Genomic DNA, 461373 nt, shown 5'->3' with positions numbered 1-461373 from the left:
AAACAGGGTGCACAGGTGTGCGAGGAGGTACGTAAGCAGGGATTTGACAACCTGATCATCATGATGACCGCGAAAGCCCAGGACGTGGATAAGATCGATGCCTATAATTTTGGGGTTTCTGACTATGTGAGCAAGCCTTTTAACATGGATGTACTGGTGGCTATGCTCGATAGTAAGGTGAAATTTATTTTAAACAACGAACGTTCTGAGGTACACCGCTTTGGCAATATGGAACACCACCCTAATATCCACACTTTGTTCAGGGAAGGTAAAAAGATAGAACTTACGATTCTGGAAAACCGGATATTATTGTACTTTTTGCGGAACCCGAATAAGGTAATCAACCGGGATGAGCTGATGCTGGTGGTATGGGGTTATAATTCTGATGTGAATACCCGTACGCTGGACATGCACATTGTACGCCTGCGTAAAAAGATAGAGCTGAACCCGGATAATCCGCAGCTGCTGCAGACGGTAAGGGGGGTAGGTTATCGTTTTAACCCGGCTTAACTGATAAAGCTGATCAGTACAAGTACCAGGTATTGCAGCAGCATGGTGCCGTCCAGGTAAAAGAAATAGTAGTATTCATTCTTTTTGATATTGGACTTAAAGATCAGCCAGCCAGTGAGCAATAGGGTTAGCGTTAGGCCAATGGTATCTGCATTTACGGTCTGGTTAAACAGGATAAGCAATACCAGGTAAGCCACAAGCAGGAACTGACAGAAGATGTAGGCCTTTTTTTCTCCCAGCATTACGGGAATGGTTTTTAACGCATACAGTTTATCCTGGAAGAGGTCCCGTATATCGAAGGGTATGGTGATGGCTGCAATGAAGAGAAAGCGTTTGGCCACCAGCAGCAAGGTTTCTGCCGATGAAATGTTGATCTGGTAATTGTGTTCCAGTTCTACCACCGGCAGCAGCACGCAGCTTACAGACCATACCAATGCAATCAGGAACAGTTTGATGCCGGGGATGTTCCTGAGGCCGATCTGCTGGTTGTTGAGCGTTAAAAATGGAACATTATAACCCAGGGCCAATACGGCAGTAAAGATCATGAGCAGTTTAGCTTCTATACTGAGGTACAGCAGGCCCAGTGGGATAAGGCAAAGCATGGAAATGAGCGTAATCGAGATGATGAGCCGGTGATGCGAAAAGATCCATCTTACCCTTACAAAGGGCGAATCTTCGGGGTTTTTGGGCTTGGACAGCAGCATGCTGAAATTGTAAATGCTCAGCGTACCGAAAAAGATAATGGCCAGGATGTATTTATCTGGTTTTGCATGCAGCAGATGATAGGTTACCAAACCCTGGGCTACGGCACATACGGCAATAAACAGGTTGCTGAAAAGCAAAAAATCAAGAATAGGCAAGAGCACTTTTTTGATCATGTGCAGCAAATATTTGGATTAAGCCCGTGTCAACTCAAATATCGTTATTTCCGGCAAAATTCCAACCCTTCCCGGGTAACCTAAAAAGCCATAGCCCACGTTTACATACAATTGCTGGTTTTGTTCCCGGTATAAACCGGCCCATTCTTTATAGATGTATTGTACCGGGCTCCACTGGAAATGCTCGGTGCGCACACCAAACTGCATCCCATGGGTATGTCCGCTAAACATGGCGTCTATCTGCTGATATTTTTCCAGCACCTGCCCGCGCCAGTGTGAGGGATCGTGCGACAGGAGCAGCTTTACAGGGAGGTCATCGGTGTTTTGCACCGCCAGTTCCATCTTCCCGTATTTAGGGAAGCGGCCCATACCCCAGTTTTCTATACCCAGGATCCCTATTTCTTCCCCGTCTACTTTTAACCGTCTGTTTTCATTCATCAGCAGGTCCCAACCCATTAATTTATGGGTTTTGATCACATCCTGCAGGTTTTTTGCTTTTGCAGGAGAAGGAGATCTGCCGTAGTGGTAGTCGCCGTAATCGTGGTTGCCCAGGGTAGAATATACACCCAGGGGGGCTTTTACTTTACTGAAAATGTCCTGGTAGTTGCGCATTTCGGAAGCCATATCGTTCACCAGGTCGCCCGTAAAGAAAACAAAGTCGGGTTTTTCGCCAAGCAGCAGTTCTACCCCGCCCATTACGGCTTTTTTGTTATAGAAGCTGCCGGAATGAATATCGGATATCTGGGCCATTTTTATGCCGTCAAATGCCTTAGGTAAATTAGGCAATACCAGTTTGCGGCGCTTTATTTTGTAATCGTAGGCCCCCGATAGCACACCCCAACTCAACGAGGCCAGCGGAATGGCCGCGGTAACCAGTCCCGCTTTCATTAGAAAGGCAGAACGGCTGATGTTTTCCTGGGGAGCCTGAACTGCAGTTGTTTTGCGCGGGCGCTTTAACCGGATGATCAGCCTGCGCAGATCGTCGATCAGCAGGAAAGGCAGCATCACCACTTTACAAACTACAGTAAGAAAAAAGGCCACAAGGATTACTGCCCTTACAGTGAGGTAAAGATTAAGGTAGATGCTGGCAAAAACACCCAGCAGTAAACCTATGGTATAGGTCCACCATAAAATGCCGAATATCTTTTTGGTGCCGGGCCTCCACTTTTTAAAGGTATTTAATATGGCGCGATAGCAGTAATAATCGAACACCAGCAGGAAAGCGCAGAAGAACAGAATGATTGATAACCTACCCATAATTTTCCTCGTCGTCGTCTTGTTCCAGGTCCATATTAAACAGGCTATCGAACATGTCGGAGAAGCCAAAGCCACCTTCCAGGTAGTTTTTATTCAATTGCGAATATTCGGCCAGGCCATGCAATACAAATTCCATCAGCAGCAGGCTTTGGTTTTCACTTAACTTGGGATGAAATTTCTTTACCAGGTCTTTCAGTCCTGCAACCTTCATCAATTCCTTTTTGTATTGTGCAGCACTCAGGTCATCCGAGATATCCAGGCTGTGCCCCTCGGTGAACCACTCGGTTATGCTTAAATAAGGGTTTGCAGATTTGCTTTTCTTCGCCTTTTCGGGATCGGGGAAATAGCGGGTAAACAGGCTTTTGATGGCCTTGCCGATCAGGGTGTTGGCTACTTTTGCAGGCCCTTCCAGTTCTCCTTCATATACCAGCTCAATTTTTCCGGTTACAGCCGGAATAATGCCCGTAAGATCTGACAGGCGTACGGCTGTGGTTTTCTCTCTGTTGATCAGCATTCTGCGTTCAGCGGTACTGATCAGGTTTTCATAGGCCGATATGGTTAGCCTTGCCGATACACCTGATTTCTGGTCGATAAATTCGCTTTTCCGGGCTTCAAATGCAACCTGCTCTACCAGGTCTTTTACGAGTCCGTCGGCTTCAATACGCTGTGTCTGTTCTGCACTGATCCTAGCCTCCTGGAAAGTGATCTTTCTGGAAATGGCAATGGTTTTAGGGTAGTGGGTAAGGATCTGGCTTTCAATACGGTCTTTTAAGGGGGTTACAATAGATCCGCGATTGGTATAATCTTCAGGATTTGCGGTAAACACGAACTGAACATCGAGCGGCAGGCGCAATTTAAAGCCCCTGATCTGTATATCCTTCTCCTGGAGCATATTGAATAGTGCAACCTGTATGCGTGCCTGGAGGTCGGGCAGCTCGTTGATCACAAAAATGCTGCGGTGAGCCCTTGGAATCAGTCCGAAATGGATGACCCTTTCATCGTTATACGTCAGTTTAAGCGTTGCTGCTTTAATGGGATCTACATCACCAATCAAATCGGCAACGGTTACATCCGGGGTGGCCAGTTTTTCGGTATAGCGTTCCGAGCGATGCTGCCAGCTAATAGGCGTATTGTCGCCATGTATCATGAGCTCATGTTTGGCATACCAGGAAATGGGGTTCAGCGGATCGTCAAAAATCTCACTGCCGCTTACATAAGGAATGTATTCGTCTAACAGGTTCACCATTAAACGTGCAATGCGCGTTTTTGCCTGGCCGCGTAAACCCAGCAGCAGGATGTTGTGACGGGATAAAATGGCTGTTTGCAGTTCTGGTATTACCGTTTCATCGTATCCTAAAATGCCATCAAAGCCGGCATCTTTATCCTGCAACTGCCTGATCAGGTTTTTACGCAGTTCTTCTTTAACAGAAAGCGGGGTGTAATTGGAGGCTTTTAATGCTCCGAGTGTTTTGATATTGATATGGTCCATTATCTGACTGTCTTTCTCCTGTTCTTAATGTAATCTTCAAAAATATATTCTCCCAATCCGTTCAGTGAGCTATAAAATGCCCTTCCGCCATTGATTTGGGTAAACTCCCTTACAAATTGCTGCAGATAGGGGTCTTTGGCAATCATAAAGGTGGTGATGGGAATTCCCAGGCGCTTGCACTGGGCTGCCATGTTCAGGGTTTTGCTGATTACTTTTCGGTCCAGTCCCACACTGTTCTTGTAATAGCGGCCGTTTTCTTTCAGGCAGGTAGGTTTGCCATCGGTAATCATAAAGATCTGTTTGTTGTGCGTTTTGCGCCTGCGAAGCAGGTCGGTAGCCAGCTCCAGCCCGGCAAAGGTATTGGTATGGTAGGGGCCAACCTGCAGATAAGGCAGGTCTTTTACAGTAATGGGCCAGGCATCGTTTCCAAAAACCACAATATCGAGGGTGTCCTTGGGGTATCGGGTTTTTATGAGTTCCGCCAGGGCCATGGCTACTTTTTTTGCGGGTGTGATGCGGTCCTCGCCATACAGGATCATGGAATGGGAAATGTCGATCATGAGTACGGTAGAGGTAAGGGTCTTGTAATCCTTTTCTTCTACTTCCAGGTCCCGCTCGGTAAGGGTAAAGTTGCCAATGCCGTGATTGATCTGGGCATTGTGTATAGATGCGGTCATGTCTATCTGATCCAGGCTGTCGCCAAAAGTATATTCCCTTCTGTCGGCATTCTTTTCTTCACCGATTCCTGAAATGTTACTATTGTGGTTCCCTTTTCCTGCCTTTTTTAGCTTGCCAAAGATTTCTTCAAGCGCCGATTGGCGAATGGTCTGTTCTGTTTTGGCGGTTATGCTGAGGTCGCCATTGGCGGGGTTTTCCTGCAGGTAGCCTTTTTCTTTCAGCTCCTCTATAAAATCGCCCATACCATACGCATTGTTGGTAAACTTGTACTGCTTATCCAGCTCGTTCATCCAGGCAAGGGTTTCCCCGGCATCACCTGCGGTGTAATTGAGCAGCTGGGTAAACAGCTTCAGCAATTCCTCAAAACCACCTTTTGGCAGGTCATCAGGTTTAAAATCAGAAAATCGGAACCCTCTCATGTATTCAGTATAAACGAATTACCGAAGGTAAAAGTTTGTATGTTCAGTAATGTTATCCGCTTGTAAAAAGACGGCAGGGATAATTTACTTCGGATTGCCTTCGGCCAGTGCGTTTTCAGCCCTTTTGATGGCCAGGCGTTCTCTCCATTTTGCATATGGGGCTTTAAAGGCCATTTTGAGCACACTGTCCAGCCCGCCTTTTACAGCCAGGTTAAACACACTTTGTGCTTTGCGTGTAATGGAAGCATCCCAGGCCCTAAGGCTCAAAGAAAAGGAGCCGTCCAGGTATTTCATCCAGTGCCACATACCTGTAGGCATAAACAGGGTATCGCCATGTTCCAGAAACACTTCATACCCCTCCACACCTTTCAGTGCCGGGAATTTCTCGAAGTCAGGATTGGCAACATCATAGTCTTCCAGCGCGTAGGTTGCATTTGGAATGCAGTAAAGCCGCTTTTTCCATTTGTTATCGAACAGGATGATGTGTTTTCTGCCACCAAAATGGGTATGGAAAAGATGGGGCAGGTCTATGTCGTAATGCAGGAAGGTAACGGAGTTGGAGCCGCCAAAAAACATGGCCGGCATGCTTTCTATGAAGCCACCCATCAGGTCTTTCGGGATCACGATGTCATTGATCAGATCGGGATGGTGTTTGAAAAGGTTAAAGAAAAATATACGAAGTTCGGTAGGTTCCCTTTTGATCAGGTCGAGGTAATCTCCGAATTTCATTTCTGCAACCGAGGCATTGATGGGCTTGGAGGGGTCGGCCTTGGAGTTGTCCATCAGGCTTACAGTAATGTCTCCGCCTATCTTTTTCAGATATTCAGTGTCCCATTTTTCGCGGGCCGGCCATGTTTTGGTCAGGCCTTTAATGATCAGCGGACGGCGTGCGTCCAGGTAATTTTTTTTAAAATCAGCAGGGCTGATGCTCTCAACGGTATCTACCGGCTTTAAAATAAAGCTCATATCATTCTATGATAAGGTACATGGAAGCGGCTCAATGCTCGCTGCCGACCTTATTTACAACAAATGTAAATTAAAATTTACAATTTCATATATGATGTGCATCAAAGCCGCCGTTTATGCGGGCCATTGTCTTGCCAATGCTTTATTTGCCCTTTTTATGGCCAGCCCTTCTTTCCAGTTCATGTATTTTTCCCTGAAATTGGCTTTCATAAAATCATCAAACTTACGCTGCAGGGTAAGGTTATACAGACTTTTGGCCTTTACAGTCCAGGATTTGTCCCAGGCCCTCAGGCTGATAGAAAACGAGCCGTCCAGGTATTTCATCCAATGCCAGTAACCTGTAGGCATAAACAGGGTATCGCCATGTTCGAGGAAAGCTTCCACACCCTGAACGCCTTTTAATGCCGGGAATTTCTCAAAATCAGGCCGTTCTACATCGTAATCTTCCAGGGCATAAGTGGCGTAGGGGATCTGGTACAGGCGTTCTTTCCATTTGTTTTCGAACAGGATCACGTGTTTCCGCCCGTTAAAGTGGGTATGGAAGATATGTGCAAGGTCTATGTCGTAATGCAGGAAGGTAACAGAACCTTTGCCGCCAAAAAACATATTCGGATAGCTGTCTAAAAAGCCGCCCATTAATTCTTTAGGTGCCCGGTAATCGTCCAGCAATTTAGGCGCGTGTTTAATTGGGTCAAATAAGAATATTCTAAGGTCGGTAGGTGTATTCCTGATGAGTTCAATGTAATCCTCAAATTTCATTTCAGCTGCGGATGCATTAATAGGCTTGGAGGGATCGGCCTTTGAACTGTCGTACAGCGGCACAGTCTTGTCGCCCACTATGTTTTTCATGTAATCCAGGTTCCATTTTTCATAGGCAGGCCAGGTTCTGGACATGTTTTTTATGATCAATGGTTTGCGGGCGTTCAGGTAGTTTTTTTCAAAATCCGCTTTGCTGATGTCATCAACGATATCGATTGGAGCCAGGTTAAACTTCATATGAATTTAGTGTTAAGATGAAGATGAAACAAAACTATATAATCGGGAAATTGAAAGGTAACCTTTGCAGGAAAAATGGAATAGTTCTGACAAATGGTGTAAAAAAGTCAGGATTTAGTATAGGGGAGTTCCTTGCCATATCAAGGACTTGGTTCACTTTAATTCTTTAATTTCGATTTTGCGGTAATAGGTTTCTGCACCTTCAGACTGGATCAGGATGCGGCCAGAGCGCAGGCTTGCATCGCTGCCTTCGTTCACTACTACACCATTCATGATGTGGGTACATTTGCCATTTTTTGCAATGACCTCTACCCGGTTCCATTCGCCCGAAGGTTTTTCTGCATCTTTTTTCTTAACAATATGTGTGTTTTTTGTAGCGGGGGTTCTCAGGCCATCAATTACCACTGTGGTGCTATCGATGAGCCAGAAATCACCGCAATCACCCTCCTGAATCTGGCACTCAATAGATCGCGGCCAAACCCGGTCTTCTGGTACCACATAGTATAAGATGCCGTTGTCCCTCACCTTATTTTCTCTTGGCGGGTATTTTTTTTCGCCCCATTTGAATTCGGCCACAAGGTGAAAATCCTTAAATGATTTTTCAGTAACCACATAGCCAAACTCCTTGCCGGTTATTTTCAGCAAACCATTTTCGACGGAGAAGACCTGCTCAGGGTCATTGTTTTTTCCTTTTGATTTTAGAAAAGAATACCAGCCCTTAAGGTTCTTTCCGTTAAACAGCGGTTTAAAATCCTGCGCCCGGCCCTTCTGAACAATGGCCATAAATAAGACACAAACAAGCAGCGGATATATCGGTTTGCTTTTCATTATGATTGTTAAAGTACAGCTGCAATAAACTAAAAATGGATTGAATATCAATTGATTAAATTGGCCTGCTTGTATCATATTTTAGCAAAGGCCTTCCTTCAGGGTTACGCACGCTTGCGAATAAGGTACAAGCCCCATAACCAGGTATACCAAGCCGGCTTAAATAGTCGCAAATTGCCTTTAAATTGTCGTATTCTCCCCCTTCTGGCATCTGATTTTACCGGTATCTTTGGTTAAAGCAAAAAATAATATTATGTCAGAAAACAAAGTTTCATTGCACAGAGTAATTAAGGCCTCACCAGAAAAAGTATACCGGGCCTTTACCGAAACCCTGGCCATTGCCTCCTGGCTGCCGCCATATGGTTTTCTTTGTACCGTACACAATATGGATGTTCGTGTAGGTGGTACTTTTAAAATGTCCTTTCACAATTTTACAACCGGCAATGGCCATTCATTTGGCGGAGAGTACCTGGAGGTAAAGCCTGGTGAATTCTTAAAGTATACCGATAAATTTGACGACCCGAACCTTCCGGGGGTAATGACCACCTCAGTATGGCTTAAAAAAACACTGGTAGGTGCCGAACTTAAAGTACTGCAGGAAGGCATTCCGGAAGTAATTCCTGCCGAAATGTGTTACCTCGGCTGGCAGGAATCCCTGGAAAAACTCATTAAACTGGTAGAACCGGAAATTCCGGATGCCTGATCTTTAAACCTTCGCAGACTTCCGGTGTCATAGCATTGTAATCAAGATAAACATGGTATGAAAGCACCGGCTAAAGTTCTCTATTCTTTTGGTTTAGTATTATTTGTCGCAGTGCTGTGCTCCTCTTTTCAAAAAGAGAAGCCGGCAGCTGTGAAGTTTGTATTCCCGTATAAGCAGGCGGGACTTACCGAGCGGCAGGCCGCAGCGCACCTGCTCAGCAGGTTTACCTATGGGGCCAAAGCAGAGGATATTGATGAAGTGGTAAAGACCGGCCTGGAAAAATGGTTTAAGGAGCAACTGGATGGACAACAGAACGATCAGCTGCTGGATGGGAAACTGAAACAGTACGATGACATCAACCTGAGCAATACCGAGGTTGAAAACAAATATCCACGCCCCGGACAGGCCGTGAGGATGGCTGTTAAGGAAGGTTTTATCGACAAAGATTCTGTAAACAAAGCTGATGGAAAGGAATACCGGCAGCGGGTAAAGGCTTTTATGGACTCCAAGGGTTATAAACCGCAACAGGAACTTTACAGGCAGTTCTTTAACCAGAAAATATTACGGGCCGCCTACACCAATAACCAGCTCCATGAATTACTCACAGATTTCTGGTTCAACCATTTTAATGTTTCTTTAACAAAGAACCAATGCGCATCATTTGTTCCGGCATATGAACGTGATGTGATCCGTCCAAACGTAACGGGCAAATTTCAGACTTTGCTGATGGCTACGGCAAAATCGCCGGCCATGTTAATGTACCTCGACAATTTCTCGAGCAGCGGGCAGCCCCTGGCTGCAAATAATATGGAAATGCAGATGGGGGAAGGGCCTATGGCCAAAAAACGCCAGGCTGCAAGGGCCAGATTGATGGCAAATTCGCCTGCGCTGAAAAAATTACAGGCCAATAAGAAAAAACAGGGCGGATTAAATGAAAACTATGCACGTGAGGTAATGGAACTCCATACTTTAGGTGTTGATGGCGGTTACACCCAAAATGATGTCACACAAGCGGCCAGGATACTTACCGGCTGGACAATAGCGCCTATGGGCGAGAATGGCTACGGGTCGGCAGCTAAAAATCTGATGGAACGGGTTGGAGAAAGCACGCTCGAAAAACGCGGCTATGTACATGATGGCGATTTCCTGTTTGTGCCTACACGGCATGACAATAGTGAGAAAGTGGTATTGGGTAAACGCTTCCCTGCAAACAGAGGTTATGAGGAAGGCGTAGAACTCCTTACCATGCTGGCCCACCATCCCTCTACTGCCAAATTCATTTCCAAAAAACTGGCTACAAGGTTTGTAAACGATAATCCTTCGCTGCAGCTGGTTGATAAAATGGCCGGAGCATTTACCCGGACCGACGGCGACATCAGACAGGTAATGATTGCCATGGTTAGTGCCCCCGAGTTCTGGAACAAGGAAGCGCTGAGAGAAAAAACCAAATCACCGTTTGAACTGGCGATCAGTGCAGTCCGTAGCCTCAATGCAGAGATTACCCAGCCTTACCAGCTCTATGCATGGATAAATAAAATGGGGCAAAGGATGTATTATTATCAGGCACCAACCGGTTTTCCGGATAGGGGACAGTACTGGATCAATACCGGATCTTTGCTGAACCGCATGAACTTTGGACTGGCACTGGCTACCCAGCGCATCCCGGGAATTAAGATCAACCTGGCTTCTCTGAACAACAACCATGAACCGGAAAGCAGCGATGCGGCCCTGCTTACCTATAGTAAACTCATTATGCCGGAACGGAACCTGGAAGAAACGGTTAAACGTTTGAAACCCATGTTAAATGACCCTAACCTGGCGAATAAAGTAGAAAGTGCAGCAGCAAAAGCAACACCGCCGGCTGCCATGGATACCATGACCAATGAGGAGGAGGGAATGATGGCTGCAGAGAAAAAACCTAAAGGAAAGCCCGGTAAAAAGCAATACGGTAAAAACGCCGATGCCATGACAAGCCTTAACGGCAACAATAGCATGCTGGCCCAGGTGGTGGGTGTAATTATCGGCTCTCCTGAATTTCAACGTAAATAAACCTTAAAATACGATCATCATGACTTCAAGAAGAGGATTTATAAAAGCTGGCGGACTGGCCCTGTTTGGCATTGGATTGGGTGGTATCCCGGGTTTTTTGGCAGAAGCTGTAGCCGGAACAAAAGCGCCGGGCTTGTTTAAAAGGAAAAAGATCCTGGTGTGTATTTTTCAGCGAGGGGCCATGGATGGCCTGATGGCGGTAACACCTTTTACAGATAAATATTTAAAGGCGGCCAGGCCTACCCTGTTTATGGACGCAGCGAGGGGAAACGGAAAGGGGACACCTTTAATTGATCTGGATGGCCGTTTTGGTTTGCACCCTTCCATGGCTGCTTTTGAGCAGATGTTCAGGGAAAAAAGAATGGCCATTGTACACGGCATTGGCTCGCCCAACAGCACCCGTTCGCATTTTGATGCACAGGATTTTATGGAATCGGGCACACCTTTCAGAAAAGGGACCGAAAGTGGCTGGTTAAACAGGGCTGTAGGTTTATTAGGCCATGATGCTGCTACGCCGTTTCAGGGCGTAAGTTTAACCTCTTCCTTACCCAGGTCGTTCTATGGCGAAAATCCGGCGGTGGCCATCAGCAATCTCCAGGATTTTAACATTCAGCTGAGAGGAAATGTGAAAGGGGCAAATATGGCGGCAAAAAGCTTCGAAGATTTATATGATACCACTTCTTCCGGCTTGTTAAAAGAGACAGGAAAAGAAAGCTTTGATGCCATAAAAATGCTTCAGAAAGTAGATACAAAGAACTACAGACCATCAAACAATGCGGTATATCCGAATACCGCGCTGGGCAATTCATTGAAGCAGATTGCCCAGTTAATTAAAATGGATGTAGGCATGGAAGTGGCCTTTGCCGAATCAGGTGGATGGGACACGCACTTTAACCAGGGCGCAGAAACAGGAATTTTTGCCAGAAATGTGAACGACCTGAGCAGCAGCATTATGGCCTTCTGGGCAGATATGGGTACCTATCAGGATGATGTGACGGTAATGACCATGACCGAGTTTGGCCGTACGGTAAAGCAGAACGGCACCGGTGGAACAGACCATGGCCGCGGGTCTTGCAATTTTATCCTGGGCAATGGTGTAAACGGAGGATTGGTGCACGGACTGGTAAACCCGCTTGCTGTAGAAAACCTGGAAGATGGAAGGGACCTGGCGGTGACCACCGATTTCAGAAGCGTATTTAGCGAGGTGGCCGACAAACATTTGAATATCAATAACGATAAGGTGTTGTTCCCGGATTGGGAAGGTAACAAAATCGGTGTAATGCGCTAGCTTTTTCGACCCTATTTAATTTATCCTTATTTTAGTCGGGTGAAAAGAATTATTTTATCCTTGCTGGCTCTTGTTGCAATGGCCGCCTGTAACCAGCGAAATACAGCTGGCGGCGGGAACGTTGACAGTACCATGAACAGTTCGGTTGATACCACAGGAAAAACCGACTCTACTTGCTGTGATGCCAAACTGCCCAAGAGGTTTGGTTCACTGGGCCAGATAGATTCACTAGGCTCCGGAACAGCGCAGGGCAAAGCATCCCATGCCGGCATGAAGTTTATCCCTGCGGGTAGTTTTACAATGGGGGCGGCAGATCAGGAAGGCCGGCCCGATGAATACCCTGCACACCAGGTGTCAGTAAAAGGCTTCTGGATAGATGAAACCGAAGTAACCAATGCCCAGTTTGCCCGTTTTGTAAAGGCAACCGGCTATGTAACACAGGCAGAGCGCAAGCCGGATTGGGAGGAGCTTAAAAAACAATTGCCCCCGGGAACACCAAAACCTGCCGAAGAATTGTTGCAGCCTGCATCTTTAACTTTCAGAAAACCTGCCGGACGTGTAAACATCAATGATGTTTCGCAGTGGTGGAGCTGGACTGCAGGGGCAAGCTGGAAACATCCTCAGGGCCCCAAAAGCAATATCATAGGTAAAGAAAATTATCCCGTAACCCAGGTTTCATGGGTAGATGCAGCGGCATATGCCAAATGGGCGGGCAAAAGGTTACCAACAGAAGCCGAATGGGAATATGCGGCCAGAGGTGGCTTGAAAGGCAAGAAATACCCCTGGGGAGATGAAGCATTGGACAAGGGCAAGGTTAAAGCCAATACCTGGCAGGGCGAGTTCCCTTACAACGATTTAAAAACAGATGGCTTTTCGAGTGTGGCACCAGTTAAATCCTTCGCTGCAAATGCCTTCGGATTGTACGATATGGCCGGCAATGTATGGGAGTGGACGGCCGACTGGTATACTGCCGATTACTATAAGACATTAAAAGGGGCTATAAACGATCCTAAAGGGCCTGCTAAAAGCTACGACCCTGAAGAGCCTACAGTTCCTAAGAAAGTGATCAGGGGCGGTTCGTTTATGTGCCATTCTTCTTACTGCAAAGGATACAGGGTGAGTTCTAAAATGAAATCATCTATAGATACAGGCCTGGAAAATACCGGCTTCAGGTGCGTGGCCGATTAATCAGCGCGTTACCTGGGCGGTTCTCATGTATTTGGAAAAACGTAGCGGGAAGAAGCGTTTAAACCATACCCCTTTTACCTCTTTACCGCCGATGTAAACTTCCTCTTTGTTCTGCTGAATGGCCTGTATGATCAGTTTGGCGCATTCATCGGCCGGCATTCCACTGGCCTGACCTGCATCCATGGTTCCCTGCGGGCTACCATTACCGGTCAGCGCATTTACAGATACATTCGTTTTGATGAAGCCCGGGCATATAATGCTGATCTGGATGTTTTTGTCGAACAACTCTGCACGCAGGGAATCAAAATAGCCATGTAAGGCATGTTTGGAAGCCGAATACGCCGACCGCAAGCGTGTCCCGAATTTACCTACCAGGCTACTGATGCAAACAATCTTGCCGCCGCCTTTGGCAATCATGCCGGGCAACAAAGCCTTGCTTAATACAACCGTACCCCAGAAATTTACATTCATCAGTCGTTGCTCTGTCTGCAGCCCGGTTTCCAGGGCCAGGCTACGCTGACTAATACCGCCGCTGTTGATGAGCATGTCGACATAACCATAAATGCGTATGGCTTCCTGGGCTTTCTCAGCAAGCAATTCTGTCTTTTCCAGATCAAGCGGGAGTACATGAATGTTAACCGGACTTTTACAAGCGCTTTTAACCCTGTAAAGTTCGTCGCGGTTACGGGCCGAAATGATCAGTTTGGCGCCTGCATTGCTGTAAGCATAAACCAATGCTTCGCCAATGCCTGAAGATGCGCCGGTAATCCAGATGACTTTATTGTTCATGGTGTTGTGGTTTAATGATGATCGTCGGGTATTAAAAATAATTCTGAGGCAATATGATCAGCAAACAGCTTTCCTTCTTTAGTTAAGGTCAGGTGCTCGTTGTGGTTCACCAGCCATTGTTTTTCTACGAAAGGGCTGCTGTTTTTCAGGGTGTCTGCTAAGAAGTCCTTTCCGAAATCTGCTGCTATCTTTTGCAAGCTGCTGCCCCACATGGTACGCAGTGAGGTCATGACGTATTCGTTGAAACGGTCATAAATATCCAGTTCTTCAACGCTTTCGGCCAGGTCGCCGTTCTGCAAAGCGCTTAAATACGCTGCATTGTTGGCTATGTTCAGGTAACGTGTTTGCCCATCGAAGCCATGGGCCGAAGGACCGATGCCCAGGTAGGGGACACCCCGCCAGTAATTGGTATTGTGCACCGCGTACTTGCCTGGTTTGCTGAAATTGGAAATTTCGTAATGCTCAAATCCGGCTTCCTGTAATTTATCTGTAAGCCGGAGGAACTGTGCCGCGCTTTGTTCGTCGTTTACCGGGGTTTGTTTACCTGTTTTAATGGCTCTGGCCAGTGCGGTGCGTGGCTCAACGGTTAGGGAGTAGGCCGAAATGTGTGGCACCTGAAATTCAATAGCTTTTTGGATATTGCTGAGCCATTTGTTATCAGTTAGCAAAGGATAGCCATAAATCAGGTCGATGCTCAGGTTTTCAAAGCCTGCATCCTGACTCCGTTTGATGCAGCTTTCAGCTTCCGAAGCATTATGGGCGCGGTTCATCCAGATCAGGTCTTCTTCAAAAAAAGACTGGATGCCAATGCTGAAACGGTTTACAGGAAGCTGTCTGAGTTCTGCTATTTTTTTTGCGTTGAGGTCGTCCGGGTTGGCCTCAATGGTAATTTCCGCATCCGAAGCAATGGAAAAGTGCTGGGTCAGGGTGCCGAAGATCTTTTCAAATGCTTTGGAGGAAAGTACAGAAGGTGTTCCGCCACCAAAATAAATACTGCCTACCTGCCCGTTTATCCGGTCTTTCTTTTTGATGAGTTCTGCGCATATAGCATCCGTCATTTCATCTGCATATTTTAATGAGGTACTGAAATGGAAATCGCAGTAGGTGCATGCTTTTTTGCAGAAAGGGACGTGGATGTAAATTCCGGACATTGGGCAAAGGTACGGGCAAATGTGATTATCCGGATGTGTTTTTGTCAACTTCCTGGCATTTTATGCTATTTTTGAAACCTGCTAAAATTTACAGGCTTATATTTTAAATTGCTTAATTAGCAGAATAACAGCTAATTTTGTAATTGCTGGATAAAATCGGTATTTTAAATAGAAATTAATTTAGGAATATGCTGGCTTATGGTTCATTTTCAGACTCAGAACTCCTTACGCTTCTCAGAGAGGGTGATGCCAGTGCCTACACTGTAATTTACAACCGTTATTTTGAAGAACTTTACATTCATGCCTGCCAGCGCCTGCACGATAGGGACGAAGCCCAGGATGTGATCCATGAACTTTTTGCGGCGCTTTGGAATAAAAAAGAAACGTTGGAGATCAAATCCAGTCTGGCCGCTTACCTGTACACTTCGGTGCGGAACCGGATCATGGATGTGATTGCCCATCAGCAGGTAGAAACTAAATATGTAAGTTCACTACAAAATTTTATAGAGACGGGCTATTGTATTACAGACCATCAGGTTAGGGAGCGACAGCTGACGGCCCTGATCGAAAAAGGGATCTCGGAGCTTCCACCCAAGATGAGGGAAATATTTGAACTGAGCCGTAAACATGTAATGAGCCATAAAGAAATTGCGCTTCAATTGAATTTATCTGAGCAGACCGTTCGGAAACAAGTAAACAATGCCCTCAAAATATTGCGTTTAAAGCTTGGAATGATGTTATTCCTGGTTGTATAAAATTAATTTTAAATTTTTATTATTTTTTTCTACCCCCTACCTACCGCTCTCGCCGTCTATCATTTAAACGGGTAATTTTAAATATTGTAATGCAAAATAGAGAAGCGAAGGAATTGTTAAAGAAATACAGGGAAGGCAGCTGTACCGCAGAAGAGATTGCGTTACTGGAAAGCTGGTACCTGGAATATGAGGATGAGACTAAACCCGATTTTACGCCTGAAGCGATAGCCGAAGAAAAGTCTCGGATATGGCAGAGCCTGCCTGTGCATCAGAAACAGGTTAAGCGCATGGTGCTTTGGCCATGGATTGCGGCAGCCTCTGTAATATTGTGTGTAACGCTGGCGTTGCTTTTTCAGAAAAAAGATAAGCAGGCGGCTGATACCGCAACTGTTAAAATACTGCCTGGCGGCAATAATGCCATTCTTACCTTGGCAAACGGGTCAAAAATATCATTAAACGATGCGGCAAATGGAAATCTGGCCAGCCAGTCGGGCATTACGGTAACCAAAACCAGTGACGGGCAGCTGGTGTACCAGGTTGGTATAAGTGCCAAAGAAACACGAGTGGTTGAGTACAATACCGTTACTACACCAAAGGGCGGACAATACCAGGTTAACTTGCCTGATGGTACTAAAGTCTGGTTAAATGCGGCCTCTTCTCTCACCTTTCCGGTTGCTTTTGCTGCCAGCGAGCGTCAGGTTAAATTAACAGGGGAAGCTTATTTTGAAGTGGCGCATAACAAAGAAAAACCTTTTAAAGTAAGCTCAGATAAACAGAACGTTACTGTTTTGGGTACCCATTTTAACGTAAGTGCTTATAAAGACGACGATGAGATTCGCACTACCTTGCTGGAAGGTAAAGTTAAGGTACAGCTTAGTGAAATAGATGCGTCTGCTGTGTTGAGGCCGGGCGAGCAAGGTGTACTGAAAGGCCGGACGTTCAATACGAGGTTTGTAAATACAGAAAATGAAATTGCCTGGGTAAACAATGCATTTGTGTTTGATAATGAGGAGCTGGGCAGCATTATGCGCAAGATAGCCAGGTGGTACGATGTTGAGGTAGTTTGTCCCGAAGAGTTGGAAAAAATGGAGTTTTCGGGTACCGGCTCCAGAAGTAAAAGTATTCAGAATGCCCTTAAAATAATGGAATTAACAGAGAGTGTACATTTTAAATTTGAAGGAAGGAGGATTACTGTGATGCCATAATTCTACCTGCCACAACAGTAAACCCCGGACAAAAAAAATCCAGGAGCGGTTGCGACGCCCCTGAATTGTATTTTACTCGTAATGAGTAGCCGTTCGGGTAATCCTGTTCAAATAAATCGACTTTACTAAACATTGGAACTAAACCCAAACTAAACAAATGTATGAATTTTTACATGACATTTAAGCATTGCTTAAAAGGCAGTGTTTATGCCAATATTTCATTAAAATTGAAACTGACCTTTATCATTATGACCACTGTAATTCTGCAGGTTAGCGCAGCCGGCTATGCCCAGATTACATTAAAGGAAAAAGGAGCTCCTCTGGAGCAGATCATACAGCGCATCAGAAAGCAGACTGGCTATGACTTTTTCTACAATGCGAGTATGATCTCTAAAGCCAACCCGGTAACCATTAACGTTAAAAACGCTTCGGTAAAAGAGGTACTAGACCTTTGTTTTGCCGGACAATCGCTCACTTATAGAATTGAACAGAACACCATTATTGTGCAGAATGCACGTACGCAACAACTGCTTACGCGGGCAATCGTATTTCTGGGTAAGGTTGTTGATAAAAAGGGCAAAGCTATTCCTGGGGCATCCATCAGAATAAAAGGGATGACAGGAAGATCGGTTGCCAGTGGGATAGATGGAACTTTCCGGATTATATTAAATTCTAAAGATGATGTGCTGTTGATCTCTTACGTTGGTTTCAAAACTCAGGAGGTGAAAGTTGTACCTGATTTTCCCGCAGGAGCTTACAGGGTAATCATACTGGAAGAGGATGAGAACCTGATTAACGAGGTGATCGTAACCGGTACCGGTATCACCCGTAATAAAAATAGCTTTACCGGTGCCACTGCTTCTTATACCGGTGAACAATTAAAAGCTGTAGGTAACCAGAACATTATACAGGGCCTACGCGCATTAGATCCTTCTTTTATCCAGTTAGAGAACAATCGTTTTGGTTCCAATCCTAACGTATTGCCAAACATAGAGATTCGTGGTAAAACCAGTATTTCGTCTGCCTTACAGGATCAGTTTGCATCCGACCCCAATCAGCCGTTGTTTATCCTTGATGGATTTGAAACTTCGTTGAGGACTATCGTTGATTTAAATATGAACCGTATCGCCTCTGTTACCATTCTGAAAGATGCAGCTTCTACAGCGATGTATGGCTCTAAGGCTTCAAATGGAGTAGTGGTTATTGAAACCGTTAAACCCAAGTCAGGGGAAATGCGGTTAAATTACAGCAGTGACTTTAATGTCGAAGCACCTGATCTGAGTGGCTATAACATGATGAATGCAGAAGAAAAAATGGAGTTTGAAAGATTGTCTGGAAGATATACCTATTATTTGGGGCCAGATGTTTATCCGACTGGTCAGATTTATCTTGATTCATTGTATAGTGTACGTTTGGCTGAAGTGCGGAGAGGGGTAAATACCTACTGGCTGAATGAGCCTGTCCAGACAGGTTTTTCACAAAGACATTCCATATACGCCGATGGTGGAGATGAATCTTTACGGTATGGCGTGGGTGCCAGCTATAAAAAAACTTCAGGAGCAATGAAAGGTTCTGGAAGAGAAGACTGGGCCGGGAATATTGACCTGACTTACAGGAAGGGTAAATTCAACATCTCCAATCAGCTTTATATCAATGGTTATAAAGGTGATGAATCACCTTATGGTTCTTTTGCCAATTTCGTAAATGCAAACCCATACTACAGAAAGGACAATCCGGAAGCCCGTTATCTTGAAGAAAGCCGGGACAATAGGATTCTGTTCCTTTATAAGGTAACCAATCCTTTATACAATGCTGCATTGAATAATGTGAACAGCACAAAAAATATCGCTATACAAAATAACCTGCAGATGATCGTTGAGCTTAGCCAGGATCTGCGTTTGCAAGGAGCTGTGCAATTGCAGAAAGGTGTTACAACAGGGTTGAAATTCTTATCGCCTCTTCATACTTCATTTGATAACACCAATATCTTCGAAAAAGGCTCTTACAACAACAGCAGAACTGACAACTTTAGTTACAATGCGAATGCGATGTTAACTTATGGTAAGGTGTTTAATGGGATACATTCGTTAACAGCAAACCTTAGAGCAGATATCAGGCATAACGATAACAAAAACGTGGCATTCTCTGTAGTAGGTTTTCCTGCTTCCAGTAACGGAAACCCAAGTTTTGCCTACAGTTATAAACCAGATTCACGTCCCTCTACTGCTTTGAGCACTACCCGGACCAATTCCATTCTGGCATCTGCTAACTATGCCTACAAAGGACGATACCTGGCTGATTTTTCATTCAGGTATGATGGTTCGACAGCCTTTGGCTCCAATAAAAAATATTCTCCTTATTTAAGTGGTGGCCTGGGCTGGAATATTCACAATGAGGAATTTATGAAAAAAGTAGACTGGATAAATACTTTCCGTATTGTCGGTAATATCGGTAAAACAGGTAATCAGAATTTTGCTTCGGTTTCTTCTATTTCAACTTATGGGTATGACTCTTACATCAATATATACGGACAAGGTGTTACGCTGAATTCACTGGGTAATCCAAACCTGAGATGGCAGAATTCAGTGCAGACCAACCTGGGTACTGACATTGTAATGTTCAGGAACAAGCTGGCTTTAAATGTGAATGCCTATACTAAGAAAACCGACCCATTGGTAGTTGCAGTTGATCTTCCTTCATCAACAGGAATTAAAGCCTATCCGATGAATGCGGGATACCTGGATACCAAGGGGCTGGAAGCTACGGTGAAGTATTCGCCGATATACAGACCCGAAGATAGAGTAGTATGGACGCTGGGCTTAACGGGAACTGCCTATAAAAGTACTTATGGAGGCTTCAACAACCAACTGGCCTCCCTGAATACAGCACAGCAAAACAGTAAAGGGTTAATCCGCTATAAAGATGGTTATAGCCCGCAGGATATCTGGGCTGTTCAATCTAAAGGAATTGACCCTTCAACAGGGCAGGAAGTATTTTTAAGGAGCGATGGGCAATACACTTTTATTTACAGTACCAATGATATTGTAAGGGTAGGTAGTGAGCAACCCCAGGTAGAGGGGGTTTTTAGCAGTAACCTTACCTATAAAGGTTTTAACCTGGGTATAAACCTGAGGTATATCATTGGACGTGATGTTTTTAATTCAGCACTATACGACAAAGTAGAAAATATCAATGTACAAGGGTTAGCTAACAATCAGGACAGGCGGGCGTTATATGATCGCTGGCAAAAACCAGGAGATATTGCCCAGTTCAAGGCCATTTCCCTGACTACTGAAACCCCAATGTCATCTCGTTTTGTACAAACAGAGCATATGTTGAGCGGAGAGTCGCTTAGTTTTGGATATAATTTCCAGACCAGCGCCTGGTTAAAAAAATTAGGCCTCTCCTCATTACGTTTGAACGGCTACACCAACGAGATCTTTCGTTTTTCAACCGTTCGCCGCGAACGTGGGATCGAATATCCATTTGCGAGGTCTGTATCATTTAGTTTGAACGCAAGCTTTTAATTTATCAGTTATGAAAAGATTATTAAAAAATACCATTGTAATGCTTGCCTTGCTGGCATTGTTTCCTTTTATGTCCTGCAAAAAATGGCTGGATGTTCAGCCCGAGGACAAATTTACTGAAAAGCAGATTTTTTCAACCCGGCAAGGGATTGCCGAGGCGCTGAATGGCATTTACCTGGATATGGGAAAAGCAAGGCTGTATGGGGCAAGTTTGACCAGTACTATCGTGGATATCTTTGCCCAGCGCTATAATGTTACCTCGCTACACGATCTTAACAAGTACCAGACTTATACCTATGACGATAAGGATGTAAAGCCAGTGATAGATAACATTTGGACAAATACCTATATCAATGTGGTCAATGCCAATAAGTTTATTCAGAACCTGGATGCCTATCCTGGTGTATTGGATAAGCAAACAGATTCTTTATTCAGGGGAGAAGCATATGCACTCCGCGCTTTTCTTCAGTTTGATATGCTCAGATTATTTGGGCCTGTATACCGTACAGCAGACTCAACTAAAACGGCTATTCCTTATTATACCAGTGCTGGTACTGATGTGAGTGAAATTTCTCCTGCAAACCAGGTGATGCAAAAGGTGATTGCTGATCTTAAAACAGCGGAAGCACTGTTGAAAAGTGACCCGATCAGAAAAGTAGGGGTAATTAAAACTTCAGACTATAATTACCTGACTTATCGCAATTACCGGTTAAACTATTATGCGGTTAAAGGAGTACAGGCCAGGGTTTATCTGTACCGGGGCGACAGGGTTTCCGCATTGGCGGCGGCTAAAGAAGTAATAGATAATTCTGCCAAATTCCCCTGGATTACGCCTGGTCAGATCTTATCTGAAAAAGTAAACCCAAACCGTGTGTTTAGCAGCGAAATTCTTTTTGGGTTACAAACGTTAGATCTCTACGATGTTTACAGGGATTATTTTGCCCCTGATCTGGAGGACAAAAAAATACTGGCGCCATTGGATGCACGGTTGAAAACAACTTTTGAGAATAATGAAAACGACTACCGTTATAATCCCAATTGGATGCTTACCGGAATTGGTGGTAAATCTTATAGAACGCTTTTTAAATATGCGGATATCAGTGACAAAACAAGGGACTACAGGTTTACCATTTCATTGATCAGGCTAAGTGAAATGTATTATATCGCTGCCGAAAGTGAGCAGAATGTGAGTTATTTAAATACGGTAAGAAACAACAGGGGTTTACTCAATTTGGCAGGTACAGCTAATCTTACTACAGAGTTGTTAAAGGAGTACCAAAAGGAATTTTTTGGTGAAGGACAGCTTTGGTATTATTATAAGCGGTTGAACAGCACTACCATCCCAAATCCATTATCGGCAAGCGGTAACGTGACTATGAATGCCACAAAGTATGTAGTACCACTGCCTTTGTCTGAATTAAACCCTAGATAATAAATCCGGATATCATGAAGAAAAAAGTATACATAATGGTTATGATGCTGGCATTTTTCGCCGCATTTGTATCCTGTAAAAAAGACCTGAAGACCTATGACGGTGTAGATGGTATTTATTTCCTGAATGCCATGGTTGCTGTTAATCAGAACCCGGTTAACGACAGTACAATCGTATCATTTGGCTATGTTAAGCCCGAAAAAAAAGACTCTGTGTTTTTCCTGGCGGTAAGGGCTGCCGGCGCCCCGGCAAAAAATGACAGGGAATTTAAGTTGACTATTGACCCCTCTTCAACTGCTGTAGAAGGTACTCATTACAATTTTTTAAATAGGGATTTTGTTATACGGGCCAATGAGACGATAGGCCTTATCCCTGTAAAACTGAACCGTACGGCCGAAATGAGTGGCAAAGCTTTTATGCTGCGTCTGAAACTGGAAGAAAACGCCAATTTTAAAACGCCAATGCAGGATGTCGTGGTCAATAGTACCACAGGTAAGAAGAGGAGTTACGTTCAGCACAGCATTTGGTTTGATGATATCTTGAGAAAACCTAAATCATGGCTGGATGGGTATTTGGGTACATTCAGCAGGAAAAAACTGTTTCTGATGGCCGAGATTGCTGAAATTAAGAATTTAAGTGATCTGGATAATACGACCATAACTACCATCCCTAAAACCATCTATTACGGCACTTTCATGCAGCGTTACCTGAATGAAATGAAAGCCGCCGGGAAAACCATTTATGAAGATAATGGCAGTGAAATGATTATGGGTCCATCAGTTCAATAATTTCAAAAAAAGACAAATATGCTTAAATATCAATATATAAAATATGCATTATGCTTTTTAATGCTGTTTGCCGCATTTTCCTGCAAAAAGGATACAGGTAATTATGATTATCATGAAATCAATTCAGTAGATTTCTCAGGTATAAATTCCTCTTATAATGCCCTTCTTGGTCAGAAATTTCAGATCAATCCGGTACTGAAATTTAGCCTCGATAATTCGGGAAATGCCGACCGCTATAGTTATGAATGGTTTGCATTGAACAAGGCAGACGTTTTGCCTGCAGAAAAAAGGAAAAACCTGGCAACAACACGCAACCTGGATATTGTACTTCAAATCCCATCGGGCGTATACGACGTCTATTACAACGTAACAGATAAAGAGACAGGGGTTACCTACCGGACCACTTTTGTATTGAGGGTGGAAACGACCATTTATGAAGGATGGATGGTGATGAATGATGTTAATGGGAATGCCAGGGTTGATATGATCTCGAAGATCAATGACCAATATACTACGATCTTCGATGTGCTTGGTACAACGGGGTCAGAATTGGCATTAAAAGGAAAGCCGCTAAGTGTAAATTGTTATACCTATAACTTTTCCACTTATGGTATTTATTTCTCAACAGATCAGGGGACGAATAGGGTAGATCCTGAAACTTTTAAATGGAAAAATACCTACAATCTTGCCTATGAAGTAGTGGCAAATGTACCGGCAGGTTTCCATGCAGATTTTCTTGCCCCTGTTAAAATTGAAACGGGGAATTCCTACATGTATTCAGGCGGCAATGTTTATTATTATTTTTATATCTATCAGATCAATTACGGAACACCAATTAACCTGGTTAAAGGGGAGTCAACCAGTTTCAGGGCAGCGCCTTTTGTGATTTCTTTAAGGGATCCCGCAACATTTACGGCTACTGCGGTGATGTTTGATGTAGATAAGAAACGGTTTTTAAGGCATAACAACAACGATGCAAACGTTTCTACTTTCTCTGCCAATTCACTTTTTGACTTTAACAATGTTGGAATGGATCTGCTGCATATGGAATATTCTCCATTTAACGGGGGAGATGTTTTTGCGATATTGAAGAACCCTGCAGGTAAGATTTACCTGGCCAGGTTTAATGCCTCAACCGGTATCCAGACCTATTTCGACGAGATTCAGGCAACAGATATTGCTGTTGCAGAGAAATTTGCGGTAAGCCCGGTGTATGGTTATTTGTTCTATAGTGCAGGCGGTAAAGTATATGAATACGATACTTCTTTGAAAACGAGCAAACTGATGCTGAACAAAGGCGCAGAGAAGATCAGCCTGATGAAGTTTCATGAATTTGGAAGAGCTGGAAGCAGCAGGCCTTACTATCAAAGCAGGAGAAACCAGCTGATGGTTTGTAGCTACGATCCGGCACTTCCGGCAGATAAAAACGGGAAAATGGAATTGTTTGAAGTTCCTTCCTTGAATGGCGACCTGGTGAAAGGAGAGACTTATTCAGGCTTTGGTAAAATCGTAAGCGTTGATTACAGAGAACGGTAAGCTTGGGTAAACCTTAAAATCATAAACACACAACCACTATAATTAAATATGAACTTAAAAAAAGTATGCAGTTCGGCAATGTTGTTATTGGCAACATTGCCTGCACTTGCCCAGTTGCCGGTAGAGATTACCGGGCAGTTGAACAAAGAGAGAAAAAGCCCTGTAAAGCTATTTAAAGTAGTAGAGGGCCGTCCGGTAGAAATAGCGGCGTCTACACCGGCAGAAAAAGGCGGTTTTGGTTTCCTCTTTTACCCTGAATATGAAGGCTTTTATCTTGTGGGGACAGGCACGGCTTTGAGCCCGAACGATAGTTATAAATTCTATTTCAAGGCAGGGGATAAACTTTCCTTCTCTATCACCGATTCCAGCTATGTGTTAAATGGTAAACTGAATTCCAAAGAGAACGTTGTCATGACCCAGTGGCATGATCTGGCACGTCCGCTGGAGGAAAAATCGATCAACTTCCACAGGAACGTCAGCACCTTCGTTGATTTCTTCCCTCAACTGGAAACCATTGCTGCAAAGTCGAAAACCTTCCTGAATGGCAAAGCCACAGGGAATGCCAAATTCGATAAGCTGATGAAAGCAAACATAAATTGGGATATGTCGCAATATGCAGTTAATTTTCTGAATACACCACGGAGTGCCCACCCATCGGTAGAGGAGTTCAGTCCTTATTATGCAACGCTGAAAGCTCAGGATTTTGCTAAAAATACGGCGGGACTTTACGGACAACCCTGGGGCGCACGTATACTGGAAGGACTGACTATGGTAAATATGAGGCAGCAGGACATGAAGATCATGGGCGGAATGGAAGGATTAAAAAATAGCCTGTCTTTTGTTCCTAATGATACGCTCAAAGGGGATGTGGTATTAAAAACTGCCGCCAACCTGAGAAGTTACAATGATTATACAGAGCTGATGAATGCTTATGGCAAATACCTGCTGACCAAAGATCAGCAGCAGAAAAGCCGTGATATCCTGGCTCCACTGGCTTCCCTGAAACCGGGCGGCCCGGCCTTTGCTTTTTCTTATCCGGATAAAGATGGTAAAACGGTTACTATGGCCGACCTGAAAGGGAAAGTAATATTGGTTGATGTATGGGCAACCTGGTGCGGGCCATGCAAAGCAGAAATTCCTCACCTTAAAAAACTGGAAGAAGAAATGAAAGGTACAGATGTACAGGTGGTGAGTATTTCTGTTGATGAGGCAAAGGATAAAGAGAAATGGCTTAAGATGATCAAGGATGAGAACCTGGGTGGCCTGCAGCTCTTTGCCACCGGCTGGGGCGATATTGCCAAATATTATCAGATCAAAGGCATCCCTCGCTTTATGGTATTTGACCGTAATGGTAAGATTGTAACTACTGATTCGCCGAGACCATCTAATCCGGAACTTAAAAAACTGCTGGAAAAAACACTGGCGACAAAATAAATAACAAGCCTGGTTTTGATGATGTTCAAACCAGGCTTGTTCTTCTAACCAGACGATATGAACTCAATGAACAAACCGGTGACCTCCTTTTTCCTGGGGATGGTTATGATGCTTTTATCGGTAACTGCTGTTGGCAAAGAAGTTGCCCGCATTCCTTTTGAAAGCCATAACGGCACCATTATCCTTACCGTAAAATTGAACGATTTTCCGCGCCCCTTGAGATTGTTGTTTGATACAGGCGCAGATGGTATGGCTGTAAGCCAGGGACTGGCAGATTCCATAGGCTTAAAAGTAAGCCGGACACAGAAAGCATCCGTAGTCGGAGGCTCTGTAGATATATCCGTTTCCAGCGGCAATACCGTTCATATGGGCGATTTTGACTTTAAGAACCAGAGCATCGCCATATTTAAAGAAATGCATAAAGAAGGAACCGATGGCATTATTGGCAATACCCTTGCCCGGCACTATATTGTGAAGGTTGATTATGACCGTAAAGAAATGCTGTTGTATAACTTTGGCGACCTTGAAGAAAAGGGAGGTCAGGCCATCCCTTTTACCATCCCTTCCGGGTTATTTATTATTCCCGGTACTTTGAGCATTACAACCGATCAGCCGCATACCGGCAATTTTGTATTTGATACTGGGGCAGCTTACAACCTGATCTGCTTCAGACCATTTGTTAAACAGCATAAATTGCTGGTGAGTGGTTTTAAAGCGGATAGCCATGGCAGTACGATGAGTATGGGCATGAACACGCCTACATTTGCCGGAAAGGCTGCTGCCTTTTCTTTTTCAAATGTGGAGCCCATTAAAAATATGTCGGTTACAATGATGGCCGGAGGAGGGCAAAGCGAAAGCTGGAACCCCGGCTTTGATGGCTCTATCGGTGTCGGGCTGATCAGCAAATACAACTTTACCATCAATATGCAAAAGAAAGAGATCTATCTGATTTCTAACCAAAACTATAAGAAATGAAAACACTTAAAATCTATTTAAGCCTGATGTTGCTGGTTTTAACAGCCAGTGCACAGGAAGGTCAATTTACTACAACAACGGATTGGAAAGGTTTGCTGGCCCAGGCAAAAAAAGAAAACAAAATGGTATTTGTTGACGCCTATTTTGTAGGTTGTCATCCTTGCAAGCAGATGGACGACGAGGTTTTTCCTTTACCTGCAGTGATAAAACAGATGAAGGACAATTTTGTAAGTGTCAAGATAGATTTCCTTAAGGAAGATCTTGGAAAAGAATTACAGGTAAAATATATGGTTACCGGTTTTCCTACTTTTTTATTGCTGAACAACGACGGACAGCTGGTAACCAAATTTGGAGGCTATAAAGAGGCCGATGAATTTCAGGGTTTGCTGAATGATGCAGTTGTAAAGTCAAAAAAAGGTATTGCCTTGAAAGGTTTTAGTCCGACACTTGATGTACCCCACGCCGATTTTTATAAGGCCATGTTTGTAGATCACAAACCGGTTGACCCGGATAAGCTGATCCCTTACATTAAGGGAAAAGATATTCTTGCTGAAGTGAATGCAGTTCCATTTCTAATGACCAGATCGCTGAATGCGGAACTTTCAGATCTGCTGCTGAAAAACTATAGCAAGTTTGAGGCTTTGTATGGAAAGGAACTGGTATATGCACGCCGCAATGAGATCATGGCTGCCAGAATTAAAACTGAAATCCCGGAAAAGAATGAACTGAAGTTTGAGATGTTTCTGGATAAAGTAAAACCTTTATTTTCTGCTGCAGACTGGCCTTATGCCCGCCTGGATATGGCTGAGGCTTATTACTACAGGCAACTGAAAGACCGCAAGGCATTTTTTAAATATGCTGCCAGGAATTTTAACGATGATGACAATAAGATCCGTTATATGGCTATGTATCTGCATGGAGCCGATGTTGATGAAGAAGAAAAACAGCTTTTTGGGGACTGGATGATCAAAGTGGTTTCAGAAAAATCACCTTATTCCGTATTGGCTACGGCAGCGAGTATGATGAAAAAGCAGAACGACCCTGAAAAGGCCAAAAAATATGCCAGCTGGGGTATTGAAAAAGGTAAATTGATCAATAAGCCTACCAAATATTTCGAAGAATTAATGAATTGACCGCTTAAATACGCCCCCTTACCCTTGGAGGATTGTAGATGAATAGACAACTAAATATTTACATATGAACTTTTCTTTCCCTGTATTTTGCATATTAATAGCACAATCTTTTTCAGTATTTGCACAAGCACCTAAATTACAATCTGAAAGTATTTGGGCAAAGAGCATTAAAATTGATGGAAACATAAACGAATGGCAAAACCCTTTAAAGGGGTATGACAAAAAAACTAAGATTGCATACAGCATAGCGAATGATGGCCAGCATATTTATCTGGCAATTAAGACCTCGAATAGCAACAAGGCGCGTGCTGGTGGGATTACTTTTGGAATAAATACAAAAGAAGTCAGTTTCCCATATAATCCTGCCCGGGAACTTTTCAAATACTCTTCAAATCCTGCCAACAAGGGTAAGAAATTCTTGAACAAACCGGAAGATTTTAAGCAGATTGAATTGAGCGGATTTAAGACCATTAATAAATCTGTTATTTCTATTTATAATGAATATGGGATCAGGGCTGCAATTATTGAGGATGAACAGAAAAATTACACTTACGAACTTGCTGTTCCTTTGAAGCTGTTCGATTTAAACCCAGATCAGGCAGCTTCATTTGGCTATATCATTAAATTAAGAGGAATCGTAGTGCCTGAAAATAATAGTAAGCTTGTCCATAAAGAAGGGCGCAGCAGAAAGATGGAACAGGAATTAGAAGAACAAATGACTGATTTTAAAAGGCCGACACAATTTGCCGGTAAATACAAACTGGCCTTGAAACAATGATGATGTGTTATCAGAAATGTATATTACTCATTCTGATTTTTAGCTTACCATTTGCTCTCTTTGCACAGAAACCAGCTGTGCCCGCAGCATTACGTGAAGTTAGCGGAATTGTGAAGGACAGTACTGGTGCGTTTATACCAGGAGCATTAATTGAGCTCAAATCAATAAAAGACACTTTAAAAACGGCGATAAATGAATACGGTATCTTTACGTTTCAGAATGTGAAGCAGGCCGTATTTACCCTAACTATCAGTAGTATTGGGTATCGTACTTTAGTCCGAAAATTTTTAAATAACGATTTGTCCGACATGATAGTGCTGGATCCTATAATTCTCAGAGATGATCAGCGAATCTTGAATGAAGTAAATATAAAAGGTAAAGTAGGTATCATTTACAAAACGGACACAATTGAATATCGTGCCAGCGACTATAAAGTAAGAGCATACGCTTCTGTTGGCGACTTACTTAAAAAGATGGAGGGTGTTGAAGTTTCAAACGATGGGAGGGTAACCCACAACGGTGAGGCAGTAAAGAAAGCCAAATTTAATGGGATCGATTATTTTGGCGGTGATATCAAAAATGCTACAATTGAGTTGCCGGCCGACATTGTGGAGAAAATTCAATTTATTGATGATTATGGTGATAAGGCGGCGAGAACCGGGATTAAAGATGGTAATCCACTTAAAACCCTGAATATAGTTTCAAAAGCAGATAAATCTGTTGGAACTTTAGCCGAAGTAGTTGCCGAATTGGGTCAACAAAAGCGCTATAAGGCCAACGTCGGCATAAAGCGAATTGAAGGTGCCAAGCAAATCGGGGCTGCTGCTAATCTGGACCAAAGGCTTGCTGGTGTAACAAACAATGTTTCTGGTGCTGCTGAAAATGCGAACGGTAGCGCCGATATCAGTGGTGGCTACTTAAAGAATAAATCAGCAGACCTCAGCTACCGAAATCAGTTCAATAAAAAAGTAGTTTTACAGGGCTCTTATAAATATCGATTGGAAGATCAGGATGTTGATAAGAATAGTTTATCAGAAGAAATTTTTAATACGGGCTTAATCAGGAGCAACAATACAAGTAAAATTAATACTTCAAAACAACAACACACATTTAATGGTAAGGTTGAATATAATATTACTCCGGCAACCTGGTTGATCGTAAACCCGTACCTCTCTTACAATAAATCCAATTGGCAAAATTTTGACGTTAAAGCACAAAGCGGTGCGATTCATGTCAATCAATATACCAAAAACCAAACTAACTTCCGTAATCCGGAATTCGGCGCAACAGTGCTGCTGGGCCATAATTTTGAAGAGAAAGGGAAAGTATTAAGTATGGAAATAGCTGCTCATCAAAAACTACAATCCGAAACAAAGAACAATTCCGACAGTTTAATCTACTTTAATGCGTCCGGTTTACAGGAGACTGAATTTATTCAGCATTTTTTAATAAGAGACAAAAATCCTTATCAGAATTATCGGGCGAGTTTCACTTTTAGCAAGCCAATCACTGAAAAGACAAAGCTGGAATTAAATATCCAGTCTTCGGTTAAGGATTATCACAACAGGCGTCAAACTTATAACCTCAGTGTTTCTGCTGACGAACAGATAGACTCATTAAGTAATATTATAGATTATACTTTTGTAGAAAACAAATTCTACCTCAATTATAAGCTGGAAAAGGAAACATTTAAAGCTACATTTGGTCTGGTAGCCATGCCGGTTTATTTAAATGGCAGTTCTTTTATTTCGGGTAATAAAATCTCACGTAGCATGTTTAGGTTGGTTCCGAATTTAAGAATGGATTATTATCCTTCAAGGCAGTCCAGGCTTTCGGTTTCTTACATGGCCAATGTAATCGAACCACAGTTTGAAGAAATACAAGCCGGGCGGGATGCCAGCAATTCTCAGAACATTATCCATGGAAATCCCGACCTGAAATCTGGGATGCGGCACAGCTTGTCTGTAAACTTGAACAGCTACCTGAGCCGTGCCAGAATGAATATTGCGTTGAATCTTAGTGGAATGCTTTTGGAGAATAGTATATCCAGAAACATTTTGTTGGTTCCTGATCAATTTAACCAGTTAAAAAGAGAAACTTATTTCCAGAATACCAATGGCAATTATAGTTTGTATAGCTATCATAATTTGTCCAAGTCTATCGGCGACTACAGTTTGAAAATAGAATTAAATGGGCTTACTACATATAATCGGGCTGTGTCTTTAAGTAATAGCAAAGAGAATTTAAGTGAAAGTTGGACCAGTAGGCAGCGCTTAAAATTGCAAACTATTCCCTGGGACTGGCTCGAGGTAAATCCCGGAGTTGGCTTTCTTTTAAACAAAACAAATTTTAGCCTGTCGCCAGCAAGCGCCATTTCAAGGAAAACCTATTCCATAAACATGGATGCTGTGGTATTTTTTGACAAAACTTTTTATTTGAGTTTTGATGCGGAGAAATATATGGTCAAAGGAATTGCGTTTAATGAAACAGTAAATCCTTTTATTGTAAATCTTAGCATATCCAAGCGACTGTTCCCCAGAAAAAATGCAACTGTTGGACTCAAGGCTTTTGATTTATTAAAGCAGAACAATTTTATCAATCGCATGCTCACTCCAAATGGATATGCAGATAGCAGAACCAATGTTAGTAGCAGGTATGTAACCGTTAATTTTACCTGGCGGCCTCAGGTATGGTCTGGCGGTAAAAAAGTAAACAATAAACGGCATGGAGACGGAAGTTTTATGCCAGATTAGCATTTGTATGACCTGATATTGATGAAGAAAAACAACTTAAATAAACTAAATTTTAAATTATGAAAAAACTTGTTGCTCTTACCAAAGCAGAAATGAAAAAAGTATCCGGGGGCGGTGGAATTTGCCCTGAAGGCTTATGCTGGAATGCAAACACTCAGACATGTGATTTTATTAACGAAGGTGACCATTGTCCTGACACCATTACCTGTATCATAGTCGCCAAAAGTTATCCGCCTGATTGCGGAACCGGCGCCTATATTACAATGCCGGCTACTCAGGATCCTTTTGCCTGGTGTGCAGCCCAGCCATGTTGCGACCAGATCACCTGCTTTAACTAACACTTCTGGCCCCACTTAACACATAAACAACTTTACCAAATTCCGGGCAGTAAACAAATGTAAGAACTGAGCCCTTTAGCTGTGTTTGTGCTGCGTTCGGGATGTGTTCGAGAGTGGAAGCACCTTGAATACGCGTTGGCTACCCCTTGGCAAGGCCTGTGGCTATATCAAGGCGCTGCCACCCCCCCCGTCAATGCGCTTTCAATGCACCTTCAAAGTAAAACGCATCCCAAACGAGGATAGAATGCAGATCGAACCTGAGACCAACTAACCAATTTCCCGCTTCATCGATCCAAACTGCCTTTCTGCCTATTCCCTGTTTAATACCCGGCAGATGTCCCGTAATTTTATTTTCAATCTAACACCTTAGTGATTAGGAGGGCAAACAGGGGAGAGGTGTTTTTAGGGTTGCAGATCTTTTCTGCATGTATAATTTATCCGTAGGTAGTGGCGCTACCTGCGGATTTATAAAACTGGCACGCGTTATGCATTGTTTAACTATACCAAATTTTAAGATCATGGAACGTAAACAGAAAACAGATCCTTTTTCAGAGCAGATCAACATCGTCGAAAATTTTGAAGTAGAGTATTGGGCTAATAAACTGGGCATCAGACCAAGGCTGCTTAGAGAAATTGTAAAAACAACGGGTAATAATGTACACGATATACAGAAATACCTGAACAAATAGATACAAAATCAGAACTATAATAACACCCTGTCAACGCAATTGGCAGGGTGTTTTTGTTATGGCGGCTTTATTTTAAATAAAGACTACTTTTATTTAGATTGATTCCAGTTAATTGTTAGCTTTGCGGAAATTTAAAGCATATGTATAAAAAATGTACCCAAAAGAAACATTTCATGAAATTATTGCTGCTTATGGGCAGTGTGTTATTTCTACCCCTCATGGGTTACGCATCTCACTATAAACTTATTGAAAGAAATGTAACAATGACTGACAAAGGCAGCATCAAGGGTACCGTAAAGACCAGTGACGGAAGACCTGCCGAATTTGTGACCATTGCCATTAAAGGCGTAAAAAGTGCGCAGGTTGATGCAAAAGGTAATTACCTGCTAAAAGATCTGGAGTCCGGCACCTATAAACTTATAGTTAGTTTTATAGGTCGGATTGTTCAACAGAAAGAAATTACTGTTGTGGCAGGTGAAACGACCACTGTTGATTTTGAACTTTCCGAGAACAACGAACAACTGGAAGAGGTAGTGGTAAACGGAGGGAGTACCAACAAATTTGCTGTAAAGAGAACCACAACCGCAGCCAAGATGCCATTGGGTAACCTGGAGAACCCGCAAATCTATACTACGATACCTAAAACATTACTTGCCGAGCAGATGGTAACGGAGTTTAGCATGGCACTGAAAAATAGCCCTGGTATCTATAAGGTACAGGGAAGCAGAGGTATCAATGCCGATGGCGCCTCATCTTATACTATGCGCGGTTTCCGCACAGAGGCATCGCTGGTAGATGGTATACCCTCACAAACCAATGGAGAGATTGATCCCGTAAATGTTGAACGTGTGGAGCTGGTTAAAGGCCCATCAGGAACACTTTACGGCGGTGCCGTAGTTGCATTTGGCGGTTTGATTAATATCGCTACCAAAAAGCCTGTGGATACCTTGGGTGGGGAGTTGAATTACACTACCGGAAGTTACGGGCTGAACCGGATTTCGGCAGATGTATATGGCCCGGTGAACAAAGATAAAAAGTTGTTGTTCAGGATGTCTGCTGCCTACCAGAACCAGAACAGCTTTCAGGATGCCGGTTTCAAAAAGTCGGTTTTTGCTGCCCCCGCATTTGAATACAGGGTAAATGAAAAGCTGACATTAAACTTAAATGCCAGTTTCTATGAATCGAAAGGGACGAGTACCCCCTCCATCTTCTTAAACCGGGCGCGTAAGTTTATCGCTACAACACCGGAAGAACTGAATTTCGACTGGAAACGTTCCTTTACCAGCAATGATATTGTGATGAAGAACCCTACTGTAAACGCAAGGGCACAAGTTACCTACAAAATATCTGATCAATGGACTTCGCAATCCATTTACTCCAGTAATAGCCGCAAATCAGACGGATTTTACCAGTACCAGTTTATCAGAGGCACTGCCTCTGATGAGATGCTGGAACGTAATGTGTCCCTGCAAAATACGGTAAATACCGCCACAGATATTCAGCAGAATTTTATTGGTGATTTTAAGATTGCAGGTCTCCGTAACAGGCTGATTGTAGGGTTGGATTACCTGAACCAAACCATAAACAATAACAATTCACCTTACCTGGTATTTGACAATACAAGTGGTATAACTGCTGATCCTAATTATATCAGGATTTCACGTTTGGCAATAGAAGCCGGACTGGATAGCCTGGACAGACTTTATAAACTGGATCCTATAAAAAATGGTAAATATGCCCCTGGAAAAAACAATACCAAAAGCAACATTTACAGTGCTTATGCTTCCAATGTGTTAAATGTTACAGACAAGTTAGCTGCTATGCTCAGCTTGCGCATAGACCGTTTTCATAATAGAGGCACTTATAACCAGGCAACTGCCAAACTTGTAGATAGCAGCAGCTATCTTCAAACCTCTGTTTCTCCTAAACTTGGTTTGGTATACCAGGTGTTAAAAGATAAGGTTTCGCTATTTGGAAATTACATGAACGGCTTTAGCTATGTGGCCCCGGTAACACAACCTCCGCATTCCAATGTTTCGGGTACTTTTAAACCCCAGCAGGCAAATCAGCTTGAAGCCGGTGTAAAAATGGAGTTATTTGAAGGTAAACTGAGTTTTACAGCAAGTGCCTATAACATCTCAGTGAAAGATATGACCCGTGTTGAGGAGGTAACAATAGGGGGAGCAAACTATATGATCACTGTACAGAATGGGACACAAAAAAGTAAGGGAGTTGAACTGGAGTTGATTACCAACCCTATTGAAGGGTTAAATATTATAGCAGGTTATAGCTACAATGACAGTAAGCTGATTAAATCAACCCCACAAACCGAAGGGCGCAGACCACCATCAGCAGGACCGGCAACATTGATCAATTCATGGATCAGTTATGCCATTCCGCATGGTAACTTGAAAGGATTGGGAATGGGTACGGGGATTAATTTCATTGATAAACACCGGACTTCCAATACACTCACTACCGGGGTATTTACTTTGCCGTCTTATATCATGGCTACTGCAACCGTATTTTATGATAAGCCACAGTATAGGATAGGTGTTAAAGTTGATAACTTAGCGGACGAAAAGTATTTTGCAGGGCAAGGTGTACTTACCCCGCAAATGCCAAGGACTGTAGCGGCCAGCTTTACCTTTAAATTTTAATTGTTGACGATTAAAAAAATCATAGGACAAATTCACCTCTGGCTCGGATTAATTTCCGGGCTGGTGGTGTTTATATTAGGCCTTACCGGTTCCATTTATGCTTTTCAGGATGAGCTCAAAACGCTGATCTATAAAGACCGCCTGTATGTAGATGCACCCGCAGGTGCAGTGCGTTTGCCTTTAAGCCAATTGATAACGGTTGCCGAAAAGGCTTTGGGTACCGACCGTAAGCTCTCGCGGGCGGAGCTGTCGCAATTGCCGGGCCGTACCTATATGTTCAGGGCATTGAAACTGGACAGGGAGGCATTTGGCTATTGGAATTATTACCAGTACTATGATAAAGTATACCTGAACCCCTATACCGGGCAGGTAGTGTTTAAGGAAAATGCCAAAAAGGAGTTTTTTACCGTAGTGCTGGCCTTGCACATGAACCTGCTTATGGGCGACAATGTAGGCCACTTTGTGGTAAAATGGTCTGTAGTATGTTTTGTTGTTTTGCTGCTAACCGGGCTGGTATTGTGGTGGCCAAAAAAATGGAAACGCAAGCAGTTGAAGAAGCGCTTTTCGGTAAAATGGAATGCTAAATTTAAACGCCTCAATTACGATCTGCACAATGTTTTTGGCTTTTATAGCTTTTTGGCGCTGATGATTATTGCAGGTACAGGCTTAATGTGGTCTTTTGAACTAACTACAGATAAGAAGGCCAAAGTACTATCGGATACTACCCAAATGACGGATGTAATACCGGCAGACCTTATCCTGAAACAAGCGCTGAAGGCGTCGCCTGAAACTGTATATTTTTTATACAATTTCCCTTCTGTAAAAAGCGGAACAGTAAATGTTTCTGCTTATCAAAGCAAAATGCAGCTTTACGACCGGGTACAATACAGGTTTGACCGGTACAGCGGAAAGCTGCTGCAACAGCCCCAATCTTTTGCACAGCTATCGGCAGGTGCTAAAATTATTGCTATGAACTACGACCTGCATACCGGAAGCGCCCTGGGGCTTACCGGAAAATTGCTGGCCTTTTTGGCCGGAATTATTGCTGCAGGCCTGCCTGTAACCGGTTTCCTGATCTGGTGGAAACGAGAAAAATCGAAATAAATGTAAAATAAACATGACATATTGATTTATTTACTTGACACATATGTAAGAAATACTTTACATTTGGTAAAACAAAATTGATGTTATGAAAAATCGCTTACTTCTTCCCAGCAAATACAAGGTATATGGCTGGGTTATTTTTTTAATTTTTGTGTTATTGCACGTTTTTGCAAATATCATTTACCCCGAACTGGGCTCAAAGCTTCCCCTCTCTTTTCAAAAGAATGGTCCGACGTCTTTTTTTGATCCGGACTCGAACATGACTTTTTCCGGGGCAGGAATTCTGCTAGGTTTAATGTTAATTTGTTTTGCTTCAGAAAAAGGGGAGGATGAATATATCTCCTACCTTAGGCTGCGCTCCTGGCAGCTTTCTGTTCTGATTTCTTATGGAATATTGTTTGTAGCTAATTTGCTGGTATACGGCGGTGCTTTTTTTAGTTTTATGATTTACAACCTCCTTACGGTGTTACTCGTGTTTATTATTACTTTTAACCTAAGTTTGTATAAACTTAAAAGAGAAAGGCTTGCTGATGAAAAATAACCTGCGTGTACAGAGAGCCATTAAAAATATCACCCAGGCCGAGCTGGCTGAAATGATCCAGGTATCAAGACAAACCGTCAATACGATAGAATCTGGCAAATACGTGCCCTCAACGGTGCTTGCCTTAAAAATGGCAAAGGTGTTTGAAGTGCCTGTGGAAGCAATTTTTGAACTGGAAGAAGGGGATTGACCCCAATGCAGGCCGGTTGTTTGATCGTAGTTTAGCTTTACAAGCTTGCGGCCTGCTATTTACTTTATACTCTGGGACCAATCCCTGAAATTTAGCTCAAATTTAGTCTCTCCATTGGAATAACTACCCACCGGAGTCCAGCCTTGAAGCTTATAGAAGCGCTCTGCACGTGTATTCGGAGCTGTACCCAAAACTACCTTGTCTTTAGTTTGTTGAAAATACCAATCTATCATTAGTCGATGCAATTCCTTTCCAATTCCTTTTTCCGCAAAATCCGGATCTACAAATAATGCCCATACACTCCTTTCTAACAGGTCTATAATTGAGAAACCTACAACCTGGCCATCTACCTCACAAACCCAGCCTTTCCCTTTCTCGGAAATGTAATAGGCTACATCTTTATCGGGAACAAGATCAGGATTGCTTAGGGTATTTTCTTTAACCAGGTGTCTCACTACCTGCATCTGTTTAATATCTGAGTGTTCTGCAGTTCTAAAAATCATATACACAAACGTAGCAATTTCGCCGGAATAAAGTTAATTACCGCTTACTTTGTCGCCCTTAACAGGAGAATATTCTGTTTTTGAGAACCCGTTTACTTTCAATTTATCGAAGAAACATTTTATTCCGGTAGCTTTTGTAAAGTCTTCGGTATCCTGAATGTGGAAATGTAGGTGTGGCTCGGAGGAATTGCCCGAATTGCCACAAAAGCCTAGTAGTTGTCCGCGTTTTACCAGGTCAGCTTGTTTTACTTTTACAGAATTTTGCTTGAAATGCGCGAAAAGGATATACTCGTTGTTTTTGGTTTTAAGAAGGACGGAATTGCCTGCAACATACATGGGATTCAGCACTCCCGGTATGTTGTCTTTAATTCCATCTACGGCAAGTACAACTTCGGCATCGCAGGGGGCAAAGAGCGGCTGTCCGAATGCATAATAGTCCTCGTTTGATTTGCCCGTGGTTTTGAAGCTTTTACCAGCCTCGTTATGAATGATAATGTCGAAGGCATGCTTTTGAAATTTGGAAACAATGTGATAATTGGTTTCTTTGGAATCACCTCCCCAGAATACCGTCCATTCTCCTTTAAAAGGTAGTGTCATTGGGGTGGTATTCCTTTTTGGTGCCAACCGGTCCTGCTCTTCATAGGGCCTGGCATATAAACCCATAATTTCTTTGCTGTTGTTTATAGCTATACTAAGCATTATTGTGCCATTTTGGAAGGTTGATTTATATGCTCCGAAACCATCCAGATATTCCTGAAAGTCCATTGTGCTGATATTCCCGTACTTAGTTTTAAGCTGGCTTAGAAAGCCCCGGGTTTTTTCCAGGGGCAGGTTGACTTTTGTACTGGCCGAGAACATCGAAAAAATGCTGTCTGGCTGATTGCTGTTGTAATATTTTTTAAATGCAACGGCTGCGTATTTACTTTCGGGACTTTCTGTTTGTCCGTATACCGTTAGAACGGATAGGAACAGCAGAACTACACCGGGTAATTTCTTCATATTTTTCAGGTTTTAGATATTAGTCGTTTAAGTTGTGAAAAAATTACACTATTTTTCTATTTTCATCCCAAACTATGCCAAACCAAAACTCACCACTTTACCAGAGCGCTAAAAAACTGTGGAATACGGTAGTAAAAGAAGATGCTGCCCACACGTACGAATTGCAATTAGAGCTTGATCTGCATAAGCGATTGCTCAATCTTTTTCAGCCTGGAACTTATTACTATTATGTTTTTAATATTTTTCAGGCCGAATTTGAATATGTAAGCCCCGGCGTTACCCAGGTATTGGGTTACCCGCCCGAGGAAATGACCATTCATCGTTTCCTGGAAATATTGCACCCCGACGATAAGCCTTACTTTTTACAGTTCGAAAAACGGATTACAGAGTTTTTCAAAGCTTTGCCATTTGAAAAGATCCCTAAGTATAAGATGCAGTACGACATCAGGATGCGCGCCAGCAACGGCCGGTACATAAGGTTGCTGCATCAGGCGGTACAGATAGATTATGATGAATCCAATTACTACCGCACGCTTGACATTGATACCGATATTACCCACATCAAGCCCGAAGGCACACCAACCTTTTCCATCATAGGCCTTGATGGAGAACCGTCGTACTATAATATTACTGAGGCCAATACGCTTACCCAATCGTACGACCTGTTTACACGAAGGGAAAGGGCAGTTTTAAAACTAATTGTTGAAAACAAAAGCAGTAAGGAAATAGCGGATGTACTATTTATAAGTCCGCATACGGTAAGTGCCCACCGCAAAAACATACTGAGAAAAGCGGATGTTAGAACACCAGTAGAGCTGGTGTGCAAGGCCTTGCATGAAGGGTGGATATGATGGCTAAAGGCTGCTTAAAATAGCTAGCCATAGCTATTTTTTAAGCACAGAACTTGCTGGAAATTTGTAGGGGACCATGAACCTAATCCTCCCTTACAATGAAAAAACTTTACTTTTTATTCCTGCTCCTGCTTGGCGCAGGTTATAGTTTTGGACAAAAAAACTTTGGCCCCTGGGAACAGTTGAGCTGCTATAAAGGCCTTTACGTTAGAATAGAAAAAGGTCATTATGATAAAAAGACCAATCAGTGGTTTTATCTGATTGAATTCCAAAACCGGTACAACCAAAAAGTAGGCTTTACCTATTATTTTTATAACCCCGCTACACAAAAACCCAAGGACGTAAACCCGGGGTATACCTTTGGCGATGCCTATCCAAGACTTAAGCCTGGTGGCATAACACGTCAGCAGATTGCCGTTGTTGGCGAAGGAAATCCCATAGCCCAGGTGTTTGATGTCTGTTTTGTGTTCAACAAAGATGGCCAGACCAGCTGTACGGCCGAAGCATACAAAGGAAACGGAAGCTTTGCGCAATGTGACAATGGTACGCCCAACTACATAGTTTATACTACCACCGCAGAAAACGACAACAGTACTGCCAAAGGCACAGGTAATTTTAGCAATGAAACCAGCCCGGGAAATGCCCAACAGAAAAAGTTTGATAACCTGATTGTTCAGGGCGATAATGCCTTTGGCAGCAAAAACTATAACAATGCTATGGGTTATTATATGCAGGCGCAAAACACTGCCGTAACTGATGAGCAAAAAAGCAAGGCGAGGGAAAAGTACAGCCGGGCGTCTGAAGCCAGGCAAACAGAAATAAGGGGGCAGCGTGTAGCAGCGGCAAAAAACCAGGATAATACGGAGAATGTAGCTTATACTGCCGCTGCGGGTGCTGCCATTGGGGCCATGTCGCTTATAAATGACGGCTATACACACCGTGGCTTTTCGGGCAAGTTTCAGGTGGGGGTAGGATATGACCAGACACCTATGATCACCAATGCTGCCGCAACTTCTTATCCCGATAAAGTAGCTTACCCGACGGTGGATTTTGGGCTAAGGTTTGAAATACTGAACAACAAGCCTGTTAACATTAACCTTAGGGGCTTGTATTCGGTAGGAATTCATGCTTTTGAAACCGGTGTTAGCGGAACGCACGTGATCACCGGCGTAGATGGCGGACTGCAATTCTGGTACAAAACAGATACAAAGTTTAAACTGTTTGCCGACTTTGGCTGGTACCATAGGGTAGGCGATAGAAAGAGGGATCAGGATGCTGTAAATGGAGGTGAATCGGCTACCGACGACGTGCGGGAAGGCAAGTACAACTATAAGGTAGTGCGGTTTGGTTTTGGGCCGATGCTGCACCTTAGAGATGGAGGCAAAGAAACATGGCTAAAACCCGGAGTGTATTTCGATAAGGTCTCTTTTGCCAAGGATGACAAACCTACACTGTTGGTTGCGCTAAATGCCAATATCAAAAGTGCGATTAATATTGAGGCTGCTTACGGCAAAGACTACCCGGCGGGTGGTACAGCGAATTTCCCGAGTGCTTTTACAGCTGACAAGCAGAATTACTTTTCCATCAGAATAATGAGACAAGGAAAACTTTGGTGAAAACTATTTGCTATTTTTGTATCATACAGTTGAAGCGCTCGATGATACATGAAGGAAGAAGATTTAAGCCGTATTCCGGATGAGGAGCTGCTGCTGCTTTTTAAAGCGGGAGACAGGAATGCGTATGAACAAATCTACAACCGGTATTGGGCCATTATGTATGTGTATGCACGTAAAATAATGGCCGATGCAGATGATGCACAGGATATTGTGCAGGAGGTTTTTACTTACCTTTGGCATAAAGGTGCGGAGCTTAGCATCAAAACTTCCCTTTCTGTTTATTTGTATACTGCGGTGCGTTACCGCATCTTTGATCTGTTAGACCACCGTAAAGTAAGAACGGATTATAAAGCCTACCTGCAGCAATTTATTGATGAAGGAGAATACATTACAGACAATCAGCTGAGGGAAAGGGAGCTGGTTGCGGTTATTGAAAGGGAGGTGGCCCTGCTACCCGCCAAAATGAGGGAGATGTTTGAAATGAGCCGCAACGAAGGACTTTCACACAAAGAGATCGCTGAAAAGCTGGGCGTTTCGGACCTTACGGTAAAAAAACAGGTCAGCAATGCCGTAAAAATCCTCAAAGAAAAACTGAAGCTGTTCTCGATATTCATTACCATCAATTTCTGAGGATAAAATAAATTTTACTTTTATCTACTCCATCTCTTTTACCTAACCTACATATCTCTAAGCAACCTTATTAAAGCTTGGGGAAATGAAGCAAAACTACCTATCGGAAGATTTATTATATAAGTACAAAACAGGCACCTGTACCGAAGAGGAACGGGCCATAGTGGAAAGCTGGCACATTAAGGAATTGCAGCAAAGCAGTTTTATGCCGGATGAAGCTGAACTGGACCGGGCGGGAAAGGCCATATGGGCTGCCTTACCTGTTCATGATGAACAGCCAAAGTCTAAAACAGTTTCGCTTTGGCTTAAATACGGCGCTGCGGCATCTGTTGCTTTAATTTTGGCTATTGGGGGATGGTATTTCTTCAACCCGAAGCCAGGGGCGGAAAAAACAGAAAGCCAGGCCAGCAGATATAAAAATGACGTGCAGCCCGGGGGCAACAAGGCGGTGCTTACACTTGCCGATGGATCGAATATTAGCCTGGACGATGCAGCCAATGGCAAAGTTGCCCAGCAGCAAGGCATTGTGATCAGTAAAACTGCCGAGGGAAAACTAATTTATAGTATTGCCGGACAGAGTAAAGCGAATACTGCGGCTGTTCAGTACAATACCATTGCTACGCCCCGGGGTGGACAATACCAATTGAATTTACCCGATGGGACAAAAGTATGGCTAAATGCAGCTACCTCGCTCCGGTTCCCATCTTCATTTGCAGGACTAACCGATAGAAGGGTTGAGCTTGCAGGGGAAGCGTATTTTGAAGTGGCAAAAAGTAAAGCCCAGCCTTTTGTTGTTAAGGCGGCGAGTCAGGAAGTATTGGTGCTGGGCACTCATTTTAATGTAGACGCCTATTCCAGTGGTTCTACCAATAAAACCACCCTGATGGAGGGGAGTATAAAGTTGAAATATAAGACTAAGGACTACCTGTTAAAACCAGGGCAGCAGGCGGTTATGGCAACTGGTGTAAATATTGAAACTGCAGATACGGAAGCTGTGATGGCCTGGAAAAATGGCAACTTCATCTTTACGGATAACAATATCAAAAATGTTATGGAAGCGCTGCAAAGGTGGTACGACATAGAGGTGGTTTATGAAGGTACAGTGAGCCAGGTAGGCTTCAATGCAGAAATATCAAGAGAAAGATCTTTAATACAGGTGCTTACGGCACTCGAGAAATCGGGAAACATTAGGTTTAAGATAGAGGGGAGGAGGGTGACCGTTATGTAAATCAGAAATCTACATAAAACGTGATCCTGAAAAAGAACCAGGAGTGATTGGACCCACCCCTGGCTAAATGGCCGGATTACTCAATTAAAATATACGAAAGACTATAATCAACTAATTCCAAACCAAACTCTGAAAAACCAGCTTACCACCGGTTAAAAGAGTCTAAACTCAAATGTATGAATTTTTATGCGCTATTTAAGCGCAGGCAATTTGCTTGCAGAGCAAATAAGATACTGCGAATTATGAAACTGACCATTGTCATATTAATCACCTCCTTACTACATGTAAGTGCCGCCGGTTTTGCCCAGCGGATTAGCCTGAACAAAAACAAGGCTTCCCTGCATGAGGTGATCAGGGAGATCAGGAAACAAAGCGGCTACGACTTTGTGATCACCACCCCACAGATCAGGGCTGCGAAGCCTGTGAGCATTAACGTGCAGTACAAGACGCTGAAGGAGGCGCTGGACGAATGCTTTGCAGATCAGCCTTTTACTTATGCGATTGAAGGGAAGATCATTACCATCGTGAACAGACCTGTAAGTGTTGCAGCCAACCCCCAGCCACCGGTGGTGATTAAAGGCCGGGTGAAGGACAGCAATGGGAAAGCACTGCCCGGAGCCTCTGTGATGGTGCTGGGCACCAGACGAGCGGCAATGACGAACGCCGAAGGCTATTTTACCATTGTGGTAACAGAGAAATCTGTGTTGCGCATCAGCATGATCGGCTTTCAGTCGGTTGATGTTCCCGTAAATGACCAGAAAGAACTGGACATAGTTTTGAAAGAACAGGAACAGGAGTTGGGTGAATTGGTTGTGGTAGGGTATGGGCAGATAAAAAAGGAAAACCTGACCACTTCGGTGAGTACCATTACTTCTGAACAGATTACACAAATGCCGACCTCCAATCTGTCGCAGGTTTTTGCCGGACGTATTCCGGGGATACTGGCCCGTACCAGTTCCGGTGTTCCGGGAGCGGATGACGCTACTTTGCTGATCAGGACAACAGCCGGCAGTAATGCGCGACCATTATTGGTGATTGATGGTGTGCCACGCATCGATGCTTCGGGAAATGGGCAGATGGGACTTGGCGATATAGATCCCAATGAAGTAGAGAGCATCTCTGTATTACGCGACAATGCGGCGGGGGCTGTTTATGGCTCCAGAGCGGCAAACGGTGTGATTATTGTGACCACTAAAAGAGGTAAGCTAGGTAAGCCTCAATTTAATTATGTGAGTAATTTGACATGGAGCCGTGCCGGTAAAATGGTAAAAAATACTGATGCCTATACCTATGCGTTAACCCAGAATGAAATTGCACAGAACAATGGTTTGGCTATGCCTTATTCTGCAGCTGTGCTGGATACGATTCAAAGGCAGCTGGCGCCCTATAAATATGCTAATACTGATTGGATTAAACTGCTTACTGGAAAGCCTGCCCTGGTTCAGAACCATAGTCTGAATATCAATGGTGGGGTAGAAGCTGTGAGATATTACATTTCCGGATCTTATACAGATCAGCAGGGGATGTATCCGGGCAACAGTTTGCAGCGCTATACTTTACAAAGCAATTTTGATGTAAACCTGAGCAAACAGTTTAAAGCGCAGGTAAACCTGGGATACAGAACTTCTAATCAAAATATCCGTGGTGGCAGCGGAGCCATGAATACGGCGGTCAATACTTCTCCTTTAACCCCGGCCTATATGCCCAATGGTACTTTTGCTGCGGGTGTTACAAATGCCAATCCGCTGGCGTCTATTTCTGAAAAATCTGGTTACCAATATGTCAAAGATAACTTTTTGACCATGCTGGGAAAACTGACCTGGGAACCAACCTTTTTAAAAGGGTTTTCAGCCTATGCCAATATCGGTTCCGAAAAGTTTTTTCAGAGAGATAAAAGCTATCAGGTACCAGTGCCACAGTTCAGACTAGACCCTTCATCGCCAACGGGTTATTTTCAGGCTGCTGGTGCAGGAAAGCCAACCCTTACTGATAAAAACAGTGATGCCAATAGTTATACTGCGGACATAGGACTGAATTATAAGTATCGCTTTGGTAAACATGGCATAGAAGCGTTGGTTTTATATACACAGAGCGAAAGCAGCAGCAACAGCAATAGCGACATGAGGCTAAATCTGGTTGCTCCTGGTCTGGACATCCTGAACCTGGGCTCAACAGTTGGTGAAGTTACCAGTGGTAACCGTACTTTGTTTGCCAGGGCAGGATATGTTGGCCGTTTGAACTATGATTTTGATAATCGTATATTTTTTGAAAGCAGTTTTCGCTATGATGGTTCTGTCGCATTTGCCCCTGGCAACAGATGGGGCTTTTTCCCGGGAGCATCTGCTGGCTGGATGATCTCGAGAGAAAAATTCTTTGCTGGTTTGAGTAATGTAGTGAATTCCCTAAAAATAAGGGCATCAATAGGACTAACAGGAGATGATGCTGTAGGTGCCAATAGCTATTATTATACGTATGGAATAGCCAATACAGGGAACACGGCGGCAGCTCAGGCACCGTTTGGTTATATTTTTGGGACAGCTTATACACCTACGTTTTACCTGGCCAATGGTAGTCTGCCGAATGAAAACATTACCTGGGCCAAAAACAGACAGGAAAATATAGGTATTGATGCCATGCTTTGGGGCCGTAAGTTGGGGATCACTTTTGATATTTATCAAAAAAACCGGTATGATATGCTGAAATCGAGCGATGCAGTATTGCCGGGTACATTCGGAATTAGTGGCCCAATTCAGAATTTTGCCAAGATGCGGGATAGGGGCTTTGATTTGGAACTAACCAGCGAACAGCAATTGGCAGCAGACTGGAAACTGACTTTAAATGCGAATGTTACCTATGTACGTACCGAGTGGATAAACAACGGCACCAAACTGTTGCCTGACTATCAGCGCATGGAAGGGCGGTCTACCAATGCCCAGGTAGGTTATCATTCATTGGGCATTTTTCAGAATACTGCGGAAATTGCCGCCTGGCCGGTAGATCAGGACGGATTGAAAAACGCCAGTATCAAACCCGGGGATATCAAATTTGCTGACCGCAACGGGGATGGTAAATTAACAGTGGATGATCAGATCTGGATGGACAATATGGGCTTTCCGCCAATCAATTTTGGTTTTGGATTTAACCTGAAACACAAAGGCATGATGTTGAGTGCGTTTTTTAATGGGGCTATGGGTGGGTACATTCGTTATGCCATTAACTCTAATTGGCAGTACATGTACGACAATTCCTGGAGACCAGGCAATGAAAGCGCGAAATATCCAAGGCTGGCCTCATCTACCAATAATTCCAGAAGTTCGGACGCTACCCTGATCAAAGATGATTTCCTGAGGTTAAGGGATGTCCGTTTGAGCTATGAATTGCCTAAAAAGTGGCTGGATGTGGTAAAACTGAAACAGGTAAGGTTATATGCGCAGGCATCTAACCTGTTTACCTGGACTTCTGTATTGGGGGGGATAGACCCCGAAACCCCGAACCTGGGAACAGGTGGGGCTAGTGGTGGTTTTTACCCAAATCAGAAAAATATTGGCTTTGGTGTAAATGTTAACTTCTAAACTTACGGAAATGAACAACAGATATATATTCATAGGAATTACAACAATAACCTTGTTGTTTGGCTCCTGCAAAAATGTGCTGGATATTAAGCCGGTTGATCGGGTGAACGACCTGGTGTTGTGGAGCAATCAGGATATGGTGCTGAATTATACGGCAAATTTTTATGCCCAAATGCAAAGCGGATTTTCTGGTCCGCACCTGGGTTCTTCTATATTTACCGGCAACTTGTTATCGGATCTTACGGATGATGCCGAAGTAAATAGTACGGTTTACAGCGCTTATTGGAATGGTGCATACGATGCATCTAACTCGCCTCTGAATGGTTTGTGGAACTCCACAAGATGGGCGTACATTCGCAGGGCCAGTATTTTTATTTCTAAAGTAGATGCTGTTCCTGGTGATGCAAGCCTCAACAACAGAATGAAGGCAGAAATTCGGTTTTTGAGGGCTTATTATTACTTCGACCTGATGAACTGGTTTGGCCCATTGCCCATTATTACCGAGGCCCAGAATGAACTGGATGAGTCAGCTTTTGTGGCAAAAGCGACTAAAGACCAGTTTACTGATTTTCTGGTGAATGAATTAACTGAAGCAGCAGCAGCTTTACCTGCTACTTATGGTACTGCCGACTGGGGTAGGGCTACTAAAGGAGCAGCTTTGGCTATGAAGGGACGTATTCAGCTGTACGCTGGCAGATGGGCGGATGCTGCGGCAACTGAAAAAGCCATAATAGACCTTAAGGCGTATGCTTTGCAAAATTCGTATAGTGCGGTTTTTGCCAATAACAATAAAATGAATACTGAAGTGATCCTGTCGGTGCAGGCCAATGGCGATAGGGCGCAGCGTTATCATTCTTTTGATCTGTACAATCAGCCTCCTGCATTTGGCGGCAGGGGCGGAACGCTCCCTACCCAGAACCTGGTAGACGAATATGAGATGCAGGCTACCGGTTTGCCCATCACAAATGCTTTATCCGGTTATAATCCGCAACAACCATATGTAGGGCGTGACCCGCGGTTTGCTGCTACAGTTTTGTATGACGGGGCAACTTTTAGAGGACGCGCCATGCAGCTGTACAATGGCGGACAAGATCTGACCGTTTCAGGCAGTATCATTGCTGGTTGGATTACCAATACCGGTTATTACCTGCGGAAGTTTACGGATGAGAGTATCAATTTTGCCGATGCCAATGCGGCGAGTAGCCAGAACTGGATATTGTTCAGATATGCCGAAGTGCTGCTGAATTATGCAGAGGCCCAGAACGAAGCTGTAGGGCCGGATGCCTCTGTTTATGATGCGGTAAACCAGGTAAGAAAACGGGCCGGAATGCCAAACCTGCCAACCGGCCTTTCGCAGGTAGATATGCGCACTGCCATCAGACATGAACGCAGAATTGAACTGGCCTTTGAAGATGCACGTTACTGGGATGTGAAGCGTTGGAAGCTTGCGGTGAATTTATTCTCGACAGCAACCAATCCGATAAAAAAAATGGAGATTGTAAGGGATCCGGTAACTGGGGTAAAAACCTATACGGTAAAAAATGTGACCAAAACCAGGGTTTTCCAGGAAAAACACTACTTGTTCCCATTCCCGAATACCGAACTGAGCAAACCGGGTAACAAAATTGAACAAAACAACGGCTGGTAGGCTGAGGAGCGTTAACAATAGAACAATCAACAACACATAAATCCATAAAAAATGAAAAGAATAATTTTATCAGCAGGCCTGCTGATCGGCTCCCTGTTTGCCTCTGCCCAGATGAGCGAGATACACGGGACTGTAAAACCTGATAAGGCGACTATAAAGGAAAACATCGCTTTAATGAAGATTGAAGACGGCCAGCCGGTAGTAGTTGCCACTACTGCACTTGCGGGTGATGGTTCATTCGGGTTTTTATTTAAACCGGAATATGAAGGTTTTTACGCCGTGGGTTCTCCTGACCTGCTGAAAGGCCAGTTTCCTGTTTATATTAAAGCAGGCGATAAGGCGGAAGTAACGTTTGATAGTGTAAGTGCAGAGTTTACTGGCACAAACACGCCTGAAAATACGGTTTTAAGTAAATGGGCAAACCTAACCAGGAACTTAAAACGGAAGTCTGTTTATTTCATGGGGACGTTTAGTACCTATGAAGATTTTTTTCCGGAACTGACTGCCGTTGCTGCGCAGACTGATGCTTTCAGGAAAACCATCCATACTAAAAATCCACGTTTCAATGAACTGATGAGGAAAGTGACTTTTTATGATATGGATTTTTATGCGGTTAATTTTCTGCGTACACCGCGTTCAAAACACCCGCAGAAATCCGACCGTCCGGCCTATTACGGCACTATTGTAGAAAAAAACAAATTCACCGATGATGATGTGCTGAATACACTATACGGAACCCGGTATCTGGGCATGTATGCAGATTTCGCTGCGGGCTCACCAAGTACAGTGGAACAAAGGCTTGCATTTTTGAGTACCAACCGGCAAAAGGGCGAATATATTCTTTCGAATGAAGCAAGGGCAATGAAATCGTACGACAAGTACAAAACAATGGTGGATACCTACGGCCAGTATTTACAAAGCCCTAGCCAGAAACGAAGGCTGGACGAAATGAGTGCAGCGCTTTACAATACCAAAGCAGGGGGCGTAGCTGCCGATTTTGAATACCCTGATCATAACGGCAACATGGTTTCTTTAAGCGCCCAGAAAGGCAAAGTTGTTTTAGTGGATGTTTGGGCAACCTGGTGCGGGCCATGTAAAAAAGAAATTCCTGCTTTAAAACAGTTGGAGGAAGAAATGCACGGTAAGGATATTGTGATCATGAGTGTGTCTGTTGATGAAGCCAAAGACAAGGATAAATGGTTGAAAATGATCAAAGACGAAAACCTGAAGGGAGTACAATTGTTTGCCAGCGGCTGGAGTAAAATTACCAAAGACTACAAAATTACCGGTATCCCACGTTTCATGGTATTTGATAAAGAGGGAAATATTGTAACTGTAGATGCCCCCCGCCCGAGCGACCCTAAATTAAAAGAATTGCTGGAAGCTGAACTTAAAAAGTAATCAAATACAAGATCAAATGAAGACATTAAATGCTATAGTCCTGCTTACTGCAGGACTATATTTAATACCAGGCACAGCTATTGCACAGCAAAAAAGCCCGGATATTGAATTTGTTAAAAGAGCACCTGTATTCCGGTGGTTAGATGATGATCATTACAAAACCTACCGTTCGGGTGATGTGTTTGGCCGTGGAGAGGAAATTATTGTAGACGTTTTAAACGGAAAAGAAAGTACCGCAGAACGCATTCGCGCTAATGCGCCCAGAATTGGTATCGGAAAAAATGGCACCGTTGTTATTGCCAAAACGGCAACCGCTAAAGCCGATACCCTTAAGGGCCTTCAAACCCCGGTGCTGTCTCCGGATTCTGCAAATATTGCCTATACCAAAAATAAAAATCTATATGTGTATAACGTCGCAGATCGTAAAGAATGGCAGGTAACTACAGACGGCTCCGAAACCATTTACAATGGCTGGTCGTCATGGGTATATAATGAAGAGATCCTGGGTAGAAGCATGGCTTATCGTGCTTTTTGGTGGAGCCCCGACAGCAAAAAAATAGCTTTTATGAGATTTGATGATACCAAAGTCCCTGTTCATTACATGGTTGATGATTCGGGTGTTCATCAAAAACAAATTGCCATCCCTTATCCCTTACCCGGAGATGCCAATCCTGAAGTAAAAACAGGCATTTTAAATCTGGCCAGCAAAAAGATAACCTGGGCAGCTTATGATGCGAAAGCAGATCAATACTTTGGCATGCCCATATGGACACCTTCATCTGATCAACTTTGGGTACAATGGATGAACCGCGGGCAGGATACGCTTAAAATTGAAGCCATAGACTTGTTAAACGGCAGCCGTAAAGCGATTTATACAGAAACTCAGAAAACCTGGATCTCTCTTGATCAGGAAAACCGGGTAAGGTTTGTTCCCTCAAAAAGGCAGTTCCTGTTAATGAGTGATAAAAGTGGCTGGATGCATATTTATGCTCATAGTATGGATGGCAAGCGCTTAAGGCAACTTACGAGTGGTGACTGGACTGTAACCGAAATAAATCATGTGGATGAAAAAGGAGGTTGGGTGTATTTTACTGCTAAGAAGGAAAATTCTACCCGCTTAGACCTTTACAAAGTAAAACTGAGCGGTGGTAAAATAGAAAGATTAACTTTTGGCGATTATACGCACCGTTTTGAGCTGTCGCCAAATGCTAAATATTTCATTACTACCTACGCTAATTTTAAAACTCCGGGCAAGGTAGCGCTGGTTGATCAAAATGGTAAACTCATTAGAACACTTTTTGATTGCAAAGGAAAGGATTATGAAAAATACCAGCCCCTGGCTACTAAATCTGAGATCATCGGGGTGAAAACTCCGGATGGATTTGACCTTCCTGTGCGGATTATGTATCCCCAGGGTTTTGATAAGAATAAAAAATATCCGGTAATGGCGATGGTTTATGGCGGACCAAATTCGGAAGTTGTAAGCGATTATTATATAGGTGACTATACTGAAAAATTAGATGAGCAGGATAACCTGATCAGAATTCAGATGGACCATCGAGGGTCAGGACATTTCGGTAAAGTTGGACAAAACTATATGCATCGTGACCTGGGACATTGGGAAATTGAAGATTACAGTACTATAATCAATTACCTTAAAAAGACTTATGCTTTTATTGATGGTTCAAGGATAGGTATCAGTGGTTTTAGCTATGGTGGCTACATGTCGGCCCTGGCGCTGGTAAAAGCACCTGATGTGTTTACAGTCGGTTTAGCCGGCGGAAGTGTTACCGATTGGCATTTGTATGATAGTGCTTATACCGAAAGGTATATGGACAGTCCCAAAGAAAACCCCGAAGGTTATAAAAGTTCCAGTGTATTTACTTACGTGAAGAACTTAAAAGGTCATTTGAGCCTTGCTCAAGGTACTATGGACGATAATGTACATATGCGCAATACCATGAAATTGGTAGATGCCTTGATGGAAGCTGATAAAGACTTTGACCTGATGTTTTATCCGGGCGCAGCCCATGGCTGGTTCTATTTGCCGCATAAAGCTAAGTTTGAAAGAAGGGCCAGGGAAGCTTTCATTAAAAAATACCTTTTTCCATAAACTACTCCTGTAAATAAAATACGATGTAATTGCTATTTTATCTAAGTTTGTAGCAATGATGGTTATGCGGGTTATTTTTCTGGTCTGTTTATTTTTTGCCTTCCCTGCTGGGAAAGTAAATGCGCAGGTTGTAGCCCCGCTACCAGACAGCACCGCAGTAGTAAAGAAAAAATATACCCGGATAGTAAGGGATTCTGCTTTTTATGCCAGGCAGAAGTTTGTGACGGATTCTATTCTGTCGCATACCTGGCTGCTTCCGGATTCCCTGATTGACAGGAATATCATTATTGACAGTATTTTAAAAGCCAATACCTACGGGCGCTCCGGTTTATATACGCGGTATAAGGATTTCAAAACTTCCGAAAAAGTAAGCCGTTATCAGACCGGGACGCCCGTGCTTAAAGGGAACCTTTGGGTGCTGGGTGTTATTGCTTTATTGATGGTACTGTTTGCCTCATTAAAAATCTCGTTTTCCAAGCAGCTGCAGACCATTGTGCAGTCTTTTTTCAGTAACAGGATTTTAAATAACCTGAACAAGGAAGATAATTTATTTACCTCCTGGCCATTTTTGTTGTTGTTTGTGCAGTTTGGCTTTACCATCGGGATGTTCTTTTACCTGGTAACGCAGTATTACCATATGTCGTTTGCCGATACTGGTTTCCGCTTTTATGTAAGCATATCCCTGCTGATTGTTGTGCTGTACGTGTTGAAAATTGTGCTGTTGCGCTTGCTGGGTTATCTTTTTAACGTTCAAAAGGCCGTAAACGAGTATGTTTCCATATTATATTTAAGTTATTTTAATATTGCCCTGATGTTTATACCATTGGTGATCGCTTTTGCGTTATCTCCTTTAAAGTATGGACCTTATTATATTGCAATTTCCTTTATTCTGCTAACTATTGTCTTTGTTTTTCAATTTATTAGGGCTGGCGTAAATATTTTATCTCATTATCGGTTTTCAAAAGTATATTTATTTTTGTACTTTTGTGCCCTCGAAATCTGCCCTATATTAATATTAATCAAGGCAATAGGATTATAAAAGCGGTAATTAGGTAAAATGCAAGAAATGACAGACGATAGGTTACGCAAAGTTAAAAGTATATTGGTAACCCTACCAAAGCCAGAAACAGAAAAGTCTCCATATTTTGATTTGGCAAAGAAGTACAACCTGAAAATTGATTTTAGATCATTCATTCACGTTGAAGGCGTTCAGGCCAGGGAATTCAGAAAAGACAAAATTACGTTAAGCGATTTTACTGCAGTAGTGTTTACCAGTAGAAATGCAGTTGATCATTTTTTCAGGATCTGTGAAGAAATGAGATATGATGTTCCTGCCGACCTGAAGTATTTCTGTATATCTGAGTCGACCGCACTATACCTGCAAAAATACATTCAATATAGGAAGCGTAAGATCTTTTTTGGCAAGCAAACAGCCGCTGATCTGGCCGAGGTGCTGAAAAAGCATGCTGATGAGAAATTCCTTTACCCTTGTTCTGATGTGGCTACAGAAGATACCATGAACTTCCTGCAAAAGAATGGCTACGATTTTACCCCGGCTGTTTTGTTCAGGACAGTAGTGTCTGATCTTTCTGATCTCGCTGAAGTTTTTTACGATATTATTGCATTCTTCAGCCCATCCAGTATACAGTCACTGTATACAAATTTCCCCGATTTTAAACAAAATAACACTCGAATTGCCGCCTTTGGGGTGAATACCCAAAAAACTGTGACAGATGCAGGTTTAATCGTTGATATAGCTGCTCCTTCACCAGAAGCGCCTTCTATGATCATGGCAATTGAGAATTATATAAAGAAATCGAATAAATAAAGTTTTCCTGTTGCTTTATAGTTTAAAAAATTTCTCAAAAGTCGTTATCTAGGCAATAAAAATGCCAGAAATCTGTATTTTTTTATTTTAAGTCACATTTTTATGACCTAATAATTGTTTATATCAATCAAAATTGATAAAATTGTTATAAAATTGCTTGACGCTAATATATGAGAAACGTATACTTGGTTGCTTTTATTGCCATCACTGCATTATTTTCCAGCTGTGGAAAAGGAGGACAGGGAGAGCTGGTGGGAGTTTATAATAGAAAGTTCAAAAACAACAGGATCCCTTTAGGGATGGTATACATCCCCCCTGGTCGGACTTTAATCGGGATGTCTGATGAAGATATCAATAACACACAAAGTTCTCCTACCAGGATGACTTCTTTCAGTGCTTTTTTTATGGACCAGACAGAGATTACAAATGCCGAGTACCGGCAGTTTGTGAACTGGGTAAGAGATTCTGTGGCCATAACCATGCTTGGCCCATCTGGCGCACCTAATTTCTACAAGCCTGCCCCGACAGGGCCGGGTGGCGGAGCTGCCCTGGGTGCCAACAGGAATATCGACTGGAGAAAAGTGGGGAACGGTTCCACACTTTGGAGTACCAGAAATAACGGATTGGGTAACAAACTCAACGATATGTACTATAGCGGAGCTGATGCGCTGCCTGGTCGTAACGAAATAGACATCAGGAAGCTGAAATATGCTTACAGCTATGTAAGTACCGACCTGGCCGTTGAAGGCAGAAAAGACCCTTCGAAAAAGAGACAGGATTTTATCATCACTTATACGGATAGCCCGGATCCGAGCAATCCAAATCATCACCCCTCTGTTGCAGTTTACCCGGATACCTTGGTTTGGAAGGTAGATTATTCTTACTCCCAGAACGATCCTATGGTTAAAACCTATTTTAACCATCCATCTTACGACGACTATCCGGTAGTAGGTGTAACCTGGGAACAAGCCAGTGCGTTTTGTGTATGGCGTACGCGTTTCTATGAATCAGTTGCTGTTGCCAGAAAACAGCCTCTAAATGCAAGACCAGAATACCAGCTCCCAAGTGACGCTCAGTTTGAGTATGCAGCAAGGGGCGGAAATGTAAAAACAAAATACCCTTGGGGAGGTCCTTATGTGCGTAATACAAAGGGCTGTATGCAGGCTAACTTTAAGGTTGGACGTGGTAACTATTCTGATGACGGCGGTTTATATACAGTAAATGTAAGGTCTTACTTCCCTAATGACTACGGATTGTATAATATGGCCGGTAATGTTGCGGAATGGACCATAACAGCTTATAACCAATCAGCAGCACCAATGCTGCTCGATTTCAATCCTAACTTTACTTATGTGGCCAAAACAGGCGACAGCAAATACATGAAACGTAAAGTGGTTAGGGGTGGCTCATGGAAAGACATCGGCTTCTTCCTTCAAAATGCCGTGGGTACTTATGAATATCAGGACCAGGCCAGATCTTATATCGGCTTCAGGTGTATTTCAGCTTATCCAGGTACCGATATTACTTATAGAAACTAAAAAACAAAAAATAAAATTCCTTATTAACGAACAAAATGGCTGCAAAGAAAAATTTCGATTGGTTACATGTTGCAATATCCTGGGGTGCAAGTATTGTAATTGTGGGTGCACTTTTTAAAATCCTTCACCTGGGTGGTGTATGGGGAAATTATATGATTGGTGTTGGTTTAGGGGTTGAGGCCATTTTATTCTTCTTAACAGGGTTAAGACAGCCGGCTCAGGAACTGCCATGGGAAAGGGTTTACCCGGAACTGGATGATAATTTTACCGGTGAACTGCCGAAAGCTACTGTTCGTCAGGCTGCAGCTCCTGCAGCATTTTCTTCTACTGCTGCCCTGGACAAAATGCTGGCAGATGCCAAAATTGGTCCGGAACTGATTGAAAGCCTCGGTACTGGTTTACGTACATTTGGTGATAAGGTTGCTGCCATATCTAATGTTGCAGATGCTTCGTCGGCCACCAGCGAATTCACTGGCAAGTTAAAAACTGCATCGGCCAGCTTTGATACATTAAATGGGGCCTTCGAAAAGGCTACTTCCCAATTGGTAGAAATGGGCAATAGCAATACGGCTTCTACAGCGTATCATGATCAGGTAAATGCATTGGCTAAAAATCTTTCTGCTTTAAATGCAGTATATGAACTGGAACTTCAGGATTCAAGCGCACATTTGAAATCAATGAATAAGTTCTACCAGAACCTTTCATTAACAATGAACAACTTCAATGAATCTATGGAAGATTCAAAACAGTTTAAAGAAGAGGTCGGCAAACTGGCCAAAAACTTATCTTCTTTGAATGCTATTTATGGCAATATGTTGTCTGCTATGAATCAGCCACGTATATAATTAGTAAGAATCAGTTAATATTTAACCACACAGACCTAATTAAAAATGGCCGGAGGAAAAGAGACAACGAGGCAGAAGATGATCAATATCATGTATTTGGTATTGTTGGCTATGCTTGCTTTGAACGTATCTGATACTATATTGAATGCTTTTAAAAACATTAATGATAGTTTGGTGTCGTCTAAAACAAATGTAAATACAAGCATTGACCAGTTATTTTCATCGTTTCAGGATACAAAATTAAAAGATGAACCAGCAAGGGCGCAGCCAATCTGGGAAAAAGCCAATAAAGCTAAAGCTTATGCTGATGAACTTAACAATTATGTTCAGCAGTTAAAAGACAAGTTTCTTGAAGCCGGAGAAGGAATCAACGAAGAGACCGGAGACATCAAACTGAGGGATAATCTGGATATTGCACAGGGGATCATGGTAAACCAGAAAGAAGGCTTTAAACTGAAAGCAAAAATTAATGAGACCAGAGAAAAGTTGATGTCCCTGTTTGATGAAAAAGATAGGGCAGGTCTGACCTTTACACTGGAAGCAAAGGATGCTGTAAAACGTGTAAATGGAAAAAAAGAATGGGTCGACATCAATTTTGGGGAAGGAACCCCGCTTACTGCTGCCAATACCATTCTGAGTAAAATCCAGTCTGACACGAAGAATGCAGAAATAGAAGTAGTTAAAAAGCTATTTGGAAACATGGACAAAGCTTTGGTAAACCTGGATCAGTTTGATGCGGTTGCTGTGGCACCAAGTTCATACGTAATACAGGGCCAGCCTTATACCGCGCAGGTATTTTTAACTGCAAGTGATTCGAGGTCTACACCTTCCATCACCGTTGGCGGAAATGCATTGTCTGTAAAAGATGGTAAAGGTACTTATACCGGTGGAACAGGAAGTGTTGGCGTGTTTAGGTGGAAAGGGGTAATCAGCGTGAAACAGACTGACGGTACTGTAAAACAATATACAACCCCTGAGCAAAGTTACCAGGTGGCCAAACCTTCGGCAACGGTATCACCAGATAAAATGAACGTGATTTATGCAGGTATTGCAAATCCTTTCTCTGTCTCGGCTGCTGGTTTCCCGTTGGAAAGCGTAAATGCAAGCATTTCGGGCGGATCAATCAAAAAAGTAGGAAGCGGACAATACTCGGTTAACGTTGGTGGTGATCAGGTTGGCAAGACCTTAAGCATCAATGTTTCTGCAAGTAATGCAGGTAAAACATTAAACCTGGGCGCGCAGCAGTTCAGGGTAAAGGCATTGCCTACACCAAGGGCTTATATTAAAGGTAAATCCGGTGGTAATGTTCCTTTAGAGTGGATTGAAGGCGCCGGATCAATTGATACCCAGCTTGAAGATTTTGTATTTGATGTGAAATTCAGAGTGGTACGTTTCTCTGCAACCTTTATCAATCCCCGTTCGGATGCTGTTACCATTGCCAATAACGGCGGCGGTTTTGGCGGACAAATAAAAGGAGCCCTGAATTCGATTAAACCTGGTGCAACCATCATATTTAAGGATATTGTTTGTGAAGGACCGGATGGAAGACAAAAGGTTTTGGATGGAATTACATTTGTAGCTAAATAATATAGTGATGAAAAACATTGTAGGTATTATCGTATTTCTGCTATTGGGCATAGGTGCTTATGCCCAGGTGAAGACTGCAACTCCGGCAACCCCGGTAGCTGCACCTGTAGACACCGTTAAGAAGGCAAAACTGAAGATTAAGACCCCACCGAAAGACGGGTACGCTGTGCGGACAGATGTAGATAGTAATGTGATGGTTCCTTATGCCGATGTCAGGGAAGAAGATGTATACTATGCAAAACGCATCTGGCGTGAGATTGACTTGAGGGATACGATCAATTCTGTATTGAAAGCAGAAGATGCCAAGCTGATAGATATACTGCTAGAAGCAGTAGGAAACGAAGAGCTTACAGTGTATTCGCCGAAAGACACCACCGCCGGGAAGATACTGGAAGACAATGATTCGTTCCGCATTGCCTTGACAGCGCAGCAGGCCTTGCAAGGTGCCAGAGGGGTAACGGAAGGTGTTGCCGACTCAGTAAGTGGGAAAATCGGCGAACCAACCTTAAGAAAACTGAGGTCTGATGAGTTCCTGAAATACAGGATCAAGGAAGACTGGATACTGGATACCAAACGTTCTATACTGGAACCCAGGATTGTAGGCCTGGCGCCGATGAAAATGGTTGAGGGCAACTGGCAGCCGGTATTCTGGATTTACTATGATGATGCAAGGGAATTGCTGAGCAAGAAGCGACTGGTAAACCCCTTGAATGATGCTTCGCAGCTTACTTTTGATGATTTCTTTGTGAGGCGATTGTTCTCCAGCTACATTGTGAAGGAAACAAACCCTGCCGATAAGAATATTGTGGATATACTGGGACAAACAGATCCTAAGGATACCAGAAAGCTATACGAATCTGAAAGGATTAAAAAGTCTATATCAGATTACGAGCAAAGTTTGTGGGAATATTAGCCTTAGGTTAAAACCTATAGAAAGCCTCAATGGATAACATTGGGGCTTTTATTTTGAGAAATGATCGAATACTGTTCTCACCTGGGCCCTGGTAAGCACTGCTGCAAGTTGCTCTTCATTCGCTGCCTTTATTTTTTTTACGGATTTGAAGTGAAGCAGGAGTTTTTCGGCTGTACTCTTTCCGATTCCGGGAATTTCTTCCAGCTCCGTTTTAAGTGTGCCCTGATCTCTCTTTTTCCGGTGGAAGGTGATCCCGAAGCGGTGGGCCTCATCACGCAGCTGCTGGATAACTTTTAACGTTTCTGATTTCTTATCCAGGTATAAGGGATAAGGATCGCCAGGGAAGAACAATTCCTCCAGTCGTTTGGCTATACCAATTACAGTTACCTTTTTCTCTATCCCAAGTTTCTTTAAACTGCTCATGGCTGATGAAAGCTGGCCTTTACCACCATCTATGATGATGAGTTGGGGCAAAGTGTTTTCTTCTTCCAGCATGCGCTTATATCGCCTGTAAACAGCTTCTTCCATAGTGGCGAAATCATTCGGCCCCTCAACGGTTTTGACATTGAAATGCCTGTAGTCCTTTTTGGAAGGTTTCGCATCTTTAAAGACCACAATGGCCGATACCGGATATTTGCCCTGGAAATTGGAGTTATCGAAGCATTCAATGTGTACAGGTAGTTTTGTTAAGCCAAGGTCTTTCTGCATTTGCGAAAGGATCCGGTCTGTGCGCAGATCGGGGTTCAGTTTTTCGTACTGATTGAGCTTTTCTTTTTTAAAGAAGAGTACATTTTTCTGGGACAGTTCCAGCAGTTTCTTTTTTTCGCCCAGTTTAGGGACAGTGAATTTCAGGTTTTCGTCGGCCAGGGTAATATCAAAAGGAACGATAACTTCTTTTGAAGTACTGTTAAAGCGGGTCCTGAATTCTGTAATGGCAATGGTGAGCAGTTCTTCATCGGTCTCGTCCAGGCGTTTCTTTATTTCGATGGTTTGGGTCTGGATGATGCTGCCATTCATTACTTTCAGGTAATTTACGAAGGCATAGCGCTCGTCTGAAGCAATGCTCACTACATCAACATTGGTAATGGCACTGTTTACCACGGTAGACTTGCTCTGGTACTTTTCCAGTACCTGCAGTTTGCGCTGGTATTGATGTGCATATTCGAAATTCAAATCGGAAACGGCTTTGCTGATCACCTGTTTTACACTTTTGATGACGCTGCCGATTTTCCCGTTCAGGATATCTTTGATTTCTTCGATATTGCTGCCGTAGTCGGCTTCGTTCTGATAGGCCTGGCAGGGGCCTTTGCAATTACCGATCTGGTATTCAAGGCATACTTTAAATTTCCCATCATCAATATTTTTAGACGTAAGGGGCAGGTTACAGGTGCGTAGCGGATAAGTCTCTTTGATGAGGTCCAGAATGGTATGCATCATACCTACCGAGGCATAGGGGCCAAAATACGTTGAGCCATCTTTTATCATTTTCCTGGTCCAGTATACCCTTGGAAAGGGTTCTTTTTTAATGATGATCCAGGGGTAGGTCTTATCATCCTTGAGCATGATGTTGTACCGGGGCTGGTGCTTTTTAATGAGACTGTTTTCCAGCAGCCAGGCATCAATTTCGGTATCAACGATGGTAAATGTTATTTTGCGGATACGGGAAACCAATACTTTGGTTTTCCCGTTCATCTGGTTGTCTTTGTTGAAATAGGAGCCCACCCGGTTCCTCAGATCTTTAGCCTTGCCGATATAAATAAGTGTACCATCTGTATCCCAATACTGGTAAACTCCAGGTTTATGAGGTATGTCGGTCAGGGCCTTTTTATAATCGAAAGCACTCATATGGGTAGACAATAGTAATTAAAAACCCAGTTTCTCGTCCAGTTCAGTTTTTTGCTCCTGCTGCTGGTATTGATTGCAGTCGTAGGTAATGGACACCCCATTTTTAGGGACTTCAAAATCTGCCTGCGAAATTTTCAGTTTAGGATTGGCATAAACACGTTTCATAAAGCCCGCAAAAATAGGCAGGGCAGTAGTGGCACCATCACCTTGTGCGGTACTGATAAAATGGAAGGCCCGGTCTTCACAGCCTGTCCAAACACCGGCAACCAGTTGCGGTGAGATGCCCATGAACCAGCCGTCGGAGTTGTTTTGTGTAGTTCCGGTTTTTCCACCAATAGCGCCTTTAACACCGTATTTGCCTGCCAGGCGCCAGCCTGTTCCGTTGGTCACTACACCCCTGAGCATACGGGTCATGACATAAGCTACCTCTTCATTCATTGCGGGTACAGGAATGGGTTTTTCATTATACAATACCACACCGTTGCGGTCTTCAATCCTTACGATATAAGTAGGTTTGGTCCATACCCCTTTATTTGCAAAAACGCTGTAGGCACCTACCATGTCATAAACAGAGGCATCAAAGGAGCCCAGTGCGATAGATGGATAGGCCGGCACATCAGAGGTGATCCCCATTTTTTTTGCCAGTGTGGCTACCGCAGTAGGGCCAACCTGTTTCATCAAATACGCTGCGATATAATTCTGTGAAAGGGCCAGGGCTTTTTGCAGGGTGAGGTATCCAGGGACTGTTCCTGACGATCTTGGTGTCCAGGGCTGGCTTCCCGGCACCTCGATAGTTACCGGTTCATTAAGTACGCTGAAACAAGGTGAGTAGCCATTTTCTATGGCCACTGCATAGGTAAAGGGTTTTGCGGTTGAACCTACCTGCCTGGTACCCATTTTTACCTGATCGTATTTAAAGTGTTCATAGTTGATGCCGCCAACCCATGCTTTAACTAGCCCCGTCTGAGGGTCCATAGCCATCATGGCATTTCTCAGCAGCATTTTATAATATTTTACGGAGTCAATAGGCTTCATCAACGTATCGATGTTTCCTCGCCAGGTAAAGATGCTGAGTTTGGTTGGGGTGTTGAAGTCTTCCTTAATCTCTTTTTCAGATTTGCCTTCGAGTTGAAGTGCTTTATACCTGTCTGACCTTTTCATTCCCTGCTCGATCTGCATTTCCTTTCCTTTGAAAGGATTGCGCCCTTTCCAGCTTTTTATGAACGAGGCCTGCAGGATTTTCATGTATTCTTTCTGGGCTTCTTCGGCATATACCTGCATGTCGTAGTTAAGCGTAGTGTATATTTTCAGCCCATCCCTGTCCAGATCGTAGGGTACACCATTGTTTAATATGGAACGCTCCTGAAAGATTCTCTTGATATCACTTTTTAAAACTGTTCTGAAATAAGGGGCAATTCCATCATTTACAGTAGCAGCGCTAAACCTTAATCCCAATGGCTTTTCCTTTTCTGTATCGAGTTCCTGCTGGCTAAGCAGATCTGCTTTCACCATCAGGCCCATGATGGTATTTCTGCGGGCCAGTGAACGTTCAGGGTTACGGGTAGGAGAGTAGCGGCTGATTCCTTTTAATATCCCGATCAGGGTGGCCGACTGGCCTACAGTTAATTTATCCGGGGTGGTATTGAAATACACCCGTGCAGCCGATTTGATGCCGTAGGCCTGGTTCCCAAAATCAACGGTGTTGAGATACATCACCAGGATCTCTTCTTTGGTGTAGTTGCGCTCCAGTTTAACGGCAATTACCCATTCCTGGAACTTCTGAAGGATACGTTTGAGAAAATTCTTCTGGCGGCCTTCCTCTGAGAACAGGTTGAGGGCAAGCTGCTGGGTAATGGTACTTCCACCTTGTTTTTTACCGACAATTGCATATAAGAATATGGTAAAGGTACGTTTGAAATCTATACCCGAATGCTCTTTAAAACGAACATCTTCTGTGGCAATTAAGGCATTGATGACGTTAGGAGAGATTTCCTGATAGCTTACACTGGAACGGTTCTGTACAAAATAAGTTCCCAGAACACGGCCATCATCGGCCAGGATCTCTGAAGCCTGGTTGCTTTTGGGATGTTCAATGTCTCTGAATGAGGGCAGTTCACCAAATAAGCCAAATCCAATTGCTATAATGAACAGTGCAAATAATATCATCCCACCGATCAATAACTTCCATAATCCATAATTATACTTCCTGATGTCCTCTTGCGAAAGTTTTTTGTTCATTTTAATAATTGTTTTTAAAAAAATCCAGGTATTTCTTCAGCAGGTCTTTACTGGTTAATTTATCGAAGTTCTCCTTGCTGATGATAAAGCTGGTATACAGGCCAGCCGGTACCTTCATGATTTGTTTGAGCTGAGGGGTTATTCCATCAGCATATGTTTTTGCGTCCTCAAAATTACTAAAGTTCCCTACATATATGAGCTGATCATTGTCAAATTCTTTTAACTGGTGTCTCAGATTCTGTCCTGCATAATTGCCCCGGTTAAATTGTCCAATACCAAAACGCGAAGAACTGAGTGTTAGTGTAGCGTCGGCCACATCAATTACATAATAGTATACGGCAGACACGGCAGTGCTAAAGATTCCTTCCGTTTTAACCGGCACAGGTGTTGCTACCGCAGGTTTGGCTGCTTCCGGTGTTGGTACTGTGGCCGGCGGATTTACAGCTACAGGCGGATCTGCTTTAGGAACTACAGGAGCAGCGGCCTGAGGCGGTTGATTGTTGGTGGCAACCGGAGCCTGATATATGCTAAACGGAGGTTCGTTGGGGTCAAAGTCTAACAGGGCAATTTTCCTTTTTTGAAAATCGGATAGGTGTGCATTGATATAGGCGATATGGTCTTTTACCAGTGGCGTAATTAACCTGTCATCCGGATAAACACTGATCAATGAGTTAAATGCATTTAAAAGCGTGTCTACATGACTTGTACGCCCAATGGCAATGGCTTGCAGGTAAGCGTACTGGGGGGCCAGGTAATTTTCCTGTGCACTGATGAGCGCCTGGTTTACCCTATGTATTACACCTGCAAAGTCCTTTTTCTGGTATTGTTCAAAGACCTCATTGTAATCCTTATTGATGGCCGTTTCCCTTTCGGTTTGTCTCAGAGAGAAGGAAGGGTCCAGAATGATTTTTGCATAATTGGAGTTTGGAAATCCTTTGAGTACCCTGTTCTTATAGTCGTCTGATTTTGCCGCATCTTTATTTTTGTTGATCAGGAACAAGCTGTAATAGACGGCCGCCAGATGATTGTTCTCCGGAAAGCGGCTTAACAGGGTCTGGTAAACGGCTGCAGCTTCTGCCGGATCGTTCAGTTCCTGTAAATAGAAACTGGCAATATCATAGTAGGCATCAATGATCTTCTGATTGGATCTGCCCAGCAGTTCTGGTGTCAGGGGCAATGCATCTGTATAGGCTTTTATATCAGCAGTTCTGTCTGCAGCAGGCTCAGGCTGTCCGGCGTTTGATGCGGCACCATTGGAGGTATTGTTTGCAATATCCTGGGTAGTGGTTTGTGCTGATGAACGGATGCTCTGACGCCAGTTGTTCTCTAATTTTCTGTTTCCCCATTTTTTCTTGAAATCAGAAAAGCCTTTGCTGATGGCGGCCGCATTGTTGAAGTAGAAGGTAGATGAAGACTGCCCTCTGCCCGGAGTGTTTTCGTTTGAACGGAATGGATTGCTGCCTGGAGCGGCAGTTGCTTCATTTGCAGGTAGAGATTTTTCAACCGGAGTGAACATGGCCTGAATTTTAGCTTGTCTTTGCTGCTCGGGAAGACGGGCAACGGCCTGTAGCGTATCTTCGTCGGCAATGATCTGATACCGTTTAGTTAAATACTCCAGGTTTTGATTTTTTTTAACAATGGCATCATAACCCGGGTAATTCCTGGGTAAGGTATTCACCGCGCTGTCGTAATACAGCTTTGCATTGAGGTAGTTGCGGAATTGTTTTAAATCCAGATCGGCCAGCTTTAAATAGGAAATGCCTTTTTGGTATTGGTTTTTTGTGCTTTTCTGAACCGATAGCAGGTAATTTTTTTTTGCTTCATCGTAAGCGCCGTCGGCCAGGAAACTCTCTGCAATCTGATAATAAATCTGATCGGTATAATCTTCATTTTTGTCGTCCTTCAAAAGGCGGAGGAGCTCATCCTGTTTGTTGATGGTTTTGTTGCTGAGCAGGGCATTTAGTTTGATCCTGCTGAGGTTGGCATTAAAATACATCTCGAAAGGGGCATTGCTCTTTTGAACCCTGCGGTAATTCAACATTGCTTCAGGGTAATTCTTTTGCTGTTCTGAAAGCTGGGCGAGTATGTAGGTCCACCGTATTTTATGCTGACTGTTATTGCTTGCTTTGATCGCATCTTTCAAAAATGAAATGGCTTCAGGCATTTTTTGCTGGTATATGCACATCTGGGCGAGGGTTGCAAGCGGCTCCGCAGAATTTTTCTTCAGGTCGGTTAGTGCATACACCATGGTGTCGAGTACCAGGTTTGCTTCCGTTAACCTTCTTACCTGCATCAGGCTGCGTGCCTTCCAGTTCAGTGCTTCTATAAAACTCCTGGTATTCTTTCTGTAAGTTTTTGCTGCATAATCAAAATATTCTGCTGCATTGAAATAGTTCCCTTTAAAGAACTGCGCTTTTCCCAATAGGATATAGGCATCGTCAAGATAGTTACTGTAACTCTTCTCCAGAATAATCACCTGTGCTTTTTTGATGATATCGTCCATCGCTTTATCGGCTCCGGAGCCGCTTTTTACCATAAAGGTGTCGTCAACTTCGGGGCCAATGTAAACAGGAAGCACCTGCTCATAATTGTCAGTATAGGTTTCAGTAAGTTCCTGTTGGTGGGTATCGAGTATTACATTTGAATTGTAAATGTAATTGTAGCGGGCAGTGAGGTTTTGCATACCCCTACCTGTAGCAGTATCTTTTTGCGCGCCGCAGGAATATATTATGCTCAGGCATAAGCTAAATAATATTACCTTTAAACTGTGAATAGCGTAATTTTTCAATAGGATGAGTTAAAGCTTATAAACAATAAAATACATACAAAAGTATTTTATTCAACCATAACTTCTTAACAAAAGATATTTTATTTATAAGACCTATGAATATGAAAGATCCTGAACAGCGGAAAAAAGGCTTAAACACCTTTGCCAGATATTCCTCTATCAGTTTTCAGATGATTGTAGTGATTGGTGCTTTTGCCTTTGCCGGTTATAAAATTGATGAATGGAGAAATTCAAAAACTCCGATTTTTACAGCAGCACTAAGCCTGGCGGGTGTAGCTGTTTCCATGTACCAGGTTGTGAAACAATTGAATAAAAATGATTCCTGATTGTTGAAACCGATAGTTATATATACTTTTGTGAAAAATATAGAATTGAGCCTGATCAAGTTTACCCTTTCCTATTTAGTATATACAGCCATTTTAGGTCTTGTTGCTTATTTTCTGCCCTTAGCTCTGCCCGGTGTAACGTTGTTGGTATCCAAATTCTGGGTATTATTTATTTTTTTGGCGGGCATTACTTTTATAGCTTATATTCTTGCTGATTTGGGTATGAAAAGAAACCCTGAAGCCGGAATTATGGCCATTATGGGATCAATAGCATTGAAGATGCTTTTTTCTATGGCTTTTGTGCTGATTTACAGCCAAAATACGAAAGAAAAAGGGCTTGTTTTGGTGCTAAATTTTTTTTCTTTATATTTATTGTTCAGCTTCTTTGAAATATACTCTTTGTTACGTAACTTGCGCCACCAAAATAAATAGTAAAAATCTGCGACTAAATGGATTGTAGCCACGTTTTTAAGTTTAAAGTGAATAGGTTAATTGTTGTTTTTGCGCTTTTTTTAGCGTTTTTTTCTGTTACGTCGCCAGCTTTTGCCCAGGTTGACAGTGCTGTAGTTGCACCTGATTCTGTTGCCTTAACTGCTCCTGCGCATGCCGAGCAACATGGCACATCACATGGAAAAGAAAAATTTGAACCTACAAAGGTAATTATGGAGCACATTGCGGATTCGCATATGTGGCATTTATGGGGGCATACTTCTTTACCACTTCCGGTAATTGTTTATACGCCTGCAGGTTTGGATGTGTTCTCTTCAGGTCATTTTCACCATGGAGAACACGATTATGCAAGTTCAAAATATACTTATCGTTTGGTAGAAGATAAAGTAAAGATTGTTGGTGCCGATGGCCAGGTTGATGAAGCGCTTTCAGCTCAGTTGCTCGATTTCTCTATTACCAAGAACGTTGCGGCAATGTTTGTTGCTATTGCTGTTATTCTGATTGTGTTTATCTCTGTAGCATCGGCTTATAAAAAACGTGTAGGTAAAGCACCTAAAGGTTTACAGTCATTTATTGAGCCGATCATCCTTTTTGTGAGAGATGATATTGCAAAACCTAATATCGGGCATAAGTATGAAAAGTTTATGCCATACTTGTTAACCGTATTTTTCTTTATCTGGATCAACAACATGCTGGGTTTGGTTCCTATCTTTCCTGGAGGTGCAAACGTAACCGGTAATATAGCCCTTACATTTGTACTGGCGATAGGTACCTTGCTGATCGTAAACTTAAATGGTAACAAGTATTATTGGAAACATATCCTTTTGCCGGACGTGCCATGGTGGTTGTATCCGATCATGATCCCTGTAGAGCTTATCGGTGTAATTTCTAAGCCTTTTGCCTTGATGATCCGTTTGTTTGCCAACATCACGGCAGGTCACATCATTGTACTGAGCTTAATTTCACTGATCTTTATATTTGAAACTTTGGCTATGGCGCCGGTGTCTATTGCATTCGTGTTGTTTATGGATGTGCTGGAATTGCTGGTGGCATTTTTACAGGCCTTTATTTTTACATTGCTTACTGCGCTGTTTATTGGAATGGCAGTAGAGGAGCATCATCATTAATTAGAAACTATTTTTTACAAATTATATATAAATTAAATTAGTTATGGTAGGTTCAATCGCGGCGATAGGTGCCGGTTTAGCAGTAATTGGTGCCGGTATCGGTATCGGTCAAGTTGGTGGAAAAGCAATGGAAGGTATTGCTCGTCAGCCAGAAGCTGCATCAAAAATTCAAACTGCGATGATTATCGCTGCTGCCCTTATCGAGGGTGCTGCTTTATTCGGTGTGGTAGTTTCATTATTAGGCTTACAAGTTTAATAGCAAACAGAATTATTTTTATGATCAGGAATTTAACGATTGGTTATTTCCTGATCTAAATTAAAATTACATTAAGAAAGTTAAGAACATATGAACCCTTTAGTTCTCCCAAGTATAGGATTAGTTTTTTGGACAACAGTAGCTTTTGTTGGTCTGTTGATTTTGCTTAGGAAGTTTGCCTGGAAACCAATTCTGGCATCTATTCACGAGCGTGAGCAAAGCATCGATGAAGCTTTAAACAAAGCTGAACTGGCTAAACTTGAAATGGCGCGTTTAACTACTCAGAACGAAGAGTTGATTAAACAGGCCCGTGCTGAGCGTGATCTGATCCTTAAAGAGGCAAAAACGCTGAAAGATAATATTGTTAATGAGGCCAAAACACAGGCGCATAACGAAGGCGCCAAACTGATTGAAAAAGCAAAGATTGAAATCGAGAACCAGAAGAAAGCAGCTTTAGCCGAATTGAAAAATCAGGTTTCCACTTTATCACTGGATATAGCTGAACGCGTATTGCGTAACCAGCTTCAGGATAAAGCTAAGCAGGAGGATTTAGTTGCTAATCTTTTAAAAGATGTTGAATTAAACTAATTGGTTTTTGTTTAGCTAGATATACCCTAAAAAATGTCAGAAAATAAAGCAGCATCAAGATACGCCAAATCACTAATTGATCTTGCAAAAGAGCGCAATGCCCTTGAGGAGATTAAAAATGATATGGTTTTTTTAGAGCAAGTGATCGATCAGAACCCGGAACTGGAAGCCATTCTTAAAAATCCTATTGTTCCTTTGGACAAAAAATCAGGGATACTGGAAAATATACTTGGCGCTAAGGTTAATGAAGCTACCAGAGCTTTTGCAAAGCTGATTGTAAACAAAGGACGCTCTGCAATTCTATTTGATATATCAAAATCATTTATAGCCCAGTACAATGCCCTTAAAGGTATCGTAACCGCTTATGTAACTACTGCTACTGAACTTACTGCCGAGAGCAGGGCGGAGATTGTAGCTATCGTAAAGAAAGAAATTGGTGCCAACGAAGTAGTGATCAGAGAAAAAGTTAATGATAAACTGATAGGGGGCTTTATTTTGAAAGTTGGTGACAGGCAGTTTGATGCCAGCATTGCCAGCAGTTTAAATAAACTTAAAAAAGAATTTGCCCAGGGGATTGCATAATCCTGAGGGAAGATATAGATAACAAATACTGAATTTACAAAAGAAATAATATAAAATTATGGTAGAGGTAAGACCAGACGAAGTATCGGCAATTATCAGGCAACAATTGGCGGGCTTCAAATCAGAAGCAGAACTTGAAGAAGTTGGTACTGTATTGCAGGTGGGCGATGGTATTGCCCGTGTTTATGGTTTAACTAAAGTTCAATCGGGCGAATTAGTTGAATTTGAAACCGGCTTACAGGGAATTGTTTTGAACCTTGAAGAAGATAACGTGGGTGTGGTACTTTTAGGCCCATCCGACAATATCAAGGAAGGTGATACGATAAAACGTACTAAAAAAATTGCCTCTATTAAAGTTGGTGAAGGTATGTTGGGTCGTGTGGTAAATACATTGGGTGAGCCAATTGATGGTAAAGGACCTATCCTTGGTGAAACCTATGAAATGCCGATAGAGCGTAAAGCTCCGGGCGTAATCTACCGTCAGCCGGTTACCGAGCCTTTACAAACAGGTATCAAAGCGATTGATGGAATGATTCCAATTGGCCGTGGTCAGCGTGAGCTGGTTATTGGTGACCGTCAGATTGGTAAAACTGCTGTATGTATCGATACCATTATCAACCAAAAAGAATTTTATGAAGCAGGTAACCCTGTATTCTGTATCTATGTAGCCTGCGGACAAAAAGCAAGTACTGTAGCAAACATTGTACGTACTTTAGAAGAAAATGGTGCAATGCCTTATACTGTAGTTGTTGCTGCTTCTGCTGCTGAGCCTGCTCCGCTGCAGTTTTATGCTCCTTTCTCGGGTGCAGCTATCGGTGAGTTCTTCCGTGATACAGGAAGGCCGGCATTAATCGTTTATGATGATTTGTCTAAACAGGCTGTTGCTTACCGTGAGGTTTCTCTGTTGTTGCGTCGTCCACCGGGCCGTGAGGCTTATCCTGGTGACGTATTCTATCTGCACAGCCGCTTATTGGAGCGTGCAGCTAAGATCAACTCAAACGATGAGATTGCAAGAGATATGAATGATTTACCTGAGTCATTGAAAGGTATCGTTAAAGGTGGTGGCTCATTAACCGCACTTCCTATCATCGAAACTCAGGCTGGTGACGTTTCTGCATATATCCCTACCAACGTAATTTCAATTACCGACGGTCAGATCTTTCTGGAAAGTAACCTGTTTAACTCTGGTATCCGCCCGGCTATTAACGTAGGTATCTCGGTATCACGTGTAGGTGGTAACGCTCAGATCAAATCGATGAAGAAGGTTGCCGGTACTTTAAAGCTGGATCAGGCACAATACCGCGAGCTGGAGGCTTTCTCTAAATTCGGTTCTGACCTGGATGCCGCTACCAAATCTGTATTGGATAAAGGTGCACGTAACGTGGAGATCTTAAAACAAGGTCAGTTCTCACCAATGACTGTTGAAAAACAGGTTGCGATCATTTATGTAGGTACCAAAAACCTGATGCGTTCTGTACCTGTAAATAAAGTGAAAGAATTTGAAGCTGAGTACCTGCAGCAACTGGAACTGCGTCATCCTGATACTTTAAAGGCTTTAAAAGCTGGAAAATTTGATGACCAGATTACTGGCGTACTGGAAACTGTAGCAAAAGAGCTGTCAAGCAAATACTAATCACCAGGTACTATCTACTATAAATTAAAAAATGGCTAATTTAAAAGAAGTAAGAATTCGTATAGCATCGGTGCAATCTACACAGCAGATTACCAAAGCCATGAAAATGGTTTCGGCTGCCAAGTTAAAACGTGCTACCAATGCTATCATACAATTACGTCCTTATGCAACCAAGCTTAAAGAGATCTTAGGAAATCTTTCTGCAAGTCTGGAGGCGTCATCTTCACCTTTCATACAGGAGCGTGAGCCGAACAAGGTGCTAATTGTAGTGGTTTCTTCTAACCGTGGTCTTGCCGGTGCGTTTAACATGAACGTAATTAAAGCTGCGAATAATTTAATTGCTGAAAAGTATAGCGAACAGCTGAAAAATGGCAACGTAAGCATTGTAGCAATTGGTAAGAAATCCCAGGATTTTTATGAGAAACGTAATTACAATGTAATTGGAAACAATAACGAAGTATTTTCAGCACTTACTTTTGAAAATGTAACCAAAATTACAGATGCCATCATGGATGGTTTTGTTAAGGGAGAGTTTGACAGGGTTGAGTTGGTTTACAATAGGTTTAAAAATGCAGCAGTGCAAATTTTAACAACTGAACAACTGTTGCCATTGCCTAAAGCAGAGGAAGCCGCAGATGTTAAAACCTCAAATGTAGATTATATCCTTGAACCTTCTCAGGAAGAAATTGTAGCACAGCTGATCCCTAAATCTGTTAAGATCCAGTTGTACAAAGCTGTACTTGATTCGCATGCATCTGAACATGGGGCACGTATGACTTCAATGGATAAAGCAACTGAAAATGCCGGCGACCTGCTGAAAGCTTTAAAACTTTCGTACAACCAGGCACGTCAGGCCGCAATTACTACCGAACTTACCGAGATCGTAAGTGGTGCGGCAGCATTGAATGGTTAATCGTATCTGATATAAAGAAAAGGCCCGGATCACATAGATCCGGGCCTTTTTTGTTATTGGAGGTTAAGGATGTTCTTATCCTTGGGATATTTTACTGAATAGCTGATCCGGATGGTTTCGGTAGCTCCGGGCTTCAGGTTAAGTTTCCAGGTAAGCACCCCGGTTTCTTTGTTTACCGAGGCCCCGCCTGCATTTAAGAGTTCTACTTCCATATCCTTATCTGTGGACACCGGGTACTGATCTTTCAGTAAGAGGTCTACGGCTTCTTTTTTTCCGTTGCGCAATCGGATTTCATAGGTAAAGGTTTGTTTTTTGCTGTTGCCGATAAATTTGACGCCTGTTTGCTCCGCTATCTTCTCTCTTTTGATGGTGATCTTTTTATCTCTGCCCATACTCAGGTTCAGGGTGTCGGTAGTGGCATTGGGGTTGATGAAGGATTTGCCCACATAGCTATTTTCGAAAATGATATTCGCCTCCCCAGGTAGCAGGTTCAGTTTGTCGTAATTTGTGATTTCGGCCATCAGGAACGCATCTCCATCCATTTTAGGCACACTGTAGTATTTGAATATTGCAGGCTGACTAAACTCTTTCAGAATTACACTATGGGGCTTGCTGTTGGAGGCGATATCGTAGGGGATTTCAATATCAAAAGTAGCGTTGAGCATATTCTCGTTCTGCTGAACTACAGGCGCGCTAGCCTGTTTTTCCATTAGCGGCAGCGCTTCCTCTTTAACTACAGGTGCCGGCATCGCCATAGATTGAATCCTGTTCTGGTACATTAGTTTTTTGTTTCTATAAGCATATTCAGGCTCTCCGAACTGCAGGAACCAGGCCGATAGCAGCGGGGCTGTGCCATTTTGGGATGGGTTGCCGGTAGAAAGGCTCAGCTTTACCTTTTTCCAGTCGAGCCCGGTAGACTGCGTTACGTTTGCCTTATAGACAATTTTAAGTGGTGCTATGGTATTTTCTGCCCTCAGGTCGTAAAAGGCAATCCAGGCTGCGCTGGGTGTCAGGTAGCTGATGTTCAGGTCTGCATTGGCCGCTGTAGAGGCCATCAGCTGCAAAATGATCTGCCCGGATGTGCCACTTTTGTCCAGACTCAACTCCTGCAGCTGACGCTGCATTCTTGCGATCTTTTTTTGTTGTAATGCTTCAGCTTCTTTAAGATTAAAAATGTTGTTCCTGAGTTCCAGTTGTTTGTTTTTGTAGTAGTCGGCTACCTTCATCAGTTCTGCAACATTTACACCGGTATTGGATCCGCCAATGGCCTGGTTTTTATCGAGCAAAACCAGCAGGTTTTCTTCTACAATGCGCTTGGTTTCCAGTTTGTTCAGTTCTCTTTTGATGAACTGCAGGCTGTCTTCCACTTTAACATAAGCCGGGCTTTTGTTCTCGTTCTTTAAAAAGTCCCTGGAGAAGCTGGTGGATAAAATGGTCACATTGGAAGGTACACTGATCTGAATACTGCTTTCATCAACTGTGTTGGCTACATTGGCCAGAATGATTTCACTGGTGCCTGCAGGGAGGCTGACTTTGGCTTTATGGTTTAGTTCGGCCCCCAGGCTGTAGACGGTAACCGATTCCAGCTGGCTATTAAATATACGGGGGGACTGGGCATAGCCGCAGAATGTGCTAAAACTTGCTAATAATATTAAAATGATCCGTTTCATAAAATGATGTTTTTGTAAAGATGCAGGTACTAAAGTTAATCCATAAGCAGAGATAAGATAAAATTTTATAGTCGTGTTGTTCTGCTTTTTAGCTAATTAATATTATTTTTGTGCCATTAAATAAAAATAGTATGGAACAGACACCAAAGCACAATACAGAAAGCATGAAGAGAGCTAACGAGACTTCAATTTATAAATTGATGACCGTAGGGGTATTAATCAGTATTTTGGGTGTTTATTTGCGTTTTGCTGCAGATTCTACTACTTTGTCAATCGTGTCGTGGGTAATTCTGACCATTGGTTCTATCATCGCATGTAAAGCCGTATTTAAGATACTGGACGCTTAAGCTGTACAAATAGATTTTTAAAATAAGGCCCTCATCAGCTCAGGTTGATGGGGGCTTGTTCGTTTGTAATATTTTGGCTAGGACAAAAAATCACAGGTTACTTTGTCATGCTGTCGGTATAAAGGAGAAATCTAACCATTGATATTATGAAAAAGTATTTCATTTACGTAGCAATTGTTCTGGGCGCATGGGGCTGTCAGAACGCCAATAAATCACGTGAAAGTGCAGCAGACGCGACAGCTGAAAATCTTGAAGCGAGTGATTCTACACTTGCTGAAAAGATCATTAAAACTGCCGACATGCGTTTCAGGGTAAAGGATGTACAGCAAACGAAAGAGAAGTTAAGTGCGGCCATAAGGGCCGAAGGTGGCACCATTGCAGAGTTTAGCATTCAGAGCAATATCCAGCAGAGCGAAAAAGTTAAATATTCAGCCGATTCGCTGCTTGAGCTTACGGCGTACAGAACGGAAGGGGCCGTTACGGCAAAAGTTCCTTCTGATAAACTGGACGAGTTTACCAATAAGGTTGCAAAAATGGCGGTATTTGTCGACTTCCAGTCGATGAAACTTGATGATCAGAGCCTGGTTTACCTGAGCAATAAACTCAAAAACCAGAACCGGGTAGAGGCAACACAGCAGTTGAACAAACATGCAAACAAAAAAAGCAATAATGTAGAAACTGCCCTGGTGGTTAAGGATGATTATGTAGATAAGAAGATTCAGAATATGCAGATCGACAGTCGGGTACAATACAGCAACATTACCCTTAACTTTTACCAGGACAACACCGTTAAAAAAATGATTGTAGCCAATGATACCCTGTATGATTACAAGCCTGATTTCCTGCGCAGGTTTGTGTTAAATATTCAGAACGGATGGGTAATCTTTAAAGAATTTGTTCTGATCTTAACGAATTTATGGATGTTGTTCCTGTTGCTGATAGCCGGATATTTTACCTTCAGGTATTACAGGAAAAAACGCACGCAGGTGTAATCAGCTTATTTTATTCTTTTTTTATTGTCTTTAACAAAAGACTCCCATCCAGAGTAGGTTTTGCCCTTGCCGGCATTACCTACTTTTTGAAAAGAATGACAAACGGCTACGGCGAGTCCGTCGGTAGCATCCAGAAACTCAGGCGTTTCTTTAAAATCCAGCAGCCTTTGCAGCATGGCTGCTACCTGCTCTTTCCCGGCACTGCCGTTCCCCGTAATGGATTGCTTTATTTTTCGGGGCGCATATTCATTGATGGGTATATTCCTGGATAGGGCCGCTGCCATGGCAATCCCCTGGGCCCGGCCCAACTTTAACATTACCTGGATGTTTTTGCCGTAAAAAGGAGCTTCAAGAGCCAAAGTATCTGGTTTGTACTCGTCTATTAAGTTTATTGTTTTTTCGAATATCCGCTGCAGCTTTAGAAAGTGATCTTCGAGATGGTCCATCCGTACAATACCCATACTGATAAGTTCAATTTTGCTTCCCCGCTCCAGGATCACGCCATAGCCCATTATTGCTGTTCCCGGGTCTATGCCCATGATCACCCTTTCCTTTTTTTCAGCCAACATACAACAATATTAAGCATATTTGCAGAGAGTAAAAGCAAAAAAATTGACATCCCATTATAAAAAAATACTTTCCTACCTTCTTAAAGCCGCGATTGTAACTTTTGCATTCTGGTTTATATATCAGAAACTATCGGCTAATCAGAATTTAAAGGAATTTGAAAAGCTTTTGACCCAGGTACCACGCCAGGAAATCATCATTGTACTTACTACTGTATGTTTGTTAATGCTGATCAACTGGGGATTGGAGGCTTTTAAATGGAAGCGGCTCATTGCAAGGGTTGAACAGATCAGTTTGTGGAGGGCGGTTGAATCTGTTTTTTGTGGATTAACATGGGCTGTATTTACCCCAAACCGCATAGGGGAGTACGGAGGCCGTGTATTTTTTTTATCGCCTAAAAGAAGGATTATAGGTGTAGTGGCCATGGCCGTAGGCAATATCGGGCAAATGGTGCTTACCAATGTTTTTGGAGCCCTGGCCCTGAGTATATTTATTTATCGGTTTGCAAATATTGACTACCGCCTTTTTTATGCATTGGTGGCCCTGACAGTAATGTTTTGCACATTTTTTATTATTTTTTATTTTAATATCAGGTGGCTCAACGGCATATTACTTTCGATGCGCTTTACGCGTAAATACAAGAAATTTTACAACATTTTAGCACGATACAGCAAAATGGAGTTGCTAAAGATCTTATTGTTTTGCCTGGCCCGTTACTTGGTATTTAGTACCCAGTATTTTATCCTTTTTTTCTGGCTGATTCCCGAGATCCATCCGCTGGATATCCTGATGATGGTCAGTATTCTTTTCTTCGTACAGTCTACTTTACCTTCATTGGATTTATTTGACATTGGGGTTAGAAGTGTCACAGCATCTTACTTTTTTGGTTATGTAACCACCCATGATGTAGCTGTAATTGCATGTACTGCCAGTATATGGCTTATAAATATTATAATTCCTGCTATATTAGGCTCTTATTTTGTGTTTAAACTTAACTTTTTTGGAAATACTCAGCATAATTAGTGTCATTTCTTCTTTTTTAACGGTTTTATATATCGTAGTTGTTATCGCTTTTATAAGAGGTTGGCATAAGCTGAGCTATTTTATACAGCAAAAGCAAAACCTGACGACAAAAGTATCTGTGCTGGTAGCTGCACGTAATGAATCAGGAAATATTGCTAAAACCATAGAAGATCTGCTGGCCCAAAACTATGATAAACAGCTTACAGAACTCATTTTTGTTGATGACCATTCGACTGACCAGACCGCTGAGATTATAGAGTCTTATGCGGAAAGGGGTGTTAAGCTGATTCGCCTTAATGAAGGACAAACACTCAATTCCTATAAAAAGAAGGCCATTCAAACCGCCATTGCCCAATCTTCAGGCAGTTTAATTGTGACCACCGATGCAGATTGCAGAATGGGGCCCGACTGGCTCAAAACAGTAGTCGGCTTTTATGAGGAAAAAAACTACAAGATGATTTCTTCTCCGGTAGCTTATTTTGAAGAAAAGAGTTTCTTTGAACGCGCTCAAACGCTGGAATTTTTGTATCTGATTGGTTTGGGGGCCTCTACCATTGGCAATAAAAAGCCATCCACCTGTAATGGGGCTAATCTGGCTTACGAAAAGGATGCTTTTTATCAAGTAGGAGGCTTTAAGGGCATAGATGATCTGGCTTCGGGCGATGATGAATTGTTGCTGCATAAGATGGCAGCGAAGTTTGAGGGCAATATTGGTTTTCTGAAAAATGAAGCAGCAATGGTGTATACCCACCCTAAAGCTACGCTGAAGGAGTTTATTCAGCAACGCAAAAGATGGGCTTCAAAAAGTACCCGTTACAAGAACAAGTCTATCATTGTATTGGGGGTTTGTGTCTGGCTATTTAACCTGAGCATACTTGTGAATATTGTGGCAGGGATTTTTAATATCTTTTATCTGAAGCTGGCTTTGGTTCAGCTGCTGTTAAAAATGATAGCTGAATACTTATTTTTATACGATGTAACTGGTTTTGCCAAAAGGCGAAAATTACTGGTGTTATTGCCTGTTCTTAACCTGCTGCACATTTTATATATCGTTTATATCGGTATTGCAGGAAATAGTGGAAAGTATAACTGGAAAGACAGAATGGTAAAATAAATGGAAAACAACAGCAGCCCTTCAGCTAAGATATGGAAGCGTTTTAAGCAAAATAAAATGGCTTTTGGTGGCTTGCTGTTTATTCTGCTGCTCGCTTTGATGGGCATTCTGGGCTACCTGATTACGCCCGACCAAACGCCAATGGCCAATACCATGCACCTGCAGTTGAGCAATAAAAAGCCGGGCCGTACTTTTGATTTTTTAATCGTCAGCAAAAAGAAAAACATTAAAAAGGTAAATTTTCTGGAGCGGATGCTTTACGGACAAGAAGCAGATTTTAAGAGCATTCCGATAACAGCGCACCGTGTAGAAGGAAACAAAGTATATGTGAGGGAATATATCGGAGACGATGAACAGGCAGAAGAAGCTGTGTATCCTTTTAGAGGGGCAGAGCAACGGTACCAGCAAACCTATTGGCTGGGAACCGATATGTATGGGCGTGATTTACTGAGCCGGTTGATCCTGGGCATCCGTGTATCCTTATCGGTAGGACTTATGGCGGTACTGCTATCCCTTTTCATTGGGGTAGGTCTGGGTGCGCTGGCGGGTTATTTTGGCGGTAAAACAGATGCTGCCATCAGCTGGTTTATGAATGTGATCTGGTCGCTGCCATCTTTATTGCTCGTCATTGCCATTTCCTTTGCTTTAGGGAAAGGTTTCTGGCAGATATTCATTGCTGTGGGGTTGTCTACCTGGGTAGATGTGGCGCGTTTGGTACGGGGCCAGGTAATGGCGCTTAAAGAAGTTGAATTTGTCGAAGCAGCTAAGGCGCTTGGATTTTCGACTTCAAGGACCATAACCAGGCATATATTGCCAAACATTGCAGGTCCTGTACTGGTGGTGGCCTCTGCAAATTTTGCTGCTGCGATTTTGCTGGAAACGGGCCTGAGCTTTCTAGGGTTTGGTGCACAGCCGCCTATGCCCAGCTGGGGAGGGATGATCAAGGAACATTATGGGTACATCATCATGGATGCTGCTTATCTTGCAGTACTTCCGGGATTGGCCATTATGCTTACGGTATATGCATTTAATTTACTGGCCATTGGCCTGCGTGATGCTTTTGATGTTAAATCGCAGAATATATCTGTGTAAAGCTAATTTATTAACTTTGTGTTATGCTACTGAACTGTTATCAGCAAGAATTTCTGGAAGCCGGCTGTGATGAAGCCGGCAGAGGCTGCCTGGCTGGCCCTGTATTTGCAGCGGCTGTAATTCTGCCCCCCGATTTCATTGCCGGAGAGCTGAACGATTCCAAGCAGCTGAGCCATAACCAGCGTAAAAAACTCAGACTCATCATAGAAAAGGAAGCAATTGCCTGGGCGGTTGCTGCGGTAGACAACATAGAGATTGATCAGATTAACATTTTAAACGCTTCTTTCCTGGCCATGCACAGGGCAATAGAACAGCTACATGTGCAGCCTCAATATTTAAGTATTGATGGTAACAGGTTTAAAAAATATGCCGATATTCCGCATGCCTGTGTAGTTAAAGGAGATGGTAAATATCTGAACATAGCGGCGGCGTCTATACTGGCAAAAACCCACCGGGATGAGTTTATGGAACGCATAGCCGAAGAGTATCCGCACTACCAATGGCAGCAGAATAAAGGCTATCCAACAAGCGTACACCGTACGGCGGCGCTTCAATATGGGCTTTCGCCATACCATCGTAAAACTTTTACCGTTAGTCCGCCACAGCTTAAGCTCTTTTCCGAAATATGAGGGATAATTAGTATTTTCACATAATTTGAAAACACTGATCCTCACAAACAGAGTTCCTTTTCCGCCCAATAGCGGCTATCCTATAGTGGTTTACAACACCATTAAAGGCTTGCTGAAACTTGGGGCAGATATCACTTTGTTCAGTATCAACACCAACAAACATAGAATTGATGTGGATGATATTTACGATCCTGTTTTTGAACAGATAAAGTTTCATTCCTTTAGCATCGATACAGAAGTGAATGTATGGGGGGCACTGATCAATATCTTTTCCAATGAATCGTATAACGTATCGCGGTTTTTTGATGAGGATGCAGCGCGTTTACTGGAAGAAATTTTAAAGGAGAATGAATTTGATATCATTCAGTTTGAAGGACTGTTTGTTGTACCTTACCTGGATGTTGTGAAAGCGAACAGTACGGCGAAAGTAATTTACCGGGCGCACAACATAGAGTTTGACGTATGGGAGCGGATTGCCATGCGCGAACAATTTACGCCCAGAAGAAAATACCTGCAATTTCTGGCCCGGCGCCTAAAGCATTATGAAACGGAACAGATCAACCGTTTTCACCAGGTATTTGCCATCAGCGAGCCTGACAGGCAAAACATTCTGAAGATGGGCTGCGAGACCGCCTTAGAGGTTTTTCCGGTTGCCCTTGATTTTGAAAAGTACATTACAGACCCTTCTAAAACCAGCTTTCCTACGCTTTTTCATCTGGGGGCTATGGATTGGAGGCCAAACAAGGAAGGTCTGGAATGGTTTCTGGATGAAATATGGCCAGACATAGAAAAACTCAACTCTGAACTCCGGTTTTATATTGCCGGGAAGAACATGCAGCGCCAGTTTTTTGAATATGATTCTGACAACCTGGTGGTAGAGGGCGAGATATTTGATGCTGTAGAGTTTATCAATTCCAAAGCCATTATGATTGTACCGCTTTTGTCTACCAGTGGGATGCGGGTAAAAATTATTGAGGGCATGGCTATGAGTAAATGTATCATCGCTACAAGTATGGCAGCAGAAGGAATCAGTTGCGAGCATGGGAAGGATATCCTGATTGCCAACACGGCCGATGAATTCTACCGCTCTATTCTGCAATGCATTACCAATCCTAAAAAGTGGCGCGAAATAGGCGACAATGCCAGAAAAACCGTGGAAAGGGACCATGATATCAACCGGATCTCCAAAAGAATGATGGATATCTATGAAAAATTAATTAGTGGCTAAATTTATATACCTTTGCCGAGTTTTTATAGATATTAAACTGTATGAAGAATACCGCACTAACCGATAAACACATTTCATTGGGCGCCAAAATGGTGCCATTTGCAGGATACAATATGCCTGTTCAGTACGAAGGGATTAATGCAGAGCATGCTGTTGTAAGAAGCAGTGTCGGCGTTTTTGACGTTAGTCACATGGGTGAATTTATCCTGAAAGGTGAAAATGCACTGGATCTGATCCAGCGCGTAACCAGTAATGATGCTTCAAAATTGTATGATGGCAAAGTTCAGTATTCCTGCCTGCCAAATGAAGATGGCGGTATTGTGGATGATTTGCTGGTTTACCGTATCGATGAACTTACCTATATGCTTGTGGTAAATGCTTCAAACATCGAAAAAGACTGGAACTGGATTCATAAATTCAATACCAAAGGTGTTGAAATGCACAACATATCTGACAAGACCTCTTTGCTGGCTATTCAGGGACCAAAAGCTGCCGAAGCATTGCAAAGCTTAACAGATGTTGATCTGGCTTCGATGGAATACTACAACTTTGTTAAAGGCCGTTTTGCAGGCATCGATAACGTATTGATCTCTGCAACAGGTTATACCGGTGCAGGCGGGTTTGAAGTTTATTTTGAAAACGAACATGCTGATGCGATCTGGAATGCAATTTTCGAGGCTGGCGAACCATTTAACATCAAGCCCATTGGCTTAGGTGCCAGGGATACCCTGCGCCTGGAAATGGGTTTCTGCTTGTATGGCAACGATATTGACGATACCACTTCGCCAATCGAAGCTGGTTTGGGTTGGATCACTAAATTCTCTAAAGTATTTACGAATTCAGAGGCGCTGCTTGCACAGAAAGAAACTGGTGTGAAACGCAAGCTGATCGGCTTTGAAATGATCGACAGAGGGATTCCCCGTCATGATTATGAAATTGTTGATGCCGATGGCAATGTAATTGGCCGTGTTACCTCAGGAACACAATCGCCTTCCCTGCAAAAAGCCATTGGAATGGGCTATGTAGACAAAGCCTTTGCCAAAGAAGGAACAGAGATCTTTATCCATATCCGTAGTCAGAAGATCAGGGCCAGAATTGTTAAATTCCCTTTTTATAAATAATTAATCTTACACTGCAATAGCACATCAATTGCCCCGCATGCAAAAAAAAAGCATAGAAGTTTGTTTAACGCCCGCATTGTTAAGCCTGTACGACATTCAAGAAAGCGTTGTTGTGGTTATTGATATTTTAAGAGCCACCTCGTCAATGGTTTATGGGATTGACAATGGTGCCGAGGCCATCATTCCCGTTGCCCATGTTGAAGATTGCTTAAGTTATGCAGATAAGGGCTTTTTGCTGGCTGCAGAGCGAAATGGAGAAGTTGTTGAAGGTTATGACTTTGGCAATTCTCCATTTTCCTATATCGCTGATAAGGTGAAAGGTAAAACGGTAGTCCTCACTACCACAAATGGTACCAAGGCCCTGCACATGGCCCGTGAAACAGCGCATCAGGTAGTGATCGGTGCTTTTCTGAACTTAAAAGCGTTATGTAACTGGCTTAAGACCCAGGAAAAAGATGTATTGCTGCTTTGCGCAGGATGGAAGGACAAGTTTAATCTGGAAGATACCTTGTTTGCCGGTGCGGTTGTAAATGAACTGCGTAAGGATTTTACCCATTTTGATGATTCCTGTATTGCAGCGGAAGATCTTTACCTGCTGGCGAAAGAAGACCTCAGGGGTTATCTGCACAAATCGTCGCACAGTCACCGCCTTGCCGAATTGAACATAGAAGACGATGTAAGGTTCTGCCTGCAGCTCAACGTCTGCCAGGCCATACCTGTGCTTATAGGCGAGGCTTTGGTAGCGATGGATCCAGCTAAAGGCTAAGGGTGCTTAGCGTTTCACTGTTTTTTATCGTTTTGAGTGCTTCTTCGTAGGCCAGCCAGTAGATGGTTTCGGCTTTGGCCATATCGAAGGTATTGATACTGCCCATCCCTTTGGGCTCTACAAGGATATTGCATAAAGCTACTTTTTGTTCCATATCTCTGTTGACAGACATGATGGCTGCCCTGGTCATCAGTGAAGTAAACTTAGTGATCTTATCTACCGGGTTTAAATGGTTACAGGATGAGCCTATAATGAAATCACAGTCTTTAAGCAGAGGCTCTACCGGGAAATTGTTCAGTACACCTCCATCTACATACATCTGCTCATCGATCATGATGGGCTTAAAAATGCCGGGGATGCAGCATGATGCCTGTATTGCCCTGATGAGCGGTCCTTTATTGAAATACACCAACCTGCCTTCGCTGAAATTGGTGGTCGCAATGGTCAATGGAATTTTCAGGTTTTCGATCTTGTCTTCGGGGAAATAAGATTTTAGCAGATCGGAGGTATGTTCAATATTCACCAGACCCATAGCTCCTAAAGCTGGCCTTACAAAGCGCAGCAGCTTGGTTTTCATAAAAATACTCAGTCCTTCTTCCGGGTCTATACCGGCTGCGTAAAATGCACCGGCAATAGAGCCTGCGCTGGTACCGCTGATATGGCTAAACTGTATGCCAGCATTCATAAAGGCCTTTAAAACGCCTAAGTGTGCAATTCCGCGTATTCCGCCACCAGATAATACAATGCCTATTTTAGCCATACCTTAATTTTTATGATTTGGGCTTATATTTTGATTGCTGCAGTATTTTTTGCATGTCCTTTTCGGCCATCAGCTGCTGTAAGGTTACCTGCTTATTCTCCTGCATGTATTTTCTAACAATTTGCCAGCCAATCCATATGCCTAGCTTGGGGGCCGACTCATTTTTTTCTCCCAGGCCCGGGGTAAAAGGACCTTCACTTAAAAATACCTGTATTTTCTGATAGTCTGTTTCAAACAATAAATTGTTTTGCAGGTAATAGCCCCATATGTCGCTTTCAAAGGTTTTACACCACTCCAGCTGTTTGGTGGTATAGCCTATTTTTACAGAGTCGGGTGTTTCATCCGGTAATACCTGGTCCATAAAATACAGGATCTTCCCATTATAGATCATTTTGGCAAGCAATGAACGGTCTTCGTCCCGCTCCTTAAAAAGCTCCTCCCGGGCAAAGGTTTCCGTAGTACGGGGTACAATATATTCGGGCGTAAAGCGCCGCGATAAATACAAGGGCACACTTTCTACAATTGCCCCGTAGAACTTACTGTTTTTTCCTAGAAACATATCCAGTCCTATGCCCATGTAGTTGTCGCCGATAGGAGTTTGAACGGCAAAGCCCGAAATGAAAGCGACAAAGCGTGGTACCGTGGCCTTTGGATAATGATACCGGATGTATTTAAAAGTCTGCGTCAGCTCTTTTTCTATTGGTTTCATGTCGCTGAAAACACTGTCGGCCTCCCTGTTTAAATCGTAATAGGCCTGATCTTTATACAATGTAGATAAGATCTCTGTGTTGCTGTACTCAAAATTACCTACCATGCGATGTACGTAATCGTCGTAAAATGCGCCGTACTTTTTCTGGAGCAGTTCATCCGTTTGCTGCAGGCCTGCTGATTTTCCCTGGGCCAGGTCGCGGTCAAAGCGTTCAATTTTTACAGTAAGGTCGATATGGCTGACATCGGGCCTGGCCGACTGCTTACATGAAAAAAAAGTAAGGACAACAAGAAAAAATAGATAGATTTGACAGAGTTTTACGTTATATATCATCATAACAAATATACATATGAAAAGACTGTTTCCCGGCTTCCTGCTGATTTTTTTAAGCACCAACCTTTTTGCACAGCAGTTTAAATTACCCGAGTACGGTTTCCGGTTAGGCTTAACGGCACACCCTACAATTGGCTGGGTTAAACCTGAAACCGGAAAAAGCAATGGCGTTTCCCTGGGTTTTTCTTATGGATTGCTGGGTGATTTTAATTTTGCGGAGAACTACAGCTTTTCTACCGCTCTAACCATTACCACCATAAATGGTGAGAGTACTGAAGCGCAGACCGTAAATTCATCGCAGATTGCCATTGAAAGAAAGTATAAACTTCAGTATATCGAAATCCCGCTTACCATTAAACTGCGGACAGGCCAGTTGGGTGATGTACGCTGGTATGGACAATTCGGACTGTCCAACGACTTTAAAATAGGGGCAAAGCAGAGTGGAGATGGTGTGGTCAAAGATGGAGGTCAGAGCCCGGATAGCGAGCGCATTTCAAAGTATACCAGGTTTTACCGTGCCGGACTGATCATTGGGGCGGGTGCAGAATTTGATGTGGCAGATCATACCACAGTGGCAGCAGGACTTAGCCTGAACAATGGCTTTACCAATATCCGCAGCAGCGAAGCCAATAGCCTTCGCAACCATTACATTGGCCTCAATATAGGTGTATTCTTTTAATCGGTATTCTAAAGAAAAAACACATGAAAATTGCATTAGCACAGCTCAACTATCATATCGGTAATTTCGAATACAATACAAAAAAGATCATTGACCATATTGAACAGGCCAAAGCACGGGGGGCAGAGCTTGTTGTATTTGCTGAGCTGGCCATATGCGGGTACCCCCCGCGCGATTTCCTGGAATTTGATGAGTTCATCGACCTTTGCGAAAAGGCAGCCCGTGAGATCGCAGCACATTGCAAGGGCATCGCCTGTATTGTAGGCTTACCTGTTAAAAATGATATCCTTGCAGGCAAGGATTTGTACAATGCGGCTTATTTTATAGAGGATGGCCGCCTGAAACGTGTGGTGAAAAAGGCTTTGTTGCCCAATTACGATGTGTTCGATGAGTACCGTTATTTTGAGCCTGCAAGCCATTTTGAATGTGTGGATTTTAAAGGGATTAAAATTGCGGTGACCATTTGCGAAGACCTCTGGAACATCAACAATAACCCCTTGTATGTGGCTGAACCTATGGACGAGCTGATTCGCCAGAAACCAAAGCTGATGATCAATATTGCGGCCTCTCCCTTCTCTTATTGTCATGATGACGAGCGCGTAGAGGTGCTGTCTAACAATGCTAAAAAATACAACCTGCCTTTATTGTATGTAAACCAGGTTGGCGCTCAAACCGAGATCATTTTTGATGGCGGATCTTTGGCTTTTGATGCCAAAGGGAACCTGATTGATGAAATGCCTTATTTTAAGGAGGAGCTGCGCATTTATGAATTTGCAGACAATGTGATTACGGGGCATCAGCCTGTTCAGCATCAGACCGTACCGGATGTAGCGCAGATCTATGAGGCCCTGGTACTGGGCATTAAAGATTATTTTGTCAAATCTGGCTTTAGCAAGGCCGTTTTGGGTTTGTCGGGTGGTATTGATTCTGCCCTGGTCTGTGCCCTGGCCTGTCGTGCCTTAGGCCCTGAAAATGTAATGGCCGTACTGATGCCATCCAAATATTCCTCAGATCATTCCATACAGGATGCGCTTGACCTGGTAAAAAACATCGGCTGCCAGCACAAGATCATTCCGATAAAAGAAGCTGCCGATGCTTTTGACAGCATGATGGCACCGGCTTTTGACGGATTACCGTTTAACCTTACCGAAGAGAACATTCAGGCCCGCTGCCGTGGCATCATTGTGATGGCCATGTCCAATAAGTTTGGCTACATCTTATTGAATACCTCCAATAAAAGTGAATGTGCAGTAGGCTACGGTACTTTGTATGGCGATATGTGCGGGGCAATCGGCGTGATCGGCGATGTGTATAAGACCCAGGTTTACCAGTTGGCGCATTACATCAATAAAGATGGCATTGTCATCCCGGAAAACTCAATTGTGAAACCACCATCGGCCGAACTGCGTCCCGGACAAAAAGACTCTGATTCGCTTCCTGATTACGATATCCTGGACAAAATCCTGCACCAGTACATAGAGCTGAAACAAAGTTCAACAGCTATTATTGCCCAGGGATACGATGAGCCCCTGGTTAAAAGGATTATCAAAATGGTAAACACCGCAGAGTTTAAACGTTATCAGACCCCGCCAATTTTAAGGGTGTCGCCTAAAGCCTTCGGCATGGGCCGAAGGATGCCGATAGTTGGTAAATATCTATCTTAACTTTTCTTTTTAACCCAGCGGTAGTAAGGGATAAGCAATGCCAGGATCAGCGCCGAAATGCATAAGAGTTTGGCAATAATGTCGCCCGATCTGGTGTAAAGGGTCAGTTCATCATTTAAGTTGATATCAGCTTTAAGCGCTGTTCTTGTCCACCAGCCGGCCTGTTTGATCACATCGCCTTTCTGGTTGATGAAGCAGGAAATGCCGGTATTGGCCGAGCGTACCACATACCTGCGGTTTTCTATAGCCCTAAGCCTCGCATACATCAGGTGCTGGTCTTTGCCCGAGGTATTGCCCCACCAGCCATCGTTGGTGATCACCGCAATAAACTGCGCCCCGTTTTTAACCGCCTGGCCTACCCAGTCGCCCCAGATGGATTCATAGCAGATCACAGGCGCGGAACCAATGCCACTGTATGCGTAAAATACACCTGGCTCTTTTTGTGATCCATAACCACCTACAGTACCACCAAAGCCCTCAAAAACAGGTGCCAGGATAGCGAGTGCTGAGGGGAAGGGCATTTTCTCTACCCCAGGAACCAGTTTGGATTTGTGGTAAAACTGCACATTGGCCGAGTTTTCTACCTGTATGGCACTGTTAAAAACATCAACATAGGTGCCATTATCGTATTTCCTGGCCGACTGCGTTTGCTGATCAGGATAAAACCTGACGCTTTCCAGTCCGGTAATCAAGGTGCCGTTCTTGTATTTTTCCAGAAAGCGCTGTGCAATCATGAAATCGGTATTGCTCCTGATCCTGTCTTCATCCACATTACTTGGTATGGCTGTTTCGGGCCAGACAAAATACTCCGTATTGGGTTGCGCTACTGAATCGGAAAGATGGCTGAGTATATTCAGCTGCTCTGCGGCCGAAAGTCCGCCAAATTTCAGGTATGGGTCTATATTTGGCTGAACGGTTACCACGTTTACCGGGACTTCCTTCTCTTTGTACTGACTGTATCTGGTAAGCGATAAGCCAGCAGGCAGCAGCACCAATAAAGCGCATGTCAAAGCGGGCCTTATGCGGCTGTAACCTTTGGTATCGCTTTTCCACTTTTTCCAGGCTTCGAAGGCTAAAATGTTGCTCAGTAGTATCCATACCGAACCACCGTAAACGCCGGTATATTCATACCACTGTGCCAGCTGGTGCATGCCCGATAAACCATTTCCCAGCGTCATCCAGGGAAAGGCCAGGTCCCAGCTCTGGTGTAGGTACTCCATGGCCACATAAAAGGAAACCAGACCTGCATAGGCCAGGTTTTTATTCACTACACGGCCCAGCCGGTAATATAGCCAGAAAGCAAAGGTCATCAGCAAGGCCCCTAATCCAAAAGGGATCAGTGAGACGAATGCAGCGACTACAGGGTTGTTCACCGCACTGATGGCATTGTATACCCAATATATGCAGGCTGTGTTCCAGATCAGAAATGTCAGCCCAGCCGTCAGGAATACTTTTTTGCCGGTTTTCCCTTCCTTGTTCTGCTTTAGTTTATCCAGGGCTGCCAGTAAAGGCACAAGGCCAACCAGCAACAAGGGCGTTGTATAGGGAATAGGCGGCCAGGCCAGCCACATTAAAAATGCGCTTAAAAGGGCAAGCGGCGCTGTGTTTTTGAAGTTCATGCAGCAGGCCTATAAGCTGTCTAAAATGTCGGCTTTTTTTGCTTCGTATTCCTCCTGCGTAATCAGGTGTTTGTCGTACAGGCTTTTCAGTTTTCTCAACTTTAAGGTAGTTTCATCCTCAGGTTCCTCTATGGGCGCAGGAGCAGGCGGTGGCGAAAAAAATGACTTTGGCTCATCCTCTACCACAGGCTGTTCGGCCGGGGCAGTATTTACCGTTACCGGCGAAGTTGAGGAACGTCTTTCTTCCAGTTCCGCTTGCCGTTGCTGTTCCTTAAAGGCCTCCAGCTGCTCATAGGCTGCCTGGTATAATTTACGGGCCTGTACCTTAGGAATATACTCTGTGATGATATTTTCTCCGTGTAAAGGCACACAGATAAATTTGGAACCGAAAATCTCCTCTTTAAAAGAAACTTCCTTGATGCTCTTCCAGGAAATGTCCTTAAAATTCATAGTGATCCCGAAATTGCCAGGCTCGCAATAAAAAATACGCTTGTTACTCACGGCAATGCAATCCGGGAGCAGGTTTACCGCAGGCTTTTTTTGTACGGCCATGTAAATCAGTTCCTCATTGCTGGTCAGCATATCGTTTAGCTTACCCAAAACCTTTTCAACGGCCTTTGGGTCTTGTTCGTCACTTAAAAATCTATCTATTAATATCATTGTGTTTCTGTTTAAATACTGAGCTATCAAAAATTGAACCCTTATTCCGATTCTTCTTTATATTTGTTTTTCTTCTTTATTTCCTCATGTCCGGCCACACAAATTACAAATTCCCCTTTTAATATATTGTTTTCAAAATGTGATTTAATTTCTGTGAGTGTACCTCTTACGGTTTCCTCATACAGTTTAGTCAGTTCCCTGCTTACCGAGGCCTGTCGTTCTGTTCCCATATATTGCGCAAATTCTTCCAGGGTTTTTAACAAACGGTGCGGACTTTCATAAAATATCATGGTCCGTTCTTCTTCTGCCAGTTTTTTCAGCCTGGTTTGACGTCCTTTTTTAACGGGTAAAAAACCTTCAAAAACAAAGGTGTCGTTGGGCAGCCCTGAATTTACCAATGCAGGTACAAAAGCAGTAGCCCCGGGCAGGCATTCCACTTCCAGGTCATGTTTTAAGGTTTCCCTTACCAGGAAAAAACCCGGGTCGGATATGGCAGGTGTTCCGGCATCAGAAATAAGGGCTACCTTCTTTCCTTCCTTCAAAAATTTAATGATCTCTGATGTGGCCTGGTGTTCATTGTGCTGATGGTGGGAGTAGGCTTTTTTATCTATCCCGAAGTGTTTTAACATGGGCGCGCTGGTCCTGGTATCCTCAGCCAGGATTACATCCGCTTCTTTTAAAATCCGGATGGCCCTAAAGGTCATATCCTCCAGGTTGCCAATAGGGGTGGGAACAAGAAATAGTTTGCCGGGCATGTAAATCAATCTTATCTTTGTAAAAAAATAAATAATGCTGCAAGTTAACTATATCCGCGAAAACAGAGAGAAAGTTTTAGCAGGCTTAAGCCTCAAAAACTTCAAACAACCAGAACTGGTTGATGAGATTATTAAAACCGACGAAGAGAGAAGACAATTTCAAACCTCGTTAGATAACCTCTCTGCAATTGCAAATTCGAGCGCAAAACAAATTGGTGAGTTGATGCGTGCCGGAAAAAAGGATGAAGCCGAAGCGTTAAAGGGCCAGACTACAGCGAACAAAGAGCAGATCAAAAACTTGTCTGATGAGCTGAGCGCTGCTGAAGACAAATTGCATCACCTGATTGTGCAATTGCCGAACCTGCCGCACCACCTGGTGAAGCCGGGTACTACACCCGAGGAAAATGAGATTGTGTATACGCATGGAGCACCCGCTGTAATGCCGGCTCAGGCATTGCCTCACTGGGAGCTGACTGCGAAATATGATATTATAGACTTTGAACTGGGAACTAAAATTGCCGGCGCGGGTTTTCCTGTCTATAAAGGTAAAGGTGCCCGTTTACAGCGTGCGCTGATCAATTTCTTTTTAGACCATGCCATTGCCGAGGGCTACCGTGAAATGCAGGTGCCACACCTGGTAAACGAAGCTTCAGGTTTTGGAACAGGGCAACTACCGGATAAAGAAGGACAGATGTACCACGTGGGGATCGATAACCTTTACCTCATCCCAACTGCTGAAGTACCGGTAACAAACCTGTACAGGGACGTGATTTTGAAAGAAGATGAAATGCCGGTTAAGAATACCGGTTATACCCCATGTTTCCGCCGCGAGGCAGGTTCTTATGGTGCGCATGTGCGTGGTTTAAACAGGCTGCACCAGTTCGATAAGGTAGAAATTGTGCAGATCGTACATCCGGAGCAATCTTACCAGGTGTTGGAAGAAATGAGCACCTACGTACAGTCATTGCTCCAAAAGCTTGGCCTGCACTACCGTGTGTTGCGTTTATGTGGTGGCGATATGAGCTTTACCGCGGCCATGACCTATGATATGGAAGTGTGGAGTGCTGCCCAGCAGCGCTGGCTGGAGGTGTCTTCTGTTTCCAACTTTGAAACCTATCAAAGCAACAGGTTAAGGCTAAGATTTAAAGGCGCAACCGGAAAAACCCAGCTGGCACATACTTTAAATGGGAGCGCCCTGGCCTTACCACGTATCGTAGCTGCAATCCTGGAAAATAACCAGACCGAAAAAGGGATTAAAATCCCGGAGGCCCTGGTTAAATATACGGGCTTCGAATATATCGACTAAAACATAAAAGCTTCCCCATGGGGAAGCTTTTGTTTCTAACAGGTAGATGTTAGGGTTAGTTAATAATACTATAGGATAAGGATCAGCAATAAAATGATGATGATAATTGCACCTACCGAAAGGTAAACACCACCGCCCATTGCGCGGGCCTCTTTTTTAAGTTCTCTTAATTCTTTACGTAATTCTTTTCGCTCTTCCCTGGACAGATCCGATTTATCCATGCTCCTGATTTCCTCTACACGGGTCTTGATCCTTTCCAGCTGAACTTTTTGTTCAGCAGTCATTTCAGTTTTCGCTTTTTTGTTGTCGGCAGCCGAAACAACATTCGTGTTGATAGTGAGCGTAAAAAGAAGTACCAAAGTATAAATTAATCTTTTCATGGTTTATTGATTTGTGGTATAACAGTATAAACACGTAAACAACAAAAAACCTACCAATTTGTTTTGGTAGGTTTATTGCATTATTTTTTGCTAAAACTGTATAGTCTACAGGTCAGGTCTTATGTTATTTGATCTCAAATACTACATTCATTACGTAGTTTAATTTGATTTTTTTGAAATCGATCTCAGGGGCAGCACCACCGGCCATGTCTGCACTTTCGGCTTTCATCATCATGACATTGCGGTACATTGGCTGAGGATAGGCCTCATTATTGATCTCCTGGATATCCAGCGCACCTCCCAGTTTATCGCCGATGGCTTCAACTAAATAAGTTGCTTTGGCTTTGGCTGCCTGTAAGGCTTTAATTTTAAGCTCTTTTTTCAGGCTTTCAATTTTGGAATAATCGTAGCTGTCGATATTGGTATAGGCAACCCCTTTAGGATCAACACTGCCGATAATCGCATTCCATTTGTTCAGGTCGCTTACCTTTAAGCGGTATTGTTTGCTGGCCAGGTAATCCGGGTTTTTTTTCTTTTCGGCAACTGCAGTGTAGCTGGACAAATTGTTGATCGTTAAGTTCTCTTTGTCCAGGCCCGCTTTCTGCACCGCATTAAAAAGTTCATTTTCCAAAGTGGTAATGTCTACTTTTTTCTTGCTGTTTCCATCTTTCAGGTATTCTTTTAAAGAAATGCTGATGTAAATGATATCCGGGGTAACTTCAGTTTCTGCAGAACCGCTAACATTGATCTTTCTGCGCAGGTCTGTTTGTTGGGCCATAGCGCTAACACTAAATAAGGCAACGATGGCAAGGCTTAATAACTTTTTCATAATGTAAATTTTTCTTTTGTGTATTTGATATATAGATGAAACTTTCGTACCAATTCCATATCCACAGATATATTTTTATGAATTAATCTTCAACCATCTCATTATTAGGCCCAATTTCTTCAACTACTTCTTCTTTGAAGTAGGATTTCTGGAAGATCAGGATCAATATTACACCAACAGATATGGCTGCATCGGCAATGTTAAACACCGGACGGAAGAAGATAAAATCCTCGCCTCCCCATATCGGAACCCATTTAGGGAATACACCCTGCACCAGCGGGAAATAGAACATATCTACTACACGACCATGAAACAGGCTGGCATAACCATAAATCTTGCCATATAACACAGAGTCAATGATGTTGCCCAATGCACCTGCAAAGATCAGGGCCACGTTAAGGATCAGTCCCCTGTGGTATTTTCTCTGGATCAGGTAATGTAAGCCATAGCCAATTCCGGCCACCGCTGCAATTCTGAAGAGAGACAAAGCCAGTTTACCAAATTCACCACCAAACTCCAGCCCAAAGGCCATTCCGTTATTCTCGGTGAAGTGAATGATGAACCAGTTGCCAATAATCTTGAACTCCTGGCCCAGGTACATATTGGTCTTTATCCAGGTCTTTAAAACCTGGTCGGCCAGTAATACAAGAAAGATGATCAATAAAGGTTTTGTATAGCCTTTCATTACGACTGCTTCAGTTTAGCTTCCATACTTAATGTAGCATGAGGAACTGCACGCAGACGTTCTTTCTGAATCAGTTTACCTGTTTCTCTGCAAATCCCATAAGTCTTGTTCTCTATACGCACCAGTGCTGCTTCTAAATTTTCAATGAATTTTTTCTGACGGGCTGCCAGCTGGTTCAATTGCTCTTTTTCCAGTGTTGCCGAACCATCTTCCAGTGTTTTGTAGGTGCCGGAAGTATCTTCAGTTCCATTAGAATTAGGACTGCTCAATGAGTTGGTCAGATCAAGAAACTCTTCTCTTGCCATTCTCAATTTCTCCTGGATCAATTCTTTAAATTCCTGCAATTCACTGTCAGAATACCTTGTTTTCTCTTTTTCCATAATAATTATTGTTGTGCAATCAAAATTTGTAGTTCAACGTCCTCGATTACTATTTTGTTTCCGTTAGCTAAAGTTTCTGTTAAGTTAATATTATCTGCCAAAATTTCAGCGCAAATGTAGGGTTTATTTTGAGCTACCGCATCTGCAATCAGGTTATGGTTTTGTAAAGTAACCGTAATCCTGTCTGTAACTTCGTAGTTCAGTTCCTTTCTCAGGTTCTGGATCCTGTTAACCAGTTCGCGCGATAAACCTTCCTGCTTAAGTGCATCGGTGATCGACACATCCAGCGCTACGGTTAAACTACCCATATTGGTTACCTGCCATCCCGGGATATCCTCTGCAATAATCTCTACATCGCTCAGCTCAATAACATAATCCGTGCCGCTAACTGAATACTTGCCGGTATTTTCAAAATCAACCAGCTCTTCCTGGCTCATATTGCTCACTTTTTCGGCAACGGTTTTCATGTCTTTGCCAACTTTAGGGCCTAAGGCTTTGAAATTAGGTTTGATCTTTTTCTTGATAAAGCCCGCAGTATCAGTGATGTATTCAATCGCTTTGATATTGGTTTCCGATAAGATCAGATCTTTTACCAGCTCCACCCTTTCTGCAAATTTGTTGTCCAGCACCGGGATTAAAATTTTAGCCAGGGGTTGACGTACATTGATGCCTGTTTTCTTGCGGAGCGACAATACCATTGATGAAATGTCTTGTGCAAGCTGCATTCTTTCGTTCAGTTCAGTGTCAATTTGTGAGGCATCTGCATCGGTCCATAAACTCAGGTGGATAGACTCGACCTGTTTGAATTTGTCGCCCACCGTTAAATTGCGGAACAGCCAATCGGCAAAGAAAGGTGCTACCGGAGCCATCATTTGGGCTACACTGGTTAAACAGGTGTATAAAGTCTCGTATGCTGCTTTTTTATCTGCAGTCATTTCACCCTTCCAGAAGCGGCGGCGCGACAAGCGGATGTACCAGTTGCTCAGGTGCTCATCAACAAAAGCCTGTATGGCCCTTGTGGCTTTGGTAGGTTCATAGGCATTATAGCTTTCATCTACTTCCGTTTTCAGCGTTTGCAGCAGTGATAAGATCCAGCGGTCCAGTTCACTGCGTTCAGCAATTGGGGTAAGCTTGTCCTGATCAAATACAAAGCGATCTATATTGGCATACAAGGCAAAGAAAGCATAGGTATTGTAAAGCGTACCAAAAAACTTACGGCGGATTTCGGCAATTCCTTCAATGTCAAACTTCAGGTTGTCCCATGGGTTGGCATTCGAGATCATATACCAGCGGGTAGCATCAGGTCCGTATTCTGCCAGGGTTTTGAAAGGATCTACTGCATTGCCCAGGCGTTTAGACATTTTCTGTCCGTTCTTGTCGAGCACCAGACCGTTAGACACCACGTTTTTGTAGGCAATTTTATCAAAAACCAGTGTGCCTATGGCATGCAGGGTATAAAACCATCCGCGGGTCTGGTCAACCCCTTCAGCAATAAAGTCTGCCGGGAAGTCGGTACCGTTATCGATCTTGTCTTTGTTTTCAAAAGGGTAGTGCCACTGCGCATAAGGCATGGCGCCCGAATCAAACCATACGTCAATCAGGTCGCTCTCACGTTTCATCGGTTTGCCCGATTCTGAAACCAGTACAATCTCATCCACAACATTTTTATGCAGATCAACCAGGTCGTAATTGGTTTCCGACATGTTGCCGATTTCAAAGCCTTTGAAAGGGTTTTCTTTCTGGAATCCGGCAGCGATTGATTTTTCTATGGCATGGTACAGCTGTTCAACCGAGCCCATGATCACTTCTTCTTTCTTGTCTTCCGTTCTCCAGATCGGCAGCGGAATGCCCCAGTACCTGGAGCGCGAAAGGTTCCAGTCGTTGGCATTTTTGAGCCAGTTTCCGAAACGTCCTTCCCCGGTCGATTTCGGTTTCCAGTTGATGGTTTCATTCAGGTCAAACATCCGGTCTTTCACGTCGGTAACCTTAATGAACCAGGAATCCAGCGGGTAATACAAAAGCGGTTCATCAGTTCTCCAGCTGTGCGGGTAGCTGTGTACGTATTTCTCTACCTTAAAGGCTTTGTTTTCCTCTTTTAAGCGGATAGCAATTTCTACATCAACCGATTTTTCGGGTGCCTGGCCCGCATCGTAATATTCGTTCTTTACGTATTTGCCGGCCAGCTCGCCAAGATGCGAGGTGAATTTACCCTGCAGATCTACCAATGGCACCGGAATGCCGTTTTCATCCAGCGCCAGCATCGGTGGTACTTCAGGTACGGCTTCTTTGGCTACCCTGGCATCATCTGCACCAAAAGTAGGGGCAGTATGAACAATACCCGTCCCGTCTTCGGTGGTCACGAAATCGCCCGATATTACCCTGAAAGCATTTTCAGGATTTTGATACGGCAACACATACGTCAAAAGCTGCTCGTAGCGGATGCCAACCAGGTCGGCACCTTTAAATTCCGCTAAAACCTGGTAAGGGATCTTTTTATCTCCTTCCTTAAAGTTTTCAAAGTCTTCAGCCGCAGCGCTTTCAAAATAGGTTTTGCTGAATTGTTTGCCAATAAGTGCTTTGGCCAAAATTACATTTACCGGAAGGAAAGTATATTGGTTAAAGGTTTTGACCAGTACATAGTCTATTTTCGGACCTACGGTAAGTGCAGTATTGGATGGCAGGGTCCATGGTGTAGTGGTCCAGGCCATCAGGTGGATGTCGCCATGCCCCTGTAAAAAAACAGGCAGGGTATCTGCCAAAGCTTTAAACTGGGCTACAATGGTGGTATCTGTTACATCGCGGTAGGCGCCAGGCTGGTTAACCTCGTGCGAGCTTAAGCCTGTTCCTGCTTTTGGAGAATAGGGCTGTATGGTATAACCTTTGTAAAGCAGGCCTTTGTCGTAGATTTCTTTTAGGAGCCACCAAACCGACTCCATGTATTTCGATTTGTAGGTCACATAGGGGTCGCCCATATCTACCCAATAGCCCATTTTCTCGGTAAGGTCGTTCCACACATCAGTGTAACGCATTACTGTTTTTTTGCAGGCTTCGTTATAATCTTCTACGGAAATGGTCTTGCCGATGTCTTCTTTGGTAATGCCCAGCTCTTTTTCAGTACCCAGTTCTACGGGTAATCCGTGCGTATCCCAGCCGGCCTTACGTTTAACCTGGTAGCCTTTAAGGGTTTTGTACCGGCAAAAAATATCTTTAATGGCCCTTGCCATTACATGGTGAATACCAGGCATTCCGTTGGCAGAAGGGGGGCCTTCATAAAAAGTAAAAGGGTTAGATTTTGATCTGGTTGAAATGCTTTTCTCAAAGATGTTTTCCGCTTTCCAAAAATCAAGTATCTCTTCGCTTATTTTAGCTAGTTCCAGTTGTTTAAATTCCCTATACATCAATCAAGTATCTCCAAAAATTAAGGATGCAAAGCTAAGGTTTTCTATTGAAAAGTTGAAGTGTTAAATGATTTAAGAATCAGGCCTGGATTTATGCAGGTCAGAACTTTTCCAGACAACATAGCCCAGTTGTGCGCATTTATTGGCAACCACATTTACTACATGCTCCGGAACCTCATTTGTGATGCGCCAGCGGATGGCATAACTGCTGTTGTAGCTCAGGTAAACCGTCAGGTCATTACAGTCTTTCACTTCATGCAGTTCCTTATCCAGAAATACCTGCAAATCGGCCGCCAAACGCTCCAGCCGCTCATTCATCATGCGGGTAAGTGGAGCTTTGGGTCTGGCCTCGAAATCAATAATTGCCAATACAGTAATGGTATTCATCCAATAAGGTTATCCCTGCAAATATGGCAGAAGTTTATCATTATCACAACCCCTTATTTTCGGGCGCCAGGTGGTAATAAACAAAAAGCCCAGTTGTATAATTATTAATAAAATCCTTAAAATATTTGGCAGAAGAAATCATTTGCATATATTAGTTCCTGAGAGCGTTAATTTTAAGCGGGGACAACCTTTATGGTTTGTCCCCGCTTTCTTTATCAGCCTGGTATAGAATCAAAATGAATAGTTTTACACTGGAATTGTTATTTCATATCATAGGGATAAGTTCCGCATCCGGTTTGTTTTTAAAAGAAAATTCGCTGTTTGTGATTGGTGACAACAGTTCTTATTTCTATGAATACGAACTTAAATCATCAGGCCTAAAACGATACGCCCTAGGCGAAAACCCGGCCGAAAATGCGGAGAAGAGGCTGAAGCCGGATTTTGAGGCCTTGGCCTTTTACGACCAGTCGTTTTATCTTTTTGGCTCCGGTTCAACAGAAAGGCGGACTCAAATGATTCAGTTAAATGCAAATACCAAGGAAAAGATTTCCGCTCTGGATTTATCGGCATTATATAAAAGGATGCAGGTGCTAGCTGGCTTAACAGCAGAAAATTTCAACATTGAAGGGGTCGTTCATACCGGAAATACCTGGTATTTCTTTAATCGGGGAAACGGAAAATCTGGGAAAAACGTTGTTTTTGTCTTCCATGGTAATCATTTAACCAGCAATTCTAAAATTACATTTACTGAACCAGATCTCCCGGAAATTAATGGTGTTAATTCTGGTTTTACAGACGCAGTTGAAGTGGGGGACAAGCTTTATTTTTTAGCAGCGGCTGAAAATGCGAATTCGACCTATCATGACGGTGAAGTTTTAGGAAGCATGATTGGCTGTATAGATATCAAAACTATGAAAGTTGTGTTTACAAAAGAAATCTCCCGCAGGCATAAATTTGAAGGGCTTACTTTACAATATAGCCGTGGAAACGAGCTTTCATTCCTGCTGTGCGAAGATAACGATAGTGATAAGAAGCAGGCTGATATTTATTTGCTGAGGCTTGACATTATGGGTTACTGAGCTAACGTTGAAGTTCAAATTTATAGTGAATGAGAAGGTGTTTGGAAGTAAAGCGTTTTATCCTGACACAAATTAACCCTAAGTTGAAACAGAAGTTTTTTTTCCTATTTTTGAATTAATAAATATATCACCTATGAAAAAGATATTCTTAATGACAGCCATTGCACTGTGCTCATTCAGTGCCTTTTCTCAGTTCCAGGTTGGGCGGAGCAAAGCCGAAGTTAAAACTGATGAGACAAAAGCCAAAGCCAAAAGAATCGGGGTTAAGCTAACCGTTCTCACACCAGATTATGAACTGTATTCGCAGGGGGATACGGAATTCCTCAGGTATGGTACCAAAGGTATGGGGAACTCGCAGATTTATGAGAACATTAACTTTTCGTCCGCAAAAGAACAGGCCGATTTTTACAATTATGTTTTAGGCTTGTTTGATGCTTTTAAAGACAATGAATTTATGGTTAACGGCACCCGGATTGTACCCCATCCGATGAAATTGCTGGGCATTAACAACATCATGTTTGATGTCTATCCTTATAAAGGCAATAACAACTTTAAGCAGGAGACCATCATGATTTCCAAAAAAGCCTGGATCAGGCTTTTCGAAAAATCCAGGATCCACGCTTTGTAAAAACAGGTGCCTCAATTGAGGCGCCTGTTTTGTTATAGGGATAAACAAGATGGTTTGATTTTTGTTATTAACAAAAACGTAACCTAATGCTTGCGTTATGATCAAAGTATTGAAACTTCAGAAAGCGGTATACGTCATCTTGCTGGGCGTTATCGGATTAGTGGCCTATAAACTTATTGAGCCGACTAATGCTGCCTATAGTGTGTATGTGCTTAAACTATCCGGGCTTTTGTTTCTGGTAGGCGCACTATGGTTCCTTTATCCCATTATGTTTGCCAAAAAAGTAAACGATGTGGAAGTTCAGCTGGACCCTGAAAAACAATCGGATCCAGCTGAACCAACTATAACAGGCCAGCCATAAATGGGTCTGTAATGGAATCTTCTCCGGTTTCTACGTGTCCGGCATACTGTCTGCTGTAGTGCTGGTCGCCATTTACCGTAATGCTGAAATCGTACCAGCCTGAACTGTTTTTCAGGTCGAGCACCAGTTTGGTTTTCTGGCCCGGGCTAAGTGATACAACTTCCGCAATTGCGCTTTTATAAGCATTATGCTTAATATTCAGTTTCAGTTCGTTTTTCCCGGTATTTTCCAGCAACAATTCAATATTTCCGCTGGGCTTTTTGCTCAAAAAGCCAGTGTTTTCATAATTACAATTGGTTTTTAAGGATGGATCGTTTTTGCTGCCTTTAAAACGGCGGAAAAATCCATTTGGTCCGCTTACCTGTACATCGTACCTGTTATCGGCAAAATGTTCCAGCTTTAACTGGTCTCTCAATTGATCTCCTGCGGTTAAAGCATAGTTCCAGTTCTTTCCATTTAGGCCTTTGTAAACATCTGTGGTGTATACGGTAAAGGGTGCACCTTTAGGAACAGTTTTTTGTCCGAAATTTCCTTTTCCGCTTTCAAAATAAAGCTCAATGTGCTGTTTTTTTGTGTCCAGCTGGCATTCGGCAAACAATTGGTACGGTAATGCGCAGGCCAAACTGGTGCCTTTTTCCTGCTGTGGCATAAATGGAGAAGATAAAGGCGAAAAGGATGGATTGGCATTGATCTTTTCAATATCTTCCGCTTTTAAAGGATCCGGTTTAACCTGAGGCGGCTTGTTCCTTGCATTGTTGATGCTGACAATCACTTCCTCTTTTTTAAGCAGCGCCGGGATATTGTCGCCTGCCCCTTTTGAAGGCCTGAAGGCCGAGGTAAGGTCACCGCAGATCGCCCTTCTCCAACTGCTGATGTTATTGCTCCTGATGTTTTTTCCTGTTTTTTTACTCAGGAAATGCTCCAGGAATTGCAGGCATGAGGTATGATCGAATACCTGCGAATTTACATAGCCGCCCTTGCTCCATGGCGAGGCAATCAGCATCGGCACCCGGTAACCCAGGCCAATGGGGCTATCTTTTTTCAATTCATAATCTGGTGCTATATCTATTTGCGGAGATACCTTGCCTGTATCTGCCGCATTAGGTTTAGGCACTACATATGGAGGAAGGTGGTCAAAATAACCATCATTCTCATCATAGGTCAGGATAAAAATAGTCTTTTTCCAGACTTCCGGATTTTTGGTTAGAATGTCTATGGCCTCCGATACATACCAGGTGCCGTATAATGGGGCGCTGGTGTGGTCAGAGAAATTCTCTGGTGCAACCAGCCAGGATACCGTTGGCAGTTTGCCCTCATCTACATCTTTCCTGAACTGGTAAAAGATGTCATTCTTCGGGATTTCCATGGTCTGTTTTTCTCCCTTATCGTCGGTATAAGTAAAAGGAGCCAGTTCCAGGTAATTGCCCGGGGCGTTGATATTGGTAGCAAAGGCCTTATCGATCAGGTTCTTTTCCCTATCCGATAGTTTTTCGTATTTGGCCCTTACCTGCCCGGCGTTCAACGGTGGTTTTGCGGTATTGTCGCCATTCTTTCTGAAATAAGCAGAAAGTTTTACGTTGTATCGCTTTACATATTCGATGGCATTGTCGCCGTAATTGCCCAGCCAGGAATCTACATCTTTTCCCTGAAGGTCGGCTGTCCATATTTCGTTCTGGTAAATCTTCCAGCTGATGTTGTTGTCTTCCAGCAGCTCAGGGAAGGTATGCCAGTCTACATACACATTGTTACGCGATTCGGCCTGTGAATTGTTTACCGCAGCTACTGAAGTGCCATTCTGCTCCGGCCTGATGGTGCCGGTCCAGAAAAACAGCCGGTTTGGTGTTGTCCCTGTTAATGAAGAACAGAAATGATGGTCGCATATGGTAAAGGCATCTGCCATGGCGTAGTAAAAAGGCACGTCCGAGCGATCGTAATAACCCAGCGACATCAGGCTTTTTACAGGGGCCCATTTGTCGTAACGTCCGTTATTGCGTGCAGCAACCTGGTCGTTCCAGGAATGCGGCAATCCGCCTTGCCAGGTAATCTTTGTTTTGTTGATATCTACATGAAATGGGGCGTAAGTCTTTCCTTCTTTATCTTTTTGCAGCCAGACCTTATTCTTATCGGGCAAAGTATAAGCCCTGGGGTCATTAAAACCACGTACTCCTTTTAGGCGCCCGAACATATGGTCGAACGAGCGGTTCTCCTGCATTAAAAATACAATATGTTCCGCATCATAAAAAGTACTTCCCGGATCGGCACTGATAGCCATAGCCTTTTGTATCGACATCGGGATAACGTTGGGCAGACCTGCTGCACCAGATAATATAGCAGCTTTTTTTAAAAATTCTCTTCTTGAGTCCATTTGGTTATTCATGTGTGTAACCAAATGTAATCAGATTCTCTAAAGGTTCAAAGCTTTCCTGATCACTTTATAAACTTCTGTGGCCTGCAGGTTTTCTTTATTTAATTGTTCATCTGTAATCAGTACAGGATGAAATTCTGCTGGGGTATTTACACTGCCATGCGAGCCTTTGATGAGGGTAGCATCCAGCGGGATCACGTCCATCACATACCTGAACCCTGCTTTTTTACGCAGAAGTTTGTAGGCCGCACGGGGCTTGGACGACATGAACATTTCTACAGGGTCGTAACCGGGTTTTTTATGGATATCTACACACCGGGCATAATCAGGGGCTTTGGCATCGTCCAGCCAGAAATAATAGGTAAACCAGCTTTCAGGCCGGGCAACCACTACAAAATCTCCGGCACGCTCATGGTTTATGCCATATTGCTTTTTGCCTTCTTCGTCCAGCACCAGGGCTACACCAGATGTTTTTTCCAGGACTTCTTTTACCTGTTCCTTTACCGCCAGATCGTTAATGTACACATGGGCCACCTGGTGGTCGGCCACCACAAATGCCTTTGAAGCTCCTGCATCCAGTAATTCAAGTCCCCGCTCTACGCGGATCTGTAACAGGCCATTTTCCCGGAATATCCTGTTTAAATGTACCGGCTTGTTTACCGGTGCAATCCCGTACTCGGAAAGGATGATGATTTCAGCATTCTTTTGTGCATAGTAATTCACCAGGCCTTTCAGCAGTTCATCTATTTCATTTAGTTCTTTACCTATCTGGTTAAAATCTGGGCCAAATTTTTGCAGGCAATAATCCAGATGAGGGAGGTAAATCAGGGTCAGGGTCGGGTCGTACAAGCCATCGGTAATTACCGAAGCATCAGCAATCCATTTGGAGGATTTGATGTTTGCGCCCGGCCCCCAGAACTGGAATAAAGGGAACTGGCCCAGTTTCTCCTGTAAAATATCGCGCAGTTCAGCGGGGTAGGAGTAACAGTCAGGCATTTTCCTGCCATCCGCCAGGTAGTTTGGCCGGGGTGTTACGCCGTAATCTGCATTAGTGTACATGTTGTACCACCAGAACATATTGGAGCAGGTAAAGGAAGGATCTGCTTTTTTAGCTTCATCCCAGATCTTTTCGGCCAATACGAGTTTGTTGGATTGTTTCCAGAATTTGATCTCCGCATCGGTATGATCGTACCAGCCATTGCCCACTATTCCGTGCCCGGAAGGTTGTTTTCCTGTTAAATAGGTTGATTGTACCGCTGTGGTTACCGCAGGCAGCATGGGCGCTATGCTGGCAAGATTTCTTTTTTTAACGTATTGCTGCAGGAAGGGGGTGTGCTCCCCGATCAGGTTTGCCGAAAGGCCAACGACATCTATGACTACAGTTTTTTTCATATAACGCTCTTCATGTTAAGGCTCTTATGCTTAAGATAGGGTGTCAATAACCCAGTTCAGCTCGTTGCTGATGGATTGGGCAATGGGCAATTTTAACTGTTCCGGTAAAACTTCCCAGGTATAGGTCTCTACTTCCAGGTGATGGGTGAAAGGCTTCTGCTTTTGCAGCTCCAGTACGGTTACAATATCATCCTGGGTGGACTGCAGGGGAGCGATTTCTTTAACTGAAATAGGAACGTGGAAATGGGCACGCCATTGTGTGGCCGGATCATTGTCAAAGTTCTCCAAAGCTTCTGGCAGGTCAGGATAACGCAGCAATGCTCCTGTTGAGGTTAATGCTACCACCTGGTGCAGGTAAGTGGTTTCGTTAAACCTGCCGAATGCAGTTTTTATACTTTGCCTTTCTGCCTCAGTACAGCTTAAATCGGCTTGTAATGCCGCACTGATCTGCATTTTGCCCACTTTTATACCTTTTAAATCCAGTTCCTCTAAAACGGCTTCGTGGTGTTCATAGCCAATGGCAAAATGGCAAACATCATAGCACAGGCACAGGTGTCTTTTGATCAGTATTTCAGCTTGCTTTTCGTCGATGTTAAATGTGGCTTTTAGCATGGGGATGCCTAAAGGCAGCACATCGTTTTCATACCAATCTATAAATTCCCTCCCTGTTTCCAGCATGCCATCTGGTTCCGGTTCAACATCCAGGTGCATGTGCAGGCCATTTTCCTGTTCTATGCGGATGAGTTCTTTTACAACCTCCAGCATGTTCAGGGTAGCTTTTTCCCTGGCCTGTTTTAAGGCTTCATCCGTTTTAAACCAGTGCCTGTAGCTTAGGGGTGAAGTAGAAATGCCGGCATCCATGCCTTCGGGCACTAATTTTTTCAGGATATGGAATAACCTTAAGGTGTAATCCCTGCGTTCATCTGTAGTCCAGTCGGGGCTATGTACTTCGGCTTTAACTACGGTATGATGAAAATCCCCATAAGGAAAACCGTTCATGGTAAAAACGTAGGCATTGTTTTCGTTCAGCCAGTGTTTAAAAATTTCCAGCTCCTGTTCATTCGTTAATGCGCTGCTCGCTGCGTGAGACAACCTGAGTCCAATTCCAAGGGGCTGTGCTGGTGCAACAGCTTGTTTTATCGCCGGGAAATTTGCTTTTAAAGCGCTAAAGTCTTCCGTCCAGTTTTTACCAGCATGGATATTTGTGCAATAGGTTAAATGGCCTGTATCTAATTTCATATTAGCAGCTGTGGTTAAGAGGTGACTTTTTGTTTGCTGAAATCAGCAACATAACTGCTGGCTTTGATCAGCAGTTCCTGATCCATTTCATGTACTTCTTTGCCGGTCCCGAGGCTATTCAACAGGGTAATGCTGAGTATGCCGCCAAGGTGTTCCTGGAATTCTGCCAAACCGCGGAGAATAGGCGATTGTGCATCTTCGATGCGTATCAATGGATTGGATATGTCGAAGGAGAGTTGCAGCAGTACATTTAAGATCCTTTGCAGGTCAGTTTCCGTCAGCAAACCCTTTAAAAAAGAGTAGGTGCTGTCCAGGGCAATGCCCATAGCCACGGCTTCTCCGTGCAGCACTTCAAAATTGCTCAGCTGTTCGAGTTTGTGGGCACTCCAATGGCCGAAATCGAGTGGTCTGGCCGATCCTGTTTCAAAAGGGTCGTCACCAGCAATGTGTTCCAGGTGTAACTTTGCGCAATGCCTGATCAGGTAATTCATGCTTTCTGCATCCCTGGCGGCCAGCTTAGCAGCATGGGCTTCAAGCCAGTAAAAAAACTCCGCATCTTTAATCAGCGCTACTTTTATGGCTTCAGATATACCTGAACGGTAATCGCGCTCGCTTAGGGTAGTTAAAAAATCTTCATCATTAAATACAGCTGCGGGAGGGGCAAACGTACCCAGGAAATTCTTCTTCCCTTTGTAGTTGATGCCATTTTTGACGCCAATACCCGAGTCGTTCTGCGAAAGTACGGTAGTGGGTATGCGGATATGCCTGATGCCCCGGTGCGAAACCGCAGCAGCATAACCCACCAGATCAAGTACTGCACCACCACCAATTGCGGCGATATAGGAATGGCGATCTATACCGTGTACATTTACAGCTTCCACTATCCGGTCAAACAATGCTGTGTCGTTTTTTGAAGCTTCCCCACCTGGAACGATCAGGATTTCAGGGATGAGTTGAACATCCTGGTAATGACCAAAATAATTTATGATGGCTGCTTTCAAATGGGGATGCGCTTCGGTAACGCCCCCGTCTATTACGAAAAATATTTTGCGCAATGCTGCAGAAGTTCTGTTCTTAAAAAAATCCGTAAGCGTTGCATTTTCCACATCAAATAATGATGCGGTAAAGCAGATTTTATATTCAAATTTTACACTAAACGATTGTTGTAAATGATTCATATACTGAATATTAGGGGCTAGGTAACTGCAAAAGCTTTACCCAGAAATAATGATACTGGTAATAAAATAACTATAAACAGGGCTACATGCCATATCCCAAAAGCGCTGGCCCATGCCGCATTCATTAAAATGAGGGCAATCACACCAGCCTTTACGGCTTTGCCTATGTTTTTGCCTATCGGATTTTGCATCGCCCTGATCAGTGGAATAAAGATCATGAGCGCAAAGCCAGCCGCAAAAATGGCAGTAGGTAACAAATAGCCCTGGCGGGCTGCAAAGAACAGGATGCAGATCAGCACAACGGTATACAGGAAGGCTGCAAAGTAGAGCATTTTTTTGCTGCCGCCATGTACTTCGCCCCTGCTCACCATGGTAATGGAGGCAATGTAAACAACAGGTACCAGGGCTAAAAACCACCATTGCTGTATAGCCGATGGGATGATGCTGATGCCCAGCAGCAGGTTAAGCCCTCGGCAAAGGCCCATATTCAAAGGCCCAAAAACCGTATTGTGCTTCAGGAAACGGTCATATACCAGGGCAGAAATCATGATGGCTGCTGCGAGGTATTGTGAAGCCGGGTTGTAGAGACCGGCAGCAAAAATCCCGATAAAGAAACATAGACCTCCAAATAGGGTAGCTGCTTTTTTTGAGATCAGTCCACTTGGAATCGGACGTTCGGGTCTTTCTTTGGCATCAAGTTCTGCGTCAAATACGTCGTTCATGATGATGCCGCCGCTGTACAGGCCTATGGTAGAAAGGCAAAGCAGCACTACCGGCAATAAAGGAACTGATGGCCCAAAGCTGGTAGTGCCGGGCAAAAATGATATAAAATATCCTGCAATGGCCATTCCCGCCAGCACATCGGCAACAGCAGTTGCCACATTGGCTGGCCGCATTAGCCTTAAGTATCCGATTAATTTGTTCAACGCGCGCTGTGCTTAGGAAATGATGATGGAATTCTTATCTATTCTTGGCTGCTGTCCGCCACGCAATATAGAGTTGCTGGCAAACTTCTGGCTCTGGTCTATGTTTTTAACGGCAATGAAGTCCTGTTCATTGATCTGACCACTTTGCGCAAAGGCAGTAATGGCATTGCGGTAGGTCACCAGCTCAATATCAGCCATGCTGATGCCTGATCTTTTCATCAAGGCAGCCGTTTTAGGAATGGCCAGCGGATCGCTGATGCCCCAGTCGGCCGCCGAATTGATCATGATCCTTTCCGATCCGTATTGTTTTACTACTTCCACCATGCGTTCATTACCCATTTTGGTAAAAGGGTAAATGGTAAAGGCCGCCCAGAAGCCCCGGTCGAGCACCTCTTTTACTGTTTCTTCATTGTTATGATCTACAATCACCATATAAGGGTCGAGTCCCTGTTCAATGGCAATGTCCATACTGCGTTGGGTGCCCTTTTTCTTGTCGCGGTGCGGGGTATGGATCTGTACCGGCAATCCGGCTTCTTTGGCCAGCTCTAATTGCAAACGGTAATATTTTTCTTCAGCTGCGGTCTGATCATCAAAGCCGATCTCGCCAACGCCTACTACGCCTTCCTTAAAAATAAACTGAGGCAATATTTCCATCACCTGTTCGGCCAGTTTTTCGTTATTGGCCTCGCGGGAGTTTAAGCCGATTGTACAATAATGTTTGATGCCAAACTGCGAGGAACGGAAGCGCTCCCAGCCAATAAGGCTGCTGTAGTAGTCGGTAAAGCTGTCTACCCCTGTACGCGGCTGCCCTAACCAGAAGGCCGGTTCTATCAGGGCCACAATGCCTGCATCGGCCATTGCCTGGTAATCGTCGGTAGTTCTTGAGGTCATGTGTACATGCGGATCAAAGAACTTCATTCCGCTGATCTCGCTCAGGTCAAGGGCAGTGTTAATTTTTTCTCCCTTGTTCCTTTCTTCAAAATTCTCATTACAACACATCGCTATATCTTTTGGTTCATTTGTTCAATCAGTTGGTAAATCTCGGGCGCTACACTGCGCTGGGCTGCCAGACGTTCCTGTACATAATCCTGGAGGGTGGCTGTCAGTGCTTCGTTGAGGCGTTCGTTTAACCCCACAATCTGTTTAACGTCTTTTTCGGTAAAAAATGCTTTCAGCACCAGCTGGTTCCAGGCCTGTTGCGATAAAAATTGGGCCGGATAAGGGTTATGGTACATAATGGCTTCCAGAACGGTACCGATATTGCTCCTGATACCCTCTTCGCAGCGACTGATCCACTCTTCCGGGTAAAGGTAGAGCGGAAGTGCGGAGTATAAAGCAACCTGCTCATTCATTTCTGCAGCCGAAAACAGGCTGTTGATCTTTTTAACATAAGTTTCACGGTTGTCTGATGGCAATTGCATCAGCAGCCATATCCTGCACAGCTTATCTATGGTCCAGTCTTTAATTGCAAAACCTGACAAAAGCGTATTGATCGCTGTATTTTCGTCATGGGTGGTCAGTACCAGTCCCCTGGATGCCATACGTGGCAAATGCGCAAAGCACAAGTGCAGCTGCACTGACTTGTCTTCCGTTACTACCAGGTCCACTTTGTTCTGCAACCACTGGAACGCTTCGGGTGTCAGGGTCCGTTCAATAATTTGCAGGAAAAGGCCATTCAGACTTTTTAATCCTTCACTGTCTATTAACAACATAATTTATCTAATTGATTGCTGCAAAATAGTTTATGGCCAGCGCTGTGCTGATGATCAGTAACCCAAAAAATTCCCTGGTTTTCTCGATGTAGGGCTTTGTAGCCTGCATACTTTCTACAAGGCTGGGCGTTCGGTATTTCATGATCCAGTCGCGCACACCGTCTTTGGCAAAAAACAAAAAAATCGCATAAATCAAATAGAAAGATATGGCAATCAGGTATACGGTAGGATAAAAATAATTAAATATGGCAAATCCACAACAAATGGATGCCACCATGTAAATGGGGACCCAAAGCCAGGAATCACCGTCGTTCAGGTTTACATAAGCAAACAAAATGAATGCAATGCAAAAAATAGCGTTTAAAATGCTCAGTAGCATAATGGTACAGGTTAGGTTTGTGTGTTTGTTGTTTTCTGTATTACAAATAAACAGAATATTAAACCGAATTAGAAGATCATAATGTATTTTAGATTTTTTATTGATCAAATTACAATTCTACAGTGGAGAAAGAGCGGCCGCATACTCATGTTTTGGAAAATTTTAATCTTTCAGGACTAACCATTTCCGATATCTTTCAACACAATAAGGTGGGAGTTGATACTGAGGCCAGGGGGTTTTATAGCTTTTTTCCTGAGGATATTACCGTTGATTTTGCGGTTTTCGGATCCCCGTCTACAGCGCTGGATAGTCCCATGGTGACCATTACGCAAACTCCCGGCAGACTCATGTTTTCCTGTACCTGTATGTGGGCCACCAATGGTTTGTGCGAACATGAGACCCGGGTTTTATACAACATCATCAACCGGCAACCTCTGCGCATGTTTTTTGACAAGCAGCTTCGCCATCAGCAGCTGAAAGCTTTTGCAATTGACTATGGCCTGGAAAATGAAGCCCAGCTCGACGACCATTTTATCATCCATTATGTAAAAGGGAGTGGAGAATCTGGAGAACACATTAAAATCAGCCCCAAGATAAAAACCCTCTTTCCGGTTACCAGGCAAACCAAACAGGAACTGAAGGAATCACTGCTGCCCAATAAGGAATATCCTTTTCCTGGCTCAGGCGGATTGCTAAAAAAAGATGTCAGAACCATTGTGGTATTTGGGCAGCACCGTTATTATGGTCACCTTACGGTATCACTCTTTCAGGGGGTAGCCAGTAAGGATGGTAAAATAAAGAACCCGCTGAAGGCCGTCGATCCCTCCGATCTGCTGTGGACTACCGAAAATCTTAGCGAAATGAGGTTTATCAATGGCGTTCTCAAATTTCAGAACAACTATAATGGAGAAGCTTCAGATTCTGACCTGGAAGGGTTAAAAGCACTGGCAAAAAACCCGCTTGGCCTGGACATCTACATCCACGATCCTAAAACATCACCCAACATCACGGCCAGTGCTATTGAACGCATTCAACTTAAAATCCTGCCTATTGATCTGATCCTTTCCGTTCATGAAAAGGGCGATTTTTACGAGGTATCTGGCAAACTGATGCTAGACGGTGACGATATTCCGCTCGAGAACCTGAATGTAAAGCATCATTATTTTATCCGGTTGGATAAAAAGTTGTACCTGATTGATAATCCTGATTTTTTAAGGGTCATCGATTTTTTCAAGAAGCATTACGATAAAATGCTCATCCATAAGTCTAAATTCGACGATTTCTATGAAAATATTCTCTCCAACCTGGAGGAAAAGGTGCGGATCAATTATGCTTATCTGAAACCGGCTACCAAAACGCAGATGGAAGACAAAGGTTATGATCTGGAAAACGAGCAGCTGATCTACTTGTCGGAGTCAGAGGATTTTGTGCTCATTACCCCGGTAATGCGCTATAGCAATACCGAAATACCGGTGCTTTCGCGCAAACAGATCATTGCCAAAGATAAGTATGGGAATACCTTCACCCTAAAGCGCGATGAAGATGAAGAATTCCAGTTCATTGCCAATATCGTGAAGCAGCATCCATTTTTTGAGGAGCAGCAGAATGAGGAACTGCGGCTCGATTGTTTTTACATGCACCGCAAACATTTCCTGGATATAGACTGGTTTTTGGAGGCCTTTGAAGCCTGGCGCAGCAAGGGTATTACCATTCTGGGTTTTAATAAGTTAAAAGACAATAAGCTAAGCCAGTATAAAGCAGATATTTCCATCAAGGTGATCAGCGGGATCGATTGGTTCGAGACTGTAGCCAAAGTAGAATACAATGGTGAGGCCATTTCGATGAAGCACCTGCACAAATCCATCCGCAACAAAAGCAAATTTGTAAAGCTGGATGACGGCACTATGGGCATTTTGCCCGACGAGTGGGTACAAAAATTTACCGGCTATTTTAATGCTGGAGAACTGGTTGACGACAGCATTCATACCCACAAGATCAATTATAATATGATTGCTGAGCTGTATGACGAACAGTTGTTTGACGAATCGGTAAAAGACCAGCTGGCCATGTACCGCGGCAAGCTTTCCGGACCCGAAAGTATCAGTCCTGTAAAAGTGCCGGATACCCTGCATGCCGAGCTACGGCAGTACCAGCAGGAGGGGGTCAACTGGCTTAATTTTCTGGACGATTTCAATTTTGGTGCCTGCCTGGCCGATGACATGGGTTTGGGTAAAACTATACAAATTATTGCCTTTATCCTTACCCAGCGCCAGAAAGTAACACACAATACCAATCTAGTAGTGGTACCTGCTTCCCTTATTTTTAACTGGCAGGCCGAGGTGACCAGATTTGCACCTTCCATAAAAATACGTACCATTTATGGGGCCGACCGCCTGAAAGACATTCATGAGTTTGACCAGTATGAGATCATCCTTACCTCCTATGGGACTTTACTCGCCGATATCCGCTTTTTAAAGACCTACCGTTTTAATTATGTATTTCTGGATGAATCGCAGAACATCAAAAACCCCGATTCTCAGCGGTATATGGCTGTAAGGTTATTGCAATCGCGCAACAAAGTAGTACTTACCGGTACGCCGATAGAGAACAATACCTTCGATCTGTACGGGCAACTTTCTTTCGCCTGTCCGGGTTTACTGGGCAGCAAGCAACACTTTAAAGAACAATATTCTGTGCCTATCGATCAGTTTAAAGAAACCAAAAAGGCCAGGGAGTTGCAGCGAAGGATCAGCCCTTTCATTTTGCGCAGGACAAAGGAGCAGGTAGCCAAGGAATTGCCAGATAAGACCGAAATGGTGATCTATTGTGAAATGGGGCGGGAACAGCGCGAGGTTTACGAAGCTGCTGTACAGGATATTAAAGATTATATTGAGGGCAGGGCAGAAGACGAACTGCAAAAAAGCAGCATGCATATTTTGCAGGGCATTACCCGACTGCGGCAGATCTGCAATTCGGCCGAACTGCTGAAGGATGATAAGTTTTATGGAAATGCCTCTTCAAAAATGGAGGTATTGATGGAGCAGATCGAAAGCAAGTCCCCCAACCATAAGATCCTGGTGTTTTCACAGTTTGTGAGCATGCTCGACCTTATCCGGGAAGAATTACGCAGCAGGGGCATTGCACACGAATACCTTACCGGACAAACCCGCAACCGGGCGGCAGCTGTAACCTCCTTTCAGGATAAGCCGGAGGTGCGTGTTTTCCTGATTAGCCTGAAAGCCGGTGGGGTGGGTTTGAACCTTACCCGGGCCGATTATGTATATCTTGTAGACCCCTGGTGGAACCCGGCAGTAGAAAACCAGGCGATAGACCGAACCTATCGCATCGGGCAGGAAAAGAATGTGGTGGCCGTACGCCTGATTTGCCCGGATACGATTGAAGACAAGATCATGAAGCTGCAGGATACGAAAAAAGAGCTGGTAGACGACCTGATCAAAACCGACACCTCCATCTATAAAGCTTTATCAAAAAAGGATCTGCTCGGTTTGTTCAGCTAGGTTTTAAAACAATTGTAAACTGCCAGGCTGCTGAGCTGCGGCAGATGAACCACCAGGTTTGGTGCTGGCCTTTATTTTATGTTTATTGATCCATTCCAGGTAATCTTCTTTTTTTATGGGCTCTTTTAGCAGACCAGCAGCAAACTGCATCAATGCCAGCCTGTTTTCAATAACCTGCCTGTACTTTATCAGCAGGTGCTGTATTTGCTGCTGAATTTTGTTTTTAGGCTTAATCCTGATGTTTTTATTGACGTTGTTCAGCAACTGCATGGTGATTTCTTTGGTGAAATAAGTGAGTGCCGATTCGATACGCTCCTGTAAAACCGATTGTACCGCAAAGCCATCTTTATGGTGCAGCTGTTTAACCTGGTTCTGAAAACGGTCAGACAGCACCATAAGGTCATTTATCGCTTTGTTAAGCTGAGTCATCAAGATTTTAAATTCAGGTAAATGAGCTTTGGCAATTTCTGTGTTGGAGGCAATATTGTCCAAGCCTGTTAAAATGCTGTTCAAGGCGAAATGGTCAAGTACCAATTTAAGGATAAACTTTTCCTGTGCGGTAAGCAGGAGGTTGTCCATTTCTTCTGCCTTCACCGGCTTCATGTAATTGATCACTTCTGCATTGGACCTTAAACTTTCGGTACTGATCTTTGATTTTAAGATTAGCCCCCCAAGTGTGCGCACCCTGCTCAAGGCGACATACACCTGGCCGGCTACAAAAGATTTTCCTGCATCGATAATGGCATGGTCAAATGTGAGCCCCTGACTTTTATGGATGGTTACTGCCCATGCCAGCTTGATGGGGTACTGCGAAAACTCACCCACCTGTTGCTGTACAATTTCCTGCTCCGGGTCTGTTTTATATTCGAATGAAGCCCAGGAGGTTTTTTCCAGCAACAGGTCTTCTTCCTGTGGAAAGGAGATGTAGATATCGCCGTTTGTTACCGACTTTACTTTACCTATTTTTCCGTTGTAGAACTTACGGTCCTCGCCGGTATCGTTCTTAATGAACATGATCTGTGCACCTTCTTTGAGTTTGAGCGTTTGTTCGGCCTGCAGGCTTAGGTCTTTGAAATCGCCGTTTACCTCGGCTTCGAAAGTATACTCTGTGCCCGGCAGTTCATTCAGTTTCTGTTGGTTGATGCTGTTGGCCTCGGCATTATGGGAAGTGATGATAATAGGGTTCAGCTCATCTGAAGCACTGAACTGCGGATCGTATCTCTGGTTCAGGAGTGCCAGACTATCTGCCTGGATGTTATTGTTTCTGATGTCATTCAGGATATTAATGAAATCGGTTTCTGTTTGCCGGTAAACGGTGGTCAGTTCTACCTGCAGCAGCGGATGACGACGGATTACCTGGGCGTCGAAGAAATAGGGAGAAGGATAAGCCCGGTTTAAAAAAGACCAGTCTTCTCTTTTGGTTACCGGGGGAAGCTGGTACAGATCACCGATCAGCAGCAACTGTACACCTCCAAAAGGAGCCTGGTTTCGTCTTACCGCACGTAAAGTCGCATCAATAACATCGAGTAAGTCGCAACGCACCATTGATACCTCATCTATTACCAATAGTTCAAGTTCATTAAAAAGGCTGAGCTTGTCTTTGGTATAGCTGAGATCAGACACCATTGATTGGATAGAGAGGAAGCCCGCCTGCAGATTTTCGAGGCTAATGTCGCCGGGAAAAAAGGAACCCGGGGGCAGCTGAAAAAAAGAGTTGATGGTAGTGCCTTTGGCATTCATTGCAGCTACTCCGGTAGGGGCTACAACGGCCATCTTTTTGCTGCTGTTTTCCCGTATGCGTTTAAGCAGGGTTGTTTTTCCTGTTCCGGCCTTCCCGGTCAGGAAAATATTCTGATTGGTATATTCAATAAAAGCTAAAACTTTGTCGGAAACAGAACCGGAAGATGCGGCATTACTCATGTCCCAAATTTAGTGGATTTTTTTTGCTGTTTCCGGTATGAGTTTTGAACAGCACTGCAGGTAATAAGAAAGCCCTGCTTATTTGGCAGGGCTTCTGTTTTACTCAATTGTGTAGCTGCTTTTTTGTGTAAACGAGCGGTTAAACATATCGGTAGCTTTTACCTCAATGCTATGTTTGCCCGTTTGTAATCTGGTAGATATAGGGCCTTTCCACAAATGGGTGCTTTTTGCCGGGTTAGATGGGCGCCTGGCTTTTTTGGTTTTATCAGTAATACTTTTCCAGGTAGCTACTTCAGCTACATAAAAAGGGTCAAATTCAAATGATTGTTGTAATGGCATCCAGCTGCCATCATCTACTCTATACTGCAGGTTGTCGTTTTTTGCCCCCGTGTAAAAATTTACGTAAACATAAGCGGCGCTATCGCTGTCCTTTTTTAATCTTTCCGGGGCGATGATCCGCATTTGTTCAGCAGCATCTTTGCCTGCAACTTTATAATCAATGATGTACTGGTTGCCTTTGAAATGAACAAAGCCATATCCCTTAGGGGTTCCATCCCGCATGGTAGAGATAGGGGTGCCATTTTTGTCGTTTAACCCTGAGTAGAAGTCACCCGATGCCGTACCTATATTGAAATGGTGGTGTGGTTTGTCTTGCAGCCACTCCATATCCTTCGCATAAAAATCCTGACGCTGCATGTGGGTATGTGCCGAGATGGACAATGTATATGGAAAATCCTTTAGCATACGGAACAACCTTTGCCGTGTGGCAGAACTGAACAGGAATTCAGGTTCGCTGATGGGGATATGAAAAGTAAGCACCACCAGGCGATCTTTTGGGACAAATTTCAGATCGTTCTCTACAAACCTCAATTGATCTTCACGCAAGCCGCCATAATAGCCACGACCATCGCGGGGGTCTGGGTATAAAACATCATCGAGCACAATAAAATGTACTTTGCCATAATTGAAAGCATAGGTAGCAGGACCAAAATGCGCTTCAAAAGATTCGTCGGACAAAGAGTCTGCCGGGGCATCTGCATTCAGGTCATGGTTGCCCATCATGTTGTACCAGGGGATACCTACACGTTTTACCGCTGCGGTATAGGCGGGGAAAAGATCAAGCTTATCGCCAACTTCATCGCCCATACTAATGCCAAAAGCTACATTTTTAATGCCTTCTACCTCGCTGATGACGTCTTTTACAAAATAATCTACCTGTTCCTGGTTATATACCTGCGGATCGCCAAAAATAAGGGCGGTATAATTGTCTTTTTCTGTTGATGGCTTTAAAGCAAAATCAATAGATTCAGGGAGTGGACCGGTTGGGGCCACGCCTTTGTATTTAAGCTGGGGCGAACCCTGGGGTTTATGAATGTAAAAGTATTGGGGAAGGTTATCGGCATTGAGTGCTACCTGGTAACCCGAAGGTTTAACGACACTGATGATGTTGTCGTTCCCAACCGGGAGGTTATAAATCCCCCTGTTGTCGGTTTGCACCACTTCCTGGCCATTGGTAACCGAAACACCGGCGATGCCCTTTTCTGCTTTGTCTTTTTTGCCGTTTCCATTTGTATCGGCAAACACGCAGCCGCTGGCTGTTGTTTGAGCCTTTACAGAAAAGCAGGCGAGTGTTGCAAGTAATAAAAAACTGAGTTGTTTCAATTGATATATGTGGTTAAAAGCTTTACATGGGCTGTCAGACCCACGTAAAGCCGGGATGTTATTTCGTGTATTTATAAACAACCGTTCTATTATCACCAGCTATACTGGCAACTATATAAATGGTGCCATCAGAGGCAACTTGTATATCAAAATCGTTGATTTTTTCACTGATTACCTTTCTGTCATTATTCCAGTTATTTGTAGCAGGATTAAAAGTCCTAACAGATAAAGATGAAGGTGTAGCGTAGGCGAAATAAAGTATTCCATCTTGATCTACGGTCAATGCAAACTTGTCTCTTTCACCACCACTTGAAACCGCATTTCCAAGTTCCTGCCAAGTAGCAGTAGTTTTGTTAAATTTCATTACATGATTTATTCTACCTGATGCTGGTGCCGCCTGATACGCTAGATAGGCCTCTCCATTTTTATCTACAGCGATGCTGACACTAAGAAATCCGGCTAAACCATCAGGTGCGGTGAATGATCTTGGCCCCACAGAATCCCAAATCCCATTGTTGTACTTAAACATAGAAAGTTTATTAGAACCTGTCGTCCTATCCATAGCCCCTATGTATATATTGTTATCCAGTCCTTTGATGGTTTGCTGATAAGCTACAGTGACATTTCCTGTAGGAGTAATATTTTTCCATAGACCTCCGTCAAACATTGTTGCATATAAGCCCCTCGCGGCCACTGGAGGATTGTTAATATTATCAGCGGCACTTGTTCTCATCATTCCAAGTATAGGCTGGTCATTTTTTGTAAACGCAATTGATAAATAATCTATTTTTAGCGGAGTGAAGCGGCTGTTTCCAAAGACAGACCAACTTGCCCCATTATATTTTAACACTGTCGCTTTTTGTTCTGCATTGAAATAGTCTTTATAGGCTGCGTATAAAATCCCTTCATTACTGAATGCAATACCAGCTACATCTGCCCTAAATTCCGAGATGCCTGTTTTATCACCAATGTTTACAAAGTCGGATCCATTGTAGCCCATTACAGCAATTTTTCGGTTGTCAGTAGGGATATCAATACCGGCATCATCCTTCCCTGTGCGTTGATAAGCGAAATAAGGATGATTTGAGAAGGGATCAATCGCTATCTTAATTCCAGAGGCAGTGCTTTTTCCGGTAATTTTATCCGCAAAAAGAGACCACTTTCGACCCATAAAAGATATGGTTACAGTGTAGTCAACAGAACCGGTTAACCCGGGTTGAGTAAAGGTGTATACCACAGGATTGCTGAAGTTATTAATGCTTTTTTTGCTCTCCTGTTGTATCCCCGCTACTTTAAGTGCTGCGCCATTTGTAGTTTCAAATCGCGCTACAAGTGTAGTTAGGTTAATTGTCTCGGGAACCATTACATTTATGTTTAAACCTTTAATGACTCCCGAATAATTGCTTAATAGACCAGTATTGTCATCAGCGTAGAACCCAAAAGATTGCAGGGCTATTTTCTTTTCCACACGCACGGAATAGCTACGGGTACTTTTGTCTTCCGCTTTTACGCGGTAGGACACCGGATTTGTAAAATCCTGCTCAGTAATGCCACTTTCCTGAACTTCAGATCCTACCTGCACAATGGTGCGGGGATTATCCATCGTAAAACTGGCTTTCAGGTTGGTTACATCTACTCCTATAGGCAGCTGTACCACAATCTCATCTCCGTTTATTATTCCTTCGTATTCTTTATCTGCGTCGGGCGCATCTTTGACGATGAATTTAAAGGACTCAAATCCTTTGCCGTACATTACGGGGTCTTTTTTACAACCTGTATAAACACCTGCAACGAAAAGCAGGAACAGGATGGTGATATTTTTAAAGGTCTTCATAACAATTAGTTTAGTGTCTTAAAATTCTCAGGCATCAGTACTGCTTTAATACCCGGTGTTTCAATCATGTATTTTTTAGCATACCCTGCAACCATTTCAGGAGTGATGCCGTTGATCATGTTTTCGTAGTTGTTGAAATAACTGTAATCCTTAAAACCGAAGTAAAACTGATTTCTAAGGGCCGAACTCCAAAACAGGTTTTTACCGGCCTGTTTCTTATAGCTATCGATCTGCTGTGTCTTGATGCTGGCCAGTTCTGCAGCAAAATACTGCGGATTTGCTGCAACTTTTTTAACCTCATCCCGGGCTTGTTTGACCAGAAATTCCGCCGATTCAGGAGCGCAGGTAAAGGAGATCCTGGAGCGGATCAGCGGTGCAGGGACGTTAGTGGCTGATACCGAAACACCGACACCGTATACGCCCGAATTCTCTTCGCGCAGGTTTAAGCGGAGCTTTACTTTCAAGACCTCTTGTAAAAGCGTCTGAACCAGTATTTCAGGATAATCGTAGTTTACACTATTGTTTTGGTAAAAAAGATTTACGGTACTTTTAGGTGCAGCTCCGGCATACATCAGGATGTCTTTTGCTTCATGGCCTTCAACAGGACCTTTATAAGCAAATTGTGCGTTATAATCGCCGCCAGGTAAACCGCCTATGTACTGCTCAACCAAAGGTTTGATGCTGTCGGGGTTAAATCCGCCTACAATGATAAACTGGAAATCTTTAGCTGAACCAAACCGGCTTTTAAAAATCGGGATGATCTCTTTTAATTGTGCTTCTTTATTCAGGCGGGCTTCCGACAGGTCGGAAGCATAGTCATCGTCGCCTTTCAGCAATTCAGCTATGGCTTTATTATAGGCATAATTCGGAGAAAGTTTATTGTTCTCCATCTGCTCTATGCTTTGCCGCTTTGCCTGTTCAAATGTTAGGGGATCAGCATTGGGGTACATCCATTTCAGATACATGAGCTGGAACATGGTTCTGGCATCCTTCCAGTCGGCACTGGTCACTACACCTTCCCTGGTATTTGATAAAACAAGGGTGGCAGAAGCTGAGTTTCCGGTAAGGAATTCGGTTAGTGCGCGCCTGTTGAAAGGGCCGGCACCACTCAGGCCGGTTACCGGTTTTACAAACTGTGCGGTTACATATTGTGCTGAATCCAGGGCGTAAATTCCACCTTTCCGGAAGCCTGATAAAGAGATGTAATTTTTACGTTCTTCGGTTGGCTTCAGATAAACAATGGTGCCATTGGATAAGGTCCATTTGGTAAGCCCAATAGGAGATATGATTTCTTGTTTAACCACTTTACCAGCTTTTGGTTCTTGTACCAGCAGTTTTTCAGGAATGCTTAGCTGGTCTGACCAGGGCGCAATCTTTTCTGAGGCTGCTTTGGCAAACATGGCTTTTAAGGCCGGCTGGTCAGGTAAACGGGTTTTGTCCTTTTCAGGCGCGGTAAGCAATACCACCGTATTGCCAGGATTGTTTGCCGATTTCAGGAAGTTCAGGAGTGTAAGGGAGTCAATTTGCGGTGCATATTTGAGCGCAAGCCTGTTGCGTTCCGTTTTAGCCAACATGGTGCTGCCGTTGTAAAACACATCGTGTATTTCATTGACATAGGTTTCCGGTTGTGTTTTATCTTCCGCCTCTGCCGAACGTTTAACTAACGTAACATACTCACGACGGTACTTTGCTATCTCATCATTTGTAAAGCCGTAACGGAAGATGCGTTGGGTTTCGGCCAGGTATTGTGCAATACCTTCTTTGATTTTGTCATGGTATAGGGCTGCCCCACCAGAAACAATACCATTTTTTAGTACAATATTGCTGACGGAGAAGCTACCCTCTTTAAAGTCGTTCTGCAATTGAGAGATTCTGCTGAAGCGGCTTTTAGCCAGGGCATTGAAAAATGAACGGATAAGCTGAGCTTTATAATCCTGCTCTGTTTTGATCCCATTAAAAGACCTGATCTTATTAAAAACGCTCAGTTCAATGGCGTTGGCTTCCTTGTCGGTAAGGATAGAAAACAAGGTGTCACGATGCTGCGGTAATTCATAATATATCCTTGGGTCCTTGCTTTTGGCTTTGTACTGGTTAAACTCGTTTTTGATATAGGTCTCTACCTTTTTTGGATCAATATCTGTAACAATGGCGATGGCCATCAGGTCGGGGCGGTACCATTTCTCGTAAAAGTCTACAATGGTTTGACGTTTAAAGCTCTTCAGGATGTCAACTTTGCCTATGGGCAGGCGTTCAGCATACCTGGATTTGTTGAATAGCACCGGCAGATATTGTTCCCTTAAGCGGTTCGCTGCACCTTGTTTACTGCGCCATTCTTCAATAACTACACCACGCTCTTTATCGATTTCCTTACTGTCGAAGGTGATACCAAAAGCCCAGTCGGCCATAATGTCAATAGATTTCTCCAGGTTTTTCTCGTCCTCCGTATTGATACTGATCTTATACACCGTTTCGTCAAAACTGGTATGTGCATTCAGGTCGGCCCCAAACTTTACACCTTTGGATTCCAGGAACCCAATCACATCATTTTTGGAGTAATGTTTAGTGCCATTAAAGGCCATGTGCTCAATAAAGTGAGCCAGTCCAAGCTGATCCGGGTTTTCCTGTAGTGAGCCTGCGTTTAAAAACAATCTCAGAACCGAATTACCTGGCGTTTTGTTGCTTTTGTAAATGTAATAGGTAAAGCCGTTTTTAAGCCTTCCCGTTACCAGGTTCGGATCCTGACGCAATTGCTGGGCATAGCTACCGGAACTTAAAAGTACCAGGCAAGCCAGTAAAAACGTCAAATTTATATTCTTCCTCATCGTTGCTTCCCCTACTTTTTAGTGATGATCAGTTGGCGCTGCAGCTGGTCCGGCCCTGGAAGTCCTATTGTATAATTCTTGCTGTTGCTGATCAGGCGGATGGTAATGGTATTGTCTTTTGCCGGATCAAGGACAGATTCTTTCCAGGCAATTCTGATGGGACGCTCAAAAATTCCTTGTGGAAAAGTCAATTTATTACCAGTGGTAATTAGTGTAAAATCACGACCATCCTGCAACCCGTCACCCACTTTTACTTCATATTGCAGGTCAATAGGCTCAAACTGAAGCTGGGCACTCAGGTAAACTTTATAGTCTACAGTGTCTTTACGGTTGGATAGGACTTCTATGGAACTCTTATTGTCCACATTGATGTGAAAGAAGGGATTGTTATAAGGTACTGATTCTTTCTTACAGGAGGATACCATCATGATGGCCGGAGCAATAGCCAGTACTAAAAGATAAATTATTTTGTTTTTCATTTTCGTCATTAATTATAGCCCGGATTTTGTTTCATTGCTTTATTGGCCTCCACCTCTTTATTTGGGATTGGTAATACAAATTTATCGTTGGGGTAAGTAAGGCTACATGTGCTGGAATTACAGTCTATTCCCCTTTGCAGCGGCTCTTTGCGCCTTATGATATCAAAAAAGCGGTGGTTTTCGAAGCAAAGTTCTCGATTTCTTTCCTCTGCAATCTGCTTGTATAAATCCGAATTGGAGGAGTAAGTAATGTCAATTGTCCTGCTTGGGTGTGCTCTCTGGGAAATGGTTTTAATGTCATTCGCCGCTTCAGTATATCGTTGCAGGTTCCATTTAGCCTCAGCACGGTTTAAGTAAACCTCTGATAAGCGGATCACCTGTATAGCAGGAGGGTTGATTGCCGTTACCGTGCCGTCAGCATATTTAACCGTCAGGTATTTCCCTGCATTTTCTCCTTTTTTTGGAATGGTAAACATCTGAGTTAAACGGATATCGTCCGGATCAAATAGGGATTTTAGTTTTGCCGAGGCACTATATTGTGCTCCCGTAGAATCGGAATAAACAGTCGGGATGCTTGATCCACCATTCGTAAGGCCAGTATTTGTAAGCTGGAAAATAACCTCGGGTTTTAATGTGAGTGATGGCTTCAGGAGAAATGTTGATTTGTAATTTGCTGCATCGGCAAGCAGGTATGCCGTATTTGCAATCACCTGATCAGCATAGGTAACACACTGCTCCCAATTACCTTGGTATAGATATACCCTTGACAGCAAGGCCAGGGCAGCCTGATAGCTGATGGATGTTTGAACAGTGCCATTGGCGTGCTGCTGCAAAAAAGGTAATGCATTTTTGAGATCGAGAATAACCTGGTCGTAAGTCTCTTTCATTGTATTTCTTGCCACCTGCCAGCCAGGGCTTGGGGTTTTGAATAAAAGAGGTATGCCCAAATGCGAAGCATCTGCTGTATAGTTATAAGGTTGTGCATATACTCTGCTGAGGTCAAAATGGCAGATTGCCCGCATAACCAGGGCCTGCCCGGTAATAGAATCGAGTGTTTTTACCTGGTTGGGGAATTTTGTTTTCAGTTCCGGAACTGCATTTAAAATGTTGTTTACATTGTTTAATGTTTCGTACATGTGCAGCCAGAGATCGCCAACAGCTAGTGCATCATCACCAGATGAACTCTGAAAGTTAAACTGGGGGAGCAAGACTGATGCCTTATTCCCTTTAATCAGGTTGTCTGAAGTAATGTCGGCATACATGGCAAATTCATTCTTATAGTAAGCGAGCATAGAGTTATAAGAGCCGTTTATGGCCATTTTGGCTCCCTCAACAGTCTCAAAAAGCGTATTTTTCCCTGTTTTACCGAAAGGTTCCTTCTCCAGGAATTTTTTGCAGGAAATTAATGTTAGGCATGCAAGCAGCATGAGTATCAGGGTGTAGTTAATTTTTTTCATCTCAATTTTTAGCATTATAAACTAACATTTACGCCAAATGACAATACAAGAGGCTGTGGATATGGGTTGAACGAGTTTCTATAGTCGTTATAATCTTTTTTAGTGTCGTATGGCGTCCAGAAAGCAACATTGTCGGCTTGCAGGTAAACATTCGCACGGCGTAAGCTGATCTGCCTTAAGAACTTTTCCGACAGGTTGTAATTCAGGCTGATATTCTGTAACCGCAAACTGGTTTTTTTATGCAGAAAGCGGGTAGAGTTACGGCCGTTGTCAGCATTTTCTCCCAACACTGTTTTTGGGATGATACTTAAATCCCCGGGCTCTCTCCAACGGTCTAACAGGTTTCTTGATTGGTTTTCGGCAGCAAGATTACGTCCGTCCGATTCTGAATCGCGCTGAAGTACACTGAAAGCATAGCCACCCACATTGTAGATGAACAATGAAGACAAGCTAAATGCTTTATACTGAAAGGTGTTGGTCATACCCCCAAAAAAATCTGGCGTTGCAGCCTTGGTTATTACGCGATTGGCCAGATCAAATGTTTTGGTAATGTTCCCGCGGGCATCATACCAGAGGGGGCCACCATCACGGGGGTCTACCCCGGCCCAACGCACCAGGTAAAAGCTGCTGGCATCTAACCCCACCACTCTGATGGTCTTGTCAAGTACTTTTACATTGTCATTGTTTAGCTTAAGGATCTTATTGGTGTTATGTGCAATATTGAATTTGGTTGTCCATTCAAAATCCTTTTTCTGGATATTCTGAGTAATCAAATTCATTTCAATTCCACTGTTTTTAACCGATCCGATATTTTGATCTATGCTGTTAAAGCCCGTTGTGCGTGTTACCTCTATCTTATCGAGCATACCTTTGGTGATGTTGCGATAGAACTCGATCTCCATTGAGATTCTGTTAAAAAGCCCCAGACTAAGTCCGCCGTTTACAATGTATGTGGTTTCCCATGACAGGACAGGATTTTCACCGGTATACATTACCGCGCCAGGTTGATCATTGTATGTGTCATTTTCAAGAAAACGATACAACCCTTTCGATCTGTATGCACCAAACCTCGAATTTCCATTGGTACCGTAGCTTAGTTTAAGTTTGGCAAAATCGATCTTTTTAATGTTCCAGAATTTCTCATTGCTGACAGTCCAGGATGCGCCAACAGAGTTAAACGTTGCCCATTTTACATCAGAACCAAAATCGGAACTGCCATCCCTCCTGAAGCTACCCAATACACTGTATTTATTGGATAGGGTATACCTGAATTGCCCATAATAAGAAAGACTGTTTTTTCGGCTTCCGCCTACTGTGGTCTGAATCCTTTGCGCATAATTTGGGTTACGTATATAATCATCCTCAAAACCGTATCCAATCAGTGAACCAGAACTCAAATCGTCGCTTAATGCCTCAGCACCCAACAACACTGAAAAATCGTGTTCCTTAATTGTTTTTTCGTAATTGAGACGATGTTGTGAATTCCAGTCAATCGTCCTGCTTTTGGAGAAAGTGGCTTTACCCTCGTTTTTATTGCTGGTAGCAAACATGGAGCCATATATATTCTCTTTAACAGATTTGTAATCTATTCCATTAGTGGTTGTATAAGTGAGTCCGGGAAAGATTTTTATAGTACCGCCAATATTGCCATTCAGCACATTGGCTTTCTGGGTGTTGTCGTTGTACTCTGCCTCTCTCAGCTTATTGTAAAATGCATCAACGTAAGTGCCATCAGGATTGTAAGGACTGTCAATGGGGCGGTTAATGTAGTAGCTGTCACCTGGGTTAAATATATTGTTGCGGTTGTGGGATGCACCAACTCTTAAAAAAAGATCGATAGAATTACTGATCTTTTGGTCAATATTGATCCTGCCGGAAAGCCGTTCTACGTCATTCTTCATCATGATCATTTTTTCGTTGTAATAGGCCCCAGAAACAAAATACCTGGTGTTTTTATGAGCCCCGGAAAACGAAAGGTTATGATTCGTGGCTACCCCTGTCCGGAAAAACACATCATACCAATCGGTATTTGTAGTGCCAAGGTCCGGCATTTTAGATTGGTCTAAAGCATTATTATTGATATAGGATTCTTTATATAATTCGCGGTATTCATTTGCATTGAGCACGTGGAAGCGGCTGTTGTTGATCAGGTTAAGTCCTCCCCTGAAGCCATAGCTAAGGGTTTTCTCTCCTGAAGCACCCTTTTTTGTAGTAATCAGGATTACCCCGTTTGAGCCATTGGCACCATAAATAGTGGTCGCAGTAGCATCTTTCAGCACTACTATGGACTCAATATCGTTCGGATTCAGGTAGGTTAAGGGACTGATACTGGTTTCTACACCTAAGATTTGGTTTGTCTCATTTCCGGTATTTAGCGGAACTCCATCTATTACCCATAGGGGTTCATTGGAGGCACCAAAAGATGCTTCACCGCGGATCCGGGTCTGATGTCTCGTTCTGGCACTGCTGGTATTGTCTGCACCATCCTGAACCCCATATTGCAAGCCTGGCACAAGACCTTCCAATAATCTGTCTATTCTATCTAAGGGTTTGTTTTCAAGATCTTTGTTGGTTACAACGAAAGCACTTCCAATCTGATTTTCTTTTCTTTCTGACGTACCATAGGCGGTAACAATGACTTCCTGAAGGTCGCTGGCCGTTTCCGCCATCACGACATCAATGATTTTATTTCCATTAATGGCGATCTCTCTGGTGCCGTATCCTACCATTGAAAATATGAGGATACCATTTGCAGGGGCCTGGATGGTATAAGCACCCTCACCATTCGTTGCAGTGGCTTTTTTGGTTCCTTTTACGGTTACTACCACTCCCGGAAGACTGAGATTTGCTTGCCCTGGCACTTCTTTCGATTTTACAGTTCCTTTTATAATAATGTCTTCTTGTGTGACCCTTGTGCTGTTTTTTGCTTCGGAGATAATTACAGTCTTATCAATAATCTTATAATCCAGTGCTTTTCCTGCTGTGAGCTGTTTTAAGGCCTCCGTCAGTTCAGCATTTTTAAGTTCGAGGCTTACCTTTCCAGATTTTTTCAGGACATCGGCATCGTACAGGAAGAAATAGCCGGTCTGCTGTTTGATATTCAGGCACACGCTTTCTATGCCTGCATTACGTACCGATAGGCTTACTTTTTGGGCGTAGCCTGAAGCTTGTACAGCCAGGCAGCCCGCTATTAATAAGAAAATAGTTAACCTCATAACTAGTAGTAGTTTTCTATTAAATGACCTGCATTCTCCCGCATACTTGCCGGGAAGGATTTGTTTCATATTTTTGTATGTGTTGGTTTTGAAAAATTGGTTGAATTCGAAAAGCGATCAAATAAACACAGCCACACTTTTTGATCCGGGAACACTGCAATGTCCCCGGATTTTTTTATGTCAGTATTCTTAAATTCCGGTGATTGTTTAGTAATGGTTATTTCATGTGGTTTAAAGTTTTAGTTGTTAAAATCTACGGTTACGGTTCTGTCTTCCAGGCTGAATTTCGTTCCGCTTACTGCATTAAGCATTTCCAGCACCTGCTTTAGTGTAGCTTGCCTGCGTATATTTCCGCTATATCTTTTGGTGCCAGGCTTACCTTTATAAATAATTTCTACGTTGTACCATCTGAGGACCTGGTCCATAATATCTGTCATCAGATCATCCTGGAAATAAAAAGTACCTTCTTTCCAGGCTATGGATTTGTAGGTGTCTGTTTTGTGGATAGCTACTTTACCCTCATTTACTGTAGCTTCTTCTCCGGGCTTGAGGAGTTGTTGTTTGCCGGCTTCGGTCACTTTAACGGAGCCTTCTATCAGTGTGGTCTTGCTTTGATTGCCGAAAGTACTGATGTTAAAATGGGTACCCAATACCTCTACTTCTGTGTCGTTAAAACTTACCCTGAATGGGAGTTTCTTGTTATGGGCAACTTCAAAATACGCTTCTCCTGTAAGCTGTACGCGACGTTCTTCTCTATTGAAACCTGCCGGAAAACGCAGGGTTGATGACGCATTTAGCCAGACCTTAGTTCCGTCGGGAAGAACCATTTTATACTCTCCGGCCCGGGGTGTTTTCAACAGATTGTATCCTTTGGCCCTGCTTCCTTTATTGTTCCCGAAATATAGCGTTCCTTTTGCAGCGCTAACCGCTACCTCTCCGTTTTCGCCTTTGAGCGAGAATTTATTACTGCCCAGATCAAGGGCAGAACCATCCGCCAGTTGCAGTACCGCTTTCTGACTGCCAGGCATAATATCCTGTGATGCAAGGGTACCGTTAGGCTCATCGTTGTTATTTTTTGAGGTATAGTAATAAAGGCCAATACCTGTTGTGATTAACAGTATGGCGGCAGCGCTGTATTTCAGTATTTTATTCCAGAAAGATACCTTTACCGGTTTAACCTGTATTTGTTTTGAAATTTCTTCCCAGCCTTTATTGGTATCAACTGCATCTATATAATTGATCTCTCGTTGCACAGTTGCGGTATTGCGGAAAGATTCCAGCAGTTCCCGGTTAGCCGGGGATGCATTGAGCCAAAGTTCAAAGGCCCTCTTTTCCTGAGCGTTAAGTTCATCTTTAAGGAACTTAATAATGAGTTGAGAACTGTATTTAAAATTGTTTGGTGTTTCCATAGACATTTATAGGAAACCTGAAAAACAAAAGGGGGTGAAGGAAAATCGAAATATTTTTTATAATTTGATTATTTCAGCAGAAACAAGGAAATAATAGCGAAGAAGTCCGGATTGAGGCGAACCTTTAACAGGTGCAGTCCTCTTTTTTTCTGCGTTTTAACGGTATTGATGCTAATGCCCAGTTCGTTGGCAATTTGTGGGTTTTTTAAACCTTCCAGGTAACCCATGCGGAAAATTTTCTGGCAATTCTCGGGCAATGTGGTAATCACTTTGTGCAGCTCGGCCATAACTTCAGAGCGGATCATCGAATTCAAGGCAACAGCATCTTCCGAGGGGTCTGCGTCCTGGTCATTTAAAAATCCCTGTTCCAGTTTCTGTCTGCGCAGTTTATTGAGGCAGGCATTTTTTACAGAGGAATATAAAAAAGCCTGGGTAGTGGACGCGTTTGGTGCCAGGTTTTTGTCCATGTTCCAGTAGGTAACAAATACTTCCTGTACAATGTCTTTGGCGGCATCATCATCTTTTAAAAATTGCATTGCGAAATGACATAGCCTGGCATAATTGTTCCTGAACAATTCTTCAAAAGTACTGGCAATATGCTGTGGCTGTTCTGGCAATTCTATTGATGTTGAATGAATTGCAAAAATAGTGTTTGTGGAGGATCAATACAAGGTGTGTACGGGCAAAATAAGTGTATGGTAAAGAAATGACAAACTGCCTGAACAGTTTGTCATTTCTGGAGCTTTATTATTGCTGTGCATCAGCATAGGTAGTGCCTATCCTGATCTTCTTCACAAAATGGGTAACCTGTGAAGCATCGCCGCCATATACGCCCCATTTTGGATCGCAGTCATCTACATCCAGGGTTCTGCAATACAGGCGCTGACTGCCATTTGTAAAGGTCTGCTTAACCCCGTTGTACCAGAATTCGATGTAACCTACAGCAGGGTTCCGGGACACCTTCATACGGATCACAAATTTAAGCCAGGTGCTGGTGGAAAGGGTGGTAGACCATGGCACAGTGGCTACATGGTTGTCGTCAAAATGCTGGAGTTCCAGGTTCCCCGATTTGGTCCTGAGCATTAGCGGATGGTTCTGCAGTGAGCCCGCAGTTGGATACGATTTCCATTGAAATATGGCTTCTGTTTTGAGGGTAGAAGGCATATAGATCTTGCTGGTCCAGCCAATGTAGATTTCATCGCCATCCTGGGCTTGATAATTCTTTGCTCCGCGGGCCTCAGTACGGTGACTGTTTACAGGTTTCAGGAATTTCCAGCATAAGGTGCCAGTTTCATCATTTACGGTGGTTACGGTTCCGGTGCCTTCAATGTTGATGTTTTTCCATACATTGGAAGATCCGTTCGATGCGTCTCCGTTAAAGAGGACAGACATGATCTGTACACCTCCGGAGGCTGTTTTTTGAGTTCGCCCGGTTTTCTCATTCTCTTCGGCAGGAAGTTCTGAGGCGGTTTGTTTTTTGCAGCCATACTGCATTACAGCGGCGCAGGCGAGCGCCAGGGTTACTGTTTTAATTTGTTTCATAAGGAATATATTTGGTTAATAAGCTCTAATTTATGGCGTTAACCAGGTGTGTTATTCTGCGCTATAGGCCAATCAGTAAACCAGATTAGCATGGCATGGTCAGGATCTTGCCCGGGTATATAGAAATAGACCTTTGTAACTCCTGAAGTGAAGAAATCCGCGAATTGTGAAGAGCTGAATTGATTGCCAAGATAGTTGAATGCTTGGGTAATTTGAGTAATAAAAAATCGAAAACTTATTAGTCAATTGCATAAACCAAATTACTTTATACTAGCCGAATTAAGCATCACAGCAAAATGGCTTCTTTGCCAATAAAAAAGGGGATAAGGAAGGACAGTATACTGTTATTTGGTTTGGAAATTTAAACCAAATATATCCGATATGAACAAAAATTCTACAAGAACAATTTCCTGTTGCCTGAAAGTGTTTGGAATGAAGGGGGCTGCCCAAAAGTTGTTGCTGCTGATTATGTTGCAGCTTGCGGGTGCCGCAGTTTATGCCCAGACTATCAAAGTAAGTGGAACGGTAACCGACGACAAAGGGGAAACCATTCCAGGGGCAAGCGTACAGGTGAAAGGAACAAAAACGGCAGCGCAAACAGGGCAGGACGGTAAATATTCGATTGCAGTTCCAAATGCCCAGTCGGTATTGGTGTTTAGCTATATCGGCTTCGAGAAAAAGGAAGAAGTGGTTGGAGCCAGACGTTCTATTAATGTAAAGCTGCAAACCTCATTGTCTGATTTGGACGAGGTAATTGTGGTAGGTTACGGACAGCAGAAAAAAAGAGATGTAACCGGGGCAATCAGTTCTATTAATGCGAAAGCAATTGAAGAAAAACAACCCATTTCGATTTTCGATGCCATACAGGGTGCGGCTCCGGGTGTAAGGGTAATGAGTAGTTCTGGTGCACCGGGAGATGAAAGTGACATCACCATTCGGGGTATGTCAACACTTTCTGACGATGGTGTTAAACCTTTGTACATTGTGGATGGGGTACCTATGAAAAATATCATGTCCATCAATCCTAAAGATATATTGTCCATCGAAATCCTTAAAGATGCTGCTTCATCAGCCATTTATGGTTCCCGTTCAGCGAATGGTGTAATCTTGATTACGACTAAACAGGGCGAAGATGGCAAACCAAGAATCAATGTTGATTACCTGAGAAGTTACAGTAACCTGTCGCGTCATATTCCACAGTCCAACCGTTTGCAACGGCAAATGTTTGATCAGCGAAACAGAATCAGCCTGGATCCTCACCCGGACGATTCAACAGCTTACAATAAAAATGCAGATAATGATTATCAATCGTTAATTACGCAAACCGCCGTACGTAATCAGTTTGATTTGTCCATGAGCGGTGGAACACCGAAGCTGAATTACTACAATAGCTTGCAGTATCTCGACGAACAGGGGATTATATTGAATAGCTTTAATAAAAGGGCTACAATGCGTACCAACCTGAAATATCAGCCCTCTAAAAAAGTAGGCCTGTCAACACAGCTTAGTTTTAGTTACCAGAATAGAAACAACATCAACGAGGGTAAGGTAATTCAGCAGGCGCTTCAACGTGGTCCGCAACAAACCCTGTATTTACCCAGCGGAGAGTTGATTTATGACAATGGGGGAAGGAAAAATCCGATAGCAGAAGCTTATCTGAGAGAGAATCTGACTTCCATCTATCGGGCGGTGATTTTTCAGGGCTTTGACTATTCCTTTACCAAAGACTTAAAGTTCCATGCAGATGCTTCTGCGGACGTACAGTTTAATAGAAATACAACCTTCAACTCCAAATTGCTGGAAAACGGGGCCAGTGCAGCCAGTTCGGGTAAAGACGAAACAAATATACCAGTCAGGACCCAGGGGAACGCAGTGCTGAACTATAAAAAAACAATCGCTGGTGATCACAACATTTCAGCAATGCTGGGAACCAATTTTGAAAAAAATAACCTGAGTGAAATACAGATTACAGGTAGAAAATTTGTAAGTGAAAATGTACATACTTTAAACGCAGCAGGAGAGTTGACGCCAGCTGATACCTACTCTAAAGGCAGTGGATCGGCATTGGTAGGTTTCTTTACGAGAGTTGGTTATGACTATAAAGGACGTTATCTGTTGAATGCAACGTTAAGAAGAGACGGGTCATCTGTATTTGGTACAGAAAATCAATGGGGCTATTTCCCAGCAGCATCAATTGGCTGGAGGTTTAGTGATGAGAACTTCATGAAATGGTCTAAAAAGATATTAACTGATGCCAAACTGAGGGGTAGCTGGGGTATTACCGGTAACCAGCAGATTGGTGATTTTGATGCTGTTCAACAGTTTATTTTCGGTAACTATTATTACAATGGGGTTAGCGGTGTGCGTACCGACACCCGGTTGGGTAACAGTGGCTTGAAATGGGAAGAGACTACCCAGTCAAACGTGGGACTGGATTTAACTTTCTTTGAAGGTAAGTTAAGTTTTGTGGGAGATTATTATGTAAAGAAAACTACTGATTTATTATATGACGCACCACTTCCTTTAGAATCCGGCTTCCCTAATAAAGCCAGGATCAATGCAGGATCGCTTCAAAATAAAGGTATTGAGCTGATGGTTTCAGGTTATCCTGTCCAAACCAAAGATTTTACCTGGCAAACATCCATCAACTGGTCAAGGGTAAGAAACAAAATCCTTAGCCTGCCGGGTGGTGATTATGTAGATGACAACTGGATTGTTGCACAAGGTAAAGAAGCCGGGAACTTTTTTGGTTACAGATTCCTGGGTATTTATCAGTACGATCAGTCCAATGCTTACACAGAAGACTATAAAGTCAGGCTGATCCCGCAATTTCAGAAAGATGAATTGGGCAATGTGATCATCGGGAAAAATATGCAGCCAAATTTATTAGGTTATACTTACCCTGACGGGACACCATACAGCGGAACTATAAAACAATTGACTACCAATGGTAACATTTCTAAGGGTGGTGATGTGATCTGGCAAAATCAGCCCGATGCCAATGGCATTTTAAATGGCAACATTGGTAACGAAGATAAAATTGTAACCGGATACGGACAGCCAAGATGGAGCCTGGGTTGGAGCAATAACTTTAATTATAAGAACTTCTCTCTTGCAGTTTCTCTGTACGGAAACTTTGGAAACAGTATTTACAATGAAAACAGAAGAAATACGGCTTCTTTCTCCAATAGTAATACAACTCCAGAACCTTCTTATATCCTGAATATGTATAAATACCCGGGGCAAATTACCAATGCATACATTGGAGGAACGCAGGGTGCTGATAACGTTCGTAAAACCAACGATTACTATCTGGAAGATGGTTCCTTTATACGTTTGCAGAATGTCAGACTGGGATATCAGCTGCCAAGAAAACTTATCGAGCGGTTCCATATTGCTAACTTTAACCTGTATGTTTATGGTAACAATCTGTTAACCTGGACAAAATACACAGGTTTTGACCCGGAAGTGAGACAAAATAGTGTGCTTAAGCCTGGACTTGATAACGGACAATATCCGCGCAAAAGAGAGATGGGATTAGGACTTGGTATAACATTTTAATCGTAGAAGATCATGAAAAAGATTAGATTCACAATATTATTATTAGGGGGATTGTTGATCCTGCTAACTGCTACAAGGTGTAAAAAGTTCCTGGAGGCTGATCCGATCTCCACCATCACGCCCGGAAGCTTCTGGAAAGATAAGGCAGATGCTGATGCCTGGATGGCGGGTATATACAACTCTATGCAAACTACCTTGAATACCGCCTGGTTTGACTGGGGCGAAGTTCGTGCCGATAATGTTAAAGGTGCGGGTACGGGAACTGCACAAACCAAATTTTTAAACAATGCCTTATCGGCAAGTGATCCGGATATTGTTGGCACAAGTACCAATCCCGGGGCAGCCAGTTGGGCAAATCTTTATACCACCATTTCGCTTTGTAACTATGGCATTAAATACTATCCGCAAATGACCAGCGAAAACATTGGTGGAGCTACGGCTACTTATAACGACTATCTTGGTCAATGTTATGGTTTGCGTGCCTTAATGTATTTCTATGGCCTCAGGGTTTGGGGTAAAATGCCATTGATTACCGAGCCGCTTGAAACTTATGGCCAGCCAACCCAGTTTGAGAGGTCGCCTATAGCAGATGTAAAGAAAAGAATCCTGGATGATATCGATCTGGCATTGAAAACCATAGGTACCAATAAAACGAATAAATATAACATGCAGAAAGCTGCTGTTTATGCTTTGCAAACAGATGTATACATGTGGTTCCAGCAATATGACCTTGCCCTGACTGCTTCACAACATACAATTACTGAGAGTGGCTGTACCTGGGTTACCAATGCGCAAAGCTGGAAGAATATGTTTACTGATCCTGCAACTTCAACAGAAACCATTTTTAACCTTTACTGGGATAACATTGAACGCGGTGGTGGTGTTGGGGTTTGTGCAAGACTGGCTTCTGGTTCCAATACCAACAATTACATGATTACTCCCCGCATTTTTCAGGAATTGTTTGATAGAACTGACCCGGTAACTTCGTTGCCTTCCGACGGCCGTTTAACTACAAGTTTTGACATGATCAGTTATAAAACCCCTGTTGAATATAATGCCATGAATGGTGCCTTTGGTAAATTTACCATATTTGACCCGGCCGCAAAAAGAAGTGATGGCCAACCTGGTGGCGCATTTATATATCAGGCAAATGGCGAATGTAATGTGAAACTGCCAATTTATCGTTTTGCTGATATCATGTTGTTAAGGGCCGAGGCCCTGGCCCATACAGGAAAATACCAGGAAGCCCTGGATATTGTAAATGCTGTTAGAAGCCGGGTAGGCTATAAAACCCAGGCTAAGCTGGCCGATTATACAGGAGACGTTATGACAGGTATTGAGCGCACTATCCTTACCGAACGCCAGTATGAGTTGTTGGGCGAGGGTAAAAGATGGTTTGACTTATGCCGCATTGGAAAAATGTATGATTTTACCAACGGTTATACTTACTTAATCGGCATAATGAACCCAATTTTGGGGGCAAGAGCAGGTGCAACCAAATATGAAGGAACAAATATCGGAAGGATCATGTTCCCGATTGCCTCGGCGGCATTTAATGCCAACCGTAAATTGGTAGGCGACCAAAATCCTCCTTATGATGAATAAGGCATTATACAACACGATTGAGAGATGACATTAAGGCTCATCTGAGTCTGCAACAGTTGAAATATAAATATATACTGATGAAAACTATTAAAAAACTAATCGCGCCGGCAGTCTTTATTTCGTGCTTAGCATTTGCCGCATGTGATAAGCTGCCGCTACAAAAAAATGATAAGTACGTGCCGTCATATTATGACAATAAGATAAATTTAAATGTGATGGATTTTATGAAATCACGTCCTGATCTGTTTTCAGGAATGCTGGAAGCCATCGAATATGTAGATAAAAATCCAAATTATAAAGATGTAAAACCGATGTATACGGAATCGGGCAATACTTATTTGCTGCTTACAAATAATGCAACAACCAATATTGAAAGTGCCAACAGTTATTATTCAAGAAACCAGTTTTTAGATACCGATCCAGCCAGCCCGACTTACAATCTCACCGTTAAAGGATCCGACTGGAGCCAGTACCCTGTTGACAGGATTGCTGCCTGGCTGAAGTACCATGTATTAAAGGGTACTTACGACTTTAAGAACCTGAATTCTATTGGAAAATGGGTGGATACCTATGGTATCAGTGCAACAAATGATTCTGCAAAAGTCTGGATTTATATGCAGGCAAGCAGGGACGGGTTTTTGTTTATTAACAATTATGTTGGTGGAACAGGCGAAAACAGGCCCCGCACACCAGACTTGCATGCTACCAATGGAGTGGTTCACGTAATGGACCGTTATTTTAGTGCACCAACAAGAAGAGATATTATCAATAATAAATAATTATGAGAAAGTTATATCACACAGGCATATTCATGATACTTTGCATAGCTGCAGTATCGTGTAAAAAAGATGACAAAGTTGAAATTGTAACTTTAAGTAAGGCCGGGGAAGAGTTTTATTTTGGGGAAAAGGTAAAAGTATGGGCCGGAACTCAGGGCAGTGACAATACCAAACTTTCCTATAAATGGGAAGCAACCGGCGGAACATTTGATGGCTGGCGTACCCAGAATTTATTTGAAAACCTCTGGATTGCACCGGCTGCTGTTGGCGATTATACCGTTACAGCTACTGCCGATCTGAATGGTAAAAAAACTTCGCGTTCTACAAACCTGAAAGTAACCCGGTACTTCTTTGATGAGTTTCAAAGTAGGTTCGCTTTCGAAGGAAACGGCTGGTCAATTGCAGATGCAACTGCCAATCAGATTTTGGATAACGACCCCTTAAAAAGTATTATGGAAGTTGTAGCGACAACAGCTAGTAAGACTCCAATTTTAAGAAGGGACCTGAATCTTTCAGATTTGAGGATTCCTTTTTCAATACGTACTAAACTGGGTTGGAAAACATTTTTCAGGGCCGGGCAACCGGTTATCATCTCGCTGTTTTTTAAACAGCCTTCAACAAATACCGATTATCCTTTCCTGAGAGAGATCAGATGGGAATATTATCCAACAGTTGACCCGGCAACGACAGACAGCTATCAGATCCGGTATGAAACATTTGTGCCTGCAGCCAATAGATCAGTATTTAGCACCAATACCGCGGTATTGCCAAATCCGCTGCCGTTGATAAATCCTGTAAAGGGAAAAAGCCCGATATTTAGATCCGCAACGGGTGTAGAAAAAAGTATTGCCTTTGCAATTGATGCAAATAATGTATTCACTGCCTATGTGGATGGGGTGCAATGGTTCTCCAGCAATGGTATTAAAGACTGGCTCGCTTACTGTAAAACAACTTACCCTGGTTTCGAAGACCCACTGGCTAGTCGTTTTCAGATTGCTTATCCTGGCAAGGCTAATGCTAATGAAACCGGTACAGTTGGGTTTGTAAACAGCGTATTCATTTCTAACGACGGAACGATTCTTAAATAGTTAACTTGGTATAGGTTTATGTTGCCGGAGAGCGTTCTGCTTTCCGGCTTTTTTATAATAAAAATGTTTATGCGTAGACTCTCCTGTTGCCTTTTGGCGCTGTCGTTATGGGCTGTTTCCTGCAAAAAAGGAAAACCCCTCCTTTCGGAAGATAAGAAAACCGATCCGCCTGTTGTCAATCCTCCTGTAGTTAATCCACCCGAAAACACAACCTCACTTGTTTATATCAATAGTGCAAATAAACTTGCCTATAATAAATTCGCTAACGAAGGCGAAACCAATAAAGACAACGTCGTTCCTGATTTCTCCAATGCGGGCTATAAAGGCGGAGGCGTGGCTTTACCCGATGTGCCGGTAAAAAAGACCATCAGTGCAATTACAGGCGACAATCGTCTGAACATTCAAAATGCAATAGATGAGGTAAAGAACATGCCTGCAGATGCGAATGGCATCAGGGGAGCGGTATTGCTACAGGCAGGAACGTATGAGGTAGAGGGCACTTTGCTTATTGACAGAAGTGGGGTGGTGCTGCGTGGAGTAGGTCAGGGCAGCAATGGTACCATTATTAAAGCCACAAAAAAAGCGCAACATAATTTGATAGAGATCAATGGTTCAGGGTCCGGAATGCCGGAAGTTGGAGGCACCCGTAAAAAGATTACTACAGATTATGTGGCTACAGGGGCTTTAACCTTTGATGTAGAGTCGCCAGCCGGTTTTACTATCGGAGATCAGATCTCTGTTTATCGTGTACCAAACCAGGATTGGATCAACGCACTGGATATGGCGCAATATGGTTGGACCGCTGCAGATTATGATGTCAATTTTGAACGTAAAATAACAGCGATAAACGGCAATACGATCACTTTAAATGCCCCAATAGTTGATCCGATACAAACTAAATACGGGGGTGGTTATATTTTTAAAACAAACATCAGCGGCCGTATCAGCAATTCAGGAGTAGAAAACATCCGTCTGGTATCTTACTACCTGAATGATGACGATGAACTGCATGCCTGGAACGCAATAGAATTGAACCGCACCGAGAATTGCTGGGTTAAACAGGTAACAGCTCAGTATTTTGGTTATGCCTGTGTATCTGTCAGTACCATGTCGGTTTACAATACCATAGAAGAATGCGCGATGCTTGATCCTAAATCCCAGACAACCGGGAGCAGGAAGTATTCTTTCAACCTGGAGGCCGGCTCATCGTTTAACCTTTTTCAGCGCTGTTATACCAGAGGTGGCAGGCACGATTATGTAACCGGATCCAGGGTGCCGGGACCAAATGTTTTTCTGGACAGCTATTCTACCGATACCAAGGCAGATATCGGCCCGCATCACCGCTGGGCTACAGGTGTGCTGTTCGATAATGTCTTCGGGGGACAGATCATTGTACAAAACAGGAAGGCTATGGGCTCCGGACATGGATGGGCCGGTGCACAAACCCTATTCTGGAATTGCAAATCTTCAAATTACGATATCAAGGTAGAAAGTCCGAAAGGGGCTAAGAACTGGGGTATAGGCTGCGTAGGACAAATCAAAAATGGAGCAGGATACTGGGAGAGTTGGGGTACTCATGTGTTACCCAGAAGCCTTTATATTACGCAGTTAAATGAAAGGTTGGGAAGCGTTGCGGTTAATAATGTTACTACCCCTGCACAGCGCGCAGGTTCAATACATGAATTGCTCCGTGTGTGGGCCGGTGAGGGAAAATTAGGGGGACAATAGAAACTTTTAAACAATTTTCTCAGATCTCCGATTTTTTACATTAATATATTCTCTACATTTAAGGTTGTCTCAGTTATTAATAAAATCATTAAACTTATGAAGTTTCGTCACTTTCTTATCACTAGATTTAATATTACTACCGGTTATTCAACCGGTACTGAACTTCAGGATAACTGGCTAAACGACCGTTGCGATTTATTTGAGAAATATTGTTTACCGTCGGTTGCTTCACAAAGCTGTCCGAATTTTTCTTGGATTATTTTAATGCATGAAAAAACGCCTTTGGAACATATTTCAAGAGTTAAGAAAGCATTATCACAAAGATTAATTCAATTTGACATACTGCTTGTCAATATAGACGCTGATAAAAGTCTTAGAGATTATTTTATCTCCCTTCCGTCGCCCCCGGAATTTATTATTACTTCCAGACTAGATAATGACGATGCTATTCACTGTGATTTTATAGACTGCATCCAAAAATTGTTTTTTGAACAAGAATATGAATTTATAGAGTTTATTAATGGATACAGCTATTCGGTATTAAATAATAATCTACGACAAAGAGTTTTCGAAGGCAATCCTTTTGTATCGTTAATTGAGAAGTATTCAAATTCAATTACTACTGTTCATTGCGGACCACATTTAAAACTGAGAGAAAAAGGTAAGTTTAAAGTGCTCAAAAAGCCTGTTGGATGGATGCAAATGATCCACGGGGGGAATGTATGGAATAGAGAAACAGGCGAACTGGTGACAGAGGATGTACATGCTATCAAAGAAAAATTTGGATTTCGGGTAGAATAAACTCTAGTTCATTTTCGGCAAGGAAGGAGATTGTCATATTTATGTTACTTGCTTGGGTAACAGTATTTTTAATGTAAATTTAGATTAATGTATTTGCCTGTTGCTTGAATGCAGAATCTAACCAAATAAGTTACATCTCTATGTAAATCATAATGGCGCTCTCAAAAAAAAGTAATCAAATAGCAGTATTGACTGCCTTAATCAAAAAGCTTGGAATTTCTGTTAGCAGTTATACAATAAAAAGTGATCTTGAAAATCACCCTGATTATCCAGGCCTGCTTTCTTTAAGTGATTCGTTAACATCATGGAACATTCCAAACCAGGCAATTCAATTAGATAAGGAAGCTTGTAATATTGACGAGTTACCTTTGCCGCTTATTGCTCATCTACAAATCGAAGGAGGCCAGCTGTTACTTGTAAATCAGATTACTAAGGATATAGTACAGTTTAGTAATGAGGCCGAGCAAAATGGGGAGCTTGCCAGAAAAGATTTTTTAGAGAACTGGGATGGCATTATCCTTTATGCAGAGAAGGAGGAAAATAGTGGAGAGCCATATTATACACAGGCCTTAGTTAAAGGTTTTTTGAATCAAGCACGTCTGCCCTTTTTGATTTCCGTCTTACTTTCCATATCCATTTATGCTATTAGTCAGCATGTTTTAAGTCTACCATACTTCCTGTTGTTTTTTGTCACCTTACTTGGTGTAACTGTAAGTACACTGTTGCTAATGCAAAGTATAGATGCGGACAATCCTTTAGTGCAAAACCTTTGCAGTTTAGGTAAAAAAAATGACTGCAATGCAATCTTGAAATCCGATGCTGCAAAAGTGACCAGCTGGCTTAGCTGGAGTGAAGTTGGTATGTTTTATTTTGCAGGGTTCTTTTTCTGCTTATTATTTAAGCCAACGGATTTTAGTTTTTTAAGCTGGTTAACCTTACTTAGTCTGCCGTATACGATTTATTCCATTGGCTATCAGATAAAAGTAAAAAACTGGTGTGTCTTGTGTTGTAGTGTCCAGGCTTTGCTTTGGAGCCAGGCTTTGATATTTTTATTTGAAGGAAGCTTGTTCAATTTGGCTATACTTCGAGTTGATTTATCCGATTTGATTATTTATAGTTTATGCTTTTTATTACCCGTGGCGATATGGTCATTTATCAAGCCTTTCTTTATTCAGTCCGCACAACTTCGCCCCTTGAAGAATCAACTGAAGAAATTTAAATACAATAGTGATTTATTTAACCAAATATTGAGTTCCCAGCAGAAATATGAGGTGCCCGATGAGTTAATGCCGATCATTTTAGGTAACCCTGCAGCAGAAACGGTGATTACCATGGTAAGCAACCCATTTTGTGCCCCCTGTGCAACGGCTCATCGCACACTGGATAGGTGGTTGACACAAAGGGACGATATTCAGGTGAAGGTGGTGTTTACTACTTCAAACCAAGATAATGATATGCGGACCAAGGTTGCCCGACATGTGACAGCATTAAGCATGCTAGAAGATAAAAAAACGGCAAAAGAGGCTTTAAATGATTGGTATGAAGAAGCTAGTAAGGATTATGATAAATGGGCAATGAAATTTCCTGTTACATACAATGAAGGTATGACTACCATAATGGATAAGCAAAAAACGTGGTGCGAGCAGACAGAGATCGCTTTTACGCCAACAATTCTAGTGAATGGTTATAAGCTGACGGATCCCTATCGGTTAGACGACATAGAATATTTAATTGCATAATTTTTAAAAGTTTAGTCCAAAGAACGGTTGCCAATTGCACAAAACAGCCCCGTAACGAGCATAAATGTTATAAAAAAGATGCCGCTTAAAGTATCCTGGCGTGATAAGGTTACAAAACAATTTTATTAAATTTTATTGTATAATTATGAAAAAATTAAATGCGCCTGCCCTTAAAAAAGGAGAGGTATTGTCCAGGAGTCAGTTGAAAAAGATTTCGGGTGGGAATGGAAGTCACATTTGTGTTGACTGGAATACCGCACCCCCTGATGTATGTTTTAATTGTTGCATTGAGCTTCATTCTATTAGTTATTGCGCTGACAAGTGTTTCCCTTAATTGCTGCCTTGAGTTTCATTCTATTAGTATTTGGGATTAACTCCAATACTAATGTAATCTTCGTTCATAATTAAAATAACCCTGAAGCGAGATGGTAATCACCATTGTAAGCAACCAATTTTTCTACTTCTGATAAACAGCCAGTTGGACATAGGATACAGGTTGCCCGAGATGCGACAGCATTAAGCCTGTCAGAAGGTAAAAAAGTGTGTTTAATTGCATTCTTATAAAAGAACTTGTACAAGAAAGGGCTCTTAGTTGCAACAAAACAGCCCCGTAACGAGCATAAATGTTATAAAAAAGATGCCGCTTAAAGTATCCTGGCGTGATAAGGTTACAAAACAATTTTATTAAATTTTATTGTATAATTATGAAAAAATTAAAATTAAATGCGCCTGCCCTTAAAAAAGGAGAGGTATTGTCCAGAAGTCAGTTGAAAAAGATTTCAGGTGGGAATGGAAGTGGCATTTGTGACGACTGGAAGACCAAACCCTATGACATATGTTATAACTGTTGCATTACTGTTCATCCTGCTACTGAATGTGCTAGCAAATATTGCTCATGGGGTTAACAGAAAGTTATTAGTATTGGGGGCAACTCCAATACTAATCTATCTTTATTAGTAATTAAAATTCAAATGAAAGCACTTATTACATTGATTTTAATATCTAACACCTACCTTGTATTTGCTCAAGATGTTAATTTTAACATTCAGGGGAGAATAGAAGATACAAAAAATGCCAAGTATGCCTATTTGTCCACGTTGTCTCAGCGAATTCCTATTTCCAGCGATAAGATCTTTATGATTACCCCCATTGTTGATGGGAAGTTCGGGTTCCAAGGTGTATTTGATCTTCAGGGTAGAACTTATCAGCAGGCTTGTGTATTTGTTGATGAGAGAGGCAACATTTCAAAGGAAGAGCTGCTTTCTAAATTTAGAAAGCTTGTATGGGTAATAGGCCGCGAAGAAAACCTTAGAGAAATAATCTTGGAAGATTTAACGCTTGACATTGACGAACCTGCTAAAATTATATATTCAAAGGTTGTAGAAAGAGGAACACTGACCAAACAATTAGATGAATATAATGAGAATTCCAGATCGGGGCGCAAAATGTTGGATTTTGTCAAAAAATATCCAGATTCACCTTTTACCTTTGAAGTTATACGTAGTCTTACTAGTGTTATTGTGCCCGCAAACAGAGATAGAATTGAAAGTAAGACCGGCTCATTATCGGGATTATACGCGTTACTTTCAGAGCGACTGAAAAACAGTAAAGAAGGGATTTCCTTAAAACAACAGATAGATAAAAAAAGTAAGCCTTAACTATGTTGCGAGGTGTATTGTTAGTTCTTTTTTTTACAAGCACGAAGTTTGTTTCACTAGGCCAGCAGCAAGAAGGAAAATGGTCGATCATAAATGCCAATTTCAATAATCTTAAAGAACGACCTTTTAAAGCGAGGATAGAAAAAAATGATCTTGGAGGATATGAATCAAAAATTGAGATCTGTAAGATAACCAGCAAAATTTTTAGTTATAAAACTCAGTTGTTTGAACCCGGATTCGTGACAGTAACTTTCTATTGGCCAAATAAAAAACTGACGTCAACAAAGTTTTGGATAACTGCTGATGCTTATGAAATTAACATCGACAATGATTTAAAGCCCCAGATAGTGAATGCGAACAAATCAGCGTTCGCAACTAAAATTAATGAGTTGGAGAAACAGGTAGAGGAATCTATGGCACGCTCAGTAAGGTTAGTAAAAAATGTAAATTATGAAAATAAGAAAATAGAAGACGTTGAAAAAAGGATAGACTATATAAGAGATTCCGTCGACAATTCTATTGATGAAAACATTTATAAATGGTATGTCCTTAACCATTCAAATTTGCCGATAGGTTTGTATGCACTTTGTAAATATGCAGAAAGACCTTACAACAACCAAAGGATAAAGTCGCAACCTGAACAAATAGAAAAATTGTTCAACAGTTTAAGTGTTAATATTCGACAATTACCTTCAGCTAAAATTTTATCAGATAAACTGGCTATTGGTAAACAAATGACTACCGGCAATGTATTTAGAGATATTTCCTTGCCTGATACGCTGGGCAAGGTTTTTAAAATCACTGACTTTAGAGGCAAATATCTATTGGTGGATTTTTGGGCCAGCTGGTGTATGCCTTGTCGGCAGGAAAATCCCGGACTAATCAAAGCTTATAATAAATATAAGGCATCTGGTTTTCAAATTATCAGTGTTACTAGAGATCAGTTAAGTGCAAAGGATGACTGGTTGAAAGCCATCAAAACAGATCAAATAAATTTATGGCCTCAACTAAGTGATTTTAATAATATTGCGCAAAGGGCTTACGCTATCAGATTTATACCGACCAATTATCTGATAGATCCAAAGGGGATAATTATTGCGCGAGATTTAAGAGGCAAAGCATTAGAACATACCTTGTTTAGGATTTTTAATTATTAATTATATATGAAACCTGCATATACTTGGATTTCGAAATCTATAATAGACCTCTTAGGTGATGAAAATGTTGACAGAGAAAGTATTGATACCTTTGCACTGTATTTAAAGTTAGGGATATTGAAGTCCTATTATATCACTGTCGCGAACTCAAAACCAAAGCTGCTTAAACTATCGTCAAAATTAATAGAGGATGAAATCATCCCGTTAGATGAATGTCGTTCATATTTTGAGGAAAATAAATTAATCTTTGTAGAAATATTAAGTGACGTTTGGGGCGAGAATTATAACGCAGATCTCTGTTGGTTAGTTGATTGGAATAACATTTGTAAAAACATCATGACGGAAAGTAAAGAAAAGGAACAATCTTGTTTAGACCTGTTAGATGTTGTCAATGATCATTTTCAAATTATGGAGCATACAAATTTATTTATAAATTATTCCATTTATAAAACTTTGCAAACAGAAGTATTTGACAAAAATACGGCCTAAAGACAATTAAGCCTATATGGATAGTTTAATGTAGCTTTAATTTCTCCCTTCAGCTCCCTTTTGGGTTAAAACTCTATAGGTTGATCTTGACAAGTTCCCGAAGCTTAAATGAATTGTTAGCCACTTCGGTTTCTTTCTGCTTATCGTTCGGTTTACTGGCCAAGTGAGAGATGTTGGAATAGGCCTTATAGTGGCTGAGGTCGTAGTATTCGGGAAGAAAATGGATATCAATGCCAGCAGGTATTTTTTTCAACATTTTCTGATATACCTCATGCAAGTCAGGATTTTCCTGATGGGGCTCCGGTATTAGGATAACTGCATCGATATCTCCAGGATTATCATGGTTTGGATCGGTAAAGCTTCCACCGATGAGCACAGCTATGGTATCTGGCAGTTGGTATAGTGTTTATTGCCATGTAGGCTAAGTAACAAACAGGAAATATTATTTTGCATTCTCAATTTTGTTACTGGAATTAAATTGGGGATATTTCTTGTTGTGATCTACATAATGTATTTCAGCCCACGGATAGCCGTCTGTAAAAACCGCATAAAAGTGCGGGCAATTGTATATGCCATCTCCGGCCATATCCCATGTCACGATGTCATCATAGATAATCGTCCTGATAACATGAACATTCAAAGGTTTAAGATGTGCGGCGGCCTCTGTATTCCAATTTCCATGGTCATCTACGTAAATCTGAGTGTTTTCATTGCAGAATTCCATACCTAAATAACTGTAACCATATATTTCGGCCGCAAACCAGGTAGGGGGGAAGTTTGGTAACATAGGCTGTTCAGGATAAGTATCACTTTCAGTGGAATGTATAATCATTCTGAAACGCTTTTTTTGATCCCCGGCTTTATAGTTTAGCCACGGAGAAAAATCCTTAAGCAATTGCTTTTTCTTCTCTACCCGTTTGGCCGTAAGCTCGGCAGATGTTTTATTAGTTTCCGTTTTGATATTTAGTTTGGCTTGGTGCTCGGCAAAACCAGCAATCTGTCTTTTTAGAAGGGTAGGCTTGTTTTTGGATATTGGAGATAGTACATACTCATCCTGCTGGGTTAGCTTCCTGAAAAGTGGTTCCAATCCATTGCTTGAAAGATCGACAACATCTCTTCCGTTTAGGCCAGCAGGAATGATGGACTCATCGCGGCCTTTGAAACTTACTAAAATATATTTACGTGGAAACCGATCAATTTCCCCCAGTATTAAACGATATTCAGTACCCACACCTCCTTGGAATGTATCTGCTTTTTGTTTGTATCCCTCTGATAATACGACGATGATATGTTCGCTTTGTACAAAAGCCTCGTGCATCATCTGGGTGAAGTTAACTGAAGTTTTACGTTGGCTAATAATTTTGTCAATGTCAACGTTAAAGCCATTTTTCCGCAATTCATTTGCAAAGCTAAACACATGGTCCTCGTGATCCTTAGAATCCCAGCTATAGGAAATGAAAATTGGTTTGTCGTCGGCAGAAGCTCCAACTGTCTGAAGGTTCTCCATGGATAAGTCAATGGACGTATTATTCTGCTTCACCGGAACTTTGTTGATTTGCTTTCCCGAGCCAAACTGTGCGTTTCCGATGATGGACATTGTCAGCTCTTTTCCAAACTCTTCTAAATCTTCATCGCTGAAAAAATTACCTGTAAAACCTCTCTTGCTTCCTTCCTGTCGCCCGATTTGTTTGAGTTCCCGGCTATTCAAACTGGAAGTATTTTCAAATATCTTTAACGTATGGAATTTTTTTGGATGGTAATTCTGGCCTGCAATAGCAAATTCAGCTTTACCTTCTAGATATGCATCTACAACAATCTGGAGCTGTTCTTCATCTATGTCTAGCAGGTTAAAACCGCCCATACTTCCGCTAATGTATAGATTGTAACGCTTTGGCGGTTCTGGTTCAACAGTTTTCTCTGTTCCTGAGAAGTTCGATAGCGCAAAGAACTTTATGCCATCTTTGGTCAAACCAACATAATGATTGTCAGTGGGGTATTCCTGTCCTCCTTTGTGTTCCACCTGCAGGTAATTAAAGGCGGATCCGATTAGGAATAGCTGTTCTGCACGATCCTTTTCAATACCAAGATTGGTATAAATCTGATACCAGGCGAGTGGACTCTCTTTATATAAGACATTCAATATACGGTCTAAATCCCTTTTATCCTGTGTATCCATACTTTGCATTAATTTTTGCCTTAAAAATAATAAAAAAGGTTTGTCAGAAGAAAAACTAGCCAGACTGGTTGTCAGGCTTACTCAATCAAATGTCAAACTCCAACGTTGAGTTGAGTTTTGGTACGCTTTTGATATGAAAAAGTTCTTTGGTTTCGTCAGCTATCTTCAAAAAATCGAATTTCCCTGCTTTGACTTCTTTAATGAATGTTTCCATGAAGATGGTATAATTTTTTTTTGAAACCAGGTGTTTTGATTTGCCCAAGATACTGTCGATAGTTACATCTGTACCACTAATTTCCTTTTTGACTAATTTCTGAAGCATTATGGTAAATTCCTCGTAGGTGTCTACCACAATATCCAATTTGTCTTTCATCATTTTATCATTGATAAATAGATTACTAAGCAAATGGTTGATGATGTTAAGTAGGATGACCAGTTGTTCTGGTTTAGGTGTTTCGATCTCATGAAGTGCTTTGTTACCTAGAAACCTGATAGAGTGTAGCCTTCTTGATTCACTTTTGCTGAGGTGGCCTTTGCTATGCAATAGGTCGATTCGATCTGCCAGATTTGCCTGTTTAATTTTAAGATGGTTGCAAATAGCCTCAATTACTGCCCTGAATCCCGCAGCGGTAAGCAGCAAGGATTCGATCTTGAAGGCGTTAACTGTTTCCCGATAGATGTTGCGTATGTTTTGGGGGATTTGAAGATCTTGTTTTAGTTCTTCACCATTTTTCAGATAGGGAGGATAAATTTTGGCATTTTCATAATATTCAATTCCGTCATGGTCATTTCCCGTCATCATGAAACTATCGCCATAGCTTTCCAGGAACGAAATGTTTTCACATCCGGCACACTCAATTAACTGGAACCTTGTAACCCAGAAAAAGTTGTAATCTATTTCTTCGCCGGACTTCTTCTTTTCAAAAAGCATAAGGGGTTTCTTGGGCCACCGCATTCCCGGCAAAAGTATTTTTTCTCCATTATTTCCATATGAGAAAATTAAACAAAAATTGTGAAATTGATTTATTTTAGCTTGTGCAGTGAGAATTGAGAATGTTGCATACCTAGTAAATATTTTAAAGCAATTTTCTCGATTCTCTCATACATATGTATGAATACCATCATCTGGAGTTTTTTGAAAAATTAGCCTATTAAATTTTGATAAAGTTATATTTAAATCTATGTTTCTGTATGGCCAATGAAGAATCTTTCAAATCCAACTTATTCTCATTTACAAGTCTGAAATCAACATTCCACCTCCAGATTAAAAATGACCTTAAATTGCCTTCAATTTTAGTCTTAGGGTGAGTTGTAAGCGAATTTGGCCTTTTAAATCGTATATAAAGAAAGTCATCTATATTTCCGATTTTCATTTTGAAGTGTGCCCGGAGTAAAAATTGGGAGTCGTAGCCAAAACGTCTATCAGTTGAGAAGCCACCTGACAGCATGTAAGCTTTTTTAGTAATAAGAGCGGTTGGATGAAAAAGAGGATGAAATTGGTTGGCATCTAACGATTTATTGGCATCTAAAGGAAATCTAAATATCAGTATCTTTTTCTTTATTTGATCAATTCTTAATTCATGTGAACCAATCATGTCCAGATTTCTAGATGTTAACTCGTTAATTTGTTTTAAAAATCTAGATTCAAGAGAAACATCATCTGCATCCTGAAAAAAGATATATTCATTTTCAGTATTAATTATTGAATAGTGCCTGGAAAGGTAGGGGCCTACATTAGTTGGGGTGTTTTTATAAATATTTAAAAGGCTTAGTAAATTACAATAAGCATCTTTTTTAAATCTTTTAAATCCTTGATCGTCAAAACACAAGTTTATAAATGCCGGAATATATTTGATTCTATTTAAATGAGTTAAACACCTATTGAGTAAATTCAACGATCCTTTTTGTGGAATTACAATTAATGATTTAGCTAGTTTAGCAATGTTTTCATTAATCTCTATATCCTTTTGCATTGGTTTTCCAACTTGGATAATCTCAATGTTCTTACTCGAAGCAGAATTTAAGTAGGAATAGGCGATCGAATAACATAATTTATCCAGTCTTCTAAATGTATTGGGCTCGAATTTAAAGTCAATGATACTTAGGGATGCAATAAATGAACACACAGCGCCGTCTTCCCTGTAACTATAAACAGGAACCTGTCTATATGGAATTAATAACGCCAGGGGAGGATGAGTATTGTTCTCATACATCTGCAGCAAATCTTTTTTCAGAATATGAGGATCAAATTTGTCTTGCTTTGCAATTACTACCAGATCTGAAATTTTATACTTTGTTATTGCGAGTTGAACGAAATTGGCCTCGTGATGCTGGATGAGGTTATATATTATATTGTTATCTTCAGAATCTTTAGAAATTAGTATAATTAAGTCAAAACCAAATTCCAGATTAATATTTTTTAATTGATGAATAGGAGATATAATTAATAAAACGGGATCAACTTTAAGAGCCATAGTTGTATCTTAGATTTAATAGTATTATTAAGCCAATTTATATATTAAATCTTTATGTACAAATAATATGATTAGATTATTTCCAATTACCAGTTTAAACTATAACATTTTAAACGAACTTTCAACCCACGAGTTTTTTAAGAAAAATAAAATTGGATTTACTGATGATATTAACAAATCAGATATTTTCGTTGCCAGAAGATTTGATGATGAGGTTTTTAAAATTATTGATTCATGGTTAGCAAGTCAATCTATCAAAACAAGGCCAATATTAATCTGGACTCATGAGCCTAGGTTTTGTAAAACAGATCAACATATACAAGATGACATTATATCTGCACCCATTTATAATATGAATATGTACACAAAAAATGTCTACTTTTCAAACTTCTCAATATATGGTTCTAAAATAGCCTTAAAAATACCCCCAATGTTAGATGTTTCATTTTCTGAAAAATCTATTTGTGCTTTAGCAACATATGTATATGAGGAAAAACAACGCTTCGTTTTAAATGGAATTGATATTGATTTAGCTATTAAAAGACAAAACCTCATTTATGACGGATATTTAAAAGGAAAAGTAGATGTTTTTGGTAGAGGCTGGCCGAAATCTATCGCCCTATCTGAATCCAGGTATGATGATAGACAAATGTCTAAACAGAAAATACTACAAAATTATCAATTCAATATTTGTATGGAGAATACCTCATTCCCGTATTATTGTTCTGAAAAGATATGGGAAAGTATAATAGGACATTGTCTGCCTATTTATTCCAGTTTTAACAATGCTATCTATGAAACTTTCCCTGAAGATAGTTTTATTGATTACGATAAATTTGAAAACAGCCAGGAATTGTATTCCTATATTGACCGGCTCAGCAAACAAGATTATTTAAATAGATTAAATTTATGTATAGACACCTTTAATCGGTGTTATGATGAAGTGGATTTTGAAATAGAGAAGCAAAAGTCCTTAGAAGCGTTGGTAAATAAAATCAGAATAATCTATGATGAACCTAGCTGATGAATTACATTGTGAATTCTTATTCGTATTTTAGAATCAACTGAATTGTATAGCTATGGACATTTTATGCTTACCAACTTACATTATTAATCTAAAAAAAAGAACAGAAAGGTTAACGCATGTACTGAATGAATTTAAAGATAAGGAAGAATTTAAAATAACAGTTATTGAGGCTGTGGAAGATTCGGTAGGTGCAGCCGGGCTTTGGAAAAGCATGATTAAAATCATCAATCTTGCAATTGAAAATAATGAAGATGTGATTGTATTGTGTGAGGATGATCATCAGTTTACAAAGAATTACAATAAAGAATTTCTTTTTGAAAATATCGTTGATGCATACAACCAGGGAGCTGATATTTTATGTGGGGGGATTAGTGGAGGCTTTGGTCATGTACTTCCTTTAACCAAGAATAGATTTTGGATTGATAACTATTGGTGCAATCAATTTATTGTTATTTACAAAAGTTTCTATCAAACCATGCTCGAAACAGAATTTGATAGAACTAAAAAAGTGGACAACACTTTATCCGAACTAACTTCAAATAAGATGGTTCTTTATCCTTTTATTTCCGAGCAAAAATTCTTTGGTTATTCAGATGTTACTAAATACAATCAGGATCATCCTGAATGGACACAAAACCGTTTTGCTATGGCAAGTGAAAAGCTTCAGGTAATTCAGGAAGTTTATAGATACTATTATGAATAATGTTTTTATCCTCTGTTTGGCTATAATTGTCTAAACATTTTACTACTACAACGCCTTACTAAACAATCTATATTACGCTAGTGATCAGCAGAAAGACCTCAATGAAAGATATGCCTGGTAAAAGAAGATCTAATAATCAGGCTTTTCTCATTTTAAGTGATTGTGTGAGTGAATCATTAATACGCCTGTACCTACAAGTGAAAATAGCGACTGCTAACTTAGGCGAGACGTTTATTGTCTATCATAATAGAGCTGATAAGCCGGAAAAAAGGCTATATGGTTATAATGTTTATGAATTTACAGATTCGATATTGAAAGATCTGGATTATCAGTCAGTTAGGGATACGCTTGTTCCAGGTAGTAACCATTTTCCAATTTTAAAATTCCATCTTGATAATCCGAATTATGATTATTACTGGTGTATCGAAGATGATATTGTTTTTAATGGAGAGTGGTCATCTTTTTTTAATCAAGTAACAAAAAAAGTTGAATATGATTTTATAAGCTGTTTTATTACACGGTATGAAGACAGAATTAATCAAGATTGGGAGTGGTGGAGTAATTTTTCAAAGACCGGAGAAGAAATAAACCTGAATAATCTAATTATGTCCTTTAATCCTATCTATAGTATATCAAATAGAGCTGCAAAATTTTTGAATCAATCATTAAAAGATGGTTGGGTTGGGCATCATGAAGTATTAATGCCAACATTACTTTTTTTAAATAAGTTTAAAATAAAAGATTTTGGAGGTAATGGGAAATTTGTACCACCTGGTTTCAAAGACAAATTTTACACGGATGAAACCCACTTATGGAGACCCCTATTTGAAGCACCTGAAAACTTATTAAATAAAATTTACCACCCGGTTAAAAATCGGTTTAAAATAACAGGTGGGTTTAAATATAAAATATCTTTTTGTATCGAAGGCGTAGGTATATTAAATTCACTTAAACAAACATTGATTAGGAATATTTTAGATAATCAGAATTATAACAACTTCGAATTCATTATAGTTGACTATGATTCTGAGGAGGATATTGAATTATGGCTTAAAGAAAGTTTGAATGAATATATTAACGAAGGGAAAGTCGTCCATTATAAAACAGAAAAGAAAAAAATATACAATTGTAGTCATGCTAAAAATCTTGCTTTTAAATTGGCGTCTGGAGATATTTTATGCAGTATAAAGGCGGGTGAATTTACCGGGGAAAATTTTGCTGAACAGATCAATAATCTATTTAAAATCAATAGTAATATTGTGATTTGTTCAATGAATGATAATGTATATCCTAATGATTTTTCCGGTCAAAATAAATCAGAGAAATTATGTGTTAAAAAAGATAATTTTTTAAAAATTAGTGGATTTGATGAGCAGATAGACGAGGGAGAATTGGAAAGCATAGATTTTATTAATCGACTTGAACGCATTAGAATTAATAAGATTATGCTAAACGATGATAGTGAGGTACTAGGCGAGTCCATGAAAAATTTTACGGTAGAAAGCGACTACATTACGCTTGATAAAATACTTGTTCGGTATCTTGACCCATATACTTCAACGGTAATTTTCAAGTACCATACAGGTATATTTGAGATTGGAACGATTGTTAATAATAGAGCCTTTAGGCAAATGGATTTTCAGCATAGTCATTTTAAACAATGGCCTAAATATGAATTCACTTTAAAAGGATCTAATTGGACAAAAGGGAAGTGGTATTTAGCGGAAGATGACGAAAGTCTTATTTTTAAAACCAAAACAGGAGATGAGTTTCAATTTCAACTAAAAGACCAGTTTTATGAAACAAAACTACAAAACAAGCTTGCAGTGTTTTATAATATAACCGATCTTGATATTAAAAAGGATTTGATCAATTTTCATTATCAATTAAAAACCAAACAGTTGTTTAAAAACGGCACTTCAAAAAAGGATATTTACCTTAACAGCGCTGGATTTGGTAAGGGGATTGTTTTTAAGAATTTTAATTCAGATCATCCAATAGTTATAAATTAATGAAAACGAATAGTTACAGCTGGTTGCATGTCTCCGTTTTTGTATTAAAAAATAACTGGCATTTGGCAATAAAAGGTGTCATTCAGCCATTCATAAAATATCATTTTGAAAAAGGGGATTTCCTTACTTATAAACTTACGTTTGATCATGGATCAGCAGAAAATATTAGTTTATCACTTTTGGTTCCCGATAAGAAAGAGGGAGTGGTGGCGCAATCGTTGGATCAATCTTTGAAGTCCTTTTTTAAAGAAGAAGGATTTTCAGCTATTTTAAATAGCAAGCAAAATAATACGCTATTCATGCCTCCCTTGACAAATTCGGTTCAATACAAGCTTTGTCCAGCCTTTGTTAATCCTGAAATTAAGCATCTGCAGATTCTTGAGCAGACATTTAGCAATTTAATGATAGACGTATTTGCTGAAGAATTGGTCGATGATGAGATGATTTTAACTTTTTCTTTATATATATTATTCGATTGCTACAAACTTGTTTGTGCTACAGATCATTCTTCAGGAGATAAGTGGCAAATGTACTATCAACACCAGGCTAGCTATTTAAAAACTATCGAATTTAGTGACCAGCCTCTTCAGGAAGAAATCGTTTCAATGGAGGCGGCTGTTAATGAAATTTATTTGGACATTTCGAACACTGTCATGTTAAATGATTTAAATTGGATTAGTAAATGGGAGGATGTTTTTGGTAAAATCTGGGAAGAAGAATACAATAGGAACCGGGAGATTTTATTTTTTAGCGAGATCAACCTGATTATTACTCAACAGTTAAACCTAAATATTGGTTACCAGTTATTATTAAGTACTTTTGTTAATAATACTATATCGAAGCATAGGGTTAGTGCGAAATAAAACTAAGGTGAAGGCCCAATAAGGTTATTTCTTTGCTTTCGCAACATTCTCAGCGTTAGCTGCCCGCTCTGCTTTAACCATTTCTGTTCCTGCCAGAAGAAAAGCACCAAGTCCATGTGTATCGTTCAGTTCCGTTGGCCTGGTATAATAAAATTTAAGGGCTTCGTCCATATTGGTGCCTATACAAACATCCTGCATCTGGCCATCGGGGGTAATTTTAGTTAACAGGCCTTTCCAGCCTTCATTTGCAATAGAAATGTATTTAGGATGGATCCATCCTTGGTTTACTGCATGGGCAACTGTGTAAACGTACATTGCCGTAACAGAGGTTTCCAGGTAAGAGTCGGGTTTATCCAATAGCTGGTGCCAAAGGCCGCTTTGGTCCTGGTAGCGGGCAAAACCGCCAATCTGGCGTAGCAGCAGCTTAATCAATTCTGGCCTTTTGGGGTGGTTGGCCGGAAGCTGGTCCAGTAACTGGGCCTGGGCTACGGCCAGCCAGCCGTTTGCGCGGCCCCAGTGTCCAACGCCATTCATGTCTACATCCTGGTAATAGTTATGAAAAAACAGCCCGGTATGCGTGTCGTAGAGGTATTTATTGAAGTTTTCAACCTGTTTAATGGCATCATCAAAATATTTGTTGTCGCCAGTTACTTTACCCATTCTGGCAAGGAAAGGAACGCTCATAAAAAGGTCGTCAGCCCACATCGTCATATAGCGTGGGCCGGGGCGGGAAAAGGTCCCATCAGGCAGCCTGAGCTGCTTGTTGGAGATGTAGTTTGCTGCTCTATCCAGATAAGCCTTGTAATCAGCCTTATTGGCGAGCGCATTAACATCAGATAATCCTGCTGCCATGGCACCACAGGCATCCAGATTGCCCATGCTGAAAAAGCCCCCAAATTCTGTTTTGGGCGTTTTTGCCTTGTAGAGTGTTTCAAAATAGCCTATGTTGCTGAATATAAACTCAAAGTTCTGACTTGAATAATTGGAATATTTCTTATCCTGAAGGAGATCGGCCATCTGCATCATGCCTATGGTGAGTACACCATTTACGTACATCCATTTATTATATTTACTGACTACTTTTATATCAGGTGAAGATGCCAGCCCTTTTGTAGAAGTATAGGTTTCGTTTGTTTTTGTATTTACAAACTTAAATGAGGTATTGGCAATGATGTTGTCTGCTACCTTACGAACAACAGCTTCAGTGTTGCTCTCCTGTGCAAAGATACTGCCCGAGCTTAAAAAAGCGATCAGTAGTAAATAGTGTTTCTTCCTCATTTTTTCTTGTTTTGCGCCCTTACTGTTTTTACTTCCTGAACGGAAATACCACTGGCCTTATTTTCAAAACTGTTTCTTACAAAGCTCAGCACATCCGAAATTTCCTGATCTGTAAGGAAATTATGTGCAGGCATTACATTGGTATAGGTTTCCCCATCAATTTCCTCTCCTGTAGCCAATCCATTCAGGATAATCTTAATGAGCCTGGTTTTATCGCCAAGTACATGCGATGTTTTACTTAAAGGCGGGTTCATGTTAGGAACACCCGCACCATCGGCCATATGGCAGGCCAGGCAATACTTGTTGTATACTTTTTTACCATTGGCCATTACCGCTGCGCTAACAGCTTGCGGTTTAACCGGAGCTTTCTTGCCTTTTGTCTGTGCAGACAGGCGTATGCTGCCTGCCGTCAGGACCAATAGCATCACTAAAATTCTTTTCATTTACTGTTTATTTCTTGGTATAAAGGATGCGATAAATCAGCCCTTTTGAGTCATCAGTTACATACAGAGAGCCGTCGGTACCTTGCGCCAGTCCGCAGGGGCGGTGGTCGGCTTTGTTTATTGCAGCCTTCTCAGGCGTACCTGCAAAGTTGTCGGCAAAGATCTCCCAATCGCCCGAAGGTTTGCCATCTTTAAATGGCTGGAAAACCACGAAGAACCCTTTCTGAGGCTCTGGCGCTCTGTTCCATGAACCATGGAAAGCAATAAAAGCACCGTTTTTATACTTTTCAGGGAACATGTTTCCAGTGTAAAAAAGTAGTCCGTTAGGGGCCATATGAGCAGGGAAGGCCACAACAGGATCCAGGTATTTAGGGTCAGCTTCCTTTTTCTTATCGCCTCCATATTCAGGCGCCACAATTTTTTTGTGCTGAATGCCATCGTAATACATAAATGGCCAGCCCGCGTTGTCGCCTTTTTTCAAAGCGTATAAACATTCTGCAGGCAACTCGGCTGACTCTTTAGTGTCATAAAGCTCCGGCCATGAACTGTTCAGGTTATCGCGGCCATGCTGCATTACAAAAAGCTGATTGTTCTGCTGGTTCCAGTCTAAGCCCACTACATTTCTTAAGCCAGTAGCGTAGCGCAGGCCTTCAGCATAACTCTGGTTCAGTTTGTTTGCCTTAAACTGCCAGATGCCGGCTGCAGAATCCAGCAGCGGACAGCCTGGGATACCTTTTGACCTTAACCCACGGTCCTGCTCCTGGCATGAATTGGAAGGAACACCGATGTTTACGTACATATTGCCTTCATTGTCGAGCACAAGAGATTTGGTTTCATGCTGACGGCCCATTTTCAGTCCTTTAACTATCGTTTCAGGATTATTTGGGTCAATGACCTCGTTTTTGTCGTTCAATTTATACCGGAACACTTCTTTATTGGAAGAGGCATAGAGATAACCGTCTTTCATGTAGATACCTGTTCCGCCATAATCACCAAAGCCCCCGGTAACCTGGGCCCTGCCATCGCCATTTTCCTGTAAGGTGATAATCCCCTTCCCATCTTTTACGCGCGCTAATTTCACATAGATGATTCCTTGAGGGGTAACCACAAGATGCCTTGCTTTTGCACCGATATCTGCTACTTTTAAAGCGCCAAATCCTTCCGGCAGTACTAGTCCTACATTATCGGCATCAGGTTTTGGTCCCCGGAATGCGGAAATATCCTTAAAAGCATAGAGGGTAAAAAAAACAAGTGCGCCGAACAGGATGGGAACGATAAGTATTTTTTTCATTGTGTTTTTTTATTAAAACTATTTATTCTACTGCTGCTTTTATACTGTTTAACGTAATAAAGCAGTTGCACACCATAAAAGTGGTGCCTGTCCGTGTAAATCTCCAACATTTCTTTTACGATCTAAATAGTACTGGTAGTCGTTTTTTTTGTTGGTGCCTTCGCATACTTCTGTGATGTCGTTGTCGGCATTGATATAGGTAATTAGTTTTAACCAGGCTTTACGCGCTGCTTTACCGTATACTTCTTTATCCAGCCAGCCATTTTTTACACCAGTGATAAATGCAAAGGTAAACATACCGGTTGCGGAAGTTTCAGGCCAGGATTCCGGCTTGTCAATCAGCTGTCGCCACATGCCTTCTTCAGTCTGGTATTGCAATAATGAAGCCATCATGGTTTTATAGCCTTTCATGATCCTTTCGTAATTTGGATTGTTTTTCGGCAAAGACCTTAACAGTTCGGCCATACCTACCGCCATCCAGCCATCGCCACGTCCCCAGTAGTAGGGTACATCAGGGGCATGATAGAACAAGCCATTTGGTTTTTGCAGCTGATCTAAGTAGAATACCATTTCTTTTGCAGCCCGGTCAATGTATTTCTGATCTCCGGTTGCCCGGTATGCCTGAGCTTGTACTGCCGTGATCATAAACATATCGTCTATCCATAAACGGGTTTGCCAGGTGTAGCCCTGGTCGTAATACCCTTGCGATGCCGCTACTACCCTCGGGCCTTCCGGTGGGCCCCATTGTTTATCTGCAATGGATATGCCCAGGTCGAAATATTTTTTCTCCTTGGTCTGCATATACAATTCAAGCGGTACAGATCCAAATACACTGTAGTCAACATGGTCTGGCACCGGAATCATTTTAGCCTCTATGCCAAACAGCGGCTCAAAACGGTCTTTTAATTTTCCAAGCAGCTTAGCATCTTTAGTTTCTTTAGCAAAGGTAAGTGCCCCGTACCAGGTACAGGTTTCAGGATAAGTAATTACTTTCGGCGGGCCTGGCCGGTTGAAATTGGAATGCGGAGTAGTTACAAAACGATCTGCAATTCTAACACCTATTTCTTTTGGAGAAGCTCCTTTTGGCCAGCTTTTCAAATCCGAGGCCTTCGATTGTGCATAACTGCTGTTCGTTCCCAAAAATAAAAGGGCAGATGCCAGGCAGGTTATGCCTAAAATAGAATTTTTGTTCATTATTTGGTTCATTTATACACTTAAAGTTAGTGTTTATTTGATGGTTAGGAAATCAGCAAAGTAGCTTGTAGTAACGTATATCCGCTTTTTGGGCTATAATCTGAGGTTAATGGTAAGATCGTTGACAAGATGGCCAAATCGGGATAACATTTTATCTGATAGGAAGGCCTGGATTGCCGCCGCAAATCCCGAATTTTAAGATAATTATGTATTTTAACAGATCATATTTAACCTCAACTCATTTGTATGAAGAAGTATTTTGCCCTTGCCTTATTTGCTTTTGCCGCATTAGGTTCAAATGCCCAGCACCGTTTGGAAAAGCTGTGGGAAACAGATAGTGTAATTAATGTGCCTGAATCTGCATTGCCTGATGTCAAGGCAGGTATTGTATATGTTTCTGTAATGGGAAATAACCCGAATGATAAAGATGGTATCGGTGGCGTTGCAAAACTTAGCCTGGATGGGAAGCTGCTGAACCACGATTGGATAACCGGGCTGAATTCGCCCAAGGGACTGGCAAAAAGTGGTAATATGTTGTATGTGGCCGATCTGACCGATGTGGTGGTTGTAGATATAGCAAAAGCTAAAGTGAAACTGAAAATACCGGTAGATAGCGCCAAATTTCTGAACGACATTACCGTTAGCGATAAAGGCATCGTCTATGTTTCCGATTCCAGGACAAAACGGATCCACAAGCTGGAGGGTAATAAAGTGTCGCTTTATATGGAAAATGTAGCAGGCGTAAACGGTTTAAAGGCTTTGGGTGATGAATTGTATATTGCCGGAGGTAAGACCTTATGGAAAGCCGATGCCAGTAAAAAGCTGGCTAAAATTGCGGAACTCCCTAACGGAGGGGATGGCATAGAACCTGTTGGCAATGGCGATTGGCTGTTTTCCTGCTGGGGAGGGTATGTGTATTATGTATATGCCGACGGGAAGTATGACTTGCTGCTGGACTGCCACCTGGAAAAAAAGAATACTGCAGACATAGGTTATGATCCGGTTAAGCGCATTGTTTACATTCCTACCTTCTGGAAGAAAAGCGTAATGGCCTACCAATTGAAATAAGGTTTTGTAATCAAATCGTCTTCAATGGAAATCAGATTTAATGTTTTTAAACAAAATATAACAAAAATTTTATAAGAAATACACATATTCCATCATTTAATTTGTGAAATTAGAAAGCTTATTTAACCCATAGGCCTTAAACACACAAACTTCAATTATGGAATCAAGAAGAGAATTTATCAGAAAATCCCTGCTGCTTTCTGGCGCTGCCGGGCTTTCCACAATGCTGCCGGCATCTATACAAAGGGCACTGGCTATAGACCCGAAACCGGGCAGTAGTTTTCTTGATGCGGAACATATCGTTATCCTGATGCAGGAAAACAGGTCGTTTGACCATTGCTTTGGTACTTTACAGGGCGTAAGAGGGTTTAATGATCCCCGTGCAATTACACTTCCCGATCAAAAGCCGGTATGGATGCAGACAGATGCAGTAGGTGATACTTATGCGCCCTTCCGCTTAAATATTAAAGATTCCAAGGTAACCTGGATTGGCTCCCTTCCACATTCAAGGGCCAGCCAGGTGGATGCCTACAATAAGGGCAAATACGATAAATGGCTGACTTCCAAAAAATCGGGAAACAAAAGCTACGCGGGAATGCCGCTTACCTTAGGACATTACAACCGCGAAGACCTGCCATTTAACTATGCCATGGCCGATGCATTCACGGTTTGTGATCAGAATTTCTGTTCCGGAATGACCAGTACCACACCCAACAGGTCGTTCTTCTGGACAGGAAAAGTATCCTATCAGCTCGACGGGATACAAAAAGTAAACATCAGGAATGATGATTTCAGCTTTGGTAAATTGCCATGGAAAGCCTTTCCCGAACTGCTCGAGGAACATCATGTAAAATGGAGGTTTTATCAGAACGATTTGAGTTGCGGAGGTGGGTATAAGGGCGAGGAACGTGCCTGGCTGGGTAATTTTGGCTGTAACCTGCTCGAATTCTTCTCAGCTTACAATGTGAAGTTTTCATCCAGATATGTAAATAACCTGCAAAAGGTGGTCGAGACCCTGCCCGATGAGATCAACAAGTTGCAGGAAGCAAGTCCTTCCAGTGAGGCGGCGGCAAAAAAGATACAGAAAGACCTGAAAAATAAAATGGAGGCCCTGGACAATGCAGCGGCTGAACTGAAAAAGTGGAGCAGGGAGGAGTATCATAAATTATCTGACCGGCAGAAGGTACTTTTTGAAAGCGCATTCGTTACCAATGCTGCCGATCCGGATTACCGGAGCATTACCACGCTGAGTTACAAAGAAGGGAATACGAAACGGGAGGTCACCGTTCCTAAAGGTGATGTACTGTACCAGTTCAGAAAGGATGTGAATACGGGTAAGTTACCTGCAGTTTCCTGGCTGGCCGGCCCTCAGAATTTCTCTGACCATCCAAGTGCACCATGGTATGGGGCATGGTATGTTTCAGAGATTTTGGACATCCTCACCAAGAACCCGGAGGTATGGAAAAAAACCATTTTCATTACGACCTACGACGAAAATGACGGGTATTTCGATCATGTAAAACCCTTCTCTATTCCCGATGCCAATATTCCCGGAACGGGTAAGGTATCGGAGGGAATTGATACGGAAATAGAGCATGTAAGACTTGCAAATGAACTCAAACAGGGAGTTCCTGAAAAAGCGGCAAGAGAAGCGCCGATTGGCCTGGGATTCCGGGTGCCCATGCTCATTGCTTCGCCATGGAGCAGGGGAGGAAGAGTGTGTTCAGAAGTATTCGATCACACTTCAACCCTGCAGTTTCTGGAAGTATTTTTCAGTAATAAGCTGAACAAAGAGATTAAAATTGAGAACATCAGTAAATGGCGCAGGGCCATTTGTGGTGACCTTAGTTCTGTATTTACGCCTTTTAATGGAGAGAAACCAGATAAAATAGACTTCCTGAAGCGCGATGCGATGGTCGAAAGTATTTACAATGCCAAGTTTAAGGGCGATCCTTCAGGATTTAAAAAGCTGACAGATGCAGATGTTACTGCCTATCGGGCAAATCCGCTTTCCGGAACAGTAATGTCAGTACAGGAAAAAGGCATACGCCTTTCCTGCGCACTGCCATATGAGCTTTATGTGGATGGAAAACTACAGGCCGATAAAAAGAATTTCGAAATAAAATTTAAAGCTGATAATGCTGTTTTTGGTAAAAAAGCAGTAGGTGCGCCTTTCGCAGTATATGCACCTGTAGCCTACAAAGACGATGAAATGGGTTCGCAGGTATGCCGGAACTGGTCCTTCGCTGCAGTTGCAGGTGATACCTTAACTTATAACTGGCCTGTATCGGGTTTTGAAAATGGGAAGTATCACCTTAGGGTTGATGGACCGAATGGCTATTACAGGGAGTTTATCGGATCGGCTAATAACCCTGATCTGGGGATCAGCTGCGCTTATGAAATGGCAAATGGAAAGCCTACAGGTAATGTGCGATTAAAAATAGCCAACGGAAGTTCATCAAAGCGCCATACAGTTGTGATCCAGGACCTGGGCTATCGTAAAAACGACCTTAAGAAGGACATACCAGCAGGGAGCACCCAGGAGATTGTACTGGATTTAAAGCAAGCATATGGCTGGTACGATTTCAGCTTAAAAGTAGAAGGTGAAAACAGTTTTGAGCAAAGATATGCCGGCAGGGTAGAAACCGGCGCAGCCAGCTTTACCGATCCGGCAATGGGAGGAATTGTTTAGTTTATGTAGCATTGATAAGGAAGAATGTTTAAATTGGTGGAAACAATAAATTACATTCGTTATGGCTAAAATACATCAATATCAGGCGACACTTACATGGGCAGGTAATAAAGGCTCAGGGACAATGGATTACAGGTCATACGACAGAAGTTACATCATTTCCATTGATCAGAAACCAGATATAATGGGCTCTTCCGACTCTGCTTTTCTTGGTGATAAAACCAAACACAACCCAGAAGACCTGCTCCTGGCTTCTTTGTCTTCCTGTCACATGCTGTGGTATTTACACCTGTGTTCGCAAAATGAGATCATTGTAATGGAATACAAAGATACCCCGGTGGGCGATATGCAGGAAAACCCGGATGGCAGCGGTCATTTTACGCTCGTTACTTTGAACCCGGTTGTGGTAATTACTGATGAGTCGCAGATAGAAAAAGCCAATGCACTGCATGAACAGGCAAATAAGATGTGTTTTATTGCCAATTCCTGCAATTTTCCGATTAAGCATGAACCAAAATGTATTGTAGAACGTGGTTAGGCAACGCGCTACAGATATTTTACTTCCCAGGTGTAGGTCCCGGGTTTTACCTCAGGAATTTTCCAGAATTTACCATCCGGTATAGCATTTAGCTTTTTTCCATTTTTAAAGAGTTGGTCTTTTTCCGTTTGTCGGGGCAGATAGATCAGCCCTTTGGAATTAGGCGGAAGGGTCGTCTGTAAGCAAAACATTGAATCATTTCTATTGAAAGCCGTTTTTATTTTACCCCTTATGGTTGAAAGTGTCAGTGCTGCTGCTTTAAGACTGCCCGGTTGTGGTTTTATTTGTATAGTTTCAAAAGCAGGTGATAAGGGTTCTATTCCCATCAGTTTCCTTACAATGATATTTGCAGGTGCAGCACCCCAGGCGTGATTCCAGTCCTGGTTGTTTTTATAGTCGGTATCCCATGCTTCGGTTGTCATAGTCGTACCGCTTCGTATCATATTGTACCAGCTCCGTTTATCTGTTGAGGTTAAAAGTTCTAAGGCATAATGTTCCTCGCCGCTGTTGTAAAGGCCATCTAGCAGGAACTGGGCCCCATAAACGCTGCAAGCCATGCCCCTTGAACGAATGTGCGCCAGTACCCTGGCTTTGTTGCTTTCTGGTACAAGGTTAAAGGCAAGGGCGAACATGTTGGCATGTAAAGAACTGTGAATGGTATCTTCACCATCCTTTATCGTACCGGTAACGGGATCGATAAAAGCACTTTGAAAGGCGGCCTTAACTTTGTCTGCCTGCTCCCTGAAAGCAACCGCATCTTTCTGTTCGTTTAGCGCGAGGGCAAGATTGGACATGCACAGCAGTGCCTGGTAATGAAATGCGTTTACAACAGCGTTATAATCGGAAAAAACAAAACCATCAGTTTCGCCTGCTGCCTGTTTGTCCAGCCCAAAGCCACCTTTTTGTGGCCAGTCTACAATATCTTTCAGCACAGCATTTCCATTGAACCTTTCAAAATGGATAGATCGGGTAAAAGCAGTGTCCTGCTTCCCTGTCCGGGTGCTGATGAGGCCATCAGCGCGGGCCAGTGCAGTCAGTAGCTTTGGTTTTAGCTGAGGATAAAGTACTTTAACTGTTCTGATATCACCTGAATACAAATAATCGTTCCAGGCAATAAGCAGGTTTTGAAGTGACCATTCCGTAGGCCAAGTTGGGTGGTAAATGAGGTATTCCAATGTGCGTTTGGCCATGCTGAATTCAGCGTCTGTGGCATAATGTGATAGCTGGTTGATGAGCGCGTCGGCTTCATAGGGAATGCGTTCACGGTCACCATCAACATATAATCCGGTAAAAGATGTCGCTTTGATGGTGTATTTGGAAAGTTCCCACACCTGGTTTAACAAGGTGTCGGAACTTTTAAATAAAGTGGCTGTATCATTAAACGGATAGGTTACCACGTAACGTTGTACCCTATTTATAGTGATCCCTTTCCCCGGGTTTTCGATTTCCAGGTAACGAAAAGGCATTACCTCACCAATGTACGCTGGCATGCGAATGGCATTGGAACCTGTATTTCGTTTATCGGCTAAAAATTCAGGTTGGTAGTTGTGTTTGCCCTTTTTTAAAGGCAGGCTGAGCAAACGATAACGAATGGTACCTTTAGGTTTTGTTTCTACAGCCCCAGTGCTATCCGTTGTTTCTCCGATATGTATTTTTAAGGTGTCCGCTCCTGTCAGGGAAATTGCGCTGATATGGAATTGCCCGAAGGCATCTTTTCCAAAGTCATAAAGCAGGTTCTTGTTTTTCAATACCCGGCTGCGTACCGGTGACTGTGTTGATTTAATTAGCGGATAAACGGCTGTTCTATATTGATTCAGGGTGTTAGCAGTCCTGAAAGCTGCCGCTTTTGAAAAGGGGCTTTGGCCCCCGAGCTTATTCCAGACCATCACTTTCCAGTAATAAGCAGCATTGGGAATAAGTTTAGGGCCCCGGTATGGTGTTCCAGGCTGCCAGGCCGCAAATATCTTCCCCGAATCCCATACATCAGCTTTGTTTGCTTTGAGTTTTTCAGGTGCAGAGGCAACAAGTATACGGTAAGCAACCTGATAGCTGTTTGTTGCAGTATCATTCATCACCCAGGTAAAATGCGGATGTTGATTTGCTGTTAAAGCCGCCCTGCCGGGCAAATCCCGGGTGTTGCTTTGTAAAAGCAGGTCTGTCCTTAAGTCAGCAGGTGCTTTTAAAGACTGGGCCTGTATTCTCATTGTGGCAAAGATTAAGACGAGGGCTGCTAAAAGGTGCCTTATGATGCTTAATTGTTGGTTTTTTACACTCATTTCTGGTCTTTTGGGTCGAATAACTTTGGCAGCCACACCCTGAAACGTGATGAGTCATTGTTGGTATTGCCTGCCGAGGCATAGTCAGCTAAAATTAATGATATCGGATCATTCGGACCTTCTTTATGGGACTCAATTTTAAAATCGGCCTTAAATTTCATCCAGAAGCCATCACTATTCACTCCTGCTGACTGAAGATCGATAAAACCTGATGAGTTGAGCATGGGGATCAGTGCATCATCCACATGAGGGCCGCCAAGGCGCATGTCCCTTGCCAAGGCAATTGGTCCACGTAAAACGGCAAAGTTTCCCTTTCCCGAATAAACAATATGCCCCCGCATATCAAGATCAAGTGTGATGGTGTCACCGGAGGTCCATGTCCGGGTAATTTGCGCGTACTGGCCGGTAACAACTGAAGGAATAGCCTGACCATTGATCCGCAGCTGTGTTTGTGTACTCCAGGAGGGTATGCGGACGCCCACGGTGAACCGTTCCGGCCGCCCTACCATTATCTTAATACCTATCTTGCCCGAAACAGGATAGTCCGTTTCCTGTATGAATTCGGCTGGTTGATTTTCAGGCGTCCGGAACGTATAATTGCCAGGAATGAAAAAGTTGACCTGAACGCCTTTGGAACTTTGCATTATTGCTGTAGAGGGTAGTGTAAACAAGCCCCTCGGCCCGCTGGCTACGCAACAGTTCAGCCCCATGCCGCATTGCTCGCTGCCTTCCAGCCGATGCCCGGCCAAAGGGCTGTATTTGGCCCAATCGCTCCCGTTGGGCTTCATGGCACCCAGTAGCGCATTGTAGAAAGTATGCTCTATAGCATCCGCATACCTGGCTTCGGCAGTGAGCTTTAAAAGTTGCTGGTTGAGTTTAATCCAGGTTGCTGTTACACAGGTTTCCTGATAGTGGTTTATGGGCAAGGTCTGAACCTCTTTTCCCCCAAACCAGCATTCTGCAGATGAGCCTGAACCAGCAATGTTAATTTCTGTTTTGTAGATGCTGTCCCATGTTTTTTCGACGGCAAGCCTGTAAGCAGGCTTGCCGGTTATCCGGTACAGTTCAATCAGGCCTTCATAACAGGACATCATTTCATAGGCTTTCTGACCCTGTTCCCAGCCAAACCAGTGCTTTGGCTGGGGGAAACGTTTGCCCACCTCAATTTCAGCCCTGGAAATAAGTTGTGGGCCATTTTCAGACTCCCATTGTTTCACTATTTCTTCGGCAAAAGCCAGGTAGCGCTGTTCTCCCGTCTTGTTGTACAACAGGCAAATTGGTTCAAGCACTGAAGATGCGGCCATGCCCCGGTGGTTGCCTTTTCTGACAATAAGTGCATTATGCGCTTTGAGCTCCCTGATCAGGTGATCGGCTGCCGCACGCGCAGCTTTCAGGCTTTTGGCATCGCCAGTCAGGTCGTGGTACGCAAGCAAGCCCAGCAAACAATATTTGCGGCCCCAGATATCCCATTGCTCCAGCCTGCTTTTTTCATCGTAATTGCCGATGTAACCATCAGGACTTTGTGTAGCAATAAGCTTTGTCACTGCATCATCAAGTACAGCTTTAAGCCGGGGTTCAGGCCGGTAACGATAAGCAAGTACGGCCGAGGTAAACCATTTGCCCCAAAATTCAGATTGCCAGTACCGCGATTCCGTGCGGTTGTTGAACGGTGCTACCAGGCGGTTTACATCCTGCGCAAGGATGCGGTTGTTGTAGGCATCATTGAATCGCTGTGCGGGAAAACCAGTGATATGGCTGGACCATACTGGTTTCAATTGATCCGGGACAGTATTGGTTTGCTGGGCCAGGCAACTGAGGGCAAGTACTAGTAACGATGCACTCAGCAGCAGGGTTATTTTTAGTGTCATGCTATTTTTATAAGGTTAACTTCTTGAGATTTCCTGCCAGTAACTTCCCATCCAGATGAGCTTCAGTGTCGACCGCGAAGTAGTCGGGAAATCTGTACTGCCGGAAAGCCTGATGTTCGTGTTATTGGCAATGGTCGTGAATGAGTTGCTGAAAGTAAGCAGCAGTTCCCGGAACAATTGTCCGCCGGTAATGTTGGTTATGGTTGTAGCAGCAGTATTGTTGAAATTCAGTATCTGCGCGGCCTGAAGTGTCCCGGCCCCCATACCACAGGATACCACTGCTGCATTATTCCCAATGGAAAGCCGCCCGCCCGCTGCGGTAGTAAGGAAGGCAGTCAGCGCTGATTCTGAAATATAGGTTGCAGGTGCCTGGTTAAATACAGGATCTTCCAGGCTCAGCCTGTTGCTGGCCACGTTGCTGCCGTAAGCATCTATAAAAGTCCCACTGGCGGCACCGTATGCCCTTACCGTTCTGACAACCGGTCTCCGGATCACCAGGCCTTGTGTAAGGGCTTTATTGAAGACAATGCCATTGCCCAGGTTGTTGAACAGGGGACTATCGAATTCAACACCCACACCATCCTTAATGTGGACAGCATAACTATCATAGCTACCGTCTTCAATTCTTCCGCCACCGGTAAAGTAAGGGTTGATAAATTTGATGTTTCTTGGCAGGTCATTTGCCCCGTCCGAATCGATCAGTACCGCGTTCAGTCTTGACCCTTCAAATTGCTGTCCGGTAGAGACAAGGTTGTAGGTTCCCCCGTCCAGCCACATGTTGTGCTGATCGGACAAACTAACCTGTCCGCCAACAAAGTTTAGCGGTCCGATGGTACCTGTACTGGCATTTCTTCGGCCAATTCTTATCCCGTAGCCGCATTTGTATACGTTTACATTGCTGTACACTTTCATGTTGATCTGCCCCTCAGATTCATTGGATTTGATATTCAGCCCTATTCCTGTCCAGCTGCCGTTGCCAGAGGCCTGGCCACGGATCAGCCCGTTCTGATGTTCGGTCTCCCAGGTTGTAACCTCGGTTATCCCATTTCCTATTGGATTATTGATCTGAACGGTATAGTTCTTAAACAGGATCTGTCCCTGGCAGGCCTCCAGGTAAATCACATTGGTTGTTTTATTACCCCCCATGAAATTTACATTCTCAAAATCAATTTGACCACCCATGGTTGCCGGGCTGCTTATGGAGAAGAACCCAATGCATTCAATCAGGTTGGCCGTTTCGTTGTTTACATGCACAAAGCCTGCGCCTTGTGGTTCGAGATCGCCCGTTGCTATGCCACCAGCCTGACCGGTAATTTTTATCCTGCCGGGTTTGGACTGGTAGCCGGGATTCTTCAGGCTGTCTTTATACAGGTATAAGGTGTGCGTCAGGTATTTCTTTCCTGCAAGCAGCCTGATCTCAGTGCCGTTTTTAGAGCAGTAATTGAGCGCTTTCTGAATGGGGTCTGTATCGTCTGAACCGGTTTTTGTAGTGTAATTGTAATCGCCTTTGGCCCCAAACATTTCAAGCGTAACAAAGGTAGAGACACGCTTGTACCGCCTGGAACTGCTAATGATGGTCATGGAGCCATCATCCTGACTTGTGGTATCATTTGCATCATATTGAAAAGTTCCCGAGCGCAGTCCGTCATTGATATACACAATGTCGTGATGATCTGCCACACCACTCCTGAGCTGTGCGATGGTCAGATAAGGAACATGATGGAGGCTGTCCGTTAAAATTTCCGGCTGCAGCTCGCTCATTTTCTGGCATGAGTTTAGCCCGGCTATCACCAGGATAGCCCAAAAAAAATACTGTTTCATAGTCTATTTACCTAAGTGTTAATACCTGATGTTTAGTTTTGAGGCGCTCACTGAACTTAACCTGGTTTATATTTTGTACCGCTGTGTTTTCTTCGATGGCAATTGCAGCAGCGATGCCGGCACTTTCGCCCATAACCATCCAGGCAGGTTCTACCCGTATGGACGAAAAAGCAACATGGGATGCCGAGATACAAACCGGCACCAGCAGATTTGTGCATTCTGTAACTTTTGGCGTTATAGCGCGATAGGGGATCTGATAAGCTATACCACGCCCGTTGATGCGGGTCCTGGCAGGAAAGATGGTGCCCTCATTGATGAACCCGCCATCAGGTGTAACAATGCGCTGGCAATCGTGAGAATCTATGGGGAATGATCCGATGCCAATAGGATCAGGTTTTTCCTTTGTTTCCAGGATATCCTTTTGTGTTAAAAAATAATCGCCCACCATTCTGCGTGCTTCCCTGACATATAGCACAGGGGGGAAATGACCATATCTGGCAAATTCATCTTTTGCATAGCCCAGGTTTTCCATCCGCTTTCTTACCTGTTCCGGTACAGCCGGATCGGTCATCAGAAAATACAGCAGGCCTTCGGTATAACCGCGGTGGTTGTCCCATATCTCCTGGCGACGTTTTATTCCGGCATTGGGATAATCCCAGTTTTCACCAACCAGACCGGTCGAAAGCTGCGCACCGATGCCATTGTTGCCATCCAGTTTATTACCCGGAATGGGATAAAGATCGAACGGGATGCCGCTTTTTGGAGAACTTTTATAGAACCGCCTGAACAATTCGTACCTGTCGGCATGGTAACCTTTGGGTTTTTTAAAGGCAAGCCTGTTGGCCGGATCTTCAGACAGGCACAAACGGAAACTATAGGTCATGATCCTGTGGTCCCCCTGTCCCTCAGGGCTAACCGTTGTTCCACTGATTAATGGTAAAGGTTTTTTATGGTTGCCGGTTGCAGAAATGCCAACTGCTTTTTTCTGGTAAACAGCTCCTGCAAAGGACTCGCCAAACTCTTCCCTGCCTTCACGTCCCACCCTGTAGGTTATTCCTGCAGCAGCCATCAGATCGCCTTCGTAGCTGGCGTCGATAAACACTTTACCCGAAAACACCTTGCCCGATCTCATTTTCAGCGTTTGAATGGCACCGTTTTTAAGTTTTGCAGATTTCAGGGTTTCACTGAGCACTACGGTTACGCCGGCTTCTTTTAACATGGTGTTAAACACAAGTTCGGCCACATGGGGCTCATAAGTCCAGTGTTTGGTGTCTTTTTCAGCTACACGGTAGCTGAGCTGAACGCCACGTTCAGCATATAATTTCTCTACACGTTTGTGAAATTCTTCAAAAAGGCCGCCTAAAGTTTCCCGGAACATCTGGTTGGAATCACTGAAGCCAAGGCCTCCGCTCATCATCCCGCCGGCAATACTTAAAGGCTCGATCATCACTACAGATCTGCCTTCGCGCGCAGCCGCTACTGCTGCGGTGACTCCCGCAGGGGTGGCGCCGTAAACGATAACATCGTAGTCCTGCACTGGTTTCCAGGAACTGAAAACAAGAAGGGCCAGAGCAGCTATATAGGTAAGTTTCATTTTCTTAAGATAAATTAAAGAATTAGTATCCTGGGTTTTGAGGCTCCAGCAGTGGGTTAAGGTTGATCTCCCTGTAAGGTACAGGGAATAGTTTTCTATCGGCCGTCACACTCATGTTGGAAAGCCTTGGGTCTATAGACTGGTACCTGGTTTTAAAGGCCTGCATGGTTGCAACTTCTTTCCCCCAACGGATCAGATCGTGCCAGCGGTGACCTTCAAAGCAAAGCTCAAGTCGCCGCTCTTTTTCTATAGCCAGCTGGGCATCTGTTTTTGACAGGCCCAAAAGCGGAGACAGGTTTGCCCTTACCCGGGTTTTGCTGACGTAGGTCAGGGCTTCATCCGTTTTATTGTTCTGGTTAAGTGCTTCCGCATACATCAGCAAAACATCAGCATAACGAAGAACAGGCCAGTCATTTTCACCTTCGTTCAAAATCGGCACGTTGTATACAAATTTCTTCGCCCAGTAATAGATTTTTGGGTTAGTGCCGTCTTTAAATATACCCAGATAGCTGGTTTTGCGTAGGTCTGAAACCTCAAAGGCATCGTAAAGGTCCTGAGTGCCGGTATTGTTACTGGCCGCCCCAAGGCTCACAATCGATGTTCCGGATTTTGCCGGGGCAAAAGCATGCGCAAAGGAGTTGCCCAGGGCCAGGCCGCCCGAGATGAACTGAACAGAAAAGATAACTTCTGAATTGCCGTCGTTACCAGGCCCGAAAAGTTTGGACAGGTTGGGCTCGAAAGTATAGGCTGGTATAACTTCCTGTAAGATGGCTTCTGCCTCGGGCCATTTTTTCTGCTGCAGGTAAACCTTGCCCAGTAGTGATTTTGCTGCCCCGGCAGTGGCCCGCCCCACATTTAACCCTGTAAATTTTGGGGGTAGCACAACATGTGCCTCCTTAAGGTCTTTTTCTATTTGCTGATATACTTCGGATGCGGGACTTCGCTTATAGGTGTAGGCTTCCGCTTCTGTTTTCAGTTCCTTTAATATCAAGGGCACATCCCCATAAAACTTAGTGAGGTTAAAATACATGAGTGCCCTAAGGAATTTAGCTTCGCCAATGTACTGGTTTTTGAGGCTTGCGGCAATTGTTATGGCCTCTATACGGTCCAGGATAATATTGGTTGCTGCTATGGTCCGGTATGCCTGGTTCCAGGGGCCCGAAACACCTCCGGTAGGCCGGTAGGTAAGCCAGTCGAACTCCCCGTATCCGCCTTCATTTTCTGAGAATACCTGTGTATTGTCTGACGGCAATTCAGCGTATAGCCAATAGTTACTGTAAATTTCCCTCAGGTTGCCATAGGCTCCGGTGAGTGTTGCAGTAATGTCGGATTCTGTCTTGTAATAAGTGCCGACATCGATAATATGCTGCGGGGTCAGGTCAACAAACCCTTTCCCGCAGCCTGCGGTTATCATGATCATTGCCATGACCAGGGTTTTATATATTTTAGAAAGATAACGGTCCATAATTTTAGTTTTAAAGCAGTTTATCATTAAAAACCCACGTTGATTCCAAAAATAAATACGCGGTTGGCAGGATAGGTACCCTGGTCCACTCCAGGGCGGAGTACAGCGTATACAGAGTCGCTGGTAACACTTGTTTCTGGATTGTACCAGTTGTATTTGGTAAAAGTCAGGAGGTTCTGGCCTGTAACATAGAAGCGGACGGTCTGCATGTTGATACTTTTTAATAAACTTTGGGGTAAACGGTATCCAAGTGTAAGGTTACGGATCCGCAGGAATGAGGCATCGGATACGGCTTTGTTGGTCAGGTTGTTTAAAGGCGTTACCCCCGATGCAAGCGGTGCCGGGTATTCTACACCCCTGTCGGGTTGCTGACTGTCGAACATATTGTTGTAATAGGTGGGGCTGGTATTGACGTTATGTACCCCAAACTGGTGACGGATATTGCCATTGATGACATTTACGCCCTGGACGCCTTGTACAATGAGCGACACGTCGAAGTTCTTGTACTGGAAACTGCTCGATAGACCGTAAACAAAATCAGGGAAGCCACGCCCTATGACAGCCATGTCTGCTTCATTAATTACACCATCATTGTTCTGGTCTTTAATGATCCAGTCGCCCACTTTATTGCCTGTAACCCATTGCGGATATTTACCCAGGTCCTGTGTGTTCTTAAAGATCCCCTGTACCTCATAGCCCCGCATTAAGCCCAGCGGGTCTCCCACTTTTACCTGGAATACATTGTCCCAGCCAAATATCGCAGATTGTGCAGGTAAAGACCCTGGTCCGCCCAGATCATCCACCCGTGTGCGGTTAGCAGATAGGTTCGCATCTACTGTCCATTTAACTTCACCCAGCTTAAAATTGGCTTTTCCGCTAATTTCAAAACCACGGTTGCTCAACCTGCCAAGGTTGGTGCGGAATGAAGTGGCATAACCTATAATGCTTGGCAGGTCTTTTTGAAACAACATCCCCTCTGTATGACGGGTATAGTAGTCTACAGAAATGCTGTATTTGTCATCCATAAAACCAGCCTCTAATCCAAGGTCCGTCTGCCGGTTCTTTTCCCAGGTAAGGTTATAGTTGGCAAAGCCGGATTGTGCAGATCCATAGGATTTTTGGGAACCAAAAACGTAATCACGATCGATAATGTTATTCGACCAGGTAAAATCGCCAATGTTAGCATTCCCTGTTTCCCCATAGCTGGCACGTAGTTTCAGCTCGTTCAATACATTTTTCAGCGGTTGCATAAAGTTTTCCTCGCTGATGCGCCATGCTCCTGAAAGGGAAGGGAATAAGGCAAAACGGTTGTTGGGGCCAAAGCGTGAGGAACCGTCCTGTCGCAATGCACCTGAGAAGATGTATTTGCCTTTATAATCGTAATTTATCCTTCCTCCGAAAGACAGGAATGAATTCTGGCTGTAGGCCAATGAACCCAGGATTTCTGAAGACGCGAGTGGGTTTTCCAGCAAAGTTGTGGTATAGGTGCCTGACCTTCCGTTAACCCTTGTCGACTTTGCATTGTACTTCTGCAAAGAATATAAAAGAAGGGCACTCAGGTTATGACTGGTACCTAAAGCCTTGTTGTAAGAGATGGTATTTTCCCAAAGCCAGTCTAAGGGTGGTAGACTGGGCCTCGGCAGCGTAGATCTGGGTAATTACAGGCGTAGATAAGCTTGCCGCCGGGGCGCTTCCATTGGCCAGCATTGCCGGAATATAGGAGTACTGATCGTTCATATTTAAGGTGGCCCCAATGGAAGTCTTAAATTTCAGATCTTTAACAGGTTCATATTCCAGGAAGTTGTTCCCGAGAATGCGATATTCGCGGAGCCGGTTTTTATAAAGTTCGAGTACACCCAGGGGGTTGTAAAGTGCCGCCTGAAAGAATACGCCATTTGCGGCGTTCTTTAATCCGCGGTACCCTTGTGCATAATCCCCATCTGCGGCATAAACAGATACAACGGGGGGCATTAATACTGCAGAATGGATGGGGCTGGGCAAAGCCCTTGCCCCTGTAGTTTCACTGGCCGAGGCCTCGCTGAACTGCCCTCCTGCGGGCTGCCTGAATTGCTGTGAATAGGAGGGGGACATCGAAATTCCTAATTTGAGTTTCGGACTTAAATCTGCATCAAGGTTAAAACGGAGGTTGTAACGGTCGTATTTAGTCCCAACCATTGTCCCGTCCTGCTTAAAATAGCCGCCAGATACAGCATATTTTACTTTTTCGGATCCACCTCTTGCCGAAATCTGAAAATCAGCGATCGGAGCCTGCTGGAATATCACATCCTGCCAGTCAATATCCGGCAGGCTTTGCGGGTCGGTATCAAAAACAACCGGATAAGTGACGCCACGCATCCTTGTGGCATATCTGGCATAATCTATATACTGGTCGCGGCTCAACAAATCAACTTTTTTTGCAATATTCTGTACCCCGGTATAAGCAGATACATTGAAAGCTGTTTTTCCCGCCTTTCCACGTTTGGTTGTTACAACAACTACCCCATTTGCTGCCCTTGAACCATAGATCGCAGCTGATGCTGCATCTTTTAAAAGATCTATGGATTCAATATCAGCAGGGTTGATCAGATTGAACTGTGTTGATTCCTGCAAGGGGTAGCCGTCGACCACATAAAGCGGATCGCTGTCTGTTCCCAAAGATCCTATCCCCCTGATCCTGATGGTTGGGGCTTCACCTGGGTATCCTCCTCTGCCAGATTGAACCTGCACACCGGAGGCCAGCCCGGCAAGGGCTTCTCCTGGCGTGGATACCGGCTGAACGCCGATGAATTTACCCTCTACCCTGGAAATGGAGGTAGATAGCTTCTTTTTGGATTGTTCCCCATATCCTATAACCAGTACCTCTTCGAGCGCATTTTTCTGTTCTTTTAAAATCACATTGATATTGTCAGACTCGTTTACCTGGATTTCGTAAGTGCTGAAACCGATATAGGAGAATATGAGAACGTCATCTTTATCGGCCGCCATAATTTTATAGTTCCCATTGATATCTGTTACGACGGTATTGGCGGTTTTTTTAGTCCTGATGCTTACCCCGGGTAAAGGCAGCCCCTTTTCATCGCTTACTTTTCCTGTAACCGGAATTGGTGCGACCAGGTGTTTATCTGGTATGGGAATCTCTTTTTCCCTGATGACTACCGTCTGATTGTCATTAAAAAGAATCTCGACAGCCTTTTCAGAGAAGCATTGGTTCAGCACGTCCTTTAATGATACCTTTCGCACGTTTATGGTAACAGGGCTTATGGTTTTGATCAGTCCGGCATCACATATAAAATTGTAGCCCGTTTGTTTGGTCAGCAGGGAGAACACTTCTTTAATGGGTTTCTGTTTAACATTTAAACTTACCCTTTGCGCATAACTCGCCGCATTGACCTGTAAAAATGTAACCAGTAAAAAAGCGAAGGTCAGTTTCATTCTTAATACCCATTTAGTTTTGTCTGTCTGCCATCGCAGGTTTAAATGACGCGGTACGGACAGGAACCTTAGCGTACAGGAAACAGTGTTCCCGGACGTAAGTCCAGTAAAATTTTCATACATTTGGTTAGGATTAATATTTGGTTGTTGTTTCAATTGATCAGATATCCTGATTGGCTTTTGTTAGCCAGCCAAAGCCGGGAGTGGTCTCAACACTTCCGGCTTTTAGGATATTCTTTTAAGTATTTATTTTGCTATAACTTCAATCCTCCTTCCTTCAATTTTAAAATGAACTTTGCCGGTTAATTCTATGTTCTTTAATAGGTTTTCAAGATTTTTGCTGCGCGAATAATTTCCTACGAAATAGATGTTATCCATGTTGCCTTTAAAAACGACTTCAACGTCATACCACCTGGAAATTTTTTTCATGATGCTCCTGATGTTCTCCTCATTAAAAACAAACAATCCGTTTTTCCAGGCAATTGCCTCTTCTGCGTCAGTTTCATAGACTTTTATTTCAGCAGAATCCACCGAGGCCTCCTGTCCGGGCTTAAGGATGATGTTTGTTGTTTTTCCAGGTTTTAGGATTTTAACCGACCCCTCAAGTAAGGTAGTGGTTGTCGCCAGCTCATTTGTATAGGCATTGACATTGAAATGTGTGCCCAATACTTTTAGTTCCTGTCTGGCAGATTTTACGACGAACGGAGCATTTTTATTTTTCGCAATTTCGAAATATGCTTCTCCGCTCAGCTCCACTCTACGTTCTTTAAGTCCGGTGAAGTTTGCGGGGAAGGTAAGTGCAGATGCGGCATTGAGCCATACTTTAGAACCGTCGGGTAAAATTAACTGATATTCGCCACCTTTAGGGGTTTCTATGGTATTGTAATCAGGCCTGCTGTTATGCTGACCTGCCTGTGCTGTTACCTGGTAAAGCAAAGTCCCTGATGCGGTTTTAGTGATTTTTATGCCCGATTGTTCGGCAAGGTTGCCATTATCGGCTTCTGTTAATGCAATTCTTTTACCATTGGAAAGTGTCAGAAACGCTTTGCTTCCCCCAGCAATAATGCGTTCTGTTTTGACATGCTGAGGAGTAGAGGTGTTCCCGCTTTCAGGATAAAAATAAAATGCAAGTCCAACGCACAGGATAATTGTTGCGGCAACAGTAAATTTCTGCCATAAACGATAGGAAGGTCTGATACTTATCTGTTGCTTAACCGCTGTCCAGTTTTGCTGGTGCATTGCCTGGAGGTGCTCATCAGAAAGCGCATGGTCAGCTTCCGCATTAAAATTATGCAGCCAGTTTTCCAGCACCGCTTTTTCTTCAGTACTAGCCTGCCCCTTTTTGTATTTTAATAAAAGCTCCCTGGCGTCTTCCTGCATATGCAAAGCGGTTTAATTTTCTTCGGTTTTATCACAATGACAGGTAAGTAATGACGAGTGGGTACTGCAGGTGAAAAAATATTTACAACAGGTAACAAAGGTAGATGAGGACGCCCAATTTGTTGCGTAGAATTTTCAAGGCCCTTTTCATATGGGTTTCTACCGTTTGTTCCGATATATTCAGCTGCAGGGCAATTTCTTTATTACTCAGGTATTGGTTTTTTCTCAATTCAAAAACTTCCCGCATTTTTGGGGGAAGTGCTGCGATCTCCTTTTCAATTAATGCCGTGATATCTTTTTCGCGGATTAAAAAATCGGCAGATACCATATCTGAGTTGATGGCATGTTGTAGCGATGCTATATATTTCGTTTCGCTTTGCTTGCGGGCAATGATATTCAATATTTTATTCAACACAGATTTATAAAGATAACCTGGAAGCGTGGTTTTAAGCACGAAATCTTTTCTGGCATTCCACAATTGCACAAAAACTTCCTGTACAACGTCCTTTGCTTCTTCAGTATTCTGGAGCTTTTTATATGCGTATATATATAGCAAACTGTCAAAACGCCTGAAAATTTCAGCAAATGCCAGCTCCTGATCTGCTTTCAATAAGGTCATCAGTTCAAAATCATCAAGATTGCTTAGTGAATGCATACAATACAGTTTGGCTGGTTTAGCAATATTAAAAAATTATTTCTAAATGTGCCATGCTATTAATTGCCAATAGGTATCATAGATTTCATTTCAAAATGTTTATTTTTATTTTATTTTGTTTTGAATTGTTTAATTCACTTACTTTATGATGCTTTGTATTTTTGGATGTTGTGAGCACTTTCAAATACGACGCACTAACCAGATATATAATTAAAGGGGTTGCAACATGTCATTCTTACCAAATACGCGGCGTTGGTTTATTATTTTTATCATATTTTTAGCCATTGTATTTAATTATTTCGACAGGCAGATTGTTTCTATCCTTAAGCCTGTACTCAAGAAAGAATTTGCGCTTAATGACAATGGCTACGCACTTGTACTGAACATCTTTACCATTTGTTATGCTGCAATGTATCCTGTATCGGGTTGGTTGGTTGATAAGTTTGGTGCAAAGCGGGTGATGTTTGCAGGCATCATTGGCTGGTCGCTCGCCTGTATAGGGGGAGGGATTTCGCGGACCTTCGGCCAGTTTACTTTTTTTCGTGGCCTGCTTGGAATGGCAGAGCCAACCAATTTTCCGGCCCAGTTAAAAGTGGTTGCGGTTTGGTTTCCTGGCAAGCTAAGGGCAACTGCAAACAGTTTATGCGTAGCCGGCAGTTCAATCGGTGCGATTATAGCACCACCGCTGGTGGCCTGGTTGGCCATTACTTATAACTGGCATACAGTTTTTATGGTAGCAGGGGCTGTTGGACTTATTATCGCACTTTTGTGGATCATCATATACCGAAATCCCCCTGCTGAGGTCACTTTGGCAATTTCAGGAACTCCCAGCCCGGAAGAAACACCAGCTTTTAGCTGGAAACAGCTGTGGGGAAGAAAGAGCCTGTGGGGTATTTTGCTGATCCGTTTTGTAAGTGATCCGGTATGGTATTTCTGCCTTTTCTGGCTTCCGGGTTATTTACAGGAGCAGTCGGGGTTTTCGCTTGCACAAATGGGAATGTTTGGCTGGATCCCATTTTTGGTTGCCGATCTGGGCGCAATTGCAACCGCTGCCTGGTCAGACCGTATGGTAAGAAAGGGAAAAGAACCTTTAAAAGCCCGTAAGGTAATGCTTAGCTGCGTAGCGGCGTTTGCGCCACTCTGCGTGCTTACGCCTTATCTGCCCAGCCCGTTTGTTACCCTGTTTATCTTTAGTATCGTGGCAGTTGCCTGCTTAAGCTGGCTGTTTACCATAAGCGTAGTCATTGCCGAAGCTTTTCCTGTAAAAAATGTAGCCAGCGTATTGGGTATAGCAGGTGGTTTTGGCGCGCTTGGTGCTGTAGGCTTTAACTATTTTGTAGGTCAGTTTATGGGCACACTGGGTGCCGGGAATATATTTATTGCAATGGCCTTTCTGCATCCCCTGGCCGTGCTGATTTTGTGGACAATGGTAAGAAAGGAAAAACCTGCGGGTGCAGTTGTAAAATTGGAAACGACCTGATGATTTTTATGAATAAAGTGTTTGATATGAAGAATATAACGACAATAACGGAGCCAGCCAGGGAACTTCCTGTGCGTGTAGAAGTAGATGTGTTGGTGGTTGGTGGCGGACCTGCCGGAATTACAGCAGCCCAGGCTGCTGCAGAAGACGGGTTGAAGGTAATGCTGATAGACAGCAGGAGTTTTGTGGGGGGCAACATGACCATCGGCTTGCCGATATTGGGTTTCCTGGGGCAAAAGGGGAACCAGATCATTAAAGGCATTCCGCAACAGTTTATTGACCGGCTTAAGGCCGTTGGTGCAGCTAGTGAACACAGGCCATGTCCCTTGCACATGAGTTTAACCCTGGTAGAGCCCGAAGCTGTTAAAAATATCGGTCTGGATATGTTGCTGGCGGCCGGCGTAAATGTTTTGCTGTACACTTTTTGTGTGGGGGTTGTTAAAGAAGGAAATCAGTTAAAAGGGGTGATTGTAGAAAGCAAATCAGGTAGGGAAGTCATCCTCGCCAAAACGGTTATCGATTGTACCGGCGATGCAGACGTGGCTTTTAAGGCCGGTGTTCCATGTGAACAGGGAAATGAGACAGGCGGTGCACAACCCCCAACTTTAATGTTTTGTATGGGGGGCGTAGACACAGAAAAATTAAGGATGTCTATTGCCCAGGAGCCACGAACCTATCTTACCGATTTTATTCCCAGCGAATATTTTGGTCAGAATAATCAGTTTATTGTGGTGGGATTACGAAGTGTCATGGAAAAGGCCCGTGAAGCGGGATATCATTTGCCGGTAGAGCGTACCATATTAATTACCGGTTTACGTGAAGGAGAAGTTTGGGTAAATATGTCCAGGATTAACGGCGTAGATGGCACTGATCCCGAAAGTTTGACCCACGGCGAGGTTGAAGGGCGTAAACAGGTAGAGGAGATCCAGCGTTATCTGAGGGAATATGTACCTGGTTTCGGGAAAGCTGTTTTTACCAAAATGGCCCCGTTTTTAGGCATCAGGGAAACACGTCGCATAACCGGGCAGTATACTTTAACTGCTGAAGATATTTTGGGCTGCCGCAGATTCGAAGACGCCATTGCCGTTGCCAGCTATCCCTTGGATATCCATCACCCGGAAGGAGGAGGGTGTACACTGACCTGGTGCGGCGATAGCTATGACATCCCATATCGCTGTTTAATCCCCAAACAGGTAGAGAATCTGATCGTAGCCGGACGCTGCATCTCCACTACACACGAAGCCATGTCGGCCATCCGGGTTATGGCCCCCTGTATGGCCATGGGCGAAGCGGCAGGAAGAGCTGCAAAACTGGCTATCCGCAAACAAATTCAGCCATCGCAACTGGATGCAAAGGAGCTTCAGGCAGAGCTCCTGGAAAAAGGAGCCTATCTGGAACCGGAACAAATGGCTTCCGACCGAGAATCTGTATAAATAAGCATCCGATCGTAATTTTTAACAGATAATTTGTATTTTCAGTACCGCTAATGGTTAATCACTCATTTTGTCTATGCTTAAAAGTATTGGTACCCTGGTTTCTGCCGGGTTAATTACGATAATTGGTTTTAGCTTCGTCAGTCCCGAAGAAGACACGAATATGACAGGGCTTGATTTTAACCCGGTTTCGGCCGCTGAGTTTTTGTCAGACCCCGCTGTTCACTATAAAACTTATTGTGCCGGCTGCCATGGCGAAAAGATGGATATGTTTGTCGACCGCCAGTGGAAACATGGTAACACTAAGGAAGACATCTTTAAGTCTGTGAAATTTGGGCATGAGAATGAAGGCATGCCGGCATTTGGTGCCAGTTTAAGCGATAAGGAAATCAACGCCCTGGCCAATTATATCCTGGAAGGCATAAAACATGTAGATAAATATACGGATAATGAAAAGCCTGTTTCTGATCTGTTTAAAACAGCCGAAATGAATATCCGCCTGGAACTTGTGGCCGAGGGCATGGATATTCCCTGGGCTATGGCCTTTCTGCCCGGACAGGAAATGCTGGTTACCGACAGGAACGGTAAATTTTACCGGGTAAAATCCGATAAAACCCTGCAAAGCATCAGCGGTGCCCCCGAGGCACTGTCAAGAGGGCAGGGAGGACTGATGGATGTCATTCTGGATCCTGATTTTGTTCAAAACAAAAGAATCTATCTTTCCTATTCAAAATTTAAAAATGAAGGTGCTGCGGTTTTGGCCACCACTGCAATTATGCAGGCTAAATTGGAAGGAAATGCGCTGACAGAACAGAAGGACATTTTCGTGGCTGAGCCCTGGTCAAGAACCCAGCACCATTATGGTTCCAGGATGCAGTTTGGTAAAGATGGCTACCTTTATTTTTCGGTAGGTGAACGTGGTAATGAAAAAGTAAACCCTCAGGAAATTAAAGGGAACGATCTGGGTAAGGTTCACCGCATCAAAAGTGATGGCAGCATCCCTGCAGATAACCCCTTTTTAAAAACACCGGGGGCCGAGGCTTCTATCTACAATTACGGACACCGCAATCCCCAGGGAATGACCATTCATCCGGAAACGGGGAAGATCTGGACCAATGAACATGGACCGCGTGGAGGCGATGAAATCAATATTGAAGAGCCCGGAAAAAATTACGGCTGGCCGGTAATTACTTACGGCATCAACTATAACGGCAAGCCCATCAGTAATCTTACAGCTAAACCCGGTATGGTGCAACCTGTACACTACTGGATCCCATCCATAGGGCCAAGCGGACTGGCCTTTGTTACCGGTGACAAATACAAAAACTGGAAAGGCAACCTGCTGTCGGGCTCATTGCGGTTTAAATTTTTGCAAAGGAGTGTGCTTAAAGGTAACAAGGTGGTTAAAGAAGAAATCCTGTTTAAAAACATTGGCAGGGTAAGGGATGTCCGGATGTCTCCCGATGGCTTCATCTACATTTCGGTTGAAAGTCCTGGCCGTGTCTATAGGCTGGTCCCGGTGGATAAATAATTGCAGGGAAGAATACCTGTCATGTATGAATTTCTTGTAATTTTAGTTTTTAAGGAAGCAGGAAATTGTCGTAATGTTTAAAATAAAAACTTTTGTATTTGTAGGGCTGCTGTGGGTCGTCTGCTTTGCTGGGCCGCTTAAAGGTGCTGCTGCTGTTTCTGCCCAGGATTCGCTCAGGGCCAAGATTACGGCATTAAATAAGAAAGCCAAGCAGCTAAACCAGGATGCAACCAATCAAGCTATTGCCTACGCCTATAAAGCCTACCTGCTTGCCTATGAAAATAAATTGAAGCAGGAAGAGGCCGATGCATTGGTGATTCTTGCCGAAGGTTACCTGTACAATGACATTTACGATCTGGCACTGGAATACGGTTTTAATGCGCTGGAAATTTATAAAGAAAAAGGCAGCCAGGAACAGATTGCTGATACTTATACCATACTCGGCTGGACTTACTACGATGTGGAAAATGCAGAATTTGCACTGAAATATCATACCATGGCCTATAATCTGTACAAAAAGGCAGGCAAAAAAAGGAAAGCATCGGTTTCCCTGAATGGGATAGGGCTTACCTATCAGCTCAAAAATGAGTTCAAAAAAGCTGCCGGCTATTTCAACAGCGTCCTGGCACAGGCAAAAGAAGAGCACAACCAGGTGATGATCAGCGCGGCCTACAATAACCTGGGCATCAGCAGCAATAATGAAAATAACTACGAAGAGGCCATCCGCTTTTTCCTGCTTTCGCTCCGGCATGCTACAGGGCGGGTATTGTCGCTCGCCGAGATTCACAACCAAATGGCCTTTTCGCTGATTAAACTGGGGCGTTACCAGGAAGGAAAAGCATCACTCGATAAAGCACATGCCTATATTCAACAATCCACTTCCAACTCCAAAAAAGAAAACCTGCTCGATTATTATAAGGTGCTTTCCCAATTGTACCAGCTTACGGGTGATTATAAACATGCCTATGAAAATATCCAGCAGTACAATGCAGTGCGTGAGGAATTCCTTTCCAAAAACAAGATCAACGCACTCTTAACGCTAACCATGAAACGGGAAGCCCAGGAAAAGGAGCGGCAGATCAAAGCCTTGAACCTGGAAAAAAGCATGCGGTCTTACCAGCGCAATACCCTGGCCATTATAGTACTTTTACTGTTGATCATTGGCTTTTTATTGTATAACAAACTGAGAAGCCGGCAAAGGAAAAATGCAGAACTGGCCGAAATGAAGCAGCAACTGTTGAGCAATAAGCTGGAATTTAACAATGCAGAGCTGAAAAACTATTCCATGTATATGACCCACAGGAATGAAGTGATCGGAGCCTTTATTGAAGAACTGCTTGCCCTGGAGAAGAGCGGGGCGGAGGATATGCCGCAGCGTTTGCATAAGCTGGTCAATAAATTCCGTTATGAGGTCAACAGCGAAAAATACCTCGAAGATTTTAACCTGCAGATTGAAGCCAAATACCAGGATTTCTTTTACAACCTTCAGCAGAAGTTCCCCACTTTAACCCAAAACGAGCGGCGATTGTGTGCCCAGATCAGGCTCAACCTGTCTATCAAGGAGATCGCATCCCTCAATAACATCTCTGTGAAGTCGGTAGAAATGGCGCGTTATCGACTGAGAAAACATTTTGAACTGCCAACCAGCGAGAACCTGAACGACTTCCTAAAGGCCTTTTAATGCCGTTTAAGCGTGCTTGTAGAGGTGTTGTAGGGGTGTTTTGTGTTCGATGTAGGGGTGCCTTCTATAGCATTTTAAGCCCGGTATTATTTAGGTTTGAGTAAGTAATCAGCCGGAAAACCAATCCGGAATTAATCAACTTAAACCAAATATTATGATTAGAAATTTACGATGGCCAATTCATTTCCTTTTTGGATTGCTCCTGTTGTTTAGTACAGGCAGCAGTTTTGCTCAGAGCACTTTAATTAAAGGACAGGTGTTAAATGAGATTGACCAGCCTCAGGCAGGTATCAGTATTAAAATAAAAGGAAGTACCACCGGAACAGCCTCAGACGGTTCGGGAAACTTTGCCATTCAGGCCAAAGCGCAGGATGTGCTTGTTTTCTCTGCGGTAGGTTTTAAAACGCAGGAATTGCCGGTAAGCCCCGGAAAAGAAATGCGTGTTAAAATGATCATGGATTTACAGGGACTTGAAGAAGTGGTGGTAATAGGTTATGGTACACAGAAAAAGAGCAACCTTACCAGTGCCGTAAGCTCCGTAAACGGAGAGAAATTGGCGCAGGTAGCCTCTAATAACCCTGTAAATGCTTTGCAGGGTCGTGTAGCCGGTTTGTCGGTAAGCAGCCCGGGTGGCAATCCAGGGCAGTCCTCAGACGTCCGGTTAAGGGGTATTGGTACTTTTGGTAGTCACCAGCCCTTATATGTAATTGACGGTGTACCCGGAGATCCTTACTATTTAAGCAACAACGATGTGGCTTCTATAGAAGTACTTAAAGATGGTGCCGCAGCTTCCATCTACGGTTCCAACAGTGCCAATGGGGTTATCCTCATCACTACCAAAAAAGGGAAAAAAGGCGCTCCTGTTATTGACTTTTCAGGTAGCTACAGTGCTGTTACCCCTACAGAAAAATACGATTTTCTGGATGCAGAAGGCTACAAAAAAGTACACACCCAGATGTATACCAACGCGGGGATGCAACCATCGGCTTTTCCGGCGTACCTCACTAAAAATACAGGGGTAAATACCAACTGGCAGGACCTGATGAACCGCAAAGGGGTATCGCAGAATTACAGCATAGGCTTAAGCGGAGGCAGCGATTACCTCACTTATGCGCTTACCGGCGACCTGACAGACGATAAAGGTACTTTTATCGGTTCCGATTTCAATAAAAAATCATTCAGGTCAAGAAATGAGTTTAACAAAGGCATCCTGAAAGTAGGAAGCAATATCGTATATACAGAAACCCAGTCGGAAGCTGCAAAGTTCAATGTAAAAGACGGCTACTTTCAATCGCCGCTGCTGCCTGTTTTCGACAGCAACGAGCCATATGGCTATGCCTTAACTGCCGATGGCCTGCCCAGGTTCCAGAACCCGGTTGGTGCAGATCATTTTCTGGATGCAAACAGCAAGACCAAATACCTTGCAGGAAGCCTCAATATCAATCTTAAACTGTATAAAGGGTTGAGCTATACCGCCAACCTGAGCTATATCAATGCCCAGACAGATGATTATTCCCACAATCCGCCTTACAGGGTAAATGCAAACGACCCGGCAATTTCCTATCCAAGGGTGTACAACCGGGCCTCTACCTACAAAGAGCGCGTAATGGAGCATTTGCTGAATTACGAACTGGATATAGACAAGCACAGCTTTAAATTATTGGCAGGTTATACCGCCCAGGAAAAAACAAACCGTTTCCTGAGTGCTACAGTAGATGGCAAAACCATTGTACGTACTGTTGTAAACGGTAAAATTGTAGAAACAGAGGTGCCTGCAGGTTTCAATAACCCCGATTTCAATACCATTAGTGCCGGATTGGGCGGAACATTTAACGCCTCAGGATCCAATAACAAATACGTGCGTTTGTCGACCCTCGCCCGTTTAAATTATGCTTATGACGACAAGTACCTTTTACAGGTTTCTGTACGCCGCGATGGTTCTTCCGTGTTTGGCGAAGACAGGAGGTACGGTGTATTTCCTTCGGTATCATTGGGCTGGAACATCAATAAAGAGAGCTTCCTGAGCCAGGTAAGCTGGCTGAACAGCCTGAAATTAAGGGCCAGTTACGGCGAGCTTGGAAACGAAGGTGCTTTGGGCTATTACGACCACCAGGCCCTGATCACCACAGTAAATAACCAGTCGGGCGGCTATGTGCAGGGCTCTGGTGCAACGCCATGGCCCGGTTCTGCCAGTTATTCGTTGTTGAACAGGGACTTGCGCTGGGAAACCATTAAATCTAAAAACCTGGGACTTGACTTCGGCTTGTTTGGCAAGCTGACCGGCTCCCTGAACTTTTACGACAATGTTACTGATGGATTGCTGATCACAAAAGAAGTACCTCCTTCTGCCGGGGTGAACGACCCTATCCTGAATGTAGGTAAAATATCCAATAAGGGTGCCGAGCTGGAAGCCAGCTATAAGCTTGCTGCGGGCGAATGGAATTTTGATCTTGGCGGATCTTTCAGTCTGCTGAAAAATAAGGTGCTGGCACTGGCCAATACCGATCAGGTTTTATACGGAACAGGTTTAAGGTTTGGTACAGACCATATTCCTACGCAAACCATGGTGGGTAAAGAGATCGGTGCATTTTACCTGTACGAGGCCAACGGGATCTTTCAGACGGATGCTGAAGCCGCAGGCTACAAAAATGCAGATGGTGATGCCCTGCAGCCCAATGCAAAAGCCGGCGATATCCGTTTCAGGGATACCAATGGCGATGGTGTAATCGATGAAAAAGATAAGACCTATCAGGGATCAGGCTTTGCCAAATTTGAGTACGGGCTAAACCTGGCCGCAAACTTTAAAAACTTCGACCTTTCGCTGTTCTGGCAGGGTGTAGGCGGCAACAAAATCTATAACGGAAACCGCTTTGAACTGGAAGGTATGGAAGCCGGAAGAAATTTCCTGTCCACTACCCTGGATGCCTGGACCCCGCAGGATACCAATACCGATATGCCAAGGGCCGTATTGGGCGATCCGAACAGAAATGCACGGGAGTCGACCAGGTTCCTCGAAAGTGGTTCTTACCTGAGGTTAAAAGTGGTTCAGCTGGGCTATACCTTCCCGCAAACCTTGCTTAAAGACATCAAAGTTTCCCGTTTAAGGGTTTACCTGAGCGGACAAAACCTGCTTACGTTTACCAAATACTCAGGGCTTGACCCGGAAGTAGGTACGTTCAGCGCACTGAATACGGGGGTAGACCGCATGTTGTACCCTCAGAATAAACGGATCATGGCTGGTGTTCAATTAACCTTTTAATGCATTTAATTTCTCTAAAAATGAAAGCGAATAAACTATATATAAGCCTCTGCCTGGCCTTGATGGCAACGGCAGGCTGCAAGAAAAGTGAGCTGGATCAAAAGGTTCCTGACCAGCTTACGGTAGATAATTTCTGGACCAATAAAGACCGTGCCCTTTCTGGTTTATCGGCAGCCTATTCACAGCTGGAAGGCTTTGTGGGCTGGGACAATTATGTGGAAGCACGGTCGGTACGTGAATTTTACCGCGAAGATTACGTGGTTCCCGGAGCTGATGCCTACAATTATCCATGGTGGACAGAACATTACAACTTCGATTTTACCTCGGGCAATTATGCCATCGACCTGCTGTGGAGGGAAAATTACAAGGGGATGAATTTTGCCAACCAGGTCATTGAGAATGTAGGAAAAATGGCGGCAACAGCAATTGACGATGCCAGCAAAAAGCAGATCATTGCCGAAGCCAAATTTTTAAGGGCTTACTATCATTTCAAAGTACTCAATAATTTTACCCAGGTGATCATCAGGGATAAGGTACCTACTTCGGAAGCAGACCTGGCCAAAGGTTTCTCTTCCAGACAGGAAGTATATGAGTTCATTCTGAAAGACCTGAAAGAGGCTGAACCGGATCTTCCTTTAAGGAAAGACCGTCCTGCAACCGAGCAGGGCAGGATCACCAAGGGTGCCGCACAGGCCTACCTGGGTAAAGTGTACCTGTACCGTGCCGGAGATGACAAAGCCGGCGCCACAGGCTATTATACCGAAGCCAAAAAATGGCTGCAGGCTGTAATCGATTCCAAAGCCTATACACTTGATCCCGACTTTGGCAATATGTTCAATGGTGTAACAAGGAACAGTCCGGAGTCGATATTTGAGTTACAGCAAACAGCCGACGCAACCAGCGGTGCCAACTACCGCTCTTACCTGAGCGACTGGGTAGCGGCTTCCGAGCTGAACGGTTATGGAGAGATCTATGGAACGCCGCGCTTGCTAACAGAAATGCTGAAAGAAGGAAAAATTGCAAATGGCAGTTATGATGCCCGGGTTTATCAGACCCTTTATTTCAGGGACAGTTATTTCAATGATGCGGGCACACCGCGGGTGTACGGTAAAACGTATAACCAGGTTTTTGGGGCTACCGCACAAACCATAGCCTTCAGGAAATGGATCCCTGCCACACCAGACCGTATTGGCTTGTCGAATGCCATCAACGTTCCGCTGATGCGTTATGCAGATGTACTGCTGATGTATGCCGAAGTGCTGAATGAGCAGGGCAGTGGTGATGCTGTGAAGTACATTACCGAAGTGCGCAAAAGAGTAAACCTGCCGGATGCGGTAGCCGGTAACAAACAGGTTGTTTTTGATCAGATCATGCACGAAAGGGTGATGGAATTTACACTGGAAAGCAGTCGCTTTTATGATCTCAGACGCTGGGGCCTACTTGCCCAGAACATGCAGGCTGCCGGAAGGAAATTTACAGCCGATAAAGCCTTCTACCCTATACCATTAAAAGAGGTGGTCAACAACCCGCAGGCCCAATAACAGAATCCAATCACAGGGGAGCGAAAGCTCCCCTTTTCCTAGTCTTTGCCGATGAATTTTTATAGGATATTACAACCCGCATTATCTGCGCTTCTCATTTTTCCTGCCTTATTGTTTGCACAGCAGAACGATTGGGAAAACCCGGAAAAACCTTCGCTGAATACCGTTCCTGCCCATGCCCATTTCATACCGGCTGAAGCAGGAACCCTTTCCCTGGACGGAATGTGGCGGTTCAGGATCGTTCAGAACCCTGCATTACGTTCGGCCGATTTTTTTAAAAATACGGAGCAGACCCGCAACTGGAAACAAATAAAAGTACCTGCCAACTGGCAGACGGAAGGTTTTGATAAATACATATTTACAGATGTGGAATATCCTATTCCACCCAAGCCGCCCCTGGTTCCTGCCGATTACAATCCTGTAGGCGAATACCAGCGGGATTTTATAATCGACCCTTCCTGGAAAGGCAAACAGGTTTTCATTCATCTGGGGGCAGTAAACTCCTTTTTTTACCTCTGGGTAAACGGACAATATATAGGCTTTAGCAAGGACAGTAAAACGCCTACGGAATTTGACCTGAGCAAAGTTTTAAAACCCGGCAAAAATACGGTATCCCTGCAGGTGTTCCGCTTTAGCGATGCTACCTACCTGGAAGGACAGGACATGTGGAAGTTAAGCGGTATAGAAAGGAGCGTTTACCTGATCGCCAGACCAGCCTTTCACTTGTTCGATTTTAAAGTAAAAAGTACGCTGGATGCTTCATTCAGGAATGGTTTGCTGGAGCTGAAGGCCCTGTTTAATAAGCAGCCTTTAAAGGCAGAACAAGGCAGTTTAAGCCTGCAGCTGTCCGACAAAACCGGAAAAGTGCTGTACCAGGCAAAACAGCAGGTCAAAAACGCAAAAGAATTTAGCTTCGGCAGCCGGATTCCCAATGTAGAAGCCTGGAGTGCAGAGCAGCCCAGCCTTTACCAGCTAAAGCTGAGCCATCTGGATGCAAAGGGAAACGTACTGGAAAGCGTTGTCCATCCCATAGGTTTCAGAACTGTTGAAATCAAAAATGGCCTGTTTCTGGTAAATGGCAAGGCCATCAGGATCAAAGGCGTGAACAGGCATGAGCACGACATGCACACCGCCAAGGTGGTCACTGAAGCCGGCATGCTGCGCGACATCAGGCTGATGAAAGAACTGAACATCAATGCCGTACGTACCAGTCATTACCCAAATACCGAACGCTGGTACGAACTCTGCGACCAATATGGCTTGTACGTGGTAGATGAAGCCAATATCGAATGTGATGGCATGAGCTTTACGCCGCAGCTTACTTTATCCGATAACCCGCTCTGGAAAAATGCATATCTGGACAGGGTGCAGCGGATGTGGCAGCGCGACAAAAACTTTACCTGTATCGTAACCTGGTCTACGGGTAACGAAAGTGGTTTTGGCGAAAACCTCAAAGCCGCTTACCGATGGCTGAAGGCGAACGATGACAGCAGACCGGTTCAGTATGAGGCCGCAAAGGATGAGCAATACTCAGACATCTACTGCCCCATGTACAAATCCATTGCCGTAATGGAAAATTACGTAAAAACCTGGCGCAACAGGCCGCTGATCCAATGCGAATACGCGCATATGATGGGCAACAGCGGGGGCAACCTGAAAGACGACTGGGACCTCATCTATAAACACCCGCAGCTGCAGGGCGGCTTTATCTGGGACTTTTCCGACCAGACTTTCGCTATTAAGGATAAGAAAGGGAATAAAATATGGGGCTACGGACGCGATATGGGAACGGTTGGGCTCACCAGTGATACCAGTTTTTGTGCAGACGGATTGTTGTCGGCCGACCGCAGCTTTCATCCTCAGGCTTATGAACTGCAAAAAGTTTATCAGAACGTTGGTTTTGAACTGAAAGATGCAGCGCGGTATCGCGTTAAGCTCATCAACCGCTTCGACTTCACCGACCTTTCCAAATACCAGCTTTACTGGCAGATTAAAGGCGATGGCAAGGTGGTGGGGAATGGTAAGCAGGAAGCCTTTAGCCTGGCCCCGCAGGAAGAAAAAGAGATCACTCTCTCCGTTCCTGCTTTTGAAAGGTGGCCCGGAGTGGAATATTTTATAGAACTGCAATTCAAAACCCGTATGGCCGATGCTTTACTGCCGGCAGGTTTTGTAATTGCCAGGGAGCAGTTTGCCTTGCCGGTGCAGGTGCTGGCTGTACGGGTAATTCCGGAAAAGATACCTTCATTAAAGGTGGACAGCACCGCAGAAAAACTAAGTTTCAGCGGTAAAGATTTTACCCTTGCATTTGATCGGAAGACGGGTTTGCTCGACAGCTACCAGCTCATGGGCAGGGAACTCCTGCAACAGGCCCTTGAACCAGATTTCTGGCGCCCGGCTACCGATAACGACATTGGTAATAGTTTGCAGATCAGGAGTAAGGTCTGGCAAAATGCGTTTCAGGAAGCCGAACTGAAATCTTTTAGTCTTGGTAAAGACAAAGCCGGCAACTATACTGTAAAAACCGAGCACCACCTGCCGGGTGTAGATGCACGCTGCATCCTGAGTTATCTGATAACAGGAAACGGAGATGTTACGGTAGATTATCAGCTAAAAACCGGAGCAGGGCAACATCCTGAACCACAACGCATCGGTATGCGCATGGTATTGAATGGAAATTATGAGCAGGCCAGCTGGCTGGGCCGGGGCCCTTTTGATAATTATTCCGATAGAAATTACGCAGCGCATGTTGACCTGTACCAGATGAATGCCGCAGATCTTTTTTACCCTTATCCAAGGGCACAGGAGAGCGGTTACCGCACAGGCGTACGTTGGGCTGCTTTGCAGGACAAGGAAGGCTACGGATTGATGGCCTTCGGGAAAAAAGAACTGAGTACAGGGATCCTGCATTTCGACAGAAAACAACTCGATTTTGATAAGGACGCTCCGGAAAATGTCCATGGAGGTTCTATGCAGCCTGAGGATAAAGTGTGGTGGAATATTGATATGCAGCAGATGGGCGTTGGGGGCGACAACAGCTGGGGTGCACAAACCCATCCGCAATACCGCATCCCTTATCAGGATTATACCTACAGTTTTACACTGAGGCCCCTATTTAAACAACAGATTTTAACAGAAAGAGCGAAGGATTAAGAATGAGGTACTTTTTAATTTTAATATGCAGCATAGGCCTGGGCAAGACTTTTGCCCAGGTCTCGCGCAGGGATTTTCCGGATGTATTGAAGCTGGCTTACCAGGTGCAGCAGGCAAAAAAAATAGAAACCAATGTTTTTTCAGATATGGGCGCCTGGCATGCCTATACCTTGCCTGCAAACCCGCAGGATAACGGCACATTTATTGGGCCTATGGTGATGGACCTGGAAGGCTACTGGCTTGCCAATAGTGTAGCCAGACTTTCTGTAAAGGCCAACGGAAAACAAATTGACCTGGAAAAGGCGCAACGCAGCAACCATTATTACCCAGGCCTGCTGGAGCAGGAACTGAAGGTTGCCGGTTTGCAGATCGGTTTGAAATTGTTGTTCGTATCCAACAGGGAGGCAATGGTAGAAACCAGGATCACCAACCTTTCCAAGGCAAAAAAAGAGCTGGAAATCGGTTGGACTGGCAGCTTACTGAAAACCGAAGTGGCATGGCAAAGAGACGGAAATACGCTAAGTGCTGATCTAGGCAAAGGCCACCGCTTCCAGCTGCGCTACCCGAAGCAGGAACCACTGTTTTTCCGGCTTGAAAAAAACAGGTATCAGGCTACACGCGGAAAATTGCTGTTGCAGGCAGGTAAAAGTTATTCCAGTTCACGTATAGAACGCTACGATCTGGAGGGAAGGCAGCTCGCGGGCTCAATAAAACAACGCTCGTTTGATGCCGAATTAAAGACAAACACAGAACGCTGGAACGGGTACTTAAACGCTTATTTTAATGCCCCGGGCGCAAACATCAAAGATCAGGTGCAGCGCAGGGTAGCCGTAAAATCTATCCTTACGTTAATGACCAACTGGAGAAGCAAGGCCAAAGACCTGCTGCACGATGGGGTATTCCCCTCGCTGAACTACCAGGGTTTTTATGGTTTCTGGAGCTGGGACAGCTGGAAACAGGCTGTAGGGATCAGTTATTTTAACCCGGAACTGGCCATAAGCAACATTCTTTCCATGTTCGATTATCAGGATGAGCATGGCATGGTGGCCGACTGTGTGTATACCGATAAAAAAGAAAACAACTGGCGGGATACCAAACCTCCACTGGCGGCCTGGGCGGTGTGGCTGGTCCATACACGTGCGGCGGATCCGGATTTCCTGAAAAACATTTACCCTAAACTGGTCAGGTATCACCAGTGGTGGTACAAAAACCGGGACCACGACCAGAACGGGCTTTGCGAATACGGCGCTACTGATGGAACGCGCATTGCCGCAGCCTGGGAAAGTGGGATGGACAATGCCGTACGTTTTGACAAAGCCTTGTTGTTGAAGAACAACGATACGGCCTGGTCGCTCAACCAGGAATCGGTAGACCTCAATGCTTACCTGTATGCCGAAAAAGAGTACCTTGCAAAAATTGCAGCTGCCATAGGCAGGGCAACAGAAGCCACCGCATGGCGGGCACAGCAAGGCGAATTGAAAAAGCAGATCAACGCTGTTTTTTACCATACGGAAAAAGGATTTTATTACGACAGATTGGTAGACAAGAGCTGGATAACTGCAGAAGGACCGGAAGGCTGGATACCGCTATGGGCAGGCCTGGCAGATCAGCAGCAGGCTGCAGCAGTAAAAGACATCATGCTGAAAAAAGAAAAATTTAATACCTATCTGCCCCTGCCCACGCTTACGGCCGATCATCCGCGTTTCGACCCGATGAAAGGGTATTGGCGCGGGCCGGTATGGCTGGATCAGGTCTACTTTGGTTTAAATGGCCTGCAGCAGTATGCTTATCAGAAAGAAGCGGCAGAATTGCTGCGGCAGACTTTAAACCATGCAGAAGGCTTAGCTTTACAGGGACCAATCCACGAAAATTACCATCCTTTAAGCGGCAACGGTTTAAATGCCATGAATTTTAGCTGGTCGGCCGCCCATTTACTAATGCTATTAAAAGAACAGGCTTTATGATACTTTCCGAAAAATATATTAAAGAACTGGTTCGTACCCGGTACGGACTGGAAGTTACCGTTACATCCATTGCAGGTTATGAAGACCAGAATTTTCTGCTGAAGACGGATGAGGGCACCAGCTTTATCGCAAAGGTAAATGTTAACCCTACAGATCCTGCTTTCCTGGAAGCCCAGATCAGTGTGATGCAGTTCTTAAAACAAAAAGACGAACAGCTGGGCATACAGCAGGTGATGCCTAACCTAAAAGGAGAAGGCTTAACGATAGAACATGATGGCAGCAATGTGCTTTACCTGAGGCTGCTCTCTTATCTGGAAGGCACATTTATGGCCGATCTGCAGGAATGCCCGGATTCGGTTCCGCAAAGTCTGGGCGCCATGCTGGGCGGTATGGACCAGCACCTCAAAGGGTTTAATCTCCCGGCTGCCTATCGCTATACCAAATGGGACCTGGCGCAGGTAATGGATTGCCAGGAGCAGCTTCATTACATTAAAGATCATGAGCAGCGTACCATGGCAGCTTATTTTCTGTTGCAGTACGAAATGGAAGTGATTCCGTTACGCCGGCATTTAAGAAAGGCAGTGATCCACAACGATGCCAACGATTACAACGTCCTGGTACAGGATGGAAAGGTAAGCGGGATCATAGATTTTGGGGATATGGTAGAAAGCTGCCTGATTGATAATGTAGCAGTGGCCTGTACTTACCTGATGTTTAAAAACGCAAATCCGCTTAGGGCCGCCGAACTGTTTTTAAGCAGCTATCACAGCGCAAACCCATTAACGGAACAGGAACTCTCCATCTTATATTACCTCATTGCCGCGCGGCTGAGCATGAGTGTTGTCACTTCTGCCATGCAAAGGAGCCAGAGCAACAACGCGCACCATTTCGTATCTGAAAAAGACGCCTGGACTTTGTTGTACCAATGGATAAAGCTTAATCCGTTAAAAGCGCAGGACCGCTTTAACCTTTGCTGCGGATACCCCTCTGTACTGGGTACTGAAACAGCAGATACAGTCCTGCAAAAGGAAAGAAAGGAAATTGTGGGCGCCAACCTAAGTATTAGCTATCAAAGGAAGCTGAAAATCACACGCGGGGCATTACAATACCTGTATGATGATAAAGGGGATACCTATATCGACTGTGTAAACAACGTAAGCCATATCGGGCATTGCCACCCTGTAGTGGTGAAAGCCATGCAGCGGCAGCTGGCCCGGCTCAATACCAATACCCGTTACCTGCACGACAGCCTGGTAAAATATGCCAGAATGATTACGGCTACGCTGCCGCCAAAACTGAAAGTCTGCTATTTTTGCAACTCAGGCAGTGAAGCCAATGATCTGGCCATCCGCATCAGCAGGCATTTTACCAAACAGAAAGACGTAATTGTACTGGATCATGCCTACCACGGCACTTCAACAGTGGCCATGGAGCTAAGTCCTTATAAGTTCGATGGGAAAGGAGGCCCCGGGCAGCAGCCTTATATTCACAAAGGGATGAACCCTGATTTATACCGCGGAAATTACCGTTATGAAGATGCAGAAGCGGGCGAGAAATATGCTGCAGATATCCAAAACATTCTTAAAGGCCTGGCTGCAAAAGGAACCGGGGTTGCAGCCTTTATTTGCGAGACCTTGCTGGGTGTAGGCGGACAAATCCCTTTGCCCGAAGGTTATTTGCAGGCTGTTTACCGTCATGTTCGCGCTGCCGGGGGGCTTTGCATTGCCGATGAGGTTCAGGTTGGTTTTGGGCGGGTAGGAGAGCAGTTCTGGGGTTTTGAATTGCAGGGGGTAGAACCTGATATTGTGGTGCTGGGCAAACCCATAGGTAATGGCCACCCACTGGCAGCCGTAGTGCTTACCGAAGAAGTGGCCGCAGCGTTCAATAACGGGATGGAATATTTCAATACCTATGGTGGTAATCCGGTGTCTATGGAAACTGGTATTGCAGTGCTGGAAGTGATCCGTGATGAGGAATTGCAGCAGCGGGCGCTGGAAACCGGTAATTACCTGCTGGAGGGATTGGAAAAACTGAAAGCAAAACATCAGATTATTGGAGATGTAAGAGGGAAAGGCCTGTTTGTAGGTGCCGAGCTGGTGAGAAACCGGGAAAACCTGGAGCCTGCTGTACCCGAAATAGACGAGATTGTGGAAAGCATGAAAGAGCGGGGTTTCCTGATCAGCACCGATGGCCCTCTGCACAATGTATTGAAGATTAAGCCGCCTATGTTGTTCAATAAGGAAAATGCCGGGGCTTTTTTAAGAAGTCTGGATGAAGTGCTTGAAGGGTTTTAAGGCAATCCAGACACGTGTAAGCCTGTAACATAGCTTAGATTTTGATGTCAAAATGTACAAGCAATCTCAAAATGAAAAGAATACTACTATTGGCTTTTATGCTTACAGCCTCTTTTGCCGCCACCTTTGCGCAAAACAATCAGCCGGTTGCTGATGCTGGCAAACGTTATATGCCCGCGCCTTACGTACCTGCATCAATGGAATTGCATCGTACAATTGTCAAAATGGACAGCATTTATTTTGATACCTATAACAATTGCAAGCTTGCCAAAATGGATTCACTTACAGCGGATGATATTGAATTCTATCATGACCGCGGCGGTTTTTCCAATTCAAAAAAGGATTTACTGGCCTCCATTCAGAGAAACATCTGTGGTAAAGTGACGCGCACCCTCACACCGGGCAGCATAGAAGTTTACGAGATACCGGGCTATGGTGCAGTCCAGTTTGGCTATCATAGCTTCCGTAACATCAATGAGCCTGGAGAAAGCCGTCCGAGCAAATTTGTTACCCTGTGGCGGTTAAAAGATGGTAGCTGGCAGATTACAAGGGTGATCAGTTTGCATTGACAACAAAAGGGCATCTGATGAGGTTGTCCTTCTTTGCTTCCAGGTTTTACTGAAACTTGGATATGTAAGAAAGTAAGGTTTACTTTGTATGTTTTGCTATTGTACTCAGTCAACACCATATGAGCAGGTTTATCAAGAGTTTTGGTTATGCATTTTCCGGACTGGGCCATGTCCTTAAAACCCAGTTCAACTTTAGGGTACACCTGCTGGCATTGGTCCTGGTCATTGCATTGGGCTATTGGCTTAAACTGACATGGGCAGAATGGCTCTGGATTATCGGCGCTGCCGGAATGGTACTGGTAACTGAGCTGCTGAACACAGCAATTGAGGTATTGACAGACCTGGTTTCACCCGAGATACACCCCAAGGCAAAAATCATCAAAGACGTTTCGGCTGCTGCAGTATTGGTTGCGGCACTTACTGCTGCAGCAATAGGCCTGGTTATATTTATTCCAAAACTGCTTTGCCATGCTGCATAAAACCAGGGGCATTGTTTTAAAGACCACGTTATACAGCGAAAACAGTGTGGTGGTTCAGATCTTCACTGAAAAGTTTGGCATACAGTCTTATATGATCAATGGCGTTAAAAAGCCCAGGGCAAAGATCAGTATGAATATGCTTCAGCCCCTGCACCTGGTAGACATGGTGGTTTACCATAAGGCCAATACAAATATACAGCGTATTTCAGAACTCCGCCCGGCGCCCGTGTTCAGGAACATTCCTTATGACATCATTAAAAGCACCATTGTTATTTTCCTGAATGAGGTCTTATACAAAAGCATCCGCCAGCAAACCACGGATGAACAATTGTTTGATTTTATTTTTAATGCCATATGCTGGTTTGATGAAACGGAAGAACAAAACGTAAACTTTCACCTTGCATTTCTGCTTAAGCTTTCCCGGTTTTTAGGTTTTGCACCAAGTACCGAAAGCAAAAGCGACCAGAATTATTTCGATTTGCAGGAGGGGGAATTCAGATCTGCTGTACCGGTACACCCCTATTTTCTGGTCAAGGCCGATGCTTTGGTATTCATTTCCTTATTTTCTTTGCCTTTTGAAAAAATAAATGAAATAAATATAGAAAATAAAACGAGGCGCTCCATACTGGATAAAATACTGGTTTACTACACTTTACATACCGCATCTTTTGGTGAGATCCGTTCCCACCAGGTACTGGAAGATGTTCTGTCTTAAAAAACCACATCTTTTTTTGCAAAAATGATTTTAGGGTGTATATTTGCAATCCCAAAACAAAGGGTTTCTTTGAGAGGGACGAACCAAGGGGAGATTAGCTCAGCTGGTTCAGAGCACCTGCCTTACAAGCAGGGGGTCACTGGTTCGAACCCAGTATCTCCCACCAAAACAGCCGCTCAGCTGTTTCAAAATAAAAAGAGCAGAACCAAGGGGAGATTAGCTCAGCTGGTTCAGAGCACCTGCCTTACAAGCAGGGGGTCACTGGTTCGAACCCAGTATCTCCCACCAAAAAGACCACCCAAAAAGTGGTCTTTTTTCGTTATAACGAATCTCGCAAATACATGTCCGAAGAAAAGCACGTCCTTCATCCACGTAACAAACACCGCTCCCGGTACGATTTCCCGGAGTTGATCAAAAGCCTGCCCGCTTTACAGCCCTTTGTGGCAGTGAATGCCCACGGGGCGCTGTCTGTCGATTTTTCTGACCCGGCAGCCGTTAAAATGCTGAATAGGGCTTTGCTGATGCATTTTTATGGCATCAGCAATTGGGATATCCCGGCAAATTACCTTTGTCCGCCTATTCCCGGCAGGGCCGACTATATCCATTACCTGGCCGATTTGCTGGCCGAAGGAAATAAAGGCATACCGCCAAAAGGCAAACAGGTAAAAGGACTGGATATAGGAATGGGGGCAAATTGCATTTATCCGATTATCGGTGTACAGGAGTACGGATGGAACTTTGTGGGCTCTGATATAGACTCGGGCGCAATTAAAGCGGCAAAGGCCATTATTGCTGCCAATCCTGGCTTGACAAATGCGGTAGCCTGCCGGCAGCAGCAACATAAAGGGCATATCTTTAAAGGGATTGTTAAACCGGGGGAACGCTTTGATTTCAGTATTTGCAACCCTCCCTTTCATGCTTCTGCCGAAGAGGCGCAGTTTGGCAGCAGGAGAAAGCTGCAGAACCTGGGTAAAGGCAGGGGAAAAGAAACTGTCCTGAATTTCGGTGGGCAACATGCCGAACTTTGGTACGAGGGCGGAGAAGTGGCCTTTATCCGGAATATGATCAACGACAGTGCGGCTATAGCTAGTCAATGCCTCTGGTTCAGCAGCCTGGTTTCCAAAAGCAGTAATCTTGGTTTTATTTATAAAGCTTTGGAAAAGGTAAAACCAGCAGCTGTCAGGACGGTGGAAATGGCGCAGGGACAAAAAATCAGCCGTTTTGTGGCCTGGTCTTTTTTAGCGGAGCGCGCGCAGCAGCAATGGGCCCAGGAAAGGTGGCAGCCTAAAAAGTAAAAAGCAGGGTTGCCTTTTTGTTTTTAAAGGTGCCGATCAGTTCTCCCGTGGTAAAGTGCTTAAAATTAAGCGGGTCTTTTTCTTTAAAGCGATGTTTCAGCATACAATAGATGTGCAGGCATTTGAGCCAGTTCAAGGCCGTAGCCTGATCTTTCCATATGGCCGGATATACAAAGACATCGTTTCCTTCAATCCTGAGCAAATCCTTTTCTTTAAGTGCGTTTACATTTGCAATGATCTTTGCGTTCTGTGCTGCAAGGTTGGCCGAAGTTTGTACTTTCTTATTCGAATAGATCATTTATTCCAGCAGTAAAGGTTCATCGTCTTCATCGGTCAGGTTCAGCTGTATGCTGTCTGTTCCGGCAATGCCCTCGATGGAGCCGCGGATGTGGGCGGCGTTTAGCATTACTTTTTCCAGTTGTTTTTCCCTGGCCTTCCATAGTTTTTCCATGGCATCCCGCTCCCGCTGGATAGACAGTTTCATGCTCATGAAGCCTTCCCGTATGGCTTTCCATTGCTCAGAAAACTCATTGCTGGTCAGGTAGTCGTACAGCATGTGCATTTTGTCGCCCCTGTTTTCCTGTGACTTGGCAGCGCTGAACAACTTTACAATCCCATCCCTGAGGATATAGGACACTGCTTTTACCTCATCAAAAGAACAGATCCATACCCCATCTCTTTCTCCAAAGCAGTCCATGCCCTTAGGGTAGGCCTGGGTTACAATTACAGCTACATCTACACCCATACTGCGCATGTCCTTTTTCAGCTTTTCAATCCATTCCATAGAGAAATCCTTGGTCCGCTTGCTCTCATAGATGATCTTACCGCATTCCTGGCCAAACTGGTTCCTGATGTGGTGTACACAATCGGCGCCTCTAACCCCTTTTCCAACTTCGGTAACCAGATCGAAGGGAAAAGTATTCCGGAGCAACTCTTCCAGGATCAGTTCCTGTACCTCGCCCTGCAGCTGCATAGAGCCCTGTTCGGCCTTCCGCTTCATTTCTTCTGCCAGTTTTTTCTGGTCGTCAAGCTGCTTTTCCAGCTCTTTTACCCTCAGCTGGTGTTCCGTCTCTTTTAAACTGGTTTTTTCGGCTTCCTGCTTGCGGATCTGCTCTACCATTTCGGTACGCTGCTCCTGAAGTTTTCTTTGTACCTCCAGCTCCAGTTCGGCTTCTTTCTCTTTCATGGCCTGCTCCTTTTTCAGGAATTCCAGTTCCTTTGCACGTGCAAGCTTTAGCTTTTCTTCGCTTTCCTTATTGGCATTGTCCAGCATTTGCAGTTTGTTCTCAAAATCGGAGGCAATGCTTTTGCGCAGGTTTTCTTCCAGCACCTGCTGCAGCTGTTTTTTTTCAGCCTCCAGTTTTTGTTCAAAGAGCTGGGCCTGCTGCTGTTTCTGCTGCTCAAAAGCCTGCTCCTGCTGCTTCTGCTGCTGGGCAAACTCGTTCAGCTTTTTATTGTATTCCTCGTCCTTTTGTTTGGTAAAAGAGACCATCTTTTCGCGAAGGTCTTTTTTATATTCCTCTGCCATTACCTCCTCAATAGGGAAGGTATGCGAACAATTGGGGCATTTTATCTCTGTAGACATAGATACAAACTTACAACTATCTCCTTACAAAAAGGCTTTCCGCAAATTTCATGGAAACACTTCTTGCTTCTTCTTTTTCAATCCCTATGGTAAGGGATCCGTCAAAATCAATTAACTCTAAAACGCTTATTTTGGTACCTATCGTGATCTTCAGCTTTTCCAGGTATTGCAGAAATACAGCAGAGGTATCTTTTACTGCCACAACCATGCAGGTCTCGCCAGCCGTTATTTCTGATAAAAGTACCTTATCAATGCTCGGGATATCGCCATTTGCTTTTGGAATGGGATCACCATGAGGGTCAAATTCAGGGAAGTTCAGGAACTCTTCCAGCTTATCTACCAGTTTGGCCGACTGGATATGCTCCAGCTGCTCGGCCACTTCATGGACTTCATCCCAGCTAAAATCCAGTTTTTCATATAAAAAGGTTTCCCATAAACGGTGTTTCCTCAATACCGCTATCCCTTTTTTTCTGCCTACATCTGTCAGTAAAATCTTCCCGTATTTCTGATAGGTCACCAGCTCTTTTTCCTTCAGTTTTTTCAGCATATCAGTAGCTGTGGCGGGTTTTACACCCAAATAGGCGGCCATTTCATTGGTGCCTGCCTCCGGTCTTTCTTCGTTCTGAAAGCTGAGCATCAGCAAAGCCTTTAAGTAGTTTTCTTCAGTATAAGATAGCATAATGCAAATATAAAATAATAATTCTCAAATTATATTTGTTAGGTAAGTCTAACTTTTATAGTTTTGTATCGTTGAATATTAAATTAGATAAATGAAATACTTTTCCATAACCCTTATTTTTTCCGTACTGCTTTCGTTTCCATCCCTGGCCCAACAGGGCCACATTAAAGGGCAGGTATTAGCTGAATACAAAGTCCTTTCAAACGTGAACGTTAGCTTGCAGGGCACATCCTTGCTTGTAAAAACCGATACTGCGGGAAATTATGCTTTCGACAAACTAGCTCCCGGCAATTATAAAATCCAGGTATCAGCAGTAGGCTTTAGAAAAATGATCAAATCGGTTGCACTGAAATCAAATGAAAACCTAAAACTAGATTTTGACCTTAGTAATTTCCAGAACGACCTGAACGAAGTGGTGGTAACCGGAACGCTGAAAGAGGTAAAACGCCTGGAAAGCCCGGTGCCGGTAGAGGTATATACACCTGCATTTTTCAGAAAGAACCCTACACCGAGTATTTTCGAGGCGCTGCAAAATGTAAACGGGGTACGGCCGCAATTGAATTGCAACATCTGCAATACCGGCGATATCCACATCAACGGCCTGGAAGGGCCCTACACCATGATTTTAATTGATGGCATGCCCATAGTGAGCAGCCTTTCCAGTGTTTATGGCTTATCGGGCATCCCCAACTCGCTTGTTGAGCAGATCGAGATCGTGAAAGGTCCGGCTTCTTCGCTGTATGGAAGTGAGGCTGTAGGGGGGCTGATCAACATTATCACTAAAAAGCCGCAAAACGCCCCTTTATTTTCTGCCGATGTTTTTGCAACCAGCTACCGGGAATTCAATACCGACCTGGGCTTTAAATTTAAAGCAGGTAAAAACACCGATGTATTAACTGGGGTCAATTATTTTAAATACGGCCACCCTATAGATGATAACCACGATAATTTTACGGATGTAACCTTGCAGGACCGTATTTCCGTATTCCAGAAATGGAATTTTAAAAGAAAGCAGGACCGGATATTTACTTTGGGTGGAAGATATGTTTATGAAGACCGCTGGGGCGGTGAAATGCAGTGGAACAAAAGTTACAGAGGGGGCGATGAAGTGTATGGGGAAAGCATTTATACCAATCGATGGGAACTGATCGGAAATTACCAGCTCCCGGTCAGCGAAAAAATGTTCCTTGCCTTTTCTTATAATGAACACGATCAGGACAGCAGGTACGGTATCACTTCATACATTGCCGAACAGAAAATCGGCTTTGCGCAACTTACCTGGGACAAGCAGCTGCACAATCATGATCTGCTGTTTGGGGCAGCAATGCGTTACACCTATTACGACGACAATACGCCTGCAACAACAAGCATGAACCAAAGCCTGAAAAAGAACACCTGGCTGCCCGGGGTTTTTGTACAGGATGAAATTACACTGGCCCCAAAGCATAAGTTTCTGGCAGGGTTCAGGTACGATTACAATTCTGTACACGGGAATATTTTTACACCCAGACTGGCCTATAAATGGAGCATCAACGACAATAACATCCTGCGTTTAAATGCGGGTACAGGCTTCCGGGTAGTCAATATTTTTACGGAAGACCATGCTGCTTTAACCGGGGCAAGGGAGGTAAAAGTGGTAAATGAGCTGAAACCTGAAAAAACATACAATGTAAACCTGAACTACCTGAAAAAGATATATTTCGCCAACGGAACGTTTTTCGGAATAGAGTCATCTGCTTTTTATACCTATTTCAACAACAGGATCATAGGCGATTTTGATACCAACCCCAACCAGATCATTTACGATAACCTGGATGGTCATGCGGTAAGTAAGGGCCTCAGCACCAATATAGACCTCACCTTTACCAATGGCCTGAAAATCATATTTGGCGGTACCTACCAGGATGTGGCCACTTATGAAAAGGGGGTTAAAAAACAGCAGATCCTCACCGAGAAATTTTCGGGTAACTGGGCGGTTTCCTATAAGATCAAACCGCTTAAACTAACTGTGGATTATACGGGCAATATTTACAGCCCGATGCGCCTGCCGCTATTGAACGAACTGGACCCGCGTAAAGAATATTCGCCAACATGGAGCATACAGAACATCCAGCTTACCTTCGGGGGCTTTAAAAAGATAGAGCTCTATGGCGGTGTTAAAAATCTGCTCAACTGGACACCCAATCGTGGCAATCCTTTTATCATTGCCCGTGCAAATGATCCTTTCGACAAACATCCTGAGGTAGATAACCCCTATAATTTAACTTTTGACCCTACCTATGTTTACGGGCCGAACCAGAGCATAAGAGGTTTCTTGGGTGTGAGATTGACAATTAAATGATGTGATGTTTTGCCCTAAATAAATTAACTTTAGGGCATGATCTACCGCACAACCTATCAGGCAGCAAAAGTTATTGCCCCAAAAGTGGAAGCCATTTTTGCGCAACACCTTAGTGCTGCCAGTGAAAGCGGTGAAGAGGACCTGGCGCCGTTGCCTACTGCAGATGTGGTTGAAGCCATTCTGGATGCGACGTTCTGGGCCAGTCTGCGCAAAGAAGAAGGGCATTCCCCAAAAATATCCCTGGCTTATTTGCCGCCCCAGCAGGCGGGAAACCCCTTGCTTTTTAAACAGCGGCTGCCTTTAAACCCTGGTACCTTAACAAAAATTGCACCTGGTGTTGAACGCGCAGGTATACATCTGGGCATCTGGATAGAAGAAGGGGAATTGTATGTATGGGGAACTACAGTGAGCATCCCGAACTTTTGTTTTGTGGTGGATGTATCTGAACCGGCATTGCTGGTCATCAAACACCGCCGCATTTATGGCTTCGGTAAATTCACCAACCTGGCCGTACTTAAAGGCGATCAGGTCAAAGTGGTGGAAAGTCAGCACAACAGTCTGCCCGATTGTCCGCCAATGCTGTTGTCACTGCTCGACTTAACTGCACCTTCTTACTGGAACGACTCTGTCAATGTACTCATACAAATAGCGGTTTCCATGCGTGCCCATGGCAGGGGCGGTACGCTGCTTGTGGTGCCAAACGAAACCAGGAACTGGCTGCAGTCCATCATTAAGCCCATCCAATATGGAATTCAGCCTTCCTTTACCGGCCTGTCTAAACTACTGCAGCAGGATAGGAAGGAGGCCAGCCAGATTTTCTGGCAAACAGCCCTAAAACGTGAGGTAGAGCACCTGGCCGGATTAACAGCTGTAGATGGGGCCACGGTAATCAGCACGGCATATGAACTTCTGGCTTTCGGTGCCAAGATTGGAAGGGCCAAAGGGAAAGAAAACATTGATGAACTCTCTTTTTCAGAACCAATCATCGGGGGCGCTGCAGTAGTGCTCCATCCTTCTAAAGTAGGGGGTACAAGGCACCTTTCGGCTGCCCAGTTTGTTCACGATCAGCGGGATGCCATGGCGCTGGTCGCCTCTCAGGATGGACATTTCACCATTTACAGCTGGTCGCCCCAGCAGCAAAGGGTTCAGGCCCATAGAATTGATACTTTATTGCTTTAAGTCAATCAGGAAAAGACAATTGCACCTATAATTACACTCAGGAACAATATGATCATGACAATCCTGTCGGCATTAATCCAGTCTTTCCTGTCCAGTTGCCTTTCTTTTTTTTCTTCCTTTTGCCTGGCAAAAACCTGAAGAATTGGGTTAAGATTGATTAACATAGGTAGATGTAATTTTGATAGATGTACCAAAATACTATCAAAGGCCAAGCCATAATGCCAAAAACATGTGGAATTGTTGAAAACTTTTACTTTTTCCATTTTTTTCTTCTTTTAGGATAAACCCTCTTTTTTGAATTGTAAAATAATCGTATTGATAATCAGTTGTTTGCGTGTAGTTTTGTTATTTTTATAGTACTATGTATTGCATATTACTATATAAAGCATATAACTTTGTATTATGATAGCAGAAAACACCCAAACACAAATGCGGAAGGGCATAATTGAATATTGTGTCCTGCTCATTATATCAAGAGGCGAAATTTATGCTTCAGATATCATCGCAGAATTGAAACAGGCCAGGCTTCTGGTAGTAGAGGGTACGCTTTACCCCTTACTTACGCGCTTGAAGAACAACGGCTTGCTGAGCTACAACTGGGTAGAATCAACTTCGGGCCCTCCACGTAAGTATTACATGCTCACCGAAGATGGCAAGGCCATTTTAAAACAGCTGGATGCCACCTGGCAGGAGCTTGAATATGCCGTAAATACATCCAGGAAGGTAGCAGACCAGGAATCAAAAGGACCAGTTAATCCCACAAACTCATGAAGAAGACACACAACATAAATATTGGCAACTCTATTGTTCATATTGAAGAGGATGCCTACGAAATGCTTACTGTTTACCTGAACGAGGTGAAGCAGCACTTTGCAAGAAATGCAGATGATTTTGAAATTGTAACAGACATTGAAAACCGCATAGCGGAGATGTTTGCTGAAATGCTGAATGTACAGCAAAAGCAGGTGATCAGTATTGCCGATGTTCAGTCGGTTATGCAGCAGATGGGCTCTGTAAAAGATTTTGAGACTTCAGAAGAAACAGATGAACAATATACCGCCCCGCCGGAGTACGATTCTATAAAAAAATTATACAGGGATACGGACCAGGCCATGATTGCCGGGGTATGTGCGGGTTTGGCACATTACCTGGATCTGAATGTGAAATGGGTAAGGCTGTTTACTTTTCTTACCATTTTTATTTTTGGTTCGGGCTTGCTGGCCTATATCATTTTCTGGATCATGGTGCCTAAGGCAAAAACACGTTTTGAACGGATGTCGATGTACGGCGAGGAGCCTACTTTGCGCGGCTTTGCCAACAGCTATCAGCATCCATTGGTTAAACAATCCAAAGGGTTTGTAGCTGAGTTTTTTGAGGTGATCTGGAATTTTCTTCAGGGAACAGGAAGGATTATCCTTAAAATCATTGCCATCAGCATTACGGTTTTCGGTTCATTCCTTATACTGGCACTCATTTCGGCCGCTGCAGCGCTGTTTGGTTTCTGGGACGCTGATATCTTCAGCTATTTTCCCCTGAACATCATCAACCAGGAGTATATCCCCGCAGTGGTTTTTGCAGCGCTCCTGTTGTTTGGTATCCCGGTACTGGCCCTTATTATTTTCTCGCTAAGGGTGGCTTTCAACGGTAAGCCGATAAGCAAAGCATTTTCATTTGGTATGCTGATCGTGTGGCTGGGCAGTGTGTTCTTTGGTATTTATTATGTGGCCAGAATCTCTTCTGAATTTAAAGAAGGTGCAGAATTTACACAGGACACAGCACTCAAGCCTTTTAAGGAATATACCTTAAAGGCAGATTTTACTAAGTTTTTCACTAAAGAAGACAGCCTTAATTATGGTATTGACCCTCAGAATTATAAAGAAAGAAGAATTCTGGACGATCGTGACGATGATTTTGATGCACCCCGGAACATCAGGATCAGGATAGAAAGAAGTGAGGACGGCAAAACCGAGATCAGGCAGAATTACAAAGCCAGGGGCAAAACCTTTGAAACTGCTTTAAAGAACGCGCAGAATGTCCACTACGGTTTTCTGCAGCAGGGTGCAGTACTGAATTTTGGTCCGATGCTGTGGCTGCCAAAAAATGCCAACTGGCGCGGACAGGAAGTGGCACTGACGATGAAAGTTCCGGTAGGTACCCAGATCAGGATCAGCAGGTCACTGCACAGGTACCTTTCCATTTACGATTACTGGACCTGTAACGAGAATGCCGGCGATGCCGAGTTCACGGAGTGGGTAATGACCGAATCCGGACTGAAATGCAAGCACCTGCCCATTGAAGAGCCCAAAAAAGAGGAAGAATAAACTTATTTAACAGTATAGCGGTAGACAGATCGGCTTACGTTCCCGTTTTTGTCTACCCCTTCTATCACCGCTTTGTAAGTACCTTTGCCATCGGCATTGTAATACTCCAGCGATAAACCTCCGGCGGCAGTGGTAACCACTTTAGGGTTCCAGTAAATGGTACTGCGCAGGTCATTAAAGTTATAGGTTGCCGCGGCATTTACATATTTAGGCATGTAGAATTCACGCTGTTTACTATAACCTTTTGGCTTAATTTTAAGCACTGCCGGGTCTGGGATCAGCTTTTTGAATTCCTCCATGCTCATTTTTGTTCCTTTAGGGATTTTCTTGGTATTGATCACCAAAACCCCATTGGTGTTGTACATCCGGTTTACCGTACCCAGGTCATCCCTGGTAAATACCTCTACATTTTCTACATCTGAAGATTGTACGCTCCCGAGTCCGATATAGTCAATTGGCATCCCATTCAGAAAGATCTGTACAGGAACCCTGCTGCCTGCATTATAATCGCGGGTAACATAAAATTTGTCTTCAAAAAAGGTAAGTCCTGTAGCCATGGTCTGTAAACACAGGGCCAGGATGTTACAGCCCTGGAAGCGATCGCCTTCTATAACGGTAGCATTGATAGAGCTTAAGCCAGAAAGTGCCGGGTGATCAGAATGGCTTGGCCTTTTGGCTTTGGCACCTTCAATTTTTACTTCTTTAAGTGTGCGTAAATAGCTATACTGTCTTTTACTGTTGTTCAGGTAGGAAGACATGGCACTGTCTATGTTTGTAATTTCTTCTCCCGGATGCGGGTTCGGGGTTACCGGCGGGGCTGGCTGTCCATCCAGCATAATCATAGGCCCGTTTCCGTTAACACTGTATTTGGCATTGATCACCACATCAGCAGAGTCCTGGAAAGTAAGGTTCTGGAAAGAGAACACACCCAATGCGGTGGTCATTACTTCTTTGGCCTGTGTTGTTCCCGGAACCGTTAAACGTAAAGTGCCTTTTCTTACGGGCATGCCTGTCCTGTCCCTCAAGGTACCGGTTAAGCGCATGTCTTGTTCCGGTAAAAAGGAGATGGCCGGATATTTACCATCAATGATCTCTTTATAGGTATACCGGCGGAAACCCTGGGTAAGCAGGAGTACGTCCAGGTCGGCCAGTTTTTTTGCATTGGTTTTGTTAAAATAATAGTTCGGTTTTTCTACATAGCCCTTTAAATCGGAAGTCAGCAATAACGAACTTAATATGGTGATCTCTGAATTCTCATCCACCGGCACTTTTTGTTCGTCGGTAACCGACACAGAAAAATTACCCTCAGCAAGTTGCTCCCCGTCTTTTGCGCTAACGGCCAGTTTCACTTTTTGACGTGGTTTGTAAGTAGCCAGATCGCTTTTCAGGCTCAGCTTAAGTCCGTCGGCCCGATAGTTGAAGGCAAGTCGTTCACTTATCGGATTTCCGGTTTCATTAAACAAAGTAATCTGTACAATGCCTGCCGGGAACTTGTCTTTTGGAATACGGGCAGAGGTAACCTGTGTGTTCAGTTTGGTTTTTGCGGCATAATAAATGATACCGCCATTTGTAGCCACTATAAACAGGGTTTTACCTTTGTTTGCCTGATAGTATGGATCGTTGGCTACAATTTTCAGGTTAAAAGCCAGCGAATCGGTATTGTTTACCTGGGCTGCTATGCCGCTTTCCACACTCTTAGGCAAGTCGAAATTTTTTGTGCTGCCATCTGCAAAGGTCACATTGGCTTTGTAAGACTTTCCTGCCTCGGCATTCAGGTAAAAAGAGCCCATGCCAAGGTGCGAAGAACTGATATCACTGAGCTTATTGCCTCCATTGTCTACAATAGAACCCTTTAAATTGATGCCCAGCCCATTGCTGTTGATGGCCTTGAAACCAATTCTTGTAGCTATTCCTGTAATCAGTTCGCCCCCTTCAGGGAAAAACTGCAGGTCATTGGCCGATGCCAGGGTAGGCTTTAGCTTAAAAGAGGCAGTCTGCACATCTTTTTCTGTTAAGTTGATATCAGTAATGAGTTCCCCATTCTGGATGCCCTCTGCTTTTCTGGGATCAATTTTGATCCTTAAGATACCATTCTGATCGGTAAGCCCTTTGCCCTTGCTTACCACATCATAGTTGGACAGTACTCTCCAGTTTACGGTTTTGCCCGCTTGTACCACATTGTCGCGGTTTTTAAATTGTACCACCGCATCAATCACCTGGGCTTTGTCTGCTCCGGTAGTTTTATAACTGAAATGCGTATTCAGCTGTTTGTCTATGGCTTCGCCAACAGGGATGGTCTTGCTGAAAAAATAAGCCTCATCAAAATTCAGCATCCATAGGGTATAAGCTTTGAAGTAATAGTTGCCCTGCTGGTAGGTTCCTGGAGTAAGCGGAATGTTTCCGTAGGCTACACCACCTGTAACCGGTAATTTTATGGTCTGGACCAGGGAGTCCTTGTTGCTGATCACATCTACATATACAATTTTGCTGAGCTGCGAAAGCAGGTTCTGTTCCATGGTTAAATAGGCTTTAAACCAAATGGTATCTGCAACACTGTAATAAGGTTTGTCAAAATGCAGGTAAACCTTTTCTACCGGGCGCTCATCGCTGACTTTTTTTGTTTTTTTTAGAATGTTATCTAAAACGACACTGTCCTGCTGCGCAAATACAGAAAGCTGCACAGTAACTGAAAGTATTATAAGGGCGATTGCAAATTTTATAAATCTCATCAAAAACGTATGTATACAATTAATATTGCTAATATATTCATTTATGAAATGAATAGGTCAACAACCTTGCATCTTTAACATTTTTTGACAGTTAAAACCAAAAGAAAAGGCCGTCTGGTTTTGACGGCCTTTGAAAACTATTTAAATTCGATAATGAAGTCCTTTAAAGGTGTGCGTACCTTTTTCAGTCCTACCAGCCAGTCGCCGGCTTCATCCCTGTAACCCAATGGCATAATGGTGGTACTGCGTAAACCCAATTTGTTTAAGCCCAGCAGTTCATCCAGTTTTGCAGGCTCAAAGCCTTCCATTGGTGTAGCATCTACTTTTAACAAGGCAGCCTCGGCCAGCGCAACCCCAAAGCCTATATAAGCTTGTTTTGCTGCGTGATGAAAATTCTCTTCTGAAGTTCTGTTGGTATAATTGTTCACCAGGTTGTTTACATAATCTGCTGTAGCCGATTCCGGCACACCGCGTTCGTTATTGGTATGCGCAAATATTCCCCTGATCCTTTCTTCGGTATAATTGTCCCATGCTGCAAAGATCAGTACATGAGAAGCATCGGTAATTTGTTGTTGTCCGTAAGCAACTGCTTTGATTTTTTCTTTCAGCTCCTGGTTTGTCACCACAATGATCTTAAAGGGCTGTAAGCCGGATGATGTAGGTGCAAGACGGGCCGCGGCCAGTATCTGGTCTACTTTTTCCTGTGGCACAGGCTGTCCGTTCATTTTTTTTGTGGCATAACGCCAGTTCAATGCTTCTATTAAGCTCATATTCTTGTAATTAAATCTCTTTATTAAATAACAAACTATCAGTGTTGCTAAATGTTAACACTGTTAGCAAATGTATGCATGTTATTCTTTTGAATACAAACAATCTTCGCGATTTGACTTTAAAATGAAAAATAATTTTTATTATGCATGCATAGTTTATATATTCGCTAAAACTTACACTCATTTACAATTGTTGTTAGCATAACTAGCAACATTTTAACGTCTAACCAATTTTACCAATGAAAAAGATTCTCTTCGGTATTCTATTTGCCATTCCGGTATTGGGTTTTTCCCAATCTTTCCAGGTTAACCTTCAGGGGCAGAAACAAACTGCAATGGGGGGCGCAGGTACAGGTCTTGCCCTTGATGAGGCAGCTGTATTTTTTAACCCCGGTGCTGTTTCCTTTCTTAAAAAGAATGGTGTACAGGTGGGTGCGCACGGTATCTGGCTTAAAACCGCTTTTAATGAAACCGGCTCCCAAACGGTAGAGCATAATAAAAATAAAGTTCCAACCCCATTTGCGGCCTATGCGGTTTTTGGTTCTCCGGAAAGTCGCCTGAGGTTTGGTATTGGGGCCTATACACCGTTTGGAGGCGCCATGCACTGGAATGAGGACTGGACGGGTAAGTATACGGTTACTTCGCTAGATTTACGGGCAATTTTTATACAGCCTACTTTGAGTTTAAGGATTACAGATAACATTGGTATTGGCGGTGGTTTGGTGTATTCACTGGGGCATGTCGATCTTAGAAAAGCTTTGCCATATACCAATAACGGCCAGCAAACCACAGCCCAGCTTAAAGGTGATTCAAAAGATTTCGGCTGGAATGCAGGTATCTTTATCAAAACCATTTCCGGAATTTCCGTGGGCCTAAGCCACCGCTCGCAGGTAACGGCTAAGGTAGAGGGCGGAGAAGCCAATTTCTTTAATGCCCCGGCTTCGGTAACTCCGTTATTGCCAAGCAGCTTTAATGCCACGCTGCCCCTGCCTGCAACCAGTACCGTTGGCTTTGGCTTTTATCCTTCAGAAAAAACTACCATTGCACTCGATGTAAACTGGGTATGGTGGCATGCTTATAAAGACCTTACTTTTTATTACGACAATGGTACTTCTACGCCTTCAGCCCGTAATTACCATGATGCCGCCACTTTCCGTGCGGGGATACAGAATGAAACCACCTCTTTCCTGACTTTAAGGGCAGGGGTAGGTTATGCCCTGAGCCCGGTAGGAAAAGGATATGTAACACCAGAAGTTCCTGACGCCGATCGTTTGCTTTTGAGTGCAGGTATTGGCCTTAAACCTTCAGAAAGGTTTAACATCGATTTGTCTTTCCTTTACGAGAACGTGAAATCCAGGACAGAGACCAATATCGAGACCAATCTGAGCGGTACATTTAAAACCGTAGCTTATATCCCTGGCATGTCTTTATCCTATAAATTCTAATTTTCTAACCTGAACATCATGAAATCAACATACTTTTATAAAAGCGCGCTGGCGCTGGCCATTCTCGGACTGGCATCCTGCAAACCCAGCATTGATACCGTTGCCCCAACCAAAGGCAATGCCGATTTTACGCGGTACATTGCGCTGGGCAATTCCCTTACAGCCGGGTTTTCAGACGGCGGCCTGTACCTGGAAGGACAGCAGAGTTCTTATCCACAGCTGATCGGTACACAGATGAAAGCTGTTGGGGGCGGAAGTTTCAGTACACCATTGTTCCCTGCAGATAAATTTAACGGGTCTGGCTACCTTAAACTTACGGCTTTAACCAATGGGGTGCCAACTATAGTTCCCGAAACTTCAAACCTGGCTGTTCGCGGACAGGTAGGAAGCACGGTTTTATACACCAAGTACACCGGCGATATTGAGAATTTTGGTGTACCGGGCATTAAGCTGGTCCATGCCAACATCCCCGGTTATGGAACACTGAACAATTATTTTGAGCGGATGCTGCCTGATGCCAGCGTAGGTACCGCCACTTATCTGGGCTTTGCTACTGCAAAACCATGGACCTTCTTTAGTTGCTGGCTGGGAAATAATGATATTCTGGGGTATGCAAGTGCCGGCGCTACGGGGGAATTGCCAACTGCAAAAAGTACTTTTTCCGGTGCGTATAATGCAGTGATTAATGAATTGACAAAAACTGGAGCCAAAGGTGTTATAGCCACCATTCCTGGGGTAACCAGCACCGCCTATTTCAATACGGTAACTTTAAAAACATTACTGGCAGCTATTAACGCTACTCCGGCAGGGGCTTCAGTAAAAGACATTTACATTCAGCCTGGTACCGGCCCGGCCCGGGTTGCAACTGCAGAAGATCTGTTTACCCTGCCTTTGAGCTCAGCAAATGTTATGGGCAAGCCTAACGGACAGGGCATTCCTTATGGCCTGCATCCTTTAAATCCGGTTGAGAGCAAATATGTGTTGGATAAAGCCGAAGTAGCGGTAGTGAACGACTATATCGCTTCTTATAATACCAGTATTAAAACCATTGCCAATGCAAAAGGCCTGGCCCTGATGGATGCTTATTCCATGCTGAATGAATATGCAGGTGGCAAATCTGCAAATGGTATCCCGGTTAGTGCTGCATTTATTCAGGGTAACCTGTTTTCACTGGATGGTATCCACTTAACGCCGCTGGGTTATGCCATAACTGCCAACGCGTTTATTAAAGCCATTAACGATAAATATGGTTCAAGCATTCCGGTAGTGGATGTGACTAAGTTCAGAGGGGTTAAGTTTCCTTAATTTCTTCCTGTAAACGAGATACAAGCCCCTGAGCGATGAGCTCAGGGGCTTAATATATCCAGTAATACTTAGTTTTTCCGATCACATTAGCTTTAAAGTTTTCATATTCACTCTTCTTCGTCAAATACAGCTTGGTGCTGAAATTCATATCTTCATCTTTGTCTAATGTCAAGCTAACAATAAGTTCTGGAGCAGCCCATTCATAATATTCTTCATGTTGAGACTTTTCTTCTATTATTTGAGGGTTGCCATAGAGGGTTTCTAACTTATATTTTAGCGAATTGAAGTTTTTTTTGCCGTCTTTGTATGCCCAGGACGTGGCCCTTAACGATTGAAATTCGTTTTTATCGTTGGCGACCATATCTAACTTTTGAAATCTAATATTTTCAAATGTTGCCAGAGTATCCTTTGTACGCATTGTTTTCATCAGGTAAAATACCAGGTATTTATCGTGGCTAATATGCAAAGTATCCGTGTTTTCAATACCTCTGTAATTTTTTAGCAGTTCTTTAGAGAATGCATCTTTTGTTTTTCCCTGAGCATATAGGCTTACTGACTTTTTGTGCGTTTTAATTTGGTTGCTATAAAAACCATTTACGTTGAACTTTAGAGAAAATGCCTTCAAATCTATTTTATCTTTCCCTAATTCAGGGCTTTGTGCATAGGAGGGTATGGCCAGCATAAACACAAACAAAAATGATAATGTGGTTAATTTTTTCATTTATTTAAGATCAACCTTTTTAAGTTCTTTATACAATTCATCGAGGAACTGTTGCCGCTCCTTATTTTCCTTAAAGTAACGCTGAAAGTTTACGCCGCAATCAGATACATCACGAATGTTTTTGGTGTTGAAACTCCAATCCTGAGTGTTTTCTATTAAAACCCCTAAATCATTGTTACAGCTTTGCCACAATTCGGAAAACTTTGTTTTTCTATCATCTTTTGACCGATTGAAATCTGCACACACTGAATATCCTTGCATTTCAGGATTGAAAAATTTTATAATCATAAACACAGGAACACCACCCCAATCTATCGGCTTTCCTTCTGGCAGTTCTATTTTAGTGAGTTTATTTTCGTTTAATAGTTCATCTTGCTGCCCTTTTTTAAAAAACTGTTCTTCATAAGTTAGTTTAGTCCCTTTGGGTACTAAAATTTTTTTAATGGTTAGGGGTTCGGTTGTGATAAAATAAGGATAATCCGGGCCTCTTCCTCCTGTTGGGTTCCCCATATTTTTTAATCCTAACCAACTTAAAACCAGGTATCCCATTACTAGTACGCCAGTAAGTAATAATATTCCGCCTAATACGATATAAATCTGTTTGTTCAATGTTTTTGCTTATGTAGTCGAATACAGATTTTTTAGTACAAAAGTGAAGCCAATGTATAAATTTTCACTACGGTTTTTCTTACATCCAAACAAGCACCAACTATTGGGCAAATCAAGGACTTATCCAGGATTGCTCCGGGTTTGGCTGGGAAAAGGTACCTGTTATCCCAATAAGTCTCGAAGCAGACCTTGATCAGTCCTTGATTTGGTATTTACTTAACCCTAATTAGACTTATAGCTTAGCAGATTACTATATACTTTTTCGACCGTATTTTTCGTCACATTTTTTTGCGCCCACAATCATCTTTGTCAACTGCACAATGGCAGCCACCGTTAGTTAGGTCCGTAACCTCTTGAAAGAAAATGTATGTTTCGCCGTTGACATAGAAAAATTCGTCTGGCTGTTCATTGCTTGGAAAATAGATATTTTTAAGGCTGGAATGAACTCCATATAATGTTGTCCGTTTATTTATTCACAAACATCGGGTGTCGTTTCTGGCAAAAGCAAGGAATGACCTTTCAAATGCTGTTTCTGGTATTTTTGATGACTGGTTTACAATTGCCAGCGCTTCTTCACGCGTGAAATACTCATTTTTAAAAGGCGGGGTAATAGATTTTTCTTTCATCTTTTTGATGTAATTAATCAACTTAAAATAACCTCTCCGTTAATTCTTTATAAAATTATCCAGCAAAATAATGAAGGTACTGCACATTAAATGGGATAATGCCAATGCTACTATCTTTAACAATGACGATGATAAGGCTACAATTGTGGTGTATAACCTGGCAAAGCCGGCTTTTGTAAGTTTTGAAGATGTGGCGCAAAGAGGGGATAAAGAGGCAATATTTCAACTGCCTGCAGCGTATACCGGCGATACGGTTCATTGTTGGCAGCATTTTGTAAATGCGCAAGGGAATGCGGTAAGTACAAGTGTGTATTTAGGGGAGATTTTTATGGGTTAATCCTACGCTGATGGCTCCAGCAATTTATCGATCTCTTTGGCCAGGTTCCTGTCTTTTTCGGTAACTACATTCCCTGCATCATGAGTGGACAGCCAGATTTCTACTTTATTCCATTCATTGGTCCATTTGGGGTGATGGTTGTTTTTTTCGGCCAGGAAGGCCACACGTACCATAAAAGTAAAGGCCTCCTGAAAATCTTTAAAGATCACAGCCTTATACAATTTTTTATCTCTTTCTTCCCATTGTTTCTGCAAGATCTTTTCCATGACGGTAAATAAGGGGCTGCTGTATTGCAGTCTTCTGCTAAAACAAAAATAAACGGAATAAGGTTTAGGCTAAATTATACAAAGCCCCTGAGCGATAAATTCAGGGGCTTTGTTATTGGATTAAAGGAAAGGGAGCAGCAACCCAAACTGAAACTGATCTGTTTTCCCTCCGTTAATGAGGGCGCCCAGGTTTTTATTGTTCCAGTTGTACCGGGCGTAAAGTCTGCCACCGGTAGTTTTTGAGCCCAGTTCAACCCCAGCAACGAAAGATATTTTATCGTTTGCGAAGTCCTTGTCCCTGATTTCAGACCGGTAACCTTTGGATGAAATAAAATGACTGAATTGAGGCCCTATGTTGAACGTAAAAGCCTCTCCGGCATTTAAGCGTAGCAATACCGGGAAATCCCAGGTTTTAAGGATGGTGTTATCTTTCTCCGGATTTTCGGCACTGGTAAGCAGGAACCTGCTGCGGCTGTAAACAGCTTCGGCCTGCACACCCAGGCGGGGTACAAGGTCGACCGATGCATAGCCGCCGATCTGATAACCCCATTTTCGTTTGCTGTCGATATCCGTTCCTGTTGCCCTGGTTAAAAGCCCGCCCACTTTGCCGCCAACATGGACAACCGGACCTTTAGTGTTTTGTGCATAACCCTTAACCGTTAGCAGCAAAGTAAGCATTGTAATGTACGATAGTGATTTCATCATTTGTGTTTTTTTTTCTACAATTAGGTTTCTTCATTTATCAATTAATACAATTGGAAATGGAGAGGGGACTAGCTGTAGAGAAAAATTACAATGATTTAAAATCTACTTCCATTTGGTAGGGCTTCTTCTGCTCTATATAAGTCCGGATGAACCAAAGTATGTCGTCCAGGTTCTCGTGCATGGGCGTGCCGGCAATGTCATGCCCTATACCGTTTACAGACTTAAAATAATAAGGATAATTCTGTTTTTTAAAAAGGCTGGCCAGGTACCTGGAACCAAACATGCCCCGGTTAAACAGTTTAACTTTGTTGTAAATCACAACCTTATCGTTGGTGCCATGGAACATCATGGTAGGCGCAGGCGGTATTTTATAGCCAGGTTTGCCGGTATAGCTTAAAATGGTACCCGCAAATGCAATTACGCCCTTGTATTGAAAACCTTGCGGCAATTTCTGACTGATGGCAGTGTTGTTCCTTTTCTCCCAGTCGGCCTGCAAACTGGTCACTGCTCCGGCGCTCGATCCGGAAAGGATCACCACCGAGGTATCAATACCCAGCTTGTCTGCATTGGTAATCAGGTAGCTTGTGGCATCGTACAGGTCCTCTACTGCATAGGCAATGGCGTTTTTGAGAACGCTGGTATTGAAAACCGTGGGCCATTTTTCGCCTTTCAGGCCTAACCTGTAATCAATGGAGATCACTTTGTAGTTGTGCTCAACCAGCTTTTTAAAATAATCCAGGTAATACTTGTCATCCCGTGTGCCCCGGATAAAGCCACCGCCAAAAGCAAAAATGATGCAGGGCTTTTTAACCTGCAGGTCCTGGTTGCTGTAAATGTCGAGTTTTAGGGTAAGGGTATCTTTTGTGCTATATACAAAGGTTTCTTTAAGCTGGGCAGAGCCATACAGGCCACAGGCAAGTAAAAGGCAGGTTAAAAGCAGCGTTCTGTAATTCACGGTATAAGTTTTTATACGAATATAGTGACATTATTAAACAGAACTCCCGGTAAATTATTTTTTTAGCACATAGCTGTCTGCCAGGGCGCCGGTTACCTTATTGCCATCCATATCCAGCTGGGTAAGCGTATTTTCCCCTACAAAAAACAGCCGGTGATGATCAACGGTTTCCAATGTAACTTTACTGCCCGTTGCATCCCATTTAAACTTGCCTTTCTCTTCATAAACCTTGTCGCTTTTTCCTTTGTATTTTGTTTTGATCAGAAAGCTCATGTCGGGGTTTAAGGTAACCTCGGTCTCTATCCCTTCGCAATCAGCGCAGGGGGTAATACCTTTATAAGTTCCATTCCAATCCAGTGAAGTCTGCGCATTGTGTGGGTCAGCTGTTGCGGTATAATCTGTCTTGGTGGTATCAGCCGTGTTGGAAATCGTAGTTGTATCTGCAGCAGAAGATTTTGTTTCATTGTTACAACTCCAGATCAGTATCGAAGCCAGTGACAGCGTAAGCAATAGTTTTTTCATTTCCTTAATCGGATATTTAGTTAATAACTAACAACGGATAATTTTAAATTATCATATCAGCGGCAGGAAAAATCTTTGCGGCTCCGGATTAGTGCTTAAGCCTGGCCTTAAAAAGTTTTTCCAGCTTCTCCATCTTTGGCAGGATCACCATGCGGCAATAAGGTGCGCTGCCATTTTTGTTGAAGTAATCCTGGTGATAATTTTCTGCCACATAAAACGGGGCCGCCTTGCTGATGGCCGTAACCACCGGTTTATCAAAGGCCCTGGTATCGTTTAGCTCCTTTTTATATTTTTCAGCCAGCTGTTTCTGTTCTTCGTTATGGTAAAAGATAACAGAACGGTATTGTGTTCCTACGTCTGCACCCTGGCGGTTTAATGTAGTAGGATCATGGCTTTTCCAGAAAACTTCCAGCAGCTCCTCATATTTGATTTTTGAGGGGTCGTAAGTCACCTCTATCACCTCGGCATGGCCTGTAGTTCCTGTGCAAACATCTTCATAGGAAGGATTGGCAACATTGCCGCCTTCATAGCCCGAGCGGACAGATGCCACGCCATTCAACCGCTGGAACAATGCCTCGGAACACCAGAAGCAGCCCATGCCAAAAGTTGCTTTTTGTAGTTTTTTCGATTGTGCATCTGCAGCGTTCATCGATAAAAGGATCAAAACCATAACTGATAAATACTTCATAACTTAAAATTCTGTGCCAGAGAACCATCTCTCTGTTAAAGTTACGCAACATCAGCGCTTTTAGTTTTTCAATTCATGTTTATTCCGATTTTTCTTACATTAGCTTGATATTACCTATAAAAAGAAAGCGATGTCAACACCTTATATTCCATGTTTAGACCTGGGTTCATACATTAACGGAAATGATGAACAACGTAAAAAATTTTCTGATGAACTGGGCAGGGCATTCCATGATTCCGGCTTTGTGACCATTACCAATCATGGTGTAAGCCAGCAGCTGATTGATAAACTGTACCAAAACATACAGGCTGCATTCAGGCTAACACCTGAGCAGAAACAGCAATACGAAAAAGCAGAGCTTGCCGGTCAGCGCGGTTATACCAGTCCGGGTAAAGAAACGGCAAAAGGAGCCAAAACGGCCGACCTGAAAGAATTCTGGCAGATAGGACAGGAGGTGACAGATGGCGATCCGATAAAAGAACAATACCCGGACAATGAATACCTTGCCGAGATCCCGGAGTTTAACGAGGTGACCCGTGAGATCTATGTAGCACTGGAAAACAATGGAAAACACCTGCTGCGGGCCATCGCTACCTATTTAAACCTGCCCGTAGATTATTTTGATAAGCAGGTACACAATGGCAATTCCATTTTAAGGGGAATTCATTATTTCCCGATTGAAAACCCGGATGCTTTGCCAGACGATGCGGTAAGGGCAGGTGCACATGAAGATATCAATCTGATCACTTTGCTGATTGGTGCCAGTGCCGATGGACTGGAAGTGCTTACCCGCAGTAACGAATGGCTGCCCATTAAAGCGCACCATACCGATATTGTAGTTAACGTAGGCGATATGCTGCAGCGCTTAACCAACAACAAGCTGAAATCGACCACCCACCGTGTGGTAAACCCGCCGCGTGAGCTGATGAAAACATCACGTTTTTCAGTACCTTTCTTCCTGCACCCCAGAAGTGACATGGACTTAACTTGTCTGGAATCCTGTATTGATGCCGAACATCCGAAAGCCTATACGGATATGACTGCGGGTGAGTACCTGGATGAAAGGTTAAGGGAAATAGGGCTAAAAAAATAGCCCTAATTTAATCCTTTATCTATTGCTTTATTGATTACATCCTGTATCCGGCCCCTGATCCTCATGTTGATGAGCTTATCGCTAACAGCAGGGTTTACGCGGTTGGAAAGAAAAACGTAAACCAGCCCTCGTGAGGGGTCTACCCAGATGCAGGTACCGGTGTAGCCTGTATGTCCGTAGGTCTGCGCTGAAGCCAGCTCTGAAGGATATTTTTTGCTCAGGTCGGGGTCCCACCTGTCGAAGCCCAAACCGCGGCGGCTTACATCCGACTGCCTGGTAGTAAACATATCCACCGTCTGAGGTTTAAAGTACTGTTCGCCGCCATAACTGCCTTTGTTGAGCAGCATCTGGTAAATGATGGCCACATCATTGGCACTGGCAAACAGACCGGCATGGCCCGATACGCCACCAGCAAGGGCAGCTCCCTGGTCGTGCACGTAACCCTGCAGCAAGGTCTTTCTGAAATAGGTATCCTGTTCGGTAGGAACGATCTGGTTTCGCTCAAAGCGGTTCCTTGGTAAAAAGCCCGCAGTTTGCATGCCCAAAGGCTTGTAGAAATTATCCTGTACATACTGATCCAGGGGGATACCGCTTAATCGTTCCGAGATCTCTTTCATCACATACATACTGATGTCGCTGTACACATAGCTGCCCCTGGTTTTGATGGGCGAATTGATCATCTTTGGCCACATCACATCCTTAAAGTAGTTTTTTCTGACGAAGTAGTTGTCGGCCACCTTTGTAGGGTAGGCTGCACTCGAATCCCTGCTGTAATCGCCGGTTTGTATGGAATTGTGAAAAGGGATATAAGGGATGAAGCCTGCCTGGTGGAGCATCACTTCACGTACGCTGACGCTGTTCATCGGCGTTGTCCTTGCCCTGGGAATATAAGCGCCCACATTGGTGTCCAGTTTTAGTTTCTGCTCCTCAAATAAACGCATTACTGTTGGCGTTGTGGCCGTTGTTTTGGTTAAAGAGGCCAGGTCAAAAATATCGGTCACCTTGTCCGGATATTCGGCGGTATTGTAAGTATGATTGCCGTAGGCTTTGTTGAAAATTACTTTGCCATCTTTAGCCACCAGCACTACCATGCCTGGCGCGGCCTGGGCCCTGATGGTTTCGGCAGCAATATCGTCAATAGCTGTCAGGTTGTTGCTGTTCACACCCGCATCTTCCGGAACGGTATATTTAAGCCTTGTTTTAGTAGTGATAAAGCCGGAGCCTGCAGTATATTTGCCGGATACATTGGCTGCCAGTTTTTTGTTGATAGCAATGCCACCAAATATGGCCTGCGGAACCACTGCAGCTGCATTAACGGTATTCTGGTCTGTCCAGATAATGGGACTGGTCAGCGCATCAAAAGCTGAAAGGGCAGCGGCTTCCCCAAACAACGCAATAACCACCTGCTTGCTTTTGGAAAGGCTGGCAATGAAACTGGTATTTCTGGGATTTTGTGCCTCCGATGAGGGAAGCGCTATAATAACGGTGTTGAAATATTTAAGGTCATCTTCCAGGTTGTTCAGGTTTGCGTCGGCCTGGTACTGGGCTGAAGCGTAGGGGCTTACTTTTGCATATTTGTTCAGCAGGCTGTCAAAAACCTGTTGATGGCTGAAGCCCAGCGAAACCGATGCGATGTTCTTTTTGTCCAGCTTCATCAGTGGAACAATATTGTTCTGGTTATTTAACAGTACCGTATTGCTGCTGATGCTGTTCAATATGGCCAGCTGCTGCTCATTTTGCTGGTGTACCTGTGCGCAGGCACTGAGGGTAAATAGCGGAAAAAAGCAGATGGCAATCTTGATGGATGTGATAAGAAAAGGTTTCATAAGGCTAAAGATAGGAAAATGATGACAAATTATTCGGGAATGAAATCCCGGATGAGGCATATTTTCCCTAAATTAGCAACTTTACCGAAGATTGATAAATGTCAGATATTATACAGCTTTTACCCGATAGCATTGCTAACCAGATTGCCGCAGGCGAGGTGGTACAACGGCCGGCATCGGCAGTAAAAGAACTATTAGAGAACGCCATAGATGCGGGGGCAAATAAAATACAATTGATTGTTAAGGATGCGGGGAAAGCGCTGATCCAGGTGATCGACAATGGTTCCGGGATGAGTGTTACTGATGCGCGCATGTGTTTTGAACGTCATGCCACATCTAAAGTGCGCAAGGCAGAAGACCTTTTTGCCATCCGTACCATGGGCTTCAGAGGCGAAGCAATGGCTTCTATTGCTGCAATTGCGCAGGTAGAAATGAAAACCCGGAAGCACGATGAAGAACTGGGTACCGTCATTCAGATTGAGGGCTCTGCCGTACTGAACCAGGAACCCGCAGCAACTGCCGAAGGAACCAGTATCAGTGTCAAAAACCTTTTTTACAATACACCTGCAAGGCGCAACTTCTTGAAAAGCAATCCCGCTGAAATGCGGCACATCATTGATGAATTTCAGCGTGTGGCCCTTGCCCATCCGGCTATAGCCTTCAGTCTGCACCATGATGGTGTAGAGATCTACCGTCTGCCCTCTTCGGTATTAAAGCAGCGTATCGTACATTTATTTGGCAACAATTATAACGAAAGGCTTATCCCGGTAGAAGAGGAAACCAGTATCATCAATTTAAAGGGCTATATTGGAAAACCTGAATACGCAAAAAAAACGAGGGGCGAGCAGTTCTTTTTTGTCAACAACCGCTTCATTAAAGATGCTTATTTAAACCACGCGGTAAACAAAGCTTATGAAGAGCTGCTGGCAGATGACCATTTTCCTTTGTATGTGCTGTTCATAGATATAGATCCGGCAAATATTGATGTGAATGTGCACCCCACAAAAACAGAGATCAAGTACCTGGACGAGAAATCCATCTATGCGATCCTGCATTCGGCTGTAAAAAGGTCGCTGGGTAGGTTCAACATCAGCCCGACCATAGATTTTGACCAGGAAACAGGCTTTAGCGGTATGATTACCCATAAAGCACCCGAAGAAATTATACCACCGAGCATCAGCTTTAATCCGGATTTTAACCCTTTTGCAGAAGATAAACCTGCCGTTACCCGGGAGTCGGCCTATGCCAGTTTTCCTAAAAACTACAGTGGCGGCAGAGGGAATATACAGCCCAGTACAAAGAACTGGGGAAGCCTATATGAGATTGCAAACCATAGTCCGGCAGAACAGTCGGCCCTTGACTTGCCCGGACAGGAGTCCGAGCACCAGTTTAGCCCTGTGCAAAAACAGCTGATGCAGCTGCACAACCGCTACATCATTTCGCAGATCAAGTCGGGTTTAATGCTCATTGATCAGCAGGCTGCACACGAAAGGATACTTTACGAACGTTTTACACTGCACCTGGAAGACAGAAAAGGAGCTTCTCAGCAAAGTCTTTTCCCACAAACCGTTACTTTGAGCCCGAACGACTATGAACTGGCCAAAAGCTTACTGGACGATATAAAAAGTTTGGGCTTTGAAGTAAGAGAATTCGGTAAAAATACGTTAGTGATTGAAGGGATCCCGGTAGATCTGGGGGGCAGTAACATTAACGAAACACAGCTTTTTGAGCACCTGATTGAAGGCTTTAAAAACTCTCAGCAGGAGCTGAAACTGGACAAAAGGGATGCACTGGCCAGAAGCATGGCCAGGAATAGTGCCATCAAAAATGGCACAGTATTGGGGCAGGAAGAAATGAACACCCTGATAGAGCAGCTTTTTGCCTGTAAAACCCCTAACTTTAGTATTAGCGGAAAGCCGGTGATCCAAACCATCGGCCTGGCCGAACTTGATAAAAAATTTGATAAATAAGAATAAATGAACAACATCCATATCCCGCCCGTAGTAAAAAACCTGCTGATCATTAACGTGCTGTTTTTTGCCGCGAAGTATGTAATGAAGAATATAGGGGTCGACCTTGATTATATGCTTGGCGCTTTCTATTTCGATTCTCCGTTCTTCCGCGTATGGCAGCTGCTTACCTACATGTTTATGCATGGCGATTTTTTGCACATCTTTTTCAATATGTTTGCCCTGTTTATGTTTGGCGGTGTATTGGAAACCAGGTGGGGAACCAAACGTTTCATTAACTTTTACCTGATTACCGGCCTGGGGGCCGTAGCCCTGCAAATGGTAGTTCAGGCTTATGAAGTTTATCAGATTACAGGTATGGTTACCAACGTACCAATTACCGATCTTGTGCACCAAGGGGGGTATATCCAGGGCAATATTCAGATCCCGGGATTGACAAAGTCGGCATCCGATACCTTGCTGGGAACCTACGGCGCACCAATGGTAGGCGCATCAGGCGCCATTTTTGGTTTGCTGGTGGCTTTTGGAATGTTATATCCCAATACAGAAATGTATGTCATGTTCATTCCTGTTCCGATCAAGGCCAAGTACCTTATTCCTGTGTATATTCTGATGGAGCTTTCTCTGGGCGTGGCAAAAGTCCCGGGCGATTCCATAGCCCATTATGCCCACCTCGGAGGTGCATTGCTGGGCTTTATCCTGGTCAAGATCTGGGGCGATAAAAACAACGATAGATTTTATACTTATTATGAATAATAACCTGTTTAAAGATCTAAAATATAAAGTATTTCAATCAGGCAACCCTTTATTCTTCTATATAGGGGTTAATATCCTTATTTTCGTAGCATTTGCGCTGATCAATATCCCATTTTTCCTCTCCGGCAAAGGAGGAATAGCTTATGAGGCCTGGATCAGGGAATATGCCGGTTTCCCGGCTTCGATAGTTAAGCTGCCGTACAGGTTTTATACCATTTTAACCTACCAGTTTTTCCATGATGGCCTGCTGCATATCCTTTTCAATATGCTGTGGCTGTATTGGATGGGCAGGATCTTTCTGGATTTCCTGAAACCCCGGCAGTTCCATTTTGTATACCTGGCCGGAGGTTTTGCCGGCGCCCTGGTTTTCCTTGCCGCTTATAATGTTTTTCCGGTGTTTGCTACGGCGCTGCCGGTAGCAACGGTTATCGGTGCTTCTGCATCCGTTATGGCCATTATTGTAGCTACAGCTACGCTGGTGCCCGATTACAGCATGCGTTTGCTGTTTTTGGGCGATGTCAAGCTGAAATACCTGGCCCTCGCTTATATCGTGCTGGATATTATTGGTATTGCTACCAAAGATGCCGGAGGCAGCTTTGCGCACCTGGGTGGAGCGGTTTTCGGCTTTGCCTACATCAAGCTGTTGAGGGGCGGGACCGATTGGAGCAACATATTTAAACGCAAGCCAAAATTAAAGGTGGTAAGAAACGAATCTTCCAGGACAGGAAACAAAAAACAACCTGATAAAGTAAATCAGGAAGAAATAGACAGGATCCTGGATAAGATTTCTAAAACAGGATATGATAAACTCAATAAAGAAGAAAAGGAAACACTGTTTAAAGCTAGCAAGCATTAATGAAGAAAGGTAAACCAACGTTTGTAGATCAGATTGTTCGCTTAGGTGCACTTGCCTTGCTCATTGCCCTTGCACTGGGTATTGTGGCAGGCATGTGGGATCCGCGTAAGCAAAAACTGATCGCTTTTTTTGGCCTGGCCTATCCTTATATCCTGCTGCTCAATATACTCATGATTGTCTGGTGGTGCTTCAGGGGCAGGTGGTCTTTCGCTTTCGCTACACTTTTGCTGATCCTGATCGGCTGGAGATCGCTCACCACCACCTTTGGCTTTATTGGTACTGAAGGCCTGGGCCCTAAAGCCGATCCTAACCTGATCCGGGTAATGACCTATAATGTTCATAGCTTTAAACCCTATGGCCAGGAAAATGTAGAGTCTGTGAAACAGCAGATGCTGGAACTGATAGAAGAAGAAAACCCCGATGTGATCTGCTTTCAGGAATATTTTACCCGAAGGAAAGGGAAGTTCGACATTACCGATAGCCTGAAAAGGATCCTGAAAAACCCGTACTATTATTTTGTACCCTCTTCCCAAAATGATTACGAAGCTACCGGACTGGCTATCTTTTCCAAATATCCTATTCAGGATAAAGGAGAGATCCAATTTGTAAATGGCTGGGGCAATGGGAGTATCTTTATTGATATCCTGGTTGGCAAAAAAACAATGCGTATCTATAATGTACACCTGCAATCCATTTCTTTCGATAAACAGGACTACAATTACATCGATCAGGTGAAACAAAAGATGGATCCTGAACTTTATCCTTCAAAAAGGATTCTGGTAATGCTGAGAAGGGCTTTTTTAAAACGCAGCGCACAGGTTGATGTGATGAAAGCACACATGGCTACCTGTAAAACGCCCTTCCTGATTGCCGGAGATTTTAACGATACGCCGGCGTCCTATGCTGTAACTCAACTCACAAAATCACTTAAAAATACTTTTAAAGAACAAGGGACAGGTTTCGGTAAGACTTACAACGGTAAGTTCCCGAACTTTCAGATCGATTATATTGCAACCACGCAGGACATAGATGTAATGAATTACCGCATCATTGGTGCGCGATTGTCAGATCATTTTCCTGTTCGCAGCGATTTGAGATTAAATCCTTAAAATATTTACCTTTGCAACATGGATAAAGGCCTACAACTGTACAATACACTTACACGAAAAAAAGAACTTTTTGAACCCCTTAATGCGCCTCATGTAGGAATGTATGTTTGCGGGCCAACCGTATACAGTGATGTTCATTTGGGAAACTGCCGTACTTTTATTTCTTTCGATTTAATATTCAGGTATTTAAAATATAGCGGGTACAAGGTGCGCTATGTGCGCAACATCACCGATGCCGGGCATTTGGAGGGCGACCGTGATGAAGGGGATGATAAATTTGCAAAAAGGGCAAAGCTGGAGCAGCTGGAGCCTATGGAAATTGTTCAGAAATATACCCTTGGTTTTCATGATGTGCTCAGGATGTTCAATACCCTGCCTCCAAGTATAGAGCCTACTGCAACCGGGCATATTACCGAGCAGATAGAAATGATTAAGGTAATTATGGACAATGGCTACGCTTACGAAGCCAATGGTACCATTTACTTTGATGTTGAAAAATACAGTGCCAAATATAATTATACCATTTTAACCAACAGGAACCTGGAAGACATGCTGGCCAATACGCGCGAGCTGGGTGGACAGGATGATAAGCGCGGTCGGCTCGATTTTGCCTTATGGATTAAGGCAAAACCTGAGACAATTATGCGCTGGCCATCCCCTTGGGGAGTAGGATTCCCGGGCTGGCACATTGAATGCTCGGCCATGAGTGCCAAATACCTGGGCGACGAGTTCGATATTCATGGTGGCGGGATGGACCTTGCCGCAACACACCATACCAACGAAATTGCACAGTCCGAAGCCTGCAGCCATAAACAGCCAGCCAGGTACTGGATGCATACCAATATGCTTACCGTAAATGGTACCCGTATGTCCAAATCGGCAGGCAATGGCTTTTTGCCGGGTGAGCTGTTTACCGGTGATCATCCTTTACTTGAGCGTGGGTTCAGCCCGATGACGGTTAAATTCTTTATGCTGCAGGCACATTACCGCAGCACACTGGATTTTTCGAATGAAGCGCTGGATGCTTCTGAAAAAGGTTTCAGGAGATTAATGAATGCGGTAAGCCTGCTGGATAAATTGACGCTTTCAGCTGAAAGCGACTTTGAAATAGGACCGATCATCGAAAACTGTATCAAAGCCATGAACGACGATTTTAACAGTCCGGTTGTAATTGCCGAATTGTTTGAGGCCACCCGCATCATCAATACGGTATATGATGGAAAAGGAAAGATCAACTCCGCGGAACTGGAAAAGCTGAAAAAGCTGATCGGCGATTTTGTGTTCGATATTTTTGGACTGAAAGATGAAGAAAGTTCCAATACAGAGCTGAACGACGTACTTGACCTGATCATAGACATCCGAAAAACTGCCAAGGAGAATAAAGATTATGCCACCTCCGACAAGATCCGCCTTGGCTTGCAAAGCATGGGCATCCAGCTAAAAGACAGCAAGGAAGGCACTACCTGGAATAAAGCGTAGCGCTATGTGCAATTGTTAATTACTTTTTAAACCAACGAAAACATCCAAACCCTATATTCGTATCCTAACTATTTAAAATTATGATGAACAAGTTTCTTTATACAATTGCTGCCGCATCCTTAACATTACTGGCACCTGCTGCTTATGCACAGAAATCAGATGGAAGTACCAAATCGCTGGTAAAGGCAGAAAAAGAATTCGCAGAGAGCCTGGCAAAACATGGTGCCAAAACAGCCTATACTACTTTTGCAGCAGACGATGCCCTGGTGTTCAGACCAAACCCCGTTAATGCAAAAACCTTTTACAGCGCGCAACCGGATAGCAAGGACATCAGCTGGAGCCCAACCTATGCAAGGGTGTCCAGAAGTGGCGACTGGGGTTTTACAACCGGTCCTTATACTGTTGGGGGCGAAAAACCTGCTTACGGTCAATTCCTGTCGGTATGGAAAGCTAAAAATGGCAAATGGGAACTTGCTTTAGATCTGGGAACGACCACCAACAAACCGCTGAATAAAGTAAGTCCGGAGTTCATTGAACCAAAGGATTCCTATAAGCCTAAATTTCTGACCGATAAGCAAAGGGCAGCTGCGGCAGATATCATTGGTACTACCGAAAAAACATTGAACACTTCATTAAAATCATATGGCATTGCTGCTTTTTCAGGCTTTTTAAATCCGGATGCCAGGTTGCTGTTTCCGGGCTATGAGCCTATTGTGGGTAAAGACAAGATCCTCCCTTTCTTTAACAGCATGATTAGCAAAGTGTCTTTCAAAACCACTAAAGTGGAGAAAGCCGACGGTGGTGATTTTGCCTATACCTATGGTGTGGCTACTGTAGATTATAAAGCCGAACTAAGGGAAAGCTTTAACTATGTGTTCATCTACGAGCGTCAGGCAGACCACAACTGGAACATTATTGTTCAGGTGTTTGCACCCGCAGAACGCTAAATCTCCGTTACAACATACAAAAGGCCGCCTCATTGGTGGCCTTTTTTGTTTGGCTTCCAATAAATCCTTATTTTATGCCGTTATTTAAGAATAAATGAAGAAACTAGTACTGATTGCCTTACTTGCCCTGACTTCCCAGGTCCGGGCCCAGAAATTTATGCTGATAGGTCACCAGGGGGCCAGGGGCATTATGCCCGAAAATACAATTCCGGGAATGATAAAAGCCCTGGATCTGGATGTCAATGTGCTGAACATGGGTGTGGTGATTTCCAAAGATGGCGAGGTTGTCCTTTCGCACGAGCCTTATTTTAACAACGAGATCAGTACCCGCCCTGATGGGAAAGCCATTACCTTTAAGGACGAGAAAAAATACAATATGTTCAATATGGACTATGAGGAGATCAGGAAGTTTGACGTGGGTATGAAGCTGCATAACCGCTTCCCGGGGCAAATGAAGATGAAAGTCTACAAACCCCTGCTGGCCGAGACCATCGATTCTGTAGAAGCTTACGTTAAACAAAACAAGCTTGAAAAACCCATTTATAACATTGAGACCTCACTGATCAGGAAAGGCGATGGGATATTTCAGCCTGATGCCTCGGTATTCATAGAAAAGATCATGGAAATCGTGAAAGAGAAAAAGCTCAGCAAAAGGGTAATCATACAATCGCTCGACATGCGGACATTACAGTACCTGCACGAGTACTTTCCTTCTATAAAAACTTCGTTGATGATTGACGAAAAGCAGGATTTTGAAGAAAGCATACAGGCCCTGGGCTTTACACCGACTTATTACAGCCCGTATTATGTACTGGTAGGAAAGGGCCTGGTAGACCGCTGCCATGCCGCAGGAGTAAAGATCATTCCATGGACAGTAAATACGGCTAAGGACATGAGGTATTTAATCAATCTTGGCGTTGACGGCCTTATTACCGACTATCCCAATCAGTACACCCGTGTAATGCAGGGCGGGCAATAACTTTTAATACAGGTTTTTAATGATGTGTTCTACCGACAGGCCTTCGGCTTCTGCACGGTAATTGCGTACGATCCGGTGACGGAGGATAGCCTCAGCTACGGCCTGCACATCCTCAATATCAGGGGCGTATTTTCCCGAAATGGCGGCATGGCATTTTGCACCGATCACCAGGAACTGTGATGCCCTCGGTCCTGCACCCCAGTTGATGTATTTGTTTACTTCCTCTGTCGACAAGGCGGTATTAGGCCGTGTTTTGCTGGCCAGTTTTACTGCGTATTCCACCACGTTGTCTGTTACCGGAATGTTCCTGATCAGTTTCTGGAAATATTGGATCTGGCTGGCATTGATGATCTTGTTCAGACTCACATCAGTATTGCTGGTGGTGTTCTTTACAATCGTCAGTTCATCGGCAAAGGAAGGGTAGCTCAAATGTACATTGAACATAAACCTGTCCAGCTGTGCTTCCGGCAGGGGGTAGGTACCTTCCTGCTCAATGGGGTTCTGGGTGGCCAGTACAAAGAAGGGGTTGGGTAGTACATGCCTGATTCCTGCTGCAGTTACGGCTTTTTCCTGCATGGCTTCCAGTAAAGCAGCCTGTGTTTTTGGTGGTGTCCTGTTGATCTCGTCTGCCAGGATAATGTTCGAAAATATAGGTCCGTTAATGAACTTGAAGTTCCGGTCTTCACCCAATATCTCAGCTCCAATGATGTCACTTGGCATTAAATCCGGCGTAAACTGGATCCTGTTGAAATTCAGGTCCAGCACATTAGCTACAGTTTGAACGAGTAAGGTTTTGGCCAGGCCCGGAACTCCTACCAGCAGGCAATGCCCGTTGCTGAATATAGAGATCAGTACAGACTTAACGATCTCGTCCTGTCCGATAACAACTTTGCCTATCTCTGCTTTTATGTTGTTGTATGATTGATGCAGGGCATCAACGGCCTTAATGTCATTTTCAAACTGCATAAGCCTTTATTTTTTTGCAGATGGGCTCGTTGTCCACATTTTCAGCTCATCGCAGTTTGCATACTCTTCATCGATGCGTACGTAGGTGTCTTTTCTTTTCTTCTCAAACCACAAACTCATTTCCCGGTTTGTTTTATCCTGTTGCGCATATTCTTTAAACTTAGCATAATCCTGTTCTAAGTTCCCTTTATGAGGAGGGATTTTTGATTTCAGGTAAAGGATTTTATAGCCTTCTTTACCACTCTGGTCTGTAAAAAGCGTAGGGGTCGAAATTCCTCCAACTTTCATGGTATCTGCTACAAGGAATACTTTAGGGTCCAGTTTATCTGCAGGTATAAAAGTTGTTCTGGCGGTAACATTATCGGCATACAACATCATGCCGCCGTTATATTGCGATTCTTTGTTGTCTGAATATTGTGAAGCTGCGAAAGAGAAAGGGATTTTCTTCTCAATCAGATTTTTATAGATGGTGTCGGCATGAAGCTTAACACGCTCCATACTTGCAGGTGGGTTTTGCGGGCGGATCAGGATATGGCGCGCGTGTACCTGCTCACCGCGGCGTTCAACAACTTGTAAAAAGTGAAAACCATGCTCGGTCTCAAACACTGGTGATAGTTCTCCCGGTTTTAATTTAAATGCCCAGGCAGTAAATTCCTTAACCATAGAGGTGCGGTCAAAAAAGCCCAGATCACCACCTTCTCCTGCAGATCCAGGATCTTCAGAGTAAGATTTGGCGAGGAAGGCAAAGTCTTCACCGCTTTTAACCCTTAAACGCAAAGCATCAATTTTATCGTAGAATTTTTGTTTTTCAGCCTTGGTTGGTTTAGGATACATTACAATTTCGCCGATCTCAAATTCCGTAGGGATATCAGGCAGACTGTCTTTTTTATAAGAATCAAAATATTTTTTAACTTCCAGGGGGGTAATACTGATGTTCTGGGTAATATGGCCTTCCATTTTTCTGGAAATGAGTTGCTCCTTGATGTCTGGCCTGATCTCGTCCTTATACTGAAGAACGGAGCGTTTTAAGAATTCTTCCAGACGTTCCTGTCCGCCAGCCCGCTGAATCTGGTAGCGCATCCTTTTTTCTACCTCTTCGTCTACCTGGCTATCCTCTACAGTGATAGAGTCTATCTCGGCCTGCTGCTTTAATAGCTTGTTTGTAAGGATCTGACGTAATATTTCACATTTAATTTCAGGGTTTTCCGGATTCCCCATGTTCAGGTATTGCGCGTACTGCTGGTTTAAGTCAGACAACAGGATAATATTGCTTCCGAGTACAGCCACTACCTTATCTATGTTTTTCTTTTGCGCCTGAGTATTTAAAAACAAACAGATCAATCCGCCTGCAATCACTAAAAATTTCTTCATTATATGTTTATTCAATTGTATTCCTTTTTGCAAATTTAATATTCTCTATCATCTAATGGCAGGTTAACTTACAACTTTGCCAGTTTCTTTACCTCAGTCTGGTTAATCTTTACCGTATATTTCTTTCTGAGTGTATTTATCCATTCTTTTTCCAGTCGTTCCTGGTAGTCGGTTATCACCTTTCCTTTTACCTCATCAAAGGTAGCCGGCAAATAGGTGTTTTTGTGTTGTTCGTAAAAATTTCGGAGCTGGTTTTCATCATTCTGTGCTTTGTTCCAGATTTTAATTTCTGATATGTTAAACATCAAAGCTGCCTCTTTATATTCATTCATGATCAACTGATAAGCTGGACTTGTTTTGGCTATTCTTTTTTGGGCCGCAAGGGCCAGCTCATAGTTTCTCACCTCCGAAAGATAAGCTGTATCTGCATCCAGTCCCATTTCTTTAGCATCCAGAACTTTAAGTTTAAAGTTGATATACTGATTTAAATAAGCTTCCAGTTCAGCATATACAGCACCATTGCCCGAATGATTTTTTTTGTAGAACCACATGAATTCCTTTTTACCTATGGATCTCCCGTCAATGGTGGCTACATTTTGTGCAAAAGCACCAGCAACAAAAAGACTTAAAGTAACAGCGCAATAAACTTTTCTCACAAAAGAGTATATATTTTTAAGGCATAAAAGTAATAAATAAAGGCACTATAAGAAGATATTTAACTAATTTTAACAGAAAAAATATTCCCAGTAAAATTATCATTGATGAATAGCCCCTTAACCGCTGATACAACAGCTCTGCACTTATTTTTTACCGATGATGTTTACCTGGTCAATGAGCCTGGTTTACAGTTGGATGCTGTTGGGGCAACGCCCGAGATTACCCCCTTACAACAGGAAAGTCCTAAACAAACCAGCAGCTCTGCAAACGCTCCTGTTCAGGAGCCACTGGCCTTTAAATTTTTGGGCAAGAATCAACGCAATATTCTTATACTGGTAAACGATGTGCAAAACGAAGTTAGCGATGAAGCAGGGAGGGAGCTGCTCCGTAAAATTGTAAAATCTGTAAACCTGACGGCCAATGATTTTGCCCTGCTGAATTATGCCGGCTATAGCGGCGTAAACTTTAAGCAATTGCTGGAATATTTTTCCTGCAACCTTGTTTTTGCTTTTGGTGTTAAACCTGCACAATTGGCATTAACAGAATATCCCCAAAACACAATTGTAAACGAAGGATCCGTGAGGCTCATCTTTGCACATGAACTGCGTAATCTTGACCAAAGCCCGGCAGAGAAAAAAGCATTATGGGCCAGCCTCCAAAATCTGGGATTATAAAATGAGAGAACTTGTATTCGCCACCAATAACCAGCACAAAACGCAGGAAGTGCGTAGCCTTTTGCTGGGTCAGTATAAAGTGTTGAACCTTAATGATATCGGTTGTGATGCCGATATCCCTGAAACCGGGAGCAGTTTTGCGGAAAATGCTGCACTTAAAAGCCAATATGTGGTTGACCATTACCGGATTGATTGTTTTGCCGACGATAGTGGCCTCGAAATAGAAGCCCTGAACCAGGAACCAGGGATCTTCTCAGCCAGGTATTCAGGTATTAGGAACGATCAGGAAAACTTGAGCCTGGTACTGCGTAAAATGGAAGGACAAAGTAACCGTAAAGCCCGTTTCCGGACGGTAATTTCCCTGATTCGGAATCAGGAACATTTTCTTTTCGAAGGTATAATTTATGGCAATATCCGTGAAACACCGGCTGGAGCACAGGGCTTTGGCTATGATCCCATCTTTGAACCCGAAGGTTATACTCAAACCTTTGCCGAAATGAGCATGGAGCAAAAAAACAGGATCAGTCATCGGGCACTGGCCATGAACAAACTCATTACTTTTTTAAAGGAACAGGCTTAGCTTTTGCCGTATCTGTTTTTAAAGTATCTGTTTTTGGCAAAGGTTTCGGTAACACGCCAGTTTTTGGTAATGTTGTTTTAACTGCAGTACTATCTGTTTGGGGTGAAACGATATTCTTTACCGAAGGCTTGCCGTTGGTATCGCTGGTTTTAGACAATGTTTTTGAAGGAGCTCCCGGGCTGGCTTTCTTTGTCGGAGGCTTAGCCTTAGGCTTGCCGTTGATTACTTCTTTTTTAGAGAGAGGACGCTGTTCAGGCCGCCAGGTAAAGCCAGTCAGGAACACATCCTCTTTTAGTTCTGGAATCGGTGTCCGCACGCCTTCGGGCTCCTTTATGGTCACTATTCTGTTGATCTGCTTTTCCTGAAAAAGTATTTTAATCCGGGCACTTACCGTCTGGTTCATGTCGGTATAAGCCTCTTTTTTGTCCTGGTTAAAATAAATGCTCTCGGCATTTCCATCTACAAACATGTTCTTCATTTTGCCATCCTTAAAGAAGGCCGTGATCAGTTTGCCCTTAATCTGATTGTACCTTGCCGAATCGGCATTTACATTCACCAGGAATGCTTTTTCCAGTACCTGCAGGGTATTCAGCTTCTTGTTCTTCAGCTGCAGATAAATGGTGTCGCCGGTTTGTTGCGAGCCTTCCGACCAAAGAATCGGGTCTTTGTACCACCTGAGGGTCGAATCTGCACTGGTATAAAACAAAGAGTCGGCCCTGGCCTGCATGTTTGCTTTGTAGACGCGTACATTATGATAGGCTTTGATTACCCTGGTCCGTACGGTATCTTCCGGGTTAAAAGGAATGGAGTCTTTAACCTTTACATTTTTGAGTTTGCCGGCCTCCGCTTTTCCTTTGGCAATGGCGCTGTCGGTTTTTGATTTTGGAGGCAAAATTCCCTTAATGGTTTTGGCAATACTGTCTTTGCCCTTCACTAAAACGGGAACTATTTTTTTTGTAAGCACCGAATCTTTCAGTCCGGGAGGCGCCTTTTTTTGGATGGCTATGCTGTCCTTTAGCAGGCTGTCTTTATGTATGGAGTCTTTCGGCGTCAGAGTGGGGATTTCCGGGAGTTCTTTATCCTTTTCGTCTTTCTTTTTGCCCCGCTTTTCAGGCTTTTTCTTAGTTGTGCTGTTTTCGGCTAAAACTTTCGGATTTGTTGCGCCTACTTTGGGCTCTTTCTTTTCATCTTTTTCTTCTTCGCCCAGCTCATTGTCCTTTTTAATGACAGGGGAAGAAATTAGTTTCAGTGTCTTTTTTAAAACCATCTGCGTTTCCAGCGTGTCGGCACCCATCCAAAGACTGTCGGGCTGCAGCTTGTTCTTCACTTTTATGGAGTCGGCCGTACCCATACCCACATAAGGGTTTTTGGTTACCAGCGTCCGTTCATCTTTTTTATAGTAGAAACCCAGCTGTCCGTACATCACAGTTTTATCTGCGGTGTCCTTAAATACAATGTTTCTTACGGCTTTTCCATAGCCGGCGATCCCATCATAATACAAGCTGTCACCTTTCAATGATTTTGTGCCCATGGTATACAGATTTTTTTTTCCGAAATAGGCGTATTGCGTTTTGGTATTGTAAGCCCCGTTTTCTGTATAGAGATTGTCATCTTTGCCTTTGATATTGGTAGGGCCATAAAAATAGGTCCAGTTGGTGAAGGTATTGTAGCGTAGCGTGTCCGATTTGATGACACTTTCGGGAGTAACTACAACTACATTATACCTGAAATAAGCATCCCTGTCTCTCGAAAAGTAATATCCATTCTTACTGGTGACGGTCACATCCTTACTTACAATTTTTCCACCCGTTATATAAGTACCGATTTTAGTGGCCATATTATAATCCAATATGTTGGTGGTCAGCACCGATTCCTTATCGATCATCCGTACATTGCTGGTTAGATGCGCAAGTTTGGTATTCCCGTTATAGTTCAAACGATCGGAATAAATGTTAATGGTATCGGCCTGATTGATGTGTACATTTCCGTAGGCATCAAAAATGTTTTTGGTAACGTAAAAAACGGCGCTGTCGCAGGTCAATGTAGCGTTATCCTGTCTGAATACCGGCTTTCTGAGGTAAGAGATACTGTTGTTCTTGTCTGCAACATTGGTTGTTGAGGCTTCATAATGGTCAACATTGATCTTGGTCTTCTGCTGTGCCAGTACAGCGAAGGGGAAAAACAATAAGATCAGGAAATAACGTAATTTCTGCACGTTACAAAGTTAGTTTTTTGCTTGCTGGTTTTATCTTCACCATTTAAATATTTATTTCTCTATTTTTGAGCAATGTTACCCCTTCAAAACTTTAAAGACTTTATCAGCCGGCATGCGCTTTTCAATGCGAAAGATAAAATCCTGCTGGCGGTTAGCGGTGGTAAAGATTCCGTTTTGATGGCGCATTTATTTAAACTCTCGGGATTCAGTTTTGGTATTGCACACTGCAATTTTAATTTGCGTGCCGATGAATCCCAGCGGGATGAAACATTTGTGAAAATGCTGGCTGCTATGCTTGATGTACCTTTTTATGTCACGCATTTCAAAACCAAACAATTTGCCACGGCACAGAAGATATCTACTCAAATGGCAGCAAGGACCCTGCGTTACCATTGGTTTGAAGAAATCAGGAACGCCCACCAGTATACCTGTATTGCCCTGGCACAGCACCAGGATGACGCCATAGAAACCGTATTACTGAACCTGGTGAGAGGTACGGGCATTGCCGGAATGCATGGTATTTTACCAAAAAGAGATTGTCTGGTAAGACCCCTGCTGTTTCTTACGGCCAAAGAGATTGCAGCACTGGTGGATGAAAACAAGATCGACTATGTGGAAGACAGTTCTAACAGCAGCACCCAATATGCCCGCAATAAAATAAGGTTAAATGTAATCCCTCAGCTTAAAGAGATCAATCCGAACCTGGAGGAAACTTTTGAGCACAACATCCGGCGCTTTGCCGATACTGAGCTGGTGTTGCAGCAAACTGTGGCTGATTTGCGGAGAAAGGTATGGATAGAAAAACAGGACAGCTTCTGCTTACCTATAAAAAGTGTTGCTGAATTGATCCCTCAACATCTGCTGCTGTTTGAGTTGCTGAAGCCTTTTAATTTCACAGAAGCCGTAACTACAGAACTTCTGGCCAGTCTGGATAAACAAAGTGGAACTTCTTTTTATAGCAGTTCGCACCGCATTGTGGTTGATCGCGAAAATCTCATTGTCACTGCGCTTGCTGCTGCGCACACCATGCCGCAACAGTTAATTCATCCAAAAGATCAGTTGGTTCACCTGGAAGATATGCAATTGCTCATTTCCAGATCGGCAAAGGTGTATTTTGAGAAAGATCAGCTGAAAGCTTATGTGGATACAGAAAAACTGATTTTTCCGCTTGTATTGCGGGGATGGCAGGCTGGCGACCGGTTTAAACCCATCGGCATGAGCGGTTTTAAAAAATTGAGCGACTTTTTTATCGGTCAGAAAATTCCCCTGGGCAGTAAAGACCAGGTGCCGATACTGCTAAATGGCAACGGGGAAGTGATCTGGATTGCCGGGCTGAGACAGGACAATAGGTATAAGCTTACAGAAAATACCAGAAGTGTAACCATTTTTGAGTTGAAGCATCTAAGGTCATGATAGCTTCATTAAGCGATAAAAAGAAGTGATGCTATTGAAAAAACCTTAACTTTATTGCACAAACATACACACATGGGGAACCGATACGCTTTTTTTGAGAAACAGTACATTGGCCGCGATTATATCAGGATCTGCATCAGACTGGTAATGGCTGCATTTTGTTTTGCTGCTTATGTTTATGAACGGGACCGCGACAATACCGAAGATCTTTTCCTGATCGTAGGTTTCGGCATCATTGGTGTTTCCATCATCCTGCTTTTCCTGATCCAGTATAAAACCATCATAGATCAGAAAAAGATGATTATAGATGGACTCTGGTCGGCAAAAAAAGTGGAAATCGACCTGAATTCAATTGTTAAGGTCAGAAAAGACGTTTACAGCAATTACCTCTTCAATAACCCGGTATATAACCTGCACCGTAAAGGCAGCATCAGGTTCTATTCCTCTGGAAAAGATGCCATTGTGCTCACAGACCGCGACGGATTTGAATACTATATAGGTACACAGCGCCCCAATGAGATGTACCTGGTTATCCAGGAAGAAATGAAGCGGAGTTAGAAGAAATGAAGCGGAGTTAAATAATTGCAATTGTTTAACACAAAGATCAGTTTAAGTACTGTACTTTGCAGCGTTAAATAATTTCAAAATGAAAATAGGTATTGTTTGTTACCCCACGTTTGGGGGGAGTGGTGTGGTAGCCACTGAACTTGGTAAAGCACTAGCTGATGAAGGCCATCAGGTACACTTTATCACCTACAGTCAGCCTGCCCGGCTCGATTTTTTCTCTGCCAACCTGTTTTATCATGAAGTATCGGTACGCGATTATCCGTTGTTCGACTATGCACCCTACGAATCGGCACTGGCCAGCAAACTGGTAGATGTGGTTCGTTTCGAAAAACTGGACATACTGCATGTACATTATGCCATTCCACATGCTTCGGCAGCCTTTATGGCCAAGCAGATCCTGGAAACCTATGGCATTCATATTCCTTTTGTAACCACTCTGCACGGTACAGACATTACCCTGGTGGGTAAAGACCCAACCTATAAACCTGTGGTTACCTTTTCTATCAATAAATCTGATGGCGTAACTACAGTATCAGAAAGCTTAAAGCACGATACTGAAGAGCATTTTGAGATCACGAACGAAATTAAGGTAATCCCGAATTTTATCGACTTCTCCCGCTTCAGCTTAAAACCTAAAGATCATTTTAAAAAAGCCATTGCGCCAAATAACGAGCGGATCCTTATCCATACTTCCAACTTCAGGAAGGTAAAACGTACGGCAGACGTGATCCGGATTTTTCAAAAGATACAGGAGAAGATCCCATCCAAACTACTGATGGTAGGAGATGGCCCTGAGCGTGCTTCCGATGAGCAATTGTGCCGCGATCTCGGCATCTGCGAGCATACCCGTTTCCTGGGCAAGCAGGATGCTGTAGAAGAAATCCTGTCTGTGTCTGATCTGTTTTTGATGCCTTCAGATTCTGAGAGTTTTGGATTGGCCGCCCTGGAAGCCATGGCCTGCAAAGTACCTGCAATTACTTCCAATTCTGGCGGTTTGCCTGAGTTGAACGTAGATGGTTTCTCAGGTTACATGAGCAATGTGGGAGATGTGGAAGATATGGCGCGTAAAGCCATCAGCATCCTGGAAAGTGATGAAACGCTGAAACAGTTTAAAGAAAATGCATTTGCAAGGGCGAAAGATTTTGATCTGAAAAAAATTCTACCCGACTATGTAGCTTATTACAATAAAGTAATTGAAGAATCGCGCAAACTTAACGAAGTAAAAATATAAGATTACTTAACCGGTGCAAAGATTAGGCAGACCGGCGCACCAATATCCATTCTTTTACCGGTATCCTTTAAGGTGCCGGTTTTTTTATTGCGTTCAAAAATCACTACCTCATTGGTATACTGGTGACCGACAAGCAGATATTTTCCTGTTGGATCAATCACAAAGTTGCGAGGTCCCTTGCCCATCGTACTTACTGTTTCCACAAAGCTGAGCTTTCCATCGGCTTTTATCGCAAAGGCAGAGATGGTATTGGCATCACCACGGTTGGTTTCGTATAAAAATTTGCCATCAGGGGACACATGGATATCAGCGGCGTCAACCCGACCTTCAAAATCTTTGGCTACAGTGCCTGTTTCCTGAATTCTGGTCAAAATTCCATTGGCATAGCTGAAAACTGTAATGCTGCCGTTAAATTCATGGGCAAGATAGGCAAACTTGCCATTCGGGCTAAAAGTAAGATGTCTGGGGCCGCTTCCTGCGTTGGTTTTGGTGATATTTTTCAGGGTCAGGACTTTGTCGCCCCCTTCCGGGTTATAATTGTAGATGTAAACCTGGTCTTCACCAAGATCTGTACATACCACATATTTTTTGTCGGGCGTAAACTGCACCTGGTGTGCGTGTGCGCTTTCCTGGCGTTTTTTCGGGTCTATACTCTTACCGGTATGCTGAACCAGTTGTCTTAACGGACTTAAGGAGCCATTGCTTTCTATGCCAAAGACCGATAAACTGCCACCGCCATAATTGGCCGAAAAAACATGTTTATCATTGGCCATCACAAAGCAGGGGCCTTTGCTGGTGGTTGCCTGTTTGTTTAAAAAACTCAGTTCAGCTTTTACACCGTCAAAGCCGAAGGCCGCTACAGCACTGTTTTCCGGGGCTTCTGCTACCGAATATACAAACTTGTTGTTTTTGCTTACCGCCAGATAACTGGGGTTGGTCACCTCTTTGGCCACACTGCGGAGTTTAAAATCTGCAGTGTTAAGGTCGAAATTATAGATGTAGATCCCCTCACTTTTACCCGGACTGGTATAGGTGCCCACTATTAAGTTATAGTCTTTCTTTTGTGCGAATCCCTGTGTGGTTAAAATCAGGACCAGTAAAAGTGAGGCGATGCTGCGCATAGGTTTATTATTTAATAAGGTGTTTGATCTGGATCAGTTCATGTTCTTCCAGGTAACGCCATCTTCCACGCGGAAGATCTTTCTTGGTCAGGTTGCCGTATACCACGCGGTCTAACTTCACTACTTCGTATCCCAGATGTTCGAATATACGACGTACAATGCGGTTTTTGCCACTATGGATCTGTATGCCTACCTCACGCTTGGAGCCACCTGCCACGTAAGATACGGAATCTGGTTTAATAATCCCGTCTTCCAGTTCCAAACCAAAAGCGATTTTATTCAGGTCGCCCTGGCTCAGGTTTCTGCTAAGCTCAACATGGTAGATTTTGGTGATGCCATTTTTTGGATGCGAAAGCTTATCTGCAAGATCGCCATCGTTCGTCATCAGCAGTAAGCCGGTCGTATTCCTGTCTAACCTGCCTACCGGGTAAATGCGCTCGCGACTGGCTTTTTCTACCAGCTGCATTACGGTACGGCGTTCCTGTGGATCATCAGTTGTGGTGATGTAGTCTTTAGGTTTATTGAGCAATACGTAAACTTTCTTTTCACGTTTCAGTAGTTCGCCATTGTAGCGTACCTGATCTTTTACCGGATCTATTTTATGACCCAGCTCAGAAACTACTTCGCCGTTTACAGAAACTACACCCGCTTCAATCAGTTCATCGGCTTTACGACGGGAGCAGATCCCGGCGTTGGATATGTAACGGTTCAGACGGATCAGTCCATCGTCTTTCTGTACAGGATTTTTCCTGCTGCGCATGGTTGGTGCTTTTTCCGGGCCATTCCAGGTATTGTTGCGTTCCTGGCGGCTGCGTTCCGGACGTTCTCCACGCTCTCCACGCTCGGGACGTTCCCTGCGTTCTGCCTGTTTTTGGAAAGAAGGCCTTGCGCCATCGTCTTCTCTTTTCCTGAAAGGGCGGCTATCGGTACTTCTGGGACTTTGTCCTTTTTTATCGTCAAATTTCCGGAAGGGCTGATCGCCGTCCGTATTGAATTTATCTTTCTTAATGTAACTGCGTTTGTTTTCTCCGAACGGAGTTTCTTTTGAAGTTCCAGGTTTAAAATCTCTGGAGCCTGTGTTTCTTGAACCAAAGCTTTTAGGCTCTGTAGCTTTTCTGAATCCTTTTGCTTCAGTGTCTTTGCCACCTCTTGGTCTGAAATCTTTTTTGTCGTCTGTCCTGGATTTAAAATCCCGGGTATCGCCTTCTTTTGGTGTTCTTGGCTTGAAATCCCTGGGGCCACCAAATTTGTTGTCTTTCCCCTCTTTGTCATCAAACCTGCTTTTTCCCTTGTATGAAGATTTTTCTTCTGGTTTTTTGCCTGTTGTGCTTCGGTTTCCCGGTTTGGACTTGTCATCCCGACTGTTCCTGTTGTTGTTTTTGATCATGATACGCTTTTAACCGCATAATTTATGCGGCGACAAATTTAGGTAAAATTGGGCTGATTTGCAATTTTTGGTCTGTGGCCGTTGTCTGTGACGTTGGGTAAGTGTTCGGTTTGCGTTCGGGATGCGCCTTAGGTTGGGTAGGGTCTAAGCAAGTCTTGCTTAGGCTCTGGTTAAGCTTTTAGGTATATCAAGGCCGCACCAACCCCTAACCAAGGCTTACCCAAGGCTTAACCAACCTAAGGCGCATCCCGAACGGAGACCGAACGCAGATCAATCAGATACCGGAAGAAATTCAGGATTTAAAAGGGATGTTTTGAGGTCAAAACCGACTTTGCATAGGTTCCCTAATTTCGCTGGCTGAAGATAAATAAAAATCGCCGCCTAATCATATTTAAACGCCGATTTTGAGGGTTAAATTCGTAATTAGTTGATAATTAACTAAATATGTTGTATGTTTGCAGGCGTTTTAAAATTGTTAACCAAAAAAAGGAGGAAGATGATAAAGAAACACATAATAACATGTACGGTAATTATTGCATTACTGGTTATGGCAAAAGTGTTTGCTTACAACATGCCCCAAGCAGCGAAAAGTATTTCAAAAGACGAGAAAAGTACAACAAAAAAAGATACAGTAACAACAAAAATCAGGAAGCCATTATCTCTTATGGCTCAGTTAAATTTTGCAGAAGAGTCGTTGCCTCTTGGAGATACCAAGGTGGAACGTAAAATGAAAAAGACCCTTGCTGCACATTACTTCAGTAATCTGCAAACCAACAGCCTGCATAGAAAGGCCGCAGAATGGTTTCCGATCATAGAACCTATCCTTGCCGCTTACGGCATTCCGGAAGATTTTAAATATGTTCCATTGGTAGAATCGGGACTGGATGGAGGCACATCGCCTAAAGGTGCTGCGGGTTTCTGGCAGTTTATGCCCGGAACGGCCCGTATGTATGGCTTAAAAGTGAACTCGAAAGTGGACGAACGTAAAAACTTGCGTAAATCTACTGTCGCGGCAGCAAAATACATTAAAGAACTTTATAGCATCTTTGACAGCTGGACACTGGTGGCAGCCGCCTATAATGTCGGCGACAGTCACATGAAGCGCCAGATCAACAGGCAACATCAGGATAATTATTTCAAGATGAAACTGAACCGCGAAACAGGTGGTTATGTTTACAAATTGATTTCCATGAAAGAGATCATGGAAGATCCTGTACGCTATGGCTACAGAGCACCGAGGGCTTTACTGGCCTATAATGCTGAAAAGGCTGAAAGCAAGACTGCAGAATAAAAAATATAAATACACGCAAATGGGGAAAGAGGTTGATCATCGATAAGAGATGATCAACCTCTTTTTGTTTGCTGGGACCCCGGTCCGCCACTGCAATGGAATGATCGGGAAATGCCGGTTTTTTATGCCGGGTTCTTGCTGAGTCCTCATCATTACTCAGAAATTTGATAAAACGTCTCAATCTTTGTGCATCCGGTATCAAAATGCTGGCAGCACTCCTTCTGCATCTGATTCTTTGATATATTTAGATAGCAGAATATTTTTATCTTCAATCGTTGACGTACACAAATAAACCAGACATATAAAATGATGATGAAACGCGTATTTTTTCTGTTGTGCCTGTTTGGCCTCAACAACCTGGATGCTGTATACAGCCAGAGTATTTCTGTGATCCCGCAACCACTAAGTATGCAGGAGCTCCCCGGCAAATTTAAAATCAACAACCTTACTAAAATTACTTACGATGCTGGCAATTCCGACCTGAAGTCGGTTGGTCTTCAATTTTCTGATCAGGTAAAAAAGCTAACTGGTTATGCTTTAAAAGTACTTCCGGCTGCTGGCACCGCAGGCAGCAATGTCATTGTGCTGACCACCAAAAACGCGGTAGATAGCCTGGGCGACGAAGGCTATACTTTAGTTGCCAATGTAACTTCGGTACGCATCAGTGGCAAAAAAGCAAATGGTGTATTTTATGGCGCACAAACCTTGTATCAGCTCCTGCCGGTAAGGGGTAAAAGTTATGCCTTTGTTAAAGCACCGCTGATCCCGGCCGTAAAAATTGCCGATAAGCCGCGTTTTGGCTGGAGAGGCATGATGCTGGATGTGGGCCGGTATTTTTACTCGGTTGAGTTTGTTAAAAAATACATCGACTACCTTGCTTTACATAAATTGAATGTGTTTCACTGGCATTTAACCGAAGACCATGGCTGGCGCATCGAAATTAAAAAACACCCAAGGCTCACTGCCGTTGGGGCATGGCGCAATGGAACGCAATTTGCTAACAGCCAGATCGACAATACCCCTCACGGGGGCTTTTATACGCAGGATCAGATACGGGACATTGTGGCCTATGCGGCAAAGCGTTACGTAACGGTGGTTCCTGAAATCGAAATGCCGGGTCATGCTACCGCAGCCCTGGTGGCTTATCCTAACGTTTCCTGCACCGGCGGGCCGTTTAAAATGCTGGTAGGATGGGGTATACAAAAAGAAGTTTTCTGCGCCGGAAAAGAAGAGACCTTTAATTTACTGGAAGATGTGCTTACAGAAGTTGTCGCACTATTTCCTGGTAAATTCATCCATATTGGTGGTGATGAATGTCCTAAAGACCGCTGGAAAGTTTGTCTGGATTGCCAGGCCAGAATGAAAAAGGAAAACCTGAAAGACGAGCATGAGCTGCAAAGCTATTTCATCAGGCGTATAGAAAAATTCCTGACCACTAAAAATAAAAGCATTATCGGATGGGATGAGATCCTGGAAGGCGGCCTGGCACCTAATGCTGCTGTTATGTCCTGGAGAGGCACCGAAGGTGGTATTGCAGCAGCCAGGCAAGCGCACGATGTAGTGATGACCCCTTACGATTTTCTTTACCTGGATTATTATCAGGGCGAACCTTACCTGGAGCCAAAAGCGATAGGGGGCAATCTGCAACTGGAAAAGGTGTACAACTATGAGCCGGTTCCTGCGGTGCTTACCAACGAAGAGGCAAAATACATAAAAGGGGTACAGGGCAATGTATGGGCAGAATTTATTCATTCACCCGAAAAAGTAGAATACATGGCCTTTCCACGTGCTGCCGCAATGGCGGAACTGGCCTGGACCATACCAGCCAGAAAGAGCTGGACTGACTTTAGCCGCAGAATTGAAAAGCAATACCAGCGTTACGATGACCTGGGCATCAATTACGCCAAAAGTGCCTATAATGTATGGCATACGGTAAGTGTTGACAGCCTGGGCAATAAAGCAACGGTATCTTTCAAAACCAATAGCTATCAGCCTCAGATACGTTACAGTCTGGATGGTTCAGCGCCAACTGTACATTCGCTGGTATACAGCAAGCCCTTTGACGTTAAACTGCCTGTAACCATTAAGGCTGCTACTTTTAAAGAAGGACGCCGCATGGGGGCAATCAGTTCCAGGTCAATATTTATAGATCAGAATAAGCAAAGTAAATAGCCAGATATGAAGCTGGGCAATGAAAAAGAACTGTTGCCACGCAAAAACGGAATAGAAGTTCAATTATTCATGCTGATCTTAACCAGGTTAAAGTATGTGCGGTAGCGTAAACGTTGTTATACAACGATGGTTATTAGATTTCGGCATATTCGCTACATTTTGATACAAATTGCACAACATTTGATCAGTTGGATCAAATATTAATTCATTTATTAGCGTTACCAATAGCTAATCAAACCAAACTAAAATTACCATTATGAAAATTACGATACTCAGCCTTACTCAAATTTAACAGCCCGGGAGAAGGCAGAGGCTTATTCCCGGGATTTGATGGCAGTGTCTCCGGTATATGGTCTTATTTTTTAATACCGGGTACGTAACCATAAAATAACTTCTTCGATCATGATCCGCTCTTGACATAGGCAGTAAAACCTAGTAATAAATAATATAAACAATTAATTATGACAAAAAAAACTACAAAATTTGGTTTAAAGGACTTAATCAGGTGGTTAGGTACAATGGCTGTTGTAATCGTGTCGCCTTTTATTCCCCTTTCACTTAGTGCAAAGGCTATGGATATTGGTAAAGTGACGTCCGTTACCTATGGTCTTAATGAACGCATGTTTTTGCTTCAGGAACGCGTCATAACCGGCCGGGTCAGCGACGTTAATGAGGCTGGAATAATCGGAGCGGGTATAAAAGTTAAAGGAACAAATATTGCTACCGTTTCGGATTTGAATGGAAACTTTTCAATCACGGTTCCGAACAACGAGGCAATACTGGAGTTTACGTCTATTGGCTATGCGACAAAAGAAGTGGCGGTTAAAGGCTTAAAGGTAGTTCGTGTCACTTTGCAAGAGTCAACATCCACTATGGACGAGGTTGTCATAACCTCTTTTGGTACACAGAAAAAGGAAAGTGTGGTTAGTGCTATTTCAACAGTTCGACCTTCTGCCATGAGAAATTCGTCAAGTAACCTGACGACCGCTTTAGCGGGAAAGGTTGGTGGAGTGATTGCCTATCAACGGTCGGGAGAACCAGGGCTCGATAATGCTGAATTTTACATCCGTGGCGTTACTACTTTTAGTACATCAGGTAAACGAGATCCACTGATCCTGATTGATGGGGTAGAAATGGCAACAAACGACCTCGCCCGGTTAAACGTAGACGACATTGCATCCTTTTCCGTACTAAAGGATGCCAGTTCCGCGGCACTGTATGGCGCACGCGGAGCAAACGGCGTGATTCTCGTGACGACAAAGGTAGGATCGGTAGACCAATTGTCGATCACCTTAAGAGCTGAGCAGTCCAACTCTTATAATACTAAGTTAGCCGAACTGGCCGATCCTGTTACCTACATGAAACTTCACAACGAGGCGGTGCGAACGCGTAACGCCCTGGTAGACCTACCGTATTCGTCTTCTAAAATTCGGGAAACAGAGCTGGGCACCGACCCGCTTCGATATCCATCCGTAAACTGGTATGACTATTTAATAGACGATAAGGCGATCAACCGCCGTCTTAATCTGAACCTCACCGGCGGGGGACAATCTGTACAGTATTACCTGGCTGCCAACTTTCAGAATGACAAGGGAATACTAAAAGAAAGCGAACAAAATCTGGTCGAAAACAACATCAACATCAATCGGCTTCAGATACGCTCGAATGTGACCATTAAGTTTGCACCAACCACTACTGGTGTTGTGCGTGCATACGGATCATTTGATGATCGGAGCGGCCCTTATATTCCTAGTATGAAAGATGAGTTGGGCAACACAGTGTCGGGCGGCTCGGCGGTATTCCGCGCGGCGCGAAATGCGTCGCCGGTGCGGTTCCTCCCATTTTATCCGGCAGACGAAGCCAACGAATTTACTGAGCATATCCTTTTCGGTATGAATCCGGAAATGACTTTTTCCAACCCTTGGGCGCAAGTGGTCAGCTCATTCCAGGAATCGAAAGAATCCATGATGCTGTTGCAAATGGAAATGGATCATAAATTTACCGGGAGCCTGGAGGGTTTAACTGTAAGAGGAACATTCAACGCGATGCGGAAAGCGTATTATGCGCAAAACCGTGCGTATCGTCCATTTTATTACAGTCTTGCAAATACCATAGACGGTTCCTACCAATTAACACCGCTCAATCCAGACGGCGGTACTGAGTATCTGAACTATGAAAGTCAGGGCAGAACGGTCAATGCGTCCCAGTACGGTGAGGTTCGCCTACAGTACAACAAAACCTTTAATAAAAAGCATGATCTCAATGCCTTATTAGTTGGTACGATCAGGAATGAAACTGGTACCCTTCAAGTTGATGAGCGAGTGTCTGATGACCTTCAGGCCTCTCTCGCACGAAGGAATATCTCGTCAGCTGGCAGGTTATCTTATGGATATGATTCCCGCTACTTTCTGGAACTAAACTTTGGATATAACGGTACCGAACGTTTCGCCGAGCAGAACCGCTGGGGATTTTTTCCTTCTGCCGGAGCTGGGTGGATGATAAGTAACGAACCGTTTATGAAGGGTGTGAAGGATGTTTTAACTACTTTAAAACTACGTGCTACATATGGTAAGGTCGGAAACGATCAGATAGGGTCTTTGTATGATCGGTTTTTCTACCTGTCTCAGATCAATATGAACGGGACCGGATACTGGTTTGGTCTTAATAGAGGCTACCGTTCAGGTATTACTATCGATCGGTATGCCAACGAGCTTATAACCTGGGAAGTTGCTAAAAAGACGAATTTCGGTTTAGAGCTTGGATTGTTCAACGATCTGACTCTTGTCGCAGACTTTTTTCAGGAAACCCGAAGTAATATTCTTCAGACCCGGGTAGATATACCAACTACCATGGGTCTTCGGGTAGTCCCTCAGGCAAATGTTGGAGTGGCCCAGGGAAAGGGAATGGATGTGGAACTGACATACAACAAAAAGTTCAATAACGGTTTATCGTTAATGATAAATGGCAATTTCACTTATGCAGCCAGCACAGTTAAGAAGTGGGAAGAACCAGATTATAGTGATGTTCCCTGGCGTACCCGCGTTGGACAGAAGATTAATCAGCCGGTAGGTTATATTGCCGAGCGATTATTCATTGATGAGGAAGAAGTAAACAACTCGCCCAGACAACTATTTGGAGAATATGGTGCAGGAGATATTAAATACAAGGACATCAACAATGATGGTCAGATCAATACGGACGATATGGTAGCCATTGGTCACCCGACTATTCCTGAGATCATTTACGGAAACTCGATCTCGGTAGCATATAAAGCCTTCGACATCAATTTCTTTATTCAAGGGTCTGCCAGATCCTCGTTCTTTATAAGCCCCGCTGGTATCTCTCCTTTCCTCAACCAGGGACAAAAAGCACTGATGCAAACAATCGCAGACGATCACTGGTCTGAAACGAACAGGAATATAGAAGCATTCTGGCCCCGGCTATCTGAGTACACCATCGCAAATAACAATCAGTCGAGTACGCATTGGCTGCGTGATGGAACCTTTATACGACTAAAACAGGCGGAAATAGGCTATACTTTACCCGAGCGATTGACTAAAAGAGCCCGCATGAGTATGATGCGGGTGTACCTCAGCGGAACCAATTTGTTTTACATTTCTAAGTTTAAAATGTGGGATCCGGAAATGGGCGGATTAGGCCTGGGATATCCGGTTCAGCGCGTATTTAACTTAGGTTTGAATGTTAAATTTTAATAACGACCTACGAATGAAGAATATAATGAGAATAATAGTAGCCTTTTCCTTGATGGGAATTATGAGCTGCACCTACCTGGATGTGGTGCCAAATGACACAGCGACATTGGACCACGCCTTCTCCAACCGCTCAGTAATGGATAAGTTTTTGAGAACATGTTACTCACACTTGCCAGATCCGACCGATCCGTTTTACTACCCTGCCTATTTTACCAGCAGGGATGAGTTTGACTGGAGGAGCGATAGCAGGGCTGGAAATACGCCCGCCGCCCAAATTTCCCGTGGACTTCAAAACACCAATAATCCACTGCAGGATTACTGGACGGGAGGTCAGGGAGGTAAATCAATGTATCAAGCCATACGTGACTGCAATATTTTTCTGGAAAACGCACATATTCCTCGTGATATCGCCGAAATAGAACGGGCTCGATGGATAGCCGAAGTGAAATTCCTAAAGGCCTATTACCATTTCTTTTTAATGGAATTGTACGGCCCCATCGTGTTGGTGAAAGAAAACCTGCCCTTATCGGCTACTCCTGAGGAAACGAAAGTATATCGCGAACCTGTGGATGAATGTGTAAACTACATCGTACAGTTGCTGGATGAGGCGGTGGTTGATTTACCATTGGCGCTTCCAGATCCGTCGACAGAACAAGGCCGGATTTCTAAAACTATTGCGCTGGGTATTAAGGCTAAAGTCTTAGCCTGGGGAGCCAGCCCATTATTTAATGGCAATCCGGATTATGCAGGTTGGATCGATAAGCGCGGGAAACAATTGATATCTAGTACTCCTGACCCTAAAAAATGGGAGAGAGCTGCTGTAGCTATAAAGGAGGCAATTGATGCTGCCCATGCTGCCGGAAACCGCTTATATGAATTCAATAAGTTTGCAGGTGGCGCCCAAACATTCGCAATGAATGACAGTTTGGTGCAGTTGATGACTGTCAGAAAGGCGATTACTGAATCGATTGACCGAAATCCAGGAGTGATCTGGGCCACACAAGAACAATTTGCAAATGGTAAAGGCGGTTCCACCTTTGCTCCGCTAGGAAATATGCTTGCAAGTCTTTTTCCGGTATTGTATAGTACGGATCAGCCTAGTTATATCAACTACATGTCTGCTTCCTGGCATATGGGTGAATTGTTTTATTCAAACAACGGTGTTCCGATTAATGAAGATAAAACGTATGACTACAGTAACAGATATAGCTTAAAACGGGCAACGTCGGCAGATCATCATCAATCTTATATTGCTACTGGCGAAGTAACCGTCCTTCTTCACTTCTTCCGGGAGCCGCGTTTTTACGCCAATTTAGGTATCGACAGAGGATTCTTTGAACTATCCACTACTACAACCAATGGCGGCGTCTCATTTGCCCCATTCATTAAGAGCCGTCCTGATGAGGTTGGGCCAGCGGCAGGCCATGGTGCATATACGCCTAAAAAGATTATCCCATTTGAGTCATCCGCCAGCCAGGGAGATGTGAATAAGCGATATACAGCATATCCTTATAACTTTCCTTTACTGCGCTTATCAGATCTTTATTTGCTTTACAGCGAGGCACTGAACGAAACAAAGGGCCAACCAGATGCAGAGGTCTACAAATGGATTGACGAGGTGCGAGCTAGGGCGGGATTGAATGGCGTAGTACAGTCGTGGCGACAAGCGTCCTTTAATCCTGACGCACCATCAAATAAAAATGAGATGCGTAAAATTATTCAAAGAGAACGCTTGATCGAGCTCTCATTTGAGGGACAACGCTTTTGGGATATACGTCGATGGAAAACGGCTGGTCAGTATTGGAACCTCCGTCCTATGTCCTGGACTCCTTCAAGAGAAACAGAACAATTTTATGTTCCTTTCGTCTATAGTCAAGTTGTACGCCAGGTTACATTTAGAGATTACTTGTATCCAATCAGAGACTACGACTTACGGATTAATCCAAATTTGGTTCAAACGTATGGTTGGTAATAACGGCAAGTACAGGAAGTGGAATTATTAATGAAGATTACTTTTATGAAAAAATATAGATTTATAATGGCGGTATTGGTTTTATGTACCTTTTTCGCCTGCAAAGAGGAAATTGACAAGCCGGGTGGCACATGGTCTTCCGGACCGATAGAGGTTGATCAGATAACTCCTATTAACGGAGGAGCGACGGTTACGTACAAACTCCCAAACGACCCCAACTTACTTTACGTGATGGCAGAATATGAGCGGAACGGGAAAATGTTTACCGAGAAATCGTCTGTTCATAAAAATATGCTTACAATCGAAGGATTTAACACGCTGGACAAAGTGCCGTTCCGCCTGTACATGGTTAATAAACAGGAACAGCGTTCAGCGCCTCTTGAACTAGAGTTTGAGCCCCTGGAGTCACTTATTAGCATTGCAAAGAATTCCCTGAATATGATGCCGGGATTTGGCGGTATTGTTGCGGATTGGAGTAATCCAAAAAAGACGGAATTTGGTGTCCGGTTGATGGTTAAAGACGAAAAAAACGGACTGGTAACTAAAGAAATGTATTTTTCCTCGAGCGAAAAAGAACGCCGCGCATTTCGGGGCTTTAATCCGAAAGAGACTACTTTTGCGATCGCTTTTGAAGACAAGTGGGGAAATATATCGGACACGACAGTGCTTAAGACAACTCCATTTTTTGAGACGGTGGTACCGAAACCATACGCAGATTTTCGGTCAAGTATTCCTTACGACAATGTCACAAATCTTTCTGGCAGAAACATTAGTTCGCTATGGGACAACATCGTTAATACTGCTTCTCACGGATGGTTGACTCAATCTGGAGGCGGTAGCGGCATATCTATGACTATTGATCTCAAACAAGTTGTCAAGCTCAGTCGGATTGTTATTCACGGTTATCATGTCAACTCCGTTTATGGACAAGCAAATATTACTCAATTTGAGGCATGGGGATCAAAAACAATGGATTTTGCAAAATTGGCTGATCGTCCGTACTGGTTGGACGAGTATGCTGTTCGTAATAAGAATATCAGAGACCTCGATGGGATTAACGAAACCACCCAGCTTCCTGCCCGGACATTTAAAGATGACTGGCAATATTTGGGTTGGCATGCAATACCTCGCTATGACAGAATGGTTCCGCCAGATCCACAGGGAGCATTAAACCTTGCAGCAAACGGTACAGAATACGAAATTCCACTGGATGCCGGCCCCGTGCGATATATTCGAATATTTGTACGCGAGATTGCAGGTGCGATGCCACCTCCCGTAAATAACTATTGGTCTATGGGAGAGATTACTGTTTATGGCGATAACACAGTTCCACAAAAATAGAAATGGAATAAACTTTATACAGATGAAAAAGATAACTAAAATAGTTCCTGTAGCACTAGCCTTCGTAGCGGTTGTTTTATTATTATTGTCCTCTTGCGACAAAATGGACGACATTCAGCGAAAATATGCTGAGAAAGATGAGCAAGTCTATTTAGGAAAAGTAGACTCCATTAAATATTTTTCAGGATTCGGAAGAGCAAAGATAACATGGTATATCGGTTCCGATCCTAAGGTAGAAAAGACCATTATCTACTGGAATAGGAGGAAAGATTCAATTGTGAAAGATTTTGTACGTAAAGGAGCAGGAGTCCAAAAGGACTCGGTGATCGTTGAAAACCTTCCTGAAGGCTCCACACTTTTTGAATTCAGGAATATAAACAACAGAGGAGAAACGTCACTATATTCCTCCTCAACCATCACTGTATGGGGTTCAGAATTTGCAGTTGGCTTGCGTGCGAGAAAGTTAACAGCGTTTAATTTCGACTATGCACAGTCACTTTTCACGCTAAACCTTTCGCCATCGGCTCGTGGGGATAGTGTTATCTATTCAGAAATTGTTTACAAAGACAAAGTCGGCGCGGAAAAAACAGTGAGAATAGAACGCGCTACAGAGGAGGTTCAGTTACCTAACTTTCCCGACGCCGGTGAGTTTAAATTCAGAACTGTTTTCTTTCCACCTCAAGGGTTAGATATCGTTTACAATGAGTTTAAAACCTATCGGGCACCAGATGCAATCTCTAATAGAGGTGTAAAACTTTCAGTTACAGGAAGGATGGCAAGTAAATATTTTACAGGCGAAGGGCAAAGTATATATGAGTGGAATGCTACAGGCGGAATCATTCGTTATGCTGTAAACGCAGACGGATCGTTAACCCAAACAGCATCCGTGGCTTCGCTCGTTCCCCGTGCTACTTATCGCGACTTCTTCTACTACAATGAGGATCGGTTTATCGGTATTAATACTGCTGGTGCTGTATCCATGCACCAAATTCAAAATGCTCAGCTAATTTTTGTAAAAGCGACTCCCACTTCAGCAAACACTTTCGGAACCGGATTTACTATGCCGAGGTTTGTACCCGGTAACGGTTTCTTCTTATCAGTGTTAGCCGCCTCGACAGACGCATTGACCTCAGGGGAGGTTAAGGCCTGGTATGCAAAAAATGACGCTACATTTGGGGCGCCTAACGGAGTTACCGTAGGAACAGGGTATGCTATTTATGAGCCCCTTACTATGTTCAATAATCAATCTCTTTTGGGGGTTGACGCCAATGGAAATTTATGGAGCATTCCAATCACGGCGAACGGTTCTCTAGGTTATAGAAGTCGTATCGGTACCGGCTGGAATCGATTCAAAAAAATAGTAGGTGTTGGAACATCGTTGCTATGTATGGAAGAAAATGGTAATTTTTACGTATTTAATAATTTTAATTCGACTGATAAATATTGGATTGTAAATTAAGGGATAATTAAAAAGTATGGTTCATATGGGGATGTTTTGTTCAAGTCTCCTATGAACCGTACTCTGTATACCGAGATTTTAACAAATGTGAATGGAAATAATTTTGGAGGTATAACGACGATTTTCCCCGGAATACCCAATAGCTTGTTTACTGATTCAGCTGGTAAAATATTAATCATGTTTGATCAGCTGCTTTGATGCAGCATATTCAGAAGGTGTCATGCCAAACTGTTTAAGAAAGGATCTCCCAAATTGGGTCTGAGAACTGAAACCCGTCATGGAAGCGATCTTCAGGATCTTATGGTTGCCTTCGACCAGGAGTTCGGCTGCCTGTTTGAGCCGGGTGATGTTGATGAGCTCGTGCGGTGAAAGGTTAGAAATGGCCTTGATTTTCCGGTATAGTGTTGGCCTGCTCATGTGCATGATCTCGGCCAGTTGATCTACGTCCAGGGATTTGTTGTCCAGATTTTTATGGATGGCCTCATAAAGTGTTCCCAGAAAAGCCTCATCTGCTTTATTGTAGGCCATACTCTTGATGTGAACCAGAGGAGAACATGCAAAGTAGTTTTTAATTTTATCCCTGCCTGCCAGTAAATTGGAAACCTGGGTTAACAAATGATCCGGAGAGAAAGGTTTTTCCAGGTAGGCATCAGCACCAACTTCCAGGCCTTCTATTTTAGACTGTAAGGTATTTTTTGCGGTGAGCAGGATGATCGGTATGTGTACATATTCCAGGTTCTCTTTCACCGCCCTGCACAATGCTATTCCATCTAAAACCGGCATCATGATGTCGCTGATGATCAGATGGGCACTTTTTTCTTTTAAGATATCCAGCGCCTCCTGTCCGTTGCCAGCTTGTAATACCACAAAATTTTTAGCCAGTTTACCTGCAATGAAGGTACGGATCTCTGTATTGTCTTCTACGACTAAAATGATGGGACAATTTGCCACATCTCTTTTTTGTAAGATGCTTTTTGCAATAGGGCTTGTTTCTGTTAAACTGATTTTAAATTCTTGTTCATGGTGTATGGGTAGGGTCAATACAAAGTTGTTGTATTTTTGATCCTCATTTTTTAGCCGCAAAGTCCCCTCATGCAATTCAGTAAGGGAGCGGGCCAGGGGCAGGCCAATTCCTGTTCCTCTTTCCGATCCTGCACTGGTCATTCTGAAGAAGGGTTCGAAGATCTTTTCCCGGAAATTTTCTGGAATAACTTTGCCGTCGCTGGCTACGGTGATCACAAAATTGTGCTCATAAGTGACCAGCTTTACCGAAATTTCGCTTCTGGAATATTTTACCGCATTATCGATCAGATTACTGAATATCTTGTTTAGTGCTTCTGGATCGGCATAAGCATAGAGTGGTATCTCTGGTAAAGAGACAGTTAATTCCAGTTTTTTCTGTTCAATAGCTGTTTTAAACCTGGAACAGTTCTCTTTCAGAATGTCGTTGATGTTTACATTTACAAAACAGAGGTTAAAGCCTTCAATCTCAGTTTTTCTGAAGCCCAGGAGTTGATCGGTCAGTTCTATCAGACGATTGGTGTTTTTTTCCATGGTTGTCAGGTTTTCTTTGACCTGAGGCATGGCTTCTGCATGGCGCATCACCTCCTCTAAAGGACCTTTGATCAGGGTTAGGGGAGTTTTAATTTCATGGGTAACATAAGTGAAAAACTCGATTTTAGCCTGGTAAAGCTCTGTTTCCTTTTTAGACTCCCAGCGCTCAATCTTTCTTTTATTTTTATCACTGGTCCTTTTATGGTAATATTTTATCCCATAATATAGGGCCGTTACCATCATGATGGAGTAAAGCAGGTAGGCCATAGGGCTTGCCCAGTAAGGGGGGGCGATAATGATTTTAAGACTGACAACATTGGGGTTCCAGATGCCACTGCTATTTGTTGCTCTTACCTTAAATGTATACGTACCCGGTGCAAGATTAGTAAAATAAACTTTCCTGTTGGTTTTAAGGTAAGTCCAATTTTGGTCCAAACCTTCCATGGTATAGGTATATTCTGTCATTTCGGGCGCAGTAAATCCTAAGGCCGCAAAATCAATGCTAAATGTAGATTGGTGGTGTTCAAGGTTCAATACTTTGGTAAAATTGATGGATTGGGTTAAAGGAGAATTCTTTTGACCGATATGCAGTTCTTTGTTGTACACCTGGAAGCCTGTAATGTAAATTGGCGGAACAAACAGGTTTTTTCTAAACCCATCTGGCAGAAAGCTGATCATTCCTTTAACGCTGCCAAAGTACATCCGGCCATTCTTGTCCTTATACGCCGAACCATAGTTGAACTGATCGTTCAATAAACCATTGGATCTGGTGTATAGTGTTATCTTTTCATCCGGACTAAAACATACAAGTCCACGCGAGGTGCTGATCCAGAGGTTCTGCTTTTGATCTTCCAAAATCCTGTAGAAAACATTGCTCTGAAAGCCATTTTTAATGGAGTACCTGGTGAAATTTTTTTCTTTTTCATTAAAGCAGTTGAGTCCGTTTTCTGTAGCTATCCAGATATTTCCTTTGCTGTCCTGAAAAATGCTGTTGACGGCATTGCTGCTCAGGCTTTTTGTATTGTTCTCTTCCGATTTGTAGTTTATGGAATGTTTGTTGGCTATGTTGAAAACATACAGGCCGTACGTTGATGATCCGACCCAAATGTTGCCAGATCTATCTTCCAGCACATGATGGTAATGCAAATTTCCAGGCACTTCATTCAGCAGGCTGAAATCATCGCTAAGTTTATTGTATTTGTACAGTCCATAAGAACTACCCAGCAGGATATCGCCTGTACTTGTTTTAAGGATGGATTCAATAAAATTGCTTTTTAGCTGATTTGGGGCTGTTCCTGCCCGGTAGTGCCTGATTACCTTTGAGGTGTTGATGTCCATGACATCCAACCCGTGTTCAAAAGTTCCGATCCAAAGCTCGTTATCTGTAGCCAGGAGACCATGGATATTGGTATGACTGATGCTGGTTTTTTTGCTTCCTGGTTTAAGATGTTTAAACTGTCCTGTTTTAAGATCCAGCTTGTTTAACCCGGCATCTTCTGTACCAATCCAGAGATTCCCTTTTTTGTCACTACATATTTCGTTCACGGCATAGCCGCTTAAGCTGTTGTTATCAGTCTGGGGAATAAATTTATCAAAGGAAGTGAATTCCTTTGCATAATAGTTTACGCCCCCGAAATAAGTTCCGGCAAAAATCCCTCCTTCTTTATCCTTGCATAAGGTGTACACGGCATTATCTGAGATGGAATAGGGATCGTTAAATTTATTGCGCAGGTTTTTATACCGGCCCGTTTTTAGGTTGTAAATAAACAATCCAGACTCGGTAGCGATCCAGTATTCGTCGTTTCCGATATCCATAAAATCACGGGCATAGATGGCAGTTTGGTCGGCATTGGAGGTTAAAAGTTCTTTGTAAGTTAAGGTTTTTAAATCGAAGATTTTGATGCCCTGATTAGAGGTACCTACCAATATGGATCCTTTTCCGGTATTATAAATCTTTTCTATCCAGTTGGATATAGCGGGTTCAGATTTGTCGAAAACGCTGTAATTGCTGAATAAATCTGTTGCATGGTTATATTTTTGAATGAAACCATCCATTGATGATACCCATATTTCATCTTTTTCACTGATACTGAGAGAGGTTGTACCTGGATGTGCTTTGTTCCTATAGGTGATGTTCTGCTTTGTTTTTTCATTGTAGCGGGAAAGGAACAAGCCTGCTATATACCATATATTTCCCCGGCTGTCTGCATTTATATCTCTGATGTCATATCCTTTTGAAGGGGAAACCAGGCTAAAGCTTTCCTTAAGTGGATCGTACTTGTAGAGACCGGCGAGTGTGCCAACCCAAATGGTCTGGTTTTTATCTTCATACAAGCTGTGGATAAAATTGTGGCCTATGCTTTTCGGATTATCGGGATCATGTCTAAATATTTTGAAAGTATAGCCGTCAAATCTGTTTAATCCATCTTTTGTGCCAAACCACAAAAATCCTTTCTTGTCCTGTAAACTGCAGATCACGGAGTTGTAAGATAGACCGTTCTCTACCTGGTAATGCCTGAAGGAGTACGACTGGCCGTAAGCAATGCTTACCACGCTGAACAGCAAAAAAAATACAAGGAATAGTTTGGTTAGTTTGGTGTACATAGCTGGTTTGTTGTGGTTATCCTAAAGATAACTCTAAAACTCAGATAAACGAATATAAAATATATCAGTTACTTGATTACCCCAATAATAGATACATTTTTGATACAAATTGTACAACATTTGATCAGCAGGATCAAATATTAATTCTTCTATTAGCACCGTTAACAAATAGACAAACAAAACTAAACTAAAAAATGTCAGCATGAAAAAACTGCTACAAGCAAAGGCTTTAACGACCTGAATTGATTCTATTAAAAGTGGCCAGGTAGACGTGCTGGTCCGCATTGATTTTAATTGCATTTGGTATAAGGTTGTCAGCATGGCCGATCCTAATGCATTAAAACCGGCGGATCATCCGTTTGCCTGTCTGCTATTACTGGAAAATGGGATTGATAGCCCCAATGTTAAAGCAAGTTTATTCTGCGAATACGGAAGTATGGATGATCAAAACGACGTGTGGTAGCAGACACTGCTGCTGATTCTTTGTAATAGCACAATAAAAATCAAGAATAATTAAAATAAGAATCATAAACAATGAAAGACCTAAAAACCTATCTATCGCTGTTGTTATTTGCCCTGATGTTTCAGACCTATGCACAAACGCAAACCGGACAAGTCAACCAGCAACCCCGAAAAATATGGACAGTAGAAAAAGCCAATAAATGGTATGAGCAATGGGGATGGCTGCGTGGTGCCGATTTTATTCCGAGTACTGCCATTAACCAGCTGGAGATGTGGCAAAAGGAAACTTTTGATGTTGCGACGATAGACCGGGAACTGGGCTTTGCTGAGGGTATAGGAATGAACTCTATGCGTGTTTATTTACATCATGCCGCATGGCAGAAAGACCGGGAAGGATTTAAGGCCAGAGTAAAGACTTATCTGGATATTTCAGATAAGCACCATATTTCTACCCTGTTTGTGTTGTTTGATGATTGCTGGAACCCAACTTTTAAAACAGGGATCCAGCCCGGTCCTAAACCGGGAATCCACAATTCAGGTTGGGTTAGGGACCCGGGAGACCTTTATCACGAGAATCCTAAATTGGTAGATACGCTGGAGGTTTATGTAAAGGATATCCTGGCAACCTTTAAACACGACAAGCGAATTGTGCTTTGGGATTTATACAATGAACCTGGAAATTCGGGTTATGGCAATAAAAGCATGGACCTGCTAAAAAAAGTCTTTGAATGGGGCCGTACCGTTGATCCTGATCAGCCGCTCTCTGTCGGCGTATGGAAGCGGGAACTGAAAGAATTGTCTGATTACCAGATTCATAATTCTGATGTCACTACATATCACAATTATGGCGATCCCGCAGACCATCAGCATTGGATTGATACGCTCAGGAGCGTATCTGACCGGCCACTTATTTGTACCGAATACATGGCCAGGACAAGAAATAGTCTGTTTGGCAATATCATGCCGCTACTTAAAAAAGAAAATATTGGTGCATACAACTGGGGGCTGGTGGCGGGTAAAACCAATACCAAGTATGCCTGGGATACCCCTATGCCAAATGGCGCAGAACCTAAAATCTGGTTCCACGATATCTTTAATGCCGACGGATCGGCCTATAAACAGGATGAGGTGGAGCTGATCCGGTCGCTAACAAAAAAATAAGTACATTTTTTTGTTATTTTTGCCGCGCTATGGTAATGATCAAACTGCGCATAACCGAAATGACCTATTGCCCGGGTGAAACCCTGATCATCAGTTTTGAACCGGTAGGCGGACAAAAACCAGCGTACCTTGCTGGGCAGTTCCTGACCCTTGTTTTTGATGTAAACGGAAAGGAACTGAGAAGATCTTACTCCATATGCAGTTCACCTGATATAGATGAACCATTGGCGATTGCCATAAAACGTGTGGAAAATGGTGAAATATCCAGGCTGCTGCACCATAAAACCTCGGTAGGGGATGTGCTTAACGCTGTTGAGCCTGGCGGGAGATTTTTTTACCAGCCGGCTGCTGAAATCAGAAGAACTGTGTTCCTGTTTGCAGCAGGGGTGGGGATAACCCCTTTATTTGCCATCCTGAAAACCGCACTGGTGCGTGAACAGAATAGTAAGCTCATTTTGATTTACAGCAATCGTTCTGCTGAACAAACACTTTTCTATAAAGAGCTGAACAGCTGGCAGGAGCAATATCCAGACCGCTTAAAAGTGGTGTATGTCTTTAGTCAGTCGCAAAACCTGATGATGGCCCGCCTGAACGGCCCACTCATAGAAAGGCTAGTGAGCGAGAACCTGGAATTCGACAAAAAGGAAACTTTACTGTATACCTGCGGTCCGATCGACTATATGGATGTCTGCCGCATCACGCTGCTTAACCTGGGTTTTGACCAGGCCCAGATCAAAAGGGAAACATTTGTGCTTCCCGAAGACGAACTGGATGAAGATGATGCAACCGAGAAAAAGATCAGGCATACCAATACCTATACCGTAGTGCTGAATTTTCAGAACAATATTTACCATCTGGCTGTTCCCTATAACAAAACCATACTGGATGCTGCGCTTGAAAAAAAGATCAATCTGCCTTATAGCTGCCATGCCGGAATATGCAGTACATGTACTGCCAATTGTATTAAGGGTGGAGTGGAAATGGATTACAATGAGGTGCTGATGGACGATGAAATTGCTGCAGGAAGGGTGCTGATTTGTACTGGGCATCCTACCGAAGATGGGACAACAATTGTATGGTAGCATGCTGTGAAAATGATAAAATTTTTAGCATTTTTGCAGTTGAAAAAAATATGACCTTTAACGCATAGATTCAGTATCATTTTTTTAAATATATATGAGCAAAAATACCGTTGACCTTGGCGAGCAAAAAGATGTTGAAGTGTATGGGGCCAGGGTGCATAACCTAAAAAATATAGATATTTCTTTTCCGAGGAATAAACTTGTGGTCATAACCGGCTTAAGCGGCAGTGGAAAATCGTCACTCGCTTTTGATACCATTTATGCCGAGGGGCAGCGCCGGTATATGGAGACCTTCAGCGCTTATTCCCGGCAGTTTATGGGCGGAATGGAAAGGCCTGATGTGGATAAGGTGTCAGGACTGAGCCCTGTTATTGCCATTGAACAGAAAACCACCAGTAAAAACCCACGCTCTACCGTAGGAACCATTACTGAGATTTACGATTTTATGCGTTTGTTATACGCACGTACTGCCGACGCTTTCTCCTACAATACCGGAGAGAAGATGGAACGCATGAGCGAAGACCAGATCCTGGAGAACATCTTCAATAAATTCGGTAATATGCCGGTCAATATTCTTGCACCCGTTGTAAAAGGGCGTAAAGGACATTACAGGGAATTGTTTGAGCAGATCCGTAAACAGGGTTATGTAAAGGTGCGTATTGACGGAGATATCCAGGATATTACACCCAAAATGCAGGTAGACCGTTACAAGATCCATGACATAGAGATTGTGGTAGACCGGTTGATCATCGACCGTAAGGATGTAAAGCGTTTACAGGACTCGCTGCAAACGGCCATGCGCTTAGGTAAAGGCATCATTAAAATCAGTGATAAGGACAACAATGTGTCCCACTTCAGCCGTTTTCTGATGTGTCCTACCACGGGGATTTCCTATGATGAGCCGCAACCTAATAGCTTTTCCTTCAATTCACCCTATGGGGCATGCGAAAACTGCGATGGTTTGGGCTATATCTTTGTGGTAGACAAGGAATCGGTTATGCCTAATCCTAAACTGAGTATCATGAACGGGGGGCTTGCTCCTTTGGGCGAATACCGCGACATCTGGATGTTCCAGGTATTGAAAGCCCTGGCAAAAAAATACAATTTCTCTTTGTCGACCCCAATTGAAAAGCTGGGTGAAGACATCATCAATATCATTTTGAACGGCTCGCATGAGCTGCTTTCCGTAGCTGTAGAGTACAACAAATGGAATGTACAGAATTACCAGATCACTTTTGATGGCATCATCAAACTGCTGGAAGAGCAGCAGGAGCGCAAGGGTGAAGGGGCTGTTGATGATATGGAGGCCTTCAGAAAGCTGAAAACCTGTCCGGTTTGTAATGGTGCAAGATTAAAAAAAGAAAGCCTGCATTTCAAAATTGATGGCAAGAACATCTTTGAACTGGCTGAGATGGACATCAGCAGCATTAAAGCCTGGTATGTAGATCTGGAGAACCGGCTTACCGAGCGTCAGAATACGATAGCCAAAGAGATTCTGAAAGAGATCAGGGCAAGGCTCGGTTTCCTGAGTGATGTGGGTTTGAATTACCTGTCGCTCGACCGTACCGCACGTACGCTTTCGGGTGGGGAGGCGCAAAGGATCAGGCTGGCCACGCAGATCGGTTCGCAGCTGATGAACGTAATGTACATTCTGGACGAGCCGAGTATAGGGCTGCACCAGCGCGATAACGAACGTCTGATTGGTGCCTTAAAGAACCTGCGTGATCTGGGCAATACGGTTCTGGTAGTGGAACACGATAAGGACATGATCATGGAAGCGGATTACGTGATCGATGTTGGTCCGGCTGCGGGGGTGCATGGCGGTGAAATTGTTGCGCAGGGTAGCCCGGATGAAATCCTGAAATCAGATACCCTTACCGCTGCCTATCTTAACGGCAAAAAGGGCATAGAGGTGCCTAAAAAACGGAGAAAAGGGACCGGACAGAAACTTTCCATCATTAAGGCCAGTGGACATAACCTGAAGGATGTTTCCGTTGACTTTCCGCTGGGTAAGTTCATTACCGTAACCGGGGTATCAGGGAGTGGAAAATCCAGTCTGATCACCGAGACTTTATACCCTGTTTTAAATCACCACTTCTTCCGGGCCAAGAAACATCCTTTGCCTTACGAGAAGATCAACGGCTTAAAAGAAATAGATAAGGTGATTGAGATCGACCAGGCGCCTATTGGTCGTACACCGCGTTCAAACCCTTCTACCTATACCGGCGTATTTTCAGACATCCGGAATTTATTTGTTCAGTTGCCCGAAGCCAAGATAAGAGGTTATAAGCCAGGTCGTTTCTCCTTCAATGTTAAAGGAGGACGCTGCGAAACCTGTCAGGGTGGAGGGATGAAGGTTATAGAAATGAATTTCCTGCCCGATGTGCAGGTGCCCTGCGAGGAGTGCCAGGGTAAACGGTATAACCGGGAAACACTTGAAGTACGCTATAAGGGTAAATCCATCAGCGATGTGCTGGACATGAGCATAGAGGATGCCTGTGATTTCTTTGAGCATATGCCTTCCATTTACAGGAAGATCAAAACATTGAAAGACGTTGGATTGGGTTACATTACGCTGGGGCAATCGTCTACCACTTTGTCGGGCGGTGAGGCCCAGCGGGTGAAGCTGGCCACCGAACTTTCGAAAAAAGATACCGGTAATACCTTTTATATTCTGGATGAGCCCACAACTGGCCTGCATTTTGAGGATATAAATGTGTTGCTGGGCGTGCTTAACGAGTTGGTTGACAGAGGAAATACCGTTTTGGTTATTGAGCACAACCTGGATGTGGTAAAAGTGGCCGACTGGGTGATAGACCTGGGTGAGGAAGGCGGTGCCGGGGGTGGCAGGATCATATTTGAAGGAACACCCGAAGGCCTGATCCAAAGCCCGATCAGCCTGACCGGCAAATTCCTGAAAAAGGAAATGGGTCTGTAAAATAAACTGTTATGGCAGTGTTTTTAAATAGTTTTCTGCCCGATTCTGATGCCGAGAGCAAATTGCAGCTGGTAGATGAAGGATTGGATAAACTGGGCAGCGAAGCAGACAGTTCGCCTTATAAACTCATCAATCAGGCCGATATTGCTGCCATTTTAAAGCCCAGGAAGGCTTTTTCCCATAAAGGTACTTATGGTCATGCTCTGCTTATTGCTGGCGACATCAAGACTATGGGGGCTGCTCTGCTTTGTGCAAGCGGGTGTTTGTATGGCGGAGCGGGCCTGACTACCCTGTCTGTCCCCGAAAGTGGACTTATTGCCTTAAATTCAATGCTACCCGAGGTGATGTACCTGGAGCGGAAGCAGCTGGTCAAGATAAAATCATTAAAAAAATATAATGCCATTGCCATAGGCCCCGGTTTAGGAAAACATCTGGAAGTGATAGGTATTATCGAGGAACTGGTAACTTTAAAGGTGACTGTAGTTGCCGATGCCGATGCTTTAAATATTTTATCCAAAAGAGCGGACCTGCTTTTTCATCTGGCAAAAAATTCCATATTTACACCACATTTAAAGGAATTTGATACCCTGTTTGGTAAGCATAAGAACTGGTGGGAAAGGCTGCAAACGGCCAGGACAATGGCAAAAAAGTTAGGCTCGGTGATTGTGCTGAAAAACCAGTTTACCTTTATTGTAGACCAGCAAGGAGACGTATTGATCAACCCGACAGGAAATCCGGCTATGGCACAGGGAGGCATGGGGGATGTGCTGACTGGGCTGATTGCGGCTTATGTGGCCCAGGGTTATAGTGCTAAAGCTGCTGCTTTGCTGGGCTGCTATTTTCACGGAAAAGCCGGAGATGAACTGGCTTCAGATCATTACAACATCACAGCGTCACAGCTTGCGGCACGGCTGCCGCGAACATTAAAAACGTTTTTGAAATAGTTTCGCTAAAAATCGAACAGGTGTTTTTCTGCATGGTAAGAAGAACGTACCAATGGTCCGCTTTCCACATACTTTAAGCCTTTTTCCAATCCGATTTCCTTATACCTGGCAAACTGATCAGGGTGAATCCAGTCGACCACAGGATGGTGGTTACGTGTAGGCTGCAGGTATTGCCCCAATGTTAAGATGTGCACGCCATTGGCTACCAGGTCATCCATGGCTTCGAGTACGTCTGCTTCAGTTTCGCCAAGGCCCAGCATGATGCCGGTCTTGGTGCGCAGCCCGAATTCAGAGATACGTTTCAAGGCTTCCAGACTTCTGTCGTATTTGGCTTGTATACGCACCTGCCGGGTTAAACGGCGTACAGTTTCTACGTTGTGCGATACCACTTCCGGGCGTTCTTCCAGTACGCGGTAGAGGTTATCCCATTGCCCTTTAAAATCAGGAATCAAGGTTTCCAATGTAGTTTCAGGACTTTCCCTTCTGATGGCCTGAAGGGTTTCTGCCCAGATGATAGAGCCACCGTCTTTCAGGTCGTCCCTGTCTACCGAAGTGATTACGCAGTGTTTGACCTGCATCAGCTTCACCGAGTTGGCTACACGGTTAGGTTCATCTGTATCCACCGCCAGCGGCCTTCCTGTAGCTACGGCACAAAAAGAGCAGGAGCGGGTACAGATGTTGCCCAGAATCATAAAGGTAGCCGTTCCGGCTCCCCAGCATTCGCCCATATTCGGGCAGTTGCCGCTTTCGCAAATGGTGTGCAGCTTATGGGTGTCCACAAGACTGCGTACCTGTGCATATTCTTTGCCAACAGGAAGCTTTACTCTAAGCCAATCTGGTTTACGTTGTACTTGGTTTTCTGAAACAACCGGTAATGCGATCATGATGCAAAGTTACACAATAGGTTTGAATTGTTATAAACATGAAATGTTTATAACATGTAAACAAAAGCCTATTTCTTTGTATAGCGCATAACCACGATGTCACCTTGCAGCATGACCAGGGTATTGCCCTGTACATCATAACCGGTTACTTTTTGCAGCATGTCTAAAAAGACTTTTTCGCCGCCTCCTTCACAGTATCTCATGGTCATAGGGCCAGGCTGTGATACGCTCATGCTGTTCCCTTTAATGGTAAGCTTACAACTGAAACCGTTACAGCTGGTATTGCCGCTGATGATTTCCGGATTTTCTTTGAAATTAATGGTTGGTTTGTCATTAGGGAACAGGCCATCAAAGGCAATCCTTGGGCCGGTAATGTAATTCAATACCCAGTCTCCGGTTAATTTGCCTGAAGATTGGTTTTGTTTCATCGTGTTGCACGCCGTTAATCCGCTGATGCTGATGAGGATAAGAAAGATGATTTTTTTCATGGTATTTGTGTTTATCTGTACTTAAAGTTAACAATTACCCGGATATTTTATAAATAATAATGATTTACGCAGGATTGTTTAATTTTACACCATGAGTACTTCAAAAATAACTTATAATGGTGGTTTAAGAACCACATCTGTTCACCTGCGTTCGGGCAATGAAATCATTACCGACGCACCGGTTGACAATAAAGGAAAAGGCGAGGCATTTTCACCTACCGATCTGCTGGCTACTTCACTGGGCAATTGTATGCTGACCATTGTTGGTATTGCAGCCAATGAACATGGTTTCAACATTGATGGGACAACCTGTGACATCACTAAAGTTATGGCAGAAAACCCAAGGCGGGTAGCCGAGATTGTGGTGAATTTTCAATTCCCGGCAAACAATTATTCGGAAAAGGAGAAAACCATCATTGAGCGATCGGCCAATACCTGTCCGGTGATGTATAGCTTACATCCTGATATCAGGAAAACGGTAAGCTTTAATTATTAATGACTTCGGCTACTTCGGTGGCTGAAATGTCGCTATGTGAGGCATCCAATATACAATCTCCGTTTTTGATCACCAGGATTTGTGGCGATTCATGATGCACCTGGAAGGTATCAGCTATCTGCGCAGAAATGTCGCGGTAGCTGATCAGATCTAAAAAGTAGAGTGAGGTGTTTTCAGGTATGACTGACCAGTCCATTTCAAAACGCCGTTTAGCCATTGCACTTACTGAGCAACGGGTACTGTGCTTAAAAATTAAGCTATATCCCTGCTGTTGTTGAATTTCGGCTACCTGTTCGGCCCGGGTAATGTTTTTCCACTCCATCTCCATCGTTTTTATATTAGCAAACTCTTTGGTTAGCCTCTTCTTCTTTTGCCTTCAGGATAAGAACTGTAAGCAGGACAAAGTTTGTTAGAGCAGGCTTCCAAAATAGTTATTGCAAAAAAAACGCCAAGCAATAGTATTGCAACTTTCTTCATCTGTATTGGTTTTCTTTAATGATATATATAAGTACTAATCTACAGTTTTTAAGCAAAGAATCAAAGTTTGTTATACAGTGGCGTTCAATTCCGCCATTTTCAGGGCTGTAATCGCAGCTTCATCACCTTTGTTGCCATGCTTTCCGCCTGCCCTGTCTATGGCCTGCTGCTGGTTGTCTGTGGTCAATACTCCAAATATTACGGCTTTGCTGTGCTTAATGCCTACGTTGGTGATGCCATTGGCTACTGCATCGCAAATGAAGTCGAAATGCCTGGTTTCACCCTGTATTACGCAACCCAGACAAATTACAGCATCAAGGTCTTTGTGTTTCTGTAAAAGGATTTCTGCTGCCGCAGTCAGTTCAAAACTTCCTGGTACCGGTACGGAGATGATGTTTTCGGCCGGCACACCATGTTTAAGCAGGGTTTGTAAAGCACCATTGTAAAGGCTGCCAGTAATTTCTGCATTCCATTCGGCCACAACAATAGCAAATTTATAGTTGCTGCCATTGGGTACAGTGGTATGAGAAAAATCGGATAGGTTTTTTAATTGTGTTGCCATGCTGCAAACTTAGGGAAAAATCAGCTAAACTGCTATTTTGCCAGCAGCTCATTTACCATCATTTGCACTCCAATGGTTGCAGGCTGTTCAATTTTTTTGAAATCGCCTTTGATATAAGGGATTTTTACATCGATGGCATATTTCATCGCTGTAGCAGGTACATAGTCTGTAAGACTTGCGGCAGGATAAACGGCAAGCGATGTGCCGATGACGGCAAAGATATCGGCCTTTGAACAGATTTTAGCAGCGGGCTGCAGGTTGGGTACATTTTCTCCGAACCATACCACGTGGGGCCGCAATTGCATGCCGTATTCACATATTTCGCCTGCTTTGATCTCCCAGCCATCTATAGGGTAGGTAACTGCAGGATCCACATCAGATTGTGAGCGGGTAATGATCCCGTGCAGGTGAAGTACATTTTTTGCGCCGCCCCTTTCATGGAGGTCGTCAATGTTTTGAGTAATGATGTGCAGTTCGTACCGCTCCTGTAGCGTTGCCAATGCTTTATGTGCTGCGTTTGGCTGTGCTTCGAGTACGGATTTGCGTCGTTCATTGTAAAAGCGCTGTACCAGTTCCGGGTTACGTTTCCAGGCTTCCGGAGTAGCCACATCTTCGATGTTGTAGCCTTCCCATAAGCCATCCGCATCCCTGAAGGTTTGCAATCCGCTTTCGGCACTGATGCCTGCACCTGTGAGTACGACGATTTTTTTCATGGTTTTAATCCATTGCCGGCAGACCCATTTCAATCCATTCTTCTTTTGATGGGCCATACAAGCCGGGTACGGGTAAACCCAGCACACGCATAATTACCGTCATTTGTCCGCGGTGGTGCGCCTGGTGCAGGATAAATATCTGTAGTAGTTTACCTTTTGCCCACTGATCGCCATACATCGGGATCAGATCTGCAAGGGAAGAGCTGGTCCATTTCAGCTGGACTGCCCGTGCCAGCAGCTCAGAGTTGTTTTTGTAGGTAGCAATGATCTCTTCCATGGTAGCCGGGATGGCAGCATGATCGAGCGTGTCTGTTGCAAATAAACCGGCTTTTGTGCCCATTTCTGTTAAGGTTTGGGTAAGGTGCCATGCCAAACGCTCCAGCGAACGAACATCTTCATGAATCTTTTCGCCTTTGGCGGCAGCTGTTATCAGTTCAAAAATACGAATGGTAAAAGCTTCTTCATTTTTCCAGTCTTTCAGGAAATCATCTATGCTGCGGTACATCTTATTCGGTTTTATTTGTGTCTGCTAAATTGGGAAAGATTTGACAAATTGCAAAAAAAAGCCTTGTACATTTTCACATGTACAAGGCCGTATTTTTTTAAGGGTAGGCTTATTTTACCTGGCCTGCAACACGGGCAATGTATTCATCTATCATTGCTGCTTCCTGGCTTTCAGGATATTGTGTTTTGATTTTTGTGTAGGCTTCTTCAGCACCTTTAAAGTCTTTTGTGTTCTCGTAAACCAAACCTAATTTTTTAAGGAACATAGGTGAGGTAAATTTGTTGCTGGCTTTGTCTGCTGCTTTTTTATAGTAAGTTGCTGCTTGTTTATAATCTTTCAGCTCGCTGTAGGCATCACCCAAAAGGCCTAATGCCAATGGATCTGCAACTGCACTTCCTGTTTCAGCATATTTACCTAAAACTTCAGTGGCTTTTTTGTATTCGCCCTTACGCAGGTAAATACCACCAAGGTATAAATTGGCGAGGTTGGCAGACTTGGTATTGTCGTACTCTTCGGCAATTTTCTCTAAACCAGGGTAGCCGCCTTCACCGTTGATGGCTTTGTTGGCCAGGGAATCAGGTCCGCCGATGTATTGCTCTGCTTTGTACATTTTTGCAGAAGCTTCTTCAGCCCTGTTTTTCAGGTACACATTCTGATACCAAAAGTAAATGGCTATTAAAACTACAATTGCACCTGCAATGAATAGAAGGCTTTTCGAATTTTCTTCTAAAAAAGAGCCTTTTCTTACCGGCTGATTTATTTCTTTTTCTGTTACAGACATTTTATTTTAAAAAATTAAGGATTGCAAAAATACGTTTTTACATCAAAGTATCAACCCCTTTTTCAAGTATTTAAATAAAATTAATGAACTGAGCGTTAATTCAATAAAAACAATTCATCGTATTCACAAAGCTAAACGGTAACTTTGCTATTGATACTATGTGGTTAAAGAACATTACCCTTCTAAATTTTAAGAACTACACGGATGCAAATGTTAGTTTTTCTAAAACTGTAAATGCTTTTGTAGGTAATAATGGGGCTGGTAAGACAAATTTACTGGATGCCATTCATTACCTGTGTTTGTGCAAAGGGTATTTTAATCCCATTGATACGCAGCAGATCAAATCCGGTCAGGATCTTTTTCTTATCCAGGGCGATTTTGAACGTCAGCAGAAGAACGAAAAAATTACCTGCGGGGTTAAACGGAACCAGAAAAAACAATTCAAACGCAATAAGAAGGAATATGATAAGCTGGCTAGTCATATTGGCCTGTTTCCACTGGTTATGATATCGCCATACGATACCAATATTATTATGGAAGGAAGCGAGGAACGCCGGCGTTTTATGGACAACGTGATTTCGCAGACAGATACACAGTACCTGGACGAGCTGATCATGTACAACCGGCAGCTGATGAACCGTAATGCCCTGCTGAAACAGATTGCGGTAACCAGGAGCTACGACCCGACACTGCTGGAAATTTACAATGAACAGCTGGTGGCTTCGGGTATGCAGATCTATGCAAAGCGGCAGCAGTTTATGGGGGAATTTATTCCGCTCTTTGATAAATACTATCAGTTTCTGACTGATGACAGGGAACAGGTTGGGTTGCTGTATCAGAGTCAGCTGAACGATAATGCCTTTGAACAGTTGCTGCTGCAGTCTTTTGAAAAGGATAAAGTGCTGGAGAGGACTACTGTTGGCATCCACAAGGATGAGCTGGTATTTACAATATCGGATATGGCTTTAAAGAAGTTTGGTTCCCAGGGACAACAGAAATCTTTTTTAATTGCACTGAAACTGGCGCAATATGCTTATCTTCAGAAATATAAAGGTTTTAAGCCTTTGCTGTTGCTGGACGATATTTTTGACAAACTGGATGATAACCGGATGCATAAACTGATGGAAATGGTATCGCATCACGATTTCGGACAGATTTTTATCACAGATACAGGTAAAGAGAGACTATTGGCGGTTTTTAACAAAATTGATGTGCCCGTAACTTTGTTTGAAGTAAACGATGGAGCGATAAATCATGCGTAAACCTAACGACATTACATTAAAAGAAGGCATTGGCAAGCTGCTCAATGTTTACAAGCTGAGAGGGAAATTTGACGAGACTTCTGTTGTGGCCCTGTGGCCGGACCTGATGGGTAAGGCGATTGCCAACCGGACTACGCAGATCTATGTTTCGCAGAAAAAACTGTTTGTCAGAATTGAATCATCAGTAATTAAGAATGAGTTGCTGATGGTAAAATCCGGCATCATTCAAAAAATAAATGAACGTGCCGGATCTGAAGTGATTACTGAAATTGTATTCCTTTAGCTTATTATCTGCCGAAAACTTTACTGATCAGCCAGATAATCAATGCCAGTACAAGTACGACCACAATTACACCTGTCCACACCCCTGCTTTAAAAATGCCTTCAATGAGCTCGCAGCTTGCCAGGGTTGTGGAAAGGAAGGCAATAATGGCCAGCGGGAAATATCTTTTCGTTGTCATAGGTTCATGGTTTTTATGTTGTTTATTAACAACAAACTATAACAATGGTTTTCTAAACGCTTATTTCCCGTTTACTTTAAGCAACTCGATCTCGAAGATCAGCGTGCTGTAAGGAGGGATATCTGCACCGGCACCACGTTCTCCATAGCCCAGTTCGTAAGGGATAAACAATCTGTATTTAGAACCCGCCTGCATCAGCTGAAGACCTTCGGTCCAGCCTGCAATAACACCATTCAATGGCAATGAAAGAGGTTCGTTTCTATCATAGGAGCTATCGAACTGTTTGCCATTAGTGAGAGTTCCCTTGTAATTTACCAATACAGTATCCGTAGCCTTTGGCCTGATGCCTGTTCCCCTGTTGATCACCTCATATTGCAATCCGCTTGGTGTAACCTGTATGCCCTGTTTTTTCTTATTGTTTTCAAGAAAGGTTTTGCCGGCGGCAATGGCCGGTGCATGTTTCTGCCTGCTTACTGTTTTAAACAGGTTGGAAATGGCCATCTGCGATTTCTCAGGACTGATTTGTGGACTTGCGCCGCCAAAAGCATCTTTGAGGCCTTTAATCAGTAGCTCATAATTCAGGCTGTTCAGTCCGTCGTTCTTCATGCTGCTGGCCATGGTATTCCCAAAGGCGTAACTTGCAGAGTCGAGCGTAGTTTTAAATACAGCAGCAGCTGGTTTTGCCGCGGTTTTGCTGGTTGCAGTTGTTTTTTTTGCCGTGCCTGTTTTGGCTTTAGTCTGCGCATTTCCTGCTACGGCACAAAGAGGGAGCATAAGTGTAATGATGATCTTCTTCATTTATTCTATTTGTTGTGCCCGAAAGGTACAAACTTTATAAAAAAATAAGCACCTTTTTGGGGTGCTTATTTTAATCGTTTTCGTGTTTTTTCTTTTATCTAGAAACGCTCGGCTGCAGTAAAGAAGAAATCGCCTTCAATCTGCGCGTTCTCGTCAGAATCTGAACCGTGAACGGCATTTGCATCAATAGATTTTGCGTATTTCTGGCGGATTGTTCCTTCAGCAGCTTCAGCAGGATTGGTTGCACCGATCAGTTTCCTGAAATCTTCAATTGCATTGTCTTTTTCAAGAATAGCGGCAACGATTGGACCGGAGGACATGAAGCTTACCAGATCTGCATAAAAAGGACGTTCCTTATGAACTGCATAGAACTGACCGGCAGTTTCAGCTGTTAATTTGGTATACTTTAAGGCTATGATCTTAAAACCAGCAGTAGTGATGTCATTAATTATAGCACCAATATGGCCATTTGCAACTGCATCAGGCTTAATCATGGTAAATGTTCTGTTTGTACTCATCTTTATATTAATTTTTTGCAAAATTACGTTTTATACGCTAAATATTAAAGTTTGAAACAGAGATAAACCGGAGCGCCTTAAATATAATTAAATTACTAGCTTTGCAGCCGAAACTTATGCTATCTATTTCAGAAATAAAATCTTTACTGGCTACGCCCCAGAAAATTGTGATTACAACGCATCATAAACCCGATGGTGATGCGATGGGTTCGTCTTTAGGTTTGTATGCTTACCTGATTCAGAAAGGACATCACGTTAAACTGATTACACCTACTGATTACCCTTACTTTTTACACTGGCTGCCCAATAATTCTGATGTGATCATTTACACGGAAGCACAAGAGGAATCGGCAAAACTGGTAGAAGAGGCAGCGCTTATTTTTTGCCTTGACTTCAATACCTTAGCAAGAATCAACGACCTGGGTGAACTGGTAAGGGCTTCGAAAGCTTATAAACTCATGATCGACCACCACCTGGATCCGGAAGATTTTGACGATTACCGCCACTGGAGCATCAATGCCTGTGCGGCAGCACAGCTGGTTTATGATTTTATTGTAAACGAACTGGAGGATGGGGCAATGATGAACAAAGATATTGCTACCTGCCTGTATACAGGGATCATGACCGATTCGGGGTCTTTCCGGTTTGAATCTGCAAATGCAGCAGTGTACCGCATTGCTGCCGATCTGATAGATCTGGGGGCAGAACACTGGCGCATCCACCAGCTGGTATACGATAATGCAACAGAAAACCGTTTACGCTTTCTGGGCCATTGTTTAAGTGAAAAGCTGGAGATCCTGAGAGAGTTCAATACTGCCATTATTACGGTAACAAAGGAAGAGCTTCAAAAATACCAGATCGTTACCGGTGATACTGAAGGGATTGTGAATTATGCATTATCAGTCAATGGCATTAAATTGGCTGCATTTATTATTGAAAGAACTGATAAAGTTAAATTATCTTTGCGCTCCACCGGGGATTTTCCTGCAAATGAGATTTGTAAGAAATATTTTAATGGTGGTGGACATAGAAATGCGGCAGGAGGCTTTTCTGACAAAAATTTAGCAGATACTGTTCAGGAATTTAAGGCGCTTTTAACCGATTATAAAAACCAATTATTACAATAAAATTAGAACAACAAAAAAATAATTTAAAAAACCACATGAAGAAAGGTATAGTAATTCTTTTCGCAGCTGCACTTGGTTTAGCTGCTTGTAACAACTACAAAAAAGGTCCGGGAGGTCTTTCGTACATCATTCATAAAGATGGCGGAGGTACAAAAATTAAAGAGGGTGATATCGTAAAATTGAACTTTATCCAGAAAAGTGAGAAAGACTCTGTAATGTTCAATACCTGGGATATGGAGCAGCCGCAGGTATTCCCTGTAGCTAAAAAAGTGTACGCAGGTGACATGAACGATGTGCTTACCTTATTTGGAGAAGGCGACAGTGCTACATTTAAACTGGACCTGGATACTATGGCAGCGCGCAGCGGACAGCCAAAACCTCAGGGCACAAAAGATAAGTATATTGTTTTTACGGTTAAGGTAGAAAAAGTATTGGCTAAAGCAGCTGGTGAAGCTGACTCTACCTTCCAGAAAAAAGCAAGAGAATTTTTCGAGAAAGATTACAAAGCCAGCATAGACAAAAAGAAAGGTGCTGAAGCTGGAAAGATCAAAAAATATATTGCAGACAACAACCTGAAAACCACAACTACGGCTTCTGGTTTACAGTATGTGATCAGCAAACCAGGTGATGCAGTAAAACCAGCTTTGGGTGATACCATGATGGTGAACTATACCGGTAAACTGACTACTAAAAAATCTGACGGTAAAGACAACATCTTCGATACCAGTGATGAAAAAGTAGCTAAAGAAGCAGGTAAATTCCATGCAATGGCACAATACGGACCGCGTCCGATCACTTTAGGCCGTGCGATCCCTGGATTTGACGAAGGTTTGCAATTGATCGGTAAAGGCGGAAAGATCACTTTGATCATCCCTTCTAACCTGGCTTACGGCGAAGGTGGTATGCCTCAGGGCGGTATCAGTCCTTTTTCTCCGCTTGTATTTGAAGTAGAGTTAACTGATATCAAAAAGCCGGTAGCTGCACCAGCTACAGTTCCTGGAGCAACTGTTACTCCGGTTACACCAGCACCAACTGTAAAAAAATAAACCTTATTTCCTGCTTCCAGGCAGATTATTAAGGTAAAGAAACCCTGCCGGCTCAAACCGGCAGGGTTTTTTATTTGTTAAGCTCGGCTGGTTTTTATTAACTTCGCCAATGCTTTTAACTGACACCCATACACATCTGTATTACGAGACGGATGGGGAAAAACTGAACCAATTGATGCAGCGTTGCTTTGATAACCAGGTCAAACGCCTGTTCCTTCCTAATGTTGATGTTGCATCGATAGCCAAAATCGATAGCCTGGTGCAGCAATATCCCGAAAATTGTTTCGCGATGGCAGGTTTGCACCCTTGTGAGGTAAAGGAGAATTATGAGGAAGTGCTGGACGAAATCTGCCAGAGCATAGCCGACCGGGACATTTATGCTATTGGAGAGATCGGGATAGACCTGTATTGGGATAAAAGCACATTGTCGTTTCAGCAGGCTGCTTTCCGTGAACAGATCAAATGGGCCAAAGACCTCGATCTGCCTGTCGTCATTCATTGCAGGGAAGCATTCGACGAGATTTTTGAAATACTTGAAGTGGAAAAGGATGAATTGCTGAGGGGGATTTTTCATTGTTTTACAGGGACGCTGGAGCAGGCGAACAAAGCTATAGGACTTGGGTTTTACCTGGGAATAGGTGGAGTGGTGACCTATAAAAAAGCCGGGCTTGATGAGGTGCTGAAAGCTATTCCGTTAAAACACATCGTCTTGGAAACAGATTCTCCTTACCTGGCCCCGGTACCCTACAGAGGTAAGCCAAATGAAAGCAGCTACCTGGTTCATATTGCAGAGAAACTTGCCGAAATATACGGGACCAGCGTGGAAGAAATAGCGGAAGTAACTACAGCCAATTCTATCAGCATCTTTAAAATCTAAACATGACCAAAATACTCATCATATACACCGGCGGAACCATTGGTATGGTTAATGATACAGATACCGGTGCGCTTATTCCCTTTAACTTTAAACAGATTCAGCAAAATGTGCCTGAACTGGCCAGGCTGAATTACAACCTTGAAGTGCATTCTTTTGATCCGATAATGGATTCGTCGAACATGCACCCCGATATCTGGGCCGAACTCGCGCAGTTGATTTTTACCCGATACGATGAGTTCGATGGATTTGTGATCCTGCATGGTTCGGATACCATGGCATTCACGGCTTCCGCCCTGAGCTTCATGCTGCAAAATCTGAGCAAACCGGTAATCCTTACGGGCTCACAACTGCCTATTGGCGAAATCAGGACAGATGCAAAAGAAAATCTGATCACCGCGCTTGAGATTGCTGCTACCAAAGAAAAGGGTAAGGCCAAGATTCCGGAGGTCTGCATTTATTTCGACTCTCAGCTGTTCCGAGGGAATCGTTCTATCAAATACAATTCTGAAAAATTCGAGGCCTTCCGCTCTCCCAATTATCCTGTGCTTGCTGAGGCTGGTGTCCACCTTAATTTCTTTAACAATTATATCCTGCCCCAACCTGAGAAAGCATTAAAGGTTTTACTCGACTTTAATTCGAATATCGGGGTTTTAAAGATGTATCCCGGTATCTCCAAGCAGGCTGTAATGGCGATTACCCACTCTTCCGTAGATGCGATTGTACTGGAAACCTTTGGTTCGGGCAACACCACTACCGCCGAATGGTTTATCAATTGTCTGCAGGAAGCCATAAATAGCGGTAAGATCATTGTCGACATTTCGCAATGCCAGCGCGGATCTGTAGAACTTGGTAAATATGAAACCAGTAAAAAGCTGCAGGAAATGGGCGTGGTAAGCGGTTATGACATGACTTTTGAAGCTACCATCACCAAGCTGATGTACCTCATGGCGCAGGGGCATAGCAATGAAGAGGTCGTGAAATTGATGGAGCAGTCGCTCCGTGGTGAACTGACTGTCGGATAAAAAACTTATTTTTGTATTTCATAAAAAAACTGTAATGAAGATAGAGCAAATTTATACTGGCTGCCTGGCCGAGGCTGCCTATTATATTGAGAGTAATGGCGAAGCTGCAATTATAGATCCTTTAAGAGAGGTCGAGCCTTATCTTAAAAAAGCCGTAAAAGACAATGCCGTCATCAAATATATCTTTGAAACTCATTTTCATGCCGATTTTGTTTCGGGGCATGTAGACCTGGCCGGTAAATCAGGCGCTACAATTGTATATGGTCCTACCGCGAAAACGTCCTTTGAGTCGCACATTGCCAGTGATGGCGAACAGTTTAAAGTCGGTGAGCTGACCATTACTGTGCTGCATACGCCGGGACATACACCTGAATCAACAACCTATCTGCTTACCGACAAAAACGGTAAACCGTATTGTATTTTTACAGGAGATACCTTGTTTATTGGAGATGTAGGCAGGCCCGACCTTGCACAGCAGGGCGACCTGACCATGGAAGATATGGCCGGAACCCTTTATGATTCTTTACAAGAGAAGATCCTCAGTCTGCCGGATGATGTATTGGTATATCCTGCACACGGTGCCGGATCGGCCTGTGGCAAGAACATGAGCAAAGAAACATTTGATACCCTGGGCCATCAAAAGGAAGTGAACTATGCGCTTAAAGCGACCAGCAGAGCACAGTTTATAAAAGAAGTTACGGACGGCATTTTGCCTCCTCCACAATATTTTGCCAAAAATGCAGCCATGAATAAAAATGGCTACGAGAGTTTTGATGAAGTATATGAGAAAGGGTTAAAGCCATTGGCGCCTGCAGAATTTGAGGCCATGGCCAATTTAACCGGAGCTTTGGTGCTGGATACCAGGGATCCGCAGGTATTTGCCAAAGGTTTTGTGCCTTCTTCGGTAAACATAGGCTTAAACGGACAGTTTGCCCCTTGGGTGGGCGCCTTGGTTACAGACCTTAAACAGCCATTGCTGCTGGTTTGTGATGAAGGCAAGGAGGAAGAAGCCATTACCCGCCTGGCCAGGGTAGGCTACGACAATACCATTGGTTACCTGGAAGGGAGCATTGCCGCCTGGCAGCAGGCCGGCAAGGATATCGATACGGTTAAGTCAATCAGTGCTGCTGAATTTGAAAGCATTGTAAACGAAGATGAGGGCATTCGGGTGCTTGATGTAAGAAAACCAGGAGAGTATGAGTCGGAACACCTGGAAATGACCATGACACGGCCATTGGATTATATTAACGATTGGACCAGCGAGATTGACCACAACGGAACCTATTATATCCATTGTGCCGGTGGTTACCGTTCAATGATTGCGGCTTCTATTTTGAAAGCCAGAGGTGTTGAGCGGGTTATTGACATTGCCGGTGGCTATGGCGCCATTAAAAATACAGGGTTGAAACGTACGGATTTTGCCTGTCCTTCCAAGGCAATGAAAGTTTAATTTACCTTAAGTGTGTACTGAACAAAATTGTCTACAGCTTTTTGAACGGCAGGTATGTCTTTAGAGGTAATGTAAGAGCCTATCACATGGTCTCCTGCATCAGGTATGGCTATCTTGGTTTTTAGCGCTGGAGGCGTGCCAAGAAGGCCAAACATCCAGAGTTCTGCATCTACCTTCACGGTTTTATCCTGCTCTTTTTCATTCTTATAATAATACAGCAAAAGGCAGGGCTGTTTCACCTTTTCAAAGACAGCCTTGTTCATGCTGCTTTCTACCAGTTCCTGAAGCTGCACAGTAGATTCCAAACGATAGCTGGTGTACCAGTATTTTGCATATTCCGGATTTTTTTCTTCCGAAGTTCTTTCTTTGCTGCCTGTTACCAGGCGCGCCAGTTGTAATCCCCATGGGTTGTTCAGCAGAAAGGCCAGCCTGTCGTTTATCCTGATGTTTGGGGAGAGCAGGACCAGGCTATTCACTTCGGGATAAGTGGCTGCCAGTTTAAGGGCAAGTGTGCCACCGGTTGAGGTGCCTGCCAGAACAACCTTTTTGCCCAGTCGTTTTCCTATTTCGAGTGCCAGCTTTGCGCTTTCCCAGAGTTTGTCGGTCGTCATGTATTCCATTGCCGGAACTGTATCTATGCCATGGTCGGCCAGTCGCGCCAGGTACAGGTTGGCATGCAGGGCTTTGGCCAGATGATAATGAACAGGATTGCCCTCTTCTTTAGAAGCGGAGAAACCGTGGAGGTAAACTACTGCATATTCGGTCTGCTGTTTGAGGTTGCTATCGGCCCATACAATTTCGGCTTCGTTGCCAGGTTTAACTTTATGCCTGGATTCGAGGTGCTTGATATAAGGTTCGAGCTGAGGGATGTCTGGAACAGCCGGAAGTTGTGTGCTGTAGATTGGATGTGCCGGCTTTGGGCCTGCCAGATAAATGCCCGCACCTATTAAAATGAGTGCAATTAGAAACTTAAGTGCTTTTTTCATTTTAAACTTTTTACTAAAAGTACACTTTTAAAGATATTTAATTTATGTTTGCACGGATATTTTTTAACCTGTAATGCCAGGAATAAACCAGATAAAACTACCTATAGCAGCAGAAATTGACGCCTTCGAAGAAAAGTTCAAGGCTTCCATGCACAGTGATGCACCTTTACTGGACCGCATTACCCATTATATCGTTAAGAGAAAGGGCAAGCAGATCAGGCCAATGTTCGTTTTTTTTGCTGCAAAGTTATGCGGCGGGATCATCGAGTCGACCCATAGGGGGGCAGCCCTTGTAGAGTTGCTGCATACCGCTACGCTGGTTCATGATGATGTAGTAGACAATGCTTATGAACGTAGGGGTTTCTTTTCCATCAATGCACTCTGGAAGAATAAGATTGCCGTACTGGTAGGCGATTACCTGCTGGCTAAGGGGCTGTTGCTTTCGGTGAACAATTCAGAATTCCGTTTACTGCAGATTGTTTCTGAGGCCGTGAAGCAGATGAGCGAGGGCGAATTGCTGCAGATAGAAAAGGTGCGGAGGATGGACATCAGTGAGGAATTGTACTTTGATGTGATCCGACAGAAAACCGCTTCTTTAATTGCTTCCTGCTGTGCGTGTGGTGCGGCTTCCGCCGGAGCGGACGAGGAGACCATAGAAAAAATGCGCCTCTTTGGCGAGAAGGTGGGCATTGCGTTTCAGATTAAGGACGATACCTTTGATTTTGGCACCGACGATGTGGGTAAACCCCTGGGTATAGATATCAAGGAGAAAAAAGTTACACTCCCATTGATTTACGCATTGAACCGGGCGGAAAAACCGGAGAAGAAAAGAATTATTAACCTGGTAAAGAACCACCAGGACGAGCCTGAGAAAATTCAGGAGATCATAGATTTTGTAAATGCAAGACAGGGCGTTCATTATGCCCATGAAAAGATGCTCCAGTACCAGCAGGAAGCTTTTGATATTCTGTACAGCTTTGAGCCGGGCGATGCAAGGACGGGCCTTGAACAACTGGTGCGCTATACAACCGAGCGTAAGAAATAAGCGATTAGATTACCGAAACTTTAATACCCAGGCCCTGCAGGCTTTTGCGCATCTGATCGGATATGCCACTGTCGGTAATGATATGATCTACCTCTTCAATTCCGCAGATTCTGCCAAAACCTCTTTTTCCAAATTTTGTAGAATCGGCCAGTACAATAACTTTTTGGGACGAATCTATCATCTGGCGGTTTAGGTGGGCTTCATAAGCATTGGTTGTAGTTAGACCAAATTCCAGGTCTATGCCGTCTACACCAAGGTACAGTTTGCTGCAAAAAACGTTGCCCAGTACATTGTCGGAATATGGGCCCGCAACAGAAGACGAACTTTTTCTTAAAAGACCACCGAGCTGGATGATCTCTATGTCGTTGTGGTGTAACAGTTCGAGTGCAACATTTAATGCTGAAGTGATGACCGTGAGGCTGCCTTTGGGTTTGATACAGCGTGCCATAGCCAGTACGGTTGTGCCTGAGGCAATAATGATTGAATCGTTGTCTTCAATCAGTTCTGCAGCCAATGCTCCGATCCTCACTTTTTCTGCAGCCTGAAGGTGTTCCTTCTCATTTACCGGCTTATCGACCGTATATGGATTGTTAAGTGTGGCTCCCCCATGGGTTCTGAATAAAAGATTTTTGTCTTCGAGTAGTTTCAGGTCCTTCCGAATTGTAACAGATGAAACTTTTAGCTTTTTGCAGAGCGACTTTACGTCAATTGTCCCGTCTGTCTGAATCTTATTTAAAATATATTGATGTCTTTCAGCTATGTTAATCATTTAATCTTTATATATGGCTGCTGTAATATAAACATAATTTTCTGTTTCAAAGTTAAGCCTTCAACAAACTTAGTGGTAAAAAATAAATTTGACAATTTGTTTTTTACAATAAATATCTTTTTTTAGTTTCGTTTAGTTATATTTGATATTACAAACGAAAGTTTGTGAAATGTTGTTACTTTAAATTGAAAACAAACGAAATGGTGTTTAGTCGCGAGTCATTTATTGAACAGGTAGAAAAGCAGGCAGATTGGGATGTCATTATTATTGGTGGCGGGGCGACCGGACTGGGTACGGCTGTGGATGCTGCCAGCAGAGGTTACCGCACTTTGCTGCTGGAGCAGTCTGATTTTGCGAAAGGAACATCCAGCCGGAGTACCAAGCTGGTGCATGGCGGGGTAAGGTATCTGGCCCAGGGTGATGTGGCTTTGGTTTACGAGGCTTTGCATGAACGTGGACTGCTGTTAAAAAATGCTCCGCACCTGGTTAAAGATCAGGAGTTTGTTATCCCTGTTTATTCGTGGTTGTCGAAATATAAATACCTTATTGGTTTAAAGTTCTACGATTTACTGGCGGGCAGAAGCGGATTTAAAAAATCTTCCTTTCTTTCGGCCAATAAGGTGCTGGCTGCAATTCCTGGTTTAAAACCGGATGGGCTAAAAGGGGGAGTGAGTTATAGTGACGGACAATTTGATGATGCCCGGCTGGCATTGAACCTGGCGCAGACTGCTGCGGAGTATGGTGGAGTTTTGCTGAACTATACCAGGGTAACCGGATTAACGAAACAAAATGAAGAGGTGGCTGGTCTGAGTTTTACAGATACGGAAACCGGGAAAAGTTACACATTGAACGCAAAAGTTGTCATCAATGCAACAGGTGTGTTTGTGGATGAGATCCTGAAAATGGATGTTCCATCCGGAAGGGCGATTGTGAGGCCTAGTCAGGGAGCGCACGTGGTGCTTGATGTGTCTTTTTTAAAAGGTAATAGTGCGCTGATGATCCCAAAAACCCCAGACGGAAGGGTGTTGTTTGCGGTCCCATGGCATGGGAAAGTACTTGTTGGAACTACGGATACCCCATTAAATGAACACAGCCTGGAACCAAAGCCTTTGGATGAAGAGATTGAGTTTATTTTAACTACGGCGGGTAAATATCTGACTAAAGAGCCCGTAAGGGCGGATGTGCTTGCTGCTTTTGCCGGTTTAAGACCGCTTGCTGCGCCCGGCAAGGATACGGATAGCACTAAGGAAATTTCCAGAAGCCATAAGCTGATCATCAGTAAATCAGGGTTGATTACGATTACCGGAGGAAAATGGACTACTTACCGGAGAATGGCTATGGATGTGGTAGATAAGGCGATAGCGCTGGGTAAACTAGATGCGAGAAAGTGCATAACTCAGGATGTTAAGATACATGGTTATGTCGCGGAAATGCTGACAGGTGACCTGGGTTTGTATGGCGCAGATGCGGAAGGGATCAGGCAACTCATCAGCACGCATCCGGAGCTGGATATTCGTCTTGATCCGGATTTCAAATACTTAAAGGCAGAGGTGGTTTGGATGGTTAGAAACGAAATGGTACGCACAATTGAAGATGTGCTTTCTCGCAGGATGCGTTTGCTTTTCCTTGATGCAAAGGGTGCTTTGGCACTTGCGCCGGCCGTTGCGCGGGTAATGGCTGAGGAACTGGGCAAAGGTGAAGACTGGGTGGAGGCACAGATAGAGGCTTTTACCGCGCTGGTGGCACAGTATTTATTGTATGCGCCGGGGAAGGAAAACAACGGTATTCATAAGGTAAAGGCAACGGCCTAACTTAATGAATCCTTAACATACAGTTAAAACTACAACCTTGATATTTGCAGCAAATCAAGGGGAATCGAAATGAAACGAAATGCTGCAAAACAAAAAGAACTAACCAAATACTTAAAATCTGATGAAGGAATTATCTAATATCCCGTATTGTTGGGTTTTTATACCTGTTAAGCGAGTTTGCGCTGTGTTTTCTTTGCGGTGTATTTCCTTTTTTTTTGTTTGCGAAGAAACTGTGGCTGTTGCAAATCGGCTACGCCATATTCCATCTAATACATTAAAATCAAAATTTATGAACAAAAAATCTACTCATTATGGGCAGTGCAAAACACCACTTAAATATCTTGCATATGCATTGATATTGGTTTTTATGCAATTGCCGCAGGTGCTTACAGCCGGAACAGGTCCGATGCTGAGCACTCTGTTTCAGCAGGAAACGGTTACCGTAAAGGGAACTGTTAAAGATGCCAAAGACGGCGGAGCCTTACCTGGGGTTACCATCTCAGACAGCCAAAAAAAGGTCTTGGGTGTTACCGATGGAAACGGTGTTTTTACTGTAAAAGTGGTAAAGGGTACTGAAATTACATTTAGTATGCTAGGCTATACCCAGGTAAAACGAGCAATTGCTGCTGCAACGAATACAATGGTTATCAATATGAACAGCTCAAGTTCGGAACTCAATGAAGTGGTTGTTACTGCATTGGGGATCAAAAGGGAAGAGAAATCCCTGGGATATGCTACAACTACGGTTACCAGCCAGCAGCTAACTGATGCTGCTTCAGGTAACTGGACAGATGCGTTATCTGGAAAAGTGGCGGGTTTAAACCTGGTAAGATCTGGTTCGGGGCCAACCGGTTCCAATAAAATTATCCTGCGTGGTGAAAACAACCTTACTGGCGAAAACGAGGCCCTGATTGTATTGGATGGAGTGGTTATGAACAACGGTAGCGGTAGAAGGAGTGCGAACGCCGGAGAGTCGGCTTACGGAACCAGTAGCGATAACATGCCTGCAGATTATGGCAGTAGCATCAACGACCTCAATCCTGAAGATATAGAAAGCGTGACCGTACTTAAGGGACCTGGTGCTGCGGCATTATACGGACAACGCGGAGCAAACGGAGCAATCATCATCACAACCAAATCTGGTAGCGCTAAGAAAAAAGGTTTGGGGATCACCATTAATTCAAAAGCTGAAATGGAAAGCGTTAACCGCTGGCCTGATCTGCAGTATGAATATGGACAAGGTCTGGATGGCGCTGCTTTTTATTCTTACGGCGCGAGTTTGGACGGGGCAAGTACCAGTGGTACCAGTTCGGCGTATGGGCCTAAGTTTGATGGGCAGTACTTTTTTCAGTATGATCCTGCCTTGCAGGCAGTAGGTAAGGTGCGGACCCCCTGGGTACCCTATGAAAAAAGTGGAGTTAATCAATATTTCGAAACCGGCCAGACTTTTACCAATTCCGTGAGTATTGATGGGGGATCTGACAAAAACACGGCTCGTTTTGCGGTTACCAATACCAAAAACAATTGGATTACACCGAATACAGGTTATGGAAGAACCAACGTTTCCTTGTCATTGAATTCCAAGGTAAATGATAAATTGTCAATTAATTCTAAAATACAATACCAGAACAAGTTTAGCGATAACCTGCCTGCGGCGGGATATGGTAACCAGAGCCTGATGTACTGGTACATTTTCTGGCAGCCAAGTGCCGATCTGAACTGGTTGAAAAACTATTGGGTAAACGGCGCAGAAGGCAAAACCATTAAATATCCTTTCAGTAGTTTCCCTGAAAACCCTTATGCTATAGCCTATGAGTTTATTAACAGGCAATCCCGTAATGCAGTTACAGGTATGATCCAGGCAAATTACAACATCACTAAAGAACTGAGCCTGATGTTGCGGACCTCTATGGACATGAGTTATGACAGAAGAGCACAGGAGCGCCCTTTTGATGCAGGCACTAAATTACCGAAAGGTTCTTATAGAGAGCAGGCAGAAAACTCTCAGGAGTTTAATGGTGATTTTTTACTCAGGTACACCAAAAAGATCAACAAAGATTTTAACTTCTCTATAACAGGGGGAGGAAGTATGCTGAAAAATTTCTACAAAAAAGACGAGAACAGGATCGATTCCCTGAATGCACCCGGTATATACAGTTTTGCAAATGCAGCCGGACCAATCATCTCTACGCCGAATAAAAGTCAGTATGCACTAAATAGTTTTTATGGTTTGTTCTCTGCGGCCTACAAAGATTATCTGTTTTTAGACATTACCGGTAGGAACGACTGGAACAGTGTACTTGCCGTTAAAGACCGCACAGAGAATGCTGCCTTTTTTTATCCTTCGGCAAGTGTAAGTTTCCTGGTATCTGAAGCGTTCAAACTACCGCGCGAAATCAATTATGCTAAACTGAGATTTTCAGCAGCCGGGGTAGGTAGCGGGGGGACTGCACCTTACCTGACTACTTACAATTATGTCATAGCAGGAAATGGCCAGTTTAGTGGTGGTTTGCAGAATCCGGGAATGTTGGCTAATCCAAATTTAAAACCCTTGCGGACGACGACCTATGAATTTGGAACGGATATACGTTTCTTCAAAAGCAGGTTAGGCCTGGACGTGGCTTATTATTTTGGCACAACCAATGATCAGCACTTAAAGCGCCAGGTGGACCGTTCAACTGGTTATAACCAAATCCTGATCAATGCAGGTGAAGTTCAGAATAAAGGTATTGAGATTGCAGTAAACGGATCTCCCTTAAAGAGTAAAAACGGGCTGAGCTGGGATTTGTATGGCACATTTGCTGCAAACAGCAATAAAATAACCAAATTGCTGGATAGCAATGTGGTGTTGAGGACAGGACCGGTTGCAGGCGGGCAAATTGTGGCCAGAGTGGGTGGAAGCATGGGCGACATGTATGGCCGTGGCTATGTGCGCTCTCCTGATGGACAAATTGTTTATGATGAAAGGACCGGCTTTGCCAAAATTACCGATAATGTAGTTTATATTGGTAACACTATTCCTAAGTTTAAAGCTAGTTTGGGAAGTAATTTCTCTTACAAAGGTTTTAGATTGAATGTATTATTTGATGCCCAGGTTGGTGGAATAGCGCACTCTCTTATGAACTATAAAATGGTAGAGCAAGGAAAGCTGAAAAGTACCCTTCCGGGCAGATATAACGGTATCATCGGTAATGGTGTAATTCAGAATGCAGATGGTACCTACCGTCCTAACGATAAGATCACTTTCGACATAGATAATTATTACCGCTCACATATGGGGGCTGATAATGCCGAAGGTAGTTCTTTCAGTACAGATTTTATCAAATTCAGGGAGGCAAGGGTGGATTATGCCCTCCCTGTAAAATTTGCTGCTAAACTGGGCTTGCAGAAAGCCAGTCTGGGGGTGTATGGCAGGAACCTGTTCATCTGGTCGCCATGGCCTATGTTTGATCCCGAGTTCGGAACGCTTGCCGGTACAGATATTGTTCAGGGTTTTGAGACCGCTCAGCTTCCTTCTACAAGGACATACGGCATAAATTTAATCTTAGGTTTTTAATTCTATAGCAATGAAAAAATTAACATATAAAATTATTGGGATCTTAACGGCATTCGTTATGGTGCTCCCATCTTGTAAAGATGGTTTTGAGGAGTTGAATACTGATAAGAACGGGGCTCCTGATGCTCTACCAAGTCAACTGCTGGCTCCTGCACTGGTGAACATCTTAAGTACAAATATGCAGCGTAACCGTAATTTTAATAACGAACTGATGCAGGTTACTGTAAATCAGAACGACGACGATCAGACCATATTCAGGTATGATTTCAGAAGATCTACCTCTGATTTTACCTGGAACAACTGGTATTTGCAGTTGACAAATCTGAAGGACGTTTATAAAAATACGGAAAAAATACCTGTAAATGAAGCTAAAACCTACAAGGCCATATCTTTGATCCTTCAGTCCTGGACTTATTCTCTGTTAACGGATACCTATGGTGATGTGCCTTATTTTGAATCCAATGCAGCTAAGGACGGCGCCATTTATGAGCCTAAATTTGACAAACAAAAAGCAATTTATACAGACATTTTTCTGAAACTGGAAGAAGCAAACGAGTTGTTAAAAACGGGTGCTGCTGTTGCGGCTTCAAGTGATCCGGTTTACGGAGGTGTAGCCGCTGCATGGCGCAGGTTGGGCAATTCGCTTTACCTGAGGTTATTGCTTCGTATTTCTGGTAAAGCCGAGGTAGCTACAGAGGTTATTGCCAAAATCAAGGATATTGTAGATACCAATTCTGCCAACTATCCCCGGATAACGAATAACGCCCAGTCGGCCATACTGAAATGGACCGGTGCAGGAGCTTATACCTCTCCTTATATGCTAAGTGTAAGAGCCCAGGATTTCAGGGCCCCGGCGATTTGCTCTTTTTTTATTGATCCTCTAAGAAACTGGTTCTCGCCATTGATCAACCTGGGGACTTACGGTGTAAATGGCATATGCCGCTTAGGTATAAGCCCCGGTACAAGAACTTTTACCGGTGTGCCAAGTGGTTATATACCAGGCCAGGGAGTTGAAAAAAACGCCTATTTCTATTCTTATGATCAATTGTCGAACAGTATCCCTGTTACTTCTTTACAAAACGACGGGATGACCGGAATGATTATGAACTTTTCTGAGGTGCAGTTTATCCTTGCGGAATGTGCCGCCAAAGGCTGGATCAGTGGAAGCGCAGAAAACTTCTGGAAAACAGGTATCTTAAATTACATCACCCTGTGGCTGCCAAACTGGCCTAATGCTACTGCTTTAAATACACCGCCAAATCCGGCTGTAACCATTACCAGCCAGGCCTTTATAGATTACCTGATTGGCGGCGATATTTTATTCGGAAGCACTTTGCCGGAGCAAATGCAATCTATCCACCTGCAGAAATACTATTCGATGTTCCTGGTTGATATGCAGCAGTGGTTCGAGTACCGCCGTACCGGGTATCCTGTATTGCCAAAAGGATCTGGTTTAAAAAATAACCAGGTAATGCCGGCAAGAATGACCTATCCGGTATATGTGGAGTCTGCTAACCCAACCAATTACAAATTAGCCGTGGCCGAACAGGGGCCGGATCATATCTCGACCCAGGTTTGGTGGCAGAAACCATAAACTAAAGTTTTAAAGAATTATAATGTTATTAAAATGAAAAAGATACTTATTTACTCATTCTTTTTACTTGGTTTGGCATTTGCCATTGCTGGATGTAAAAAGAGCAATTATCCTGGTGGCAGGATTAGCGCTTTCATTCCTATGTACGATTTACGGAACCTGTATAAGGGCAGTGATCTGACCCTGACGCAGGACAATATGTTTGGTTCGGACCAGATATCGGGAATTGTTATATCAGACCATCCCGGAGGTAATTTGCCCGAAGGATACCTGATATTACAAGATAAACGACGTTTGAATGAGCTACGGGGAATTACCATACCTATCGGTGCAGCAGCTAAAAACTATGTTTCAGGAGATTCTATTCACGTTCATGTTGTCGGAGGTGTGTTGAAGAGAGAGAATGGCATGCTGCAGATTATGGGTATTACAGCGGATAAAATCACTAAAATTTCCAGTGGAAATGTGATCCCTCCGAACCGTGTACCGGCAAGCTTTATTTTGGCCGATCCAGCAAAATATGAAAGTACATTGGTAGCCATTGCAAAAGGTACATTTGATCCGCTTCCTTTGCCTGCAGATACTTATTCAGGACAGAAACTGGTAAATGATGGTTTTGCAGACATAGTATTAAACACACTTCCTACAGCAACTTTTGCAAACAATACGAATCTACCCATTATAGGTAACTATTACGGAGTGGTTATTAACAAGGAAGGCAGCGGCGGCAAGCTTGTCCCAGAAGTTCGTTTGCGCAAAGCAAGTGATGTGATGGCTTTAAGTTCTGTAATCGAGGTGGCCCCTGCAGTGATCTCCGGGTGGATCAATGATCCACAGGGAACAGATGCAAATAATGAATACATACAGTTCCTTGCAACGCAGGACATCAACTTTGCAACTACCCCGATGTCTGTGGTAACTTCAAATAACGCAGGTACTGCAGAGCCTACAGGTGCCCCGTTAAACGGATGGGCTACCGGTGGTGTACGTACCTATAAGTTTAACATCACTTCGGGAACAGCAAAAAAAGGAACGTATTTCTACGTTGGTGGTACGAACAGATTGATCAATAGTACAGGGTCAACTAATATTTCTACTACAGCAAACTTTGTGAAAACGAGAAATTACGGCAGTTCCGCTGGAGAAGGCTTTGGGAATACCACAACGAACCTATTGGCAAACAGCGGTAATGCTTATGGCATTGCTTTATTTAAAGGAACCACAGTTACTGCGACCAGTGTGCCGATAGATGTGGTTTGGGTGAACAATGGCGGGGCCTTATATCAGGTTGCTCCGGCTGCAGGGTACCGCGTAGCCAATAGTGACTTTTACGATAGGATCAATCCGCTGACACTTGTTGAACAGCCGTTCTTTACACAAGGATTGAACACTTTGTGCTTCAACTATGCGCAGACTACGGATGCGGGGTGGTTCTATAAGGTTAGTGGTGTGTATAACCCGGAGCAGGGTAAATGGGTAAAAGCACGCGAACATTTTGTTTTGCTTCTGGAAAAAACATCTACGGTTGAAGCACTTGAAGGACCAACAGAACGTATCTGGTACGACAGGGCTACCAATGAGGAAGTGAGGAGAGATACTGTTTACGCTACGAGTCTTAAAAAACCAAAGATTTAATTTTTCTTTTGACATCACACAAATAAACGAATCAAGGAAGCCTGAACCATCAGGCTTCCTTGATTTTATTAATGAAATCCAACTCAAATGAACAGAAGATCCTTTTTACAAAGCGTTGGCGTTATCACAGGAAGCGCTTTTATCAGTCTCCAAACCAATGCTTTTGATCAGCTTAGCCGGAGCAAGAGCATAAAAGGCCGTGTAACCGAAGGCAAAAGAGGCATTGCCAATGTAGCCATCTCCGATGGTTATACCGTGGCTTTAACCGATGCCAAAGGGAACTACAGCATCGATACCAACGATAAAGCAAGCAACATATTTATGAGTACGCCTGCCGGTTATGAGTTTAAAACCGATTACCATATCGCCAGGCAATATGAAACCCTGGGTAGCCGCAACGAGTATGATTTTGAACTTCAGGCCCTCAAAAGGAATGATAACAAACATAATTTCATTATCTGGGCCGATCCGCAGGTAAAGAATAGAAAAGATGTAAAACAGATGATGGATACGGCGGTGCCCGATGTGCAGCAGCTGGTAAAATCAATGGGCCAGGATGCGCTGATTCATGGTATAGGCGTAGGCGACCTGGTATGGGACAATCATGCTTTGTTCCCCGATTACAATAAAGCCGTAGCCGAAATGGGCATCCCTTTTTTTCAGGCCCTGGGCAATCATGATATGGACTACAGGATGGGGGGCGATGAAACTTCTGATAAAACCTTTAAAGAAGTATTTGGGCCAACCTATTATTCCTTTAACCGGGGGAAAGCACACTATATTGTATTGGATGATGTCCGCTACCTCGGCGTAGAGCGTTCCTATGATGGTTACATCAGCGAAAACCAGTTAAACTGGATGGCGCAGGACCTGAAACATGTGGGGAAAGACCAATTGGTCATTGTATGCCTGCACATTCCTGTGCACAACGCTGTAAAAAACAATGCCGATTTCTACGCCCTGCTGGATGGCTATAAAAATGTCCACATCATGTCTGGTCATACGCATTATAACCTCAATAACATTACAAATGGTATATATGAACACAATCATGGTACAGTTTGCGGTGCCTGGTGGACGGGGCCGATCTGTAACGACGGAACGCCGAGGGGCTATGGTGTTTATGAAGTAAACGGCAATGAATTGAAATGGTATTATAAGTCTACCGGTTTCGATAAATCCAAACAATTGAGTGTGTTTACCGAGGAACTGACCAATCAGAAAAGGTTGATCGCCAATGTATGGAACTGGGACCCAGAATGGAAAGTAGAGTATTTCCTTGATGGCAAACCAATGGGTGCCCTGGAGCAGCAAAAAGGATATGATCCCTTGTCTGTTCAATTGTACAAAGGTGATACCCTGCCGGCAGGAAGAACCTTTGCGGAGCCTAAACTGATGGACCACCTGTTTATGGCACATTACAGTCCCGCAGTAAAAGAAGTTAAAGTGGTTGCAACCGACCGCTTTGGCGAACAATATGCAGTAACGACCAAATCCTGATCACCAAAACCCAACTCAACCTAAACCAAATGAAGAAAATTGTTTACCTGCTATGCATACTGTCTTTCTGGGCGGGTTCCTGCTCCTCAAAAAAAGCAGATCCTGAGCCGCAGAGCCCGGACGCTGTAGATTACAAAGCGACCTATCTCCTGGCAATCGACCAGTCGCAAAACCGGATTGCCCGAATCGACCTCAAAACACAAACCGTGATATGGGAGTGGAAAGCCGCAACCGGTGTGCCTGCAACCCATGTAGCCTGGTTCAGTAACATTAGCGAAGGCAAGCCTGTTTACAATGGGAAGTATATACTCATCACTGCTTCGGGAGGTGGTGTTGCCCTGGTGCGGGTTTCCGACAAAGCCACAGTATTCTATTGCTATGTAGGCGGAAATACGCATTCGGCAGAAGTGCTGCCCGACGGCAATATTGTTGCGGCCTCCAGCACAGGAGATATCCTGACATTGATCAATGTAAACCTGGGCACATTTCCTGATAACGTTTATAAAAAAACACTGGTGATGGAGGATGCACACAATGTAGTGTGGGATAAACAACGCCAGGTGCTCTGGTCGGCCAGCAAAAACAAGCTGATAGCCTATGCCTACAATTTCAACTGTAAAGCACCAGACTTAAGCGTAAAGGAAAGCATCACTTTGCCGGCAAGTGGTTGCCATGACCTCTTCCCTGTATATGGAAAAGACGAGCTCTGGCTGTCTACCAGCACCAAGGCCTGGGTAATTGACATGAAAACCAAGGCTGTAATCGAAGCCTCGGCACTGCCAAGGATAAAAAGTGTCAGCTCCGGGCCCAATGGTTACCCTGTCGTCACCCTTCAAGGTATCGATACCGACAAGCAGTGGTATAACGACAAAGTGCAGGACCTGAGCGGTAAAACCATTTTTCAGATGGCTGGCCTTAAAATGTATAAAGCACGCTGGGAGCTAAAAAACGAATTTAGCTATCCGGCCAACGACGAAATTAAAACCTGTAATTGATGAAAAAGATGATCTATATGGCCGGCATAACACTGGTTGGCCTGTGGGGATGTAAAACTATGCAAAACAAACCATCGGCCAATAAGGCAGAATTCCCGGCTTTCAGTACCGAAGGGCACCGCGGCGGCAGGGGGCTGATGCCGGAAAACACCATTATTGCCATGAAACATGCCATCGACCTGGGCATTACCACCCTGGAAATGGATACCCACATCAGCAAAGACGGTAAGGTAGTGGTTACCCACGACGATTACCTGAGCCCGGCATTTATGCTGACACCCGATGGAAAGGAAATCCCTAAAAGCGATGCAAAAAAATACCCGGTGTACCAGATGGACTACAGTCAGCTGAAGACGTTCGACCTGGGGACGAAAGCCCATGCGGGTTTCCCGCAGCAAAAGAAAATCAAGACTTATATTCCTCTGCTTTCCGAACTGATAGACGAGGTACAGCTTTATTCGAAGGGGAAGAAACAGATGTTCTACAACATAGAAACAAAATGCAGTGCAAAAGGAGATGGTATCGTGAACCCTGCGCCCGAACAATTTGTAAAGCTGCTGATGGAGGTGATTGAAGCAAAAGGGATCAGTCCGTATGTAGTGATCCAGTCGTTCGACAAAAGGACATTGCAGATCCTGCATAAAAAATTTCCGCAGATCAGGACTTCGTTTCTGATCGACAATAAAAAGAGCCTGCAGGAAAACCTGGACGATCTGGGCTTTAAGCCCTTTATTTTAAGTCCGGCCTATAAAATGGTTAACGCCGATCTGGTTAAGCAATGCCATGAAAAACAGATCAGGGTTATTCCATGGACGGTGAACACCAAAGAAGAAATTGCGGCCATCAAAGCACTAAAGGTAGACGGCATCATTTCCGATTACCCGGACCTGCTGCTCAATTAACCGGCAACCCAATTACATCAACTAACCAAACCAAATACAATTCATGGGCTTCAACATTTTTCCTCCACCGGCCGCGCACCGGCCTTTATTGCCTAAGGAACAAGTTAACTCCAGCTACTGGAAACTTCGCCTGCAGGTGTTTGCCGGTATATTTATAGGATATACAGCCTATTACTTTGTACGCAAGAACTTTTCATTTGCGATACCTGACCTCATTAAAAACGAAGGTTATACCAAGGGGCAGCTGGGCTTCGCATTCTCGGCGCTTTCCATCGCCTATGGCTTCAGTAAATTTTTAATGGGCAACCTGTCAGACAGGAGTAACGCAAGGGTATTCCTGTCGGCCGGTCTGATCCTTTCTTCACTTACCATGCTATGTATGGGCCTTTTCCCCTTTGCCACTTCGTCCATAACCATTATGTTTATCCTGCTGTTCATCAACGGCTGGTTTCAGGGCATGGGCTGGCCTCCATGTGGCAGGGTTGTGGTACACTGGTACTCTGTAAGGGAACGCGGAACGGCCATGTCGATCTGGAACCTGGCGCATAATGTGGGTGGCTTTCTGGTTGGCCCGCTCACCATATGGGCCATAGAACTGTTTATGGACTGGCAGAGCAAACTGTACTTTCCGGGGATGATCGCCATCGGTTTTTCTATCATCGCTTATCTTCTGGTGAGGGATACCCCTCAATCCTGTGGGTTACCGCCTATAGAGAAATACAACAACGATTACCCCAAGAGCTACGATGCCAGTCAGGAAAAGGAATTCACCGCCAAAGAAATCTTCTTTAAATATGTATTCAACAACAGGATGCTCTGGTACATAGCCATTGCCAATGCATTTGTATACCTGGTAAGAAATGGAATAGTGAACTGGGCACCAACCTTTTTAGGTGAAGCGAAAGGCTACAGCCAGACGCAAGCGGCCTGGGCATCCTCAGTTTATGAGCTGGCGGCAATTCCTGGGACCATATTGTGCGGCGTACTGAGCGACAAGGTTTTCAAAGGCAGAAGGGCACCGGTAACCATTATCTATATGGCCTTTACGCTTGTGTTTGTACTCATTTACTGGAAAAACCCCTCAGGCAACCAACTGCTGCAAAATATATCCTTATGGGGTATAGGTTTTTTAATTTACGGGCCGGTGATGCTCATTGGAGTACAGGCTTTAGACCTGGTGCCTAAAAAAGCAGCAGGTACAGCGGCAGGGCTGACGGGCTTATTTGGTTATTTTATAGGCGATCTGATGGCCAATGCAGCATTGGGCAGCCTGGTAGACCATTACGGCTGGGATGCGTGTTTCATTGCTATCGCAATTGCATGTATATTCGCCATATTCTTTACCGCATTTACCTGGAACAGAGAAAAACGTAATTTATCAACTACTGTATAATTTGAAATGTTTATGAAAAGATTTTTCTGCGGGTCGCTAACCTGCTTTTGTTTGCTGCTTTTATTGAACCTGAATGGATTTGCCCAGGAAATTAAATACGATACCACCTTCAGGCCGGGCAAATACAAAGAGCAGGTGGCTAAATTTGCTGCCGATCCAATCACAAAAACAGACATCGTGTTTTTAGGAAACAGCATTACCGCTGGTACCGACTGGGCAAAACTATTGGGTATACCCAATGCAAAGAATCGGGGCATTTCGGGCGACATTACCTACGGAGTACTGGAGCGTCTGGACCAGGTCATTACCGGTAAGCCTTCGAAAGTGTTTATATTGATTGGCATCAATGACATCTCCCGGAACATACCAGATAGTCTGATCCTCAGGAATTATAAAAGTATCATCAGCCGCATCAGGGCCGGGTCTAAAAAAACCAGTATCTATTTTTATACCCTGCTGCCTGTGAATGCTGCTTTCCAGAAGTTTAAAAACCATTACGGTAAAGACGAACATATCTTAGGGCTCAACTCAGAAATCAAAAGGCTGGCCGCTAAGAAAGTAACGATAATAGATCTTTACACCCATTTCCTCGACAACGAGAACCACCTGAAAGCGGAACTTACGCATGATGGATTGCACCTTAAACCCGAAGGTTACCAGGTTTGGGCAGAAGTACTCAAAAAAGGAGGCTACCTGAAATAGTCTCAGCCCTGTTGATGTGCGGGGTTTTCCTATAGGTCTCCCGGCCCAGCCTTTTTAGCGTTCTGTAGTGGGAAGCCAGGGCTGTGCCGAACGACGAACTTTCTATATAATCCAGGTTAAATTCGGCTGCGGTTTGCTTTACTATTGCCCCAATGGCAGGATAGTGGATGTGGCAGATTTTAGGGAACAGATGATGCTCAACCTGCCGGTTCAATCCTCCGCAAAGGAAACCTGTGATCTTACAATCCCCGGCAAAGTTGGCGGTAGTCTGCAGCTGGTGTACCGCCCAGGCCTCTTCAATATTACCTTCCTCATTCGGAAAAGGGAAACTCGTGCCTTCAACTACATGGGCAAGCTGAAACACCAGGCCAAGTACCAGTCCTTGCGAAAACTGCATCACCAGGAAGCCGATCAGAAATTGCCACCAGGTAATGTTCATCACCAATAGGGGAAGTCCGATGACAAGGAAATAATAAATGGCTTTATAGAAAAACAACCTGAAATACTCAATTCTAGGATGATCGGAGAGGTGTTCCCCCACCTTTTTCTGAAAGAATTTCTTGTAATCTTTTCTGAATACCCAGGAGAGCATGGCAAAGCTATACAATACAAAGGCATAATAATGCTGGTAAGATTGCAGTTTGTTTACCGTTTCCGACTCAGAGAACCTGATCAGTCCGGGTGCAACATCTATGTCTTCATCATGCCCTGCTATATTGGTATAGGTATGGTGGACAATGTTGTGGCAGATGTTCCAGACATACGGACTGGCGCCAATTAAGTTGAATATAAAACTAAACACCCTGTTTACCCTCGGATTTGCAGAGTAGGATTTATGAATGGCATCATGGCAAACATTAAAACCAACAAAGGCCCCAAACATACCCAATAATACGCATAGTAAAACGGTCACTACAGCATGGAAGCCGCCTAGCAAAACCAGTAAATAAATAGAAAGCAAACCCGTCAGGAAAAAACCTGTTTTGAACCGCATGGCCGGGTTGGCATGGATAGAAATATTATTGTCGGTAAAATAAGCATCAACCCTCTTCCGCACCGTCACATAAAATGTCGATTTATCGGCATTTGTGAACTTAACCTTTTTTGTCATAAATTATTTATCCAGCAGAATTGATGGCCCCGCCATTGCTTGTGTTTTGCTAATGTACCACATTTTCCTTTATATTTACCCTGTATTGATCGTCTTTATCACTTATTAGCCAAAAAACAGGTGCAGCACATCAATATCCAGGGGGAAGCGCATAACCAGTTCATCATGAGGAAGCTATTTGTTGTATTGTTTTTTATCCTGTTAGGCAAATGGGCACAAGCGCAACAGCTGGAGCGTATTGAGCCCATGTTCTGGTGGGTGGGGATGAATAACCCTAAACTGCAGTTGCTGGTACATGGTACTGGTATTGCCGCATTGGATGTACAGCTGGAGCATCCCGGGGTTAAACTCGCAAAAGTGCATAAAGTAGAAAACCCCAATTACCTGTTTCTGGATCTCGAAATTGACCGGGATGCAAAAGCGGGAAAATTCCCCATTGTTTTTAACAAGGAGGGTAAAAAGAAATTACAATATACCTACGAATTAAAAAAACGTGAAAGCAACCGCATTCAGGGCCTGAGCAGTAAAGACCTGATCTATCTGTTGATGCCCGACCGTTTTGCAAACGGAGAGCCCGGGAACGATGTTGTAAAAGGGATGCGTGAAAATAAGCTGAACCGCGATTCTATGTATTATCGTCATGGGGGCGACCTGCAGGGGCTTATCGGCAAGCTGGACTACCTGGAAGATCTGGGGGTAACCGCCATCTGGATGACACCGGAAATTGAAAACGACATGACCGAGGCTTCATACCATGGTTACGCAGCAACAGATCATTATAAAATAGACCCCCGGTATGGTAGCCTGGCCCTGTATAAAAAATATGTAGATAAAGCCCATGAGAAGGGCTTTAAGATTGTAAAAGATATTGTGCACAACCACATGGGTACAGGGCATTGGCTTTATAGTGATATGCCGATGAAAAGCTGGGTAAACCAATGGCCGGTCTATACGCAGACGAGCTATAGGGATGAACCGGTAATGGACCCCCACGCTGCCGAAGCGGATAAAAATAAGATGCTCAATGGCTGGTTTGTACCGGTTATGCCTGATTTTAATCAGAAGAACCCTTTTGTGCAGAACTACCTGACACAAACCAACATCTGGTGGATTGAATATGCGGGAATAGATGGCTTGCGCCTGGATACCTATCCGTATAACGACCCGGAGTATATGAAAGACTGGATACAAAAGATAAAGGCGGAGTTTCCGGCACTTTCTGTCTTTGGGGAAACACTGGTAAATTCTGTTGCTGCGCAGGCTTATTTTACCGGGGGCAATACCGTAAACCGGGGTTTTGATACCGAACTGCCAGGCATTACAGATGCAGTGCTTAAGAACGCAATATATGAGGCTTTAAATGGGAATACCGGCTGGACAGATGGGATATTCCGGCTCTATGCCACGCTTGCCCAGGATTTTCTTTACCAGGATGCCAACCGTAATGTGATCTTTTTGGATAATCATGACATGAGCCGGTTGTATTCGATGGTAAATGAGGACATCAGTAAATTCAAATCAGGAATTGCCTTGCTGCTCACCATGCGTGGCATCCCGCAACTCTATTATGGCACAGAAATCCTGATGAAAAACCATTATAATCCTCCCGGACTGGTCCGAATGGATTTCCCAGGGGGATGGCCGGGCGATAAAGCAGATAAATTTACCGCCTCGGGGCGGACAGCACTGGAAAACGAAGCTTTTAATTTTGTAAGGCTGCTGGCGAGATACCGTAAAAACAGTCCCGCACTGCAAAGGGGTAAAATGATGCAGTATGTGCCTGAGGATGGAATATATACCTATTTCAGATATCTCCCTGATGGAGGTAAACAGGTAATGGTGATTGTAAACGCAGATGATAAAGCAAAGAAACTACCGACTGCAAGGTTTGTGGAAAGAATGGCCAATGTTTCTGCTGCAACCAATGTCATTACTTCCCAAAAGCTGGAAAACCTGAAAATCATTGCCGTTCCTGCAAAAACAACACTTGTACTTGAATTGAATTAGATGAATACGACTACAGAACAAACAGCCTGTATATTTGACCTGGATGGGGTATTGGTAGATACTGCCGTTTACCACTATGAAGCATGGAAGCAGCTGGCCAACTCGCTAGGCTTTGATTTTACACATGCCCAGAATGAACAGCTAAAAGGAGTAAGCCGCATGCGTTCACTGGATATGATCCTGGAATGGGGCGGAATACAAAAGTCTGATGCTGAACGCGAAGAACTGGCCAGCCTGAAAAACTCCTGGTATGTTGCGATGATTAGTAAAATGACTACTGATGAAGTGTTGCCCGGCTCAGGAGAACTGTTGCAGCAACTAAAAGAAAAAGGAGTTAAAATTGCATTGGGCTCGGCCAGTAAAAACTCGGCGCTCATTCTAGAACGTACGGGCCTGGCTCATTTTTTTGATGCCATCGTGGATGGCAATGCTGTAACCAGCTCAAAGCCCGACCCCGAGGTATTTATAAAAGCCGCTGAATTGCTTGCTGCTGCTACTGCTGATTGTGTGGTTTTTGAAGACGCCTTTGCCGGTGTACAAGCCGCAAAGGCAGCCGGTATGAGGGTTGTAGGTATCGGTGAAGTTGAAAACCTGAAAGGTGCACAAATTGTCATTAAAGATCTTTCGGAAATTACCGTAGCTGAGATCGAAGCATTGAAAAATAAGTAAAGACGATTATCGCAGCGGCAATTCAGAATAGGAGCAACCCTTGGACGGATGAAATAAATAAAGTTTTTAAAATAAAATGTCTATTTTTACAGCCCGATTATGGAACAGATAAAAACATCATTTGATTTTGAAAAGCCTATTGCTGAATTGGAACAGCAAATTGAAAAGGTTAAACAAGTTGCTGAAAAAACCAAAGTAGATATGTCTGCTACCTTAACAGAACTTGAAGAGAAGTTGGATAAAACCCAGCAAACCTTATATAGTAACCTTACAGGCTGGCAGAAAGTTCAGATGTCCCGCCACCCTGAACGTCCGCAAACCCTTGATTACATTGGCATGATCTGCGATGATTTCATTGAACTGCATGGCGATAGAACGGTAAAGGACGATAAAGCCATTATTGGCGGTTTTGCAACCATAGATGGTCAGACTGTAATGATCATTGGTCACCAGAAAGGTAAAAATACCAAAGAGCGGCAATACCGGAATTTCGGTATGGCCAATCCCGAAGGATATAGAAAAGCACTGCGCTTAATGCGCCTGGCCGAAAAATTCAATAAGCCTGTAATTTCTTTTATTGATACGATGGGGGCATATCCAGGTCTTGAAGCGGAAGAACGTGGACAAGGAGAGGCAATCGCCAGGAACTTACTGGAGATGTCGGTCTTGAAAGTTCCGATCTTATGTTTCATTGTTGGCGAAGGCGCATCAGGTGGTGCATTGGGCATAGGTATCGGAGATAAGGTCTATATGCTGGAGCATACCTGGTATTCGGTAATCTCACCGGAATCATGCTCTTCCATTTTATGGCGTAGCTGGGATTATAAAGAACGTGCCGCAGAATGTCTGAAATTAACTTCCGAAGACATGTTCAAAAACAAACTGATCGACGGAATCATTAAAGAACCCCTGGGAGGTGCACACCAGAACCCTGAATTGATGGGACAGACTTTAAAGAAACAGATTCTGGACGACCTGAGGGTATTAAAGAAAGAAAAAACCGAAAAGATGATCACTGCCAGAATCGACAAATTCTGTGCAATGGGCGTAGTGAACGAGTAGTAACTCGCATTCTGCTGCCCGGCTGCATAATTGCGCTGAAGAAGCGCAAAGACGCTATGCCGGATAGCAGAAAATTCGTTACTTTTTATACCAATAACGAACATTTTTTACCCTTTTACAGATAGGGGCATTATAAAAAATAACGCATACAACAAAAGAGGCCTGAAATTCAAATTTCAGGCCTCTTTTGTTGTATGTAATTATACTGAACAATATAATGCTGTTCCTGCGTTTTAATGTCGTTTATGAGTAGAAAACGAGTATGCTGTGAACCGGCCTCGCGTCTTTTTAGTTTTTCTGTTAAGGAAAAACTAAAATTATGCAGCCGGAGAACAGCTTCGAGTTTTCCCCTTATTGCTGCGGGAAATACATGGTAAACCTGCCTTCCAGACCTTGAAACTGACGATTCAGGCTTTCACTAAGTTTTGCCTGCTTGTATTGTGCAGTTGTTCTTGCCATCTGGTTCAGGAAGGATAAGCCTAGCTGAACATTCTGGCTGCCAATCAGGTTGCGCTTGCTTTCAGAAACATCTGCCAGGTAGGTCAGTTCTTTCTGAATATATGCTGCCGACTTTTCAATCAGGTCATTTGCCCTTTGGTTCTCATTGAGCAGATAAAGGTTCTCGGCCAGGAAGTAAGCGCCCATCATAGAACGCATGCCATGGAATTTCTCCGGCATTACCTCATAATAACGGTTTACAACTTTTTTAGCATCTGCTGTTCTGCCTTCTTTGATCAGACCGGAGATGGTATTGTTAAATACATTGGTAAAGATGGAAATGTCGTCGGACGACTGAGGGTCAAGATATTTCGCGTTTTTAATGTTGCCCCATACAAATTTATCCATCACATTTTTATACAGTACAGGCGTATTGATCAGCTCTGTTCTGTTTGCCGAAGTATCTGGTTTCAATGGAAGCAGGCGCAGGGCCAGGCCTTCATTGTACAGGTAATTGTCGAGACCATTGTACTGATCTGAAGGAACAGTGCTGGCAAAATAAACAGGCCTTTTCCAGTCGTTATGTACCAGGATATCAAACATCGCCAATGTACCCTTGGTGACATAGTTTTTGTTGAAGGTCCAGTCCATCACTGCTGCAATTTTGCTGGAATCTGCAGCAGGCACCACACCATTTTTTAATACATCGGCACGGTTTACTGTAAGTTTAAAGTGTTTTGTAGGAATGAAGTTTTCCCTGCTGCCATCCTGTAGCGGCAGTTTGTCTTCAGCATTGTCGGATAACAATATGTCTACGATGTCTTTCAGTTCTACCGACCCGGCAATGTTTGCGTCCTGGTAGTACATCACATCCCTTACACCTTGTACATATTGCGAAGGTTTCATCGAAAGTGGCAATGGTGCAGATTCGTTCTGTTTACGTTTCATGCCATTGATGTACCAATCGGTATCAAATAAACTTAGGTTCACCAGCCTGATATCCGGACGGATGTTTTCCACTTCCTGCGCGTACCATAATGGATAAGTATCGTTATCCCCGTAGGTAAACAGAATGGCGTTTGGTGCGCAGGATTGCAGGTAGTCGACTGCAATGTCGTGTGCTACCATTTTGGTCGAACGGTCGTGATCGTCCCAACCCTGGGCCGCCATAAGCACAGGAGCTGCAAGCAAGCCGGTTGCTGTAGCCAGGATGGCGCCGTTTGCAGGTGTAAGCTTTTTAAACAGCCACTCCCTGATGGCGAGGACACCAAGCCCTATCCATATGGCAAAGGCATAGAAGGACCCCGCGTAGGCATAATCCCTTTCTCTTGGCTCCATTGGTTTCTGGTTCAGGTACAACACAATGGCCAGGCCGGTAAAGAAAAACAGCAGGGCTACGATGCCCGCATCTTTCTGGTTGCGCTGGAACTGCCATATGGCACCTATTAAGCCCAGTATCAATGGTAAAAAGAAGAAACGGTTGTAAGAATTGCTGTCTACTATAGAAGGTGGAAGGTTTTTCTGATTACCTAGCATCATGGCGTCGATAGGTTTTACCCCACTCAGCCACTGGCCTTCATACAGGCTGCCCTGTCCCTGATCGTCGTTCTGGCGACCTACAAAGTTCCACATAAAGTAGCGCATGTACATCTGGCCCACCTGGTATTTAAACAGGAAACCAACGTTGTCGATGAGGTTCGGGAAATGACTTTCATCAAAACCCATCAGGTCCCTGTAATAACCAATGTGGCGTTCATCATCGCTGTACATCCTAGGGAAAGGTGTTGTTCTGTCATACTCGTAATCGGTTTTTTTACCGGCTACTTCATATTTTTCATCCCCTTTTCTATAAAGGGTTTTGCCCTGTTTGAGGTTAACTTTCTGAGAGTTGTAGTTTGGCCCGAAAAGCAGGGGCCTGTCGCCATACTGTTCCCTGTTCAGGTAACTCAGGAAAGAGAAAGCATTATCAGGATCGCTGTTGTTCAGGTTCGGGTCGGCCTTTGCACGGATAATGATCATAGCAAAAGAGCAGTAGCCAAAAATGATCAGTACGGTAGAAAGGAGTGCAATATTCAGTATCCTTTTCTGGTGTTTGATGGAATAACGTATGCCCCATACCAATCCCCCGATCAATAAGATGGCGAACACTACAACGCCCGTTCCAAAGCCCATCCCTAAAGTGTTTACAAAGAAAAGATCGAAATAGGCACCAAAAGATACCAGGTATTGAATGATTCCATATTGGATCACCGCAAGGATAAGCACACCCAGCAAACCGGTCTTGATGATCCCGCTGGTTGTCGTTTTTTGCGTCTTTTTAAAATAATAAACGAAAGCAATTGCAGGGATGGTCAGCAAGTTCAATAAGTGGATACCTATAGACAGGCCCATAATATAGGCAATGAAAAGCAGCCAGCGGTCAGAACCCGGCTCGTCTGCATGAGCCTCCCATTTTAATATAGCCCAGAAAACGATGGCGGTGAATAAAGACGATAGAGCATATACTTCAGATTCTACGGCAGAGAACCAGAAGCTGTCTGAAAAGGTATAGGCCAATGCACCTACAATTCCGGCACCCATAATAGAGATGAGGTTAGCTTTGCTGATTTCCTCATTTCCCTTTACCAGGATCTTTTTGGCAAGAGCAGTAATGGTCCAGCACAAAAAGAGGATGGTAGCGGCGCTGGCAATTGCCGAGCCCACGTTCATGAAGTAGGCTATTTTTTGTGCATCGCCAAAGGCGAATAAAGAAAAGAACCTTTGGATCATCAGAAACAGGGGAGCTCCGGGCTGGTGAACGACCTGCATTTTATAGGCCGAAGCAATGAACTCACCGCAATCCCAAAAACTAACTGAAGGTTCCAGTGTTAAAATATAAGTTACAGCGGCTACAAGAAAGCAAAACCAACCGGTAAGATTATTAATTTTTGAATAATTCATTTCTTTATTGAATAGTTAATATGTTATTGAGGCGATTAAAATGCTGCCGAAAATAAAGAATAAGATTGAGAATAGCACAAAGTAAAGCGGAGTTTAACATTTTTAATTTAGGTCAGCCAGTACCTTTGATCCGCGCTGGTTCTGCCCTGGTTCTGCCTTTCTTCGGGAAAAAGGTACTTTTTGGGAGCAAAGGCGGTGTTATCTCCGAAGAAAGGCAGAGCCAGTCATCCGGTTAAGTAAGCTTACTGGATATTTGTAATGTTTGCATCCTCATCAAATTTCTCATTTTTAAGGCTTTATTTTTAGGAGGAATAAAAATCTTAAAATAATTTCATTTTTTTTGAATGCTGCTCTTGCAAAAATGAAAAATCTGCGTACATTTGCATTCCATTTCGAAGCAAGCCTTTAAAATGGAAGATTGCCTGATAGTATAATGGTAGTACGACGGTTTTTGGTACCGTTTGTCTAGGTTCGAATCCTGGTCGGGCAACTAACAATATTCGGATTGTGGGTTTTATTCACAATCCGATTTTTTTTAACCAGCATTGATATACCTTAATCATGCCATTGCAATTTAACCCAGTTAAGCTTTTTGCCGGATCAGGTACAAAAGAATTAGCAAAAAGAATTGCCGAGCAATACGGCAAGCCACTAGGCGATGTAACTTTAAACAAGTTTAGCGATGGTGAGTTTCAGCCTTCTTATGATGAAACTGTACGTGGTTGTGATGTTTTCCTGATTCAATCTACCTATCAGCCTTCTGATAACCTGATGGAATTGCTCCTGATGGTTGATGCAGCAAAACGGGCTTCTGCGCATTACATCACTGCAGTTGTACCTTATTACGGATTGGCAAGGCAGGACAGAAAGGATAAGCCAAGGGTTGCCATAGGTGCGAAACTGGTGGCTAACCTCCTGAAATCGGCCGGTATCCACAGGATCATGACGATGGATCTTCACGCCGCACAGATACAGGGCTTTTTTGATATCCCTGTTGATCACCTGGATGGTTCGGTAATTTTTGTGCCTTACATCAAAAGCCTTGGGCTGGAAAATCTTACGATTGCTTCACCAGATATGGGCGGTTCTTACAGGGCGCGTACTTTCGCCAAGTTCTTTAATGCAGAGGTGGTAATTTGCGATAAGCGCAGGAAACGTGCCAATGAAATCGAATCTATGTCGATCATAGGAGATGTAGCCGGGCAGGATATTGTGCTGATTGATGACATTTGCGATACCGCCGGAACACTGGCCAAAGCTGCTGCATTGATTATGGAAAAAGGCGCGAAAAGTGTAAGGGCTGTTTGTACGCATCCGGTATTGTCTGGAAAGGCCTATGAGACCATTGAAAATTCAATGCTTACAGAACTCATCGTAACGGATACCATTCCGCTGAAACAGGAAAGTTCAAAAATAAGGGTACTGAGTACAGCCCCATTGTTTGCAAAAGCAATTGCCAATGTAAACGAACACGGGTCTATCAGCGATCTTTTTAGAGTTTAAGAATAATTATATAAATTAAATAAATAGAAAATGAAAACAATCGCAATTAGCGGTTCTCCAAGAGAGAACGTAGGGAAACGCGATGCTAAAGAGCTTCGCTACGAAGGTAAAGTTCCTGCAGTATTGTATGGTGGTAAAGAACAAGTTCACTTTGCTGCTGTTATCGCCGATCTAAGGGATGCTATTTACACTCCTGAAGCGAACTTTGTAGAAATTGAAATCAATGGCACAAAAACTAAAGCCATCATTAAAGATCTGCAATTTCATCCATTAACAGACGTGTTGTTACACGTAGATTTTCTGCAACTGTTTGACGACAAACAGATTTTAATGGAAATCCCTGTTAAATTAACCGGTACTTCTCCAGGTGTTAAAATGGGGGGTAAACTGGTTCAGAAATTACGTAAACTTCGTGTTAAAGCATTCCCTAAAGATATGCCTCAGACAGTTGAAGTGAGCATTGCTAAAATGGAAGTTGGTAACTTATTCCGTGTGCGTGACCTTGAAAAAGGTAACTACATTGTAACCAATACAGGTGAAGATACCATCGTTTCTGTAGGTATGTCAAGAGCTTTAAAACAAGCTGAGCAAGAAGCCAACAAGAAATAATTAATTTCTTTTGAAAGCAAAAGCAGCACCATACCAGTGCTGCTTTTTTTATGGATGGGTTTTGATCCATTAGCTGTATGGTATAAACTATTATCTTTGCGGATAATGGACAGGACTAATGACAGTATAATTTTAAGATGAAGTATTTAATAGTTGGTTTAGGAAATATTGGTCATGAGTATGCGGATACCCGTCACAACATTGGTTTTATGATTGCCGATGAACTGGCGAAGCAGTTGGAAGGTATATTCACGAATACGCGCCTGGCCTACCATGCCGAACTTGGTTTTAAAGGAAGGAAACTGCATGTGATTAAGCCTACCACTTATATGAACCTGAGTGGCAAAGCCGTAAATTACTGGATGCAGGAGTTGCGTATCCCGCTGGAAAATGTGCTGGTCATTGTAGATGACCTGGCCTTGCCTTTAGGGAAACTCCGGCTGAAGCTGCAGGGCAGCAGCGCAGGGCATAATGGATTAAAAAGCATTGAAGGGCTTTGCGGCGGACAAGCTTATCCCCGTCTGCGTTTCGGGATCGGTGATAACTTCCCCAAAGGCAGACAGGCAGATTATGTGCTGGCCCCATTCGATGACGATGAGCTCCCGGAGCTACCGGCCCTGATCGATAAGAGCACAGAGCTGATCAAGAGCTTTGTAACGATAGGCCCTGCAAAAACCATGACCGCCTTTAACCAGTAGTATATTCCTGGATTTTCTTATAAAGTGTAGCCGGTTCAAATGGCTTGCTGATGACATCATTGGCCCCGGCAGCAATTGCCGTTTCTTTATCCGTGTCGAGCACGGCAGCAGAGAAGGTAATTACAGGGATATTTTCTTTTCCCGGAGCATAACCCTCGCGGATCAGTTTAATGGCCTCAAGGCCGTTCATTACCGGCATAAAAGTATCCATCAGTACCAGGTCGTAATCATTTTCCTTCAGTTTATCCAGTGCTTCCTGTCCGTTTTCAACCACATCCAGTTGTACCTGCCAGCCCTGCAGGATTTTGATGATGAGAAATTTATTGATCGGGTTGTCTTCTGCAACCAGAACTTTTACATTGCTAAATGGCATAAGTTTTTCTTCTGTTAGCTTTTTAGGGGCATCGTTTTCCTTTAATACTTCGTACCAGTTGGTAAAGCTGAAAGTACTTCCTTTGAACTCTTCGCTTTGAACTTCCAGTATACCCCCTTTAAGTTTTGCAAGGTTCCTGACAATGGAAAGGCCAAGTCCGGTACCTCCAAATTTGATGGTGGTCTGTTCATCGGCCTGCTCAAAGGTTTCAAATATTTTTTCAATATTCTCTTCGGCAATGCCAATGCCGGTGTCTATTACTGAGAACCTGATCTGAAGGTTATTTCCTTTATGGTTCAGTATTTCTACGCTTAAGGTTACGCTGCCTTCGTGGGTAAACTTAATGGCATTTCCGATCAGGTTCATCAGGATCTGATTTAAGCGCAGTGAATCTGCCAGGATCATTTTTGGCAATTCCGGATCGAGCTCTAAATTCAGCGCCAGCTTTTTCTCTAAAGATGGGATGCGGAGCAGGTTTACCACAGCTTCGCATATTTTGACAATATCTGTGGCCGTCCTGTTGATCTTAAACTTGCCCGACTCTATTTTGGAAAGATCCAGTACATCGTTGATTACGCCAAGTAAAGAGTTGGAGGAAATCTCCAGCAGGTTTACCATCTCTCTTTGTTCATCACTCAGCGCTGTTTTTTTAAGGAGCTGTGCAATGCCTATGATCCCGTTGATAGGTGTGCGGATCTCATGGCTCATATTGGCCAGGAAATTGTCTTTTATCCGCTTTCCCTGTTCTGCAAGTTCTTTGGCCTTGATCAGTTCTTTCTGGTAAGCCTCAAGCTCGCGGTTTTTGTTTTTTATTTCTCTCTGGTTTCTGACAAACTGGATAAAGGAATCCACTTTGGCAGAGGTTACAAAAGGATCCAGGGGCTTGTAAAGGTAGTCGACCGCACCGGTATTTAATCCTTTAACCGCATACTTGGTTTCTTTGGATATGGCAGTAACAAATATGATCAGGATTTCTTTTGTCCTTGGGTTGCTTTTTAAGATCTCTACGAGTTCGAAGCCGTCCATCTCAGGCATCTGAACATCAATCATGGCAATGGCAATGTCCATTTCCCAGGATAACCTGAGGGCTTCATTGGGATTGGTGGTACTGATGATATTGATATCGCTTCTCTGCAAAAGTGCTTCGAGGGCAATAATATTTTCAGGTCGGTCATCAACAATCAGGATGTTAATTTTTTCCATGTGTGCTGGGTTATTGGGGCATTTACGCCCTATGCTATCTTTTGGTAAATGTTATTTTTTTTATCTATTATTTTAAAACGCCCCAATTCTGTACTTCTTAACGTTTCTTTTGAACCTAAACATAAAAAGCCAAAATTGGCCAAACTATTATAAAACAACTCGATCACTCTTTTTTGTAATTCCACATTAAAATAGATCAGTACATTTCTGCAGGAAATGACCTGGAATTCATTGAATACACCATCTGAAGCGAGGTTGTGAACTGAAAAAAGGATGTTCTTTTTCAAAGAATGATTGATGGATGCCGCATCATACTTTGCGGTGTAATAATTGGACAGCGTATGGTTTGTTCCTGTTTTCTGGAAGTTTTCTGAATACTGCTTCATCTTTTGCAGGTTATAAATTCCGGTTTTTGCATGTTCCAGTACATCGGCATTGATGTCTGTACCATAAAAGAAACAACGCTCGTAAAGCTGTTCCTGTGCAAACAGGATTGCGAAAGAATACAGTTCTTCGCCTGTTGAGCAACCCGCATTCCATACTTTAATGCGCTGGTAGGATTTTAAGTAGGGAATGATGTTGTCGCTCACCGATTTGTAGAACAGGGGATCGCGGAACATTTCAGTCACATTTACCGTAACCTCAATTAAAAAAGATTCAAAGTAGTCGTGGTCGTTGGTCAGCAATGTGCGGAGGTCGAACAGGTTTAGCCGCTGCAGGTGCATGATCCGCGTAACCCGCCTTTTTAAGGACGCGGCAGAGTAATCTCCAAAATCAAAGCCATGGATATTCCTGATGAGAGCAATGAGATTGCCCAGTTCTTCATAGGTGATGATGTCAGTTTCTTTATGCATATCAGCTTAGCCAGACTCTTAACATTGAAAGCAGCTTGTCCATATCAACAGGTTTGGAAATATAATCGTTTGCACCGGCCTCAATACATTTTTCCCTGTCGTTTTTCATGGCCTTTGCTGTTAACGCGATAATGGGCAGTTTAGCGTATTCTTTTTTAGCCCGGATTGCCCGCATCGCTTCGTACCCGTCCATTTCAGGCATCATGATGTCCATCAGCACCAGGTCGATGTTTTCCTGTTCTTCCAGTCGCGTGATGGCTTCCCTGCCGTTGTTGGCGATCACGATTTTCAGATCGTAGGCCTGGAGGGCGCTCGACAAGGCAAATATATTGCGCATGTCATCGTCGGTGATCAGAATGGTTTTGTCTTTCAGCACCTTTTCCATGGTAGAAGAACCTTTAGGTTTGGCGGACTTACTGATGGCTGCCGAAGATGCCGGACTTTCCTGCTTAAGTTTGTTCATAAACAGGCTTACCTCATCTATTAGCCTGTCGTTCGATTTGTTCGACTTCAGCACCATGGCTTCTGTATACTGCATGATGTGCGCCATCTTTTCCTGGTCAAGCTCCATCGCTGTATTGATAATTACAGGTACATGCGCCATCCGTGGCTGTGATTTGATCATGTCCAGCAACTCAAAGCCGGAAATATCCGGCAATTTAAGGTCGAGGATGATGCAGTCAAACTCCTGTTCTTCGAGCAGCTCCAGTGCTTCTTTTCCGGTGAATGCCTGTTTTACATCAACACCCTTTTCTGTAAGCTGCTGGGTAAGCACCTTGCTGTGGAGTTCCTGGTCTTCAATAACAAGAACTGTGTTTAGGTTGTACTTCAGGTGGGCAGCGCTCAACAGTTCAAATGCTTCGTCCAGCTGTTCCTTTTCAATGGGCTTTTTCAGGAAGCCGATGGCACCTTCTTTTTTTGCTTTTCCTGCTTTTTCATTTCCCGCAGACATCATATGTACCGGGATATTTTTGGTTCTCGGATCGGCCTTTAATTTTTTGAGGATGGTCCAGCCATCAACCACAGGCAGCATGATGTCGAGTACTATGGCATCAGGAAGTTCAGAAAAAGCCAGCTCCAATGCTACGTCGCCACTGTGGGCAAGAATAGGGCTAAAACCCTTTTCTATAGCATAATCGTTCAGTACATCGGCAAAGGCAAGATCGTCCTCAACAATCAGCAATTTCTGGATTTCTGTGCGGCCCTGCGGTGTTGGTAGCGGTTCCTGCGCAGACACCGGGAAGACTACTGCAGTTTCCTCAGCTTCGTAGGTGTTTTCCTCGTTTTCAGATGCAGCTGAATGGTTTTTGGGCACAAAAAGCGTAAAGATACTGCCTTCTCCCTGTTTGCTGCTCACCTGGATTTCCCCGCCCAGAATGTGTGCCAGTTCTTTACTGATAGAAAGGCCAAGTCCTGTACCTCCGTATTTGCGGCTGGTAGAGCCGTCTGCCTGTTGAAAGGCTTCAAATATCAGCTTTTGTTTGTCTTCCGGAATTCCTATTCCAGAGTCTTTAACCCTGATCGCAATGATTTCGTCTGTACTGCTTTGCAGTTGGCTGGAGTAAAATGTGGTCTGTGGTTTGGCCATTCCGATCTCCAATGTGATTTCACCATGCTCGGGTGTAAACTTAAAGGCATTGGACAACAGGTTCTTTACGATCTGCTCCAGGCGCGCCTGATCCGTAAACAGTTCCTTTGGCAATTCCTGGTCGAGCACAGTGCGGAAAGTAATTTTTTTGCTCCTGGCGAGTTCGGTAAACAAGGCCTCCATGTTCTGTTTTACGGCGGCCGGTTTCAGAGGAAGTATGGAAAGGTCGAGCTTGCCGGATTCAATTTTGGACAGGTCAAGAATGTCGTTGATCAGTGTCAGCAGGTCTGTTCCCGCATTGTGGATTACCCCGGCATACTTGATCTGATCTTCATTCAGGTTCTCGGGCCTGTTCTCTTTTAGTATTCTGGCCAGGATGAGGATACTGTTCAGCGGGGTCCTCAATTCGTGGCTCATGTTGGCCAGGAATTCAGATTTATACTTGCTGGAAATCTCCAGTTCTTCGGCTTTGAGGCTCATGGCCTCTTTGGCCTGGTTGATGGCAATGTTGCGTTCTTCGAGTTGCTGTGCTTTCTCTTCCAGCTCTGCATTGGTCTGGCGGAGCTCTTCCTGCTGTACCCGTAGTTCTTCTTCGGAAGCCTGAAGCTGTTCTGATTTGTAGATCAGTTCTTCGTTGGTAGTGCGGAGTTCTTCCTGCTGGCTTTCCAGTTCTTCTGCCTGTTGCTGGGTTTCTTCAAACAGGTCCCTGAGCTTGAGCCGGGCTATGGTGCTGTTGATGGCAACCCCAATGCTCTCAGACACGGTTTGAAGGAACAGGGATGTGGTGTCGTCAGGATTCCCTGTTAAGCCGATTTCTATGACGGCAATGGTCGTATCTTCAAATAAAACCGGGAACAGGTAAACAGATTTGGGAGGGGTTTGGCCCAGGCCCGAACTGATGGTCATGTAATCTGCCGGAAGATCGGTCAGTATCTTTTCTTTTTTTTCTGCTGCGGTTTGACCCACCATACCTTCGCCAAAGGCGTAGCTTTCTATTATACCCTTTTTAGGGCGGTAGGCATAACCTCCTGTCAGGTGCAGCGTTTGTTGGTTTTCATTGCTCAGGAAAAGGGCGCCTACCGGGGCTTTCAGGTAGTTACAGATTTCGGTAATGATTCTTGTGGAAAGCTCTTTCATTTCCTGTTCGCCACGCATGGCCTCATTGATCAGGGCTGCGCCGGAAAGGAGCCAGTTTTTTTGTTTATTGTCTTCCGACAGCTGCGCCAGTTGCGCATTGTTGTTCCTGATCTGTGCTTCTGTTTCTTTTTGCTGGTCGAATGTTCTTCTGATGTAAGTGAATAAAAAGAGGATGAGGCAGAAAATGACCAATGCGCTTCCGATAACAATGGCAACTGTCCTGTCTTTGCTCTTGTCTGTGGCCATGATCCGCTTTTTGAGCAGCGTTCTTTCTCCAAAGACCATTTTTTCGCTGTATTTGGATAAATTTTCCCGGACTGCCCTGATCTTATCTGTCTGCATCAGCACAATTGCGGCATCTTTTCCGGAAGTATTGTTGGTATGCAGGATTTCTTTCAGCGAACTTACCCGTTTTGCGAGATAAGATTCGAGACTGTCGGCATGACGCAATTGTACGGGATTATCGCTCACAAGAGATTTGAGGTCGTGAATACTGTTTTGTACCTGGTCTATGTTGGCCGTATAAAGGGGTAGGTATTTTTGGTTCTGGGTAAGGACAAAGCCCCTAAGCCCGCTTTCGGCATTGACAATCTGCTGATCAATTTTTTGGGTCAGAATGATGATCTCATAGGTATGGTTTTCCCAATCAGAGTCTTCATTAAAGGAATCGATACTTTGATACGAAGTAACCGCAGATATCAGGACAAACAATAAGGAAACAGCAAAACCTGTGAGTACCTGTTGTTTAAAAGTTAGCTTAAACATGTTATGAGTTAATAATTAAGATCAATATCTTGTTATAGCTAACAATATTAATCATAATATTTAATTAGCGGGTTGCGGGCAGATAAATTGTAGAAGAATTTAACATAAATTATTCAAAGATTGAGCATAAGTAGCGCCAATAGGTATCAGCTGTTCGCCAATCCATACCTGGAAACGATCGAATTTGCTGATCTTTTCTTTTGCTACAATAAAGGCCCGGTGGGTGCGGATGAATTTTTCTGCAGGCAGCAGCAAGAGCATTTCATTTAAAGGTACCCTTGTACTGAGCAGTTTATCATTTTCGAGGTGGATCTGAGTGTAATTACCTGCGGCTTCTATGTATCTGATGTCACTGATCTGAACTTTTATTTGTTCATAGCCATCTTTAATAAAAATAGATACCGGTTCTGCCGAGGCAGGTGTATGGTTTCTGAACTTGTAGAGTTCCTGGGCCTTATTGCAGGCTTTTAAGAAACGGGACAGGGAAAAGGGCTTTAATAAATAATCTATCGCGTCGAGCTCAAAACTTTTTACTGCATGTTCTGAATAAGCTGTGGTAAATATGACCAGGGGTGGGTTGCTAAGGCTTTTTAAAAAGTCGATCCCGCTGATGTCGGGCATTTTGATGTCCAGAAAAATGAGGTCTGTTTTGTTGTGCTGCAGAAACGCAATTGCATCAAATGCATTTGTAAAAGTAGCCTTGAGTTCAATAAAAGGAACCTTGGATGCATGCGACTGCACTACATCCAGGGCTATGGGTTCATCGTCTATTGCTATTGCAATCATTTTTAAAATTAGTCATTTTCCCTCAACTGCAAGGTCAGGTGAATGAAAAACTCCCTGGCACTCTCGCGGATGAGTAGCTCGTGATGGCCGGGATATAACAAAGCCAGGCGTTGTTTTACATTCTGTAAGCCAATACCACCATGCTGTTTTTCGGGGTCGTTCTCATTTTTCGGGTGAATACTGTTGTGGACATCAAAATACAGCGTGTTGTTTTTTGTTTGAAGAGTAATTTTGATGTGTGAAGGATATTTTAAGCTGATGCCGTGTTTAAATGCATTTTCAACAAAGGGAATGAGCAGCATGGGGGCAATGGCAAGGTCGTCAGGCTGCTCTTCGATCTGGGTCTGTATCACGATGTCGGGCGAGGTCGAGGTCCTGAGTTTTTGCAGGGCGATGTAGTTGTTCAGGTAGTCTACATCTTTCGACAAAAGGATTTTATCTTCTACATTTTCCTGGAGCATAAAACGCATCATATCGCCCAGTTTCTGGATGCCTTCTCCTGTCCGCTCGGCTTTTTCCTGGAGTGCAGTGCCGTAGAGGGTATTCAGTGCGTTGAAAAGAAAGTGCGGATTGATCTGCGATTTTAAGAAATTAAGATTGGCGTCGGATTTGCCAAGCTCCGTTTTCAGGGTATAGATTTCCTGGTCTTTTTTGCTGTTCCTGGCTTTGTAAATATTCCAGGCGAACAGCGGGACAACGATAAACTGTGCAATTGAATTTATAGCTGTAGAGAAACCGAGGATGTTGTCATGATTATCCCTGTTGCTAAAGAAAAGCAGGGATGTAAGAACGATGAGCAGGTTTGATAGCGGTGCCAATAGGAAAATGACACCGATATAGGTCAGCTTGGGGCGTTTTCTTTTGATAATAAGCGGAAGTTGGATGTATATGAGGTAGATATAACTGAAAATGGCCAGCGGGGCAACAAAAGTAAAGGTGGCAACAATAAACTGATGGGCATTTAAAATCAAGGCACAGGCATGAAGGAACATGGACCAGGCAACCAGAAGTGTAGCTTCGTAATATACTTTGTTTAGTGTGTTTTGCTTGTTTCTTGTAAAATAGATGACCATCATCTTTATGGAGAGCAGGACAATGAAATATTTGCTGATAAAACCGGCAAGGAAACAAATGTGGATAAGCAGGTATATAAAGAAGACTGAGGTTGAAATTTTTTCATCAGGTTTTTCAAATTCCTTCTGTACATACAATGTCAGCAGCAAATAAAATACTGTGGTGATCAGGTGGCTGAATAAGACGTAAGTCCACACGGTATCGTTAAAGATGGCACTGATATTGAAATTGGTTCCGAGGCCCCCCAGTGTGGCCAGGTTTTGCAGGAGAGAGAATAAGCAGGAGATGGCAATGAGTGAGGTTACAATCCAAAGCTCTATTTTTGTGGTCTCTTTTAATTTGATCATTAGGTTTAAATTTTAGGTCGGCAAGCGATGTGATGATTTATGCCACAATACTACAAAGTATGAAGAGTTCAAAATTTAAAATGTGATGAAACCCCGAAAAAAAGTGATGAATTAAATCTTAGTTTTGCAAACATGATCGTATACGGAATACCAAACTGCAATACAGTAAAAAAAGCCAGGACCTGGCTGGAAGAAAATGGCTTTAATGCGGAGTTTCATGATTTCAAAAAGAAAGGCATCACCGCCGAAAAACTAAACGAGTGGTGCAATATTTTTGGCTGGGAGCAGGTGCTGAACAAAAAAGGAACCACCTGGAGAGGTTTAAGTGCAGATGTGCAGCAGAAGGCAACCGATCAGAAAGGCGCGGTAGAGGTTTTACTGCAGTATACCAGTGCCATTAAACGCCCGGTTATTGAGGTCGACGGAAAACCGGTACTGATCAGTTTTAACGAAGCACAATACGCTGAGGTGTTGAAATAGTTTGCTGAATGGCAGGGTGTTTGTAAACTTTAACGGGAAACCATTCTTGTTAATTTATGTTAAATTATATATTTAACTCATGAACACCCTTACATTTGATTATGCTTAAACATCTGCTGCTGTTCCTGCTCATTGCCACGCCTTTTGTGCTGCTGGCCCAGAATTCGGTTTCGGGAACAGTGTATGATTTTGACAACAAAACCTTCCCCCTGCAGAATGTTAAGGTAAAAAACCTGAGCAATAACCAGCTTACACTGACCAAAGCTGCCGGTCAGTTCTCTATTTCTGCCCGCGTGGGCGATTTGCTGGAGTTTTCTATGATGGGTTACCATACAGATACCCTATATTTAATTAATCTGCTGCCAAAAACCATATACCTGCCCGGTAATTCAACGGCTTTAAAAGAAGTGGAAGTGGTTGGTGTAAGAATTAATCCTTCCATTTTAGCACCCGACCCGCAGGCAAGGGCCTATAAACGTTTTACGCCCGACGGGTTGCAGGGAAAAGGCAATAACGACCGGGCGGGGGGATTGCTCTTTAACCTTGGCTATGGTAAATACAAACGGCAGCAGGAAAAAATAAGGCAACTGGAAGAACGCGACCGTTACCAGAATGAGATCAATACCATTTTTACCGAAGAGTATGTCTCTGACCTGGTTAAGTTAAAGGGACAGGACCTGAAGGATTTTATGGCCATGTACCGGCCGCCGGAAGAGCTGGTAAAGAGCGAAAGGCCTTTTAATTATGCAATGTATACAATTAAGGCCTATCATACCTGGCTAAAACTTCCGCCCGAGCAAAGAAGGAACCCACCCATGCCGGTGTTAAAGGTTAACTAATAAAACCGTTACAATACACCCGGATAATAATTCATTTGATATCTTTAGTGGAAAACCAATACTTTCATATGATTCATAAATCAACTCTCACCTGGGCATTGCTGTGCTTTTTAAGTTTAGGAGTGCTGGCGCAGGAGAATACTGCGGTAAGCAATTACGATCCTCATGCGGCGTTCAGCCCTTTGTTTTACACCCAGAACGGAAACGAATACCGCTCGGCAAATGGCGCCCCTGGGCCAAAATACTGGCAGAACCGTGCAGACTATAAAATTACCGCCAATCTGGATGAAACAAAAAATACAGTTTCGGGTACAGTAACCATTACGTATAAAAATAATAGTCCGGACCGGCTGCCATTTTTATGGCTGCAGCTGGACCAGAACCTGTTTTCGCCTGATTCACGTGGCAATTCCCTGATCGCTTCCGGTAGCCGTTATGGTTCAAGGGGGGAACAACTAAAAGGTGGTTATAAGATCAGCGGGATTGAGGTTTCCCAAAAAATGAAGCCGGTAAAATTCAGTACCTTAACAGAGGATACCCGGATGCAGATCAGGCTTGCAGCCCCTATGGAGGCAAATGGTGATATGATCAGCATAAAAATGAATTTTTCTTTTGTGATCCCCGCCAACGGATCGGACAGGATGGGGCACCTGGCCACAAAGAACGGAGAGATCTTTACCATAGCGCAATGGTTTCCGAGAATGAGCGTGTATGACGATATATTGGGCTGGAATACGCTGCCCTATTGGGGAGCGGGAGAGTTTTACTGTGAATATGGCGATGTGGACTTTTCGGTGACTGCTCCTGCCAGTCACATTGTGATGGGCTCCGGTGAATTGCTGAACCCACAGGAAGTTTTTACTGCAGAGCAGCTGAGGCGCTGGAATGCGGCAAAGCTGAGCGATAAAACCATAGCCATTCGATCGGAAACAGAAGTGACAGATCCAAAATCCCGTCCGGCTAAAGACAAGCTGACCTGGAAGTTCAGGATAAAAAATACCCGTGACGTGGCCTGGGGCTCTTCAAAGGCTTTTGTGCTGGATGCTGCCCGTATTAACCTGCCTAGTGGTAAAAAGGCACTTGCCGTTTCGGCACATCCTGTAGAAAGTAACGGTCAGGATAGCTACGGGCGTGGTGTAGAATATGTAAAAGGATCGGTAGAACACTATTCGAGTAAATGGTTTGAATATCCTTATCCGATGGCGGTGAATGTTGCCTGCAATGTTGGAGGGATGGAATACCCGGGAATCGTATTCTGTGGCTGGCGTGCAAAAAAGGGCGCTGCCTGGGGGGTAATTGACCATGAATTCGGGCATACCTGGTTCCCGATGATTGTGGGCAGCAATGAACGTAAGTTCGGCTGGATGGATGAGGGCTTCAATACCTTTATCAATGGGATATCTTCGGCAGCCTTTAACAATGGGGAGTATAAACAGGAACCCGCCGATATGCACAACATTGCCAGAGGCATTTCGAGGCCTGAAGTAGAATCGATTATGCTGAGCCCGGATGCCATGAAAGAGGCAAACATTGGCTTAAACCTTTATTATAAACCGGGCTGGGGACTGGACATTCTGCGTGATCAGGTGCTTGGTGCCGATCGCTTTGATTATGCTTTCAGGAATTACATTGCCCAGTGGGCCTATAAACATCCCAGTCCCTTTGATTTTTTCCGTTCCATGGAAAATGCTGCAGGTGAAGACCTTTCCTGGTTTTGGAGGGGTTGGTTTTTAGAGAACTGGAAAATGGACCAGGCCATTGCTGATGTGAAGGAGGTTAAAAAAGATGGTGCCTTAACCGGATACAATATTGTAGTGGCCAACCTGGAGAAGATGCCGATGCCGGTTATACTGCAGGTTAAAACCAAAAGCGGAAAAACAGAAACGGTGAAGCTCGGTGTGGATGTATGGATGAGGAATAAAACCTGGACCGTCTATTATCCGAGTACTGAAGATGTGGTTGCCGTAGTGCTGGACCCAGATAAGGTTTTGCCGGATGTAAATGAGGGGAACAACCGCTGGGGTCAAAATTAAGTCCTTGAAAACGGGGGGCAAAAAAAAGAAAATAGAGATCAAAAATTACCATTCTCTTCTGAGGCTGCATAATTTCAGTTTTTTCTAATGAAAAAACTAAAAAGACACTAGGCCTCTTCAGAGAAGGTAATTTTTGTGTGAAGCCAAAAAAGGAAGGTCGGTCTTGTCCGTGTTTTATTTTACCCTGTAATGCTATATCCATATAAGATACTGGTATTATACACTATAGATGCTTCAGTGTTGGGCCGTATCCTGTAGGGTGTTGGTTCGGTAAATACCGAACGAAGTCCGAATTAACACTGGCCCTGCTTCGCCTGGAGAGCGAAGTAGCAAAAGTGTAATATTGGAGGAACATTACTGCAGCTGCAGGATGACCCCATTGCCTAACCCCCTGCTTGGCCACCCTGCTTAACCCAAAAATTACCTTCTCTGATGCGCCTTATTTTTATGCGCTGAAAGCGCCTTAAAAATTCAGCGCAGGAAGAGAACGGTTATTTTTGACGTTATTACTTTTGAAACTTTTCTTTCAGTTTCTCCAGGTCAACAACCACCTCAGTTTCATCCAGCCGGATCAGCCAGCCTTTCTGTTTGAGCAGGGCAATTTCTTCTTTGGCTACAGAAAGGTCTTTGCCTTTGATGCTCCTGTGAAAAATAATGGGCGATTTGGGTTCAACGTTTGCCTTGGTACTGCTCAGTATTTCCAACCTGAATTCAGGCCAGATCTGTATGTCGCCCAGTTGGGCAGAATAAATCCTTTTTGTGGTATTTGGGTCAACGGTGCCCGCAAACTCTCCTTTGAAGGTATCCTGTTTTGCTGTTGTAAAAGCAGCCAGCAATTGATAGGAGCTTTCATTAACCAGGTGGAAATGGGCTACGGAGCTGCTGTGCTGGTCGGTCACCAGGGCCAGGTAAATTCCATCCTTTTTAAATTCTGCTTCCGGTACTGTGACCTGAGATTTGGAAGGGATGAGCTCTTCACCGGGCATGTCGCCATGCACCAATGTTACTTTGGAGGCCAGAACGGGGATTTCAAAATCATTGGAATCGGTTACGCCGATGGTGTCTTTGTCGATAATGCGGGTGATATATCCTTCGATGTTCTCGTCTACGAAACGAACAAAATCGCCTAGTTTTAAATTCATATGCTTTAATGTTTTATGCGCTGCCATAGCGCGGGTGATGGTGTGTATTGCCGGAATTGATGGGGCCGGTATGCAAATCTAGTTATTCTTATTATTTTTGCGCTATGGCAGAAAAAGAACAGGCAAATAATCCGCTCCATGGCAAAACACTGGAGTTTATATTGAAGCAGCTGGTATGGCACTATGGCTGGGAGGAATTGGGACAGCTGGTACGCATTGCCTGTTTCAACAATAACCCGACCATGAACTCGAGCCTGAAGTTTTTGCGAAAGACCGATTGGGCACGTAAAAAGGTGGAAAGGTTATACCTGAATACATTTCACTAAAACGATTGAACAAGCGAACTTACAATGAGCATCCCAAAGCCAGTTAAATTTTATTCCTTTCTTTTCCTTTTGAGTTTATCATTTGCCGCCGCTAACCTGCATGCGCAGGAAGTGCAGGATACGCGGAACAGCATAGAGTTTGCCCCGCAGGTATCTTTAGGGGTATTTACCGCGCAGCACAAATTAAGCGGTACCGCATATGGGGGCGAACTCATTTATCACATGAGCACTACTGCCAATCCAAGACCATGGATGAAAATGCTGAACCTGAAGAGCCTGGACCTGGTATTTAATTACAAGAAGATGAGTAACATTGTGATGGAATCGGATCCGCGTCCGGATAGGTTTGGTGATTCCTATGCGCTGATTGCTGCACTTAATTTTTCGTTGCTGAAGGGTAAAAATACGGAACTTTTTGTTACCCCGGGCCTGGGAATGGGCTATCTGGGCGAAACCTGGTTTACGAATGAGAACGTGCTGGTGGGCAGTCACCTTAACTTTTCTTCGCGGATTGCCCTGAAGCTGGCGACCAAAATCGGGCCGGCTACGCGCTTGTCGGCCGGACTGGATATTCTGCATTTCTCCAATGGGGGTACACGGGTGCCCAATAACGGGATGAACATCAGCAGCGTTAGCCTGGGATTGATACAATCTTTAAAAACAAAATCCGCGGCGGATACTTCTTCCTGGAGAAAGCCGATGGATTATAAGAAACACAGCATAGATATTGGTGTGAACATAGGGCGCCGCGGCGTTTACAGGAGTAAAGACGGCCTATACAAAACAGGTTTATATGCGGGTTACAATTACCGTCTGAATAGTGTGCTGGGTTTTGGCGCGGGGCTGGATGCGGTATATTACCATACCATTTACGACCCCTTAAGAAATACGGAAACCTATCAGTCTAAAGCCAGTTCGTTTGACAGGTGGAGGGTAGGTTTGGCGGTGGGCCCGGATTTATGGATGGGGCGAATGGCCATGAGTGTGAAATATGGCTATTACATGCATTATAACAGTTTAATGAACATCAAGACCTATTGGACACCAGGACTGAAGTACAATGTGCTGGACTGGGCAGCTGTGCAGGCTAAAATATATATACACGAAACAGAAGCCGATTTTGTAGGCTTTGGCTTTATTTTTACGCCTTAGCTTTAGGCTGTTGGTCTTTAAGGGATTAATTTTCTGTTAACCCCTTGATTTATAAAATGTATTGTCTTACCTTTGCAGTCCCTTATTGAGGGGTATAGTTTTTAAACATAAATAAAAAAGTAAAAAAGGAACAATGCCAACCATTCAACAATTAGTTAGAAAAGGTAGAGTAGCACTGGAGTTCAAGAGTAAGTCTCCGGCGTTGGACAGCTGTCCACAGCGAAGAGGTGTATGTACACGTGTATATACCACTACCCCTAAAAAACCAAACTCAGCAATGCGTAAAGTAGCGCGTGTACGTTTAACCAATGGTAAAGAGGTTAATGCTTACATCCCTGGAGAAGGTCACAACTTACAGGAGCACTCGATCGTATTGATCCGTGGTGGTCGTGTTAAAGATTTACCAGGTGTACGTTATCACATCATTCGTGGCGCACTGGATACTTCAGGTGTTGCGGGTCGTAACCAACGTCGTTCGAAATATGGTACTAAACGCCCTAAACCAGGACAAGCAGCAGCAGCTCCTGCAAAAGGTAAAAAGAAATAATTAGGAGGAAAGAAAAATGAGAAAGTCAAAACCAAAAAAGAGAATTATCCTTCCTGATCCAAAATTTAACGACGTTCAGGTAACAAGGTTTGTAAACAATATGATGTTTGATGGAAAAAAATCTATCGCTTATTCTATTTTTTACGATGCTGTTGAACTTGCTGAGAAAAAAGCAGGTGAAAACGGTTTGGAAGTATGGAAACGTGCTTTAGCCAACGTAATGCCAGCTGTTGAGGTAAAATCACGCCGTGTAGGTGGTGCAAACTTCCAGGTTCCTACCGAGGTAAGACCTGACCGTAAGATTGCATTGGGTATGAAATGGTTAATTTCATATGCTCGTAAACGTGGTGAAAAAACAATGAAAGAGAAATTAGCAGGTGAAATCGTTTCAGCAGCTAAAGGTGAAGGTGCAGCGGTTAAGAAAAAAGAAGATACGCATAAAATGGCTGAGGCCAATAAAGCGTTCTCTCATTTCCGTTTCTAATCATATAGAATCATAAAATGTCAAGAGATTTAAAATTTACAAGAAATATTGGTATTGCTGCGCACATTGATGCTGGTAAAACTACAACTACTGAGCGTATTCTTTATTACGCAGGTGTAAACCATAAAATTGGTGAGGTACACGAAGGTGCATCTACAATGGACTGGATGGTACAGGAAGCGGAACGCGGAATAACCATCACCTCTGCTGCTACTACCGTTTTCTGGCCATACCGCGGTAATAAATACCAGGTAAACGTTATTGATACTCCGGGACACGTGGATTTTACCGTAGAGGTAAACCGCTCGTTACGTGTATTGGACGGATTGGTGTTTTTGTTTTCAGCTGTTGATGGTGTTGAGCCTCAATCTGAAACAAACTGGCGTTTAGCTAACAACTACGCAGTTCCACGTATCGGTTTCGTAAACAAAATGGACCGTTCAGGAGCTGATTTCTTAAAAGTTGTTAAACAGGTTAAAGACATGTTGGGCAGTCACGCTGTTCCATTGCAATTGCCGATCGGTGCTGAAGATAGCTTCAAAGGTGTGGTTGACCTGATCAACAACCGTGGTATTGTTTGGAATGAGCACGATAAAGGTATGACCTTTACTGAAGTTCCGATTCCTGATGATATGCTGGATGAAGTTGCACAGTGGAGAGAGAACTTACTGGAAGCAGTGGCTGACTATGATGAGTCGTTAATGGAGAAATTCTTTGACGATCCTAACTCCATCACTGAGCGTGAAATCCTTGATGCATTGCGTAAAGCTACTTTGGACGCTAAGATCGTTCCTATGGTTTGCGGTTCATCTTTCAAAAACAAAGGTGTTCAAACCATGCTTGACCTGGTAATGGAATTGCTTCCTTCGCCAATGGATGTGGAAGGTATCACTGGTACCAACCCGAACACAGGAGAAGAAGTAGTGCGTAAACCGGATGTAACTGAGCCTTTCTCGGCACTTGCATTTAAAATTGCAACCGATCCTTTCGTTGGTCGTTTGTGCTTTATCCGTGTTTATTCAGGTAACCTGGAAGCTGGTTCATATGTATACAATGCACGTTCTGAAAACAAAGAGCGTATTTCACGTATCTTCCAGATGCACGCCAACAAGCAAAACCCGATCCCTAACGTAGGTGCCGGTGATATTGCTGCGGTTGTAGGATTTAAAGACATCAAAACAGGGGATACCCTTTGTGATGAGAAGAATCCGATCATCCTTGAATCTATGAACTTCCCTGATCCGGTTATCGGTTTGGCTATTGAGCCTAAAACTCAGGCTGACGTGGATAAATTAGGTATCGCTTTAGGTAAACTGGCTGAAGAGGATCCTACATTTAAAGTTCAGACAGACGAAGAAACAGGTCAGACTGTAATTTCAGGTATGGGTGAGCTTCACTTAGACATCCTGATTGACCGTTTGAAACGTGAGTTTAAAGTAGAAGTAAACCAGGGAGCTCCTCAGGTTGCTTACAAAGAGGCAATTACAGGTACTACACAGCACCGTGAAACCTACAAAAAACAAACTGGTGGTCGTGGTAAGTTTGCTGATATCCAGGTGATCATTTCTCCGATTGATGCTGATTACGAAAAAGGCGGATTACAATTCGTTAACGAGATTGTAGGTGGTTCAATTCCTCGTGAGTTTATCCCTTCAGTTGAGAAAGGTTTTGCTGCAGCCATGTCTAATGGTGTTGTTGCAGGTTATCCGCTTCCTGATATGAAAGTTCGTTTGATTGATGGTTCATTCCACGCAGTCGATTCGGATGCTTTATCTTTTGAGATCGCAGCACGTTCTGCTTTCCGTGAGGCTTTACCTAAATGTAAGCCTGTATTGATGGAGCCGATCATGAAAATTGAAGTGCTTACCCCGGAAGAGAACATGGGTGATGTAATGGGTGACTTAAACCGTCGTCGTGGACAGCTGCAAGGTATGGACACACGTAATGGTGCCCAGGTAATCAAAGCCTTAGTTCCACTTTCGGAGATGTTTGGTTATGTAACCCAGTTGCGTACCATTACTTCAGGCCGTGCAACTTCTACTATGGAGTTTGATCACTACGAGCCAGCTCCTAGAAACGTTCAGGAAGAGGTGATTGCAAAATCAAAAGGAAAAGTTAAATCTTTAGATTAATTTTTAAAATAAACTGGCTGCCGGTTATTAATAGCTCTAACCGGCAGCTTTAATTCAAAAATAACATGAGCCAAAGAATCAGAATCAAATTAAAATCTTACGATTATAATCTGGTAGATAAATCTGCAGAGAAAATCGTAAAAACGGTTAAACCTACGGGTGCAGTGGTTAGCGGACCGATTCCGTTGCCTACAGAAAAGAAAGTTTTCACTGTGTTGCGTTCACCGCACGTGAACAAAAAAGCACGTGAACAGTTTCAATTGTGTGCTTACAAACGTTTGTTAGACATTTATAGCTCTAACTCAAAAACAGTTGATGCTTTAATGAAACTTGAACTACCTAGCGGTGTTGAAGTGGAAATCAAAGTTTAACTATATTGACAGTTAAAGAAAAAGCCTTTCTGAATTTTCAGAAAGGCTTTTTTATTGCCGGCTTCCGAAGCTTTATCTTTTGCTCCTTAGCTCATCCAGTTTATTACGTTCGTCCTGAAGCTCGCGGGCAAGTTTTTTCTCTTTGTCGTTTGCCTTGGTCTTATAGTTCTGGTATTCCTGGGAGATCTCTTCATATAAACTACTGCGGTACCGGGCTTCATGGATATGTTTTGCCGACCGCAGAATAACAACGGCAAGTGCTGCAGCCAGTCCGATAATGAGGCTCCATACGATGGTATTATAGGTAGATTTGGTAAAGGATATGCCCAATACACTGATCTCGTTTACTTTAGCATTTGTACTGGCTAGCGTGCTTTCTTTACCACTGATCTGGGTTTTAAGCTCTATAATACTTTGTTCCTGTTCCCTGATCTTTTTTGTGGCGTTGGCCAGTTGACGGCGGTCTGTAGTCAGCGTGTCCCTCACGTTTTGCCAGAAGGCGCTCATTCTGTTCGGGTTTACCAGTTTGTAACCGTTTAAGGTTTTTGACTTTGAAAGCATGAGCTGGTATTGGCCTCTGAGGCTTGGATCGGCCTTGGTGGTATCTGGTACTGACTGGCCCTGAGCGTTGAAGCTAAGTATGAAAGCCGAAATAATTGGGAATAGAATTTTTTTCATCTTCAAATAAGGATATTGGTTTATGTCTAATTTAACAATGATATTTTAATTTTATTGTGTTCAGTCTGCAGATAGTATATTTGTAGCAATGTCGGTATTACTATTTACAATTATAGTTTTGGCTGGAGCTTTTTTAGCCGGACTGGTTGGGTCGCTCACCGGCTTAGGGGGCGGAGTGATCATTATTCCGCTGCTGACACTGGCATTGGGGGTTGACATACATTACGCTATAGGTGCTTCTATTATCTCTGTAATTGCGACATCCTCTGGATCTGCGGCTGCCTACGTGAAGGAGGGGATTACCAATATCCGTATAGGCATGTTCCTGGAGATTGCCACGACCATCAGTGCCATTATTGGTGCTGTGGTTACTGTTTATATCAATCCGAGTTATATTGCTGTTATTTTCGGACTGATCCTTTTGTTCTCTGCTGCCATGATGGTGAGGAAGAAGGTGGACCGCTCAGATAACGATACCTCGGGGAAGCTGGCGGTGTTTTTTAAGCTGAACGGTTCCTATCCGGTGGACGGTGTAGTCAAAAAATATGCTGTCCATAATGTAGCCGGTGGTTTTTTTATGATGTTCATCGCCGGGATCATCTCGGGTTTACTGGGAATTGGTTCCGGTGCGCTGAAGGTCATTGCGATGGACAACATCATGCGCATTCCTTTTAAGGTATCCACCACGACCAGCAATTTTATGATGGGGGTAACTGCTGCAGCAAGTGCAATTGTTTACCTGCACCGGGGGCAGATTGATCCGGGAATTGCCATGCCGGTTACTGTGGGCGTACTGTTGGGGGCTACTATTGGTTCCAAGATCCTGGTAAAAACGAAGACAGACAAACTGAAAGTTGTATTTGCGGTTGTGGTTACTTTTCTGGCGCTTCAAATGATTTATAATGGCTTATCGGGTAAGTTATGAGTAAAGGGGACAAAAATTTCTTTGCAGATAAAGACATCCAGGTGATCCTGGGTACCTTGCTGCGTGTTGGGGTCATTGCAGCGATGAGCGTTGTGCTTGTCGGTGGTTTCATCTATTTGTTTTTTAACCATAACGCAAGTGTGGACTACAGTAATTTTGATGCGGGAAAGTCGGGCTTATCGTCTATTGCCTCAATTCTTCATGGTTTAAAGACGATGGACGGGGCCGCAATTATACAGTTTGGTACGGTATTGTTGATTTTTACACCGATTGCAAGGGTTGTTTTTTCCGTTTTCAGCTTCCTTATAGAGCGGGATTACCTGTATGTTCTGATCGGTTTATTTGTTTTATGCATTATTCTGTATAGTTTAAGCGATAAGCTGGTGGGCTAAAACTTGCTTTAACTGCATGCTGTCCGGTCAAAACAAATTTTTAGTATTTATTTGAAAAAATAATTAGCTAACTATTTGAAAATTAAGATTTCTTTCCTATTTTTGCCGTCCCTTAACGGGGAGTGTATCCACCTTGAACGAAGCCCTACTGCTTCGATGGGTGTTAAATTAAAAAAAGAAAATGTCAGGTATTATTGGAAAAAAAGTAGGAATGACCAGCATTTTCGACGCCGACGGTAAGAATATACCATGTACGGTGATCGAAGCTGGACCTTGTGTTGTAACACAGGTAAAGACCGCAGAGAAAGACGGTTACGTTTCAGTTCAGTTAGGTTTCGACGAAGCTAAAGAAAAGAACACCACCATGCCCCTTAAAGGCCACTTTGCAAAAGCAAAGACTACCCCAAAACGTAAACTGGTTGAATTTGAGCCGTTTGAAGAGTCACTTAACTTAGGTGATACCGTAACGGTTAACATTTTTAACGAAGGTGATTTCGTGGATGTAGTTGGTACTTCAAAAGGTAAAGGATTCCAGGGTGTTGTAAAACGTCATGGTTTCGGCGGTGTTGGCGGACAGACTCACGGACAGCACAACAGGATGCGTGCTCCAGGTTCGTTGGGTGCTGCTTCGTATCCTTCTCGCGTATTTAAAGGTATGCGTATGGCGGGTAGAATGGGTGGCGACAGGGTAAAGATTCAGAACTTACAGGTTTTGAAAGTTTATGCTGATCAAAATCTGGTTGTAGTTAGTGGTTCCATACCAGGAGCTAAGGGTTCTTACGTAATCTTAGATAAGTAAGCAGATGGAAGTTAAAGTATTAAACATTTCAGGAAAAGAGACAGGTGCCAAGGTGCAGCTTCCTGAGTCGGTATTTGGCATTACGCCTGTAGACCACGCAATTTATTTAGATGTAAAGCAATATCTGGCGAATCAACGTCAGGGAACGCACAAATCTAAGCAACGTAATGAGATTGCTGGTTCGACCCGTAAATTATACAAACAAAAAGGTACAGGTGGTGCCCGTGCAGGAAGTATAAAATCTCCATTGTTTAACGGTGGTGGTCGTGTATTTGGTCCTCAGCCTCGTGATTACAGTTTTAAACTGAACAAGAAGCTGAAGTCACTGGCGCGTAAGTCGGCTTTATCATACAAAGCAAAAGACAACAATGTAGTTGTTCTGGAGGATTTTACTTTTGATACGATCAAAACTAAAAACTACATCAATCTGGTTAGTGCATTAAACCTGACTAACGAAAAGACATTGTTGGTTTTACCTTCACAAAATAACAATATCTATTTATCAAGCAGAAACATTCAGAAAGCGAAAGTAATCACTGCAGATCAGTTAAATACTTATGATGTATTGAACTGCGGCAAACTTTTGTTAACTGCGGATTCTGTTAAAACACTGGAGGAGGCATTTGCCAAGTAATATGGAATTTTTAAAGAAACCAATATTAACAGAGAAAGCTTCTGCATTAACAGAAAAGTCTAACCGCTTTACTTTTAAAGTAGAACACAAAGCAAACAAGTTGCAGATTAAACAAGCCATTGAGAAAATGTACGGCGTAAGCGTTTTAGCTGTCAATACATTGGTTGTAAGTGGTAAAGTTAAGTCCAGAAACACCAAAGGTGGATTAGTTACGGGACGTAGCCCGAAATACAAGAAAGCGATTGTAACCCTGGCAGCAGGAGAAACAATTGATTATTACTCGAATATTTAATAAGAATTGAATTATTTATAAACTATGGGCTTAAGAAAATTTAAACCAGTTACTCCGGGAACCCGCTTTAGAGTTGGTGCCAGCTTTACGGAGATTACAGCAACCAAGCCCGAAAAATCATTGGTTGTATCTTCTAAGAAATCGGGAGGACGTAACAATACAGGAAAGATGACCATGCGCTATATGGGTGGTGGCCACAAAAAATCTTACCGTTTAATTGATTTTAAACGTGATAAGTTTGATATTCCTGCAACAGTAGCTACTGTTGAGTACGATCCAAACCGTACTGCACGCATCGCATTGTTAAACTATGCTGATGGCGAGAAGCGTTATATTATTGCACCGGAAGGATTGCAAGTTGGGCAAAAGGTAGTGTCGGGTGATACTGCAACTCCAGAAGTGGGTAATACTTTGAAATTGAGCAATATTCCTTTGGGATCTATCATCCACAACGTGGAGATTCATCCGGGTCGTGGTGCTCAGCTGGCACGTAGCGCCGGTGCTTATGCACAATTGGCTGCACGCGATGGTAAATATGCAACATTGAAAATGCCTTCAGGCGAAACCAGGTTGATCCTGATCACTTGTCTGGCTACGATAGGAGCTGTTTCCAATTCAGATCATGCAAATGAAGTATTAGGTAAAGCTGGTCGCAGCCGTTGGCTGGGCCGTCGTCCGAGAACACGTCCGGTAGCGATGAACCCTGTAGATCACCCAATGGGTGGTGGTGAGGGCCGCTCATCAGGAGGTCAGCCTCGTTCAAGAAACGGTGTATATGCCAAAGGCTATAAAACCCGTCAACTTAAAAAATACTCAAATCGTTTCATCATAGAGAAAAGGAAGAAATAATGGCTCGTTCGATTAAAAAAGGACCTTATATTGACCATAACGTAGAGAAGAAAGTAGTCTCTATGAATGATTCAGGCAAGAAGTCTGTAATTAAAACTTGGTCTCGCAGATCAATGATCTCACCAGATTTTGTGGGTCATACATTTGCAGTACATAACGGTAATAAATTTATACCGGTATACGTAACAGAAAACATGGTTGGTCATAAACTGGGAGAGTTTGCTCCAACCAGAACATTTAGGGGACACTCTGAAAAGAAAAAATAATTAAGAGATGGAAGCAGTAGCGAAATTAAACAATTGTCCAACCTCACCACGTAAAATGCGTTTGGTTGTAGATCTTATCAGAGGTGAGCGTGTGGAGAAAGCTTTACATATTTTAAAGTTTACCAATAAAGACGCAGCAGTAAGAGTTGAGAAACTATTATTGTCGGCTATCAAAAACTGGGAGACTAAAAATGAAGGTTCTCGCCCTGAAGAAAACCAGTTATACGTGAAAACGATAATGGTAGGCGGTGGTCGTCAGTTAAAAAGATTAAGACCAGCTCCTCAAGGACGTGGTTACAGAATACGTAAGCGTTCAAACCATGTAACTTTGGTAGTAGATAGTAAAAACGTTGAAACTCAAACTAATTAACAGAAATGGGACAAAAAGCACATCCAATAGGTAACAGGTTAGGAATCATCAAAGGTTGGGATTCTAACTGGTTCGGTGGCAACAACTATGCTGATAAATTAGTTGAGGACGAAAAAATAAGAAAATACCTTTCTGCACGTATCGCTAAAGGCGGCGTAGCTAAAGTGGTAATTGAGCGTACGTTAAAACGTATCACTGTTACGATCCACACTGCCCGTCCGGGTATTGTGATCGGTAAAGCAGGACAGGAAGTTGACAAGATCAAGGAAGAGTTGAAAAAATTGACTAAAAAGGAAATTCAGATCAACATTTTTGAGATCAAACGTCCTGAGCTTGATGCACAACTGGTAGCAGAAGGTGTTGCAAAACAATTAGAAGCAAGGATCTCATTCCGTAGGGCAATGAAATCTACTATCGCATCAACTATGCGTATGGGCGCTGAAGGTATCAAAATTATGACTTCTGGTCGTTTAGGTGGTGCTGAGATGGCTCGTAGCGAACAGTATAAAGAAGGAAGAATTCCTTTGCATACTTTCCGTGCAGACATTGACTATGCATTGGCAGAAGCTTTGACTACTTATGGTAAAATAGGTGTTAAAGTATGGATCTGTAAAGGTGAAGTTTACGGTAAACGTGATCTTTCTCCTAACATCGGCTCAACGGGCAATGCTCCGGGCAAAGGTGGCAGACCAGAAGGTGCTTTCGGTGGTGGAAGAGACAGAGACAACCGTGGCGGTGGCGACAGAAGAAACGATAACCGTGGAGGAAATCGTGGCGGAAGAGGCCCTGGTCAAGGCGGCCCTGGTGCAGGAAGAGATAATAGAGGTGGAAATTCTCAAAACAGAGGTCCTCGTAAATAATTAGTTAACAGATCGTTTAACGATAATATTAGAATAAAATGTTACAGCCAAAAAGAACGAAGTTCAGAAAGATGCAAAAGGGCAGAATGAAAGGTTTAGCAACTCGTGGTGCTGAATTGTCATTCGGATCTTTCGGGATCAAATCTCTAGAGTCGACCTGGATCACCAGTCGCCAGATAGAGGCAGCCCGTATCGCGGTAACTCGTTTCATGAAACGTGAAGGTCAGGTATGGATTAGAATATTCCCGGACAAACCGGTAACTAAGAAGCCTGCTGAGGTACGTATGGGTAAAGGTAAAGGTGCCCCTGAGTATTGGGTAGCCGTTGTTAGACCCGGACGTATTATTTTTGAAGCTGAAGGTGTGCCTTTGGAGATTGCCAAAGAAGCAATGCGTTTAGCAGCTCAGAAATTACCGATCCAGACAAAATTTGTAGTACGTAGAGATTACGTAGAGGCATAAAAAAGGATGGGTTGAATGTTGTAAGTAACTTGTTATTATAACCGCTGGACCCACAATATAAAAATTAATAAAATGAAGAACTCAGAAATTACAGGGCTTTCACAAGAAGAGCTAGTAGCCAGGATTGCAGAAGAGACAGAGAACTTAGTAAAGTTAAAGTTTGCGCATACAATTTCGGCTATAGAGAACCCAAGCCGCATCAAGAAGGTTAGGAGAAATATTGCCCGATTAAATACTGAAGTGACTAAGCGTAAAGCTCAGTCTGCTACTGAAACTAAATAACTTTAGAGTCGAAATGGAAAGACAATTAAGAAAAACAAGAACCGGGTTGGTGGTAAGCAATAAGATGGATAAATCTATTGTGGTAGCGGTAGAACGTAAAGTGAAACACCCGATCTATGGTAAGTTTGTTAAGAAAACTACCAAATTTATGGCTCATGACGAGAAAAACGATTGCGGTATTGGTGATACAGTACTGATCATGGAGACTCGTCCGCTGAGTAAGAACAAGAACTGGAGATTAGTGCAAATTTTAGAAAGGGCTAAATAACATGGTACAACAGGAATCAAGATTAAACGTAGCCGACAATAGCGGCGCAAAAGAAGTATTGGTTATCCGTGTACTTGGTGGTACCGGAAAGCGTTATGCTTCTATCGGTGACAAGATCGTTGTTACCGTTAAAAGTGCATTGCCTTCAGGAAACATCAAGAAAGGAACAGTTTCTAAAGCAGTTGTGGTAAGGACAAAGAAAGAGATCAGACGTAAAGATGGTTCTTACATCCGTTTCGACGACAATGCAGCAGTATTATTAAATGCACAAGATGAGCCACGTGGTACACGTATCTTTGGCCCGGTAGCAAGAGAACTGCGTGAAAAACAATTCATGAAAATTGTATCATTAGCACCGGAGGTATTATAAAATGAAAAATAAAGTAACTACACCAAAGATAAAAATCCGTAAAGGCGATTTAGTTAAGGTTATAGCCGGAGATTCAAAAGGTCAGCAGGGAACTGTACTTTCAGTATTGATTGCACAGAGCAGAGTACTTGTAGAAGGTGTTAACCTGGTATCAAAACATACAAAACCAAATGCTGCTACCCCAAATGGTGGTATCATTAAAAAAGAGGCTGCTCTTCATATTTCTAACGTGGCGCTGATCGATCCTAAGACAGGTAAAACTACGCGCGTTGGCAGAAAGCTTAATGCTGATGGGAAATTAGTTAGGGTATCTAAAAAATCAGGAGAGGAGATCAAATAATGGCTTACGTACCAAGATTAAAAAGTAAATATAAAGAGGAAATTGTAACTGCGCTTAAAGAGAAGTTCAATTACAAGAGCGTTATGCAGGTTCCTAAGTTAGAGAAAATTGCAATCAACCAGGGTGTTGGCCGTTTTTCTGTGACTGACAAGAAAATTATGGACAGCTCTATTTTGGAGATGACCACAATTTCAGGACAGCAGGCAGTAGGAGCAAAATCTAAAAAAGATATCTCAAACTTTAAATTACGTAAAGGTATGCCGGTAGGTGTACGTGTAACTTTACGTGACAACAACATGTATGAGTTTTTAGATCGTTTAATTTCCGTAGCTTTGCCACGTATCCGTGATTTCAAAGGTATCAATGATAAAGGTTTTGATGGAAAAGGTAATTACACTTTAGGTGTAACTGAGCAGATCATCTTCCCTGAGATCAACATTGATAAAATCAACAAGATTTTAGGTATGGATATTACCTTTGTAACAAGTGCTACTACTGATGTTGAAGCATTGGAACTTTTAAAACAATTTGGGTTACCATTTAAAAATCAAAAAACAGAGCAATAATGGCAAAAGAAGGTGTAAAAGCTCGCGAAATTAAGCGCCAGAAGCTGGTTGCTAAGTATGCTGAGAAACGTGCAGAACTTAAAGCTGCAGGTGATTACGCAGGATTAGACAAGTTACCAAAAAACTCATCGGCTGTACGTTTGCACAACCGTTGCAAGTTAACTGGTCGTCCACGTGGTTATATGCGTACTTTCGGTATATCAAGGGTATTGTTCCGTGATATGGCTTTAGCAGGTAAAATCCCTGGAGTAAGAAAAGCAAGCTGGTAATACAGCTTGCATGCGTTTAAGGTAATCGCCTTAAACCAACAACAAGAATTAACCGATGGAAGGTCGTCCCGAATGGGTCGGGAAGGAAACCACTATCACAATTATATAAAAGATGAATACAGATCCAATAGCAGATTATCTTACAAGGGTAAGAAATGCCATCAAGGCAAATCACAGAATTGTAGAGATTCCTGCGTCGAACCTTAAAAAGGAAATCACTAAAGTACTTTTTGACAAAGGTTACATTGCCAATTACAAATTTGAGGATACTACAACTCAGGGCGTTATTAAAATAGCTTTAAAATACAATGCTATTACTAAGATCCCTGCAATCCGTACGTTAACCCGTATCAGTAAACCAGGTTTAAGGCAATATGCCGGTGTAGAGAATATGCCGAGAGTATTAAACGGTTTAGGTATTGCAATTTTATCTACATCCAAGGGTGTTATGACTGATAAAGAGGCTGCCAAACTAAACATTGGTGGCGAAGTTTTGTGTCACGTTTATTAATTAAAGGAGGATAGCAAAATGTCAAGAGTAGGAAAAGCCCCAATTAATGTACCTGCAGGAGTAACTGTTACTGTATCAAAAGATAACGTAGTAACTGTTAAAGGACCTAAAGGAGAATTAACTCAAGCAGTAGATACAGATATCACTGTAAGTCAGGAAGACGGCGTATTAACTGTACAACGTCCCTCAGAACAAAAAAGACACAAAGCATTACATGGTTTATACCGCGCTTTGATCTATAATATGGTTGTTGGTGTAACACAAGGTTATAAAGTAGAACAGGAATTGGTAGGTGTGGGTTACCGTGCCACTAATCAGGGAAATACTTTGGACCTGGTTTTAGGTTATTCTCACCACTATGTTTTCCAATTACCGGAAGAGATTAAGGTAACTACAACCTCAGAAAAAGGTCAGACTCCTAAAATCATTTTAGAGAGCATTGACAAACAATTGATAGGACAGGTAGCAGCGAAGATCCGTTCGTTACGTGCACCAGAGCCATATAAAGGTAAAGGTATCAAGTTTGTAGGCGAAGTGTTAAGAAGAAAAGCAGGTAAATCAGCTTCTAAAAAATAATCATCATGGCAGGGAAAAAATTATCTCGTAGAGATCGTATAAAAAAAGGAATCAGAAAAAGATTAACAGGTTCTGAAAGCCGTCCACGTTTATCGGTTTATAGAAGCAATAAAGGGATTTATGCTCAAATCATTAACGATGTAACCGGTAGTACAATTGTATCAGCTTCATCTTTATCTAAAGATTTTTCAGGTACCGGCAACAAATCTGAGCAATCAGTAGCAGTTGGTAAATTAGTAGCTGAAAAGGCAATAGCAGCAGGTATCAAGCAAGTAGTTTTCGATAGAAATGGCTATTTGTACCACGGCCGCGTTAAGTCGCTGGCTGAAGGTGCCCGTGAAGCTGGTTTAGAATTTTAATCTGAAAATTAGATAAGGATGTCAACTATCAATATAAAAAGAGTTAAGACTAGCGAGATCGAATTAAAAGATCGTTTAGTTAGCATACAACGCGTAGCCAAAGTAACCAAGGGTGGTCGTACTTTCAGCTTCTCAGCAATCGTAGTTGTTGGAGATGAGAACGGAATCGTAGGTTACGGATTGGGTAAAGCGAAAGAGGTAACAGAAGCAATTGCCAAGGGCGTTGATGATGCCAAAAAGAACCTGGTAAAGGTTCCTTTGCTGAATGGCACTGTACCTCACGAGCAGATCGGTAAATTTTCAGGAGGTTTTGTTTTGATCAAACCTGCTGCAGTTGGTACCGGTGTTATTGCTGGTGGTGCGATGCGTGCTGTATTAGAGAGTGCCGGTGTACATAACGTACTGGCAAAATCAAAAGGTTCATCAAATCCTCACAACGTGGTAAAAGCAACTGTAGACGCATTGACTAAAATGCGTGATGCTTATACTGTAGCGCAGCAGCGTGGTGTTGATTTAAATAAAGTTTTTAACGGATAACATCATGGCTAAGATCAAAATAACCCAGATAAAAAGCGTTATCGACAGAAGCGAGCGCCAGAAAAGGACCATGCAGGCTTTAGGTTTAACTAAAATGAACCAAAGCGTAGAGGTTGAAGCTACTGCTGCCATTATCGGAATGGTAAGAAAAGTGAATCACTTAGTAGCAATAGAAAGTATATAAATTTTTTTAAAGGTTGTAAATGTAGTTAATATAATTACATTTGCAACCTTTGTATATTGTTTAACCGTTGTCCCTGATTAGTGAAAGCGAAGGGCAACACAATAAGTTTCAAGAAATGAACTTAAGTAATTTAAAACCTGCAGCAGGTTCTACTAAAAACAGTAAAAGAATTGGTCGTGGTACCGGTTCAGGTCGTGGTGGTACTTCCACCCGTGGACACAAAGGTGCAGGATCACGTTCAGGACATTCGACTAAGGTTGGATTCGAAGGTGGTCAGATGCCATTACAACGCCGCGTACCTAAGGTAGGTTTCAAACCTATTAACCGTGTGGAATACGTAGGTGTAAACCTGGACGTATTACAAGGTCTGGCTGAAAAATTTAACTTAACAACTATAGATTTCGCTGCTCTGCAACAACATGGCCTGGCATCTAAAAATGATTTGGTTAAAATTTTAGGTCGCGGTGAAGTTAAATCTAAGATAGAAGTTAAAGCACATGCTTTTTCTGCAAGCGCACAAAAAGCTATTGAGGCTGTTGGAGGCTCAATCGAAAAATTGTAATTAATGAAGAAGCTGTTTACTACTTTAAGTAATATTTGGAAAATTCAGGAATTGAAAGAGCGTATCGTTTTTACGCTCGTAATTCTTTTGGTTTATAGGTTTGTATCGCACGTGGTGTTGCCAGGTGTTGATGCAACACTTTTAGGCGATAATACAAAGTCTGGCATTTTAGGTCTACTGGATATGTTTGCCGGAGGATCCTTTTCAAGGGTGTCTATCCTTGCCTTGGGTGTCATGCCTTATATTTCTGCCTCTATTGTAGTTCAGCTATTGGGTATTGCCGTTCCTTCTTTTCAGAAAATGCAGAAGGAGGGAGAAAGCGGCAGGAAAAAGCTCAACCAGATTACCCGCTATTTAACTGTAGCCATTACCGCTGTTCAGGCGATAGGTTATGTTAAAACACAGGTTCCAGCTGAGGCGATCATCATAGATCATACATTGTTCTTTGTTGTTGCCACGTTTGTTTTGGCAGCAGGAACGTTATTTGTAATGTGGCTTGGTGAGAAGATAACTGACAAAGGTATTGGAAACGGTATTTCACTGATCATTATGGTTGGTATCATTGCCCGTTTACCGGTTGCGTTATCTCAGGAAGTAAGTTCAAGAGTAGTGGGTGATGGTGGTGGATTAATTGCACTTATTATTGAGATTGTGGCCCTGTTTGCTGTTGTAATGTTTACCATTATGATTGTGCAGGGGGTTCGTAAAGTGCCGGTTCAGTATGCAAAAAGAATTGTAGGCAACAGGCAGTTTGGTGGTGTAAGACAGTATATTCCTTTAAAGGTTAATGCTGCCGGAGTGATGCCGATCATCTTTGCCCAGGCATTGATGTTTATCCCGGCCACTTTAACCGGGTTTTTCCCATCGCTGCAAAACACCTGGCTGATACAGTTCAGTGATTATACTTCACTGGCTTACAGCTTAACGTTCGCATTTTTAATTATCGCATTTACTTTCTTTTATACTGCTATTACTGTTAACCCGACCCAGATGTCGGACGACATGAAAAAGAATGGTGGATTTATACCGGGAATTAAACCTGGATTATCTACGTCCTCATTTATTGATGATGTGATTTCCAAGATCACTTTCCCTGGTGCAGTCTTTTTAGCAATCATTGCTATTTTGCCTTCTGTTGCAGTTAAGTTTGGAATCAAATCGGAGTTCGCACATTTCTATGGCGGTACATCGCTGTTGATTCTGGTAGGTGTGGTTTTAGATACTTTACAACAGATCGAGAGTTATTTATTGATGCGTCATTACGACGGATTGATGAAGACAGGTAGAGTTACCGGTCGTACAGGAATTCCTGCTGCGAGTGGTAGTAATGCAGTGATTTAGTTAACAAATGTCTAAAATCTATTATAAATCTCAGGAAGAGATAGAGCTGATCAGGGAAAGTTCTTTGCTCGTATCAAAAACCTTGGCGGAAGTAGCTAAAGTGATTGGTCCCGGAATAACGACAAAGAAGTTAAATGATCTGGCTGAAACATTTATAAGGGATCACGGTGCAATTCCGGCCTTTTTAAATTATAATGGATTCCCTTATTCTTTATGTATTTCCCCGAATGAGCAGGTTGTTCATGGATTTCCGGGGGAATATGTAATTCAGGAGGGGGATTTGATCTCGGTAGATTGCGGTGTAATTAAAAATGATTTTTTTGGGGATTCTGCCTATACCTTTTCAATTGGAGAGATAGACGCGGAACGCAAAAAACTGGTAGAAGTTACACAGGAGTGTTTAAGACTGGCGATAGAAAAGGCCGTTGTTGGTTCGAGAATTGGTGATGTGGGTTTTGCTGTACAGGCTTATGCAGAGGCGAATGGATTTGGAGTAGTGAGGGAGCTGGTTGGTCATGGTGTAGGTGTTAAATTGCACGAGAAACCTGAGGTGCCAAATTATGGCAAGCGGGGGAGTGGAATTAAGCTTGAGGAGGGAATGGTGATTGCGATAGAGCCAATGATCAATGCGGGGACGGCAGGCGTTAAATTTTGGTCTGATGGCTGGACAGTTACCAGCAAGGATAACAAGCCATCAGCACATTTTGAACACACTGTTGCAGTAAAAAAGGGTAATGCAGATGTTTTATCAACCTTTTCATTCATTGAAGAAGTTTTAAAAGAAAAAAAGTAAATAATTAAATTTTTTTATTTAATTTTGCATCCCTGTTTAATAGCAGCTAATTAAGTAAAAATCAATATTATATGGCTAAACAAGCCTCAATTGAACAAGACGGTGTAATAAGAGAAGCATTATCGAATGCTATGTTTCGGGTTGAACTGGAAAATGGTCATGAGATTATTGCGCATATCTCTGGAAAAATGAGGATGCATTATATCAAAATTTTACCAGGGGACAAAGTCAAATTAGAGATGTCGCCTTACGATTTATCAAAGGGCAGGATTACTTATAGATACAAATAAAATGAAAGTTAGGTCATCAATTAAAAAACGTAGTGCGGATTGCAAGGTTATTCGTCGTAAAGGTAAGCTTTACGTTATCAACAAGAAGAACCCTAAATTTAAGCAACGTCAAGGTTAATTAAATTTTAGATTTTAGGTTTACGAATGAAGGTTACGTAATTGAATAGCGGTGCTGTTTAAACGTAAATCGTAAATCCAAAGATCGTAAATCAAAAATCGCTAAATACAAATATGGCAAGGATATCAGGTATAGATTTACCAAGAAACAAGAGAGGTGAGATCGGTTTAACCTACATCTTCGGAGTAGGGAGAGCAACTGCACAACGTATATTGACGGAAGCAGGTATCGATTTTAACAAGAAAGTACAGGATTGGTCTGATGATGAGTTATCGGCAATTCGTACCATTATCAACGACGGAATAAAAGTTGAAGGTGCTTTACGTTCAGAAGTTCAATTGAACATTAAGCGTTTGATGGATATCGGTTGCTACCGTGGTTTACGTCACAGAAAAGGTTTGCCGGTACGTGGTCAGCGTACTAAGAACAACTCTCGTACACGTAAAGGCAAGAGAAAAACAGTTGCAAACAAGAAAAAAGCTACTAAATAAAATTAGTACTGAATAATAATTATGGCTAAGAGTAAAAAAGTTACCAAAAAGCGTATTGTTGTGATCGAGCCTGTAGGTCAGGCGCACATCAATGCTACTTTTAACAATATCATTGTTACCTTAACAAACAACAATGGTCAAACTATTTCATGGTCTTCTGCAGGTAAAATGGGCTTCAAAGGTTCTAAAAAGAACACGCCTTATGCAGCTGGTCAGGCTGCATCAGATTGCGGTAAAGTAGCATTTGATCTGGGACTACGTAAAGTAGACGTTTTTGTTAAAGGTCCGGGTTCCGGTCGTGAGTCTGCAATCAGAACACTGCAGGTTTCAGGAATCGAAGTAACCTCGATCAAAGATATTACCCCGCTTCCACACAATGGATGTCGTCCTCCTAAGAAGAGAAGAGTTTAATTTATTAATTTTTAAAGCTAAGAGTCTGCAGCGTAAGGTTGTATGATACTTTAAAACGAAAAGCAATGGCAAGATATACAGGACCAAAGTCCAAAATCGCCCGTAAATTCAGAGAGCCAATTTTTGGCCCTGATAAAGTACTAGACAGAAAAAACTACCCTCCTGGGCAGCATGGTGTTTCTAAAAGAAGAGGGAAACAGTCTGAGTACGCAGTACAGTTAATGGAAAAACAAAAAGTTAAATATACTTATGGCGTATTAGAGCGTCAGTTCCGTAACTTATTTACCAAAGCGTCTTCACGTGAAGGTATTACAGGTGATAACTTATTACAATTATTAGAAGCTCGTTTAGATAACACAGTTTACAGATTAGGTATTGCTACTACACGTTCAGCTGCACGCCAGTTAGTTAGCCATAAACACGTAACAGTTAACGGTGAAGTAGTAAATATCCCATCTTATCAATTGAAAGCAGGCGATGTGATCGCTGTGCGTGAGAAATCAAAAACTTTAGAGGCTATCACCAATTCAGTAGCCGGTAGGGTAATCAATAAATTCAATTGGTTAGACTGGAATGCAAGTGAGTTGTCAGGTAAGTTTTTAGCTTATCCTAATCGCGACGAGATACCAGAAAATATCAAAGAAAACCTTATAGTAGAGTTATACTCTAAGTAATATATTTAGTTAATTGCCTGCGGGCAATTAACTTTTTTACGTTGCATAATTTTAATAACGATCTAAAAACATTATAAATGGCAATTTTAGCATTTCAGAAACCCGATAAAGTAATCATGCAGAAATCAACTGATTTCGATGGTACATTTGAGTTCCGTCCTTTAGAGCCCGGTTTCGGTGTAACAATTGGTAATGCCTTGAGAAGAATATTGCTTTCTTCTTTAGAAGGTTATGCCATTACAAGTATTCGTTTTTCAGGCGTATCTCATGAGTTTTCTACCATAAAAGGTGTTGTAGAAGATTTAACAGAAATCATTCTTAACTTAAAACAAGTACGTTTTAAAAAGACAGGAGATGCTGGTGACTCAGAGAAAGTTTTTATTTTGGTAAATGGCCAGGAACAATTTGTTGCCGGCGATATTACTAAGTTTTCGAACAACTTTGAGGTGCTTAACCCTGATTTCGTTATTTGTAACATGGAGAAATCCGTTACTTTAGAAGTGGAATTGACCATTAATAAAGGACGTGGTTATGTACCTGCAGAAGAAAATAAAATCAATGATGCTGTTGTTGGTGTAATTGCAATCGATTCGATCTTTACCCCAATGAAAAATGTAAAATACACGATTGAAAACTATCGTGTTGAGCAGAAAACAGATTATGAGAAATTAATATTAGACATCTCTACTGATGGTTCAATCCATCCGGAAGAGGCATTGAAAGAAGCTGCGAAAATTCTGATCCAGCACTTCATGCTGTTCTCTGATGAGAACCTGGTATTGGAATCTCAGGCTAAAGAAGAAACCAAAGAGGTTGACGAGGAAATCCTGCACATGCGTAAGATTTTAAAAACTGAATTGGTAGACCTGGATCTTTCGGTTCGTGCATTGAACTGCTTAAAAGCAGCTGATATCCGTACCCTTGCTGATCTGGTTTCTTATGATGTTGCTGATATGTTAAAATTCAGGAACTTCGGTAAAAAATCTTTAACAGAGATTCAGGAACTTGTTAAATCTAAGAGCCTGTCATTCGGCATGAACTTGTCTAAGTTTAAACTGGACGAAGAATAACAAGCATAAAAAGTAAATAACATATTGTTAATAGTGTATAATTCCCTCGGATAGAATCAAAGAGACGGTATACACTGAATAAATTAAAAAATGAGACACGGTAAAAAGGTAAATCACTTAGGAAGAACAGATTCACATCGTAAAGCGATGCTGGCTAACATGGCTTCGTCGTTGATTAAACACAAAAGAATCTCTACTACATTAGCAAAAGCTAAAGCTTTGCGCATGTATGTTGAGCCAATCATCACAAAATCTAAGAGCGATACTACGCATTCACGTCGTATAGTATTTGGTTATTTGCAAGATAAAGAAACTGTTACTGAATTGTTCCGTGATGTTGCCGCAAAAGTAGCTAACCGTCCGGGTGGTTATACCAGGATCATTAAGTTGAACAATCGTTTGGGAGATAATGCTGAAATGGCACTGATCGAGCTGGTTGATTACAACGAGGTTTATGGTAAAGAAGCTGCTTCTGCTGAGAAAAAAACAACTCGTCGCGGAAGAAGCAAAACTAAAAAAGCTGAGGCACCTGCTGCGAAAGCTGAAGTTGTTGCAGAAGAAGCCCCTGCGAAAGAAGAGGCTCCGGCAACGGAAGAAAAAGCAGAAGATAAAGGCGAATAATTATTCCCTTATGCTTATAAGAAAGCCCTGGTCAATTTTGATCAGGGCTTTTTGTTTAAAAGCCTGCGCTGAATGATTCCATAAAGAAAAGGTTATCTTTGCACCGTAATTTAGTATCATGTCCAATCAACTCATTATTCCGGGTTTCTTAACCAGGCTATCGGAAAGCATTGTATCGAACAGGTTCCTTAAAATTTCTCTTGGCAATTATCAGGGGGCTGAAACCGGATTGAAAAATGTTTATGCGCGGAGGGTAATGATCAAAAGGGCGGAGATGCTTTCTTTTACCTACCGCTACAAAACAAGGGACATCATTAAAAATTTTCCGCTTGACGAGGGAACCGCATTAATCGGGGAGTTCATTGGCAGCGGCTTTAAGATTTGTACTTTGTTTACGACTGAAGGGGAAGTCATTGTAGAATATAACAAGAAACAACTGCTCTCTATCAGGGAAAGAACGCTAAGCCATACGGTACAGCCGGTATTGACGCATAATAAGGAAAAGAAACGCATTATTCAACCGTCTGGGAAGACCTATTTACAAGAACTGAAGATAAGTGATGCGGAAGGCAATGTGTTTAAAAATGCGCAGGATAAATACCGCCAGATCAATCAATACATAGAGATCCTGAGTTCCCTGATCAAAGAATTGCCTGAGGGGAGAATAAATAAGGTTGCCGATATGGGATCGGGTAAGGGCTATCTGACTTTTGCATTATATGACTACCTGCACCATGTACTAAAGCTGGATACGAAGGTAACAGGCGTGGAATACCGGGAAGATCTGGTCGCTTTGTGTAATGGAGTTGCGCTGCGTTCAGGATTTGATCAGCTGGATTTTGTACAGGGAACGATAGCAGATTATACTGTTGGGGCAATAGACCTGCTCATTGCCTTGCATGCCTGTGATACGGCCACTGATGATGCCATTTATAAGGGGATACAGGCCGGGGCCCAATTGATTGTGGTGGCACCCTGCTGCCATAAACAGATCAGAAGGGAAATGGAAAAAAACAAAGTTAAAAACGAGCTGTCATTTTTAACACGGTATGGAATTTTTATGGAGCGCCAGGCGGAAATGGTTACAGATGGGATCAGGGCTTTGGTGCTGGAGTATTTTGGATATAAGACCAGGGCATTTGAATTCATTTCGGATGTACATACCCCTAAAAACGTATTGGTTGTGGGCATCAGGATAAAGGCGGAGGCGGCTTCCGGTAGGGCAGAGGAATCGAGGAAGGCTGAGATCCGGCAAAAGATCGCTGAATCGAAGGCGTATTTTGGGATTGGCTACCATCACCTGGAAAGACTGGCGGGGCTCGATGCTGAGCTTTAATGGCCGGATTCTGTCATACTGTCACATTTTTGTAATGGCTTTCCGCCATAAAATTCATTAATTATTCTCTGCATGGAATATTTTCTGCCAAAAACCAATTGGCACATTGCTTGTTAAACAGATAATAAAATAAAAAGATTTCATAACATAAACAGAGATAAATAGCATGTCAAAAATTATTGGTATAGACTTAGGAACAACAAACTCTTGCGTAGCCGTAATGGAAGGTAACGAACCTGTAGTTATAGCCAACAGTGAGGGTAAACGTACTACGCCATCCATTGTTGCTTTTGCAGAGAATGGCGAGCGTAAGGTGGGTGAGCCGGCCAAACGCCAGGCAATCACCAATCCAACAAAAACAATTTATTCAATTAAGCGCTTTATGGGCAGCAGCTTTGCTGAGGTTACAAAAGAAGCAGGCCGTGTGCCATATAAAGTTGTAAAAGGCGACAACAATACACCACGTGTGGAAATTGACGACCGTAAATATACCCCTCAGGAAATTTCGGCAATGATCTTGCAAAAGATGAAAAAAACAGCCGAGGATTTCTTAGGACAGGAAGTAACTGAAGCGGTTATTACCGTTCCGGCTTATTTTAACGATGCGCAGCGCCAGGCAACCAAAGAAGCTGGGGAGATTGCAGGTTTAAATGTTAAACGTATCATCAATGAGCCTACTGCAGCAGCTTTGGCTTATGGTCTGGATAAAGCACATAAAGACATGAAAATTGTTGTGTTTGACTGCGGTGGTGGTACGCATGACGTTTCTGTACTGGAGTTGGGTGACGGTGTATTTGAAGTTAAATCTACAGATGGTGATACGCACTTAGGTGGTGACGATTTTGACCACGTAATTATCGAATGGCTGGCTGAGGAATTTAAAGCAGAGAACGGTATGGACCTTCACCAGGATCCTATGGCCCTGCAACGTTTAAAAGAAGCAGCAGAGAAAGCAAAAATTGAACTTTCGAGCACTACTTCTACGGAGATCAATCTTCCTTATATCACTGCTGATGCTACAGGTCCAAAACACCTGGTAAGAACATTAACCCGTGCAAAATTTGAGCAACTGGCAGGAGACCTGATCAAACGTACAATCGATCCTTGTAAATCGGCCTTGAAAAATGCAGGTTTGAAAACAAGTGACATTGATGAGATCATCCTGGTAGGTGGTTCTACACGTATTCCTGCTATCCAGGATGCAGTTAAAGCTTTCTTTGGTAAAGAACCTTCTAAAGGTGTTAACCCGGATGAGGTTGTAGCTATCGGCGCTGCAATTCAGGGTGGTGTGTTAACCGGTGAAGTTAAGGATGTGTTGCTGCTGGATGTTACCCCACTTTCTTTGGGTATTGAGACGATGGGCGGTGTAATGACTAAATTAATTGAAGCCAATACTACCATCCCTTCTAAAAAAGCAGAGACTTTCTCTACGGCTGCTGATAACCAGCCTTCGGTAGAGATCCATATTTTGCAGGGTGAGCGTCCTATGGCGGCCCAGAACCGTACAATAGGCCGTTTTATTCTGGATGGTATTCCACCGGCTCCACGTGGGGTTCCTCAGATCGAGGTTGCATTTGATATTGATGCAAACGGTATCTTACACGTAAGTGCAAAAGATAAGGCTACAGGTAAGGAGCAAAAAATCCGTATCGAAGCTTCTTCAGGCTTAACTGACGAAGAGATCAAAAGGATGAAAGAAGAAGCTGAAAAGAATGCTGATGCTGACAAAGCCGCTAAAGAAGAAGCAGAAAAAATCAACAGTGCAGACGCTTTAATTTTCTCGACAGAGAAACAATTGAAAGAGTTTGGCGATAAACTTTCTGCGGATAAAAAAGCGCCTATTGAAGAAAGCTTGAAAAAACTTAAAGATGCGCATGCAGCGAGAAACTTTGCTGATATCGATTCGGCGCAAGAGGCATTGCAGAACGCATGGAATGCAGCTTCTGAAGAGATGTATAAAGCCGGTCAGGATGGCGCTGCCCAGCCGGAAGCTGGTGCTGATGCACAGGCAGGCGGACAAGCTGCTGACAGCGGCGATAACGTTACTGACGTAGATTTTGAAGAAGTAAAAGACGACAAAAAATAATCGGTAAGCTTGTTCAAGTAAAAGGCCCCTGATCATTTGATCAGGGGCCTTTTTTATTATAAATCTTATTTATTATTTCCAGAGATTTTCAGGATAAGTACCATCTTTTACCAATTGGTCGATACTTGCCTGTACAAAAGGTTTGTCTTCTTTATAAGTTACACCGAACCATTGGTTGTCTGTTGGGATCACTTTAAAACTGGCCGTATTTGTTTTTACCAGGTTTTCACCAATTAAAGGGATAAAGAACTCTGCTTTTGGTTTGTCTTTATTTTCAAGCGCAAATACTTTAAACAGATCTTCGGTCAGTTTAAATACGGCTGGTGTGAAACCCCAGAAATTCATGGAAACAGGAGTGTCAAACTCTAAGGGATACTCTACGCCTCCTTCTTCATATACAATCCCGTCATCTTTTTTATAAACCTGTGTACGTTCTGTAATTTCTTCCAGATAGCCGGCTGCATTGGTTTTGCAAACACCACGTGATACAGAACCGAAATCGGATAAAGTTTTTCCGATCTGATAGCCTACAATAGAGTAGTTGCTGTCTGTAGCTTCGGTACTAAGGAAATCAACCATTTTTTTAAAGGCATCAAATCCATAATAATCATCTGCATTGATGACACAAAATGGTTCTTTGATCACATTTCTTGCAGAAAGGATGGCGTGTGCAGTCCCCCATGGTTTTTCGCGATAGATTTCCTCTTCAATGCCAAACTGTTTGAGATCGAAGTTCTGGAATACGTAATCGGTTGCAATTTTACCTTGAAGTTTTGGTTCAAAGATGGCTTTGAAGTTATCTACAAATTCTTCTTTGATGATGAATACTACTTTACCAAAACCTGCTTTTATTGCGTCGAAGATGGAATAATCTATGATGGTTTCGCCATTTGGTCCAAAGCCATCAATTTGTTTCATGCTGCCATAACGGCTTGCCATACCGGCTGCTAGTATTAATAAGGTAGGTTTCATTCAATAAAAATAGTAATTAGGTTAATATTCAATATAATACGATACTTTTCGCGGGGCTAAAAATACATTTTTTGTTTAAGGTAAAGATAGTTTTTTATTTAAAATCCGAAGATACCTTTTCCGCCGCTGCTTCTTGGTTTTTTCCCTGTCAGCATACCGAACAATCCCCTTACAATTTCTTTGCCAATCTGCCTGGTAATGGTCGCCCCCATTACGCGTTCAATAATGCTTTTTTCTCCTTTTGCAGGCGTTTGTTCTTCCCTGGTCTGTTCCTGTGTTTGTTGTTCTGCCTGTCTGTCATTTACCCTTTTTGTCAGAATCTCATAGGCACTTTCCGGATCGACGGTTTCCTGGTATTTTTCGGTCATGCTGCTGGATTGGATTAATCCATTGTAGTCGGCCGTGGTTAAGGGGCCCATGATGGCCCTTGGCGGCGTAAGCATGGTGGCCGCCACTTCTGTAGGAATACCTTTTTCATTCAGGACAGTGATCAGGGCCTGACCGGTCCCTAATGAAGTTAAGATCTGGTCGATCTTGTAGAATTCTGAGGTGGGATAGGTATTTACGGTCTTTTTCATGGCATCTGCATCGTTGGGTGTAAATACCCTTAGGGCATGCTGTATACGGTTACCCAGTTGAGACAATACACTTTCTGGTACATCCGTAGGCGTCTGGGTGCAAAAGAACACGCCTATGCCCTTAGAACGGATCAGCCTGATGATGGTTTCAATCTGTTCTAAAAATGCTTTAGATGAGTTTTTAAACAGCAGGTGTGCTTCATCAAAAAAGAAAACCAGCTTGGGTTTGTCCAGGTCCCCGGCCTCGGGCATATTGTAGAATATTTCTGCCAGGAGGCTTAACAAAAAAGTAGAATAGAGCACCGGCTGGTTCTGAACATCGGAAATGTTGAGCAGGCTGATCACCCCTTTGCCATCAACTTTCCCAAAAAGGTCTTCAATATCAAAAGAACGTTCGCCAAACATAGCACCAAGGCCCTGTTGTTCTATGGCTACTATTTTTCTTAAAATGGTGCCCGAGGTGGCGGTTGATATTTTTCCGTAGGACTCTTTGATCTCTTCAGCACCTTCTTCGCCCGATAGGTAAGAGACCAGTTTTTTAAGGTCGTTAAGGTCGATGATCGGCATTTTATTGTCGTCGGCATACTTAAAGATAACGGCAAGTACACCGGTCTGGGTATCATTGAGGTCCAGTATTTTGGCCAGCAAAACAGGACCAAATTCAAGAACGGTTGCCCTCATCTGGGCGCCTAGTTTTCCGGATAAAGAATAAACTTCCAATGGGAAGCCGGCAGGACTAAAGGGCTTATTGAGTTGTTTTGCCCTGTCCTCTATTTTGGGGTTGACGGCACCAGGTTGATTTAATCCGGACAGGTCGCCTTTTACATCCAGCATAAATACCGGTACACCTGCATCTGACAATTGTTCGGAAAGCAATTGCAGGGTACGCGTTTTTCCCGTTCCGGTTGCACCTGCTACCAGTCCGTGTCTGTTCATCATGTGCAGCGACAGGTTGATCTCGGCATCAGACAATACTTCACCATCTAATATACCGGCCCCAAGGTAAATATACGATCCGCTGGGCTTATAGGACGCTTTGATCTTTTCTATAAATTTTGCTGACTGATTGCTCATGAGTAAAATGTTTTTGTGTACGAAGAACTATAAAAGTAACAAAAGCGCTCGTTTTTAAAAAATAAAGGCCTGCTGGTGTTGGCAGCAGGCCTTTATGGCGCTTATGAATTTGAATATCTGAAATCGTGGTCTTTCTTTATGTTCAGCAGGGAGTGGTAGATCAGGCTGATGACATTGTCTACATCTTCCTTATGGATCATTTCTACCGTGGTATGCATATAGCGTAGGGGCAGCGAGATCAGCGCGGAAGGAACCCCGCCATTAGAGTAGGCAAATGCATCTGTATCTGTTCCGGTTGAACGCGAAGATGCCTGGCGCTGGAAAGGAATGTTGTTTTTCTCAGCGGTTTCGATCAGCAGTTTGTTCAGGTTGGTTTGAACAGCTGGCGCATAGGAAACCACAGGCCCTTTACCGCAGGCAAGATCGCCCTGAGTGATCTTGTTGATCATTGGGGTAGTGGTATCGTGGGTTACGTCGGTAACAATGGCCACATGAGGTTTAATTCTGTCGGCGATCATTTCTGCGCCCCGAAGCCCGATTTCTTCCTGTACGGAATTTACGATGTACAGGCCAAACGGGAGTTTCTTTTTGTTTTCTTTAAGCAGACGGGCTACTTCGGCGATCATAAAACCACCGGCCCTGTTGTCGAGCGCCCTGCCTACATAGTAACGGTCGTTTAGCACCATAAATTCATCTTCATAGGTAATCACACAACCCACGTGGATACCCAGTTTTTCTACTTCTTCCTTGCTGGTACAGCCGCAATCCAGAAATATATTTTTCAGTGCAGGGGCTTCTTCTTTTTCTCCGCCGTTACGGGTATGGATAGCAGGCCAGCCAAATACGGCTTTAACCATTCCTTTATCGGTATGGATATTTACCCGTTTGGAAGGGGCAATCTGGTGATCGGAACCACCGTTGCGGATCACGTAAATCAATCCATCTGCGGTAATATAATTGACGAACCAGGAAATTTCATCAGCGTGGGCTTCAATCACCACTTTAAATTCTGCTTTAGGGTTAATTACACCTACGGCAGTACCATAGTTGTCTATAAAGCTCTCATCTATATAAGGTTTTAAATAGTCGAGCCATAATTTCTGGCCTGGATATTCAAATCCGGTAGGGGATGGGTTATTGATATATTCTTCAAAAAACTGGAGCGATTTTTTAGTAACCACAGAAACATGATTCTGTTTGTCGTCTTTCTTTTTAGCCATTATTTTATTTTTAATCTAAGCAAATATATAAATCGGGCGTTAACCCTGGGTCTAATTGTTCAGTTGTAACTCCATAATGACAAAGTCAATCCCCTTACTTACGCTAGTTTGATGGGTTGTTGCAAAGCCAAATTTGCTGTAAAAACCAGTAGCGGAAACACGGGCATTACACCACAATTTTTTACCGCCCGCATTTTTTACATAAGACACGAGGTATTCAAGTAACCGGGCTCCATAGCCTTTGCCCTGCGCAGCAACAATTGTTGCAAATTTTCTGAACTGATAACTGTCGTTTTTATGGAACAGCGAAACTACTGCAGTCAGTTCATCCTCAACATACAAGCCAAAATGGGTGCCTTCTTTGTCGTTGTCCAGTTTGATGCTGTCAAAAGGCAGGTCAGGGTACATCACTTCATGCCTGATGCGCCAGGTTAAATCAAAACTGATCTGTTCAATCCGGACTTTCTGCATCATCAGGTTTTTATTTTATGGCTATAGAAATTATAGATCAGTATATTTAACACCACCACCAGACTGGTACCCAGGCAGAATAAATGCCATTGCCCTTTTTCCCATAACCACAACCCGAAAGCGGAGCCAACGGAGGCACCTACAAAGCTTACTGACATGAAAATGGTGTTCAGGCGGTTCCTTGCTTCGGGGACTAAAGTGTAGATCCTGGTCTGGTTGGTAACGTGTATAGCCTGCTGGCCGATATCTATTAAGATAATTCCGGCTATAAAAAGGTAGAGGTGGCTTCCGGTAAAATAGAAAGCCGCAATACTGATGAGCTGCAACAGGAGACCGGTCAGCAGATTTTTACGTGGGTTTTGTCCGCTGCTCAATTTACCCATCAAAGGGGCTGCCAGGGCGCCAGCTGCACCTGCAATTCCGAACAGGCCAATTTGCAGGGTTTGAAAATTAAATGGGGGATTGGCCAGAAACAATACCATGGTTGTCCAGAATGCACTAAGGATAGCGAAGGCCAGAAAATTAATGATGGAAGCCTCCCGCAGTACCGGTTGTGTTTTGATGTAACCCCACATGGACGACATCAACTTGCCATAGGACCCTGTAAAGGAGGGTTTGCTTTGAGGAAAACGTTTAGCCATAAGTAAAAGCAAAAGAAAGCAGATGCCGGCAGCAATAAAATACATCGACCGCCAGCCCCATAAAAAACCCACGCTTCCGCTTACTGCCCGCGAGGCGAGGATACCAATCAGCAATCCGCTCATAATTATACCAATGGTAGGACCTCTTTTTTCATCAGAAGTAAGGTTAGCAGCCATAGGCAAAATGAGTTGCGGGATGATGGAGCTGGCGCCAATCAGCACGCATGCGATTTGCAGCAGCAAAAAGGTATGCGAAAAGGCCGCGAGCAGCAATGCGGCCACAGCCAAACCGGTGATCATCAGGATTTGCCTGCGGCGTTCAAACATATCGCCCAGGGGCACGAGTAAAAATAAGCCCAGTGCATAACCCGCCTGTGTAAGGTAGGTGATCCTGCCGGCATAACTTTCACTCAGATTGAACTCGCGTGCTACAAGTATCACCAGGGGCTGGCAGTAATAAATGTTTGCGACAATAAGCCCCGTACAAAAAGCCATCAATAAGACATCGGTACGACTAAGCTGCATTATAATGGGATATTTCCGTGCTTTTTACGCGGAGTATTCACTACTTTATTTTCCAGCATTTTAAATGCTTTGATCAATTTAATCCGGGTTTGCGCCGGTTCTATCACCTCATCTATAAATCCCCTTTCAGCGGCGCGATAAGGGTTTGCAAAGGTGTCTGAATAGAGTTTTTCCTTTTCCAGCCATTTCTCTTCAGGTTTTTCCGCATTGGTGATTTCTTTTTTGAAGATGATCTCTGCGGCTCCTTTTGCACCCATTACTGCAATTTCTGCAGTGGGCCAGGCGTAATTCATGTCGGCACCTATATGTTTAGAGTTCATGACATCGTAAGCACCCCCATAGGCTTTTCTTGTGATTACAGTAATGCGGGGCACGGTAGCCTCACTAAAGGCATAAAGCAATTTGGCACCATTGCTGATAATTCCATTCCATTCCTGATCCGTTCCCGGAAGGAAACCCGGGACATCTTCAAAAACAAGCAAAGGGATGTTGAAGCAGTCGCAGAAACGGACAAACCTGGCTGCCTTTGTTGAAGCATGGTTGTCTAAAACCCCTGCCAGGTATGCAGGCTGATTGGCTACAATGCCAATGCTTCGGCCGGCCAGTCGCGCAAAGCCTACCACTATGTTCTCTGCATAGTCTTTATGTGCCTCCAGAAAGCTGTCGCTGTCCACGGTATCTTCTATTACACTTCTGATGTCGTAAGGCTGGTTTGCATTTTGCGGCATGATATCGTTGAGTGCAGCCCTGTTTTCATCACCCATTTCATAGGGTAGTGAGGCCGGTACTTCTTCGCAGTTTTGCGGCATGTAGCTGAGCAATCTTTTGACATGGGTGATGGCATCCAGCTCATTGGCGCAGGCAAAATGGGTTACGCCGGATTTTGTGGCATGTGTAGATGCACCCCCCAGTTCTTCTGAACTGACCTCTTCATGAGTTACAGTTTTAACCACGTTAGGGCCTGTAACAAACATATAAGAGGTGTTTTCGACCATTAATATAAAGTCTGTAATGGCCGGAGAATATACTGCGCCGCCTGCACATGGGCCCATAATGGCCGATAACTGAGGCACGACACCGGAAGCCTGCACATTTCTGTAAAATATATCGGCATATCCGCCCAATGAAACCACACCTTCCTGAATACGGGCACCGCCGCTGTCGTTCAAACCGATTACCGGAGCTCCATTTTTCATGGCCATATCCATGATCTTACAGATTTTTTCGGCATGGGTTTCTGAGAGAGAGCCCCCAAACACGGTGAAATCCTGCGAAAACACATAAACAAGCCGGCCATTGATGTTGCCATAGCCTGTAACTACCCCATCGCCCAGATACTTTTCACGCTCCATTCCAAAATCGGTACTCCTGTGGGTTACCATCATTCCGATCTCTTCAAAAGAGTTTTCGTCCATTAAAAAATGGATCCTTTCCCGGGCGGTAAGTTTTCCTTTTTTATGCTGACTTTCAATCCTGGCTTCGCCACCGCCGGCTTTTGCCTGTTTAATTTTATCCTGGAGGAGCTCTATTTTATTCTTCATTTAAAATGATTTTGTCAAATATCATAAATATATTGTTACCAGCGGTATTGCAGCCTTACGGTAAATACATCATCTTTCAGATCTTCAAGATAGCCTGGCAGCTGGGTCGGATCGTTCACTACATGTTCGTTGTAAACCGTTAATTTCATTCTTGAATTGATGAGGCAGGCCATGCCATAGCCCAGGGTGTTGAACTTAATGTCGCCGGCAGTGGTATTGCTTCCGGGCGCGCCGATCTGTGCCTCTTTGATGTCGCTGTTCGGGTCATAAGAATCATAGGCCAGGAGCGCAGTAAACCTGCTTTTTGCGATCTGTTGGGTCAGCCATAAATAATAACCCGAAAAGGGGCGTAAATAAAGATCGGTAGCGGGTTGGGCAGCAAAGCTCTGACTGGCTACAGGACCGGTTATACTGGATGAACTGGCCACACCTGGTTGTGTACCACCTATATATTCTGCTTTAAAAAGGGTAGTCCCGAAGGTATTGTCGCATTGCAGCTGCAGGTTCCCGCCGTAATAATTGCGCTTGGCATTCCAGTCTACATACTCGGGGCTGGTATTTTTAACGAAACCACTGCTGTTGGTGCTATAATAGCTTTCTGTATCAGATCGTACAGAACCCTGATAAACGGAGCCGCCAAATCCGATATGCAGTTTTTTATTGGCCAGGCTGTCGAACTTAAAGCCCAGGTTGCCGACAATATCTTTTTTCGAGTCATAATCCCTGGCCGAATGGCCGCTGCCATTTATTACAGCAACTTCGGCGGTAAGGAAATGAAATTTGCCGTCGGGCCTGAAAGTAAGCATTGCACCCAGATCCCTTTCACGGGGCATTAAGGTTTGAAATACTCTTGCCCGTTCGGGGAAGTCCCGGTAGCCTGAAGAATAAACAATTGAATGCCCGAAAGGACGGTTAAACAATCCTGCTGTAAATAACAGGGCCTTTGAAGTGGGGCGGTGTAGTTGTATGAAGGCATCCATCAATTGGACCCCGTTTTGTGTGGCATCAATTTGAAAGACGATACTTGAATATTTATCGGCCCGGTCTATTTTTAACCTTCCCCTACGGATCATAAAGCGGTCTTTGGAGTTTTTTGCAAAATCCCCTCCGGAAAAAGAGAGTATACCGGCCGATTGTGCCCTTTGATATTGTGTTTGCAGGTATCCTGTTATGGCAATCTCGTGCGTATCATAGGTTGAGGGCGCGTTATTGCTTTGTGCAAAAGTAAAAACAGCGCAAAAAAGAAGCAGACCTAAGGGTATTAATTTCATAAAAGCAGGTAAAAATATTTAAAGGGGCTAAAATACGTTTAATGCTTCGTTTTCCTATAACAAGCGAGTTTATTTTAAACTTCAGTGGCACCAGCGCTATGTTTGATCACAACTAAATTACATTTTTATTACATGACAATTTGTTTGTTCGGGTATTTTGGCCTTATTTTTGAAAAAATTGAAACAAAAAACACACACAATTAAATAAATGTTTTTAAGGAAATACCGTTTGTTGATCATCATTGCCTTTTTGGGCATCTTTTCTGCAAAGATGGTGATTTCCGGTGCCCCAGTGTTTTTTAATCATATTGATAAAGAGATCATGAATGCTGTGATCATGCAGATCGAAGTAGAGCATAGTGCTGATGGCGATAGTGGTAAAGCAAAAGTAAAGCTTTGCGATTATAAGGTTGACATGCATTATGACTATAGCTTCTCGGCTGTACTCAGTCATTTTGGAATTAATAACAGTTTTATTGATCACTTTAAACGGTATGTAGATCCTTTCCACCCATCCGTACCTACGCCGCCTCCCAACCACTGCTGATTTTTACAGGTGTGACCGTCCCTTATAAAAGAGATTGTCGTGCATTTTTTAGAAATTAGTTAGAACATTAAAACATAGTTTTATGCAAAGTGGAAACTCAGTCTTTTCGAGACTGGAAGTGAAGAAGTATATCTTAAAAAAGAATTTAAAGAAGGATTTGCCCGCTAGTATAGTGGTATTCCTGGTTGCGCTGCCCCTCTGTCTGGGTATTGCGCTGGCATCCGGGGCTCCCTTGTTTGCCGGTTTGATTACCGGTGTGGTAGGCGGTATTGTAGTAGCCAGCTTAAGCGGTTCGCAGTTAAGTGTAAGCGGGCCGGCGGCGGGGCTTACTGCAATTGTTTTGGGTGCCATAGGGCAATTGGGTGGATACCAGATTTTTATATTGGCGGTAGTATTGGCGGGGGCTATGCAGCTGATCCTTGGCTTATTAAAGGGCGGTACCATTGGTAACTACTTTCCTTCAAGTGTAATTGAAGGGATGCTGGCTGCCATTGGTTTGACATTGATCCTGAAGCAAACGCCTCATGCCCTGGGTGTGGACTCTGATTTTTTTGGTGATGAAAGTTTTTTTCAGAAGGACCATGAAAACACATTCTCGGCTATAGGTGGAGCCCTCAATCATTTCAGTGTGGCAGCAATAGTGATCAGTGCTCTTTCGATTGCCATATTAGTGTTGTGGCCTAAGTTTAAAAAATTAAGCCTGATCCCGGCTCCGCTGATTGTGGTCATATTGGGTATTGGCTTAACACTGGCCTTTCAGGGTACAGGTTATGCGTTAAAAGCAGAGCAAATGGTAGCTATCCCGGTAGTCAATGGCTGGTCGGAATTTATGGGGCTTTTTACTACACCTGATTTTTCTCAGATTACCAATAGTAAAGTATGGGTAGTTGCAGCAACGATAGCCGTTGTAGCCAGTCTGGAAACCTTGCTGAGTATTGAGGCTATTGATAAAATAGATCCGATCAAACGTGTATCACCTACAAACAGGGAATTGATGGCCCAGGGTGCCGGAAATATGGTGAGCGGGATGTTGGGTGGTTTGCCCATGACTTCGGTTATTGTCCGCAGTTCGGCCAACGTTAACGCAGGCGGGCGGACAAAGATGTCTGCAATTTTTCACGGAACCTGGTTACTTTTGTCGCTGCTTTTTATCCCAGGTCTGATAAATATGATACCTTTGGCATGTTTAGCAGCTATACTATTGGTAACAGGTTATAAATTAACTAGAATAGCTTTATTTAAGCACATGTATCATAAGGGATGGGACCAGTTTGTTCCTTTTGTGGTTACCATTGTTGCCGTATTGCTTACCGACCTGTTAAAAGGGGTGGCCATAGGCATGCTGATCTCTGTGTTTTACCTGCTGCGTACCAATATGCGTAATCCGTTCTTCTACAAAATCCAGGAAGAAGGCAACAAGAAAAACATCAGGATTAAACTGGCAGAGGAAGTCTCTTTCCTCAACAAAGCTGCTATACAGGTGGTACTGAACAAGATTCCTAAAGAAACCAATGTAATTATTGATGGAACAAACTCGAGATATATAGATCCCGATGTTTTGGAAACTATTTTTAATTACAAACATAATGCCTATACTAAGGGTATTATTGTAACGCTCGAAAATGTTAAGGCGCAGTATATCGTGCCCAAGTTAAATCACAAAGTCATAGAAGAAATTAACAATTAAATATCATGTGCGCTAAATTAGAAAAACAACATAACGAAGATATTACTTACGATAGTTTATTAAAGGGAAACAAGGAGTGGGTTGCAGCTACGCTAAAAGAAGACCCTCAGTTTTTTGACCGCCTGTCTGCCGGTCAGGCCCCGCCTGTATTGTGGATAGGCTGTTCAGACAGTCGTGTGCCTGCCAACCAGATCACCAATACGATGCCGGGCGATATCTTTGTACACCGTAACATTGCCAATGTGGTTACACATACGGACATGAACCTGTTAAGTGTACTGGATTATTCGGTAAACGTACTTAAGGTAAAGCACATCATTGTTTGCGGCCATTACGGCTGCGGAGGTGTAAATGCAGCACTGGGAGATAAACAGGTAGGTTTAATCGACAACTGGTTAAGGAACATCAAAGATGTGATCCGCATACATGAGCGTGAAATGTCGACCATCAAAGACCCGCAAAAAAGGTCTGACCGTTTGGTTGAGCTGAACGCCATAGAAGGTGCAGCCAATGTGATGAGTACTTCTATTGTGCAGAACGCCTGGGCATCAGGACAGGAACTGTCCGTTCATGCCTGGGTTTATAGCCTGAAAACAGGATTGATCTCTGATATGCAGGTAAGTGCATCAAGTGCTGATGACATTTCGCCGGTGTTCAAAATGAAGGCAGGAAAATAACCGTTTTCTTCGGAGCCTGGGAACCTTTGTCCTGAAGAAGGACAAAATTTTCCCAGGTCTCCTCTGAGAAGGTAATTTTCAGGTTAAGCAGGGAGGTTAAGTAAGGTGGTTAGCCAAGCCTGGCAGACAGAATGCTAAGTAATGCTAAAAGCATTATATAAAAGAAAAGCTCCAAGTTTCGTCACTTGGAGCTTTTCGCTTTTATCTAAGGTTCTCTAGTACTTTCAATACTATTGATTAAGCAATTTGTTTAGCATGCCGTCTATTTAACAACTTTACTTAACACCCTTGCTTAACCTGAAAATTACCTTCTCAGAGGAGACCTGGGAATAATTTGCGCTTTTTCAGCGCAACTTGTTCCAGACTTCGAAGAGAACGGTTATTTCCAATCTATCCCAGGAAAGGGTACCTGTAATCTTTTGGCGGATCGAAAGTTTCTTTTATTGCACGTGGCGATACCCAGCGTAAAAGATTGATCATAGAACCCGCCTTATCGTTGGTGCCAGAACCTCTTGCACCGCCAAAAGGCTGCTGTCCAACAACTGCACCTGTACATTTGTCGTTGATGTAAAAGTTACCGGCAGCATTTCTCAGGGCATGTGTAGCTTTCTCAATAGCATAACGGTCCTGCGCAATTACAGCTCCGGTTAAGGCGTATATAGAAGTAGTATCAATGATGTTCAATACTTTATCGAAGTCTTTGTCGTCATATACATAGATCGTCAAGACTGGTCCGAAAAGCTCTTCGCACATGGTAGTATATTTCGGGTCATCTACTACAAGTACAGTAGGTTCAATAAAATAACCTTTGGTTTTGTTGTAGCCGCCACCTGCAATGATCTCGACCCCTTTATCTTTCTTAGCTTCGTCGATGTATTTGGCCAGTTTGTCAAATGAGTTCTCGTCGATCACCGCGTTAATGAAGTTGCTGAAATCTTCGGTGCCGCCCATTTTAAAGGTAGCCAGATCGCGCTGCATAAATTCCTTTACTTTCGGCCAGATGCTTTTGGCAACATACACACGTGAAGCTGCAGAGCATTTCTGTCCCTGGTATTCAAAAGCGCCGCGTATGATTGCTGTACTGGAAGCCTCAGCTTCAGCAGAGCCATGCACCAGGATAAAATCTTTACCACCGGTTTCGCCTACAATGCGTGGGTAGGTTTTGAACTTATGGATGTTGTTTCCGATGGTTTTCCAGATGTTCTGGAATACTCCGGTAGAACCTGTAAAGTGAATACCTGCAAAATCAGGGTGGTTAAAAATTACCTCACCAGCATCCGGACCGGATACGTAAACCAGGTTAATTACCCCATCAGGCAATCCTGCTTCTTTAAAGATCTCCATTAAAACGTTGGCAGCAAAAATCTGTGTGTTTGCTGGTTTCCACACCACTACGTTACCCATCATGGCGGCAGATGTTGGCAGGTTACCTGCAATGGCTGTAAAGTTAAATGGGGTAAGGGCAAATACAAAACCCTCAAGTGGGCGCTGTTCAACCCTGTTCCATGATCCTCTAGGCGATACAGGGGGCTGTTGCTTATAAATGTCGGCCATATAGCTCACATTGAAGCGTAAGAAGTCGATCAGCTCACATGCCGAATCAATCTCTGCCTGATAGGCATTTTTGCTCTGGCCCAGCATGGTTGCAGCGTTCAGTTTATAACGGTACGGACCAGCAATTAAATCTGCAGCTTTCAAAAATATTGCCGCACGGTGCTCCCAGGCCAGGTTTTCCCAATCAGCTTTGGCAGCTAAAGCTGCATCAATAGCTTGCGATACATGACTTTTATCTCCTTTGCTGAATTGTCCAAGTATATGTTGATGATCGTGCGGCGGAGTAACTTTTCCTTTATTGTCGGTATGTACTTCCTTACCTGCAATGTGCATTGGTATCTCAATTTGTTTTGAACGGGCATCGGCAATAGCAGCCATTAGCAGTTCACGTTCTTTACTTCCAGGTGCATAACCCAGGATGGGCTCATTAACAGGGGTTGGTACGTTAAAAAATCCTTTAAGCATGGTATAATAAGTTATTTTTTACAAAGGTAAGGTAATTTTTTATTACGTGGGTAATACTTATAAGGCGCTTAATAATTCCTATTTTTGAATGCTGAATATGATAAAATACCTGCGCTTACTGCTGCTTCCCTTTTCTGCCCTTTACGGCATCGTAGTGGTGTGCAGAAATAAATGCTACGACATCGGGCTGTTTAAGTCGGCCAGCTTTGACCTGCCTGTAATTTGTGTGGGTAACCTGGTGGTTGGCGGCTCCGGTAAGAGCCCGGTAACCGAATACCTGGTTCATTTGTTAAAGGGTTATAAAATAGCCATCCTGAGCAGGGGCTATGGCCGGAAAACGAGGGGTTTTATACTGGCCGATGAAAATGCCAATGCACAAACCATTGGCGATGAGCCCATGCAGTTTTACAGTAAATTCAGACATGTTACTGTGGCGGTATGTGAAGATCGTGTTCATGGCATCAATCGGTTAAAGGATAGTCATGACCTGATTATTTTAGATGATGCCTACCAGCACCGAAGGGTAAAACCAGGTTTCAGCATTTTGCTTTTTGAGTATCAGAAATTACTGAGCTGGCAGTTTCTGCTGCCTGCCGGGAATTTAAGAGAGCCCTTTAGCGGCTACAAGCGGGCACAGGCATTACTGGTTACCAAAGCTCCGGTACAGCCTGATGCCATCGAAAGTGCGGCCTGCAAAAAAAAGTTTGGGGATATACCGGCCGGCGAATTATCCTTTTCTTTTATCAGCTATGGAAACCTGAAGCACCTGTTTTCTGGTGTGGAACAGGCCTGCGATACCCTTAAGAAAGATACAACCGTGTTTTTACTTACCGGAATAGCTAATCCGGCACCTTTACTGGCACATTTAAAAGGATATTCAAATCACATTGCACAGTACAATTATCCCGACCATCACCAGTTCAGCAGGCAAAATATAACGCAGCTGGTTAATGCGTTTAAAAATGAACGCTCAAAAGAAAAGATCATCATCACAACAGAAAAGGATGCACAGCGTTTATTAGCTGTTACTTTAAAAGAATTACTGTTAAATTTACCTGTCTTTTATTTGCCCATTAAAATTGAGCTGCAGGAAAAAGATAAAGCTACATTTGATCAAAAGATTTTAAATTATGTTTCAGGCACTACACGAAACCGTTGAGTATATAAAGCGCAAAACCAATAATTTCCAGCCCGAGATTGGAATTGTTTTAGGAACAGGCCTTGGCGGTCTTGTAACGGAGATGGAAATCGAATTCAGTTTAATGTATTCCAATATCCCTAATTTCCCAATCTCTACTTTAGAGTTCCATTCAGGGAAGCTGATTTTTGGGACCCTTAAAGGCAAGCGGGTAATGGCAATGCAGGGCCGTTTGCACTATTATGAGGGATACAGCATGCAGCAGATTACTTTTCCCATCAGGGCAATGAAGGCTCTGGGAATACATTGTCTTTTTGTATCGAATGCTGCGGGCTCTTTGAATCCTGATTTTAAGAAGGGCGACCTGATGATCATTAATGATCACATTAACCTGCAACCGGAAAGTCCGCTTAGGGGACATAATGAAGCCGATATGGGACCAAGGTTTCCCGATATGAGCCAGCCCTACAGCCGTAAACTCATTGCAAGTGCAATGCAGATTGCTGAAAAAGAAGGTATTACTTGTCACCAGGGCGTATATGTGTCAGTAACAGGCCCCAACCTGGAAACAAGGGCCGAATACAAATATTTAAGGATCATTGGAGGCGATGCCGTTGGGATGAGTACCGTGCCGGAAGTTATTGTAGCCAACCATATGAGTGTACCTGTGTTTGCCATCTCTGTATTGACAGACGAAGGTTTCCCGGAGGAGCTGCAGCCGGTTAGCCTGGATGAGATCCTGGAGACTGCAAGTGCTGCTGAACCCAAAATGACTAAGATATTGAGCCAGTTAATTTCGACGCTATAATGTATAAACGCATTGTTTTATTAGTTCTTTTGCTTGCAGGTTTAAGTACCGGGCATTTGTATGCACAGGATTTAAAAACTACAGTAAGAGAGAATAAAGAACTGGATTCTTTGCGTAAGAAGGAGGAAGGGGGGATGGATTCTGTGATCTTCACTTCTAAATATGTACGCTATACTACCCTAAAGCTTACTAAAGACAGCATTCAAACACTGGCACTGGATACGAGCTTAAATGGCTTTCAAAACTTTAGTGTGCTTGTACAGCCGAGACGGCCGACAGTAGGTACCGGTAACCTGGGGCTGGCAGCTATGCCAATGCTGTTTGAACCTTCAAAAACAATTGGCTTTGATGCTGGCTTTCATGCACTGGATTATTATGCAATGACACAGGACGACATTAAATACTATAAAGCCAGAACACCTTTTACCAGTTTGTACTATGTGGCGGCAGGAGATGCAGAACAGGTTTTTAAAGTGATCCACTCCCAGAATGTTAAGAAAAACTTTAATGTGGGGGCAAATTTTAACCGGATTGGTGCCAATGGTATTTATGCCCGTCAAAGGGGAGACGATTTGAACGGGGCATTGTTTGCCTGGTACGAATCGCCCAATAAACGTTATAATTTATGGAGCAATGCCATCTTCAATACTTTGAAGGCAGCTGAGAATGGTTCTATTGGCAACGACAGCATTTATACTTCACCCGCCCAGCTTGGACTAAACCGGATAGCCGAAAGGGTGCGTTTAAACAATGCCAGGCAGATATGGCGGCAGGGCTCTTTTATGCTCAAGCAAACCTATTTTGTTGGGCGTATAGACAGTCTGGCCCAGGAAATATCGGATAAGATCTTGCCTACCAACAAAATTGCCTACACTTTTAAATACGATAAGCGTTCTTACGCATTTCAGAAGAATGAAGATGATGATCACTCTGTAATTCCGGAAGGTTTTGCCGACCCTAAATTTACCAACGACAGTACCCTTTATAAGCACATGCAGAATGAGTTTGTGTATAGTTTTTTTCTAAGGGCAAAATCGAGTGCGATTATTAAAAATGAGTTGAAGATAGATGCGGGTATCCGGCACGATTACTACAACTACACGCAGTTGGGTATGTATCCTGATTCGAGTACTTTTTACAAGTACAATTCGACCTTTCAGAACATCACTTTACTAGGCTCGGCAGGTTACAGGTTTAGTAATCGGATAGACCTGAACCTGGATGTAGAACAGATTTTTCAGGGCAGGCATACCGGCGATTTTCTGTATGAGGCAAAGAGCAACGTGCTGCTTAGCAATTCAGTAGGAAGGGTAGTGCTCGGGGCTTATTTCCAGAACAAATCTCCGGAGGAAATTTATAACCGTTTTGTGGGAAATCATTACAACTGGCGGGGTGATGTAAATGGCAACAGCTTCGACCGGACCAAGACCATTAATTTTTCTTTTAAATACCTGAATGAGCAATTAAAATTGGATGCTACAGCGCAATATTATCTCATTACCAATTATCTGTATTTTAAATCGAGGGCAGCTGATGCAAATGCCACGGAAGCAGAACGATTGACAATTATGCCTGCCCAGCTCGGCAGTAGTGTTAACCTGTTAAAAATTGCCATTGGTAAAAAGTTCCGCTGGGGTAAATTTAACCTGGAGAGTTACCTGGTTTATCAGAAAACGGACAACCCTGATATATTACGTACACCAGAGGTTTATACTTTCAATACTTTTTATATCAATCAAACTTTCTTTAAGGCTCTTAAAACCAATGTCGGATTTGATATTCGTTACAATACGCCCTACAAAAACTATGCATACTCGCCAGCTTCGAGTCAGTTTTATATAGGTGTAGACAACAAGACTTTTGAAAGCACGCCAATTGTTGACGTTTGGGTAAAAGCCAGTTTAAGAAAAGCCAATCTGTTTGTGAAGTGCGACTATGTGAACCAAGGCTTTCCGATTAAGGGATATTATACCATTAACCAGTATCCGATGCAGGACCGCTTATTGTTCAAGTTTGGTGTGCAATGGAATTTTTACGACTAAGTTTTCTGAGGTTTCTTTTTAGCTGCGGGAAATAGCACGTTGTTCAGGATCAAGCGGTACCCCGGAGAATTTGGGTGTAAGTTCAGGTCTGTTGGCGGGTCGCCCACCTCGTGTTTATAATCTTCCGGATCATGTCCTCCGTAAAAAGTAAACTGGCCCTTACCTACTTCCCCGTTTAAATATCTTACTTCCTCGGCGCCTTTATTTTCGCCAAGTACAGTAATGCTGGGCTTTACCAGACGCTTTCTGAAGGCGGTGGTCTGTCCCATAAAACCCTTGATCACTTTGTCGTGATTTTGCGTCAGCATAGTGGGCACCAGGTCCCATTTTGCCGAGAAATCAAATAAGGTAAAGAAATCATTGCTTTGATTTAATTCTCTGCTCCTGGTTTGTGTTACATCAATGTCCGAAAACTCGTAATTGGAAGGGTCCAGGTCCAGCATAAAATCCTTAAAAGCGAAAGTTCGGTTAAAGTTGATCTTTGCCTGCGCCTGGGGGTCGGCCGGATCACCATCAAACATCTTTTCACAAATGTCAATGCCTTCGGCGCTAAGGGCGATATCGAAGCTGTCGGTACCAGAGCACATAGCAAAAAGAAAGCCTCCGCCAGCACAGAACTCCTTTATCCGTTTTGCTACGGCAAGCTTCAACTCCGAAACTTTTTTGAAGCCATTTCTTTTGGCGGTCGCTTCTTGGTTTTTCACATCCTCCCTGTACCAGGTGGCATTTCTGAACGCGGCCCAGAAACGACCAAACTGCCCGGTAAAGTCCTCATGATGCATATGCAGCCAATCGTAGCCGCTCAATTTGTCTTTTAGTACTTCATCATCGTATAGCACGTCATAAGGTATTTCGGCATAGGTAAGCACCAGGGTTACGGCATCGTCCCATGGTAATTTGCTTTTGGGCGAATAGACGGCAATTTTTGGGGCTTTTTCCAGCTTTACCATTTCCATATTTACCTGGGGGTTGCTGATTTCGTTTAGTATTCCGGTTACTTTGGCATCTGCCAGGACCTGGTACGAAATGCCCCTGGCTTTACACTCGTCCTCTACTGCTTTATTGTATTTCACCAAAAAGCTGCCACCCCGGTAGTTTAAAAGCCAGCTTACATCGGCCTGCTGTTTAATGCTCCAATAGGCAATTCCATAAGCTTTTAAATGGTTCTTCTGATCTTCATCCATATAAATAAGAATGGAGGAAGCTTTCATTACGATGCTGCAGCACAGCAAAAAAAACAAGACTGGGATTCGTTTTGCGGTCATAAAATGGGCATTGGTACGAATGTAACGATATAACGCTATTAAAAAAAGTAAATTGTAGTGAAAGAGGAGCCAAATCAGTCCTGGTGCAGGCTTAGTGGATACTGCCTGTAACGAGCTTTTTACCGCTCCGGCACTAAACCTTTTCTGCTTGTGGGTGTTTAATCATAAAACATTGGTTATGAAACGAATAACACTAGGTGTCATTTTGCTGATAAGTGGGATGATGTGGTCTTGCAGTCCGATAACAAGGGTTACCGGATCATGGGTAGATAATGGTGCAAAAGGAAAAATGTTGGGTGGCCAAACGGTCTTTATTACCTCATTAACCAGGAATATAAAAGTCAGGACTGAACTGGAAAACGGGTTTACAGCTTTGCTCAGCCAGAAGAACGTAAAAACCGTAAAAGGTAATGAGTACTTTAATCCGGAATTCTATAAAAAAATACCGCCTGAAAAACAATTGTTGTCAAAGATCAAAAACTCTGGTGCCAACTACATCATGACGATATCGATGATCGACAAAAACAGTGAGACCCGATATGTGCCTGGAACAAGGGGCTATGCGCCCTTTCCATATTACAGGTGGTATGGTGGTTTTTACAGCTATTACAACTACTGGGGCCCGATGTTTTATGAACCTGGTTATTATGTAACGGATAAAACCTATTTCATGGAAACCAATCTGTACGACATAGACAGCAACAAATTGATCTGGTCGGCCCAGTCGCAAACCGTTAACCCGGGTTCCATAGATAATTTTGTAAACACTTATCCAAAAGTACTGGTAGATCAGCTGGTAAAAGACGGCCTGCTGCCCATGTAATGCGCAGACCGCAGGGGGCTTTGTAGTAGCTCTGAAGATTAGTTAACATTGAGGTGAAAATTAATTAACTTTAATTGAAGATGTTTGACTAATTTTAAGAATAAATTACGACGATGGCCGCTTACAGCGCTTATACTGATCAGGAACTGGCAGCCTTACTAAAGGAAGGTGATGGTATGGCCTATACCGAAATTTACGACAGGTACTGGCCGGTAATGTTCAGGCATAGCCGGAAAATGCTGAGGGATGATGATGAGGCCATTGATGTGGTACAGGATATTTTTACAACGCTTTGGGCCAAAGCCGCTGAAACCGTTTTTACGACTTCTATACGGTCCTTCTTATATTCGGCCACGCGGAACAAAGTGATCGATCTGATCAACAGGAACAAGGTAAGGACCAATTACCTGGCTAATCTTCAGGAATTTTACGACAAGGGTGAGTTTCTTACTGAAGATATCATCCGGGAAAAGGAACTGATCAACCGTATTGAAATGGAAGTGGCAAAACTCCCGGAAAAAATGCGGAAGATATTTGAACTGAGCCGTAAACACCACCTGTCGTACAAAGAGATCTCTGAAATTACTAATGTGGCAGAAGGTACAGTAAAAAAGCAGGTGCATAATGCGATTAAAATATTGCGTTTAAAGCTCCACCTGGTACTGGTAATCGGCGTAGGCCAGGTATTTTTGCTGCTCAATAAAATATTTTCTTAAAAAATCTACCACTTTGATTCCAGCTCTTCGTCATAACCTTAAATGGATGTTAGCGCAGTCCTGTAAATTATGGAAAACGAGATAGCTAAAGGATTAATTGAACGGTATGCAAATGGTACCTGCACAGCAGAAGAGAAGGCTATTGTGGAGAGCTGGTACCTGGACGCGATGCAGCATGCAGACGATTCCGATATGGTGGTCCCCGATTTTGAAAGGGCCTCGGCAGTATTGCGCGCTACATTGCCATTGCAACGGAAAAAAAACTATCCTTACAGGTATATCGCAGCTGCTGTTGCTGCAGTATTCTTGTTGGCTATAGGTGCAGGTTGGTATTTTACAAGGTATAACGACAATAAAGCCAATCTGGTACTTGCCGGAAAGGATGCAGACCCGGGTAAAAACATCGCTGTATTGACGTTGCCAAATGGGAAAACAATAAGCCTGAGTGATGCAAAGAAGGGCGTTGTGGTGGATCCGGAAGGTTTAAGCTATAATGATGGCAGTGCCATTCAGGCTTCATCTGCTGCCGGAGCTGCACCCGAAGGTGCATTGCTGAAAGCCAGTACCCCCAGGGGTGGTACCTATCAGTTTACCTTACCCGATGGGACTAAAGTATGGTTGAACTCGGCCTCTTCCATCCAATTTCCCCAGGCATTTGCCGGACTTAAAGAACGCAGGGTTCTGTTAACGGGAGAAGCCTATTTTGAAGTAACGAAGATGAATCATAAAGGCAGGCATTTGCCTTTTATTGTAGAAAGCAAGGGGCAGGAGGTAGAAGTGCTGGGTACACATTTCAATATCAACAGTTATACCGATGAAGAGGAGATCAGGACGACCTTGCTGGAGGGAAGTGTGAAAGTGCGGTCGGACGCCAGGGTTGTAACCATAACCCCTGGCCAGCAGGCCCGTGTAAACCACTATCTTCTTGGAAAAGTAGCGGTTGTGCCTGCAAAAATAGAACAGGTAATGGCCTGGAAAAATGGTTATTTTAATTTTGAAAACGATAACCTGCCTACAGTAATGCGACAGTTGTCGCGCTGGTATAATGTAGAGGTGGTTTATGAGGTAAACAGGATGGACGATCAATTTATAGGCGATATTCCACGTTCAGTGCGATTGTCGGACGCATTAAAGGTATTGGAGTATGGCGGAGGCTTACATTTTAAAATAGAAAATAAAAAACTTATCGTAACCAAATAAGAACAAACAACCAGATATAAACTTAAAAACAAGCAGCGGATGAAGAAATAATTACAAACCACCTAACAGATCTTATGGAAGGAAAATAACCGGACCCTGGTGACAACAGGATCCGGCTTGCCCATCCTTTCAGAATGGAACGGCGTTCCGGTCGATCGCAGAAAATACCTTGTTAAATAATTAATGAATTAACCAAAACATTCAAAAGTATGAATTTTAATTTATGTAGGGTAATGAAACTCACCGTAATCTTACTCATCATTGGCTGCGTGCAGGTGTCGGCCGAAAGCTATTCACAAAAGATTACGCTTGTCGAAAAGAACACCACTTTTAATAACCTTTTTGGGAGTATAAGGAAGCAAAGCGGCTATACCTTCTTTTACAACAACAAAATAATCAAGGAGGAAGGACGGATTAGCGTTTCCGTAAAAGATGCCAGTATCGAAGAAACGCTGGACCTGATTTTTAAGGGACGGTCATTTTCCTATACCATTATAAACAGAACCGTAGTCATCAAGAAAGAAAAACCCGGTTTGTTAGGCTTCCTTAGCAATATGTTTTCTGCTATAGATATCAAAGGAAGGGTAGTGGATAAGGAAGGCAATCCTTTACCAGGGGCATCTGTAATGATCAAGGGATCCGGTAAAGGCACATCTACCAGTACTTCGGGTAATTTTTCAATTGATGCAAAAGAAGGGGATGTACTGGTTGTTAAATTTCTGGGCTATGTTACTAAAGAGATTGCCTTAACTGCCGGTACTACCACATTGAATATTGTGTTGGATGCCGATTTGCAGGATCTGTCTGAAGTGGTAGTTACTGCTTTGGGTATAAAGAGATCTGAAAAAGCATTGGGATATTCTGTGCAAAAAATTGGCGGTAAAGATTTACAGACGGTTAAAGGTGTAGATTTGGGGACGTCCCTTTCTGGCCGGGTAGCAGGCCTGGAAGTGAGAAATTCAACTGAATTTAATGCAACACCAACATTGGTACTAAGAGGGGAAACAGCAAGATTAATTATTGATGGGGTCGATTATGATAATTTAAGTTTACGCGACATCCCTACCGATGATATAGAAAGCATAAACATTTTAAAGGGGCCAGCAGCTTCGGCATTGTATGGTTCCAGGGCTGCAAATGGTGTTTACATTATTACAACCAAGAAAGGGGCTTCAGATAAAAAGGGTGTATCGGCCGATTTCAACAGTAATACCATGTTTCAGCTTGGATATTTATCTATGCCTGAGGTACAATCCAGTTACGGAAGGGGACTGAACGGTGATATTGGAAATGATTACGTTTGGGGACCAAAACTGGACGTTGGCAACACCGCAACCGATTGGAATCCGGTTACCAAACAAATGGAGGCCAACCGCCCGATGTTGTCGCTGGGAAAAGACAACCTCAAAAACTTCATGAATACCGGAATCGTTTCCAATAATAACATTTCAATAGCCCAAAGCGCCGAAAATGGAAGCTTCAGGCTAGGACTAAATCATGTTTATAACAAGGGGCAGTTTCCAAATCAGGAATTAAATATGTTTAATTTAACCGGGGCCGGAGAGATCATCGTTTCGCCTAAGTTTAAAATTGAAGGCCGATTTGGATTGAGTCGTCAGTCTACGCCGCAGACCTGGGGTTCTGGTTATAACAACCAGGGTTACCTCTATCAGATCATCATGTGGACCGGCACTGAATATGATATCCGTGACTACAAAGATTATTGGACAATCCCAAATAAGACGCAAAACTGGATGTATACCAACTGGTATGACAACCCTTATTTAATTGCATACGAGAAATTAAGCGGAAGTATTGAAAATACCATGAACACTACTTTTTCTGCCACGTATAATTTCAGCAAAGATTTGAATTTGCTGGCGCGCATGGGGTATGATAATTATAACAATGAAACAACCATGCGTAACCCAACTTCTAATATTTATTCAAACAGGGGTGGCTGGGATGCCAAAGGTATGTATAGTATTGGTACGTATACCGGGTTTAGTATAACCAATGACGTTATTTTAAATTACAATAAAAAGATCGGCGATTTTTCTGTGGAGGCATTGGCCGGTGCCAGCTTATTTTATAAGGAAGACAAGACTTTTTCCGGAAGTACTAAAAACGGTTTAATTTCTCCAACCTTCTTTTCACTGAGAGGTTCGGTTGAGCCCGCAACTGTAAATCAGGTATTCTCGCCACGAAAAAATAACAGTGTATACGGAAGGGCAGCCTTTGGTTGGAAAGATGCCGTCTTTTTAGATTTTACAGGGAGAAATGACTGGATGTCAACCCAACCAGCCAATAACAGGTCCTATTTTTATCCAAGTGCCGGTTCCAGTATCATACTTTCTGAGTTGATTAAAATGCCTAAAGTTATCGATTTGTTTAAGTTGAGGGGATCATTGACTTTAGTGAAAAAACCTGCAGGTATTTTTGAAATTAACAAAACTTATGGAACCTCTACCAATGTTTGGAATGGTTTGAATTCAGCATCATATCCAACTACCATATTAAATTTTGAAACATTGCTGCCAAGTTCAGAGCGCACCTGGGAAATTGGGGGTACGGCCTACTTGTTTAAAAAACGATTACATGTTGATGTAAATTATTTTAACAAATATTATTTTAATACGCAGGCATCTCCAAGTATACCACAAAGTTCAGGCTTTTCATCAACATTGGTGAATACAGATGAAACAAGAGTCCGCAGAGGTTTTGAAGTTACGGTGGATGGAAGTATCATTAAAGGATCAAAATTTGAATGGAATTCGATGATCAACTGGTCTAATCAACATCAATACTATGATGATTTAGATGCATTGTATTCTCCGGACAGCAGATGGGTTTACAAAGGGGCCCGAACAGATATTTATACCTCGGGTTATTGGGTAACTGATGCTGATGGGCAGCTTGTCCATACAGCCAGTGGCATGCCATTATTAAGTACTTCAGGAAATGCAAGGGATGTAAAAAAATATGGTTATGGTGATCCGACATTTACAGTAGGCTTTATCAACAACTTTACCTATGGTAACTGGAATTTAGGTTTAAACATTGACGGCCGTGTTGGCGGATACATGTACAACTACGTGTACGATTATATGTTTGAAACCGGAACAGCCCCGGAAACGGATAATGCCTACAGGTACGATCAGGTGGTAAATAAACTAAATAACTATGTTGGTCAGGGTGTTAAATTGGTATCAGGAACGGCGACTTACGATAAATATGGAAATATTACCGCCGATACAAGGGTTTATGCACCAAATGATGTTAAGGTAGGTTACCAGACTTACGCCCGCAGCTACCGGGGCGGCGACAGGGGAATTCAAAATAAAACATTTATTAAACTGCGGGAACTATCGTTGGGTTATAACATACCCCAGAAAGTTTTAAGTAAAGTGGGACTCAAACGAGGTTATGTTGCTGTAACTGGTCAGAATTTATTCATGTGGACCAATTTTAAATATTCAGACCCGGATGTAAATTCTGAAGATCTGAATTCGCCCTCGCAACGTGTCGTAGGTTTCAATATTAAACTTGGATTATAAAATTTAAGAATTTGTTTTATGAAAATGACTAACTATAAATATATCTTGATATTACCTTTATTGGTGCTATTAAGTAACGGGTGCAAAAAATTTGATGAAATCAATGAGAACCCTCATGCTGCAACGGAAGTAAGTTCGGGTATGCTGGCTACCGGGATGATTTTAAATATTACCCGATCAGATATCAGTACGACAAAAAGTTTTATGCAGAGTTTTTTGTTGAGCAAATACTTAACATGGGGCGAAAACATTGAAGGCTTTCAATACAATAGATTGGGTGCTACTGACTTTGCGAGAATTAATTTATTGAGGAATGTTAAGCCTATGGTTAATGCCGCTCAAACTGAAGGCCTGAAAAAATCATATGAGGCCCTAGGACATTTTATCAGGGCCTGGCAGTTTTTTCACACCACAATGCAGGTTGGTGATGTGCCTTATAGCGAAGCAGTTAAAGGAGAAGAGTCGGGCGTTATTCAGCCTAAATATGATTCGCAAAAAACAGTATTCTTAGGGATTCTAAATGAGTTAGACCAGGCCAATCAGCTCTTTGCTGAAGGCGCTAAATTTGATGGGGACCCGATTTATAATGGTACTACCGATAACTGGAGGCGGCTGACCAACAGTTTTCAGTTGCACGTTTTGATTAATTTGTACAAAAAAACGGGGGATGCTGATTTAAAAGTAACCGATCGTTTTAAGGAGGTCATGACAAGACCCTTGATGCGTGATTACAAAGACAACTTTGCATTGGTTTATTCGGCAACGGCAACTCAAAACTATCCCTGGAGCAATGTGCCGGCGGGTAGCAACGCTTTTGCAAGTTCGAACTATACCATGTTAAGTTCCTATCTGATCAATCCCTTAATTCAATTACAAGACAGAAGACTGTTTTACTTTGCAAAACCTTCGCCTGTAAAAGTAACCGGCGGAATGTCAGAAAGTAATTACAACGCCTATGTTGGAGCAGATCCGGCCACCAATTTTCAGACGCTGCTGACCATGAAGAATGGTAAAGATTATTCGGATTTTAACAACAGGTATTCACAATTGGTAAATGCAGAACCAGTTAGCGTTTTTAGCTATTGGGATTTGCAGTTTATTTTGGCGGAGGCAGCTGTTCGTGGCTGGATTACAGGAACCCCGGCGCAAACTTATTATGCATCAGGTATCAGCAATTCGATGAATTTTACTGCTTTTAATACACCTGACGTAGCTGACTATCATCATAATATGAGAATGGATGGGACTTATATCGCAGCCTATACAGCTTCGGCAGCGGTGGCGTTAACTGGAACCACTGAGCAGCAAATAGAAAAAATTATCCTGCAAAAATATCTGGCTAACTTTTTACAGGGCAGTAAATATTTAGGTTGGTACGAAAACAGAAGAACAGGTTACCCGGCTTTTACGTTAAATGCAGCTACAAACCTGAATATACCATCAACTTCGTTTCCTTTAAGGTGGACATACCCGTCGAATGAAACAAGTTTTAATGCGGTCAATACCAACGCTGCAATTGCAAGTCAGTATGCAGGTAATGACGATACCAACCAGATCATGTGGATATTGAAGAATTAACGCTTTTTAACATCATTGGTCTTTTCTAATCATTTGATTTTACTATTTTTGCTTTTTACACAAAAAATATCATGAGCAAAGCAATAATTAAAACAGAGAAAGGTGATATGACTGTTCAGTTCTATGATCAGGATGCCCCAAATACAGTTGCTAACTTTAAAAAATTAGCCAGCGAAGGTTTTTATAACGGAGTAACTTTTCATAGGGTAATCCCTAATTTTGTTGTTCAGGGCGGCGATCCTACCGGAACTGGTGCTGGTGGCCCGGGCTACAAAATTGATTGCGAACTGACAGGAGAGAACCAATATCACGATCGTGGTGTATTGTCTATGGCACATGCCGGAAGGAATACAGGCGGTTCTCAGTTTTTTATCTGCCACAGCAGAGACAATACGGCCCATCTCGACAGAAACCATACCTGCTTTGGCAAGGTAATAGAAAATGTTGATGTTGTGGACAGTATCAGACAAGGTGATAAAATTTTAGGTATCGAAGTAATAGAAGATTAATATGAATTTAAGAGGAATAGTAGCAGTATCTGGCAGACCTGGTTTGTTTAAACTGGTAGGTCAGAACAAAGCAGGATACGTTCTTGAAGGTCTGGATGCACAGAAAGTTAAAATTGTAGCCAACATCACTACAACCAAGCTGGCATCACTGGAAGACATTACCGTATATGGCGAGGATGAAGATTTGAAATTAACAGATGTTCTGGCCAATATGGTTGCTGCTAAAGGGAATGTTCCTGATGCAAAAGTGGAAACAGCTGCATTGAGAGCGTTTTTTAAAGAAGTGGCTCCGGGTCATGACGAAGAGAAGGTATATGCTTCCGACATGAAAAAGATCGTGAGCTGGTACCACCTGCTTAAAGACCTGCCATTGTTCAGTGAAGCTGCACCTGCTGCAGAAGGCGAACAGGTAAAGGCTGAAGATAAGGCAGAGAAAAAGCCTAAAGCTACGCCTAAACCGGCAGCAAATGCCAAGGCGCCGAGCAAAACTGCTCAGCCAGCTAAAAAGGCCAATATGACCAGTAAAAAAGGAGTGTAAGCATTCCCTGCAATAAACCACAAAAGCCACCTTTAAGGTGGCTTTTGTGGTTTAAGCTAAATACCATATCAGCAAAAATGCAATGATGGATATGAGAATAGCAATGATATAGCTGAACCTGTCTTTTTTTGTATCGCTCTTAAATTTGTAATTCCTTTTGTACTCTGATGGTAAACGCATAACAACCTCCTTTTATATCATGATGATTTGTGGATGAAGTTTCCACAAGCCGTTTTTAATTTATTCGTGATGATAGGGCTCGCCCTTTAATATGCTAAAGGCCCTGTAAAGCTGCTCAACAAAAAACAACCGCACCATTTGATGAGAGAAAGTCATATCGGAAAGTGACATACTGCCATTGGCCCTTTTGTAAATGCTTTCGTCAAAACCATACGGCCCCCCAATTATAAAAACCAAATGCTGAACACTCCCGATCATTTGTTTGTTTAAATAATTTGAAAAAGAAACAGAACTGTATTTTTTCCCCCTTTCATCCAGAAGAACAACCATATCCGGGTTACTGATCTGTTTCAGTATCAGTTCCGCCTCTTTTGTTTTTTGCTGTGCCTCGGTCAGGTTTTTCGTATTTTTGATATCAGGTATCACCAGCAGGTTAAAGCCAATATAATGTTTCAGCCTGCCCAGGTATTTATCTATGCCTTCAATCAGGTATTTATCTTCCGTTTTGCCTACAACAAGCAGGGTTATCTTCATATTGTTTATCTTTAAGCCTTAAAGACGTTCCCGGTGCCCGTAACATCTTACCTTAACTGCCGTCAAAAGTTTAAAGCAATCAAATTATTAAGGAATTTCAAATATAATGGTAAAAGCAGACTATCAAAACAAAACCATACAACAGCAACAGCTGATAGATGAACTGAAACGTAAATTAAATAAAATCTCGTTTTCCCGTTTGGGTCTCTTTGTCACCGAAATTCTGATTGTTGCGCTGATCATTAATTTTGGGTTTGAGTGGTTTTTTGGCGTATTGTTATTGATCCCGCTTGTTTTGTTCCTGTTCCTGGTTAAAAAGCAAATTTCAGTTCAGCGGCAGCTAACCTATGCCGGCCAGCTGCTTTGGGTTTATCAGAACGAGATCAACCAGCTTAGCACTGGTAAAAATGGATATGACGATGGTTCGGTTTATGCTGATGAGTATCATCCCTATTCATCCGACCTGGATATCTTCGGACAAGGCTCTTTATATTCATTTATTAACCGATGTAATACCACTGAAGCTTTGGATATGCTGGCCGCTAACCTGAGCGGTCCTAACGATAAGGCTACTATTCTGCAAAGACAGGAGGCCATAGCGGAACTAAAAACCCATATAGAACAGACTTTTCACTTCAGGGCTGAATTGCAAAGCCATAAGCCAGGCCAGTTAAAAGTGATTAAAGACAAATTACAAAACCAGCTGCCGGGCCAGCTTGGCTTTGCCCGCAACCGTACACTCCGCCTTTATGTGAAGCTGGTCCCTTTTGTAACCCTGGGCATGCTGGCCCTGAGTATAGGGCTTGGCGGACTGTTATGGAAGTTTTTTGCACTCCTGCTGCTTGCCAATGCCGGGCTTACTTTTTTTAAGCTTGCACAGATCAATAAAGTATATAACGGTTTTAGCCGGGAATCCGATTTGCTGAGTGCCTTTGCCGGCAGCATCAAATGGACGGAAGATGTAAACTGGAATTCGCCCTATATCCTCAGCTTTTTTGACAAACCGGCTTCAGGTAAACCCATAAGTATACAGGTCAAAAAACTGGCGTCCATTATTCAGAATTTTGATGCCAGGTTAAATGTTATTGTGGGTACTGCGCTTAACTTTTTCCTGCTGTGGGACCTCAGGTGTTCCATTGCCCTGAGTAACTGGCACGATCAGTCGGCCATCCCTGTTGTAAAGGGCCTGCAGCGGATCAGCAGGTTTGAAGAACTGATTTCTTTTGCCACATTGAGCCATAACCAGCCGGGCTGGAACTTCCCGGTAATTGAAGATACATTCCAGCTGAAGGCCCTAAACCTTGGCCATCCGCTGATTCGGAAGGAAGAACGTGTAATGAATAGTTTTAATGTGGAAGAAAAAGCCACGGTTGACATTGTAACCGGTTCTAACATGGCCGGGAAAAGTACTTTTTTGCGTACGGTAGGGATTAACATGTCGCTCGCATTTGCCGGCGCACCGGTATGCGCCGATCAGTTATCGCTGTCTATTTTTAAGGTCCTTTCCTATATGCGCATCAAAGACTCATTAAATGACCATACTTCCACCTTTAAAGCCGAACTGAACCGCCTTAAAATGATCCTGGATGCCATACAACAGCACAGAAATTCGTTTGTCCTGATCGATGAAATGCTGAGGGGTACAAACAGTAAAGACAAATACCTGGGTTCAAAAGTATTTATAGAAAAACTCATCGAGCAAAATACGCCGGCATTGTTTGCTACACACGACCTGCAATTGTCTGAAATGGAGGGCTTTTATCCCCGGCAGATCAGGAATTACCATTTCGACATACAGATCGCTGAAGGGGAGATGAACTTTGATTATAAATTAAAACATGGCCCCTGCAGCACTTTTAATGCTGCTTTATTATTAAAGGAGATTGGCTTAACATTAACTTAATATGCAATTGCCATATTGCCCGCTATAGGAAAAAATATGATCAAGGCCTCTGATTTTGGGAACGATTTTGTATGGGGTGTAGCTACGGCAGCGGCTCAAATTGAAGGTGCGGCTGAAGGATATGGCAAGGGCCTATCCATATGGGATACCTTTTCTAAAAGACAGGGGAAAATAAAAAAAGGACATCTGCTAACAACTACGTGCGATTTTTACCACAGTTATAAGGCAGATATAGCACTGGTTAAGTCGCTTGGTTTTACTGTATTCCGGTTTTCTATCTCCTGGCCCCGTATCCTCCCTAATGGTAAAGGGCGTATCAATAAAGAAGGCATTTTGTTTTATCATCAGGTAATAGATGAATGTCTGCTGCAGGACATCGTTCCTTATGTTACCCTATACCACTGGGATCTACCCCACGCACTGGAAGAGGAGGGGGGCTGGACTGCCTTTTCGGTGAATAATAGCTTTAATCATTTTGTGAGCATTTGCGCAAAAGAATATGGAGATAAAGTAAAAAACTGGATCGTACTGAACGAACCTTTTGGCTTTACTTCTTTAGGTTATATGCTCGGTGTGCATGCACCTGGCAAAACCGGGCTGACCAATTTCTTTTCAGCAGTGCATCATACTGCAATTGCACAAGCGGATGGGGGGAGGATCCTGAGGGCAGAAGTTAAAGATGCCAATATCGGTACCAGTTTTTCCTGCTCCGAAATTATCCCGCATACACAAAGCGAGGCCGACCTGTTGGCAGCTAAACGTGTAGATTGTCTGATGAACCGCTTATTTATAGAACCAGCACTGGGTATGGGCTATCCAACGGCCGACTGGGAAGTCATGGAACGTTTTTCCATTCAGCATTCTACCTGGCGCCATACCGAACGGCTTACTTTCGATTTTGACTTTATTGGTATTCAGAATTATTTCCCGCTTACGATCAAATACAATGCTTTTATTCCGGTAGTTCAGGCCTGGGAGGTAAAAGCCAAAAGCCGTAAGAGGCCGCATACTGCTATGGGTTGGGAAATTAATCCAGGTAGTTTTTATAACATCATCAGGCAATTTGCCGCTTATCCGAATATCCCGCAGCTGATGATCACTGAAAACGGAGCTGCGTACCATGATAAAGTGATCAATAACCAGGTGCACGATCAGGAACGCATAACTTATTTTCAGCAGTACCTGGCCGCTTTGTTAAAAGCGAAGCGCGAGGGACTGAACATTACCGGCTATATGGCCTGGACGCTGATGGATAATTTTGAATGGGCGGAAGGCTTTAATGCCAGGTTTGGTCTGGTGTATACTGATTTCAAAACCCAGCAGCGTACAGTTAAAGATTCAGGACTTTGGTTCCGGGACTTTCTGAACCATTAAAAAACCCGCTTTGATCTGGACCAAAGCGGGCTTAAATAAGTTTTAGAGTTGCTTAGAAACCAAAACCAATGGTTACGCCTGTACGAAGGCCAAAACCTTCTATACCACCTTTGATGTCCGGCTCGTTGCTGCCAGATGAGGCCTTGTATTCACCATTGTTGTAGCTTGGGCCAAAGAACAGATCTAAAGCAAAACCACTGCCGAATACCCATTGGTAGCCCATTACGGCACCACCACCAAAGGAAGTGTATTTACCTTCGTCTGCATCATCCGAAACCGTATAGTTCTGATATCTTAAAAAAGGAGCTGCATATAAACCGGTAGGTGCATGTTTTTTCAGGTAAAAACGTACTTCCGGTGTAACTGCAAGACCAGTAAATTTAGTGTCGTCCAGCTTGATGCCAGTATAGGCTACTCCAAGTTGGACAGACATGCCATCGTCTACTTTTCTTTCATAGAATACAGAACCAGTACGTAACAATGCACTAAGCGGGTTAATTTTAATCGTGTTTTTTACTTCTTGCGCTTTTACACTGCAAAATGTGAATGCAGTTATAGCACACAACAGAAATTTCTTCATAAACCTTATTTGTTTGATTTTATTTGTTTGTGCCGCAAAAGTAAACTTTAAATCGGTTATCACAAATAAAAAAGCCCATCCTGTTTTATTCAGGATGGGCTTTATGTTATTGTAATTGAGCCGAATGCGGTTTGCTACGCGTTTTTGGCAGCGGCTTCTCTGCGGATGATGTTCAACGCACCTCCTGCTTTAAACCATTCGATTTGCTGTGCATTGTAGCTATGGTTAACAACAATCTCTTCTTTAGTGCCGTTTGCATGGTTTAGTACCAGGGTTAACGGAACGTTCGGTGCAAAAGTTGTCAGGCCAATAATGTCTATGGTGTCGTCTTCTAAAATTTTATCGTAATCCTCTTTATTTGCAAAAGTTAAACCCAGCATACCCTGTTTTTTCAGGTTGGTTTCATGGATACGGGCAAAAGATTTCACCAACACGGCACGTACCCCAAGGTGACGAGGTTCCATTGCAGCGTGCTCGCGGCTTGAACCCTCACCGTAGTTTTCATCACCTACTACAATAGAGCCAATGCCAGCGGCTTTATAGGCTCGTTGTGTTGCTGGTACAGGACCATATTCGCCTGTCAGCTCGTTTTTAACACTGTCAGTTTTTTCATTGAAGAAGTTCACTGCACCGATCAGCATGTTGTTAGAAATATTATCCAGATGGCCACGGAATTTTAACCATGGACCAGCCATAGAAATATGGTCTGTAGTACATTTTCCTTTGGCTTTGATCAATAATTTCAAGCCTTTTAAATCGGTACCTTCCCATGCAGCAAATGGATCAAGCAATTGCAGCCTGTGCGAAGTAGGTGAAACAATCACCTGCACGCCACTGCCATCTTTGGCTGGCTCCTGGTAACCTGCATCTTCCACAGCATAGCCATTTACCGGCAATTCATCACCTTTTGGCGGATCTAATTTTACCTGTTCACCTTTGTTGTTGGTCAGGGTATCCGTTAATGGGTTAAAGCCGAGGTCGCCCGCAATCGCAATCGCTGCTACTACTTCCGGAGAGGTTACGAAAGCATAAGTATTAGGGTTACCATCGGCGCGTTTGGCAAAGTTTCTGTTAAACGAGTGAACGATGGTGTTTTTTTCCTGTTTTTCAGCACCAACCCTGTCCCACATACCGATGCATGGTCCACAGGCATTGGTAAAGATCGTTGCATTTAGATTTTCAAAAGTAGCCAGCAGTCCATCACGGTTTGCCGTATAACGTACCTGCTCAGATCCCGGGTTAATACCAAACTCTGCTTTTGTAGTCAAGCCTTTGTCTACCGCCTGTTTTGCAATAGATGCAGCTCTCGATAAATCTTCGTAAGAAGAGTTGGTGCAGGAACCGATCAGTCCCCATTCCACTTTCAAAGGCCAGCCATTTGCTGCAGCTACTTCTTTCATTTTAGAAATAGGTGTAGCCAGGTCTGGCGTAAAAGGACCATTCAGGTAAGGCTCCAGTTCCGACAGGTTGATCTCGATCAGCTGGTCAAAATATTTTTCCGGCTCTGCATAGACTTCTGCATCACCTGTTAAGTGTTCTTTGATTGCGTTTGCAGCATCAGCTACATCAGCCCTGTTGGTGGCACGTAAATAACGCTCCATGCTTTCATCGTAACCAAAAGTAGAAGTGGTTGCACCAATTTCGGCACCCATGTTACAAATGGTTCCTTTACCAGTACAGCTCAGGTTTTGGGCACCTTCGCCAAAATATTCAACAATGGCGCCGGTACCACCTTTTACGGTCAATATACCTGCAACTTTAAGGATCACATCTTTTGGAGAGGTCCAGCCGTTTAACTTTCCTGTTAATTTAACACCAATAAGTTTAGGGAATTTAAGTTCCCATGGTAGTCCGGCCATTACATCACAGGCATCAGCACCGCCAACACCGATGGCTACCATACCCAAACCACCTGCATTTACAGTATGGGAGTCGGTGCCGATCATCATACCGCCCGGGAATGCATAGTTTTCCAACACTACCTGGTGGATGATACCAGCACCTGGTTTCCAGAAACCAATGCCATATTTGTTAGATACTGAAGACAAAAAGTCGAACACCTCCTTGCTTTCTGTATTGGCTGCAGGTAAGTCAATTGCAGCACCAAGTTTCGCGGTAATCAGGTGGTCACAGTGTACAGTTGAAGGAACTGCAACTTTAGGCCTGCCAGCCTGCATAAACTGTAACAATGCCATTTGGGCAGTAGCATCTTGCATGGCCACACGGTCAGGAGCAAAATCCACATAGTCCACACCCCGATTGTAAGAAGTGTTCGTATTTCCCTCCCAAAGGTGGGCATAAAGTATTTTTTCTGAAAGTGTTAAAGGTCTGCCTACTAATTTACGGGCCGCCTCTACACGGGGGCCAAAGTTTGCATACACCTTTTTGATCATTTCTATATCAAAAGCCATTGATAATATGTGTTAAAAGGGTAAGTATTACTATAATTGGTAGCGAATTTACAAAAAAAAACAGCCCTTGATGATCATATGCAGATCATTATATTATTTATACCTATTCTAAATAATGAAAAGAGTGTAAAACGGACACTTTCGCGCTCCGGAAATGTTTCCTATGCCTAAAGGACCCCAAACCTGTATCCTTTTTCGCTGAAATGTTTCAATACCCGGGGCAGGGTGTATTCCAGTCTTTCAAAAGCCTTTAAACTGTCGTGAAAAACAATAATAGAACCATTTCTTGTATGCCTAATTACATTTTCGTAGCATTTATGCGGTGCAAGTGCTGTGTCAAAGTCGCCACTTAATACATCCCACATGATGATCTGCGTATCGGGGTTTACAGACCTGAGCCCTGCGATCTGGGACTTTTTGATGCGGCCATAGGGCGGGCGGAACAATTCGGTTTGTGTAAGCTCCTGGCATTTGCTGAAATTTTCGATGTAAACACGGTCCGCAGTTTTCCATCCTTTTAAGTGGTTAAAAGTGTGGTTCCCAATCCGATGCCCTTCTGCCTTTACCTGTTCGTAAACCTCCGGATGTTTGATGATGTTGTCACCTATACAGAAAAAGGTTGCCTTTGCATTAAAGCTTTTTAAAGTTTTTAAAACAAATGCTGTAACATCAGGTATAGGTCCATCGTCAAAGGTTAAATAAATAACTTTTTGAGTACGGTTTTTATTCCAGGTTAAAGATGGATAATACCATCTTAATAAAAGCGGAGATTTGACGAGGTACATAGCCAAAAGTAAGAAATTACAATAAGTGTACCCAAAAATTGCAAAATGTATAAGTTGTTTATGCTAATATTGTGAAAAACTTAATTTATGAAAACAATCATCTCCTATAATGCCTCTTTAAAGCTTTCCCTGGCTTTATCCTTTATTTTTCTTGCCGGAGTTGTACAGCAATCTGTTGCACAGGAAGTTATAACCGTGCAGCGTGCCATTGAAGTGACCCTGCAAAATAACCTGCAGATCACCAAATCGAAATTAAGCGAGGATTTAGCAGAAGAGAATTTTAAACAGGCAAAATTGGCGCAATATCCGCGTTTGAACGGATCGGTTGACCAGAGGATGTCATGGGGACGGAACAATATCGGTACCTCGGGTATTTATGAAAATACACAAAATTACAGTTTTAGCCCTGGTTTGGGTTTAGGTGTAGACTTGTTCAACGGATTTTCCAAAATCAATCAGATCCGGCAAAATAAGCTCTTGCTTGAAGCAGGTAAAATGAATACGGATAAGATTAAGAATGACCTTACGTTAAGTGTAGTGACTTCTTATATGGAGATATTGTACAATAAAGACCGTCTAAAAGCTGCTAAGGAGCAACTGGAGGTTGCCCGTAAGACATTAAAGCAGCAGCAAGCCCTTTTGGATGTTGGGAACAAAACACTGGCCGATCTGGCTGAAGCCAAATCACAGGTGGCTACTGCAGAACTGGATGTGACCAATGCAGATAACGCGCTCACCATTTCCTTTATTACCCTGGTGCAGTTAATGGATATTCCTTCTTCTACCAGGTTTGAGGTTCAGGCACCCAATGCAGCAAATTTTACCAAATCCAATTCGGCCTATGATGCAGAAACCATATATGCAGAGGCATTGACTTACTTCCCCGATATTAAACTTGCGGCGCTTCAGACTGCAGCTGCAAAAAAAGGTATAGATGTAGCAAAAGGCAGTTTGTATCCTAGTTTATCAATGAGTGGTAGCTATGGTTCATCCTATATTTACAGTTATAATTTGCCGGACTACAACCCAAGTTTGCCGCCGAACACACCTCAAAACCTTCGTTTCAGAGATCAGATTGAGAACAATGTTTCCAAAGGACTGGGCTTAAGTCTAAGTATTCCAATTTTTAATGGTTTACAGGCAAAGTCCGGTGTGAAAAAAGCAAGGATAAACCTGCTGCAAACGCAGGCAGATGAGCAGCTGGCAAAGAATAATTTAAACAAAATCATCTACCAGGCAGTTGCAGACCTAAAGGCGGCTGAAAGCACCAATGAATCAGCAACAAAAACCTTTAATGCGCAAAAGGAAGCTTTTTCGGTAATCGAGCAGCGTTACAATGTAGGGCTGGTGAATTCACTGGATTACAGTACTTCGCTCACAAAAAGGAACAAGGCCGAAATAGACATGATCAGGGCTAAATACGATTTATTGTTCAAAGCAAAGGTGATAGATTATTACCTGGGTAAACAAATTGTTTTTTAAACGTTCACAGAAATATATATAACATACACAAAATGAAACTAAAAACCATATTAATTATAGTGGGCATCGTCATCGCCTTGCTGGCCGTTGGTGTGTTTACCGGGGTTATCGGGGGCGATAAAAGTGAAAAGGTAACTACAGAAAAAGCTGCCGACAGAAAGGTAATTGAAACGGTTACTGCCAGTGGAAAGATACAGCCCGAAACCGAGGTGAAGCTAAGCTCAGAAGTATCCGGCGAGGTAACAGAACTTTTGGTTAAAGAAGGTGATGTGGTTAAAAAAGGCCAGCTGCTGGTTAAGGTTCGTCCAGATGTATTGAAATCCGGGTACGACCGTGCAGTTGCCTCTTACAGCTCCCAGAAAGCAAGTGTTGCCGGTGCTGCACAACTGCTCAAACAATCTGAAGGTACCTTTGCCAATGAAGAAGCCATCTACAAACGTAATGTCGAACTGTTCAATAAGAAGGTGATTTCCCTGGCCGAATTTGATGCAGCCAAGGCAGCATACACCACTTCAAAAACAAACCTGGCCAGGGCCAGGGCAGAGCTTACGGCGGCTAAGTTTAATTTAGAGCAAAATGGTGCGAATGTTCAGGAAGCCAGTGCCAACCTGGCCAAAGCTACCATCTTTGCACCTGTTGATGGGGTAATTTCTAAATTGTCTGTAGAACTGGGCGACAGGATTCTTGGTACCGCACAGAATGCAGGTACAGAGATCATGCGTATTTCCAATCTTTCCTCTATGGAGGTGAATGTGGATGTCAACGAGAACGACATCAACAGGGTTAAAGTGGGCGATCAGGCCTCTATTGAAGTAGATGCTTTTGCTGATAAAAAATTTAAAGGAGTGGTAACCGAGATTGCCAGTTCTTCTAAAGACGTAGGGACAGCTACCAGTACCGTTGACCAGGTTACTAACTTTATCGTAAAAGTGCGCATCCTTGCCGATTCTTACAACAACATTACCAGCGGGGCAAAAGACCTGCCTTCACCATTCAGACCAGGCTTATCCGCAACTGTAGATATTGAAAGTGAAACGGTTAACGGCTTGTCGGTTCCGATTCAGTCTGTGTTTACAGACGATAAAAAGAAAGGTGATAAAGATAAAAAAGAAGAGCAGGGCAATCAGGAAAATGAAGAGAAACAAAGAAACAAACTGACGGATAAAAAGGTAAAGCAATTTGTTTACCTGTACAATGCCGATCAGACGGTTAAGCAGGTGGAAGTTACCACAGGTATACAGAACGATCAGTTCATCATTGTAAAATCAGGCCTTAAAGCCGGACAGGAAGTCGTAACCGGGCCGTATTCTGCCATTCAGAACAAATTGAAGGATGGTGTGAAAGTAAAGAAAGTTACTAAGGATCAATTGTTTGCCGAACCTGGTAAGAAGTAAGCTTTTCCAATCCTTTTTAAATAAGTAAATTGTCCCGGTTTAAAACATTAAACCGGGATTTTTTATTTATAATGTATGATACCTAAAGTCGCAATGATTGGTGGGGGTAGTTGGGCTACTGCTATTATAAAAATGCTCTCTGATAACTTTTCAGCTAAAGAAATTTACTGGTGGATGCGTAATGCCGATTCCATAGCGCACCTGCAGAAATATAAGCACAATCCAAATTACCTGAGCTCTGTAGAGATCAGGATTCCTGAAGACAATATCTCCGACGACATTGCTGCTATTATTGGCAAGGCAGATTATATTATACTGAATGTTCCGGCGGCTTTCCTTAAAGAAACTTTGGCTGGCATCTCGCCAGAACAACTCAAAGGCAAGAAAGTGATTTCGGCCATTAAAGGCATAGTGCCTGATGAGAATCAGATCATTGGTGAGTTTCTTAACCAGAAATACCAGGTACCTTTATCGGATATCCTGGTGATCAGCGGCCCTTGTCATGCCGAAGAAGTGGCACTGGAAAAGTTATCCTATCTGACCATTGCCTCTGTAAATGTCGGACTGGCTGGCTTCTTTGCCAACCTGCTCAACACCAGATACATTAAGACCAATGTTTCGGATGATATCTTTGGTACAGAGTATGCTGCCGTATTGAAGAATATTTATGCTGTGGCCAGCGGCATATGCCATGGTGTGGGCTATGGTGATAATTTTCAGGCGGTATTGATTTCCAATGCCATAAGAGAGATCAAACGGTTTGTAGATGCGGTCCATCCGATTTCAAGGGATATCATGGAATCTGCTTACCTCGGCGATCTGCTGGTGACTGCCTATTCGCAGTTTAGCCGTAACCGCACATTCGGAAATATGATAGGAAAGGGATATACGGTAAAATCGGCCCAACTGGAGATGAATATGGTGGCTGAGGGCTATTATGCTGCCAGCTGTATGCATTTTATCAATAAAAAATATAAGGTAGATATGCCAATCAGCAGGGCGGTTTACGCCATTTTATATGAAAAGCACTCCCCGCATATCGAAATGCGCCTGCTCACAGAGCAGCTGAGTTAAAACAAAAGGTCCGTTGGATTGTTTTCTAAGAAAATTGAACTTATGAAAACAAAATTTATGGCGGGACTGCTCAGCCTGGCATTGTGCACTACAGCAGTAATTACTTCCAACGCACAGGAAAAAGAGAAGAAAAAAGAAACCGTTGGACAGGCACTGGATAAAACCGGTAAAGCTATCGGTAAAACTGCTACCAAGGTAGGCAATAAAACTGCAGAGGTTGCTGTAAAAGGGGCTTCAAAGGTGGCTGATCAGACTTATAAAGGTAAAATGGCCCCTGATGGTTCCGATGTGTATATCGATGGTAAGAATAAGAAATATTACATCAATAAAAAGGGAGCAAAGATTTATCTGAAAGCATCCCAGATCAAAGACAGACCGGAAACTAAAAAATAGACTTCCATTAAAAAAGGGGTGTTCATTAGCTGAGCACCCCTTTTTATATTCTTGTTATTTGAAAACTTAAGATCTGCGTTTTCTATCGCTTCCGCCATCACGACGACCGCTTCCGCCTCTGTCTTCACGGCTTCTTCCAGAGAAATCCCTGAAACCACCACCGCTGTTGCGCTCTCCACGCTCTCCGCCGTCACGTCGGCCACCATAGCTTCTGCGTTCTCCGCCACTTCTTCCGCCATCACGTCTTCCTCCGCCAAAGCCACCGCGACTACGGCCACCGCCGCCGCCGTCACCATCAGCTGTTTTTTCAATCCTTACACCGCGGTTGTTAAATTCAACGCCTTTAAAGTTGTTGAATAAAGAATCAACGGCACCACTTTCTACTTCAAAGAAGGAGTAAACGCCTTTAAGGTCTATTTTACCGATGCTCTTTCCGCTGATCTTACCATTGTTGCATACAAAAGAAAGCAGGTCGCCCCTGGTGAAGTCGTCAACAGAACCCAGGTTAATGAACAGACGGGTATAGCCGTCACTTGTCCTTGGGCCTCTGTCGCCACGCTCTCCACGTTCTCCACGCTCACCACGTTCGTCTGAGGCGTTCAGGTCTGGCGCGTTTTTATAGTATTCTAAAAAGCGGTTAAACTCTAAAGAAGCAAAACGTTTGATCACTTCCTCTTTGCTCAGTTCAGCAAATTCATCCATAATACGCGGGATGTACTGCTCAATCTGGTTCTCGTTCACTTCAACATTGTGCACTTTGTGAACTAGGGCAAACAATTGTTTTTCGCAAACGTCAAATCCGGTTGGAAGGGCAGCTTTTGTGAATTGCTTGCCAATGATCCTTTCGATCTGACGGATCTTACCCAATTCTTTCGAATTTACGATACAGATAGAGATACCTGTTTTTCCCGCACGACCAGTACGGCCACTACGGTGGGTATAACTTTCAATCTCGTCTGGTAAGGAGTAGTTAATTACGTGGGTAACGTTGTTTACGTCAATACCACGGGCAGCAACATCGGTTGCAATTAACAACTGCATGTTACGGTCGCGGAAACGTTGCATTACCTTGTCGCGCTGCTGCTGAGATAAATCCCCGTGCAGGGCATCGGCATTGTAACCATCTTTGATCAAATGCTCAGCTACATCCTGTGTATCGAGTTTGGTTTTGCAGAAAACAACACCGAAAATTTCAGGGTTAAAGTCAACAATACGTTTTAAAGCTGCGTATTTATCTCTTGCGCGTACTACATAGTATTCGTGCTCAATATTTACGTTACCTGTGTTTTTGGTACCCATGGTCAGTTCAACCGGTGAGTCCATGTAGTTCCTGGCAATCCTTCTTACCTCAGGAGGCATAGTTGCCGAGAATAACCACGTTTTTTTGTCATCAGGTGTGGTCGACAAAATATCATTAATGTCTTCCTGGAAGCCCATGTTCAGCATTTCATCTGCTTCGTCGAGCACTACATATTTCACATTACTGAAATCTATAGCTTTACGGCCAATGATGTCTAACATACGGCCCGGTGTAGCCACTACAATTTGTACACCGTTTCTAATTTCACGCAATTGCTGCATAATGTTTGCACCGCCATAAACGGCAACAACATTAGCACCAGGGGTGTTTTTTGAGAAATTCTTGATGTCGCTAGTAATCTGCAAGCAGAGCTCTCTTGTCGGGCATAAAATCAATGCCTGAGGCTTATTGCTTTTGAAGTCTATCAATTCTAACAGCGGCAAACCAAATGCGGCTGTTTTTCCTGTTCCTGTTTGGGCCAAACCAACAAAATCGTTATTGCCCTCTAACAGCACAGGAATACTTTGTTCCTGAATAGGTGTTGGATTTTCGAAACCTAAATCCTTTACAGCATTAACAACGTCATCACTTATCCCCAATTTACTAAATGGGTTTATCATGTATTTTATTTATTAAGCCGCAAAGGTAAGTTTAATTTTTGGATTTTTACAGATTAGTAACTAAATAAAAATCAAGCGGTTAATTATCTGAGCCTGTCGGCCGATCTTAACAATTGCTCATCTTTTCTGATTCCGCGGATTGCAAGTATACAAAACAGCAGGGCCAGGACAAACATTCCTGAACCAATGTGCAGTGAAGCGCCGCTGATTCCACCAGGGAGTAATGATGCATTTAACACCGACAATACAGCCGTAGCGATAATCAGGACCATGTTAATCATGATCAGGCGTTTTTGCATCGGGCGGTTCTTAAACTGAAAGATGCAAACCAGGCATACTAAAATGGTTACACCGTTTAAGATTATTGCGGCTATAGGTGAGGTTGAAACAGTGGTAACGGTTTCTTTAACCGTCTGGTGCTGTCCATCAATATAAAGCAAGTACTCGGTATGGTTTACACTTTTAAACAGCAGCGGAAAGAAAAACAAACTCACAAGTGTTAACGCTGCCAATAAAAGCCATATAGATTGCACTCTTTGTATCATATCAGTTCAATAATTTCAACAAATATATTAAAAGGCCAAAACTAAGCAATTCGATATCCGATTAAAAAGATAATTTTGTACTATTGAACACGCAGCGGTATTTTATTGAATTGTCGTACGACGGCACCCCTTATCACGGCTGGCAGATACAGCCCAACGCTACTACGGTACAGGAATACCTGGATAGAGCTTTATCCACCTATTTCCGGCAGCCGGTAGGTACCCTGGGCTGCGGGCGCACAGATACAGGTGTTCATGCCACACAGTTTTATGCACATTTCGATTTGCAGTACCCGCCTGACGGGGAGAATACAGCGGCAAAGGCGAAGCTGCCGGACCCCCTATGTTCGGTAAGGGGTATTAATGCGCTTCTGCCTTATCAGATTGCGGTAAAAAGGGTGTTTAAAGTTGCAGCTGATGCCCATGCCCGTTTTGACGCCACCGAACGTGCCTATCATTATTACCTTCATTTTCATAAAGACCCTTTTAAGCTGAACCGTTCCTGGCTGTATAAAGGCGAACTTGACATAGAAGCTATGAATGCGGCGGCAAAGCTCCTGTTAAACTATACAGATTTTTCCTGTTTCAGTAAATCGAATACCCAGACCTTTACCAATAACTGTAAAATTACAGCTGCTTTTTTTGAGGAGCAAGAGGGCGGTTTGCGGTTTACCGTGCGGGCCGACAGGTTTTTGAGGAATATGGTGCGTGCTATTGTAGGTACCCTGATACAGGTAGGCAAAAATGAACTTAGCTTAGCTCAGTTTAAACAAATTATAGAAAGTAAGAACCGCAGTAATGCAGGGCAATCTGTTCCGGCCTGCGGTTTGTATTTAGTAAATGTTATTTATCCCTTTGTAAAGTAATATGTCGAAAATAACCGGTGATGCGTTTAACTTTAGCCTATTGAAACGGGTTTTTCAATATGTAAAACCATACCGCAGTATTTTTATCTGGTCTGTTGTACTCACCATACTCCTGGCCGCCATTGCACCGCTCCGGCCTATCCTTATCGGTTATACACTCGACCATCATATCCTTACCGGAGATTACGCAGGTTTATTGAACATGACCATTCTGATGTTCGTACTCCTGATCCTTCAAACGGTTTTTCAGTATAGCCATACTTTGCTGACCAATACCCTGGGGCAGTCGGCCATCCGCGACCTGCGCATCAATGTGTTTAACCACATTACCAGGCTGCGCTTAAAATATTTTGACAATACACCCATCGGCCAGCTCATTACCCGTACAGTGTCGGATCTGGAGACCATTGCGGAGATTTTCTCTGAAGGCCTTATCGTGATTATCGGGGACGTTTTAATGGTCATAGTGATCATTGGCGTGATGGTGTATAAAGACTGGACGCTTACCCTGGTGGTACTGTTGCCTATGCCGCTGCTGATTATGGCCACATCAGTTTTTCAGAAAGCCATTAAATCGGCCTTCCAGGAAATCCGGACAGAAGTTTCCAATTTAAATACCTATCTGCAGGAACACATCACCGGTATTTCCATCATCCAGTATTTTGCAAGGGAAGAGCAGGAATACAAAAAATTTGTAAAAATCAACGGACGTTACCGGGATGCCAATATTCGCTCCAACTGGTATTATTCCATATTTTTCCCGGTAGTAGAGATCATCTCGGCCATGTCACTTGGTCTGCTGGTTTGGTATGGTGCAAAGACCATTTTGAACGATCCTGGCGTTAAGCCGGGCATCATTACAGAATTTATCATGTACATCAGTATGCTCTTCAGGCCAATCCGCGAGCTTGCCGATAAGTTCAATACCCTGCAGATGGGAATGGTGGGCGCAGAGCGGGTTTTCAAGGTGCTGGATACCGATGAGGTAACTGTAAACAGGGGTACTTTTATCCCTCAAAAAATGGACGGTGCAATTTCTTTTGATAACGTGTGGTTTGCATATAATGAGGAAAATTATGTGCTGAAAGATATTTCTTTCCAGGTGCCGGCGGGTAAAACCATTGCACTGGTAGGTGCTACCGGTGCCGGTAAATCATCAACCATCAATATCTTGAACCGTTTTTATGAAATCCAGAAAGGAGAGATCAGGGTAGATGGGGTTAAGATCCAGGACTATGAACTCAGCTTTCTGCGCAGCAATATTGCTACTGTACTACAGGATGTGTTCCTGTTTTCGGATACGATTTTTAACAACATCACACTAAACAATCCGGATATTTCCATGGAACAGGTTATTGATGCGGCTAAAAAAGTTGGGGCACACGATTTTATAGAACGTTTGCCGGGTGGTTATCAATACAATGTAATGGAGCGCGGTGCAACACTGTCTGCTGGTCAGGCACAGCTCATTTCCTTTATCAGGGCCCTGGTGTATAATCCATCTATCCTGGTACTCGATGAAGCAACGTCGTCGGTAGATACAGAGACAGAGATGCTGATCCAGCGTGCCATAGAAAACCTGATGCAGGGCCGTACCTCCATCGTAATTGCGCATCGTCTTTCTACTATACAAAAGGCCGATAAAATACTGGTGCTCGATAAAGGAGAGATCAAGGAAATGGGAACACACCAGGAGTTGCTGAGACTGAACGGGTATTACAAAAAGCTGTACGACCTGCAGTTCAATTCGACTGGGATTTCTGCAAGTTAAAATTAAAAAATAACCGTTCTCTTCAACGGCTGCATAATTTCAGTTTTTTCTATTGAAAAAACTGAAAAGACGCTATGCCGTTTCTGAGAAGGTAATTTTTTTGAATCCGCCAATGCAAACAAACTTATTGTCAGTTTGTTAATTCTTTTATTAAGAAGGGTTTGCAATGAAAGGACATTTCCGCGTTCTCTTGTTATTGTCATTTGTCTTGCTGTGTTTTTCCTGCAAGGTTAAACGTATGACCGGTCCTGTCGCAGTAGCCACACCTGTTATTCAGGCTGCAATAGCCAAACAGGCAGGGGAGGATTTCCAGCAGGTGTTTAAGCGGGTACTGGAAAACAGGCAGACTCAGCTGAGCTATCCCAACGCGCTCCGGTCTTTTTATCAAAGTAAAACATTTCAGCCGGTACTGATACCCCATTTTATGGTGCAGGATCAGCTGCAGACCTTGTTGTCTTATTTTGAAGCAGTTTCCAGGCATGGCCTTGACCCTAAGTTGTTTGCTGTTACGGGCATAAAAAAAATGAGGGAACGTCTGTATGTCAAAAAAGGACTTACCCTTAATGTGTACCAGGATGTGGTAGAACTGGAACTGCAGGTAGCCAGCTCATTGCTGAAATACAGCAATGCCCTGCAGTTTGGTCTGCTCAATCCGGCGCAGATAGACAGCAATTATTTTACACCCACAGCGCAACCGGATAGTATTTTAATGTTGCGGGTTTTGGAGGTCAGAGACCTTAAAGGGTATCTGGACAGCATACAGCCAAAGGGAAAAAAGTACCTGGCCATGCAAACCGCGTTAAAAGATGAAATGCAGGCGCCCAAAAAGACACTTGAAGAAACACAGCGGATCTTAAAAGTGAACCTGGAACGCCTGCGCTGGAAAAACAAACCAACCGAACAGAAATTTGTACGGATAAATATTCCTGACTTTAATTTGCACGTGATAGAAAAGGGGGGGTCAGTACTGCAGATGAAAGTATGTGTAGGAGAAAAAGGAAAAGCAACCCCACAGCTCAGCAGTAAAATTTACAGTGTACAGGTAAATCCGGTCTGGAACATTCCTGAAAGCATCGCAAAAAATGAGATCTCAAAGTATGCCGGCCGCGACAAGTATTACCTGGCCAATAACAACATTTATGTTTTTAAGCAGGGCAAACTCATAGACGATCCGGAAGCTATAGACTGGGCCAAAGAAAACGTAAGCAGTTATTCCTTCAAACAACAGCCGGGCTACCGGAATTCATTGGGCAAAATCAAATTCCTCTTTAAAAATGAAAGCAGTGTTTACCTTCATGATACCCCTGTAAAATCAGCTTTTAACCAGCCTGTGCGCGCCATCAGCCATGGCTGTGTACGGGTAGAAAAACCCTTGCTGCTGGCCCTCGCCCTGTTTGAAAAGGGAAAAAAGTATGAGCAGATCAAAAGTGCAATGCAAAGCGGCTACCCAAAGGCTAAATATATAGGGTTGCCGGCTTCTGTACCCGTTTTTATTACTTATTATACAACAGATATCGATGAAAAGGGGAAACTGGTGTTTTACGATGATATTTACGGACTGGACAAAATGCTGTATGCCAAACTGCAGGACAATTAAGCGTCAAGCCAGTTTTTGAAGTCCTCTGCACGTTCTTCGCTTACTACTGCCTCAACTCCGGCGGCCGGACTGGGTTGAAGGACAATCCTCACCCTGTTCCGCGAAAGCTTATACATCTCTTTAATGGCCTTGATATTGATGATGAATTTCCTGTTGATGCGGAAAAAAACTGCGGGGTCAAGCTGAGGCTCCAGACTGCTTAGGGTTTCTTCAATGATGTAATTCTGATTGTCTTTGGTTACCAGGAAAAGATATTTGTCATCTGCCATAAAATAGGCTACCTCTTCCGATTGCACCGTCTTGATGAGCTTGCCCATTTTAACCATAAAGCGGTTGCGCAGTTTGCCGGGTTGAGCCTCAATAGTAGTAATCTGGGGTAAAACTATTTCTGTTGCCTTACGGATGCTATTCAGTTTATTCAGTGCAGCACGGACATCATCTTCATCAAAAGGTTTCAGCAGGTAATCTATGCCCTGGTTTTTGAAGGCTTTGAGTGTATATTGGTCGTACGCGGTAGTAAAAATAACCGGACTGTTTACCTGTACCTGCTGGAAGATCTGGAAGCTCTCCCCATCACCCAGGTGAATGTCCATGAACAGGAGATCGGCAGTATGTTTGGAAAGCCAGGCTACGGCGGCTTCTACAGTGCCTAGAATGGTAAGTACCTGTATATTGGGATTGATATCCATCAGGATATTGCGCAGCGTGTCGGCTGCCAGTTCCTCATCCTCAACAATTAATACCTTCATTGTTCTTATGCTTGCCTGTAAAAGTAAAAAAAAACTCCGGCCTGTAAAAACAAGCCGGAGTTCAATCCTGTTTAATGATAAGCCTACTGTTGTTGTAAATCGGGGTTATTGGTAACTGCTTCTTTAGGAAAACGAAGGGTATACCTTGGGTCGTTTTTTTGAAGGGTATAGCTGGTGCCCTCAACCGTATGTATCAACTGCGGTTGCTCATAGCGCCTCAGATCGTACCATCTGTGACCTTCAATAGCCAGTTCGCGCTCGCGTTCGGCAAGAATCTCCTTCATCAGGTCTGTATTGTTTAAAGCCGATATCCTGGTTTGCTCTGCCTGATAATAGGCAGGTTTAAGGCGCTTTGCTTTCAGGGCAAGTAAGCGCTGCAGCGCAAGGCCTTTATCGCCCGTCTGCAATGCGGCTTCGGCAGCAATCAGGTACATTTCCCCATTGCGGAAAGTAATTTTCAGTGCATTGGAGTTCCCCTTTACAGAAACATAATTGGAGCCTGATTTACTGAAATATTTTGCAAAACGCAGGTCGTTGGCCTGGTCGTAAACTCCAAGCAAATGTGCTGAGATCCTGGAAGCATTGGAAGTCCTTGCATCCATTACATCTTCCAGCGACTGGATATTCTCTTTCGAGAGGTAACTATTCGGAAGCAGGCTACCACTGGAGTTCAGGTCTTCCAGTTCAGCATTAATCGTCAGCACCGCTTGTGCGGCAGCCAGCGCTTTATCCCACTCAGCCCGGAATTCATAAATTCTGGCGGATAGCGCCAATGCTGATCTTTTATCAAAACGGTAATTTTTACCACTTTCCCATTTGTCCATGTTTAGCAGCTGCTGCCCCGCAGCCAGGTCTGCAAAAATCTGGTTGTAAACGGCTTCCGTGCTAAGCAGGGGGAATTTCTGCTCAATGTCAATACTGGTCGAAACCGGTACGCCCTTGTCGCTTGCTGCGGTGGCTTTGTTGTAAGGTTTCGCATACAGGTTCAGCAGTTCAAAATGTGCATATGCCCTTAAAAGGTAAGCTTCGGCTTTCAATTGTGCTGTTTCGGTCGAAACACCAGCCCTGGCTTCCACATCAGCAATCACTTCATTGGCGTAAAAGATGCTTTTATAAAACGCAACATAAGGAAAAGGGGAAGTGAGCCCGTCCGGATTGGCATCTTTCCAGGAGTAGATGTCTTTAATGGTCGGAAAATCCTGACTAAACTCATCCAGTGTAAGTTCATCGGTTCTAAAAGCCAGCAGCGCTTTATGTCTTGGAAAACCGTAGTAGGCCGAGGTCATTAAAGCCCTGAAATCTTCGGTTGTAGTAGGGAGTACTTTCCCTGCCGGTTCTATTTCTAAATATTTTTTGCAGCTGCTGATGTTCAATGAAAGCAGAACAGCACCCAATATGATTAATTTCTTCATCTGATTTAACATTAAAAAGTTGCGTTTAAACCAATAGATATGCTTTTGGTGATGGGCTGAGCATAAATATTACCATAAGTCTCCGGATCGAAATAACCTTTGTAATCGGAACCAAATACCAGCATATTTCGGCCTTCCACGCTGATGCGCAGGCTGCTTGCTTTTACCTTTCCGGCTACTTTAGCTGGCAGGGTATAGCCCAAACGCATGCTGTTGATCCTTAAGTAATTCATCTTTTTGGCCCAGATGTCCAGGTTGTTGTAAGAACGGGCCGGATCGGCATCCAGCAACCAGCTGTAGGCCATCCATCTGCTGCCATCGCCGCTTTCCTTGCCTATAATGGCTGGTAATTTGCTGCCTGTATTGTCAGGGCTCCAGGCGTTCAGCACCTCCCTGCTGTAATTCTGTCCGCGATCAAATGCAGCAGGATTATAGATTGGGTTTGCCATTACCATCTGCCCAAGGTTAAAGTTGGCCGCAATGGCCAGGTCGAAGTTACCGTAACGGAAACGGTTCACCAATCCACCCGTAAATTTCGGGTCTTTGTCGCCAGCATAGGTAAACAGGCCCTGGTATTCTTTAGGACTTAAAGAACTTTGTGTCAACTGTCCCGGAAAGAAATCTGCGTATGGATCATACAGTTTATAAAACTGTTCCATCGAAACGATATTTCCGTTCTGTATAAACTGTGGGATACCATTGGCATCCAGTCCTGCAGTTTTGATGACAAACAGGGAATTTACCGCATAACCTTCTTTGGAAGGGGAGAGGGCATCTAACCTTGCTTTTTCCCTCAATACCTTGCTCTTATTTCTTGCGATGTTGAAATCTGTCCACCATTGAAAGTTTTTGGTACTGATGTTTCTTGTTGAGATGGTCAGTTCCAGTCCTTTGTTGTTTACGCGGGCCCAGTTAGAACTGGTGAAATTAAAGCCGTTTTCCAAAGGCAGTTCCTGGATACCGATCAGGTCTTTACTTGCCCGGTTATAGTACTCAAATGTTACCTGAACGGCATTGTTGAAAACGCCTAAATCAACAGCGGCATTAAAGGTAGCCGTTTTTTCCCAACGCAGTTTCTGGTTAGGCGGATTGCTTACATTGATGGCCTGCTCGCTATTGCCCGGCAGGATGGTATTGTTGTCATATACGCCAATTACATAGGGACTGGTATTTTTGTCAATATTTCCCTGGATGCCATACGATGAACGGACACGTAAATTGGAGATCCATTTGATATCTTTTATAAAATTCTCTTCACTGGCATTCCAGGCACCCGAAACCGAATAAATAGGTAGGTACCTGTATTTTGGATCTACACCAAACAAATCTGAGCCATCGTAACGTATACTTCCATAGAGTGTATATTTTCTGTCGTAGGTATAAGAAAGTGTTCCGTAAAACGATGCGTAGGCATTTTCAACCCAGGTTTTCTGGTAGGCCCTGTAAGGATTGTTGGCACCGCCAACGTAATTTGAATTAGGAAATACAATCTCCTGATTGGTCAGGGTACGGTCGTTATAACCAAAACCCCTGGTCATCACCACCTGATTTTTAGTCCTGCGGAATTCAGCTCCTGCAAGGGCCTCAATTTCATGTTTTTCGTTGATGACCTTATTGTATTCAAATAAGTTTTTCCAGTTGTACTGGAAGAAAGAGGTATTCTGGTTCTGGATCACCCCGCCTTGTGGAAGGAAGTATTCATATTTTTTGGTAGCAGAATTAAAATACCTGGTACCCTCACGAAATTTTCGTACATAATAAGTATCGGCACTGCCATACTTTTCTGATCCGTTTTCTTCAAACTGCAGGCCCAGTTCCGAACGGAAGTTCAGGTCTTTAATGATCTTGTAATTTACATCAAATATTCCCTTAAAGCTTTTGCTGTTCAGGTTATAACGGGTGTTGTTGCGCTCTTCCAGAATATTGAAAGGTACAAAAACATCTCCGGTCAGGTTTGTAGCCCCCTGAATATCCGGATCGTAAATGTAAGCGCCGTTTGCATCTCTTGGTGTTAAATAAGGATTTACATTTCTTACGTATCTCGACGGACTGGTAAAGGCACTTGTTTCCGTTAAATAGTTTTTTTGGTTGGTTACTGCTCCAAACAATGCAGCTCCAAACTTCAACTTGGAAGATACAATGAAATCAGTTTTCAAAGTGGCATTGTAGCGTTTCAGGCCGGTGCCAATTGTAGTCCCTCTCTCGTTGTAATAACCACCAGAAAAATAATAATTGGCCTGTTCTGTTCCGCCTTGCAAACCAAGTGTATATTGCTGGTTGATGGCCGATTGGTACAGTTCTTTACCCCAGTCTGTGTTGTTGTTTCGCAGCGCATTGATCTGGTCGCGTGTAGCGGTACTAAGCGCGCCAAAACCACCTGTTCTGTAAGTATTCAGTTCGCCGGCTTTATTCAATATCCTCGATACCGCACCCAGGTTGTCGCGGTAGGTAAGGTCGGCCCTGGAGGCCAGTCCCAATTCAAAATCAACTTTTTCGCTGGCATTCATCAGGTTCAGTTTACTGAAATCCGGACGTTCTGCTATAAAAGTATTGGCACTGAAATTAATCTGTGTCGGACCTTTTTTGCCTTTTTTTGTGGTAATCACAATTACGCCGTTTGCAGCCCTGGCACCATAGATGGCGGTAGCGGCTGCATCCTTTAAAATGGTAATGTCGGCAATGTCATCCGGGTTCAGCCCTGCAATCGGCAGGTTCCGCAACTGGTCGATATTGTCTTTGTCCATCAGGTTTTTTGGAAGGTCTGTACCTTCCAAAGGCAAACCATCCAATACCCAAAGCGGGTCTTGTGAACCATTTAAAGATACGGTTCCGCGGATCCTGATCTGCGGTGCCGATGATGGTCCTCCGCTCAGGCTGGTTACTGAAACACCCGCAACCTGGCCTTGCAGCATCTGATCGATACCCGAAACGCCACTCTGGCGTACCTTTTCGTAATCCAGTTTGGCAACAGAGGTGGTGTTCTTGCGTTTGGCAATATCGGTGTATCCGTTTACGATCACCTCATTCAGCACATTGTTATCGCTGCTTAAAGAAACAGAAATATTGGTTTTGTTGGCGATGTTCACCGTAGCAGTGGTGTAACCCAGGTAACTTACTTTCAGGTAAGTTGTACCGGCCGGAACTTTTAATGTAAAACGTCCGTTTACATCCGTTACTGCGCCAATTACGGTATTCTGGATCACACCGGGACTGGATTGCTCGCCAATGCCCGATTTGTCTACAAATACCGAAGCCCCTGGGATTGGTTTCCCGTCTTCGGCCGACAGCACCTGTCCGGTTACTGTGCTTTGCTCCTGGCTGTACCCTGCAAAGGAACCTGCCAGAAGGAAAAGAAAGAGTAAAAATTTGTTCATTTTTGCAAATTTATTGATAGTTAATGGTTTAATTGATTTTTAAGCTCTGACGGATCCTTAAAATTAGATCCATATGATGATTCCGGGTCGCTTCGTCGCCCTTCGTTTTGTTCTTTTCTAATATTTCGAGAATTTTCAACAACTCACCTCTTTTGGAAGCAGCAACATCGGATGTCCTGGTCATCGAGTTGATATATACATTTCTCAGGTCGGCCAGGTTTGTTACAGGCTGTTCCTTAAACGCACGTGGGGTAAGGTCGCAGAGCTCTGGCAGGTTGTTTTTTACTGGCTGCAGGGCTTTTTTGTTTACCTTTTCCATCAGTTTATCGGTGCTCACCAGCAAAACATCCACGTAGTTCTGTTCAGTCTGGCGCTCATCCAGTGATAACGACCGGCCATTTAAGGTTTGCTTAAATGCAGTTTCCCTAACCGTTTTCAGCAATTGTGCGGCAGTATAAACCTTGTCGGCCCCATAAATAGACTCCATTTCCAGCAAACGCAGCAAACGTTCGTCGCCTACCAGGCTATACATTAAGCCATACTGCTGTTCCCGCTTTAAGTTATAGGGGCCATATTCAAAAGGTCCCAGCGGTGTATCTTTAATGGCAAAAGTATTCGATAGTAACTCAGGATTAAAGAGCCATTGGGGTAGGTTAAACAGTTGCGCTTTCAGGTAAGTCATGGCTTCTTCCTGTGTAGCTTTCGGAACCGGTGTATAGGCTTTTTTTCCGTCCCCGGCTACCGGGTTCTCCAGGTAATACCCCCCAATGTTAGCCATTACGTGTTCGGCATAAGCATTCCATTGCCAGATGGTGGCCATATACAATTTGCCTGCCTGATAATAGGATTCCCCTGGTTCGGCTGCCCAGTCCTTTATCTGAGGCACCAAACGCTGCAGGTTCTTTAAACCATACATGCCGGCCTTCATGGCATTATCGCCCAGGTCTTCCGACTGCGCCCTTGGGTCTACCACATTTAGTGCACTTTGCTGCTCGCCGTAATGGTATAGCGGATCATTCTGATGTTTGGCAATCCATTCCTTTTGTAGCTCCAGTTCTTCCCGCGGATCTTTGGTATCCAGCCAACGATACCCCCAGGCAATGGCATATTTATCGTACACTCCAATTTGCGGGGTAATGTGTTGCACCTTATCTTCTGGTTGTGCCACATAATTAAAACGGGCATAATCCATAATAGAAGGGGCAGTACCGCCCATTTTTGCAGTATAGGCTGGTGATCTTAAAGAATCTACCGGGTTGGCAAAAGAAGCGCCCATATTGTGCTTTAAACCCAGAGTATGCCCTATTTCGTGCGAGGATACAAAGCGGATGGCATGCCCCATCTGTTCTGCGCTGAAATTGTTTTTTCTTGCACCAGTATCAATTACCCCTGTTTGTACGCGCATCCAGTATTGTAAGGAGGTCATCACATTGTGCCACCAGATCACATCCGACTCCAGGATCTCGCCCGAACGGGGGTCCACAACTGAAGGCCCCATGGCATTTGACTTTGGCGAGGCTGCATAGGTAACTACCGAATAGCGCACATCATCGCCATCAAAATCTGCCGTGTCTGTAACCAGTTTGGCCTGTATGGCATTTTTGAAACCAGCGGCCTCGAAAGCCTTTTGCCAGTCGTGTATGCCATCTATAATGTAGGGTCTCCATTGTTTTGGGGTCGATGGATCTACATAAAACACAATCGGTTTTTCTGGTTCAACCAGCTCACCTTTCAGGTAACGGTCACGATCGGCCGCTTTAGGCTCCAGCTTCCAGCGGGTAATCAGTTCCCGGGTCTCCATTTTTTGCTGACGGTCTGAAAAATACCATCTTGGGGTGCTGAAAAATCCTACTCTATTGTCGGCAAAGCGGGGCTTCATCGGCTGTTCCGGCAGCAGCAGCAAATTGGTAGTTACGGCTACACTGATGGCTATGGTATTCTGGCCCTCGGTAACAGAGGTGCTCAGTAAAGAGCGCACCACTACATTTTGCGGAAAGCTTTTCATCTGCTCAATGGCCGAAAGTGCTGTTTTAGGACTGGTACCTAAGCCTATATTGGTAAATACATCATTGAAACTTTTTTCTGTTCCGTCGAACACCTTGTTCACTTTAATGACCACAGCCGAGGAATCAGGAGTATAAGCTTCAATTTTAAAAGTCTCGATTACTGAACCTGTAAAATTGTCTTTTACCGATTGGGTAATGGCATCGCCGGCGGGCGATTCTACCTGTGGCACGATGGTTTTTACCCATACCGTTTTGGCCAGTTTGTTCAGCTGAAAACGGACTACCTTATTTTCGTAGTTCATGCCCTTATTTACGCCGGCTTCATTAATGGCCATTGGAACAGCCGATATTTTGTTGACCAGCAGAAAGTCCTTTTCCATCAGTTTAAATGGAATCTCGAAGTAATAGTCGGTCTCTATCTGGTGTACCTTAAAAATACCATCAAGCGTTTTTGCTTTTTTCAATAGGATTTTGTAGTCCTTTAAGCTACTTTTTTTAACAGTATCCTGTTCGGTTTTCTTTTTTAAAGTATCAATGTTATTCTTTTTAACAATGTCTTTTTTAGGAAGTTTTTTAGGTATTTGCGCATTAACAGCGGCCCCACAAATCAAAATAGCCAGGGCTATCCATGAAGTCTTATTCAAAATCATAATCCAAAATGACTGAATATTTGGACTTTAGAAAGCGCTGTGCCGTGAACTGGCGTATTCTATAGCGTGAAAGCGCAGTTTTAAGGAGTGAAGGCAAGCAGGGGAAGGTAACATTTGTAATCACCACCCTCTGGCCCATACTTCAGCTGCCCGGCACCAAAATAGGCATAGGTGCTTTGCAGGTAATTCAGGCCTTGCTTTCCGGAGTCTTTTACATCGGTACGCAGCTGCAGGTTGTTGGCTACGACAATAAAATCACCTTCGCTTTTTATGCTGATTTTAAGCGGCTTAGTTTTGGAGAGCATGTTGTGCTTTACCGCATTTTCTATGAGGGTTTGCAAGCTCATAAATGGGAGCTGCTCCTGCAGGTGTTCATCGGAAATTTCTATTTCAAGGGGCTCCAGCGCATCACCAAACCTGATCTTCTGTAAGAAGAAATATTCCTTCACAAAATTCAGTTCCTCGGTTACAGTGGCCAGTCCATTAGGGTAGGATTTCAGCACGTAGCGGTAAACTTTAGAAAGTTTAACCACAAATGACTTGGCCAGTTCCGGTTCTTTTGAGATGAGTGCATTTAGGGAACTCAGTGAATTGAAAAGAAAATGTGGGTTTACTTTTTGTTTCAGGGCGTTGAGCTGCAGCAGGACATTGTCTTTTTGCTGGCGTTCGGCAATCAGGCCCAGTTCCTGTTTTTCAATGGAAAGCTGCTGGCGTTTTGTTTCGGCCTGCTGCCTTAACATAAATTCCTTTTGCCATTTGGCCTGTGCCCAGGCGATCAGCAGCAGTATGATCAGTGCGGCGGAGATAAACATGCTGATCAGGTATTTTTCAATGTCCTTTACGTCTTCATCTACATTCAGGGCTGCTGTGTCCAGCACCATTGTCCACTTCATAGACGAAATGTTCAGCGGTGTGTAATAACGAAATACAGGGATCTCCAAAACAGGGGACATTACAATCTCGTAGGTGCTGATGCTGTCTTTGAGCCGCCTGGTAATGGGCGAAAGCCTGACTGGAACCCCCATCTTTGTGCCTATTAATTTTTCTGCCGGATTGATCACATAAGTTCCGGCTTCATCGATTACCGAAGCGGAAGCACGGCCTGCGGGATCAATACCTGATAGATAACTCTGCAATTCTACCAGGTTGATGTCTAACCCGAAAATGAGGGTTTCAGTATTCGAAAGCTTGTGTTTTGAAGCCACCAGCCAATGTAAAGTATCTGCTATAGAGATGAGTTTATTGCCTGTCCAGTCTTTCTGGTACTGCCGGGCAGGTAGCTCGCGATAGGTTTGGTCATTCTTTTCTATGGCCCTGTAAGTGGTGTCCTGACCGTTGATAAGGGTATACCAGCCTTTATTCGCTGTGGGGTGGTTGAGCAATAAGGCTTCCACAATTTTGCGTTGTTTTATAAAATCTGCTGTTGAATGAAACTCAGGAAGGATGGCTACGAGGTTTTCGATCCCTTTTGTAAGCCCGTTGAATTCGTTACGGATTACATTCGATTTAAGCTCGTAGTTTTTTGTTGCAAGGTCTATGCTGATCTGCTCAGTCCGTTTACTGAGTTTACCCGACATAAAAAACCATATGCCCGTAAAGCACAGGAAAATAAAGATCCCTATGCCGATAAAGTACCTGGAACTGTATATCGGGATTTTCATCCTGCAAAGATAGTACAACTCAGGTGTGTTCGGGATGCAGTTTAGATTAAACAAGTATTGATTAGGGGTTGGTTAGGGGTTGAGTAGGCCTTTGGGTATACCAACCCCTACCCAAGGCTTAGCCAAGGGTTAACCAATCTAAAGCGCATCCCGAACGCACATCGAACCACGCTATACCTGGGTGCAGATAAAATAAAAGCAAAAAAGACCGGCATTTGCCGGTCTTTTTTGCTTTTATTAATTGTGTTTGGCTAAAATTTCGGAAAGTTTTTTTTCCAGAGCAGCCCCTTTCAGGTCTTTTGCTATGATCCGCCCGTCCGGATCAATTAAAAAGTTTTGAGGTATACCGGTAATCCCGTATAGCTTTGCCGCATGGTTTTCCGCTTTTAAATCTGAAACCTGGGGCCAGGTTAACCTGTCTTTACGGATGGCCTCGATCCATTCACCTTTTCCTGAAAGTTCATCCAGGGACACACCAACGATGGTAAAGTTCAAGTCCTTGTACAATTGATACATCCTGATCAGCGTCGGGTTTTCTTTTCTGCAGGGGCCACACCAGGATGCCCAGAAATCCAGTAATACATATTTTCCGCGGAAAGCAGAAAGCTGTATTGGTTTTCCGCTGGTGTCTGGCTGGGAGAAGTCGGGCGCAGTCTTACCGATAGCTACATTTTTGAGTGACTGGATTTTGGAGAAAAGTCCTTTGCCATCCTCGCTGTTGCGGATTTCTGGTGACAAACCCAGGAATAAAGTTTCCAGTTTTTGTGGATCGGTAGAAGAAAGCATCGCGAATAAGGCCCTTAAACAGATAATTGATGATGGATGTGCCTGAATGAATTGTGCTACTGTTCCCTGCGTCAACGCCGCCTGATAGCTGGCATCTTCGGCCACAATCTGTGTACCTGAAGCAGTTGCTGCTTTAGCAGATCCGGTACTGCTTAATGTAGTGGTGCCCTTATCGATGTATAAATAGCGGTAATCTTCGCGGGATGGCCCCGTACCTTTGGTGTTTACATAAAATATTCCACGGTTAATTGCACTTAAATAGCCCCTGAGCTCAAATTTGCCGTTACGGAGCAGGGCAGAATCAATTTTTGTTTCGGTACCGGTATAGTATTTCAGGTAAACTTTAGCAGGGGGCTGCAGCCTGCCAATGGTCCCTTTTATAACAAAGTTGTTTTTTTGTGAAAAGCCTGCAAATGGCATGGCCATAAACAGTATGAAAAGAATTCTATACATTTTTAAATGAGGTTAAGCTGCTTACTGATAATTTGGGTTCTGAACGATATTCGGGTTTACATTGATTTCTCCCAGGGGCATTGGCATTACCCTCCGGTAGTCTCCTGCTTCAATAATGCCGCTGGGATATTCCTCGGTCCGGTTGATGTTCTGGTTCAACCTGTTGAGGTCAAAGAAACGGTCGCCCTCAAAAGCAAGCTCCTTGCGTCTTTCATTTACAATGTCGGCCAGCAGGGTTACACCAGCAGAAGCATAAGTTAAGGAAGGATCTCTCTGTGCCATCAGGGTGTTCAGGAATGTCAGGGCTTCGCCCTCTTTGTTCAGACGGTAAGCCGCCTCGGCAGCAATTAGCTGGACTTCCGCCAGCCGGATCACCTTTTTCTCATTGAAGTCCCCAACTACAACAGGATATTTATTTACAATGTAAGCAGGGTCTTCGCCACCAACCCTGTTCCGTACGCCTTTAATGATGAGGTTCTTCCTGACGTCGGTTGTGGTATAGGCATCAAACAATGATTTGGTTGTTAACATTTCACCTTCGCTGTTATCGGCCTGTACAAAATGCGTTGCAAGTTCATCGGAGGCATTGTTGAAAGCATCTGATGCCAGTTCAAAAAGCGTTTCTACTTTATTGCTTTGGTCGTGAGGTATTGCTGCGGCCCAGTAGGCTGCCAGATCGGCCCGGTTAAGGGGCGTAAAGCCACTGTTGGCCAATACCTCTTTGGCGTCGTCATAGGCTTTCTGATAGTCTCCTTTATATAAATTTACTTTGGCCCTTAGCGCTATAGCAGCATATTTCGAGAATCTTGCTGAACCATTGTATTGCGACATCAGACTGATGGCCTGGTCCAGATCTGATAGGATTTGGGTATAAACTTCGGTAACCGTGTTTCGCTTAGGTAGAGCTGCAGGGTCGTAATGTAATACTATAGGTACCCCAAGCGTATTGGGCGCCAGGGTATAGGGTTTCCCAAAGAAACGCACCAGATCGAAATAAAGCAGGGCGCGAATGGCATAGGCTTCACCCTTATATTGCATCACCTCGGTGCCCTGGTTCAATGGGGCATCTATAATGTTATTTACCTGTAAAGCGTTGGCATAGGCAAAAAACCATACCCGGTTGCTGTAAGCGCCATCAGTAGTGATGGAATAGGCATTTTCTCCGTTAAAAAGGCCAATGTTGACGGTAGATAGATAGATATTATCCGCAAGCAGGTCTCCTAATATGGGAACTGCGGCCCCGCGAAGCTCGCCATTGCGTAAGTTTGCATAGGCACCGTTTAATGCCGTTTTTATATCGGCAGGGGTTTTAAGTGCATCTTCTTTGGAGATGCTGGTATAGGGCTTTTGATCCAGGAAGCTTTTTGTACAGGAAACAATAGAAAGTAAGGTTACAAAACCTCCAATCAACAGTATATTATTTAAATTCTTCATTTTTTTACTCAGATTAAAACTTAAGGTTAAGACCCAGGGTAAACACTTTTGGCATTGGGATGTTGTAGTTGGATTGTCCGGTTAATCCGGCTTCTGGATCGTACGGCAATTTCTTGTCCCTAACCCAGGTTGCCAGATTTGTTCCGCGTACATATATGCTCAAGCCTTCAATCTTCGCCTTCGATAATACTGCTTTCCGGAAAGCATAGGCCAGCGTTAACTCCCTTAAGCGGATATAGTCGCCCTTATACAGAAAACGACTGGAGGCGCGGCTGGAGTTATTGGTATTGTTGAAGATGTAGATTGGAATATCGGTTACATCGCCTGGTTTTTGCCATGCACCCAGCTGCGAGGCAAAATGATTAAATGAGCTGTTGTCGCCATCAGATTGTGTATATCTCGACCAAAGGTCCATCACATGATTGCCAAAGTTGTAATAGAACAAGCCATCCAGGCTAAAGCCTTTGTAGGCAAAAGCAGAGGTAAAACTGCCGAATACCTTAGGTGTGGCCGAATGGTTGGGAACAAGTTTGGCCAGGTTGTAATTGCTTGTGGTCGCTGTCATGGTCTCGTCGGTATACCAAAGCGGTTTCCCATTGGCAGGGTCAACACCGGCCCATTGGCGCAGGTAATAGGTTTGAAAATCGAGCCCAACCCTTCTGATCACAGAAGAACCTTTCATGTCTTTTCCATCTACCAGGGAAGTAATTTTGTTGAAGTTCCGGGAGATGTTGAAGCCTGCGCTCCACTTAAAGCCGGCCGTTTGTACAGGCGTTCCATTGATGGAAAATTCAACGCCCCTGTTTCTCATGGAACCAATGTTATTTAAAAAAGCACCTGCACCTGTGGTACCGGAAGTAGGCTGGCTGAGCAATAAATCGGTTGCCTTCCTGTTGTAATAATCGAAGGTAAAAGATAGCCTGTTGTTAAATAAACCAGCATCAAGGCCCAGGTTCAGTTGTTTGTTGGTTTCCCAGGTCAGGTAGGGGTTTCCAACAGAAGTAGGGCCGCTGCCCACCTCGCCATCGTAGTTAAAATTATAATAGGCAACCGAATAATCGCTCGAAACCCCATAGCTGTATAGCTGTCTCCAGCCATAGTCGTCGATGTTTGCATTACCTGTCAGGCCGTAGCTTGTTCTTAGCTTCAGGATGTTGATAAACTTAAGCGGCTTCAGGAAGGCTTCTTCCTGTATGTTCCAGGAGGCACCGGCAGACCAGAAATTTCCGTAACGGTTTTTTTCGCTGAAGCGGGAAGAGCCATCGCGACGGAAACTTCCGGAAATGACGTATTTTCCCTTATAGGAGAAGTCGGCCAGACTGAGCAGTGAAGCAATGGTATAATCAGAATTGGCTCCTGAGGCCTCGTAAGGATTGGTCCCGTTTGAAGGGACGGTAGCTACCGGGTTTCCAGGCAGCCCGGTGGTGCTTGCTGTAGTGGTATAATTCTGCGATTTTTGGGCCTCATAACCCAATTTAACGTTGGCCACCCAGGTCTGGTCGCGTTTAAGGTCTAAATGGTAATCGATCATATTGGTCCAGGTCCAATTGAAGTAACGCGTATAGGCACGCGAGGAATAGCCATTGTCGTAAAATGCGCCGGCCCCGTGCGTGGGGTTATAATAGGTGTCTTCTTCGAGGTTGTTGTAATCCGTACCAATCCGCGAAGTAAAGCTCAGATTATCGGTAATTTTGTATTCTGCCGATAGGGTTCCGAGGCCTTTAAGCTGGCTGAGTTTGTTTTTGTTGTATTTGGCAGTGTAGAGCGGGTTAGATTTTGAACCAAATACTGCCGCATCTATGTTGTAGGTGCCATCTGCATTGTAGGGGGAAATAAAAGGGAACAGGTGTACCGCGGCGGTAATAGGATTATCGGAAGAGCTGCCATTTGCGGGAGAATTTTGTCCGTTGGCACCCAGAATGAGGGTGGTAGACAAGGAAAGGCGGTCGGTAACTTTGGTCTTTAAATTTACCTTGAAGGAATAGCGGTTAAAGTCGGAGGCAATCACGGTTCCCTGCTGTTTAAAATACCCACCGGAAACATGGTATTGTGTGTTGCCCGTGCCACCACTGATACCCAGGTTATACTGCTGCTGCCTGCCATCCCTTTGTACCAGGTCAAGCCAGTTGGTATTTAAGCCACTTCCGGCACCAAATTTATTATCCAGGAAAGTAAATACGTTGTCGGCCGTTACCCCATTGAGTTTGGCATAGGAAGGGTTGTTTAATATTCCTTGTGCGGTTATTGTTCGCCATTGCTCTGTTGTGAGCAGCTTACCAGCTTCGGGTATCGTTCCCAGCTTTGTGATGCCATACTCTGCATCAAAATTAACTTTTGTTTTGCCCTGGGCGCCCTGCTTTGTGGTGATGATGATGACCCCATTTGCTGCCCTTGAACCATAAATTGCTGAGGCCGAGGCATCCTTTAAAACGTTGATGCTTTCAATGTCATTAGGGTTTATAGCCGATAAGGCATTGGAGGTAGTGGTGGCCCTTGACAACTGACCAGCGCTTACAATTACACCATCAATAACAAAAAGGGGATCCGATCCGGCAGAGATGGAGCCTATTCCGCGGATGCGGATTTGCTGCAACGCACCTGGTTGTCCGGATGAACCAACAGACTGTAAGCCGGCAACCCTTCCCTGTAAGGATTGGTCTATGGAGGTATAAGCGCGGTTTTCCAGCTCCTGCGATTTCACCAGGCCTACAGCTCCTGTAGTTATGGCTTTGGCCTGTTTTCCGTAACCATTGATCACTACTTCGTTCAGTAAACCACCCAGGGGCTTAAGGCTGATGTTCAGTGCCCCGCTTACCGGCAAAGGCTGTTCGGCAATCTGGTAACCTACGAAACTAAAAATCAGTACGTCAGCAGGATCTGGCAGTGTAATTTGAAACTGGCCCTTTGCATCGGTAACGCTGGTAATGGAAGGATGTTTCTGTGACCTGATGTTTACACCGGGCAGGGGCAGGTTTTGCTCATCGGTTACTGTTCCCTGCACCAGTACGGCTTCAGCCGCATTGGCTGCTGTAACAGGCTTGTCGCTGGCACTTATGACCACTACATTGTTAATTACATTGTAGGTTAAAGGCAGTTTATCGAGTAATTTGGTCATCACTTCAGAAATCCCGGCATCTTTAACGTCGATGTTCACCAGTTTTTTAAAGGGGACCACCTCATTGTTGTATGCAAAGCGGTAACTGGTTTTCTGCTCAATTTTTCTAAGCACGCTGCTCAATGCAGTATTCTTCAACTCCATGGTTATGCGGGTTTGAGAATATAGCGAGGCCCTGGTATGTATGGTGAGCAGCGCAAGTATTAAAAGTAACTTCATTTTTAGAAAATGTTTTCGGTAGCACGTGGCAAAATGGTTCTGAAAGAAAAGTTTGGTTTTCTTCATATATTTGTTTTGAATAGTTGATTAATAAAAGGTTGATATTTTTCTCTTTCCGGGGAAATGATCAGGCATCAATTATTTACGAACGGGGAATGCGACAACATTTCCCGTTTATAATTGACCCGACATCAGTTTGTAATCGTCAGTTTTTTTCCATTCAGTTTGTAGTTAAAGGGTTTAGTGATTTTCATTATCTTAAGTATATCATTTATGCTTTCTTCATTAAATATTCCTGTATACCGGTATTTCATGACCTCCTGATTTTTAAATTCAACGCTGATGTCAAAACGTCTTTCCAGCATGGCAGCAATATCCGACATCGGGCAGTTGGAGAAGGCAATTTTATTATCCATCCAGGCAGTTTCTACCAACTGGCTTTGTGCATTCAGGCGCAGCAGGTTGTCGAGCTTAATTTTAGGTGTGTTTTCGGTTCCTGCATTGTCCGGTTCAGACTGGTCTTTACGTACTGTAAGTTTTTCATTGGGGCGCAGGATGATATTTTCAGAAGGCCTGTCGTTAAAACTTACTTCAATCCGCCCCCTGATCAGGGAGGTTTCGATAACCTGGTCCTTCGGGTAACTTTTTACGTTGAAAGAGGTGCCCAGTACTTTAATGTTGATTTTATCGGTATGGATTACAAAAGGATGTTCGGGATCTTTTTTTACATCAAAAAATGCTTCTCCATCCAGCCATACTTCTCTTAGCTTGCCTTTAAAATTATCGGCATATTGCAGCCGGCTGTCGGCATTTACCCATACCGAACTGCCATCTGGAAGTTTAACCATAGTTTTGGAGCCTTTTTTTGTGACCACCTGGCTTTTTAATGCCGTGTTGTTGCCCAAAGGAGAGAGCAGCAATAGGAAAATCGTGAAGATCAATAAAAGCGCTGCACTGGTAAGCAAAATGCGCTGCCGATTTTTACCCATGCCCAAATGGCGGGCCGGAGCAGCCGGAACATGGAGGTGCATTTTTAAAGAATGTAAAGCAAAAGCCTGTTCGGCTTTGCTCAGTTCTTCTTCAGACCTTTCTTTTTCGGCAGCATGAAATGACAGGTACACTTTTTTCAAATCAGGATCTGCATCAATCATTTTTTTCAATTGCTGCAATTCTTTTTCAGTGGCTTCACCGGCCAGCTGCCTGCTTAAAAGTTTAAAAAAAATATCTTCGGCCATAGATTTCCGGTTGTTTCAATAAAGAGACAACAAAATGGGAGGGAACCACCGGTCTGATAAAAAATATTTTAAAGATCCAGGTGCTGCCTCATGTACAGCGTAATCTTTTTCAGGGCATTGGTCATGTGACCTTCAATGGTATTGGTAGAAATGCTTAAGATTTCGGATACTTCTTTATAGCTGAAGCCCTCATTTTTAATCAGCCTGTAAACTAGCTGGCATTTAGGGGGCAGCATGTCTATGGCTTTTTTTAAATTCAGCTGAAGTTCTTTTTCAATGAGGTGGTCAATTGGACTTGCGCTGCTTTGGGGCATGAGTTCAAGATCGTCCAGCCCTACGAAACTGCGGCCTTTATGTTTTTTGAGGTGATTAAAAGCGGAATTTTTGACCAGGGTGAAAAGGTAAACCCTGAGGTCAATAACCTGCTCCAGTTTCGGCCCCATCAGCCAGATCTTCATCATGGCATCGGCATAGAGTTCTTCGGCAAGTTCTTCAGAATGTACAATTGTGTTTGCAAAACGTATAATAGGCGTGTAAAACAATACAAATAACTTACGGTAGGCAGCTTCATCGGCATTTTTTGCCACTGCACTTTGTAAGTCAGCTATATCTGTTAAACCGGATGCCATGTTTTTTGAAATTATCCTCAAGGGCATCCAAACTTACTGATTTCTAATTAAATTTTATGCTGCCATGTGAAAGGGGCCTTGTTCATTACCAAAACAGGGCGGTTAAACACCATGTCTAACCGCCCTGCTCATAAAAATATTTCTATTCTTTTAATTCATCTTCACTGCCGGAATGGATGTTTTGGTCATCTTATCCAGGCCCGTAGCGTAGCTGTCAAATTCAGTATTCAGCTGTTTCATTAAAGCTTGTTTTGCGTCATTGTCTCCTTTAACCATAGCCCTCCACTTTACATTTGTTTTGCTGCCATTGGCCTTAAAGAAAATGGCATATTGTGCCGCTTTGATTCCTTTAGGCAGGTTGCTGTCAACAAAATCTATGGCTATAAGTTTGTTGTGTGCCTCATTCTGGGTAATGCTCTCTAAACGGTCGCCTCCATTTGAAAAAACAACCTTTCTGGATATCGGCATAGCCGTGTCTATAACTTCTATTGCACTTACATAACCATTTGATGCTTTTTTCAACAGTTCATTATTTTGAAAAATGTTCCAGACTGCGTCCAGTTCCATGTTGATGTCTGCACCTTTTTCCACATCCCATTTAACCTTCCTTGCAGTCTCCATTTGTGCACTGGCTTTGTAAGCCGACAGGCCCGTTAAAAGCAATAATGATAATATGATCTTTTTCATTTGATGTGCTGTTTATTTTCCAAATATTTTCTCCATGGCCTTGTCTAAGGATTCTCCACGAACATTTTTTTCAATAATTCTACCTTCTTTGTCTACTACAACCAGGTAAGGGATACCACTGAACATATATGAAGCCATTACAGGCTTAGATTCTACAGCGTTGATCTGTGGCCAGGCCATGCGCTCTTCGTCCATTGCTTTTTTCCATGCTTCCGGTTTTGCATCCACGGATACAGAAAGAATTTCCAGACCCTTATCTTTATATTTTTTGTATACTTCTTTTATATGAGGGATTTCCTGACGGCAAGGACCGCACCATGAAGCCCAGAAATCGATGATCAGGTATTTGCCCCTGAAATCTTTAGGTCCCCATTTTTTACCATTTACATCCGGGAAAGCAAAATCTGGTGTTTTCTGCCCTTCAGCAAGTTTGGCTGCCTGTGCAATACCGTCCAGGATTTCTTTTTTTCTTTCTTTGGCCTGTTTCAGGTCAGGGAATTTTTTGGTCAAATTATCCAGGGTAGACATGATCAGTTCCTGATCTCTTTTGGTACTTAAGAAATTAAGTGCATACAATACTGAAGGTTGATCTTTGTATTTATTGACGAGGTATTTGATACGGAAGTCGCGGTCTTTACCGATACGGTCATAACCATCTTTCATGTACTCTATCCATTTAGGCTCTTTTGACTGACCAGCTTTGTACTGCTCCTGGCCTACAGCAATCATTTGCTGATAATCCAGGTATGCTACCAGGTTCACATCATTGATTACGTCATTCTCGGCAGATGTATTTTCCATATAAATATATGGAGGGTTTTTGATCTTCATTTTAGCGGTATCAATACCCCTTACGTTTACATGAATGTTGTCTTTATTGGCCCAGAAATCAATGCGGTCAAAATAATAAACACGTACCTGGTAAAAATCTGGTTTATCTGCAGGAACCTTAAATGAGAAATTGTTGTTGGCATCTAATTTTGCACTGTCTATTGCTTTAAATGCCCTTTTGAAACCCTCTCCTTCATATTTTCCCAGGTAAATAGGGTATTTGTTTTCTGTATCAGGAAACTTTACGTGACCGGTAAACGTCACTGTTTTTCCTTTTTGGGCAAAGCTGCTGCTTAGCATTAACAGGGCTGCAACAGCCAGTGTTAAACATTTTTTAATCATTGTTTTTAGTGTTATGTATATTTAAGTTAATTCTTAATCGTTCATGATAGGAGGGGTCATCTGGCCTTTTTTACCGGCCTCTTTCCTCAATTCCATGGCTTTGGCAGCCATGGCTTCAGCCTCTGCAGTTTTGCCCTGCTTTTTCAGGATTCGTTTTCTGAGGTCGGTGATCTGGATATTGCTGAAATCATTCGCAGTTTTTTGCAGCTCATTGGCCCATTTTTCTGCTGTAGCATAGTAATTTGCGGGTGCTGCGGTTACGACATCGTTGGCTGCGGTAATTACCAAATCGTTTCTGCGCGGGAAGCTGGCATCAGCCAGGATGGCCTCAACTTTAGCTGTAAATTTATCCCATTGTTTGGTGCCCGCAAATTCGATCAGGTCTAGCTGTGCCAGCAATGAAGCTGAGCTTTTTGATGGTCTAGCTGCCTGTAGTTTTCTGATGGCTGCGGTAATCTCTTTTGGCGCTTTCAGGTCAGCTTTTTTCTCGTAACTTCTTTTTACGGCGTATACCGACATCATGAAAGTCATGTCAAAATACTGGTTTACCTTACTGGCTTCGTATTTCTTTTCCAGCTCTGCTTTATTGGCATACAGGTAGGCAAAGGCTTGTGATGACGGGTTGTTCAGGTATTTCTGGACCAACTCCCAGTTACGTGCTTCCAGCAGTGAGGTTTTAGGCAAGCCGTCGAAATAGGTTTTTGCCACACTGCCCATTTTGTCTGATTCATATGCTTTTTCCAGTGCTTCAAGATAGGCAACTGTGGTAGCCTCAGAATGATCGCCGGCATTGAACTTTTTGGCCAGCCCGAACGCGGTGCTTTCTGGTTTTAATGCTTTACTGGATTCAGTAATGAATTCCTGGGCCGACATGCTGCCCACAATTTTATGTACTACTTCGCCATCACCGTTGATGAACAGGTAGGTAGGATAGGCTTTTACATCATATTTATCTTTTAATGCCGGGCCTTCGCCTTTTTCCATATCGTATTTAACGTTATAAAAGGTACCATTGAACAGGTCGGCAACGTCGTTTTTGGTAAACACGTCTTTGGCCATCATTTTACAAGGGCCGCACCAGGAGGTGTAGGCATCGAAGAAGATGATCTTGTTCTCTTTTTTGGCTGCGGCCAGCTGTGTTTTCCAATCGCCTTCCTTAAAAGTGATCTCGCGGTCCTGAGCAGATGCCGATAGGGCAAGGATGCAGGCAATTCCGGTGAATAGTTTTTTCATTTTGCTGTTAGTTATGGGTTTGCTAATTGGAGCGGAATTTAGCGTAAGCCCGGACCGGCAGGCGGCCCGGGGCTTATATTTTTATAATGGGTTTTGATCCAGGTTAGGGTTCATTAATATCTCTCCCGGAGGTAAAGGGTAAATCACAGTTTTTTCATTAGCCTGTACGGTTAAAGGAGTATTGGTTGAATAGTCGGTATAATTCCTCACCATTGGTAAACCATTCCTGAAATTGTCATAAGACGAATGACCTTCCCACGCCAGTTCCAGACGACGTTCATTTAATACCGCCTGAAAAACGGTCATGTTGGCTGCAGTTAGGGTCAAGGTTGTCCAGGCTGGTGCCAGGGCTCTTGTCCTAACCAGGTTCAGTGCAATCAGGGCATTGGTATTGTCACCCGATTTGGCCAGTGCTTCGGCTTTGTTCAGGTACATTTCTGCTAAACGAAGGTAAGGTGTAGCACTTCTGCTGTGTGCGCTGAAGTCGAAACCACCCGGAGGCGCGATTTGCTGAAAATTGTATTTGTTTACAGAATTCCGGCTTTTATCCGCAAGGGTAATCCGCTTGTCGTTTTCAACTGTAATGAATTTTAACCTCAAGTCTGCAGGATTTTGATTTAAAATGGCCATGTAATCTGGCGATGCTGCATACTCTCCCTGCCAGGTGGTACCAAATACATCGCGGGCGATTAAAAATTCATTGATGTTATTGCCATTGGCATCATCGTGTCTGAAAGCAAATATATATTCTTTATTGGTTTTGCCGTCTATGGCAAAGGAACTGCTGTACGCTGTGCCTTGCAATAAAGTATATTTATTGGCGCCGATCACTTTGTCTGCATATTCCACGGCCTTTGTATTGTACTCGTTTTGCGGAGCGGTTGGTGTGCCGCCCATGTACAGATACACGCGAGATAGAAGAGCCCATGCTGCCTCTTTACTAGCGTAGTTATTAGGGTTACCAGTGCGCGGCTGGTTCATCAATGTGGCAGCTTTTTCCAGATCGGAGATGATCTGAGCATATACTTCTTTAACGGTATTGCGTTTGGGCTGATAATTCTTATCTACCATGGAACTCAGCGATAGTGGTACCGCAAGGTTGGAAGCACTGTTGTCATAATAAGGACGACCATAAACCCTTACCAAATTGAAATAAGCCAATGCCCTCAGGAAATAATTTTCGCCTTTAAGCTGGTCATAAGCTGCACCTTTTCCGTCACTAATCGCATCAATAATTTTATTGGCACCGAATACAAGTCGATAGGACATTCTCCAGAATGAAGCTGTTGGCCCCTGACTTGGTGAATTGTTGTAGATATAAGCATCGTTCCTGGTTTGCGGAAAGGCTTGTACAATAGATAACAGGTTATTGCCTTTAAGCTCACTTAAATTAAACCAGTTCATGGAATATTGACTATCGCCAGCTGATTTGGTTACCATTAAGGCATAATTGCCATTTGTAGCGAGAGCCAGTCCGTCAAGTGTTTCCAGAAGTTCCTTATCAGATTTATCATTGAAAGGCCTGATGTTTTCGTCAATTGCTTTTTTGCAGCCAGATAATGTAAATGCTGCAAAACATATATATATGTATAGTATGTACTTTTTCATTGTCTGCTTCATTAAAATGTTAATTGTACGCCCAATAGATACTTTCGGCTGGCGCCATAGCCTGCGCTCACGCCATAATTGTTGGTATCGCCTGCAAGGTTACCTTCAGGATCAGATCCGTAGAAGGTTTTTTTGGTAAATACAAACAGGTTATCACCACTCAGGTAGATATTTGCACGTGTTAACTTGGCCTTGCTAATGATTTTTGCTGGCAAGGAGTAACTTAGTCTTGCATTACGCACACGGATGTGACTGGCATCCTCCCAGAATCTAGAGATAAACTGTTGGTCTACTCCGTCTGTACGGCTACGATAAATCATCGGATCTGTAGCCTTGTCACCTGGCTTTTCCCAAATCACCTGACCATTTCTTGGTTTTATTTGATTGTTTTTCAGTACATTGTTTCCTTCAGAAGAAAAATAAGTGCTTCGTGAATTGTTATAAACGAGGTAGTCGGCTGCGAAATTTAACAATACAGACAGCTCAAAGCCTTTGTAGCCAAAGGTGTTCACCATACCGCCATAGTATTTCGGGGTTGAGTTACCTACTATCTGAAACTGTGCAGCAGCGGCATCGCCGGTTAAACCTTTTGAAACTTCGTCGTAAGTATTTACAATTTTGCTGATATAAGTATTTGTAGCGGGATCCAATTCTAAACGCTCAAACTGTGGCTTACCTGTTTCGCTATCTACGCCCATCCATTTAAAGGCACGGATTGTACCAATATCATCTCCTTCTTTAAGAATTCCGAAGTAGCCGTTTTGAAGTCTGCCGTCGTAAAGTTTGGTAACTTTGTTTTTATTAAATGTAAGGTTGAAACCAGTTTCCCAGGTGAATTTTCCGGTCAGATTTCTGCTCGACAATACCAACTCTACACCATTGTTAACCATAGCACCAATGTTCTGATATTGGCTGGGCACACCCAATACCGAAGGGGTCGCTACTTTTTGAATCAGGTCTGTATTGTGTTTTCTATAGATATCGGCCGATACTGTAATCCTGTTGAACAAGCCTAAGTCAATACCTAAATTTCTTACATAGGCGCGTTCCCAGGTAATTTGTCGGTTTCCTAATTGGTTGATGATACCTGCAGGATCGCCTCCGTACTGGTAATTGAAATTGTAGAAACTTTCAGTCAGGAAATCTTCTCCTGCTACCTTACCACTCGTTCCGTAACTGGCCCTGATTTTTAAATTGGTGAGGTATTTATTGCCCTTCAGAAACTGCTCGTTACTGGCTAGCCATGCACCGCTTACAGAGTAAAAATGACCTGCTCTTTTGTCTATACCAAAATTGGTAGAGTAGTCCATCCTGTATGAAGCATTGGCGAAATAACGCTCATCATAGTTGTAGTTGCCTTCAGAAAATAACGAGTAGGAGGCTCTTACGTATTTTTCTCCAGCGAAGGACTTTCCGCTAAAGGTATTCCATACTTCTGCTGCTGCAGAAGGAACTTTAACACCTGTAGGCATGTTTTTTACTGCCAAGGCATTAAATTCAGAACCATTTTTATTGTATTCAAAACCTCCTAAGCCACCTACAGTATGCAAGCCAAATTGTTTGCGGGCGATGGCCAGGTTGGAAGTCATGAAAGAATAAGTATTTGTTTTACGTTGTGAAAGCCTTCCTTTATCTCCCGTACCGGCTATGGATAAGCGGTCTTCATAAGACTGATTGTCAATAATATTGGTATTGTAAGAGTTGTTGGATGAAAGGGTCAGCCAATCGAACATTTTATATTTAACTGAGAATACACCAAGTACTGTTTGGGTTTTGGTAATGTTGCTGTTGTAAGGCAAATCGTACAGGGGATTTTGAGAGATGTTGTTCAGTACATCCGTACCCAATATTTTTTTAGGGGTACCGTCTTCGTTATAAAGCGTGTACCAAGGCAATAACGAAAGTGGTCCGATTCCACCAACAGGGCTTCGGTTCCCTTTATCAAATATAGTGCTGATGTTAGCGTTGAGGCTCAATTTACTGGTAATGTTATGATCCAGATTTAGCTTAAAGCTATTTCTTAATAGGTCGTTGCCTTTTAGTGGGCCTTGTTCGTCATAACGGTTGGCTCCGAAATAATAACGTGTTTTTTCTGTACCACCTGACAGGCCTATATCTACGGTTTTCACCATGGCATCACGATATATGGCGTCATTCCAGTCCGTATAATTATTTAAAACTGAAGTGGGAGGTAAATATCTGGTCAGATAAGCTTCCTGTGTAAGGTTCTCGGGGTTTCTGGCAAAGGAATTCAGCAGCATTTTGCGTTGGTAATCATACAATTCCTGAGTGTTCATGAACTCGATTTTACCCATGTATCTTTTGCTTACACCAAAGGTGCTGTTGATATCCAGTTTAATGTTACCAGCAACGCCTTTTTTGGTAGTGATGACCAATACACCCTGGCTGGCACGTGAACCATAAATTGCTGTTGACGCTGCATCTTTTAATAAAGTGATGCTTTCTATGTCGGTTGAAGAAACGATGTCACTTGGATAGGCAACATCAGGATAAATGATTCCATCTACCACAATTAATGGGTTCAGGTTATTCGTGACACGTAGATTGCCTGTAACCGGTAAAGTACCCTGCCCGCGGACTACGAAAGAAGCTCTACTGTTTGGATCTCCTGATGGTTCGGTAATGTACATACCCGCAACTTTTCCTTTCAGTAAGGATATCAGGTTATTGGTGGTTACACCTTCCAGTTGCTTGGTATTAAAGGTTTGCAATGCCCCTGTAACTTCACTGGCCTTTTTGGTGCTATAACCCATTATCACTGCCTCCTGCAGCTGCGCAATGGCCACATTTAAACTAACGCTCATCTCGCTGTTGTCGTTATCAGACACCACCTTTTCAATGCGTTTACTCTCATAGCCAATAGAGCTGAAAACTATGCGGTAAGTGCCTGGGGCCAGATTTAAGGTGAAATAACCGTTTGCATCGGTGGTAGTCGCCATATTTGTACCGTCAACTCGTACAGATACCCCGGGTATTGGGGCCCGGCCATTTTCCGTTACCCTTCCGCGCACAGGTTTTTTTGCTTCCGGACTGCTATTCCTGTCGCCACCTGCGGGTTTTTCTTTAATGATAACCGTGTTGTTTACAATAACAAAGGTTAAAGGCTGGTTGCTTAGTGTTTGCTGTAAGGCCTGGTCTACCGTTGCATTTTTTAAGGAGAGGTTAATTTTAGAGGCGTTATTTCTGAGCAGGTCTATCTTATAGAAAAAAGAGTAACCGCTTTGTTGCTCAATTTTTTTAATGATACTTTCTATGCTTGCGTTTTTTTCACTCAAGCTGATGCGTTGGCTGAATGCTACTGCACTGGCCTGGAGACTGATGATTAGTAAGCATATAATTAATTTCATGACCCTTAATGCGTCTAAAATTTTATTCATATTTTTGTTTGGTTTAGTCGTGGCATACCGTTTCCCTTTTTTAAGAGATGCTTTTGCCCGATTGGGTTGATAATTGAATGTGGTCTATCCCGATTTCATTTTTTTATTTACCTGAAACTTAAGTCCGGGGGTGCTCGTAACACTTCCGGCTTTCTTTTTCAAGTAAAATCAGTTTTGTTATAATTTTACGATAAGCGTTCTCCCTTCTATTTTAAAGTTAATACCATTGATTTCAAATATCTTTTGCATGTCTGCCAGGCTGATATTCCTCGAGGCTGTAAAGTGAAAAAGTTCCGCTGTAGGTTTTTTCTCGAAACTTACGTCAACATTGTACCACCTGGAAAGCTGCCGCATGATGCTGCTCAGGTCTGCTTCATTAAACTGAAAGTCGCCATTTTTCCAGGCGATAGCCTCTTCGGTATCTACCTGGTAAACATTCAGGTCTTTACCTCGTAATGCAGATTGCTGACCTGGTAATAAGAATTTTTCTGCGCCTTTGGAAGACACTTTTACGCTGCCTTCCAGCAAAGTTGTTTTGGTTGCGCTTTCATCCGCATAACTGTTGACGTTAAAATGCGTGCCCAGCACCTGCACTTCCTGTTTATCGGTAGCTACAATAAATGGATGAGCCTTATCTTTAGCTACTTCGAAATAAGCTTCTCCTGTTAGCTCTACCCTGCGTTGTTTGCCATTAAATACAGCCGGGTATTTTAATGAGGATGCCGCATTCAGCCATATTTTTGTACCATCGGGCAGATTTACCTGGTACTGGCCGCCCCGTGGGGTAACGATGGTGTTGTAAGCCAGGCTGCCCTGATTTTGTTTTTTCTGATCCTTTGTAATGTCGTATACCAGTTGACCGTCCTGAGTTTTACGGATGGTGATCCCGGCCTGATTGGCGATCTCCCCTTCGGCAGTACTGTCCAGGGTAATTACTTTTCCGTCGGCCAGGGTCAAGGTAGCTTTATTTGTTCCCGGAGGAATATTGACAACTGTTGGGGTAGAGGGAATGACAGCGGGGGTTCTGGAGGTATAAAGGTAAATGGCCACGCTTAAAACCATTACGATGGATGCTGCTACGGCATAAGGGTACCATCCGATTTTTTTGACCATTGGTTTTGACTGCTGACCAAGTATGTTGTTAAGCATACCTTCCGGGTCATCCAAAGGCTGCAATTCTGCTGTATCTATTTTATTCCAGGTACCATCAAGCAAACCCGCAAGTTGAGGGTCGTTTGGGTTTGCTGCAATGATGGAAAGCAGCGCTGCACGTTCTTCTTTTGTGCAGGTGCCGTCAACATATCGCTGGTATAAATTTTCAAATTTAATATGCATAGGGTGGATGTTCTAAACTCCTTTTCTTATATAGACCCCCGGAAAAGCGGGTCGGAGTAATGGAAAAGAAAAAAAAGTTGATTAATTTATTTCAGCAAGGAGAGTCATGAGGATGACCAGCACTGCAATGTCGGTATGGGTGCTTACATAATTACGTAAAAAGCGAAGTGCATGCTGCATATGGGTTTTTACGGTAAGCTTGGAAATGTTCAGTCTTTCGGCGGCTTCTTCATATTTCAAGCCTTCCTGATGGCATAGCATGTATACCAGTTTCTGCTGGGCGGGGAGTTGCTCAATGCCCTGGTTCAGGATCTTTTCTGAATCTTTAAAGATGATGTACTCTTCGGTTTCGTTATGGGTTTCTGTATAGCCCGGGGCCATCATTTTGTTGGTCCTGACTTCCAGTGCCAGCCGGCGCAAAACTTTTAAGGTATGGTTACGCGTGAGTACACGGAGGTATGCATCCAGGTTTTCAATGCTGTTGAGCTGCTCGCCCAGGTTCCAGATTTTTACAAATACTTCCTGAGTAATTTCTTCAGACAGTGTTTCAGACTTTACAATTTTTAGGGCGTAGGTGTAAACCTTGGCGCTGAAGCGGTGAAAAAACATACTGAATGCCTTTTCATCTCCAGTAGAGATCTGGGAAAGGAGCGCTTTTTCTTCGTTAAAATCAGCTTCAGGGTTTAGTTGCATCATGTTGTGGCATAGACCTGCAGGGCCTATATGTGGTTCGCCACAGTAAAGGTAGAAAAATAACCGTTCTCCACAAAGTCCCGCGGATTTGAGGAGAACGGTTATTTTTTTAAGAGCGTAAAGGTTAATCGGCCTGAAGCAGCTGTTTTACCAGGTTGTCCAATGCATCGGCATTGGCCTGACCGCTACCCACAAATTTCTTTACAATACGGCCATCTTTGTTGATCAGTACTTTTGTTGGGTAAGCATTTACGCTATATAAGGCTGGTATAGCAGGTTTATTCGGCTCTCCCTTTTCTGCCAGTACATTTACCCAGGTCATCTGGTCCTGGTCCAGGGCTGCAGTCCATTTTTTATAGTTCTCCTCTGGTGTTCCCCTTTCGCTGGCTACGCCCAGAATTTCAAAGCCCTTGGCTTTGTATTCGGCATATAGTTTTCTGAGATGTGGATGGGTAGAACGGCAGGGAAAGCACCAGCTGCCCCAGAAATCGAGTAATACGAGTTTACCTTTAAGTGAGGAGAGGTTCACTTCTTTTCCATTTCTGTCTTTTAGCTTAAAGTCGGGAGCTTGTGTACCTAGGGCTGTTGTCCGGGCTTGTTCTATACGTTTGGCATAGGCCAATCCTTCGGTCGAAACCTTTATTGCAGGTTGCACCTGTTTGAACAGGGGTTCTATTTCTGAAGGTTCAAGAATGGTACGGGTATATTCGCCCAGTAATTCCAGGACTATACCCGACTGGGGGTGACTGAACAGATAAGCTTTTTTTACCGAATCGATCTGATCCTGTACCTTATAGCTTTTCTTTGTGTAAAGCGCAATTGCAATGCTGTCTTTGTTATCGTAAGCCTTGCGTCCTTCTTCATGGTAAATCCTGCTGCTGATTTTGTAATAAGGGTCGAGCATTTTCTGAAGTTCCTGCCGGTTGTCATCCGCTGCGGAACCTTTAACAATGGTACTGTTCAATGTACCGGTAGCATTGGCGCTTAGTTTTCCCTTATCGATGTAAAATTCGTGCGCATAATCTTTCAGGATCCGGGTTTGTTTATGGTATTGTTCTACGCTATCGGCCACCTTTAACTGGATTGTTGCTTTAACCGGGTAGGAGAGCACACCTTTAAAGGTATAGGCTCCATTGACCATTTTTGTGCTGTCGTTTATTTCCTTGCCATTTTGCCTGAACTTAAGGTAGATGGTGTTATCTACGGCGCGTTTGTGGTCTGCTACCTTACCGGTTAGGGTAAAAGGGCTGTTTTGTGCGGCTCCCAGTAGGGGAGCCAGCACAAGCGCAATGGGTAATATATTTATCTTTTTCATAGCTATCTTTTCTCTTTGTAGAACATATTTGTAATTTTTCCGAAGCCGGCGTAGGTTTTGGCAGGCGAGAGTGCGCCTGTAGCAGAAACATCGAATTCGTTTACTTTTCCTTCAGCACCATTGTAGGTTGCAATGTAAATTTTATCCAAGGTTCGTATTACCCTGTATTCCGTTTCATATTCCGGAACGCGGCTAACGGCAAACTGCATATCGGTCACCTGTTCATTTGCTCCAAACGTATATACCAGTCTGGAGGTGTTGGCCTTATAGTCGTAAAGCAATATGCGGTTGCCTGCAACATAATATATATGTGGCAGTTTTGTTGAACCAGCAAAGATGGTTGCCTGGCTCATTTCGGGTGAGGAGTTGATTTCGGTATAAGCAGCGGCAGCCTTTTGGGTAGCTATCGGGAATAGCTGATAAAAGTACATTTTTCCGGCTTCGTCTTTCATTAGCCAGTTGTAGTAGGCGTATTGGTTGGAGTAGCAGGCAAATACGCATTGTTTTTTAACTTTATTGGGGTCAAATGCTCCCGGACTCGTCATATCTGTACTATAGGTGTTGAACAAGCCTACGTTAAAGCCTGCGAACCATAAGAAACGACCGTTTTTCTGATCATAGGTGATTAAATAGGTTTGCGCAGGAATGTATTCTCTGCCACCTGATGTGGTACTGATGATGTAAGGGGCGAGTTCATAATCACCAAGCAAGGCCCCCTGAAAGGATGGGGCAACATCGCCGCCCGTTCCAAATTGCAGCTTTCCATTCACGATAGCAAAAATAGGATCTCCGCTGGCCATACCAGCGATGTCTGAAAGCTGTACCGGGCTTGCAGGGGGAGTTACCAGCAAACGGGAAAAGGGTCCGATTTCCTTATAACTTTCCGGGTCTATTTCCACTGTGTTTTTCCCCGGAGAGGAGATGAAGATAGATATAGGCTTTTGAATGTCTTCTCCGCGTTCATAATAGAAACCCACTAATTTACTTGCGGGTGTGCTGATGTGGCTGCCGTTATTTGCGTTACTATAAAGATTTTTATATATGGTTCCGTTTAATGTGATATGTGTAATATCTCCGCCAGCAGCTTGTTCATCCAAAACAAGCAAACCGCTGGCATACTTTGATGTGATCGTCATGTGAATTTGCTGGAATGCCGAAATCCCCGTGGCTGCATCTGTAACCACATATCTCAATGTATAGCCACCTGTTGGCGCAGTTATTTTTACATCCAGGTCTTTTTTATCCGAAAGTTCTACAGCGGGAGTATAATTATCGCCATACATGAACCAACGGTATTTATATGCCCCTTCTTTTACATTTCCCTGCTTAATTCCGGGAGATAATTTCAGGACTTCGTTGCTTAAAATTTCAATCTCCTTCCCGCCGTTCAAAGAATCAATTGTAAGTTCATTAATCGGCTTCAGCTCATAATTTCCTTTGTCTTTGCTGCAGCTGAGTAAGATCAGGCAAAGCACAAAAATACCCGTTATTGTTTTTATATGTTTTTTCATTAGGATTAAATTTTAGGGAAGGTTACCTGGTTACCTGTTTCATCTATCATTGGTCCGTGGGCCTGCTCATACTCATACAATGCTGTAACCAGCTTTGTATAGTAAACTTTCAACTCCGCAGAGGTTGGCGCATCGGGTCCGTATCTGGCCCTGTCGCCCCATACCGTTCTGCCGGTTACCTCAATAATGAATTTAAATTTGACAGCGCTGTAGTTCCCGAAGTAGTATTTAAACCAGCTACCCGAGCCGTCCCAGGTATCTGGCTTTAGCAATTGGTCGGTCAGTTTAATTAAATACCCCGGATTGTATGTGCTCATGGGCTCCCCGTTGTAAGTGTTATTTGTCTTTGTTTTAGCAATTACCAGGGGGAAGTCGGCATTAGGTACAATTTCCAGGTAAATGCGGAGCTGCTTGCTTTTAAGATCCGCAGTCCTTTTAAGCTGTATGGCCGCGGTGGCTGTCAGTTCGTTTGCTTTTACCCTGCTTTCCAATATCTGGAAATGTGTACCGGCAGTAGCTGTTGTTTTTGCAGCGTTGACAACTAAAGGTACATTACGGTCGACATTTGAAACCTCGCCTGATATTTTTATTGGGAGGTAAATGGTATCCAATGTGCGGGTGTCCGACTTTTCAGCAAAGGAATAGGCAATGCTGTCCCTTGAGCTGATCATCTTTTCTTTATCGATATAAATTCCCGGATTATTCTCATAAACCAGGTCCTTGCTACAAGACGTGATGCCAATACCCAATATAGTAATCAGGTATAAAAAATAGGGGCTTTTATGGTAGTTGAATATAGCTTTCATCTTTTAAATTTTATTTTCCGTTAATGGTTTATCTGTTGCCAAATTCAATCTCATCATCAGGCAATGGAAAGACGTAGGATTTTTCGGTCATGGCAACCGTTGAACGGGGTACAGGAAGGGTGCCCAGTCGTTTGTAATAAAAGAACAGCTGCCCCTCAGCATAAAACTCTTTGTTGTGTTCTTTTGCGATTTCCTGCATCCGGGTGGTCTCATTAAAAGGGGTGACGATTGCTTCAAGGCCTCTCTGCACCCGTATTTTATTGATGAGCTCAGCTGCTTCATTCAAATCAGAAGTAGCTTCCGCGGCAATGTAATACATTTCGGAGAGCCTGATCATCGGCATTTGATTGCTGACCTGTAGTATTGCATTATCCTGTTGCCAGAACTTGGTGGTATAGGAAACATTGTTAGTTGTGTTGACCAGATAGAGGTAACGGTAATCTGTTGAACCACCACTTGCTACATCAAAAAGTGTTCGCATTGTAGCCTGTGGCAGGTAAAGCGTTGTGGTCTGATAATTCTGGTTACCATCCAGCCGGAACCGGCGGTCTACCTGTGGCCTCAACAAAGGGATGTGTAATGCAAAAATATGCTCGGTAGAAAAGGTACGGTCCTGATTGGTGGTCAGGGTGAAAGTACTTCTGCTCACAAATGGGAATTTTCCGGAAGCAATTACTTCTTTTGCATATTTTGCTGCATTTACCTTATCACCTTTGTAGAGATAGATCCGGGCTTTTAAAGCCTTTGCAGCCCAGTAATTGAAATGATTGCGCGTATAACTGGTGAATTCGTCTACTCCTGTGCCACTGTTGTAGACGATGTCTTTGTACACTGATAGCAACTCTTCTGCCTGATCTAAATCTTCGAGACAGGCTGTAATGACTTGCGCGGTAGTGCTTAGGGGGGTAACCTGTTTGCCAAAGGCTTTGGTATAGGGTATGGCTTTCACATTCTGACCATTTACAGGTACGGGACCAAACATCCTGAGCAGGTCAAAATGCATGTAAGCCCTTAAACCTAAAGCTTCGCCTTTTACAAGATTGTAATGATTGCCTAAAAACACAGGTTTTGCCGCATCCACATGTGCCAGAATGTTATTGACTCCGCCGATTGCGGTATACATTTTTGACCAGATAGTTTTAATGCTGTCTTTTACTGCGGGATTGGTGTAATTGTATTTTGTCATTTCCAGCAGGAAATGACCGCTGGCCGTAGTCTGATAATTTTGTCCAAGCGCGCTGATCATGGTGGTGGTCATGTTACCTGCGTATAACCCGGGGCCCATTTGTACATAACTGCCTAAAATGGCCTGGTTAAACCCTGCTTCGGTGCTGAAAAGCTCATCTTGTTTAACCTGAGTCCCTGGTTTCACGTCCAGCCATTTTTTACAGGAGAGGGCTGTAAGGGTCAGGATACTAAATAATATATATAACGACTTTTTCATAAAGTTGTAATTTTAGATTAGAATATACTGGTCGATAGGTTAAGGGTAAACGATCTGGCGAAAGGATAATCGAGTCCGCGTTCCCTTTTTATACTAGATACCTGGAAGGGGTTAGCCACATAGAGTTCCAGCCTCGTATTGGATAAACGTGCTTGTTTTAACCAGGATAAGTTGTCGGAAAACTGGTAAGTGAAGGATATCCTTGAAGCTTCGATAATATATTCCTTCTGCACAAACCTGGAAGTAGGTAATGTGGTTTCTACCACTGGTTTTCCATCGGCACTGCCAATGATTCCTTTAAAGAAAGTATGGTCTCCTGGTTTTTTCCAGCGTTCTGTAGCTACTCTTCTGTCTACATTATATGTGATGTCAGCATTCTCAATCCTATCTACAAGGGTCTGGTTGTAAATGTTGGCGCCCAGCCTGTATGTCATATAGATATTGAAACCAAAACCTCTGTAATCAAAGCCTGTGCTTAATGTACCGGACACTTTGGGCCGGGTATCGCCTACTGCTACTTTATCCAGGGAATTCCATATGTACGTCGTGTTGCCGTTCCGATCAAGGAACATTTCCTGTCCATTCGCTGGATCAATTCCAAGACTTCTTACCGCAAAAATAGCGCTCAGTGACTGTCCTTCCTTGTAATAACTTTTAGGTTTGTTCCTATCCGGGTTGTTTATATCCTGATCTTCTTTGTCCGACTTTTCATTTAGTTTTTTCAGTGAATTGGATATTTTGGTGATGGTATTGGTATTGCCATATGCGGAAAGGCCTACCCTCCAGTACATATTGTCTTTTGGTTTCTGGATAAGCACAACATTTAAACTGCTTTGCCATCCAACATTTCTTAAAGCACCTGAATTCTCCTTGTAATAGCTGAAACCAAGAGATGGGGGAGTACTGATATCCAATATCAAAGCATTTGTTGTATTGTGATAGAAATCGGCAGCAAAGGAGATCCGATTGTTCCAGAAGGTAGCATCTACACCGATATTTCTCTTTATACTTTTTTGCCAACCCAGCGCGGTATTGCCATAACCCATCAGGTAAGCGCTCAACTGGTTCAGGTAAAACTGATTAGAAAAATAACTGTAAGTGCTTAGCGCCATGTAAGGATCAAAGTTCTGGTCTCCGGTTGTTCCTATAGATCCCCTGAGTTTAAGGAAATTAATCAGCCTGGTATTTTCAAGAAAATGCTCACGATGCATATTCCAGCCGGCACCTACTGACCAGAACGGGGCAATTGATTTATCTGCACCAAATTGCGAGGAAGCATCCATACTGACAGAGACATCAAGAAGATATTTATTGTCGTAAGCGTAGCTGCCGTTCATACGGCCGCTGATTAAACGGCTGATCCCCTGAGAACCGATGGGTTTTCCAGTATTTGCATCGTACTTGCTGGCAAAAATAATTTCCGCTACTTTTTCATTCGGGAAGCCTATGGCCGAAGTACTGTAGGTTTCTTCTTTGCCTTCATTGGCATTGACATTTCCGGTAAAAAACAAAAGATTTTTGTTCCAGGTTTTGCGAATGTCAAAGCCAAGGTTGGCATCCAGTAAATTTGTTTTTCCGCTGGTTTTCGTATAGCTGCCACGTTCATTTATGGCCAGTGATTCGAAAGCGGTATTCCTGGCCGATAAATATTTGTCTGACGAGGTATTGTTGTGGTTTAGACTAAAACCACCTATAATCCTGATCCATTTTTGCACAGACCATTCGAATTTAAAATTGTTGATAAAACCAAGTGATTCATTGAAGTCTTTACTCGGTAAGGCGGCATTGTAGAGTGGATTTGCATAATTGGAAAACATTGGGCCACCACCACTATTTCTTCTTTGCTGGCCTAAAAACTTCGCGAACTGACCATTTTCATCATAGGGAGACCAGTACTGATTAAGTTTAGAGTAGTCACTGAAGCTTCCATAGGGACTGTTTACTCCTTTAACGCGATTGATGCTTAAATCGTTGCTGAATAAGAGATTTGAAGTCCGGTAATTCAATGTTAGTCCGCCGCTCATTCTGTTGCGGCCTGAGCCTTTCATAACCGCAACGTCGTTAAGGCTGTTCAGGTTTACACCGTATCTTACTACCTGGTCGCCACCTTCGAAATAAAGCGAATGACTGTTGCCAAAACCTGTACGCAGGGGTTGCGAAAGCCAGTAGGTGTCTACACCCCTGGTTACGTCTTTTAAACGCTCATTATACTCTTCATCTCTAACCGTTTGCAGATATGGCCAGGTACCACTGTCTTTATAGAAGCCCACTTCTTTTTCGAAATCAAGTTTTTCCTTTGCATTCAGCAGATCGTAGCTGCTTAAATCAGGAGCGGTTACCGTAAGACCACCCCGGTAGGATATGGTAACCGAACCTTCTTTTGGCTGCCTGGTATCTATAACAATTACACCATTGCTGGCCCTCGATCCGTAAATAGAAGTTGCCGCTGCATCTTTAAGAATGGTAATCCGCTCCACACGGTTCATATCCAGGTCAAATATCCGCTCCAGGGAAACCTGGAAGCCATCAAGTACGAACAATGGTGCGTTTGGTTTATCTCCAAAAACATTTCGCAAACTTGCCGGATTGTTTGCTGTTTTATCGGCAAGGGGATTTCTATCCGGAAAATTATTCTGCCCTCTCAATTCTATATCAGGCAAACGATTCGGATCAGATCCAAGATTGATGTCTTCAGGTAGCCTGAAAGAGGGGTCGAGTATACCAATCGCAGCCAATATGTTGGAAGGGGCTACCCTTTTTAATTCCTGTGAAGTAATGGTTCTTGCGGAGCCTGTAAAGTTTTCTACCGGACGTTTATATATACCGGTTCTTACAACGACCTCATTCAGTGCATTGTTTTTGGTAACCAGCCTGACAATCATTTTTTTATCTTTTGCATCGATCTTCATGTCTTTCTGATCGTAACCGATAAAATTGAAGCGAAGTATCCTGACCGATTCAGGAATTTTAATAGCAAAATTGCCCTCCTTATTGGTATAGGTTTTCAGGTCGGTACCAACAGCTAATACTGTTGCGTTCTCGAGCGGAAGTTCACCATCTTCTGCCAGCACAGTTCCTTCTATAGTCCGTGTCTGTTGATTGATAAGGCGCTGCGTTTCCCTTACTATTGGCTTGATGATTATTGTTTTTTCTTCGATGGTATAACTAAGCGGTTGATTGTCAAAAGACAGCTTCAGGACCTCATTGAGGCTGGCTTTTTTTACATTGATCGTTACAGGGTTCGCATTTCTGATCAGCTTGGTGTCTCCAAAAAAATCATAGCCACTTTGTGTCCTGATCAGCCTGATGATCTTTTCAAGTGGTGCATTCCTTTCATTTAAAGTAATGATCTGACCTTTGCTGGCTGCACTAACCTGGAGTAAGCATATGGTGATTATGAGTGTGGTTAATTTCATAATACGCAATAATTGAGTAGATATATAGCCGCCGTTATCTGGCCTATATAGACAGTAAAATTTCATACATTTGTTTAGTTGGGTTGAGTTGAATATTGTTTCGAAGCGATATTTACCTAATGGTCAATCCAATTTTTCCGGGTTCCGATGCCCGTCGGAATCCGGCTTTTTAATTTCCCATTGTTTTGAAGTATAAGTTATTTCATCACAATGATCCTCCTTCCTTCTACTTTAAAATGAACCTCTCCGGATGATTCCAGAATTTTTAGCAAAGCAGATAAATTTTTGGAGCGCGATAAAATTCCAAGTGATGATGGCTTTTGTGGCTTGTCCTGATAGTAAACCTCCATGTCGTACCACCTGGCTATTTTACGCATAATGCTCTCCAGGTCTTCATCATCAAATACAAAGTTTCCATTTTTCCAGGCTATGGCCGCTTCTGTATCTACGTTTTCAACGTTGATCCTATTGCCTTTTAAGCTGGCTTGCTCGCCTGGTTTGAGGATTTCCGCCGCATTAAAGGCACTTATTTTCACAGAGCCTTCCAGGAGCGTGGTTTTTGCTATAGGCTCGTCGGCATAACTATTGACGTTGAAGTGTGTACCCAATACTTCGACTTCCTGTTTATCTGTAGCCACTATAAAAGGCCTGGTTTTATCTTTGGCGATTTCGAAATAAGCTTCACCGGTTAAACGGACCTTGCGCGAAGTCCCCTTGTTAAAAATGGAAGGAAATTTGAGTGAAGAAGCTGCATTAAGCCATACTTTGCTCCCATCCGGAAGGATGATCTGGTAAGTTCCGCCCCTCGGGGTTGCAGCAGTAAGCATAATTGTGCTGTCAATTTTGGGAGATGCCGCAGTTACTGCAGTACCGTCATTGTAAACCAATTTGCTGCCATCAACGGCTACTCCATTCTTTGCGTCGCTTAATGTTATGGTTTTGCCGTTGGCCAGTGTAAGGGTGGCGGTGTTTTTTCCTGGAGCAATGTCGTTAGCATAGTTCAAGAGAGCTCTCGTCGCCTCGCTTCCCTCGGGATGAGGAGCATTGTAGAACCAGATACCTAAAACAATTGCTGCCACTGCTGCGGCTATGGCTACAGACAGCTTTGTCCATAACCTGCTCTTTTTTGGTGCCGTTTGCTGCCCGATTACGCTCCACATTTCATCCTGAATATGGAGATATTCCTGGTCGGTAAGCTGTTCTTCTTTCAGGGTAGCCATTTTGATATACCAAAGCTGCAATAGGGCAAGCTCTGCCTTGCTGGCCTCACCTTTGTTATATTTTTCTAAAAGTAAGCGTACTTCTTCTTTATTCATATGTTTAACCGGCAATCATAATCCGGCCTGTTTGTAAGTATTACCCTTTACAAAAGGAAAAGTAGTAGATGAGATAAAAATAAATTTAACCTCTGCGGAGCAACATCATAAAAATCATTGCTTCAGGGGCATGAGGGGCCAGTTTATCTCTTAAAATTTTTAAGGCATTGCTCACCTGTTTTCTAACCGTATTGTCTGAAATGTCCAGTTGCTGTGCTATTTCATGGTAGGAAAGGTGCTCTTTACGGCTTAGTTCGAATACCTGTTTCATTTTAGCAGGGAGTTTATTGATTTCCATATCAATAAGTGCCTGTAGTTCCCGCTCGTCGTGGGGCTGACTGGCATCGAAACTCATTTCAGCTGTAAATTCTGCAAGCGATTGTAAATAATCGTCTTTCAGTTTTCCCTGCTGGATCAGCTTAAATACCCTGTTTTGTGCAGCGATATATAAATAACCTCCAAGTCTGGTATCTTCTTTAATGTTCCGGGCCTTAGTCCAAATGGTAATGAAGAGTTCCTGAACAAGATCTTTAGCTGCCTCCTGGTCCCGTAACATCTGATTTACCTGGTAGAACACTTTGGGCGAATGTCTTTTATAAATTTCATTAAAAGCCGCGTGATTGCCCTGTTTCATTAAGACAATCAGTTGTTGATCAGTAAATGATTCATAATTATTCATACAATCTTTACCCTCTTGAACTCGCAGAAGTTAGGATGTAAAACTGTCGATAATTTTTGAGATTCTAAAATGAGAGGTTAAATGATTGTTTAAAATGCGCCATACCCTTTAGGAGTATGGCGCAGATAACATGTATTGATTCTTTTTAAAATGTGAGTTAATTCTGAGGCATGTCAGGGTTGAAATTCAACACAGCAGCAGGTATTTTAAGCACGTATTTCGGGCTGTGTGGCTCCAATGTAGTGATGATTTCCCCTTTTGCATTTAAACGGTTTACTGCCGGCATCTTGTTTTCTGCATCCAGTTTGCGCATATCCATCCACCTCATGCCTTTAAAAGCCTGTTCAAACCTGCGTTCCAGTAAAACGCGTTGCAATACCACTTCCTTATCTGTGGATTGGAAGGGCTGATAAGCAGCCGTTGCGGTGCGGAATTTACGGATGTCGTTCATTTGGTCCAACGCCAGCTGCAGGTTATTCGCTCTTGCTGCGGCTTCAGCAATAATCAGTTTCATCTCCGCTACCGATGTGCCAAAACTGACAGCACTGCCATTTGGTGAAAACTGGCTTACCCCACGTACCGGGAAGGTAAAATCACCCAATTTTGTATAATACAGTTTTAAACGCAGGTCGTTTTTATCAAACAACTTAAGGAATTCCACTGTTGGAAAGACATTCGAAGCCGAATTTGTTCCGTACCGTGCATAGATCTCCTGTTTATTAATCGGCATGATTGGAACATCAGCTTTGGAAGCAAGCGGATTGTAGTCCATTAAACTGGTTCCCGGTTCTTTTAATGCCAGGTCTGCATATTTTGCAGCTTCAGTAAAATTGTTCATGTAATAATAAGTTCTGGCCAGAATGCTGTATGCGGCATTTACCGATCCCCTGAATTTGTTGGTGTTGTTGTTTGCAGGGAGTTCGGGAATAGCCGCATTGATGTCATCAATGATCTTTCCATAAATGAAACTCACCGGCGATCTTTCCGGGGTTTTGTTCATGATATCGGTTGAGGTAATGAAAGGAACTGCCAGGTCGGTATTGGCTGTTTCCTGATTATAAGTTTTGGCATACAGGTTAACCAGATACAGGTATTCAAAGGCCCTGCCTACCAATGCCTCTGCCTTTAGCTTTTTCTTTTCCTGTGCTGTGCCAGTACTTGCCTGTTCAACACTATTGATTACTGCGTTAAAGGCATAAATGTTCGCGTAATGTTTGCCCCATATTAACGGACTTTCACTTGCGGTTGGGTTAAGGTCGTTGGCCCACAGGTAACTGAACACTGTCGTGGTCCTGCTAAATGGATCTACGGTTGGAATATCTAAATCGTCAGACATCTGGTTGAGCAATTGTTCTCCACTGCTGGTCAGGTTCTGGCTGTTCAGGAGCAGGTCGTAATCTGTAATTGTTTTTAAGATGACTTTACCTTTTGGTTCTACCTCCAGGAATTTTCCGCAGGAAGTGAACAAAATTAATGCAGAGCAGATGAGCAAAGTGTTGTATATTCTGGTTTTCATGATCTGGGATTAAAAATTAGTGAATAAACCAATTGTAAATGTTGGCACCAGGTTTCTGCGGGTATAATCGCCTGTAGCTAAGCTATAGTTGTATTTATTGAATCCTTTGGTAAAGAGATTGGATGCCTGAGCTTTAACCTCAAAGTTTTTAAAGCCAAGTTGCTTAAATACCTGGTTATTGAACCTGTAGGAAAAGGTAACGTCTCTTAACAAGATGTAAGAACCATTTACAACATACTTGTCAGTGTTGTTATACACTGGAAAAAGTCTGACTCCATCCATATTTGAAAAGGAGTAAAAGCCCAGTACGTCTGTGTTTGCTTCATCGCCGGCATTTCTGAAATAGTTTTCAGCGCCTTCCTGCGGGCGGTTGGCAAATATGGATGGTCTTGGGATACGGGTTTTAAAACCGGTATATAGGTCTATCATTGCGTATATATAAAACGGGCCTATATCAAACCGGTTGCTGATACCCATAGTATAAGGAGGGATACCGTTGCCTGAATACGTTAAGTCGTTAAAGCCCTCGTCATTGGTATTTGCATAAAGTTCCTTGGCATTTCCGTTTTTATCGTATACTGTTGGAAGCCCCCTTTGGTTTAGGCCTGCAAACCGGAAACTAAACATAGAACCTACCGGATAACCTACAATATAGTTGTTTGCAGTTGAGCCATCTACATACTGATAGTTCAGTTTGAGGTTATTCTGGTACACGTTCAGAACTTTGCTCGTATTGTAGGCAAAAGCAATACCTGTATTCCAGTTGAAACCTTTGCGCTGCAGCCAGTCGCTGTTTAAACTGATTTCAAATCCTTTATTGTTTATCTTTGCAGAATTCAGCGTAGAAGAAGCTGCCCCTTTTGTAGGGTCGATTGCTGTGCTTCCCAATAAATCAGTGCTTCGTTTGCTGTAATAATCAATACTTCCAGATATGCGGTTAAACAGGGTAAAATCCAGACCTGTATTAAAGTTGTTGGTCTCTTCCCAACGCAGTGCGCTATTTTCCAGGCTCAGGATGTTTAAACCGGTTGAGGGAGGGGAGGTTCGCAGGTTTTGTGCATAATTGGCAATAATCTGAGGTAAACTGCTTTTTGATACGTTTCCGTTAAAGCCATCTGATATTCTGAGTTTTAATTTGTTTACCCATGGCACATCTTTCATAAAGTTTTCTCTGTCGACATTCCAGGCTAGACCGAAAGACCATAATGGTTTGTAGCGGTATCTTGGGTCGGTTCCGAAAAGGTTAGACTGGTCTATACGAATACTTCCGGAAGCGATATACTTCGACTTGTAACTATATACACCATTGAAGTAAGCTGACGCAAAACGATCATCGCTAAAGCTCTTTTGAAAAAGATCGGTATAGGAAAGTGGATTATTCGGGAAAAACTGATTGATCCAGTTGCCTGTAAGTATCTTGGTGTAATCTACAGGTTGCTGCAAAAGTGTTTGCTCGCTGTAACCAAAGTTTGCGTAGCCGTTTAATTCTGCTGTAACTCTGCGGATTTCAGCGCCGGTAATGATATTAATGGCGTGGTCCTCATTTAGCTTTTTATCGTAGTTTAACTGCGCACGTAGTGTGTAGCCCGAAGTATTGCCCACTTTGGTTTTATTGTAGCCTCCTTTAGGTAGGTTAAATTTAATGATACCATCGGTTACATCTGAGTACAGGTTAACAAACTGCCTGATTTCTGAGGAGTTTTCTGAAGCATAGTGCTTTGTGGTACTACTGCTGTATTCATAAACCCCACCCAGTTTTAATGTGAGGCCAGGTGCCATCTTATACAACAAATCGCCCACAACTTTGTTGGAAGTTAATTTGCCCTGATCGCTTACTTCATTGAGTTCCCTTAAAGGATAGTTCAAGTTGTCGTAATAGCCCCTTGCAATGATGCCGGGATTATACATCGGGTTGGTTGGCGAACCCGCAAAGGTTGCTTTGGGGTTTCCGTTCTCATCTTGAAAACGTTCAAATGAATAGAAATCTGTATAGCCAATTACCGGAACGCCATTTGTTTTTTTCTGCATGAAATCGGTAGTCAGCACAAAAGACAATTTATCGTTGAAATTATAGGTTCCACGTCCCGAAAGCAGAAAACGCTGGTCATTTGATTTGATCTTTGCATTCTGGTTCCTGGTAAAGTTGGATGAAACGTAATACAAGGCTTTGTCGCTACCACCAGAAAAATTAAAATCGTATTGCTGGGTAACCTTGTTTTGCTCAAAAAACCTGCTGTAATCCTTGCTGTTGTCGTATGCATATTGCTCGGACATTCTACGCTCCATTTCTTCCCGGCTGATCAATTTAGATTGAAAATCTATTATGGGTTCATTTCCGGCAGGATAGCGTTGTATGCTGTTGGTATAAAAATCTCGGGTCTGACTCCCGAATCTGTCATAAGAATCTATCTGGTAATTCATCTTGGCTGTAGTGGGTGCCAGTCGGTAAGTGGTATAATCCTCTTTCGGTGTTACACTAAGGGTACTCCTGAATTCGAATTTCGCATCTCCTTTTACCGCTTTTTTGCGTTCTACAATAATGACCCCATTAGAGGCCCTTACCCCATAGATGGCAGCAGCAGCCGCATCCTTTAAAACGGTTACCGATTCAATTTCATTTGGGTTGATGGCATCCAGGCTTAATTCTGTAGGATAGCCGTCTACTACCACCAGTGGTTGTTTGGTTGCCGAAATGGTAGAAATACCCCTGATCTGGAATAGTGAATTGCCTTCAAATTTTAAGTCGCCATTGATTAAAACTCCTGGCAGTTTGTTTTGAAGTCCCTGTAAAAAATTGTTCACAGTAATTGCTGATTCATAATCATCCTTGTTTATCGATGACGTAGAACCGGTCAGCTGTTCTGTTGGTATTTTCTGATATCCGGTAGATACAACCGCCACTTCATTCAATTCCCCCGTGTTGACCTCCAATCTGATAACCGGGTTCTCTTTCAGTGCTTTTGCAGTGATTTCCTTTGTCATATAGCCCACAAAATGGATCTGCAGGATTGCATTTTCATTGAGGTTTTCCAATAAAAACTCTCCATTGGAATTGCTTACCGCTCCTTTGTCAGAACCTTTGACTTTAATGGATGCACCCGGAAGTGGGTTGCCCTTTTCGTCCAGCACTTTGCCACGAATTTCTATTGCGGTAAAGAAATCGACCACTTTATCGAAAATGGAGGCCTGCTTGTGTTTGATCACTACGGTTTTGTCTTTTAAAGTGTAGGATAGGTCCTGATTGGCAAAACAAAGCTCAAGTGCCTGCGCAAGGCTTATCTCCTTTACGTTGATGCTTACCGGTTTAGCCGTTCTGATCAGTACGGTGTTTCCTATGAAATCGTATCCGCTTTGTGCTTGTATTTTGTTGATGACGGCCTCAAAACTTGCATTTTTCTCATTCAGCGTAATTTTCTGGGCAAAACTGCCTGCACTTACCTGAAGGAGGAAGCTGGTCATTAAGATGATGATTAGGTTTATCCTCATTATCCATTTATTTTTACATGCCCGGTAATTTGCAGGCATAAATTCTTTAAGGATATCAGCAGTTTGCTTTATCCCAAGATTAATATAAATCATATATTTGATTGTTTGGGTTTGGTTTGTTGACAATTGTTTAGCACGATTTTGATGGGTAAACTCAGGCATTTGCCGGGGGAGGGTCGGATCTCTCCTGGCTTTTTTAAGCACCCATATTTCCTGTTGGATAGCTGGTAGCTTTATTTCATAACTGTAATTCTCCTTCCTTCTATTTTAAAATGAACATTTCCAGTGTCTTCGATGAGTTGCAATACGGATGAAATATTTTTGTTGCGGGAAATGACGCCAATGAACGATATTTTTTGGGTATTGTCCTGAAAATCAACTTCCACATCATACCACCTGGATATTTTGCGCATGATACTCTCCAGGTCTTCGCCGGTAAATACAAAGCGCCCGTTTTTCCAGGCCATCGTTTGTCCGATATTAGCATTTTCAACAAACACACTATTATTTTTTAAATCAGCCTGTTGTCCCGGACTTAACAAATAGCTGGTATTAAATGCACTTACTTTTACAGAACCCTCCAATAGCGTAGTTTTTTGAACAGGTTCTTCTGTATAACTGTTGATATTAAAATGTGTACCTAAAACTTCCACTTCCTGCTTATCTGTTGTTACCATAAAAGGTCTGGTTTTATCTTTGGCCACTTCAAAATAAGCCTCGCCCGTTAAACTGACCTTTCTTGAGCCCTGTTTGTCAAAAGCCGAAGGGAATTTAACAGAGGAAGCTGCATTAAGCCATACTTTACTCCCATCAGAAAGGGTGATCTGATAAGTGCCACCTTTTGGGGTAGCTGCGGTAACAGTTTGTATGCCCTTGGCGGCACTGATGTTTGTACCGTCATTATAGGCCAGTTTCCCTTCGTTTATCGTTACGCCAGTCTTTGCAGTACTAAGATTGATTTTTTCTCCATTGGCAAGCGTGAGTGTCGCGGTGTTTTTGCCCGGTGCAATGTCATTGGCCAGCAGTTCTTTTCTTATCCCATGTTCACGTTGTTGTGCAGTATAGAACCAGATTCCGGCACTTACTGCGATAACTACAGCAGCTGCAACAGCTATTTTAGGCCATAAACTGAGCGTTTTAGGAGCCAAAGGCTTTGAAGGCATGTTAAGCCATATTTCCTTTTGCAAGCTGAGCAATTCTGCTTCTTCAAAAGTATGATCATCATTGTTCCATTGCAGGTACCAGCTTTCCAGCGCTGCTTTTTCTTCTTCGCTGCAGGTTCCTGCGTTGTACTTTTGGAGTAGTGCGGTTGCTTCTGTCTGGTCCATTGTTTAGCCTTAATGATGACCAATACGGCAATGGAGAGGCTAGGGGGGATACGAAATGAAAATATTTTTTAGCGGATAAAATATAGAGCGGCAATTACCAACCCTATACGTGGTTTTAATATCTTTAAAGCCTTTTTTACCTGGTCTGTAACCGTTTGTTCTGATATGGCCATGCGTTCCGCGATCTGTTTATGGCTAAGATTTTCTTTCCTGCTCAGTTCAAATGCTTCGCGCATTCGCGGGGGCAGCGCAGCAATTTCTTTTTCAATAATGGCGGCAAGTTGTTTTTCCCTTACCAGGTGATCGGCCAGAAAGTTTCCCTTGTCCAGGTATTCCTGCAGGGCCACAACATGTTTCTGGCCCACCTGCTGCCGCGCAAGCAGATCAAAGATCTTATGCTTTAGGGTTGTGTATAGGTAACCACCCAGGTTGTTGGCTACATCAAGTGTCTCGTGTTTGTGCCACAAGGCCGATAAGGTATCCTGTACCACATCTTTTGCGGCCTCCCGGTCCCTTAGTTTTTTAAAAGCGTGGATGTAGAGCAGGCTGTTGTAACGGTCAAAAATTTCAGTAAATGCCCCATGATCACTATTCTTTAATAGTGCTGTAAGTTGCTGATCCGTATAATCCCTATAATTCCCCATTGCATTATGCCCGTTAAATATAGGAAAATGATATAAATCACCCTAGTTTTGGTTTGTGTTTCCATCTTTTGTGACTCCAGAGCCAGTAAGCGGGCTCCTTTCTGATCATTTCTTCCAATACCCGGGTATGCATTTCCGTGATCTCAAATTCTGCAGTTTCTGCCGGGCTTAAACACAAGGGGACACAGTCTACGGTGTAGTAGCCTCTTTTAATACGATTCACTTTAAAGTAAAATATGGGCTGGTTCGTTTTTCTGGCGATCTTCTCTATACCCAATTGTATAGATGCAGGCTGGTGCAGAAAAGTAGTCCAGTAATGAGATTCATTCCATGAAGGGGCCTGATCGTTGCCAAAGCTGAATATGCTCACCTGGTCCCTGCTCTCCTGAAGCGCCCTTAAGGTCTGGCGCATGGCGATTAATCTATTGCCAAAACGACTGCGCACCTTTTTAAACCAGTGATCAAAAAAAGGATTGTTTAATGGCTTATAAATAGGGTAATGATAGGCCTTAAAATTTAAACCGATTCCCAGGGTGCCCCATTCCCAGTTACCGTAATGTGCTGCACATATCAGTACACTTTGTCCGTTTTTTAGATAGGCTTCAACCTGCTCTTTATTTCGAAAAATGAAACGTTTCCGGATTTGGGCTTCCGAAATGCTTTTCATTTTAACAACTTCAAATATCAGGTCTGCAAGGTACCTGTAGAACCTCTGTTCAATGACTTTAAGTTCGGACGGTGTTTTTTCAGGAAGTGCATTGACCAGGTTTTGTCTGACTACTTTTTTACGGTAACCAATAACGTAGTAGATGAGGATGTAGAGGCCATAAGCAAAAATGTAGAGAAGCGTTAAAGGAAGTAATGATAAAAAGCTTATAGAAAATATCCCGAGGTAAGAAAAGAGCTTTTTTATCATTATGCACTGAATTAAAATGCAAAATTAAAAAGCAGGTAAAAAAAAATCTGCCATCGGAATGTCGAATTTTTTTATTGTGGTACCAGCATCTCCAGAAAATAAGGCAAGGCCGGATTGTTGTTGATCTTTTTCCAGACCGCGTATAAAGCTGTTTGCTGCGGAATACCCTTTAATTCAATAAAGCGGATATTCGGGTTTTCAGTGGAGGCCAGTGAAGTGGGGATGACCGACAGTCCCATCCCGTTTTCTACCAATCTGAAAATGGTCGGCGCGTGAATGGAACGATGGGCAACCTTGGGCGCAAAACCCTGATCGGCACAAAGGTTAATGATCTGTTGGTAGTAGAGCTGGCTTTGTTCATTTGGAAAAAGAATGAAATTCTCGTCCCTGAACTGACCTATATTCCTGAATTCAGTATCGGTAACCGGATGATTTACTGGTAAAACCAGGGAAAAAGTCTCGGTATACACCCTTTTACTGCTAAAGCCATCCGGCAGATGGTTGGAACGCATAAAGCCCAGGTCAAGTGTTTCATTTTGCAGGGCAATCAGCTGTTCCGCATTGTTGAGTTCATCCAGTCTGAACCTGATATTGGGGCAATCGCTATTGAACTGCTTGAGTAAAGCAGGCAATACAGAAGCCATTGCTGAAGCTACAAAACCAATCCCGATCTGTCCGGTATTTCCGGCAGTGTATAACTTGATATTGGTTGCTGCAATTTCCACTTTGTTCAGCACCTGTAATACGTCTTTATAAAACAATCTGCCTGCATCGCTCAGCGCAACTTTCCGGTTGGTTCTTTCAAATAAAGAAACTTTCAGTATGCCTTCCAGGTGTTTGATCTGCTGACTTAAGGCCGATTGCGAAATGAAAAGAATTTCTGAAGCCTTGCGGTAGTGAAGTTCTTCGGCCAGGACCTTAAAATAGTTCAGCTGCCGGAGTTCTAATTGATTAGCTATGCTTATCATTTGTTAATCATTATGTATTGTTTACTAATGGTAAATGTATGGATATTTGAGTTGTTATTACCAAATATATATACACCAATGATTGAAAAAGTATTGACACTTGGCCTCGGCAAAGTAGGTACACTGGTTGGCGTGCTGCTGAGCAAGCAGTTTCAGGTAACCGGTATGGACAAACAGGCACCTCATTATCCTTATGAACTTCCTTTTAATGTAGTTACGGGAGATGTTACAGATGAGGTACTGATGCAAAAAATGATTGCAAGCCATGACGCAGTGGTTTCGGCCCTGCCTTATTTTCTGAATAAAACCATAGCCAGGATTGCGCACCAGGAAGGTAAAAGTTATTTTGACCTTACAGAAGATGTGGAGACAACCAAATATATCATTGGTTTAAGTGAAACAGCTACTGCAGTAATGGCCCCGCAATGTGGACTTGCACCTGGTATCATTGGTATTATTGGTGCCCACCTGGCCAAGGATTTTGAAAAACTGCGTTCTATTGAAATGCGTGTGGGCGCTTTGCCTAAATATCCGAACGGTGAACTGGGCTATTCCTTTACCTGGTCGGCCGCTGGTGTGGTAAATGAATACATCAACGATGCGGAAGCCATTCACAATGGGGAGCGCAAGCAGGTAGTGAGTTTGCAGGGCAAGGAAACCATCAATATAGAAGGGGCAGCCTACGAAGCGTTTTATACTTCGGGAGGTTTGGGGACGATGTGCGAAACCTATGCGGGACGGGTAGATAAACTGGACTATAAGACCATCCGCTATCCCGGACATTGCGACCTGATGAACTTTTTGATACACGAACTTCACTTGAAAAACAACAAGCAGCAGCTGGAAGATATCCTAAAAAATGCCAAGCCGGAAGTAGAGGAAGATGTGGTACTGGTATATGCAGCGGCCGAAGGATGGAAAGACGGACAGCTGAAAAGGAATGAGTTCTGTAAGTCGTACCATCCTGTGACCATAGATGGGCAGGCCTGGAGGGCGATTTCCTGGACTACTGCGGCCAGTCTGGTTGCAGTTATCGAAATGGTGGCAAACGGTGCTTTACCGGCAAAAGGTTTCATTAAGCAGGAAGATATCCCGTTTGAAGGACTGTTGGCCACGCAGACCGGTCAGCTTTTTGAAAAGGGGATTTTAGGTGAAATTGAAGTAGCATAAACACAAAACCGATGAATTTTGACAATCAAAGTCCGCTGGACACTTTTTTAAATATTCTTTTTGAAAGGTATAGCCAGCAGGTTCCGGCAGTAAAAAAAATAACCAATGCACTGATCAGTAATGGTGTAATTGAGGGACAGGACGAAATCATTAACGATCATATTGCGTTCCGTACACTGGGTGTACCGCATTTGGGAATTACATCTTTTGAAAAGATCTTTCTGCATCATGGCTACCAAAAGAGGGACAACTACTATTTTGAAGGTAAAAAACTAAATGCCTATTGGTATGCCCCGCCTTCACCGGAATATCCGAGGATATTTATGAGCGAGTTGATGGTAGAAAAACTTTCTGACAGGGCACAGGCTTTGATTGAAAAATATACCCGGCATATCAATGCCGATCCGGTTGACGCGCTTGACCTGGACAACGGAGCTCAGATCGGTGAGTTTTTTCATCAACCTTTATGGCAATTGCCAGAAAAATCTGATTACCAGGCCCTGCTGGAAGAAAGTGAATACGCTGCCTGGGTAATTTACAACAGATATTACCTGAATCATTATACCATTAGCGTACACGATTTGAAGCCAGGTTACAGACACCTGGAGGATTTTAATGCTTTTGTAGAATCTTTAGGATTGAAACTGAATACAGAGGGTGGAAAAATTAAAGTAAGTCCTGACGGCCTGTTGCGCCAAAGCAGCACAGTGGCAGAAATGCAGGAAGCTGTTTTTGCAAATGACGAAAAAATGGAAATTGCCGGCAGTTATGTGGAGTTCTCTGAACGACTGGTACTGCCTCAGTATACAGATCTTCCTGCATCGGAGATCCGCTCTGAGCACCGCAGAGAGGGCTTTGAAACCGGCAATGCCGATAAGATCTTTGAAAGCACCTATACCAAACAAACAAAAGGCTGATCAAAAAAAGAAATGATGAACATTACTGAAATATTGACCCGATTGGGTATTAAAGAAACGAACTTCGGGAGCTCCACAGGTAATAACTGGCTGGAAACCGGTGGTAAAAATATTACGTCTTATTCGCCGGTAAACGGACAGGCCATTGCCAGTGTACAGGTAGCCGATGAAGTTGCCTATGAGGCTGTAATGAAAAAAGCAGAAGAGGCTTTTGTTTTCTGGCGTAACATACCAGCCCCAAAACGGGGAGAGATCGTAAGACAGTTTGGGGATGCACTACGCGTGCACAAGCAAGACCTGGGTACCCTGGTGTCTTACGAGATGGGTAAGAGCCTTCAGGAGGGGCTTGGCGAAGTCCAGGAAATGATAGACATCTGTGATTTTGCAGTAGGCCTTTCGCGCCAGCTGTATGGCCTGACGATGCATTCTGAAAGACCTGGTCACCGCATGTACGAGCAATGGCATCCTATGGGGATTGTGGGAATCATTTCGGCTTTCAATTTCCCGGTAGCGGTTTGGAGCTGGAATACGGCCCTGGCCTGGGTATGCGGAAACGTATGTGTATGGAAACCTTCTTCCAAAACGCCTTTATGTGCGGTTGCCTGTCAGCACATCATTGCAAAAGTGCTAAAAGATAACGACATGCCTGAAGGGATCAGCAGCTTGCTGATCGGTAATGCGGTGGGCGATAAAATGAACAACGATAAGCGGATCCCACTGGTTTCCTTTACCGGTTCAACACGTGTTGGCCGGATCGTTTCGGCAGCTGTAGCCACAAGGTTTGGGCGCAGCATCCTGGAATTGGGAGGTAACAACGCTATCATCATTTCCAGGGATGCTGATCTGGAGATGTCTATCATTGGTGCAGTTTTCGGAGCGGTAGGTACCGCCGGGCAGCGCTGTACATCTACGAGGCGACTGATCATTCATGAAGATATTTATGAGGAATTCAAAAATAAACTGGTCAAAGCATATGGACAGCTGCGTATTGGCGATCCGCTGGACCAGCACAACCATGTTGGTCCGCTTATAGATACCGCCGCGGTTGAACAATACACACAGGCCATAGCCAAGGGCAAAAAAGAAGGTGCTGAATTTGTAGTTGAGGGCGGAGTGCTGGATGCTGAAGGCTATACTTCTGGCTGCTATGTAAAACCTTGTATTGCCGAAGTAGAAAATCATTACGAAATTGTGCAGGAAGAAACATTTGCACCAATTCTGTACCTGATCAAATATAAAACGCTGGATCAGGCCATTGCTTTGCAGAATGGCGTTCCGCAAGGATTATCTTCAGCTATCATGACCTTAAACCTGCGTGAGGCAGAACAGTTTCTGTCGGCTGCAGGTTCTGACTGCGGTATAGCCAACGTTAACATTGGTACTTCCGGTGCCGAAATAGGTGGCGCCTTTGGCGGTGAAAAAGAAACAGGTGGCGGAAGGGAAAGCGGATCCGATGCCTGGAAAGCTTATATGCGCAGACAAACCAATACCATTAATTATTCCAATACCTTACCTTTGGCCCAGGGTATTAAGTTTGACCTCTAGATAAATGAAACATAAGCTGAAGCATCTGGCTAAAGAGCTTTCGGGAGAATTTTATAGCGATGAGCTGATGCGCATCCTGTATGCTACGGATGCTTCAGCTTATGCTGAAATGCCACTGGCAGTAAGTATGCCTGCAACGGTTGCAGATCTGAAAAAGCTTATTGCATTTGCGGCAAAGGAACAGATTTCGCTGATCCCAAGGGCTGCAGGCACATCGCTTGCTGGGCAGGTGGTGGGCAATGGTATTGTGGTTGATGTATCCAAACATTTTAACCAGATACTGGAATTGGATACCGCTAAGCGCCAGGTGCGTGTACAGCCCGGTGTGGTAAGGGATGAACTGAACCTATTCTTAAAGCCTCAGGGGCTTTTCTTTGGCCCGGAAACTTCTACTGCCAATCGTGCCATGATTGGCGGCATGGTAGGTAACAATTCCTGTGGTTCCAATTCGGTTGTTTACAAAAGCACCCGTGAACATACACTGGCCATAAAGGCCTTGCTAAGCGATGGATCGGAGGTAGAGTTTAAGGCGCTGAGTTTCGAAGCGTTTATTGAGAAATGCGAGGGCGATACGCTTGAAGCAAAACTCTACCGGTCGGTACGCGGCCAGCTGGGCAATTATGAAAACCAGCAGGAAATCCGCAGAGAATTTCCCAAACAGAGTATAGAAAGGAGAAATACCGGATATGCAGTAGACCTGCTGCTGGATACTGCTCCTTTTACTGCCGGAGGGCCCGATTTCAATTTTTGTCAGCTCATCTGCGGCTCAGAGGGCACATTGGCTTTTATCACAGAAATCACACTGGCCCTGGAGCCTTTGCCTCCGGCGCACAGTGGTTTGTTGTGCGCGCATTTTTCGTCTATAGAAGATGCTTTGAAAGCCAATTTGATTGCGCTTAAGTACAAACCTTATGCGGTAGAACTGATCGACCATTATATACTCGAGTGTACCAAAAGCAACCTGGAACAATTGCAGAACCGTTTTTTTGTGGAGGGCGACCCAGCTGCATTATTGGTCATAGAATACGCTGCGGATAAGCTGGAAGAAGTTGAACAGACTGCAGTGGCGGCTGAAACCGAAATGCGTACCGCAGGCCTGGGTTATCATTTTCCGGTATTGTATGGCGCCGATACCAAAAAGGTATGGACACTCAGAAAGGCCGGACTTGGCCTGCTGAGTAACCTTCCGGGTGATGAAAAGGCGGTTCCTGTAATTGAAGATACCGCAGTAGATGTACAGGATTTGCCGGCTTACATCCGTGAATTTAACCAGGTACTGGAAAAGCACGGTCTGCATTCGGTGCATTATGCCCATGCCGGTTCCGGTGAACTGCACCTGCGTCCGATCCTGAACCTGAAAACGGAAGAAGGAAACAAGATGTTCCGTGTTATTGCCGAAGAGGTGGCCACGCTGGTAAAAAAATATAAGGGTTCGCTGAGTGGCGAACATGGCGATGGCAGGCTTCGTGGCGAGTTCATTGAACAAATGATCGGGCCGAAAAATTATGCTTTGCTTAAGGAATTGAAGGCTACCTGGGATCCTGAAAACATTTTTAATCCCGGAAAGATTGTTGATACCCCAGCCATGAATACCATGCTGCGGTATACTCCGGGACAGCCAACAAAAGAAATACCAACAGTATTCCGGTATCATGGACAAAATGTACTACAACATGCAGAGCAATGCAACGGCTCGGGCGATTGCCGTAAGTCGCAACTTGCGGGGGGCACCATGTGCCCTTCATATATGGCTACGCGAAATGAAAAGGATACTACCCGGGCCAGGGCCAATGTACTTCGGACATTTCTGACCAATTCTGCTAAAGCCAATCCTTTTGATCATCCTGAAATTAAGGAAGTAATGGATCTATGCCTGGGCTGTAAAGGCTGCAAATCAGAATGTCCTTCCAATGTTGATATGGCCAAACTGAAGGCCGAGTTTTTGCAGGCTTATCAGGATGCAAATGGCGTTCCGCTCAGGTCGCGTATGGTAGCTGGCTTTGATACCATTTCCAGGTTTATGGCATTGATGCCTCATCTTTACAATTATGTAATGACGGGTAGGGTAATGAGCATCCTGATCAAAAAAATGGCAGGTTTTGCTGTTCAGAGGAGCATGCCTGAACTGCACCACACTACCCTGAAACGTTGGTTCGGCAGAGAGATTAAAAAGAAGCCGACACAGCAGGGAAAAACAGTATACCTGTTTTGCGATGAGTTTACCAATTACCAGGATGCCGAAATCGGCATTAAAGCTGTTCAGCTGTTAAAGAAATTAGGTTATCAGGTTATTATCCCAGCGCATAAAGAAAGTGGAAGGGCAAGCATTTCCAAAGGCTTGCTGCGCAAAGCAAAACAAATTGCAGATTACAATGTAAAACAGCTCGCCCCCCTGGTTTCTGCAGATACACCCTTGATCGGCATAGAGCCTTCAGCTATTCTTACTTTCCGGGATGAATACCCGGATCTGGTGGAGGAAAACCAGATTGCTGCTGCAAAAGAACTGGCTTCAAATACCATGCTGATCGATGAGTTCCTGCTCCATGAAATGAAAGCCGGGCGCATTTTAAAATCACAGTTTAGTACTGAACACAAGTCCATCAAACTGCACGGTCACTGCCAGCAAAAAGCACTGGGATTATTAACTGCTACTGAACAGTTGTTGTGTTTTCCGGAAAACTATAAAGTAGAAACCATTGCTTCGGGTTGCTGTGGCATGGCAGGGTCTTTTGGTTACGAGAAAGAACACTATGCACTATCCATGCAGATTGGTGAATTGGTTTTATTCCCGGTAGTCAGAAAGCAAGCTGAAGATGTGGTAATTGCTGCACCAGGCACCAGCTGCAGGCACCAGATTAAAGATGGTACGGGAAAAATAGCCTTACATCCGGTAGAGATACTGTATGATGCTTTGCATTAATCCGCCTGAGTTTTTAGCACTGCATCTCCATGTTTAAAATAGGTGATGATGATCCCAAATAAAAAGCACAGGTTAATGACTATGTGGGGGAAAATATTAATAATTGGGGTGCTGTCAAGTAACCCTTTTAGCAAAACTGCTTCTGAAATAATAATTAAAGCTGCATAAATTAAAGCTGCAGATTTAGGCGCGGGCGATTTTACGATAAACAGCCTGATGACATACATGCATAAGGCAATACCCCCGATGTAAACCAGGTACCAGAAAATATTACCCAGGCTTAATGCCTCTGAAATACTAATGTTTCCATAACGAAAGCTGGAGATTTCACTAAGGGCGAATTTTGCCAATACAAAGTAAGCGAACAGCCAAAAGATGTAGGAGACGATGATAAAAAGACTCCATCCGAGAGCCAGTTTGAATTTAGAATTGTACATAATTTTAAGGTTAATTGAGTATTTAGACTGCAAATATAATAAATACTACTAAATAGGTAGATTTAATTTGTTTTTTAGAAAAATGCAGTTACATTTGTCTGGAATTGACAGCTCAACAAACAAATAAGACCATTGCTGATAATGGTTTACGAACTAAAACTCAAATAATGAAACAAGCTTTACATTTCAAAAAGGAAATTGCGCTCTGCAGTCCAGATCTATTGAGAGGTTCCGCTCGCTGTTGTTGCTGTTTCATGCAATAGCATTTCAATCAAGAACAAATAATAAAGACAGGATGAGCATCCTGCCTTTATCTGGCCTTCAGTACGCAACGCCAATCACTTACTGAAAAGCCAATTCGTTTTAACCAACAGATTTTATTAATTAAAACTTTTTAAAGTTATGCAAAATTTTAAAAAGGCCGGGCATTACCATTATGCCTGTTCTTTATTAAAAAAGGTACGGATGTGCAAAATCAGTATTGCCGTATTGTTATTATTGCCATTTGTTTCTATTGCGCAGACGCAGCCCCTGATCAACTCAACCCTTAAAGGTCAGGTCATAGATTCGCTCACCAAGCAGGGGATTCCAGGAGTAAGTATACACATTACGGGTACCACACATACGGTGCAAACGGATCCGGATGGCCGTTTTGATTTTGTAACCGGGCAAAAATTTCCTTACACACTTGAGATCAGACATATTTCTTATGAAAAAAAGGATGTTATAGCGAATGGGAGCCCTATTGTGATCAGGCTGAAAGAGATAACCGGTCAGCTGAATGACGTGGTTATTATAGGATACGGCACACAGCAACGTAAAGATCTGATTGGCTCGGTATCTAAAATCGACCCTTCAGGGACAAAAAATATTCCTGAAGCAGGTTTTGATGCACAACTGCAGGGTAAGGCTGCGGGAGTACAGATCAATTCAAATACAGGTGTGCCGGGATCGGATATATTTATCCGTGTGAGGGGAGCCACTTCCATCAATGCAACCAACGATCCCCTGTATATCATTGATGGGGTTTGGGTCAATAACAACAGTCTGCAAAATATAGCGCAGGAACGCGCGACATCACCACTTTCTGATCTCAATCCTTCAGATATTGAAAGCATAGAAATATTGAAAGACGCTACCGCCATTGCTATCTATGGCTCCAGGGGTGCCAATGGTGTAGTGTTGGTGACAACAAAAAGGGGGAATTTCGGACAAAAGACCAGGATTGAATTTAATGGCTCGGAGGGTTTAGGCTGGGCGCCGGAAGACAGGGTATGGAAAACCACTACCGGAGCAGAGCATGCTGCGCTGGTGAACGAGTATAGCCGAAACATGGGCAAGGCCCAGCCTTTCCGGCCTGCAAGTGAGGTCATCAATGGGGTTGCCGGTCGCGGTTTGCCGGAAGAACAGCCTACCTACGATAGAATGAGCTATTTGAACCGTACTGCATCCCTGCGCAGTTATGATCTTTCGCTGCAGGGCGGTTCAGACAGGACTCGGTTCTATCTGGGCGGGGGTTATACAGACCAGGAATCGATATGGAAGCCCATGTCGTTTGACAGGGCAAGTCTAAAAGTTAACCTGGACCATAAACTCAATTCAAAAATAGCATTGGGAAGCAGCAATACCATTTCCAGAAGCCATCGTAACCAGGCCCGGCCTGCAAACGGTGCTAATGGAACATTATTGCAGGCTTCTTTAAATATCCCCACCTATCTTCCAATCTTTGATGAGAAGGGGAGCCCTTTAAAATGGGTAAACTTTGACAATATCGCGGTACTTACCGGCACTGTGAACTTGTGGTCTTACAGTTACCATTATATTGGAAACATTTACCTCGATTATGCAATCACACCGAAACTAAAGTTCCGTTCCACCTTCGGTGTAGATTACAACAATTATGAAGAAAATGAGTACTGGGATACCCGCACCATCCTGGGCAATAGTGGCGGAAGGGGAAGTCAGAGCGTCACCCAATCTTCAACAGCCATCAACGAACAGACACTGGCATACAGCGATAAAGCTGGCAAACATAGCTTTGGCATGCTGATCGGAAATACCTTACAAGGTGCCGAGGTAAAAAACGTATCAGCTACAGGTACCAATTTCCCAAACAATTCCTATACACAGATTTCTTCTGCGGCAACACAGATTGCAGGTCAGTTTAAAACAACCAGCACACTGGCCTCTTTTTTCTCGAGGGCCGATTACAATTATGCGGGTAAATACTATGCTGAGTTTACCCTGCGCGCCGACGGTTCTTCAAAGTTCGGTAAAAACAATAAATGGGGATATTTTCCGGCAGTGGGTGCTGCATGGCGGATAAAAGAGGAAAATTTTCTTAAAGATGTTTCGCAGATCAGTAACCTAAAATATAGGGTCAGTTATGGTATAACCGGCAACCAGGCCGGGATCAACGATTTTGCCTCGCAGGGTTTGTGGACGGGTGGTTTCGGTTACGCAGATGTTGCAGGAGGCGCAGAGTTGCCCGGAACAGCCCCATTGCAATTGGCCAATCCGGATCTGAAATGGGAAAGCACGGCGCAGTTTAGCACAGGTATTGATATCGGCTTATTTGAAGACAAATTGAACATAGAGTTCAATTACTATCGCAAATATACCAGTGATGCCCTGTTGCAGGTAGCCGTTCCGGGATCATCCGGTTTTTCTTCTTACCTGACCAATTTTGGTGAGATCAGTAATAAGGGGTTTGAGCTGGCCATTAATTCTACGAACCTGAGGACAACGGGCTTTACCTGGAAAACAGATTTTAACATTGCCAGGAACAAAAATACTATCGAAAAAATACCGGCAGACATCCCCTTTGCAGGAAGGGACCTGATCCGCCTGCAGCAGGGAAAGGAGCTGTATTCGTACTGGCTGTATAAACAATTATCTGTGAATCCCGAAAACGGGGATGCCGTGTTCGACGATTACAACAAGGATGGCAAAATAACAGCAGATGACCGCCAGATCGTAGGCAGCACCTGGCCCAAATTTTTTGGAGGCCTGACCAATAATTTTACCTATAAAGGTCTGGACCTGGGTGTTTTCTTTACGTTTTCTTACGGCAACTACATCTGGAACCACAACCGTATGCTCGGGGAAACAGGCGGTACGCTGGATGCCGGACGTGTGCTGCTGAAAAGCCAGCTGGACCGCTGGAAGAGCCCGGGCCAGATTACCAATACCCCAAAATTAAATGATGCCAATTACGCCCGCCAGGAAAACAGCCGCTTTTTTGAGGATGCTTCATTTTTAAGGTTAAGGTCGCTAACCCTTGGATATACCCTGCCCAAAGCATTTACCTCGAGAATTAAAATTGAAAAACTAAGGTTCTATGTGATTGGCAGCAACCTGTTGTTATTCACCAAATATACAGGGGCCGATCCGGAATCCAATCTTGGTACACAAAACATTCAGGGCTACGATTACGGTACGCCACCACAGCCGCGTACTGTACAACTGGGATTAAATGTTACGCTATAAATTCTAAAAATACAGATATGAAACCTATAAGATATATTGTCTTTTTATTGAACATAACCTTCTTAACTTCCTGTGAGCAATTTTTAACCACTGAACCCCTCAATGCTGTTTCGGACGAAAACCCGATATACGACAAAGGTTCCAGTGAAACAGCGTTAAGAGCAGTTTACCGGCAGCTGGGCAGCGTAGGGTATTATGGTGAAACCTATGTGACGCTGGGCTACTTTCCAAGCGGGGATATTAAAAACCTGACCACCGGTGGTTCTGCCAACCTGGTAAATGTAAATTTCAGAACGGACGAGGTATTTTTTAATACTGCCTGGATTGCCATTTACAATACCATCAACCGTGCCAACCATGTGATCAGTAAAGTGCCAGATGTGACCGACCCTTTACTTACCCCGGCCCTTAAAAATCAGTACATTGGTGAAGCCAAATTTATAAGGGCCCTGGCCTATTTTGACCTGGCCCGCGCATGGGGCGGTGTACAGCTCATTCTTGAACCTACAGCGTCCTTAGAGAGCCGTCCTAAAGTAAAAAGGAGTACGCTGGAACAGACCTATGCGCAGGTACAGAAAGACCTGGAAGATGCAGAACTGCTATTGCCGGATGCGGTAAATCGCATAAGGGCAACCAAACGCACTGTATGGGCCCTGAGGGCCAGGTTGCACCTCTATAAAAAAGAATGGGCGCTGGCAGAAGCATATGCCAGCAAACTGATTGATAAAACCGCTGATTATGCCCTCGTCAAACCTTTCAGTGCCTGGTTTGCCAATAATGTAAGTGCAAGCAAAGAGTCGATCTTTGAGCTGCAGTATAGCGTACTGAACCCTAATGCCATTCGTGTACAGATGCAGCATTCTACCCATGGAGGACAATACCGCTATGCGCCCAACGACAGATTTGTGCAGCTATTAAACGATCCTGCGGTATCTGGCGGGAGGAGTGCATTGATAGGTAGTGTAACACAAAGCGGGATCACCAATTGGTTTGGAAACCTGTATTACCGCAAAGATGCTACAGACCCGGCATACATTTTCCGCATTGCCGAAATATACCTGATCCGTGCCGAAGCCAGGGCACAACTCAATAACCTGTCGGCAAGTAGCGGGGCATTGTCTGATCTGAACCAGGTCCGGGACAGGGCAGGTATTTTACCATCTGCTGCGATTACCAAAGATCAGATCCTGCTGGCCATTGAAAATGAGCGCCGTATAGAATTTGCCTGGGAAGCACACCGGTGGTTTGACCTTGCCCGGACCGGAAGGGCGAAAGCTGTTTTGGAGGCTTTGGATCCCAATACCAAAGTGGCAGAGCATGAGAATGTTTTTCCTATCCCGGTTACGCAGATACAGCTCGACCCTAGCCTGGAACAGAATAAAGATTATTAACCTAAAAAGATCAAAGCCATGCGTTCAAATTATAAAATCCTGCTGCGTTTGCTCTTCCTGTACTTTTTTATCCTTACAGTTCCGTTAGACTGGAAATTCTATCGTGATTTGTTTGGAACGGATTGGGCAAACCTGTCTTTTTACGATCTGTTTAAGTTGACCACCTATTCGCCTCGTTTTTTTTCGCTACGTGGATATGAAAACTGGGCTGCTGCCCTTGCTATTGCTGTTGCCGGAACAATTGCCTGGCCTTTTATCCTTAAGGAAGAAAGTACGGACTATCATAAGCTTTATTATTGGCTGCGTGTAATGCTGCGGTACCGTCTGGCGCTAGGCATTATTGCTTTTGGGTTTATTAAGTTATTTCCTTTGCAAATGCCCTATCCCTCACTTAGTAACCAGCACACCAATTACGGTGACTTTCTTCCCTGGAAAATCTATTTTCACACCCTGGGGATCGCTCAGCCTTATGAGGTTTTTCTGGGCGCTGTTGAAGTCTTTGCCGGGCTGCTGCTGCTTTTCAGGCGCAGCACAACTTTTGGTGCAGGCATCATACTGGGTTTTACAGGAAATGTTTTTGCAGCAAATCTGGCTTACAATGCCGGACAGGGGGTATATGCTGCTTATCTCAGTACTATTGCCGCGGTATTGTTTGCACACGATGCGCCTCGCCTGTACAAATTACTGGTTCTACATCAATTTACCCTGGCCAATAGGTTTAACCCGGTGTGGGGCAAAAACCTTGGGAAAATAAGAGGTGTGCTTAAGGGGCTGGCCGTTTTGTTTATTGTGGTGCTGGGCTTCAGCACTTATGCCAATTATAAATACCATCCTTATAAGATTCCAAAAACGGCAGGCTTAAAGGGGAGCTATGGGTATTATAATGTTCGCGAATTCAGGCTGAACAACCAGATTCTTCCCTATTCCAGAACCGATACCAACAGATGGCAGAATGTTGTTTTTGAAAAATGGGCTACCATCAGCATTCAAACCGCGAAACCCGTTAAGCTGGATACTTCCAGCGCTGATGGGTTTTATGCGCACGATATAGACCGGAACTATGAATCGGCAGGTGTGGGTGGCCGTTTTTACTATACCTATACTGCCGATACTGTCCGCCAGCAGCTTCAATTAAAAAATAAGAACAAGCATTACAAGGCTGAACATTATTCCCTGAGATACAATTTTCTGAACGATTCAACTATAGTGCTGCGAGGCATAAACGAGAAAAAAGATTCAGTTTATGCGGTGCTGGAAAAGATCAACAGAAAATACCTGCTGTTTGAAGGACGCAGGAAACCAATTAAACTGTAAGAGATGGATCCGGAAACAACAAATACCATTGAACAGCAAAGTGCAGCGAAAAGCTGGACGGCTCTTGAAAAATATCTTTTTCGCACATTTTTTATTTTCTTCTTTATACTTATTGTTCCGCTAAATACTGCCTATTACCGGCAATGGTTTACCACCGATTGGGCTAACCTGCACATCAGGGATATGGGTAAACTCAGCGGCTCTTCTTTTAACCCGATTAAGGTGGCCGGCACAAGACCTGGGGCAAATGATACCGGTGGGATACCGGTGTCTAAACAAAGCATGCTGACCATTTATCCTGAAAGCGGGGAATTTGGATTGGCCAGCTATGTAAACTGGGCGCTGGCGCTTGTCCTGGGCCTGGCTGGTGCAGCCTTATGGTCAGTGGTTGACAGAAGGGAAAGAGATTACAGCCTGGCTTATTATTTTCTGGGCGCGGGCGTCAGTTACGCCATGATTGTTCAATTGCAAGGGCTTACGTTTTCGAAGATCTTTCCTACGCAGATGCCGGAGCTGGCACTCACGCAATTGAATACACCTTTTGGTGATTTTGTGGCACAGAAGCTATACTGGATACAATTTAGTTTTGTGCCCGGGTATGAAGTTTTTGCCGGTTTTGCAGAATTGCTGATCATGTTCTTTTTATTTTTCAGAAAAACAAGGGCAATCGGTGCTGCCCTGGCATTGGCCATGATTGGCAACATTGCTTTTGCCAATCATGCATATGATGGCGGAATACATCTGGCAGCCTCATTTTATGCCCTGGGCGGAGCATTTGTATTGTGGCAATACCTGCCCTCGGTCTGGAAACTCATTGTTAAAGAAGAAAATTCAGGGCCAGGCATCGTCTATCCTTCTTTTACCAGGCCGTGGCAGCAATACGGCCGTATTTTTTTCAAGGTTTTTATATTCGGATTTTTCTTTGTTACGAGCGCTTATCTGCACTGGAAAAATTATAAATACGACTCCTACAAGGTGCCTTCACGGCCAGGACTGGCCAGTGCCAGGGGACTGTATGAGGTTTCGGAATTCCGCATCAACAATAAGGTCGTCCCGTATTCGCCCGTTGATTCCCTGCGTTGGCAGGATGTTACTTTTGAAAAATGGTCGACTTTGTCTTTTTCCGTATTTAATACTTTCGTTATCCATGGCGAGGCCGGGAGGGGAAAGCAGTTTAAGGATATAGACAGGACCTATGAATCGGCCGGCACTGGTGGGGGGCGCAGACATTATTATTACGAAGCAGATACCCTTAAACAAATCCTGCATTTACAAAACAAGAACAAGGTTTACAGAAAACAGACCTTAGATCTGCATTATTCCCGGCCTTCGGCATCCATAATAATTTTGTGGGGCAGAAATGAATACCAGGATAGCATATATGTGGTGTTAAACAGAAAAAATAAAACTTATCCATTGTATCAAAGCCAGTAAGATTTATGTCAACAGAAACTTTAACAGCAAAGCCGGTAAGCAAAAAAGCTGATGCCATGCAGTTACCGGCGGCATTTCATCACAACAAACCCTGGACTGCTGCGCAGAAAATCCTTTTCAGAATTGTGTTCATTTTTGTGACTCTGTTCTCTTTTCCGCTTGATGCGGGGTTTTACCAGATGATCTGGCATTTTGACTATGCACACCTTAACTACCGTGACCTGACAGAAGTAGTAGCTTTTTTTAACCCCCAGTTTATCAATATATTTTCGGCGAGTGGTTTTTTCGGTACAGCCAGTTACATCAATTTTCCTTTTATTCTTTTCATTGCTGTTATTGGGGCACTCATCTGGACCGCATTGGATAAAAAGAGCAGAGAATATAAAGTCCTTTACTATTGGGTGCGGGTATTTGCCCGTTACCGTGTAGCTTATGCAGGAATTGGCTGGGGATACAAAAAGCTGTTTGTGATGCAGATGCCCAGGGAGTATGAGGGTTTGTGGAACACGGAAATGATTGATTTTTTTGCCAAGCGGCTGTATTGGGAAGCCCTTAGTGTAGTGCCGCGCTATGAAGTGTTCCTGGGATTTGCAGAATTTATCGGCGGTTTTTTATTGTTGTTCAGACGCACAACAAGTATAGGCGCGGCCATCACCCTTGTGGTATTTGGCAATATTGCCATCTCTAACCATGCTTACGATATCGGCGAGCAGGTCCCAAGTGCTGCTATGGCCATGCTTTCTCTTTTTGTCCTCTGGCATGACGTCCCAGGTATCTGGAGCCTTATTGTAAAAGAAAGGGATACGCAGGTTTTACATGATTACCCGGAGTTTACGAAAGGCTGGCAAAAATATACCCGGCTCACTGTTAAATATGCCTTCAACTTTGTCTTTGTACTGCTGTTCTTCATTTTTGAAGTTTACGGCTATACCCATAACGATTTTTATAAGATCCCGAATACTCCAGGCCTGAAAGGCACTGCAGGACAGTATGAGGTGACTACATTTAAGCTAAACAACAAGGTGTTGCCTTATTCACCTCTGGATTCGATCCGCTGGCAGGACGTCACATTTGAAGACTGGTCGTCCATCAGCATCAAGCTTGCAAACCGTCCGCAGGATATAGAAATGTTTGCTGCGGGGAGCTATCCCCGTCGTACGGAAGTGTACAACGGGAAATGGCATTTTCACTGGCAGGGCGATATCCGCAGATACGGCGATCCTAAAAAACATAAAAAGAAAGATCCTGCAAAAAGGGATCTCAACATCACCTGGGAATCGAGCGGAATGTCGGGAAGGCATTGGTATTATTATAAAGCAGATACGGTAAACCATATTTTATACCTTCAGAACAAAAGCAAGACCAGCCGCCATCTGAAACAGGTGTTGCATTATTCAAGACCGTCAGAAAACAGGATTATTCTTTCGGGCACTAATGAATTTAAAGATTCTATTTATGTAATTTTAGATCGTTCTAATAAAAATTACCCATTGCTAACAGGAAATAATTCCTATAAAACCAATTGAATTGAACAGAACAGATTTTGATGCGGTAGTTGTTGGTTCGGGCCCAAACGGGCTGGCTGCAGCTATTGCTATGCAACAGGAAGGTCTGTCGGTGCTGATCATAGAAGGGAAAGCCGAAATTGGCGGTGGTTTAAGGTCTGCAGAACTGACCCTGCCGGGCTTTGTTCACGATATTTGTTCGGCCATTCATCCGCTTGCCATTGGCTCACCGTTTTTTAATACGCTGCCACTGCAGGATCATGGTTTGTTGTATGCCTATCCCGGCCTTGCTGCTGCGCATCCTTTTGATGATGGAACTGCGGCAGTGCTCAGCGCTTCCCTCCGGGAAACTGCCGGGTTGCTTGGGCAGGATGAACAGGCTTATATTAAAGTGATCGGGCCATTGCTGAAAGACTGGCCCGATATTGCACCTGATGTACTCGGACCTTTACGTTTTCCCAAACACCCTTTGGCAATGGCCAGATTTGGGCTAAATGCCCTTACCTCGGCTTCTTTTCTGGCCAAACGTTTTAAAACCAAAGCTGCACGGGGCTTATGGGCCGGGATGGCTGCACATTCCATACAGCCTTTATCTAACCTCAGCACTTCGGCAATAGGTTTAGTACTCATGACAGCCGCCCATTTAAAAGGATGGCCTGTTCCTGTTGGTGGTTCGGCCACAATTGCTGATGCATTGGCATCTTATTTTATAGCTATAGGAGGCAGGATTGAAACAGGAAGGTTTATCAGTTCGCTGAATGAACTCCCTTCAGCTAAAGCGGTACTTTTTGATGTTACACCAAAACAACTGCTGCAGATTGCGGGGCACAAGTTTTCTGCCCTTTACAAATGGCAATTGGAAAGGTACCGCTATGGTATGGGGGTTTTTAAGGTAGATTGGGCTCTGGATGAAGCCATCCCTTTTACGGCGGTACAGGCGCGCCAGGCAGGTACGGTGCACATTGGCAATACCATCGAAGAAATCGCCTTATCTGAAAAGCAATGCTGGCAGGGTAAACATGCCGAAAAACCCTTTGTACTGCTTGCACAGCAAAGCCTGTTCGATTCGTCAAGGGCACCGGAAGGCAAACAAACCGCCTGGGCCTATTGCCATGTGCCCAACGGCTCTGTAAAAGACATGACAGCTGTTATTGAACAGCAGGTAGAACGGTTTGCACCGGGCTTCAGGGACAGGATATTGGCCAGGCACACAATGAATACCAGCCAGATGGAAGCCTATAACCCCAATTATATTGGCGGGGATATCAATGGTGGGGTAATTGACCTGGGGCAGATCTTTACACGACCTGCTTTAAGGAGTTCGCCATACCGGACCTCTGCCAAAGGGCTTTACCTTTGTTCTTCGTCTACACCTCCCGGAGGCGGGGTACACGGCATGTGCGGGTATCATGCCGCAAGGCGAGCTTTAAAAGATATTTTCTCCATTGAAATTTAACACACACACACATAAACCAATAAAATGTCAGCAACCAAAAAATTAAATATTCATGAAGACTGGGTAGTTGTTATACTCGGTGCATTAACCATTATTTTATCCCTTTCAGGTCTTTTACTCCCTGTTCCTGCATTTAGCTGGAAAAATACAGCAGAACTCTCTTCCACAGTATTATCGGCCTGCAACCTGGGCCATATCGGGCTGCAATTTGTGTTCGTAGCCGTTATTGCCGCATTGGGGGCCTTGCTTACAGGAAAGTCTATAAAAAGTGCGGTGCTGACTTTTCCGGTGGTTTACATTCTGACCATCATTGCGCTCATTCTGGCAGGCAACAGCCAGGTAAAGGCATTAAACCTGGAAGCTGTGATCTTCAGTCTTGCCATAGGCCTGGTGATCAGCAATTTTTTTACCCTGCCGGAATGGTTCAAAACAGCTTTATCTACGGAACTGTTTGTTAAAATAGGCCTGGTATTGCTGGGAACCAGTGTCATCTTTTCTGATGTATTGAAAGCAGGTTCACTGGGCCTGGTACAGGCACTGGTAGTAGTACTTTCTGTATGGTATTTTGCTTTCTGGATCTGTAAAAAATTAAAGATAGATGAGGAACTGACCATGATGATCTCCAGTGCAGTCTCTATCTGCGGAGTGTCGGCGGCAATTGCTACCTCAGGGGCAATTAAGGGCGATTCAAAAAAACTTTCTTATGTGATCTCTATGGTGCTCATCACCGCCATACCCATGATGATTTTCATGCCTTACATTGCAGCTTATTTCAACTTTCCACAGGCCGTTACCGGGGCCTGGCTGGGTGGTAGTATAGATACAACGGGGGCAGTGGTGGCTTCGGGCAGCCTGGTTGGTGAGGAAGCATTAAAGATCAGTACGATTGTAAAATTTTCCCAGAATGTGCTGTTGGGCATTGCAGCCTTCGCCATTTCGGTGTACTGGACTTATACCCAGCATCCGGCAGGAAAGGATAAAGCAAAAAAGCCTACATTGAAAGTGATCTGGGAGCGTTTTCCAAAATTTGTAATCGGGTTTATAGCGGCTTCATTGTTGTTCTCCTTCTTTATTCCTACCGAGATAAATGCCGAGGTGAAAGGCAGCTTAAAGAATTTGCAGGGACTGTGGTTTGCATTGGCATTTACGAGCATCGGACTGGAAACTAATTTTGCCGATCTGTTTGGTAAGAACAGCAAAAAGCCATTTTATGCCTTTTTAATTGCGCAGGGTTTTAACATTGTCGTTACACTGATCATTGCATTTCTACTGTTTAATTAGGCAGTAATCCAGATCTGATCAGGATTGGCCATAAGGAGGGCTTTTTATAGTTCAATCCGAAAATAATCTTCCATGCTTTTGCCATGCCGGTCTTTAAATTGCCGTAAAATATCCTTGCTACAGGAAAGGGTGTCTGTTATCCGGATGATCTCGCCAGGCATTTCTACTTTTTCGGCAAGACCGCTATTTTGAAGGTTAAGGTCGTTGTTTTCAGGGATGCCCTGCTGATAGTTTATCACCCCGTCGGGGCTGATTTCGAAGTAATAAGGGTTGCCATTTGACTGCCCCGTAAAATACCTCACAAAATGGTCGCGCCTGGCATATACTACGCCAATAAGGTGTGTGCCGAAATAGATATTTTTGAGCTGATGCAGTTCCTGTTCTATTTTTGGCCATTTTTTTACAAAAAAGTCAGCATAGGCCTGGTAGCTTTTCAGATCGTGTTGTTGCGGATCGATGTAAAGCATAGTGGTGCTGATCTGTTCATTATCAATACGATTTTTATAGGTAATGGTATCAGGCCCGATGAGGTGATAGGGAATGTTTTTAAAAATAGTATAACTGTATGGCCTGCCATATAAGTCAACAGTATGCGCATTGAGAGACACAGGGTTTAAATCACCTAGTTTGATGAAATAGTCTATTTGCCGGGAGGTAAAGGTTGTGTTTGTTTCTATGTCAATGGTAACTGCTTGTCCCTTGTATTGGCCCTTGTAAAGGGGCTCCTTTTGCTCACAGCCCACAACAATTAGCATCATATAGACGAAGTATTCAATTTTTATTTTGTTTTTCATAAATTATAGTAAGGTTAGTTTCAAATGCAGGGAAAGCCACCGCGGTAAACCAGTCTTTTTGAAAGCCGTCTAATTTTTGTGCGGCCATCTCCATGAATTTCATATGCCCTGCAGTTTGATCGTTGATGGAAATGAACGTTTCCTGGAAATGAATTTCGATAACAATGCAGTCTACCACATACTGGTCTATTTTATAGGCTTTGATTAAAGTGATCTCATCCCAGTGTATGTTTTTGTTGTTTAGCTGAGTGGTAAATGAGCTGTCCTGATAGGAAAAAATGCCATCCTGGTAGGCGAAAAGATTTTCCTGAGGAGTGTCTTTATACTTCGCAATCATTTCATCGACGTTAAAGGCGTCGGGGAACAGGAATTTTGGTCGTTTAAGGCAAATGACGGATAATGTAACAACCAGCAGGCTTAATAGCAATATCAGTTCTGAATTCATGGGATGCTTGTATTACCCGCTTGAAACCCCTTTATAACGTTATGTTGATTTTTTCTGGTTTCAAAAGCTACAAACTCTTCGCAGGCATTTTGTATGACCTCAGGCAAAATGCCAGTATCATTTTTGCGCCAGGCAATTTGTTTGACAGGCCAATCGCATGAGGTGTTATAAGCTTTATGTCCTTTCAGTTTTTCACTGGTAAGCTTAAAGTCGTCGCTCCAGTAGGCGTGGCCCAATCTGAAATTATTGTAGAAATCGTCCAGACTGTCAAATAGTGCGTGTGCATAACCCGATGTTTTTAAAATGTTTGCCCAGGCTGTTTCTTCAGAAATCAACCCTGCCATGAACGATGTGCGCGACAATTCAATTACCCGGTTGAGGTCGAAAGCCCAAAGCAGCTGTGGCGGTTTGTCTTCCTTCGGTTGCCAGCAAGCCTTTACATAGCTTTCAGGTAGCTGCGCCAGTTCTGCTATGCGATGCGTCATCATTTTAAGGCCTTCAGCTTCCATCAGTGTTTTATCGGAGGCAAAGAGCCTGCTGTGCATGCCGTTAAAAAGCTTTTCTACGGTTTCGCTGTACGATTTTTCTGACAACACGGCCCAACTCTGGTCGTTGCCTACAAGCCGCTCTTCCATAGTGGTGACCAGGAAGGTCTTAAAGTCTGAAGGTCTTGCCCCTCTTGCCTCGCAGGGCCAATATTCAAGCGTTTCTATCCACTCACCATAATGATAGCCATCGGGTGCATCCAGTTGCAGGGCTTCGCGTTTTTCTTGCGGCAACCAGCTGGCGTTATAAAGTTTGTAGTATTTCTTTTGCTCGTTTATCCTTCTGCGGGTTATTTTTTGGATCAAAAACATGCCCATCAGGCTTCCAAAAACCAGTGCAAGCGCAATGCCCAAATAGTACATCCAGGGTTCTATCTTATTGATTTCTTTAAGCCGGTTAAATACAGCATAGCTAATGACTGCAGGTATACAGGCCAGTACAAAAATTGCCCAGCCAGACGCAGCCGCATTACCATCTTGCGGATTGTATTTGGGGCGGGTATCTTTTTCGCCCGGATGGTTTTGGATAAATTCTTTCATGTCAGGATAGGAAATGGCTTAATTGCGCATATGGCTATTGTGGACAGGCCCTAATTATATCTTGATCATTACATAGGTCTGCTTGTCTTCGTAGGTCACATTATTTTGAGTCACGGTTTCACTTTGGGAGAGTTCCAATTGGGTGCCTGAGGCGAATTTGTACTTGAAAAAAATGGCATCTCCGTTCTCTCTTATCACCAGTTCATCTCCTTCTATGTCAAAAAGATAATTGTCTGTTATCTTGCCGTTTTCATTTAGTGTCAGCGTATTCCCTGTAAATTCGAATACCATAAGCCCATCAGGCTCTTCCTGGGTTTCCACTACCTGGCCATTTTTTAAGCTGGTGTTTTTGGTGTAGGTAACTTTCCATTTGCCCTGAAATTGCCGGGTATTGGCCTTGGTATTATTTAACTTGTCTTTTTTACAGCCGGCAACTGTGATAATAGATACCAATAGCAGCAAAATATATTTTTTCATAATTTTAGTTCTTGTTATAATACGTTTCTGTTACTTCTTTCATCTCTATGGTGTTGTTTTTATAATAATCCTCTTCGATGTGCGAGTGCTGTGTATCTGAATAAAATTTGAATTGAAAATAAAACCCCTGATTGCCCTCCCTGATACGCATTTCGTTACCGATTACGGCATAGGTATAGGTATTCCGCAAGGTTTGGTTGCGGTAATAAAGTATTTCTGAACCTTTATACTCTATGCTCCTTTCATTAGCCGGGTATGCTGTTGTTTTTTCAGAAACGAGCTTGTTTCCCTGTACTTCATATATTTTTTCTGTAAATTTTGTAGCCTCCCATTTCCCCTGCAATCTGGCGGTGGTAATTTGGCTGTTGTCGGTTTCTCTATCTTTTTTGCATCCACTGAACAAAAACAGGGCGCTTAAAAAAAGTAGGATTATGGAGTTTGTTTTCATATTGATGGATCTGGTTAAAAATTTAAACAGGAAGTGCCAGAAGCAAAAATGGCAGGGAAATAATACAAGACGATGTTGCAGCCATTTTGCCAATGACACTTCCAGGTAGTACTAAGAGCATCAGCGTTGATAACATTTAGAGCGACCCCGGTATTGCAGGTTCAGGGTAAGTATTGTATTTTAACTTTTAAAGTTGAATTTTCCTTCAAATACTTTTCCTATCAATGGAACAGGCTTTTCCACTTCATTAGAAGCGGCTATTGCGCCAAATAACAGCAGTACAAGCGGAACCAGCATTACCAGGTAAAAGATCATACCCAGCGAGGGTAAGATTGCCAGTATGATACTGCTCAGGATACTGAGCACAATAGAGGTAATGATTACGCCTAGCGCCTGCCCAAGATGATAATTAACAAGATTACTTTTTTCTGTAGTTTTTTTAAACTCAAGGTAAGAAATGATCCATCCGATGATGGTGATGTAGGCAACAATGGCCATTGTTTTGGTTTTCATAGGTAGATATTTATTTGAACCAAAATTACCGCATACCTGGTCATACGCCAAGAAAAGAGGGTCTACGTACCGACTACCACCTATAACAACAAGCGTCTACAATGCAACTACAGGAAATGTATAAATGATTTCAATTCAGTTGTTTAGCGTTATTTTAGGTTTTTTTGGAGAATTTCTTTTGCCTATTTTTGGTTATGCAGCTACCCCTGAAATCAATATTCATCACCGCAGTTTTTTGCATTGGGCTTTTAACAGATATTGCGGCGCAAAAAATATATACGGATTCCCTGAACAATTTGCTCAGGCAGCACAGCCTACCTCAAACAGAGCGGGTAAACATACTTTGTAAACTGGCCAGGGCTAATTTTGAGACAAACTTGCCGCTTTCTTTCAAGCTTGCCAACGAAGCGCTTGAAATAGGTGCAGGTATGAAGGATGGCAGGGGAAAGGCTATGGCTTTTGCTACGCTTGTACACCTGTACATATGGAAAAAAGATCTGAAACGCGCTTATGAAAGCAGAGATAGTGCCCGTTATTACGCTAAAAAAACCAAAGATCGGGCAACTTTAGGATTTGTATGGTACAGAGATGGCTGGCTTGACCTGATCAATGATGAGAATGATAAGGCAATAACCAAATTCCTGAAATCGATTGACTTGCTTAAAGGACAAAAAGCTTACGAATATGAAAGCACAGCTTACCATTACCTGGCCAGCTTTTACGGATATGGGAACGACCCCACCAAGCAGCAAAAATATGCTGCCCTCTGTATGCAAACCGCATTAAAGAGCCAGCAGGTAGACTTGCTGAACAATGCATACTTTACAGTTGGGCAAACCTATTTCGACCGTTTTAAACTGGATACCAATAAACGGGCGTTGCTGGACTCTGCACTGCTCATTTATAAAAAGGCATTGCGGCTTTCAGAACAGCAAAGTGGTCGTTTGCTCATTCGCAGCAATACCGCTGCTATTGCACTCAATACCGCCAACAGTTATTTTCAGTATTTTCCCAACGCGTACAGAGACAGTGCCGAAAAATATACCGATATCGCAATTGGAATAGCTACAAAAACCAATCTGCAGGAAGTCCTGGTAAACTGCTATGGCCTGAAAAGCGAATACGCTCTACGTGATGGAAATTATGATGAGGCAGAAAAGATGCTCTTAACAGGTTTGAATGCAGTGGCAGGGGGGGTAGTAAAAATGCCTTTAACCCAGGCAAGAATGTTTCTCGGTCTTTCTCATATCGCCGAAAAAAGAGGAGATCAGAAGGCGGCACTGAATTATTTAAAGCAAAATATAGCGTTTAACAAAGAAGCCTTCAATGAAGATAAAATTAACAGCATCTTGAAAGTAGAAGCCCAGTACCAGTCTGAAAAAAAAGAACAGGAAATTGCTTACCTGCAGCAGGAAGCCGCTTTCACTAAAAAAAGAAATATCTTCTATATCGTTCTGGCACTAACGGGCATAATAGCCTTACTTTTTCTGCTCAGGTCGTATAATTACAAACTGAAAGCATCGGTAAGAAAGCAGGAACTTGTAGACAAAGAAAAAAATGCGGCAGAACTAAGGGCACAACTGAAAGAAGCCGAAGCTGTACAGCTGCAAACAGAACAGGTTTTACTTAGAGAACGCCAGGAACGCTTACAAAAAGAAGTATTGGCCGGGAACCTGCAGGTTGAAGAAAAAAATGAATTGCTTGAACTACTTTCGGGAAAAGTAAACCCCGATAGTCACCTTACGCTTGACGAGCAGATTAAGCGCATCATAACCCAGCAAAAAAGAAGAGATAAGGATTTTGAGGAACACAAAACTGAGTTTTTTGAAACCAATCCGGCTTTTTTTGAGCGGCTTCAGCAGAAGGCGAGCCATACGCTTACCAGGCTTGATCTGAAATATTGTTCGTACATTTTAATGGGCCTGTCAAACAAAGAAATATCCACCCGCCTTGGCATCGAACCCAAAAGTATACGCATGGCCCGTTACCGCATTAAGCAAAAGTTTAACCTCGGTAAGGAAGAAAACCTTGACCACTTTATCCTGATTCAGGGTAAGGGTACTTAGGTAATATTTCTGAATTATTGGAACTTGGTGCCAATATTGCCTAACTTTACGCTAGGAACCCAAACTATGGCTGCTTACCGCGACCTTTCTGATATAGAATTGACGATTTTGTTAAAGGAGGGAAACCACTCTGCCTTTACAGAACTTTACAACCGGTTTAAAGGGCCATTGTATATTCATGCCTACAATAAGCTCAGAAATACAGAAGAGGCAAAAGATACTGTTCAGGAGTTGTTTACTAAATTATGGAACAATAAGGAAACGCTTACCTTAACAAGCGATTTGGTCTCTTATCTATATACTGCTGTCCGCAACCGGGTATTCAGGCAAATAGAGCGTAAGGGGCTGGAGTCCGGATATATTTCTTCCATACAGGATTCGATAGGCAACAGAAGCAATATGACCGATCATCGGGTAAGGGAGAATATGCTTTCGGCAATGATTGAAAAAGAAATAGCAGCTTTACCGCAAAAGATGCGTGAAATATTCCTCCTGAGCAGGAAAGCAAATCTTAGCCACAAGCAAATAGCCGATCAATTGGGCATTGCAGAACCTACTGTTAAAAAACAAGTAAATAATGCTTTAAAAATACTGAGGGTCAAATTGGGGATCATTGTTTATCTGCTGATGCTGATCAGATAAAATAATTTTAAAATTTTTCTACGCCCTGTGCTCATCTGACGTATCATACATAAAAGAGAAATTTTTTCCGGCTTTCTATGGATAGACAAGAAATATTTGAATTGGTACGAAAATATAACAGGGGACGGTGTACACCCGAAGAAGAGGCGTTGTTGGAAACCTGGTATGTGAATAAAACCGAGTTGTATCATACCGAACTTTCTGAGCCTGAAATAGAATCCGCATTACAGGAAGTCTATGCTTCCTTGCCAAATCCGGTTAAGAAAATGAGGCTATGGACGCGTATTGCAGTTGCCGCTGCCGCGGTAGCAGCAATTGTATTTGGTGTTTGGTTTTATACAAATGAGATTGCTTCGGCGCTAAAAACTCACCGCAATGATGTGGCCTATAAAAATGACATCGCCCCCGGGAAAAGTACTGCAATTTTAACGCTTGCCAACGGTAAAAGTTTTAGTTTGAGTGAAGCGAAGGCCGGGGTTATTGTTGGAGAGGATAAATTGACTTATAATGATAATACGCCAGTCGTAAATGAAAGACCTCTCCTTAACAGTCAAGATGATGGAAAGAACACTGAGATGAAGTTGAGCACGCCAAGAGGGGGGACCTATCAGATTACCTTGTCCGATGGGACAAAAGTATGGCTTAATTCGGCTACAAGTTTAACCTACACTATGGCCCGGAACAGCAAGGGCGAACGTAGGGTAAAGCTTGAAGGTGAAGCCTATTTTGAAGTGGCCAGGGATAAGAGGCATCCCTTTATCGTAAGCAGTAATAAACAGGAAGTTAAAGTATTGGGTACACATTTTAACATCAGTAGTTATACGGACGATCCAAATGCGAAAACGACACTGCTGGAAGGCTCGGTGGATGTAAATGGGCAAATTCTTGAACCTAACCAGTTGGCCGTTAACCATAACGGGAAGATCAATGTATGGCCAGCTGATATCGAATCGGCTATGGCCTGGAAGAGGGACGAATTCAGTTTCAATGATGAAGAACTGGGTAGTATCATGAAAAAAATTGCCAGATGGTACGATGTGGAAGTTTATTATGAAGATCCGCAAATGGCCAGCGCAAAATTCTGGGGTACGATCTCCCGTTTTAAAAATATATCAGATGTATTGAGGATGCTGGAAAAAACCAATAAAGTCCAGTTCAAACTTGAAGGAAGGAGGATTATGGTAACCAAATAGCTACTTGCCATAATGCCATTACATAAGAAAGGCCAGTAGTGCTCGATACACTACCGGCCGGATAGATTGGCATTAATTAATAAATCTTGTAAACGTATCAACTTAACCAACCTAAACAAATGTATAAATTTAATACCAGGAAACCCGGTACTGATTTACCCTGTTTCCAGAAAATCCTGCGTGTTATGCGACTCACCACCGTTATATTGATTGCAGCTATTGTGCAGGTAAGCGCAAGCAGTTTTGGGCAAAGAATAACTTTTAATGAAAAGAATGCCCCATTGCGTGAACTGTTTAAAGCTATAAAAAGACAAACAGGCTATAATGTGGTGCTGTTCGGAAAAACGCTGGATTCGGCGGCGCCTATAACGGCAAACTTTAAAAACGCGCCGCTTGAGGATGTTTTAAGTGCAAGCTTGTCCCCTCAGAACTTAACCTATTCTATAGAAAAGAAAACCATTGTGGTAAGGGAAAAAGAGCCTTCCTTTCTGGATAGGGTTGTTTCTGCTTTTGCTACCATTGATATTCGGGGTATTGTGCTGGACGAGCGCGGACAACCGTTGCTGGGTGCAACCGTAAAAGTGAAAAACACCAGTAAAGTGGTAAGTACCAACGCCGGTGGAGAATTTCTATTGAATGGCATTAGCGAAAACGCAGTACTGCAGATTTC

General features: G+C 43.3%; 380 protein-coding genes and 3 tRNA genes (2 of these 383 only partly in view). 226 read left to right on the top strand and 157 right to left on the bottom strand.

Going from position 1 to position 461373, the window contains the following annotated elements; genetic code table 11:
* Nucleotides 1–510, top strand: partial view of a response regulator transcription factor gene (locus tag ABIE26_RS13080; protein ID WP_310142266.1) — the 3' portion only. 180 nt of this gene lie to the left of the window's left edge; 510 of the gene's 690 nt are visible here — the last part of the coding sequence; its start codon lies off the left edge, out of view; it ends in the stop codon at nucleotides 508–510.
* On the opposite strand, the gene ABIE26_RS13075 is transcribed toward ABIE26_RS13080, so the two are convergent.
* The 7 genes from ABIE26_RS13075 to ABIE26_RS13045 all read right to left on the bottom strand — a co-directional run bounded on the left by ABIE26_RS13075 (nucleotide 507) and on the right by ABIE26_RS13045 (nucleotide 8021).
* Complete coding sequence (locus ABIE26_RS13075) at nucleotides 507–1388, bottom strand: hypothetical protein (protein WP_310142268.1); 882 nt, start codon at nucleotides 1386–1388, stop codon at nucleotides 507–509. The two genes, ABIE26_RS13080 and ABIE26_RS13075, sit on opposite strands and share 4 nt — an antisense overlap.
* Before the next feature lie 18 nt (nucleotides 1389–1406).
* The gene (locus tag ABIE26_RS13070; RefSeq protein WP_310142270.1) at nucleotides 1407–2645 is read right to left on the bottom strand and encodes a metallophosphoesterase; all 1239 of its coding nucleotides are present in this window, start codon (nucleotides 2643–2645) and stop codon (nucleotides 1407–1409) included.
* Nucleotides 2638–4134 carry a sigma 54-interacting transcriptional regulator gene (locus tag ABIE26_RS13065; RefSeq protein WP_310142272.1) on the bottom strand — a complete coding sequence of 499 codons (1497 nt, stop codon included), beginning with the start codon at nucleotides 4132–4134 and terminating at the stop codon, nucleotides 2638–2640. The genes ABIE26_RS13070 and ABIE26_RS13065 overlap by 8 nt, the downstream gene beginning before the upstream one ends.
* Nucleotides 4134–5231 (bottom strand): vWA domain-containing protein, encoded by a 1098-nt coding sequence (locus ABIE26_RS13060; protein ID WP_310142274.1) that lies wholly within the window; start codon nucleotides 5229–5231, stop codon nucleotides 4134–4136. Before ABIE26_RS13060 ends, ABIE26_RS13065 begins: the two co-directional genes overlap by 1 nt.
* Before the next feature lie 84 nt (nucleotides 5232–5315).
* Nucleotides 5316–6197 (bottom strand): cupin-like domain-containing protein, encoded by an 882-nt coding sequence (locus tag ABIE26_RS13055; RefSeq protein WP_310142275.1) that lies wholly within the window; start codon nucleotides 6195–6197, stop codon nucleotides 5316–5318.
* Nucleotides 6198–6311: 114 nt separating this feature from the next.
* Nucleotides 6312–7193, bottom strand: coding sequence for a cupin-like domain-containing protein (locus ABIE26_RS13050; RefSeq protein WP_310142278.1), 882 nt, complete (start codon nucleotides 7191–7193; stop codon nucleotides 6312–6314).
* A gap of 153 nt (nucleotides 7194–7346) precedes the next feature.
* The gene (locus ABIE26_RS13045; protein ID WP_310142280.1) at nucleotides 7347–8021 is read right to left on the bottom strand and encodes a 3-keto-disaccharide hydrolase; all 675 of its coding nucleotides are present in this window, start codon (nucleotides 8019–8021) and stop codon (nucleotides 7347–7349) included.
* A gap of 253 nt (nucleotides 8022–8274) precedes the next feature.
* Between ABIE26_RS13045 and ABIE26_RS13040 the strand changes: the two genes are divergently transcribed.
* The 4 genes from ABIE26_RS13040 to ABIE26_RS13025 are packed head-to-tail and all read left to right on the top strand — an operon-like array spanning nucleotide 8275 to nucleotide 13249.
* Nucleotides 8275–8724 (top strand): SRPBCC family protein, encoded by a 450-nt coding sequence (locus ABIE26_RS13040; protein WP_310142282.1) that lies wholly within the window; start codon nucleotides 8275–8277, stop codon nucleotides 8722–8724.
* 57 nt (nucleotides 8725–8781) lie between these two features.
* A complete protein-coding gene (locus ABIE26_RS13035) occupies nucleotides 8782–10773 on the top strand; it encodes a DUF1800 domain-containing protein (RefSeq protein WP_310142284.1) in 1992 nt (663 codons plus the stop codon).
* Nucleotides 10774–10792: 19 nt separating this feature from the next.
* A complete protein-coding gene (locus tag ABIE26_RS13030; RefSeq protein WP_310142286.1) occupies nucleotides 10793–12061 on the top strand; it encodes a DUF1501 domain-containing protein in 1269 nt (422 codons plus the stop codon).
* 39 nt (nucleotides 12062–12100) lie between these two features.
* Nucleotides 12101–13249, top strand: coding sequence for a formylglycine-generating enzyme family protein (locus tag ABIE26_RS13025; protein WP_310142288.1), 1149 nt, complete (start codon nucleotides 12101–12103; stop codon nucleotides 13247–13249).
* Here the strand turns inward: ABIE26_RS13025 and ABIE26_RS13020 are convergent, their stop codons facing one another.
* Complete coding sequence (locus ABIE26_RS13020; RefSeq protein WP_310142289.1) at nucleotides 13250–14038, bottom strand: SDR family oxidoreductase; 789 nt, start codon at nucleotides 14036–14038, stop codon at nucleotides 13250–13252. It abuts the gene before it with no gap.
* A gap of 11 nt (nucleotides 14039–14049) precedes the next feature.
* On the bottom strand, nucleotides 14050–15189 hold the full coding sequence (gene hemW, locus ABIE26_RS13015) for a radical SAM family heme chaperone HemW (RefSeq protein ID WP_310142291.1): 1140 nt from the start codon (nucleotides 15187–15189) through the stop codon (nucleotides 14050–14052).
* A gap of 188 nt (nucleotides 15190–15377) precedes the next feature.
* Here hemW and ABIE26_RS13010 point away from each other — a divergent pair, with 188 nt between their 5' ends.
* The 17 genes from ABIE26_RS13010 (at nucleotide 15378) to ABIE26_RS12930 (ending at nucleotide 37027) form a co-directional block, all read left to right on the top strand.
* Entirely contained in the window at nucleotides 15378–15944 is a 567-nt protein-coding gene (locus tag ABIE26_RS13010; protein WP_354375763.1) for an RNA polymerase sigma-70 factor, read from the top strand.
* Nucleotides 15945–16033: 89 nt separating this feature from the next.
* On the top strand, nucleotides 16034–17149 hold the full coding sequence (locus ABIE26_RS13005; protein ID WP_310142294.1) for a FecR family protein: 1116 nt from the start codon (nucleotides 16034–16036) through the stop codon (nucleotides 17147–17149).
* Between the two features lie 161 nt (nucleotides 17150–17310).
* Nucleotides 17311–20676: a SusC/RagA family TonB-linked outer membrane protein gene (locus ABIE26_RS13000; protein ID WP_310142296.1), complete on the top strand. Its 3366-nt coding sequence runs from the start codon at nucleotides 17311–17313 to the stop codon at nucleotides 20674–20676.
* A 10-nt stretch (nucleotides 20677–20686) separates the two neighbouring features.
* On the top strand, nucleotides 20687–22108 hold the full coding sequence (locus ABIE26_RS12995; RefSeq protein ID WP_310142298.1) for a RagB/SusD family nutrient uptake outer membrane protein: 1422 nt from the start codon (nucleotides 20687–20689) through the stop codon (nucleotides 22106–22108).
* Nucleotides 22109–22122: 14 nt separating this feature from the next.
* Nucleotides 22123–22896, top strand: coding sequence for a DUF4843 domain-containing protein (locus tag ABIE26_RS12990; RefSeq protein ID WP_310142299.1), 774 nt, complete (start codon nucleotides 22123–22125; stop codon nucleotides 22894–22896).
* A gap of 18 nt (nucleotides 22897–22914) precedes the next feature.
* Nucleotides 22915–24432, top strand: coding sequence for a PKD-like family lipoprotein (locus ABIE26_RS12985; protein ID WP_310142300.1), 1518 nt, complete (start codon nucleotides 22915–22917; stop codon nucleotides 24430–24432).
* Between the two features lie 48 nt (nucleotides 24433–24480).
* A complete protein-coding gene (locus ABIE26_RS12980) occupies nucleotides 24481–25866 on the top strand; it encodes a TlpA family protein disulfide reductase (protein WP_310142301.1) in 1386 nt (461 codons plus the stop codon).
* Nucleotides 25867–25923: 57 nt separating this feature from the next.
* On the top strand, nucleotides 25924–26841 hold the full coding sequence (locus ABIE26_RS12975; RefSeq protein WP_310142303.1) for a retropepsin-like aspartic protease: 918 nt from the start codon (nucleotides 25924–25926) through the stop codon (nucleotides 26839–26841).
* Nucleotides 26838–27974 carry a thioredoxin family protein gene (locus ABIE26_RS12970; protein ID WP_310142304.1) on the top strand — a complete coding sequence of 379 codons (1137 nt, stop codon included), beginning with the start codon at nucleotides 26838–26840 and terminating at the stop codon, nucleotides 27972–27974. Before ABIE26_RS12975 ends, ABIE26_RS12970 begins: the two co-directional genes overlap by 4 nt.
* Before the next feature lie 64 nt (nucleotides 27975–28038).
* Nucleotides 28039–28752 (top strand): hypothetical protein, encoded by a 714-nt coding sequence (locus tag ABIE26_RS12965; protein ID WP_310142306.1) that lies wholly within the window; start codon nucleotides 28039–28041, stop codon nucleotides 28750–28752.
* 77 nt (nucleotides 28753–28829) lie between these two features.
* The gene (locus tag ABIE26_RS12960; RefSeq protein WP_310142308.1) at nucleotides 28830–31505 is read left to right on the top strand and encodes an outer membrane beta-barrel protein; all 2676 of its coding nucleotides are present in this window, start codon (nucleotides 28830–28832) and stop codon (nucleotides 31503–31505) included.
* A gap of 59 nt (nucleotides 31506–31564) precedes the next feature.
* A complete protein-coding gene (locus tag ABIE26_RS12955) occupies nucleotides 31565–31843 on the top strand; it encodes a hypothetical protein (protein WP_310142309.1) in 279 nt (92 codons plus the stop codon).
* 518 nt (nucleotides 31844–32361) lie between these two features.
* On the top strand, nucleotides 32362–32532 hold the full coding sequence (locus ABIE26_RS12950; protein WP_310142311.1) for a DUF3606 domain-containing protein: 171 nt from the start codon (nucleotides 32362–32364) through the stop codon (nucleotides 32530–32532).
* Between the two features lie 173 nt (nucleotides 32533–32705).
* The gene (locus ABIE26_RS12945) at nucleotides 32706–35192 is read left to right on the top strand and encodes a TonB-dependent receptor (RefSeq protein ID WP_310142313.1); all 2487 of its coding nucleotides are present in this window, start codon (nucleotides 32706–32708) and stop codon (nucleotides 35190–35192) included.
* 3 nt (nucleotides 35193–35195) lie between these two features.
* Entirely contained in the window at nucleotides 35196–36296 is a 1101-nt protein-coding gene (locus ABIE26_RS12940) for a PepSY-associated TM helix domain-containing protein (protein ID WP_310142314.1), read from the top strand.
* Nucleotides 36297–36381: 85 nt separating this feature from the next.
* A complete protein-coding gene (locus tag ABIE26_RS12935; protein WP_310142315.1) occupies nucleotides 36382–36837 on the top strand; it encodes a hypothetical protein in 456 nt (151 codons plus the stop codon).
* On the top strand, nucleotides 36827–37027 hold the full coding sequence (locus ABIE26_RS12930; RefSeq protein WP_310142316.1) for a helix-turn-helix transcriptional regulator: 201 nt from the start codon (nucleotides 36827–36829) through the stop codon (nucleotides 37025–37027). The genes ABIE26_RS12935 and ABIE26_RS12930 overlap by 11 nt, the downstream gene beginning before the upstream one ends.
* Before the next feature lie 59 nt (nucleotides 37028–37086).
* Here the strand turns inward: ABIE26_RS12930 and ABIE26_RS12925 are convergent, their stop codons facing one another.
* Nucleotides 37087–37530 (bottom strand): GNAT family N-acetyltransferase, encoded by a 444-nt coding sequence (locus tag ABIE26_RS12925; RefSeq protein WP_354375756.1) that lies wholly within the window; start codon nucleotides 37528–37530, stop codon nucleotides 37087–37089.
* A 33-nt stretch (nucleotides 37531–37563) separates the two neighbouring features.
* A complete protein-coding gene (locus ABIE26_RS12920; protein ID WP_310142319.1) occupies nucleotides 37564–38529 on the bottom strand; it encodes a peptidoglycan DD-metalloendopeptidase family protein in 966 nt (321 codons plus the stop codon).
* A 74-nt stretch (nucleotides 38530–38603) separates the two neighbouring features.
* On the opposite strand from ABIE26_RS12920, the gene ABIE26_RS12915 reads away from it, so the two are divergent.
* From ABIE26_RS12915 to gldN, 14 genes are all read left to right on the top strand, one after another.
* On the top strand, nucleotides 38604–39380 hold the full coding sequence (locus ABIE26_RS12915) for a LuxR C-terminal-related transcriptional regulator (protein ID WP_310142320.1): 777 nt from the start codon (nucleotides 38604–38606) through the stop codon (nucleotides 39378–39380).
* A 98-nt stretch (nucleotides 39381–39478) separates the two neighbouring features.
* A complete protein-coding gene (locus tag ABIE26_RS12910; protein WP_310142322.1) occupies nucleotides 39479–40996 on the top strand; it encodes a hypothetical protein in 1518 nt (505 codons plus the stop codon).
* Between the two features lie 48 nt (nucleotides 40997–41044).
* The gene (locus tag ABIE26_RS12905; RefSeq protein WP_310142323.1) at nucleotides 41045–41626 is read left to right on the top strand and encodes an RNA polymerase sigma factor; all 582 of its coding nucleotides are present in this window, start codon (nucleotides 41045–41047) and stop codon (nucleotides 41624–41626) included.
* 85 nt (nucleotides 41627–41711) lie between these two features.
* Complete coding sequence (locus ABIE26_RS12900; RefSeq protein ID WP_310142324.1) at nucleotides 41712–42854, top strand: FecR family protein; 1143 nt, start codon at nucleotides 41712–41714, stop codon at nucleotides 42852–42854.
* Between the two features lie 242 nt (nucleotides 42855–43096).
* On the top strand, nucleotides 43097–46426 hold the full coding sequence (locus tag ABIE26_RS12895) for a TonB-dependent receptor (RefSeq protein WP_310142325.1): 3330 nt from the start codon (nucleotides 43097–43099) through the stop codon (nucleotides 46424–46426).
* Nucleotides 46427–46436: 10 nt separating this feature from the next.
* A complete protein-coding gene (locus tag ABIE26_RS12890) occupies nucleotides 46437–48074 on the top strand; it encodes a RagB/SusD family nutrient uptake outer membrane protein (protein WP_310142327.1) in 1638 nt (545 codons plus the stop codon).
* A 51-nt stretch (nucleotides 48075–48125) separates the two neighbouring features.
* Nucleotides 48126–49475 carry a TlpA family protein disulfide reductase gene (locus ABIE26_RS12885; RefSeq protein WP_310142328.1) on the top strand — a complete coding sequence of 450 codons (1350 nt, stop codon included), beginning with the start codon at nucleotides 48126–48128 and terminating at the stop codon, nucleotides 49473–49475.
* A gap of 16 nt (nucleotides 49476–49491) precedes the next feature.
* Nucleotides 49492–51588, top strand: coding sequence for a S9 family peptidase (locus ABIE26_RS12880; protein WP_310142330.1), 2097 nt, complete (start codon nucleotides 49492–49494; stop codon nucleotides 51586–51588).
* A gap of 55 nt (nucleotides 51589–51643) precedes the next feature.
* Nucleotides 51644–52627 (top strand): DUF4271 domain-containing protein, encoded by a 984-nt coding sequence (locus tag ABIE26_RS12875; RefSeq protein WP_310142332.1) that lies wholly within the window; start codon nucleotides 51644–51646, stop codon nucleotides 52625–52627.
* 18 nt (nucleotides 52628–52645) lie between these two features.
* Complete coding sequence (locus ABIE26_RS12870) at nucleotides 52646–53416, top strand: uroporphyrinogen-III synthase (RefSeq protein ID WP_310142334.1); 771 nt, start codon at nucleotides 52646–52648, stop codon at nucleotides 53414–53416.
* A gap of 170 nt (nucleotides 53417–53586) precedes the next feature.
* The gene (locus ABIE26_RS12865) at nucleotides 53587–54954 is read left to right on the top strand and encodes an SUMF1/EgtB/PvdO family nonheme iron enzyme (RefSeq protein ID WP_310142335.1); all 1368 of its coding nucleotides are present in this window, start codon (nucleotides 53587–53589) and stop codon (nucleotides 54952–54954) included.
* A gap of 35 nt (nucleotides 54955–54989) precedes the next feature.
* A complete protein-coding gene (gene gldL, locus ABIE26_RS12860; RefSeq protein ID WP_310142337.1) occupies nucleotides 54990–55799 on the top strand; it encodes a gliding motility protein GldL in 810 nt (269 codons plus the stop codon).
* Nucleotides 55800–55844: 45 nt separating this feature from the next.
* On the top strand, nucleotides 55845–57386 hold the full coding sequence (gene gldM / locus ABIE26_RS12855; RefSeq protein WP_310142338.1) for a gliding motility protein GldM: 1542 nt from the start codon (nucleotides 55845–55847) through the stop codon (nucleotides 57384–57386).
* Nucleotides 57387–57393: 7 nt separating this feature from the next.
* Nucleotides 57394–58299: a gliding motility protein GldN gene (gene gldN, locus ABIE26_RS12850; protein WP_310142339.1), complete on the top strand. Its 906-nt coding sequence runs from the start codon at nucleotides 57394–57396 to the stop codon at nucleotides 58297–58299.
* Nucleotides 58300–58347: 48 nt separating this feature from the next.
* On the opposite strand, the gene uvrC is transcribed toward gldN, so the two are convergent.
* The 3 genes from uvrC to ABIE26_RS12835 are packed head-to-tail and all read right to left on the bottom strand — an operon-like array spanning nucleotide 58348 to nucleotide 65065.
* Nucleotides 58348–60144: an excinuclease ABC subunit UvrC gene (gene uvrC / locus ABIE26_RS12845; protein ID WP_310142340.1), complete on the bottom strand. Its 1797-nt coding sequence runs from the start codon at nucleotides 60142–60144 to the stop codon at nucleotides 58348–58350.
* An 18-nt stretch (nucleotides 60145–60162) separates the two neighbouring features.
* Entirely contained in the window at nucleotides 60163–62382 is a 2220-nt protein-coding gene (locus ABIE26_RS12840; RefSeq protein ID WP_310142341.1) for a transglycosylase domain-containing protein, read from the bottom strand.
* Nucleotide 62383: 1 nt separating this feature from the next.
* On the bottom strand, nucleotides 62384–65065 hold the full coding sequence (locus ABIE26_RS12835; RefSeq protein ID WP_310142342.1) for a gliding motility protein: 2682 nt from the start codon (nucleotides 65063–65065) through the stop codon (nucleotides 62384–62386).
* Between the two features lie 206 nt (nucleotides 65066–65271).
* Here ABIE26_RS12835 and ABIE26_RS12830 point away from each other — a divergent pair, with 206 nt between their 5' ends.
* From ABIE26_RS12830 to atpG, 8 genes are all read left to right on the top strand, one after another.
* Nucleotides 65272–65496, top strand: coding sequence for an AtpZ/AtpI family protein (locus ABIE26_RS12830; RefSeq protein ID WP_310142343.1), 225 nt, complete (start codon nucleotides 65272–65274; stop codon nucleotides 65494–65496).
* A 30-nt stretch (nucleotides 65497–65526) separates the two neighbouring features.
* Nucleotides 65527–65928, top strand: coding sequence for a hypothetical protein (locus ABIE26_RS12825; protein ID WP_310142344.1), 402 nt, complete (start codon nucleotides 65527–65529; stop codon nucleotides 65926–65928).
* A 17-nt stretch (nucleotides 65929–65945) separates the two neighbouring features.
* Nucleotides 65946–67073, top strand: a complete 1128-nt coding sequence (gene atpB / locus ABIE26_RS12820; RefSeq protein ID WP_310142345.1) for a F0F1 ATP synthase subunit A — start codon at nucleotides 65946–65948, stop codon at nucleotides 67071–67073.
* Between the two features lie 43 nt (nucleotides 67074–67116).
* Nucleotides 67117–67329 carry an ATP synthase F0 subunit C gene (atpE, locus tag ABIE26_RS12815; RefSeq protein ID WP_084237872.1) on the top strand — a complete coding sequence of 71 codons (213 nt, stop codon included), beginning with the start codon at nucleotides 67117–67119 and terminating at the stop codon, nucleotides 67327–67329.
* 90 nt (nucleotides 67330–67419) lie between these two features.
* Nucleotides 67420–67917 carry a F0F1 ATP synthase subunit B gene (atpF, locus tag ABIE26_RS12810; protein WP_310142346.1) on the top strand — a complete coding sequence of 166 codons (498 nt, stop codon included), beginning with the start codon at nucleotides 67420–67422 and terminating at the stop codon, nucleotides 67915–67917.
* Between the two features lie 33 nt (nucleotides 67918–67950).
* Nucleotides 67951–68499: an ATP synthase F1 subunit delta gene (atpH, locus tag ABIE26_RS12805; protein ID WP_310142347.1), complete on the top strand. Its 549-nt coding sequence runs from the start codon at nucleotides 67951–67953 to the stop codon at nucleotides 68497–68499.
* A gap of 58 nt (nucleotides 68500–68557) precedes the next feature.
* Nucleotides 68558–70132: a F0F1 ATP synthase subunit alpha gene (gene atpA / locus ABIE26_RS12800; RefSeq protein ID WP_084237869.1), complete on the top strand. Its 1575-nt coding sequence runs from the start codon at nucleotides 68558–68560 to the stop codon at nucleotides 70130–70132.
* Nucleotides 70133–70163: 31 nt separating this feature from the next.
* Nucleotides 70164–71045 (top strand): ATP synthase F1 subunit gamma, encoded by an 882-nt coding sequence (gene atpG, locus ABIE26_RS12795; RefSeq protein ID WP_310142349.1) that lies wholly within the window; start codon nucleotides 70164–70166, stop codon nucleotides 71043–71045.
* A gap of 53 nt (nucleotides 71046–71098) precedes the next feature.
* On the opposite strand, the gene ABIE26_RS12790 is transcribed toward atpG, so the two are convergent.
* Nucleotides 71099–72715: a DUF4139 domain-containing protein gene (locus ABIE26_RS12790; RefSeq protein ID WP_310142351.1), complete on the bottom strand. Its 1617-nt coding sequence runs from the start codon at nucleotides 72713–72715 to the stop codon at nucleotides 71099–71101.
* A 131-nt stretch (nucleotides 72716–72846) separates the two neighbouring features.
* Between ABIE26_RS12790 and ABIE26_RS12785 the strand changes: the two genes are divergently transcribed.
* Both ABIE26_RS12785 and ABIE26_RS12780 read left to right on the top strand, forming a co-directional pair.
* On the top strand, nucleotides 72847–73062 hold the full coding sequence (locus ABIE26_RS12785; protein ID WP_084237866.1) for a hypothetical protein: 216 nt from the start codon (nucleotides 72847–72849) through the stop codon (nucleotides 73060–73062).
* Between the two features lie 146 nt (nucleotides 73063–73208).
* On the top strand, nucleotides 73209–74054 hold the full coding sequence (locus ABIE26_RS12780; protein WP_310142352.1) for a DUF4349 domain-containing protein: 846 nt from the start codon (nucleotides 73209–73211) through the stop codon (nucleotides 74052–74054).
* A gap of 5 nt (nucleotides 74055–74059) precedes the next feature.
* Here the strand turns inward: ABIE26_RS12780 and ruvC are convergent, their stop codons facing one another.
* Nucleotides 74060–74623, bottom strand: coding sequence for a crossover junction endodeoxyribonuclease RuvC (ruvC, locus tag ABIE26_RS12775; RefSeq protein WP_310142353.1), 564 nt, complete (start codon nucleotides 74621–74623; stop codon nucleotides 74060–74062).
* 43 nt (nucleotides 74624–74666) lie between these two features.
* Here ruvC and ABIE26_RS12770 point away from each other — a divergent pair, with 43 nt between their 5' ends.
* The 7 genes from ABIE26_RS12770 to ABIE26_RS12740 are packed head-to-tail and all read left to right on the top strand — an operon-like array spanning nucleotide 74667 to nucleotide 81594.
* Complete coding sequence (locus tag ABIE26_RS12770) at nucleotides 74667–75644, top strand: hypothetical protein (RefSeq protein ID WP_310142354.1); 978 nt, start codon at nucleotides 74667–74669, stop codon at nucleotides 75642–75644.
* Nucleotides 75622–76758, top strand: a complete 1137-nt coding sequence (locus tag ABIE26_RS12765; protein ID WP_310142356.1) for a glycosyltransferase family 2 protein — start codon at nucleotides 75622–75624, stop codon at nucleotides 76756–76758. The genes ABIE26_RS12770 and ABIE26_RS12765 overlap by 23 nt, the downstream gene beginning before the upstream one ends.
* Nucleotides 76759–77850, top strand: a complete 1092-nt coding sequence (locus ABIE26_RS12760; protein ID WP_310142358.1) for an ABC transporter permease — start codon at nucleotides 76759–76761, stop codon at nucleotides 77848–77850.
* A gap of 23 nt (nucleotides 77851–77873) precedes the next feature.
* Nucleotides 77874–78479 (top strand): ribonuclease HII, encoded by a 606-nt coding sequence (locus ABIE26_RS12755; protein ID WP_310142360.1) that lies wholly within the window; start codon nucleotides 77874–77876, stop codon nucleotides 78477–78479.
* A 25-nt stretch (nucleotides 78480–78504) separates the two neighbouring features.
* Entirely contained in the window at nucleotides 78505–79707 is a 1203-nt protein-coding gene (locus tag ABIE26_RS12750; protein ID WP_310142361.1) for a glycosyltransferase family 4 protein, read from the top strand.
* A 41-nt stretch (nucleotides 79708–79748) separates the two neighbouring features.
* Nucleotides 79749–80828, top strand: coding sequence for a glycine cleavage system aminomethyltransferase GcvT (gene gcvT / locus ABIE26_RS12745; RefSeq protein ID WP_310142363.1), 1080 nt, complete (start codon nucleotides 79749–79751; stop codon nucleotides 80826–80828).
* Nucleotides 80829–80865: 37 nt separating this feature from the next.
* Nucleotides 80866–81594 carry a 2-phosphosulfolactate phosphatase gene (locus ABIE26_RS12740; RefSeq protein WP_310142365.1) on the top strand — a complete coding sequence of 243 codons (729 nt, stop codon included), beginning with the start codon at nucleotides 80866–80868 and terminating at the stop codon, nucleotides 81592–81594.
* Here the strand turns inward: ABIE26_RS12740 and ABIE26_RS12735 are convergent.
* Together ABIE26_RS12735 and gldB are read right to left on the bottom strand one after the other, a co-directional pair.
* Complete coding sequence (locus tag ABIE26_RS12735) at nucleotides 81584–82354, bottom strand: patatin-like phospholipase family protein (RefSeq protein WP_310142367.1); 771 nt, start codon at nucleotides 82352–82354, stop codon at nucleotides 81584–81586. The two genes, ABIE26_RS12740 and ABIE26_RS12735, sit on opposite strands and share 11 nt — an antisense overlap.
* A 10-nt stretch (nucleotides 82355–82364) precedes the next feature.
* The gene (gene gldB / locus ABIE26_RS12730; RefSeq protein WP_310142368.1) at nucleotides 82365–83399 is read right to left on the bottom strand and encodes a gliding motility lipoprotein GldB; all 1035 of its coding nucleotides are present in this window, start codon (nucleotides 83397–83399) and stop codon (nucleotides 82365–82367) included.
* 13 nt (nucleotides 83400–83412) lie between these two features.
* Between gldB and ABIE26_RS12725 the strand changes: the two genes are divergently transcribed.
* A complete protein-coding gene (locus ABIE26_RS12725; RefSeq protein WP_310142370.1) occupies nucleotides 83413–84075 on the top strand; it encodes a porin family protein in 663 nt (220 codons plus the stop codon).
* A gap of 23 nt (nucleotides 84076–84098) precedes the next feature.
* Nucleotides 84099–85739: an NAD+ synthase gene (locus tag ABIE26_RS12720; protein ID WP_310142371.1), complete on the top strand. Its 1641-nt coding sequence runs from the start codon at nucleotides 84099–84101 to the stop codon at nucleotides 85737–85739.
* Here ABIE26_RS12720 and lnt read toward each other — a convergent pair.
* The 3 genes from lnt to rsmI are packed head-to-tail and all read right to left on the bottom strand — an operon-like array spanning nucleotide 85736 to nucleotide 88773.
* The gene (lnt, locus tag ABIE26_RS12715; RefSeq protein ID WP_310142373.1) at nucleotides 85736–87358 is read right to left on the bottom strand and encodes an apolipoprotein N-acyltransferase; all 1623 of its coding nucleotides are present in this window, start codon (nucleotides 87356–87358) and stop codon (nucleotides 85736–85738) included. The genes ABIE26_RS12720 and lnt overlap by 4 nt on opposite strands.
* A gap of 9 nt (nucleotides 87359–87367) precedes the next feature.
* On the bottom strand, nucleotides 87368–88018 hold the full coding sequence (locus tag ABIE26_RS12710; protein ID WP_310142375.1) for a PH domain-containing protein: 651 nt from the start codon (nucleotides 88016–88018) through the stop codon (nucleotides 87368–87370).
* A gap of 41 nt (nucleotides 88019–88059) precedes the next feature.
* The gene (rsmI, locus tag ABIE26_RS12705; protein WP_310142377.1) at nucleotides 88060–88773 is read right to left on the bottom strand and encodes a 16S rRNA (cytidine(1402)-2'-O)-methyltransferase; all 714 of its coding nucleotides are present in this window, start codon (nucleotides 88771–88773) and stop codon (nucleotides 88060–88062) included.
* Between the two features lie 34 nt (nucleotides 88774–88807).
* Here rsmI and serS point away from each other — a divergent pair, with 34 nt between their 5' ends.
* The gene (gene serS, locus ABIE26_RS12700; protein WP_310142378.1) at nucleotides 88808–90079 is read left to right on the top strand and encodes a serine--tRNA ligase; all 1272 of its coding nucleotides are present in this window, start codon (nucleotides 88808–88810) and stop codon (nucleotides 90077–90079) included.
* A gap of 68 nt (nucleotides 90080–90147) precedes the next feature.
* On the opposite strand, the gene ABIE26_RS12695 is transcribed toward serS, so the two are convergent.
* The 6 genes from ABIE26_RS12695 to ABIE26_RS12670 all read right to left on the bottom strand — a co-directional run bounded on the left by ABIE26_RS12695 (nucleotide 90148) and on the right by ABIE26_RS12670 (nucleotide 96138).
* On the bottom strand, nucleotides 90148–90459 hold the full coding sequence (locus tag ABIE26_RS12695) for a hypothetical protein (protein WP_310142379.1): 312 nt from the start codon (nucleotides 90457–90459) through the stop codon (nucleotides 90148–90150).
* Nucleotides 90460–90583: 124 nt separating this feature from the next.
* The gene (locus ABIE26_RS12690; RefSeq protein ID WP_310142380.1) at nucleotides 90584–91288 is read right to left on the bottom strand and encodes an SIMPL domain-containing protein; all 705 of its coding nucleotides are present in this window, start codon (nucleotides 91286–91288) and stop codon (nucleotides 90584–90586) included.
* An 82-nt stretch (nucleotides 91289–91370) separates the two neighbouring features.
* Nucleotides 91371–91973 carry a lipoprotein signal peptidase gene (locus tag ABIE26_RS12685; RefSeq protein WP_084237846.1) on the bottom strand — a complete coding sequence of 201 codons (603 nt, stop codon included), beginning with the start codon at nucleotides 91971–91973 and terminating at the stop codon, nucleotides 91371–91373.
* Nucleotides 91973–92353: a TraR/DksA family transcriptional regulator gene (locus ABIE26_RS12680; RefSeq protein ID WP_084237845.1), complete on the bottom strand. Its 381-nt coding sequence runs from the start codon at nucleotides 92351–92353 to the stop codon at nucleotides 91973–91975. Before ABIE26_RS12680 ends, ABIE26_RS12685 begins: the two co-directional genes overlap by 1 nt.
* A 5-nt stretch (nucleotides 92354–92358) precedes the next feature.
* Nucleotides 92359–95751 (bottom strand): isoleucine--tRNA ligase, encoded by a 3393-nt coding sequence (ileS, locus tag ABIE26_RS12675; RefSeq protein WP_310142383.1) that lies wholly within the window; start codon nucleotides 95749–95751, stop codon nucleotides 92359–92361.
* Between the two features lie 72 nt (nucleotides 95752–95823).
* Nucleotides 95824–96138, bottom strand: coding sequence for a hypothetical protein (locus ABIE26_RS12670; RefSeq protein WP_310142384.1), 315 nt, complete (start codon nucleotides 96136–96138; stop codon nucleotides 95824–95826).
* Nucleotides 96139–96374: 236 nt separating this feature from the next.
* Between ABIE26_RS12670 and ABIE26_RS12665 the strand changes: the two genes are divergently transcribed.
* The 3 genes from ABIE26_RS12665 (at nucleotide 96375) to ABIE26_RS12655 (ending at nucleotide 98206) form a co-directional block, all read left to right on the top strand.
* Nucleotides 96375–97217, top strand: coding sequence for a DUF6929 family protein (locus ABIE26_RS12665; protein ID WP_310142386.1), 843 nt, complete (start codon nucleotides 96375–96377; stop codon nucleotides 97215–97217).
* Between the two features lie 133 nt (nucleotides 97218–97350).
* Entirely contained in the window at nucleotides 97351–97845 is a 495-nt protein-coding gene (locus tag ABIE26_RS12660; protein ID WP_310142388.1) for a hypothetical protein, read from the top strand.
* Between the two features lie 97 nt (nucleotides 97846–97942).
* On the top strand, nucleotides 97943–98206 hold the full coding sequence (locus tag ABIE26_RS12655; RefSeq protein WP_310142390.1) for an isoleucyl-tRNA synthetase: 264 nt from the start codon (nucleotides 97943–97945) through the stop codon (nucleotides 98204–98206).
* Here ABIE26_RS12655 and ABIE26_RS12650 read toward each other — a convergent pair.
* The 8 genes from ABIE26_RS12650 to ABIE26_RS12615 are packed head-to-tail and all read right to left on the bottom strand — an operon-like array spanning nucleotide 98187 to nucleotide 107397.
* On the bottom strand, nucleotides 98187–100571 hold the full coding sequence (locus tag ABIE26_RS12650; RefSeq protein WP_310142393.1) for a phosphocholine-specific phospholipase C: 2385 nt from the start codon (nucleotides 100569–100571) through the stop codon (nucleotides 98187–98189). The genes ABIE26_RS12655 and ABIE26_RS12650 overlap by 20 nt on opposite strands.
* Nucleotides 100572–100610: 39 nt before the next feature.
* A complete protein-coding gene (locus ABIE26_RS12645) occupies nucleotides 100611–101963 on the bottom strand; it encodes an alkaline phosphatase family protein (protein WP_310142395.1) in 1353 nt (450 codons plus the stop codon).
* 30 nt (nucleotides 101964–101993) lie between these two features.
* Nucleotides 101994–103202, bottom strand: coding sequence for a metabolite traffic protein EboE (gene eboE / locus ABIE26_RS12640; RefSeq protein ID WP_310142396.1), 1209 nt, complete (start codon nucleotides 103200–103202; stop codon nucleotides 101994–101996).
* A 14-nt stretch (nucleotides 103203–103216) separates the two neighbouring features.
* A complete protein-coding gene (locus ABIE26_RS12635; RefSeq protein ID WP_310142398.1) occupies nucleotides 103217–104380 on the bottom strand; it encodes a 3-dehydroquinate synthase in 1164 nt (387 codons plus the stop codon).
* Nucleotides 104381–104397: 17 nt separating this feature from the next.
* Complete coding sequence (gene eboC, locus ABIE26_RS12630) at nucleotides 104398–105306, bottom strand: UbiA-like protein EboC (RefSeq protein ID WP_310142400.1); 909 nt, start codon at nucleotides 105304–105306, stop codon at nucleotides 104398–104400.
* A 12-nt stretch (nucleotides 105307–105318) separates the two neighbouring features.
* The gene (locus ABIE26_RS12625; RefSeq protein ID WP_310142402.1) at nucleotides 105319–106305 is read right to left on the bottom strand and encodes a TatD family hydrolase; all 987 of its coding nucleotides are present in this window, start codon (nucleotides 106303–106305) and stop codon (nucleotides 105319–105321) included.
* 2 nt (nucleotides 106306–106307) lie between these two features.
* Nucleotides 106308–107018, bottom strand: coding sequence for an EboA domain-containing protein (locus ABIE26_RS12620; protein ID WP_310142405.1), 711 nt, complete (start codon nucleotides 107016–107018; stop codon nucleotides 106308–106310).
* A gap of 7 nt (nucleotides 107019–107025) precedes the next feature.
* The gene (locus tag ABIE26_RS12615) at nucleotides 107026–107397 is read right to left on the bottom strand and encodes a transmembrane 220 family protein (RefSeq protein ID WP_310142407.1); all 372 of its coding nucleotides are present in this window, start codon (nucleotides 107395–107397) and stop codon (nucleotides 107026–107028) included.
* 152 nt (nucleotides 107398–107549) lie between these two features.
* Here ABIE26_RS12615 and ABIE26_RS12610 point away from each other — a divergent pair, with 152 nt between their 5' ends.
* Entirely contained in the window at nucleotides 107550–110915 is a 3366-nt protein-coding gene (locus ABIE26_RS12610) for a DEAD/DEAH box helicase (RefSeq protein ID WP_310142410.1), read from the top strand.
* Nucleotides 110916–110918: 3 nt separating this feature from the next.
* Here ABIE26_RS12610 and ABIE26_RS12605 read toward each other — a convergent pair whose 3' ends face one another.
* The 10 genes from ABIE26_RS12605 to ABIE26_RS12560 all read right to left on the bottom strand — a co-directional run bounded on the left by ABIE26_RS12605 (nucleotide 110919) and on the right by ABIE26_RS12560 (nucleotide 127255).
* Complete coding sequence (locus ABIE26_RS12605) at nucleotides 110919–112835, bottom strand: ATP-dependent DNA helicase (protein WP_310142413.1); 1917 nt, start codon at nucleotides 112833–112835, stop codon at nucleotides 110919–110921.
* Nucleotides 112836–112934: 99 nt separating this feature from the next.
* Nucleotides 112935–114497: a calcineurin-like phosphoesterase family protein gene (locus ABIE26_RS12600; RefSeq protein ID WP_310142415.1), complete on the bottom strand. Its 1563-nt coding sequence runs from the start codon at nucleotides 114495–114497 to the stop codon at nucleotides 112935–112937.
* Between the two features lie 58 nt (nucleotides 114498–114555).
* Complete coding sequence (locus tag ABIE26_RS12595) at nucleotides 114556–116331, bottom strand: hypothetical protein (RefSeq protein ID WP_310142417.1); 1776 nt, start codon at nucleotides 116329–116331, stop codon at nucleotides 114556–114558.
* A 5-nt stretch (nucleotides 116332–116336) separates the two neighbouring features.
* Complete coding sequence (locus ABIE26_RS12590; RefSeq protein WP_310142419.1) at nucleotides 116337–119153, bottom strand: M16 family metallopeptidase; 2817 nt, start codon at nucleotides 119151–119153, stop codon at nucleotides 116337–116339.
* Between the two features lie 11 nt (nucleotides 119154–119164).
* Entirely contained in the window at nucleotides 119165–119632 is a 468-nt protein-coding gene (locus tag ABIE26_RS12585; RefSeq protein ID WP_310142421.1) for a hypothetical protein, read from the bottom strand.
* 8 nt (nucleotides 119633–119640) lie between these two features.
* The gene (locus tag ABIE26_RS12580) at nucleotides 119641–121089 is read right to left on the bottom strand and encodes a RagB/SusD family nutrient uptake outer membrane protein (RefSeq protein ID WP_310142423.1); all 1449 of its coding nucleotides are present in this window, start codon (nucleotides 121087–121089) and stop codon (nucleotides 119641–119643) included.
* A gap of 14 nt (nucleotides 121090–121103) precedes the next feature.
* Nucleotides 121104–124304, bottom strand: coding sequence for a SusC/RagA family TonB-linked outer membrane protein (locus ABIE26_RS12575; protein ID WP_310142425.1), 3201 nt, complete (start codon nucleotides 124302–124304; stop codon nucleotides 121104–121106).
* A 239-nt stretch (nucleotides 124305–124543) separates the two neighbouring features.
* The gene (locus tag ABIE26_RS12570) at nucleotides 124544–125713 is read right to left on the bottom strand and encodes a FecR family protein (RefSeq protein WP_310142427.1); all 1170 of its coding nucleotides are present in this window, start codon (nucleotides 125711–125713) and stop codon (nucleotides 124544–124546) included.
* A gap of 68 nt (nucleotides 125714–125781) precedes the next feature.
* The gene (locus ABIE26_RS12565) at nucleotides 125782–126330 is read right to left on the bottom strand and encodes an RNA polymerase sigma-70 factor (protein ID WP_310142430.1); all 549 of its coding nucleotides are present in this window, start codon (nucleotides 126328–126330) and stop codon (nucleotides 125782–125784) included.
* A gap of 130 nt (nucleotides 126331–126460) precedes the next feature.
* Entirely contained in the window at nucleotides 126461–127255 is a 795-nt protein-coding gene (locus ABIE26_RS12560; protein ID WP_310142432.1) for a heparin lyase I family protein, read from the bottom strand.
* Between the two features lie 381 nt (nucleotides 127256–127636).
* Between ABIE26_RS12560 and ABIE26_RS12555 the strand changes: the two genes are divergently transcribed.
* The 10 genes from ABIE26_RS12555 to ABIE26_RS12510 all read left to right on the top strand — a co-directional run bounded on the left by ABIE26_RS12555 (nucleotide 127637) and on the right by ABIE26_RS12510 (nucleotide 141860).
* Nucleotides 127637–130816 carry a SusC/RagA family TonB-linked outer membrane protein gene (locus ABIE26_RS12555; protein ID WP_310142433.1) on the top strand — a complete coding sequence of 1060 codons (3180 nt, stop codon included), beginning with the start codon at nucleotides 127637–127639 and terminating at the stop codon, nucleotides 130814–130816.
* Nucleotides 130817–130828: 12 nt separating this feature from the next.
* Nucleotides 130829–132421 carry a RagB/SusD family nutrient uptake outer membrane protein gene (locus ABIE26_RS12550; RefSeq protein ID WP_310142435.1) on the top strand — a complete coding sequence of 531 codons (1593 nt, stop codon included), beginning with the start codon at nucleotides 130829–130831 and terminating at the stop codon, nucleotides 132419–132421.
* A gap of 224 nt (nucleotides 132422–132645) precedes the next feature.
* Nucleotides 132646–133200 (top strand): fasciclin domain-containing protein, encoded by a 555-nt coding sequence (locus tag ABIE26_RS12545; protein WP_310142436.1) that lies wholly within the window; start codon nucleotides 132646–132648, stop codon nucleotides 133198–133200.
* Nucleotides 133201–133202: 2 nt separating this feature from the next.
* Nucleotides 133203–134288, top strand: coding sequence for a hypothetical protein (locus ABIE26_RS12540; RefSeq protein ID WP_310142437.1), 1086 nt, complete (start codon nucleotides 133203–133205; stop codon nucleotides 134286–134288).
* A gap of 69 nt (nucleotides 134289–134357) precedes the next feature.
* Nucleotides 134358–136016, top strand: coding sequence for a hypothetical protein (locus tag ABIE26_RS12535; protein WP_310142439.1), 1659 nt, complete (start codon nucleotides 134358–134360; stop codon nucleotides 136014–136016).
* A gap of 96 nt (nucleotides 136017–136112) precedes the next feature.
* Nucleotides 136113–136817 (top strand): glycosyltransferase, encoded by a 705-nt coding sequence (locus tag ABIE26_RS12530; protein ID WP_310142440.1) that lies wholly within the window; start codon nucleotides 136113–136115, stop codon nucleotides 136815–136817.
* Nucleotides 136818–136969: 152 nt separating this feature from the next.
* Nucleotides 136970–138556 (top strand): thioredoxin domain-containing protein, encoded by a 1587-nt coding sequence (locus tag ABIE26_RS12525; RefSeq protein ID WP_310142442.1) that lies wholly within the window; start codon nucleotides 136970–136972, stop codon nucleotides 138554–138556.
* A gap of 971 nt (nucleotides 138557–139527) precedes the next feature.
* Complete coding sequence (locus tag ABIE26_RS12520) at nucleotides 139528–140214, top strand: hypothetical protein (protein ID WP_310142445.1); 687 nt, start codon at nucleotides 139528–139530, stop codon at nucleotides 140212–140214.
* A gap of 2 nt (nucleotides 140215–140216) precedes the next feature.
* The gene (locus ABIE26_RS12515; protein WP_310142447.1) at nucleotides 140217–141371 is read left to right on the top strand and encodes a peroxiredoxin family protein; all 1155 of its coding nucleotides are present in this window, start codon (nucleotides 140217–140219) and stop codon (nucleotides 141369–141371) included.
* A 6-nt stretch (nucleotides 141372–141377) separates the two neighbouring features.
* Nucleotides 141378–141860 carry a hypothetical protein gene (locus ABIE26_RS12510; RefSeq protein ID WP_310142449.1) on the top strand — a complete coding sequence of 161 codons (483 nt, stop codon included), beginning with the start codon at nucleotides 141378–141380 and terminating at the stop codon, nucleotides 141858–141860.
* Nucleotides 141861–141933: 73 nt separating this feature from the next.
* Here ABIE26_RS12510 and ABIE26_RS12505 read toward each other — a convergent pair whose 3' ends face one another.
* The 4 genes from ABIE26_RS12505 to ABIE26_RS12490 form a co-directional block, all read right to left on the bottom strand.
* Nucleotides 141934–142236: a hypothetical protein gene (locus tag ABIE26_RS12505; protein ID WP_310142451.1), complete on the bottom strand. Its 303-nt coding sequence runs from the start codon at nucleotides 142234–142236 to the stop codon at nucleotides 141934–141936.
* A gap of 66 nt (nucleotides 142237–142302) precedes the next feature.
* Entirely contained in the window at nucleotides 142303–144036 is a 1734-nt protein-coding gene (locus ABIE26_RS12500) for an SEFIR domain-containing protein (protein WP_310142453.1), read from the bottom strand.
* 85 nt (nucleotides 144037–144121) lie between these two features.
* Nucleotides 144122–144967: a DUF4145 domain-containing protein gene (locus tag ABIE26_RS12495; protein ID WP_310142456.1), complete on the bottom strand. Its 846-nt coding sequence runs from the start codon at nucleotides 144965–144967 to the stop codon at nucleotides 144122–144124.
* 220 nt (nucleotides 144968–145187) lie between these two features.
* Complete coding sequence (locus tag ABIE26_RS12490; protein WP_310142459.1) at nucleotides 145188–146510, bottom strand: hypothetical protein; 1323 nt, start codon at nucleotides 146508–146510, stop codon at nucleotides 145188–145190.
* A 67-nt stretch (nucleotides 146511–146577) separates the two neighbouring features.
* Between ABIE26_RS12490 and ABIE26_RS12485 the strand changes: the two genes are divergently transcribed.
* The 4 genes from ABIE26_RS12485 to ABIE26_RS12470 all read left to right on the top strand — a co-directional run bounded on the left by ABIE26_RS12485 (nucleotide 146578) and on the right by ABIE26_RS12470 (nucleotide 151115).
* Complete coding sequence (locus ABIE26_RS12485; protein WP_310142461.1) at nucleotides 146578–147534, top strand: glycosyltransferase family 10 domain-containing protein; 957 nt, start codon at nucleotides 146578–146580, stop codon at nucleotides 147532–147534.
* Between the two features lie 55 nt (nucleotides 147535–147589).
* Nucleotides 147590–148240: a hypothetical protein gene (locus ABIE26_RS12480; RefSeq protein ID WP_310142464.1), complete on the top strand. Its 651-nt coding sequence runs from the start codon at nucleotides 147590–147592 to the stop codon at nucleotides 148238–148240.
* A 101-nt stretch (nucleotides 148241–148341) separates the two neighbouring features.
* A complete protein-coding gene (locus tag ABIE26_RS12475) occupies nucleotides 148342–150252 on the top strand; it encodes a glycosyltransferase family A protein (RefSeq protein WP_310142467.1) in 1911 nt (636 codons plus the stop codon).
* The gene (locus tag ABIE26_RS12470; RefSeq protein ID WP_310142469.1) at nucleotides 150252–151115 is read left to right on the top strand and encodes a hypothetical protein; all 864 of its coding nucleotides are present in this window, start codon (nucleotides 150252–150254) and stop codon (nucleotides 151113–151115) included. Before ABIE26_RS12475 ends, ABIE26_RS12470 begins: the two co-directional genes overlap by 1 nt.
* Before the next feature lie 24 nt (nucleotides 151116–151139).
* Here ABIE26_RS12470 and ABIE26_RS12465 read toward each other — a convergent pair whose 3' ends face one another.
* From ABIE26_RS12465 to ABIE26_RS12450, 4 genes are read right to left on the bottom strand one after another with little or no spacing between them, the layout of a single operon-like run.
* A complete protein-coding gene (locus ABIE26_RS12465) occupies nucleotides 151140–152393 on the bottom strand; it encodes a glycoside hydrolase family 88/105 protein (protein ID WP_310142472.1) in 1254 nt (417 codons plus the stop codon).
* Complete coding sequence (locus tag ABIE26_RS12460) at nucleotides 152390–152836, bottom strand: c-type cytochrome (protein ID WP_310142473.1); 447 nt, start codon at nucleotides 152834–152836, stop codon at nucleotides 152390–152392. The genes ABIE26_RS12465 and ABIE26_RS12460 overlap by 4 nt, the downstream gene beginning before the upstream one ends.
* A 7-nt stretch (nucleotides 152837–152843) precedes the next feature.
* A complete protein-coding gene (locus ABIE26_RS12455) occupies nucleotides 152844–154127 on the bottom strand; it encodes a PQQ-dependent sugar dehydrogenase (protein WP_310142476.1) in 1284 nt (427 codons plus the stop codon).
* A 48-nt stretch (nucleotides 154128–154175) separates the two neighbouring features.
* The gene (locus ABIE26_RS12450) at nucleotides 154176–155321 is read right to left on the bottom strand and encodes a glycoside hydrolase family 88/105 protein (protein ID WP_310142479.1); all 1146 of its coding nucleotides are present in this window, start codon (nucleotides 155319–155321) and stop codon (nucleotides 154176–154178) included.
* 246 nt (nucleotides 155322–155567) lie between these two features.
* On the opposite strand from ABIE26_RS12450, the gene ABIE26_RS12445 reads away from it, so the two are divergent.
* The 3 genes from ABIE26_RS12445 to ABIE26_RS12435 all read left to right on the top strand — a co-directional run bounded on the left by ABIE26_RS12445 (nucleotide 155568) and on the right by ABIE26_RS12435 (nucleotide 159619).
* Nucleotides 155568–156389 carry an ATP-binding protein gene (locus ABIE26_RS12445; RefSeq protein ID WP_310142481.1) on the top strand — a complete coding sequence of 274 codons (822 nt, stop codon included), beginning with the start codon at nucleotides 155568–155570 and terminating at the stop codon, nucleotides 156387–156389.
* A 157-nt stretch (nucleotides 156390–156546) separates the two neighbouring features.
* Nucleotides 156547–159081 carry a phosphocholine-specific phospholipase C gene (locus ABIE26_RS12440; protein WP_310142483.1) on the top strand — a complete coding sequence of 845 codons (2535 nt, stop codon included), beginning with the start codon at nucleotides 156547–156549 and terminating at the stop codon, nucleotides 159079–159081.
* A 61-nt stretch (nucleotides 159082–159142) separates the two neighbouring features.
* Entirely contained in the window at nucleotides 159143–159619 is a 477-nt protein-coding gene (locus ABIE26_RS12435) for an OsmC family protein (RefSeq protein ID WP_310142484.1), read from the top strand.
* A gap of 8 nt (nucleotides 159620–159627) precedes the next feature.
* Here the strand turns inward: ABIE26_RS12435 and ABIE26_RS12430 are convergent, their stop codons facing one another.
* From ABIE26_RS12430 to ABIE26_RS12390, 9 genes are all read right to left on the bottom strand, one after another.
* Nucleotides 159628–161823, bottom strand: coding sequence for an alpha-L-rhamnosidase C-terminal domain-containing protein (locus tag ABIE26_RS12430; RefSeq protein WP_310142485.1), 2196 nt, complete (start codon nucleotides 161821–161823; stop codon nucleotides 159628–159630).
* 68 nt (nucleotides 161824–161891) lie between these two features.
* A complete protein-coding gene (locus ABIE26_RS12425) occupies nucleotides 161892–163763 on the bottom strand; it encodes a glycoside hydrolase family 127 protein (RefSeq protein ID WP_310142487.1) in 1872 nt (623 codons plus the stop codon).
* A gap of 15 nt (nucleotides 163764–163778) precedes the next feature.
* Nucleotides 163779–165584, bottom strand: coding sequence for a hypothetical protein (locus ABIE26_RS12420; protein ID WP_310142489.1), 1806 nt, complete (start codon nucleotides 165582–165584; stop codon nucleotides 163779–163781).
* A 7-nt stretch (nucleotides 165585–165591) separates the two neighbouring features.
* Nucleotides 165592–167178, bottom strand: coding sequence for an FAD-dependent oxidoreductase (locus ABIE26_RS12415; protein WP_310142491.1), 1587 nt, complete (start codon nucleotides 167176–167178; stop codon nucleotides 165592–165594).
* 22 nt (nucleotides 167179–167200) lie between these two features.
* Nucleotides 167201–168643: a RagB/SusD family nutrient uptake outer membrane protein gene (locus ABIE26_RS12410; protein ID WP_310142493.1), complete on the bottom strand. Its 1443-nt coding sequence runs from the start codon at nucleotides 168641–168643 to the stop codon at nucleotides 167201–167203.
* A 26-nt stretch (nucleotides 168644–168669) separates the two neighbouring features.
* Nucleotides 168670–170202: a SusC/RagA family TonB-linked outer membrane protein gene (locus ABIE26_RS12405; protein ID WP_354376046.1), complete on the bottom strand. Its 1533-nt coding sequence runs from the start codon at nucleotides 170200–170202 to the stop codon at nucleotides 168670–168672.
* 1 nt (nucleotide 170203) lies between these two features.
* Nucleotides 170204–172075: a SusC/RagA family TonB-linked outer membrane protein gene (locus tag ABIE26_RS12400; RefSeq protein WP_310142494.1), complete on the bottom strand. Its 1872-nt coding sequence runs from the start codon at nucleotides 172073–172075 to the stop codon at nucleotides 170204–170206.
* A 246-nt stretch (nucleotides 172076–172321) separates the two neighbouring features.
* The gene (locus ABIE26_RS12395) at nucleotides 172322–173455 is read right to left on the bottom strand and encodes a FecR family protein (protein WP_310142496.1); all 1134 of its coding nucleotides are present in this window, start codon (nucleotides 173453–173455) and stop codon (nucleotides 172322–172324) included.
* A gap of 82 nt (nucleotides 173456–173537) precedes the next feature.
* The gene (locus ABIE26_RS12390; protein WP_310142498.1) at nucleotides 173538–174110 is read right to left on the bottom strand and encodes an RNA polymerase sigma factor; all 573 of its coding nucleotides are present in this window, start codon (nucleotides 174108–174110) and stop codon (nucleotides 173538–173540) included.
* 226 nt (nucleotides 174111–174336) lie between these two features.
* Between ABIE26_RS12390 and ABIE26_RS12385 the strand changes: the two genes are divergently transcribed.
* The 15 genes from ABIE26_RS12385 (at nucleotide 174337) to rlmF (ending at nucleotide 195501) form a co-directional block, all read left to right on the top strand.
* Nucleotides 174337–175590: an MFS transporter gene (locus ABIE26_RS12385; RefSeq protein ID WP_310142500.1), complete on the top strand. Its 1254-nt coding sequence runs from the start codon at nucleotides 174337–174339 to the stop codon at nucleotides 175588–175590.
* Nucleotides 175591–175616: 26 nt separating this feature from the next.
* Nucleotides 175617–177023: an FAD-dependent oxidoreductase gene (locus ABIE26_RS12380; protein WP_310142503.1), complete on the top strand. Its 1407-nt coding sequence runs from the start codon at nucleotides 175617–175619 to the stop codon at nucleotides 177021–177023.
* 76 nt (nucleotides 177024–177099) lie between these two features.
* The gene (locus ABIE26_RS12375; RefSeq protein WP_310142504.1) at nucleotides 177100–178554 is read left to right on the top strand and encodes a PQQ-dependent sugar dehydrogenase; all 1455 of its coding nucleotides are present in this window, start codon (nucleotides 177100–177102) and stop codon (nucleotides 178552–178554) included.
* A gap of 73 nt (nucleotides 178555–178627) precedes the next feature.
* Nucleotides 178628–180235 carry a tetratricopeptide repeat protein gene (locus tag ABIE26_RS12370; protein WP_310142507.1) on the top strand — a complete coding sequence of 536 codons (1608 nt, stop codon included), beginning with the start codon at nucleotides 178628–178630 and terminating at the stop codon, nucleotides 180233–180235.
* Nucleotides 180236–180389: 154 nt separating this feature from the next.
* Nucleotides 180390–183494, top strand: coding sequence for a SusC/RagA family TonB-linked outer membrane protein (locus ABIE26_RS12365; protein ID WP_310142509.1), 3105 nt, complete (start codon nucleotides 180390–180392; stop codon nucleotides 183492–183494).
* A 20-nt stretch (nucleotides 183495–183514) separates the two neighbouring features.
* Entirely contained in the window at nucleotides 183515–185035 is a 1521-nt protein-coding gene (locus tag ABIE26_RS12360; protein WP_310142512.1) for a RagB/SusD family nutrient uptake outer membrane protein, read from the top strand.
* A gap of 51 nt (nucleotides 185036–185086) precedes the next feature.
* Entirely contained in the window at nucleotides 185087–188185 is a 3099-nt protein-coding gene (locus ABIE26_RS12355) for a glycoside hydrolase family 2 TIM barrel-domain containing protein (RefSeq protein WP_310142513.1), read from the top strand.
* A gap of 2 nt (nucleotides 188186–188187) precedes the next feature.
* On the top strand, nucleotides 188188–190149 hold the full coding sequence (locus ABIE26_RS12350; protein WP_310142516.1) for an MGH1-like glycoside hydrolase domain-containing protein: 1962 nt from the start codon (nucleotides 188188–188190) through the stop codon (nucleotides 190147–190149).
* On the top strand, nucleotides 190146–192443 hold the full coding sequence (locus ABIE26_RS12345) for an aminotransferase class III-fold pyridoxal phosphate-dependent enzyme (RefSeq protein WP_310142517.1): 2298 nt from the start codon (nucleotides 190146–190148) through the stop codon (nucleotides 192441–192443). Before ABIE26_RS12350 ends, ABIE26_RS12345 begins: the two co-directional genes overlap by 4 nt.
* A 71-nt stretch (nucleotides 192444–192514) precedes the next feature.
* On the top strand, nucleotides 192515–193012 hold the full coding sequence (locus tag ABIE26_RS12340) for a nuclear transport factor 2 family protein (protein WP_310142518.1): 498 nt from the start codon (nucleotides 192515–192517) through the stop codon (nucleotides 193010–193012).
* Between the two features lie 119 nt (nucleotides 193013–193131).
* Nucleotides 193132–193491 (top strand): diacylglycerol kinase, encoded by a 360-nt coding sequence (locus ABIE26_RS12335; protein WP_310142521.1) that lies wholly within the window; start codon nucleotides 193132–193134, stop codon nucleotides 193489–193491.
* Nucleotides 193481–194206: a DNA repair protein RecO gene (gene recO, locus ABIE26_RS12330; RefSeq protein WP_310142524.1), complete on the top strand. Its 726-nt coding sequence runs from the start codon at nucleotides 193481–193483 to the stop codon at nucleotides 194204–194206. The genes ABIE26_RS12335 and recO overlap by 11 nt, the downstream gene beginning before the upstream one ends.
* A gap of 88 nt (nucleotides 194207–194294) precedes the next feature.
* Nucleotides 194295–194372, top strand: a tRNA-Val gene (locus ABIE26_RS12325).
* A gap of 44 nt (nucleotides 194373–194416) precedes the next feature.
* Nucleotides 194417–194494: transfer RNA gene (locus ABIE26_RS12320), tRNA-Val, on the top strand.
* 53 nt (nucleotides 194495–194547) lie between these two features.
* Entirely contained in the window at nucleotides 194548–195501 is a 954-nt protein-coding gene (gene rlmF, locus ABIE26_RS12315; protein WP_310142525.1) for a 23S rRNA (adenine(1618)-N(6))-methyltransferase RlmF, read from the top strand.
* On the opposite strand, the gene ABIE26_RS12310 is transcribed toward rlmF, so the two are convergent.
* The 3 genes from ABIE26_RS12310 to ABIE26_RS12300 are packed head-to-tail and all read right to left on the bottom strand — an operon-like array spanning nucleotide 195491 to nucleotide 197765.
* Complete coding sequence (locus ABIE26_RS12310; protein ID WP_310142526.1) at nucleotides 195491–195799, bottom strand: hypothetical protein; 309 nt, start codon at nucleotides 195797–195799, stop codon at nucleotides 195491–195493. The two genes, rlmF and ABIE26_RS12310, sit on opposite strands and share 11 nt — an antisense overlap.
* The gene (locus tag ABIE26_RS12305; protein ID WP_310142529.1) at nucleotides 195800–197086 is read right to left on the bottom strand and encodes a DUF2130 domain-containing protein; all 1287 of its coding nucleotides are present in this window, start codon (nucleotides 197084–197086) and stop codon (nucleotides 195800–195802) included.
* 16 nt (nucleotides 197087–197102) lie between these two features.
* Nucleotides 197103–197765 (bottom strand): metal-dependent transcriptional regulator, encoded by a 663-nt coding sequence (locus ABIE26_RS12300; protein ID WP_310142531.1) that lies wholly within the window; start codon nucleotides 197763–197765, stop codon nucleotides 197103–197105.
* Between the two features lie 91 nt (nucleotides 197766–197856).
* Here ABIE26_RS12300 and ABIE26_RS12295 point away from each other — a divergent pair, with 91 nt between their 5' ends.
* Together ABIE26_RS12295 and ABIE26_RS12290 are read left to right on the top strand one after the other, a co-directional pair.
* Nucleotides 197857–200106 carry a TonB-dependent receptor gene (locus ABIE26_RS12295; protein WP_310142533.1) on the top strand — a complete coding sequence of 750 codons (2250 nt, stop codon included), beginning with the start codon at nucleotides 197857–197859 and terminating at the stop codon, nucleotides 200104–200106.
* A 36-nt stretch (nucleotides 200107–200142) separates the two neighbouring features.
* Entirely contained in the window at nucleotides 200143–201285 is a 1143-nt protein-coding gene (locus ABIE26_RS12290; RefSeq protein WP_310142536.1) for a putative sensor domain DACNV-containing protein, read from the top strand.
* Nucleotides 201286–201290: 5 nt separating this feature from the next.
* Here ABIE26_RS12290 and ABIE26_RS12285 read toward each other — a convergent pair whose 3' ends face one another.
* On the bottom strand, nucleotides 201291–201449 hold the full coding sequence (locus ABIE26_RS12285; protein WP_310142538.1) for a hypothetical protein: 159 nt from the start codon (nucleotides 201447–201449) through the stop codon (nucleotides 201291–201293).
* Nucleotides 201450–201687: 238 nt separating this feature from the next.
* On the opposite strand from ABIE26_RS12285, the gene ABIE26_RS12280 reads away from it, so the two are divergent.
* Together ABIE26_RS12280 and ABIE26_RS12275 are read left to right on the top strand one after the other, a co-directional pair.
* A complete protein-coding gene (locus ABIE26_RS12280; RefSeq protein WP_310142540.1) occupies nucleotides 201688–202056 on the top strand; it encodes a PadR family transcriptional regulator in 369 nt (122 codons plus the stop codon).
* A complete protein-coding gene (locus tag ABIE26_RS12275) occupies nucleotides 202053–203606 on the top strand; it encodes a PspC domain-containing protein (RefSeq protein WP_310142542.1) in 1554 nt (517 codons plus the stop codon). The genes ABIE26_RS12280 and ABIE26_RS12275 overlap by 4 nt, the downstream gene beginning before the upstream one ends.
* A 2-nt stretch (nucleotides 203607–203608) precedes the next feature.
* On the opposite strand, the gene ABIE26_RS12270 is transcribed toward ABIE26_RS12275, so the two are convergent.
* A complete protein-coding gene (locus ABIE26_RS12270) occupies nucleotides 203609–206335 on the bottom strand; it encodes a carboxypeptidase regulatory-like domain-containing protein (RefSeq protein WP_310142544.1) in 2727 nt (908 codons plus the stop codon).
* A 137-nt stretch (nucleotides 206336–206472) separates the two neighbouring features.
* Nucleotides 206473–207105, bottom strand: a complete 633-nt coding sequence (locus ABIE26_RS12265) for an NAD(P)H-dependent oxidoreductase (protein WP_310142546.1) — start codon at nucleotides 207103–207105, stop codon at nucleotides 206473–206475.
* 239 nt (nucleotides 207106–207344) lie between these two features.
* Between ABIE26_RS12265 and ABIE26_RS12260 the strand changes: the two genes are divergently transcribed.
* Entirely contained in the window at nucleotides 207345–208550 is a 1206-nt protein-coding gene (locus ABIE26_RS12260; protein WP_310142547.1) for an OmpP1/FadL family transporter, read from the top strand.
* 18 nt (nucleotides 208551–208568) lie between these two features.
* Nucleotides 208569–209855, top strand: a complete 1287-nt coding sequence (locus ABIE26_RS12255) for an SGNH/GDSL hydrolase family protein (protein WP_310142549.1) — start codon at nucleotides 208569–208571, stop codon at nucleotides 209853–209855.
* 49 nt (nucleotides 209856–209904) lie between these two features.
* On the opposite strand, the gene ABIE26_RS12250 is transcribed toward ABIE26_RS12255, so the two are convergent.
* The 3 genes from ABIE26_RS12250 to ABIE26_RS12240 all read right to left on the bottom strand — a co-directional run bounded on the left by ABIE26_RS12250 (nucleotide 209905) and on the right by ABIE26_RS12240 (nucleotide 211811).
* Entirely contained in the window at nucleotides 209905–210576 is a 672-nt protein-coding gene (locus ABIE26_RS12250; protein WP_310142553.1) for a hypothetical protein, read from the bottom strand.
* Nucleotides 210577–211185 carry a hypothetical protein gene (locus ABIE26_RS12245; RefSeq protein WP_310142555.1) on the bottom strand — a complete coding sequence of 203 codons (609 nt, stop codon included), beginning with the start codon at nucleotides 211183–211185 and terminating at the stop codon, nucleotides 210577–210579. It lies immediately after the preceding gene.
* Between the two features lie 473 nt (nucleotides 211186–211658).
* Nucleotides 211659–211811: a hypothetical protein gene (locus ABIE26_RS12240; RefSeq protein WP_310142557.1), complete on the bottom strand. Its 153-nt coding sequence runs from the start codon at nucleotides 211809–211811 to the stop codon at nucleotides 211659–211661.
* 70 nt (nucleotides 211812–211881) lie between these two features.
* Here ABIE26_RS12240 and ABIE26_RS12235 point away from each other — a divergent pair, with 70 nt between their 5' ends.
* Nucleotides 211882–212148: a DUF6266 family protein gene (locus tag ABIE26_RS12235; protein ID WP_310142560.1), complete on the top strand. Its 267-nt coding sequence runs from the start codon at nucleotides 211882–211884 to the stop codon at nucleotides 212146–212148.
* A gap of 2 nt (nucleotides 212149–212150) precedes the next feature.
* On the opposite strand, the gene ABIE26_RS12230 is transcribed toward ABIE26_RS12235, so the two are convergent.
* From ABIE26_RS12230 to msrA, 5 genes are all read right to left on the bottom strand, one after another.
* Complete coding sequence (locus tag ABIE26_RS12230; protein WP_310142562.1) at nucleotides 212151–212414, bottom strand: 4a-hydroxytetrahydrobiopterin dehydratase; 264 nt, start codon at nucleotides 212412–212414, stop codon at nucleotides 212151–212153.
* 120 nt (nucleotides 212415–212534) lie between these two features.
* Nucleotides 212535–213119, bottom strand: a complete 585-nt coding sequence (locus ABIE26_RS12225; protein ID WP_310142564.1) for an outer membrane beta-barrel protein — start codon at nucleotides 213117–213119, stop codon at nucleotides 212535–212537.
* 85 nt (nucleotides 213120–213204) lie between these two features.
* The gene (locus ABIE26_RS12220) at nucleotides 213205–214074 is read right to left on the bottom strand and encodes an alpha/beta hydrolase fold domain-containing protein (RefSeq protein ID WP_310142566.1); all 870 of its coding nucleotides are present in this window, start codon (nucleotides 214072–214074) and stop codon (nucleotides 213205–213207) included.
* Nucleotides 214075–214128: 54 nt separating this feature from the next.
* Nucleotides 214129–214596 (bottom strand): copper resistance protein NlpE, encoded by a 468-nt coding sequence (locus ABIE26_RS12215; RefSeq protein ID WP_310142568.1) that lies wholly within the window; start codon nucleotides 214594–214596, stop codon nucleotides 214129–214131.
* A gap of 88 nt (nucleotides 214597–214684) precedes the next feature.
* Complete coding sequence (gene msrA, locus ABIE26_RS12210) at nucleotides 214685–215284, bottom strand: peptide-methionine (S)-S-oxide reductase MsrA (RefSeq protein ID WP_310142570.1); 600 nt, start codon at nucleotides 215282–215284, stop codon at nucleotides 214685–214687.
* 130 nt (nucleotides 215285–215414) lie between these two features.
* On the opposite strand from msrA, the gene ABIE26_RS12205 reads away from it, so the two are divergent.
* Complete coding sequence (locus ABIE26_RS12205; RefSeq protein WP_310142572.1) at nucleotides 215415–216377, top strand: isopenicillin N synthase family dioxygenase; 963 nt, start codon at nucleotides 215415–215417, stop codon at nucleotides 216375–216377.
* A gap of 2 nt (nucleotides 216378–216379) precedes the next feature.
* On the opposite strand, the gene ABIE26_RS12200 is transcribed toward ABIE26_RS12205, so the two are convergent.
* Nucleotides 216380–218203, bottom strand: coding sequence for a serine hydrolase domain-containing protein (locus ABIE26_RS12200; protein WP_310142574.1), 1824 nt, complete (start codon nucleotides 218201–218203; stop codon nucleotides 216380–216382).
* 98 nt (nucleotides 218204–218301) lie between these two features.
* Between ABIE26_RS12200 and mutL the strand changes: the two genes are divergently transcribed.
* The 7 genes from mutL to ABIE26_RS12165 all read left to right on the top strand — a co-directional run bounded on the left by mutL (nucleotide 218302) and on the right by ABIE26_RS12165 (nucleotide 226299).
* Nucleotides 218302–220173 (top strand): DNA mismatch repair endonuclease MutL, encoded by a 1872-nt coding sequence (gene mutL, locus ABIE26_RS12195; protein ID WP_310142577.1) that lies wholly within the window; start codon nucleotides 218302–218304, stop codon nucleotides 220171–220173.
* A 6-nt stretch (nucleotides 220174–220179) separates the two neighbouring features.
* On the top strand, nucleotides 220180–220929 hold the full coding sequence (locus tag ABIE26_RS12190) for a rhomboid family intramembrane serine protease (RefSeq protein WP_310142580.1): 750 nt from the start codon (nucleotides 220180–220182) through the stop codon (nucleotides 220927–220929).
* On the top strand, nucleotides 220922–221785 hold the full coding sequence (locus tag ABIE26_RS12185) for a rhomboid family intramembrane serine protease (RefSeq protein ID WP_310142582.1): 864 nt from the start codon (nucleotides 220922–220924) through the stop codon (nucleotides 221783–221785). The genes ABIE26_RS12190 and ABIE26_RS12185 overlap by 8 nt, the downstream gene beginning before the upstream one ends.
* Entirely contained in the window at nucleotides 221785–222894 is a 1110-nt protein-coding gene (locus ABIE26_RS12180) for an endonuclease/exonuclease/phosphatase family protein (protein WP_310142584.1), read from the top strand. Before ABIE26_RS12185 ends, ABIE26_RS12180 begins: the two co-directional genes overlap by 1 nt.
* Nucleotides 222895–222912: 18 nt before the next feature.
* A complete protein-coding gene (gene cysS, locus ABIE26_RS12175) occupies nucleotides 222913–224373 on the top strand; it encodes a cysteine--tRNA ligase (protein WP_310142586.1) in 1461 nt (486 codons plus the stop codon).
* An 80-nt stretch (nucleotides 224374–224453) separates the two neighbouring features.
* Nucleotides 224454–225320: a nuclear transport factor 2 family protein gene (locus ABIE26_RS12170; RefSeq protein WP_310142588.1), complete on the top strand. Its 867-nt coding sequence runs from the start codon at nucleotides 224454–224456 to the stop codon at nucleotides 225318–225320.
* 94 nt (nucleotides 225321–225414) lie between these two features.
* Nucleotides 225415–226299 (top strand): glycerophosphodiester phosphodiesterase family protein, encoded by an 885-nt coding sequence (locus tag ABIE26_RS12165; RefSeq protein ID WP_310142589.1) that lies wholly within the window; start codon nucleotides 225415–225417, stop codon nucleotides 226297–226299.
* 3 nt (nucleotides 226300–226302) lie between these two features.
* Here the strand turns inward: ABIE26_RS12165 and ABIE26_RS12160 are convergent, their stop codons facing one another.
* From ABIE26_RS12160 to ABIE26_RS12150, 3 genes are all read right to left on the bottom strand, one after another.
* Nucleotides 226303–227265: an AAA family ATPase gene (locus tag ABIE26_RS12160; RefSeq protein ID WP_310142592.1), complete on the bottom strand. Its 963-nt coding sequence runs from the start codon at nucleotides 227263–227265 to the stop codon at nucleotides 226303–226305.
* Between the two features lie 6 nt (nucleotides 227266–227271).
* Nucleotides 227272–228636: a peptidylprolyl isomerase gene (locus ABIE26_RS12155; protein ID WP_310142594.1), complete on the bottom strand. Its 1365-nt coding sequence runs from the start codon at nucleotides 228634–228636 to the stop codon at nucleotides 227272–227274.
* A gap of 68 nt (nucleotides 228637–228704) precedes the next feature.
* Nucleotides 228705–229292, bottom strand: a complete 588-nt coding sequence (locus ABIE26_RS12150) for a hypothetical protein (protein WP_310142596.1) — start codon at nucleotides 229290–229292, stop codon at nucleotides 228705–228707.
* Between the two features lie 105 nt (nucleotides 229293–229397).
* Between ABIE26_RS12150 and ABIE26_RS12145 the strand changes: the two genes are divergently transcribed.
* Together ABIE26_RS12145 and rdgB are read left to right on the top strand one after the other, a co-directional pair.
* Entirely contained in the window at nucleotides 229398–229967 is a 570-nt protein-coding gene (locus ABIE26_RS12145; RefSeq protein WP_310142599.1) for a hypothetical protein, read from the top strand.
* A 1-nt stretch (nucleotide 229968) separates the two neighbouring features.
* Entirely contained in the window at nucleotides 229969–230547 is a 579-nt protein-coding gene (gene rdgB, locus ABIE26_RS12140) for an RdgB/HAM1 family non-canonical purine NTP pyrophosphatase (RefSeq protein WP_310142601.1), read from the top strand.
* Here the strand turns inward: rdgB and ABIE26_RS12135 are convergent.
* Nucleotides 230522–232762 (bottom strand): OstA-like protein, encoded by a 2241-nt coding sequence (locus tag ABIE26_RS12135; protein WP_310142604.1) that lies wholly within the window; start codon nucleotides 232760–232762, stop codon nucleotides 230522–230524. The two genes, rdgB and ABIE26_RS12135, sit on opposite strands and share 26 nt — an antisense overlap.
* A gap of 72 nt (nucleotides 232763–232834) precedes the next feature.
* On the opposite strand from ABIE26_RS12135, the gene tilS reads away from it, so the two are divergent.
* From tilS to bshA, 3 genes are all read left to right on the top strand, one after another.
* Nucleotides 232835–234175 (top strand): tRNA lysidine(34) synthetase TilS, encoded by a 1341-nt coding sequence (gene tilS, locus ABIE26_RS12130; protein ID WP_310142606.1) that lies wholly within the window; start codon nucleotides 232835–232837, stop codon nucleotides 234173–234175.
* 72 nt (nucleotides 234176–234247) lie between these two features.
* Entirely contained in the window at nucleotides 234248–234733 is a 486-nt protein-coding gene (locus tag ABIE26_RS12125; RefSeq protein WP_310142608.1) for a hypothetical protein, read from the top strand.
* An 88-nt stretch (nucleotides 234734–234821) separates the two neighbouring features.
* Entirely contained in the window at nucleotides 234822–235973 is a 1152-nt protein-coding gene (bshA, locus tag ABIE26_RS12120) for an N-acetyl-alpha-D-glucosaminyl L-malate synthase BshA (RefSeq protein ID WP_310142609.1), read from the top strand.
* A gap of 2 nt (nucleotides 235974–235975) precedes the next feature.
* On the opposite strand, the gene ABIE26_RS12115 is transcribed toward bshA, so the two are convergent.
* Both ABIE26_RS12115 and ABIE26_RS12110 read right to left on the bottom strand, forming a co-directional pair.
* Complete coding sequence (locus tag ABIE26_RS12115; RefSeq protein ID WP_310142612.1) at nucleotides 235976–237094, bottom strand: lactonase family protein; 1119 nt, start codon at nucleotides 237092–237094, stop codon at nucleotides 235976–235978.
* 7 nt (nucleotides 237095–237101) lie between these two features.
* Nucleotides 237102–238481 carry a pseudouridine synthase gene (locus tag ABIE26_RS12110; RefSeq protein WP_310142615.1) on the bottom strand — a complete coding sequence of 460 codons (1380 nt, stop codon included), beginning with the start codon at nucleotides 238479–238481 and terminating at the stop codon, nucleotides 237102–237104.
* Nucleotides 238482–238977: 496 nt separating this feature from the next.
* On the opposite strand from ABIE26_RS12110, the gene ABIE26_RS12105 reads away from it, so the two are divergent.
* The 6 genes from ABIE26_RS12105 (at nucleotide 238978) to ABIE26_RS12080 (ending at nucleotide 250429) form a co-directional block, all read left to right on the top strand.
* Entirely contained in the window at nucleotides 238978–239772 is a 795-nt protein-coding gene (locus ABIE26_RS12105) for a lytic transglycosylase domain-containing protein (protein ID WP_310142616.1), read from the top strand.
* 306 nt (nucleotides 239773–240078) lie between these two features.
* A complete protein-coding gene (locus ABIE26_RS12100) occupies nucleotides 240079–241944 on the top strand; it encodes a beta-N-acetylhexosaminidase (RefSeq protein WP_310142619.1) in 1866 nt (621 codons plus the stop codon).
* A gap of 461 nt (nucleotides 241945–242405) precedes the next feature.
* Nucleotides 242406–245657: a SusC/RagA family TonB-linked outer membrane protein gene (locus tag ABIE26_RS12095; RefSeq protein ID WP_354375698.1), complete on the top strand. Its 3252-nt coding sequence runs from the start codon at nucleotides 242406–242408 to the stop codon at nucleotides 245655–245657.
* A gap of 13 nt (nucleotides 245658–245670) precedes the next feature.
* Nucleotides 245671–247629, top strand: a complete 1959-nt coding sequence (locus ABIE26_RS12090; RefSeq protein WP_310142622.1) for a RagB/SusD family nutrient uptake outer membrane protein — start codon at nucleotides 245671–245673, stop codon at nucleotides 247627–247629.
* 45 nt (nucleotides 247630–247674) lie between these two features.
* On the top strand, nucleotides 247675–248970 hold the full coding sequence (locus ABIE26_RS12085; RefSeq protein ID WP_310142625.1) for a DUF4959 domain-containing protein: 1296 nt from the start codon (nucleotides 247675–247677) through the stop codon (nucleotides 248968–248970).
* 22 nt (nucleotides 248971–248992) lie between these two features.
* A complete protein-coding gene (locus ABIE26_RS12080; protein WP_310142627.1) occupies nucleotides 248993–250429 on the top strand; it encodes a DUF4998 domain-containing protein in 1437 nt (478 codons plus the stop codon).
* A gap of 171 nt (nucleotides 250430–250600) precedes the next feature.
* Here the strand turns inward: ABIE26_RS12080 and ABIE26_RS12075 are convergent, their stop codons facing one another.
* A complete protein-coding gene (locus ABIE26_RS12075) occupies nucleotides 250601–254587 on the bottom strand; it encodes a hybrid sensor histidine kinase/response regulator transcription factor (RefSeq protein ID WP_310142629.1) in 3987 nt (1328 codons plus the stop codon).
* 534 nt (nucleotides 254588–255121) lie between these two features.
* Here ABIE26_RS12075 and ABIE26_RS12070 point away from each other — a divergent pair.
* The 4 genes from ABIE26_RS12070 to ABIE26_RS12055 all read left to right on the top strand — a co-directional run bounded on the left by ABIE26_RS12070 (nucleotide 255122) and on the right by ABIE26_RS12055 (nucleotide 261174).
* Nucleotides 255122–256210 carry a glycoside hydrolase family 2 TIM barrel-domain containing protein gene (locus tag ABIE26_RS12070; protein WP_310142631.1) on the top strand — a complete coding sequence of 363 codons (1089 nt, stop codon included), beginning with the start codon at nucleotides 255122–255124 and terminating at the stop codon, nucleotides 256208–256210.
* 29 nt (nucleotides 256211–256239) lie between these two features.
* Nucleotides 256240–257292, top strand: a complete 1053-nt coding sequence (locus ABIE26_RS12065) for a ferredoxin--NADP reductase (protein ID WP_310142632.1) — start codon at nucleotides 256240–256242, stop codon at nucleotides 257290–257292.
* A 94-nt stretch (nucleotides 257293–257386) separates the two neighbouring features.
* The gene (gene uvrA, locus ABIE26_RS12060) at nucleotides 257387–260230 is read left to right on the top strand and encodes an excinuclease ABC subunit UvrA (protein WP_310142633.1); all 2844 of its coding nucleotides are present in this window, start codon (nucleotides 257387–257389) and stop codon (nucleotides 260228–260230) included.
* An 11-nt stretch (nucleotides 260231–260241) separates the two neighbouring features.
* Complete coding sequence (locus ABIE26_RS12055; protein WP_310142635.1) at nucleotides 260242–261174, top strand: NAD(P)H-hydrate dehydratase; 933 nt, start codon at nucleotides 260242–260244, stop codon at nucleotides 261172–261174.
* A 5-nt stretch (nucleotides 261175–261179) separates the two neighbouring features.
* Here ABIE26_RS12055 and lipA read toward each other — a convergent pair whose 3' ends face one another.
* Together lipA and ABIE26_RS12045 are read right to left on the bottom strand one after the other, a co-directional pair.
* The gene (gene lipA, locus ABIE26_RS12050) at nucleotides 261180–262058 is read right to left on the bottom strand and encodes a lipoyl synthase (RefSeq protein ID WP_310142638.1); all 879 of its coding nucleotides are present in this window, start codon (nucleotides 262056–262058) and stop codon (nucleotides 261180–261182) included.
* A 68-nt stretch (nucleotides 262059–262126) separates the two neighbouring features.
* Nucleotides 262127–262546, bottom strand: a complete 420-nt coding sequence (locus ABIE26_RS12045) for an META domain-containing protein (protein WP_310142639.1) — start codon at nucleotides 262544–262546, stop codon at nucleotides 262127–262129.
* 91 nt (nucleotides 262547–262637) lie between these two features.
* Here ABIE26_RS12045 and ABIE26_RS12040 point away from each other — a divergent pair, with 91 nt between their 5' ends.
* Complete coding sequence (locus tag ABIE26_RS12040; RefSeq protein ID WP_310142640.1) at nucleotides 262638–263042, top strand: OsmC family protein; 405 nt, start codon at nucleotides 262638–262640, stop codon at nucleotides 263040–263042.
* Here the strand turns inward: ABIE26_RS12040 and ytxJ are convergent.
* From ytxJ to ABIE26_RS12015, 5 genes are all read right to left on the bottom strand, one after another.
* Complete coding sequence (gene ytxJ, locus ABIE26_RS12035; protein ID WP_310142641.1) at nucleotides 263032–263364, bottom strand: bacillithiol system redox-active protein YtxJ; 333 nt, start codon at nucleotides 263362–263364, stop codon at nucleotides 263032–263034. The two genes, ABIE26_RS12040 and ytxJ, sit on opposite strands and share 11 nt — an antisense overlap.
* Nucleotides 263365–263589: 225 nt before the next feature.
* Nucleotides 263590–264081, bottom strand: a complete 492-nt coding sequence (gene ribH / locus ABIE26_RS12030; protein WP_310142642.1) for a 6,7-dimethyl-8-ribityllumazine synthase — start codon at nucleotides 264079–264081, stop codon at nucleotides 263590–263592.
* Nucleotides 264082–264113: 32 nt separating this feature from the next.
* Complete coding sequence (locus tag ABIE26_RS12025) at nucleotides 264114–264794, bottom strand: SIR2 family NAD-dependent protein deacylase (RefSeq protein WP_310142645.1); 681 nt, start codon at nucleotides 264792–264794, stop codon at nucleotides 264114–264116.
* 4 nt (nucleotides 264795–264798) lie between these two features.
* Nucleotides 264799–265299 carry a DinB family protein gene (locus ABIE26_RS12020; protein ID WP_310142647.1) on the bottom strand — a complete coding sequence of 167 codons (501 nt, stop codon included), beginning with the start codon at nucleotides 265297–265299 and terminating at the stop codon, nucleotides 264799–264801.
* Between the two features lie 109 nt (nucleotides 265300–265408).
* Nucleotides 265409–266080: a tetratricopeptide repeat protein gene (locus ABIE26_RS12015; protein ID WP_310142649.1), complete on the bottom strand. Its 672-nt coding sequence runs from the start codon at nucleotides 266078–266080 to the stop codon at nucleotides 265409–265411.
* Between the two features lie 158 nt (nucleotides 266081–266238).
* Between ABIE26_RS12015 and recF the strand changes: the two genes are divergently transcribed.
* Together recF and ABIE26_RS12005 are read left to right on the top strand one after the other, a co-directional pair.
* The gene (gene recF / locus ABIE26_RS12010; protein ID WP_310142651.1) at nucleotides 266239–267342 is read left to right on the top strand and encodes a DNA replication/repair protein RecF; all 1104 of its coding nucleotides are present in this window, start codon (nucleotides 266239–266241) and stop codon (nucleotides 267340–267342) included.
* Complete coding sequence (locus ABIE26_RS12005; RefSeq protein WP_310142653.1) at nucleotides 267335–267625, top strand: DUF721 domain-containing protein; 291 nt, start codon at nucleotides 267335–267337, stop codon at nucleotides 267623–267625. The genes recF and ABIE26_RS12005 overlap by 8 nt, the downstream gene beginning before the upstream one ends.
* A gap of 4 nt (nucleotides 267626–267629) precedes the next feature.
* Here ABIE26_RS12005 and ABIE26_RS12000 read toward each other — a convergent pair whose 3' ends face one another.
* The 3 genes from ABIE26_RS12000 to ABIE26_RS11990 all read right to left on the bottom strand — a co-directional run bounded on the left by ABIE26_RS12000 (nucleotide 267630) and on the right by ABIE26_RS11990 (nucleotide 269119).
* Nucleotides 267630–267803: a hypothetical protein gene (locus tag ABIE26_RS12000; RefSeq protein ID WP_310142656.1), complete on the bottom strand. Its 174-nt coding sequence runs from the start codon at nucleotides 267801–267803 to the stop codon at nucleotides 267630–267632.
* 60 nt (nucleotides 267804–267863) lie between these two features.
* The gene (locus tag ABIE26_RS11995; protein ID WP_310142659.1) at nucleotides 267864–268601 is read right to left on the bottom strand and encodes an FKBP-type peptidyl-prolyl cis-trans isomerase; all 738 of its coding nucleotides are present in this window, start codon (nucleotides 268599–268601) and stop codon (nucleotides 267864–267866) included.
* Between the two features lie 98 nt (nucleotides 268602–268699).
* Nucleotides 268700–269119 carry a nucleoside-diphosphate kinase gene (locus ABIE26_RS11990; RefSeq protein WP_310142662.1) on the bottom strand — a complete coding sequence of 140 codons (420 nt, stop codon included), beginning with the start codon at nucleotides 269117–269119 and terminating at the stop codon, nucleotides 268700–268702.
* A 116-nt stretch (nucleotides 269120–269235) separates the two neighbouring features.
* Here ABIE26_RS11990 and ABIE26_RS11985 point away from each other — a divergent pair, with 116 nt between their 5' ends.
* The 5 genes from ABIE26_RS11985 (at nucleotide 269236) to ABIE26_RS11965 (ending at nucleotide 274641) form a co-directional block, all read left to right on the top strand.
* A complete protein-coding gene (locus ABIE26_RS11985) occupies nucleotides 269236–270246 on the top strand; it encodes a DHH family phosphoesterase (RefSeq protein WP_310143408.1) in 1011 nt (336 codons plus the stop codon).
* Between the two features lie 35 nt (nucleotides 270247–270281).
* Nucleotides 270282–271292, top strand: a complete 1011-nt coding sequence (locus ABIE26_RS11980; RefSeq protein WP_310142664.1) for an FKBP-type peptidyl-prolyl cis-trans isomerase — start codon at nucleotides 270282–270284, stop codon at nucleotides 271290–271292.
* Nucleotides 271293–271401: 109 nt separating this feature from the next.
* Nucleotides 271402–272169, top strand: coding sequence for a TatD family hydrolase (locus tag ABIE26_RS11975; protein WP_310142665.1), 768 nt, complete (start codon nucleotides 271402–271404; stop codon nucleotides 272167–272169).
* 2 nt (nucleotides 272170–272171) lie between these two features.
* Nucleotides 272172–273191: an asparaginase gene (locus tag ABIE26_RS11970; RefSeq protein WP_310142667.1), complete on the top strand. Its 1020-nt coding sequence runs from the start codon at nucleotides 272172–272174 to the stop codon at nucleotides 273189–273191.
* A gap of 34 nt (nucleotides 273192–273225) precedes the next feature.
* Nucleotides 273226–274641, top strand: a complete 1416-nt coding sequence (locus ABIE26_RS11965) for an MBL fold metallo-hydrolase (protein ID WP_310142668.1) — start codon at nucleotides 273226–273228, stop codon at nucleotides 274639–274641.
* Here the strand turns inward: ABIE26_RS11965 and ABIE26_RS11960 are convergent.
* Nucleotides 274638–275627 (bottom strand): alpha/beta hydrolase, encoded by a 990-nt coding sequence (locus tag ABIE26_RS11960; protein ID WP_310142670.1) that lies wholly within the window; start codon nucleotides 275625–275627, stop codon nucleotides 274638–274640. The genes ABIE26_RS11965 and ABIE26_RS11960 overlap by 4 nt on opposite strands.
* A 73-nt stretch (nucleotides 275628–275700) precedes the next feature.
* Between ABIE26_RS11960 and ABIE26_RS11955 the strand changes: the two genes are divergently transcribed.
* On the top strand, nucleotides 275701–276672 hold the full coding sequence (locus ABIE26_RS11955; RefSeq protein WP_310142673.1) for a polyprenyl synthetase family protein: 972 nt from the start codon (nucleotides 275701–275703) through the stop codon (nucleotides 276670–276672).
* 4 nt (nucleotides 276673–276676) lie between these two features.
* On the opposite strand, the gene ABIE26_RS11950 is transcribed toward ABIE26_RS11955, so the two are convergent.
* Entirely contained in the window at nucleotides 276677–277441 is a 765-nt protein-coding gene (locus ABIE26_RS11950) for a DeoR/GlpR family DNA-binding transcription regulator (protein ID WP_310142676.1), read from the bottom strand.
* Nucleotides 277442–277641: 200 nt separating this feature from the next.
* Here ABIE26_RS11950 and ABIE26_RS11945 point away from each other — a divergent pair, with 200 nt between their 5' ends.
* From ABIE26_RS11945 to ABIE26_RS11905, 9 genes are all read left to right on the top strand, one after another.
* A complete protein-coding gene (locus ABIE26_RS11945; protein ID WP_310143410.1) occupies nucleotides 277642–279252 on the top strand; it encodes a glycerol-3-phosphate dehydrogenase/oxidase in 1611 nt (536 codons plus the stop codon).
* Nucleotides 279253–279541: 289 nt separating this feature from the next.
* Entirely contained in the window at nucleotides 279542–282808 is a 3267-nt protein-coding gene (locus ABIE26_RS11940; protein ID WP_310142678.1) for a SusC/RagA family TonB-linked outer membrane protein, read from the top strand.
* A gap of 10 nt (nucleotides 282809–282818) precedes the next feature.
* Nucleotides 282819–284402, top strand: coding sequence for a SusD/RagB family nutrient-binding outer membrane lipoprotein (locus ABIE26_RS11935; RefSeq protein ID WP_310142681.1), 1584 nt, complete (start codon nucleotides 282819–282821; stop codon nucleotides 284400–284402).
* A 33-nt stretch (nucleotides 284403–284435) separates the two neighbouring features.
* Nucleotides 284436–286037, top strand: a complete 1602-nt coding sequence (locus ABIE26_RS11930; RefSeq protein WP_310142683.1) for a DUF5689 domain-containing protein — start codon at nucleotides 284436–284438, stop codon at nucleotides 286035–286037.
* An 87-nt stretch (nucleotides 286038–286124) separates the two neighbouring features.
* Nucleotides 286125–287537 carry a calcineurin-like phosphoesterase family protein gene (locus ABIE26_RS11925; RefSeq protein WP_310142686.1) on the top strand — a complete coding sequence of 471 codons (1413 nt, stop codon included), beginning with the start codon at nucleotides 286125–286127 and terminating at the stop codon, nucleotides 287535–287537.
* A gap of 29 nt (nucleotides 287538–287566) precedes the next feature.
* A complete protein-coding gene (locus tag ABIE26_RS11920; RefSeq protein ID WP_310142689.1) occupies nucleotides 287567–288532 on the top strand; it encodes a DUF6528 family protein in 966 nt (321 codons plus the stop codon).
* Complete coding sequence (locus ABIE26_RS11915) at nucleotides 288532–289434, top strand: glycerophosphodiester phosphodiesterase family protein (RefSeq protein ID WP_310142692.1); 903 nt, start codon at nucleotides 288532–288534, stop codon at nucleotides 289432–289434. The genes ABIE26_RS11920 and ABIE26_RS11915 overlap by 1 nt, the downstream gene beginning before the upstream one ends.
* A gap of 43 nt (nucleotides 289435–289477) precedes the next feature.
* The gene (gene glpT / locus ABIE26_RS11910) at nucleotides 289478–290827 is read left to right on the top strand and encodes a glycerol-3-phosphate transporter (protein ID WP_310142694.1); all 1350 of its coding nucleotides are present in this window, start codon (nucleotides 289478–289480) and stop codon (nucleotides 290825–290827) included.
* 12 nt (nucleotides 290828–290839) lie between these two features.
* Entirely contained in the window at nucleotides 290840–291529 is a 690-nt protein-coding gene (locus tag ABIE26_RS11905; RefSeq protein WP_310142695.1) for a GDSL-type esterase/lipase family protein, read from the top strand.
* Here the strand turns inward: ABIE26_RS11905 and ABIE26_RS11900 are convergent.
* A complete protein-coding gene (locus ABIE26_RS11900) occupies nucleotides 291504–292640 on the bottom strand; it encodes a fatty acid desaturase family protein (protein ID WP_310142697.1) in 1137 nt (378 codons plus the stop codon). The two genes, ABIE26_RS11905 and ABIE26_RS11900, sit on opposite strands and share 26 nt — an antisense overlap.
* 165 nt (nucleotides 292641–292805) lie before the next feature.
* Between ABIE26_RS11900 and ABIE26_RS11895 the strand changes: the two genes are divergently transcribed.
* The 3 genes from ABIE26_RS11895 to ABIE26_RS11885 all read left to right on the top strand — a co-directional run bounded on the left by ABIE26_RS11895 (nucleotide 292806) and on the right by ABIE26_RS11885 (nucleotide 296378).
* Nucleotides 292806–294647, top strand: coding sequence for a glycoside hydrolase family 13 protein (locus ABIE26_RS11895; protein ID WP_310142699.1), 1842 nt, complete (start codon nucleotides 292806–292808; stop codon nucleotides 294645–294647).
* The gene (pgmB, locus tag ABIE26_RS11890; RefSeq protein WP_310142701.1) at nucleotides 294648–295316 is read left to right on the top strand and encodes a beta-phosphoglucomutase; all 669 of its coding nucleotides are present in this window, start codon (nucleotides 294648–294650) and stop codon (nucleotides 295314–295316) included.
* Between the two features lie 99 nt (nucleotides 295317–295415).
* On the top strand, nucleotides 295416–296378 hold the full coding sequence (locus tag ABIE26_RS11885) for an acetyl-CoA carboxylase carboxyltransferase subunit alpha (protein ID WP_310142703.1): 963 nt from the start codon (nucleotides 295416–295418) through the stop codon (nucleotides 296376–296378).
* A 351-nt stretch (nucleotides 296379–296729) separates the two neighbouring features.
* On the opposite strand, the gene ABIE26_RS11880 is transcribed toward ABIE26_RS11885, so the two are convergent.
* Nucleotides 296730–299756, bottom strand: a complete 3027-nt coding sequence (locus ABIE26_RS11880) for a glycosyltransferase family 117 protein (RefSeq protein ID WP_310142705.1) — start codon at nucleotides 299754–299756, stop codon at nucleotides 296730–296732.
* A 419-nt stretch (nucleotides 299757–300175) separates the two neighbouring features.
* Here ABIE26_RS11880 and ABIE26_RS11875 point away from each other — a divergent pair.
* From ABIE26_RS11875 to pth, 4 genes are all read left to right on the top strand, one after another.
* Nucleotides 300176–300246, top strand: a tRNA-Gln gene (locus ABIE26_RS11875).
* Nucleotides 300247–300317: 71 nt separating this feature from the next.
* Nucleotides 300318–301259 (top strand): ribose-phosphate pyrophosphokinase, encoded by a 942-nt coding sequence (locus ABIE26_RS11870; RefSeq protein ID WP_310142707.1) that lies wholly within the window; start codon nucleotides 300318–300320, stop codon nucleotides 301257–301259.
* A gap of 30 nt (nucleotides 301260–301289) precedes the next feature.
* Nucleotides 301290–301868: a 50S ribosomal protein L25/general stress protein Ctc gene (locus ABIE26_RS11865; protein ID WP_310142710.1), complete on the top strand. Its 579-nt coding sequence runs from the start codon at nucleotides 301290–301292 to the stop codon at nucleotides 301866–301868.
* 137 nt (nucleotides 301869–302005) lie between these two features.
* A complete protein-coding gene (gene pth / locus ABIE26_RS11860; protein WP_310142712.1) occupies nucleotides 302006–302566 on the top strand; it encodes an aminoacyl-tRNA hydrolase in 561 nt (186 codons plus the stop codon).
* Here the strand turns inward: pth and ABIE26_RS11855 are convergent.
* The 5 genes from ABIE26_RS11855 to ABIE26_RS11835 all read right to left on the bottom strand — a co-directional run bounded on the left by ABIE26_RS11855 (nucleotide 302556) and on the right by ABIE26_RS11835 (nucleotide 310693).
* Entirely contained in the window at nucleotides 302556–304142 is a 1587-nt protein-coding gene (locus tag ABIE26_RS11855) for a response regulator (RefSeq protein ID WP_310142714.1), read from the bottom strand. The genes pth and ABIE26_RS11855 overlap by 11 nt on opposite strands.
* Nucleotides 304143–304171: 29 nt before the next feature.
* Nucleotides 304172–304996, bottom strand: coding sequence for a CheR family methyltransferase (locus tag ABIE26_RS11850; RefSeq protein ID WP_310142717.1), 825 nt, complete (start codon nucleotides 304994–304996; stop codon nucleotides 304172–304174).
* A gap of 1 nt (nucleotide 304997) precedes the next feature.
* Complete coding sequence (locus ABIE26_RS11845) at nucleotides 304998–308486, bottom strand: response regulator (protein WP_310142721.1); 3489 nt, start codon at nucleotides 308484–308486, stop codon at nucleotides 304998–305000.
* A 99-nt stretch (nucleotides 308487–308585) separates the two neighbouring features.
* Nucleotides 308586–309272, bottom strand: coding sequence for a LytR/AlgR family response regulator transcription factor (locus ABIE26_RS11840; protein WP_310142723.1), 687 nt, complete (start codon nucleotides 309270–309272; stop codon nucleotides 308586–308588).
* A gap of 8 nt (nucleotides 309273–309280) precedes the next feature.
* The gene (locus ABIE26_RS11835; RefSeq protein WP_310142726.1) at nucleotides 309281–310693 is read right to left on the bottom strand and encodes a sensor histidine kinase; all 1413 of its coding nucleotides are present in this window, start codon (nucleotides 310691–310693) and stop codon (nucleotides 309281–309283) included.
* A 132-nt stretch (nucleotides 310694–310825) separates the two neighbouring features.
* On the opposite strand from ABIE26_RS11835, the gene ABIE26_RS11830 reads away from it, so the two are divergent.
* The 3 genes from ABIE26_RS11830 (at nucleotide 310826) to ABIE26_RS11820 (ending at nucleotide 314045) form a co-directional block, all read left to right on the top strand.
* A complete protein-coding gene (locus tag ABIE26_RS11830) occupies nucleotides 310826–311173 on the top strand; it encodes an arsenate reductase (protein ID WP_310142727.1) in 348 nt (115 codons plus the stop codon).
* A gap of 101 nt (nucleotides 311174–311274) precedes the next feature.
* Nucleotides 311275–312012 (top strand): hypothetical protein, encoded by a 738-nt coding sequence (locus ABIE26_RS11825; RefSeq protein WP_310142728.1) that lies wholly within the window; start codon nucleotides 311275–311277, stop codon nucleotides 312010–312012.
* Nucleotides 312013–312080: 68 nt separating this feature from the next.
* Nucleotides 312081–314045, top strand: a complete 1965-nt coding sequence (locus ABIE26_RS11820) for a M1 family metallopeptidase (RefSeq protein ID WP_310142729.1) — start codon at nucleotides 312081–312083, stop codon at nucleotides 314043–314045.
* A 506-nt stretch (nucleotides 314046–314551) separates the two neighbouring features.
* On the opposite strand, the gene ABIE26_RS11815 is transcribed toward ABIE26_RS11820, so the two are convergent.
* Nucleotides 314552–315187 (bottom strand): hypothetical protein, encoded by a 636-nt coding sequence (locus tag ABIE26_RS11815; RefSeq protein WP_310142732.1) that lies wholly within the window; start codon nucleotides 315185–315187, stop codon nucleotides 314552–314554.
* Between the two features lie 104 nt (nucleotides 315188–315291).
* Here ABIE26_RS11815 and ABIE26_RS11810 point away from each other — a divergent pair, with 104 nt between their 5' ends.
* The 6 genes from ABIE26_RS11810 (at nucleotide 315292) to rpsJ (ending at nucleotide 320199) form a co-directional block, all read left to right on the top strand.
* The gene (locus ABIE26_RS11810) at nucleotides 315292–315513 is read left to right on the top strand and encodes a VF530 family protein (RefSeq protein WP_310142733.1); all 222 of its coding nucleotides are present in this window, start codon (nucleotides 315292–315294) and stop codon (nucleotides 315511–315513) included.
* A gap of 24 nt (nucleotides 315514–315537) precedes the next feature.
* Nucleotides 315538–316665 carry an acyloxyacyl hydrolase gene (locus ABIE26_RS11805; protein ID WP_354375679.1) on the top strand — a complete coding sequence of 376 codons (1128 nt, stop codon included), beginning with the start codon at nucleotides 315538–315540 and terminating at the stop codon, nucleotides 316663–316665.
* Between the two features lie 133 nt (nucleotides 316666–316798).
* Nucleotides 316799–317212, top strand: coding sequence for a 30S ribosomal protein S12 (rpsL, locus tag ABIE26_RS11800; protein ID WP_010599925.1), 414 nt, complete (start codon nucleotides 316799–316801; stop codon nucleotides 317210–317212).
* Nucleotides 317213–317228: 16 nt separating this feature from the next.
* Nucleotides 317229–317696, top strand: coding sequence for a 30S ribosomal protein S7 (gene rpsG, locus ABIE26_RS11795; RefSeq protein WP_084237700.1), 468 nt, complete (start codon nucleotides 317229–317231; stop codon nucleotides 317694–317696).
* Between the two features lie 17 nt (nucleotides 317697–317713).
* Nucleotides 317714–319828, top strand: coding sequence for an elongation factor G (gene fusA, locus ABIE26_RS11790; protein ID WP_310142755.1), 2115 nt, complete (start codon nucleotides 317714–317716; stop codon nucleotides 319826–319828).
* Between the two features lie 65 nt (nucleotides 319829–319893).
* Nucleotides 319894–320199: a 30S ribosomal protein S10 gene (gene rpsJ / locus ABIE26_RS11785; RefSeq protein WP_084237698.1), complete on the top strand. Its 306-nt coding sequence runs from the start codon at nucleotides 319894–319896 to the stop codon at nucleotides 320197–320199.
* Nucleotides 320200–320271: 72 nt separating this feature from the next.
* Here the strand turns inward: rpsJ and ABIE26_RS11780 are convergent, their stop codons facing one another.
* Nucleotides 320272–320877 carry a hypothetical protein gene (locus ABIE26_RS11780; RefSeq protein WP_310142759.1) on the bottom strand — a complete coding sequence of 202 codons (606 nt, stop codon included), beginning with the start codon at nucleotides 320875–320877 and terminating at the stop codon, nucleotides 320272–320274.
* Between the two features lie 88 nt (nucleotides 320878–320965).
* Here ABIE26_RS11780 and ABIE26_RS11775 point away from each other — a divergent pair, with 88 nt between their 5' ends.
* The 33 genes from ABIE26_RS11775 (at nucleotide 320966) to dnaK (ending at nucleotide 340780) form a co-directional block, all read left to right on the top strand.
* The gene (locus tag ABIE26_RS11775; RefSeq protein ID WP_310142761.1) at nucleotides 320966–321802 is read left to right on the top strand and encodes a sulfite exporter TauE/SafE family protein; all 837 of its coding nucleotides are present in this window, start codon (nucleotides 320966–320968) and stop codon (nucleotides 321800–321802) included.
* The gene (locus tag ABIE26_RS11770) at nucleotides 321799–322194 is read left to right on the top strand and encodes a DUF1634 domain-containing protein (protein ID WP_310142762.1); all 396 of its coding nucleotides are present in this window, start codon (nucleotides 321799–321801) and stop codon (nucleotides 322192–322194) included. The genes ABIE26_RS11775 and ABIE26_RS11770 overlap by 4 nt, the downstream gene beginning before the upstream one ends.
* Before the next feature lie 181 nt (nucleotides 322195–322375).
* Entirely contained in the window at nucleotides 322376–322993 is a 618-nt protein-coding gene (gene rplC, locus ABIE26_RS11765) for a 50S ribosomal protein L3 (RefSeq protein WP_310142763.1), read from the top strand.
* 4 nt (nucleotides 322994–322997) lie between these two features.
* Nucleotides 322998–323627, top strand: a complete 630-nt coding sequence (gene rplD, locus ABIE26_RS11760) for a 50S ribosomal protein L4 (protein WP_310142765.1) — start codon at nucleotides 322998–323000, stop codon at nucleotides 323625–323627.
* Nucleotide 323628: 1 nt separating this feature from the next.
* Entirely contained in the window at nucleotides 323629–323919 is a 291-nt protein-coding gene (gene rplW, locus ABIE26_RS11755) for a 50S ribosomal protein L23 (RefSeq protein ID WP_084237692.1), read from the top strand.
* Nucleotides 323920–323943: 24 nt separating this feature from the next.
* Nucleotides 323944–324768, top strand: a complete 825-nt coding sequence (gene rplB / locus ABIE26_RS11750) for a 50S ribosomal protein L2 (RefSeq protein WP_084237691.1) — start codon at nucleotides 323944–323946, stop codon at nucleotides 324766–324768.
* A complete protein-coding gene (gene rpsS, locus ABIE26_RS11745; RefSeq protein ID WP_008244581.1) occupies nucleotides 324768–325034 on the top strand; it encodes a 30S ribosomal protein S19 in 267 nt (88 codons plus the stop codon). The genes rplB and rpsS overlap by 1 nt, the downstream gene beginning before the upstream one ends.
* A gap of 7 nt (nucleotides 325035–325041) precedes the next feature.
* Entirely contained in the window at nucleotides 325042–325404 is a 363-nt protein-coding gene (gene rplV / locus ABIE26_RS11740; RefSeq protein WP_084237690.1) for a 50S ribosomal protein L22, read from the top strand.
* 5 nt (nucleotides 325405–325409) lie between these two features.
* Complete coding sequence (gene rpsC / locus ABIE26_RS11735) at nucleotides 325410–326264, top strand: 30S ribosomal protein S3 (RefSeq protein WP_084237689.1); 855 nt, start codon at nucleotides 325410–325412, stop codon at nucleotides 326262–326264.
* Nucleotides 326265–326302: 38 nt separating this feature from the next.
* Nucleotides 326303–326725, top strand: coding sequence for a 50S ribosomal protein L16 (rplP, locus tag ABIE26_RS11730; RefSeq protein WP_008244578.1), 423 nt, complete (start codon nucleotides 326303–326305; stop codon nucleotides 326723–326725).
* Nucleotides 326726–326797: 72 nt separating this feature from the next.
* Complete coding sequence (gene rpmC, locus ABIE26_RS11725; protein WP_310142788.1) at nucleotides 326798–327007, top strand: 50S ribosomal protein L29; 210 nt, start codon at nucleotides 326798–326800, stop codon at nucleotides 327005–327007.
* A 13-nt stretch (nucleotides 327008–327020) separates the two neighbouring features.
* Nucleotides 327021–327275, top strand: coding sequence for a 30S ribosomal protein S17 (gene rpsQ, locus ABIE26_RS11720; protein WP_084237687.1), 255 nt, complete (start codon nucleotides 327021–327023; stop codon nucleotides 327273–327275).
* A 1-nt stretch (nucleotide 327276) separates the two neighbouring features.
* Nucleotides 327277–327645: a 50S ribosomal protein L14 gene (rplN, locus tag ABIE26_RS11715; protein ID WP_008244575.1), complete on the top strand. Its 369-nt coding sequence runs from the start codon at nucleotides 327277–327279 to the stop codon at nucleotides 327643–327645.
* 1 nt (nucleotide 327646) lies between these two features.
* The gene (gene rplX / locus ABIE26_RS11710; RefSeq protein ID WP_310142802.1) at nucleotides 327647–327985 is read left to right on the top strand and encodes a 50S ribosomal protein L24; all 339 of its coding nucleotides are present in this window, start codon (nucleotides 327647–327649) and stop codon (nucleotides 327983–327985) included.
* Nucleotides 327985–328551, top strand: a complete 567-nt coding sequence (rplE, locus tag ABIE26_RS11705) for a 50S ribosomal protein L5 (protein ID WP_084237686.1) — start codon at nucleotides 327985–327987, stop codon at nucleotides 328549–328551. Before rplX ends, rplE begins: the two co-directional genes overlap by 1 nt.
* Nucleotides 328551–328820 (top strand): 30S ribosomal protein S14, encoded by a 270-nt coding sequence (rpsN, locus tag ABIE26_RS11700; protein WP_084237685.1) that lies wholly within the window; start codon nucleotides 328551–328553, stop codon nucleotides 328818–328820. The genes rplE and rpsN overlap by 1 nt, the downstream gene beginning before the upstream one ends.
* Nucleotides 328821–328932: 112 nt before the next feature.
* Complete coding sequence (rpsH, locus tag ABIE26_RS11695) at nucleotides 328933–329331, top strand: 30S ribosomal protein S8 (protein ID WP_310142808.1); 399 nt, start codon at nucleotides 328933–328935, stop codon at nucleotides 329329–329331.
* Between the two features lie 18 nt (nucleotides 329332–329349).
* On the top strand, nucleotides 329350–329907 hold the full coding sequence (gene rplF, locus ABIE26_RS11690; RefSeq protein WP_310142809.1) for a 50S ribosomal protein L6: 558 nt from the start codon (nucleotides 329350–329352) through the stop codon (nucleotides 329905–329907).
* A gap of 5 nt (nucleotides 329908–329912) precedes the next feature.
* On the top strand, nucleotides 329913–330266 hold the full coding sequence (rplR, locus tag ABIE26_RS11685) for a 50S ribosomal protein L18 (protein WP_084237682.1): 354 nt from the start codon (nucleotides 329913–329915) through the stop codon (nucleotides 330264–330266).
* A gap of 18 nt (nucleotides 330267–330284) precedes the next feature.
* A complete protein-coding gene (gene rpsE / locus ABIE26_RS11680; protein WP_084237681.1) occupies nucleotides 330285–330803 on the top strand; it encodes a 30S ribosomal protein S5 in 519 nt (172 codons plus the stop codon).
* A gap of 4 nt (nucleotides 330804–330807) precedes the next feature.
* Complete coding sequence (gene rpmD / locus ABIE26_RS11675; RefSeq protein ID WP_084237680.1) at nucleotides 330808–330987, top strand: 50S ribosomal protein L30; 180 nt, start codon at nucleotides 330808–330810, stop codon at nucleotides 330985–330987.
* A gap of 115 nt (nucleotides 330988–331102) precedes the next feature.
* The gene (rplO, locus tag ABIE26_RS11670) at nucleotides 331103–331549 is read left to right on the top strand and encodes a 50S ribosomal protein L15 (protein ID WP_084239617.1); all 447 of its coding nucleotides are present in this window, start codon (nucleotides 331103–331105) and stop codon (nucleotides 331547–331549) included.
* A 3-nt stretch (nucleotides 331550–331552) separates the two neighbouring features.
* Nucleotides 331553–332890, top strand: a complete 1338-nt coding sequence (gene secY / locus ABIE26_RS11665) for a preprotein translocase subunit SecY (protein ID WP_310142814.1) — start codon at nucleotides 331553–331555, stop codon at nucleotides 332888–332890.
* Nucleotides 332891–332897: 7 nt separating this feature from the next.
* On the top strand, nucleotides 332898–333683 hold the full coding sequence (gene map / locus ABIE26_RS11660; RefSeq protein ID WP_084237678.1) for a type I methionyl aminopeptidase: 786 nt from the start codon (nucleotides 332898–332900) through the stop codon (nucleotides 333681–333683).
* Nucleotides 333684–333754: 71 nt separating this feature from the next.
* Nucleotides 333755–333973 carry a translation initiation factor IF-1 gene (gene infA / locus ABIE26_RS11655; protein WP_008244555.1) on the top strand — a complete coding sequence of 73 codons (219 nt, stop codon included), beginning with the start codon at nucleotides 333755–333757 and terminating at the stop codon, nucleotides 333971–333973.
* 1 nt (nucleotide 333974) lies between these two features.
* Entirely contained in the window at nucleotides 333975–334091 is a 117-nt protein-coding gene (gene ykgO / locus ABIE26_RS11650) for a type B 50S ribosomal protein L36 (RefSeq protein ID WP_008244551.1), read from the top strand.
* A 113-nt stretch (nucleotides 334092–334204) separates the two neighbouring features.
* Nucleotides 334205–334582, top strand: coding sequence for a 30S ribosomal protein S13 (gene rpsM / locus ABIE26_RS11645; protein WP_084237677.1), 378 nt, complete (start codon nucleotides 334205–334207; stop codon nucleotides 334580–334582).
* A gap of 21 nt (nucleotides 334583–334603) precedes the next feature.
* The gene (gene rpsK / locus ABIE26_RS11640; protein WP_012780795.1) at nucleotides 334604–334993 is read left to right on the top strand and encodes a 30S ribosomal protein S11; all 390 of its coding nucleotides are present in this window, start codon (nucleotides 334604–334606) and stop codon (nucleotides 334991–334993) included.
* Between the two features lie 65 nt (nucleotides 334994–335058).
* The gene (rpsD, locus tag ABIE26_RS11635; RefSeq protein ID WP_084237676.1) at nucleotides 335059–335667 is read left to right on the top strand and encodes a 30S ribosomal protein S4; all 609 of its coding nucleotides are present in this window, start codon (nucleotides 335059–335061) and stop codon (nucleotides 335665–335667) included.
* A 77-nt stretch (nucleotides 335668–335744) separates the two neighbouring features.
* Complete coding sequence (locus ABIE26_RS11630) at nucleotides 335745–336737, top strand: DNA-directed RNA polymerase subunit alpha (RefSeq protein WP_121269356.1); 993 nt, start codon at nucleotides 335745–335747, stop codon at nucleotides 336735–336737.
* A 90-nt stretch (nucleotides 336738–336827) separates the two neighbouring features.
* Nucleotides 336828–337358 (top strand): 50S ribosomal protein L17, encoded by a 531-nt coding sequence (gene rplQ / locus ABIE26_RS11625; RefSeq protein ID WP_310142833.1) that lies wholly within the window; start codon nucleotides 336828–336830, stop codon nucleotides 337356–337358.
* Nucleotides 337359–337476: 118 nt separating this feature from the next.
* Nucleotides 337477–338694, top strand: a complete 1218-nt coding sequence (locus ABIE26_RS11620; protein ID WP_310142835.1) for a class I SAM-dependent methyltransferase — start codon at nucleotides 337477–337479, stop codon at nucleotides 338692–338694.
* 166 nt (nucleotides 338695–338860) lie between these two features.
* Nucleotides 338861–340780, top strand: a complete 1920-nt coding sequence (dnaK, locus tag ABIE26_RS11615; RefSeq protein ID WP_310142838.1) for a molecular chaperone DnaK — start codon at nucleotides 338861–338863, stop codon at nucleotides 340778–340780.
* 72 nt (nucleotides 340781–340852) lie between these two features.
* On the opposite strand, the gene ABIE26_RS11610 is transcribed toward dnaK, so the two are convergent.
* The 7 genes from ABIE26_RS11610 to ABIE26_RS11580 all read right to left on the bottom strand — a co-directional run bounded on the left by ABIE26_RS11610 (nucleotide 340853) and on the right by ABIE26_RS11580 (nucleotide 349073).
* Nucleotides 340853–341752, bottom strand: a complete 900-nt coding sequence (locus ABIE26_RS11610; RefSeq protein WP_310142839.1) for a nucleotidyltransferase family protein — start codon at nucleotides 341750–341752, stop codon at nucleotides 340853–340855.
* 98 nt (nucleotides 341753–341850) lie between these two features.
* Complete coding sequence (locus ABIE26_RS11605; protein ID WP_310142842.1) at nucleotides 341851–343404, bottom strand: helicase HerA-like domain-containing protein; 1554 nt, start codon at nucleotides 343402–343404, stop codon at nucleotides 341851–341853.
* Between the two features lie 101 nt (nucleotides 343405–343505).
* Complete coding sequence (locus ABIE26_RS11600; RefSeq protein ID WP_310142843.1) at nucleotides 343506–344624, bottom strand: M42 family metallopeptidase; 1119 nt, start codon at nucleotides 344622–344624, stop codon at nucleotides 343506–343508.
* 51 nt (nucleotides 344625–344675) lie between these two features.
* Entirely contained in the window at nucleotides 344676–345098 is a 423-nt protein-coding gene (locus ABIE26_RS11595; RefSeq protein WP_310142845.1) for a GNAT family N-acetyltransferase, read from the bottom strand.
* Complete coding sequence (locus tag ABIE26_RS11590) at nucleotides 345098–346261, bottom strand: MFS transporter (protein WP_310142847.1); 1164 nt, start codon at nucleotides 346259–346261, stop codon at nucleotides 345098–345100. The genes ABIE26_RS11595 and ABIE26_RS11590 overlap by 1 nt, the downstream gene beginning before the upstream one ends.
* The gene (locus ABIE26_RS11585) at nucleotides 346261–347802 is read right to left on the bottom strand and encodes an acyl-CoA carboxylase subunit beta (RefSeq protein WP_310142848.1); all 1542 of its coding nucleotides are present in this window, start codon (nucleotides 347800–347802) and stop codon (nucleotides 346261–346263) included. Before ABIE26_RS11585 ends, ABIE26_RS11590 begins: the two co-directional genes overlap by 1 nt.
* 35 nt (nucleotides 347803–347837) lie before the next feature.
* The gene (locus tag ABIE26_RS11580; RefSeq protein WP_310142850.1) at nucleotides 347838–349073 is read right to left on the bottom strand and encodes a porin; all 1236 of its coding nucleotides are present in this window, start codon (nucleotides 349071–349073) and stop codon (nucleotides 347838–347840) included.
* A gap of 208 nt (nucleotides 349074–349281) precedes the next feature.
* Here ABIE26_RS11580 and ABIE26_RS11575 point away from each other — a divergent pair, with 208 nt between their 5' ends.
* The 3 genes from ABIE26_RS11575 (at nucleotide 349282) to ABIE26_RS11565 (ending at nucleotide 351984) form a co-directional block, all read left to right on the top strand.
* Entirely contained in the window at nucleotides 349282–349620 is a 339-nt protein-coding gene (locus ABIE26_RS11575; RefSeq protein WP_310142851.1) for a hypothetical protein, read from the top strand.
* A gap of 82 nt (nucleotides 349621–349702) precedes the next feature.
* A complete protein-coding gene (locus ABIE26_RS11570; RefSeq protein WP_310142854.1) occupies nucleotides 349703–351307 on the top strand; it encodes a SulP family inorganic anion transporter in 1605 nt (534 codons plus the stop codon).
* 5 nt (nucleotides 351308–351312) lie between these two features.
* Nucleotides 351313–351984: a carbonic anhydrase gene (locus ABIE26_RS11565; protein WP_310142855.1), complete on the top strand. Its 672-nt coding sequence runs from the start codon at nucleotides 351313–351315 to the stop codon at nucleotides 351982–351984.
* A gap of 390 nt (nucleotides 351985–352374) precedes the next feature.
* Here the strand turns inward: ABIE26_RS11565 and pruA are convergent, their stop codons facing one another.
* Nucleotides 352375–354003, bottom strand: a complete 1629-nt coding sequence (pruA, locus tag ABIE26_RS11560; protein ID WP_310142856.1) for an L-glutamate gamma-semialdehyde dehydrogenase — start codon at nucleotides 354001–354003, stop codon at nucleotides 352375–352377.
* Between the two features lie 88 nt (nucleotides 354004–354091).
* Here pruA and lpxK point away from each other — a divergent pair, with 88 nt between their 5' ends.
* From lpxK to ABIE26_RS11545, 3 genes are read left to right on the top strand one after another with little or no spacing between them, the layout of a single operon-like run.
* The gene (lpxK, locus tag ABIE26_RS11555; RefSeq protein WP_310142858.1) at nucleotides 354092–355162 is read left to right on the top strand and encodes a tetraacyldisaccharide 4'-kinase; all 1071 of its coding nucleotides are present in this window, start codon (nucleotides 354092–354094) and stop codon (nucleotides 355160–355162) included.
* Nucleotides 355134–355949: a purine-nucleoside phosphorylase gene (locus ABIE26_RS11550; RefSeq protein WP_310142859.1), complete on the top strand. Its 816-nt coding sequence runs from the start codon at nucleotides 355134–355136 to the stop codon at nucleotides 355947–355949. The genes lpxK and ABIE26_RS11550 overlap by 29 nt, the downstream gene beginning before the upstream one ends.
* A complete protein-coding gene (locus tag ABIE26_RS11545; protein ID WP_310142860.1) occupies nucleotides 355949–357991 on the top strand; it encodes a putative porin in 2043 nt (680 codons plus the stop codon). Before ABIE26_RS11550 ends, ABIE26_RS11545 begins: the two co-directional genes overlap by 1 nt.
* On the opposite strand, the gene ABIE26_RS11540 is transcribed toward ABIE26_RS11545, so the two are convergent.
* Entirely contained in the window at nucleotides 357988–359256 is a 1269-nt protein-coding gene (locus ABIE26_RS11540) for an asparagine synthetase B (protein ID WP_310142861.1), read from the bottom strand. The two genes, ABIE26_RS11545 and ABIE26_RS11540, sit on opposite strands and share 4 nt — an antisense overlap.
* 178 nt (nucleotides 359257–359434) lie before the next feature.
* On the opposite strand from ABIE26_RS11540, the gene ABIE26_RS11535 reads away from it, so the two are divergent.
* The 7 genes from ABIE26_RS11535 (at nucleotide 359435) to ABIE26_RS11505 (ending at nucleotide 368177) form a co-directional block, all read left to right on the top strand.
* The gene (locus tag ABIE26_RS11535) at nucleotides 359435–360079 is read left to right on the top strand and encodes a hypothetical protein (protein WP_310142863.1); all 645 of its coding nucleotides are present in this window, start codon (nucleotides 359435–359437) and stop codon (nucleotides 360077–360079) included.
* A gap of 113 nt (nucleotides 360080–360192) precedes the next feature.
* The gene (locus ABIE26_RS11530; protein WP_310142865.1) at nucleotides 360193–360795 is read left to right on the top strand and encodes an RNA polymerase sigma factor; all 603 of its coding nucleotides are present in this window, start codon (nucleotides 360193–360195) and stop codon (nucleotides 360793–360795) included.
* A 69-nt stretch (nucleotides 360796–360864) separates the two neighbouring features.
* Nucleotides 360865–361995: a FecR family protein gene (locus ABIE26_RS11525; RefSeq protein WP_310142868.1), complete on the top strand. Its 1131-nt coding sequence runs from the start codon at nucleotides 360865–360867 to the stop codon at nucleotides 361993–361995.
* 233 nt (nucleotides 361996–362228) lie between these two features.
* A complete protein-coding gene (locus ABIE26_RS11520) occupies nucleotides 362229–365552 on the top strand; it encodes a SusC/RagA family TonB-linked outer membrane protein (protein WP_310142870.1) in 3324 nt (1107 codons plus the stop codon).
* 18 nt (nucleotides 365553–365570) lie between these two features.
* Nucleotides 365571–367130, top strand: coding sequence for a SusD/RagB family nutrient-binding outer membrane lipoprotein (locus ABIE26_RS11515; protein WP_310142873.1), 1560 nt, complete (start codon nucleotides 365571–365573; stop codon nucleotides 367128–367130).
* A gap of 71 nt (nucleotides 367131–367201) precedes the next feature.
* Nucleotides 367202–367639, top strand: coding sequence for a peptidylprolyl isomerase (locus ABIE26_RS11510; RefSeq protein WP_310142875.1), 438 nt, complete (start codon nucleotides 367202–367204; stop codon nucleotides 367637–367639).
* A 1-nt stretch (nucleotide 367640) separates the two neighbouring features.
* Nucleotides 367641–368177, top strand: coding sequence for a DUF5606 family protein (locus ABIE26_RS11505; protein ID WP_310142878.1), 537 nt, complete (start codon nucleotides 367641–367643; stop codon nucleotides 368175–368177).
* Between the two features lie 240 nt (nucleotides 368178–368417).
* On the opposite strand, the gene rlmH is transcribed toward ABIE26_RS11505, so the two are convergent.
* On the bottom strand, nucleotides 368418–368891 hold the full coding sequence (gene rlmH / locus ABIE26_RS11500; protein ID WP_310142880.1) for a 23S rRNA (pseudouridine(1915)-N(3))-methyltransferase RlmH: 474 nt from the start codon (nucleotides 368889–368891) through the stop codon (nucleotides 368418–368420).
* Between the two features lie 106 nt (nucleotides 368892–368997).
* On the opposite strand from rlmH, the gene ABIE26_RS11495 reads away from it, so the two are divergent.
* Complete coding sequence (locus ABIE26_RS11495; RefSeq protein ID WP_310142882.1) at nucleotides 368998–370794, top strand: MutS-related protein; 1797 nt, start codon at nucleotides 368998–369000, stop codon at nucleotides 370792–370794.
* A 36-nt stretch (nucleotides 370795–370830) separates the two neighbouring features.
* Nucleotides 370831–372168, top strand: a complete 1338-nt coding sequence (locus tag ABIE26_RS11490) for a GH1 family beta-glucosidase (RefSeq protein ID WP_310142884.1) — start codon at nucleotides 370831–370833, stop codon at nucleotides 372166–372168.
* 52 nt (nucleotides 372169–372220) lie between these two features.
* On the opposite strand, the gene ABIE26_RS11485 is transcribed toward ABIE26_RS11490, so the two are convergent.
* From ABIE26_RS11485 to ABIE26_RS11475, 3 genes are all read right to left on the bottom strand, one after another.
* Nucleotides 372221–372748, bottom strand: a complete 528-nt coding sequence (locus tag ABIE26_RS11485; protein WP_310142886.1) for a DUF3575 domain-containing protein — start codon at nucleotides 372746–372748, stop codon at nucleotides 372221–372223.
* 134 nt (nucleotides 372749–372882) lie between these two features.
* Complete coding sequence (locus ABIE26_RS11480) at nucleotides 372883–375159, bottom strand: aconitate hydratase (protein WP_310142889.1); 2277 nt, start codon at nucleotides 375157–375159, stop codon at nucleotides 372883–372885.
* A 167-nt stretch (nucleotides 375160–375326) separates the two neighbouring features.
* Nucleotides 375327–375944, bottom strand: a complete 618-nt coding sequence (locus ABIE26_RS11475) for a polysaccharide deacetylase family protein (RefSeq protein ID WP_310142892.1) — start codon at nucleotides 375942–375944, stop codon at nucleotides 375327–375329.
* Nucleotides 375945–376031: 87 nt separating this feature from the next.
* Here ABIE26_RS11475 and ABIE26_RS11470 point away from each other — a divergent pair, with 87 nt between their 5' ends.
* The 4 genes from ABIE26_RS11470 (at nucleotide 376032) to ABIE26_RS11455 (ending at nucleotide 380287) form a co-directional block, all read left to right on the top strand.
* Complete coding sequence (locus tag ABIE26_RS11470; RefSeq protein WP_310142893.1) at nucleotides 376032–377426, top strand: TolC family protein; 1395 nt, start codon at nucleotides 376032–376034, stop codon at nucleotides 377424–377426.
* 32 nt (nucleotides 377427–377458) lie between these two features.
* Nucleotides 377459–378820: an efflux RND transporter periplasmic adaptor subunit gene (locus tag ABIE26_RS11465; RefSeq protein WP_310142896.1), complete on the top strand. Its 1362-nt coding sequence runs from the start codon at nucleotides 377459–377461 to the stop codon at nucleotides 378818–378820.
* A 75-nt stretch (nucleotides 378821–378895) separates the two neighbouring features.
* Nucleotides 378896–379894 (top strand): NAD(P)H-dependent glycerol-3-phosphate dehydrogenase, encoded by a 999-nt coding sequence (locus tag ABIE26_RS11460; protein WP_310142898.1) that lies wholly within the window; start codon nucleotides 378896–378898, stop codon nucleotides 379892–379894.
* A gap of 42 nt (nucleotides 379895–379936) precedes the next feature.
* Nucleotides 379937–380287, top strand: a complete 351-nt coding sequence (locus ABIE26_RS11455; RefSeq protein WP_310142900.1) for a hypothetical protein — start codon at nucleotides 379937–379939, stop codon at nucleotides 380285–380287.
* 66 nt (nucleotides 380288–380353) lie between these two features.
* Here the strand turns inward: ABIE26_RS11455 and ABIE26_RS11450 are convergent, their stop codons facing one another.
* Nucleotides 380354–382207, bottom strand: coding sequence for a DEAD/DEAH box helicase (locus ABIE26_RS11450; protein WP_310142902.1), 1854 nt, complete (start codon nucleotides 382205–382207; stop codon nucleotides 380354–380356).
* 83 nt (nucleotides 382208–382290) lie between these two features.
* Nucleotides 382291–382752 carry a DUF4293 domain-containing protein gene (locus tag ABIE26_RS11445; protein WP_310142904.1) on the bottom strand — a complete coding sequence of 154 codons (462 nt, stop codon included), beginning with the start codon at nucleotides 382750–382752 and terminating at the stop codon, nucleotides 382291–382293.
* Between the two features lie 83 nt (nucleotides 382753–382835).
* On the opposite strand from ABIE26_RS11445, the gene truA reads away from it, so the two are divergent.
* The 3 genes from truA (at nucleotide 382836) to ABIE26_RS11430 (ending at nucleotide 386986) form a co-directional block, all read left to right on the top strand.
* Nucleotides 382836–383618 (top strand): tRNA pseudouridine(38-40) synthase TruA, encoded by a 783-nt coding sequence (gene truA, locus ABIE26_RS11440; protein ID WP_310142906.1) that lies wholly within the window; start codon nucleotides 382836–382838, stop codon nucleotides 383616–383618.
* A gap of 1 nt (nucleotide 383619) precedes the next feature.
* Nucleotides 383620–385389: an ABC transporter ATP-binding protein gene (locus tag ABIE26_RS11435; RefSeq protein WP_310142909.1), complete on the top strand. Its 1770-nt coding sequence runs from the start codon at nucleotides 383620–383622 to the stop codon at nucleotides 385387–385389.
* 238 nt (nucleotides 385390–385627) lie between these two features.
* The gene (locus ABIE26_RS11430) at nucleotides 385628–386986 is read left to right on the top strand and encodes a L,D-transpeptidase family protein (protein WP_310142911.1); all 1359 of its coding nucleotides are present in this window, start codon (nucleotides 385628–385630) and stop codon (nucleotides 386984–386986) included.
* On the opposite strand, the gene ABIE26_RS11425 is transcribed toward ABIE26_RS11430, so the two are convergent.
* The 30 genes from ABIE26_RS11425 to ABIE26_RS11280 form a co-directional block, all read right to left on the bottom strand.
* A complete protein-coding gene (locus ABIE26_RS11425; RefSeq protein ID WP_310142914.1) occupies nucleotides 386983–387735 on the bottom strand; it encodes a LytR/AlgR family response regulator transcription factor in 753 nt (250 codons plus the stop codon). The two genes, ABIE26_RS11430 and ABIE26_RS11425, sit on opposite strands and share 4 nt — an antisense overlap.
* An 83-nt stretch (nucleotides 387736–387818) precedes the next feature.
* Nucleotides 387819–389147, bottom strand: a complete 1329-nt coding sequence (locus ABIE26_RS11420; RefSeq protein ID WP_310142917.1) for a RagB/SusD family nutrient uptake outer membrane protein — start codon at nucleotides 389145–389147, stop codon at nucleotides 387819–387821.
* An 11-nt stretch (nucleotides 389148–389158) separates the two neighbouring features.
* A complete protein-coding gene (locus tag ABIE26_RS11415) occupies nucleotides 389159–392521 on the bottom strand; it encodes a SusC/RagA family TonB-linked outer membrane protein (RefSeq protein WP_310142919.1) in 3363 nt (1120 codons plus the stop codon).
* 28 nt (nucleotides 392522–392549) lie between these two features.
* On the bottom strand, nucleotides 392550–395177 hold the full coding sequence (locus ABIE26_RS11410) for a zinc-dependent metalloprotease (protein WP_310142921.1): 2628 nt from the start codon (nucleotides 395175–395177) through the stop codon (nucleotides 392550–392552).
* An 80-nt stretch (nucleotides 395178–395257) separates the two neighbouring features.
* A complete protein-coding gene (locus ABIE26_RS11405) occupies nucleotides 395258–396838 on the bottom strand; it encodes a sensor histidine kinase (protein WP_310142923.1) in 1581 nt (526 codons plus the stop codon).
* Between the two features lie 237 nt (nucleotides 396839–397075).
* The gene (locus tag ABIE26_RS11400; protein ID WP_310142925.1) at nucleotides 397076–398077 is read right to left on the bottom strand and encodes a TlpA disulfide reductase family protein; all 1002 of its coding nucleotides are present in this window, start codon (nucleotides 398075–398077) and stop codon (nucleotides 397076–397078) included.
* A gap of 21 nt (nucleotides 398078–398098) precedes the next feature.
* Complete coding sequence (locus tag ABIE26_RS11395; protein ID WP_310142926.1) at nucleotides 398099–399511, bottom strand: RagB/SusD family nutrient uptake outer membrane protein; 1413 nt, start codon at nucleotides 399509–399511, stop codon at nucleotides 398099–398101.
* A gap of 13 nt (nucleotides 399512–399524) precedes the next feature.
* Nucleotides 399525–402845: a TonB-dependent receptor gene (locus tag ABIE26_RS11390; protein ID WP_310142928.1), complete on the bottom strand. Its 3321-nt coding sequence runs from the start codon at nucleotides 402843–402845 to the stop codon at nucleotides 399525–399527.
* Between the two features lie 191 nt (nucleotides 402846–403036).
* The gene (locus tag ABIE26_RS11385) at nucleotides 403037–404080 is read right to left on the bottom strand and encodes a FecR family protein (protein ID WP_310142930.1); all 1044 of its coding nucleotides are present in this window, start codon (nucleotides 404078–404080) and stop codon (nucleotides 403037–403039) included.
* Nucleotides 404081–404148: 68 nt separating this feature from the next.
* Nucleotides 404149–404709: a sigma-70 family RNA polymerase sigma factor gene (locus ABIE26_RS11380; protein WP_310142933.1), complete on the bottom strand. Its 561-nt coding sequence runs from the start codon at nucleotides 404707–404709 to the stop codon at nucleotides 404149–404151.
* A gap of 150 nt (nucleotides 404710–404859) precedes the next feature.
* On the bottom strand, nucleotides 404860–405396 hold the full coding sequence (locus ABIE26_RS11375) for a hypothetical protein (RefSeq protein ID WP_310142935.1): 537 nt from the start codon (nucleotides 405394–405396) through the stop codon (nucleotides 404860–404862).
* A 12-nt stretch (nucleotides 405397–405408) separates the two neighbouring features.
* The gene (locus ABIE26_RS11370; protein WP_310142937.1) at nucleotides 405409–406569 is read right to left on the bottom strand and encodes a TlpA family protein disulfide reductase; all 1161 of its coding nucleotides are present in this window, start codon (nucleotides 406567–406569) and stop codon (nucleotides 405409–405411) included.
* 33 nt (nucleotides 406570–406602) lie between these two features.
* Nucleotides 406603–407802: a thioredoxin family protein gene (locus ABIE26_RS11365; protein WP_310142940.1), complete on the bottom strand. Its 1200-nt coding sequence runs from the start codon at nucleotides 407800–407802 to the stop codon at nucleotides 406603–406605.
* An 81-nt stretch (nucleotides 407803–407883) separates the two neighbouring features.
* Nucleotides 407884–409410 carry a RagB/SusD family nutrient uptake outer membrane protein gene (locus ABIE26_RS11360; RefSeq protein WP_310142942.1) on the bottom strand — a complete coding sequence of 509 codons (1527 nt, stop codon included), beginning with the start codon at nucleotides 409408–409410 and terminating at the stop codon, nucleotides 407884–407886.
* Between the two features lie 11 nt (nucleotides 409411–409421).
* Entirely contained in the window at nucleotides 409422–412808 is a 3387-nt protein-coding gene (locus tag ABIE26_RS11355; protein WP_310142945.1) for a SusC/RagA family TonB-linked outer membrane protein, read from the bottom strand.
* A gap of 177 nt (nucleotides 412809–412985) precedes the next feature.
* Complete coding sequence (locus ABIE26_RS11350) at nucleotides 412986–414143, bottom strand: FecR family protein (protein ID WP_310142947.1); 1158 nt, start codon at nucleotides 414141–414143, stop codon at nucleotides 412986–412988.
* Nucleotides 414144–414224: 81 nt separating this feature from the next.
* Complete coding sequence (locus ABIE26_RS11345; protein ID WP_310142950.1) at nucleotides 414225–414839, bottom strand: RNA polymerase sigma-70 factor; 615 nt, start codon at nucleotides 414837–414839, stop codon at nucleotides 414225–414227.
* Nucleotides 414840–414960: 121 nt separating this feature from the next.
* Entirely contained in the window at nucleotides 414961–416151 is a 1191-nt protein-coding gene (locus ABIE26_RS11340; RefSeq protein WP_310142952.1) for a TlpA disulfide reductase family protein, read from the bottom strand.
* Between the two features lie 2 nt (nucleotides 416152–416153).
* A complete protein-coding gene (locus ABIE26_RS11335; protein WP_310142954.1) occupies nucleotides 416154–417662 on the bottom strand; it encodes a PKD-like family lipoprotein in 1509 nt (502 codons plus the stop codon).
* Between the two features lie 5 nt (nucleotides 417663–417667).
* Nucleotides 417668–418468 carry a DUF4843 domain-containing protein gene (locus tag ABIE26_RS11330; RefSeq protein WP_310142957.1) on the bottom strand — a complete coding sequence of 267 codons (801 nt, stop codon included), beginning with the start codon at nucleotides 418466–418468 and terminating at the stop codon, nucleotides 417668–417670.
* A gap of 28 nt (nucleotides 418469–418496) precedes the next feature.
* Nucleotides 418497–419912 carry a RagB/SusD family nutrient uptake outer membrane protein gene (locus ABIE26_RS11325; RefSeq protein WP_310142959.1) on the bottom strand — a complete coding sequence of 472 codons (1416 nt, stop codon included), beginning with the start codon at nucleotides 419910–419912 and terminating at the stop codon, nucleotides 418497–418499.
* Nucleotides 419913–419929: 17 nt separating this feature from the next.
* Nucleotides 419930–423328 (bottom strand): SusC/RagA family TonB-linked outer membrane protein, encoded by a 3399-nt coding sequence (locus tag ABIE26_RS11320; RefSeq protein ID WP_310142961.1) that lies wholly within the window; start codon nucleotides 423326–423328, stop codon nucleotides 419930–419932.
* 197 nt (nucleotides 423329–423525) lie between these two features.
* Nucleotides 423526–424644, bottom strand: a complete 1119-nt coding sequence (locus ABIE26_RS11315) for a FecR family protein (protein ID WP_310142963.1) — start codon at nucleotides 424642–424644, stop codon at nucleotides 423526–423528.
* Between the two features lie 85 nt (nucleotides 424645–424729).
* On the bottom strand, nucleotides 424730–425323 hold the full coding sequence (locus ABIE26_RS11310) for an RNA polymerase sigma factor (protein ID WP_310142965.1): 594 nt from the start codon (nucleotides 425321–425323) through the stop codon (nucleotides 424730–424732).
* Nucleotides 425324–425480: 157 nt separating this feature from the next.
* A complete protein-coding gene (locus ABIE26_RS11305; RefSeq protein ID WP_310142967.1) occupies nucleotides 425481–426839 on the bottom strand; it encodes a RagB/SusD family nutrient uptake outer membrane protein in 1359 nt (452 codons plus the stop codon).
* Between the two features lie 9 nt (nucleotides 426840–426848).
* A complete protein-coding gene (locus tag ABIE26_RS11300) occupies nucleotides 426849–430325 on the bottom strand; it encodes a SusC/RagA family TonB-linked outer membrane protein (RefSeq protein ID WP_310142970.1) in 3477 nt (1158 codons plus the stop codon).
* A gap of 233 nt (nucleotides 430326–430558) precedes the next feature.
* Nucleotides 430559–431653 carry a FecR family protein gene (locus ABIE26_RS11295; protein ID WP_310142973.1) on the bottom strand — a complete coding sequence of 365 codons (1095 nt, stop codon included), beginning with the start codon at nucleotides 431651–431653 and terminating at the stop codon, nucleotides 430559–430561.
* 68 nt (nucleotides 431654–431721) lie between these two features.
* Nucleotides 431722–432297, bottom strand: coding sequence for an RNA polymerase sigma-70 factor (locus ABIE26_RS11290; protein ID WP_310142975.1), 576 nt, complete (start codon nucleotides 432295–432297; stop codon nucleotides 431722–431724).
* Nucleotides 432298–432334: 37 nt separating this feature from the next.
* On the bottom strand, nucleotides 432335–433213 hold the full coding sequence (locus ABIE26_RS11285; protein ID WP_310142976.1) for a lysophospholipid acyltransferase family protein: 879 nt from the start codon (nucleotides 433211–433213) through the stop codon (nucleotides 432335–432337).
* Nucleotides 433214–433284: 71 nt separating this feature from the next.
* A complete protein-coding gene (locus tag ABIE26_RS11280; RefSeq protein ID WP_310142979.1) occupies nucleotides 433285–434181 on the bottom strand; it encodes a LysR family transcriptional regulator in 897 nt (298 codons plus the stop codon).
* Between the two features lie 12 nt (nucleotides 434182–434193).
* Here ABIE26_RS11280 and ABIE26_RS11275 point away from each other — a divergent pair, with 12 nt between their 5' ends.
* Genes ABIE26_RS11275 through ABIE26_RS11260 form a run of 4 tightly spaced genes read left to right on the top strand, consistent with a single transcriptional unit; the run spans nucleotide 434194 to nucleotide 440733 of the window.
* A complete protein-coding gene (locus tag ABIE26_RS11275) occupies nucleotides 434194–435351 on the top strand; it encodes a saccharopine dehydrogenase C-terminal domain-containing protein (protein WP_310142981.1) in 1158 nt (385 codons plus the stop codon).
* Between the two features lie 11 nt (nucleotides 435352–435362).
* Nucleotides 435363–436268: a DUF1338 domain-containing protein gene (locus tag ABIE26_RS11270; RefSeq protein ID WP_310142984.1), complete on the top strand. Its 906-nt coding sequence runs from the start codon at nucleotides 435363–435365 to the stop codon at nucleotides 436266–436268.
* 15 nt (nucleotides 436269–436283) lie between these two features.
* Nucleotides 436284–437813 carry an L-piperidine-6-carboxylate dehydrogenase gene (amaB, locus tag ABIE26_RS11265; protein WP_310143411.1) on the top strand — a complete coding sequence of 510 codons (1530 nt, stop codon included), beginning with the start codon at nucleotides 436284–436286 and terminating at the stop codon, nucleotides 437811–437813.
* 4 nt (nucleotides 437814–437817) lie between these two features.
* Nucleotides 437818–440733 (top strand): FAD-binding and (Fe-S)-binding domain-containing protein, encoded by a 2916-nt coding sequence (locus ABIE26_RS11260; RefSeq protein WP_310142987.1) that lies wholly within the window; start codon nucleotides 437818–437820, stop codon nucleotides 440731–440733.
* Here ABIE26_RS11260 and ABIE26_RS11255 read toward each other — a convergent pair.
* Entirely contained in the window at nucleotides 440730–441170 is a 441-nt protein-coding gene (locus tag ABIE26_RS11255; RefSeq protein ID WP_310142990.1) for a hypothetical protein, read from the bottom strand. The genes ABIE26_RS11260 and ABIE26_RS11255 overlap by 4 nt on opposite strands.
* 402 nt (nucleotides 441171–441572) lie before the next feature.
* On the opposite strand from ABIE26_RS11255, the gene ABIE26_RS11250 reads away from it, so the two are divergent.
* Genes ABIE26_RS11250 through ABIE26_RS11220 form a run of 7 tightly spaced genes read left to right on the top strand, consistent with a single transcriptional unit; the run spans nucleotide 441573 to nucleotide 453040 of the window.
* Entirely contained in the window at nucleotides 441573–444659 is a 3087-nt protein-coding gene (locus tag ABIE26_RS11250; RefSeq protein ID WP_310142992.1) for a SusC/RagA family TonB-linked outer membrane protein, read from the top strand.
* Nucleotides 444660–444676: 17 nt separating this feature from the next.
* A complete protein-coding gene (locus ABIE26_RS11245; RefSeq protein WP_310142995.1) occupies nucleotides 444677–446050 on the top strand; it encodes a RagB/SusD family nutrient uptake outer membrane protein in 1374 nt (457 codons plus the stop codon).
* A gap of 18 nt (nucleotides 446051–446068) precedes the next feature.
* Nucleotides 446069–447364, top strand: coding sequence for a DoxX family protein (locus ABIE26_RS11240; RefSeq protein ID WP_310142998.1), 1296 nt, complete (start codon nucleotides 446069–446071; stop codon nucleotides 447362–447364).
* Nucleotides 447365–447367: 3 nt separating this feature from the next.
* Nucleotides 447368–448798: a hypothetical protein gene (locus tag ABIE26_RS11235; protein ID WP_310143000.1), complete on the top strand. Its 1431-nt coding sequence runs from the start codon at nucleotides 447368–447370 to the stop codon at nucleotides 448796–448798.
* 5 nt (nucleotides 448799–448803) lie between these two features.
* Entirely contained in the window at nucleotides 448804–450324 is a 1521-nt protein-coding gene (locus ABIE26_RS11230; RefSeq protein ID WP_310143002.1) for a hypothetical protein, read from the top strand.
* Nucleotide 450325: 1 nt separating this feature from the next.
* A complete protein-coding gene (locus ABIE26_RS11225) occupies nucleotides 450326–451759 on the top strand; it encodes a phytoene desaturase family protein (protein ID WP_310143004.1) in 1434 nt (477 codons plus the stop codon).
* Between the two features lie 24 nt (nucleotides 451760–451783).
* A complete protein-coding gene (locus ABIE26_RS11220; RefSeq protein WP_310143006.1) occupies nucleotides 451784–453040 on the top strand; it encodes a YeiH family protein in 1257 nt (418 codons plus the stop codon).
* Nucleotides 453041–453084: 44 nt separating this feature from the next.
* On the opposite strand, the gene ABIE26_RS11215 is transcribed toward ABIE26_RS11220, so the two are convergent.
* The 6 genes from ABIE26_RS11215 to ABIE26_RS11190 all read right to left on the bottom strand — a co-directional run bounded on the left by ABIE26_RS11215 (nucleotide 453085) and on the right by ABIE26_RS11190 (nucleotide 456802).
* The gene (locus tag ABIE26_RS11215; RefSeq protein WP_310143008.1) at nucleotides 453085–453834 is read right to left on the bottom strand and encodes a hypothetical protein; all 750 of its coding nucleotides are present in this window, start codon (nucleotides 453832–453834) and stop codon (nucleotides 453085–453087) included.
* A complete protein-coding gene (locus ABIE26_RS11210; protein WP_310143011.1) occupies nucleotides 453812–454279 on the bottom strand; it encodes a hypothetical protein in 468 nt (155 codons plus the stop codon). Before ABIE26_RS11210 ends, ABIE26_RS11215 begins: the two co-directional genes overlap by 23 nt.
* Entirely contained in the window at nucleotides 454276–455364 is a 1089-nt protein-coding gene (locus ABIE26_RS11205) for a DUF1266 domain-containing protein (protein ID WP_310143013.1), read from the bottom strand. Before ABIE26_RS11205 ends, ABIE26_RS11210 begins: the two co-directional genes overlap by 4 nt.
* Before the next feature lie 54 nt (nucleotides 455365–455418).
* Nucleotides 455419–455841 (bottom strand): hypothetical protein, encoded by a 423-nt coding sequence (locus ABIE26_RS11200; RefSeq protein WP_310143016.1) that lies wholly within the window; start codon nucleotides 455839–455841, stop codon nucleotides 455419–455421.
* A 4-nt stretch (nucleotides 455842–455845) separates the two neighbouring features.
* Nucleotides 455846–456289, bottom strand: a complete 444-nt coding sequence (locus ABIE26_RS11195) for a hypothetical protein (RefSeq protein WP_310143018.1) — start codon at nucleotides 456287–456289, stop codon at nucleotides 455846–455848.
* A gap of 180 nt (nucleotides 456290–456469) precedes the next feature.
* Nucleotides 456470–456802, bottom strand: coding sequence for a DUF4870 domain-containing protein (locus ABIE26_RS11190; protein WP_310143020.1), 333 nt, complete (start codon nucleotides 456800–456802; stop codon nucleotides 456470–456472).
* A gap of 194 nt (nucleotides 456803–456996) precedes the next feature.
* Between ABIE26_RS11190 and ABIE26_RS11185 the strand changes: the two genes are divergently transcribed.
* The 4 genes from ABIE26_RS11185 to ABIE26_RS11170 all read left to right on the top strand — a co-directional run.
* Nucleotides 456997–458868, top strand: coding sequence for a helix-turn-helix transcriptional regulator (locus tag ABIE26_RS11185; RefSeq protein ID WP_310143022.1), 1872 nt, complete (start codon nucleotides 456997–456999; stop codon nucleotides 458866–458868).
* 66 nt (nucleotides 458869–458934) lie between these two features.
* A complete protein-coding gene (locus tag ABIE26_RS11180; RefSeq protein WP_310143025.1) occupies nucleotides 458935–459510 on the top strand; it encodes an RNA polymerase sigma factor in 576 nt (191 codons plus the stop codon).
* Between the two features lie 77 nt (nucleotides 459511–459587).
* Nucleotides 459588–460703 carry a FecR family protein gene (locus ABIE26_RS11175; protein ID WP_310143026.1) on the top strand — a complete coding sequence of 372 codons (1116 nt, stop codon included), beginning with the start codon at nucleotides 459588–459590 and terminating at the stop codon, nucleotides 460701–460703.
* 119 nt (nucleotides 460704–460822) lie between these two features.
* Nucleotides 460823–461373, top strand: the 5' end (the start) of a protein-coding gene (locus tag ABIE26_RS11170) for a SusC/RagA family TonB-linked outer membrane protein (protein ID WP_354375633.1). Its footprint extends 3064 nt past the window's final position; the window shows 551 of its 3615 coding nt (coding positions 1–551); the start codon lies at nucleotides 460823–460825; its stop codon lies beyond the right edge, outside the window.

It is taken from the genome of Pedobacter africanus, from assembly GCF_040548825.1.
GTDB classification, from domain to species: Bacteria; Bacteroidota; Bacteroidia; order Sphingobacteriales; family Sphingobacteriaceae; genus Pedobacter; species Pedobacter africanus_A.
This window is presented reverse-complemented; position numbering and strand designations above follow the sequence as displayed.

Coding starts and splice junctions, on each gene's coding strand:
- ABIE26_RS12655 (WP_310142390.1), top strand. CDS start 97,943: ATGATCAAAGTATTGAAACTTCAGAAAGCGGTATACGTCATCTTGCTG.
- ABIE26_RS12395 (WP_310142496.1), bottom strand. CDS start 173,455: ATGCAGGAAGACGCCAGGGAGCTTTTATTAAAATACAAAAAGGGGCAG.
- ABIE26_RS11805 (WP_354375679.1), top strand. CDS start 315,538: ATGAGCATCCCAAAGCCAGTTAAATTTTATTCCTTTCTTTTCCTTTTG.
- ABIE26_RS12410 (WP_310142493.1), bottom strand. CDS start 168,643: ATGGACCGTTATCTTTCTAAAATATATAAAACCCTGGTCATGGCAATG.
- ABIE26_RS12255 (WP_310142549.1), top strand. CDS start 208,569: ATGAAATCAACATACTTTTATAAAAGCGCGCTGGCGCTGGCCATTCTC.
- ABIE26_RS12200 (WP_310142574.1), bottom strand. CDS start 218,203: ATGAAACCTTTTCTTATCACATCCATCAAGATTGCCATCTGCTTTTTT.
- ABIE26_RS12190 (WP_310142580.1), top strand. CDS start 220,180: ATGAACAACATCCATATCCCGCCCGTAGTAAAAAACCTGCTGATCATT.
- ABIE26_RS12375 (WP_310142504.1), top strand. CDS start 177,100: ATGCTTAAAAGTATTGGTACCCTGGTTTCTGCCGGGTTAATTACGATA.
- ABIE26_RS12350 (WP_310142516.1), top strand. CDS start 188,188: ATGAGGTACTTTTTAATTTTAATATGCAGCATAGGCCTGGGCAAGACT.
- pruA (WP_310142856.1), bottom strand. CDS start 354,003: ATGCTTAAAGGATTTTTTAACGTACCAACCCCTGTTAATGAGCCCATC.
- ABIE26_RS11880 (WP_310142705.1), bottom strand. CDS start 299,756: ATGAATTATTCAAAAATTAATAATCTTACCGGTTGGTTTTGCTTTCTT.
- ABIE26_RS12895 (WP_310142325.1), top strand. CDS start 43,097: ATGAAACTGACCATTGTCATATTAATCACCTCCTTACTACATGTAAGT.
- ABIE26_RS11305 (WP_310142967.1), bottom strand. CDS start 426,839: ATGAAAACCAGAATATACAACACTTTGCTCATCTGCTCTGCATTAATT.
- rpmD (WP_084237680.1), top strand. CDS start 330,808: ATGGCTAAGATCAAAATAACCCAGATAAAAAGCGTTATCGACAGAAGC.
- ABIE26_RS11435 (WP_310142909.1), top strand. CDS start 383,620: ATGTCGAAAATAACCGGTGATGCGTTTAACTTTAGCCTATTGAAACGG.
- ABIE26_RS11770 (WP_310142762.1), top strand. CDS start 321,799: ATGAGTAAAGGGGACAAAAATTTCTTTGCAGATAAAGACATCCAGGTG.
- msrA (WP_310142570.1), bottom strand. CDS start 215,284: ATGAAGTATTTATCAGTTATGGTTTTGATCCTTTTATCGATGAACGCT.
- hemW (WP_310142291.1), bottom strand. CDS start 15,189: ATGTCCGGAATTTACATCCACGTCCCTTTCTGCAAAAAAGCATGCACC.
- ABIE26_RS12885 (WP_310142328.1), top strand. CDS start 48,126: ATGAAAAGAATAATTTTATCAGCAGGCCTGCTGATCGGCTCCCTGTTT.
- ABIE26_RS12535 (WP_310142439.1), top strand. CDS start 134,358: ATGCGTAGACTCTCCTGTTGCCTTTTGGCGCTGTCGTTATGGGCTGTT.
- rplW (WP_084237692.1), top strand. CDS start 323,629: ATGGAATTTTTAAAGAAACCAATATTAACAGAGAAAGCTTCTGCATTA.
- rplE (WP_084237686.1), top strand. CDS start 327,985: ATGGCTTACGTACCAAGATTAAAAAGTAAATATAAAGAGGAAATTGTA.
- rlmF (WP_310142525.1), top strand. CDS start 194,548: ATGTCCGAAGAAAAGCACGTCCTTCATCCACGTAACAAACACCGCTCC.
- ABIE26_RS13040 (WP_310142282.1), top strand. CDS start 8,275: ATGTCAGAAAACAAAGTTTCATTGCACAGAGTAATTAAGGCCTCACCA.
- ABIE26_RS11985 (WP_310143408.1), top strand. CDS start 269,236: ATGCTATCTATTTCAGAAATAAAATCTTTACTGGCTACGCCCCAGAAA.
- ABIE26_RS11410 (WP_310142921.1), bottom strand. CDS start 395,177: ATGATTTTGAATAAGACTTCATGGATAGCCCTGGCTATTTTGATTTGT.
- ABIE26_RS11370 (WP_310142937.1), bottom strand. CDS start 406,569: ATGATTAAAAAATGTTTAACACTGGCTGTTGCAGCCCTGTTAATGCTA.
- ABIE26_RS11200 (WP_310143016.1), bottom strand. CDS start 455,841: ATGAAAAAATATATTTTGCTGCTATTGGTATCTATTATCACAGTTGCC.
- ABIE26_RS12490 (WP_310142459.1), bottom strand. CDS start 146,510: ATGGCTCTTAAAGTTGATCCCGTTTTATTAATTATATCTCCTATTCAT.
- ABIE26_RS12650 (WP_310142393.1), bottom strand. CDS start 100,571: ATGGACTCAAGAAGAGAATTTTTAAAAAAAGCTGCTATATTATCTGGT.
- ABIE26_RS13050 (WP_310142278.1), bottom strand. CDS start 7,193: ATGAAGTTTAACCTGGCTCCAATCGATATCGTTGATGACATCAGCAAA.
- ABIE26_RS11920 (WP_310142689.1), top strand. CDS start 287,567: ATGAAGAAAATTGTTTACCTGCTATGCATACTGTCTTTCTGGGCGGGT.
- ABIE26_RS11385 (WP_310142930.1), bottom strand. CDS start 404,080: ATGGCCGAAGATATTTTTTTTAAACTTTTAAGCAGGCAGCTGGCCGGT.
- ABIE26_RS11780 (WP_310142759.1), bottom strand. CDS start 320,877: ATGAAAAAAATTCTATTCCCAATTATTTCGGCTTTCATACTTAGCTTC.
- ABIE26_RS12950 (WP_310142311.1), top strand. CDS start 32,362: ATGGAACGTAAACAGAAAACAGATCCTTTTTCAGAGCAGATCAACATC.
- ABIE26_RS12095 (WP_354375698.1), top strand. CDS start 242,406: ATGACAAAAAAAACTACAAAATTTGGTTTAAAGGACTTAATCAGGTGG.
- ABIE26_RS12605 (WP_310142413.1), bottom strand. CDS start 112,835: ATGAGTAATGCCGCATCTTCCGGTTCTGTTTCCGACAAAGTTTTAGCT.
- eboE (WP_310142396.1), bottom strand. CDS start 103,202: ATGAAATTAGATACAGGCCATTTAACCTATTGCACAAATATCCATGCT.
- ABIE26_RS12525 (WP_310142442.1), top strand. CDS start 136,970: ATGGCGCTCTCAAAAAAAAGTAATCAAATAGCAGTATTGACTGCCTTA.
- ABIE26_RS11360 (WP_310142942.1), bottom strand. CDS start 409,410: ATGAAAAAGTACATACTATACATATATATATGTTTTGCAGCATTTACA.
- ABIE26_RS12450 (WP_310142479.1), bottom strand. CDS start 155,321: ATGAACAAAAATTCTATTTTAGGCATAACCTGCCTGGCATCTGCCCTT.
- ABIE26_RS12755 (WP_310142360.1), top strand. CDS start 77,874: ATGCTACTGAACTGTTATCAGCAAGAATTTCTGGAAGCCGGCTGTGAT.
- ABIE26_RS11185 (WP_310143022.1), top strand. CDS start 456,997: ATGCAGCTACCCCTGAAATCAATATTCATCACCGCAGTTTTTTGCATT.
- ABIE26_RS11300 (WP_310142970.1), bottom strand. CDS start 430,325: ATGAGGATAAACCTAATCATCATCTTAATGACCAGCTTCCTCCTTCAG.
- rpsN (WP_084237685.1), top strand. CDS start 328,551: ATGGCAAAAGAAGGTGTAAAAGCTCGCGAAATTAAGCGCCAGAAGCTG.
- rpsQ (WP_084237687.1), top strand. CDS start 327,021: ATGGAAAGACAATTAAGAAAAACAAGAACCGGGTTGGTGGTAAGCAAT.
- ABIE26_RS11955 (WP_310142673.1), top strand. CDS start 275,701: ATGCCAGGAATAAACCAGATAAAACTACCTATAGCAGCAGAAATTGAC.
- ABIE26_RS12560 (WP_310142432.1), bottom strand. CDS start 127,255: ATGAAACAAATTAAAACAGTAACCCTGGCGCTCGCCTGCGCCGCTGTA.
- ribH (WP_310142642.1), bottom strand. CDS start 264,081: ATGGCAACACAATTAAAAAACCTATCCGATTTTTCTCATACCACTGTA.
- ABIE26_RS12575 (WP_310142425.1), bottom strand. CDS start 124,304: ATGAGGTTAACTATTTTCTTATTAATAGCGGGCTGCCTGGCTGTACAA.
- ABIE26_RS11415 (WP_310142919.1), bottom strand. CDS start 392,521: ATGAACAAATTTTTACTCTTTCTTTTCCTTCTGGCAGGTTCCTTTGCA.
- ABIE26_RS13030 (WP_310142286.1), top strand. CDS start 10,793: ATGACTTCAAGAAGAGGATTTATAAAAGCTGGCGGACTGGCCCTGTTT.
- ABIE26_RS12955 (WP_310142309.1), top strand. CDS start 31,565: ATGAAAAAACTTGTTGCTCTTACCAAAGCAGAAATGAAAAAAGTATCC.
- ABIE26_RS12710 (WP_310142375.1), bottom strand. CDS start 88,018: ATGATATTAATAGATAGATTTTTAAGTGACGAACAAGACCCAAAGGCC.
- ABIE26_RS13045 (WP_310142280.1), bottom strand. CDS start 8,021: ATGAAAAGCAAACCGATATATCCGCTGCTTGTTTGTGTCTTATTTATG.
- rpsJ (WP_084237698.1), top strand. CDS start 319,894: ATGAGCCAAAGAATCAGAATCAAATTAAAATCTTACGATTATAATCTG.
- ABIE26_RS12625 (WP_310142402.1), bottom strand. CDS start 106,305: ATGTGTTGTAATGAGAATTTTGAAGAAAGGAACAAGGGAGAAAAAATT.
- ABIE26_RS12945 (WP_310142313.1), top strand. CDS start 32,706: ATGAAATTATTGCTGCTTATGGGCAGTGTGTTATTTCTACCCCTCATG.
- ABIE26_RS12545 (WP_310142436.1), top strand. CDS start 132,646: ATGAAATCACGTCCTGATCTGTTTTCAGGAATGCTGGAAGCCATCGAA.
- ABIE26_RS12435 (WP_310142484.1), top strand. CDS start 159,143: ATGGCTAAAATACATCAATATCAGGCGACACTTACATGGGCAGGTAAT.
- ABIE26_RS11425 (WP_310142914.1), bottom strand. CDS start 387,735: ATGAAGGTATTAATTGTTGAGGATGAGGAACTGGCAGCCGACACGCTG.
- rplP (WP_008244578.1), top strand. CDS start 326,303: ATGTTACAGCCAAAAAGAACGAAGTTCAGAAAGATGCAAAAGGGCAGA.
- ABIE26_RS12685 (WP_084237846.1), bottom strand. CDS start 91,973: ATGAAAGGCTATACAAAACCTTTATTGATCATCTTTCTTGTATTACTG.
- rdgB (WP_310142601.1), top strand. CDS start 229,969: ATGAGAGAACTTGTATTCGCCACCAATAACCAGCACAAAACGCAGGAA.
- ABIE26_RS11450 (WP_310142902.1), bottom strand. CDS start 382,207: ATGATAAACCCATTTAGTAAATTGGGGATAAGTGATGACGTTGTTAAT.
- ABIE26_RS12680 (WP_084237845.1), bottom strand. CDS start 92,353: ATGGAAAAAGAGAAAACAAGGTATTCTGACAGTGAATTGCAGGAATTT.
- ABIE26_RS12385 (WP_310142500.1), top strand. CDS start 174,337: ATGTCATTCTTACCAAATACGCGGCGTTGGTTTATTATTTTTATCATA.
- ABIE26_RS11310 (WP_310142965.1), bottom strand. CDS start 425,323: ATGAATAATTATGAATCATTTACTGATCAACAACTGATTGTCTTAATG.
- ABIE26_RS12645 (WP_310142395.1), bottom strand. CDS start 101,963: ATGAAAAAAACTGTAGTCATAGATGTCGTTGGCCTTTCGGCAAACCTG.
- ABIE26_RS11530 (WP_310142865.1), top strand. CDS start 360,193: ATGGCCGCTTACAGCGCTTATACTGATCAGGAACTGGCAGCCTTACTA.
- ABIE26_RS12985 (WP_310142300.1), top strand. CDS start 22,915: ATGCTTAAATATCAATATATAAAATATGCATTATGCTTTTTAATGCTG.
- atpB (WP_310142345.1), top strand. CDS start 65,946: ATGGATTGTAGCCACGTTTTTAAGTTTAAAGTGAATAGGTTAATTGTT.
- gldN (WP_310142339.1), top strand. CDS start 57,394: ATGAAAAACATTGTAGGTATTATCGTATTTCTGCTATTGGGCATAGGT.
- ABIE26_RS12170 (WP_310142588.1), top strand. CDS start 224,454: ATGATGAACAAGTTTCTTTATACAATTGCTGCCGCATCCTTAACATTA.
- ABIE26_RS12235 (WP_310142560.1), top strand. CDS start 211,882: ATGAAGGTACTGCACATTAAATGGGATAATGCCAATGCTACTATCTTT.
- ABIE26_RS11775 (WP_310142761.1), top strand. CDS start 320,966: ATGTCGGTATTACTATTTACAATTATAGTTTTGGCTGGAGCTTTTTTA.
- ABIE26_RS12615 (WP_310142407.1), bottom strand. CDS start 107,397: ATGCTACTGAGCATTTTAAACGCTATTTTTTGCATTGCATTCATTTTG.
- ABIE26_RS12165 (WP_310142589.1), top strand. CDS start 225,415: ATGAAGAAACTAGTACTGATTGCCTTACTTGCCCTGACTTCCCAGGTC.
- rlmH (WP_310142880.1), bottom strand. CDS start 368,891: ATGAAGATAACCCTGCTTGTTGTAGGCAAAACGGAAGATAAATACCTG.
- ABIE26_RS12550 (WP_310142435.1), top strand. CDS start 130,829: ATGAAAAAGATTAGATTCACAATATTATTATTAGGGGGATTGTTGATC.
- ABIE26_RS11990 (WP_310142662.1), bottom strand. CDS start 269,119: ATGAGTACAAACAGAACATTTACCATGATTAAGCCTGATGCAGTTGCA.
- ABIE26_RS11850 (WP_310142717.1), bottom strand. CDS start 304,996: ATGCATAAAGAAACTGACATCATCACCTATGAAGAACTGGGCAATCTC.
- atpG (WP_310142349.1), top strand. CDS start 70,164: ATGGCTAATTTAAAAGAAGTAAGAATTCGTATAGCATCGGTGCAATCT.
- ABIE26_RS11210 (WP_310143011.1), bottom strand. CDS start 454,279: ATGAATTCAGAACTGATATTGCTATTAAGCCTGCTGGTTGTTACATTA.
- ABIE26_RS11995 (WP_310142659.1), bottom strand. CDS start 268,601: ATGAAGAAGATCATCATTACACTTATGCTCCCTCTTTGTGCCGTAGCA.
- rpmC (WP_310142788.1), top strand. CDS start 326,798: ATGAAGAACTCAGAAATTACAGGGCTTTCACAAGAAGAGCTAGTAGCC.
- ABIE26_RS11455 (WP_310142900.1), top strand. CDS start 379,937: ATGAAAACAAAATTTATGGCGGGACTGCTCAGCCTGGCATTGTGCACT.
- ABIE26_RS11820 (WP_310142729.1), top strand. CDS start 312,081: ATGATTCATAAATCAACTCTCACCTGGGCATTGCTGTGCTTTTTAAGT.
- ABIE26_RS11325 (WP_310142959.1), bottom strand. CDS start 419,912: ATGAAAAAGTCGTTATATATATTATTTAGTATCCTGACCCTTACAGCC.
- lipA (WP_310142638.1), bottom strand. CDS start 262,058: ATGATCGCATTACCGGTTGTTTCAGAAAACCAAGTACAACGTAAACCA.
- ABIE26_RS12110 (WP_310142615.1), bottom strand. CDS start 238,481: ATGATCAAAAACAACAACAGGAACAGTCGGGATGACAAGTCCAAACCG.
- amaB (WP_310143411.1), top strand. CDS start 436,284: ATGAACATTACTGAAATATTGACCCGATTGGGTATTAAAGAAACGAAC.
- ABIE26_RS11865 (WP_310142710.1), top strand. CDS start 301,290: ATGAAAACAATCGCAATTAGCGGTTCTCCAAGAGAGAACGTAGGGAAA.
- ABIE26_RS12965 (WP_310142306.1), top strand. CDS start 28,039: ATGAACTTTTCTTTCCCTGTATTTTGCATATTAATAGCACAATCTTTT.
- rplV (WP_084237690.1), top strand. CDS start 325,042: ATGGAAGCAGTAGCGAAATTAAACAATTGTCCAACCTCACCACGTAAA.
- ABIE26_RS11575 (WP_310142851.1), top strand. CDS start 349,282: ATGTTTTTAAGGAAATACCGTTTGTTGATCATCATTGCCTTTTTGGGC.
- ABIE26_RS11595 (WP_310142845.1), bottom strand. CDS start 345,098: ATGATGCAGAAAGTCCGGATTGAACAGATCAGTTTTGATTTAACCTGG.
- ABIE26_RS12160 (WP_310142592.1), bottom strand. CDS start 227,265: ATGCAGTTTGAAAATGACATTAAGGCCGTTGATGCCCTGCATCAATCA.
- ABIE26_RS11885 (WP_310142703.1), top strand. CDS start 295,416: ATGGAACAGATAAAAACATCATTTGATTTTGAAAAGCCTATTGCTGAA.
- ABIE26_RS13010 (WP_354375763.1), top strand. CDS start 15,378: ATGCTGGCTTATGGTTCATTTTCAGACTCAGAACTCCTTACGCTTCTC.
- rplN (WP_008244575.1), top strand. CDS start 327,277: ATGGTACAACAGGAATCAAGATTAAACGTAGCCGACAATAGCGGCGCA.
- ABIE26_RS12580 (WP_310142423.1), bottom strand. CDS start 121,089: ATGAAAAAAATTAACTACACCCTGATACTCATGCTGCTTGCATGCCTA.
- ABIE26_RS12265 (WP_310142546.1), bottom strand. CDS start 207,105: ATGAGCTTAATAGAAGCATTGAACTGGCGTTATGCCACAAAAAAAATG.
- ABIE26_RS11830 (WP_310142727.1), top strand. CDS start 310,826: ATGATCGTATACGGAATACCAAACTGCAATACAGTAAAAAAAGCCAGG.
- ABIE26_RS12080 (WP_310142627.1), top strand. CDS start 248,993: ATGAAAAAGATAACTAAAATAGTTCCTGTAGCACTAGCCTTCGTAGCG.
- ABIE26_RS12495 (WP_310142456.1), bottom strand. CDS start 144,967: ATGCTTTTTGAAAAGAAGAAGTCCGGCGAAGAAATAGATTACAACTTT.
- serS (WP_310142378.1), top strand. CDS start 88,808: ATGCTGCAAGTTAACTATATCCGCGAAAACAGAGAGAAAGTTTTAGCA.
- ABIE26_RS11825 (WP_310142728.1), top strand. CDS start 311,275: ATGCTTAAACATCTGCTGCTGTTCCTGCTCATTGCCACGCCTTTTGTG.
- ABIE26_RS12425 (WP_310142487.1), bottom strand. CDS start 163,763: ATGACACTAAAAATAACCCTGCTGCTGAGTGCATCGTTACTAGTACTT.
- ABIE26_RS11525 (WP_310142868.1), top strand. CDS start 360,865: ATGGAAAACGAGATAGCTAAAGGATTAATTGAACGGTATGCAAATGGT.
- ABIE26_RS11980 (WP_310142664.1), top strand. CDS start 270,282: ATGAAGAAAGGTATAGTAATTCTTTTCGCAGCTGCACTTGGTTTAGCT.
- ABIE26_RS11420 (WP_310142917.1), bottom strand. CDS start 389,147: ATGAAGAAATTAATCATATTGGGTGCTGTTCTGCTTTCATTGAACATC.
- ABIE26_RS11280 (WP_310142979.1), bottom strand. CDS start 434,181: ATGATAAGCATAGCTAATCAATTAGAACTCCGGCAGCTGAACTATTTT.
- ABIE26_RS12290 (WP_310142536.1), top strand. CDS start 200,143: ATGATCTACCGCACAACCTATCAGGCAGCAAAAGTTATTGCCCCAAAA.
- ABIE26_RS12000 (WP_310142656.1), bottom strand. CDS start 267,803: ATGACAACGAAAAGATATTTCCCGCTGGCCATTATTGCCTTCCTTTCC.
- ABIE26_RS12785 (WP_084237866.1), top strand. CDS start 72,847: ATGGAACAGACACCAAAGCACAATACAGAAAGCATGAAGAGAGCTAAC.
- ABIE26_RS11490 (WP_310142884.1), top strand. CDS start 370,831: ATGATCAAGGCCTCTGATTTTGGGAACGATTTTGTATGGGGTGTAGCT.
- ABIE26_RS12240 (WP_310142557.1), bottom strand. CDS start 211,811: ATGAAAGAAAAATCTATTACCCCGCCTTTTAAAAATGAGTATTTCACG.
- ABIE26_RS11285 (WP_310142976.1), bottom strand. CDS start 433,213: ATGATAAAAAAGCTCTTTTCTTACCTCGGGATATTTTCTATAAGCTTT.
- ABIE26_RS12930 (WP_310142316.1), top strand. CDS start 36,827: ATGAAAAATAACCTGCGTGTACAGAGAGCCATTAAAAATATCACCCAG.
- ABIE26_RS11610 (WP_310142839.1), bottom strand. CDS start 341,752: ATGAAACCTACCTTATTAATACTAGCAGCCGGTATGGCAAGCCGTTAT.
- ABIE26_RS12215 (WP_310142568.1), bottom strand. CDS start 214,596: ATGAAAAAACTATTGCTTACGCTGTCACTGGCTTCGATACTGATCTGG.
- gldB (WP_310142368.1), bottom strand. CDS start 83,399: ATGATGATATATAACGTAAAACTCTGTCAAATCTATCTATTTTTTCTT.
- ABIE26_RS11565 (WP_310142855.1), top strand. CDS start 351,313: ATGTGCGCTAAATTAGAAAAACAACATAACGAAGATATTACTTACGAT.
- ABIE26_RS13035 (WP_310142284.1), top strand. CDS start 8,782: ATGAAAGCACCGGCTAAAGTTCTCTATTCTTTTGGTTTAGTATTATTT.
- ABIE26_RS12230 (WP_310142562.1), bottom strand. CDS start 212,414: ATGGAAAAGATCTTGCAGAAACAATGGGAAGAAAGAGATAAAAAATTG.
- atpA (WP_084237869.1), top strand. CDS start 68,558: ATGGTAGAGGTAAGACCAGACGAAGTATCGGCAATTATCAGGCAACAA.
- ruvC (WP_310142353.1), bottom strand. CDS start 74,623: ATGTTGGCTGAAAAAAAGGAAAGGGTGATCATGGGCATAGACCCGGGA.
- atpF (WP_310142346.1), top strand. CDS start 67,420: ATGAACCCTTTAGTTCTCCCAAGTATAGGATTAGTTTTTTGGACAACA.
- ABIE26_RS11630 (WP_121269356.1), top strand. CDS start 335,745: ATGGCAATTTTAGCATTTCAGAAACCCGATAAAGTAATCATGCAGAAA.
- ABIE26_RS11585 (WP_310142848.1), bottom strand. CDS start 347,802: ATGAAGAATAAAATAGAGCTCCTCCAGGATAAAATTAAACAGGCAAAA.
- ABIE26_RS13005 (WP_310142294.1), top strand. CDS start 16,034: ATGCAAAATAGAGAAGCGAAGGAATTGTTAAAGAAATACAGGGAAGGC.
- ABIE26_RS12280 (WP_310142540.1), top strand. CDS start 201,688: ATGATAGCAGAAAACACCCAAACACAAATGCGGAAGGGCATAATTGAA.
- ABIE26_RS12975 (WP_310142303.1), top strand. CDS start 25,924: ATGAACTCAATGAACAAACCGGTGACCTCCTTTTTCCTGGGGATGGTT.
- rplR (WP_084237682.1), top strand. CDS start 329,913: ATGGCAGGGAAAAAATTATCTCGTAGAGATCGTATAAAAAAAGGAATC.
- ABIE26_RS11510 (WP_310142875.1), top strand. CDS start 367,202: ATGAGCAAAGCAATAATTAAAACAGAGAAAGGTGATATGACTGTTCAG.
- ABIE26_RS12025 (WP_310142645.1), bottom strand. CDS start 264,794: ATGAAAAAAATCGTCGTACTCACAGGTGCAGGCATCAGTGCCGAAAGC.
- ABIE26_RS12760 (WP_310142358.1), top strand. CDS start 76,759: ATGGAAAACAACAGCAGCCCTTCAGCTAAGATATGGAAGCGTTTTAAG.
- ABIE26_RS11295 (WP_310142973.1), bottom strand. CDS start 431,653: ATGGACCAGACAGAAGCAACCGCACTACTCCAAAAGTACAACGCAGGA.
- ABIE26_RS12595 (WP_310142417.1), bottom strand. CDS start 116,331: ATGAAGACCTTTAAAAATATCACCATCCTGTTCCTGCTTTTCGTTGCA.
- ABIE26_RS12690 (WP_310142380.1), bottom strand. CDS start 91,288: ATGAAAAAGTTATTAAGCCTTGCCATCGTTGCCTTATTTAGTGTTAGC.
- ABIE26_RS11315 (WP_310142963.1), bottom strand. CDS start 424,644: ATGAATAAAGAAGAAGTACGCTTACTTTTAGAAAAATATAACAAAGGT.
- ABIE26_RS12840 (WP_310142341.1), bottom strand. CDS start 62,382: ATGAACAAAAAACTTTCGCAAGAGGACATCAGGAAGTATAATTATGGA.
- ABIE26_RS12900 (WP_310142324.1), top strand. CDS start 41,712: ATGAAGCAAAACTACCTATCGGAAGATTTATTATATAAGTACAAAACA.
- ABIE26_RS12270 (WP_310142544.1), bottom strand. CDS start 206,335: ATGAGATTTATAAAATTTGCAATCGCCCTTATAATACTTTCAGTTACT.
- ABIE26_RS12115 (WP_310142612.1), bottom strand. CDS start 237,094: ATGCGCAGCATCGCCTCACTTTTACTGGTCCTGATTTTAACCACACAG.
- ABIE26_RS12090 (WP_310142622.1), top strand. CDS start 245,671: ATGAAGAATATAATGAGAATAATAGTAGCCTTTTCCTTGATGGGAATT.
- ABIE26_RS12880 (WP_310142330.1), top strand. CDS start 49,492: ATGAAGACATTAAATGCTATAGTCCTGCTTACTGCAGGACTATATTTA.
- ABIE26_RS11220 (WP_310143006.1), top strand. CDS start 451,784: ATGTCAGCAACCAAAAAATTAAATATTCATGAAGACTGGGTAGTTGTT.
- ABIE26_RS11475 (WP_310142892.1), bottom strand. CDS start 375,944: ATGTACCTCGTCAAATCTCCGCTTTTATTAAGATGGTATTATCCATCT.
- ABIE26_RS11605 (WP_310142842.1), bottom strand. CDS start 343,404: ATGAGCAATCAGTCAGCAAAATTTATAGAAAAGATCAAAGCGTCCTAT.
- ABIE26_RS12830 (WP_310142343.1), top strand. CDS start 65,272: ATGAAAGATCCTGAACAGCGGAAAAAAGGCTTAAACACCTTTGCCAGA.
- ytxJ (WP_310142641.1), bottom strand. CDS start 263,364: ATGGAGTGGAAAAACATTACCCGGGCCGAACAGGTAGCCGAAATTCAA.
- ABIE26_RS11925 (WP_310142686.1), top strand. CDS start 286,125: ATGAACAGAAGATCCTTTTTACAAAGCGTTGGCGTTATCACAGGAAGC.
- ABIE26_RS13060 (WP_310142274.1), bottom strand. CDS start 5,231: ATGAGAGGGTTCCGATTTTCTGATTTTAAACCTGATGACCTGCCAAAA.
- ABIE26_RS12355 (WP_310142513.1), top strand. CDS start 185,087: ATGAATTTTTATAGGATATTACAACCCGCATTATCTGCGCTTCTCATT.
- ABIE26_RS12570 (WP_310142427.1), bottom strand. CDS start 125,713: ATGGAAACACCAAACAATTTTAAATACAGTTCTCAACTCATTATTAAG.
- ABIE26_RS12250 (WP_310142553.1), bottom strand. CDS start 210,576: ATGAAAAAATTAACCACATTATCATTTTTGTTTGTGTTTATGCTGGCC.
- ABIE26_RS11810 (WP_310142733.1), top strand. CDS start 315,292: ATGGCAGAAAAAGAACAGGCAAATAATCCGCTCCATGGCAAAACACTG.
- ABIE26_RS11485 (WP_310142886.1), bottom strand. CDS start 372,748: ATGAAGAAATTTCTGTTGTGTGCTATAACTGCATTCACATTTTGCAGT.
- ABIE26_RS12635 (WP_310142398.1), bottom strand. CDS start 104,380: ATGAATCATTTACAACAATCGTTTAGTGTAAAATTTGAATATAAAATC.
- ABIE26_RS12460 (WP_310142473.1), bottom strand. CDS start 152,836: ATGAAAAGAATTTTAGTGATGCTATTGGTCCTGACGGCAGGCAGCATA.
- ABIE26_RS12740 (WP_310142365.1), top strand. CDS start 80,866: ATGCAAAAAAAAAGCATAGAAGTTTGTTTAACGCCCGCATTGTTAAGC.
- ABIE26_RS11320 (WP_310142961.1), bottom strand. CDS start 423,328: ATGAAATTAACCACACTCATAATCACCATATGCTTACTCCAGGTTAGT.
- ABIE26_RS12310 (WP_310142526.1), bottom strand. CDS start 195,799: ATGATCTATTCGAATAAGAAAGTACAAACTTCGGCCAACCTTGCAGCA.
- ABIE26_RS12465 (WP_310142472.1), bottom strand. CDS start 152,393: ATGAGGAAGAAACACTATTTACTACTGATCGCTTTTTTAAGCTCGGGC.
- ABIE26_RS12365 (WP_310142509.1), top strand. CDS start 180,390: ATGATTAGAAATTTACGATGGCCAATTCATTTCCTTTTTGGATTGCTC.
- ABIE26_RS11445 (WP_310142904.1), bottom strand. CDS start 382,752: ATGATACAAAGAGTGCAATCTATATGGCTTTTATTGGCAGCGTTAACA.
- pth (WP_310142712.1), top strand. CDS start 302,006: ATGAAGTATTTAATAGTTGGTTTAGGAAATATTGGTCATGAGTATGCG.
- rplF (WP_310142809.1), top strand. CDS start 329,350: ATGTCAAGAGTAGGAAAAGCCCCAATTAATGTACCTGCAGGAGTAACT.
- ABIE26_RS12540 (WP_310142437.1), top strand. CDS start 133,203: ATGAGAAAGTTATATCACACAGGCATATTCATGATACTTTGCATAGCT.
- ABIE26_RS12995 (WP_310142298.1), top strand. CDS start 20,687: ATGAAAAGATTATTAAAAAATACCATTGTAATGCTTGCCTTGCTGGCA.
- ABIE26_RS12720 (WP_310142371.1), top strand. CDS start 84,099: ATGAAAATTGCATTAGCACAGCTCAACTATCATATCGGTAATTTCGAA.
- ABIE26_RS11580 (WP_310142850.1), bottom strand. CDS start 349,073: ATGAAATTAATACCCTTAGGTCTGCTTCTTTTTTGCGCTGTTTTTACT.
- ABIE26_RS12455 (WP_310142476.1), bottom strand. CDS start 154,127: ATGAAAAAAATACTTATCGTTCCCATCCTGTTCGGCGCACTTGTTTTT.
- ABIE26_RS12870 (WP_310142334.1), top strand. CDS start 52,646: ATGCAAGAAATGACAGACGATAGGTTACGCAAAGTTAAAAGTATATTG.
- rpsS (WP_008244581.1), top strand. CDS start 324,768: ATGGCTCGTTCGATTAAAAAAGGACCTTATATTGACCATAACGTAGAG.
- gcvT (WP_310142363.1), top strand. CDS start 79,749: ATGAAGAATACCGCACTAACCGATAAACACATTTCATTGGGCGCCAAA.
- ABIE26_RS12055 (WP_310142635.1), top strand. CDS start 260,242: ATGGCAGTGTTTTTAAATAGTTTTCTGCCCGATTCTGATGCCGAGAGC.
- ABIE26_RS11600 (WP_310142843.1), bottom strand. CDS start 344,624: ATGGCTAAAAAGAAAGACGACAAACAGAATCATGTTTCTGTGGTTACT.
- ABIE26_RS11330 (WP_310142957.1), bottom strand. CDS start 418,468: ATGAAAGCTATATTCAACTACCATAAAAGCCCCTATTTTTTATACCTG.
- ABIE26_RS11195 (WP_310143018.1), bottom strand. CDS start 456,289: ATGAAAACAAACTCCATAATCCTACTTTTTTTAAGCGCCCTGTTTTTG.
- ABIE26_RS12695 (WP_310142379.1), bottom strand. CDS start 90,459: ATGAAAAGATTAATTTATACTTTGGTACTTCTTTTTACGCTCACTATC.
- ABIE26_RS11870 (WP_310142707.1), top strand. CDS start 300,318: ATGCCATTGCAATTTAACCCAGTTAAGCTTTTTGCCGGATCAGGTACA.
- ABIE26_RS12470 (WP_310142469.1), top strand. CDS start 150,252: ATGAAAACGAATAGTTACAGCTGGTTGCATGTCTCCGTTTTTGTATTA.
- ABIE26_RS11240 (WP_310142998.1), top strand. CDS start 446,069: ATGCGTTCAAATTATAAAATCCTGCTGCGTTTGCTCTTCCTGTACTTT.
- ABIE26_RS11390 (WP_310142928.1), bottom strand. CDS start 402,845: ATGAAGTTACTTTTAATACTTGCGCTGCTCACCATACATACCAGGGCC.
- ABIE26_RS11290 (WP_310142975.1), bottom strand. CDS start 432,297: ATGGGGAATTATAGGGATTATACGGATCAGCAACTTACAGCACTATTA.
- ABIE26_RS12780 (WP_310142352.1), top strand. CDS start 73,209: ATGAAAAAGTATTTCATTTACGTAGCAATTGTTCTGGGCGCATGGGGC.
- ABIE26_RS11535 (WP_310142863.1), top strand. CDS start 359,435: ATGAAACGAATAACACTAGGTGTCATTTTGCTGATAAGTGGGATGATG.
- recF (WP_310142651.1), top strand. CDS start 266,239: ATGTGGTTAAAGAACATTACCCTTCTAAATTTTAAGAACTACACGGAT.
- ABIE26_RS11400 (WP_310142925.1), bottom strand. CDS start 398,077: ATGTATAGAATTCTTTTCATACTGTTTATGGCCATGCCATTTGCAGGC.
- ABIE26_RS12205 (WP_310142572.1), top strand. CDS start 215,415: ATGTCAACACCTTATATTCCATGTTTAGACCTGGGTTCATACATTAAC.
- rpsL (WP_010599925.1), top strand. CDS start 316,799: ATGCCAACCATTCAACAATTAGTTAGAAAAGGTAGAGTAGCACTGGAG.
- ABIE26_RS11230 (WP_310143002.1), top strand. CDS start 448,804: ATGTCAACAGAAACTTTAACAGCAAAGCCGGTAAGCAAAAAAGCTGAT.
- ABIE26_RS12875 (WP_310142332.1), top strand. CDS start 51,644: ATGATGGTTATGCGGGTTATTTTTCTGGTCTGTTTATTTTTTGCCTTC.
- ABIE26_RS11470 (WP_310142893.1), top strand. CDS start 376,032: ATGAAAACAATCATCTCCTATAATGCCTCTTTAAAGCTTTCCCTGGCT.
- pgmB (WP_310142701.1), top strand. CDS start 294,648: ATGAATACGACTACAGAACAAACAGCCTGTATATTTGACCTGGATGGG.
- ABIE26_RS12500 (WP_310142453.1), bottom strand. CDS start 144,036: ATGGATACACAGGATAAAAGGGATTTAGACCGTATATTGAATGTCTTA.
- ABIE26_RS11190 (WP_310143020.1), bottom strand. CDS start 456,802: ATGAAAACCAAAACAATGGCCATTGTTGCCTACATCACCATCATCGGA.
- ABIE26_RS12180 (WP_310142584.1), top strand. CDS start 221,785: ATGAAGAAAGGTAAACCAACGTTTGTAGATCAGATTGTTCGCTTAGGT.
- ABIE26_RS12020 (WP_310142647.1), bottom strand. CDS start 265,299: ATGTACCGCAGCATAGATGATTTCCTGAAAGACTGGAAAAATGAAGAA.
- ABIE26_RS13075 (WP_310142268.1), bottom strand. CDS start 1,388: ATGATCAAAAAAGTGCTCTTGCCTATTCTTGATTTTTTGCTTTTCAGC.
- ABIE26_RS12670 (WP_310142384.1), bottom strand. CDS start 96,138: ATGAATACCATTACTGTATTGGCAATTATTGATTTCGAGGCCAGACCC.
- rplD (WP_310142765.1), top strand. CDS start 322,998: ATGGAAGTTAAAGTATTAAACATTTCAGGAAAAGAGACAGGTGCCAAG.
- ABIE26_RS11260 (WP_310142987.1), top strand. CDS start 437,818: ATGAAACATAAGCTGAAGCATCTGGCTAAAGAGCTTTCGGGAGAATTT.
- atpE (WP_084237872.1), top strand. CDS start 67,117: ATGGTAGGTTCAATCGCGGCGATAGGTGCCGGTTTAGCAGTAATTGGT.
- ABIE26_RS11840 (WP_310142723.1), bottom strand. CDS start 309,272: ATGATTGCAATAGCAATAGACGATGAACCCATAGCCCTGGATGTAGTG.
- ABIE26_RS11205 (WP_310143013.1), bottom strand. CDS start 455,364: ATGAAAGAATTTATCCAAAACCATCCGGGCGAAAAAGATACCCGCCCC.
- ABIE26_RS11895 (WP_310142699.1), top strand. CDS start 292,806: ATGAGGAAGCTATTTGTTGTATTGTTTTTTATCCTGTTAGGCAAATGG.
- rplX (WP_310142802.1), top strand. CDS start 327,647: ATGAAAAATAAAGTAACTACACCAAAGATAAAAATCCGTAAAGGCGAT.
- ABIE26_RS12045 (WP_310142639.1), bottom strand. CDS start 262,546: ATGAAAAAAATCATCTTTCTTATCCTCATCAGCATCAGCGGATTAACG.
- ABIE26_RS12530 (WP_310142440.1), top strand. CDS start 136,113: ATGAAGTTTCGTCACTTTCTTATCACTAGATTTAATATTACTACCGGT.
- ABIE26_RS12430 (WP_310142485.1), bottom strand. CDS start 161,823: ATGAGAATACAGGCCCAGTCTTTAAAAGCACCTGCTGACTTAAGGACA.
- tilS (WP_310142606.1), top strand. CDS start 232,835: ATGTTACCCCTTCAAAACTTTAAAGACTTTATCAGCCGGCATGCGCTT.
- ABIE26_RS13070 (WP_310142270.1), bottom strand. CDS start 2,645: ATGGGTAGGTTATCAATCATTCTGTTCTTCTGCGCTTTCCTGCTGGTG.
- ABIE26_RS12440 (WP_310142483.1), top strand. CDS start 156,547: ATGGAATCAAGAAGAGAATTTATCAGAAAATCCCTGCTGCTTTCTGGC.
- ABIE26_RS11545 (WP_310142860.1), top strand. CDS start 355,949: ATGTATAAACGCATTGTTTTATTAGTTCTTTTGCTTGCAGGTTTAAGT.
- ABIE26_RS12185 (WP_310142582.1), top strand. CDS start 220,922: ATGAATAATAACCTGTTTAAAGATCTAAAATATAAAGTATTTCAATCA.
- ABIE26_RS12445 (WP_310142481.1), top strand. CDS start 155,568: ATGAAGAAGTATTTTGCCCTTGCCTTATTTGCTTTTGCCGCATTAGGT.
- ABIE26_RS12480 (WP_310142464.1), top strand. CDS start 147,590: ATGGACATTTTATGCTTACCAACTTACATTATTAATCTAAAAAAAAGA.
- ABIE26_RS12305 (WP_310142529.1), bottom strand. CDS start 197,086: ATGTCTACAGAGATAAAATGCCCCAATTGTTCGCATACCTTCCCTATT.
- atpH (WP_310142347.1), top strand. CDS start 67,951: ATGTCAGAAAATAAAGCAGCATCAAGATACGCCAAATCACTAATTGAT.
- ABIE26_RS12555 (WP_310142433.1), top strand. CDS start 127,637: ATGAACAAAAATTCTACAAGAACAATTTCCTGTTGCCTGAAAGTGTTT.
- ABIE26_RS11355 (WP_310142945.1), bottom strand. CDS start 412,808: ATGAATAAAATTTTAGACGCATTAAGGGTCATGAAATTAATTATATGC.
- ABIE26_RS12225 (WP_310142564.1), bottom strand. CDS start 213,119: ATGATGAAATCACTATCGTACATTACAATGCTTACTTTGCTGCTAACG.
- ABIE26_RS11815 (WP_310142732.1), bottom strand. CDS start 315,187: ATGAATTTAAAACTAGGCGATTTTGTTCGTTTCGTAGACGAGAACATC.
- rplC (WP_310142763.1), top strand. CDS start 322,376: ATGTCAGGTATTATTGGAAAAAAAGTAGGAATGACCAGCATTTTCGAC.
- ABIE26_RS11935 (WP_310142681.1), top strand. CDS start 282,819: ATGAAAAAATTAACATATAAAATTATTGGGATCTTAACGGCATTCGTT.
- ABIE26_RS11970 (WP_310142667.1), top strand. CDS start 272,172: ATGACCAAAATACTCATCATATACACCGGCGGAACCATTGGTATGGTT.
- bshA (WP_310142609.1), top strand. CDS start 234,822: ATGAAAATAGGTATTGTTTGTTACCCCACGTTTGGGGGGAGTGGTGTG.
- ABIE26_RS12520 (WP_310142445.1), top strand. CDS start 139,528: ATGAAAGCACTTATTACATTGATTTTAATATCTAACACCTACCTTGTA.
- ABIE26_RS12790 (WP_310142351.1), bottom strand. CDS start 72,715: ATGAAACGGATCATTTTAATATTATTAGCAAGTTTTAGCACATTCTGC.
- ABIE26_RS12340 (WP_310142518.1), top strand. CDS start 192,515: ATGAAAAGAATACTACTATTGGCTTTTATGCTTACAGCCTCTTTTGCC.
- ABIE26_RS11965 (WP_310142668.1), top strand. CDS start 273,226: ATGAAGATAGAGCAAATTTATACTGGCTGCCTGGCCGAGGCTGCCTAT.
- secY (WP_310142814.1), top strand. CDS start 331,553: ATGAAGAAGCTGTTTACTACTTTAAGTAATATTTGGAAAATTCAGGAA.
- ABIE26_RS13065 (WP_310142272.1), bottom strand. CDS start 4,134: ATGGACCATATCAATATCAAAACACTCGGAGCATTAAAAGCCTCCAAT.
- ABIE26_RS12390 (WP_310142498.1), bottom strand. CDS start 174,110: ATGCATTCACTAAGCAATCTTGATGATTTTGAACTGATGACCTTATTG.
- gldM (WP_310142338.1), top strand. CDS start 55,845: ATGGCCGGAGGAAAAGAGACAACGAGGCAGAAGATGATCAATATCATG.
- ABIE26_RS12275 (WP_310142542.1), top strand. CDS start 202,053: ATGAAGAAGACACACAACATAAATATTGGCAACTCTATTGTTCATATT.
- ABIE26_RS11495 (WP_310142882.1), top strand. CDS start 368,998: ATGGTAAAAGCAGACTATCAAAACAAAACCATACAACAGCAACAGCTG.
- ABIE26_RS11340 (WP_310142952.1), bottom strand. CDS start 416,151: ATGAAAAAGATAAATATATTACCCATTGCGCTTGTGCTGGCTCCCCTA.
- ABIE26_RS12335 (WP_310142521.1), top strand. CDS start 193,132: ATGAGCAGGTTTATCAAGAGTTTTGGTTATGCATTTTCCGGACTGGGC.
- ABIE26_RS11350 (WP_310142947.1), bottom strand. CDS start 414,143: ATGCATATTAAATTTGAAAATTTATACCAGCGATATGTTGACGGCACC.
- ABIE26_RS12910 (WP_310142322.1), top strand. CDS start 39,479: ATGAAAAAACTTTACTTTTTATTCCTGCTCCTGCTTGGCGCAGGTTAT.
- ABIE26_RS12005 (WP_310142653.1), top strand. CDS start 267,335: ATGCGTAAACCTAACGACATTACATTAAAAGAAGGCATTGGCAAGCTG.
- ABIE26_RS11505 (WP_310142878.1), top strand. CDS start 367,641: ATGAATTTAAGAGGAATAGTAGCAGTATCTGGCAGACCTGGTTTGTTT.
- ABIE26_RS11590 (WP_310142847.1), bottom strand. CDS start 346,261: ATGCAGCTTAGTCGTACCGATGTCTTATTGATGGCTTTTTGTACGGGG.
- ABIE26_RS11520 (WP_310142870.1), top strand. CDS start 362,229: ATGAAACTCACCGTAATCTTACTCATCATTGGCTGCGTGCAGGTGTCG.
- ABIE26_RS11245 (WP_310142995.1), top strand. CDS start 444,677: ATGAAACCTATAAGATATATTGTCTTTTTATTGAACATAACCTTCTTA.
- ABIE26_RS12890 (WP_310142327.1), top strand. CDS start 46,437: ATGAACAACAGATATATATTCATAGGAATTACAACAATAACCTTGTTG.
- ABIE26_RS11550 (WP_310142859.1), top strand. CDS start 355,134: ATGTTTCAGGCACTACACGAAACCGTTGAGTATATAAAGCGCAAAACC.
- ABIE26_RS12620 (WP_310142405.1), bottom strand. CDS start 107,018: ATGTTGTTAATAGACAGTGAAGGATTAAAAAGTCTGAATGGCCTTTTC.
- ABIE26_RS12015 (WP_310142649.1), bottom strand. CDS start 266,080: ATGTCTGTAACAGAAAAAGAAATAAATCAGCCGGTAAGAAAAGGCTCT.
- rpsD (WP_084237676.1), top strand. CDS start 335,059: ATGGCAAGATATACAGGACCAAAGTCCAAAATCGCCCGTAAATTCAGA.
- ABIE26_RS11570 (WP_310142854.1), top strand. CDS start 349,703: ATGCAAAGTGGAAACTCAGTCTTTTCGAGACTGGAAGTGAAGAAGTAT.
- ABIE26_RS11620 (WP_310142835.1), top strand. CDS start 337,477: ATGTCCAATCAACTCATTATTCCGGGTTTCTTAACCAGGCTATCGGAA.
- ABIE26_RS12415 (WP_310142491.1), bottom strand. CDS start 167,178: ATGAAACTTACCTATATAGCTGCTCTGGCCCTTCTTGTTTTCAGTTCC.
- rpsC (WP_084237689.1), top strand. CDS start 325,410: ATGGGACAAAAAGCACATCCAATAGGTAACAGGTTAGGAATCATCAAA.
- ABIE26_RS12905 (WP_310142323.1), top strand. CDS start 41,045: ATGAAGGAAGAAGATTTAAGCCGTATTCCGGATGAGGAGCTGCTGCTG.
- ABIE26_RS11275 (WP_310142981.1), top strand. CDS start 434,194: ATGTATTGTTTACTAATGGTAAATGTATGGATATTTGAGTTGTTATTA.
- map (WP_084237678.1), top strand. CDS start 332,898: ATGTCTAAAATCTATTATAAATCTCAGGAAGAGATAGAGCTGATCAGG.
- ABIE26_RS12865 (WP_310142335.1), top strand. CDS start 53,587: ATGAGAAACGTATACTTGGTTGCTTTTATTGCCATCACTGCATTATTT.
- rsmI (WP_310142377.1), bottom strand. CDS start 88,773: ATGCCCGGCAAACTATTTCTTGTTCCCACCCCTATTGGCAACCTGGAG.
- fusA (WP_310142755.1), top strand. CDS start 317,714: ATGTCAAGAGATTTAAAATTTACAAGAAATATTGGTATTGCTGCGCAC.
- ABIE26_RS12285 (WP_310142538.1), bottom strand. CDS start 201,449: ATGTTAATCAATCTTAACCCAATTCTTCAGGTTTTTGCCAGGCAAAAG.
- ABIE26_RS12370 (WP_310142507.1), top strand. CDS start 178,628: ATGTTTAAAATAAAAACTTTTGTATTTGTAGGGCTGCTGTGGGTCGTC.
- ABIE26_RS12075 (WP_310142629.1), bottom strand. CDS start 254,587: ATGTACACCAAACTAACCAAACTATTCCTTGTATTTTTTTTGCTGTTC.
- ABIE26_RS12990 (WP_310142299.1), top strand. CDS start 22,123: ATGAAGAAAAAAGTATACATAATGGTTATGATGCTGGCATTTTTCGCC.
- rplB (WP_084237691.1), top strand. CDS start 323,944: ATGGGCTTAAGAAAATTTAAACCAGTTACTCCGGGAACCCGCTTTAGA.
- ABIE26_RS12295 (WP_310142533.1), top strand. CDS start 197,857: ATGAAATACTTTTCCATAACCCTTATTTTTTCCGTACTGCTTTCGTTT.
- ABIE26_RS11900 (WP_310142697.1), bottom strand. CDS start 292,640: ATGACAAAAAAGGTTAAGTTCACAAATGCCGATAAATCGACATTTTAT.
- ABIE26_RS12935 (WP_310142315.1), top strand. CDS start 36,382: ATGAAAAATCGCTTACTTCTTCCCAGCAAATACAAGGTATATGGCTGG.
- ABIE26_RS12925 (WP_354375756.1), bottom strand. CDS start 37,530: ATGATTTTTAGAACTGCAGAACACTCAGATATTAAACAGATGCAGGTA.
- uvrA (WP_310142633.1), top strand. CDS start 257,387: ATGAGCAAAAATACCGTTGACCTTGGCGAGCAAAAAGATGTTGAAGTG.
- ABIE26_RS11905 (WP_310142695.1), top strand. CDS start 290,840: ATGAAAAGATTTTTCTGCGGGTCGCTAACCTGCTTTTGTTTGCTGCTT.
- ABIE26_RS12510 (WP_310142449.1), top strand. CDS start 141,378: ATGAAACCTGCATATACTTGGATTTCGAAATCTATAATAGACCTCTTA.
- ABIE26_RS12070 (WP_310142631.1), top strand. CDS start 255,122: ATGAAAGACCTAAAAACCTATCTATCGCTGTTGTTATTTGCCCTGATG.
- rpsK (WP_012780795.1), top strand. CDS start 334,604: ATGGCTAAGAGTAAAAAAGTTACCAAAAAGCGTATTGTTGTGATCGAG.
- ABIE26_RS11375 (WP_310142935.1), bottom strand. CDS start 405,396: ATGAAAAAGATCATATTATCATTATTGCTTTTAACGGGCCTGTCGGCT.
- ABIE26_RS12725 (WP_310142370.1), top strand. CDS start 83,413: ATGAAAAGACTGTTTCCCGGCTTCCTGCTGATTTTTTTAAGCACCAAC.
- ABIE26_RS12145 (WP_310142599.1), top strand. CDS start 229,398: ATGAATAGCCCCTTAACCGCTGATACAACAGCTCTGCACTTATTTTTT.
- ABIE26_RS12345 (WP_310142517.1), top strand. CDS start 190,146: ATGATACTTTCCGAAAAATATATTAAAGAACTGGTTCGTACCCGGTAC.
- ABIE26_RS11250 (WP_310142992.1), top strand. CDS start 441,573: ATGCAAAATTTTAAAAAGGCCGGGCATTACCATTATGCCTGTTCTTTA.
- ABIE26_RS12125 (WP_310142608.1), top strand. CDS start 234,248: ATGGGGAACCGATACGCTTTTTTTGAGAAACAGTACATTGGCCGCGAT.
- ABIE26_RS11215 (WP_310143008.1), bottom strand. CDS start 453,834: ATGAAAAACAAAATAAAAATTGAATACTTCGTCTATATGATGCTAATT.
- ABIE26_RS12920 (WP_310142319.1), bottom strand. CDS start 38,529: ATGAAGAAATTACCCGGTGTAGTTCTGCTGTTCCTATCCGTTCTAACG.
- ABIE26_RS11395 (WP_310142926.1), bottom strand. CDS start 399,511: ATGAAGAATTTAAATAATATACTGTTGATTGGAGGTTTTGTAACCTTA.
- ABIE26_RS11405 (WP_310142923.1), bottom strand. CDS start 396,838: ATGAAAATCCCGATATACAGTTCCAGGTACTTTATCGGCATAGGGATC.
- ABIE26_RS11345 (WP_310142950.1), bottom strand. CDS start 414,839: ATGATGCAACTAAACCCTGAAGCTGATTTTAACGAAGAAAAAGCGCTC.
- ABIE26_RS12420 (WP_310142489.1), bottom strand. CDS start 165,584: ATGAAACAGTATTTTTTTTGGGCTATCCTGGTGATAGCCGGGCTAAAC.
- ABIE26_RS12660 (WP_310142388.1), top strand. CDS start 97,351: ATGAAAAAGATATTCTTAATGACAGCCATTGCACTGTGCTCATTCAGT.
- ABIE26_RS11255 (WP_310142990.1), bottom strand. CDS start 441,170: ATGTACAATTCTAAATTCAAACTGGCTCTCGGATGGAGTCTTTTTATC.
- ABIE26_RS12585 (WP_310142421.1), bottom strand. CDS start 119,632: ATGAAAAACAAAATAATTTATCTTTTAGTACTGGCTATTGCTCCGGCC.
- rpsG (WP_084237700.1), top strand. CDS start 317,229: ATGAGAAAGTCAAAACCAAAAAAGAGAATTATCCTTCCTGATCCAAAA.
- ABIE26_RS12400 (WP_310142494.1), bottom strand. CDS start 172,075: ATGAAACTGACCTTCGCTTTTTTACTGGTTACATTTTTACAGGTCAAT.
- ABIE26_RS11835 (WP_310142726.1), bottom strand. CDS start 310,693: ATGATCAAATTAAAAGAGACCACAAAAATAGAGCTTTGGATTGTAACC.
- glpT (WP_310142694.1), top strand. CDS start 289,478: ATGGGCTTCAACATTTTTCCTCCACCGGCCGCGCACCGGCCTTTATTG.
- ABIE26_RS12835 (WP_310142342.1), bottom strand. CDS start 65,065: ATGCAAAACCTCACTGCCCGCTACAATTACATTTACAATTCAAATGTA.
- lpxK (WP_310142858.1), top strand. CDS start 354,092: ATGCTGAATATGATAAAATACCTGCGCTTACTGCTGCTTCCCTTTTCT.
- ABIE26_RS12380 (WP_310142503.1), top strand. CDS start 175,617: ATGAAGAATATAACGACAATAACGGAGCCAGCCAGGGAACTTCCTGTG.
- ABIE26_RS11845 (WP_310142721.1), bottom strand. CDS start 308,486: ATGTTTAAGCTAACTTTTAAACAACAGGTACTCACAGGTTTTGCTGTT.
- ABIE26_RS11945 (WP_310143410.1), top strand. CDS start 277,642: ATGGTGTTTAGTCGCGAGTCATTTATTGAACAGGTAGAAAAGCAGGCA.
- ABIE26_RS13055 (WP_310142275.1), bottom strand. CDS start 6,197: ATGAGCTTTATTTTAAAGCCGGTAGATACCGTTGAGAGCATCAGCCCT.
- ykgO (WP_008244551.1), top strand. CDS start 333,975: ATGAAAGTTAGGTCATCAATTAAAAAACGTAGTGCGGATTGCAAGGTT.
- ABIE26_RS11930 (WP_310142683.1), top strand. CDS start 284,436: ATGAAAAAGATACTTATTTACTCATTCTTTTTACTTGGTTTGGCATTT.
- ABIE26_RS11915 (WP_310142692.1), top strand. CDS start 288,532: ATGAAAAAGATGATCTATATGGCCGGCATAACACTGGTTGGCCTGTGG.
- recO (WP_310142524.1), top strand. CDS start 193,481: ATGCTGCATAAAACCAGGGGCATTGTTTTAAAGACCACGTTATACAGC.
- ABIE26_RS12040 (WP_310142640.1), top strand. CDS start 262,638: ATGAGTACTTCAAAAATAACTTATAATGGTGGTTTAAGAACCACATCT.
- ABIE26_RS12300 (WP_310142531.1), bottom strand. CDS start 197,765: ATGCTATCTTATACTGAAGAAAACTACTTAAAGGCTTTGCTGATGCTC.
- dnaK (WP_310142838.1), top strand. CDS start 338,861: ATGTCAAAAATTATTGGTATAGACTTAGGAACAACAAACTCTTGCGTA.
- ABIE26_RS11960 (WP_310142670.1), bottom strand. CDS start 275,627: ATGAAAAAAGCACTTAAGTTTCTAATTGCACTCATTTTAATAGGTGCG.
- ABIE26_RS12105 (WP_310142616.1), top strand. CDS start 238,978: ATGATAAAGAAACACATAATAACATGTACGGTAATTATTGCATTACTG.
- ABIE26_RS12485 (WP_310142461.1), top strand. CDS start 146,578: ATGATTAGATTATTTCCAATTACCAGTTTAAACTATAACATTTTAAAC.
- ABIE26_RS12590 (WP_310142419.1), bottom strand. CDS start 119,153: ATGAGGAAGAATATAAATTTGACGTTTTTACTGGCTTGCCTGGTACTT.
- ABIE26_RS11975 (WP_310142665.1), top strand. CDS start 271,402: ATGCTTTTAACTGACACCCATACACATCTGTATTACGAGACGGATGGG.
- ABIE26_RS11180 (WP_310143025.1), top strand. CDS start 458,935: ATGGCTGCTTACCGCGACCTTTCTGATATAGAATTGACGATTTTGTTA.
- ABIE26_RS11465 (WP_310142896.1), top strand. CDS start 377,459: ATGAAACTAAAAACCATATTAATTATAGTGGGCATCGTCATCGCCTTG.
- mutL (WP_310142577.1), top strand. CDS start 218,302: ATGTCAGATATTATACAGCTTTTACCCGATAGCATTGCTAACCAGATT.
- ABIE26_RS11855 (WP_310142714.1), bottom strand. CDS start 304,142: ATGGAAAAAATTAACATCCTGATTGTTGATGACCGACCTGAAAATATT.
- ABIE26_RS12665 (WP_310142386.1), top strand. CDS start 96,375: ATGAATAGTTTTACACTGGAATTGTTATTTCATATCATAGGGATAAGT.
- ABIE26_RS11515 (WP_310142873.1), top strand. CDS start 365,571: ATGAAAATGACTAACTATAAATATATCTTGATATTACCTTTATTGGTG.
- ABIE26_RS11540 (WP_310142861.1), bottom strand. CDS start 359,256: ATGACCGCAAAACGAATCCCAGTCTTGTTTTTTTTGCTGTGCTGCAGC.
- ABIE26_RS13020 (WP_310142289.1), bottom strand. CDS start 14,038: ATGAACAATAAAGTCATCTGGATTACCGGCGCATCTTCAGGCATTGGC.
- ABIE26_RS11430 (WP_310142911.1), top strand. CDS start 385,628: ATGACCGGTCCTGTCGCAGTAGCCACACCTGTTATTCAGGCTGCAATA.
- ABIE26_RS12100 (WP_310142619.1), top strand. CDS start 240,079: ATGATGATGAAACGCGTATTTTTTCTGTTGTGCCTGTTTGGCCTCAAC.
- ABIE26_RS11950 (WP_310142676.1), bottom strand. CDS start 277,441: ATGATTAACATAGCTGAAAGACATCAATATATTTTAAATAAGATTCAG.
- infA (WP_008244555.1), top strand. CDS start 333,755: ATGGCTAAACAAGCCTCAATTGAACAAGACGGTGTAATAAGAGAAGCA.
- ABIE26_RS11270 (WP_310142984.1), top strand. CDS start 435,363: ATGAATTTTGACAATCAAAGTCCGCTGGACACTTTTTTAAATATTCTT.
- ABIE26_RS12515 (WP_310142447.1), top strand. CDS start 140,217: ATGTTGCGAGGTGTATTGTTAGTTCTTTTTTTTACAAGCACGAAGTTT.
- ABIE26_RS12065 (WP_310142632.1), top strand. CDS start 256,240: ATGGTAATGATCAAACTGCGCATAACCGAAATGACCTATTGCCCGGGT.
- ABIE26_RS12260 (WP_310142547.1), top strand. CDS start 207,345: ATGAAAAAGATTCTCTTCGGTATTCTATTTGCCATTCCGGTATTGGGT.
- rpsE (WP_084237681.1), top strand. CDS start 330,285: ATGTCAACTATCAATATAAAAAGAGTTAAGACTAGCGAGATCGAATTA.
- lnt (WP_310142373.1), bottom strand. CDS start 87,358: ATGAACTTCAAAAACACAGCGCCGCTTGCCCTTTTAAGCGCATTTTTA.
- ABIE26_RS11335 (WP_310142954.1), bottom strand. CDS start 417,662: ATGAAAAAACATATAAAAACAATAACGGGTATTTTTGTGCTTTGCCTG.
- gldL (WP_310142337.1), top strand. CDS start 54,990: ATGGCTGCAAAGAAAAATTTCGATTGGTTACATGTTGCAATATCCTGG.
- rpsM (WP_084237677.1), top strand. CDS start 334,205: ATGGCAAGGATATCAGGTATAGATTTACCAAGAAACAAGAGAGGTGAG.
- ABIE26_RS11235 (WP_310143000.1), top strand. CDS start 447,368: ATGGATCCGGAAACAACAAATACCATTGAACAGCAAAGTGCAGCGAAA.
- ABIE26_RS12475 (WP_310142467.1), top strand. CDS start 148,342: ATGAAAGATATGCCTGGTAAAAGAAGATCTAATAATCAGGCTTTTCTC.
- ABIE26_RS11380 (WP_310142933.1), bottom strand. CDS start 404,709: ATGGCATCCGGTTTAACAGATATAGCTGACTTACAAAGTGCAGTGGCA.
- ABIE26_RS12735 (WP_310142367.1), bottom strand. CDS start 82,354: ATGGCTAAAATAGGCATTGTATTATCTGGTGGCGGAATACGCGGAATT.
- ileS (WP_310142383.1), bottom strand. CDS start 95,751: ATGTATAGGGAATTTAAACAACTGGAACTAGCTAAAATAAGCGAAGAG.
- ABIE26_RS11175 (WP_310143026.1), top strand. CDS start 459,588: ATGGATAGACAAGAAATATTTGAATTGGTACGAAAATATAACAGGGGA.
- ABIE26_RS12360 (WP_310142512.1), top strand. CDS start 183,515: ATGAAAGCGAATAAACTATATATAAGCCTCTGCCTGGCCTTGATGGCA.
- ABIE26_RS12970 (WP_310142304.1), top strand. CDS start 26,838: ATGAAAACACTTAAAATCTATTTAAGCCTGATGTTGCTGGTTTTAACA.
- ABIE26_RS11480 (WP_310142889.1), bottom strand. CDS start 375,159: ATGGCTTTTGATATAGAAATGATCAAAAAGGTGTATGCAAACTTTGGC.
- ABIE26_RS13000 (WP_310142296.1), top strand. CDS start 17,311: ATGAATTTTTACATGACATTTAAGCATTGCTTAAAAGGCAGTGTTTAT.
- cysS (WP_310142586.1), top strand. CDS start 222,913: ATGGATAAAGGCCTACAACTGTACAATACACTTACACGAAAAAAAGAA.
- rpsH (WP_310142808.1), top strand. CDS start 328,933: ATGAATACAGATCCAATAGCAGATTATCTTACAAGGGTAAGAAATGCC.
- ABIE26_RS11940 (WP_310142678.1), top strand. CDS start 279,542: ATGAACAAAAAATCTACTCATTATGGGCAGTGCAAAACACCACTTAAA.
- ABIE26_RS12980 (WP_310142301.1), top strand. CDS start 24,481: ATGAACTTAAAAAAAGTATGCAGTTCGGCAATGTTGTTATTGGCAACA.
- ABIE26_RS11460 (WP_310142898.1), top strand. CDS start 378,896: ATGATACCTAAAGTCGCAATGATTGGTGGGGGTAGTTGGGCTACTGCT.
- rplO (WP_084239617.1), top strand. CDS start 331,103: ATGAACTTAAGTAATTTAAAACCTGCAGCAGGTTCTACTAAAAACAGT.
- ABIE26_RS11365 (WP_310142940.1), bottom strand. CDS start 407,802: ATGAAAAAACTATTCACCGGAATTGCCTGCATCCTTGCCCTATCGGCA.
- rplQ (WP_310142833.1), top strand. CDS start 336,828: ATGAGACACGGTAAAAAGGTAAATCACTTAGGAAGAACAGATTCACAT.
- ABIE26_RS12155 (WP_310142594.1), bottom strand. CDS start 228,636: ATGAAGAAATTTTTAGTGATTGCAGGCGGATTGATCTGTTTGTTTTTA.
- ABIE26_RS12915 (WP_310142320.1), top strand. CDS start 38,604: ATGCCAAACCAAAACTCACCACTTTACCAGAGCGCTAAAAAACTGTGG.
- uvrC (WP_310142340.1), bottom strand. CDS start 60,144: ATGAGTGCTTTCGATTATAAAAAGGCCCTGACCGACATACCTCATAAA.
- ABIE26_RS12085 (WP_310142625.1), top strand. CDS start 247,675: ATGAAAAAATATAGATTTATAATGGCGGTATTGGTTTTATGTACCTTT.